The organism is Mesocryomonas lacus, from assembly GCF_055730105.2.
This window is the reverse complement of the sequence record NZ_JBUZWF020000002.1, coordinates 395,895-841,844: the sequence shown is the minus strand read 5'-3', so window position 1 is coordinate 841,844 and position 445,950 is coordinate 395,895. Positions and strand designations below refer to the sequence as shown.

The 445,950-nt window shown below is 66.6% G+C and carries 416 protein-coding genes, 3 tRNA genes, 1 other RNA gene and 1 riboswitch (2 of these 421 running past the window's edge); of the genes, 179 read left to right on the top strand and 241 right to left on the bottom strand.

From position 1 onward, the window contains the following. The 6 genes from ribD to ACZLZQ_RS08980 form a co-directional block, all read right to left on the bottom strand. Positions 1-884, bottom strand: partial view of a bifunctional diaminohydroxyphosphoribosylaminopyrimidine deaminase/5-amino-6-(5-phosphoribosylamino)uracil reductase RibD gene (gene ribD / locus ACZLZQ_RS09005; protein WP_472949048.1) — the 5' portion only. The gene continues 232 nt to the left of window position 1, outside the view; 884 of the gene's 1,116 nt are visible here — the first part of the coding sequence; it begins with the start codon at positions 882-884; its stop codon lies beyond the left edge, outside the window. After that, the gene (nrdR, locus tag ACZLZQ_RS09000; protein ID WP_472949047.1) at positions 874-1,410 is read right to left on the bottom strand and encodes a transcriptional regulator NrdR; all 537 of its coding nucleotides are present in this window, start codon (positions 1,408-1,410) and stop codon (positions 874-876) included. The genes ribD and nrdR overlap by 11 nt, the downstream gene beginning before the upstream one ends. Before the next feature lie 7 nt (positions 1,411-1,417). After that, positions 1,418-2,734 (bottom strand): serine hydroxymethyltransferase, encoded by a 1,317-nt coding sequence (gene glyA / locus ACZLZQ_RS08995; protein ID WP_472949046.1) that lies wholly within the window; start codon positions 2,732-2,734, stop codon positions 1,418-1,420. Between the two features lie 171 nt (positions 2,735-2,905). Beyond that, positions 2,906-4,252 (bottom strand): L,D-transpeptidase family protein, encoded by a 1,347-nt coding sequence (locus ACZLZQ_RS08990; RefSeq protein WP_472949045.1) that lies wholly within the window; start codon positions 4,250-4,252, stop codon positions 2,906-2,908. A 308-nt stretch (positions 4,253-4,560) separates the two neighbouring features. Then, the gene (gene ldtR / locus ACZLZQ_RS08985; RefSeq protein ID WP_472931626.1) at positions 4,561-5,070 is read right to left on the bottom strand and encodes a transcriptional regulator LdtR; all 510 of its coding nucleotides are present in this window, start codon (positions 5,068-5,070) and stop codon (positions 4,561-4,563) included. A 184-nt stretch (positions 5,071-5,254) separates the two neighbouring features. Then, positions 5,255-5,683 carry a DUF6163 family protein gene (locus ACZLZQ_RS08980; RefSeq protein ID WP_472949044.1) on the bottom strand — a complete coding sequence of 143 codons (429 nt, stop codon included), beginning with the start codon at positions 5,681-5,683 and terminating at the stop codon, positions 5,255-5,257. Positions 5,684-6,105: 422 nt separating this feature from the next. On the opposite strand from ACZLZQ_RS08980, the gene hemB reads away from it, so the two are divergent. The 3 genes from hemB (at position 6,106) to ACZLZQ_RS08965 (ending at position 8,598) form a co-directional block, all read left to right on the top strand. Then, complete coding sequence (hemB, locus tag ACZLZQ_RS08975; RefSeq protein WP_472949043.1) at positions 6,106-7,128, top strand: porphobilinogen synthase; 1,023 nt, start codon at positions 6,106-6,108, stop codon at positions 7,126-7,128. Between the two features lie 99 nt (positions 7,129-7,227). Further along, entirely contained in the window at positions 7,228-7,692 is a 465-nt protein-coding gene (locus tag ACZLZQ_RS08970; RefSeq protein WP_472931623.1) for an RDD family protein, read from the top strand. 129 nt (positions 7,693-7,821) lie between these two features. Further along, positions 7,822-8,598, top strand: a complete 777-nt coding sequence (locus tag ACZLZQ_RS08965; RefSeq protein ID WP_472949230.1) for an arginyltransferase — start codon at positions 7,822-7,824, stop codon at positions 8,596-8,598. 18 nt (positions 8,599-8,616) lie between these two features. Here ACZLZQ_RS08965 and ACZLZQ_RS08960 read toward each other — a convergent pair whose 3' ends face one another. Both ACZLZQ_RS08960 and ACZLZQ_RS08955 read right to left on the bottom strand, forming a co-directional pair. Next, the gene (locus ACZLZQ_RS08960; protein ID WP_472949042.1) at positions 8,617-9,069 is read right to left on the bottom strand and encodes a DNA polymerase III subunit chi; all 453 of its coding nucleotides are present in this window, start codon (positions 9,067-9,069) and stop codon (positions 8,617-8,619) included. Positions 9,070-9,090: 21 nt separating this feature from the next. Beyond that, the gene (locus ACZLZQ_RS08955) at positions 9,091-10,593 is read right to left on the bottom strand and encodes a leucyl aminopeptidase (protein WP_472949041.1); all 1,503 of its coding nucleotides are present in this window, start codon (positions 10,591-10,593) and stop codon (positions 9,091-9,093) included. Here ACZLZQ_RS08955 and ACZLZQ_RS08950 point away from each other — a divergent pair. The 7 genes from ACZLZQ_RS08950 to rsmA all read left to right on the top strand — a co-directional run bounded on the left by ACZLZQ_RS08950 (position 10,574) and on the right by rsmA (position 18,459). Next, positions 10,574-10,888: a hypothetical protein gene (locus ACZLZQ_RS08950; protein WP_472949040.1), complete on the top strand. Its 315-nt coding sequence runs from the start codon at positions 10,574-10,576 to the stop codon at positions 10,886-10,888. The two genes, ACZLZQ_RS08955 and ACZLZQ_RS08950, sit on opposite strands and share 20 nt — an antisense overlap. Continuing rightward, the gene (locus ACZLZQ_RS08945; RefSeq protein WP_472931620.1) at positions 10,885-12,078 is read left to right on the top strand and encodes an LptF/LptG family permease; all 1,194 of its coding nucleotides are present in this window, start codon (positions 10,885-10,887) and stop codon (positions 12,076-12,078) included. Before ACZLZQ_RS08950 ends, ACZLZQ_RS08945 begins: the two co-directional genes overlap by 4 nt. Further along, the gene (lptG, locus tag ACZLZQ_RS08940; protein ID WP_472931619.1) at positions 12,075-13,157 is read left to right on the top strand and encodes an LPS export ABC transporter permease LptG; all 1,083 of its coding nucleotides are present in this window, start codon (positions 12,075-12,077) and stop codon (positions 13,155-13,157) included. Before ACZLZQ_RS08945 ends, lptG begins: the two co-directional genes overlap by 4 nt. Before the next feature lie 28 nt (positions 13,158-13,185). Further along, the gene (locus ACZLZQ_RS08935) at positions 13,186-15,552 is read left to right on the top strand and encodes an LPS-assembly protein LptD (protein ID WP_472949039.1); all 2,367 of its coding nucleotides are present in this window, start codon (positions 13,186-13,188) and stop codon (positions 15,550-15,552) included. A 95-nt stretch (positions 15,553-15,647) separates the two neighbouring features. Continuing rightward, a complete protein-coding gene (locus tag ACZLZQ_RS08930) occupies positions 15,648-16,595 on the top strand; it encodes a SurA N-terminal domain-containing protein (RefSeq protein WP_472931617.1) in 948 nt (315 codons plus the stop codon). Continuing rightward, entirely contained in the window at positions 16,592-17,635 is a 1,044-nt protein-coding gene (gene pdxA, locus ACZLZQ_RS08925) for a 4-hydroxythreonine-4-phosphate dehydrogenase PdxA (RefSeq protein WP_472949038.1), read from the top strand. Before ACZLZQ_RS08930 ends, pdxA begins: the two co-directional genes overlap by 4 nt. Next, the gene (rsmA, locus tag ACZLZQ_RS08920) at positions 17,632-18,459 is read left to right on the top strand and encodes a 16S rRNA (adenine(1518)-N(6)/adenine(1519)-N(6))-dimethyltransferase RsmA (protein WP_472949037.1); all 828 of its coding nucleotides are present in this window, start codon (positions 17,632-17,634) and stop codon (positions 18,457-18,459) included. The genes pdxA and rsmA overlap by 4 nt, the downstream gene beginning before the upstream one ends. Positions 18,460-18,546: 87 nt before the next feature. On the opposite strand, the gene gmk is transcribed toward rsmA, so the two are convergent. From gmk to fabD, 7 genes are all read right to left on the bottom strand, one after another. Next, the gene (gmk, locus tag ACZLZQ_RS08915; RefSeq protein WP_472949036.1) at positions 18,547-19,209 is read right to left on the bottom strand and encodes a guanylate kinase; all 663 of its coding nucleotides are present in this window, start codon (positions 19,207-19,209) and stop codon (positions 18,547-18,549) included. Then, a complete protein-coding gene (locus tag ACZLZQ_RS08910) occupies positions 19,206-20,093 on the bottom strand; it encodes a YicC/YloC family endoribonuclease (RefSeq protein ID WP_472949035.1) in 888 nt (295 codons plus the stop codon). Before ACZLZQ_RS08910 ends, gmk begins: the two co-directional genes overlap by 4 nt. 70 nt (positions 20,094-20,163) lie before the next feature. Beyond that, positions 20,164-21,321 (bottom strand): endolytic transglycosylase MltG, encoded by a 1,158-nt coding sequence (mltG, locus tag ACZLZQ_RS08905; protein ID WP_472949034.1) that lies wholly within the window; start codon positions 21,319-21,321, stop codon positions 20,164-20,166. A gap of 69 nt (positions 21,322-21,390) precedes the next feature. Continuing rightward, complete coding sequence (gene fabF / locus ACZLZQ_RS08900; protein ID WP_472931611.1) at positions 21,391-22,656, bottom strand: beta-ketoacyl-ACP synthase II; 1,266 nt, start codon at positions 22,654-22,656, stop codon at positions 21,391-21,393. A gap of 39 nt (positions 22,657-22,695) precedes the next feature. Further along, positions 22,696-22,932, bottom strand: a complete 237-nt coding sequence (locus tag ACZLZQ_RS08895) for an acyl carrier protein (RefSeq protein ID WP_472931610.1) — start codon at positions 22,930-22,932, stop codon at positions 22,696-22,698. Between the two features lie 202 nt (positions 22,933-23,134). Beyond that, complete coding sequence (fabG, locus tag ACZLZQ_RS08890; RefSeq protein ID WP_472949033.1) at positions 23,135-23,872, bottom strand: 3-oxoacyl-[acyl-carrier-protein] reductase; 738 nt, start codon at positions 23,870-23,872, stop codon at positions 23,135-23,137. Between the two features lie 56 nt (positions 23,873-23,928). After that, positions 23,929-24,864 (bottom strand): ACP S-malonyltransferase, encoded by a 936-nt coding sequence (fabD, locus tag ACZLZQ_RS08885; RefSeq protein ID WP_472949032.1) that lies wholly within the window; start codon positions 24,862-24,864, stop codon positions 23,929-23,931. A gap of 471 nt (positions 24,865-25,335) precedes the next feature. Here fabD and rpsF point away from each other — a divergent pair, with 471 nt between their 5' ends. The 10 genes from rpsF to ACZLZQ_RS08835 all read left to right on the top strand — a co-directional run bounded on the left by rpsF (position 25,336) and on the right by ACZLZQ_RS08835 (position 35,501). Next, positions 25,336-25,788 carry a 30S ribosomal protein S6 gene (gene rpsF / locus ACZLZQ_RS08880; RefSeq protein ID WP_472931942.1) on the top strand — a complete coding sequence of 151 codons (453 nt, stop codon included), beginning with the start codon at positions 25,336-25,338 and terminating at the stop codon, positions 25,786-25,788. 6 nt (positions 25,789-25,794) lie between these two features. Continuing rightward, the gene (rpsR, locus tag ACZLZQ_RS08875) at positions 25,795-26,043 is read left to right on the top strand and encodes a 30S ribosomal protein S18 (protein ID WP_472931607.1); all 249 of its coding nucleotides are present in this window, start codon (positions 25,795-25,797) and stop codon (positions 26,041-26,043) included. A 138-nt stretch (positions 26,044-26,181) separates the two neighbouring features. Beyond that, positions 26,182-27,150: a hypothetical protein gene (locus tag ACZLZQ_RS08870; RefSeq protein WP_472949031.1), complete on the top strand. Its 969-nt coding sequence runs from the start codon at positions 26,182-26,184 to the stop codon at positions 27,148-27,150. 38 nt (positions 27,151-27,188) lie between these two features. Then, entirely contained in the window at positions 27,189-27,764 is a 576-nt protein-coding gene (rplI, locus tag ACZLZQ_RS08865; RefSeq protein WP_472931605.1) for a 50S ribosomal protein L9, read from the top strand. 260 nt (positions 27,765-28,024) lie between these two features. Continuing rightward, on the top strand, positions 28,025-29,509 hold the full coding sequence (locus ACZLZQ_RS08860) for a replicative DNA helicase (protein ID WP_472931604.1): 1,485 nt from the start codon (positions 28,025-28,027) through the stop codon (positions 29,507-29,509). 90 nt (positions 29,510-29,599) lie between these two features. Next, the gene (radA, locus tag ACZLZQ_RS08855) at positions 29,600-30,997 is read left to right on the top strand and encodes a DNA repair protein RadA (protein WP_472949030.1); all 1,398 of its coding nucleotides are present in this window, start codon (positions 29,600-29,602) and stop codon (positions 30,995-30,997) included. A gap of 131 nt (positions 30,998-31,128) precedes the next feature. Further along, on the top strand, positions 31,129-31,773 hold the full coding sequence (locus ACZLZQ_RS08850) for a CvpA family protein (RefSeq protein WP_472949029.1): 645 nt from the start codon (positions 31,129-31,131) through the stop codon (positions 31,771-31,773). A 254-nt stretch (positions 31,774-32,027) separates the two neighbouring features. After that, on the top strand, positions 32,028-33,488 hold the full coding sequence (gene purF / locus ACZLZQ_RS08845; RefSeq protein WP_472931601.1) for an amidophosphoribosyltransferase: 1,461 nt from the start codon (positions 32,028-32,030) through the stop codon (positions 33,486-33,488). A gap of 241 nt (positions 33,489-33,729) precedes the next feature. Then, positions 33,730-34,470 (top strand): SDR family NAD(P)-dependent oxidoreductase, encoded by a 741-nt coding sequence (locus tag ACZLZQ_RS08840; RefSeq protein ID WP_472949028.1) that lies wholly within the window; start codon positions 33,730-33,732, stop codon positions 34,468-34,470. Next, positions 34,467-35,501 (top strand): KpsF/GutQ family sugar-phosphate isomerase, encoded by a 1,035-nt coding sequence (locus tag ACZLZQ_RS08835; RefSeq protein WP_472949027.1) that lies wholly within the window; start codon positions 34,467-34,469, stop codon positions 35,499-35,501. Before ACZLZQ_RS08840 ends, ACZLZQ_RS08835 begins: the two co-directional genes overlap by 4 nt. A 43-nt stretch (positions 35,502-35,544) precedes the next feature. Here ACZLZQ_RS08835 and eglC read toward each other — a convergent pair whose 3' ends face one another. After that, complete coding sequence (eglC, locus tag ACZLZQ_RS08830) at positions 35,545-36,942, bottom strand: endo-1,3-1,4-beta-glycanase EglC (protein WP_472949026.1); 1,398 nt, start codon at positions 36,940-36,942, stop codon at positions 35,545-35,547. Positions 36,943-37,233: 291 nt separating this feature from the next. Between eglC and lhgD the strand changes: the two genes are divergently transcribed. Continuing rightward, entirely contained in the window at positions 37,234-38,427 is a 1,194-nt protein-coding gene (lhgD, locus tag ACZLZQ_RS08825) for an L-2-hydroxyglutarate dehydrogenase (RefSeq protein ID WP_472949025.1), read from the top strand. Positions 38,428-38,454: 27 nt separating this feature from the next. Here lhgD and kdsA read toward each other — a convergent pair whose 3' ends face one another. The 5 genes from kdsA to ACZLZQ_RS08800 form a co-directional block, all read right to left on the bottom strand. After that, positions 38,455-39,303, bottom strand: a complete 849-nt coding sequence (gene kdsA, locus ACZLZQ_RS08820) for a 3-deoxy-8-phosphooctulonate synthase (protein ID WP_472949024.1) — start codon at positions 39,301-39,303, stop codon at positions 38,455-38,457. A 19-nt stretch (positions 39,304-39,322) separates the two neighbouring features. Beyond that, the gene (locus tag ACZLZQ_RS08815) at positions 39,323-40,159 is read right to left on the bottom strand and encodes a CDP-alcohol phosphatidyltransferase family protein (RefSeq protein WP_472949023.1); all 837 of its coding nucleotides are present in this window, start codon (positions 40,157-40,159) and stop codon (positions 39,323-39,325) included. Further along, positions 40,159-40,857 (bottom strand): phosphatidylserine decarboxylase, encoded by a 699-nt coding sequence (locus ACZLZQ_RS08810; protein ID WP_472949229.1) that lies wholly within the window; start codon positions 40,855-40,857, stop codon positions 40,159-40,161. Before ACZLZQ_RS08810 ends, ACZLZQ_RS08815 begins: the two co-directional genes overlap by 1 nt. A 118-nt stretch (positions 40,858-40,975) precedes the next feature. Continuing rightward, positions 40,976-42,865, bottom strand: a complete 1,890-nt coding sequence (locus ACZLZQ_RS08805) for an ABCB family ABC transporter ATP-binding protein/permease (RefSeq protein ID WP_472949022.1) — start codon at positions 42,863-42,865, stop codon at positions 40,976-40,978. Between the two features lie 105 nt (positions 42,866-42,970). Next, on the bottom strand, positions 42,971-44,596 hold the full coding sequence (locus tag ACZLZQ_RS08800; RefSeq protein ID WP_472949021.1) for a LysM peptidoglycan-binding domain-containing protein: 1,626 nt from the start codon (positions 44,594-44,596) through the stop codon (positions 42,971-42,973). A 310-nt stretch (positions 44,597-44,906) separates the two neighbouring features. Here ACZLZQ_RS08800 and ACZLZQ_RS08795 point away from each other — a divergent pair, with 310 nt between their 5' ends. After that, positions 44,907-46,208: a UDP-glucose dehydrogenase family protein gene (locus ACZLZQ_RS08795; protein WP_472949020.1), complete on the top strand. Its 1,302-nt coding sequence runs from the start codon at positions 44,907-44,909 to the stop codon at positions 46,206-46,208. Between the two features lie 114 nt (positions 46,209-46,322). Here ACZLZQ_RS08795 and ACZLZQ_RS08790 read toward each other — a convergent pair whose 3' ends face one another. Both ACZLZQ_RS08790 and ACZLZQ_RS08785 read right to left on the bottom strand, forming a co-directional pair. Continuing rightward, the gene (locus ACZLZQ_RS08790) at positions 46,323-47,249 is read right to left on the bottom strand and encodes a Gfo/Idh/MocA family protein (RefSeq protein WP_472949019.1); all 927 of its coding nucleotides are present in this window, start codon (positions 47,247-47,249) and stop codon (positions 46,323-46,325) included. 73 nt (positions 47,250-47,322) lie between these two features. Then, on the bottom strand, positions 47,323-48,462 hold the full coding sequence (locus tag ACZLZQ_RS08785) for a DegT/DnrJ/EryC1/StrS family aminotransferase (RefSeq protein ID WP_472949018.1): 1,140 nt from the start codon (positions 48,460-48,462) through the stop codon (positions 47,323-47,325). Positions 48,463-48,924: 462 nt separating this feature from the next. On the opposite strand from ACZLZQ_RS08785, the gene ACZLZQ_RS08780 reads away from it, so the two are divergent. From ACZLZQ_RS08780 to ACZLZQ_RS08770, 3 genes are all read left to right on the top strand, one after another. After that, positions 48,925-50,208, top strand: coding sequence for a nucleotide sugar dehydrogenase (locus ACZLZQ_RS08780; RefSeq protein ID WP_472949017.1), 1,284 nt, complete (start codon positions 48,925-48,927; stop codon positions 50,206-50,208). A 25-nt stretch (positions 50,209-50,233) separates the two neighbouring features. Next, positions 50,234-51,262 carry an NAD-dependent epimerase gene (locus ACZLZQ_RS08775; RefSeq protein ID WP_472949016.1) on the top strand — a complete coding sequence of 343 codons (1,029 nt, stop codon included), beginning with the start codon at positions 50,234-50,236 and terminating at the stop codon, positions 51,260-51,262. A 284-nt stretch (positions 51,263-51,546) separates the two neighbouring features. Then, entirely contained in the window at positions 51,547-52,734 is a 1,188-nt protein-coding gene (locus ACZLZQ_RS08770) for an aminotransferase class V-fold PLP-dependent enzyme (RefSeq protein ID WP_472949228.1), read from the top strand. Between the two features lie 109 nt (positions 52,735-52,843). On the opposite strand, the gene ACZLZQ_RS08765 is transcribed toward ACZLZQ_RS08770, so the two are convergent. Beyond that, the gene (locus tag ACZLZQ_RS08765; protein ID WP_472949015.1) at positions 52,844-54,559 is read right to left on the bottom strand and encodes a methyl-accepting chemotaxis protein; all 1,716 of its coding nucleotides are present in this window, start codon (positions 54,557-54,559) and stop codon (positions 52,844-52,846) included. 478 nt (positions 54,560-55,037) lie between these two features. Between ACZLZQ_RS08765 and ACZLZQ_RS08760 the strand changes: the two genes are divergently transcribed. From ACZLZQ_RS08760 to ACZLZQ_RS08700, 13 genes are all read left to right on the top strand, one after another. After that, positions 55,038-56,207, top strand: coding sequence for a tyrosine-type recombinase/integrase (locus ACZLZQ_RS08760; RefSeq protein ID WP_472949014.1), 1,170 nt, complete (start codon positions 55,038-55,040; stop codon positions 56,205-56,207). 119 nt (positions 56,208-56,326) lie between these two features. Then, positions 56,327-56,539: a helix-turn-helix transcriptional regulator gene (locus tag ACZLZQ_RS08755; RefSeq protein WP_472949013.1), complete on the top strand. Its 213-nt coding sequence runs from the start codon at positions 56,327-56,329 to the stop codon at positions 56,537-56,539. Beyond that, positions 56,536-57,255 (top strand): hypothetical protein, encoded by a 720-nt coding sequence (locus tag ACZLZQ_RS08750; protein ID WP_472949012.1) that lies wholly within the window; start codon positions 56,536-56,538, stop codon positions 57,253-57,255. The genes ACZLZQ_RS08755 and ACZLZQ_RS08750 overlap by 4 nt, the downstream gene beginning before the upstream one ends. A gap of 55 nt (positions 57,256-57,310) precedes the next feature. After that, positions 57,311-57,565: a hypothetical protein gene (locus ACZLZQ_RS08745; protein ID WP_472949011.1), complete on the top strand. Its 255-nt coding sequence runs from the start codon at positions 57,311-57,313 to the stop codon at positions 57,563-57,565. Next, complete coding sequence (locus tag ACZLZQ_RS08740) at positions 57,552-60,002, top strand: DUF3987 domain-containing protein (protein ID WP_472949010.1); 2,451 nt, start codon at positions 57,552-57,554, stop codon at positions 60,000-60,002. The genes ACZLZQ_RS08745 and ACZLZQ_RS08740 overlap by 14 nt, the downstream gene beginning before the upstream one ends. 329 nt (positions 60,003-60,331) lie before the next feature. Beyond that, complete coding sequence (locus ACZLZQ_RS08735) at positions 60,332-61,390, top strand: hypothetical protein (protein ID WP_472949009.1); 1,059 nt, start codon at positions 60,332-60,334, stop codon at positions 61,388-61,390. 246 nt (positions 61,391-61,636) lie between these two features. After that, positions 61,637-62,080, top strand: coding sequence for a hypothetical protein (locus tag ACZLZQ_RS08730; RefSeq protein ID WP_472949008.1), 444 nt, complete (start codon positions 61,637-61,639; stop codon positions 62,078-62,080). Beyond that, positions 62,077-63,216 carry a hypothetical protein gene (locus ACZLZQ_RS08725; RefSeq protein WP_472949007.1) on the top strand — a complete coding sequence of 380 codons (1,140 nt, stop codon included), beginning with the start codon at positions 62,077-62,079 and terminating at the stop codon, positions 63,214-63,216. Before ACZLZQ_RS08730 ends, ACZLZQ_RS08725 begins: the two co-directional genes overlap by 4 nt. 229 nt (positions 63,217-63,445) lie before the next feature. After that, positions 63,446-63,763 (top strand): hypothetical protein, encoded by a 318-nt coding sequence (locus tag ACZLZQ_RS08720; RefSeq protein ID WP_472949006.1) that lies wholly within the window; start codon positions 63,446-63,448, stop codon positions 63,761-63,763. A 126-nt stretch (positions 63,764-63,889) separates the two neighbouring features. Continuing rightward, positions 63,890-64,420 (top strand): hypothetical protein, encoded by a 531-nt coding sequence (locus ACZLZQ_RS08715; RefSeq protein WP_472949005.1) that lies wholly within the window; start codon positions 63,890-63,892, stop codon positions 64,418-64,420. A gap of 25 nt (positions 64,421-64,445) precedes the next feature. Further along, positions 64,446-64,928: a hypothetical protein gene (locus ACZLZQ_RS08710; protein ID WP_472949004.1), complete on the top strand. Its 483-nt coding sequence runs from the start codon at positions 64,446-64,448 to the stop codon at positions 64,926-64,928. Between the two features lie 206 nt (positions 64,929-65,134). Continuing rightward, positions 65,135-67,018 carry a phage tail tape measure protein gene (locus tag ACZLZQ_RS08705; RefSeq protein ID WP_472949003.1) on the top strand — a complete coding sequence of 628 codons (1,884 nt, stop codon included), beginning with the start codon at positions 65,135-65,137 and terminating at the stop codon, positions 67,016-67,018. A gap of 23 nt (positions 67,019-67,041) precedes the next feature. Then, positions 67,042-67,359, top strand: a complete 318-nt coding sequence (locus ACZLZQ_RS08700) for a hypothetical protein (protein WP_472949002.1) — start codon at positions 67,042-67,044, stop codon at positions 67,357-67,359. A gap of 765 nt (positions 67,360-68,124) precedes the next feature. Here the strand turns inward: ACZLZQ_RS08700 and ACZLZQ_RS08695 are convergent. The 3 genes from ACZLZQ_RS08695 to ACZLZQ_RS08685 all read right to left on the bottom strand — a co-directional run bounded on the left by ACZLZQ_RS08695 (position 68,125) and on the right by ACZLZQ_RS08685 (position 70,101). Further along, a complete protein-coding gene (locus ACZLZQ_RS08695) occupies positions 68,125-68,358 on the bottom strand; it encodes a hypothetical protein (protein WP_472949001.1) in 234 nt (77 codons plus the stop codon). A 1,026-nt stretch (positions 68,359-69,384) separates the two neighbouring features. Then, the gene (locus tag ACZLZQ_RS08690; RefSeq protein WP_472948999.1) at positions 69,385-69,747 is read right to left on the bottom strand and encodes a PilZ domain-containing protein; all 363 of its coding nucleotides are present in this window, start codon (positions 69,745-69,747) and stop codon (positions 69,385-69,387) included. A gap of 120 nt (positions 69,748-69,867) precedes the next feature. After that, entirely contained in the window at positions 69,868-70,101 is a 234-nt protein-coding gene (locus ACZLZQ_RS08685) for a hypothetical protein (RefSeq protein WP_472948997.1), read from the bottom strand. A 747-nt stretch (positions 70,102-70,848) separates the two neighbouring features. Here ACZLZQ_RS08685 and ACZLZQ_RS08680 point away from each other — a divergent pair. Further along, positions 70,849-71,364, top strand: coding sequence for a Panacea domain-containing protein (locus ACZLZQ_RS08680; RefSeq protein WP_472948996.1), 516 nt, complete (start codon positions 70,849-70,851; stop codon positions 71,362-71,364). 529 nt (positions 71,365-71,893) lie between these two features. Here ACZLZQ_RS08680 and ACZLZQ_RS08675 read toward each other — a convergent pair. Next, positions 71,894-72,172: a hypothetical protein gene (locus ACZLZQ_RS08675; protein ID WP_472948995.1), complete on the bottom strand. Its 279-nt coding sequence runs from the start codon at positions 72,170-72,172 to the stop codon at positions 71,894-71,896. 99 nt (positions 72,173-72,271) lie between these two features. Here ACZLZQ_RS08675 and ACZLZQ_RS08670 point away from each other — a divergent pair, with 99 nt between their 5' ends. Continuing rightward, the gene (locus ACZLZQ_RS08670) at positions 72,272-72,445 is read left to right on the top strand and encodes a hypothetical protein (RefSeq protein WP_472948994.1); all 174 of its coding nucleotides are present in this window, start codon (positions 72,272-72,274) and stop codon (positions 72,443-72,445) included. Between the two features lie 515 nt (positions 72,446-72,960). Continuing rightward, positions 72,961-73,194: a hypothetical protein gene (locus ACZLZQ_RS08665; protein WP_472948993.1), complete on the top strand. Its 234-nt coding sequence runs from the start codon at positions 72,961-72,963 to the stop codon at positions 73,192-73,194. On the opposite strand, the gene ACZLZQ_RS08660 is transcribed toward ACZLZQ_RS08665, so the two are convergent. Both ACZLZQ_RS08660 and ACZLZQ_RS08655 read right to left on the bottom strand, forming a co-directional pair. Then, entirely contained in the window at positions 73,191-73,508 is a 318-nt protein-coding gene (locus tag ACZLZQ_RS08660; protein ID WP_472948992.1) for a hypothetical protein, read from the bottom strand. The genes ACZLZQ_RS08665 and ACZLZQ_RS08660 overlap by 4 nt on opposite strands. A 260-nt stretch (positions 73,509-73,768) precedes the next feature. Further along, a complete protein-coding gene (locus tag ACZLZQ_RS08655; protein WP_472948991.1) occupies positions 73,769-73,996 on the bottom strand; it encodes a helix-turn-helix domain-containing protein in 228 nt (75 codons plus the stop codon). Between the two features lie 545 nt (positions 73,997-74,541). Between ACZLZQ_RS08655 and ACZLZQ_RS08650 the strand changes: the two genes are divergently transcribed. Then, positions 74,542-74,775 (top strand): hypothetical protein, encoded by a 234-nt coding sequence (locus ACZLZQ_RS08650; protein WP_472948990.1) that lies wholly within the window; start codon positions 74,542-74,544, stop codon positions 74,773-74,775. 161 nt (positions 74,776-74,936) lie between these two features. Here ACZLZQ_RS08650 and ACZLZQ_RS08645 read toward each other — a convergent pair whose 3' ends face one another. Further along, positions 74,937-75,311, bottom strand: coding sequence for a MerR family transcriptional regulator (locus tag ACZLZQ_RS08645; protein WP_472948989.1), 375 nt, complete (start codon positions 75,309-75,311; stop codon positions 74,937-74,939). Positions 75,312-75,624: 313 nt separating this feature from the next. On the opposite strand from ACZLZQ_RS08645, the gene ACZLZQ_RS08640 reads away from it, so the two are divergent. Continuing rightward, positions 75,625-75,846 carry a hypothetical protein gene (locus ACZLZQ_RS08640; RefSeq protein WP_472948988.1) on the top strand — a complete coding sequence of 74 codons (222 nt, stop codon included), beginning with the start codon at positions 75,625-75,627 and terminating at the stop codon, positions 75,844-75,846. Positions 75,847-76,033: 187 nt separating this feature from the next. On the opposite strand, the gene ACZLZQ_RS08635 is transcribed toward ACZLZQ_RS08640, so the two are convergent. From ACZLZQ_RS08635 to cysD, 4 genes are all read right to left on the bottom strand, one after another. Next, positions 76,034-76,123 (bottom strand) — tRNA-Ser (locus ACZLZQ_RS08635). A 186-nt stretch (positions 76,124-76,309) separates the two neighbouring features. Beyond that, entirely contained in the window at positions 76,310-77,149 is an 840-nt protein-coding gene (gene cysQ / locus ACZLZQ_RS08630; RefSeq protein WP_472948987.1) for a 3'(2'),5'-bisphosphate nucleotidase CysQ, read from the bottom strand. Positions 77,150-77,292: 143 nt separating this feature from the next. Next, on the bottom strand, positions 77,293-79,176 hold the full coding sequence (cysN, locus tag ACZLZQ_RS08625; protein WP_472948986.1) for a sulfate adenylyltransferase subunit CysN: 1,884 nt from the start codon (positions 79,174-79,176) through the stop codon (positions 77,293-77,295). After that, positions 79,176-80,084, bottom strand: coding sequence for a sulfate adenylyltransferase subunit CysD (gene cysD, locus ACZLZQ_RS08620; RefSeq protein WP_472948985.1), 909 nt, complete (start codon positions 80,082-80,084; stop codon positions 79,176-79,178). The genes cysN and cysD overlap by 1 nt, the downstream gene beginning before the upstream one ends. A 266-nt stretch (positions 80,085-80,350) precedes the next feature. Between cysD and rfbA the strand changes: the two genes are divergently transcribed. After that, complete coding sequence (gene rfbA, locus ACZLZQ_RS08615; protein WP_472931583.1) at positions 80,351-81,223, top strand: glucose-1-phosphate thymidylyltransferase RfbA; 873 nt, start codon at positions 80,351-80,353, stop codon at positions 81,221-81,223. A gap of 121 nt (positions 81,224-81,344) precedes the next feature. Here the strand turns inward: rfbA and ACZLZQ_RS08610 are convergent, their stop codons facing one another. Continuing rightward, on the bottom strand, positions 81,345-82,367 hold the full coding sequence (locus tag ACZLZQ_RS08610; protein WP_472948984.1) for a DUF2793 domain-containing protein: 1,023 nt from the start codon (positions 82,365-82,367) through the stop codon (positions 81,345-81,347). A 201-nt stretch (positions 82,368-82,568) separates the two neighbouring features. Continuing rightward, positions 82,569-83,435, bottom strand: a complete 867-nt coding sequence (gene purU / locus ACZLZQ_RS08605; RefSeq protein ID WP_472948983.1) for a formyltetrahydrofolate deformylase — start codon at positions 83,433-83,435, stop codon at positions 82,569-82,571. A 310-nt stretch (positions 83,436-83,745) separates the two neighbouring features. Here purU and ACZLZQ_RS08600 point away from each other — a divergent pair, with 310 nt between their 5' ends. The 7 genes from ACZLZQ_RS08600 (at position 83,746) to ACZLZQ_RS08570 (ending at position 91,104) form a co-directional block, all read left to right on the top strand. Beyond that, complete coding sequence (locus tag ACZLZQ_RS08600; RefSeq protein ID WP_472931578.1) at positions 83,746-84,663, top strand: ABC transporter permease subunit; 918 nt, start codon at positions 83,746-83,748, stop codon at positions 84,661-84,663. Further along, entirely contained in the window at positions 84,663-86,060 is a 1,398-nt protein-coding gene (gene livM / locus ACZLZQ_RS08595) for a high-affinity branched-chain amino acid ABC transporter permease LivM (protein ID WP_472931577.1), read from the top strand. The genes ACZLZQ_RS08600 and livM overlap by 1 nt, the downstream gene beginning before the upstream one ends. Next, positions 86,060-87,082, top strand: a complete 1,023-nt coding sequence (locus tag ACZLZQ_RS08590) for an ABC transporter ATP-binding protein (protein ID WP_472948982.1) — start codon at positions 86,060-86,062, stop codon at positions 87,080-87,082. The genes livM and ACZLZQ_RS08590 overlap by 1 nt, the downstream gene beginning before the upstream one ends. Beyond that, positions 87,079-87,828 (top strand): ABC transporter ATP-binding protein, encoded by a 750-nt coding sequence (locus tag ACZLZQ_RS08585; protein ID WP_472948981.1) that lies wholly within the window; start codon positions 87,079-87,081, stop codon positions 87,826-87,828. Before ACZLZQ_RS08590 ends, ACZLZQ_RS08585 begins: the two co-directional genes overlap by 4 nt. Continuing rightward, the gene (locus ACZLZQ_RS08580) at positions 87,828-88,190 is read left to right on the top strand and encodes a DUF6867 family protein (RefSeq protein WP_472948980.1); all 363 of its coding nucleotides are present in this window, start codon (positions 87,828-87,830) and stop codon (positions 88,188-88,190) included. Before ACZLZQ_RS08585 ends, ACZLZQ_RS08580 begins: the two co-directional genes overlap by 1 nt. Before the next feature lie 157 nt (positions 88,191-88,347). Beyond that, the gene (locus ACZLZQ_RS08575; protein ID WP_472931572.1) at positions 88,348-89,451 is read left to right on the top strand and encodes a branched-chain amino acid ABC transporter substrate-binding protein; all 1,104 of its coding nucleotides are present in this window, start codon (positions 88,348-88,350) and stop codon (positions 89,449-89,451) included. A gap of 231 nt (positions 89,452-89,682) precedes the next feature. Continuing rightward, positions 89,683-91,104, top strand: coding sequence for a phosphomannomutase (locus ACZLZQ_RS08570; RefSeq protein ID WP_472948979.1), 1,422 nt, complete (start codon positions 89,683-89,685; stop codon positions 91,102-91,104). Between the two features lie 247 nt (positions 91,105-91,351). Here the strand turns inward: ACZLZQ_RS08570 and ACZLZQ_RS08565 are convergent, their stop codons facing one another. The 4 genes from ACZLZQ_RS08565 to xylB all read right to left on the bottom strand — a co-directional run bounded on the left by ACZLZQ_RS08565 (position 91,352) and on the right by xylB (position 95,968). After that, entirely contained in the window at positions 91,352-92,380 is a 1,029-nt protein-coding gene (locus ACZLZQ_RS08565; protein ID WP_472948978.1) for a sensor histidine kinase, read from the bottom strand. Beyond that, complete coding sequence (locus tag ACZLZQ_RS08560) at positions 92,380-92,829, bottom strand: response regulator (RefSeq protein ID WP_472931569.1); 450 nt, start codon at positions 92,827-92,829, stop codon at positions 92,380-92,382. The genes ACZLZQ_RS08565 and ACZLZQ_RS08560 overlap by 1 nt, the downstream gene beginning before the upstream one ends. Next, entirely contained in the window at positions 92,826-94,307 is a 1,482-nt protein-coding gene (locus ACZLZQ_RS08555) for a sensor histidine kinase (RefSeq protein WP_472948977.1), read from the bottom strand. Before ACZLZQ_RS08555 ends, ACZLZQ_RS08560 begins: the two co-directional genes overlap by 4 nt. Positions 94,308-94,525: 218 nt before the next feature. Continuing rightward, complete coding sequence (gene xylB, locus ACZLZQ_RS08550) at positions 94,526-95,968, bottom strand: xylulokinase (protein ID WP_472948976.1); 1,443 nt, start codon at positions 95,966-95,968, stop codon at positions 94,526-94,528. 254 nt (positions 95,969-96,222) lie between these two features. On the opposite strand from xylB, the gene ACZLZQ_RS08545 reads away from it, so the two are divergent. After that, positions 96,223-97,083 (top strand): D-amino-acid transaminase, encoded by an 861-nt coding sequence (locus ACZLZQ_RS08545; protein ID WP_472948975.1) that lies wholly within the window; start codon positions 96,223-96,225, stop codon positions 97,081-97,083. A 50-nt stretch (positions 97,084-97,133) separates the two neighbouring features. Here ACZLZQ_RS08545 and ACZLZQ_RS08540 read toward each other — a convergent pair whose 3' ends face one another. Next, positions 97,134-98,588: a diguanylate cyclase domain-containing protein gene (locus tag ACZLZQ_RS08540; protein WP_472948974.1), complete on the bottom strand. Its 1,455-nt coding sequence runs from the start codon at positions 98,586-98,588 to the stop codon at positions 97,134-97,136. 317 nt (positions 98,589-98,905) lie between these two features. Here ACZLZQ_RS08540 and ACZLZQ_RS08535 point away from each other — a divergent pair, with 317 nt between their 5' ends. The 15 genes from ACZLZQ_RS08535 to ACZLZQ_RS08465 all read left to right on the top strand — a co-directional run bounded on the left by ACZLZQ_RS08535 (position 98,906) and on the right by ACZLZQ_RS08465 (position 113,927). After that, positions 98,906-99,703 carry a DeoR/GlpR family DNA-binding transcription regulator gene (locus tag ACZLZQ_RS08535; RefSeq protein WP_472948973.1) on the top strand — a complete coding sequence of 266 codons (798 nt, stop codon included), beginning with the start codon at positions 98,906-98,908 and terminating at the stop codon, positions 99,701-99,703. An 88-nt stretch (positions 99,704-99,791) separates the two neighbouring features. Beyond that, positions 99,792-101,309 carry a glycerol-3-phosphate dehydrogenase gene (glpD, locus tag ACZLZQ_RS08530; RefSeq protein WP_472948972.1) on the top strand — a complete coding sequence of 506 codons (1,518 nt, stop codon included), beginning with the start codon at positions 99,792-99,794 and terminating at the stop codon, positions 101,307-101,309. A 79-nt stretch (positions 101,310-101,388) separates the two neighbouring features. Then, the gene (locus ACZLZQ_RS08525; RefSeq protein WP_472931562.1) at positions 101,389-102,465 is read left to right on the top strand and encodes an ABC transporter ATP-binding protein; all 1,077 of its coding nucleotides are present in this window, start codon (positions 101,389-101,391) and stop codon (positions 102,463-102,465) included. A 9-nt stretch (positions 102,466-102,474) separates the two neighbouring features. Then, positions 102,475-103,581, top strand: a complete 1,107-nt coding sequence (locus ACZLZQ_RS08520; RefSeq protein WP_472948971.1) for an ABC transporter ATP-binding protein — start codon at positions 102,475-102,477, stop codon at positions 103,579-103,581. Beyond that, positions 103,578-104,465 (top strand): carbohydrate ABC transporter permease, encoded by an 888-nt coding sequence (locus tag ACZLZQ_RS08515; protein WP_472948970.1) that lies wholly within the window; start codon positions 103,578-103,580, stop codon positions 104,463-104,465. The genes ACZLZQ_RS08520 and ACZLZQ_RS08515 overlap by 4 nt, the downstream gene beginning before the upstream one ends. Further along, positions 104,462-105,367, top strand: a complete 906-nt coding sequence (locus tag ACZLZQ_RS08510) for a carbohydrate ABC transporter permease (RefSeq protein ID WP_472931559.1) — start codon at positions 104,462-104,464, stop codon at positions 105,365-105,367. Before ACZLZQ_RS08515 ends, ACZLZQ_RS08510 begins: the two co-directional genes overlap by 4 nt. 124 nt (positions 105,368-105,491) lie before the next feature. Then, positions 105,492-105,776: a DUF2160 domain-containing protein gene (locus ACZLZQ_RS08505; protein ID WP_472948969.1), complete on the top strand. Its 285-nt coding sequence runs from the start codon at positions 105,492-105,494 to the stop codon at positions 105,774-105,776. 129 nt (positions 105,777-105,905) lie between these two features. Next, positions 105,906-107,624: an ABC transporter substrate-binding protein gene (locus ACZLZQ_RS08500; RefSeq protein WP_472949227.1), complete on the top strand. Its 1,719-nt coding sequence runs from the start codon at positions 105,906-105,908 to the stop codon at positions 107,622-107,624. Positions 107,625-107,902: 278 nt separating this feature from the next. Continuing rightward, positions 107,903-109,393, top strand: a complete 1,491-nt coding sequence (gene glpK, locus ACZLZQ_RS08495; RefSeq protein ID WP_472948968.1) for a glycerol kinase GlpK — start codon at positions 107,903-107,905, stop codon at positions 109,391-109,393. A 94-nt stretch (positions 109,394-109,487) separates the two neighbouring features. Beyond that, positions 109,488-110,069 carry a biotin transporter BioY gene (locus ACZLZQ_RS08490; protein WP_472948967.1) on the top strand — a complete coding sequence of 194 codons (582 nt, stop codon included), beginning with the start codon at positions 109,488-109,490 and terminating at the stop codon, positions 110,067-110,069. Between the two features lie 28 nt (positions 110,070-110,097). Continuing rightward, positions 110,098-110,772: an energy-coupling factor ABC transporter ATP-binding protein gene (locus tag ACZLZQ_RS08485; protein ID WP_472948966.1), complete on the top strand. Its 675-nt coding sequence runs from the start codon at positions 110,098-110,100 to the stop codon at positions 110,770-110,772. Further along, positions 110,769-111,359 (top strand): energy-coupling factor transporter transmembrane component T family protein, encoded by a 591-nt coding sequence (locus tag ACZLZQ_RS08480; RefSeq protein WP_472948965.1) that lies wholly within the window; start codon positions 110,769-110,771, stop codon positions 111,357-111,359. Before ACZLZQ_RS08485 ends, ACZLZQ_RS08480 begins: the two co-directional genes overlap by 4 nt. An 88-nt stretch (positions 111,360-111,447) precedes the next feature. Next, positions 111,448-112,434, top strand: a complete 987-nt coding sequence (locus tag ACZLZQ_RS08475) for an ABC transporter substrate-binding protein (RefSeq protein WP_472948964.1) — start codon at positions 111,448-111,450, stop codon at positions 112,432-112,434. A gap of 1 nt (position 112,435) precedes the next feature. Beyond that, positions 112,436-113,218 carry an ABC transporter permease gene (locus tag ACZLZQ_RS08470; RefSeq protein WP_472948963.1) on the top strand — a complete coding sequence of 261 codons (783 nt, stop codon included), beginning with the start codon at positions 112,436-112,438 and terminating at the stop codon, positions 113,216-113,218. Further along, the gene (locus ACZLZQ_RS08465; RefSeq protein ID WP_472948962.1) at positions 113,211-113,927 is read left to right on the top strand and encodes an ABC transporter ATP-binding protein; all 717 of its coding nucleotides are present in this window, start codon (positions 113,211-113,213) and stop codon (positions 113,925-113,927) included. The genes ACZLZQ_RS08470 and ACZLZQ_RS08465 overlap by 8 nt, the downstream gene beginning before the upstream one ends. Before the next feature lie 74 nt (positions 113,928-114,001). Here the strand turns inward: ACZLZQ_RS08465 and ACZLZQ_RS08460 are convergent, their stop codons facing one another. Continuing rightward, the gene (locus tag ACZLZQ_RS08460) at positions 114,002-114,835 is read right to left on the bottom strand and encodes an LGFP repeat-containing protein (RefSeq protein WP_472948961.1); all 834 of its coding nucleotides are present in this window, start codon (positions 114,833-114,835) and stop codon (positions 114,002-114,004) included. Positions 114,836-115,130: 295 nt separating this feature from the next. On the opposite strand from ACZLZQ_RS08460, the gene ACZLZQ_RS08455 reads away from it, so the two are divergent. After that, positions 115,131-115,736 carry an LOG family protein gene (locus tag ACZLZQ_RS08455; protein WP_472931548.1) on the top strand — a complete coding sequence of 202 codons (606 nt, stop codon included), beginning with the start codon at positions 115,131-115,133 and terminating at the stop codon, positions 115,734-115,736. Between the two features lie 53 nt (positions 115,737-115,789). Here ACZLZQ_RS08455 and rarD read toward each other — a convergent pair whose 3' ends face one another. From rarD to ACZLZQ_RS08415, 8 genes are all read right to left on the bottom strand, one after another. Beyond that, entirely contained in the window at positions 115,790-116,722 is a 933-nt protein-coding gene (gene rarD, locus ACZLZQ_RS08450; protein ID WP_472948960.1) for an EamA family transporter RarD, read from the bottom strand. 84 nt (positions 116,723-116,806) lie between these two features. Continuing rightward, complete coding sequence (pip, locus tag ACZLZQ_RS08445) at positions 116,807-117,772, bottom strand: prolyl aminopeptidase (protein WP_472948959.1); 966 nt, start codon at positions 117,770-117,772, stop codon at positions 116,807-116,809. Beyond that, complete coding sequence (locus ACZLZQ_RS08440) at positions 117,769-118,266, bottom strand: GFA family protein (protein WP_472948958.1); 498 nt, start codon at positions 118,264-118,266, stop codon at positions 117,769-117,771. Before ACZLZQ_RS08440 ends, pip (ACZLZQ_RS08445) begins: the two co-directional genes overlap by 4 nt. Position 118,267: 1 nt before the next feature. Further along, a complete protein-coding gene (gene pip, locus ACZLZQ_RS08435; protein ID WP_472949226.1) occupies positions 118,268-119,224 on the bottom strand; it encodes a prolyl aminopeptidase in 957 nt (318 codons plus the stop codon). 81 nt (positions 119,225-119,305) lie between these two features. Next, positions 119,306-120,331, bottom strand: coding sequence for a hypothetical protein (locus ACZLZQ_RS08430; RefSeq protein WP_472948956.1), 1,026 nt, complete (start codon positions 120,329-120,331; stop codon positions 119,306-119,308). 48 nt (positions 120,332-120,379) lie between these two features. Next, entirely contained in the window at positions 120,380-120,640 is a 261-nt protein-coding gene (locus ACZLZQ_RS08425) for a hypothetical protein (RefSeq protein WP_472931542.1), read from the bottom strand. Positions 120,641-120,743: 103 nt separating this feature from the next. Next, entirely contained in the window at positions 120,744-121,289 is a 546-nt protein-coding gene (locus ACZLZQ_RS08420) for a TIGR02301 family protein (protein WP_472948955.1), read from the bottom strand. Positions 121,290-121,335: 46 nt separating this feature from the next. Then, on the bottom strand, positions 121,336-121,764 hold the full coding sequence (locus tag ACZLZQ_RS08415; protein WP_472948954.1) for an NUDIX hydrolase: 429 nt from the start codon (positions 121,762-121,764) through the stop codon (positions 121,336-121,338). 158 nt (positions 121,765-121,922) lie between these two features. Between ACZLZQ_RS08415 and ACZLZQ_RS08410 the strand changes: the two genes are divergently transcribed. From ACZLZQ_RS08410 to ACZLZQ_RS08400, 3 genes are all read left to right on the top strand, one after another. Then, complete coding sequence (locus ACZLZQ_RS08410; RefSeq protein ID WP_472949225.1) at positions 121,923-122,705, top strand: SOS response-associated peptidase; 783 nt, start codon at positions 121,923-121,925, stop codon at positions 122,703-122,705. A 21-nt stretch (positions 122,706-122,726) separates the two neighbouring features. Further along, complete coding sequence (locus ACZLZQ_RS08405; protein ID WP_472948953.1) at positions 122,727-123,764, top strand: M42 family metallopeptidase; 1,038 nt, start codon at positions 122,727-122,729, stop codon at positions 123,762-123,764. Between the two features lie 217 nt (positions 123,765-123,981). After that, positions 123,982-124,593, top strand: coding sequence for a LysE/ArgO family amino acid transporter (locus tag ACZLZQ_RS08400; RefSeq protein ID WP_472948952.1), 612 nt, complete (start codon positions 123,982-123,984; stop codon positions 124,591-124,593). 57 nt (positions 124,594-124,650) lie between these two features. Here ACZLZQ_RS08400 and ACZLZQ_RS08395 read toward each other — a convergent pair whose 3' ends face one another. Further along, the gene (locus ACZLZQ_RS08395) at positions 124,651-124,827 is read right to left on the bottom strand and encodes a hypothetical protein (RefSeq protein WP_472931538.1); all 177 of its coding nucleotides are present in this window, start codon (positions 124,825-124,827) and stop codon (positions 124,651-124,653) included. Positions 124,828-125,102: 275 nt separating this feature from the next. On the opposite strand from ACZLZQ_RS08395, the gene cysS reads away from it, so the two are divergent. From cysS to ACZLZQ_RS08380, 3 genes are all read left to right on the top strand, one after another. Beyond that, entirely contained in the window at positions 125,103-126,533 is a 1,431-nt protein-coding gene (gene cysS / locus ACZLZQ_RS08390) for a cysteine--tRNA ligase (protein WP_472948951.1), read from the top strand. A gap of 246 nt (positions 126,534-126,779) precedes the next feature. Continuing rightward, positions 126,780-127,268, top strand: a complete 489-nt coding sequence (locus ACZLZQ_RS08385; RefSeq protein ID WP_472948950.1) for a BrnT family toxin — start codon at positions 126,780-126,782, stop codon at positions 127,266-127,268. Beyond that, positions 127,249-127,527, top strand: coding sequence for a BrnA antitoxin family protein (locus ACZLZQ_RS08380; RefSeq protein ID WP_472948949.1), 279 nt, complete (start codon positions 127,249-127,251; stop codon positions 127,525-127,527). Before ACZLZQ_RS08385 ends, ACZLZQ_RS08380 begins: the two co-directional genes overlap by 20 nt. 41 nt (positions 127,528-127,568) lie before the next feature. On the opposite strand, the gene ACZLZQ_RS08375 is transcribed toward ACZLZQ_RS08380, so the two are convergent. Continuing rightward, on the bottom strand, positions 127,569-128,909 hold the full coding sequence (locus ACZLZQ_RS08375) for a dihydroorotase (RefSeq protein ID WP_472948948.1): 1,341 nt from the start codon (positions 128,907-128,909) through the stop codon (positions 127,569-127,571). 82 nt (positions 128,910-128,991) lie between these two features. Between ACZLZQ_RS08375 and ygfZ the strand changes: the two genes are divergently transcribed. The 3 genes from ygfZ to ACZLZQ_RS08360 are packed head-to-tail and all read left to right on the top strand — an operon-like array spanning position 128,992 to position 131,050. Next, the gene (gene ygfZ, locus ACZLZQ_RS08370; RefSeq protein WP_472948947.1) at positions 128,992-129,858 is read left to right on the top strand and encodes a CAF17-like 4Fe-4S cluster assembly/insertion protein YgfZ; all 867 of its coding nucleotides are present in this window, start codon (positions 128,992-128,994) and stop codon (positions 129,856-129,858) included. Beyond that, entirely contained in the window at positions 129,855-130,499 is a 645-nt protein-coding gene (locus ACZLZQ_RS08365) for an HD domain-containing protein (RefSeq protein WP_472948946.1), read from the top strand. The genes ygfZ and ACZLZQ_RS08365 overlap by 4 nt, the downstream gene beginning before the upstream one ends. Further along, positions 130,496-131,050: a tyrosine phosphatase family protein gene (locus tag ACZLZQ_RS08360; RefSeq protein WP_472948945.1), complete on the top strand. Its 555-nt coding sequence runs from the start codon at positions 130,496-130,498 to the stop codon at positions 131,048-131,050. The genes ACZLZQ_RS08365 and ACZLZQ_RS08360 overlap by 4 nt, the downstream gene beginning before the upstream one ends. Before the next feature lie 240 nt (positions 131,051-131,290). Here ACZLZQ_RS08360 and panB read toward each other — a convergent pair whose 3' ends face one another. From panB to rpoZ, 11 genes are all read right to left on the bottom strand, one after another. After that, the gene (gene panB, locus ACZLZQ_RS08355; protein WP_472948944.1) at positions 131,291-132,109 is read right to left on the bottom strand and encodes a 3-methyl-2-oxobutanoate hydroxymethyltransferase; all 819 of its coding nucleotides are present in this window, start codon (positions 132,107-132,109) and stop codon (positions 131,291-131,293) included. Then, positions 132,106-132,996 (bottom strand): pantoate--beta-alanine ligase, encoded by an 891-nt coding sequence (panC, locus tag ACZLZQ_RS08350; RefSeq protein WP_472949224.1) that lies wholly within the window; start codon positions 132,994-132,996, stop codon positions 132,106-132,108. The genes panB and panC overlap by 4 nt, the downstream gene beginning before the upstream one ends. A 422-nt stretch (positions 132,997-133,418) precedes the next feature. Beyond that, entirely contained in the window at positions 133,419-134,159 is a 741-nt protein-coding gene (gene recO, locus ACZLZQ_RS08345; protein WP_472948943.1) for a DNA repair protein RecO, read from the bottom strand. Positions 134,160-134,234: 75 nt separating this feature from the next. After that, complete coding sequence (gene era / locus ACZLZQ_RS08340) at positions 134,235-135,278, bottom strand: GTPase Era (RefSeq protein ID WP_472948942.1); 1,044 nt, start codon at positions 135,276-135,278, stop codon at positions 134,235-134,237. Continuing rightward, positions 135,275-135,982, bottom strand: a complete 708-nt coding sequence (gene rnc, locus ACZLZQ_RS08335; protein ID WP_472931528.1) for a ribonuclease III — start codon at positions 135,980-135,982, stop codon at positions 135,275-135,277. The genes era and rnc overlap by 4 nt, the downstream gene beginning before the upstream one ends. Next, positions 135,970-136,719 (bottom strand): signal peptidase I, encoded by a 750-nt coding sequence (gene lepB / locus ACZLZQ_RS08330; RefSeq protein ID WP_472931526.1) that lies wholly within the window; start codon positions 136,717-136,719, stop codon positions 135,970-135,972. Before lepB ends, rnc begins: the two co-directional genes overlap by 13 nt. Positions 136,720-136,872: 153 nt before the next feature. Then, positions 136,873-137,298 carry a holo-ACP synthase gene (gene acpS, locus ACZLZQ_RS08325; RefSeq protein WP_472931525.1) on the bottom strand — a complete coding sequence of 142 codons (426 nt, stop codon included), beginning with the start codon at positions 137,296-137,298 and terminating at the stop codon, positions 136,873-136,875. Beyond that, positions 137,295-137,885, bottom strand: coding sequence for a DUF2062 domain-containing protein (locus tag ACZLZQ_RS08320; protein WP_472948941.1), 591 nt, complete (start codon positions 137,883-137,885; stop codon positions 137,295-137,297). Before ACZLZQ_RS08320 ends, acpS begins: the two co-directional genes overlap by 4 nt. A gap of 116 nt (positions 137,886-138,001) precedes the next feature. Beyond that, positions 138,002-138,580: an orotate phosphoribosyltransferase gene (pyrE, locus tag ACZLZQ_RS08315; RefSeq protein ID WP_472931935.1), complete on the bottom strand. Its 579-nt coding sequence runs from the start codon at positions 138,578-138,580 to the stop codon at positions 138,002-138,004. Between the two features lie 50 nt (positions 138,581-138,630). Further along, on the bottom strand, positions 138,631-140,853 hold the full coding sequence (locus ACZLZQ_RS08310) for a RelA/SpoT family protein (RefSeq protein WP_472948940.1): 2,223 nt from the start codon (positions 140,851-140,853) through the stop codon (positions 138,631-138,633). Between the two features lie 125 nt (positions 140,854-140,978). Continuing rightward, positions 140,979-141,365, bottom strand: a complete 387-nt coding sequence (rpoZ, locus tag ACZLZQ_RS08305; protein ID WP_472931522.1) for a DNA-directed RNA polymerase subunit omega — start codon at positions 141,363-141,365, stop codon at positions 140,979-140,981. 302 nt (positions 141,366-141,667) lie between these two features. On the opposite strand from rpoZ, the gene ACZLZQ_RS08300 reads away from it, so the two are divergent. Beyond that, positions 141,668-142,264, top strand: coding sequence for a LabA-like NYN domain-containing protein (locus tag ACZLZQ_RS08300; protein WP_472948939.1), 597 nt, complete (start codon positions 141,668-141,670; stop codon positions 142,262-142,264). Then, positions 142,239-142,898 (top strand): uracil-DNA glycosylase, encoded by a 660-nt coding sequence (locus ACZLZQ_RS08295; RefSeq protein ID WP_472948938.1) that lies wholly within the window; start codon positions 142,239-142,241, stop codon positions 142,896-142,898. The genes ACZLZQ_RS08300 and ACZLZQ_RS08295 overlap by 26 nt, the downstream gene beginning before the upstream one ends. A gap of 18 nt (positions 142,899-142,916) precedes the next feature. On the opposite strand, the gene ACZLZQ_RS08290 is transcribed toward ACZLZQ_RS08295, so the two are convergent. The 3 genes from ACZLZQ_RS08290 to dapA all read right to left on the bottom strand — a co-directional run bounded on the left by ACZLZQ_RS08290 (position 142,917) and on the right by dapA (position 145,095). Continuing rightward, the gene (locus ACZLZQ_RS08290) at positions 142,917-143,480 is read right to left on the bottom strand and encodes a peroxiredoxin (RefSeq protein ID WP_472948937.1); all 564 of its coding nucleotides are present in this window, start codon (positions 143,478-143,480) and stop codon (positions 142,917-142,919) included. A 118-nt stretch (positions 143,481-143,598) separates the two neighbouring features. Then, complete coding sequence (gene smpB, locus ACZLZQ_RS08285; RefSeq protein ID WP_472931517.1) at positions 143,599-144,075, bottom strand: SsrA-binding protein SmpB; 477 nt, start codon at positions 144,073-144,075, stop codon at positions 143,599-143,601. A 138-nt stretch (positions 144,076-144,213) separates the two neighbouring features. After that, entirely contained in the window at positions 144,214-145,095 is an 882-nt protein-coding gene (gene dapA, locus ACZLZQ_RS08280) for a 4-hydroxy-tetrahydrodipicolinate synthase (protein ID WP_472948936.1), read from the bottom strand. A 314-nt stretch (positions 145,096-145,409) separates the two neighbouring features. Here dapA and ACZLZQ_RS08275 point away from each other — a divergent pair, with 314 nt between their 5' ends. Further along, on the top strand, positions 145,410-147,593 hold the full coding sequence (locus tag ACZLZQ_RS08275; RefSeq protein ID WP_472948935.1) for a lytic transglycosylase domain-containing protein: 2,184 nt from the start codon (positions 145,410-145,412) through the stop codon (positions 147,591-147,593). A 172-nt stretch (positions 147,594-147,765) separates the two neighbouring features. Here ACZLZQ_RS08275 and parC read toward each other — a convergent pair whose 3' ends face one another. After that, complete coding sequence (gene parC, locus ACZLZQ_RS08270) at positions 147,766-150,012, bottom strand: DNA topoisomerase IV subunit A (protein WP_472948934.1); 2,247 nt, start codon at positions 150,010-150,012, stop codon at positions 147,766-147,768. A 320-nt stretch (positions 150,013-150,332) separates the two neighbouring features. Between parC and ACZLZQ_RS08265 the strand changes: the two genes are divergently transcribed. Then, a complete protein-coding gene (locus tag ACZLZQ_RS08265) occupies positions 150,333-151,523 on the top strand; it encodes an aq_1923 C-terminal domain (RefSeq protein ID WP_472948933.1) in 1,191 nt (396 codons plus the stop codon). 91 nt (positions 151,524-151,614) lie between these two features. Here the strand turns inward: ACZLZQ_RS08265 and ACZLZQ_RS08260 are convergent, their stop codons facing one another. Both ACZLZQ_RS08260 and aspS read right to left on the bottom strand, forming a co-directional pair. Next, complete coding sequence (locus ACZLZQ_RS08260) at positions 151,615-153,132, bottom strand: sensor domain-containing diguanylate cyclase (protein WP_472948932.1); 1,518 nt, start codon at positions 153,130-153,132, stop codon at positions 151,615-151,617. A gap of 137 nt (positions 153,133-153,269) precedes the next feature. Next, complete coding sequence (aspS, locus tag ACZLZQ_RS08255; RefSeq protein ID WP_472948931.1) at positions 153,270-155,054, bottom strand: aspartate--tRNA ligase; 1,785 nt, start codon at positions 155,052-155,054, stop codon at positions 153,270-153,272. A gap of 196 nt (positions 155,055-155,250) precedes the next feature. Between aspS and rnd the strand changes: the two genes are divergently transcribed. Next, positions 155,251-156,405: a ribonuclease D gene (gene rnd, locus ACZLZQ_RS08250; RefSeq protein WP_472948930.1), complete on the top strand. Its 1,155-nt coding sequence runs from the start codon at positions 155,251-155,253 to the stop codon at positions 156,403-156,405. 214 nt (positions 156,406-156,619) lie between these two features. On the opposite strand, the gene ACZLZQ_RS08245 is transcribed toward rnd, so the two are convergent. The 5 genes from ACZLZQ_RS08245 to ACZLZQ_RS08225 form a co-directional block, all read right to left on the bottom strand. Further along, complete coding sequence (locus ACZLZQ_RS08245; protein WP_472931508.1) at positions 156,620-156,862, bottom strand: hypothetical protein; 243 nt, start codon at positions 156,860-156,862, stop codon at positions 156,620-156,622. A gap of 17 nt (positions 156,863-156,879) precedes the next feature. After that, positions 156,880-158,397 carry a Ppx/GppA family phosphatase gene (locus tag ACZLZQ_RS08240; RefSeq protein ID WP_472938825.1) on the bottom strand — a complete coding sequence of 506 codons (1,518 nt, stop codon included), beginning with the start codon at positions 158,395-158,397 and terminating at the stop codon, positions 156,880-156,882. Next, positions 158,390-160,561 carry an RNA degradosome polyphosphate kinase gene (locus ACZLZQ_RS08235; RefSeq protein WP_472931934.1) on the bottom strand — a complete coding sequence of 724 codons (2,172 nt, stop codon included), beginning with the start codon at positions 160,559-160,561 and terminating at the stop codon, positions 158,390-158,392. Before ACZLZQ_RS08235 ends, ACZLZQ_RS08240 begins: the two co-directional genes overlap by 8 nt. 393 nt (positions 160,562-160,954) lie before the next feature. Then, complete coding sequence (locus ACZLZQ_RS08230) at positions 160,955-161,701, bottom strand: P-loop NTPase family protein (RefSeq protein WP_472948929.1); 747 nt, start codon at positions 161,699-161,701, stop codon at positions 160,955-160,957. Positions 161,702-161,865: 164 nt separating this feature from the next. Then, complete coding sequence (locus tag ACZLZQ_RS08225) at positions 161,866-163,035, bottom strand: AI-2E family transporter (protein WP_472931504.1); 1,170 nt, start codon at positions 163,033-163,035, stop codon at positions 161,866-161,868. Positions 163,036-163,261: 226 nt separating this feature from the next. Here ACZLZQ_RS08225 and purM point away from each other — a divergent pair, with 226 nt between their 5' ends. From purM to ACZLZQ_RS08210, 3 genes are read left to right on the top strand one after another with little or no spacing between them, the layout of a single operon-like run. Further along, positions 163,262-164,329 carry a phosphoribosylformylglycinamidine cyclo-ligase gene (gene purM / locus ACZLZQ_RS08220; RefSeq protein ID WP_472948928.1) on the top strand — a complete coding sequence of 356 codons (1,068 nt, stop codon included), beginning with the start codon at positions 163,262-163,264 and terminating at the stop codon, positions 164,327-164,329. Between the two features lie 25 nt (positions 164,330-164,354). Beyond that, positions 164,355-164,972 carry a phosphoribosylglycinamide formyltransferase gene (purN, locus tag ACZLZQ_RS08215; protein WP_472948927.1) on the top strand — a complete coding sequence of 206 codons (618 nt, stop codon included), beginning with the start codon at positions 164,355-164,357 and terminating at the stop codon, positions 164,970-164,972. A 59-nt stretch (positions 164,973-165,031) separates the two neighbouring features. After that, the gene (locus ACZLZQ_RS08210; RefSeq protein WP_472948926.1) at positions 165,032-166,732 is read left to right on the top strand and encodes a sensor domain-containing diguanylate cyclase; all 1,701 of its coding nucleotides are present in this window, start codon (positions 165,032-165,034) and stop codon (positions 166,730-166,732) included. A gap of 284 nt (positions 166,733-167,016) precedes the next feature. On the opposite strand, the gene ACZLZQ_RS08205 is transcribed toward ACZLZQ_RS08210, so the two are convergent. Both ACZLZQ_RS08205 and ACZLZQ_RS08200 read right to left on the bottom strand, forming a co-directional pair. Continuing rightward, the gene (locus ACZLZQ_RS08205) at positions 167,017-169,116 is read right to left on the bottom strand and encodes a molybdopterin-containing oxidoreductase family protein (RefSeq protein WP_472949223.1); all 2,100 of its coding nucleotides are present in this window, start codon (positions 169,114-169,116) and stop codon (positions 167,017-167,019) included. A 113-nt stretch (positions 169,117-169,229) separates the two neighbouring features. Continuing rightward, positions 169,230-170,342 (bottom strand): alkene reductase, encoded by a 1,113-nt coding sequence (locus tag ACZLZQ_RS08200; RefSeq protein ID WP_472948925.1) that lies wholly within the window; start codon positions 170,340-170,342, stop codon positions 169,230-169,232. Between the two features lie 136 nt (positions 170,343-170,478). Here ACZLZQ_RS08200 and ACZLZQ_RS08195 point away from each other — a divergent pair, with 136 nt between their 5' ends. From ACZLZQ_RS08195 to ACZLZQ_RS08185, 3 genes are all read left to right on the top strand, one after another. Continuing rightward, on the top strand, positions 170,479-171,315 hold the full coding sequence (locus ACZLZQ_RS08195; protein WP_472948924.1) for a 23S rRNA (adenine(2030)-N(6))-methyltransferase RlmJ: 837 nt from the start codon (positions 170,479-170,481) through the stop codon (positions 171,313-171,315). Between the two features lie 50 nt (positions 171,316-171,365). Further along, positions 171,366-171,821 carry a hypothetical protein gene (locus ACZLZQ_RS08190; RefSeq protein WP_472931498.1) on the top strand — a complete coding sequence of 152 codons (456 nt, stop codon included), beginning with the start codon at positions 171,366-171,368 and terminating at the stop codon, positions 171,819-171,821. Positions 171,822-171,900: 79 nt separating this feature from the next. Continuing rightward, positions 171,901-172,497 carry a glutathione S-transferase family protein gene (locus ACZLZQ_RS08185; RefSeq protein ID WP_472931497.1) on the top strand — a complete coding sequence of 199 codons (597 nt, stop codon included), beginning with the start codon at positions 171,901-171,903 and terminating at the stop codon, positions 172,495-172,497. A gap of 306 nt (positions 172,498-172,803) precedes the next feature. Here the strand turns inward: ACZLZQ_RS08185 and ACZLZQ_RS08180 are convergent, their stop codons facing one another. Next, a complete protein-coding gene (locus ACZLZQ_RS08180; RefSeq protein ID WP_472948923.1) occupies positions 172,804-173,469 on the bottom strand; it encodes an outer membrane protein in 666 nt (221 codons plus the stop codon). A 354-nt stretch (positions 173,470-173,823) separates the two neighbouring features. Here ACZLZQ_RS08180 and uvrC point away from each other — a divergent pair, with 354 nt between their 5' ends. The 4 genes from uvrC to ACZLZQ_RS08160 all read left to right on the top strand — a co-directional run bounded on the left by uvrC (position 173,824) and on the right by ACZLZQ_RS08160 (position 177,337). Beyond that, a complete protein-coding gene (uvrC, locus tag ACZLZQ_RS08175) occupies positions 173,824-175,881 on the top strand; it encodes an excinuclease ABC subunit UvrC (protein ID WP_472948922.1) in 2,058 nt (685 codons plus the stop codon). 103 nt (positions 175,882-175,984) lie between these two features. Continuing rightward, positions 175,985-176,566: a CDP-diacylglycerol--glycerol-3-phosphate 3-phosphatidyltransferase gene (gene pgsA / locus ACZLZQ_RS08170; protein ID WP_472931494.1), complete on the top strand. Its 582-nt coding sequence runs from the start codon at positions 175,985-175,987 to the stop codon at positions 176,564-176,566. Between the two features lie 48 nt (positions 176,567-176,614). Next, a complete protein-coding gene (moaD, locus tag ACZLZQ_RS08165) occupies positions 176,615-176,866 on the top strand; it encodes a molybdopterin converting factor subunit 1 (protein ID WP_472931493.1) in 252 nt (83 codons plus the stop codon). Positions 176,867-176,869: 3 nt separating this feature from the next. After that, a complete protein-coding gene (locus tag ACZLZQ_RS08160) occupies positions 176,870-177,337 on the top strand; it encodes a molybdenum cofactor biosynthesis protein MoaE (RefSeq protein ID WP_472948921.1) in 468 nt (155 codons plus the stop codon). Between the two features lie 361 nt (positions 177,338-177,698). Here the strand turns inward: ACZLZQ_RS08160 and ndk are convergent, their stop codons facing one another. The 3 genes from ndk to ACZLZQ_RS08145 form a co-directional block, all read right to left on the bottom strand. Next, entirely contained in the window at positions 177,699-178,121 is a 423-nt protein-coding gene (gene ndk, locus ACZLZQ_RS08155; protein ID WP_472931490.1) for a nucleoside-diphosphate kinase, read from the bottom strand. A gap of 87 nt (positions 178,122-178,208) precedes the next feature. Then, positions 178,209-178,904: a glutathione S-transferase family protein gene (locus ACZLZQ_RS08150; RefSeq protein WP_472948920.1), complete on the bottom strand. Its 696-nt coding sequence runs from the start codon at positions 178,902-178,904 to the stop codon at positions 178,209-178,211. A 56-nt stretch (positions 178,905-178,960) separates the two neighbouring features. Further along, positions 178,961-179,860: a bestrophin family protein gene (locus ACZLZQ_RS08145; protein WP_472948919.1), complete on the bottom strand. Its 900-nt coding sequence runs from the start codon at positions 179,858-179,860 to the stop codon at positions 178,961-178,963. A 259-nt stretch (positions 179,861-180,119) separates the two neighbouring features. On the opposite strand from ACZLZQ_RS08145, the gene ACZLZQ_RS08140 reads away from it, so the two are divergent. Continuing rightward, complete coding sequence (locus ACZLZQ_RS08140) at positions 180,120-180,602, top strand: DinB family protein (protein WP_472948918.1); 483 nt, start codon at positions 180,120-180,122, stop codon at positions 180,600-180,602. Between the two features lie 61 nt (positions 180,603-180,663). Here the strand turns inward: ACZLZQ_RS08140 and vapC are convergent, their stop codons facing one another. Both vapC and ACZLZQ_RS08130 read right to left on the bottom strand, forming a co-directional pair. Beyond that, positions 180,664-181,020: a type II toxin-antitoxin system VapC family toxin gene (gene vapC, locus ACZLZQ_RS08135; RefSeq protein WP_472948917.1), complete on the bottom strand. Its 357-nt coding sequence runs from the start codon at positions 181,018-181,020 to the stop codon at positions 180,664-180,666. Continuing rightward, entirely contained in the window at positions 181,017-181,211 is a 195-nt protein-coding gene (locus ACZLZQ_RS08130) for a type II toxin-antitoxin system VapB family antitoxin (protein WP_472948916.1), read from the bottom strand. Before ACZLZQ_RS08130 ends, vapC begins: the two co-directional genes overlap by 4 nt. Positions 181,212-181,310: 99 nt before the next feature. Here ACZLZQ_RS08130 and ACZLZQ_RS08125 point away from each other — a divergent pair, with 99 nt between their 5' ends. The 3 genes from ACZLZQ_RS08125 to ACZLZQ_RS08115 all read left to right on the top strand — a co-directional run bounded on the left by ACZLZQ_RS08125 (position 181,311) and on the right by ACZLZQ_RS08115 (position 184,713). After that, on the top strand, positions 181,311-183,194 hold the full coding sequence (locus tag ACZLZQ_RS08125) for an ABC-F family ATP-binding cassette domain-containing protein (protein ID WP_472948915.1): 1,884 nt from the start codon (positions 181,311-181,313) through the stop codon (positions 183,192-183,194). Positions 183,195-183,421: 227 nt separating this feature from the next. Beyond that, a complete protein-coding gene (locus ACZLZQ_RS08120; RefSeq protein ID WP_472931482.1) occupies positions 183,422-183,778 on the top strand; it encodes a winged helix-turn-helix domain-containing protein in 357 nt (118 codons plus the stop codon). A 38-nt stretch (positions 183,779-183,816) separates the two neighbouring features. Then, positions 183,817-184,713, top strand: coding sequence for an alpha/beta fold hydrolase (locus ACZLZQ_RS08115; RefSeq protein WP_472948914.1), 897 nt, complete (start codon positions 183,817-183,819; stop codon positions 184,711-184,713). A 15-nt stretch (positions 184,714-184,728) separates the two neighbouring features. Here ACZLZQ_RS08115 and ACZLZQ_RS08110 read toward each other — a convergent pair whose 3' ends face one another. From ACZLZQ_RS08110 to ACZLZQ_RS08095, 4 genes are all read right to left on the bottom strand, one after another. Next, positions 184,729-185,460 carry a helix-hairpin-helix domain-containing protein gene (locus ACZLZQ_RS08110; protein ID WP_472948913.1) on the bottom strand — a complete coding sequence of 244 codons (732 nt, stop codon included), beginning with the start codon at positions 185,458-185,460 and terminating at the stop codon, positions 184,729-184,731. A gap of 774 nt (positions 185,461-186,234) precedes the next feature. Continuing rightward, a complete protein-coding gene (locus tag ACZLZQ_RS08105) occupies positions 186,235-187,464 on the bottom strand; it encodes a porin (RefSeq protein ID WP_472931478.1) in 1,230 nt (409 codons plus the stop codon). A gap of 377 nt (positions 187,465-187,841) precedes the next feature. Beyond that, positions 187,842-190,484, bottom strand: coding sequence for an AAA family ATPase (locus ACZLZQ_RS08100; RefSeq protein ID WP_472948912.1), 2,643 nt, complete (start codon positions 190,482-190,484; stop codon positions 187,842-187,844). Further along, positions 190,484-191,614: a metallophosphoesterase family protein gene (locus ACZLZQ_RS08095; protein WP_472948911.1), complete on the bottom strand. Its 1,131-nt coding sequence runs from the start codon at positions 191,612-191,614 to the stop codon at positions 190,484-190,486. Before ACZLZQ_RS08095 ends, ACZLZQ_RS08100 begins: the two co-directional genes overlap by 1 nt. A gap of 175 nt (positions 191,615-191,789) precedes the next feature. On the opposite strand from ACZLZQ_RS08095, the gene ACZLZQ_RS08090 reads away from it, so the two are divergent. After that, on the top strand, positions 191,790-192,335 hold the full coding sequence (locus ACZLZQ_RS08090) for a gamma carbonic anhydrase family protein (RefSeq protein WP_472948910.1): 546 nt from the start codon (positions 191,790-191,792) through the stop codon (positions 192,333-192,335). Here the strand turns inward: ACZLZQ_RS08090 and ACZLZQ_RS08085 are convergent. The 4 genes from ACZLZQ_RS08085 to ACZLZQ_RS08070 all read right to left on the bottom strand — a co-directional run bounded on the left by ACZLZQ_RS08085 (position 192,332) and on the right by ACZLZQ_RS08070 (position 195,983). Next, positions 192,332-193,057: an energy-coupling factor transporter transmembrane component T family protein gene (locus ACZLZQ_RS08085; protein ID WP_472931474.1), complete on the bottom strand. Its 726-nt coding sequence runs from the start codon at positions 193,055-193,057 to the stop codon at positions 192,332-192,334. The two genes, ACZLZQ_RS08090 and ACZLZQ_RS08085, sit on opposite strands and share 4 nt — an antisense overlap. Then, positions 193,057-194,739: an ABC transporter ATP-binding protein gene (locus ACZLZQ_RS08080; RefSeq protein ID WP_472948909.1), complete on the bottom strand. Its 1,683-nt coding sequence runs from the start codon at positions 194,737-194,739 to the stop codon at positions 193,057-193,059. Before ACZLZQ_RS08080 ends, ACZLZQ_RS08085 begins: the two co-directional genes overlap by 1 nt. Further along, entirely contained in the window at positions 194,732-195,310 is a 579-nt protein-coding gene (locus ACZLZQ_RS08075; RefSeq protein ID WP_472948908.1) for an ECF transporter S component, read from the bottom strand. The genes ACZLZQ_RS08080 and ACZLZQ_RS08075 overlap by 8 nt, the downstream gene beginning before the upstream one ends. Before the next feature lie 37 nt (positions 195,311-195,347). Next, complete coding sequence (locus ACZLZQ_RS08070) at positions 195,348-195,983, bottom strand: YkoF family thiamine/hydroxymethylpyrimidine-binding protein (protein ID WP_472948907.1); 636 nt, start codon at positions 195,981-195,983, stop codon at positions 195,348-195,350. Next, positions 195,975-196,085: riboswitch (TPP riboswitch) on the bottom strand. (Overlaps the previous gene by 9 nt.) A gap of 159 nt (positions 196,086-196,244) precedes the next feature. Here ACZLZQ_RS08070 and ACZLZQ_RS08065 point away from each other — a divergent pair. Then, complete coding sequence (locus ACZLZQ_RS08065; protein ID WP_472948906.1) at positions 196,245-197,369, top strand: pyridoxal phosphate-dependent aminotransferase; 1,125 nt, start codon at positions 196,245-196,247, stop codon at positions 197,367-197,369. A 42-nt stretch (positions 197,370-197,411) separates the two neighbouring features. Here the strand turns inward: ACZLZQ_RS08065 and ACZLZQ_RS08060 are convergent, their stop codons facing one another. Then, positions 197,412-197,687 (bottom strand): sel1 repeat family protein, encoded by a 276-nt coding sequence (locus ACZLZQ_RS08060; RefSeq protein WP_472931469.1) that lies wholly within the window; start codon positions 197,685-197,687, stop codon positions 197,412-197,414. A gap of 405 nt (positions 197,688-198,092) precedes the next feature. On the opposite strand from ACZLZQ_RS08060, the gene ACZLZQ_RS08055 reads away from it, so the two are divergent. Together ACZLZQ_RS08055 and ACZLZQ_RS08050 are read left to right on the top strand one after the other, a co-directional pair. Beyond that, positions 198,093-198,431, top strand: a complete 339-nt coding sequence (locus ACZLZQ_RS08055) for a DUF2147 domain-containing protein (RefSeq protein ID WP_472931468.1) — start codon at positions 198,093-198,095, stop codon at positions 198,429-198,431. A 203-nt stretch (positions 198,432-198,634) separates the two neighbouring features. Then, positions 198,635-200,197, top strand: coding sequence for an adenylate/guanylate cyclase domain-containing protein (locus tag ACZLZQ_RS08050; RefSeq protein ID WP_472948905.1), 1,563 nt, complete (start codon positions 198,635-198,637; stop codon positions 200,195-200,197). 39 nt (positions 200,198-200,236) lie between these two features. Here the strand turns inward: ACZLZQ_RS08050 and ACZLZQ_RS08045 are convergent, their stop codons facing one another. From ACZLZQ_RS08045 to ACZLZQ_RS08035, 3 genes are all read right to left on the bottom strand, one after another. Beyond that, entirely contained in the window at positions 200,237-201,433 is a 1,197-nt protein-coding gene (locus ACZLZQ_RS08045; RefSeq protein WP_472948904.1) for a diguanylate cyclase domain-containing protein, read from the bottom strand. 11 nt (positions 201,434-201,444) lie between these two features. Further along, complete coding sequence (locus ACZLZQ_RS08040) at positions 201,445-201,954, bottom strand: putative pterin-binding protein (RefSeq protein ID WP_472949222.1); 510 nt, start codon at positions 201,952-201,954, stop codon at positions 201,445-201,447. A 197-nt stretch (positions 201,955-202,151) separates the two neighbouring features. After that, positions 202,152-202,853 carry a glutathione S-transferase family protein gene (locus tag ACZLZQ_RS08035; protein WP_472948903.1) on the bottom strand — a complete coding sequence of 234 codons (702 nt, stop codon included), beginning with the start codon at positions 202,851-202,853 and terminating at the stop codon, positions 202,152-202,154. Between the two features lie 319 nt (positions 202,854-203,172). On the opposite strand from ACZLZQ_RS08035, the gene ACZLZQ_RS08030 reads away from it, so the two are divergent. Next, positions 203,173-204,615: an AMP nucleosidase gene (locus ACZLZQ_RS08030; protein ID WP_472949221.1), complete on the top strand. Its 1,443-nt coding sequence runs from the start codon at positions 203,173-203,175 to the stop codon at positions 204,613-204,615. Positions 204,616-204,623: 8 nt separating this feature from the next. Beyond that, the gene (locus tag ACZLZQ_RS08025; protein ID WP_472948902.1) at positions 204,624-205,619 is read left to right on the top strand and encodes an endonuclease/exonuclease/phosphatase family protein; all 996 of its coding nucleotides are present in this window, start codon (positions 204,624-204,626) and stop codon (positions 205,617-205,619) included. A 30-nt stretch (positions 205,620-205,649) separates the two neighbouring features. On the opposite strand, the gene ACZLZQ_RS08020 is transcribed toward ACZLZQ_RS08025, so the two are convergent. The 4 genes from ACZLZQ_RS08020 to ACZLZQ_RS08005 all read right to left on the bottom strand — a co-directional run bounded on the left by ACZLZQ_RS08020 (position 205,650) and on the right by ACZLZQ_RS08005 (position 208,630). Then, the gene (locus tag ACZLZQ_RS08020; RefSeq protein ID WP_472948901.1) at positions 205,650-206,054 is read right to left on the bottom strand and encodes a lysozyme inhibitor LprI family protein; all 405 of its coding nucleotides are present in this window, start codon (positions 206,052-206,054) and stop codon (positions 205,650-205,652) included. A 75-nt stretch (positions 206,055-206,129) separates the two neighbouring features. Further along, positions 206,130-206,522: a hypothetical protein gene (locus ACZLZQ_RS08015; RefSeq protein ID WP_472948900.1), complete on the bottom strand. Its 393-nt coding sequence runs from the start codon at positions 206,520-206,522 to the stop codon at positions 206,130-206,132. Beyond that, on the bottom strand, positions 206,501-206,914 hold the full coding sequence (locus ACZLZQ_RS08010) for a hypothetical protein (protein WP_472948899.1): 414 nt from the start codon (positions 206,912-206,914) through the stop codon (positions 206,501-206,503). The genes ACZLZQ_RS08015 and ACZLZQ_RS08010 overlap by 22 nt, the downstream gene beginning before the upstream one ends. A gap of 63 nt (positions 206,915-206,977) precedes the next feature. Next, positions 206,978-208,630, bottom strand: coding sequence for an electron transfer flavoprotein-ubiquinone oxidoreductase (locus ACZLZQ_RS08005; RefSeq protein WP_472948898.1), 1,653 nt, complete (start codon positions 208,628-208,630; stop codon positions 206,978-206,980). A gap of 389 nt (positions 208,631-209,019) precedes the next feature. Here ACZLZQ_RS08005 and ACZLZQ_RS08000 point away from each other — a divergent pair, with 389 nt between their 5' ends. Next, the gene (locus tag ACZLZQ_RS08000; protein WP_472948897.1) at positions 209,020-209,901 is read left to right on the top strand and encodes a uracil-DNA glycosylase; all 882 of its coding nucleotides are present in this window, start codon (positions 209,020-209,022) and stop codon (positions 209,899-209,901) included. Between the two features lie 65 nt (positions 209,902-209,966). Here ACZLZQ_RS08000 and ACZLZQ_RS07995 read toward each other — a convergent pair whose 3' ends face one another. After that, positions 209,967-210,809, bottom strand: a complete 843-nt coding sequence (locus ACZLZQ_RS07995) for a helix-turn-helix transcriptional regulator (RefSeq protein WP_472948896.1) — start codon at positions 210,807-210,809, stop codon at positions 209,967-209,969. Positions 210,810-210,909: 100 nt separating this feature from the next. On the opposite strand from ACZLZQ_RS07995, the gene ACZLZQ_RS07990 reads away from it, so the two are divergent. Continuing rightward, positions 210,910-211,800 carry an SDR family oxidoreductase gene (locus ACZLZQ_RS07990; RefSeq protein WP_472948895.1) on the top strand — a complete coding sequence of 297 codons (891 nt, stop codon included), beginning with the start codon at positions 210,910-210,912 and terminating at the stop codon, positions 211,798-211,800. A 50-nt stretch (positions 211,801-211,850) separates the two neighbouring features. Here ACZLZQ_RS07990 and ACZLZQ_RS07985 read toward each other — a convergent pair whose 3' ends face one another. Next, a complete protein-coding gene (locus ACZLZQ_RS07985; protein WP_472948894.1) occupies positions 211,851-212,897 on the bottom strand; it encodes an alpha/beta hydrolase family protein in 1,047 nt (348 codons plus the stop codon). 149 nt (positions 212,898-213,046) lie between these two features. On the opposite strand from ACZLZQ_RS07985, the gene ACZLZQ_RS07980 reads away from it, so the two are divergent. Together ACZLZQ_RS07980 and ACZLZQ_RS07975 are read left to right on the top strand one after the other, a co-directional pair. Further along, positions 213,047-214,084 carry a helix-turn-helix domain-containing protein gene (locus ACZLZQ_RS07980; RefSeq protein WP_472948893.1) on the top strand — a complete coding sequence of 346 codons (1,038 nt, stop codon included), beginning with the start codon at positions 213,047-213,049 and terminating at the stop codon, positions 214,082-214,084. Between the two features lie 151 nt (positions 214,085-214,235). Next, entirely contained in the window at positions 214,236-215,483 is a 1,248-nt protein-coding gene (locus ACZLZQ_RS07975; protein ID WP_472948892.1) for an MFS transporter, read from the top strand. A 45-nt stretch (positions 215,484-215,528) separates the two neighbouring features. Here the strand turns inward: ACZLZQ_RS07975 and ACZLZQ_RS07970 are convergent, their stop codons facing one another. After that, a complete protein-coding gene (locus ACZLZQ_RS07970) occupies positions 215,529-215,741 on the bottom strand; it encodes a DUF4287 domain-containing protein (protein WP_472948891.1) in 213 nt (70 codons plus the stop codon). A 55-nt stretch (positions 215,742-215,796) separates the two neighbouring features. Beyond that, positions 215,797-216,747, bottom strand: coding sequence for a DMT family transporter (locus ACZLZQ_RS07965; RefSeq protein WP_472948890.1), 951 nt, complete (start codon positions 216,745-216,747; stop codon positions 215,797-215,799). Between the two features lie 325 nt (positions 216,748-217,072). On the opposite strand from ACZLZQ_RS07965, the gene pepN reads away from it, so the two are divergent. Both pepN and ACZLZQ_RS07955 read left to right on the top strand, forming a co-directional pair. Beyond that, entirely contained in the window at positions 217,073-219,718 is a 2,646-nt protein-coding gene (gene pepN, locus ACZLZQ_RS07960; RefSeq protein WP_472949220.1) for an aminopeptidase N, read from the top strand. Between the two features lie 172 nt (positions 219,719-219,890). Then, on the top strand, positions 219,891-222,218 hold the full coding sequence (locus ACZLZQ_RS07955) for a sensor histidine kinase (RefSeq protein WP_472948889.1): 2,328 nt from the start codon (positions 219,891-219,893) through the stop codon (positions 222,216-222,218). A 112-nt stretch (positions 222,219-222,330) separates the two neighbouring features. Here the strand turns inward: ACZLZQ_RS07955 and ACZLZQ_RS07950 are convergent, their stop codons facing one another. From ACZLZQ_RS07950 to ACZLZQ_RS07935, 4 genes are all read right to left on the bottom strand, one after another. Continuing rightward, on the bottom strand, positions 222,331-223,095 hold the full coding sequence (locus ACZLZQ_RS07950) for an EF-hand domain-containing protein (RefSeq protein WP_472948888.1): 765 nt from the start codon (positions 223,093-223,095) through the stop codon (positions 222,331-222,333). Between the two features lie 40 nt (positions 223,096-223,135). Continuing rightward, complete coding sequence (locus ACZLZQ_RS07945; protein WP_472948887.1) at positions 223,136-226,105, bottom strand: bifunctional [glutamine synthetase] adenylyltransferase/[glutamine synthetase]-adenylyl-L-tyrosine phosphorylase; 2,970 nt, start codon at positions 226,103-226,105, stop codon at positions 223,136-223,138. Further along, on the bottom strand, positions 226,080-227,510 hold the full coding sequence (locus ACZLZQ_RS07940) for a sensor histidine kinase (RefSeq protein WP_472931931.1): 1,431 nt from the start codon (positions 227,508-227,510) through the stop codon (positions 226,080-226,082). Before ACZLZQ_RS07940 ends, ACZLZQ_RS07945 begins: the two co-directional genes overlap by 26 nt. 112 nt (positions 227,511-227,622) lie before the next feature. After that, positions 227,623-228,354 (bottom strand): SDR family NAD(P)-dependent oxidoreductase, encoded by a 732-nt coding sequence (locus ACZLZQ_RS07935; protein WP_472948886.1) that lies wholly within the window; start codon positions 228,352-228,354, stop codon positions 227,623-227,625. Between the two features lie 98 nt (positions 228,355-228,452). Between ACZLZQ_RS07935 and ACZLZQ_RS07930 the strand changes: the two genes are divergently transcribed. Beyond that, entirely contained in the window at positions 228,453-228,842 is a 390-nt protein-coding gene (locus ACZLZQ_RS07930) for a winged helix-turn-helix transcriptional regulator (RefSeq protein ID WP_472948885.1), read from the top strand. A gap of 6 nt (positions 228,843-228,848) precedes the next feature. Here ACZLZQ_RS07930 and ACZLZQ_RS07925 read toward each other — a convergent pair whose 3' ends face one another. The 30 genes from ACZLZQ_RS07925 to ACZLZQ_RS07780 all read right to left on the bottom strand — a co-directional run bounded on the left by ACZLZQ_RS07925 (position 228,849) and on the right by ACZLZQ_RS07780 (position 255,389). After that, the gene (locus ACZLZQ_RS07925; protein WP_472931444.1) at positions 228,849-229,523 is read right to left on the bottom strand and encodes a winged helix-turn-helix domain-containing protein; all 675 of its coding nucleotides are present in this window, start codon (positions 229,521-229,523) and stop codon (positions 228,849-228,851) included. 127 nt (positions 229,524-229,650) lie between these two features. After that, positions 229,651-231,183: a Do family serine endopeptidase gene (locus ACZLZQ_RS07920; protein ID WP_472948884.1), complete on the bottom strand. Its 1,533-nt coding sequence runs from the start codon at positions 231,181-231,183 to the stop codon at positions 229,651-229,653. Between the two features lie 323 nt (positions 231,184-231,506). After that, positions 231,507-231,974: a cytochrome c-type biogenesis protein gene (locus tag ACZLZQ_RS07915; protein ID WP_472949219.1), complete on the bottom strand. Its 468-nt coding sequence runs from the start codon at positions 231,972-231,974 to the stop codon at positions 231,507-231,509. Positions 231,975-232,027: 53 nt separating this feature from the next. Continuing rightward, positions 232,028-234,019, bottom strand: coding sequence for a heme lyase CcmF/NrfE family subunit (locus ACZLZQ_RS07910; RefSeq protein ID WP_472948883.1), 1,992 nt, complete (start codon positions 234,017-234,019; stop codon positions 232,028-232,030). After that, entirely contained in the window at positions 234,016-234,513 is a 498-nt protein-coding gene (gene ccmE / locus ACZLZQ_RS07905) for a cytochrome c maturation protein CcmE (protein ID WP_472948882.1), read from the bottom strand. The genes ACZLZQ_RS07910 and ccmE overlap by 4 nt, the downstream gene beginning before the upstream one ends. Further along, positions 234,510-235,745 carry a c-type cytochrome biogenesis protein CcmI gene (gene ccmI / locus ACZLZQ_RS07900; protein WP_472948881.1) on the bottom strand — a complete coding sequence of 412 codons (1,236 nt, stop codon included), beginning with the start codon at positions 235,743-235,745 and terminating at the stop codon, positions 234,510-234,512. The genes ccmE and ccmI overlap by 4 nt, the downstream gene beginning before the upstream one ends. Before the next feature lie 208 nt (positions 235,746-235,953). Next, complete coding sequence (locus ACZLZQ_RS07895; RefSeq protein WP_472948880.1) at positions 235,954-236,349, bottom strand: hypothetical protein; 396 nt, start codon at positions 236,347-236,349, stop codon at positions 235,954-235,956. Positions 236,350-236,428: 79 nt separating this feature from the next. Continuing rightward, positions 236,429-237,811, bottom strand: a complete 1,383-nt coding sequence (locus ACZLZQ_RS07890) for an ATP-binding protein (protein ID WP_472931437.1) — start codon at positions 237,809-237,811, stop codon at positions 236,429-236,431. After that, positions 237,792-238,463 (bottom strand): response regulator transcription factor, encoded by a 672-nt coding sequence (locus ACZLZQ_RS07885; protein WP_472938768.1) that lies wholly within the window; start codon positions 238,461-238,463, stop codon positions 237,792-237,794. The genes ACZLZQ_RS07890 and ACZLZQ_RS07885 overlap by 20 nt, the downstream gene beginning before the upstream one ends. Before the next feature lie 75 nt (positions 238,464-238,538). Further along, positions 238,539-238,895 carry a hypothetical protein gene (locus tag ACZLZQ_RS07880; RefSeq protein WP_472948879.1) on the bottom strand — a complete coding sequence of 119 codons (357 nt, stop codon included), beginning with the start codon at positions 238,893-238,895 and terminating at the stop codon, positions 238,539-238,541. 254 nt (positions 238,896-239,149) lie between these two features. After that, the gene (locus tag ACZLZQ_RS07875) at positions 239,150-239,356 is read right to left on the bottom strand and encodes a hypothetical protein (RefSeq protein ID WP_472931434.1); all 207 of its coding nucleotides are present in this window, start codon (positions 239,354-239,356) and stop codon (positions 239,150-239,152) included. 94 nt (positions 239,357-239,450) lie between these two features. Beyond that, on the bottom strand, positions 239,451-243,350 hold the full coding sequence (locus tag ACZLZQ_RS07870; RefSeq protein ID WP_472948878.1) for a baseplate multidomain protein megatron: 3,900 nt from the start codon (positions 243,348-243,350) through the stop codon (positions 239,451-239,453). A gap of 3 nt (positions 243,351-243,353) precedes the next feature. Continuing rightward, positions 243,354-243,908, bottom strand: a complete 555-nt coding sequence (locus ACZLZQ_RS07865; RefSeq protein ID WP_472948877.1) for an NlpC/P60 family protein — start codon at positions 243,906-243,908, stop codon at positions 243,354-243,356. Beyond that, positions 243,886-244,773, bottom strand: a complete 888-nt coding sequence (locus ACZLZQ_RS07860; RefSeq protein WP_472948876.1) for a phage/gene transfer agent baseplate hub protein — start codon at positions 244,771-244,773, stop codon at positions 243,886-243,888. Before ACZLZQ_RS07860 ends, ACZLZQ_RS07865 begins: the two co-directional genes overlap by 23 nt. Then, entirely contained in the window at positions 244,770-245,396 is a 627-nt protein-coding gene (locus ACZLZQ_RS07855; protein WP_472948875.1) for a phage distal tail protein, Rcc01695 family, read from the bottom strand. The genes ACZLZQ_RS07860 and ACZLZQ_RS07855 overlap by 4 nt, the downstream gene beginning before the upstream one ends. A 1-nt stretch (position 245,397) precedes the next feature. After that, positions 245,398-245,979 carry a phage tail tape measure protein gene (locus ACZLZQ_RS07850; protein ID WP_472948874.1) on the bottom strand — a complete coding sequence of 194 codons (582 nt, stop codon included), beginning with the start codon at positions 245,977-245,979 and terminating at the stop codon, positions 245,398-245,400. A gap of 3 nt (positions 245,980-245,982) precedes the next feature. After that, positions 245,983-246,201, bottom strand: a complete 219-nt coding sequence (locus ACZLZQ_RS07845; RefSeq protein WP_472948873.1) for a rcc01693 family protein — start codon at positions 246,199-246,201, stop codon at positions 245,983-245,985. Beyond that, positions 246,198-246,533: a gene transfer agent family protein gene (locus ACZLZQ_RS07840; protein ID WP_472948872.1), complete on the bottom strand. Its 336-nt coding sequence runs from the start codon at positions 246,531-246,533 to the stop codon at positions 246,198-246,200. The genes ACZLZQ_RS07845 and ACZLZQ_RS07840 overlap by 4 nt, the downstream gene beginning before the upstream one ends. Further along, positions 246,533-246,946 (bottom strand): phage major tail protein, TP901-1 family, encoded by a 414-nt coding sequence (locus ACZLZQ_RS07835; RefSeq protein ID WP_472948871.1) that lies wholly within the window; start codon positions 246,944-246,946, stop codon positions 246,533-246,535. Before ACZLZQ_RS07835 ends, ACZLZQ_RS07840 begins: the two co-directional genes overlap by 1 nt. Before the next feature lie 116 nt (positions 246,947-247,062). Further along, entirely contained in the window at positions 247,063-247,473 is a 411-nt protein-coding gene (locus tag ACZLZQ_RS07830) for a DUF3168 domain-containing protein (RefSeq protein WP_472931425.1), read from the bottom strand. 80 nt (positions 247,474-247,553) lie between these two features. Continuing rightward, entirely contained in the window at positions 247,554-247,787 is a 234-nt protein-coding gene (locus ACZLZQ_RS07825; RefSeq protein WP_472948870.1) for a hypothetical protein, read from the bottom strand. After that, positions 247,784-248,116: a phage head closure protein gene (locus ACZLZQ_RS07820; protein ID WP_472948869.1), complete on the bottom strand. Its 333-nt coding sequence runs from the start codon at positions 248,114-248,116 to the stop codon at positions 247,784-247,786. Before ACZLZQ_RS07820 ends, ACZLZQ_RS07825 begins: the two co-directional genes overlap by 4 nt. Beyond that, positions 248,116-248,676: a head-tail connector protein gene (locus ACZLZQ_RS07815; RefSeq protein ID WP_472948868.1), complete on the bottom strand. Its 561-nt coding sequence runs from the start codon at positions 248,674-248,676 to the stop codon at positions 248,116-248,118. The genes ACZLZQ_RS07820 and ACZLZQ_RS07815 overlap by 1 nt, the downstream gene beginning before the upstream one ends. 125 nt (positions 248,677-248,801) lie before the next feature. Further along, entirely contained in the window at positions 248,802-250,070 is a 1,269-nt protein-coding gene (locus tag ACZLZQ_RS07810; protein WP_472948867.1) for a phage major capsid protein, read from the bottom strand. A 91-nt stretch (positions 250,071-250,161) separates the two neighbouring features. Beyond that, positions 250,162-250,938, bottom strand: a complete 777-nt coding sequence (locus tag ACZLZQ_RS07805; RefSeq protein ID WP_472948866.1) for an HK97 family phage prohead protease — start codon at positions 250,936-250,938, stop codon at positions 250,162-250,164. Positions 250,939-250,940: 2 nt separating this feature from the next. Beyond that, positions 250,941-251,285 (bottom strand): DUF6107 family protein, encoded by a 345-nt coding sequence (locus ACZLZQ_RS07800; RefSeq protein ID WP_472931419.1) that lies wholly within the window; start codon positions 251,283-251,285, stop codon positions 250,941-250,943. A gap of 39 nt (positions 251,286-251,324) precedes the next feature. After that, entirely contained in the window at positions 251,325-252,554 is a 1,230-nt protein-coding gene (locus ACZLZQ_RS07795; protein ID WP_472949218.1) for a phage portal protein, read from the bottom strand. A gap of 319 nt (positions 252,555-252,873) precedes the next feature. Further along, on the bottom strand, positions 252,874-254,343 hold the full coding sequence (locus ACZLZQ_RS07790; RefSeq protein ID WP_472948865.1) for a DNA-packaging protein: 1,470 nt from the start codon (positions 254,341-254,343) through the stop codon (positions 252,874-252,876). 23 nt (positions 254,344-254,366) lie between these two features. After that, complete coding sequence (locus tag ACZLZQ_RS07785) at positions 254,367-254,741, bottom strand: hypothetical protein (protein WP_472948864.1); 375 nt, start codon at positions 254,739-254,741, stop codon at positions 254,367-254,369. 174 nt (positions 254,742-254,915) lie between these two features. Then, entirely contained in the window at positions 254,916-255,389 is a 474-nt protein-coding gene (locus ACZLZQ_RS07780; protein ID WP_472948863.1) for a YcgN family cysteine cluster protein, read from the bottom strand. A 113-nt stretch (positions 255,390-255,502) separates the two neighbouring features. Here ACZLZQ_RS07780 and ACZLZQ_RS07775 point away from each other — a divergent pair, with 113 nt between their 5' ends. From ACZLZQ_RS07775 to ACZLZQ_RS07765, 3 genes are all read left to right on the top strand, one after another. Next, the gene (locus tag ACZLZQ_RS07775; RefSeq protein ID WP_472949217.1) at positions 255,503-257,665 is read left to right on the top strand and encodes a transglycosylase domain-containing protein; all 2,163 of its coding nucleotides are present in this window, start codon (positions 255,503-255,505) and stop codon (positions 257,663-257,665) included. Positions 257,666-257,772: 107 nt separating this feature from the next. After that, positions 257,773-258,357: a DUF1214 domain-containing protein gene (locus tag ACZLZQ_RS07770; protein ID WP_472948862.1), complete on the top strand. Its 585-nt coding sequence runs from the start codon at positions 257,773-257,775 to the stop codon at positions 258,355-258,357. Then, positions 258,350-258,934 (top strand): DUF1254 domain-containing protein, encoded by a 585-nt coding sequence (locus tag ACZLZQ_RS07765; RefSeq protein ID WP_472931414.1) that lies wholly within the window; start codon positions 258,350-258,352, stop codon positions 258,932-258,934. Before ACZLZQ_RS07770 ends, ACZLZQ_RS07765 begins: the two co-directional genes overlap by 8 nt. Positions 258,935-258,980: 46 nt before the next feature. Here the strand turns inward: ACZLZQ_RS07765 and ACZLZQ_RS07760 are convergent, their stop codons facing one another. Then, positions 258,981-259,142, bottom strand: coding sequence for a hypothetical protein (locus ACZLZQ_RS07760; protein ID WP_472948861.1), 162 nt, complete (start codon positions 259,140-259,142; stop codon positions 258,981-258,983). A 294-nt stretch (positions 259,143-259,436) separates the two neighbouring features. Here ACZLZQ_RS07760 and ACZLZQ_RS07755 point away from each other — a divergent pair, with 294 nt between their 5' ends. Then, positions 259,437-260,615 (top strand): hypothetical protein, encoded by a 1,179-nt coding sequence (locus ACZLZQ_RS07755; RefSeq protein WP_472948860.1) that lies wholly within the window; start codon positions 259,437-259,439, stop codon positions 260,613-260,615. 202 nt (positions 260,616-260,817) lie between these two features. On the opposite strand, the gene ACZLZQ_RS07750 is transcribed toward ACZLZQ_RS07755, so the two are convergent. The 4 genes from ACZLZQ_RS07750 to ACZLZQ_RS07735 all read right to left on the bottom strand — a co-directional run bounded on the left by ACZLZQ_RS07750 (position 260,818) and on the right by ACZLZQ_RS07735 (position 264,161). After that, positions 260,818-261,069 carry an amino acid transporter gene (locus tag ACZLZQ_RS07750; RefSeq protein WP_472948859.1) on the bottom strand — a complete coding sequence of 84 codons (252 nt, stop codon included), beginning with the start codon at positions 261,067-261,069 and terminating at the stop codon, positions 260,818-260,820. Positions 261,070-261,186: 117 nt separating this feature from the next. Beyond that, the gene (locus ACZLZQ_RS07745) at positions 261,187-261,528 is read right to left on the bottom strand and encodes a DUF1491 family protein (protein WP_472948858.1); all 342 of its coding nucleotides are present in this window, start codon (positions 261,526-261,528) and stop codon (positions 261,187-261,189) included. 46 nt (positions 261,529-261,574) lie between these two features. Next, positions 261,575-262,393: a peptidoglycan-binding domain-containing protein gene (locus ACZLZQ_RS07740; protein ID WP_472948857.1), complete on the bottom strand. Its 819-nt coding sequence runs from the start codon at positions 262,391-262,393 to the stop codon at positions 261,575-261,577. Then, the gene (locus tag ACZLZQ_RS07735) at positions 262,332-264,161 is read right to left on the bottom strand and encodes a sensor histidine kinase (RefSeq protein WP_472948856.1); all 1,830 of its coding nucleotides are present in this window, start codon (positions 264,159-264,161) and stop codon (positions 262,332-262,334) included. Before ACZLZQ_RS07735 ends, ACZLZQ_RS07740 begins: the two co-directional genes overlap by 62 nt. A gap of 431 nt (positions 264,162-264,592) precedes the next feature. On the opposite strand from ACZLZQ_RS07735, the gene ACZLZQ_RS07730 reads away from it, so the two are divergent. Further along, positions 264,593-265,120, top strand: coding sequence for a DUF5330 domain-containing protein (locus tag ACZLZQ_RS07730; RefSeq protein ID WP_472948855.1), 528 nt, complete (start codon positions 264,593-264,595; stop codon positions 265,118-265,120). 62 nt (positions 265,121-265,182) lie between these two features. Then, entirely contained in the window at positions 265,183-265,605 is a 423-nt protein-coding gene (locus tag ACZLZQ_RS07725; RefSeq protein WP_472931406.1) for a SufE family protein, read from the top strand. A 42-nt stretch (positions 265,606-265,647) separates the two neighbouring features. On the opposite strand, the gene ACZLZQ_RS07720 is transcribed toward ACZLZQ_RS07725, so the two are convergent. Both ACZLZQ_RS07720 and ACZLZQ_RS07715 read right to left on the bottom strand, forming a co-directional pair. After that, the gene (locus ACZLZQ_RS07720) at positions 265,648-266,166 is read right to left on the bottom strand and encodes a DUF6456 domain-containing protein (protein WP_472948854.1); all 519 of its coding nucleotides are present in this window, start codon (positions 266,164-266,166) and stop codon (positions 265,648-265,650) included. Further along, positions 266,163-266,639: a helix-turn-helix domain-containing protein gene (locus tag ACZLZQ_RS07715; protein ID WP_472948853.1), complete on the bottom strand. Its 477-nt coding sequence runs from the start codon at positions 266,637-266,639 to the stop codon at positions 266,163-266,165. Before ACZLZQ_RS07715 ends, ACZLZQ_RS07720 begins: the two co-directional genes overlap by 4 nt. Positions 266,640-266,837: 198 nt before the next feature. On the opposite strand from ACZLZQ_RS07715, the gene ACZLZQ_RS07710 reads away from it, so the two are divergent. From ACZLZQ_RS07710 to ACZLZQ_RS07675, 8 genes are all read left to right on the top strand, one after another. Further along, positions 266,838-267,311 carry a hypothetical protein gene (locus tag ACZLZQ_RS07710; RefSeq protein WP_472948852.1) on the top strand — a complete coding sequence of 158 codons (474 nt, stop codon included), beginning with the start codon at positions 266,838-266,840 and terminating at the stop codon, positions 267,309-267,311. A 138-nt stretch (positions 267,312-267,449) separates the two neighbouring features. Further along, positions 267,450-268,673, top strand: coding sequence for an ABC transporter substrate-binding protein (locus tag ACZLZQ_RS07705; RefSeq protein ID WP_472948851.1), 1,224 nt, complete (start codon positions 267,450-267,452; stop codon positions 268,671-268,673). Positions 268,674-268,687: 14 nt separating this feature from the next. Then, positions 268,688-269,479 carry an ABC transporter ATP-binding protein gene (locus ACZLZQ_RS07700; protein ID WP_472948850.1) on the top strand — a complete coding sequence of 264 codons (792 nt, stop codon included), beginning with the start codon at positions 268,688-268,690 and terminating at the stop codon, positions 269,477-269,479. Then, on the top strand, positions 269,472-270,209 hold the full coding sequence (locus ACZLZQ_RS07695) for an ABC transporter ATP-binding protein (RefSeq protein WP_472948849.1): 738 nt from the start codon (positions 269,472-269,474) through the stop codon (positions 270,207-270,209). The genes ACZLZQ_RS07700 and ACZLZQ_RS07695 overlap by 8 nt, the downstream gene beginning before the upstream one ends. 229 nt (positions 270,210-270,438) lie before the next feature. Next, positions 270,439-271,326, top strand: coding sequence for a branched-chain amino acid ABC transporter permease (locus ACZLZQ_RS07690; RefSeq protein WP_472948848.1), 888 nt, complete (start codon positions 270,439-270,441; stop codon positions 271,324-271,326). Continuing rightward, on the top strand, positions 271,327-272,313 hold the full coding sequence (locus ACZLZQ_RS07685; RefSeq protein ID WP_472948847.1) for a branched-chain amino acid ABC transporter permease: 987 nt from the start codon (positions 271,327-271,329) through the stop codon (positions 272,311-272,313). Between the two features lie 96 nt (positions 272,314-272,409). Beyond that, positions 272,410-273,303 (top strand): NAD(P)-dependent oxidoreductase, encoded by an 894-nt coding sequence (locus tag ACZLZQ_RS07680; protein WP_472948846.1) that lies wholly within the window; start codon positions 272,410-272,412, stop codon positions 273,301-273,303. 356 nt (positions 273,304-273,659) lie between these two features. Beyond that, complete coding sequence (locus tag ACZLZQ_RS07675; RefSeq protein ID WP_472948845.1) at positions 273,660-274,712, top strand: histone deacetylase family protein; 1,053 nt, start codon at positions 273,660-273,662, stop codon at positions 274,710-274,712. A 3-nt stretch (positions 274,713-274,715) separates the two neighbouring features. On the opposite strand, the gene pbpC is transcribed toward ACZLZQ_RS07675, so the two are convergent. The 3 genes from pbpC to ACZLZQ_RS07660 all read right to left on the bottom strand — a co-directional run bounded on the left by pbpC (position 274,716) and on the right by ACZLZQ_RS07660 (position 285,072). Further along, positions 274,716-276,785 carry a penicillin-binding protein 1C gene (gene pbpC / locus ACZLZQ_RS07670; RefSeq protein WP_472948843.1) on the bottom strand — a complete coding sequence of 690 codons (2,070 nt, stop codon included), beginning with the start codon at positions 276,783-276,785 and terminating at the stop codon, positions 274,716-274,718. 190 nt (positions 276,786-276,975) lie between these two features. After that, on the bottom strand, positions 276,976-282,453 hold the full coding sequence (locus ACZLZQ_RS07665) for an alpha-2-macroglobulin family protein (protein ID WP_472948842.1): 5,478 nt from the start codon (positions 282,451-282,453) through the stop codon (positions 276,976-276,978). A 195-nt stretch (positions 282,454-282,648) separates the two neighbouring features. Further along, on the bottom strand, positions 282,649-285,072 hold the full coding sequence (locus tag ACZLZQ_RS07660; protein ID WP_472949216.1) for a putative bifunctional diguanylate cyclase/phosphodiesterase: 2,424 nt from the start codon (positions 285,070-285,072) through the stop codon (positions 282,649-282,651). 393 nt (positions 285,073-285,465) lie between these two features. On the opposite strand from ACZLZQ_RS07660, the gene ACZLZQ_RS07655 reads away from it, so the two are divergent. Then, entirely contained in the window at positions 285,466-286,188 is a 723-nt protein-coding gene (locus ACZLZQ_RS07655) for a DUF2161 domain-containing phosphodiesterase (RefSeq protein WP_472948841.1), read from the top strand. Between the two features lie 63 nt (positions 286,189-286,251). On the opposite strand, the gene ACZLZQ_RS07650 is transcribed toward ACZLZQ_RS07655, so the two are convergent. From ACZLZQ_RS07650 to ACZLZQ_RS07640, 3 genes are all read right to left on the bottom strand, one after another. Then, positions 286,252-286,827: a DUF1993 domain-containing protein gene (locus ACZLZQ_RS07650; RefSeq protein ID WP_472948840.1), complete on the bottom strand. Its 576-nt coding sequence runs from the start codon at positions 286,825-286,827 to the stop codon at positions 286,252-286,254. Positions 286,828-286,898: 71 nt separating this feature from the next. Further along, entirely contained in the window at positions 286,899-288,155 is a 1,257-nt protein-coding gene (locus ACZLZQ_RS07645; protein ID WP_472948839.1) for an MFS transporter, read from the bottom strand. Between the two features lie 363 nt (positions 288,156-288,518). Then, positions 288,519-289,100, bottom strand: a complete 582-nt coding sequence (locus tag ACZLZQ_RS07640; RefSeq protein WP_472931389.1) for a TetR/AcrR family transcriptional regulator — start codon at positions 289,098-289,100, stop codon at positions 288,519-288,521. A 153-nt stretch (positions 289,101-289,253) separates the two neighbouring features. Between ACZLZQ_RS07640 and ACZLZQ_RS07635 the strand changes: the two genes are divergently transcribed. Both ACZLZQ_RS07635 and ACZLZQ_RS07630 read left to right on the top strand, forming a co-directional pair. Next, complete coding sequence (locus ACZLZQ_RS07635; RefSeq protein WP_472948838.1) at positions 289,254-290,486, top strand: efflux RND transporter periplasmic adaptor subunit; 1,233 nt, start codon at positions 289,254-289,256, stop codon at positions 290,484-290,486. A 110-nt stretch (positions 290,487-290,596) separates the two neighbouring features. After that, complete coding sequence (locus tag ACZLZQ_RS07630; protein WP_472948837.1) at positions 290,597-293,818, top strand: efflux RND transporter permease subunit; 3,222 nt, start codon at positions 290,597-290,599, stop codon at positions 293,816-293,818. 241 nt (positions 293,819-294,059) lie between these two features. On the opposite strand, the gene ACZLZQ_RS07625 is transcribed toward ACZLZQ_RS07630, so the two are convergent. Beyond that, on the bottom strand, positions 294,060-294,980 hold the full coding sequence (locus ACZLZQ_RS07625) for a D-alanyl-D-alanine carboxypeptidase family protein (RefSeq protein WP_472948836.1): 921 nt from the start codon (positions 294,978-294,980) through the stop codon (positions 294,060-294,062). 318 nt (positions 294,981-295,298) lie between these two features. Between ACZLZQ_RS07625 and ACZLZQ_RS07620 the strand changes: the two genes are divergently transcribed. Together ACZLZQ_RS07620 and ACZLZQ_RS07615 are read left to right on the top strand one after the other, a co-directional pair. Then, positions 295,299-295,375 (top strand) — tRNA-Met (locus ACZLZQ_RS07620). A gap of 214 nt (positions 295,376-295,589) precedes the next feature. After that, on the top strand, positions 295,590-297,320 hold the full coding sequence (locus ACZLZQ_RS07615) for a hypothetical protein (RefSeq protein WP_472948835.1): 1,731 nt from the start codon (positions 295,590-295,592) through the stop codon (positions 297,318-297,320). Here the strand turns inward: ACZLZQ_RS07615 and ACZLZQ_RS07610 are convergent. The 4 genes from ACZLZQ_RS07610 to ACZLZQ_RS07595 form a co-directional block, all read right to left on the bottom strand. Further along, positions 297,253-298,401 carry a glycosyltransferase family 4 protein gene (locus ACZLZQ_RS07610; protein ID WP_472948834.1) on the bottom strand — a complete coding sequence of 383 codons (1,149 nt, stop codon included), beginning with the start codon at positions 298,399-298,401 and terminating at the stop codon, positions 297,253-297,255. The genes ACZLZQ_RS07615 and ACZLZQ_RS07610 overlap by 68 nt on opposite strands. 169 nt (positions 298,402-298,570) lie before the next feature. Continuing rightward, positions 298,571-299,011 (bottom strand): GtrA family protein, encoded by a 441-nt coding sequence (locus ACZLZQ_RS07605; RefSeq protein WP_472948833.1) that lies wholly within the window; start codon positions 299,009-299,011, stop codon positions 298,571-298,573. Further along, the gene (locus ACZLZQ_RS07600; RefSeq protein WP_472948832.1) at positions 299,008-299,721 is read right to left on the bottom strand and encodes a class I SAM-dependent methyltransferase; all 714 of its coding nucleotides are present in this window, start codon (positions 299,719-299,721) and stop codon (positions 299,008-299,010) included. The genes ACZLZQ_RS07605 and ACZLZQ_RS07600 overlap by 4 nt, the downstream gene beginning before the upstream one ends. Then, positions 299,718-300,965: a glycosyltransferase family 2 protein gene (locus ACZLZQ_RS07595; RefSeq protein ID WP_472948831.1), complete on the bottom strand. Its 1,248-nt coding sequence runs from the start codon at positions 300,963-300,965 to the stop codon at positions 299,718-299,720. The genes ACZLZQ_RS07600 and ACZLZQ_RS07595 overlap by 4 nt, the downstream gene beginning before the upstream one ends. 670 nt (positions 300,966-301,635) lie before the next feature. Between ACZLZQ_RS07595 and ACZLZQ_RS07590 the strand changes: the two genes are divergently transcribed. From ACZLZQ_RS07590 to ACZLZQ_RS07550, 9 genes are all read left to right on the top strand, one after another. Then, the gene (locus tag ACZLZQ_RS07590; RefSeq protein WP_472948830.1) at positions 301,636-302,109 is read left to right on the top strand and encodes a curli assembly protein CsgF; all 474 of its coding nucleotides are present in this window, start codon (positions 301,636-301,638) and stop codon (positions 302,107-302,109) included. Between the two features lie 42 nt (positions 302,110-302,151). Further along, positions 302,152-303,309, top strand: a complete 1,158-nt coding sequence (locus ACZLZQ_RS07585; protein WP_472948829.1) for a CsgG/HfaB family protein — start codon at positions 302,152-302,154, stop codon at positions 303,307-303,309. A gap of 559 nt (positions 303,310-303,868) precedes the next feature. Beyond that, a complete protein-coding gene (locus ACZLZQ_RS07580; protein ID WP_472948828.1) occupies positions 303,869-305,065 on the top strand; it encodes a hypothetical protein in 1,197 nt (398 codons plus the stop codon). Between the two features lie 196 nt (positions 305,066-305,261). Further along, complete coding sequence (locus ACZLZQ_RS07575; RefSeq protein ID WP_472948827.1) at positions 305,262-306,785, top strand: curlin repeat-containing protein; 1,524 nt, start codon at positions 305,262-305,264, stop codon at positions 306,783-306,785. A 117-nt stretch (positions 306,786-306,902) separates the two neighbouring features. After that, entirely contained in the window at positions 306,903-307,403 is a 501-nt protein-coding gene (locus tag ACZLZQ_RS07570; RefSeq protein WP_472948826.1) for a hypothetical protein, read from the top strand. Positions 307,404-307,455: 52 nt separating this feature from the next. Further along, positions 307,456-308,142 (top strand): hypothetical protein, encoded by a 687-nt coding sequence (locus ACZLZQ_RS07565; protein WP_472948825.1) that lies wholly within the window; start codon positions 307,456-307,458, stop codon positions 308,140-308,142. Positions 308,143-308,226: 84 nt separating this feature from the next. Then, complete coding sequence (csgH, locus tag ACZLZQ_RS07560) at positions 308,227-308,517, top strand: curli-like amyloid fiber formation chaperone CsgH (protein WP_472949215.1); 291 nt, start codon at positions 308,227-308,229, stop codon at positions 308,515-308,517. 40 nt (positions 308,518-308,557) lie between these two features. After that, positions 308,558-309,289, top strand: coding sequence for an SH3 domain-containing protein (locus ACZLZQ_RS07555; protein WP_472948824.1), 732 nt, complete (start codon positions 308,558-308,560; stop codon positions 309,287-309,289). A gap of 165 nt (positions 309,290-309,454) precedes the next feature. Continuing rightward, positions 309,455-312,838 carry a type III effector HrpK domain-containing protein gene (locus ACZLZQ_RS07550; protein WP_472948823.1) on the top strand — a complete coding sequence of 1,128 codons (3,384 nt, stop codon included), beginning with the start codon at positions 309,455-309,457 and terminating at the stop codon, positions 312,836-312,838. A 122-nt stretch (positions 312,839-312,960) separates the two neighbouring features. Here the strand turns inward: ACZLZQ_RS07550 and ACZLZQ_RS07545 are convergent, their stop codons facing one another. The 13 genes from ACZLZQ_RS07545 to ACZLZQ_RS07485 form a co-directional block, all read right to left on the bottom strand. After that, the gene (locus ACZLZQ_RS07545; RefSeq protein ID WP_472948822.1) at positions 312,961-314,466 is read right to left on the bottom strand and encodes a hypothetical protein; all 1,506 of its coding nucleotides are present in this window, start codon (positions 314,464-314,466) and stop codon (positions 312,961-312,963) included. Further along, a complete protein-coding gene (sctT, locus tag ACZLZQ_RS07540; RefSeq protein WP_472948821.1) occupies positions 314,463-315,287 on the bottom strand; it encodes a type III secretion system export apparatus subunit SctT in 825 nt (274 codons plus the stop codon). The genes ACZLZQ_RS07545 and sctT overlap by 4 nt, the downstream gene beginning before the upstream one ends. Positions 315,288-315,295: 8 nt before the next feature. Continuing rightward, positions 315,296-315,565, bottom strand: coding sequence for an EscS/YscS/HrcS family type III secretion system export apparatus protein (locus ACZLZQ_RS07535; RefSeq protein WP_472933633.1), 270 nt, complete (start codon positions 315,563-315,565; stop codon positions 315,296-315,298). 4 nt (positions 315,566-315,569) lie between these two features. Then, a complete protein-coding gene (sctR, locus tag ACZLZQ_RS07530) occupies positions 315,570-316,226 on the bottom strand; it encodes a type III secretion system export apparatus subunit SctR (protein ID WP_472948820.1) in 657 nt (218 codons plus the stop codon). After that, positions 316,219-317,277 (bottom strand): type III secretion system cytoplasmic ring protein SctQ, encoded by a 1,059-nt coding sequence (gene sctQ, locus ACZLZQ_RS07525; protein ID WP_472948819.1) that lies wholly within the window; start codon positions 317,275-317,277, stop codon positions 316,219-316,221. Before sctQ ends, sctR begins: the two co-directional genes overlap by 8 nt. Then, positions 317,277-317,762 carry a hypothetical protein gene (locus tag ACZLZQ_RS07520; RefSeq protein WP_472948818.1) on the bottom strand — a complete coding sequence of 162 codons (486 nt, stop codon included), beginning with the start codon at positions 317,760-317,762 and terminating at the stop codon, positions 317,277-317,279. Before ACZLZQ_RS07520 ends, sctQ begins: the two co-directional genes overlap by 1 nt. Next, the gene (locus tag ACZLZQ_RS07515; protein ID WP_472948817.1) at positions 317,759-319,093 is read right to left on the bottom strand and encodes a FliI/YscN family ATPase; all 1,335 of its coding nucleotides are present in this window, start codon (positions 319,091-319,093) and stop codon (positions 317,759-317,761) included. Before ACZLZQ_RS07515 ends, ACZLZQ_RS07520 begins: the two co-directional genes overlap by 4 nt. Continuing rightward, positions 319,090-319,671 (bottom strand): type III secretion system stator protein SctL, encoded by a 582-nt coding sequence (sctL, locus tag ACZLZQ_RS07510; RefSeq protein WP_472948816.1) that lies wholly within the window; start codon positions 319,669-319,671, stop codon positions 319,090-319,092. Before sctL ends, ACZLZQ_RS07515 begins: the two co-directional genes overlap by 4 nt. Then, positions 319,668-320,342 carry a hypothetical protein gene (locus ACZLZQ_RS07505; RefSeq protein WP_472948815.1) on the bottom strand — a complete coding sequence of 225 codons (675 nt, stop codon included), beginning with the start codon at positions 320,340-320,342 and terminating at the stop codon, positions 319,668-319,670. The genes sctL and ACZLZQ_RS07505 overlap by 4 nt, the downstream gene beginning before the upstream one ends. Before the next feature lie 2 nt (positions 320,343-320,344). After that, complete coding sequence (gene sctJ, locus ACZLZQ_RS07500; RefSeq protein ID WP_472948814.1) at positions 320,345-321,121, bottom strand: type III secretion system inner membrane ring lipoprotein SctJ; 777 nt, start codon at positions 321,119-321,121, stop codon at positions 320,345-320,347. A gap of 44 nt (positions 321,122-321,165) precedes the next feature. Beyond that, the gene (locus ACZLZQ_RS07495) at positions 321,166-321,609 is read right to left on the bottom strand and encodes a hypothetical protein (RefSeq protein WP_472948813.1); all 444 of its coding nucleotides are present in this window, start codon (positions 321,607-321,609) and stop codon (positions 321,166-321,168) included. A gap of 142 nt (positions 321,610-321,751) precedes the next feature. Further along, positions 321,752-321,967, bottom strand: coding sequence for a hypothetical protein (locus ACZLZQ_RS07490; RefSeq protein WP_472948812.1), 216 nt, complete (start codon positions 321,965-321,967; stop codon positions 321,752-321,754). A 167-nt stretch (positions 321,968-322,134) separates the two neighbouring features. Then, on the bottom strand, positions 322,135-322,779 hold the full coding sequence (locus ACZLZQ_RS07485; protein ID WP_472948811.1) for a secretin N-terminal domain-containing protein: 645 nt from the start codon (positions 322,777-322,779) through the stop codon (positions 322,135-322,137). 364 nt (positions 322,780-323,143) lie between these two features. On the opposite strand from ACZLZQ_RS07485, the gene ACZLZQ_RS07480 reads away from it, so the two are divergent. The 7 genes from ACZLZQ_RS07480 to ACZLZQ_RS07450 all read left to right on the top strand — a co-directional run bounded on the left by ACZLZQ_RS07480 (position 323,144) and on the right by ACZLZQ_RS07450 (position 329,207). Then, entirely contained in the window at positions 323,144-323,308 is a 165-nt protein-coding gene (locus ACZLZQ_RS07480) for a hypothetical protein (protein ID WP_472933644.1), read from the top strand. Positions 323,309-323,464: 156 nt separating this feature from the next. Then, complete coding sequence (locus tag ACZLZQ_RS07475) at positions 323,465-324,409, top strand: SctD/MshK family protein (protein ID WP_472948810.1); 945 nt, start codon at positions 323,465-323,467, stop codon at positions 324,407-324,409. A 34-nt stretch (positions 324,410-324,443) separates the two neighbouring features. After that, positions 324,444-324,815 (top strand): hypothetical protein, encoded by a 372-nt coding sequence (locus tag ACZLZQ_RS07470; protein WP_472933646.1) that lies wholly within the window; start codon positions 324,444-324,446, stop codon positions 324,813-324,815. Next, complete coding sequence (locus ACZLZQ_RS07465) at positions 324,812-325,147, top strand: tetratricopeptide repeat protein (RefSeq protein WP_472948809.1); 336 nt, start codon at positions 324,812-324,814, stop codon at positions 325,145-325,147. The genes ACZLZQ_RS07470 and ACZLZQ_RS07465 overlap by 4 nt, the downstream gene beginning before the upstream one ends. A 5-nt stretch (positions 325,148-325,152) precedes the next feature. Beyond that, the gene (gene sctV, locus ACZLZQ_RS07460) at positions 325,153-327,321 is read left to right on the top strand and encodes a type III secretion system export apparatus subunit SctV (RefSeq protein ID WP_472949214.1); all 2,169 of its coding nucleotides are present in this window, start codon (positions 325,153-325,155) and stop codon (positions 327,319-327,321) included. A gap of 97 nt (positions 327,322-327,418) precedes the next feature. After that, complete coding sequence (locus ACZLZQ_RS07455) at positions 327,419-328,759, top strand: type II and III secretion system protein family protein (RefSeq protein WP_472933648.1); 1,341 nt, start codon at positions 327,419-327,421, stop codon at positions 328,757-328,759. Positions 328,760-328,778: 19 nt separating this feature from the next. Next, positions 328,779-329,207, top strand: a complete 429-nt coding sequence (locus tag ACZLZQ_RS07450; protein ID WP_472948808.1) for a hypothetical protein — start codon at positions 328,779-328,781, stop codon at positions 329,205-329,207. A 20-nt stretch (positions 329,208-329,227) separates the two neighbouring features. Here the strand turns inward: ACZLZQ_RS07450 and ACZLZQ_RS07445 are convergent, their stop codons facing one another. Continuing rightward, on the bottom strand, positions 329,228-330,028 hold the full coding sequence (locus ACZLZQ_RS07445; RefSeq protein ID WP_472948807.1) for a tetratricopeptide repeat protein: 801 nt from the start codon (positions 330,026-330,028) through the stop codon (positions 329,228-329,230). A gap of 143 nt (positions 330,029-330,171) precedes the next feature. Between ACZLZQ_RS07445 and ACZLZQ_RS07440 the strand changes: the two genes are divergently transcribed. Together ACZLZQ_RS07440 and ACZLZQ_RS07435 are read left to right on the top strand one after the other, a co-directional pair. Then, a complete protein-coding gene (locus ACZLZQ_RS07440; RefSeq protein ID WP_472948806.1) occupies positions 330,172-331,218 on the top strand; it encodes an EscU/YscU/HrcU family type III secretion system export apparatus switch protein in 1,047 nt (348 codons plus the stop codon). A 44-nt stretch (positions 331,219-331,262) separates the two neighbouring features. After that, the gene (locus tag ACZLZQ_RS07435) at positions 331,263-331,976 is read left to right on the top strand and encodes a L,D-transpeptidase (protein WP_472948805.1); all 714 of its coding nucleotides are present in this window, start codon (positions 331,263-331,265) and stop codon (positions 331,974-331,976) included. Positions 331,977-332,227: 251 nt separating this feature from the next. On the opposite strand, the gene ACZLZQ_RS07430 is transcribed toward ACZLZQ_RS07435, so the two are convergent. The 5 genes from ACZLZQ_RS07430 to bcsA all read right to left on the bottom strand — a co-directional run bounded on the left by ACZLZQ_RS07430 (position 332,228) and on the right by bcsA (position 340,547). Further along, on the bottom strand, positions 332,228-332,689 hold the full coding sequence (locus ACZLZQ_RS07430; RefSeq protein WP_472933653.1) for a hypothetical protein: 462 nt from the start codon (positions 332,687-332,689) through the stop codon (positions 332,228-332,230). 124 nt (positions 332,690-332,813) lie between these two features. After that, the gene (locus tag ACZLZQ_RS07425; protein ID WP_472948804.1) at positions 332,814-334,907 is read right to left on the bottom strand and encodes a tetratricopeptide repeat protein; all 2,094 of its coding nucleotides are present in this window, start codon (positions 334,905-334,907) and stop codon (positions 332,814-332,816) included. After that, a complete protein-coding gene (locus ACZLZQ_RS07420; RefSeq protein ID WP_472948803.1) occupies positions 334,898-335,965 on the bottom strand; it encodes a family 8 glycosyl hydrolase in 1,068 nt (355 codons plus the stop codon). Before ACZLZQ_RS07420 ends, ACZLZQ_RS07425 begins: the two co-directional genes overlap by 10 nt. Further along, entirely contained in the window at positions 335,962-338,319 is a 2,358-nt protein-coding gene (locus ACZLZQ_RS07415) for a cellulose biosynthesis cyclic di-GMP-binding regulatory protein BcsB (RefSeq protein WP_472948802.1), read from the bottom strand. The genes ACZLZQ_RS07420 and ACZLZQ_RS07415 overlap by 4 nt, the downstream gene beginning before the upstream one ends. Positions 338,320-338,333: 14 nt before the next feature. After that, positions 338,334-340,547, bottom strand: coding sequence for a UDP-forming cellulose synthase catalytic subunit (gene bcsA, locus ACZLZQ_RS07410; RefSeq protein WP_472948801.1), 2,214 nt, complete (start codon positions 340,545-340,547; stop codon positions 338,334-338,336). Positions 340,548-341,158: 611 nt separating this feature from the next. Here bcsA and ACZLZQ_RS07405 point away from each other — a divergent pair. The 6 genes from ACZLZQ_RS07405 (at position 341,159) to ACZLZQ_RS07380 (ending at position 347,262) form a co-directional block, all read left to right on the top strand. Next, positions 341,159-342,091: a LysR family transcriptional regulator gene (locus ACZLZQ_RS07405; RefSeq protein WP_472948800.1), complete on the top strand. Its 933-nt coding sequence runs from the start codon at positions 341,159-341,161 to the stop codon at positions 342,089-342,091. A gap of 83 nt (positions 342,092-342,174) precedes the next feature. Further along, positions 342,175-343,422 carry a CaiB/BaiF CoA transferase family protein gene (locus ACZLZQ_RS07400; protein WP_472948799.1) on the top strand — a complete coding sequence of 416 codons (1,248 nt, stop codon included), beginning with the start codon at positions 342,175-342,177 and terminating at the stop codon, positions 343,420-343,422. Next, the gene (locus tag ACZLZQ_RS07395; protein ID WP_472948798.1) at positions 343,419-344,402 is read left to right on the top strand and encodes a hydroxymethylglutaryl-CoA lyase; all 984 of its coding nucleotides are present in this window, start codon (positions 343,419-343,421) and stop codon (positions 344,400-344,402) included. Before ACZLZQ_RS07400 ends, ACZLZQ_RS07395 begins: the two co-directional genes overlap by 4 nt. A gap of 117 nt (positions 344,403-344,519) precedes the next feature. Further along, the gene (locus ACZLZQ_RS07390; RefSeq protein WP_472948797.1) at positions 344,520-345,383 is read left to right on the top strand and encodes an ABC transporter ATP-binding protein; all 864 of its coding nucleotides are present in this window, start codon (positions 344,520-344,522) and stop codon (positions 345,381-345,383) included. Continuing rightward, on the top strand, positions 345,380-346,168 hold the full coding sequence (locus tag ACZLZQ_RS07385) for an ABC transporter permease (RefSeq protein ID WP_472948796.1): 789 nt from the start codon (positions 345,380-345,382) through the stop codon (positions 346,166-346,168). The genes ACZLZQ_RS07390 and ACZLZQ_RS07385 overlap by 4 nt, the downstream gene beginning before the upstream one ends. A gap of 53 nt (positions 346,169-346,221) precedes the next feature. Further along, a complete protein-coding gene (locus ACZLZQ_RS07380; protein ID WP_472948795.1) occupies positions 346,222-347,262 on the top strand; it encodes an ABC transporter substrate-binding protein in 1,041 nt (346 codons plus the stop codon). Positions 347,263-347,388: 126 nt separating this feature from the next. Here ACZLZQ_RS07380 and ACZLZQ_RS07375 read toward each other — a convergent pair whose 3' ends face one another. Beyond that, positions 347,389-347,568, bottom strand: a complete 180-nt coding sequence (locus ACZLZQ_RS07375) for a DUF2934 domain-containing protein (RefSeq protein ID WP_472933663.1) — start codon at positions 347,566-347,568, stop codon at positions 347,389-347,391. Positions 347,569-347,658: 90 nt separating this feature from the next. Between ACZLZQ_RS07375 and ACZLZQ_RS07370 the strand changes: the two genes are divergently transcribed. Beyond that, positions 347,659-347,853, top strand: coding sequence for a hypothetical protein (locus tag ACZLZQ_RS07370; protein WP_472933664.1), 195 nt, complete (start codon positions 347,659-347,661; stop codon positions 347,851-347,853). Between the two features lie 143 nt (positions 347,854-347,996). On the opposite strand, the gene ACZLZQ_RS07365 is transcribed toward ACZLZQ_RS07370, so the two are convergent. The 3 genes from ACZLZQ_RS07365 to ACZLZQ_RS07355 form a co-directional block, all read right to left on the bottom strand. Further along, a complete protein-coding gene (locus ACZLZQ_RS07365; protein WP_472948794.1) occupies positions 347,997-348,326 on the bottom strand; it encodes a hypothetical protein in 330 nt (109 codons plus the stop codon). 3 nt (positions 348,327-348,329) lie between these two features. Next, the gene (locus ACZLZQ_RS07360; RefSeq protein WP_472948792.1) at positions 348,330-348,584 is read right to left on the bottom strand and encodes a hypothetical protein; all 255 of its coding nucleotides are present in this window, start codon (positions 348,582-348,584) and stop codon (positions 348,330-348,332) included. A gap of 93 nt (positions 348,585-348,677) precedes the next feature. Next, positions 348,678-349,172, bottom strand: a complete 495-nt coding sequence (locus ACZLZQ_RS07355) for a DUF3597 domain-containing protein (protein ID WP_472948791.1) — start codon at positions 349,170-349,172, stop codon at positions 348,678-348,680. A 322-nt stretch (positions 349,173-349,494) separates the two neighbouring features. Between ACZLZQ_RS07355 and bluB the strand changes: the two genes are divergently transcribed. The 3 genes from bluB (at position 349,495) to ACZLZQ_RS07340 (ending at position 353,870) form a co-directional block, all read left to right on the top strand. Continuing rightward, positions 349,495-350,142 carry a 5,6-dimethylbenzimidazole synthase gene (gene bluB, locus ACZLZQ_RS07350; RefSeq protein WP_472933668.1) on the top strand — a complete coding sequence of 216 codons (648 nt, stop codon included), beginning with the start codon at positions 349,495-349,497 and terminating at the stop codon, positions 350,140-350,142. Between the two features lie 286 nt (positions 350,143-350,428). Continuing rightward, positions 350,429-352,534, top strand: coding sequence for a GumC family protein (locus ACZLZQ_RS07345; protein WP_472948790.1), 2,106 nt, complete (start codon positions 350,429-350,431; stop codon positions 352,532-352,534). 109 nt (positions 352,535-352,643) lie between these two features. Continuing rightward, complete coding sequence (locus ACZLZQ_RS07340) at positions 352,644-353,870, top strand: VpsF family polysaccharide biosynthesis protein (RefSeq protein ID WP_472948788.1); 1,227 nt, start codon at positions 352,644-352,646, stop codon at positions 353,868-353,870. Here ACZLZQ_RS07340 and ACZLZQ_RS07335 read toward each other — a convergent pair. Together ACZLZQ_RS07335 and ACZLZQ_RS07330 are read right to left on the bottom strand one after the other, a co-directional pair. Next, complete coding sequence (locus ACZLZQ_RS07335; RefSeq protein WP_472948787.1) at positions 353,836-355,119, bottom strand: glycoside hydrolase family 5 protein; 1,284 nt, start codon at positions 355,117-355,119, stop codon at positions 353,836-353,838. The two genes, ACZLZQ_RS07340 and ACZLZQ_RS07335, sit on opposite strands and share 35 nt — an antisense overlap. Further along, a complete protein-coding gene (locus ACZLZQ_RS07330) occupies positions 355,116-356,396 on the bottom strand; it encodes a DUF1972 domain-containing protein (protein ID WP_472948786.1) in 1,281 nt (426 codons plus the stop codon). The genes ACZLZQ_RS07335 and ACZLZQ_RS07330 overlap by 4 nt, the downstream gene beginning before the upstream one ends. Positions 356,397-356,554: 158 nt before the next feature. On the opposite strand from ACZLZQ_RS07330, the gene ACZLZQ_RS07325 reads away from it, so the two are divergent. Next, positions 356,555-357,712, top strand: a complete 1,158-nt coding sequence (locus ACZLZQ_RS07325) for a glycosyltransferase family 4 protein (protein WP_472948785.1) — start codon at positions 356,555-356,557, stop codon at positions 357,710-357,712. Further along, positions 357,709-358,977, top strand: a complete 1,269-nt coding sequence (locus ACZLZQ_RS07320) for a polysaccharide biosynthesis protein (protein WP_472948783.1) — start codon at positions 357,709-357,711, stop codon at positions 358,975-358,977. Before ACZLZQ_RS07325 ends, ACZLZQ_RS07320 begins: the two co-directional genes overlap by 4 nt. A 61-nt stretch (positions 358,978-359,038) precedes the next feature. Here the strand turns inward: ACZLZQ_RS07320 and ACZLZQ_RS07315 are convergent, their stop codons facing one another. The 3 genes from ACZLZQ_RS07315 to ACZLZQ_RS07305 all read right to left on the bottom strand — a co-directional run bounded on the left by ACZLZQ_RS07315 (position 359,039) and on the right by ACZLZQ_RS07305 (position 362,995). Next, a complete protein-coding gene (locus tag ACZLZQ_RS07315; RefSeq protein WP_472948782.1) occupies positions 359,039-360,571 on the bottom strand; it encodes a glucosamine inositolphosphorylceramide transferase family protein in 1,533 nt (510 codons plus the stop codon). A gap of 280 nt (positions 360,572-360,851) precedes the next feature. Continuing rightward, positions 360,852-362,009, bottom strand: coding sequence for a GNAT family N-acetyltransferase (locus ACZLZQ_RS07310; protein WP_472948781.1), 1,158 nt, complete (start codon positions 362,007-362,009; stop codon positions 360,852-360,854). Then, positions 362,006-362,995, bottom strand: coding sequence for a sterol desaturase family protein (locus ACZLZQ_RS07305; protein WP_472948780.1), 990 nt, complete (start codon positions 362,993-362,995; stop codon positions 362,006-362,008). The genes ACZLZQ_RS07310 and ACZLZQ_RS07305 overlap by 4 nt, the downstream gene beginning before the upstream one ends. Positions 362,996-363,392: 397 nt before the next feature. Here ACZLZQ_RS07305 and ACZLZQ_RS07300 point away from each other — a divergent pair, with 397 nt between their 5' ends. Beyond that, positions 363,393-365,552 (top strand): putative bifunctional diguanylate cyclase/phosphodiesterase, encoded by a 2,160-nt coding sequence (locus ACZLZQ_RS07300; protein ID WP_472949213.1) that lies wholly within the window; start codon positions 363,393-363,395, stop codon positions 365,550-365,552. Positions 365,553-365,669: 117 nt separating this feature from the next. Next, a complete protein-coding gene (locus tag ACZLZQ_RS07295) occupies positions 365,670-366,875 on the top strand; it encodes a TIGR03862 family flavoprotein (RefSeq protein ID WP_472948779.1) in 1,206 nt (401 codons plus the stop codon). 17 nt (positions 366,876-366,892) lie between these two features. On the opposite strand, the gene ACZLZQ_RS07290 is transcribed toward ACZLZQ_RS07295, so the two are convergent. The 8 genes from ACZLZQ_RS07290 to ACZLZQ_RS07255 all read right to left on the bottom strand — a co-directional run bounded on the left by ACZLZQ_RS07290 (position 366,893) and on the right by ACZLZQ_RS07255 (position 377,707). Further along, positions 366,893-367,954 (bottom strand): lipocalin-like domain-containing protein, encoded by a 1,062-nt coding sequence (locus ACZLZQ_RS07290; RefSeq protein WP_472948778.1) that lies wholly within the window; start codon positions 367,952-367,954, stop codon positions 366,893-366,895. Next, on the bottom strand, positions 367,954-370,464 hold the full coding sequence (locus ACZLZQ_RS07285; RefSeq protein WP_472948777.1) for an FtsX-like permease family protein: 2,511 nt from the start codon (positions 370,462-370,464) through the stop codon (positions 367,954-367,956). The genes ACZLZQ_RS07290 and ACZLZQ_RS07285 overlap by 1 nt, the downstream gene beginning before the upstream one ends. Next, positions 370,457-371,143, bottom strand: a complete 687-nt coding sequence (locus ACZLZQ_RS07280; RefSeq protein ID WP_472948776.1) for an ABC transporter ATP-binding protein — start codon at positions 371,141-371,143, stop codon at positions 370,457-370,459. Before ACZLZQ_RS07280 ends, ACZLZQ_RS07285 begins: the two co-directional genes overlap by 8 nt. 163 nt (positions 371,144-371,306) lie before the next feature. Beyond that, positions 371,307-372,482, bottom strand: a complete 1,176-nt coding sequence (locus ACZLZQ_RS07275; RefSeq protein ID WP_472949212.1) for an adenylate/guanylate cyclase domain-containing protein — start codon at positions 372,480-372,482, stop codon at positions 371,307-371,309. 389 nt (positions 372,483-372,871) lie between these two features. Beyond that, positions 372,872-373,324, bottom strand: a complete 453-nt coding sequence (locus tag ACZLZQ_RS07270) for a BA14K family protein (RefSeq protein ID WP_472933682.1) — start codon at positions 373,322-373,324, stop codon at positions 372,872-372,874. A 124-nt stretch (positions 373,325-373,448) separates the two neighbouring features. Next, positions 373,449-375,827 (bottom strand): EAL domain-containing protein, encoded by a 2,379-nt coding sequence (locus ACZLZQ_RS07265; RefSeq protein ID WP_472948775.1) that lies wholly within the window; start codon positions 375,825-375,827, stop codon positions 373,449-373,451. A 186-nt stretch (positions 375,828-376,013) separates the two neighbouring features. Further along, positions 376,014-376,943 (bottom strand): SMP-30/gluconolactonase/LRE family protein, encoded by a 930-nt coding sequence (locus ACZLZQ_RS07260; RefSeq protein WP_472948774.1) that lies wholly within the window; start codon positions 376,941-376,943, stop codon positions 376,014-376,016. 53 nt (positions 376,944-376,996) lie between these two features. Continuing rightward, entirely contained in the window at positions 376,997-377,707 is a 711-nt protein-coding gene (locus tag ACZLZQ_RS07255; protein WP_472948773.1) for a GntR family transcriptional regulator, read from the bottom strand. A 92-nt stretch (positions 377,708-377,799) separates the two neighbouring features. On the opposite strand from ACZLZQ_RS07255, the gene ACZLZQ_RS07250 reads away from it, so the two are divergent. Further along, a complete protein-coding gene (locus tag ACZLZQ_RS07250) occupies positions 377,800-378,834 on the top strand; it encodes an Ldh family oxidoreductase (protein WP_472948772.1) in 1,035 nt (344 codons plus the stop codon). Between the two features lie 69 nt (positions 378,835-378,903). Here the strand turns inward: ACZLZQ_RS07250 and mnmA are convergent, their stop codons facing one another. Next, on the bottom strand, positions 378,904-380,097 hold the full coding sequence (mnmA, locus tag ACZLZQ_RS07245; protein WP_472949210.1) for a tRNA 2-thiouridine(34) synthase MnmA: 1,194 nt from the start codon (positions 380,095-380,097) through the stop codon (positions 378,904-378,906). A 300-nt stretch (positions 380,098-380,397) separates the two neighbouring features. Here mnmA and sciP point away from each other — a divergent pair, with 300 nt between their 5' ends. Next, entirely contained in the window at positions 380,398-380,691 is a 294-nt protein-coding gene (gene sciP, locus ACZLZQ_RS07240) for a CtrA inhibitor SciP (RefSeq protein ID WP_188849569.1), read from the top strand. A gap of 366 nt (positions 380,692-381,057) precedes the next feature. Here the strand turns inward: sciP and ACZLZQ_RS07235 are convergent, their stop codons facing one another. Beyond that, complete coding sequence (locus ACZLZQ_RS07235; RefSeq protein WP_472933687.1) at positions 381,058-381,414, bottom strand: flagellar export protein FliJ; 357 nt, start codon at positions 381,412-381,414, stop codon at positions 381,058-381,060. 365 nt (positions 381,415-381,779) lie between these two features. Here ACZLZQ_RS07235 and ctrA point away from each other — a divergent pair, with 365 nt between their 5' ends. Together ctrA and ACZLZQ_RS07225 are read left to right on the top strand one after the other, a co-directional pair. After that, complete coding sequence (ctrA, locus tag ACZLZQ_RS07230) at positions 381,780-382,475, top strand: response regulator transcription factor CtrA (protein ID WP_472938676.1); 696 nt, start codon at positions 381,780-381,782, stop codon at positions 382,473-382,475. Between the two features lie 216 nt (positions 382,476-382,691). Further along, positions 382,692-383,126: a DUF2231 domain-containing protein gene (locus ACZLZQ_RS07225; protein WP_472948771.1), complete on the top strand. Its 435-nt coding sequence runs from the start codon at positions 382,692-382,694 to the stop codon at positions 383,124-383,126. An 88-nt stretch (positions 383,127-383,214) separates the two neighbouring features. On the opposite strand, the gene ACZLZQ_RS07220 is transcribed toward ACZLZQ_RS07225, so the two are convergent. Next, entirely contained in the window at positions 383,215-383,589 is a 375-nt protein-coding gene (locus ACZLZQ_RS07220; protein WP_472933690.1) for a response regulator, read from the bottom strand. Between the two features lie 147 nt (positions 383,590-383,736). Continuing rightward, entirely contained in the window at positions 383,737-384,444 is a 708-nt protein-coding gene (gene chpT, locus ACZLZQ_RS07215; protein WP_472933691.1) for a histidine phosphotransferase ChpT, read from the bottom strand. Between the two features lie 284 nt (positions 384,445-384,728). Here chpT and ACZLZQ_RS07210 point away from each other — a divergent pair, with 284 nt between their 5' ends. Further along, a complete protein-coding gene (locus ACZLZQ_RS07210) occupies positions 384,729-385,325 on the top strand; it encodes a DUF1134 domain-containing protein (protein WP_472948770.1) in 597 nt (198 codons plus the stop codon). Between the two features lie 223 nt (positions 385,326-385,548). Beyond that, the gene (locus ACZLZQ_RS07205) at positions 385,549-386,646 is read left to right on the top strand and encodes a coiled-coil domain-containing protein (RefSeq protein ID WP_472948769.1); all 1,098 of its coding nucleotides are present in this window, start codon (positions 385,549-385,551) and stop codon (positions 386,644-386,646) included. Here ACZLZQ_RS07205 and ACZLZQ_RS07200 read toward each other — a convergent pair. Beyond that, positions 386,619-387,443 (bottom strand): TrmH family RNA methyltransferase, encoded by an 825-nt coding sequence (locus ACZLZQ_RS07200; RefSeq protein ID WP_472948768.1) that lies wholly within the window; start codon positions 387,441-387,443, stop codon positions 386,619-386,621. The two genes, ACZLZQ_RS07205 and ACZLZQ_RS07200, sit on opposite strands and share 28 nt — an antisense overlap. A 201-nt stretch (positions 387,444-387,644) precedes the next feature. Here ACZLZQ_RS07200 and ACZLZQ_RS07195 point away from each other — a divergent pair, with 201 nt between their 5' ends. Beyond that, positions 387,645-388,106: a hypothetical protein gene (locus ACZLZQ_RS07195; protein ID WP_472933695.1), complete on the top strand. Its 462-nt coding sequence runs from the start codon at positions 387,645-387,647 to the stop codon at positions 388,104-388,106. Positions 388,107-388,291: 185 nt separating this feature from the next. Here the strand turns inward: ACZLZQ_RS07195 and ACZLZQ_RS07190 are convergent, their stop codons facing one another. The 11 genes from ACZLZQ_RS07190 to ACZLZQ_RS07140 all read right to left on the bottom strand — a co-directional run bounded on the left by ACZLZQ_RS07190 (position 388,292) and on the right by ACZLZQ_RS07140 (position 399,134). After that, positions 388,292-390,205, bottom strand: a complete 1,914-nt coding sequence (locus tag ACZLZQ_RS07190) for a methyl-accepting chemotaxis protein (RefSeq protein ID WP_472948767.1) — start codon at positions 390,203-390,205, stop codon at positions 388,292-388,294. A 233-nt stretch (positions 390,206-390,438) separates the two neighbouring features. Continuing rightward, a complete protein-coding gene (locus ACZLZQ_RS07185) occupies positions 390,439-390,789 on the bottom strand; it encodes a DUF8776 family protein (protein WP_472933697.1) in 351 nt (116 codons plus the stop codon). Between the two features lie 32 nt (positions 390,790-390,821). After that, positions 390,822-391,355: a chemotaxis protein CheD gene (locus ACZLZQ_RS07180; protein WP_472948766.1), complete on the bottom strand. Its 534-nt coding sequence runs from the start codon at positions 391,353-391,355 to the stop codon at positions 390,822-390,824. Further along, positions 391,352-391,741: a response regulator gene (locus ACZLZQ_RS07175; RefSeq protein WP_472933699.1), complete on the bottom strand. Its 390-nt coding sequence runs from the start codon at positions 391,739-391,741 to the stop codon at positions 391,352-391,354. The genes ACZLZQ_RS07180 and ACZLZQ_RS07175 overlap by 4 nt, the downstream gene beginning before the upstream one ends. An 86-nt stretch (positions 391,742-391,827) precedes the next feature. After that, positions 391,828-392,847: a protein-glutamate methylesterase/protein-glutamine glutaminase gene (locus ACZLZQ_RS07170; RefSeq protein WP_472948765.1), complete on the bottom strand. Its 1,020-nt coding sequence runs from the start codon at positions 392,845-392,847 to the stop codon at positions 391,828-391,830. Continuing rightward, positions 392,844-393,725 carry a CheR family methyltransferase gene (locus ACZLZQ_RS07165; protein ID WP_472948764.1) on the bottom strand — a complete coding sequence of 294 codons (882 nt, stop codon included), beginning with the start codon at positions 393,723-393,725 and terminating at the stop codon, positions 392,844-392,846. The genes ACZLZQ_RS07170 and ACZLZQ_RS07165 overlap by 4 nt, the downstream gene beginning before the upstream one ends. Before the next feature lie 70 nt (positions 393,726-393,795). Continuing rightward, the gene (locus tag ACZLZQ_RS07160) at positions 393,796-394,254 is read right to left on the bottom strand and encodes a chemotaxis protein CheW (RefSeq protein WP_472933702.1); all 459 of its coding nucleotides are present in this window, start codon (positions 394,252-394,254) and stop codon (positions 393,796-393,798) included. Positions 394,255-394,256: 2 nt separating this feature from the next. Beyond that, the gene (locus ACZLZQ_RS07155) at positions 394,257-396,518 is read right to left on the bottom strand and encodes a chemotaxis protein CheA (RefSeq protein ID WP_472933703.1); all 2,262 of its coding nucleotides are present in this window, start codon (positions 396,516-396,518) and stop codon (positions 394,257-394,259) included. A 117-nt stretch (positions 396,519-396,635) separates the two neighbouring features. Then, positions 396,636-397,004, bottom strand: coding sequence for a response regulator (locus tag ACZLZQ_RS07150; RefSeq protein ID WP_472933704.1), 369 nt, complete (start codon positions 397,002-397,004; stop codon positions 396,636-396,638). Next, a complete protein-coding gene (locus ACZLZQ_RS07145) occupies positions 397,001-397,300 on the bottom strand; it encodes an STAS domain-containing protein (protein WP_472933705.1) in 300 nt (99 codons plus the stop codon). Before ACZLZQ_RS07145 ends, ACZLZQ_RS07150 begins: the two co-directional genes overlap by 4 nt. Positions 397,301-397,415: 115 nt before the next feature. After that, positions 397,416-399,134 (bottom strand): methyl-accepting chemotaxis protein, encoded by a 1,719-nt coding sequence (locus ACZLZQ_RS07140; protein ID WP_472948763.1) that lies wholly within the window; start codon positions 399,132-399,134, stop codon positions 397,416-397,418. 320 nt (positions 399,135-399,454) lie between these two features. Between ACZLZQ_RS07140 and ACZLZQ_RS07135 the strand changes: the two genes are divergently transcribed. Continuing rightward, positions 399,455-399,733: a hypothetical protein gene (locus ACZLZQ_RS07135; protein WP_472933706.1), complete on the top strand. Its 279-nt coding sequence runs from the start codon at positions 399,455-399,457 to the stop codon at positions 399,731-399,733. A gap of 293 nt (positions 399,734-400,026) precedes the next feature. Further along, positions 400,027-402,348, top strand: coding sequence for a methyl-accepting chemotaxis protein (locus tag ACZLZQ_RS07130; protein ID WP_472948762.1), 2,322 nt, complete (start codon positions 400,027-400,029; stop codon positions 402,346-402,348). A 93-nt stretch (positions 402,349-402,441) separates the two neighbouring features. Here the strand turns inward: ACZLZQ_RS07130 and ACZLZQ_RS07125 are convergent. Next, positions 402,442-402,516, bottom strand: a tRNA-Glu gene (locus ACZLZQ_RS07125). Positions 402,517-402,615: 99 nt separating this feature from the next. Continuing rightward, a complete protein-coding gene (locus tag ACZLZQ_RS07120) occupies positions 402,616-402,948 on the bottom strand; it encodes a fimbrial protein (RefSeq protein WP_472933708.1) in 333 nt (110 codons plus the stop codon). A 90-nt stretch (positions 402,949-403,038) separates the two neighbouring features. On the opposite strand from ACZLZQ_RS07120, the gene ACZLZQ_RS07115 reads away from it, so the two are divergent. Both ACZLZQ_RS07115 and rpoH read left to right on the top strand, forming a co-directional pair. Further along, on the top strand, positions 403,039-404,085 hold the full coding sequence (locus ACZLZQ_RS07115) for an RluA family pseudouridine synthase (protein WP_472948761.1): 1,047 nt from the start codon (positions 403,039-403,041) through the stop codon (positions 404,083-404,085). A 236-nt stretch (positions 404,086-404,321) separates the two neighbouring features. Beyond that, positions 404,322-405,227 (top strand): RNA polymerase sigma factor RpoH, encoded by a 906-nt coding sequence (rpoH, locus tag ACZLZQ_RS07110; protein WP_472933710.1) that lies wholly within the window; start codon positions 404,322-404,324, stop codon positions 405,225-405,227. A 108-nt stretch (positions 405,228-405,335) separates the two neighbouring features. Here the strand turns inward: rpoH and ACZLZQ_RS07105 are convergent, their stop codons facing one another. The 16 genes from ACZLZQ_RS07105 to ybgC form a co-directional block, all read right to left on the bottom strand. Beyond that, positions 405,336-407,165, bottom strand: coding sequence for a hypothetical protein (locus ACZLZQ_RS07105; RefSeq protein ID WP_472948760.1), 1,830 nt, complete (start codon positions 407,163-407,165; stop codon positions 405,336-405,338). Positions 407,166-407,391: 226 nt separating this feature from the next. Continuing rightward, positions 407,392-408,684 carry an adenylosuccinate synthase gene (locus ACZLZQ_RS07100; protein ID WP_472948759.1) on the bottom strand — a complete coding sequence of 431 codons (1,293 nt, stop codon included), beginning with the start codon at positions 408,682-408,684 and terminating at the stop codon, positions 407,392-407,394. Positions 408,685-408,931: 247 nt separating this feature from the next. Further along, a complete protein-coding gene (gene serA / locus ACZLZQ_RS07095; protein WP_472948758.1) occupies positions 408,932-410,524 on the bottom strand; it encodes a phosphoglycerate dehydrogenase in 1,593 nt (530 codons plus the stop codon). Positions 410,525-410,641: 117 nt separating this feature from the next. Next, a complete protein-coding gene (alaE, locus tag ACZLZQ_RS07090) occupies positions 410,642-411,094 on the bottom strand; it encodes an L-alanine exporter AlaE (RefSeq protein WP_472948757.1) in 453 nt (150 codons plus the stop codon). Positions 411,095-411,124: 30 nt separating this feature from the next. Then, positions 411,125-412,300 carry a phosphoserine transaminase gene (locus ACZLZQ_RS07085; protein ID WP_472948756.1) on the bottom strand — a complete coding sequence of 392 codons (1,176 nt, stop codon included), beginning with the start codon at positions 412,298-412,300 and terminating at the stop codon, positions 411,125-411,127. A 201-nt stretch (positions 412,301-412,501) separates the two neighbouring features. Beyond that, complete coding sequence (locus tag ACZLZQ_RS07080) at positions 412,502-413,332, bottom strand: outer membrane protein (RefSeq protein WP_472948755.1); 831 nt, start codon at positions 413,330-413,332, stop codon at positions 412,502-412,504. Positions 413,333-413,602: 270 nt separating this feature from the next. After that, positions 413,603-414,952 (bottom strand): phosphoglucosamine mutase, encoded by a 1,350-nt coding sequence (gene glmM, locus ACZLZQ_RS07075; RefSeq protein ID WP_472933717.1) that lies wholly within the window; start codon positions 414,950-414,952, stop codon positions 413,603-413,605. A 210-nt stretch (positions 414,953-415,162) separates the two neighbouring features. Continuing rightward, positions 415,163-417,088 (bottom strand): ATP-dependent zinc metalloprotease FtsH, encoded by a 1,926-nt coding sequence (gene ftsH, locus ACZLZQ_RS07070; RefSeq protein ID WP_472948754.1) that lies wholly within the window; start codon positions 417,086-417,088, stop codon positions 415,163-415,165. A gap of 125 nt (positions 417,089-417,213) precedes the next feature. Beyond that, entirely contained in the window at positions 417,214-418,521 is a 1,308-nt protein-coding gene (tilS, locus tag ACZLZQ_RS07065; RefSeq protein WP_472948753.1) for a tRNA lysidine(34) synthetase TilS, read from the bottom strand. 77 nt (positions 418,522-418,598) lie between these two features. Beyond that, the gene (ybgF, locus tag ACZLZQ_RS07060) at positions 418,599-419,585 is read right to left on the bottom strand and encodes a tol-pal system protein YbgF (protein WP_472948752.1); all 987 of its coding nucleotides are present in this window, start codon (positions 419,583-419,585) and stop codon (positions 418,599-418,601) included. A 216-nt stretch (positions 419,586-419,801) separates the two neighbouring features. After that, on the bottom strand, positions 419,802-420,344 hold the full coding sequence (gene pal, locus ACZLZQ_RS07055; protein WP_472933721.1) for a peptidoglycan-associated lipoprotein Pal: 543 nt from the start codon (positions 420,342-420,344) through the stop codon (positions 419,802-419,804). 274 nt (positions 420,345-420,618) lie between these two features. Then, positions 420,619-421,929 (bottom strand): Tol-Pal system beta propeller repeat protein TolB, encoded by a 1,311-nt coding sequence (gene tolB / locus ACZLZQ_RS07050; RefSeq protein ID WP_472933722.1) that lies wholly within the window; start codon positions 421,927-421,929, stop codon positions 420,619-420,621. Positions 421,930-422,027: 98 nt separating this feature from the next. Continuing rightward, positions 422,028-423,161, bottom strand: a complete 1,134-nt coding sequence (gene tolA, locus ACZLZQ_RS07045) for a cell envelope integrity protein TolA (RefSeq protein WP_472948751.1) — start codon at positions 423,159-423,161, stop codon at positions 422,028-422,030. Between the two features lie 10 nt (positions 423,162-423,171). Continuing rightward, a complete protein-coding gene (gene tolR, locus ACZLZQ_RS07040; RefSeq protein ID WP_472933724.1) occupies positions 423,172-423,621 on the bottom strand; it encodes a protein TolR in 450 nt (149 codons plus the stop codon). A gap of 87 nt (positions 423,622-423,708) precedes the next feature. After that, a complete protein-coding gene (gene tolQ / locus ACZLZQ_RS07035) occupies positions 423,709-424,416 on the bottom strand; it encodes a protein TolQ (RefSeq protein ID WP_472933907.1) in 708 nt (235 codons plus the stop codon). 246 nt (positions 424,417-424,662) lie between these two features. Further along, positions 424,663-425,112, bottom strand: coding sequence for a tol-pal system-associated acyl-CoA thioesterase (gene ybgC / locus ACZLZQ_RS07030; protein WP_472933725.1), 450 nt, complete (start codon positions 425,110-425,112; stop codon positions 424,663-424,665). Between the two features lie 111 nt (positions 425,113-425,223). On the opposite strand from ybgC, the gene ACZLZQ_RS07025 reads away from it, so the two are divergent. Beyond that, positions 425,224-427,425 carry an esterase-like activity of phytase family protein gene (locus ACZLZQ_RS07025; protein WP_472948750.1) on the top strand — a complete coding sequence of 734 codons (2,202 nt, stop codon included), beginning with the start codon at positions 425,224-425,226 and terminating at the stop codon, positions 427,423-427,425. A gap of 285 nt (positions 427,426-427,710) precedes the next feature. Here ACZLZQ_RS07025 and ruvB read toward each other — a convergent pair whose 3' ends face one another. The 11 genes from ruvB to ACZLZQ_RS06970 all read right to left on the bottom strand — a co-directional run bounded on the left by ruvB (position 427,711) and on the right by ACZLZQ_RS06970 (position 435,841). Beyond that, positions 427,711-428,760, bottom strand: a complete 1,050-nt coding sequence (ruvB, locus tag ACZLZQ_RS07020; RefSeq protein WP_472948749.1) for a Holliday junction branch migration DNA helicase RuvB — start codon at positions 428,758-428,760, stop codon at positions 427,711-427,713. 72 nt (positions 428,761-428,832) lie between these two features. Continuing rightward, complete coding sequence (locus ACZLZQ_RS07015; protein WP_472948748.1) at positions 428,833-429,234, bottom strand: type II toxin-antitoxin system VapC family toxin; 402 nt, start codon at positions 429,232-429,234, stop codon at positions 428,833-428,835. Continuing rightward, complete coding sequence (locus ACZLZQ_RS07010; RefSeq protein WP_472948747.1) at positions 429,231-429,500, bottom strand: AbrB/MazE/SpoVT family DNA-binding domain-containing protein; 270 nt, start codon at positions 429,498-429,500, stop codon at positions 429,231-429,233. The genes ACZLZQ_RS07015 and ACZLZQ_RS07010 overlap by 4 nt, the downstream gene beginning before the upstream one ends. A gap of 62 nt (positions 429,501-429,562) precedes the next feature. Further along, positions 429,563-430,186 carry a Holliday junction branch migration protein RuvA gene (gene ruvA, locus ACZLZQ_RS07005; RefSeq protein ID WP_472933728.1) on the bottom strand — a complete coding sequence of 208 codons (624 nt, stop codon included), beginning with the start codon at positions 430,184-430,186 and terminating at the stop codon, positions 429,563-429,565. Further along, positions 430,183-430,596: a type II toxin-antitoxin system VapC family toxin gene (locus ACZLZQ_RS07000; protein ID WP_472948746.1), complete on the bottom strand. Its 414-nt coding sequence runs from the start codon at positions 430,594-430,596 to the stop codon at positions 430,183-430,185. Before ACZLZQ_RS07000 ends, ruvA begins: the two co-directional genes overlap by 4 nt. After that, positions 430,577-430,846: an AbrB/MazE/SpoVT family DNA-binding domain-containing protein gene (locus ACZLZQ_RS06995; RefSeq protein ID WP_472948745.1), complete on the bottom strand. Its 270-nt coding sequence runs from the start codon at positions 430,844-430,846 to the stop codon at positions 430,577-430,579. Before ACZLZQ_RS06995 ends, ACZLZQ_RS07000 begins: the two co-directional genes overlap by 20 nt. A gap of 68 nt (positions 430,847-430,914) precedes the next feature. Beyond that, on the bottom strand, positions 430,915-431,433 hold the full coding sequence (ruvC, locus tag ACZLZQ_RS06990) for a crossover junction endodeoxyribonuclease RuvC (protein WP_472933731.1): 519 nt from the start codon (positions 431,431-431,433) through the stop codon (positions 430,915-430,917). 149 nt (positions 431,434-431,582) lie between these two features. Further along, positions 431,583-432,332 (bottom strand): YebC/PmpR family DNA-binding transcriptional regulator, encoded by a 750-nt coding sequence (locus ACZLZQ_RS06985; protein ID WP_472933732.1) that lies wholly within the window; start codon positions 432,330-432,332, stop codon positions 431,583-431,585. Between the two features lie 233 nt (positions 432,333-432,565). Further along, positions 432,566-433,621 (bottom strand): TerC family protein, encoded by a 1,056-nt coding sequence (locus tag ACZLZQ_RS06980; RefSeq protein WP_472933733.1) that lies wholly within the window; start codon positions 433,619-433,621, stop codon positions 432,566-432,568. Positions 433,622-433,942: 321 nt separating this feature from the next. Continuing rightward, entirely contained in the window at positions 433,943-434,764 is an 822-nt protein-coding gene (locus ACZLZQ_RS06975) for a TIGR00282 family metallophosphoesterase (RefSeq protein ID WP_472948744.1), read from the bottom strand. Between the two features lie 156 nt (positions 434,765-434,920). Continuing rightward, complete coding sequence (locus ACZLZQ_RS06970; protein ID WP_472948743.1) at positions 434,921-435,841, bottom strand: class I SAM-dependent DNA methyltransferase; 921 nt, start codon at positions 435,839-435,841, stop codon at positions 434,921-434,923. A gap of 127 nt (positions 435,842-435,968) precedes the next feature. Here ACZLZQ_RS06970 and ACZLZQ_RS06965 point away from each other — a divergent pair, with 127 nt between their 5' ends. After that, positions 435,969-436,979, top strand: coding sequence for a ligase-associated DNA damage response exonuclease (locus ACZLZQ_RS06965; protein ID WP_472949208.1), 1,011 nt, complete (start codon positions 435,969-435,971; stop codon positions 436,977-436,979). 25 nt (positions 436,980-437,004) lie between these two features. Here the strand turns inward: ACZLZQ_RS06965 and ACZLZQ_RS06960 are convergent, their stop codons facing one another. Together ACZLZQ_RS06960 and gap are read right to left on the bottom strand one after the other, a co-directional pair. Continuing rightward, positions 437,005-438,921: a potassium/proton antiporter gene (locus ACZLZQ_RS06960; RefSeq protein WP_472948742.1), complete on the bottom strand. Its 1,917-nt coding sequence runs from the start codon at positions 438,919-438,921 to the stop codon at positions 437,005-437,007. Between the two features lie 304 nt (positions 438,922-439,225). Then, a complete protein-coding gene (gene gap, locus ACZLZQ_RS06955) occupies positions 439,226-440,239 on the bottom strand; it encodes a type I glyceraldehyde-3-phosphate dehydrogenase (protein WP_472948741.1) in 1,014 nt (337 codons plus the stop codon). A 408-nt stretch (positions 440,240-440,647) separates the two neighbouring features. Here gap and ACZLZQ_RS06950 point away from each other — a divergent pair, with 408 nt between their 5' ends. Both ACZLZQ_RS06950 and ACZLZQ_RS06945 read left to right on the top strand, forming a co-directional pair. Continuing rightward, on the top strand, positions 440,648-440,932 hold the full coding sequence (locus ACZLZQ_RS06950) for a DUF4164 domain-containing protein (protein WP_472933739.1): 285 nt from the start codon (positions 440,648-440,650) through the stop codon (positions 440,930-440,932). Between the two features lies 1 nt (position 440,933). Next, a complete protein-coding gene (locus tag ACZLZQ_RS06945) occupies positions 440,934-441,296 on the top strand; it encodes a cell division protein ZapA (protein WP_472948740.1) in 363 nt (120 codons plus the stop codon). 26 nt (positions 441,297-441,322) lie between these two features. On the opposite strand, the gene ACZLZQ_RS06940 is transcribed toward ACZLZQ_RS06945, so the two are convergent. Continuing rightward, complete coding sequence (locus tag ACZLZQ_RS06940; protein ID WP_472948739.1) at positions 441,323-442,084, bottom strand: ABC transporter permease; 762 nt, start codon at positions 442,082-442,084, stop codon at positions 441,323-441,325. Continuing rightward, entirely contained in the window at positions 442,081-443,049 is a 969-nt protein-coding gene (locus ACZLZQ_RS06935; RefSeq protein WP_472949207.1) for an ABC transporter ATP-binding protein, read from the bottom strand. The genes ACZLZQ_RS06940 and ACZLZQ_RS06935 overlap by 4 nt, the downstream gene beginning before the upstream one ends. A gap of 168 nt (positions 443,050-443,217) precedes the next feature. On the opposite strand from ACZLZQ_RS06935, the gene ssrS reads away from it, so the two are divergent. Continuing rightward, positions 443,218-443,375: non-coding RNA, 6S RNA (gene ssrS, locus ACZLZQ_RS06930), on the top strand. 66 nt (positions 443,376-443,441) lie between these two features. Continuing rightward, complete coding sequence (locus ACZLZQ_RS06925) at positions 443,442-444,056, top strand: 5-formyltetrahydrofolate cyclo-ligase (protein ID WP_472948738.1); 615 nt, start codon at positions 443,442-443,444, stop codon at positions 444,054-444,056. Here the strand turns inward: ACZLZQ_RS06925 and ACZLZQ_RS06920 are convergent. Further along, positions 444,002-444,532: a CAP domain-containing protein gene (locus tag ACZLZQ_RS06920; protein ID WP_472948737.1), complete on the bottom strand. Its 531-nt coding sequence runs from the start codon at positions 444,530-444,532 to the stop codon at positions 444,002-444,004. The genes ACZLZQ_RS06925 and ACZLZQ_RS06920 overlap by 55 nt on opposite strands. 446 nt (positions 444,533-444,978) lie before the next feature. On the opposite strand from ACZLZQ_RS06920, the gene ACZLZQ_RS06915 reads away from it, so the two are divergent. Both ACZLZQ_RS06915 and ACZLZQ_RS06910 read left to right on the top strand, forming a co-directional pair. Beyond that, on the top strand, positions 444,979-445,641 hold the full coding sequence (locus ACZLZQ_RS06915) for a YitT family protein (RefSeq protein WP_472948736.1): 663 nt from the start codon (positions 444,979-444,981) through the stop codon (positions 445,639-445,641). Between the two features lie 40 nt (positions 445,642-445,681). Further along, a protein-coding gene (locus ACZLZQ_RS06910; protein WP_472948735.1) for a ligase-associated DNA damage response DEXH box helicase crosses the window boundary here: on the top strand, positions 445,682-445,950 show its 5' portion. The gene runs 2,248 nt beyond the window's last position; only the first 269 of its 2,517 coding nucleotides appear in the window; it begins with the start codon at positions 445,682-445,684; its stop codon lies off the right edge, out of view.

Here is a 445,950-nt window from a genome sequence, read left to right as displayed (position 1 = left end):
TCGAGCAGTTCTTCGAGCGCGATGCGCTCCGTTCCCGGCTCGGCCTCGCAGGCGATGAACTCGCAGCCGGCGTTCCGGAAGGGCGCGGCATCACAGCAGCCGAGCCCCGCGACGACGGCGAGCGCCGTCGGCGTCGCGCGTGCGCTCGTCACCACCTGCGCGCCGATCGGCGTCTCCAACCGCGCATCGAGGACGATCCGCAGCGGTGAGCGGGCGGCGAGCCCCGGCAGGCGGCAGGTCAGCGAAGGATCGTCCTCGAGCACGGTCCCGACGCCGACGAGGATCGCGTCGCTGCGAGCGCGCAGAAGATGCGTCTGCGCATTGGCGACCGGTCCGGTGATGGAGATCTGGCCGCCGCCGGTTCGCCCGATCCGGCCATCGCGCGAAACCGCCATTTTCAGAGTCACTTCCGGGCGCTTCTTGAAAAGACGAGTCAGGTAGTTCGACAAAGGGTTCCGCGCGTCGCCGGCCATCAGGTGCGGGGTGACGGCAAGTCCTGCCGCGAAGAGGATCGCCGCGCCCTTGCCGCTCACCCGCGCATCGGGATCGCCCGCGGCATAGACCACGCGGGCGATCCCGGCCCGCACCAGCGCTTCGGCGCAAGGCGGCGTACGACCGTGATGGGCGCAGGGTTCGAGCGTGACATAGGCGGTGGCTCCGACGGCGCGATCTCCGGCTTCGGCGAGCGCGATCGTCTCGGCGTGCGGTCGCCCTCCCACCGCGGTGATCCCGCTGCCGACGATGACGGGTCCTTGCCCGTCGTCGCGCACGATGATCGATCCGACGGAAGGGTTCGTGCCGGACAGGCCAACATGCCGCTCGGACAGGCGGATGACCGCCGCCATGAAGCGGCGGTCGGTCTCGTTGCCGGCGTCAGCCACCATCGGCCTGCGGCGGCGGACTGAGCCTCGTGGCCGGCAGCAGCGGACGACCCTCGGCATCCACCAGCGGATCGGCCGCGGCCCGCGCGAGTTCGCCGATCACTGCGGCAAAATCCTGAGCCTCGCGGAAATCGCGGTAGACCGAGGCGAAGCGGACATAGGCGACGTCGTCGAGGCCGCGCAGCGCTTCCATGACAAGAAGGCCAACGTGATCGGAGGTGATCTCCGACTCGCCCGTCGACTCCAGCTGGCGGACGATGCCCGAGATCATACGCTCGACCCGGTCGGCATCGACCGGGCGCTTGCGCAAGGCGACATGGACCGAGCGCGCCAGCTTGTCGCGCTCGAACAGGACGCGACGGCCGGACTTCTTCACCACCATCAGTTCGCGCAGCTGCACGCGCTCGAAAGTGGTGAAGCGGCCCCCGCAATCCGGGCAGACCCGCCGGCGACGGATCGCGCCGCCGTCCTCGGCGGGCCGCGAATCCTTCACCTGGCTATCCTGCGAGCTGCAATAGGGGCAGCGCATGCGTCAGCTAGCCGAGGCCGGCATAGATCGGGAAGCGCGCCGTCATCGCCAGCACCCTCTCCTTCACAATGGCCTCGACCGCGGCATTGCCCTCATCCGAATTCGACGCCTTCAGGCCATCGAGAACCTCGACGATCAGCTTGCCGACCTCGCGGAACTCCTCGGTGCCGAAGCCGCGCGTGGTCGCCGCCGGCGTACCGAGGCGGATACCGGACGTGACGGCCGGCTTTTCCGGATCGTTCGGGACGGCGTTCTTGTTGCAGGTGATGCCGGCGCGGCCGAGCGCGGTTTCCGACGCCTTGCCGTTCAAGAGCTTCGGCCGGAGGTCGACCAGCATCAGGTGCGTGTCGGTGCCGCCGGAGACGATGCCGAGACCGCCCTCCACCAGTGTCTGGGCCAGGACCCTGGCGTTCTCGGCGACGGCGTTCATGTAGCTCTTGTAGGCGGGCGTCAGCGCCTCGCCGAAGGCGACGGCCTTGCCGGCGATGACGTGCATCAGTGGGCCGCCCTGCAGGCCGGGGAAGATCGCCGAGTTGATCTTCTTGGCGATCGCCTCGTCATTGGTCAGCACCAGGCCGCCGCGCGGTCCGCGCAAGGTCTTGTGCGTCGTCGAGGTCGCGACATGGGCGTGCGGGAACGGGCTCGGGTGAACGCCGCCGGCGACGAGGCCGGCAAAATGCGCCATGTCGACCCAGAGGATCGCGCCGACCTTGTCGGCGATGGCACGGAAGCGTGCGAAGTCGATGACGCGCGAATAGGCCGAGCCGCCGGCGATGATGATGGCGGGCTTCGACTCCTCGGCCAGACGCTCGACCTGGTCGTAGTCGATCAGCCCGGTCGCGAGATCGAGGCCGTACTGGACGGCGTTGAACCACTTGCCCGACATGTTCGGTTTGGCACCGTGGGTCAGATGGCCGCCGGCGTCGAGGCTCATGCCGAGCAGGGTCTCGCCCGGCTTCGACAGTGCGAGGAGGACCGCCTGGTTGGCCTGGCTGCCGGAGTTCGGCTGGACGTTGGCAAAGCCGCAGCCGAACAGCTCCTTGGCGCGGTCGATGGCCAGCTGCTCGACGACGTCGACATATTCGCAGCCGCCGTAATAGCGGCGGCCTGGATAGCCCTCGGCGTATTTGTTGGTGAGGACGGAGCCCTGCGCTTCCAGGACGGCGCGCGAGACGATGTTCTCGGAGGCGATCAGCTCGATCTCGTGCTGCTGGCGCTTCAATTCGCCCCGCATCGCGTCGAACAGCGCGGGATCGGCGGTCCCGATGCCGCTGGAGAAGAAGCCGTCGGCGACGGTGCTCGGCGCGGTGTTAGCCTCGGACATTCCGGTCACTCCGATCTCTGGGCGGGCGAATGCCCGCGGGAACTCATTTGCCCGATACCATAGGTGCGGAAGCCGCGCCAAGCGTCCGAACGCGACGTTCCCCGGTCCTAAAGCGAAACGGCCGGGGACTTGGGGTCCCCGGCCGTTTCAATTGTTCGAAATGACGCTGTGTCAGTAAGGCTGATCTTCGGCCGGCGCCTGCGTCTGCACTTGCTCGCCGCTCTGATAGGCGGTGGTCGACAGGTCGTTCATCGCCAGGAGTTCCGAGCCGTCACGATGGTAGATGTCGTCACGGAACTGCACCACCGACGGATCGGTCGCCCAGGCGCTGATATAGGTGAAGTAGACCGGGACGGGGTTCTTGAGGTCGATGTCCTGGCGCGTCCGGGCCGCGATGATCTTCTCGATGGTCTGGCGATCCCAGCCACCTTCGTCGCGGGCGAGCCAGACCACGAGGTCGCGCACGTTCTGAACGCGCACGCAGCCGGACGACTCAAAGCGCATCAGCTTGGAGAACAGGCTCTGCTGCGGCGTGTCGTGCATGTACACGGCATGCGGGTTCGGGAAGTTGATCTTCACCGAGCTCATTGCGTTGTTCTTGCCCGGGTTCTGGCGGAACAGGTAACGCGTCGCGTCGTCCGAATTCCAGTTGATCGACTCCGGCGGAATCTCGCTGCCATCCGGCGCAAAGATGTGGATGTCGTTCTTGGTGAGGTAGTCCGGGCTCTTCTGCATCAACGGAATGATGTCCTTGCGGACGATCGAGACCGGCGCATGCCAGTAGGGATTGAGGTTGAGGTTGGTGATCTTCGAGTTGAGGATCGGGGTCTGGCGGTCGATCTTGCCGACAACGGCGGTGTGACGCTGGACGACCCGGCCGTTCTCGACGGCCTCGATAGCGGCCGCGGGAATGTTCACCATCACGAAGCGGCCGCCGAGGAAACCGTTCATCGACTGCAGGCGGACAAGGTTGGTCTGCAGCTGGCCGAGGCGAATATCGGCCGGCACGTTCAGCGCCTTGTAGGAATAGGTCGAGACGACACCGTCGCTCGGCAGGCCGTGACGGGCCTGGAAGCGCTTGGCGGCCGCGTCGACATAGGTATCGAACGACTGCGACAGGCCGGCGGATTGCGGCAGGTCGCCGGACACCATCAGGCGCTGGCGGAGCGCCGACACGGTCGGGCTCTGGACGCCGAGCTGCAGCTTCTCCTGGTCCGGCACCATCGGCCAGCCGCCGGCGCCGACGATCTGGCGATACTGCTCGATGGCCTGCTGCAGCGAGGAGACGGTGTTCGGCGAGAAGACCGGCTCGTTCGAAGCGACGCGGACAGTGTTGGAGCCACGGGTATCGAACTGGTCATCCCAGTTGCCCCGGCCGCTCGAGCGCAGCAGATCGTCCATCGCGGACTGCGCGCGGCTGACACCTGGCAACATCAGCGCGCCCGCCGCGGCCGTCCCTGCGAAGAAGGCGCGGCGTGAGATCGCCGTCGATTCGAAGCCGGTCTTGGCCTTCGTCATGTCTAATCCTATCAAATCGGCGAGGGTCTCGGCCTGGGGCGGACCATCGTTTTCCAACACCCTTATGGGGTGAGCTTGGTAAACGGACCGCAAACGGCCTGAGATCCACGCAAGAACGATGTCTGCGGAAAGGATCGACACGGCAATATGGCCAAAGCGTGGATTCGCCGGCCTCTACAAGTACTTCCCAACGACTGGTGCGGCTTTTACGCAACGAAAAGGCCCCGTGTCCCGCTGGGGTCACGAGGCCTTGATCTGATGCCGTCAAGGTGATCAGGTCGCCGAACGAGAGCGGACCGTCGAAAAGCCTAGAGGCGATACAGGATCTGGTCGTTCCAGAACCGATCGAGACGCTGCAGCGACTTGTTCATCTTGGTGAACTCCTGCTCGTCGAGGCCGCCGACCTTGTCGATCGAGCCGATGTGCCGGTCGTAGAGTTCTGCCACCTTGGCGGCGATCTCGGTGCCGGTCTCGGTTAGCTGGACCCGGACGGCGCGGCGGTCGACCCGCGAGCGCTGATGGTCGATGAAGCCGAGGTCGACAAGCTTCTTGAGGTTATAGGAAACGTTGGAGCCGAGGTAGAAGCCCCGCGAGCGAAGCTCGCCGGCGGTGAGGACCGAGTCGCCGATGTTGAAGAGCAGGAGCGCCTGGACGGCGTTGATGTCGGTGCGGCCGCTGCGCTCGAACTCGTCCTTGATCACGTCGAGCAGGCGACGGTGCAGGCGCTCGACCAGCTGGACGGTTTCCAGGTAGAGCGACTTCAGTTCGATCTTCTGTTCCGGCTGGGCGTCGACGTCGTGCTTGATCTGGGTGTTCATAGTATAGGCTCCGCTGTTGCTTTTGATGAGTGCTCTCGTTCGGCTTCATCTTGAGACCAACAATAGGCAGCGCGCCTAAAATTCGAATTAAAACGCAGGCTTAATGTGATCTTACCTCGGCAGCATCGCCCCTCTTGCTTAATGAATTCCCCGGGGAATGCTTACCGATTTGTTCAAACTGACGCTAACCTCGGCGGAGCAGGCGTTGGCGGGTAACCCACCAGTCGATCAGCCGCAGCACGAGGAGCATGGACAAGCCGGAAATGTGGAAGATGACGAGGAGCGTCACGCCGCCGAACAGCTCGGGAAAGACGCCGTGCATGATAATTTCCACCGCGGCGACGATCGCCCAGGTGACGGCGCCCCACGAGACGGCCATCCAGAGTCCGACCCCTGCAACGGGATAGAGGACGGCGAGAGCCGGCGCCGCGATCTTCCACCAGAGCGGCATCAGGTCGAAGCGGTAGAGCGGCCCGTCATAAATGCCGACGAGACGGATCCAGGTCTCGACGCCGAGCAGGAAGAGACAGACGCCGGCGATTCGCAGCAGCGTGACCGTGAGCAGTCGGTTCAGCCTGTCGGCCTTTTCCTCGGGCGGGACGGCGATGGTCATGCAGCGTGGTTTCCCGGAAGGTGCGGTTCGTCGTCGTGCGCATGCTGACAAACTAGGAAGACGTGGTCGTCCGCCGATCAAGCGGTGACTAACTCTGGGCGACAAATCCGCGTGACGCTCCCGTGGCGAAAGGTCGGCACACGGATACCGGCAGGAGGAGGATCCGCCAACGCCAACGCCAACGCCAACGCTAAGGTCCGCTGACGAGGGGGTCAATCACATCGCCCGGTGGCACTCGGGTTTATCCCTCCGGCAGCCGGCCGATCCGCACCGCTTTCCGGTGCAGGCGTTGATGCCTGCACCGCTTTCCGGTGCAGGCGTTGATGCCGGACCCCGGTATGCTTTAGAAGACATCTAATCTCAAAAGCCGTCGGCCGACCTTGGGCAAGCCGCGACTTTATCCTCGGACCCGGATTTCCCTCATGTCAGACAGCAGCAAGGTAAGCGCCCGCATCGATGCGGCGACCGGCGGGCTCAGGCTTCGGCGCATGCGCCAGAGCGAATGGTCGCGCCGTCTGGTGCGAGAGACGTCCGTCGGCGCCAGCGACCTGATCTGGCCGATTTTCGTGCGCGAGGGCGGCGGTCCCGACGAGCCGGTGCCCTCCATGCCGGGGGTGGTGCGTTTCTCGGTCGAGCGCAGCGTCGACGCGGCCAAGGAGGCGCGGGACCTCGGCATTCCCGTCGTCGCGCTGTTTCCCTTCACCGAGAACGCGCTGCGCGACAAGCGCGGCAGCGAGGCGCTGAACGAGAACAATCTCGTCTGCCGTGCCACGCGGGCGATCAAGGCCGCAGTGCCGGAGGTCGGCATCATGTGCGACGTCGCGCTCGACCCCTATACCAGCCACGGCCATGATGGCGTCCTGCGCGGCGACCGCATCGACAACGACGAATCGGTCGAGGTGCTCTGCCGGCAGGCGCTGGTGCAGGCGAAGGCCGGCTGCGACATCATCGGCCCGTCCGACATGATGGATGGCCGCGTCGCCTGCATCCGTTCGGAACTCGACGCGGAGGGCCTCGCGGACACGATGATCATGTCCTACGCCGCGAAATACGCCTCGGCCTTCTACGGCCCGTTCCGCGACGCCGTCGGATCCGGCGGCATCCTCAAGGGCGACAAGCGCACCTATCAGATGGACTACGGCAATGCCGAGGAGGCCTTCCGGGAGGCGGAGCAGGACATCGCCGAGGGCGCCGACATGATCATGGTCAAGCCGGGCATGCCCTATCTCGACATCCTGTCGCGGCTCGTCGGTGCGTTCAACCTGCCGATCTTCGCCTACCAGACCTCGGGCGAGTACTCGATGATCATGGCGGCGGCTGGCAATGGCTGGCTGGACGGCGACAAGGCGATGATGGAGAGCGCCGCCGCGTTCAAGCGCGCCGGTGCGGCGGGGATGCTCACCTACTTCGCGCCGCGGATCGCCCGCATGCTGAAGGGGCAGTAGCGCCGCGCAGGCGTCATTGAAGCGGGGCGCCGGGTTTCCCATCTCAAGGGGACGCCGCCGCTTCCTGTCGGCCGCCTTTTGAAGGAAACCGGAACCGCCATGAGTGACCAGACCATCGACGGAGCTCGCCGCACCGATCTCGACGCGCCGCGACTGTATGATGGCGTTCGCTCGCGGCGGATCTTTGGCTTCATCGCCGACTATACGCTGATCCTGCTGCTGTCGGTTCCGGCCGCCATCGTGGTCGGCCTCCTCGGCATCCTGACGCTCGGGCTCGGCTGGCTGCTCTACGGCATCCTCCTGCCGCTGATCGCCATCCTCTATGTCGGCTTCACCATGGGTGGCAGATCGCAGGCCACTCCTGGCATGCGCCTCGCCGGCGTCCGCCTGGAGCGGCTCGACGGCGGCAAGGTCGACCCGGCCCTCGCCATCTTGCATGGCGTCATCTTCTGGGCATCGAACGCCGTGCTGACGCCGTTCGTGCTGCTGGTCGCGCTGTTCACACCGCGCAAGCAGTTGCTGCAGGACCTGCTGCTCGGGACGGTCGTCGTTCGCAACCGCTAGGCTTGCCGGCAGCCGCACGGCGCGCATCTATCCCCGCGTGAAGCCAGTGTTCCAAAGCTGGCTTTCCTGTGATTATCTCGAGACAACACGGTACGGGGACGGATCCTCGTCAGGAAGGGTTGCGTGCTGATGACTGCCCATCCGCAGACACCTCAGTTCTTCCTTACATCCCCCTCCCCCTGCCCGTATCTCGCTGGTCAGTTCGAACGGAAGGTGTTCACCCATCTCGTCGGGGAACGGGCGCCGGAACTGCTCGACCTTCTGACGCAAGGCGGGTTCAGGCGCAGCCAGAACATCGCCTATCGTCCGGCCTGCGAGCGCTGCCGCTCCTGCATATCCGTGCGAATTCTTGTCGACCAGTTCCAGCCGACGAAGTCGATGAAGCGGGTCATGGCGCGCAACCGCGACCTCGTCGGCCGGGTCGACCGTGCGGTACCCTCGACCGAGCAGTACGCGCTGTTCCGCCGCTACCTCGACGACCGTCACGCCCGCGGCGGGATGTCCGAAATGTCGGTTCTCGACTATGCGATGATGGTCGAGGACAGCCAAGTCGACACCCGCCTGATCCAGTACAGGCGCCGCGGGCCGGACTCGGGCTTCCTCGCCTCGTCCGACCGGCAGCTCGTCGCCACGGCGCTGAGCGACGTGATGGGCGATGGCATGTCCATGGTCTATTCGTTCTTCGACCCCGACGAGCACGAGCGCAGCCTCGGCACCTACATGATCCTCGACCACATCGAACGGACCAAGAAGCTCGGCCTGCCCTATCTCTACCTCGGCTACTGGGTGAAGGGCTCGCGCAAGATGGACTACAAGATCCGGTATTTGCCGCAGGAGCACCTGCAGCCGAAAGGCTGGGAGCCCTACGTGCCAAGTCCTGAGGACGACCTACACGATTCTGCATGACCGGATGGTACCCTTGCCTCAGGCCTTCTTGACCCAGCGACGATCGTCGGTCTGCTGCCAGTAGGTGACGGCATGTCCGGCAGCCTTCTCGATGCTCCAGCGACGCCGGGCGCTCGCGACCTGTTCCTCGTCATGGCCGTCGAAGAGATAGACGCCCCGTAGATAACGCTCCAGCGAATCGGGCACGGCGCCCTCCACCATGAAGCGGCACTGCGGATCGTTGGCGGCCTGCGCCGGGTCGACGGTCAGGAGGATCGGCTGCAGCGCGCCGCTGGAGTCAGCGTCGGTGCCGTGCGGCAGGAATGATTCATCGCGAAACACCCAGAGGTGCTGATCCAGCGCATCGCGGCGCTCGCCGGTCAACGCCTGCACGACGACCCGCCAGCCGCGGGCGAGGCTCTTCTCGAGGAGGTCCGGCAGGGCCTCCTCGAGACGGCTTTCGGTGAGGTGGTAGAACAGCACTTCGGCCACGACCGCCCCCTTTTTTTAGCGTTACTTTGCTTCGTAGTCCGCCTCGACCAGCTGGTTCAACAGCCGCACGCCGAAGCCCGAGGCCCAGGACTGGTTGTACTCGTTGGAGGGCGAGCCCATCGCGGTACCGGCGATGTCGAGATGCGCCCAAGGGACGTCATTGACGAAGCGCTGCAGGAACTGCGCGGCGGTGATCGAGCCGGCGGCGCGGCCATTGCCGACGTTCTTGATGTCGGCGAACTTGCCTTCGATCAGCTTGTCGTATTCCGGCGCGAGCGGCAGGCGCCAGACCTTCTCGCCGGTCAATTTGCCGGCGGCGTACAGTCGCTCCGACAGCTCGTCATTGTTGGAGAAGAGGCCGGCATTGTGGTTGCCGAGCGCGACGATCACCGCACCCGTCAGCGTGGCGAGATCGATCATGAACTTCGGCTGGAAACGCTGCTGGCAGTACCAGAGCGCGTCAGCGAGCACGAGCCGGCCCTCGGCATCGGTGTTGATGACCTCGATCGTCGTGCCGGACATGGCGGTGACGATGTCGCCCGGACGCTGCGCATTGCCGTCGACGGCGTTCTCGACGAGGCCGACGATGCCGACGACGTTGACTTTGGCCTTGCGGCCGGCAAGCGCGCGCATCAGGCCGACGACGGCTGCCGAGCCACCCATGTCACCCTTCATGTCCTCCATGCCGCCGGCGGGCTTGATCGACACGCCACCGGTGTCGAAGACGACGCCCTTGCCGACGAAGGCGATCGGCGCCTCGCCCTCGGTGCCGCCGTTCCAGCGCATGATGGCGAGGCGGGCCGGACGCGGCGAACCCTGCGCGACGCCGAGGAGCGCCCACATCTTCAGCTCAGTCATGTCGGCTTCGGTGAGGATCTCGATCTCGAGGCCGTGCGGGGCGAGCGCGGAGATGTGCGCGGCGTATTCGACCGGGCCGAGCACGTTGGCCGGCTCGTTGACGAGGTCGCGGGCGAGCATCACGCCCTCGGTGATCGCCTCGGACCGCGCGAAGGCAGCGGTCGCAGCGGCGGCGTCGCTGACGGCAAGCGTCACGGTCTCCGCGACGTCCTTCGTCTCTTCCTCGTCGCCGTTCTTCGGCTTCTTCGATTTGTAGCGGTCGAAATGATAGCCGCGCAGAATCACGCCCGCCGCCAACGCGGCCGCCGATGCACCGTCCACGGCGGCGCCTGCTGCATCGCACCATAACGTGATGACCTCGGCGCCCTTCGTCTTGGCGGCAGCGATACCGCCGAGCTTCATCCAGTCTTCCTCGCCGAGCGGCGTCTCGCCGTGCGTGCCGATGAGGAGGATCCGGTCGACATCGAGGCCCGCCGGTGCCAGCAGTTCGAGGGTCGAAAGCCGCTTGCCGGTGAACTTCGCGATTCCCGCCGCCCGCTGGACGAGATCGCCGATCGCGGCCGGGACGGAAGCGGCCAGCGCCGTGCCCTGCCCGGCGAAAACGACGAGAACGCCTGCCGTCGGCAAGGCGAGCGCGGAGAACTGGATGGACGGTTTCTTCGACATGGAAACTCCGTTGGGAAGAGAGCGCTCGCCCGGCATGCGAGCCTGGTTGCATCTTGTAGCCGCTAAGGCAGCCGTGGTGCAAAGGACACAGGCGCTATCATGGAAGCAGGCGCCGGCTTGGCAAGGCTGGGCAAGGCTCACCACCCCGGTTAAGGGTGCGTTAACCACCCTTGTTCGCCCTTCTTTAGCCAAGCTGCTGCACTCTCAGGCACGGATGATCATCAGAACCGACAGGGGGGAACCTCTCCGCACCGTGACCGAGGCCGAGAAGACCATAGAAACGACGACGCCATGAGCCTTCTCGAACGATACATCTTCAGACGGGCCATGGTGTTCAGCCTGGGCTCTCTGGCGTCCCTCGTCCTGATCGTCTGGGTGGTTCAGGCGCTGCAGCGCATCGATATCGTCCGCACTACCGCCTCGGCTGCCGGCAATATTTTCTGGATCGCGCTGATGCTGATCCCGGACCTTGCGGCTGGCGTCGTGCCCTTCGCTGTGGTGATCGGAGCCGTCCAGGCGCTGAACTCGCTGAACGCCGACAGCGAGCGCGCCGTCATCTCATCGTCCGGCGCCTCGTCGGCGGTGGTCATCCGGCCGATCCTCTACCTCGGGATCGTCGCCGCCATGCTCGTCCTGTTCATCTCGCACGTGCTGGGACCGATGGCGCAGCGCGGCTTCTACGATGGCATCCGGACCATCAATGCCGATGCCATCACGCTGTTCCTGCAGCCGGGACGGTTCGAGGAAGTGCAGGACGGCATGATCCTCAGCATCGGCGCAGTGAACGGCTCGACGGTGAAGAGCCTTTTCATCTCCGACCAGCGCGACCCGAGCCTCGACCTCACCTACTTTGCCAAGGAAGCGAAGATCCTCGAGCGCGACAAATCCTCGTATTTGCTGCTGTATGACGGTCAGCTGCACCGCCGCACCGCGGCCGATGGCGCGGTGTCGATCATCCAGTTCCAGACCTACGCCTTCGATCTTGCCAGCCTCCGGCCGGCTTCGGATGGCGACTGGGTGCGCACGTCCGAACGCTCGACCGCCGAACTCGCCTTCCCCGATCCGAACGATGCCGACTTCCAGGCCAAGCCCAATTCCTACCGCAAGGAGCTGGCGCAGCGGCTGTCCGACTGGCTGTACCCGATCGCCATGGCGCTCTGGGCGCTGGTGATGGCGAGCCAGCCGCGCACCAACCGTCAGGGCCCGGGCATCGCGATGGCGCTCGGACTGGCCGGCGCCTTAGTGCTTAAGGCGCTGGGCTTTGTCTCGATGTCGCTGGTCGACCGCGACCCGCGGCTGGTCTTCGTCATCTACCTCGTGCCGCTGTTCTCCATCGTCACCAGCATCATGCTGCTCCGGCTCGACGTGAATATCTCGCAGCTGAGCCTGTTCGACCGGATCGGCGACGCCTTCGCCCGGGCTGGCCGCAGCCTCCGCGGCCTGGTGCCAATGCTTGCCTCCAGTGACGGGAAGACCCGGCGATGATGCGGCGCACGCTCAACCTCTACTTCTTCAAGCGCTATATCGTCAGCTTCTTCTCGTCGCTGGTGGTGGTGTTCGCGCTCGCCTACCTCATCGACATGATCGAGGTTAGCCGCCGCGGCCGCTTCGCCGATGTCAGTTTCGGCACCATCGCGCTCGTCTCGGCGCTCCGCATCCCGGCCTTCATCGAGCAGGCCTTTCCTTTCGTCATCCTGTTCTCCTCGATCTTCACCTTGCTCACGCTGAACAAGAAGCTGGAGCTGGTGGTGGCCCGGGCGTCCGGCGTGTCGGTCTGGCAGATCCTTGCGCCGTTCATCGTCGGCTCGATCCTGCTCGGGGCCGCCGCGACCTTCCTCTACAATCCGCTGGCGGCGATGGCGCAGGCGCAGTCCGCCAACATCGAGACGCAGCTCGGCAGCGGCAAGACCAAATCCAGCACGGGCCTTGCCCCTTGGCTGCGGCAGAACGGCGAAGGCGTTGAGTCGATCATCGGCGCCAAGGCGGTGTCGGATGGCGGCCTGAAGCTTGGCGGCGTGACCGCCTTCATCCTCGCCGACGACGGCACGGTGCGGGACCGTATCGACGCGCCCAGCGCTACGCTCGTCGAAAATGCCTGGCTGATCGATTCGCCGACCGTGACCCGGATCGGCTACTCCCCGGAGAAGCCGGCGAACTATCGTTTGCCGACGACGCTGCGTGCGGAATTTATCGAGCAGAAGCTCGCCGACCCGCAGGCCATTCCGATCTGGGATCTCTATTCCAAGATCGAGGTCGCCCGCAGTCTCGGATACAATGCCGAGGCCTTCGCGATGCATTACAACACGCTGGTGGCCAAGCCCGCGCTGTTCGTCGCGATGACCCTCCTGGCCGCGACGGTGGCCATCCAATTTGCCAGAACTGGGCAGTCGAGCCGGACGATAATCGGTGGCATCACCGCCGGCTTCGTGCTTTACGTCGTAACGTTCCTCGCGCAAGCGCTGGGAAGCAATTCGGTTGTTCCACCGGTTGTGGCGGCGTGGTTCCCAGTCTTGGCAGCAGGCCTGTTCGGGGTGACGATCCTGCTTCACCAGGAGGATGGTTAGTATGGTAGCGACGGGGAAAACGCGCTTCATGGTGAGAACGGGCCGACACCTCACGCTTTCGGCGAGCGTGGCGCTGTGCGCCCTTCTGTCCAGCGGTCCCTCGGCTCTCGCTCAGGAACAGATGAACCCGCTCGGTGCGGCCGTGAAGGTCCCGAGCGACGCGCAGCTGTTCCTGGAGGCCGACACCGTCGTCTACGACCGCGACAAGTCGCTGGTGACGGCGGGCGGCGGCGTGCAGATCGACTACGGCGGCTACAAGCTCGTCGCCAAGAAGGTCACCTACAACCAGCAGACCAAGCGTCTCGTCGCCAGTGGTGACGTCGAGATGCTGCAGCCTGATGGCAACAAGGTCTACGCCGACAGCGCCGACATCACCGACGACTTCGCCGACGGCTTCATCACCGCGCTGCGGATCGAGACGCCCGACAATACGCGCTTTGCCGCGCAAGGCGCCGTGCGCGAGAGCGGCAACGTCACGACCTTCGAGAAGGGCATCTACACCGCGTGCGAGGCGTGCAAGAAGCACCCCGAGCGCGCACCGCTGTGGCAGGTCAAGGCGCGCAAGATCGTCTGGGACCAGCAGGAAAAGGTCATCCGCTACTACGGCGCCAAGTTCGAGTTCTTCGGCCAGCCGATCGCGTACCTTCCCTACTTCCAGCAGGCCGACCCGACCATTAAGCGCAAGAGCGGCTTCCTGACGCCGTCCTTCAAGTCGTCCGACGACCTCGGCTACGGCTTGCGGGTGCCGTACTTCTTCGCGCTGTCCGACAGCTACGACATGACGGTCGCCGGCACCTATTACAGCAAGCAGGGCTTCCTCGGCGAAGTCGAGTACCGTCAGGCGTTCAGCAACGGCTACTTCACCTTGCAGGCCGCCGGCATCTCGCAGAACGACCCGAACAATTTCGACATCAACAGCGTCGATCTCGGCGAGGTCAAACGCGGCATGGTCGGCACCACCGGCCGGTTCGATCTCAGCGACCGCTGGACCTTCGGCTGGGACGTGCTCGCGCAGAGCGATTCGAATTTCTCGCAGACCTACGGCATCGAGAACTTCAACCAGACCTTCCACACATCCGAGATCTACCTCAGCGGTCTGGGCGACCGCAGCTTCTTCGATCTGCGCGCCCAGCGCTTCGACATCCAGTCGAAGTACAACACGGGTGACCTCGATCAGGACAAGCAGCCCGAGATCCTGCCGACGCTCGACTACGAGACCATCAACGATTCGCCGATCGGCGGCGGCGAGGTCGAGATCGACACCAATCTGGTTCACCTGCGCCGCCAGGAAGGCGCGCTCGGGCTGATCTGCGAGCCCGGCCTCTTCGTCAACGGCAGCTGCGCCGACTTCCGCAGGGACGTCTACAACCGCAATGTGCTGGAAGGCGATTACACCCGCGGCTCGACCAATGCCGAGTGGCGCCGGACGCTGACGACCGATGGGGGACTGCTGCTGACCCCCTCCCTCGGGCTTCGCGGCGACCTCTATCAGGCCAACATGTCGGTGGGCGATGAGGGCTCGTTCGATGGCGGGACCAGTGTCGACGGCTCCGGCTTCCGGGGCATGGCGACCGCCGCCCTCGAGGCACGCTATCCCATCCTGATCGAGGCGGCGAACTCCTCGCACGTCATCGAGCCGATCGGCCAGCTGATCATCCGTCCGGACGAGGCGAAGGCCGGCGAGCTGCCGAACGAGGACGCGCAGAGCCTCGTCTTCACCACCGGCAACCTGTTCGAAATGGACAAATTCTCCGGCTACGACCGGATCGAGGGCGGCAGCCGCGCCAATGTCGGCCTGCGTTATGCCGGCACCTTCGCCACCGGCTATGCGCTCGACGCCATGATCGGTCAGTCCTACCACATTTCCGGCGACAACCCGTACGACCAGATCGACCTTGCGCTCGTTGGCTTCGACTCGGGCCTCGAGACCGATCGATCGGACTATGTGAGCTCGGTGACGCTTGGGACGCCGATCGGCCTGCAGTTCGGCGTGCAGGGCCGCTTCGACGAGAAGACGATGGACGTGCGCCGGACCGATCTCAGCACGGCCTACAGCAATAGCCACGGCAGCATCGGCGCGACCTACTCCTTCATCGACGCGCAGCCGATCTATGGCTCGCCGGTCGACCGCAGCCAGATCTCGACCGGCGGCAACCTGAAGCTGAACGCCAACTGGACGGCCTATGGCTCGCTGAGCTACGACATCGAAAGCTCTACCCTCATCAGCAAGTCCGCAGGTCTCGGCTATCTCGACGAGTGCTTCAGCCTGCTGGCGACCTACACCAGCACCGAGAGCGCATATCAGATCAACGACTCTCAGAAGAACACGGTGATGTTCACGCTCGGGCTCCGGACGATCGCCGACTTCGACTACAAGTATAAGATCGACGAGTAGCGGCACCATCGTTTCGACAAAAGAGCGATGTAGCGCAACGACATGCCCATTGTTCGAGACAGCTGCACGTCCAGCATTCCGGAGGCCGAGACGCCATGACTGCATCACGCATCTTCCAGCGGTCCGCACTGGCGTTGTTGCTGACCTGCGCCACCGTCGGCGCCGTCTCCGGCTTGGCGCAGCCGGCGTCGGCGGCGTCGGAGATCGCGGTCATCGTCAACAAGGACCCGGTCACCTCCTTCGCCATCAAGCAGCGCACGAGCTTCCTGAAGCTGCGCCGCGTCAAGGGCGACCTGACAAAAGCCGCCACGGACGAGCTGATCGAGGAAGCCCTCAAGAAGCAGGAAGTGCGCCGTCTGGGGATCAGCATCCCGGACACCGCGGTGAATGCTGCCTTCCTGAAGTTCGCCGCCGACAACAAGCTGCAGCCGGCGCAGCTGGCGCAGGTGCTCGGCCAGGTCGGCTTCTCCGAGAAGGCGTTCAAGGACTACATCCGCGTCCAGATGGGCTGGGGCCAGGCGGTCCAGGCCAGCATGCGCAGCGGTGGCGCCGGTGGGCGGGTCAGCGAGTCCGATGCGGTGCAGCGGATGCTGGCACAAGGCGGCACGAAGCCGAAGACCACCGAGTACACGCTGCAGCAGGTGATCTTCGTCGTTCCCGAGGCCAAGCGCGCCGCGATGAAGGCCGGACGGATGAAGGAAGCCAATGCGATGCGCTCGCGCTTCCAGTCATGCCCCGCGAACTACGAGTTCGCCAAGGGCCTGCGCGACGTGACCGTGCGAGAGCTCGGCCGCGTGCCGCAGCCGGCTCTGCCGGAGCGGTGGAAGGATTCGATCTCGGCGATCTCCTCGTCCGGCGCCACGCCGCCGCAAGAGACCGAGCGCGGCGTCGAATACATCGTCGTCTGCGACCAGCGCAGTATTTCCGATGACAAGACGGCCGCGATGGTCTTCCAGTCGCAGGACATGGAGAAGGGCAAGTCGGAGCCCGACGCCAAACTCCTGAAGTCGCTGCGGGACAAAGCCGTGATCACCCGGCGATGACACCCGGCGCACGGCCGCCTCTGGCCGTCACCATCGGCGAACCGTCGGGCGTTGGGCCCGACGTGACGCTCGCCGCCTATGCCGACCGGCGGGACCGTCCGCTGCCAGTGTTCTTTCTCCTCGCAGATCCCGACATGCTGGCGGCGCGCGCTTCCCGGCTCGGCATCGACGTTTCGATCGTCCGTATCGGGCGGCCGGAGGAGGCCTCGGTGCATTTTGCGACGGCCCTTCCCGTCCTGCCGCTGATCAACCGTCACAGTGAGCTTCCCGGCCAGATCGATCCGCAGAATGCGCTCGGCACCGTCGAGGCGATCGACCGCGCGACCGCCTTCGCCCTCAACGGTACGGCCTCGGCCGTGGTGACGAACCCGATCGACAAGAAGGCGCTCTACGACGCGGGCTTCCGCCACCCCGGTCATACCGAGTATCTGGCCGAACTCTGCGGCACCGTCCTGCAGCGCTCGTTCACGCCCGTCATGCTGCTGACCGGACCCGACCTATCCTGCGTCCCCGTCACGATCCATATTCCGCTGGTCGACGTCCCGGCCGCCCTGACGGCCGACCTCATCGTCGAGACCGCGGAGATGGTCACCGCTGAGCTGAAGTCGCGGATGGGCATCGAGTTTCCGCGCATCGCCGTCGCCGGGCTGAACCCGCATGCGGGCGAGCGCGGGGCGATCGGCAAGGAGGACGAGGCCGTCATCCGGCCAGCTGTCGAGAGGCTGCGGATGTCGGGCATCGACGCCTTCGGTCCCCTCCCCGCCGACACCATGTTCCATCCCGAGGCCCGGGCGCGCTACGACGTCGCGCTGTGCATGTACCATGACCAGGCGCTGATCCCGGCGAAGATGCTGGCCTTCGACGAGACGGTGAACACGACGCTCGGCCTGCCGATCATCCGCACCTCGCCGGACCACGGCACGGCGGCGGACATCGCCGGCAGCGGCCACGCCCGCCCGAACAGCTTCATCGCCGCCTTGCGGCTCGCCGACCGCATGGCCGACCATGCCGCCCGCAGCACCGCCGGGCCCTCCTCGTGAGCGCCATCGACGGACTGCCGCCGCTGCGCGTGGTCATGGCCGAGCATGGGCTCGACCCGAAGAAGGCGCTCGGCCAGAACTTCCTCCTCGACCTCAACCTTACCGGCCGCATCGCCCGCCAGGCGCTACCCTATGACGGGCACACGGTGATCGAGGTGGGCCCGGGTCCGGGCGGGCTGACGCGGGCGATCCTGGCGCAAGGTGCCGAGCATCTGACGGTGATCGAGAAGGACCGCCGCTGCATCGCGGCGCTCGAAGCCGTCGCCGCGCATTATCCCGGCCGCCTCACCATCATCGAGGGTGACGCGCTGAAGACCGATATCGCCGCGCTCGCGGGAGGGCGACCGGTCAAGATCGTCGCGAACCTTCCCTACAACATCGGCACGCAGCTGCTGCTGGACTGGATTACCGTGCCGCAATGGCCGCCGGTCTGGACCGAACTGACGCTGATGTTTCAAAGGGAGGTCGCCGAGCGGATCGTCGCCGGGCCCGGCACCGACCATTACGGACGGCTCGGCGTGCTGGCGGGCTGGCGCACCAGTTCCCGCATGCTCTTCGACGTCGGGCCGGAAGCCTTCACGCCGCCGCCGAAAGTGACCTCGTCGGTGATCCAGATCAGGCCTCTGGCCTCACCCATCGACGTGCCGCTGGCCAAGCTCGAGGCGGTCACCGCGGCCGCCTTCGGCCAGCGCCGAAAGATGCTGCGCCAGAGCGTGAAGTCGCTCGGCGGCGAGCGCATCCTTTTGGCAGCCGACATCGACCCGCAGCGCCGTGCCGAGACGCTGAGCGTCGAGGAGTTCTGCCGCCTCGCCGCATTGGTCTGACGCTCACCCGTCGGGCTGCCTCCCGGCTGCGCCCCCGGGGGCTACGGAACGCGTCAACGTCCCATCATCGTCGATGCAGGAGACCGCTCAGGCCGGCTCTTCGCCGAGCAGCGTAGCGGTAAAATCGAACAGGCCTGGACGCCGGTCGCGGCGCAGGCGCTCGGCCTCGACGATCGCCTTCACCTCGCCAAAGGCCTGGTTCAGGTCGTGGTTGACGACGACATAGTCGTAGTCGCGCCAGCGCTCGATCTCGACGCGGGCGTTCTTCAGCCGCATGGCGATGGTGTCGCTGGAGTCCTCGTTGCGCCGGAACAGGCGGCTCTTCAGTTCGGCCATCGAGGGCGGCAGGATGAAGATCGACACGATATCGGCACGCGCCTGTTCCTGGAGCTGCTTGGCCCCTTGCCAGTCGATGTCGAAGAGCATGTCGCGCCCTTCCTGCATCGCCTTCTCCGCCGGCTCGCGCGGGGTGCCGTAGAAGTTGCCGTGCACCTCTGCCCATTCCAGCAGCGCGTCGCCGTGGCGCAGGCGCTCGAACTCATCGGGCTTGATGAAGTGATAGTGCCGCCCCTCGATCTCGCTGCCGCGGCGCTGGCGCGTGGTGACGCTGACCGACAGCGAGAAGCGCGGATCGCCTTCGAGGAGGTTGTGCGCGATCGTCGACTTGCCGGCACCCGAGGGCGAGGACAGGACGAGCATCAGGCCGCGGCGCTTGATTTCCGGGGGCATGGTGGAGGCGGTGTCGGTCATTCGATATTCTGTACCTGTTCGCGGAATTGGTCGATGACCACTTTGAGCTCCAGCCCGATGGCGGTGAGCGAGGTCGCGTTTGATTTCGAGCAGAGCGTATTCGATTCGCGGTTAAATTCCTGCGAAAGGAAGTCCAGCCGGCGACCGACCGGGCCTCCCGCGGCGAGCAGGCTTCGGGCGGCATCGATATGGGCGGCGAGCCGGTCGAGTTCTTCGCGGATGTCGGCCTTGGCGGCGATGATCGCCACTTCCTGGTGCAGCCGCGCGGCGTCCAGCCCGGCGCCGGTCCCGATCAGCAGCTCGACCTGACCGGCCAGCCGGCGGCGGATCGCCTCGACGCTGCGGGCCGGATCGCGCTCGGCGGCAGCCACGAGCACCAGCATCTCGTCGAGCCGCTGGTCGAGGAGACCCCGCAGCAAGGCGCCCTCGTCTTCGCGGGCGGCGACGAGCCTGTCGAGCGCAAGGGTGAAGCCTTCGAGCACGGCAGCACGGCGGGCAGCGTCACGCTCGGGGTCGGCGACGGTCTCGGCGACGTCTATGATGCCCTTGATCGCCAGGAGCCCATCTGCGGTCGGCGTGACAGCATGTCCGCCGGCGATCAGCCGTTCCGTCAGCACCAGCACCTGCTCGAGCATCGCCTCGTTGACGCGGAACACCGGCGCGTCGTCCGTCTTGCGAAGGCTCAGCGAGATCTGGACATTGCCGCGTGTCAGTCGGGCGCCGCTCGCCTTGCGGATGTCGCTCTCGATGCCGTCGAGCGCCTGCGGCAGGCGAAGGCGAAGCTCGAGCCCCTTGCCATTGACCGAGCGTAGTTCCCAGACGAAGTCGGTATCGTCGAAAACGCCCTCGGTCCGGGCAAAACCCGTCATGCTGGCAACGGGCATGCCGTTCTCCGTCGTTTCAGATCTAACGGCTACAAACGGGCTCGGCAGAGATGCGCACTCGCCCAGCGCCCTATTGCGCGACGATCGGGTCGGCGGGATTGGCGTCACCCGCGGCGGCGGCGGCGTTCTGCGCCCGCTCGATCTCGCGGTACCGCCGGACATTGGCGTTGTGCTCCTCGAGCGACGACGCGAAGACGTGGCCGCCCGTGCCGTCCGCCACGAAGTAGACGTCCTTCGTCGACGAGGGATTGGCCACCGCCTCCAGCGCCGCCCGGCCGGGGTTCGCGATCGGGCCTGGCGGCAGGCCCTTGATCACATAGGTGTTGTAGGGCGTGTCGCTCTTGATGTGCGACTGGCGGATCGGCTCGTTCGCCGGCTTTCCGGAGCCGCCCCAGATCCCGTAGATGATGGTCGGATCGGACTGGAGGCGCATGCCCAGCCGAAGCCGGTTGAGGAACACGGAGGCGACGCGCGAGCGCTCGTCAGCGCGGCCGGTCTCCTTCTCGACGATCGAGGCGAGCGTCACGAACTCCTTGATGTCCTTGACCTCGGTAACGTCCTTGTCACGGCGGTCCCAGACTTCCTGGACCAGGGCGGTCTGCGCGGCTTGCATCTTGTTGATGACTTCGGCCCGGGTCATTCCCCGCTGGACGCGGTAGGTGTCGGGACGGAGCGAGCCCTCGGCGGGCATCGGCGGCATGTTGCCGGTCAGCACGTCTTCCTGCGCCACTCGGTCGAAGATCTGCTTGACGGTCCAGCCTTCGGGAATGGTTACCGAGTGCAGCACCGACTCGCCGCTACGGATCTTATCCATGATCTCGCGCATGCTGGCGGCCGGTGAGAAGCCGTATTCGCCGGCCTTCAGTTCACCCGCGACGCCGGACAGGCGCACGCCGTACTCGAAGATCGATGCATTGGTGATGATGCCGCCGCGCTCGAGGCCGTTGGCGATGCTCTCTAGGCTCGAATTCCTCGGCACCACATAGGTCGCCTGCGCCGTCAGCGGACCGGCGCCATCGAATTCCGACTTGCCCCAGGCGACGATGCCGACGGCGACCACGGCGACAAACAGCGCGGCGGAGAAAACGAGGTTGAAAAAGACGACGACCTGGTTGCGGGCACCGCGCGAGCGCCGCGGCGGCGTCGGGGCGGCCTTGGGTCGCAGGGCTTCGGACGCCGACCTTGGAACGATCTTCCGGTCGTCGCCGCCGCGCATGTCGTCGGTCATGAAATCACCCTTCGAGGATCGGTCGACAAACGATGGTAGCACCACCCGAATGTGGCGAAAGACGGGTGGTCAGTCGACCAGACGGCGGAACACCAGCGAGGCGTTCGTGCCGCCGAAACCGAAGGAATTCGACAGCGCCACATCGATCTGCTTCTCGCGCTTTACCAGCGGAACGAGATCGATTTTCGTCTCGACCGACGGGTTCTCGAGGTTCAGCGTCGGCGGCGCGACATTGTCGCGAATAGCCAGCACGCAGAAGATCGCCTCGACCGAACCGGCTGCCCCGAGCAGGTGGCCGATCGCCGACTTGGTGGACGACATCAAGACGCCCTCTGCGGCATCCCCGAGGAGACGTTCGATGGCGCGCAACTCGATCTCGTCGCCCATCGGCGTCGAGGTGCCGTGCGCGTTGATGTAGTCGATATCGGACGCCTGGATCCCCGCCCGCTTCATCGCGGAGGACATGCAGCGGTAGGCACCGTCGCCATCCGGGGCGGGTGCGGTGATGTGGTAGGCATCGCCCGACATGCCGTAGCCGACGAGCTCGGCATAGATTTTCGCGCCGCGGGCCTTCGCATGCTCGAGTTCTTCGAGCACCACGATGCCAGCGCCCTCGCCCATGACGAAACCGTCGCGGTCGCGGTCATATGGGCGCGAGGCCCGGGTCGGGTCATCGTTAAAATTCGTGGACAGCGCCTTGCAGGCGGCAAAGCCTGCCAGCGACAGCCGCGAGACCGGCGATTCGGTGCCGCCGGCCACCATCACGTCGGCATCGCCGAGCGCGATCAGCCGTCCGGCATCGCCGATGGCATGCGCACCCGTCGAGCAGGCGGTGACGATCGACGAGTTCGGACCTTTCAGCCCGTTGCGGATCGACACCTGGCCCGAGGCCAGGTTGATCAGGCTGCCCGGAATGAAGAACGGGCTGACGCGGCGCGGGCCCTTCTCGTCGAGGGTCAGCGACATCCGCTCGATCGCCTGGAGGCCCCCGATGCCCGAGCCGATCAGAACGCCGGAGGCGATCTGATCTTCGTAGGATTCGGGATGCCAGTTGGCATCGTCGAGTGCTTCTGCTGCAGCGGCCACCGCATAGATGATGAAGTCGTCGACCTTGCGCTGTTCCTTCGGCTCCATCCACTGATCGGGATCGAAGCTTCCGTCCGTCCCATCCCCGCGGGGGATTTGACACGCGATTCGGCACGGCAGATCCGATGTCTCGAAACTGTCGACCGGCCGAGCGGCGCTATCGCCGTTCAGCAAACGCTTCCAGGTTACGCCAGCGCCGGTCCCGAGGGGACTGATCATTCCGACGCCAGTGATGACCACTCGTCTCATACAACACTCATTTTCCGGGGCGGAGATCCGCCGCCGGGATCAGGACTGATTCTTCTCGATGAACTTGACCGCGTCGCCGACGGTCAGGATCGTCTCGGCCGCATCGTCCGGGATCTCGACGCCGAATTCTTCTTCGAAAGCCATCACGAGTTCGACGGTGTCGAGGCTGTCCGCGCCGAGGTCGTCGATGAAGCTCGCATTGTCGGTGACCTTTTCAGCCTCGACGCCGAGATGTTCGACGACGATCTTCTTCACCCGTTCAGCGGTATCGCTCATATTTATTCCTCTGTTGATATTTGCTTCGTCGTTTTCGTTAGACGCGCAAGGCCGGTGAATCAAGCTTTTGCACCATCATACTTCTTGTGTCTGCCGGGCCTTCGACGGACTCGACTGGTGCGGTCGGGTGCGCTTAGCACGGAGATTGCCAAGGGCCAAGCCGCAGAACCCCTGCGCCCGCGGCAATGCCCGGCTTTATGACTCAGATCATCGCCATGCCGCCGTTGACGTGGATCGTCTGCCCCGTGACGTAGCTGGCTTCGTTCGAAGCCAGAAAAAGCGCCGCCGCGGCGATCTCGTCGGCATTGCCGATGCGCTTCATCGGGATAGCGCCGAGGATGCCTTCCTTCTGCTTGTCGTTTAGCTTGTCGGTCATGGCGCTCTGGATGAAGCCCGGCGCGATGCAGTTGACGGTGACATTGCGCGAGGCGATTTCCTGCGCCAGCGACTTTGAAAAGCCGATCATGCCAGCTTTCGCCGCGCAGTAATTGGCCTGGCCGGGATTGCCGGTGACGCCGACGATCGAGGTAATGTTGACGATCCGGCCGAACCTCCGGCGCATCATCTGGTGCGTCAGGCCGCGGGTCAGGCGGAAGGCGGCGGTGAGATCGACCTCGATCACCCGGTCCCAGTCCTCGTCCGACATGCGCACGAACAGGCCGTCCTTGGTGATGCCCGCATTGTTGACGAGGATATCGACGCCTTCCATGGCGGCATCCACCGTCTCGGCTAGCGCCTTCTGGGCGTCACGGTCGCCGAGGTCGGCGGGAAAGACGTGGACGCGGTCGCCGAGCGAGGCCGCGACCTCGTCGAGCTTCTCCCGGCGGGTGCCGTGCAGGCCGACGACGGCGCCGGCGCCGTGCAGCACCCGGGCAATGGCTTCGCCGATGCCGCCGCTGGCACCGGTGACGAGGGCCTTGCGGCCGGTCAGATCGAACATGGTCTCTACCTCAGTTTGCGGGGCCGGCCCTTGGGCGCGGCGATCGATAGGGATGATCAGGCCTGCAGCGCATCGATATCGGCGGGCGTGCCGAGGCTCTGCGTCTTCGCCGTCTTGTCGATGCGCTTGACGAGGCCGGCCAGCACCTTGCCGCTGCCGACTTCGAGAAAGCTGTCGATACCGGCACCCACCATGAACTCGACGCTCTCGCGCCAGCGCACCTGGCCGGTCACCTGCTGGACCAGAAGTTGCTTGATCTCGGCGGGCTCGTCCACCGGCCGGGCCAGCACGTTGGCAACCAGCGGCACGACCGGGCGGCGCATGTCGGCGGCGTCGAGCGCTTCGCGCATGCGCTCGGCGGCCGGCTGCATCAGGCTGCAGTGGAAGGGAGCGGACACCGGCAAAGGAATGGCGCGCTTGGCACCCTTCTCCAGCGCCAGCGCCATCGCCCGCGTCACCGCCGCGGCAGCGCCGGAGATGACAATCTGGCCGCCGCCATTGTCGTTGGCGAGCTCGCACGGTTCACCCGGCGCCGTGGCAGCCGCGCAGACCTCGGCAACGCCGGAATGGTCGAGCCCGAGGATCGCCGCCATGGCGCCCTCGCCCGCCGGCACCGCCCGCTGCATCGCCTCGCCGCGGATGCGCAGGAGCTTCGCCGTCTCGCCAATCGACAGGGCACCGGCAGCCGCAAGCGCCGAATACTCGCCGAGCGAATGGCCGGCGACGAAGGTGGCAGAGGCCTTGAGGTCGAAGCCACGCGATTCCATCGCCCTCAGCACCGCGAGCGAGACCGCCATCAGCGCCGGCTGGGCGTTGGCGGTCAGCGTCAACTCGGACTCAGGGCCATCGAAGATCACCGACGACAGCTTTTCCCCTAGCGCCGCGTCGACCTCCTCGAACACGGCGCGGCTTTCGGGAAAGGCATCGAAGACGGCGCGCCCCATGCCGACGGTCTGGCTGCCCTGGCCCGGGAAGATCAGTGCAAGTGTCATGGTGGCTCCCAAGGATTATGGCTTTGTCGGGGGTGTTGAAGGCGAAAGCGGCGCAATGTGTCAAGGCGAGCGGGTCTGGCTCAGGCTACTCAGACATGTCCCGTCCATGTCCGGATTAGTGTCGATCGTGCGAATATCGCATCGCCGCGCCCGCCTCCTCCAACCCTTGGCAGCATCCTCTTTCCCTTGTGGCGGCGGCGTTTCCCGATGAGGTGATGCGCTGACTGTTGCGGTTATCGCAACATTCCGCTACTAGCCGCCTCGTCAATGCCCGGTTTCAAGCCGGGGGCTGAACGGAAGGTGCTGGCTTGCCGGCATGAGGACAGGTTGTCCGCTTCCCGTGTCCCCGCTCTCGACCGTCCCGCAAGACACGCCTTTCCATCGATCCCCAGGATCTCCAGGAGAGTCGCAGAGGCTTAGCCGCTGATGTCGGGCAAGGACATGGAAAACTCATTGTGGAAAGGCGAAACGATGGCTCTGTACGAGCACGTATTCCTCGCCCGCCAGGACATTAGCGGCCAGCAGGTCGATCAACTCGTCGAGCAGTATCGCGGCGTGATCGAAGCCAATGGCGGCAAGGTCGGCAAGGTCGAGAGCTGGGGTCTTAAGACCCTCACCTACCGGGTCAAGAAGAACCGGAAGGCTTACTACACGCTGATGAACATCGATGCCCCGTCGCCTGCCGTGCAGGAAATGGAGCGCCAGATGCGTATCAACGAAGACGTCCTGCGCTACATCACCATCAAGGTCGATGCGCATGATGAGGCACAGTCGGTCATGATGCAGAAGCGTGACGACCGTCCGCGCCGCGGCGACCGCGACGACCGCCCGGGTGGCGAGCGTCCCCGCCGTGACCGTGACGACCGCCCGCGCCGCGAGGACGACGATCGTCCGCGCCGCCCACGCCCAACTGAAGGGGAGTAACGCGACATGAGCGACACTTCTTCCAGCACCGTCCGTCGGCCTTTCCACCGCCGTCGCAAGTCCGATCCGTTCGCGGCCAGCGATAGCCCGAAGATCGACTACAAGGACGTCCGTCTCCTGCAGCGCTACATTTCCGAGCGCGGCAAGATCGTCCCGTCCCGCATCACCGCGGTTTCGCAGAAGAACCAGCGCGCCCTCGCCCAGGCGATCAAGCGCGCCCGTTTCCTCGGCCTGTTGCCTTACGTCCTGCGCTAAGCGCGACGTGTGAATGATTCGCGGCGCGGACCGAGAGGCCCGCGCCGCCCTCTCACCGCCGGCGACCGGTGAGGATAAGACCAGCCAAGCTGGGGCGGCTTTCCCGCCCCTAACTGCGACAAGCAGGACAGCGACGACATGAAACCCTCCGCGATCCTCATTGGACTGGCCGCCGGCTTTGCCGCCGCCTTGCTGTTCGCCGGACTGATTCTTCAGTCGACGACGGCGATCGTCCTCTCGCTCGCCACCCCTATTCCGATCTATATCGCCAGCCTCGGCTGGGGCAGCCGCATCGGCTTCCTCGCCGCGATCACCGCCGCCGGCGCCATCGCCGCCGTGACCGGCTCCTATGGCAGCGGCCTTATTCTGCTTGGCTCGATGGCGCTGCCCGCCGCGATCCTCGGCCATCTCGCGGGTCTCGCCCGGCCTGCCGACGAGGCGCCGCCCATCGGCCCCTATCCAGCCCCCGCGAACGACCGGCCCGGCCTCGACTGGTATCCGCTCGACCGCATCCTGTTTGCGCTGACGCTGACGGCGATCGTCGCCTGCGTCTTCATCGGCTGGCTGTTCGGCTACAATCCGACGGCGCTCGGGCCGGAACTCGTCGATGCGCTCGGCGGGCAGATGAATGCGTCGAACGATCCGGCGATGCAGCAGCAGGTGCTCGTCCTCGCGCAGCTCGTCATCAAGCTGATGCCGTTCGTGCAGCCGGCGATCCTTGTGATCGTGCTCGTCGCCGGCCTGCACCTTTCCGCCGCGGTGACCCGTCTTTCCGGACGCCTGCCGCGGCCGAAGGACGACATCCCCGGCACCGCCGGCCTGCCGCGCTCGGCGATGACGATCTTTGCGCTCGCCATGGCCGCCTGCTTTGCGCCGGAGCCCGTGGCGATCGTGGCTGCGGTCGTCGCCGGCAGCTTCGGCACTGCCTTCACGCTGGTTGGGCTCGCCAGCCTTCACCGCCGTACCCGCGGCAGTCGAAATCGCGGCTTCGTCCTGTTCACCGCCTACATGGCGATCATCCTTCTCTCGTTTCCCCTGCTGGTCGCGACCGTGCTGGGGCTCGTCGAAACGGCACGCAGGCCTGCCGGCCCGCGGCGTCTTTCTTAATCGCCTGCCCAATCAAAACACCCGAAAGGAACAGTTCCATGGACGTTATTCTTCTTGAGCGCATCGCCCGCCTCGGCCAGATGGGCGACACCGTCCGCGTCAAGGACGGCTTTGCCCGCAACTTCCTGCTGCCGACCGGCAAGGCCCTGCGCGCCAACGAAGCCAACCGCGCCAAGTTCGAGTCGCAGAAGAGCGAGCACATCGCCCGCAACGAAGAGCGCAAGCGCGAAGCGGGCGACATCGCCGGCACGCTCGAGGGCAAGAGCTTCCTCACCATCCGCTCGGCTGGCGAAACCGGCCAGATGTACGGCTCGGTCTCGGCCCGCGACGTCTCGGACATGCTGAAGGAAGCTGGCTTCCGCGTCGGCCGCAACCAGATCCTCCTCAACACGCCGATCAAGGTCATCGGCCTGCACAAGGTGATGATCCAGCTGCACGCCGACGTCGAAGTCGCCGTCGAGATCAACATCGCCCGTTCGCATGAAGAGGGCGAGCGCCAGTCGAAGGGCGAGAACCTCACCACCGCCGACGCCATCTACGGCCTCGACGACGAGGAGGAGCTCGACGAGGAGGCCGAGGCCACCGACGAGACCACCGAAGACGAAGCCGTCTAAGCCGGCGCTTCCCGAACAATCGAAAAGGCCCCGGATATCCGTCCGGGGCCTTTTTCGTAAAGGCTGCCGCCAGCCCAGGTGTCGGCAATGGCGCCGTTCCCTGCGGGGATGGGGTCAAGCCTTTTCACAGCTTCTCCACAGCCGCACCACCCCGCCTGTGCACAGCTTGGATGTGTTCCGGCGCGGCGCATTCGGCCGTGACATCGGCGGCCAACCATAGGTAAAAGCGTCTCTTCACCGACCGGCGAGGGATGACGGACATGGCCGAGGCGGCGCGCAAATACGAAGAAGAGGCAGCCCTCTACCGCGAGGCCCCGAACAACATCGAGGCCGAACAGGCCCTGCTCGGCGCCATCCTCGTCAACAACGACGCCTACTACGTCGTGCACGACTTCCTGAAGCCCGACCATTTCTTCGAGCCGCTGCACCGCGAGATCTTCACCAAGACGTCCGAGATGATCCGGATGGGCAAGATCGCCAATCCGGTGACGATCAAGACCTTCCTGCCGGCGAACGACAAGGTCGGCGACATCACCGTCGCCCAGTATCTCGCGCGGCTTGCGGCGGAAGCCACGACCATTATCAACGCCGCCGATTACGGCCGGGCGATCTACGATCTGGCGCTCCGGCGCAACCTCATCCGCATCGGCGAGGACATGGTCAACATCGCCTTCGACGCGCCGCTCGACATGGAGCCGAAGGCGCAGATCGAGGACGCCGAGCGGCGGCTGTTCGAGCTCGCCGAGACCGGCCGCTACGACGGCGGCTTCCAGTCCTTCACCGACGCCGTGACGCTCGCCGTCGAGATGGCCTCCGCCGCCAAGGACCGCGATGGCGGCCTGTCGGGTGTCTCCACCGGGATCATCGCCCTCGACCGGCGGCTCGGCGGCCTGCAGCGCTCCGATCTCATCGTGCTCGCCGGTCGTCCGGCGATGGGCAAGACGTCGCTCGCCACCAACATCGCCTTCAACATCGCGGCAGCCTTCGAGCCGGCGGATCAGTCGGACGGGACGTTCGCGGCCAAGAATGGCGGCGTCGTCGGCTTCTTCTCGCTGGAAATGTCGGCCGAGCAGCTGGCGACGCGTATCATCTCCGAGCAGACCGAAATCTCATCCTCGAAGATCCGCCGCGGCATGATCAACGAGACCGAGCTCGGCAAGCTGATGGCCTGCTCGGAGACGATGCAGCGCCTGCCGCTCTACATCGACCAGACCGGCGGCATCTCGATCGCCCAGCTCGCGGCCCGGGCGCGGCGGTTGAAGCGCCAGCGCGGCCTCGACGTCATGGTCATCGACTACCTCCAGCTGATGCAGGGCTCGTCGAAGAACTCGCAGAACCGCGTGCAGGAAATGACCGAGATCACCACCGGCCTGAAGGCATTGGCCAAGGAGCTGAACGTGCCGATCATCGGCCTGTCGCAGCTCTCGCGTCAGGTCGAAAACCGCGAGGACAAGCATCCGCAGCTCTCCGATCTCCGCGAGTCCGGCTCGATCGAGCAGGACGCCGACGTCGTGATGTTCGTGTACCGGGAGGAATACTACCTCTCGAACAAGGAGCCGAAGATGGGCACCCCGGAGTACATGACCTGGGAGGCCGAGATGCGCGAGGCCAGCGGCAAGGCCGAGGTGATCATCGCCAAGCAGCGCCACGGCCCGACCGGCACCGTCCCCCTCGCCTTCCAGGCCGAGTTCACCCGCTTCACTGATCTCGCCGACGAGAGCTATCTGCCGGAACGCTTCGAGTAGCGGAACCCTCCCCGTGCACATGCCGGAAACATCTTGTTTCCGGTTTGTTCTCGTCGCATAGTGCGGTAAATCCCTCCACCGGAAGTCCGCATGGCCAAGCCGAAACTCTCCTTCATCTGCCAGAACTGCGGCAGCGTCACCACGCGCTGGCAAGGCAAGTGCGAGGCCTGCGGCGAGTGGAACACCATCGTCGAGGAGAATGTCGCCGGTGGCATTGGCGGCGGGCCGGCGCGCGGCGGCGCCCGGCGCGGGCGCGTCGCCGCCCTCCTCCCGCTCTCGGGCGAGATGGAGGAAGCGCCGCGCATCTCCACCGGCATCGACGAGTTCGACCGGGCCTGCGGCGGCGGCATCGTGCGTGGCTCGGCGATCCTCATCGGCGGCGATCCCGGCATCGGCAAGTCGACCCTCCTGATGCAAGCCGCGGCGGGCCTTGCCCGCGGCGGACACCGGGTCGTCTACGTCTCCGGCGAGGAGGCCGTCGCGCAAGTCCGCCTGCGGGCCCAGCGCCTCAAGGCGGCCGACACCGACGTGCTGCTGATGGCCGAGACCAATGTCGAGGACATCCTCGCGACTCTCGCCGACGACAAGCGGCCGGACCTCGTGATCATCGATTCGATCCAGACGCTCTGGTCCGACATGGCGGAATCGGCGCCGGGCACGGTGACGCAGGTCCGCACCGGCGTGCAGGCGCTGGTGAAATACGCGAAGTCCAGCGGCGCGGCGGTGATCCTTGTCGGCCACGTCACCAAGGACGGCCAGATCGCCGGGCCGCGCGTCGTCGAGCACATGGTCGACGCCGTCCTCTACTTCGAGGGCGAAGGCGGCCATCATTTCCGCATCCTGCGCACGGTCAAGAACCGCTTCGGACCGACCGACGAGATCGGAGTCTTCGAGATGTCGGACATCGGCCTGCGCGAGGTGCAAAACCCTTCCGAACTTTTCCTCGGCGAGCGAAACGCCAAGGCGCCGGGTGCCGCGGTCTTTGCCGGCATCGAGGGTACGCGTCCGGTGCTGGTTGAGATCCAGGCGCTGGTCGCCCCCTCCGCCCTCGGCACGCCGCGCCGGGCCGTGGTCGGCTGGGACCAGCCCCGGCTCGCGATGGTGCTAGCGGTGCTCGAGGCGCATTGCGGCGTCCGTCTCGGCCAGCACGACGTCTATCTGAACGTCGCCGGGGGCTTTAGAATCAGCGAGCCGGCGGCCGATCTCGCGGTCGCGGCGGCCCTCGTCTCCTCCCTGTCCGGACTTGCCCTGCCCGCCGATTGCGTCTATTTCGGCGAGATCAGCCTGTCGGGAGCTGTGCGGCCGGTCGCACACTCCGCGCAACGGCTGAAGGAGGCGGAAAAGCTTGGTTTCAGCCAGGCGGTCCTGCCCTCTCTTAGCGCCGATCTGCCGAAAGGCCGGGATGTGGCGACACACGACATCGAGTCCCTGCCGCATCTCGTCGCTCGGGTTGCCGGGGGCGCGCTGGCGGAGAGCGATGATGGATGACCGGGGCGGCGTTTGCCGAATCGGATGCGATGCGCGATAGCAGCGAATTGACCCGGCAGGCGCCACAGATTCTCCGTCGAAGGATGGAAGTCTGGAAACACCTCCGGAAGGGACGACAGGGTTAAATCGCCATGACTATCACGATGCTCGACGCGATCCTGGTCGGGATCATGCTCATCTCGGCGCTGCTCGCCATGGTGCGGGGATTTTCGCGCGAGGTGCTGTCGGTCGTCTCGTGGCTCGCGGCCGCGGCTGCAGCCTTCTTCTTCTACCAGCCGCTGACGCCCTACGTGCAGGAATACGTGACCTCGGAAAAGATCGCGATGGTTGCCGCGGCCCTTGGCATCTTCGTGATCACGCTGATCATCGTTTCCTTCATCACCTTGCGCATTGCCGACTTTATCATCGACAGCCGCATCGGCGCGCTCGATCGGGCGCTTGGCTTTGTCTTCGGAGCGGCCCGCGGCCTGCTGCTCGTTGTCGTCGCGATGCTCTTTTTCAACTGGCTGAGCCCGGCCGACACCCAGCCGACCTGGATCACCAACGCCAAGTCAAAGCCCTATCTCGACGATCTCGGCGCCCGCCTCATCGCCGCCGTTCCCGAGAAACCGGCCGAGCTTCTGCCCCAGGAACTGCGCGACAAGCTGGAGCCGCCGGTCGCGCCGTCGGGCGATGCGACGCCCGGCGAGGCGGCACCTGCCGAGCCGAGCAGCATCGAGGGCGCGATCGAAGGCGCCGAGCCTTCGGGCCAGACAGACACCGCGCCGGCCAACTAAGCGGGTGAAAACACAGAAGCCCGGGCTCGACGTTTCGAGCCCGGGCTTCTGGCATTTCTGCAGTGAATGGTGTTTTTGCATCGCGAAAGCACGGCGTGCATCCTATATGGCGTTCATGGGACAGTGTCCTGGCGCCGGACGTGGCAGAGTTTCGCGGTCGCGGCTCTGTTTATTCTTGGAAGACCGCGACGGTTCCGAGAGGGCTGTCGCGACAGCGGCAGGCCGGCGTGATCCGGTTTCAAGGGTGAATTCTGATGGACGAGACCCCTTTCGGCGATCCGGACGACGACAGCCTGCACGAAGAGTGCGGCGTCTTCGGCATCTTCAACCGCCCGGACGCGGCGCCCTTCGTCACGCTCGGCTTGCATGCCCTGCAGCACCGTGGACAGGAAGCGGCGGGCATCGTCTCGCATGACGGGACGACCTTCCACATCGAGCGCCATGCCGGGCTCATCGGCGATACCTTCACCAAGCAGTCGGTGATGGAGCGCCTGCCCGGCAAGAGCGCCATTGGCCATACCCGCTATTCTACGTCGGGCGGCGGTGGTCTGCGCAACGTCCAGCCGTTCTTTGCCGAATTGTCCGCCGGCGGCTTCGCCGTCGCTCACAACGGCAACATCACCAATGCCGTCACCGTGCAGCGCGAACTGCAGCGCCGCGGTTCGATCTTCTCCTCGACCTCCGACACCGAGACCATCCTCCACCTCGTCGCCACCAGCGCTGCCCGGATGTTCACCGACAAGCTGATCGATGCGCTGTCGCGCCTCGAGGGTGCCTTCTCGCTGGTCGGCCTGTCGCCGAAGAAGATGATCGGCGTTCGCGATGCGCTCGGCATTCGACCGCTGGTGCTCGGCGACCTCGAAGGCTCGCCGATCCTCGCCTCCGAGACCTGCGCGCTCGACATCATCGGCGCGACCTTCGTGCGCGACATCGCGCCGGGCGAGATGGTGATCATCACCGAGGACGGGATCGAGAGCATCTTCCCCTTCCAGGCCCGCCGCCCGCGCTTCTGCATCTTCGAATACGTCTATTTCGCCCGGCCCGATTCCAACATCGAGGGCCGCAACGTCTACGACATCCGCAAGCGCATCGGCGCAGAGCTCGCCCGCGAAAGCCATGCCGAGGTCGACCTGATCGTGCCGGTGCCGGATTCGGGTGTACCGGCGGCGATCGGCTATGCGCAGGAAACCGGGATCCCGTTCGAGCTCGGCATCATCCGCAACCACTATGTAGGCCGGACCTTCATCCAGCCGACGGATGCCATCCGCCACATGGGCGTCAAGCTGAAGCACAATGCCAACCGGGCGATGATCGAGGGCAAGCGCGTCATCCTGGTCGACGATTCCATCGTCCGCGGCACGACCTCGCAGAAGATCGTGCAGATGGTGCGCGATGCCGGCGCGAGCGAGGTGCACATGCGCATCGCCAGCCCGCCGACGCGCTCCAGCTGCTATTACGGCGTCGACACGCCGGAGAAATCGAAGCTCCTGGCCTCTCGCATGTCGGTCGAGGAGATGGCCGATTTCATCAAGGTCGATTCGCTCGCCTTCCTGTCGATCGACGGACTTTACCGCGCGGTGGACGAGCCCGCCCGCAACGCCCGCGCGCCGCAGTTCTGCGACGCCTGCTTTACCGGCGACTACCCGACAGCGCTAACCGATCACGACGGCATCGACAACGTCCGCCAGCTCTCGCTGCTCGGCGGCAACGGCTGAGGCAGCCCTTCCCGCATGAACGCCCTTGCTGGGCGGTCATGCGCAGAGGCCGGGCCTGGTTCGGACGGACGGGGAGGCAGGCTTGACCCGCCTTCCCGCCTCGCCCATTGGAGAGACATAGGCGGGGCGAGAGCCAGCGACGATCAATCCGGTTTCGGCGGCTGCAGCCGTCGCCCAACGGGGTTTGCGCCACTTCCCTCGCCGCCGCGATGTTTGACCCACGGGTATCGGGAGGATTTCCATGACCGGAAAGCTCAAGGACAAGGTGGCGCTCGTCACCGGCGCCTCACGCGGCATCGGCTACCATCTCGCCAAGCAACTGGCCGCCGAGGGCGCGCATGTCGTGGCGGTCGCGCGGACGGTCGGCGGGCTGGAAGAGCTCGACGACGTCATCCGGCGGAACGGCGGCTCGGCAACCCTCGTTCCGCTCGACCTCACCGACATGGGCGGCATCGACCGGCTGGGCGCCGCGATCCATCAGCGCTGGGGCAAGCTCGACGTGCTCGTCGCCAATGCCGGGGTGCTCGGCGTGCTCGCGCCCATCGGCCATATCGAGGCGAAGGTCTTCGACAAGACGATGACGCTCAACGTCACCTCGACCTGGCGCCTGATCCGCTCCGTCGACCCGCTGCTGCGCAAGGCCGAGGCCGGGCGCGCCATCGTCATGTCGTCAGGCGCCGCGCATTCGTGCAAGGCGTTCTGGGGCCTCTACGCCGCCTCCAAAGCCGCGACCGAGGCGATGGTGCGTTCCTGGGCGAACGAGACCGAGAACCTTCCGCTGCGCATCAACTCGGTCAATCCCGGCGCGACCCGCACCGCCATGCGGGCGCTGGCGATGCCCGGCGAGGATCCCGACACGCTGCCCAAGGCCGCCGACGTCGCCGCCCGCATCCTGCCGCTGGCGATGCCGGAGGTCACAGAGACTGGCCAGCTCTTCGACGTCCGCCAGAACCGCTTCCTCGCCTATACGGCGCCGGCATGATCGCGATGCCGAGCGACCGCTCGCTTGCAGCGGCCTCCCCGGCCGAGCCCGCGCTTCCCGGCGACCGCGACTTCGTCAAGATCGCCCGCGAGACGATCGCGACGGAGATGGCTGGGCTTTCGGCGCTGTCGGACTCGATCGACCAGAAGTTCGCGGATGTCGTCGACCTGGTGCAGGCCTGCCGCGGAAGGGTGATCATCACCGGCATCGGCAAGTCCGGGCATGTCGGCCAGAAGATCGCCGCCACCCTCGCCTCCACCGGCACGCCGGCCTTCTTCGTCCACGCCGCCGAGGCTGCGCACGGCGATCTCGGCATGGTCGGCGCCGATGATCTCGTCATCGCCATCTCCAATTCCGGCGAGAGCATCGAGCTGCAGGTCATCGTCGAGTACTGCCGCCGCTTCCGGGTGAAGCTGGTGGCGATGACATCGCGGCCGCAATCGGCGCTCGGCCGGTTCGCCGACGGCATCCTGCAGCTGCCTGATGCCCGCGAGGCCTGTCCGCTCGCGCTCGCGCCGATGACCTCGACCACGATGAGCCTTGTCATCGGCGACGCCCTCGCTGCCGCCTTGATCCGCGCCCGCAATTTCCAGCGGGACGATTTTGCCAAGTACCATCCGGCCGGCAAACTCGGCGCCCAGCTGCTGCGGCTCTACGAGGTGCTGGACCGGCGACCGGAGCTGAGGACGGTTCCACGCGTCGGGCTCGACAGCGTCGTACCCGAGGTCATCGCGGCGATCAGCAAGGGCAGGCGCGGCGCGACGGCCGTCTGCGACGCGGCCGGTCGCCTTGTCGGTGTCGTCACCGATGGTGACCTGCGCCGGGCGATGAGCGACCGCAGCGTCTTCGACAAGACCGCTGCCGAGATCATGACCGCCAACCCGCGGCAGATCGGCTCGGACCGGCTCGCCGTCGACGCGGTGGCGACCTGCGAAGCGCACAAGATTTCCGCGCTCTTCGTCATCGGAGAGGACGGCGACATCGCCGGCCTCGTGACCTTGCAGGAGATGCTGTCGCTCGGCATCGTCTGAGCGCTGGCCTGCGCTTAGGCGGCGCCGGCTTGCTCTCTTCGCGTTACGCCAGCGTCAGACCGTCGTCCTCGAGGGCATAGGCCTTGATGTAGTCGATCTTGATGGTGTCGCCGTCGAAGTCAGCCGCCGGGTCGCCGGCCAGCCCGCCGACAGCGAGGTTGACCAGCATGTACATCGGCTCGTGCATGTCGGCGGGGGTCTCGGTATTGGCGATCGCCATGCCGTCGAAATACCAGGTGATCTCGTCCTCCTCCCACAGCACGCCATAGGTGTGGAAGCCCGACGTATCCATCACATGGCCAACGGTCAGGTCGCTGGTCTGCTTGCCCGACGCATTGGAATGCGCGGTCATGTAGAGCGAGTTCGAGTCCTTGCCGTACATCTCGATGACATCGAGCTCGGGTGGCCAGGAACCGTCCTGCGGGAGGAGCCAGAACGCCGGCCACATGCCCTTGTCCTCCGGCATGTCGGCGCGGATTTCGAAGTAGCCATAGGTCTGCGAGAAGCTTTCATAGCTGGTCAGCATTCCGGACGTGAACTCATATCCCCCGATCGCCGCCTGGGTCGCTTCGGAAGCGGGAGCCGCCGTAATGGTCAGCACGCCGTTGGCGACGCTGAACGGGTTCACCCCCTTCGTCGGGCCGTAATCGGTGTCGATGTACCATTGCTGCTCGCCGTTCCCCTCCAGCGAATTACCGCTTGCGCCCCCCCACCAGTAGTTCGACTCCCATGTCCCGCCCGCCCCGTCCCACAGTGAGAGCTGGTTGAAATCGTCGGAAAAGCTGAGGCTGAGTTTCGACATGTCGATCCCCAGCTCGAACTGGCTGGCGCTGAGGTCGGCAAGGTCGGTATTGGCCAGAACCAAGCCCTGACCGTCGCCGAAGGCGAGGTGAAGATCGCTGCCGGTATCCGTCATCGCCGCCTTCACCGCGTCGAAGGAGGTGAAGCCAAGGCCGGCCAGCCGCACCACGTCATCCGACGAGAAGTCGAGGATCAGGTCGGTGCCGAACCCTTTGTTGATGAGGAAGATGTCGCTGCCGGCACCGCCCGACAGCACGTCGTTGCCGAGGCCGCCGTCGAGCGTCTGGCTACCGGCGCCACCCTGGATGATGTTGTCGAGCGCATTGCCGAAGGCATACCGGCCGTCGCCGGTGACGGTCAGGTTCTCGACATTGGCCGGCAGAGTGTAGCTCATCCAGGTTTCGATACTGTCGACCCCGCCGCCCGCCGCCTCGGAGACCGTGTTGAGCGAAGAATAGAGGTGATAGATGTCGTCGCCTGCCCCGCCCAACATTTGAGTGCGAACCGAACTGTCGCCCCAGAACGTGTCGTTGACGGCCGTTCCCTGCATCGTGGGACCGGCATTGGTCGCCGACAGATGGTTCTTGGTCGCGCCGCTGTAGAAGAGCGTGTCGCCGATGGCATTTCGAATGCTGCTCATGAGGTCAATCCGCTTTCACTTCGGTCGCCCCGGCAGGGACGGACGCAAGGGACGCGAGGAAGGTCATCGACCAGCGCCTGTGAGTTCAATGAGTAAAACCCATTCTCATTTGACCACAGTACAGCATAAAGGGCACCTTTCGTCCAAGCATACAATAAAATAGAATACTATTTTTACTTATGCTCAGTAGACATGAGTCATTCGAACCGTCCCAGGTGGATTGCGTGCCGCAGAAAGCCGAAGACCCAGCAACGTCGCGAACCACATGCTCACTCGCTGCTTGGATGCTTAATGCGATATGATTACTGCGTGATCGGCGGCGGCATTGTTGGCTTGGCAACGGCGCTGGAACTGCTTTCCCGCCGGCCCGGCGCGTCACTGGTGCTGGTCGAGAAGGAAGCGGCTGTCGCTCGTCATCAGACGGGGCATAACAGCGGCGTCATCCATGCCGGCATCTACTACACGCCGGGCAGCCTGAAGGCCGAGCTGTGCCGGGCCGGCGCGATCGCCACAGAGGCCTTCTGCCGTGAACATGAGATCCGCTTCGAGCAATGCGGCAAGCTGCTGGTGGCGACGACCCCTGGCGAGGTGAAGCGCATGGCCGCGCTGGAGACGCGGGCAGCGGAGAACGGCATTGCGGTCACCCGCCTCTCGGCCGACGAGCTTCGCGCCGCCGAGCCCAACATCGCCGGTCTCGGCGCCCTGAAGGTTGCGACCACCGGCATCACCGATTATTCCGCCATCTGCCGTCGGATGGCCGAACTCGTTCACGAGCGCGGCGGCGAGATCCGCCTGTCGACGCCCGTCGCCGGTATCCGCGAGACCGGGACCGGCGTCGAGGTCGAAACGCCGGAGAGCGCCATCCTCGCCGACAGACTGGTTGCCTGTGGTGGCCTGCAATCGGACCGACTGGCGACGATGGCGGGCTTCGCCATCGACTTCGCCATCGTCCCGTTCCGCGGCGAGTACTTCGTGCTGCCGCCGGAAAAGTCGGCGATCATCAGCCACCTGATCTATCCCGTTCCCGACCCGGCGCTGCCCTTCCTTGGCATCCACCTGACGCGGATGATCGACGGTCGGGTAACCGTCGAACCGAATGCCGTGCTCGGGCTCTCGCGAGAGGGCTACACAAAGGGTACCGTCGACGTCTCGGACATCACGGCCATGGCGCGGTTTCCGGGCTTCTGGAAGCTCCTGGGGAAGAATCTGCAGAGCGGGATCGCCGAGGTGAGCAATTCGATCCGGCACAGCCGGTATCTCGCGCAATGCCAGAAATACTGCCCGAGCCTGCGGCTGGACGATCTCGAGCCCTACCCCGCTGGGATTCGTGCGCAAGCCGTGCGGCGCAACGGCGAACTCATCCACGACTTCCTGATGCTGCAGAGCCCGCGCTCGCTGCACGTCTGCAACGCACCGTCGCCCGCCGCTACCTCGGCGATCCCAATCGCGCGAATGATTGCCGACCGACTGGCGATGGCCGCCTGAGCCGGACGCCGATCGGCTTCGCTAATTTCAGGGATAGGCCGGCGCCGGCACCGCGTCCTTGGTGATCTCGTCGATGCGCTTCATCGTCTCGAGGAAGCCCAGCATCCAGGTCAGCGGCAGCATGTTCGGACCATCGCTCGGCGCAGCGTCCGGGTTATCGTGCGCCTCGACGAAGACCGACGCGATGCCGACCGCCGCCGCAGCCTTGGCGAGCACGGGCGCATAGCGCCGATCGCCACCGGAAGAGCCGCCCTGTCCACCCGGCTGCTGCACCGAATGGGTGGCGTCGAACACCACGGGATAGCCGGTCTCGGCCATGATCGGCAGCGCGCGGAAATCCGTCACCAGCGTGTTGTAGCCGAAGGAGGCGCCGCGCTCGCAGAGCATGATCCGCTCATTGCCGGACTCCGACACCTTGGCCGCAACGTTCTTCATGTCCCACGGGGCGAGAAACTGCCCCTTCTTGATGTTGATCGCCTTGCCGGTGTGGGCGGCGGCGATCAGGAGGTCGGTCTGGCGCGAGAGGAAGGCCGGGATCTGCAGGATGTCGACGACCTCGCCCGCGGCGATCGCCTGCGGGATATCGTGGATATCGGTCAGCACCGGGCAGCCGAAGGTGTCGCGGATGTCGGCGAGGATGCGCAGGCCGGCGTCGATCCCGACGCCGCGCGTCCCCTTCAGCGACGTGCGGTTGGCCTTGTCGTAGGACGCCTTGAAGACGAAGGGCACACCGGCATCCCCAGCGATCTTCGACAGGCTCTCGGCCATGAAGAAAGCGTGCTCGCGGCTCTCGATCTGGCAGGGGCCGCAGATCAGCACGAAGGGCAGCGCATTGCTGAACCGGATCGAGCCGACGCTGAATTCCTTGGCGGTCATGGTGCAGTCCTTGGGTTCGTCAGACGCCGGCGATACCGGCTTCGGCGTCCTGCCGCGCAAGGCGGCGGTACTGGCGCACGGAGAAGATCATCGCGATGAAATAGGCGATCACCGTCGCGGTCAGCGTGTGCCAGAGGAAGCTGGTGAGGAGCACGACATAGAGCACGAGCCCGAGCATGACCGGGATCACCATCTCGCGGCGCAGAGACACGCCGATGGTCTTGCCCGACCAGGTCGGAATACGGCTCGCCATGAGGAAGCCGACCAGCAGCAGATAGGCCGCCGAGAGACCCGCCGTCAGCACCGGCCTGCCGAGGTCGACACCCATGAAGCTGAGATACATCGGAAACAGCGCAAGGCCGGCGCCGGCGGGCGCCGGAACGCCGGTGAAGAATGCCGACTGCCATTCCGGCCGCTTGGGCCCGTCGAGCATCGTGTTGAACCGGGCGAGACGCAGCGCGCAGGTTGCGGAGAACAGGAGCGCTGCGATCCAGCCGGCGGAGCCGGCATCGCGCAGCGTATAGGCGTAGAGCACCATGCCCGGCACCACGCCGAAATTGACGATGTCGGCGAGCGAGTCCATCTCGGCACCGAAGCGGCTCTGGCCCTTCAGGAGGCGGGCAATGCGGCCGTCGATGCCATCGAGCAGCGCCGCGCCGATCACCAGCCCGACGGCAAACTCGAAACGCCCCTCGAACGCCAGGCGCATGCCGGTCATCCCCGCGCAGATCGCAAGGATAGTTATGAGGTTCGGCACGATATGCCGGAACGGAATGCCGCGCCGTGCCACGGGGGCGTCGCCCCCGTCGGGCTCCCCCGTCTCCGGGTCGAAGGGCTCGATCGGGGTGTCCGCCATCAGTCGCGCCTCGCCGAATAGGTCTCGAGACCCACGCCGAACTCGGCGATCACGGTCTCCCCGGCGATCGCGGTCTGGCCTTCGGACACACGGGCCCGCGCGCCGTCCGGCAGGTACATGTCGAGACGCGAGCCGAAGCGGATCAGGCCGAAACGCTCGCCGGCCTCCAGCCTGTCACCGGTGCCGCTCCAGCAGATGATCCGCCGGGCCACGAGGCCGGCGATCTGAACGACGCCGTATTCGCCTTGCGGCCCCTCGATCACCAGCGAGTTGCGCTCGTTGACGTCGCTCGCCTTGTCGAGTTCGGCATTGCGGAATTCGCCCTCGCGATAGGCGATGCGCGCAATGCGGCCGCGCATCGGCGCCCGGTTCACGTGGCAGTCGAAGACGTTCATGAACACCGAGATCCGCAGCATCGGCTCGGTGCCGAGCTCGAGTTCCGGCGGTGGCACGATATGGCCGACCAGCGAGACCCGTCCGTCCGCAGGGCTGACGGCAATGTGATCTGCGAGCGGGGTCACGCGCTCCGGATCGCGGAAGAAATAGGCACACCAGAGCGTCAGCACGAGGCCGATCCAGAACAGCGGCATCCAGAGGAAGCCGAGGATCACCGACGCCACGAAGAAGGCCGCGATGAACGGGTATCCCGCCTTGTGGATCGGGACGAAAGCGTTTCTGATCGAGGCGATCATGTCCATGAAGTCGGGCACCTGGTTTGAAGAGCGGGCCATGCCTAGCCCGCGGTTCGGGCAAGGTCAAACCGGCCTGCGGTCGCCTCTGCAACGCCGCCGGAAGCCACAAGGCTCCCGGTACGCGTCACGCCGGCCGGATCGGTGGCTTGCGGTCGATGATGCCCAGCGCGTCGGCGGCCCGCGCCCGGCGCAGCGCCTCCTCGGCCTCGGTCGCCTCGCGCTGCATCCGCCACATCTCGGCGTAGAGCCCATCGGCGTCGAGCAGCACACGGTGCGTGCCCCGCTCGACGATCTCGCCGGCCCGCAGCACGATGATCTCGTCGGCATTGACGATGGTCGAGAGGCGGTGGGCGATGGTCAGGGTCGTCCGCTCGGCCGAGACGAGGTCGAGCGCCGACTGGATCTCCTGCTCGGTATGGGTATCGAGCGCCGAGGTCGCCTCGTCGAGGATGAGGATCGGCGGCGCCTTCAGGAGCGTCCTCGCGATCGCCACGCGCTGCTTCTCGCCGCCGGAGAGCTTCAGCCCGCGCTCGCCGACCATCGTCTCGAAACCCTCCGGCAGGATCTCGATGAAGTGAGAGATCTGCGCCCGGTCGGCCGCCTGCTTCAGCTCCGCATCGCTCGCCTCGATCCGGCCATAGCGGATGTTGTAGGCGATGGTGTCGTTGAACAGCACGGTGTCCTGCGGAACGATGCCGATCGCGGCGCGCAGGCTCGCCTGCGTCACCTTCGAGATGTCCTGTCCGTCGATGCTGATCGTGCCCGATGCGACGTCGTAGAAGCGGAACAAGAGGCGCGAGATCGTCGACTTGCCGGCGCCGGACGGTCCGACGATCGCCACCGACTTGCCGGGCGGCACCTCGAAGGAGACGCCCTTGAGGATCGCCCGCGCGGGCTCGTAGTGGAAATGCACGTCGTCAAAGCGGATCGCGCCTTTTGGCACCTGCAAGGCGACGGCGTCGGGCGCGTCGAGCACTTCGGCCTCGACGTCGAGCAGGCCGAACATCTGCTCGATGTCGGTGAGGCCCTGGCGGATTTCGCGGTAGACGAAGCCGATGAAGTTCAGCGGGATCGACAGCTGCATCAGGAGCGCGTTGATGAAGACGAAGTCGCCGATCGTCTGCGTGCCCGCCTGCACTTCCATCGCCGACATCACCATGGCGATGCCCATGCCGACCGCGAAGATCACGCCCTGGCCGAAGTTCAGCCAGCCGAGCGAGGTCCAGGTCTCCGTCGCCGCCTTCTCGTAGCGCGCCATCGAGCGGTCGAAGCGCTCGGCCTCCATGCCCTCGTTGCCGAAGTATTTCACCGTCTCGAAGTTCAGGAGCGAATCGATCGCCTTGGTGTTCGCCTCGTTGTCGCTGTCGTTCATCTCCTTGCGGATGGTGATCCGCCAGTCGCTCGCCTTGATGGTGAACCAGGAATAGAGCCAGACTGTCACCGCGATGACGATGAGGTAGGAGACGCCGTAGGAAAAGCCGAAGATCGCCGCGGTCAGCGCGAACTCGAAGATCGTCGGCACGGTGTTGAGGATCGTGAAGCGGACGATCGTCTCGATGCCCTTGGTGCCGCGCTCGATGATGCGCGACAGGCCGCCCGTGCGCCGCTCCAGATGGAAGCGCAGCGACAGCCGGTGCATGTGGGTGAAGGTGCGGAAGGCGAGCTGGCGCACGGCGTGCTGGCCGACGCGGGCAAACAGCGCGTCGCGCAGCTGGTTCAGCGCGACGACGAGGATGCGCGCGACGTTGTAGGCGACGACCAGCGTGACGGCGCCGGTCAGGATCAGCGGCAGCCATTCCTTGGCGCTGTCGGTGCCGTTCAGCGCATCGGTCGCCCATTTGTAGAAGTACGGCACCCCGACCGTCATCAGCTTGGCGATGATGAGGTAGAAGCTGGCCCAGACGACCCGCGCGCGCAGGTCGGGCCGACCCTCCGGCCACATGTAGGGCCAGAGGTTACGGAGCGTCGAGAAGGTCGCGGAACTGTCGACCGTCCTGTTGGGTGCGTCTGCCAAGAAAAGCTCGATCCATTCGGCGGCCACGCCGAAAGGCGCAGGCGATTGGAGGCGTTCTAATCGGTAATCGAGGATCGGGAAAGCGAAGAACCTGCAACAGAACCGCTATTGCGCTGGTGTCTCGTCTTTCGGCATCCGGAACACCTGACCGGGATAGATCCTGTCGGGATCGCGGATCTGGTCGCCATTGGCGAGATAGATCACGGTATAGCGCGCGCCGCGGCCATAGGTGTCGCGCGAGATGCGCCAGAGCGAGTCGCCGCGGCGGATGATGACCCGGGAATTGACGCCCTCCAGCGCCGGCTGACGGGTCACGGCCACCGCGGACTGGCCCGCGTCGAGCGAGGCGGCGGGAACAACGGCTTCCGGTAGCGCGGACGCCATGCCCGTCTGACCGGACGTCGTCGCCGTCGGCGCAATGGCTGACGCCTGCGTGGACGACGGGGAGGTCGACGTGCCGGCTGGCGCATTGCTGTTGGCCTCGGCGGACGGTGCGCTGCCGAGACGCCCCACCTTGTCGCTGTCCGATGCCGTCATCGAGGAGGATGGGGTCGCAGAGCCTGGTGTCGCCGAGGCGGGCGCCGGCGCGGCAGTCCCTGCCGTCTCCGCCGTCGGCGAAACGGCCGACATCGTCCGGCCTTCCGGCTTGAAGAACGGCACCTCGACGCGGGCGATCACGGTCCCGGACCGGTCGAGTGCATCGGCTCGCACCGTATGATCTCCGGTGGCAAGCTTCGCCTTCGCCGTCATCAGAAAGCGGTCGTCCGCCAGCCTGTCGGCCTGCGACAGGAAACCGTTATCGACATAGACCCGGACCGAGGCGCTGCCGACGGACCGGCCGGCGACGAAGACGGCGTCGCCCTCGATCTCGATGGCGTCCACTGCCAGCGACGGCGCCGTCGCAGCGCCAGCAGCCTGCACCGAAGCGTCCGGCACGGCAGCCGGCGCGGTACCCGCCGCCGCGTTCGGTGCGGTGGCTGGCGCCGCTGCCTGGGCAGACGTTTCGGCCGGAGCGGAGGGAGTGCCGGCCGGCGCTGCCGCGCCTGGTGCGGACGGCAGGCTGATCAGCCGCGACGGCTTGTCGGGGGCCTCGACCATCGCGAGAAGTTCGCTCTCGCGGCCCTTTTCGGGAATGCTGACGATCGCCGTTTCAGCCGAGGTCACCACCCGGCCGTCGGCGGTCTTTGCCTCGATCTGGATCTGATGGTCACCAACGCCAAGCGGCTTTTCCAGAATGACGACGAAGGTGCCGGCCGCGTCCGCGACCTCCGTGCCGATCACGGTCGCGCCGTCGCGCAGCGAAATGACCGCGCCGGCGGGCGCCTTGCCGGCAAGGACGGTCGAGCCATCGGTCTCGATGCGGAGGACGTCGAAGCTGGGTGTGTCGCTGCCGGGCGCAGCCTGCTGGGCCACCTCGGACGGCGAGGCCGCTGCAGTGTCTGCGGCGGGAGCCGCGGCGGGCGTCGACGCACCGGAAGCCGCATCGCCATCCACCCTCGGCGCCTTCGCCGCGGACGCCGTGTCCGAGGACGGGACGTCCGGCGGCGTCGCGGGCTTCTCCGATGGGGCTGGATCGCTGCGGACGACATCCCCGATTTCGCCGACGGCGTTCGTGACCCTGTCACGAACCAGTGTCAGTTTCTCAGTGTTAAGCATGTCCCAATAGCCGGCAATGATCGCTGCCAGCAGAAGGACACAGAATAGGCCGACACCAAGAACTTTGCGGGTCATGTAAGTACCACCGGCAGCCACCGAGAAATAGCGTTGAAAGCGGGCTGTCTTCAGGAACATTTAACGAACTGATGCAGGCGTCACAAGCAGCGGATCAAGAGATCAGCCAAACTGGTTAAGCCTGCGGTGTTTCTTCGGCTTGTCGCTGCGGGATGACGGAGACGAAGTCTCCTCATACGCCGGGGTGCCGCACCATAGCGCCCCGGCGCAACAGCCGGGCGGGCGGTTGCGGGCGCCTTGCCGCTTGCCTACAAGTCCCCCTCACCCACCCGTCCCGGCAGCCAGCGGGGACCCAGACGAATGGCATAAGATGAAGATCGTGATGATCGGGGCCGGCTATGTCGGCCTGGTGACCGGGGCCTGCTTCTCCGATTTCGGGTTCAGCGTCATTTGCGTCGACAAGGATGCCGGCAAGATCGACGCCCTCAAGGAGGGGCGCATCCCGATCTTCGAGCCGGGCCTCGCCGACCTCGTCGCCCGCAATGCCAGCGCCGGCCGTCTTGCCTTCTCGACGGAAATCGCGAGCGCCGTGCGCGAGGCCGACATCGTCTTCGTCGCCGTCGGCACCCCGTCGCGGCGCGGCGACGGCCATGCGGACCTTGCCTACGTCTATGCCGCCGCCGCCGAGATCGCCGCCGAGATCGACAGCTATAAGGTGATCGTCATCAAGTCGACGGTACCGGTCGGCACCGGCGACGAGGTGGCGCGGATCATCGGCGAGACGGTACCGGCCGACCTCTTCGCCGTCGTCTCCAACCCGGAATTCCTGCGCGAGGGCGCGGCGATCGAGGACTTCAAGCGTCCCGACCGGATCGTCGTCGGCACCACGGACCCCAAGGCCCAGAGCGTGATGGCGAAACTCTACCGGCCGCTGTCGCTGAACCAGGCGCCGGTGATGTTCACCGACCGGCGGACTTCGGAGTTGACGAAATACGCCGCCAACGCCTTCCTCGCCACCAAGATCACTTTCATCAACGAAATGGCGGATCTTTGCGAAAAGGCCGGCGCCAACGTCCAGGACGTCGCCCGCGGCATCGGCCTCGACCGGCGCATCGGCGGCAAGTTCTTGCATGCCGGGCCCGGCTATGGCGGCTCGTGCTTCCCGAAGGACACGCTGGCGCTGGTCAAGACCGCGCAGGATTTCGGCTCGCCCATGCGGATCGTCGAGACGGTCGCCGCCGTCAACGACACGCGCAAGCGGGCGATGGCCCGCAAGGTGGTCGAGGCCTGCGATGGCAGCGTGCGCGGCAAAAGGATCGCCGTCCTTGGCCTCACCTTCAAGCCGAACACCGACGACATGCGCGACGCCCCGTCGATCTCGATCATCCGCAGCCTGCAGGACGGCGGCGCCAAGGTCCGGGTCTACGACCCCGAAGGCATGGCGAACGCCCGCGCCGTGATCGACGACGTCGACTATGCCGAGGATGCCTATGCCTGTCTCGACGGCGCCGATGCCATGGTGCTGGTCACGGAATGGGACATTTTTCGCGCCCTCGACATGGACCGGGTCAAGCAGTGCCTGACGGCGCCGATCATCGTCGACCTCCGCAACGTCTATCCGCGCGAGGACATGCTCGCGCGGGGCTTCACCTATGTCGGGGTGGGTCGGTAAGGCATCGCGCAAACCTTACCGTCGTCATCCCCGCGCGCCGCGCGGAGATGACGACCCTCGGACGCTGATGGCACGGCGCTGTAACGTTGCCGGCACAGCTTGAAACTTGCCGTCTTAAACGCCCGCGAGGCAAGCCAGGGCGATCTCGAGGGCGCGCAGCCCGTCGGTGCCCGAAACCGCCACCGGCGCCTCGCCGCGGATCGCCGCCAGAAAGGCGAGGTGCTCGGCCTTTAGCGGCTCAGTCATGCCGACGAAGAGGTTGCGCTGGCGGCTGCTGCCGTCCTTGCCATAGTCGGAATATTCGGTGACCGTGCGCAGCAGCATGTCGCAGACGAGGAACCGGTCGCGGGTCGCGACTTCCATCCGGCGATACCGATAGGGCGTCAGCCAGTTGCTGTTGAGGCTGGCGACGACGCCGGTCGCGGTCTCGAACTGGAGGAACGCCGTGTCCTCGTGCGCGCCATGGATCGACGAGGTCAGCGCCCGCTGCGTTGTGATCTCCGAGCCGGCGATCCAGCGGATCAGGTCGATGTCGTGCACGCCGAGGTCCAGAACGATGCCGACATCGCCGATGCGCGCCGGAAACGGTCCCGCGCGGGTGATGGCGATGGAGCGGACGTCCTCGGGCTTCACCGCGGCCCGCAGCGCCAGGAGCGCCGGGTTGAAGCGCTCGACGAAGCCGACCGTCAGGTGGCGGTCCATCCGGTCGGCGAGCGCGATCAGCTCCCGCGACTCCTCGACCGTCGCGGCGATCGGCTTCTCCACCAGGAGGTGGATGCCGGCCTCGAGCAGTTCGGTCGCCACCGCATGGTGGTAGACCGTCGGCGTCGCGACAATCGCGGCGTCGATGCCGGCGGCCAGAAGTTCCGCGACCGTCGCGAAGGCGGCCGACCGGGTGCCGGCGGCGATCGTCTCCCGGCGCGCGGCGTCGGTGTCGACGACGCCGACGAGGGTCGCGCCCGGCAGATCTGCGGCGATCCGCGCATGGTTGGCGCCCATCGAGCCGCAACCGACGACGCCGATCCTGATGGTGGATGTCACGGCGGATCCTTCCTGTCTGAAACCTCGAACGCCCGGCACCGACGGCGGCACTGGGCTCGCAGCATAAATCGCCTCAGAGACCGCCGAGCGCCGTCTTAACCGCCGCGATGATCCGGTCCTGCGTCGGCTCGTCGAGATAGGGGTGCATCGGCAGGCTGATCACCTCGGCGGCCAGCGCGTCGGAGACTGGCAGGCCGTTGCCGGCGACCGGGAAGTGCTTGTAGGCGGTCTGCCGGTGCAATGGCTTGGGATAATAGATCGCCGTCGGAACGCCGGCCGTCTTGAGGGCCGCGGCCAAGGCGTCGCGCTGCGCGGCCGGGACGCGGATGGTGTATTGCGCCCAGGTCGACAGGGCGCCCTCCGCCACCGCCTGCGGGGTCGCCACCCCGGCAAGCCCCTCGGCGTAGCGCGCGGCGATACGGTTGCGGTCCTCGATCTCGCCGGGGAAGATCGCGAGCTTCTCGATCAGGATCGCCGCCTGCATCGTGTCCATGCGGGCGTTCATGCCGATGCGCACGTTGTCGTAGCGGTCCTCGCCCTTGCCGTGGATCCGCAGCGAATCCATCACGGCGTGCAGCTCGGCATCATCGGTCTGGATCGCGCCGCCGTCACCGTAGCAGCCAAGTGGCTTGGCCGGGAAGAAGCTCGTCGCCACGACGTCCGCCCAGACATTGCTGTAGCGCTCGCCCCAGGTGCCGCCGAACCCTTGCGCGGCATCGGAGATCATCTTGAGGCCGAACTCGTCGGTGATCTCCTTGATCGCGGGGTAGTCGGCCGGCTGGCCGAAGAGGTCGACGGTAATCACCACTTTCGGCGTCAGCTTGCCGGCCTTCAGCGTCTCCTCGATGGCCGCCCGGAGGTTCGCCGGGTCCATGTTGAAGGTCTCAGGGTCGACGTCGACGAAGACCGGTGTCGCGCCGAGCCAGGCGACGACCTCGGCCGTCGCGGCAAAGGTGAAGCTCGGGCAGAACACCGCGTCGCCCGGCCGGATGCCCCAGGCCATCAGCGGCAGAGCCAGGGCATCGGTACCGGATGCGCAGGAGAGCGTGTGCTTCGCGCCGGTGAAGGCCGACAGCTGGCTTTCCAGAGCCGCGATCTCCGGTCCCATGATGAAGGCGCCGTGGTCGAGCACCGTCGCGATGGCGCGGTCGATCTTGTCGCGAATGCGGTCGCGCTGCGCGCCGAGGTCGATGAAGGCGATCGGTTTGTCCATGCTGCGAACCCTGTTCCGATGAGAGCGCCGGCGGTTTCGACCGCAGCGGCGGAGGTCGGCACCATCCCCGAAAAGGCATGCTGCGACCGGCAGGCGGAGCGCCGGCTTGCGCCGCGCGTGACCGTCCGGATGCGGACGGGCTAAACTGTTTGGCCGGTTTAGCAAGCCTGTCAGCAGTGGCCAACCCGTCACATATTGTGGCGCGGCGGTCGCGGGGCGTGAGCGGGCCGATGGACCGGACGGCTCTCCGTCGGGGGTGCCAGCGGCCACGCATTGCCGTCGCAGACCGGCAAGACCTGCCGTCTCCATGCGTTCGTGCAGGCCCGCCACGCGTCCGTTGCAAGCCTTCGTGTAAGCCTCTCCCCGCCCCGCTGCATTGACAAGGCGCCTGGTTCTGCCGAGGGATTGCCCGACCCCGCCTCCCGCCATGGCGGACTTTTCCTGCGCACTGGACCGACCGACTTGGATCTCTCCACCTCCCGCATCGCCGTCATCGGCCTCGGCTATGTCGGCTTGCCGCTCGCCGTCGCCTTCGCCGCCCGAGGCCATGCCGTCACCGGCTACGACCTCGACGTCAGGCGGATCGAGGCCTTGCGCCGGGGGCACGACATATCCGGCGAGATGACGCCGGCCGCGATCGCCGCCGCCGCCGGCCTCGGCTTCTCCGCCGATCCCGCCGACCTCACGGGCTACGACGTCTACATCGTCTCGGTGCCGACCCCGGTCGACGACGCCCGCCGCCCGGATCTCGGCCCGCTCAACGCCGCCTGCGCCCTTGTCGGCACCGCCATGAAGTCCGGGGCGGTGGTGGTGTTCGAGAGCACGGTCTTTCCCGGCTGCACCGAAGAGGTCTGCGTGCCCTTGCTGGAGGCGGCCTCCGGGCTCGTCTTCAACGAGGGATTCTTCTGCGGCTACAGCCCCGAACGGATCAACCCCGGCGACAAGCTGCACGGGCTTGCCGACATCGTGAAGGTGACGAGCGGCTCGACACCGGACGCCGCCGACGCCATCGACCGCCTCTATGCCAGCGTCGTCACCGCCGGCACGCACAAGGCATCGAGCATCAAGGTCGCCGAGGCCGCGAAGGTGATCGAGAACACCCAGCGCGACGTCAACATCGCGCTGATGAACGAGCTGTCGCTGATTTTCGAGCGGCTCGGCATCGACACCATCGAGGTGCTGGAGGCCGCCGGCACCAAGTGGAACTTCCTGCCCTTCCGCCCGGGCCTCGTCGGCGGCCACTGCATCGGCGTCGACCCCTATTACCTCACCCACAAGGCGCAGCAGGTCGGCTACTATCCCGAGGTGATCCTCGCCGGCCGCCGGATCAACGACGGCGTCGGCGGCGAGATCGCCGAGCGCGTGGTCAAGCTGATGCTTCGCAAAGGCAGCGAACTGCAGGGCGCCCGCGTGCTGGTGCTGGGCCTCGCCTTCAAGGAGAACACCCGCGACATCCGCAATTCCCGCGTCGTCGACATCGTCGCAGCACTCGAGGCCTTCCGCTGCACCGTCGACGTGCACGACCCGCTGATCGAGGCGGATGATGCGCTGCACCGCTACGGCATCGTCGCCCTCCCCGCGCTGCCGGCCGACGGCGGCTATGACGCGGTGATCGTCGCCGTCGCGCACGACGCGTTCCGAGCCCTCGGCGGCGCGGGCCTGCGGCAGCTGCTGAAGGGGCCGGAGGGTGTCCTCTTCGACGTCAAGGCAATCCTGCCGCAAGGCGAGGCCGACGGCAGGCTATGATCGAGACACACCGGGATTCCGCGGCATGAAGACCCTCGTCACCGGCAATGCCGGCTTTATCGGCTTCCACACCGCCAAGCGCCTTCTCGAACGCGGTGACGCAGTGGTCGGCGTCGACCTGGTGAATGCCTATTACGACCCGGGCCTGAAGGAGGCGCGGCTGACCCTCCTCAAGGAGACCGCTGCGGCGACCGGCACGCCCTACCGCTTCGTGCGCGGCAATCTCGCCGACCGCGGCCTGGTCGAGGGCCTCTTCGCCGGCGAGCGGTTCGAACGCGTCATCCACCTTGCCGCACAGGCGGGCGTGCGCCATTCGCTGATCGACCCCTACTCCTATGTCGAGAGCAATCTTCTCGCCTTCACGGCGCTGCTGGAAGCCTGCCGCTGGAACGAGGTCGGGCATTTCACCTATGCCAGCAGTTCCAGCGTGTACGGAGCTAACACCGCCATGCCGTTCCGCGAGAGCGAGGCCGCCGACCATCCGATCCAGTTCTACGCCGCCACCAAGCGCGCGAACGAGCTGATGGCGCACAGCTACAGCCACCTCTTCCGGCTGCCGACGACGGGCCTGCGCTTCTTCACGGTCTACGGGCCCTGGGGCAGGCCGGACATGGCGCTGTTCAAGTTCACCAAGGCGATCCTCGCCGACCAGCCGATCGACGTGTTCAACCACGGCCGCCACATCCGCGACTTCACCTATGTCGACGACATCGTCGAGGGCGTGCTGCGGGTCAGCGACCAGCCGGCCGCGCCCGATCCCAGCTTCGATCCAGCCCGCCCCGATCCCTCGACCAGCAGCGCGCCCTTTCGCGTCCTCAACATCGGCAACTCCGCCCCGGTGGAGCTCGGCGCCTATATCGAAGCGCTGGAAAAAGCCCTCGGCCGCACCGCCCGGCGCAACCTCCTGCCGCTCCAGCCGGGCGACGTCCCCGACACCTTCGCCGACGTCTCGGCGCTGGAGGCCTCCATCGGCACCTGGCCGCGCACCTCGGTCCAGGAGGGCATCGACCGCTTCGTCACCTGGTACCTCGGCTATCACCGCAGCAACGGCTGAAGGGCATCCGGCGTCGACTCATGCCGGCCGCTCCAATTTGGGATCACTGTCTGACGGTGCTCTCGGCTAAACCATCACCCCTAAGAATTACTGTGGCGTAGCCCTGAAAAAACTCACTGTTCAAGGCCTGCTTGCTTCGGCAGTGTTTTCAGCGGGAGAACTTCGTGACGCTGGGCACCGACGCAGGGCAGACCCTTCAAAGGGTCGGCAATCCGGCGGGTCGCGATGACTTCAAGAACCACCAAGGGCGACGCTTCGATCGCCGTGACGGCTTGAGGATCACGATGCACTATCATTCCGGACTGTTCATTCCAGGCCCGACCAATGTGCCGGACGTCGTTCGGCGCGCCATGAACCTGCCGCAGGAGGACATGCGCTCGCCGGACTTCCCGAAGCTTACGCTGCCGCTGTTCGCCGACCTGAAGAAGGTGTTCAAGACGCAGACCGGGCAGCCCTTCATCTATCCCGCTTCCGGGACCGGTGGGTGGGAAGCGGTCCTCACCAACACCCTGAACCCCGGCGACAAGGTGCTGGTGTCGACCTTCGGCCAGTTCTCCTCGCTCTGGGCGGACATGTGCCAGCGCCTCGGCTTCGAGACCGAGGTGGTCGAGGCCGACTGGGGCGAAGGCGTGCCGCTGGAGAAGTTTGCCGATATCCTCGCCGCCGACCGCGAGCACCGGATCAAGGCCGTGCTCGGCACGCACAACGAGACCGCGACGGGCGTCACCTCCGATATCGCCGGCATGCGCAAGGCGCTGGACGCCTCGAACCACCCGGCGCTTCTTTATATCGACGGCGTCTCGTCGGTCGCCTCGATCGATTTCCGTATGGACGAGTGGGGTGTCGACGGCATCGTGACCGGCAGCCAGAAGGGCTTCATGCTGCCGACGGGCCTGGCCATCATCTGCGTCAGCGAAAAGGCGATGGCGGCACACCGCTCGTCGCGCTACCCCCGCTGCTTCTTCTCCTTCGAGGACATGCTGCGCACCAACAAGGACGGCTACTTTCCCTATACGCCTGCCACTACGCTGCTGCGGGGCCTGCGCGCCTCGCTCGACCTCCTGTTCGAGGAAGGGTTGGAGAACGTCTTCGCCCGCCACCATCACATCGCTTCCGGCGTGCGCGCGGCGGTCTCGGCCTGGGGCTTCGACCTCGTGGCGAAGGAGCCGAAATGGTACTCCGACACGGTCTCGGCGATCGCGGTTCCGCCCGGGGTCGATGCGGTCGCGGTGCTGCGCCGGGCTTTCGAGCGCTACGGCGTGTCGTTCGGGTCGGGCCTCGCGCGTCTTAACGGCAAGGTTTTCCGCATCGGCCACATCGGCGCGACGAGCGAGTTGATGCTCCTCGGCGCGATCTCGGTCGCCGAGATGGCGCTGGTCGACTGCGGCGCCAAGATCCAGCTCGGCTCGGGTGTCGCTGCTGCCCAGGCGTCCTACACCGCCGGCCAGAGGGTCCTGGCCAAGGCGGCCTAGCGGGACGGAAGCCGGTCGGGAAAGGCTCGGCAAGCCTTGCGCTGGCCACCGGCATAGACAGGGGGGTATCACCGTCCCCTGTCTATGCGCTATTGCCGCTTGAGCAGCGCTAGGACGCGATCAGCTGCAGCCTGGCAGTGCGGGATGCCCCGCCTCTCGCATGCGCCCTGCTTTGCACGCTGCCATCATCTGTTTGGAACTGCGCCAATTGCTGGTTCAACTTGTGCACTTCCGAGGCGAGGCTGTTGCTCGCAGCCGTCGACTCCTCGACCATCGCCGCATTCTGCTGCGTGCCGTGGTTCAGCGTGCCGAGCGCGATGTTGATTTCTTGTAGGCCAACCGCTTGTTGGCGTGCCGACGCGACGATGGCGATGACATGGGCATGAATGCCGGTGATCTCGCCGACGATCGCCTGCAGGGCTTCCCCGGTCCGTGACACTAGGTCGACGCCGGCGCCAACCTGGCGACCCGACGTCGAAATCAGGCTCTTGATCTCCTTGGCGGCCTCCGCCGAACGCTGGGCGAGGCCGCGCACTTCCTGCGCCACCACAGCAAAGCCCCGGCCCGCCTCGCCGGCCCGAGCCGCTTCGACGCCGGCATTCAACGCCAACAAATTCGTCTGGAAGGCGATCTCGTCGATTACGCCGATGATTTTGCTGATCTCGTCGGAGGAATGCGCGATCTCGGCCATGGCTGCGGTCGCCTTCGCCACGACCTGCCCCGATTGCTCGGCCTCGCCCTTGGTGCGCGTCACGAGATCGCCCGCCTCGTCCGCGCGCTTGCTGGAAGTGTTCACCGCCGTGGTGATCTGCGCAAGGGCTGCCGAGGTTTCCTCCAGCGCGGCGGCCTGCTGCTCGGTGCGCTGGGCAAGATCGTCGGCCGCGATGCGGATCTGCTCGGCACCGTTCTGGATCTCGGAGGCGTTGATGCCGACCGAGCGGAGGGTATCGCACATCCGTTCGATCGATGAGTTGAAGCTCACCCGCAGTGTTTCGAGCGAGGGAATGAATGGCACGTCCAGCCGCTGAACGAGGTCGCCATTCGCCAGCTTTACCAGCGCATCGCCCAGCCGATGGACGACGCGCACGCGTTCGGAGACGTCGGTCGCAAACTTCGCCACCTTCACCACCTCGCCGCTGAGGCCGAAGATCGGATTGTAGGAAGCCTGGATGTACACCGGCTGCCCGTTCTTGCCGATCCGGGTGAACTCGTCGGCGATGAATTCGCCGTTGCGCAGGCGTTCCCAGAAGCGGGCATAGTCCGGCGAATGAGCATAGGCCGGGTCGACAAACATCCGGTGATGCCGCCCGATGATCTCTTCGGGTCGGTAGCCGAGCGCGGCGAGAAAGTTCGGGTTGGCGGCGATGATGTCGCCCGAAGGCGTGAACTCGATCACCGCCTGCGCCCGGCTGACCGCATCCATCTTGGCGGATTTCTCGATCTCATCGAGCTTCGACGCGGTGATGTCGTTGGCGAACTTCACAACCTTATGCGGCTTGCGGCCCGCTCGGGAGATCGGGTTATAGTTTGCACTGATGAAGACCCGCTTCTCATTCTTGCCAAAACGCTGAAACTCGCTGCTCACGAACTGGCCGTCGCGCAGCTTGCGCCAGAACGCCGCATAGTCAGGCGATGCCGCATAGGCCTTATCGAGAAACATGCGGTGGTGCTGCCCGATCAACTCCTTTTCCGAATACTCCATCAAGTTGCAGAAGTTGGCATTTGCCCGGAGAATTCGACCCTCCATGTCAAACTCTATGGCTGCCATTGATTTATCGATCGCAGCCATTAGCAATTCAGACGGGGAAGCGAAAAATCTGGACACGGCGTTCTCCTGTTTAATACCTTGGAACGGTTCGGGTCGGATTATTAGCCGCTTACCTTTTAAGGGCGAGCTAAGATTTATATTGGTATTCGCCGCGCGGAGGGGTTTCTGTACTTTCGCCGACGGCGATGCAGCGGAGGCACCCGTAGGGCTCGCTTCAAGCGGCACCACACTTCGGAACTGCAGGGCGGGAGAACCGGCGGCGGTGGAAGATCGGCGCGCGCGGGCGGACTGCAGGCATCCAGGAAAATCTCAAGGATTGCACGTCGCAATGCGCGCCGCATTTCCGTTAAGCGCTGAATTGTCCGAGGCTGCGGGAGACTGTCGAAGATTGATTTGATGGCGGAGAAGAAGACCGCCCTCCGCCCAACCTTACGCACTAAGAGGGCAACAATCGCCTGTTCTAATGGGCTTCCCTTTGTAAGTTTCCGTCTTGAAGCTTATATACCTTCCTGGAAGTTATGATGAGGGTTATGGCATGGCACGCAATAGGCTAGCGGAGTCAAATCTGAAGGTGCTGTCGAAGGTGGGCGTCCATGCAGATGGAGACGGCCTTTACCTTCGAGTTCATAAGTCTGGATCGAAGAATTGGATCTTCATTTACCGACGTGGAGACAAGCGCCACGAGCTTGGTCTCGGCGGCTACGGACGAGGCACGGCGCCCGTGTCCCTCAAACTGGCACGTGAAAAGGCAGAAGTCATCCGGCAGTCGCTGGCCCGTGGAGAAGATCCCAGGTCCAAGAAGGAGGCGGTGAAGATCGCCACCTTCAAGGACTGCGTAGATGGCCTGCTGCACGCCCGACGAGACGATTGGACCAACGCGAAGCACAAACAGCAGTGGGAAATGACGCTTTCTATCTACGCTAAGCCGCTCCACGACCTGCCAGTCGCTGACATTACTATTGGTGACATAGAGGCATGCTTGCTGCCGCATTGGACAGAACGACCGGAGACCGCTGACCGCCTGCGAGGGCGCATCCAAGCCGCGATCGATTTCGCCATTGCTCGACAGTGGCGCACAGCGGCGAATCCAGCCGTCTGGAAAGGCTTACTTGATAAGGTCATGCCGAAACGCCAGGGCATGACACGCGGCCATCATGCCGCCCTGCCCTACGCTGTAATGCCAGCTGTCTGCGCCAAACTGCAGCAGTCCAAGGGAATCGCGGCAAGGGCGGTTGAGTTCTTAGCTGTCACTGCCGTCCGCACCAGCGAAGTGCGGGAGGCCATCTGGTCCGAGGTGGACTTTGACGAAGCCGTCTGGATTATCCCCGCCGAGCGAATGAAGGCGAAGAAGCTTCACCGTGTTCCGCTCTCGTCCCGCGCCATCGTCATTCTAGAAGAGCAACACGCTCAAGCTTTGGGCCCTTACATTTTCGCGGGATCTACAGGCGGGACGCCAGTTAGCGCAACCGCGATGACGAAAGCGTTGAAACTTGCTTCGCCAGAAGACGTGCACGGGACGCTGCACGGCCTACGCTCGGCCTTCCGAGATTGGTGTGGCAATGAGACTGACACGCCTCGCGAAGTGGCCGAAGAGGCACTGGCACATCTCGTCGGCAACGCTACCGAGCGTGCCTACCGACGCGGAGACGCATTGGATAAGCGCAGAACTCTGATGGATTTGTGGGGACAGCACTGCAGACCTTGACAAGGACCCATGTTTACATCATGGTTCCCTCCGCAATCAAAAAGCAATATAATTCGCCTACTTCATTACCCCTGTCTACCCAACCCTGTTTACACTGTCAAGCGATTTGGAGAGAAAAGATGCAGGCTGCCAACGATAATTACAGACTGGTCTCTCTCGCCGAGGCGGCGAAGATGACCAGTCTGTCTAGGACCATGGTCAACCGCTACCGCGTTGAGGGACGCTTCCCACAAGCCGTCCAGCTTGGCGACCGCCGTATCGCCTTTGTCCGCGAAGAGATAGTCGCGTGGCTGGACGAGAAAATCGCTGGCCGGATCCGGACGTCGGCTTGAGCGCCCCCCCACCAGTTCCCTACTTTGAGGGTATGTTCGCGAATGAAGACCGCGTCGACACCTCTTTCTTCGCTACCTCCTGGGAGCTTCAGGCGACTTGCCACCATGAAGCATCTCACGCGGTTGCGGATTACTTGTTCGGCGAACCGCTGGAGTCGATTGGGGTATCTGCGTCCATTGCCGCAGAATACGGCGGCGGACTGAGTGTTGGGTACGGTGGCGAGGTGCGCGTCCGATCGCGGAGCAACCTGCCCTTTCGGTGGTCAAAGTATCAGCCGCAGCATTTCATGCTTGGGTGCGAGGTGACCTGCGGTCCTGCCGGCGAGCGGCGTTTCCGATTTGAGGCTGGGCTGCCGATGCGCCTGCTTGGGGCGACAGAGGGGGATCACGATACGATCTCAAAAATCGGTCGGACGCTCGAACAAAGCGGTCGCTGTCGGCATGCGTTCTCTCGTCTCGTCTGGCATGCCGCTCAAACGCTGGTGTCACGAAATGACGTTTGGCTTGCCGTCCAAGAGATCGCGGATGACCTTTTTTATGTAGCAGCGGCCGACCTCGAACAGGAAGACGTCGGCACAACATGGGCATTTATCGAGCCACGGGACGCTTATGCCGCTTGCCGCCGGCAGGGGCTGAAGCAGGGAATGCTTCGGCGCGCCGTTCTCGACCACGCCAAAGCGCGCGGCCGTCCGACGTACGAACGGCGGGCTGCTTGACCGGCCCCTATTAGCGGCGGGTAGCTTCCAACCAGAACACCAACAAAGGACAGAAATGGAAATCCTGAACATCCGCCCGGCATCTGCCGGCGCGGGAGCGCGCACCCTTGCGCATTTCGATGCTGCCTTGTCCGAGGATCTCCGTCTTTACGGACTCCTCCTTCGACAATTCGCAGACGGCTCGCGCCGCACCATCGCTCCGCAGACCAATGGTCGGCACGCGGCTACGTTCACACCGGCACTCGGCTCGCAGCTCACCGCCGCAGCGACACTCGCACTGGAAGGCCTGCACGCCCATGTCCGCCGATAACGCTGTACGCGAGCACGTCGCCCTCCTGCATGACCTCGCTGCCGGCATCAACGGCGTTCTTGTGGTCTCGACCTTCTACGCCAATCCGACCGGGACAAAGGACGCACCTGGTGCGGTAACCCATCATCATGTCGGCGACGTGGATGGCATGACGTCCGCCATCCTCGCTCATTCCGACACACCCAACGCCAATGTCTTCGCCGGTCTTCAGGTGATGCGCCACGGCCTCGATCGCGGTACTCGCGGCACCGAAGCCGATATCGTGGCGGTGCTCGGGTTCGTCGCCGACATGGATGCGGACACAGGTAAGGTCGGGGAGCTACCCCTTGACGCCAGCTTCATCATGGAGACGTCGCCCGGCAATCAGCAACCGTGCTGGCTCTTCGATCGTCCGCTGACGGTTGCGGAAGCGAAGCCACTGGCGAAAGCGCTTCAGCGTGCGACCTCGTCAGACTTCGGGACAGGCGACGTGACGCACGTGTGGCGAATCCCCGGCACTCTGAATTGGCCGAATCGAAAGAAGCTTGACCGTGGACGCCTGCCAGAGCCGGCGTCGGTGACGGTGGTCCAGGAGTTTGCGGGCGAGTTGGTCCCGGTCGACCACCTACGCACCGTGCTCGATCCGTGGATGTCGGCGGCTACAGAGTCGCATGCCGTTGAGTTGGGCGAGTTGCCCGATGTTGCGGGAATTTCCGTTTCGACTGAATCGACTTTGCTGCTTTCGGCGAACGATGTCCCCAACAGATCCGACCATGCGGCAAGCGTCGTTGAGCAGCTATCATATGACGGCCACAGCGCCGAGACGGCTGCCGCTCTCTTTATGGCTGCGTCTGGCAACTGGACGCTTCGGTACACCAGCGTCGCTCAGCAGAAGGCCGACTTCGCCCGCATGTGGGGCAAGTGGGGGGCACCGCGGGAAGCCGATCGTGCAGCAGCCGCCAAAGCTGCAAGTTCCCTGCTTGCTGGTCGGAGAAAACCGGTGGCCGCGAACGACAACGAATCCCCCATCGATCTTTGGGCCAGGGCGAAGCATCCCCCTCTGCCAGAGGATATCCTGCCGCCGGTCCTGGAGAATTTCGCCCGCGTCCAAGCGGAAATTATGGGCGTCGATCCAGGTGGCCTGGCGGCTGCGACGCTTGCCGTTTGCGCTGCCGCCATTCCCGACAAGATCCAGTTGCAGGTGAAGGCTCACGATAAGACCTGGACTGAATCCGCCCGTATTTGGATTGCCCTCATCGGCCAGCCAAGTGCGAAAAAGAGCCCGGTCATGGCCGCAGCCTCGGCGCCACTGAAGGCTATCGACCGAGATCTCTATCAAGACTTCGCCACCGCGAATGCCGAATACGAGGACCTGAGCAAGGAAGATAAAAAGACTGCACAACGCCCGGTTAACGTCCGCCTTCGTCTGGAGGACACCACCATCGAGGCCGCACAGGAAGTGCTGAAGGACAGTCCGAATGGCGTGCTCTGCTTGCAGGACGAGTTATCCGGCTGGTTCGGCTCAATGGAGAAGTACGCCCCCGGCCGTGGCTCTGCAAAAGATCGCGGCTTCTGGCTTCAGTCGTTCAACGGGGGCTCCTATACGGTCAATCGCGTCGGCCGCGGCTCCATGTGGATCGATAACCTGTCGGTCACGCTGCTCGGCGGGATCCAGCCCGGCCCCATCCGCAAGATAGCCGCCGAGATGCAGGACGATGGGCTCCTTCAGCGACTCTTCCCGGTCTGCATGGGCGAGTCCAGCGTCGGTGAAGACAGGCCCTCCCCGCCCGTGGTCGCCGAGTATGCGTCTCGTGTTCGCCGCCTTCATAGGCTTGAGCAACCAAAGTCTGGCCTCGCCACCGGCCCTCTTCGGTTCGATGTCGGGGGCCAGGCTGTCCGGGCAGAGCTTGCCGAAAAGCACCACGCGATGGGCAAGGCGTGGGAAAGCGTCAATGTGAAGCTGTCGGCTCACATTGGGAAGTACGACGGCCTTTTCGCCCGGTTATGCGTTCTCTGGCACTGCGTCGAGACCGTTGGCCTGCGACCGGAGCCGCGGGTGTCGGAGGGCACGGCTCGACGCGTGGCCACCTTCCTACATGCTTTCCTTCTGCCGCACGCGGTAGCCTTCTACAGCGGCGTTCTGGGGTTGTCGGACGATCACGATGCGCTTTTGGCGACGGCGGGCTTCATCCTCTCTGGAAAGCTGGAGACAATCACGGCGCGGGACGTTCGCCGCGGAGACCGGCTGATGCGGACGCTCGACACGCCGGCAGCAGAGGCTGTCCTCCAGCGGCTAGACGCTTTCGGGTGGTTGGTGCCTCAGCCTTCAACGCGACGCGACAGCGTCGCCTACACGGTACTGCCGTCGGTTCACACGGTCTTCGCCGAGCGGGCAGTTGATGAGGCGCGTCGCCGCAGTGAGGCACGAGAACTGATAAAATCAGCGGTTGCAGCCTGACGCAATTGCAAGTGTCACCAAACGTCCCTTGCGCGCACGGTGGAAAGTCCGCCATCGGGCTTTTTCTTACTTACGGACACTCACCGTCTCCCGCACGCAAGGGCCAGTTGGTGACACTCGGCTGCCAAGGGGGTGTGCTCAGTTTTGAGCATACCCCTCCGCTCCCGTCACCTTTGAAGTTCCGGCGGTTTCGGTCGCCGGATTGAGCAAGCCAAATCGTCAGCCCAAAAGCTTCGAATTTCAAACCTGCAGGTAAGTCGAGTTCCGACTGCCTCACTCATAGATGACAATGTACCCGCGCGTGACGGCGCATTCCAAAGGACCCCGACATGCCTTTCCAGACCGATCCCACTTGGACTCCGGCCACCTATCGTGCTGCCCACGCCGCATGGAGATCCAGCGCCCCAGCGAATGACAGTGACATCCTTGGCCAATCGCCGCGGATGTCGGGCAATAAGCCTTTGGCGGCTCGTCTTGCGCCGCTGCTGCTGTGGCGTAAGTGGGCGGCGCCTGACGAGGCAGTGTCCACCAACTACCTGGCTGCAAATGACAACGTGGAGACGGATGGAATGTCGGTACACCGCGCATCGGCCATCCGCCCGTCCGTAGACGAGATGATGGCGGCGCTTGTCGACGTTGAACTGCGTGACTTCCGTCACGCCAAACTAGGTGGTGGTGGTGCTCCGGATCGGGCGCCTTCGGATATAGCGATCGTTCGCGAAGTCGGGCTGAAGGTCGGTGGTCTGCTGTTCGCAGATGGCGAGACGCATAAGGAGCGCTGTCACGCCAGGACGGACGCCGGCATTGTGGCCGGATCCTACCTGCTGAAACGTGGTGCGCTTCGCTTCGCAACTGAGAAGCCTGGCAACCCCCTTGGTGCCGGACGGGACGCCGATGAGGTTGAGGCCAGCAACGCGCACATCGCTGATCTGACCGGCGCCGCTTCTCATCGCTTTATCAAGGCCGGCAAACGTCTGGCCAAACTCGACGCCCCGACACCTTCGCTGCCTCCTGTAAGCATGTCATTCGCCGAGGCACGCGCTTTCGCCGGTCTCGCCCCGACGGATCGGCCCATGCAGACGGCCTTGCCATGCGGCTCACCCGCGGCCGGTGACAGCTTCGTGGGGATGAGGACCGTAGGCACCGGAGGGACGCTGCGGGAGGCTCACACCGATGCCGGTAGTATCATGTCCGACCGCGAGGAGGCCGAGCGCGTCCGGTCCTCTCTGTCTGGCATCGACGTGGCCGTGCTCGACATGGCGATAGCGTGCAGCAGCTTTGCGGACATCGGTGTTGCCCTCGGTCATGCGGGCGACAATTCCAGGCGCGCAGGCAAGAAGGCTTTGCTAGCAGCAAATGACAACTTAGCGAAGATACTCGCCGCCTAGCTTGAAAATGCAATATTTATAAGTACGAACTGCAATTTCTGCCAACCCATCTCGCATTATAGTAACGGGCGTTCATAGGCGTCCGTTACCGTTGTTGTAGCTCGGGGTCTACGCAGCGAGGCCCGGCTTGCCCGTCACGGCAGTCGGGCCAACCCAATTCATGACATCGCCGATCTCTGCTGCGCCCAAGCCGGCGCGGCTTTTCGCATGTCCAAATCAAAATCTTGCAATTGAAAGGGCGCGGCCATGGCCAGCCAATGGGGCGACCGCGCCTACAATACCCAAGAAGCGGCTGACGTTGCGGGTGTTTGCCGCGCCACCCTTGATACGTGGACTTATCGACACCGCTCCGCCGACCTCTCCGAACGCCGCGAAGGCCGACGATGGTGGTCACCTAGCGATGTTACTGCAATCCGCACAGCCTTGCGTCTGAACGCATGTATGCCTTTGGCACAGGCGATCCCAACCGCCCTTCAAAATCTACTTCATCGTCCCCCGCTAGACGTCTTCCTGGTCGTCGACCGAGGCCGTTCGTTTACCTCCGATGCAAACACGGCCGCACAGTTCGCCATCGAGCGTGGAGCTACCGTTGTGCCGATCGGCGCCATTGCAGCCGACGCGGAGAACGCGTGCGCGGTCCTCTTCGAACACGACGCCGCCCAACCCCAGCCCATCAAGGAAATCGCATGAACGCCCTCAAACGCCTAATTGGCTCATCGCCTGCCAGTGATCTCGCAAACCTCGCAACCCGTCGTGAAACGCTGGAAGCCCGAAAGCTTAAGGCGATTGCCACCCTGGAGGCAGCCCGCGAAACGCGGAAGGCCGCACTCGCGGGTGATGCCGATGCAGACCTTTCGAAGGTGACCGCCGCTGTGCGGGATGCAGCCGACAACCTCGAAACCATCGACTCCGTGCTAGCCGACATCGGAGAGGAAACCACCGCCGCCGAAGCCCGCCTGGCTGTTGCGAATGAAGCCGAGGCCCGTGCGAAGGCGGTGAAGGATCTGACGTCCTACGCGGACCAGTTCGACAACGCCGCTGTTGCACTCGATGCCGCTTTGAAGACTGTCACAAAGGCCTACACAGCGCTCGTGGCTGCAATCCCCGAGACGCTCGCCGTCGTCGATATCCACGGCGTGGCAATCCCGACCGAAGAGTTAGCTCGGCGCGGCGTACCGGGATTGCATGCCCTCCAAGATGGCTATTCCGCCCCAGCGCGACCACATGACCTCGCCCGGCTCGTTTTGGCTGAAGGACTAGCCAAGGCCGTTCCTTCGGCGTTCGCGTATGCCGGTGAGAGTGTGGGGTACAGAGTGTCGCTCGATCGTCCTGCAGACATGAGTTTGCGCCCTAGCCGTAATCATAGAGATCTCAGCCAGCTGCAGTATCAGACTGCTCGCGATGCTGCGGCACTGCTCGTGACCGATCGTTTACGTGCTCGTGCGAGCGCCATCGCCGCCGGCGAGGCCCAGCCAGACCTGGCCGACCGAACGCCTTGGATCCCGGTCGCACACATCCCCGAGAAGGAGCCGATTCCGGAAGTCCAGGTCTACGCATTGCGCCACTTCAGTTTCCGCCTGAAGGAAGGCGGAGGCAGAATCCTTTGCAACGGCAATTGGGTTCACCGTATCCCCGAAGATGCCGCGAATGCCGCAGTCGCGGCAGGTGCCGCTCTGCGGACGGACACCGTCAAAGGCGCTGCGGCATTCGAGGCGCAGCGCGCAGGGCGCGAAGCTGGCCTCATCAGGGGTGGCAACGGCGACCTACATCCCGACAGCTGCCGCGAAATCTTTGTCAGACCCACCAACGACGACGAGGACGAGTGATGGCGAAGAGCCGCACGCGCCAACGTCGGCAAGTGTACGCAACGTTATCGGCGGAGGGAGCGAGGCGCTTCCCCCGCGACCCGCCTTCGCCACGCGGACTTGCCCAAGCGATTCCTAGTCCAGCAAGACGAACCTCTACGGCTGTTATTCAGCGCGAGGTCGTCCACTTCCCTGAATCCATCTCCGACAGCGCGCCATGGGGCACTACTGTCCGAAAGGATCTCTCGTCATGACCGAAACTTATGAACGTGCACCAATTCGCGGCCAGCCCTTCTTCGCCACTGCAGGCTCTCGAATGACTCACCGGCCGACGGTCCTGCAGCCGAAGCCTGTAGTGCAGGCGGCAACCGCGGCGGTAGCCCAACCGGATGGCAAGGCCGAAGCTGCCTCCATCAAGGCGTCGTGGCGGGCTGCGGCGAAGGCTTCCTTCTTGGAGTTGAAGCCTGAAGCAGCACCCTTGACAGCGCGCCGGGATGACGAGGGCGATGACGCGGCGGCTAGCTGGCGTCGAGCCATCGCGAAGGCGAACCGGCAGCTGGGGATGTAGCGACGTGTTCGGCGCCGCAGACGGCGGGACGCGTCGGGGTGTCCCCCCGTGGGTCAGGGACCGTCTGATTGAGCGCCACTACATCGGGGACGCAGCCCTGATTCCTCACTAATTGGAGCTGAGAAAATGGTGTCCGCGGACAGACAGGGCATCTCCATTCGCGAGTTCGCAAAGCGAGCCGGATGTGACGAGAAGGTCGTACGGCGAAAGGTCCAGACTGCCCACATCACAAGGCTCCCCAATGGAAAGCTGGATCCGAACTATCTTCGTGTCGACTGGCGCCGTGGCGAGCGTCCAGGTGTCCGCGCTGCGGACAGTTCGTCGCACGATGCGGACAGCCAGCCGTCACTACCACTCGATTTCTTCGAGGGACGGAAACTCTGGACCATCGTGGAAGCCGAGCGCGTCAAAGAGAACTACGCGGCGCGTTTGAAAAAACTTCAATTCGACAATCAGAGCGCTCAAGTCGTGGAAATCGACGATGTAATCGAACACGTTCGCGCTGAATATAAAATCGTCCGCGACGCGTTTGTGGGCTTGGGGGCATCTGTGGCTGAACAGATCGTGGGCAGCCGCGACCCAGAACAAATTCACAGCCTGATCGATGATGAAATACACCGGCGGCTCACCGTGCTGACGACGCTGGACCCTGCCTGACCCCCCCCTATTCGAAGGAAATCCCATGTCAAATTCCGCCACCACCGGCGAAGATCGCGACGAGTCCATCTTCGAACGCCTGGCGCGTGAGAGCGCCGAGCGCTCTACCCCGGCGGACGAGCGTGATGCGCTATTCGAACGTCTTCGGGAGTTTGAGGCGGCCGAGGTAGGCGCCTTGGATTCGAAAGACACCCCTGCTGAGCCATCTGCTGAGCGCAATATCGCGCCGAGCAAGCCCGTCATCACATACGCCGCGGACAAGCCGGCCGCCGTGGTCATCTTGAAAAGCCCGTTCGACGTTGACGGCTCGCCCGTCATTGAGTTGCAGATCAACGCGCCAACCTACGGCGACGTCGAGGCCGTTACCAATGGCGAGATCACCGTCCTTGATCTTTATGCGCGCATGGCTGGCGTGACCGTCGATACCCTCCGCGCCCTTAGGTGGAATGACATGGAAGCCTTTTCGAAGAAGGCACGCCGCATCGCACCTGAACTGGCTGGTCGCTGATGTCTCGGCTCTCCGCTTCGCTGGTCTTGGAGCTTACTGATCGCGTTTCCGGCCCCGCAAAGGGCGTAGGATCCGCCTTGGATCGCCTAGACCGTAAGCAGCACCAGTCCGCCGCTAACATGCGGGCCAACAATCGTCTCACTGCCGCATCGGCGGCTGGCATGGGACGAGTGCAGAGCATGGCGCTTGCTGGCGCTGGAGCCGTCATGGCGCCGCTGGCGGGCGGTTATGCCATCAAGGAAGTCGTCACACAGGCGGCCGACTTTGAATCGGCGCTGACCAACATCCAGAAGAAGGCAGGCACCACTTCGGAGCAGACCCGCCAACTAGGCGAAGAAATTAAGGCCCTTGCCACGTCCGGACAGCTGGCGTCGCCCATCGAGGATATCACTGCCGCCTACGAGCGCGGCGCCGCGGCGGGCATCCCGCTAGGCGAACTCAGACAGTTTGCCCTGCTGAGCGCGAAGGCAGCGGACGCATTCGAGATGAGTGCAACTGACGTCGGCAACGCTTCGGCGGGCTTCAAGACCGTCCTCAAAATTCCAGTGAACGAGATGGAGCGCTATTTCGATCTCATCAACGGACTCGCGGACTCAGGTATTGCCGATGAGTCGGGGATCGTAGACTTCATCGATCGTGCCGGCTCGATGGGCAAGACGTTTGGCATGACGGCCGAACAGACCGCAGCCCTCGGCGCCTCGCTCGCGAACATGAAGGTGCCTGCCGAACAGGCGTCGACCGCAGTCAACTCGATTTTCGCAAACCTTCTCGCACCTCAGTCGATGTCAAAGGCGGGTCAGGCAGCATTCAAGCAGCTCGTTGGCAGCAACAAAAAGTTCGCCGCCGCCGTAAAGAACGACGCGAACGGCGCCTTCATCGGATTGCTTGACACGCTCAAGGAGCTCGATGAGAGCACCCGCACCGGCTTGATTGTCGACATCTTCGGCAAGGAGAACATGAAAACCATGTTGGCCATGGTCGAGGGCTCTGACGAGATCAAGCGTAATGCGGCCTATGCGGCGGGCACTGCCTGGTTCGGCTCTCTGGACAAGTCGTACAAGCTCAAGCTGGACGACATGTGGTCGCAATGGCAACAGTTGAAAACCGACATGTCGGTTCTGATGATCGACATCGGTACAGCTGGAATGCCGGCTTTGAAGGGTGGACTCGAGGGTGCCAAGTACCTCGTCGACCAAATCGGTCAGGGCTTCGAGGCATTCAAGGCCAAAATCGATACGACGGAAATCGGCATTGCGGGTGAAGCAATCGCAAACCTCGGCTCCGCTATCACGACGTTGATTGGTGTCGACACGTCGCAGTCGGCACTCCCCCAGTTCTTCAAGGAAATTGCCGACGCCGCAAACGACGTGGCGGCAGCTGTGAACAAAGTCGACCAGTTCTTCCGCAAACCGTTTGAGAACTGGGGCAACGAGACCGTCACGCCGGAGAAGCGGGAGGCCATCAAGAAGCAGCAGCCAGCGGAGCAGTATGACCCCAGCTCGGGGAAGTCGTATCGCGACTGGCTGCAGGCCAAACGTGTTCGGGACCTTGCCGGCGGGACTGCACCTGTACCCGGCACAATGTCGCCCGACCCCGCAAACAATCCTGCGGTCAATGCAGGGTCGACTCCTTCTCGAATTGCGTCTGAGAAGTCCTTGGCCGAACGCGCCACGAAGCGCGGGGTGCAGGGGCCGAGCTTGCCTAGGGATGGTGGGTTTGGGGGATATGGCCCACAGGTTCCGGCGACGCCTACATCACGCCCAGAGCTGACACTCTCGGTACCTCAACCAGTCTCTATCCCGTTACCGACGCCACGTCCCGACATCGTCGGACCGATGAAGGCGGAGGGCGATGCTGCTGCTCTGGCCGCCGAGGCAGCCGGGCAACGCATTACCGCTGCGTTCTCCGTTACAGCGACACCCACCATCAGCACCGACAGTATCGACGCTTTTATCCGCAAGGCCGCGCAGGCCGAGGCAGCGCTGGCCCGTTTGAATGCCGGCAACGCCGCTTTTGGTGCATCCGCATCCGCACCCGGACGAACGGCGCGGCTCCCTGAAGGCGTACTCAATGCAGACGTCGAACGTTAATAGACAGCGTGATAATCAAACCCATGAAAAAATTAGACCACATGAACTCGTTGGAATTCACCGCCAAGCTCAACGATATGTTTCAGCCGAAATTTCTCAGTAGGATGCAACGCGTAATTGAAACGGTCGCCGGTCTGCCCGCCGGAGGACGGCCAACTGAAGCGGAACTGCTGGAAATGCTAGGTGTATCTCACGACGAGTTTTCTGGTTTTCTTGCGGTCCAGAAGCTTCTGACGCCCGATGATGCTAGCAAATTCGATTACGAAATGCTGCCGCATATGAAGCGACTAAAGGTTAAAGTCATAGAACTTGAAGGTCAGAGCAGGCTGCGGTTCTACTGATGCGCTACGCCATCGTTGTCGTTGTCGTTGTCGTTGTCTTTGAAAACCTCGGACTAACTGGTGGGCTAGCAAGTAGCGTCGCTATAGGCCGATCAGCAAGCGACCTTTGAGCACCAGCAGACCCGTCAAGAAAATGCCGACTCCGATGTACGGCGTAAGGGCGGTGGTCAGGCGGGTCATGCTCAAATCCTTAACTATTAGTTAAGGATTACCACCGCCCGACATTAATGTCGAGTGAGCATATAAGATGCTCGATCCCCATTACCGCCGGTGCTGATCCGACTGGCAGCCACGCCTCACGGTTACGATCAATTCGAGGCTTCGTCTCGCGAACGTCGCAGACTGCGACCTACGCGGAGCCACATGCAACTTAAATGCAGACATCGAGCGTTAAATAATCTATATTCCAAACAATGGACCTTGAAACACTGAACTCAGATGCATTTCGCTACGAATTGAGTGTCTTCCTTCACGATGAGGCTGACTTTGCTTTTCAGCGAATTACTGCAGCCGTGACTGCTGCCGGTCGAGCCCTGACGCGTTCAGAACTCTTACTCGAAGCAGGCTGTGATGAGGAAATGTTAGGCGCAGCTGTCGCCTGCTTGGACTCGAGTCGTCTTCTTGCCTCTCTGCTTGGACTGCCAAGCGGGCTCATCGCAGATATGCGTATGTCCGGTAAAACGTATACGTGGCGTTTCCGCCACGTTTAAGTTGAGGTCGGTAACTAGCACCTCGACCACCTTCAGAGTGCACACGGTAGCTCGGCTACATTACGGAGCGCGCTGCGGCCTCGATATCGCGCTCCATGCCCTGATCTATCAGCATCCCAACGATATGCTTACGGGCGAAGTCCAGCATTGCCTCGGCCGCTTCAGCCTCACTCCACCCAGCGGTCAGGGCCTCTACAATGGCCTCTTCGAACGTCGGCTTCAGCGCAACTTCACAGTCCATACCGCGGTCAGGATGTTCTGGTGGGTTCTTAGGTCCGGTAATGTTCATTTATGGCCTCGGCTGCGTGACATTGTAGCTCTGCAAGCCATAAGATCTGGGCGAAATAACGCGGTCGCTTCAGTCTCCTCAGATCCCGACGCTGCCACCCCATCGTGACCACCGAGGGACTGGTCCACGTTCCCTGCTCCCCGTCGCGGATCTATGCTGCCGCTAGGCTCGTTTCGTAGGGAGGAGGACGAAAGATGATCCAAACACGCTCACGCAACCGCAAACAGTTTCGACTGATTGAGGAATCGCTGACACGCAAACGCCAACTCGGTCCATCACGCGGAATAGTGGCTGGCGGATTGTTCGGTGCGATCTTCTGGGCGTTGTTCGCGATAGCGATTTCATAGCAGCGAAAAAAAATGGAGAGGCGCTCACGGCGAAATGCGCGCCCCTCCGGCTCACCCTGCAGAAATGCAAAGCTTGCAAACGAATCTGATGCTAAGCTGTCGTCTCGTCAAATTTTAATTAATCGAAGGGCAGCCCCCGTCAGCGGCGAAACATAGGGAGCTGCCCTTCTCCTCGGCCCTAGGGCCTTCGGATGACGTGTTGAGAGTTCGGCTGCTCAATCACGAGTTGGCCGAACCTCTGCCAAAACTGGCGGACGCGAAACTGCTCGCGCTGATGGTGGCGAAACCACACGCGTGCGAAATGTCGGAGGTGGCTTCGACGTTTGTTACGTTGCGTCATACCGCGACAATGCACCACACGCATTTAGGTTCGCTAGATGTGCAGCCATTCGCAGAGTTCGCGGGACTTCATGATCCCAAATAGACCGCAACAATGTTCTGAACCAACGAATGGCCCGTCCCGCATCGACGGCAGGTACCGCATTGTCAGCGTGACGCATAAGCCGCAACGGCATTCCTAAAAGCGGGGCCGAGGCTAGAGCAGCAAGTGCTTCACGAGATCAAAGCGATCACCAAGGGCGTGGTGAGTTGAGCGTGGCTTGCGCTTTGCCGGCCGCTTTAGGGGCAACCTCACTCAGGCGGGCAACGCCGCAAACCTGACTGCCTGAGGGAGTGAAGTTTAGCCCTTTGGGTAACGGCGATCGGCAATCATAGTCGGCACCGCGTTTTCATTCCGCCATTTCCGCACCAGCGATGAGCCTTCATCGATGACATCGCCCGCGTCGGAGGATGTGGGCAGAAAACGAAGCCCGAAGTTTCCCATGCGTCGCCAGGCGATCTGTGCCTTTCGGGGCATAGACCCAAGCCTGACAAGGGACAGGTCGACGATGTCTCCCGGCATTTTCATGTCGGGCGCGATAATCTCGGCGCCGGCAGCCGATATTGTACGGACTCTGACAGGGATTGGAGCGCTGTGGAGATCGCCGGTTATATGCCCTTCCAAGCATACCCGGCGCCTTACCTGCTTGCGTCGCTCCAGCATGTGAACTCCCTGCGCTCTATCCTTACCAAACATTTACCTACTACCTGCCGTCAGGACAACCAGTAAGGGAGCCGAATGGTTAAGGGCCTAGCGCAAGTAGCCGAGGCCATTCCTCTGATCTCAAGCGACAGCGCGAGCCGCTGCCTCGATGTCCATGTCCATGTACTGATCGGCGAGCATGCCGGCGATATGGTTGCGAGCCAGCTCTAGCATGGCCTCAGCCGCTTCGGCCTCCGTCCATCCTGCGGCCAGCGCCTCAACTATCGCTTCCTGAAAAGCCGGACCCATCGCGTGTTCGCAGTCGACGCCGCGGTAGGCGTGTTCGGGCGGGCGCTTCGGTTCTGTGATGGTCATCGGCAGCTGCTCCTCGGATGCGTCGTGCCGATAATGGATGCCATGCAATCCCGGCAAAAAAGCGAATTGGGATCAACCATTCGCCCTCACCACCACTCCCCCAACCGGCACGCTGCGGCGGCCACTTATGGAGAATTCAATTCATGGCTTTCATAGGCATTCACATCATCTGTGCAAACGCAGGCGGACAGAGCGTTGGCATCCAAGCGCTTATCTCTTCGCCCCATTGGTCGGAGACGTTGGCCACGCCAGGCACCACAACGAAGGCGACACCGTCGGCTTCCGACTCGCCACAGGGAAAGACGCAGATCTTCCGAATTCGGGCTGCTACTGACGCGTGGGTTGCTCTAGGCGAGACGCCGAATGCGACCACTGGGACGCGCTACTTCGTGCCGGCTAATACCGACTACGATGTGTTCGCGGGGCGGAACGAGAAGGTGGCTTGGATCGCGGCTTAGTCATTTGCAGGACTGAAGGCGGGCCGGCTGCCACTGAGCCACCGGCCCGATTCTAACTTTTTCGACGCTTGGGCGCGGAAAAGTGTTATGCGGCGAAAAGATCTGGCTCAGAACGGCCGGATTTGCTGCTTTTCTTATGCCCTGAGCAAAGCGACCGCATCGGCGTTTGCATGTTCAGGAAATTGCTGATCCTACTTATTCGAACAAAAATTCTTATGTTCGGTGAGCGGTTGCACCGCTTGGCGGTACGCGCGAATTCATGTTCGTCCTCTAGCGCAAGGGAGAATTCATGTCGAATACGTCACACGATGCCCGCGCTACGGCTCACGACGCCCGCGCCATCGCAAATGAGATTCTGCTTTATGCTCAATCGCAGGGAATATCCTTAACGATTATGCAGCTGCTCAAGCTTGTCTATCTTGTGCAGGGTTGGGGTTTGGCTCTCCTTGGTCGACCCATTGTAACACAGGATGTTCAGGCATGGCAGTATGGGCCAGTCTATCCTCAGGTTTACAAGGCATTTGTCGGGCGTGGCTCGGCACCTATAATAACGCTGGCACAAGACAAGGCTACAGGGACGGTCTTTAGAGCGAATCTAAATCCCGATGAAACCCGCATATTGAAAACTGTAGTTGATTCATACGGTCAGATGCATGCATTTCAATTGTCGAACATAATGCACCAAGATGGAACACCTTGGACGCAGACCTATAACAGCTCAGGTCCATATAGCACTATTCCTGAGGAGCTAATTCAGTCTCATTTCCGTAAGTTACAGGTTGAACGGAGTGTGCCTAATCAATGAGCGAAAACGAGTCTACACTTGATATTTCAGCTATTCAGACACACGGAAGTCGTGCCGCCGCTTCTGAGTCTATTGGGGATCAAGTTAAGCTTACGTCGCAATTAGAATTAGGGTTGGAACAGCTTGGACGAAGTGCGTCGCTAGTTACGGAGCTCACAGACTACGTTGCAGACTTGCGCAAAGAGTCCGACAGCCTACGGTCAATCCGAAAGACGGTGCTTTGGATGGCTCTTGGGTTGGTCCTCTCACTCTTAATAATTCTATTTTATCTTATAATATTCCTGCCTATGACGTTCTTCTTTATTGGGCAGGCGCCCCGCGTCGCTTTGATCACCTCAATAATTGCCGGTGCAATCTTAATTGTCACGCTTGTCATCAAAGGCGTATTTCGGACCCTGGCAGACAGGCATGCTGACGAACCCCTCCCGCCTCATCTTGCGTTGTTGGTAGACGCCGTAAAAACCGTGACCAAGCCTGGTTCATAATCACCGCTTCGACACCCACTTGGGCTTCGACGGCCCCACCTCACTCAATCCCTCGAACGGCGACCCGCTTTTCCATAAGGTGGCGTCCACTGCGCCAAACCCTCCCGTTCCCGCCCCTCAAGCGGCACGTACCGAATCCACTCGCTATAGGTCCCGCAGTGCCGGCACCGCCACAGCCGCTCCTCGATGTCGTCGCCTGGCTTCAGCACGCCCTGAAAGTCTAGCGCCCGGTAGGTGATCGACTTGCCGCAAGGCTTGCACTTCACGACGATGCCGAGACCTCTCCTCAGCCCTTCCGCATAGTTTTTGATGCCCTGAACCATTCCTGTGACTCCTGTCCTCAAATGTGAACAGAACAGGAACAAATGCTTCACGTCTAGCGTCTACCGTGTCACCATCCACCGGAGAATCGGGAGACGGACATGGGCCAGGCAGAGCGAAAGATCGTCGTAGACGCTATCGAGGACAAGGTTCAGGAGGCCATACGCCTTTGTGATGGAGACCTGCGCCGCGCCATCCGCGAACTCATTCCGGGTCAGCGTCAGATCGATCAGGCGGTGTCCGCTGGCTACGTCCGCCGAGGCCTACGGTCGTGAGCTGCGAAATCCACGTAGGCTTCATCACCGACATCGACGAGCTCAAGCGAGACGCCAGACGTGATCGGTTGGCTGTTCGGCGAGAGGCGTGGGCTGAACTGTCTCATGCCACCAAGGTAGCTGGCGCTGCGGCTGTGCGCACCGTCGTGGCAACGCTGGCTATCTGTAGGGCGGGGCAGACGGCACCAGTCTCATGAGTCAGCGCTCGAACTATATCGCCCCCATCCTCCGCTTTGACGGCAGCCACACGCGGACGCAGCACACGGCCCGCTCAGCGCTGTTGCTGGCTATGCGAGAGTTGCCAAGCGTCGACGTTCACGATGATCGCTGAGACCCCGCGCAAGCGCTACTCGCCGGCACACGAGGAAGCAGCGAGGCTTCTGGCCGAGCACCTTGTGCTCAGCATGTGCAGACACGTCGAGATGGTCGAGCGGGAGTGGAAGCCGGGACATCGGTAACCGTCATATTCCTGAAAGACCGCCGTGGTTTACGACCGCTGCGACGCGGAGACGACGATGACGGAACGGGACGAAGAGAATGCTGGAATCGCCGAACTGATCGCTAATGGAGTGCCTGTAACGAAAGCGCTCCGGATTTATTTCCGGCTCTCGATCGAGCAGCTGTCGGAACTGTCCGGCGTTTACCGCATGAGGCTCGTCGCCATCGAAGGCGGTTCGGATCCGAGCCTCGACGAGGTTAGGCGGATCTCCGCCGCTTTCGAGCAGTCCAAAATCTGGAAACGCTCCTAGGCGGACTTTCCGTTGTCGGAAGGCTTCGCCTTTACCTTGCGGGGCTTCTTCGCCTTCGCCTTCTTCTCGTCTGAATCGCTAGACCGCTGCGTGAGTGCCGCCGCATGAACCCGGTCGGCTTTCTTTGGGTCGCCGTCGGCATCGTTGATCACCGCGAGAAACGCAGCTCGGACGATGTCGCTTTTTGTCGCTTCCGGGTACTTTTCCCTTACGGCGGCGATTAGTGCCTTGGGTTTCATGTCCGGCGTCGCCAGTTCGGAAACCGTGACAGCGATGTTCTCAATTACACTTGGCATTTGTACAACTCCGTACATTCATGTGCTGTCATAAACGCACATCGTGCACTGTCATAGTCAAGTTTCGTTCTCGTTCTCGTTCTCGTTCTCCCGTCCGACATGCGCCCTGATGGCCCGGTCAACCTCGGCTTTCGTGAAGCCGTGCTGTCGAATTAGGGTCCGATGCGTAATTCCAGCGTCAATCATTGCGACGATACGTCGGCGCTCGAAGCCGCACAGGTGGCGCTTCGGCTGGCTTCGCAGCCGCCGTCTGATCCTCTCCAACAGACGCCGAGGCATTAGCTCAGGATTCCGTGTGGTAGATGGAGCGCCTTTCCAATTGCAGCGATCTCCGAAACAGTAGCCGAGGTGCCGCTTTCGATACCGATCAGGCGGCTGACCGGGATGCCGCTGCGGGCGGAGACGTACTGGATCGGCAGGCCAGCGTGGTGGCGGAACGCTTTCGCGGTCGTGAAGCCGTCGATCATCATGGCGACGACCGCTTCAGGAAACTGGTGAGGGGTCATTGGGACATCCGATTATCGTGAAATTTCCCGCTCCCTACCCCGTCTGGATATCTGGCGTGTGACACAGCGGAATGCTTGGCTGCCGCAGCGTCAGGCTCCCAACCTAGACGTTCGCTGCAGACGCGCGCGCCACTCCCGTGGACGTGCGGGTCGACTGGTGCGTCGGTCGCTCCCAACTTCCGGCGCCGTTGCAGACCCGTACGCGAAGCCGTGTACGGGTCTGCAACGGCTATATAGGCGATCCCTAGCTGTCCGTTGGGATTAGGAGCAACCTCCCTTAAAGGATCGCTTGCCGGAAGCTTAATGAGCTGTTTACCATTGGTGACTCCTGGGAGGGATCACCAATGTATCTGCAGAAGCGTTCGGTCAGAGTCGTGCTTGCCGTCCTAGCAGTTCTGGCAACCGCTTACGAGGCGGCCGCAAAATCCAATCCGCACCTATTTTGAGATAACCCGCTTTCGCCTTTCCGAGGGTGACAGCGGACGTTTGCGTTCTGTGGGTAGCCGCGGCCCCCGTTTGCAGGCCACGGGGAATAGGGAGGCGTCGTGGATATCGAGGACGTGTTAGAAGAGAACAACAAGCTGATCGATGAGGCAGACGAGGCCCTAATCGCGGTTGCAGATTTCGCGTTTCTTATCCGACCTCAAGCTGTTGGAACGGTAGGATCCGCCAGAAGGCGCATCCCGATCCAAACACTGCTTGACGAGCTCATGGAAATCCGCGCCCGGCTAATCATCAGGCAAGCTTATCTGGAGGCTGGACGAAAGCTACATTCGTAAATCTCGACATGCACAGGCACGAACCGGCGACACCTCGTGCAAAATGTCACCGGCCCCGTGCACCTGCTTCAGCGCTGCACTGGATTGGCTTAGGCGCTGGTAGCTGATCCTACAGCCCTCGACCTTGCCTGACCCTTGTGTCTGGGCCACGCGAGGCCTGTTCAAGCGGCTTTATCATGGGACGTTGGATGTGCCGCAGCGATCGCGTCCGTAACGTCGCTCAGGACTTTCTGAAGATGCTCAATCTCTGCGGAGACCTCGCCGTGCCGCCGGTGTAGCGCCTCGATTAACTGATGCTCCGACTTGGCTCCAAGCAACTGCTTCACTTCGACGAGCGAGAAGCCGAGATGGGCAAGGTCCGTGATCTTCTTCAGGCGGGCCACGTCAGCATCGCTGTATACGCGGCGGGTGCCCGAACTGCGCTTGGGCGAAATTAAATGAAGCTCTTCATAGAAGCGCAGCGTGCGCTGCGTGACGCCGAGCATTGCGGCGACCTGACTGATTGTGTGCGGGTGGTTATCTTCGATCGTGGCCAACAAAGGCTCCTGAAATATGGGCCTATGCGGCGGCGGAATCGTTCAGGGAGGCGGTTTCGTTCCTATGGAAGGCTTATTGATGGCGAGGATCGGCAGGGTGCTGGTCCGCCGGCGATTTGCTCGCGCTCCGGTCGAACCGCAAGCGCACGCCTACCCCTGTCAACAACCCCGTATAGTTAGACTATACAATTCTACCATCTTACCATTTTACACTAAAATGGTATGACTCCCACCGTACTGAACCACTAATACTATGGACTCTAGGTCTTGGTCGTGGCAATTATTGCTCAACGCCAACACGGAGGACAAGCCAATGCACACCGCAGCCATCATCCACGCCGAGCACGCTGCCGAAGCGGCGAACGATAACTTTGAATTTGCAGTCGGCCAGCGCGTTGAATACGTGGCAGGTGGGATGGCATCGGTCGTGATGGCGCGATTCACGTCGGACGCCGGGCGTCATCTCTACGACGTTATGAATGTGGATGACCGCCGGCTTCGGACATTCCTCGCGCCAGCGCTGCGGGCCGCATAATCAGAGACACCCTTCGGACCCCGGCTTAAACCCGGACTCCGTCGCGGTCAGGCCCCTTGGGTTTCCACCCCCAAGGCGCGGCCGGCGCCGTCCTGTCACCACCGGGGCGGCGCCATTTTCCTAATTAGGATGAGTGTTATGGTAGGCTCCGAAAGAGCCTCATAAGCCGCTGTTATCGCTAGACTTATGGCGGAGAAGAAGGGATTCGAACCCTCGAAACGGTTCCCCGTTTACGCCCTTAGCAGGGGCGCGCCTTCGACCACTCGGCCACCTCTCCGAGGCGGGGAATACCCAATGAGGGGCGGCATTGCAACAGGCAAGCGACACGCGGGCGGAATATCGTGCCGGCATCGCCGGGGTGGGACGTTGTCCGGCGCAAGGCCGGACGGCGATGGCGCGGCGGAGCGCGGGGATGCGCGGAGACTTTGCTGCCCGCCCAAACAGGACCGGGCGAGACTGATGGCTAGAGGGCGGTCGCTGGCTCGGCCGCCTGCCCGCCCGAGGCGATGAAATGCGGGTTGGCGAAGTCGCCGTCGCCGGACTGGTCGCGCTTGCCGTAGCGCAACGGGCGTCCGTCGAGGGCGAGCACGGCGCCGCCGGCCGCCACCAGCACGGCCTGCCCGGCCGCGGTGTCCCACTCCATCGTCCGGCCGAAACGCGGGTAGAGGTCGGCCTCTCCGGTGGCGACGCGGCAGAACTTCAGCGACGAGCCGGCGGCGAGGAGATCGACCGGGCCGAGCCCCTCGATGTAGCGGCGCGTCGCCTCATTGCCGTGCGAGCGGCTGGCCACCACCACGGCGCGCAACGGGCGGGGTCGGACGGCAAGGCGGGAGACGTCCGCCACCGCGCTCCCGGCCTCGGGCATCGCCTGACCGCAAAAGGCTCCCTCGGCCGTTCCCCAGAAGATCCGTCGTTGGGCTGGCGCGTAGACGACGCCAAGCACCGGCTGGTCGCCGGAGATCACCGCAATGTTGACGGTGAAGTCCGGACGCCCTTCGATGAACTCCCGTGTGCCGTCGAGCGGATCCACGAGAATGAAGAGGTCGCCGAGCACCGGCGGCAGGATGCCGGACGCGGCCTGCTCCTCCGCGACGATGGGAATGCCGGGGCAAAGCCGCGACAGGCGCTCGCAGATCAACCTTTCGGCCCGCGCGTCGGCGAGCGTTACCGGGCTGCCATCGCCCTTGGACGCGACGTCGAGCGGGCTGGCGATGACCGTCATGATCTCCGCGCCGGCGGCAATGGCGATGGCGAGCATCTCCGGCAGGTTCGACACCAGCTGCTCGGCTGTCATGCGCGTCATGATCCTCTGATCCGTCTCTAGTTTTCACCGTCGCTCGGTCCGTCGTGGCGTCTCTTTCGATGCCCCGACGCCGATGTCCGCCCCCTCCGCCTGCGGGCCTCTGTCCCGCCACGAAGATGGGTGTCCGCCCTGCCCAGCGAACGCTACAGAATGCCCCGCTGCGACAGCAGGGCAATAACTTCGTCGGCGAGGTCATCGGCGCTGCGCTCGGCGGACAGAAGCCGCAGGTCCGGGTCCTCCGGTGGCTCGTAGGGACTGCTGACGCCGGTGAAGTTCGGCAGAGTGCCGGCCCTTGCCTTCCGGTAGAGCCCCTTCGGGTCGCGGCCTTCGCAGACGGTCAGCGGCGTATCGACGAAGATCTCGAGGAACTCGCCCTCCTCCAGGAGGTCCCGCGCCAGCTGCCGCTCGCTGCGGAAAGGCGAGATGAAGCTGACGAGGGTGATGAGGCCGGCCTCGACCATCAGCTTGCCGACCTCGGCGACGCGCCGGATGTTCTCGACCCGGTCCTCGTCGGTGAAGCCTAGATCGCGGTTGAGGCCGTGTCGCACATTGTCGCCGTCGAGCGACATGGTCTGCCGGCCGAGCGCGTGCAGCCGCTGCTCGACGAGATCGGCGATCGTCGACTTGCCGGCGCCGGACAGGCCGGTAAACCAGAGCACGCAAGGCGTCTGGCCGGTATTGGCAGCGCGGGCGCGCTTGTCGATCTTCATCTTCTGCCAGCGAATGTTGGCCGAGCGCCGCAGCGCGAAGTCGATCATGCCGGCGCCGACCGTGGCATTGGTCAGCCGGTCGATCAGGATGAAGCTCCCCATGGCGCGACTGTCGCGATAGCGGTCGAAGGGCAGCGGCCGGTCGAGCGAGAGGTTGCAATAGCCGATATCGTTGAGATCGAGATGCTTGGCGGCGGCATGCTCCAGCGTGTCGACGTCGACGCGGTACTTGATCTCGGTGACCTGGGCGGCGATCGAAGAGGTGCCGGAGCGAAGGAGATAGCGCCGGCCGGGCAGCATCGGCTGGTCACCCATCCAGACGAGATGCGCGGCGAACTGGTCGGCGACCTCGCAAGGTGCAGAGGCCGACACGATGACGTCGCCGCGGCTGACGTCGACCGCTTCGTCGAGCAGCAGCGTCACCGCCTGGCCCGTACCGCAGCTTTGGCTCGCCCCTTGCATCGTCTCGATCGCAGCGACGCCGGCGGTCTGGCCGGAGGGGAGCACGGTGATGCGCCCGCCGACCTCGAGCCGGCCCCGGACCACGCTGCCGGCAAAGCCACGATAGTCGAGGTTCGGCCGGTTCACCCACTGCACGGGCATGCGGAACGGCGCACCCGGGGCCTCGCCGGCAATGTCGACGGTCTCGAGATGGTCGAGGAGCGTCGTGCCGGTGTACCAGGGCATCGTCGTCGACGGCCGGGAAATGTTCTCGCCGGTCAGCGAGACGACAGGAATGCAGGTGATGGCGCCGATGCCGAGTTTCTCGGCGAAGGCGCGGCAGTCGCCGACGATCTCCTGGTAGACCGCCTCGTCGCCGCCCACGAGGTCCATCTTGTTGACGGCGACGACCAGCTCTCGGATGCCGAGCAGCGAGACGATGTAGGCGTGCCGGCGCGTCTGGGTCACGACGCCCTTGCGCGCGTCGACCAGCAGCACGGCAAGGTCCGCCGTCGAGGCGCCCGTCGCCATGTTGCGGGTGTACTGCAGGTGGCCGGGTGTGTCCGCCACGATGAACTTGCGCCGGGCGGTGGTGAAATAGCGGTAGGCGACATCGATGGTGATGCCTTGCTCGCGCTCGGCGATCAGCCCGTCGACCAGCAGCGCCAGATCCAGTTCGCCCTCGCCGGTGGTGCCGAAGCGGCGGGAATCGGCTTCCAGCCCGGACAGCTGGTCCTCGAGCATGCCGGCGCTGTCGTAGAGCAGCCGCCCGATCAAGGTCGACTTGCCGTCATCGACAGAGCCGCAGGTGATGAAGCGCAGGAGATCCCGGTTCGCCGCCGCCGGCAGGAAGTCGTCGATACCGCCCGCTCCCATCAGAAATACCCCTCCTGCTTCTTCAACTCCATCGACGCCGCATTGTCCTTGTCGATGACCCGGCCGTGACGCTCGCTGGTCCTCGCAACCAGCATCTCGTCGATGATCTCCGGCAGCGTCTCGGCGCGGCTCTCCACCGCCCCGGTCAGCGGGTAGCAGCCGAGCGTCCGGAAGCGGACCCATTTCATCTCCGGCCGCTCGCCCGGCAGCAGCGGAAGCCGCTCGTCGTCGACGAGGATCAGCGCGCCATCGCGCTGGACCACCGGGCGGGGTTTCGCGAAATAGAGCGGCACGACCGGGATCTTCTCCTGGAGGATGTAGAGCCAGATATCGAGCTCGGTCCAGTTCGACAGCGGAAAGACGCGAATGCTCTCGCCCTTGTGGATCCGGCCATTGTAGAGCGACCAGAGTTCCGGCCGCTGGTCCTTCGGGTCCCAGCGGTGGGTGGCGGTGCGGAAGGAGAAGATGCGCTCCTTGGCGCGCGAACGCTCCTCGTCGCGCCGGGCACCGCCAAAGGCCGCGTCGAAGCCGTATCGGTCGAGCGCCTGCTTCAGGCCTTGCGTCTTCATCACGTCGGTATGAACAGCCGAGCCGTGCGTGACGGGGCCGACGCCTTGCCGGACGCCGTCCTCATTGATGTGGACGGTGAGATCGAGGCCGAGCTCGGCCATCCGCCGATCGCGAAACTCGATCATCTCCTTAAACTTCCAGGTCGTATCGACATGCAGCATCGAAAACGGCGGCTTCGACGGCGCGAACGCCTTCATCGCCAAATGCAGCATGACGCTGCTGTCCTTGCCGATGGAGTACAGCATCACCGGGTTCTCGAACTGCGCCGCGACCTCGCGCATGATGTGGACGCTCTCGGACTCGAGGCGGGCTAGGTGATGGAGGTGCTGCTCGCCCATAAGGAGGTTCTCTAGCCTTCATGCTGTCGGCGCCGCTGCGGCTTGCCAACCCGCGGCACGCCGCCGCCGCCCCGAACCGTCTTGGCGCGTCCATTCCTTGGCTACCCCGACGGCATGGCGAACGGAAGGCCAGGCCCCGACGAAATTCTTACCTTGGGGAAGAAACGTTTCCGCACTACCGCCCTTTCTTTCGCTGGATGTTGGCCGCCGACCTGTCTAGACAGCTTGGCGATCGTTCAGGCTTCGCGTTGAAAGGCTTTATGTCCATGAAGGGTATCATTCTCGCCGGCGGCAGCGGCACGCGGCTGCACCCGATGACGCTGACCGCCTCGAAGCAATTGCTGCCGGTCTACGACAAGCCGATGATCTACTATCCGCTGTCGACGCTGATGCTGGCGGGCATCCAGGATGTGCTGATAATCTCGACCCCGCACGACCTGCCGCGCTTCCGCGCGCTGCTCGGCAATGGCGAGAAGTGGGGCATGCGGCTCGACTATGCCGAGCAGCCCAAGCCCGACGGCCTCGCCCAGGCCTATCTCATCGGCGAGGACTTCGTCGCCGGCGAGAAGTCGGCGCTCATCCTTGGCGACAACCTTTTCTACGGCCATGGCCTGCCGGAGACCATGCAGCGCGCCATGGCCCGCGAGAACATGGCGAGCGTCTTCGCCTACCACGTCTCCGATCCCGAGCGGTACGGCGTCGTCTCCTTCGATGCCGAGGCGCGCGCCACCTCGATCGAGGAGAAGCCCGCCCATCCCGCCTCGAACTGGGCGGTCACCGGTCTCTACTTCTACGACGGACGCGCCTCCGAGATCGCGCGCTCGCTGAAACCCTCGCCGCGCGGCGAGCTCGAGATCACCGACCTTAACCGCGTCTATCTCGAGGAAGGCAGGCTGGCGGTCGAGACCATGGGGCGCGGCTTTGCCTGGCTCGACACCGGCACGCCGGATTCGCTGCTGGAGGCCGCCGAGTTCGTGCGCATCCTGGAACGCCGGCAAGGCTTCAAGATCGCCTGCCCCGAGGAAATCGCCTTCAACCAGGGCTTCATCGACGCCGTCCAGCTTCGCGTCCTCGCGCGGGAACTCGGCAAGAGCAGCTACGGCCAGTATCTCCAGCGCGTGGCCGACGAGACCATCTGAGACAGGCCGCCGGCGGTAATTTTCCCCGCCGGCAACATCCCTTTACGAGAGGGACAACCGACTTGATGGCAGGGCGCAGAGCGCCCCGCCCCTCTCGGGCCGCACGTCTCCTGCACTCCTCTTACCGGAAGAGATAGAGCGTGTAGCCGATCGCCGCGGTCAGCCGGTTCTCCACCTGCACCCGGCCGCCATCCAGGGCCGCCACGTTGACGCGGCCGTTTGTGCCGGTGCTGCCGGCAAGAACGGTGGTGTAGGTCCCGAGCGTTCCGCCGGCAATTGCGATCGGCACGAGCTGCGGGCTCGGCGCCAGCCGCGCGAACAGGCTGCCAGCCGGCGCACCGGCGGCATCGGGGACAAGAAACAGCAAGGCACCGCCGACCGCCGCGCCGAGGTTGAGCTCGGCCATGCCGTTGACGGCGATGGTCCCCAGCGAAAAGCGCAGGCCTAGGCCCGCCTGGGCGCCCAGCGCGGACACGGCGCCTGTGCCGCCTTGCGCAATGCCCAACGGCGCGGCGAGGCCATTTGGAAGCCCGACGGCGCCGCTGGCGGCATTGACCGTCAAGGCCGTTCGCCATGTCCCGCCATCGGCGCTGACCTTCACCGCGAGATCGTCGTTGCCCGCAAGGCCGATCTCGGCCCGCCCGCCATAGCCGGTCTGGAACAGCAGCGACGCGGTATCGCCGGCCGCCGCCTTGTTCAGTTTCAGCTGGTGCCCGTGTCCGGCATGGTTGAACAGGCTGGCATCGGCCGAGACGGTGAGCCGGCTGACACTGTCGGCCGCCGCATTGATGCCGAGCCGCGCAAACCGCTCCCCCGGCAGGCTCTTCCACTGGCTGCCGTCGAAGACGCAGAACAGCGCCTCGTCGGCGATCCAGAGCCGCCAGCCCGGGCGCGGCGTGAGAAAAGTCCAGGCGCCGTCCTGGAACGCGGCCAGCGCGCCGGCATGGCCGGTCCACGCTCCGGTGGCCGCCGCGGCGACGAGGAAGGCCTGCCCCTCGGCCGCTTCGGGCGGGGCGGCGAGACCGCGCGTGACCACGGCCGTCTGAACCAGCGCATCGAGCATGCCGATCGCGGCATTGTGGGTGACGTGCTTTTGGGCCTGCGAGGCGGCGAGAAAGGGAAGCTGAAGATTGGCGGTTGGCATGATCGACCTCCTGTGAAGTCGCCATGATACGGCCGCGCGACCGGGGGGCGGAAAACGCGGCTGCGAAAACCGTCCGCGCCCTGTCGTGATGCTCTCTCCGTCAGGTGCGGTGCCGGTCGCCGCCCGTTGGCTTGGCGACCGGTCAACCCGTTTTGCGGGCGTCCGCCCGTTGCTCTTCTGCGCGCCGTGCCGAGGCTCGGTCTAGGCGAAGACCACCGTCTTGTGCGCGTTCAGCATCACCCGGCTTTCGAGGTGCAGCTTGACCGCGCGCGCCAGCACCCGACTCTCGACGTCGCGGCCGACGGCGACGAGATCATCGGCGGTCATCGCGTGCGTCACGCGCTCGGTCTCCTGCTCGATGATCGGCCCCTCGTCGAGATCGGGCGTCACATAGTGCGCCGTGGCGCCGATCAGCTTGACGCCGCGCTCATGCGCCTGGTGGTAGGGTTTTGCGCCTTTGAAGCTCGGCAGGAAGGAGTGGTGGATGTTGATGACCTTGCCGAACAACCGCTTCGACAAATTGTCGGAGAGCACCTGCATGTAGCGCGCGAGCACCACGAGATCGGCGCCGCTTTCGCGGACGATCGAGAGCAGCTTCTCCTCTTGCTCGGCCTTGTCGGTCTTGCCGACCGGCAGGTGGTGGAAGGGGATGCCCTCGAGCTCGGTGATCCGGCGGGCGTCCTCGTGGTTCGAGACGACGGCGACCACCTCGGCATCCATCCAGCCGACGCCGATCTGGTAGAGGAGGTGCCGCAGCGCATGGTCGAACTTCGAGACCATGATGACGATCTTCGGCTTCACGGCGGCGTCGACCACCCGCGTCTTGATGTCGAAGCGCGAAATCACCGGCTCGATCGCCTTCTCCACCGCCGCGCGATCGACGCCGGCGGCCACGGTGAAAGCGATGCGCATGAAGAAGCGGCCGGTGCCACGGTCCCAGAACTGACTGGACTCGGCGATGTTCGCGCCGATCGCGGCGAGCTCCGTGGTGACGGCGGCGACGATGCCCGGACGGTCGATGCAGGTCAGCGTCAGCACGAAGGAATTGTCGGCGGCGGTTTCGGACATCACGTCACTCCGGCTGGGGATGCATCTCGGGGCCTGCGGCCCGCCGCTCTACATAGCCTTCCCGCTACCGGATGCATGAACGAAAATCGACCCTTCGCATCGCGTCCGCGACAGTGGCGTGACACGGATGGGGCACACGCAGGTTATCCACATCGCTTTTGTTGATATCAGGCATTTCCAGCCTGAATGCCGGGTTGCATTGGCCTGACTGCTATGAAACTGATCGTGCCTTGGAGATCAGCGGGAATGACGCGGAAACGTGTCCCGCGAAAGGTCATGCTTGCGCCGGATCGGCGGACAAAGGCGGTTCATGGAATACTTTCTTCAACAGCTGATCAACGGGCTGACGCTCGGCTCGATCTACGGGCTGATCGCGATCGGCTATACGATGGTCTACGGCATCGTCGGCATGATCAACTTCGCGCATGGCGAAGTGTTCATGGTTGGATCATTCGTAGCCCTTACGACTTTGCTCGCGCTGGCGATGATCGGCGTCACGTTCTTTCCGATCGTGCTCATCATCATGCTGGTCGTGGCGATGGCGGTCACCGCGCTCTGGGGCTGGACGATCGAGCGGATCGCCTACCGTCCCTTGCGCGGTTCCTTCCGCCTGGCGCCGCTGATCACCGCCATCGGCATGTCGATCTTCATCCAGAACTTCGTCCAGGTGACCCAGGGCGCCCGCGCCAAGCCGCTGGCGCCGCAGCTGTCGGGCAATATCCAGCTCTGGCAGGGCAGCGGCAACATCAACGTCCAGATCTCCTACATGCAGATCCTCATCATCGTGACGACCATCGTGCTGATGACGGTCTTCTCGCTGGTCATCGCCAAGACCTCGCTCGGCCGCCAGCAGCGCGCCTGCGAACAGGATGCCAAGATGGCCTCGCTGCTCGGCGTCAACGTCGACCGGACGATCTCGCTGACCTTCGTCATGGGCGCGAGCCTCGCCGCCGTCGCCGGCATCATGTACCTTCTCTATTACGGCGTGATCGACTTCTACATCGGCTTCCTCGCCGGCGTGAAAGCCTTCACCGCGGCCGTGCTCGGCGGCATCGGCTCGCTGCCCGGCGCCATGCTCGGCGGCCTCCTGATCGGCCTGATCGAGACCTTCTTCGCGGGCTATTTCGCCGCCGAGTACAAGGACGTTGCGGCCTTCTCGATCCTGGCCATCGTCCTCATCTTCATGCCCTCCGGGCTGCTTGGCCGTCCGGAAGTGGAGAAGGTCTGATGTCGACGCTTGATCTGACGGGTAAGGCGCCCGCGCCGAAGGACAGCCGTCTCGTGCGCTCGGTGAAGGACGCCTGCATTGCCGCTGCTATTGCGGGCGCACTGACGTTCTTCTTCTTCCTGCTGCGCACCGATACCGGTATCGGCGGCCTCGTGCTGTCGATCCGTCCGGAACTCTGGGCGATCGCGATCGGCATCGTCTTCTTCGGCCGGCTCGCCCTCTCCTACTTCCTCTTCCGCGCCGAGCCCGATCTGTCGAAGCCGGTGGCGGCGGCCAAGCCCGCTTCCGCCGCGGCGGCCCGCAACAGCCGGATATTCGGCAAGGTCTTCGGCCTTCTGATGCTGCTGGTGGCGCTGGGCCTCCCCTTCATCATCGACACGCTGCTGCCGAGCCAGAACCGCTACCTCCTCGACCTCGCCATCCTGATCGTCACCTACGTCATGCTCGGCTGGGGCCTCAACATCGTCGTCGGTCTCGCGGGTCTCCTCGACCTCGGCTACGTCGCCTTCTACGCGGTCGGCGCCTATTCCTTCGCGCTGCTCGCCATCAACTTCGATCTCGGCTTCTGGGTCTGCCTGCCGATGTCCGGCCTCTTCGCCGCGCTCTGGGGCATCATGCTGGGCTTCCCCGTCCTGCGCCTGCGGGGCGACTACCTCGCGATCGTGACGCTGGCCTTCGGCGAGATCATCCGCGTCGTTCTCCTGAATTGGGCTGAGGTCACCGGCGGACCGAACGGCCTTCTCGGCATTCCGAAGCCGACCCTCTTCGGCCTCGACTTCGTGCGCGGTCCGGATGGTTTCGCCGCCTATTTCGGCCTCGAATTCTCCTCGATCCACCGCTTCATCTTCCTCTACTACATCATCCTCGCCCTCGCCCTCCTCACCAACTTCGTCACGGCGCGCATGCGCAAGATGCCGATAGGCCGGGCCTGGGAAGCGCTGCGCGAGGACGAGATCGCTTGCCGCTCGCTCGGCATCAACACCACCAACGTCAAGCTCACCGCCTTCGCGACGGGTGCTATGTTCGGCGGCTTCGCCGGCTCGTTCTTCGCGACGCGCCAGGGCTTCATCTCGCCGGAGAGCTTCACCTTCATCGAGTCGGCGATCATCCTCGCCATCGTGGTGCTGGGCGGCCTCGGCTCGCAGCTCGGCGTCGTCATCGCCTCGGTGGTGATGATCGGCGGCATCGAGCTTCTGCGAAACCTCACCGTCCTTAAGCTCGTCTTCGGCGAGGGTTTCGATCCGACGCAGTACCGCATGCTGATCTTCGGCCTCGCGATGATCGCCATCATGGTCTGGAAACCGCGAGGGCTGATCTCGTCGCGCATCCCGTCGGCCATCTACAAGGAACGCAAGCGCATTGGTGCCGACATGGTCGCCCAGGGAGAGGGTCACTGATGTCCACCGCAACCGCTTCCCCGATGACCGCTGCCCCTTCGGCCGAGCGCTGGCTGAACGACCCGATCCTGAAGGTCGAGAACCTCACCATGCGCTTCGGCGGCCTCACCGCCATCGACGCGCTCTCCTTCCAGGTCGGCCGCGGCGACATCACCGCGCTGATCGGCCCGAACGGCGCCGGCAAGACCACGGTCTTCAACTGCGTCACCGGCTTCTACAAACCGACCGAGGGCCGCATCGCGCTGAAGCGCGGGCGCAACATCGATGATTCCGTCGTCGACAGGCTCACCGCCAGCGGCGCACAGCACCTCGAGGATGCCAGCGGCTCGGTCTACCTGCTCGAGCGGATGGCGGACTTCCGGATTACGGAGCGGGCGGGTGTCGCCCGCACCTTCCAGAACATCCGCCTGTTCGGCGGCATGACCTGCCTAGAGAACCTCCTCGTCGCCCAGCACAACCGGCTGATGACGGCGTCGGGCTTCACCATCGGCGGCCTGATCGGCCTGCCCGGCTACCGGCGTGCCCGGCAGGAAGCGATGGACAAGGCGATTGCCTGGCTCGGCTATGCCGATCTTCTCGACCGCGCCGACGATCCGGCGGCCGACCTCTCCTATGGCGCCCAGCGCCGGCTGGAGATCGCCCGCGCCATGTGCACCAACCCGGCGCTGCTCTGCCTCGACGAACCCGCCGCCGGCCTCAACCCGCGCGAATCGGGCGAGCTCAACAAGCTGCTCCGGCTGATCCGCGACGAGCACGACGTTTCGCTGCTTCTGATTGAGCACGACATGGGCGTCGTCATGGAAATCTCCGACCACATCATCGTCCTCGACTACGGCAAGAAGATCGCCGACGGCACCGCCGAGAGCGTGCGCACCGACCCGAAAGTCATCGCTGCCTATCTCGGCGTCGACGACGAGGAGGTCGAGGCGGTGGAGCAGAAGCTGGAGGTCGGCGACATCGACGCGGCGATTGCAGAAGCCAACGTCTCCGACACCCCGAGCGCCGAAGGGAGACCCGCATGAGCGCGCTCGCCGAAGCCCCGATGGGCACCCCGATGCTGACGATCCGCGGCCTGCAGACTTTCTACGGCAAGATCCAGGCGCTGCGCGGCGTCGACCTTGACGTCAATGCCGGCGAAATCGTCACCATCATCGGCGCGAACGGCGCCGGCAAGTCGACGCTGATGATGACGATCTGCGGCAGCCCGCGGGCGCGGGAGGGCAGCATCGTCTACCGCGGCGAGGACATCACCCAGCTGCCGACGCACGAGATCATGACCAAGGACATTGCCCAGTCCCCCGAGGGACGGCGCATCTTCGGCCGCATGACGGTGACCGAGAACCTGCAGATGGGCGCCACCTTGCAGGACGAGAAGCACTTCGACGACGACCTGAAGCGCGTCTTCACGCTGTTCCCGCGCCTCAAGGAGCGAGCGACCCAGCGCGGTGGCACGCTCTCGGGCGGCGAGCAGCAGATGCTGGCGATCGGCCGCGCGCTGATGGGCCGGCCGAAGCTCCTGCTGCTCGACGAGCCCTCGCTCGGCCTCGCGCCGCTGATCGTCAAGCAGATCTTCGAGGTCATCCAGGAGCTCAACCGCAACGAGGGCCTCACCGTCTTCCTGGTCGAGCAGAACGCCTTCCACGCCTTGCGTCTCGCCCATCGCGGCTACGTCATGGTCAACGGCGCCATCACCATGACCGGCACCGGCCGCGACCTCCTGGCGCGACCCGAAGTCCGCCAGGCCTACCTCGAAGGAGGAGCACACTGATGCCGCCGGAAATGAGCCTTCTCTGGGAAGTCAGCTGGATCGAGTTCCTGGTCGTCACCATCGCACTGGGCGGCGGCGGCGCCTGGATGATCGGCCGCTCGACCGCCATCGGCTGGAGCGGCTGGGGCTTGCTGGTGTTCTACGTGCTGCTGCTGACGGTCGCTGCCCGCTTCATCCATTTCAGCCTGTTCGGCGGCAGCTTCTTCCTGCCGGCCTCGACCCTCGGCACGGCGCTCCATTATGCGGTGGTCGACTTCGTCATCCTGATGGCGATCGCTGCAGCCGGACGGCAGTTCGTCCGCGGCCGCCAGCGGGCTCGCCAGTACGGCTTTCTCACCAGGACAAAAGCGTTGCGCTCTTAAACTGCAATTTGTTTTGGCACACGGCTAAATATGTGCAGCCGCGCTATTCCGTCGCGGCCGTTCCTGGTCTTTAATCCTGCCCAGGCAGGGGGCTGATGCCCGAACCTGGTCCTCGTGCACCGACGCTTACCACCCTCATATCCCTAGGAAAGTTGTCATGAAAAAAGCTCTTTTGGCCGGCGCCGCCCTCAATCTGGTTTTTGCCGGAATGGCCTTCGCCGACATCACCATCGGCGTCGCAGGCCCGATGACCGGCCAGTACGCGACCTTCGGCCAGCAGCTGAAGATCGGCGCGGAACAGGCTGTCGCGGACATCAACGCCGCCGGCGGCGTCAATGGCGAAAAGCTGGTGCTGTCGATCGGCGACGACGCCTGCGATCCGAAGCAGGCCGTGGCTGTGGCGAACTCCTTCGCCGGCCAGGGTGTCTCCTTCGTCGCCGGCCATTTCTGCTCGGGCTCGTCGATCCCTGCCAGCCAGGTTTATGCCGAGGAAGGCATCGTCGAGATCTCGCCTGCCTCGACCAACCCGAAGTACACCGACGATCGTCCGGGCACCGGCATCTTCCGCGTCTGCGGCCGTGATGACCAGCAGGGCGAAGTCGCCGGCAAGTTCATCTTCGACACCTACAAGGACGGCGTCGTCGCCATCCTCAACGACAAGTCGGCCTACGGTAAGGGCCTCGCCGACGAGACACAGAAGTTCTACGAGGCCGCTGGCGGCAAGCCGGCCGTGGTCGAGTCCTACACCGCCGGTGAAAAGGACTACTCCTCCCTCGTCACCAAGCTGAAGCAGGCGGGCGTCACGCTCGTCTACATCGGCGGCTACCACACCGAGGCCGGCCTCATTGCCCGCCAGATGAAGGACCAGGGCGTCACCGCCAAGATCATGTCGGGCGACGCGATTGTCACCGACGAATACTGGGCGATCACCGGCGACGCCGGCGAAGGCACGCTGATGACCTTCTCGCCGGACCCGCGCAAGAACGAAGTGGCGGCCCCAGTCGTCGCTGCGCTCGACAAGAAGGGCCAGACCGCCGAGGGCTACGTGCTCTACACCTACGCTGCGATCCAGGCCTGGGCGGAAGCCGCCAAGACCGCCAAGGGCACCAAGTTCGAGGACGTGACCAAGGCGCTGAACGAGGGCACTTTCAAGACCGTGCTCGGCGACATCAAGTTCGACGACAAGGGCGACGTCACCTTGCCGGGCTATGTCGTCTACGAGTGGAAGGCCGGCAAGTACGACTACCTCGCCGCCAAGTAAGCAGCGATTGCGACCAAGGGGCCCGGTGCAGCGATGCGCCGGGCCCTTTGTCGTTCCAGGCATCGAGTGCTCAGCCGTGCCCGACGGGGACGCAACATCTTTTCCGATCGGGCAGCTGTGGTCCGGATGAGATCACCCGATCGAGGGATGCTGTCGGAGCCCTTGCAGGGCGGCCCGCCTCTCGCCTAGGGAAGGCAAAGCCGGCGTCCTGTCCGGTGCGGGGAGAGCGCGATGTCCAGCTTGAAATTCGGCACCAGCGGCCTGCGCGGCCTCGTCGTCGACCTCCTGGGAACGCCGAGCTACGCCTATACGAGAGCATTTCTCGACCACCTCGATGCAACCGGCAGCGCAGGCGCCCGCCGTGTTCTCATCGGCCGCGATCTGCGCGCCAGCAGCCCGGCGATCGCTGGCCTCTGCACGGCGGCGGCGTTCGATGCCGGCTGGGCTGTGCTCGATTGCGGTGCGGTGCCGACCCCTGCGCTGGCGCTGGCCGCCCTCACCCTCGGCTGCCCCGCCATCATGGTCACCGGCAGCCATATTCCGGATGACCGCAACGGGCTGAAATTCTACCGCGCGGACGGCGAGATCACCAAGGACGACGAGGCCGGCATCCTCTCGGCTTTCGCATCCTTGCCCACTTTCTCGGCTCCCCCCGTCGCCAGCAAAACCCCTGCCGAGGCGTATGATGCCCTCGCCCCCTACATCGCCCGCAGCCTCGGCTTCTTCCAGCCGGACACCCTCGCCGGCCTCACCATTGGCATCTACGAGCAGAGCACCGTCGCCCGCGACGTCCTAACCGAGATCCTGCAGCAACTCGGTGCGGAGACCGTGTCGCTCGGCCGCTCCGACGCCTTCATCCCGGTCGACACCGAGGCGCACCGCGATGAGGACAAGGCGCTGCTCGCCGACTGGGCGAAGGGAGGCCGCTTCGACGCGCTGGTCTCGGCCGACGGCGATGCCGACCGGCCGCTGGTGGCCGACGCTTCCGGCACCATCCTGCGCGGCGACATCATCGGGCTGCTGACCGCCGCCCATCTCGGCCTCCAGACCATCGTGACGCCGGTGACGTCGAGTTCGGCGATCCAGCGCACCGGCATCGCCCGCACGGTCATCCGCACCCGCGTTGGCTCGCCTTTCGTCATCGCCGGCATGGCGGCGGCGGACCCCACCGGCGGCATCATCGGCTTCGAAGCGAATGGCGGCGTTCTCCTCGGCACAGACATCATCCGCGACGGACGCCGCCTGCCCGCATTGCCGACGCGCGACGCCCTGCTGCCGATCGTCAGCGTGCTCGCGACCATCGCCGCGCGGCGCACGAAGCTCAGCACCATCGTCGCCGGGCTCGACGCCGGACACACCGCGGCCTACCGCCTGCAGGACGTTCCGGCGGCCAAAAGCGGCGCGTTTCTCGAAAGGCTCTCGGACGACGCCGGCTATCGCGAGACGTTCATGCAGGACGTCGGCGAGGTGGTGGCGGTCGACCGCCTCGACGGCGTGCACATGCGCCTCGCCGACCACACGGTGGTTCACTACCGCGCCTCCGGCAATGCCCCGGAGCTGCGGTGCTACGTCGAGGCTGCCAGCGCGGAGCGGGCGGCGGTGGTGCTGGAATGGGGGTTGAGACGAGCGGCGGAGGCAGTGGCGCAAGGGTAATAGCAGCCGCCGCCCAAGCGGACGCAAGCCCTACAGATCCGCTTATCTCCCCCCTTGAGGGGGAGATGCCCGGCAGGGCAGAGGGGGGCGAGCCGCCGCAAGGTGCGAGGGTTAAGTAAACCGCGGCGCCGGCAAGCGTCGCGCAACCTCGGCGCGATCGAATGTATCGCCCTTCGGCGCCCCCCTCTGGCCTGCCGGCCACCTCCCCCTCAAGGGGGGAGATCGGCAGCTTCCCTGTCGGCAGGGTCTACAGCGGCGCCCTTAGCACCGCCCTCACCCCGGTCGGCACCGGCTCGTAGATCACTTCCGACTTCAGGCTGTGGGCCATCGCGCCCATCAGGCGGCGGCCGAGGCCGGTGCCGCGGGCGGTGCCGTCGGCGACGAAGCCGTGGCCGTCATCCTCGACCCGCAGCTCGAAGCCGTCGGCGCCGACCTTGGTGAGGAACACACGCACCTCGCCTGCGGTGGCCGGGTCGTAGGCGTATTTGCAGGCGTTGCTGACGAGCTCGTTGACGATGACGCCGACCGAAACCGCCATGTCGGTCTTCAGCCGCATCGGATCGACCGCGAGCTTCAGCAGGCGCGGTGCGCTCGGGCTGGTCCAGGTCTCCTCGAGCTCCTCGAGCAGCGCGGTGAGGTAGTCGACCATGTCGACATTGTTGACCTCGTCCGAGGTGTAGAGCCGGCGGTGGACCTGGGCGATGGCCAGGATCCGGCGCTGGGTGTCGAGGAGCGCGGCCTTCGCCGTCGGCTCCGACAGGCCGCTCGCCTGCATCTGCACGAAGCTCGAGACGATCTGCAGGCTGTTGGCGACGCGGTGGTTCACTTCCTTCAGCAGCGCCTCGAGCCGGGCATTGGAAGCCTGCAACGACTGCTCGGCCTCCTCCTTGTCCAGCCGCAGCTGGCGGCGCTCGATCGCCTGCAGGAAGGTCGTCGACAGAAGGTCGAAGAAGTCGTCGCCGATGGTCTTCACGACGTAGTCGGTGGCGCCCGCCTTCATCGCGGCGACGGCGATGCGGCTTTCCTCCGAGCCGGTGACGTAGACGATCGGCGGCCGGTAGGGCAGCTCGATCAGCATGGCCAGCGTCTCCAGCCCGTCCTGGCCGGGCATGTAATGGTCCACCGCGACGACGTCGAACACGCCCTCGCTCGCCAGCGCCATGCCGGCGGCGCCCGATTCGGCCGTCACGACCTCATAGCCACGCCGGCCGAGGGCGCGGGCGGTGATGCGCCGCAAGCCATCGTCGTCGTCGATATAGAGGACGCGCAAGGCCATCAGCCGTCGATTTCCGGCTCGGGCACCTGGATGACGCTGAGGAACAGGCCGAGCTGCCGGATCGCCTGCGCGAAGGACTCATAGTTCACCGGCTTGGTGATGTAGACGTTGGCGCCGAGATCATAGCAGCGCTGGATCTCCACCTTGTCGTCGGTCGTCGTCAGGACGACGACCGGCGTGCGGCGCAGCGGGCTGTCCGGGCTCTTCATCCGCGTCAGGATGTCGGTGCCGCTCATGTCGGGCAGGTTGAGGTCGAGCAGCACCAAGGCCGGGCCATTCATCGCCGGGCCGTCGGGCGCGTTGAACATGTACTCGACCGCCGAGGTGCCATCGGTGAAGTGCTTGATGGCGTTGGTGACACCGGCGCGGCGGATGTTCTTCTCGATCAGCCGCGCATGGCCGTCGTCGTCTTCGATCATGATGATGTTGACGGGGTGCGATCCGGTCATGGGGTCATCTCCTTGTTGATGCTGTAGCGCGGCGGCAGCGACAGGCTGAAGGTCGCGCCCTCCCCGAGCGTCGACGCGCAGGTGATGATACCACCCAGACGATAGGCCAGGGCCCGGACATGCGCGAGGCCGATGCCCTCGCCAGGCTGGTCCTGGCTGCCCGAGCGACGGAATAGGTCGAAGATCCGCTCATGGTCCTTCGGGTCGATGCCGCGGCCATTGTCCTCGACCTCGAAGACGACCCGGCCCTCGGCATGACGTCCGCGGACGACGATGCGTCCGGGGCGGCCGGGCCTGAGGTACTTCACCGAATTCTCGACGAGGTTGGACAGGATCTGCTCGATCGCGACGCGGTCGCTGACGATCCGCGGCATCGGCGTCTCCAGCGCGACCTCGGCGCCGATCTCGGTCAGCCGGTGCTGCAGGCTGCCGACGATCCCGCCGAGCATCTCGGCAACGTCGAGCGGTTCCGGCGAGATGACGCGGCGGCCCTCGCGCGACAGCCGCAGGATGGCGTTGATCAGCCGGTCCATCTTCTGCGTCGACGAGCGGATGAAGCCGATCGCCTCGGGCAGGTCCTCGCGGACGGCAAGGCGCGCCTCTTCGGTGACGATGCCGGGCGCCTCCTCCTCGGCCCGCGACAGCATCTCCGACAGCGGCTTCACCGAGGCGTCGAGCTCGGCGGTGAAGCCCATCACGTTCACCAGCGGCGAGCGGAGGTCGTGCGAGACGATGTAGGCGAAGCGCTGGATCTCGTCGTTGGCGCGCTGCAGGTCGGCGGTCCGCGCCTGCACGGCGCCCTCGAGGTTCTCGTTGAGGTCCCGCAGCGTATCGCGGGAGAGCTTGACGTCGTTCAGATTGCGCCGGATGGCCCAGACGGTGACGCCACCGAGGACGATCACGAGCAAGGCTGAAATGCCGAGGACGATGTAGGAGAAGACGAGGCTGCGCTGCTCGAACGCCCGCCGCTCGACGAGCAGCGACTGCTCCTCGGTCGTCATCGCCGAGAGGATCTGGCGAAGGCTCAGCACCAGATCGATGCCGTCGGTGAGGAACTGCTGCGCGGCGACCGCTGCGCCCGACTCCTGCCGGAGGGTGAAGCTGCGCTTCACCTCAGCGACCTGGCGTCCGCTGGTCTCGCGCAGCGTTTTGAGGAGTTCGACCTGGCGCGGATTGTCCTGCGTCAGCTGCTCGAGCCGGTCGAGGCTTTCGGTCAGCCCCGACGACGTGCGCGCGAAGGTTTCGACGAAACGCGGATCCGGATTGAGAATAAACCCGCGGCGGGCGGACTCGGCACGCTCCGTCAGGCTGCGAACCTCGCTAACCGCCAGTTCGACCTGGTAGGTATGAGCAACCCACTGCCCAAGCTCGCTGTTGCGCAAGATGCCCCAAGCGGTCGCGGACACGGCGATGATCAGCGCAAAGAAACCGAGGGCCAGCGCGCCAAAGACGATACGGTTGAGCCGACGGTCGGACATCTTCATTCCATGCAAATCCGCTACCCGACTGTAGGGCAGCAACAATCAGCGCTGAGGCGGAAAAGGGCCGGCGCTGGCGCCGGCCCTACAGTCGCTCTCTATAGACGACATCTTGATGCGGGCGATAGTGCATTTGCAGTCCGGCACTATTGCGACGAGGCCCTTAGCAACAAGGTGGCCAGCTAGGTAAATAAGATACAAACGCCCCTTGCGTAAACTTACGCGTGCCGCACTGCCGGATAAAGGCGGCGGTAGCGCCCATAGGCTTCCTCGACCGCGCCGAACAGCGCCGCCTGCGGCTCGAAGCGCCGCTCGATCGGCGGCTCCAGCATCACCGTCAGGGGATCCGCCCCCGTCGCGGCGCAGAGGCCGAGGCGCGCCGCGCCGAGCGCGGCACCGAAGTCGCCGTCCGCGGGCAGCGCGATCTCGCAGTTGAGGACGGTCGCCATCAGGTCGAGCCAGTAGGTCGAGCGCGAGCCGGCGCCGACGGCGATTAGCCGGTCGACCTTGCCGCCGCCGGCCTCCAGGCAATCGCGCATCGAGAAGGCGACGCCCTCCAGCACCGCCCGGGTCATGTCGGTCCGGTCGGTCCCGGCCTCGAGACCCACAAGAACGCCCCGCATCGCCGCATCGTTGTGCGGCGTGCGCTCGCCCGAGAGGTACGGCATGAAGGTGAGACGGCCGGGCGCCTGCACCTCGCTGCCGAGCCCCCGGGTGAGCTCGCCCGGCTTCTCGCGCAAGAGCGTGCTCAGCCATTCCAGCGAGCCCGCCGCCGAGAGCGTGACGCCCATCTGGTGCCAGGTTTCCGGCAAGGCGTGGCAGAAGGTGTGGACGGCGGTTTCGGGGCGCGGATCGTATTTCTCCGCCGCGGTGAAGAGGACGCCGGACGTGCCGAGCGACAGGAAGCCGGAGCCCGGCCGGACGACACCGACGCCGCAGGCCGACGCGGCATTGTCCCCGCCACCGCCGGCGATGACCACGCCGGACGGCAAGCCCCAGTCCGCCGCGAGCTCTGCCCGCAGCGTGCCGCTGGCCTCGGTGCCCTCGACGAGGCGCGGCATCTGCGCCACCGACAGTCCGGTGCGGGCCAGCATCCGCTCCGACCAGGTGCGCCGTCCGGTATCCAGCCAGGACGTTCCCGCCGCATCCGACATTTCCGAGACGGCCTCGCCGGTCAGCCAGAGACGCAAATAGTCCTTCGGCAGGAGGACGAGGCGGATCTGGTCGAAGATCTCCGGCTCGTGCCGCTGCACCCACAGGAGCTTGGGCGCGGTGAAGCCGGGGAAGACGATGTTGCCGGTGATACCGCGCGATTCGGCATCGTCAAGTTCGGCAGCCTCCGCGTGCGAGCGGGTGTCGTTCCAGAGAATACAGGGACGCAGCGCGCCGTGGTCGGCACCAACCAGCGTCGCGCCGTGCATGTGGCCGGACAGGCCGATGCCGGCTACGGCCGCGAGCGCTGCCGGGTGCGATGCCTTCAGCTGCCGCATCGCCTCGGAGCAGGCGTTCAGCCAGCTCGTCGGGTGCTGCTCGGACCAGCCGAAGGCCGGCCGCTCCACGCTCAGCGGCACGCTGACGGTGGCGATCGGGGCCTGGCCCTCGCCGATGACGAGCACCTTCAGCGAGGAGGTGCCGAGGTCGAAACCGAGGTAGTTGGCCATGCTGGCTCCCTGTCTAACGTCGTCGGCCGTCGGGCGGCCGACCTGCCCCATTGCATCGGGCCATGATCTCGGCCCGGTGATAACGGGTTGGGGGATGTCCGCCTAGAGTTTGTCGGGCGAAAGTCGCAACCGGACCGCCGCGGCAGGCGGACAGGAACGGACAGACGGTGGCGGGCACGAAGGCTTCCCGCGCTGGCGCAACGGCGCGTTTTCCGATAGCTAGCGCCACCCGCCCTGCCCGCCGTGAGGATCCCATGAGCCGCATCGTCTACGTCAATGGCGCCTTCCTGCCCGAGGCCGAGGCCAAGGTCTCGGTGTTCGACCGCGGTTTCCTGATGGCCGACGGCGTCTACGAGGTGACCACCGTCGTCGACGGCAAGCTGATCGACTTTGCAGGACACATGGCCCGCCTCACCCGCTCGCTCGGTGCCCTCGCGATGGCGGCGCCCGCCGATGCCGAGGCGCTCCTGGCGATCCACCGTTCGCTGATCGTGCGCAACAAGCTGGTCGAGGGGATGATCTACCTTCAAGTGACGCGCGGCGTCGCCGACCGCGACTTCGCCTATCCCAAGGAGGGGACGCCGCCGTCGCTGGTGCTGTTCACGCAGGCGGTGCCGGTGCTGGAGCGCGAGAGCGTGCGCCAGGGGCTGAAGGTCGCGTCCGTGCCGGACCTGCGCTGGGCGCGCCGCGACATCAAAACGGTGCAGCTGCTCTATCCCTCGATGGCCAAGATGCAGGCGAAGGCGCAAGGCGCCGACGACGCCTGGATGGTCGCGCCGGACGGGCTGGTCACCGAGGGCTCGTCGAACAACGCCTACATCATCACGGGGGACGGCGTCGTCGTCACCCGCCCGCTGTCGCACGAGATCCTGCACGGCATCACCCGCGTCGCGCTCCTGCGGCTGGCGGCCGAGAACGGCATGACGGTCGAGGAGCGCGGCTTCACCGTCGACGAGGTCAAGGCGGCGGCGGAAGCCTTCATCACCTCCGCCTCGGCCTTCGTCACCCCGGTGGTCGAGATCGACGGGACGCCGATCGGGAACGGCACGCCGGGACCGGCCACGAAACGGCTGCGCGAGATCTACATCGCCGAAAGCCGCAAGACATCGATCTGAGCCATGCGGCCGCGCCCTCTGCGGGCGCTGGATTGAGGTTTACTCGCGGCTCAAGCGGAAAGCAGGCGGTGTCCGGCCTGATAGGTCTCGGCGGTACCTCTTTGACGGCGCTTCGCAGAGTACAGCGCGACATCGGCCTGCCGCAGCAATTCGCTCCGGCCGATCGGCTCGCTGCCGAGCCAGGCAATGCCGATCGTTCCGGAGACGGGAAGCACGCTGTGCTCGTGCTCGACCATCATGCGCAAGCCGCAGAGGAGTTGCTGGACGATCCGGTCGATGGCATCGAGGTCGGAGGGGTTCGAGAAGATGATCGCGAACTCATCGCCGCCCAGACGCGCCGCCAGGCAATTCGCGAGATAGGGCGCCTTGAAGACCTCCGCGATTCGCCGCAGGAGCTCGTCGCCGACGGCATGCCCGAAGCGATCATTCACGGATTTGAAGCCGTCGAGGTCGATCAGCAGCACAGCCAGACGACGATCCTTCGCGTGTGCCTCGACGATCGCGCCGTCCAGCACACGGTTGAACTCCGCACGGTTTGCCATCTGCGTCAGCTCGTCGGTGCGCGACAGGCGGAGCAGTTCCTGGCCGAGGAGATGCGTCTCGGTGATATCCTGGAAGACGCCAATCACGCCGGCCAGCCTTTCCCCGTCCCACTCCAGCTCGCCCATCAGCCGCACCCGCCGGGGATTGCCTTGTGCGGTGATGAAGTCAGTCTCGAGTTCGAAGCGATGTCCCGTCGCGATCGTTTCCGCGAGAGCTGCCGCCACGATGTCCCGGTCCGGTTTTGGATAGAACTCAAAAGCCGTCTCGACCGGCACGGGCGCGTTCATCGGCAGTTCGTGGATCGCGAAGACGCCTTTCGACCAGGTCAGCACGTTCTCCGGCAGCGACAGTCGCCAGGATCCCATCTGCGCCATGCGCTCGGCCTGCTTGAACTGCTGCTGCTCGCGCCCGAGCACCACCGCGATACCGTGGCTCTCCTGCGCAAAATCGCTGGCCTTCAACGCCGACGCCCGCGCCTCGATGAGAACCTCTGCAAGCCGGGCAAAATCCCGCAAGGTGTCGAGTTCGCCCGCCGTCATCGACCGCGGCTTGTCGTCGATCACGCAGATGGTGCCGATCGAGACCCGCTCCCCCTCGGCCGAGACCGCCCGGACAGGAATGCCGGCATAGAAGCGGATGTACGGCGGCCCAATGACGGCGGGACTGTTGGCAAACATCGGGTCCAGGCGCGCGTCGGACACCACCAGTGCCTCGTCCGTGTCGAGCGCTACGGAGCAGAGGGAGTTTTGACGCGGAATCGATAACAGGTCCAGACCGCATTTTGCCTTGAACCAAAGGCGGTCGGCATCGACGAGGCTCAAAAGGGATATCTTGGCGCCAAGGGTTCGCATGGCCATCGCCGTCAGAAGGTCGAAGTCATGCTCCGGCGGCGAGTCGAGAAGTTGAAGCCTCGCGAGAATATCCGCTCGGCTCCTGTCCATCTCCAAAATGTTCTGCCCCATGGCGGTCCCGCTCTCGTTTTCGTCCTTATAGTCAGGGACATATCTAAATAAAGTTACCTGCCTAACCACCATCGCGCTCAGGGCGATGCTCTTCCTCAACCTCCCAGCCGGGAGCGGCGCGCTCCCTCAAATTGTTGGTGCCCTGCTTCCAACGGCAAAGGACGCGAGGAGAGCGCCTCAGTAGCGACGTTCGGGTCCAAGTTACCGCTGTGTGGAGCTTCGGCAGCACGAAACGCTCGTTTGCTGCAGTGCGCTTTCGCTTTTCATCGAACCGCTTTCGCTTTAAGCAAGACAACCTTTCGTTGCCAGGGCCCTCCATGCTTTCTGATCGCCAGCTGCTGATCCTCGAAATCGCCAAGCGTCAGGGCCGCGTGCAGGTCGAGGAGCTATCGCAGCGTTTCGAGGTCTCGGTGCAGACCATCCGCAAGGATCTGAACGAGCTCTGCGACCAACGGCTGCTGGCCCGGGTGCACGGGGGCGCGGTACTGTCCTCTGGGGTCGAGAATGTCGGCTACGATGCCCGCCGGACGATCGCGGCCACCGAGAAGGCGGCGATCGGTCGGGCCGTCGCCGACCTTATCCCCGACCGCGCTTCGCTCTTCGTCAACATCGGCACCACGACCGAGGCGGTGGCGCAGGCCTTGCTGCGCCATGCGGGGCTGATGGTGATCACCAACAACATCAACGTCGCCACCATTCTGCGGCCGTATCCGGAGATCGAGGTGGTGATCGCCGGCGGCGTCGTCCGGCGCTCGGACGGGGGCATCGTCGGCGAGGCCGCCGTCGACTTCATCAAGCAGTTTCGCGTCGACTTCGCCGTCATTGGCGTCTCGGCGATCGATGCCGACGGCTCCCTCCTCGACTACGACTACCGCGAAGTCCGCGTCGCGCAGGCGATCATATCCAACGCCCGGCACGTGATTCTCGCCGCCGACGCGACCAAGTTCGAGCGCAGCGCGCCGGTGCGCGTCGGCCATCTCAGCCAGATCGACAGCTTTGTCACCGATCACTGCCCGGTGCCGCAGATTCGCCAAATCTGCACCGAGGCGCAGATCCGCCTTGTCGAAGCCGCCCCTGCGGCCGCGTCTTCCACAGGCGGGGAAGACCGCGCGTGAATTGCGATTGACTTTCGTTTTACCTTCGCAGAACATCGCCTAAGTTTCGCAAGCGCAAGTTTTATGCTGCAATGCGAAAAGGGACGGTATGGATACCTTCGACATCTTTATCATCGGCGGCGGCATCAACGGCTGCGGCATCGCCCGCGACGCAGCCGGGCGCGGCTATGCGGTGGGCCTTGCCGAGATGAACGATCTCGCCTCCGGCACCTCGTCCTGGTCGACCAAGCTGGTGCACGGCGGCCTGCGCTATCTCGAGCACTACGAGTTCCGCCTGGTGCGCGAGTCGCTGATGGAGCGCGAGGTGCTCTGGCGCATCGCGCCGCACATCATCCGCCCACTGCGCTTCGTCCTGCCGCACCACAAGGGCCTGCGCCCGGCCTGGCTGCTGCGGCTCGGCCTGTTCCTCTACGACCACCTTGGCGGCCGCAAGGATCTGAAGGCGACCGAGACGGTCGATCTGGAGTCCGGCCCGCTCGGTGCGCCGCTGAAGAAGGGCTATGCCAAGGGCTTCGAATATTCCGACGCGCGGGTCGACGACGCCCGGCTGGTGGTGCTGAACGCCCGCGACGCGCTCGCCCGCGGCGCCGAGTTCATGGTGCGCACCATGGTCACCGAGGCGAGACGCGAAAACGGCATGTGGCGGATTACTTTGCGCGAGAAGGACAGCGGCGTGACCCGCACGGTCACCGCGCGCTTCCTGGTGAATGTCGGCGGCCCCTGGGTCGACCGGATCATCCAGCAGGCGATGGGCCGCAACGAGGCGCGCCACATCCGCCTCGTGCAGGGCTCACACATTGTCACGCGCAAGCTCTACGACCACGACCGCGCCTACATCTTCCAGAACGCCGACAACCGCATCATCTTCGCGATCCCCTACGAGGACGACTTCACCCTGATCGGCACCACCGACCAGGATTTCGAGGGCGAGCCGGGGGCGGCAAAGATCACGCCGGCCGAGACCGACTACCTCCTGAAGGCCGCGAGCGAATACTTCGAGACGCCGGTCACCGCCGACCAGATCGTCTGGACCTATTCGGGCGTGCGCCCGCTCTACGACGACGGCGCCTCGAAGGCGCAGGAGGCGACGCGCGACTACGTGCTGAAGGTCGAGGGCGAGGCCGGCCAGCCGGCAGTACTGAACGCCTTCGGCGGCAAGATCACCACCTACCGCAAGCTGTCGGAGGAAGTGCTGGAGAAGATCGGCGAGCGCATCGGCGCCCGCGGAAAATCCTGGACCGGCACCGAGCCGCTGCCGGGCGGCGCCTTTGCGATCGACGGCGTGCCCGCGCTGGAAGCCAGGGTGCAGGCGGCCGCGCCGACGCTCGACGCCCGCACCGTGCGCCGGCTGGTGCGCAGCTACGGGCTCGACACGCTGTCGATTCTCGGCGGCAAGACATACCGCGCCGGACCGCTCGGCGAAGATTTCGGCCATGGGCTTTTTCAGACCGAGGTCGACTGGCTCATCGCCCGGGAATGGGCCCATACTGCCGAGGACATCCTCTGGCGGCGGACCAAGCTCGGCCTGCGTTTTTCCCAGGGAGGGGAAGAGCGCCTGAAGGATTACATGGCGGAGGCAGTGCCGCAGCGGATCGCCGCGGCCTGACACACCCGGCGGCGTCCGTGGACGCCGAGGGTTCTGCTGAGAATGAACGACAAGGTTGCGACCTGGGAGGGTTAGTTTCGTGCTCGAACTTATCGATGTCAGCAGAAGCGTAGGAGCCGATCGGCACATCGCCGACGTCTCGCTTCGGCTGGCCCGGGGATCGCTGAACGTGCTGCTCGGCCCGACGCTCGCCGGCAAGACCAGCCTGATGCGCCTGATGGCCGGGCTCGACCGGCCGACATCCGGCCGCATTCTGATGGACGGCAAGGACGTCACCGGCATGCCGGTGCGCCGGCGCAACGTCGCCATGGTCTACCAGCAGTTCATCAATTATCCCGCCATGACCGTCTACGAGAACATCGCCTCGCCGCTGCGGGTCGCCGGCAAGTCCGGCGCCGAGATCGATGCGGCCGTGCAGAAGGCGGCGGCGCTGATGAAGCTCGGCCCCTACCTCCAGCGCACGCCGCTGACGCTCTCTGGCGGCCAACAGCAGCGCACCGCGCTCGCCCGCGCCCTCGTCAAGAACGCCGAACTGGTGCTGCTCGACGAGCCGCTCGCCAATCTCGACTACAAGCTGCGCGAGGAACTGCGCGAGGAATTGCCACGTCTCTTCGCCGAGGCCGGCGCCGTCTTCGTCTATGCCACGACCGAGCCGACCGAGGCGCTGCTCCTCGGCGGCAACACGGCGACGCTGTCGGAGGGCCGCGTCACGCAGTTCGGCGCGACGCCCGACGTCTACCGCCGCCCTGCCGACCTCGTCACCGCCCGCACCTTCTCGGACCCGCCGCTCAACGTCCTCTCGCTCACCAAGCAAGGCGACCTCCTCACCTCCGCCTCCGGCCTGCGGGTGCCCGTGCCCGGCCGCTTCGGCTACCTCGCGGACGGCCCGTACCAGGTCGGCCTTCGCCCGCACCATCTGTCGCTCGGCGGTGCCGGCGCGACGCGGCTGCGCGGCAAGGTCGTGATCTCCGAGGTGACGGGGTCGGAAACCTTCCTGCACGTCGACTGGGATGCGTCGCGCATCGTGGCGCTCCTTTCCGGCATCCACCGGGTCGAGCCCGGCGATGCCGTCGAGCTCGGCTTCGACCCCACCGACATGCAGATATTCGATGCCTCCGGCCGCGCCGTCGCGCCGCCGACTGCGCTCGCAGCCTGAGGAGAGAGCATGGCCCGTATCCGCCTCGACCACATCCGCCACGCCTACACCCCCGATCTCGCCCGTGCCGGCAATTACGCCCTGCGCGAGGTCGACCACAGCTTCGACGACGGCGGCGCCTATGCGTTGCTGGGGCCGTCCGGCTGCGGCAAGACCACGCTCCTCAACATCATCTCCGGCCTCTTGACGCCGTCCGAAGGCCGCGTCCTGTTCGGCGACAAGGACATGACGATGCTGACGCCGGAAGCGCGCAACATCGCCCAGGTCTTCCAGTTCCCAGTGATCTACGACACCATGACGGTGCGCGAAAACCTCGCCTTCCCGCTGAAGAACCGCAAGGTGCCGAGAGACGAGATCACCCGCCGGGTCGACGACATGCTGGTCCGCCTCGGTCTCGAGACGAAGGCCGATCGCAAGGCGCAAGGGCTGACGGCCGACGAGAAGCAGAAGATCTCGCTCGGCCGCGGCCTCGTGCGCCCCGACGTCAACGCCATCCTGTTCGACGAGCCGCTGACGGTGATCGACCCGCACATGAAGTGGCAGCTGCGCTCGCAGCTGAAGGAACTGCACCGGCAGTTCGCCATGACCATGGTCTATGTCACGCACGACCAGACGGAGGCGCTGACCTTCGCCGACAAGGTGGTGGTGATGTATGATGGCGAAGTGGTCCAGATCGGCACGCCCGAGGAACTCTTCGAGCGCCCGCAGCACACTTTCGTCGGCTACTTCATCGGCTCGCCCGGCATGAACGTTCTCGCCTGCGAGGTCGAAGGGACCGATGCTGTGATCTCGGGCACGCGCATTGCTTTGCCTGGCGGGGTCCGTCCGACCGGCGGCGCGGCCAAGACTGAACTCGGCATCCGGCCGGAGTTCGTGAAGATCGTCCCGCGCGGCCAGGGCATGCCGATCGCCGTGACCCGGGTCGAGGACATCGGGTCCGAGCGCATCGTGCGGGCCGACTTCCAGGGCCAGAAGCTCGTCTCGGTGATCGCCGAGGGCGAGGCTCTGGCGACGGATGTCGACGTCGTCTTCGACCCGTCGGCCCTTAACCTCTACGCCGATTCATGGCTGGTCGACCGCTCGGCCGGCACGCCGATCCAGGGGAGAGCGGCATGAACAAGACCTTCGACAACAAGGCCTGGTTCTTCGTCCTGCCGGTGCTGGTGCTCGTCGCCTTCTCGGCGGTGATTCCGCTGATGACGGTGGTCAACTATTCCGTCCAGGACACGTTCGGCAACAACCAGTTCTTCTGGAACGGCACGAGCTGGTTCGTCGACACGCTGCAGTCGCCGCGCTTCCACGCCGCGCTCCTGCGCAACCTCGCCTTCTCCGCGATCATCCTCGCCATCGAGATCCCGCTCGGTATCCTCGTCGCGCTCGCCATGCCGAAGAAGGGCATCTGGGTGCCGGTCTGCCTCGTCTTGATGGCGCTGCCGCTGCTGATCCCGTGGAACGTCGTCGGGACGATCTGGCAGGTGTTCGGCCGCACCGACATCGGCCTCCTCGGCCGGTTCCTGTCGGGCCTCGGCTTCAACTACAACTACGTGCAGAACGCCTTCGACGCCTGGGCAACGCTCATCGTCATGGATGTTTGGCACTGGACGAGCCTCGTCGTGCTGCTCTGCTATGCCGGACTCGTCTCGATCCCCGACGCCTACTACCAGGCCGCCAAGATCGACGGCGCCTCGCGCTGGGCCGTCTTCCGCTACATCCAACTGCCGAAGATGGGCCGCGTCCTTTTGATCGCCGTGCTGCTGCGCTTCATGGACAGTTTCATGATCTACACCGAGCCCTTCGTCGTCACCGGCGGCGGCCCCGGCAACTCGACCACTTTCCTGTCGATCGACCTCGTCAAGATGGCGGTCGGGCAGTTCGACCTCGGTCCGGCAGCGGCGATGAGCCTGATCTACTTCCTGATCATCCTTTTGATGTCCTGGATTTTCTACACGGTCATGGAGAATGCGGGCCGCGACCGCGACGTGAAGGAGCCGGTGGAATGAGCACCGAAGCAACGTTCAACGCCCGGGTGCCGGCCGGCGGCATCCCGTCCGCGGCCCATTCGGAAACCGCCCTCAAGGAGCGCGCCCGCCGCAAGTCCGGGAGCTTCAAGCCGAAGGCGCTGATCCCGATCCTCTACATCCTGTTCCTGTTGCTGCCGATCTACTGGCTGGTCAACATGAGCTTCAAGACGAACAACGAGATCCTGAACCAGTTCACGCTGTTTCCGGCCGAGCCGACGCTGGCGAACTACCGCGTGATCTTCACCGATCCGTCCTGGTACAACGGCTACATCAACTCGATCATCTACGTCGTCATGAACATGGTGATCTCGGTGGCGGTCGCGCTGCCGGCGGCCTACGCCTTCTCGCGCTACCGCTTCCTCGGCGACAAGCACCTGTTCTTCTGGCTGCTGACCAATCGCATGGCGCCGCCCGCGGTGTTCGCGCTGCCCTTCTTCCAGCTCTACTCGGCTTTCGGGCTGATCGACACGCACATCGCCGTGGCGCTCGCGCACTGCCTGTTCAACGTGCCGCTGGCGGTGTGGATTCTCGAGGGCTTCATGTCGGGCGTGCCGAAGGAGATCGACGAGACCGCCTACATCGACGGCTATTCCTTCCCGAAGTTCTTCTTCAAGATCTTCACGCCGCTGATCGCCTCCGGCATCGGCGTCGCCGCCTTCTTCTGCTTCATGTTCTCATGGGTCGAGCTCCTGATCGCCCGCACGCTGACCGTGACCGACGCCAAGCCGATCGCCGCGATCATGACCCGCACCGTCTCGGCGTCCGGCATGGACTGGGGCGTGCTCGCCGCCGCCGGTGTCCTGACGATCATCCCCGGCGCCATCGTCATCTGGTTCGTGCGCAACTACATCGCCAAGGGCTTTGCCCTCGGGAGGGTGTGATGGCCATCGTCAGTTTCTGGGCAAGACGAAGCGCAGTGCCGGCCACGACCGGCGCGTCAGACAGACTTTTGAGCCGCGAGGATCCCCTCGCCTGGTTCCTCGATAGAGACAACGGAGGACGGCGATGATCAACCTCTCCTGGATGGCTTGGACCTGGCCGACGGCGATCTTCTTCCTGGCGATCTTCTCTCTGATCGCGCTGATGGGCGTCTGGGAATACGCTTCGCCCGGCGGCAATCCGCGCTTTGGCATCCTGCGCTTCGAGACGACGCGCGGCGACCGGCTGTTCCTGTCGCTGCTGGGCTCTGCCTTCATTTGCCTCGGCTGGCTCGGCTTCACCGAGGCGCCGCTCTGGTACGCGCTGATCGTCTGCGCCGCCTATGCGGTTCTGGTTTTCCGCTTCGTCTGAAGCGAACAGTTTCGCCCCGGGGGAACGGGGCGGGATACGGCGCGCGCGATCCTTGCCGGTCGACGCGACAAGCGCCCCTCACCGACCGGCCGTACACCTCTGGGAGGAGAACACGTGAAGAGACATTGGATGGTTTCGGCCGCCGCGATCGCGATGACGATTGCCACCGGCCCCGCCTTCGCCGACATGGCCGCGGCGACGAAGTTCCTGGATGCCGAGATCAAGGATCTCTCGACGCTGCCGCGCGCCGACCAGGAAAAGGAAATGCAGTGGTACATCGATGCCGCCAAGCCGTTCTCCGGCATGGAGATCAAAGTCGTCTCCGAGACGCTGACCACGCATGAATATGAATCCAAGGTGCTGGCACCCGCCTTCACCGCGATCACCGGCATCAAGGTCACCCACGACCTCATCGGCGAGGGCGACGTCGTCGAGAAGCTGCAGACGCAGATGCAGTCGGGCGAGAACATCTACGACGCCTACGTCAACGATTCCGACCTCATCGGCACCCACTGGCGCTACAATCAGGTCCGCAACCTCACCGACTGGATGGCCGGCGAAGGCAAGGACGTGACCTCGCCGACGCTCGACATCGCCGACTATATCGGCACCTCTTTCACCACCGCGCCGGACAAGAAGCTCTACCAGCTGCCCGACCAGCAGTTCGCGAACCTCTACTGGTTCCGCTACGACTGGTTCAACGACGAGAAGAACAAGGCCGACTTCAAGGCAAAGTACGGCTACGACCTCGGCGTCCCCGTCAACTGGTCCGCCTATGAGGACATCGCCGAATTCTTCACCGGTCGCGAGATCGACGGGAAGAAGGTCTATGGCCACATGGACTACGGCAAGAAGGACCCCTCGCTCGGCTGGCGCTTCACCGATGCCTGGCTGTCGATGGCCGGCAATGGCGACAAGGGCCTGCCGAACGGCGTTCCGGTCGACGAGTGGGGCATCCGCGTCAACGAACAGAGCCAGCCGGTCGGCTCCTGCGTCGCGCGTGGCGGCGACACCAATGGTCCCGCGGCCGTTTACTCCATCCAGAAATATCTCGACTGGATGAAGGCCTATGCGCCGCCGACCGCCCAGGGCATGAACTTCTCGGAATCCGGACCGGTGCCGGCGCAGGGCGAAGTCGCCCAGCAGATCTTCTGGTACACCGCCTTCACCGCGGATGCCGTCAAGAAGGGCCTGCCGGTCGTCAACGAGGACGGCACGCCGAAATGGCGCATGGCCCCCTCGCCGCACGGCGTCTACTGGAAGGAAGGCATGAAGCTCGGCTACCAGGACGTCGGCGCCTGGACCCTGATGCAGTCGACCCCGGTCGACCGCGCCCAGGCGGCCTGGCTCTATGCCCAGTTCATCACCTCCAAGACCGTCGACGTGAAGAAGGCCCATGTCGGCCTGACCTTCGTGCGTGAATCGACGATCCGCGACAAGAGCTTTACCGAGCGCGCCAAGGACCTTGGCGGTCTCATCGAGTTCTACCGCTCGCCGGCCCGCGTTCAGTGGTCGCCGACCGGCACCAACGTCCCGGATTATCCGAAGCTCGCCCAGCTCTGGTGGCAGGCGATCGGTGATGCGTCCTCGGGCGACAAGACCCCGCAGGAAGCCATGGACTCGCTCTGCGCCGAGCAGGAGAAGGTCATGGAGCGCCTCGAGCGCGCCGGCATCCAGGGCGAGAAGGGCCCGAAGATGAACGAGGAGCACGACCTCGACTACTGGGTCGCCGAGGCCAAGAAGAACGGCACCCTTGCGCCGCAGCCGAAGATCGAGAACGAGAAGGAAAAGCCCCAGACCGTCAACTACGACGAACTGGTCAAGAGCTGGGCCGACGCCAAGCAGTAAGGCTATCGTCCTGAAGAAAGAGAGGCCGGGGCATTCCCGGCCTTTTTAGTTGCGATGCGGCCTACCTGCGATGCAACGGCGACGCGCCGATCTCCCCACCCGAGGGGGAGATGGCCGGCAGGCCAGAGGGGGGCGCCGTGAAGCGCTGACTTCGCCAAAGACTACCCCAAGAAACAGGCGCCGTACCGCGCACCCCCCTCTGCCTGCTGGCATCTCCCCCTCAAGGGGGGGATCAGCACCTCGCTATCGCCGCGTCCGCTATCATCCAGGAGCTTGCCATGTCCGGTTACGTTCTCGCCATCGATCAGGGCACGACCTCGACCCGCGCCATCGTGTTCGACGATGCCTACCGCATCGTCGGCATCGGCCAGCAGGAATTTCCGCAGATCTTTCCGCGCTCCGGCTGGGTCGAGCACGATCCGGAGGCGATCTGGTCGTCCGTCCTCGCCACCGTCCGGGCGGCGCTCGGCGACGCCTCGCTGTCGGCCTCCGACATTGCCGGCATCGGCATCACCAACCAGCGTGAGACGACGATCGTCTGGGACCGCGCGACCGGCAAGCCGATCTACAACGCCATCGTCTGGCAGGATCGCCGAACCGCCGAGTTCTGCCGCCAGCTGGTCGCCGACGGCGCCGAACCAATGCTGACCGAGAAGACCGGCCTCATCGCCGATCCCTATTTTTCCGGCACCAAGCTGCGCTGGCTACTCGACAACGTCGAGGGCGCGCGGGCCGATGCGGAGGCGGGCAAGCTCGCTTTCGGCACCGTCGACAGTTTTCTCCTCTGGCGCCTGACCGGCGGGCGGGTGCACGCGACCGACGCGACCAATGCCAGCCGCACGCTGCTGTTCGACATCGCCCGCAACGAGTGGAGCGAGGAGCTGCTGGCGCTGCTCGGCATTCCCCGCTCGCTACTGCCGGAAGTGAAGGACTGCGCCGCCGATTTTGGCGTCACCGAGCCCTCGCTGCTCGGGGTCGGCGTCCCGATCCTCGGCATGGCCGGCGACCAGCATGCGGCAACGCTCGGACAGGCCTGTTTCCAGCCGGGCATGCTGAAATCAACCTACGGCACCGGCTGCTTTGCGGTCATGAACACCGGCGCGACCAAGGTGACGTCGCAGAACCGCCTGCTGACCACCATTGCCTACCGGCTGGATGGCGTCACCACCTATGCGCTGGAGGGCTCGATCTTCATAGCCGGCGCCGCCGTGCAATGGCTGCGCGACGGGTTGAAGCTGATGGACCGCGCCGACGTGTCTGGCGCGATGGCCGCGCAGGCCAACCCGGCCGAGGAGGTCTATCTCGTCCCCGCCTTCACCGGTCTCGGCGCGCCCTGGTGGGATGCCGAGGCACGCGGCGCGATGTACGGCCTTACCCGCAATACCGGCCCGAACGAGATCGCCCGCGCGGCTTTGGAGGCGGTGTGCTTCCAGACCGCGGACCTTCTTGAGGCCATGCGCCTTGACTGGACGGCGGATGGCGGCACCGTGCTGCGCGTCGACGGCGGCATGGTCGCCTCCGACTGGACGATGCAGCGCCTCGCCGACCTCCTCGCCGCCCCGGTCGACCGGCCGGTGGTGCTGGAGACGACGGCGCTCGGCGCCGCATGGCTTGCCGGGCACAAGGCCGGCGTCTGGCCGGGCCAGGAAGGCTTTGCCGAACGCTGGCGGCTGGAGCGCCGGTTCGAGCCGGACATGACGGCGGACGAGCGCACGCGCAAGCTCGGCGGCTGGCGCGATGCAGTACGGCGGACGCTGACCCCGGCGTGAGCGGGAACGCCAACCCGCAGCCTGAGGTCGATTGACCTTTCCCGCCGGATGCGGTTTCAGGAAACACTTCGAGGCCGATGCGGGAAAACCGTCCATGACCACACGCGATATCGTCTACATCGCCCTCTTCGCCGCCGTGATGGCGGTGCTGGCAGTCTTCCCGCCGCTGATCATCCCGGCCCTTGGCGTGCCGATCACCGCGCAGTCGATGGGGCCGATGCTGGCCGGAGGCGTCCTTGGCGCGCGGCGCGGCGGGCTGTCGATGCTGCTCTTCGTGGCGCTGGTGGCGATCGGCCTGCCCTTGCTGTCGGGCGGGCGAGGCGGCATCGGCGCGCTGGTCGGGCCTTGGTCGGGCTTCATCTACGGCTGGATCGCCTCGGCCTTCGTCATCGGCTGGCTGACCGAACGCTTCTGGACCCGCCTCTCCTTCGTCTCGGCCTTCGCCATCGCGCTCGTCGGCGGCATCGGCGTCGTCTACGGCATCGGCGTTCCCTGGTTCTGGTGGATGTCGACCGCGAACGCCTCGGCGCCGACGATGAGCCTCCTCGACGCCTTCATCGCCTCCGGCATCGCTTTCATCCCCGGCGATATCATCAAGGCCGGCATCGCCGCCGCCGTCATCGTCACGGTCAAGCGCGCCTATCCGCTGATCGCCCCCCGGCTGCAGCGGGCGTGACCGCCAGCCGCCCGATCGCCCGACCGGAATGATCTCGCTCTCGGCGGTCTCGGTATCGCGCGGTGGGCGTGCGGTGCTGTCGGACCTGACGCTGACGCTCGGCGAGCGGCGCATCGGCGTCATCGGCGCCAATGGCTCGGGCAAGAGCACCTTTGTCCGCCTGCTCAACGGGCTGATTCTGCCGACCAGGGGAAGCGTCACGGTCGACGGCATCGACACCCGCACTGATGCCAAAGCGTTGCGGCGGAAGGTCGGCTTCGTCTTCCAGAACCCCGACAGCCAGATCGTCTACCCGACCGTCGGCGAGGACATCGCTTTCGGACTGAAGCACCGCGGCCTCGGCAAGCCGGAGATCGCGGCGCGCACCGCTGCCGCCCTCGCCCGCCACGGCCTTGCGGGCTTCGAGGATCGCCTGATCCACGAGCTCTCCGGCGGCGAACGCCAGCTGGTGGCGCTGGCCGGGGTCATGGTGATGCAGCCCGAGGTGCTGGTGCTCGACGAGCCGACGACCCTCCTCGACCTCCGCAATACCCGCCGCATCATGGCCGCAGTCGAAGCAAGCGAGAGCCAGGTGGTGATGGTCACCCACGATCTCGGCCTCCTCTCGGGCTTCGACCGGGTGCTGGTCTTCGATGCCGGCCGGCTGCAGGCCGACGCGCTGCCCGACGCGGCCATCGCCGCCTATCTCGATCTCTGCCGGTGATCCAGGCGCTCTACATCGCCATCGACAGCCCCGTGCACCGGCTCCGTCCCGGCGTGAAGCTCCTGCTGCTGCCGGTCTTCGCCACCGCGCTGTTCGCCACCGCAAACCTCTGGCTGGTGGCCGCTGGCCTTCTCCTGGTGCTCGCCGTCTTCGCTTTGGCAAAAGTCCCGGCCGCCGTTCTCCTGCGCCAGCTGCGTCCGGCCGCGATCGCCATCGGCATGATCTTCCTGCTCCAGCTCTGGTTCGGCGGCTGGACGGTGGCCACGCTCGTCAGCCTGCGCTTCCTCGCGCTGATTCTGGCGGCGTCGCTGGTGACGCTGACGACGCGCACGGGCGCGATGATCGCCGCGCTGGAGAGCTTCTTCCGCCGCTTCGCTTTTCTCGGCGTCGACGCGGAAAAGCTGAGCCTCGCGATCTCGCTGGTGATCCGCTTCATCCCGGTGATCCAGAGCGTCGCCGCCGAGGTGCGCGAGGCGCAGTCGGCCCGCGGGCAGAACGCCAGCCTGTTCCGGATAGCGGTGCCGGTGGTCGTGCGCACGCTGAAGATGGCCGACGAGATCGCCGAGGCGATCGACGCCCGCTCGTGACGGAGTGCGTCCCCGGCGGTGACGCCGGTGCGAGACCTGCTATGCTCGCCCCGTGGGCGCCGTGACGACCGGATTCGGGAGAAACGGCATGGGCAGGATCTGGCGGGCAGCGCTGTGCGCGGCGGCGATGGCTTTCGGCTGGACGGGCGTGGCGTCGGCCACGGAAACCGTGCGGATCGGCGTCCTGAAGTTCGGCACCGTCAGCTGGGAGCTCGACGCCATGCAGCGGCATGGCATCGACAAGAAGCACGGCGTCACCGTCGAGATGCTGCCCTTCGCCGGCGACAACGCGACGACGACCGCCTTGCAGGGCGGCAGTGTCGACATGATCGTCTCCGACTGGCTGTTCGTCTCGCGCCAGCGCGCTGAGGGCGGCCGCTACGTCTTTGCCCCCTATTCCACCTCGGTCGGCGCGATCATGGTGCCAAAGGACAGCCCGATCAGGACGCTCGCCGACCTCAAAGGCCGGTCGCTTGGCGTCGCCGGCGGGCCGCTCGACAAGAACTTCCTGCTGATCCGGGCGCTGGCCACCCGCGATGCCGGGCTCGATCTCACGACCGATGCCACCATCGTCTATGGCGCGCCGCCGCTGCTCGCCGAAAAGGCGCGGGGCGGCGAACTCGATGCCGTCCTCATCTACTGGAACTATGCCGCCCGCCTCGAGGCCGAGGGGTTCCGCCGGCTGGTCTCCGGCGAGGAGGCCGCCGTGGCCGCCGGCGCAAGTGGGCCGATCGCCGCGATCGGCTATGTCTTCGACGAGACCTGGGCCGCCGCGCACCCCGCGGCCGCGACAGGCTTCCTCGCAGCCTCCCGCGAGACCAAGGCGCTGCTGAAGGACAGCGACGCCGAGTGGACGGCGCTGCAGCCGCTGGTGCAGGCCGAGGACGACAAGACGCTGGCGGTCCTGCGCCAGCGCTACCGCGACGGCATTCCGGCGCGCCCCGTCGAGGACGAGGAGAAGGATGCCGCGACGCTCTACGGGGTGCTGGAGAGGCTCGCCGGCGAGAAGCTGGTCGGGCCGGGCAAGACGCTTGACCCCGGCACCTACTGGGCCGGCCTGAAGCGTGGCACCTGATATGCAGAGACAGCGTGCCGGCACGGGCGGGCGCCGATCGGCTTTCCTCGTCACCGCCGGCTCGATCGCGAGCCTCCTCGCCCTCTGGTGGCTGGCGGCGGACCTTGCGGGGTCCCGCCTGTTCCCGGGCCCGCCCGCGGTCCTCGCGGCGTTCTGGAAGGATGCGCGGACGGGCGAATTACCCTACCACCTCGCGATGACGCTGATGCGCGTTGCCGCCGCCTTCGTGCTGGCGATGGGCATCGGCACGGCGATCGGCATTCTTCTCGGCGCCAGCCGGGGCGCCAACCGCTTCTTCGATCCCTGGCTCATCCTCTTTCTCAACCTGCCGGCGCTGGTGGTGATCTTCCTCCTGTTCATCTGGATCGGCACCAACGAGACCGCAGCGATCCTCGCGATCGCCATCAACAAGATCCCGAACGTCGTGGTGACGCTGCGCGAGGGCACGCGGGCGCTCGACCGACCGCTGGCGGAGATGGCCACCGTCTACCGCCTCAGCCGGCTCGACCGGCTGCGCCATGTGATCCTGCCGCAGCTGCAGCCCTATCTCGCCGCCGCCACCCGCTCCGGCCTGTCGCTGATCTGGAAGATCGCGCTGGTGGTGGAGCTGTTCGGCCTGTCGAGCGGCGTCGGCTTCCAGATCGCGCTCTACTTCTCGCTCTCCAACGTCGCGGCGATTCTCGCCTACTCGCTCTCCTTCGTCGCCGTCATGCTGGTGATCGAAGTGCTCCTCGTGCAGCCGATCGAGGCGCATGCCACCCGCTGGCGGATGCGGCATGGCTGAGGGGCTCGACGTCAGCATCCGGCAGAAACGCTTCCGCTCGGCCGACGGGGAAGAGCTCCTCGCGATCGACGACATCGCCTTTTGCGCGCCGCCCGGCAGCTTCACCGCGCTGATTGGCCCGTCCGGCTGCGGCAAGACGACCACTTTGCGCATCCTCCTCGGCCTCGACACCGACGTCGACGGCCATGCCCGCCTGCCCGAAGGCCGCGTCGCCGCGGTGTTCCAGGAGCCGCGGCTGCTGCCGTGGCGCGACGTGGAAACCAACGTCCGGCTGGCGCTGCCGCTGGAGCTGCGGCACCTTGAGCTCGCACCGCTGTTCGAAGCGCTCGGCTTGTCCGAGCTGCGCACGCGCTATCCCGGCGAGCTGTCGCTCGGCCTTGCACGCCGCGTCGCGCTCGCCCGCGCCTTCGCCATCCAGCCCTCGCTGCTGCTTCTCGACGAGCCCTTCGTCTCGCTCGACGAGACGACGGCCGCCAAGCTGCGGGCGCTGCTGCTGCAGGTCTGGTCGGCCAGGCCGACGACCGCGGTCATGGTCACCCACAATCTCCGCGAAGCCGTCGACCTCGCCGACCGCTTGGTGCTGCTGACCCCCCGCCCCGCCCGCATCCGCGGCATCTTCGACCTGCCGACACCCCGCGCCGAGCGCAACGCCGCCTGGCGCATGCGCGTGGTGGCCGAGGTGGACGCGCTGTTTCCGGGCGTACTCTAGGGAAGGCAATGGCACTCGCCGTTACATGCCCTCGAGTCGAAGCGAAATTGTCCCGGCGCCGCTTCGTCGAAATTTTACATGCACGCTATTGCAGACTTTGAATATCCAACGCCTTCAGCTTTGACACGCGCCTCCTTGATCCCTCCAACCAGATTGGTGCTCTTTTCTCCGGCAAATCCACCAGTCGACACGACTAGCCAGGTATCGCTCGTCTCGCTAAAGGTATCCGCAACCTTGATTTGAAAAGTTAGTTTTACAAAAGAGTCTGGATTAAAGTTTTCGCCAAACACTTTGATCTTATTTCCGTTTATTGCCAGCTTGATGCTGGCCACTCCTGCAGGTATTTCCTCTGTACCACACCGAGAGGTCCAGCGAATCGTCCCGCGCTCGAAGTTCGAACGGCGGTATTGGCCGTCCTGAAACTCGCCGGTGACGGGGTAGCCGAACGGGCCACGCTCCCAACCCCGCGATGCCCAGGTGTCCCGAATGGCCCCGTAGATTTCGTGCGCGCCGGTCTGCGGCGTCCAATAGATCGACGCTTCGGGATGGTTTGGGAGATCTAGACTGCGGAAATGATTGTATCGTCCGCGTCCATCCGGCGTTCCCGTCTCGTCGTTCAGAGGATACCCATAATTCGTTCGGCCGATAGCATTCCAGAGGGAGAATATATCACCGTATACAGCAAAGGCACCGATCGACGGATGCCAGTAGATCGCGCCCCACTTGAAGTTATTGAAGCGACCACCGCCCGGCGCATCGGCCTCGTCGCTCAATGGCGGCCCGAGCGGCCCCGCCTCGCGTTGCAGCGCAGCGTACTTGTCGCCGATCGCCCCGTACACCGCAAACCCTGATAGAAGCAAAACCACAGACAGCGCCACACAGGCGCGCAACCAGCCGGCTTTAGTCAACGAAGCCTCCACAAATTATTAGTTATCTAATTTAGTTTAGACGCCTAAATCATATTTAACTTTACTGATGATTCTTGAAACAAGCAATAAAAATTCCGTCAAGATACATGTACTGCCAATATCGCATATCGATTTTGGCGAATAGATAACTCACACCCCTTCCCTGAGTTGTTAATTTGAAACTACTACTGACTTATGTTCACCTGCCATTTTTTTCGACAGCCCTCCGCCGTCGCATACCCGCCTTGCACGCTTCACGCTTGACCTCCCGCCCCGCACAGCCGAATTTGCGGCAATGAGCTCGATTCAATCCATCTGCGTCTATTGCGGTTCGTCTCCCGGCCGCGATCCCTCCCATCTCCAGGCCGCCGAAATCCTCGGCACCGCGATCGGAAAGGCCGGCATCCGGCTGATCTACGGCGGCGGCACGCGCGGCATCATGGGTGCCGTGTCCGACGCGGTGATCGCCGCCGGCGGCAAGGTTACCGGTGTCATCCCGCGCTTCCTCATCGACATGGAGGCGACCGAGAGCGAGCTGAAGCGGCTGGACGAGCTGATCGTCACCGAGGACATGCACCAGCGCAAGCACATCATGTTCGAGCGCTCGGACGCCTTCGTGGCGCTGCCCGGCGGCATCGGCACGCTGGAGGAGCTGATCGAGATCATGACCTGGGGCCAGCTCGGCCGCCACGTGAAGCCGATCGCCATCGCCAACATCGCCGGTTTCTGGGACCCGCTCTCGGCGCTGCTCGATCATATGCGCGGCGAAGGCTACATCCACACCGGCCACCAGGTTCGGCCGCTGGTGATCGATCAGGCCGAGGACATCATCCCGCAGTTGCGGCACAACGCGCCGGCCGACAATGACGACGGGCAGGCCGCGATCATCCAGCGGCTTTAGCGCGAGCGCTTCCGGCGAGCCGGGAGCTGGCGTTGCGCCCGCTCCTGGCTGGCCTATGACAGGCAGCCGGTCTCGGCGGCGAGGGCCGCCTGCCGGCGCCGAACGCGGCTCTCGCGCAGCATCGACCAGACATAGATCCCGACGGCCAGCCAGATCAGCGCGAAAGCGCCGAGATCGACGGCCGAGAACGGCTCGCCGAAGAAGAAGACGGCGGTGACGAAGATCATCGTCGGGGCGATGTACTGCAGGATGCCGATCGTCGAATAGTCGAGCGCTCGCGCGCCGGCGGCGAACAGGATCAGCGGAATGGCGGTCAAGGGACCCGCGCCGATCAGCAGCCATGTCTCGGACGGGTCGACGCCGAAATGCTGCGTGCCCCGGGCGATGGTCCAGGCGATCACCGCAAGGCACGGCGCCGTCAGCAGCACGACTTCCAGGAAGAAGCCTTCCGCCGCGCCGATCGGCAGCACCTTGCGCAAAAGGCCGTAGGTCGCGAACGAAAAGGCAAGAACGAGCGAGATCCACGGCAGGCCGCCGGCCTGGAAGGTCAGCACCGCCACCGCCAGCACCGCCAGCAGGATCGCGCCGATCTGCGCCCGGGTCGGACGCTCACCGAGGAAGATCGCCCCCATCAGCACGTTGACCAGCGGGTTGATGTAGTAGCCGAGCGCGGCGTCGATCGCATGACCGGAAATGATGGCGTAGACGTAGAGCCCCCAGTTGACCGAGATGATGCTGGCCGTCAATGCCGCGAAAGCCAGCGTCTTCGGCGAGCGGAACACCGGCCCGAGCCCCTTGAATCCGCCGAGGAAGGCCAGCACCACGGCGGTGAACGGCACCGCCCAGACGATCCGGTGCGCGATGATCTCCAGCGCCGGCACACCGGCGAGGAGCTTCATGTAGACCGGCAGGACCAGCCCCCAGATCAGGAAGGCCGACGTCGCCATCACGAAGCCGCGGGACGTCTCGGGGGAGTGGGATGCCATGGCGTATCGTCCGTCAGGGGCGAGCGGCGCCGTCATCGCCGCTGCGCTGGAGGCGCCGAGGCATGGAGCCTGGCTCCCCCAAGGTCAAGCCGTCGGCACTGTCCCGGCAAACCGATCGGTCGCCGCCATCAGCTGGTCGAGGATGCCGGGTTCCGAATAAGCGTGGCCGGCGCCTTCGACGAGGTGGAATTCCGCCTCCGGCCATGCCTTGTGGAGGTCCCAGGCCGAGACCACCGGCGTCGCAATATCGTAGCGGCCCTGGACGATCACCGCGGGAATGCCGCGCAGCCGCCCGACATCGCGCAATAGCTGCGCCTCCTCCAGCCAGCCCTGGTGAACGAAGTAGTGATTCTCGATACGGGCGAAGGCCAGCGCGAACTCATCCTCGTGAAACTTGTCGCTGGTCGCCGGCTCCGGCAGCAGCGTGATCGTCTCGCCCTCCCACTGGCTCCAGGCGCGCGCCGCGGCAATGCGGACGGCCGGGTCGGCGTCGACCAGTCGGTTGCGGTAGGCGGTGACGAGGTCGCCTTGCTCGGCCTCGGGAATCGCCGCCAGAAACCGCTCCCACTTGTCGGGAAAGAGCAGCGAGGCGCCTTCCTGATAGTACCAGTGCAGCTCGAAGGCACGCAGCAGGAAGATGCCGCGCAATACGATCTCGCTGACCCGGTCCGGATGCGCCTCGGCATAGGCGAGCCCGAGCGTCGAGCCCCAGGAACCCCCGAACACCAGCCAGCGCTCTACGCCCGCCATCTCCCGCAGCCGTTCGATGTCGGCGACGAGGTGCCAGGTCGTGTTGGCCTCGAGCTCGGCATGCGGCGTCGAGCGGCCACAGCCGCGCTGGTCGAACAGCAGCACGTCGTAGCGGGCTGGATCGAACAGCCGGCGGTGGCTCGGCGCGCAGCCGCCCCCCGGACCGCCATGCAGGAAGACCGCGGGCTTGCCACCCGGGGTGCCGACGCGCTCCCAGTAGACGCGGTGCCCGTCGCCGACGTCGAGATGGCCGGAGGCATAGGGCTCGATCTCGGGATAGAGCTTGCGGTTTTCGGTCATCGGGCAAAACCTTTGGCGACGTCGGTATCGTCGGTGTCGTGGTCGGGATGCTGGTAGGAGACCAGCGTCGCAAGGAAGCCGGCGCTGGCTGCATCCTCCAGCGTCTCTCGCACCGGCAAGGACGGGATCCGGTCGGCATAGGGCAGCTTGCCCTCGACGCCGAACTGGATCATCGGGGCGAGCGCCGAGGGATCGTCGAAGGCGCCGATGGCGAGCGCCGAGCCCGTTGGCTCCTCGTAGGTCAGCGGCGTGCCGCAGGTGGCGCAAAAGCCGCGGCGGACATGGTTCGATGACTGGAACAGCGCCCGCTCGCCGCGCGTCCAGGTGAGCGTCGCGTCGCCGAGCGAGACCAGTGGCGCGTAGAGGCCGCCGAAGGCCTTCTGGCACATGCGGCAATGGCAGACGGAGGCGCGGCCGAGCGCGCCCTCGATGCGAAAGCGCACCGCGCCACACTGGCAGCCGCCGCTGTAGACGGGCCTGTTGTCGAGCGTCATGTCAGACCTCCGGATCGGCGAAGCGGTTGGTGGCCGCGACGAGTTCAACGAGGATCCCGGGCTCGGAGAATCCATGGCCCGCACCCTCCACGAGGCGATAGTCGGCTTGGTGCCACGCCTTGTGCAAGGCCCAGCTGGTGTGGGCCGGCGTCACCACGTCGTAGCGCCCCTGAATGATCACCCCGGGGATGCCGTTCAGCCGTCCGGCGTCGCGGATGAGCTGCCCCTCCTCGAGCCAGAGCTTGTGCAGGAAGTAGTGGTTCTCGATCCGGGCAAAGGCGATGGTGCCGTCGCTGGCCGTGTCCCCGCCGCCATGGCCGCCGCTGCCACGCAGGCTCACCGTGCGCGCTTCCCAGCCGGCCCAGGCGCTGGCGGCGCGGGCACGAATGGCCCGGTCGGGATCGGTCAGCCGCGACCGGTAGGCGGTGACGAGATCGCCCCGCTCGGCCTCGGGGATCGGGCGGAGGAAATCCTCCCAGCAGTCGGGAAACAGCAGGCTCGCGCCGCCTTGGTAGAACCAGTCGACCTCCCGCTGCCGGCCGGAGAAGACGCCGCGCAGGATCATCGCAGACACCCGTTCCGGATGGGTCTCGGCATAGGCCAGCGCCAGCGTCGCGCCCCAGGACCCGCCGAACAGCAGCCAGGTCTCGGCGCCGATCATCGCGCGCAGCCGCTCTAGGTCGGCGACGAGGTGCCAGGTGGTGTTGGCCTCGAGCCCGCCTTGCGGCGTCGAGCGGCCGGCGCCGCGCTGGTCGAAGAGGAGGATCTTGTAACGGGCCGGATCGAACAGGCGGCGGTGGTGCGCGCCCGAACCGCTGCCGGGACCGCCATGCAGGAACACCGCCGGCTGGCCGTCGGGATTGCCGCAGAGCTCCCAGTAGAGTTCATGGCCGTCACCGACGTCGAGGCGGCCGGTGGCATAGGGCTCGATCGGGGGATAGGGCTGGTTCACGGACAGGCCGGGGCGAAGGATGCAGCATGGATCATGCCGCTGTCTTCGCGGATCAGGCGGCGGGTGGCAAGGCACCAGCCCCGCGGATCAATCGCCGGCGACGAAGAACTGCAGCTTGCCGTCGGGAGAGATGCCGACGCGGTAGAAGTTGTAGGCGCCGAAGCCCAGCATTTCCTGGTAGTCGCCAGCGGTGACGAGCTCGAACAGCTCGACCTTCTGCGGATTGGTCAGCTTGTCGATGGGAACGCCGGTGAAATACGGCCAGACGAAGATCTCGCCATCGCTATCGGGCTCGCTGTGCACGTGCCCCGCCTGCAGCACCTCGAGCAGGATCGCCAGCATCTCGACGCCCTCGCCGTCGCCGGAGGCCGACTTCAACAGCGTGATCGGATCGCCCTCGGCGCCGCCGAACGTCAGGACCGTCGCGTCCTCCCCAGTCTGCAGATAGGGGCGGAGCGCCTCGATATCGCCGCTGCGGCAGATCTCGATCAGCTTCTGGCGGAGATCGCGCACCGCCGGCGGAAGGCCGTCATCGCCGTAGAAGATCTGCGCCGGCGGCGTGTTGGCGCTGGCCGCCGCGGCCGGATCGCCGTCCGGCCCCGCCGCCGCGGGATCAGCGGCGCCTTCGCCGGGATCGTCGGTCTCGGCCGGCGCCTCGCCCTCGTCGGTCGAGCCGTCGTCCGGTGCGGGCTCGGCCGAGGGTGGTGCGGGAGCGGTCAGCGGCGAGGCAGCCGGCGCGCCTGTCGAGGGCGGCGGCGCTGGCGCGGTCGGTGCCGTAGCCGGCCCGGCCGGGCTCGCCGCTTCAGGGCTCGCCGGGGTGGTGGCGGCCGGGGCGACACCCGTCGGCGCGGCGTTGGACGGCGTCACGGCCGGGCTTTCCGCCACGGGCGGAGTCGGCGCACCGGGCAGCGGCGGGAGCGGCACGGAGACGATCCCGTCCTTCTGACGGTCAGAGCCGTCCTGCGATCCGATCTGGGAGAAGGCGGCAGCCGGCATGGGCGCGGCGAGCAGCCAGACGGCGGCCGCAAGCCCTGCCGAAAACCGTGCCGGGCGAATCAGCCTCGGCAAGGAAAGGGTATGCGGCCGGGGCCGCCGAAGTTCGTCAGCTGACATGATGTGCGTCCTCGTGACATCCGCCGGACGATGGCGGTGAAGATGGGCCTAGTGAAGGCCGCGATCGGCACGGAACTCGCCGAAACGGATGCGGTCGCGCAGGCCGTCGAGCAGCTGCAGGACTTCCTCTTCGCCATGCAGCCGCACGAGTTCGGTCAGCGCCGTCGAGATCGCCGTCTCGGCCAGGATTTCCGCTTCGATGCCGTCGGAAATTCCGTCTGCCCAAGCTTCATTGTGATACTCGAACGCGACCTGCTTCTTCTCGGCTTCGATCATCGCGTCGAGTTCGGCATTCGGCAAATCGACCATCGCAAATCCTCTCATTTAGCCTTTCGGCTTCACGTGTCGTTAAGGTCCTAACACGATCCGCTGGCGGCAAATCACTGGTTTCTGCTGCATCATTAGCAAATCGTTAATTTCCGTACCTTGCGCTGATCTCGCGGCTGAGGGTCGCACCCTCTTCCTGATATCGGGCCACTGCCACGCGCGCCGCCGGGGTGCATTTGCGGTAGGTCGATTCGAACGCGCGGTACCCGCTGTTGAAGGCGGCGACCAGAATTTCCCGGTCGGCTGGGCTCGGCGACTGCGCCGTCAGGAGGTCGCTCATCTTGGCGCGCCAGACATTGGCGTTCTCGTCGCCGCAAAGCTTGCGCAGGAAATGCACCGACCCCAGAATCGACGACAGGCGGCCGAGCGGCTTCATGAAAGCCGCGCCGCTCGCCCGTCCCGGCGTCGCCGCCGTGTCCGGCACTGCGATCTCGGCCGCTGGCGCCTTGCTTTGCGCAACAGCACCGGTGCTCCCGATGACGGCGGCACACAGCAGCATCGCGCCGAACAAGGGCAGGCGGGCGGGAATCGAGCACTTCATGCCGCAGGTCTGCCGGCACGTTAAGAAAATTGCAAGAAACGGCGCAGGTGAGCGCCGGAATGGTTTTCCGCTGCGCCATTCCCGCAACAAGCAGGCCCGCCGATTCACCCTCCGCGCGGCGATGGATTGGCGAAGGTCAGAGCCCCAAAAGGTGCGACCGGTGGGCGCTCTCCACCAGCGGCACGAGACCCGTCGTCAGGATACCTTGCTCCGCGAGCCCTGGCAGGTCGGAGACCTCGACGAAGTGACAGGATTTGACGTCGTCCGAAGCTACCGGATCCTCGCCCACCGGCACTTCCCGCACCCCGCGATGAACGGCGATGACGACGTGCATCCCGTCTTCGATCACCTCGTGCAGGCAGAAGAAGGGATAGCTCGGCACCGTAAGGCCGGTCTCCTCCCGCACCTCGCGCGCCACTGCCTCGGCCAGTTGCTCGCCGAAGCGCACCTTGCCGCCGGGCAGCGAGAACTTTCCGGCGAACGGCTCCCGGCCGCGTTCGACGAGAAGCACCTTGCCGGCGCGGAAAAGACAGGCGGAGACGGCGAGAAGGGGAAGATCGCTCATGGCGTTGAGACCTAACATCCCGGCGGGGCTTGGCAAGGCCCTCCCCGCCGTGAACGGCGGCCGCGCCGCTTCCTGGCTTTCCCGCCGGTCACCACAAGGACCGTTAAGCTGCCCGCGCGGCGCTTGACATGGCCGAAGCGCTCGGGCTCATCCAGCCCATGTGCGGTCGCTTCACCTTGACGGCGGCGCCCCGTGAGGTCGCCGACATGCTGGCCCTCCTCGAGCTCGAGGAGTTTCCGCCGCGTTACAACATCGCGCCGACGCAGCCGATCCTCATCGCCCTTGGCGGCACAGAGGCGAGGCCGGACGCCAACCGACCGGGGCGCGAGGCGCGGCTGGTGCGCTGGGGCTTCATTCCGAGCTGGGTGAAGGAGCTGAAGGGCTTTCCGCTTCTCAACAATGCCCGCGCCGAGACCGCGGCGGAGAAGAACGCGTTCAAGGCGGCGATGAAGTACCGGCGCTGCCTGATCCCGGCGAGCGGCTTCTACGAGTGGCAACGCGATGCCAAGGGCAAGCCGGTGCAGGCCTACTTCCTGAAACCCCGTTCCGGCCGGCCGATCGCCTTTGCCGGCGTCATGGAAACCTGGCACGCGCCGGACGGCTCGGAGATCGATACGGCGGCCATTCTCACCACGGCCGCCAACCAGACGCTGCGCCCGATCCACGACCGCATGCCGGTGGTGATTCCCGAAGGCGGCTTCGAGATGTGGCTGAACTGCCGCGACTATGCGCCACCAGACGTCGCCGGCCTGACGGGGCGCGCCAACGAGGACGTGTTCGAGGCCATCGCCGTCTCCGACAAGGTCAACAAGGTCGCGAACGTCACGCCCGACGTCCAGGCGCCGATCGCGCTTGCGGCCCGTCCCCGGCCCGGGGATAAGGGAGGCGACAACGTTGCGCCGGACCTCGACGAGGGGCCCGCCCAGCGAAGCCTGTTCTGATCCCTTCCCAGGAGCTCGCCCGTGAACCTCGATCTTCTCAAGCGCCTGTGCGAAACGCCCGGCATTCCCGGCCGGGAGGAGCGCGTGCGCGCGCTGATCGAGACGGAGGCAAAACTCCTGTTCGACGAGATCGCCGTGGACGCGATGGGCTCGCTCGTCTGCACCCGGAAAGGCAAGGGCAAGAACCCCGAGAAGATCATGCTGGCCTGCCACATGGACGAGATCGGCTTCATCGTCAGCCACGTCACCGACAAGGGTTTCCTGCATGTCCAGCCGCTTGGCGGCTTCGACCCGCGCAACCTGTTCTCGCGCCGCGTCCTCGTCTGCAGCGAGACCGGCGACCATAAGGGCGTGATGAACGCCGAGGGGAAGCCGATCCACATCCAGTCGCCGGAAGACCGCAAGAAGGTGCCCGAGCCCGCCGACTTCATCATCGACACCGGCCACGGCGCGGCGGCCAAGGACATCTTCAAGATCGGCGACAGCGTCGTCATGGACGAGCCCTTCACCGAAATGGGCGGCAAGATCGTCTCCAAGGCGCTCGACAACCGCATCGCTTGTTGGCTCGGCCTCGAGGCCGTCCGGCGGATGATCGACAAGGGCTGGTCGCACGATTGCGAGCTGACCGTCGCCTTCACCGTGCAGGAGGAGATCGGCCTGCGCGGCGCGCGCACCGTCGCCTTCGCGGTGAAGCCCGACATCGGCATCGGCGTCGACACCACGCTCTGCTGCGACACACCCGGCGTGCCGGAAAAGGACCGCACCACGGTGCAGGGTGCCGGCGTCGGCATCCACCTGAAGGACGGCTCGTTCATCTCCGACCGGGGCCTCGTCGCCGAGTTCGAGGCGATCGCCGTGGCAAAGGAGATCCCGTTCCAGCGCACCGTGCTCGCCAGCGGCGGCCAGGACGGCGCGGCCTTGCAACAGGCGGCTTCAGGCGCGCGCGCCATCGGCATCGTCGTCGGCACCCGCTACATCCACACCGTCGTCGAGATGATCGACAAGACCGATTTGAAAGCGGCGCGCGATCTGCTGGCGGCGTTCATCGCCAAGCACTGAGGCGGGCAGTAGCGGGCTCGGCGGGGCTCCCACCCCCCTCTGCCTGCCGGCATCTCCCCCTCAAGGGGGGAGATTAAGCGCGTTACCGGCGGCGACCATCCGATCTCCCCCCTTGAGGGGGAGATGTCCGGCAGGACAGAGGGGGGTGGACTGCCGCCCCCTCCCCAAAAGTGCGGCATCCCCATCCCGGAGCCCGCGCGACCACGGAACACCTAAAATGATCGAACCCGCCCTCCGCGGCTTTGTCCTCGGCCTCAGCCTCATCGTCGCGATCGGTGCGCAGAACGCGTTCATCCTCGAACGCGGACTGGTGCGCAATCACGTCTTCGTTCTGTGCCTGGTGTGCGCGCTCAGCGACGCGCTGCTGATCGCGGCGGGCGTCGCGGGTCTCGGCGCCGCGATCTCGGCACATCCGACGCTAATCTTGGTGGTAACGCTGGCCGGCGCGGTGTTCCTGGCGGCCTATGCGGCGATCGCCCTGCGGCGGGCGCTGAGGCCGGCGGCAATGGCGGTGCGCGGCGACCGGCAGCTGTCGCTGAAGGCGGCGCTCGGCACGGTCCTCGGGCTGACCTTTCTCAACCCGCATGTCTATCTCGACACCGTGGTGCTGCTCGGCAGCCTGTCGGCGCGCTATGACGGGCTCGATCAACGCGTCGCCTATGCCGGCGGGGCGATGCTGGCCTCGTTCGTCTGGTTCTTCGCGCTTGGCTACGGCGCAAGGCTTCTCGCGCCGCTGTTCGCCAGACCCGCAGCCTGGCGTGTTCTCGATGGGCTTATCGCGGCCGTGATGGCAGCCCTGTCACTCAGCCTTCTCGCCAGCCTCGTGTGACGCTGGCGCGCCAGCGTCCTGTCGAGGCAATCCTCGAGCGGGCCGGCGGATGGCAACTTAGTCGGCGTAGGCGACGATCTGCTGGCGGCGCGGCTCGGTCTTCTGGGTCTTCTTACGGAAGGTCTGGTTCGCGGCAGCGATGGCGGCGATGCCGATCTCGCGGTACTTGGCGAGCAGGTCGACTTCGTTGGCGCGGTCGCTCTTGGAACGGAACTTGGCGGAATTCTCGGACATGGTGTTTCCTGTGAGGCTCGATGCAAGCTGGAAGATAGCCGCGATTGAGTCAGTTTAGCGACCGAACCTAACCCAAACTTAAACACGTTTCTTATCATTCGGTATTACTTCACAGAAGTGGCGGAGAAGACACAAGATGCACTGCAGCATGGTAAATCAAAGCTTAACTTGCTTCACCTATGCGAACACCCTGATTTGTCTTGGCGGTAAATTGCAGGTACCCGCTGCACTGCAGCATTGACGGAATGATGCCCGGCAGACGGGAAGGACACGCGATGGACGACGGATACAAAGGCCTCCGGCTCACCAACACCATGACCCGCGCCAGGCAGGAATTCCGCCCGCTCGACTGGTCGAACCCCGCCATTCCCGACGCGGAAAAAAAGGTTCGCATGTATGTCTGCGGGCCGACGGTCTACGACTTCGCCCATATCGGCAATGCGCGGCCGGTGATCGTGTTCGACGTCCTGTTCCGGCTGCTGCGCCATCTCTACGGCGCCGAACACGTGACCTATGTCCGGAACATCACCGACGTCGACGACAAGATCAACGCGCGGGCCACGCGCGACTTTCCCGGCCTGCCGCTGAACGAGGCGATTCGCCGGGTCACCGAGACGACGGCGGCCCAGTTCCAGAAGGACGCTACCGCACTCGGCGCCTTGCCCCCGACGCACCAGCCCCGCGCCACCGACTTCGTCGGCGCCCGCAGCGACGGCAAGCCGGACATGGTGTCGATGATCTCCACCCTCATCGCCCACGGCCACGCCTATGTCGCGGGGGGCGAGGTGCTGTTCGACGTCACCTCGATGCCGGACTACGGCAAGCTCTCCAACCGCAAGCTCGAGGACCAGCAGGCCGGCGCCCGCGTCGCGGTCGAGAGCCACAAGAAGAGCCCCGGCGACTTCGTCCTCTGGAAGCTCTCGGACGACAACGAGCCCGGCTGGGACAGCCCTTGGGGCCGCGGCCGGCCGGGCTGGCACATCGAGTGCTCCGTGATGTCGGAGGCCTATCTCGGCGAGGTCTTCGACATACATGGCGGCGGTCTTGACCTGATCTTCCCGCACCACGAGAACGAGATCGCCCAGTCGCGCTGCGCCCACGGCACCCACGAGATGGCGTCGATCTGGATGCACAACGGCTTCCTGCAGCTCGAGGGCAAGAAGATGTCGAAGTCCGACGGCAACTTCATCACCATCTCCGAGCTTCTGGAGACCGAGACCTTCGGCGGCCGGAAGTGGGACGGCGCGGTGCTGCGCCTCGCCATGCTGATGACCCACTACAAGGAGCCGATCGACTTCTCCGTGAGGCGGCTGGAGGAGGCCGAAGAATCACTGGCCGCCTGGAGCCGCGCCGCCGACGGCGTCACCCCGAGCCAGCCCTCGCAGCGCTTCATCGACGCTTGGTCCGACGATCTTGGCGGCTCGGCCGCCATCGCGGAGCTGCACGCCCTGCGCAAATCCGACCCGGCAGCGCTCCGGGCCTCGGCCGAGCTGATCGGCCTGGCGCTGGCGGTCGCGCCGACGGAGACCGCAGCGCCAGACCCGGCGATCGCGGCCCGGGTGGCCGATCGTCTGGCGCTATTGAAGGCGAAGGATTTCGCCGGCGCCGATGCGATCCGGGCGGAACTGCTCGCCGAGGGCATCCAGCTGAAGGACGGCAAGGACGCAGCAGGCGAGCGCGTGACGACGTGGGAGGTTAAACGGTAGGACGCCAAAAAGGCGTCCTCGCCTGCAGCGACGGCGCGGCCGCCGCAACGTCTCCTGCAGCGACATCGTGTCCGCCGCGAACGTCCCTCCAGCGTCGTCATCCCGGTCTTAAGCCGGGATCCATTCCTCAACGGGTCAACGTCGATCCGCTTCAGAATGGGGGCATGTCGCCGGTTACCCCGTTCGTTCAGCGATTACGCATGGATCCCCGGCAAAACCTTTGGTTTCGCCGAGATCAAATCCGGGATGACGAACCTCGCAGGTACGGATGAAAGCAGGAGATGTCGCGCAGGGCGAAGCGGAAGGCTGAACGCCTATAAGTGCGGGGCGAAGACCTCCGATGCAGACCTGTCCGACCTGTGCCATTCTGACGGCAGCGCCATCGCCGCGCAGCTTCGCTTCCGCTTCGGTTCAGTTAGCATTTGCCGCAAATCGGGATCACAGACGATGCAGTTCGTATGGGATCCCGGCAAGGCACAGAGCAACCTCTCCAAGCATCACGTATCGTTTGCTTTGGCGGAGCGCGTGTTCGACGATCCGTTGCATATCGTCGTCTTCGACCGGGTCGTCGACGGTGAGGAGCGTTGGCACGCGCTCGGCGTCGTCGGAAGCCTTCTTGTCCTTCTCGTCGTCCATACATACCCTGATGGCGACGATGGGAGTTCCATCAGGATCATCGGCGCACGAAAGGCCACACCGCAGGAAAGGAGGATGTATGAGCAAGGATTTGACTGAGGGCGAGCGTGCAGAGATCGATGCGCTGAAGGCGCTCCCCGACGAGCAGATCGACACGCACGACATCCCGGAGACACTGTCGGAGAATTGGCTTCGAGGCCGGCGCCCGCCTGCCGGGCATGCGCTTCAGCAGGCGGTCATGATTCAGCTCGATCCCGACATCGTCGCCTGGTTTCGCGCCCATGCCTCCAAGGGGGGATACCAGGCCGAGATCAGCCGCGTGCTTCGCGGCTATGTCGACGATGCCTCGAAGCGGTAGCGAGCGGGGCTAGCGATTGTATCCAATCCCTGGATACAATCTTACTTGCGCCGCAGCGCCTCGCCGAACCGCACCGCCTCGCCCGTGCTGGCGGCGAGGATCTCCCCCTCCCACATCACCCGCCGCCCGCGGACCACGGTGCCGACCGGCCAGCCGGTGACGGCCTTGCCGTCATAGGGCGTCCACTGCGACTTCGAGCCGATCCAGGCGTTCTCGATCGTCGTGTTGCGCTGCAAGTCGACGACGGTGAAGTCGGCGTCGTAGCCGCAGGCGATTCGGCCTTTGTTGGCGATGCCGAAGATGCGCTGCGGGCCGGCGGAGGTTAGGTCGACGAAGCGCTGCAGCGACAGGCGGCCGTTGGCGACGTGGTCGAGCATGATCGGCACCAGCGTCTGCACGCCGGTCATGCCCGACGGCGAGGCCGGATAGGGCTTCGCCTTCTCCTCCAGCGTATGCGGCGCGTGGTCGGAGCCGAGGACGTCGATCACGCCCTGCGCGATGCCATGCCAGATCCGGTCGCGGTGCTCGGCGGAACGCACCGGCGGGTTCATCTGCAACAGGGTGCCGAGCCGGGCATAGTCGTCGGCGGTCATCGTGAGGTGGTGCGGCGTCGCCTCGGCGGTGGCGACGTCCTTATGCGCCTGCAGGTAGTCGATCTCCGCGGCGGTCGAGATGTGGAGGACGTGGATGCGCGCGCCGACCTCTTCGGCGATCCCGACGAGGCGCTGCGTGCACAGGAGCGCCGCCTCGGCGTCGCGCCAGACCGGGTGCGAGGACGGATCGCCCGGAATGCGGAAGTCCATCCGCTCGCGCAGCCGGAACTCGTCCTCGGAGTGGAAAGCGGTGCGCCGGCGGGTGCGCTTCAGGATCTCGCGCACGCCCGAATCGTCCTCGACCAGCAAGGAGCCGGTGGAGGAGCCCATGAACACCTTGATGCCGGCAGCGCCCGGCAGGCGCTCGAGCTCGGCGACATCGCCTGCGTTCTCGCGCGTGCCGCCGACCCAGAAGGCGAAGTCGCAGTGCATGCGGTGATGGCCCCGCGCCACCTTGTCGGCGAGCGCCGCCTCGCTCGTCGTCAGCGGATCTGTGTTCGGCATCTCGAACACCGCGGTGACGCCGCCGAGCACGGCCGCGCGAGAGCCCGATTCGAGGTCTTCCTTATGGGTCGGGCCAGGCTCGCGAAAGTGCACCTGGCTGTCGATGACGCCCGGCAGGATGTGGAGACCGGTGCAGTCGACGACCTCGCCGGCCGAGGCGGCGTCGATCGACCCGATGAAGGCGATGCGGCCTGCGGTGACGCCAACGTCTCTGATGCCTTCGCCGTCCTGATTGACGACGGTGCCGCCCTTGAGAACGAGATCGTAGGTGGGGGTGGTGGACAAGAGGCGGCTCCTCGCTTGTTCCTGCATGGCTTGCGGCTTACGTAACCCTGACGCCCCTGACAAGCGATCGAAAGCGAACGGCATGTCCTATATCAGCCTGACCGACCGGTCCGTTCTCGACGTGACGGACGAGGACGCCGAAAGCTTTTTACAGAACCTCGTCACCTCCGATCTCGATCTGCTCGGCCCCGGCGAGTCGCGCCCCTCGGCGCTGCTGACGCCGCAGGGGAAAATCCTGTTCGACTTCCTCGTCAGCCGCATCGAGGGCGGCCTTCGGCTCGACGTGGCAGCAGCGGCGCGCGATGCCCTCGCCAAGCGACTGGCGCTTTACAAGCTGCGGGCCAAGGTGACGGTTACCGCCAGTCCGGACAGGGTCTTCGCCATCGTCGACCGCGCAGTTCAAGGCGACTGGCCGATCGACCGGCGGTTTTCCGACGAGACCGTCCGCCGGGCCTATGGCGCGACCCCGCCCGACGGCGAGGAGGCGCCCGCGGCAGCCTTTGAGGGGCTGCGGATTCGCGCAGGGATCGCCGAGGCGGAGAAGGACTTTCCGGCCTCGGACGTCTTTCCGCACGACGTCCTGCTCGACCAGAACGGCGGCGTCTCGTTCAAGAAGGGCTGCTATGTCGGCCAGGAGGTCGTCTCGCGCATGCAGCACCGCGGCACCGCGCGGCGGCGGATCGTGCTGGTGCAAGCGGAGGGCCATTTGTCGCCGGGCGCAACCCTAATGGCCGGCGACAAGCTGATCGGCACCGTACTGTCGGCGATTCCGGGCCTTGCCGGCGACGGTGGCGACGGCATGGCGCTGGTGCGGATCGACCGGCTGGCCCTCGCCCTTTCCCAGGATGCCGTGCTCTCGGTCGACGGCGTGCCGGTGGACGTCACCATCCCCGCCTGGGCCGGCTATGCGCTGCCCGAGGTCACGGCGGTGGCGGAGGACGGCGAATGAGCCGCACCAAGGCGGCGGCACCGCCCCGCGTCTGGCAGCGCATGCTGTCCGGACGGCGGCTCGACCTCCTCGACCCCTCGCCGCTCGACGTCGAGATCGAGGACATCGCGCATGGCCTTGCCCGCGTCGCCCGCTGGAACGGCCAGACCTCGGGCGAACACGCCTTCTCGGTGGCGCAGCATTCGCTGATCGTCGAGGCGGTGGTGGCGGCGAGCGAGCCCGACCCGCGCTGGCGGATGGCAGCGCTCCTGCATGACGGGCCCGAATACGTCATCGGCGACATGATCTCGCCGTTCAAGAGCGTCATGGGCGGCGACTACCGGCTGGTGGAGAAGCGCCTGCAGACGGCGATCCACCGGCGTTTTGGCTTGCCCGCGGACCTGCCGAAGCCGGTGGAGAAGGCGATCAAGGCCGCCGACCGCCTGTCGGCCTATCGCGAGGCGACGCTGCTCGCGGGCTTCAAGCCGGCGGAGGCCGCCGCCTTCTTCGGCGCGCCGACGAGCGACGTGGCCGACGCCGCGGTGTTCCAGCCCTGGCCGGCCGGCGAGGTGGAACGCCTGTTCATCGCCCGGTTCGAGGAACTCGACCGCCTGCTTCACCCTTCCACCCCATCGAAGAACGCGCTCGAAAGTCCGGCATGAGCTATCTCGTCGTCTCCTCCCTTGCCGAACTGCCGGCCACCGTCGCCGCGCATGGCGCGCGGGATCTCATCACGCTGATCAACGTCAACACCGTGGTCGAGCGCCCCGCCGACGTCGCGGCCGACCGGCACCTTTTCCTCGGGATGAACGACATCGTCGCCGAACTCGACGGCATGGTCGCGCCCGCCGAGACGCATCTCGACGAACTCCTCGCTTTCGGCGCGCGCTGGGACCGCCAGACGCCGCTCGCCATCCACTGCTGGGCCGGCATCAGCCGCTCGACCGCCGCCGCCTATATCCTCGCCATCGCGATCAATCCCGAGCTCGACGAGGCCGCTCTGGCGAACGAGCTGAGGCGCCGGGCGCCCTCGGCGACGCCCAATGCCCGGCTGGTCGCGCTGGCCGATGGAAAGCTCGGCCGCGGCGGGCGCATGGTCGCCGCCATCAAGGCCATCGGCCGCGGCGCCGACGCCTTCGCCGGCACGCCGTTCGTGCTGCCGCTGACGCTCGAGACGAGCAGTGGCGACGCGGTTCTCTCGACGTCCGTGTAAGAGAGCTTGGGCAGAAGCGGCACCCTATGGCGTCCCCCTTTGGCCTGCCGGCCATCTCCCCCTCGGGTGGGGAGATCGGCAAGTCGCCAGCGCCGCAACCTTCGATCTCCCCCCTTGAGGAGGAGATGCTGGCAGGCAGAGGGGGGTGAGCTGCCGCGATCCATGGGACAAACTGCGAGCCGGCTGGGCAGCTGAGCTCTATGTCGGCAGTAGTCGTCGCCGGCTAGTCGCTCGATCCCCTCAGTCCTTCGGCAGGTACACGTTCTCCGCCCCCGGAAACGACCGGTCTTTCACGGCCGCCGCATAGGCCGCCACCGCGTCCGTCACCCCTTGCCCCAGATCGCCGAATTTGCGGACAAAGCGCGGCACCCGCGGCGAGAAGCCGAGCATGTCTTCCAGCACCAGGATCTGGCCGTCGCACTTTGCCGAGGCGCCGATGCCGATGGTGGGCACCGCGATGGCGGCGGTGAGTTCGACGCTCAGCGGCTCGACGACGCCCTCGACCACGACGGCAAAGGCGCCGGCCTCGGCGACGGCGACGGCATCGGCCTTGATCGCGTCCCAGCCGGCGCGGTCGCGGCCTTGCGTCTTGAAGCCGCCGAACGTGTTCACCGCCTGCGGCGTCAGGCCGATATGCGCCATCACCGGAATGCCGCGGCTGGTGAGGAAGGCGATGGTCTCGGCCATCAGGACGCCGCCCTCGAGCTTCACCGCGCCGCAGCCGGTCTCGGCCATCAGCCTTGCCGCGTTGCGAAAGGCGACGGCGGGGCTCTCCTCATAGCTGCCGAAAGGCAGGTCGACGACGACGAGCGCCGTCGAGGAGCCACGCACGACGCTCGCGCCATGCAGAATCATCATCTCCAGCGTCGCGCCGACCGTCGAGTCCATGCCGTGCTCGACCATGGCGAGGCTGTCGCCGACCAGCAGGAAGTCGGCATGCGGATCGACCAGCCGCGCCGTCAGCGCGCTGTAGGCCGTCAGCGCGACAATCGGATCGCCACCCTTGCGGGCGAGAATGCCGGGAGCGGTCATCCGCTTGATGCTGGTCTGGGCGCTCATCGGCGGTCTCCTGATGCAAGCGGGGTGCCGGTGATCTCGCGCTGGTCGATGAGGAGAACCTCGCCGAACCGGACGGTGACGAGCACCACCACAGGCGCACCGGCGAGCGTATCCGCGTCGATGCGGTCGACCGTGCCGAGCGTTGCGGACCTGCGGAGATCAACCGAGCGGACGGTGGCGCGCGGCTCGTCCGAGATAATCTCGCGCACCATCGCCACCACCTTGCGCGGATCCCCCTCACCGGCCGCGACCATCGCCTCCGCCTTGTCCAGCGCCTGCGAGATGACCGCGGCGGCGGCGCGGTCTTCCGTCGACAGGCGGACATTGCGCGACGACGCGGCTAGGCCATCGGCCTCGCGCACGGTCTCGACGCCGACGATCTCGACCGGCAGCGACAGGTCCTGCACCATCCGGCTGACGACCGCGAGCTGCTGGAAATCCTTCTTGCCGAAGAAGGCGCGATCGGGCTGGGCAATGTTCAAAAGCTTGGCGACGACGGTCGCGACGCCCTGGAAATGGCCGGGACGATCGATGCCGATGAGAATGGACGACAGCGACGAGACGTCAATCGTCGTCTGCATCGGCTCGGGGTACATTTCCGCGACATCCGGCGCGAAGACGACGTCGACGCCGTGCGCGCGGCAGAGCGCGAGGTCGGCTTCGAGGTCGCGCGGATAGCTGGCGAGATCCTCGTTCGGCCCGAACTGCGTCGGGTTGACGAAGATGCTGACGACGACGAGATCGCACGCCGCCTTGGCGCGGTCCACCAGCGCCATGTGGCCGCCGTGCAGATAGCCCATGGTCGGCACCAGGCCGATCGAGCGTCCGGCGCGCCGCTCCGGTCCGAGCGCCTGGCGGAGTTCGGAAATCGTACGGATCAGTTTCAAGGTGCCCACCTGCCCATCTCTTGCGCACGCTTTGCCACTTTTACCGGCGGAGGTCACGGAAAAATGGTGGTCTCTGGCGAAAGCCACAAGGTGATATGCGCGGGCTGCATGGGGTGTTCGGGGTGTATCGGGTGATTGGGATGTGTGGAGTGCGGCGTAGCCTGGTCGCGCTTCATCGTGGTGCCACTTCTGCGGGTCGTCATCCCGGACTTGATCCGGGATCCATTCCAAATCGCTGCAGAAATCCACTCAGGCCGACCGCTGCCGCCGTGCCTGATGCGGACTGCAAACCTCGACGTTGAGGAATGGATCCCAGCGAAATTAAGGGTTTCGCAGAGGTCAAGCCCGGGATGACGAAGAGCCAAGTGGACCGGATCAAGTCCGGGATGACGAACCGCAGAGGTGAGTGCAGCGCAATGTCCTCAACGTGCGGCACCCTCCCCTAACCCCTTGGCGATCGCCGCGATCATCGCCTCGCGGGCGGCGGGCTCGTCGAGGCCGCGCGGCGACCAGACGTGGCGGGCGAGGAAATAGCGCGTCAGGCGAAAGCCATCGGCGAGCGCGGCTTCGTCGGCACGGGCGCCGAGGGTGCCGAGGAAGGCCGGCAAGGCCAGCATCTTGTCGTGCCAGGGAAGCCCCGCCGCGGCGCTGACGGCGCGGCCGGATTTCGGGGAGACGTAGACGAGGTTCTCGCGCACGCCGGTGGCGACACAGGTGTCGAGGTCGAGGCCGAAGCCGAGTTCTTCGAGCAGCGCGATCTCGAAGCGCAGCACCAGTTCGCCGGCGGTGAGCGGGTCGCTGAAGTGCGAGACGATGATCTTCAGGCCATCATAGAGCCGGGGATGCGGGTCGCGTTCCGGCAGGAGGCGGATGTAGGCGGCCAAGAGCTGGATGCCGTGCAGGCCGACCGGGCTCTCCATCAGCCGGGCGGCGCGCAGCTCGACCGGCTCCAGCGTCATCGTGCCCATGTGCTCATCGAGCCGGGCGCGGCAGGTTACCTCGACCTGGTTGCCGGGCTGCAGCACCGGCTGCTGCTTGCGCGATCGGCCGCCGCGGACGATACCCATTTGCCGGCCGCGGTCGCGCGTGACCAGCTCGACCATCGCGGAGGTCTCGCCGTGCCGGCGCACGCCGAGCACGATGCCTTCCTCGCGCCACTCCATCAGCTGGCTCCGATCGACGTCGGTGCCGTGGCGGACGGAATGGCGGAATGGCGCGGCGGCACGCGGGCTCCGGGATCAGCTTGAGAAGTCGAGGCCCATCTCGCGGTAGCGCTCGGGGTCGTCTCCCCAGTTCTGCCGGACCTTCACGAACAGGAAGAGGTGGCAGGTCTCTTCGGCGGCCTCGGAGATCTCGCGGCGGGCGGACTGGCCAATCGCCTTGATGGTCTCCCCCTTGTGGCCGATGACGATCTTCTTCTGGCTCTCGCGCTCGACGAAGATGGTCTGCTCGATGCGGATCGAGCCGTCCTCTCGCTTCAGCCAGAGCTCGGTCTCGACGTGGCTGGCATAGGGCAGTTCCTGGTGCAGGCGCAGGAACAGCTTCTCGCGGGTGATCTCGGCGGCGAGCTGGCGGATCGGCAGGTCGGTGATCTGGTCCTCGGGATAGTACCAGGGGCCGGCCGGCAGGCGCTGCGCGAGCCATTCCATCAGGTCGGGACAGCCCGAGCCCTTCAGCGCCGAGATCATGAACACCTTCTCGAAGGCGATGCCGCGCTCGGTGATGTCCTTGGTGAGGCCAAGCAGCCTGTCGCGCTGGATGAGGTCCACCTTGTTGAGGAGCAGCACCACCGGCAGCGGGCTTTCCTTCAGGCGCTCGAGAATCGCTTCGACCTCCTCGGTCAGGCCCCGCTCGACGTCGATGATGGCAAGCACCACGTCGGCGTCGCGCGCGCCAGTCCAGGCGGTCTTCACCATAGCGCGGTCGAGCCGGCGCTTCGGCGCGAAGACGCCGGGGGTGTCGACAAAGACGATCTGCGTCTTGTCCTCGATGGCGATGCCGCGCACCAACGCCCGCGTCGTCTGGACCTTGTGGGTGACGATCGAGACCTTGGTGCCGACGAGCTTGTTGACCAGCGTCGACTTGCCGGCATTCGGCGCGCCGAGCAGCGAGACGAAGCCCGAGCGGGTGCCGGCCTCGACGGCCGCGGCATTGGCCGCCTCGGCCCGCGTCTCGACGGCAGGGTTCTCGCTCGTCTCGGGGGTCGCAGCCGTCTTGGCCGCCTCGGTCTCAGCGGTGGGCTCGATCTCGGGGTTATCCCCCTTGGGGGTCTCGTCGCTCAACTCTCGTCCTTCCAGATACCTTCGCGCAAGAGGACCGCGCTTGCCGCTTCCTGCTCCGCCAGCCGCTTGGAGCGGCCGGTGCCCTCGGCGGGCTCAACATTCTCGATCACCGCGCGCACGGTGAAGACCGGGTCGTGGTCGGGGCCGGTGCGCTCGACGATCTCGTAGCGCGGCGCCACAGTGGTGCGGGTGTGCACCCATTCCTGCAGGGCGGTCTTGGCGTCGCGGCGTGCGGAGACGGCGCTGCCCAGCTTGTCGCCCCAGAGCCGGTGGATGAAGTCGCGCGCATCCGACAGCCCGTTGCCGAGATAGATCGCGGCGATCAGCGATTCTATCACATCGGCGCGGATGTTGCGGCTCTTCTCGTCCTTGACCTTCTTGACGTCGCCGCCGTGGCGGATGAAGTCGGCAAGGCCGATCTCGTCGGCGATCTCGGCGCAGGCCTCGGCCGAGACCAGCGAGTTCAGCCGCAGCGACATCTCGCCCTCACTGGCTTTAGGAAACATCTCGAACAGCTTCTCGGCGATGACCAGTCCGAGAACGCGGTCGCCGAGGAATTCGAGCCGCTCGTAGCTCGACGCCGTGCCGCCGCCGCGGAGGCTCGAATGGGTCACCGCCCGCTCGAGCCGCGCGCGGTCGGAAAGCTTCACCCCGATGCGGCGTTCGAGTTCGTCGAGCGAGCGGTCCGGCCTTAGCTTAGCCATGTGGCGACGCGGTCCAGCCGAAGCTCCGTCGGCCAGCGCCAGATCTTCAGGGGCGACTCGCCGCCGCCGATCGAGAAGAAGATCACCTGCGCCTTGCCGACGAGGTTCTCCGCGGGCACGTAGCCGACGTCGAAGCGGCTATCCAGCGAGTTGTCGCGGTTGTCGCCCATCATGAAGTAATGGTCCGGCGGCACCACGAACTCGCGGGTGTTGTCGCCGGAGGAGTTCGGGTTGAGGTCGAGGGTCAGGTAGGTCACGCCGTTCGGCAGCGTCTCTCGGAACTGCGGCACCTTGCTGCCGTCCTCGGCGGTGAAGTCGCCCTCCGGCACGCGCGGCACGGCGACGTCGTTGATGAAGAGGACGCCGTCCCGGACCTGGATGCGGTCGCCCGGAAGGCCGATCAGGCGCTTGATGTAGTCTGTCTCTTCCTCGTGCGGCTTGCGGAAGACGACGACGTCGCCACGGGTCGGCGTGAAGGCGAGCACCCTTCCCTCGGTCGGGAGGTAGCCGACATAGGGCGGCAGCGAGGGCAGCGAATACTTGCTGTAGCCGTAGCTCCACTTCGACACGAAGAGGTAGTCGCCCTCGACCAGCGTCGGCATCATCGAGCCCGAGGGGATCGAGAACGGCTGGAACAGCACGGTGCGGATCACCAGCGCCAGCAGCAGCGCCTGCACGATGACCTTGACCGTTTCGCCGAAACCGCCGCTTGCCTTTGCTTCGGCCCGATCGCCCATGCCCGTTCCTTCAGAGATCGCGAAAACGCAGTGTGTCTGGAAATGCGCGGCCGGGACCGCAGCGGCCTTACTAGCGGCTATGCCCCGCCGGAGCAATTGGCCCGGGCGAACAAAGACCGAACCCCAAGCCGGACGCCCTCTGCCAGCGGCTTGTCAGGGCAAGGCGCCGGCCGCTGGCGCCGCGCCTGGGCGCGCCTCGATGATCACGAAGGCTTGGGCGAGCGGGTAGTCGTCGGTGATGGTCACGTGAATATACGGCTGATGGCCGGCCGGCATCAGCCTGGCGAGGCGCGCGGCGGCACCGCCGCTCAGCGCCATAGTCGGCGCGCCGCTCGGCAGGTTGACGACGCCCATGTCGCGCCAGAAAACGCCCTGGGCAAGGCCCGTCCCCAGCGCCTTGGCGCAGGCTTCCTTCGCGGCGAAGCGCTTGGCGTAGGAGGCCGCGCGCTGGTTGCGTCGCTCGGACTTCGCCTTCTCGATCGGCGTATAGATGCGGTCGATGAAGCGGGCGCCGTGGCGCTCCAGCGTCTTCTCGATGCGGCGGATGTCAATAAGGTCGCTGCCGACGCCGATGATCATGATGCCTCCCCGGCCGCACCGGCCCGGCCGGCATGGGCCGCCTCGACCCGCTGCAGCAGCTGGCGTGCGCGGCGCTGCTGGAAGCTGCGCGCGGTGGCGAAGACGAGCCCGTAGCCGGCCAGCGCGAACGCGATGCCGAGCGGCAGCGAGCCGATCAGCATCGGCTTCAGCACCGGCTCCCAGATCGCCGCGAGGTTCATGTGCTCCAGCGCATGACCGAGCGATTCCGGCGGCGGGCCACCGAGCGCCGGCGCTTGCACGAAGTAGCGGCCGAGCTCGTAGGTCGAGGCCCAGATGAACGGGTAGGTCAAAGGATTGCCGCAGACCGTGCAGCCCAGCACCACCGCGGCGAGATTGCCGGCGATGAGGTAGGCGATGGCGAAGGCGAGGATGATGTGGAAGCCAAGGAAGGGCGTGAACGAGGCGAAGATGCCCGCGGCAAAGCCGGCGGCGATCGCATGCGGGCTCGCCCGCAGCCGCAGCACGCGCTTCTGCAGGTACCGCAGCGAACGGCTCCAGGACCGGCGCGGCCAGAGGCTGCGCATCCGGGCGATGAAGCCGAGCTTTTCCCGCCGGCGAAACAGCATGTCGATCCTTCAGTGCGCCGGCCCGGCGGGGGTTGCATGCTACAGCGATTGGGCTTCCCGGCGCCGTGCGGAAGGCGTGACGGCTGCCGTGGTCAGCGGAAAAATCGGCAGCCCGATCAGAGAGAGCGGCTACCCGGTTTGATCGGCGGAATTGCGGCGAGCTCCGGCGGCAAGGCGTCGGCGGGATAGGCGGGAACCGCGACTTCCGCCAGCGCGATCAACGGTACGCCGACATCGGCCTTCCCCGCCGAGCGGTCGATCAGGCAAGCGGCCGCCACGACCTCGGCGCCGAGCTCGCGCATGCAGACGATGGTCTCTCGGATCGACAGGCCGGTGGTGACGATGTCCTCGACGATCACGACGCGCGCGCCCGGCTCGACCTCGAAGCGGCGCAAGCGGAACTGGCCGTTCTCGCGCTCGACCCAGATCGCCGGCACCTTGAGGTGGCGCGACGTCTCGTAGGCCGGGATCAGCCCGCCGACGGCAGGGCCGACGACGTAGTCGATGTCCCCCGGCACCTCGGCCGCGATCCGCGCCGCCAGCGCGCGGCAGAGCTTCTCCGTCAGGTCGGCATGCATGAAAACGCGCGCCTTCTGCAGGAAGATCGGGCTGCGCAGGCCGGAGGTCAGGATGAAATGGCCTTCGAGATAGGCGCCGGCCTCGCGGAACACGTCGAGCACGTCCTGGCTGGTCATCGCGGTGTCGGTCATCTCGGGATCCATCGGGGCCGGAAGGGGAAAGGGGCTCAGCCGTTCATCCGCACGGCTTCGGACACGCAGGTCTTGGCGCGCAACTGGTTGAGCGTACGGGTCAGGTGCTGGAGGTCCCATACCTCGAGGTCGATGACCATGGTAGTGATGTCCGGCGCCGTCTTGACGGTCGAAAGGCTGTGGATATTGGCGTCGTTGGCGGCGATCGTCTCGGCGATCTCGGCAAGCGTGCCGGGCTCGTTCGAGACGGCGACGAGGATGCGGGCGGGAAAACGGACATTCATCTCCGCGTCGATCTCCCAGCGCACGTCAACCCAGCGGTCCGGCTCGTCGTCGAAGGCCATCAGCGCCGGCGCCTGGATCGGGTAAATGGTGATGCCCTTGCCCGGCTCGAGGATGCCGACGATTCGGTCGCCCGGCACAGCGCCATCCGGCCCGAACTGCACGGGCGTGTCGATGCCGGCGCCGCGGATGGGGATGGCAAGGCCGCGCTTCTCGGCTTCGGCGATGCTCGGAATGCGGAACATCATGCCGATGCCGGTGCGCAGGTTGAACCAGCCCTCCTCGTCGGTCCGCTTGGAGATCTTGGTGACCCGGCTGTCCTGGAAGTCCGGATGCACCGCCTTCAGCACGTCGGCGGCCGCAAGCTCGCCGCGCCCGACGGCGGCCATCGCATCGTCGACGTCCTTCTGCCCGAGCTTGCCGAGATAGGGCTTCAGCCCCTCGCGGCTGAACGTCTTGCCGGAACGCGTGAAGCTGCGTGCCAGCATCTGCTGGCCGAGACCTGCATACTGCCGGCGGATGGCGAGGCGGGTGGCACGCCGGATGGCCGAGCGCGCCTTGCCGGTGACGGCGACCGTCTCCCAGGACGCCGGCGGCGTCGCGCCCTTGGAGCGGATGATCTCGACCTCGTCGCCATTGGTGAGCTCGGTCACCACCGGCATGATGCGGCCGTCGATCTTGGCGCCGACGCAGGTATCGCCGACATCGGTGTGCACGGCATAGGCAAAATCGATCGGCGTCGCGCCGCGCGGCAAGGCGATCAGGCGGCCTTTCGGGGTGAAGCAGAACACCTGGTCCTGGAACAGCTCGAGCTTGGTGTGCTCGAGGAACTCTTCGGGATTGTCGCCCTCGGCCAGCAGATCGATGGTGCGCCGGAGCCAGCCATAGGCATTGCTCTCGGCCGACAGCACCACGCGGCCGTCATGCCCCTCCTCGGCGAAAGCGCCGTCCTTGTAGAGCGCGTGCGCGGCGACGCCCTGCTCGGCGATCTGGTGCATTTCCTTGGTGCGGATCTGCAGCTCGACGCGCTGGCGGGACGGTCCGACGATCGTCGTGTGGATCGAGCGGTAGTCGTTCTGCTTGGGGATCGAGATGTAGTCCTTGAACCGGCCGGGCACGAGCGGCCAGGTGCGGTGGACGATGCCGAGCGTGCGGTAGCAGTCGTCCTCGGTGGGCACGAGAACCCGGAAGCCGAAGATGTCGGACAGCTGCTCCAGCGAGAGCGCCTTGCGCTGCATCTTGGAGAACACTGAATAGGGCTTCTTCTGCCGTCCCTTGACGATGGCGTCGATGCCCTTCTCGCGCAGCCGGTCGGCCAGATCGCTCTCGATCTTGGCGATGGTGCCGGCATGTTTGTCGCGCAGTTCGGCAAGACGCATGGTGATGGTCTGGTAGGCCTCGCCGTTGACATAGCGGAAGGACAGGTCCTCCAGCTCCTCGCGCATGTCCTGCATGCCCATGCGCCCGGCGAGCGGCGCATAGATGTCCATCGTCTCCTGGGCGATGCGCTCCTGCTTGTCGGAGCGCATGTGGCCAAGCGTGCGCATGTTGTGCAGCCGGTCGGCGAGCTTGACGAGGAGCACACGAATATCGTCGGCGATGGCCAGCAGCAGCTTGCGCAGGTTCTCCGCCTGCTCGGCCTTCTTCGAGACAAGGTCGAGCCGCTTCAGCTTGGTCAGGCCCTCGACCAGCTGGCCGATCTTGGCGCCGAAGAGGTGGTCGATCTCCTTGCGGGTAGCGTCAGTGTCCTCGATCGTGTCGTGTAGCAGCGCGACGGCGATGGTTGCCTCGTCGAGGCGCATGTTGGTGAGGATCGCCGCCACTTCGAGCGGATGCGAGAAGTAGGGGTCGCCCGAGGCGCGCTTCTGCGCACCATGCTTCTGCATGGCGTAGACATAGGCGCGGTTGAGAAGCGCCTCATCGACGTCGGGCTTGTAGCTCGCCACGCGCTCGACGAGTTCATATTGTCGCATCATGGGATCAGGAACCGGCCTCTCGGGAGATCATCGGCCAAAAGAAAGGGCGCCTCGCAGCTTGCGAAGCGCCCTTTGCATATAAGTACGTAAAGCGTCCGACCGAAAGGCCGGACTGCGATGCGGCATCAGAAATCGTCGTTCTTTTCCGGGGCGATGAGGCCTTCGATGCCGGCGAGGAGTTCGTCCTCGTTCATCCGGTCGAACGAGACGTTGTCGTCGCTGTCGTCGCCGCTCTTGTCGTCGATGGCGCCGGCGGGCGGTGCCTGCGGCTCCGGCTCGTCGACCTCGACATGCTTCTGCAGCGAGTGGATCAGGTCTTCCTTGAGGTCGCCCGGCGACAGCGTCTCGTCGGCGATCTCGCGCAGCGCGACGACGGGATTCTTGTCGTTGTCGCGATCGATGGTGATCTGCTGGCCCTGCGCGATCTGGCGGGCGCGATGACTGGCAAGCAGGACAAGCTCGAAACGGTTTTCGATCTTATCGACGCAATCTTCCACGGTGACGCGGGCCATGCCTGTCTCCTAACAACGACTTTGCAAGCTATGAAGTGCGCTCCATAACCGTTTCATCCCACTGGCACAAGGGCGCAACGCGGAAGGTTTTGAAAGAGCTGCGGCTTTGGGAAACAAAAAGTGGGTCTGGAAAGCTTATCCACCGCTACCGCACCGTTCTTCCTGTCGTCATATGCACCGTTGGCAATTGCCTGGCGGGCACGTATCGTAGGCCAAGCCCCGACCGAGCCAGCATTGCAGCGGCCGACTTCGGGCGACAGATTTTCAAGCAGCTCTTTTCAGTCCCTGTTCGAAAGAGGTTCATGTTCGATTCCCGCGAAAAGATCGCGCTCTTCATTGACGGCGCCAATCTCTACGCCGCGTCCCGCAGCCTTGGCTTCGACATTGACTACAAGAAGCTGCTCTCCGCCTTTCAGAAGCGCGGCTACCTCTTGCGGGCCTACTACTACACCGCGCTGCTCGAGGATCAGGAATACTCCTCGATCCGCCCGCTGATCGATTGGCTCGACTATAACGGCTACACGCTCGTCACCAAGCCGGCGAAGGAGTTCACCGACGCCAGCGGTCGGCGCAAGGTGAAGGGCAACATGGACATCGAGCTGGCGGTCGATGCGATGGAGCTGTCCGATACGGTCGACCACTTCGTGCTGTTTTCTGGCGATGGCGACTTCCGCTCGCTGGTCGAGGCGCTGCAGCGCAAGGGCCGCAAGGTGTCCGTGGTGTCGACGCTGTCGACCAACCCGCCGATGATCGCCGACGACCTGCGCCGCCAAGCGGATCATTTCATCGACCTCGTCAGCCTGCGCAGCGAGATCGGCCGCAGCCCGGCCGAGCGCGAGGCACGGCTCGCCCGGCGCGCCGAGGCGGATACGGATGCGGATGCCGACGAAGATTATTGAGCCGTCGCGCGACTGCCCGCTCTGCCCCCGCCTCGTCGCCTTCCGCGAGGAGTGGCGGCTGCGCGAGCCCGGCTGGCACAACGCGCCCGTCCCCACCTTCTTTCCCGCCGGCGGCCCCGATGCGGTGGAGCTTCTCGTCGTCGGGCTGGCGCCCGGCGTGCGCGGTGCCAACAGGACCGGACGGCCGTTCACCGGCGATTTCGCCGGCGACCTCCTCTACAAGACGCTGAACAGCTTCGGCTTTGCCAACGACCGTTTCGCGGCACGCCCGGACGACGGGCTGGAGCTCTTCGGGACGGCGATCATCAACGCCGTTCGCTGCGTGCCGCCGCAGAACAAGCCGGTGCCGCTCGAGATCAACACCTGCCGGCAGTTCCTGACGCCGACCCTTTCCGGCCTGCCGAACCTGCGGGCGATCGTGACCCTCGGCCGGATCGCGCATGAATCGACCGTGCGGGCGCTCGGGTTGAAGCTAAAAGACGCGCCGTTCTCGCATGGCGGTACGCACGAGATCGGCGGCATCCGGTTGACGTCGAGCTATCACTGCTCGCGCTACAACACCAATACCGGAGTCCTGACGGAGGCGATGTTCTTCGACGTCTTCCGCGGCGTCGCCGAGCACCTCGGCCGCTGAAAGCGGCCAGCGGCGCGGCTATCGGCGGCTGGCGAGATAGTCCGAAACGTCCGCCGCATTCCGGTCCGGCGGGAAGACGGGATAGAACACCTTCTCGATCATCCCGTCCCGCGCCACGAGCGTCAGCCGCTTGAGCAGCAGATCGCCGTCGGCTTCGAAGGTCGGGAGATCCAGCATCTCGGTCAGCTCGCCCTTCGCATCCGACAGCAAGGGGAACGGCAGATGCAGGCGTTCGGCCGCCTCCTTCTGGTAGGCGGTGGTCTGGGTGGAAACGCCGAAGACATGCGAGACGCCAAGGGCCCGAAGCTCGCTGAAAAGATCGCGAAAACCGCAGGCTTGAGGGGTGCAGCCGCGGGCACCGGGAATCTCGTCCCATCCACCGGGCAAGGGATGGCCGGGCCGGCCGGTCATGGGATAGGCGAAGACCACAAGGGTCCCCCGCAGCTGGGCGAGATCGACGGCGCCGCCTTGCGTCGCGGGCAAGACGACATGCGGCAAGCGCATGCCCGTCAAATGCTGTGCGCCACCATCATCCTGCGCCGGCGGCAGTCCTTCCGGCAGTCGTGTGTTTTCAAAGGACATCGCAAGCCTCCCAGCATCGCTCGTTCCATGGAACGCAAAAAGCCTGGCAAACGCAAGCCGGCAATCGGTCGAGATTGACCTTGCCGGCTTCCGTCACGCCGCTGGCAGACAGTCTGCGCTAGCGGTTGTCCTTGAGGAGCCGCTCCTTCTGGCGGTTCCAGTCCTTCTGCTTCTCGGCCTCGCGCTTGTCCGGCGCGTTCTTGCCCTTGGCGACCGCGAGCTCGAGCTTGGCCATGCCGCGGTCGTTGAAATAGATCTTCAGCGGCACCAGCGTCATGCCGTCGCGCTGGATGGCGCCTGCCAGCCGGTTCAACTGCGTCGCACGCACCAAAAGCTTACGGCGGCGCCGCGGCTCATGGTTGTTGCGGTTGGCCTGCAGATATTCCGGGACGTAGGAGTTGATCAGCCACAGCTCACCGCCCTCCTCCGTCGCGTAGGATTCGGCAATGGTCGAGCGGCCGAGCCGAAGCGCCTTCACCTCGGTGCCGGTCAGGACGATGCCGGTCTCCAGCGTGTCGATGATCGCGTAATTGTGCCGCGCCTTGCGGTTTTCCGCGACAATGCCGGAATTGGTTCTGAGGGGTATCGATGCCATCGGGGTCGGACGATCCTGTGCGCCCGCCATCATGGGCGGCGGGCATCGGCTGTGATGATCCCCGAAATGAGGATTGTGCGCGTCAGTTCAAGCGCCCGGCCGGCGAATCCTCACCGGCCGCTTGCGGAAAGGCCCGACCTAGTTCAGCAGGCCGGCATGGCGAAGCGCGCTGTCGATCGCCTCCTCGGTCGACTTGTCGATGGTCGTCAGCGGCGAGCGCAGGTGGTTTGCCATGTGCCCGAGGCGCGACAGCGCGTATTTTGGGCCGCCAGGGTTCGGCTCGATGAACATCGCCTTGTGGAGCGGCATCAAGCGGTCCTGAATCTCCAGCGCGGCGGCGAAATCGCCGGACAGGCTGGCGGTCTGGAAGTCGGCGCAGAGGCGCGGCGCGACATTGGCCGTCACCGAGATGCAGCCGGACCCGCCATGTGCGTTGAAGCCGAGCGCGGTGGCATCCTCGCCGGAAAGCTGGATGAAATCCTTGCCGCAGAGCATACGCTGCTCCGAGACGCGGTCGAGCTTGGCAGTGGCATCCTTGACGCCGACGATGTTCGGAAAGTCCGCCGCCAGCCGCGCCATGGTCTCGACTGACATGTCGATCACCGAGCGCGGCGGGATGTTGTAGATGAAGATCGGCAGCGACACCGCTTGGGCGATCGCCGAATAATGGGCGTAGAGGCCCTTCTGGCTCGGCTTGTTGTAGTAGGGCGTGACCACCAGCAGGCCGTCGGCCCCAGCCTTCTCGGCGAACTGCGCGAGATCAATCGCCTCGGCCGTGTTGTTCGAGCCGGCGCCGGCGATCACCGGCACGCGCTTCGCCGATACCTCGACGCAAAGCTCGACGATATGCTTGTGCTCGGCATGCGACAGCGTCGGGCTCTCGCCGGTGGTGCCGACCGGCACGAGGCCATGCGAGCCCTCCCCGATCTGCCATTCGACGAAAGCGCGGAACGCCGCCTCGTCGAGCGACCCGTCAGCAGTGAAGGGCGTGACCAACGCCGGCATTGAACCCTTGAACATTCCCACTCCCGCCGTCCGTCATGTCGGCTTATTGCCGCGCCGGACGTCCTGCCCGTTTGTCGCTGAGATAACGTCATCGTGCGTTCGACCAATCGGCCACGAAATAGGCCGCATCCGCCCGCACGAAGCCCGGTACCATAGTGAACGGGCGTTGGGGAGACAAGCCGACGCGCAGACGCCCGAGGAAAACCGTCCTTCGTTTAACCTAAGCCTTTACGATTGTTTCATCGTGTCCGTGAGAGATTTACCAACCATAACATTACTCCCCCGGGGATGGGGCCGATCCTGACAGGATCGCCCTTCGAAAGGTTGCCATGACCGCGCAGGCATTCGCCAAGAGCTTGATCCTCAAGGGGCTGATGCTCACGCTGCTCTGCGAGGCGGCGGTCGCCCAGACCTTGCCGCCGGCCGGTCCGATGCCGACGCTGCGCCCGATGGGGCGCGACAGCGGCGTCGCGATGGATCCGTCCCGCTTTGGCGGAACCCCGGCCCGTGCGCCCAACCCGGTGCTGGCGCCGCGTCCCTCGGCGATGCCGGAGAACGTCGACACTAGCGCCAGCGCCTTCACCGCCTCGATCTCCGCGATCTCGGCCCGCCCGAGCGACATCCGCGCCATCAATGGCGAGCTGAAGGACGGCCTCACCGCTGTCTCGTCGGGCGATCTGCGCAAGGCACGTTCGATCCGCGAGGGCATGCCCGCCCGTGCGCTCGACCGTCAGATCCTGACCTGGGCGATCGCGCTGAACGGCGGCAAGGACGTGCCGGCCGCCGACATCGCCCGTGCCTCGGCCGAGCTCAAGGGCTGGCCGGGCATGAAGAAGCTGCGCGCCAATTCCGAGCGCGCTCTCTACCGCGAGCAGCCCTCCGCCTCGAACGTCATCAACGCCTTCGCCGGCAGCCAGCCGGAGACGCCGGAAGGCGCCATGGCGATCGCCCGCGCGCTGATCGAAACCGGTCGTCCGGGCGACGCCAAGAAGATCATCGCCCGCGTCTGGCAGACCGAGCGTCTCGACCGCAACCTCGAGGGGCGGATCATGACGCAGTTCGGGCCGCTGCTGACGCGGACCGACCACAAGCGCCGCATGGACATGCTGCTCTACAAGGAGTGGATCTCCGACGCCGAGCGGATGAAGACGCTGGCCAATTCCGAGCGGCTGTTTGCCGCCCGCGCCGCGGCGGTGCGCGGCGATGTCAATGCCAGCAAGCTCCTGGCCGCGGTTCCCGCCGGCCAGCGCTCCGATCCCGGCTATATCTACGCTTTGGTCGAGGTGCTGCGGAAGCAAGGCAAGGTCGAGCAGGCTGCCGCCACCATGCTGTCGGCACCCCAGGACAGTGCCTCACTGGTCGATCCCGACGCCTGGTGGAACGAGCGGCGCATCGTCGCCCGCGATCTCCTCGACCTTGGCCGCACCAAGGACGCCTACCGCGTTGCCTCGGCACATTCGGCCGAGAACCCCGCCGATGCGGCGGAGGCCGAGTTCCACGCCGGCTGGATCGCCCTCAGCTTCCTGAAAGACACTCGCACCGCCGGCAAGCATTTCGCCCGCATCGCCGAAATGTCCAATCGGCCGCTGTCGCAGTCGCGCGCCTATTACTGGCTCGGCCGCACCGCCGAAGCCGCCGGCTCCGGCAATGCCGCGAAGTATTACGGCCGTGCGGCGAGCTACCCCAGCACCTATTACGGCCAGCTCGCTACCGCCAAGATCGGCGCGCGGCCGCAGCAGGTGTCCTATCCCAAGCCGTCCGGCGCCGAGCGCCAGCGCTTCGAGAGTCGCGAGCCGGTGCGGGCGATCAAGCGGCTGGAGCAGCTCGACCTCGAGAGCCGCGCCAATGTCCTCTACCGCGCGCTCGCCGACGAGCTGGACAGCCCGGGCGAGCTCGCGATGCTGGCCGCGATGGCCGAGCGGCGCGGCGACTACTACATGGCGCTGAAGGTCGGCAAGCAAGCCAACAACCGCGGCGTCGACGCGCCGGCGCTCGCCTTCCCGATCGGCGTCATCCCGCAGACCGCCAACATCTCGGCCTCCGGCAAGGCGCTGGCCTATGCGATCGCGCGGCAGGAGAGCGAGTTCAACCCCGGCGCCCGGTCCGGCGCCGGCGCGCTCGGCCTCCTCCAGCTGATGCCGGGCACGGCGAAGTCCGTCGCCGCCAAGGCCGGCCTCGGCTTCTCGCTCGCCCGCCTCACCACCGATCCCGGCTACAACGCGACGCTTGGCGCGCGCTTCCTCGGCGAGCAGATCGACAACTTCTCCGGCTCCTACGTCCTCACCTTCATCGCCTACAATGCCGGCCCACGGCGCGCCCGCGAATGGGTCGAGCGCTTCGGCGACCCCCGCGGCAAGTCGATCGACGAGGTCGTCGACTGGGTCGAGCGCATCCCCTTCACCGAGACGCGCAACTACGTCCAGCGCGTGATGGAGAACTACCAGGTCTACAAGATGCGGCTCGGCGCTGATGCCAGCATCGAGCGGGATCTGGTGATGGGACGGCGGGGGTAAGCAGGCAGCGGGGGTAGCTGCCCCCCTCTGCCCTGCCGGGCATCTCCCCCTCAAGTGGGGAGATCGGTGACCGGAAACCGTGACGTGCTCGATCTCCCCCCTTGAGGGGGAGATGCCGGCAGGCAGAGGGGGGTGGGCCTCGCCAGCCTTCGCGAAAATGACATTTGGAAGCCTACCCGAACTTATTGCTCTTCGGGAACCCGTTCGGCACCAGCCGCCCGGCCAGCGCCCGGTCCGTCCGCCATTCGAACAGCTCCTCCGGCGTGCGGGTGAAGCTGCGGCCGCCGGCGCCTTGCCAGGTGAGGCCGTCGGCGAGGGTGAAGACGCGGAGATCAGAGAGGCCGCCCTCCTTGTAACGCTGTAGCCGGACGCCCTTGCCGCGGACCATGGCCGGCACCTGGATCAACGGGAAGACGATCATCTTGCGGTTCTCGCCGACGACCGCGACCGTGTCGCCCTCGGCCGGCGGCGCCATCACCAGGGTCGCGGGCGCGGCAAGGTTCAGGAGCTGCTTGCCCTTGCGGGTCGAGGACAGCATGTCGCCCTCCGCCACCACGAAGCCGTAGCCGTCGGACGAGACCATCAAGCGGTTACGGTTGGCGACGGAGACGAAGCCGAGCGCGATGTCGGCGGCGTCCTCCAGCTCGAAGGCGAGGCGGATGGGCTCGCCTTGTCCGCGCCCACCGGCGAGCTTGTCGGCGCCGATGGTGTAGGCGCGCCCGTCGGTCGAGAGGAACACGATCTTGTCCGTCGTCTGCGCGGGGAAGCCGAGCTTCAGTCCGTCGCCTTCCTTGAAGGTCAGCGTCGAGAGATCGGTGACGTGCCCCTTCAGGCTGCGCAGAAAGCCCTTCTTCGAGAGGACGACGGTGACCGGCTCGCGCTCGATGAAGGCGACGTTGAGGTCATCGAGATTGTGGACCGGCGCGTCGGCGAAGGTGGTGCGGCGCTTGCCGAGCTTGGTGCGCTTGGAGAAGGTCTTGCCGACCTCGCGCACTTCCGCGGCAATGGCCGACCACTGCTGCTCGGGCGAGGCGAGCAGTGCCTCCTTCGCGGCCTTTTCCTCGGCCAGCGTATCGTATTCGCGCTTCAGCTCGAACTCCTCGAGCTTGCGCAGCGAGCGCAGGCGCATGTTGAGGATCGCCTCGGCCTGTACCTCGGTCAGCGTGAACGTCTGGATCAGCACCGGCTTCGGCTCGTCCTCGGTCCGGATGATGCGGATGACCTCGTCGAGGTTGAGGAAGGCGATGAGGTAGCCGGAGAGGATCTCCAGCCGCCGCTCGATCTGGTCCAGCCGGAAGCGCGCGCGCCGCAGCAGCACCTCGCGCTGGTGCGCCAGCCATTCGACCAAGACGTCGCGCAGACTCATCACCCGCGGAATCTTGCCGCCGGAGAGGACGTTCATGTTGAGCGGAATACGCGCCTCGAGATCGGTGAGGCGGAACAGCGATTCCATCAGAAGCTCGGGCGGCACGCCGCGGCTCTTCGGCTCGATCACCACGCGCACGTCTTCCGCCGACTCGTCGCGGATGTCGCCGAGGAGCGGCAGCTTCTTGGCCATCAGAAGGTCGGCGATCTTCTCGATCAGCCGCGACTTCTGCACCTGGTAGGGGATTTCGGTGACCACGATGACGTAGCCGCCCCTCCCCTGGTCTTCCTTCTCCCAGCGGGCGCGGACGCGAAACGAGCCGCGGCCGGTGGCATAGGCCTCGCGGATCGAGGCCCGGCTGTCGACGATGATGCCGCCGGTCGGGAAGTCCGGTCCCTCGACGAAGCGCATGAGGTCGTCGATGTCGCTATCGGGCTTGTCGATCAGACGGAGGGCTGCCTCGCAGAGTTCGGCGGCGTTGTGCGGCGGGATCGAGGTCGCCATGCCGACGGCGATGCCGGCCGAGCCGTTGGCGAGGAGGTTCGGGAAGGCGCCCGGCAGCACGATCGGCTCCTGGTCCTCCTCGTTGTAGGTCGGGCGGAAGTCGACGGCGTTCTCATCGATGCCGCGCAGCAGCAGCATGGCGACGTCGGTCATCCTCGCTTCGGTGTAGCGCATGGCCGCCGCGCTATCGCCGTCGATATTGCCGAAATTGCCCTGGCCGTCGATCAGCGGATAGCGGATCGCGAAATCCTGGCTGAGCCGCACCAGCGCGTCGTAGATCGAGGCGTCGCCGTGCGGGTGGAACTTGCCCATGACGTCGCCGACGATGCGCGCCGACTTCTTGTAGCCTTGACCGGGGTCGAGCCGCAGCACGCGCATGGCGTGAACGATGCGGCGGTGCACCGGCTTCAGCCCATCGCGGACATCCGGCAGCGCGCGGCCCATGATGGTCGACAGCGCATAGGCGAGGTACCGCTCCTCGAGAGCGACCTTCAGGTCGACCGGTTCGATATCGCCGCCGCCCGCTGGCGGATCCGCTGCCTTGCCCATGCCATCGCCTTTAGAGCAGCGGCTGGACAAGAACAAGAACGGAACAGCGAATATCCACCGTCGGTTGCTGCCAAGTCGGTTTGAAAGAATTAGCCATGCAGACGGATCGCGGCTTGACGGTTCGAGGGCCGTCCGGTGAAGCAGCAGTTCCGGAGTTCGACAACTCACGATAGCCGCAGTGGCCGCGATGGTCAGGACGGCGATTTCGCCTTACAACCTTGCCGCCTGCCCGCAGACGGCCATTTCCCGTGCCAATGCCGCCACTCCGACACGATCGGCGCCCAGAAGCCCATCCAACCCAAACGATGTAGAGGTTTTCCATGATCGCCACCCATTCCAAGCGGCTCATCGCCAGCCTCGCGCTCGTGCTCGCCGGCTCGACCAGCGTGCTTGCCGCCGACGCGCAGGCGTTCGCCGATCGGCTTCAGGCGATCGGCGCCAAGACCGGTGCGCCGATCAACTTCGCCGGGGCCGAATCGGTCGGCGAGAATGTCGTCTTGAAGGGCGTGACGCTCGGCGCCGGCGCGGACGCCGCCAATGTCGGCGACATCACCTTCGAGAACGTCACCGGCTCTTCCGCCGAGGGCTGGACCGTCGCGCGCGTTCCCTTCGCCGACTTCAAGAAGGCTGAGGGCAGCAAGGAAGCATCGGTCACCGGCATGGTGGTCGAGGGCTTGCAGCTCGCCGGATCGGAAGGGCCGTCGAAGCTGCCGGGCGAGGCGCAGTACTATTTCGACAGCGCGTCGATCCAGTCGGTCAAGGTCACGGAAGGCGGCAACAATCTGTTCTCGCTGAGCGGCACCGACATCACCAATTCGGTGACCGCGGACAGCGGCGAGATCGCCTCGTCCTTCACCCTCGGCGACTTCATGATCGATTTCGCCGGGATGCCGGCGGATGACACGACCCGCACGATGCAGGCGATCGGCTATTCGCAGCTCAGCGGCAACGGCTCGACCGACAGTTCCTGGGATCCGAAGACCGGCGAGCTGAGCCTCGACCCGTTCGAGCTGACCGTCGAGAACGCCGGCAAGCTGTCCTTCGCCTTCCAGCTGAACGGCTACACCTCGGCCTTCTCGAAATCGCTGCAGCAGATCCAGGAGCAAATGGCGGCGGATCCAGCGGGCGCGCAGAACTCCGGCATGGCGATCATCGGCCTTGTCTCGCAGCTCAGCATCGCCTCGATGCAGCTCGATTTCACCGACGATTCGCTGACCAACAAGCTGCTGGACTACTACGCCAAGCAGAACGGGCAGACCAAGGAGCAGCTGATCGACGGGATCAGCGGCATGATGCCGGCCGTGCTCGCCTCGCTGCAGAACCCGGAATTCCAGAACGAGGTGACGACCGCCGTCACCACCTTCCTGAAGGACCCGAAGTCGCTGACGATCTCGGTCGATCCGGACGCACCGGTCCCCGCCACGCAGATCATGGGTGCCGCCATGGGCGCGCCGCAGACGCTGCCGACCGTGCTGTCGCTCGGCGTCGTCGCCAATGGCGTCGACGAATAAAGGTCCGACGCAGACCTGAAACGAAGAAGGCCGCCGCGGTGATCCGCGGCGGCCTTCTGCACTCTGATGGGTCCGGCAGCACGGCCAGCCGTCAGGGAATGAGGCCGATGCCCGGGCTTCTCGGCGCGTCCCCGCTCCGCCGGTCGCTCGCCTCGGTGGAATAGAACTCGCGCTTCTGCCGGTACATTTCGAGATCGGCGCGCTTCACCGCCTCTTCCAGCCGCTCGCCGGCCTTGGCGGTCGCCGCGCCGATGGCGAAGGAGAGCGTGCTGCCGGTATAGAACTGGTTGTTGACGGCAACGAGCTTCTCGATGTTCTCGATCATCGCCTGCCCTTCATTCTCGTCGCAGCCTGGCATCAGGATGGCGAACTCGTCGCCGCCGATGCGGCAGGCATGCTGCGGCTTCTTCACCAGTTCGTTCAGCACCTCGCCGGCGCGGCGCAGCATGGCATCGCCGGCGGCGTGCCCGAGCTCGTCGTTCACCGTCTTCAGCCCGTTCATGTCGGCGATGAGGACGGTCACGGGGTAGGGTCCGATGCGCTCGAGCCGGTTCATCTCGTCGACGAAGAAGGAGCGGTTGAAGAGCTTGGTCAGCACTTCGTGCTTGCCGAGATATTCGAGATAGGCCTCGGCCTTCTTGCGCGCGGTGATGTCGGTCAGCGCCACCTGCACCTGCGACCAGTCGCGCTCGCGCCCTGGCAGCACCGAGAACTGCATGTGGAGGTAGAGCTCATCGCCGTCCAGCGAGTAGTTTACCACCTCTCGCTGCTGGAACAGCTTGCCTTGCCAGAGGTCGACCAGCTGCTCCTTGAAGTGTTGCGTCATCGCGTCGCGAAAGACGTCGCCGAGGCGCTTGTAGAGCGTCGCCTTGTCGGGCGCGCGAAACAGCTCGAGCGTGTGGCGGTTGACGTCGATGACGCGGATTTCGCTGAGGCAGCGGGTGATGAACTCCGGGTGCACGTCGACGAAGGTGCGGAAGTCGGTGACGCCCTGGTCGCGCACGCCCTCGATCAGGCTCTTCACCGAGGAGAAGTCCTCGACCCACAGCGACACCGGCGAATGGTCGAACAGGCCGCGCGCGTAATTCTTGCTGAGATCGGCGAGGCGGCGCGCCTCCTCCCGCTCGGTGACGTCCTCGGTGGCGATGAGAATGCGGCGCCAGTCGCGCTCGTGGCCGGACAGGATCTGGCCCTTCAGCTGGATGTCGAGGCGCCGTCCCGAGAGCGTGTAGTTGACGGCCCGACTGATGAAGTCGGTCTCGCCGCTCCAGAGCTGCTGGAGTTCCTGGATGTGGACCTCCGGATGCTCGTCGGCAAAGACCTTCGCAAGGTTCTCGACGAGATGCGGCAGGTCCCGCGCGCCGAACAGCTGCAGCGTGCGCCGGTTCACCGTGACGACCTCGATCAGCCCCATGCAGCGCCGGACGCGGTCGAGATCCTCGGCGAGGAAGGCCGCAAGATCCTCGACGCCCTCCTCGCGCCAGCTGTCGAACAGCGCGCGGACCTTGGAGAAGTCCTCCAGCCACAGCGGCACCGGCGTCATGTCCATGAAGCCGAGGTCGGGTGCCTCGGGCACCACCTGTCCTTCATCCTGCCGGAATGCCGTCATGCCCCTGTCCATCACCCGCTGTTGTCGCCGTTGTGCGCCGCAGCAAGGCGCACTGAACAACTATCATCCTTATTATTAAGGAAGCGGTCGCACCTTTTCCCTTCGCTGGACCTCTCTCCGGGCGGCGCCGTCGACGCCTACTTCGCCGGCGCTGTCACGCGCAGGCCGAGTTCCCGCATCTGGGTGGGCGAGGCTTCGTTCGGCGCGTTCATCAGGAGGTCGTAGGCCTGCTGATTCATCGGGAACATGGTGATTTCGCGGAGGTTCTTGACGCCGCAGAGAAGCATGACGATGCGGTCGACACCGGCCGCCATGCCGCCATGCGGCGGGGCGCCGTACTGGAAGGCGCGGTAGAGGCCGCCAAAACGCTCCTCGACCTCGGCCCGGCTGTAGCCGGCGATCTCGAAGGCCTTGACCATGGTCTCGGTCTGCTGGTTGCGGATGCCACCCGAGGCGATCTCGAAGCCGTTGCAGACGATGTCGTACTGGAAGGCCTTCAGGCTCAGCGGCTCCTGCGTCTCCAGCGCCTCCATGCCGCCCTGCGGCATCGAGAACGGGTTGTGCGCGAAGTCGACCTTCTTGTTGTCCTCGTCCCATTCGTAGAACGGGAAGTCGATGATCCAGGCGAGCTTGAACTGGTCGCGGTCGACGAGGTTCAGCTCTTCGCCGACCTGCGTGCGCGCCGCGCCCGCAAAGCTGGCAAAGGTCTTCGGCTTGCCGGCGACGAAGAAGCAGGCGTCGCCCGCGCCAAGGCCCAGCTGGACGCGCAGCGCCTCGGTGCGCTCCTCGCCGATGTTCTTGGCGAGCGGGCCGGCACCGTTGATCTTGCCTTCTTCCTCGCGCCAGAAGATGTAGCCAAGGCCCGGCTGGCCTTGGCCTTGCGCCCAGGAGTTCATCCGGTCGCAGAAGGCGCGGCTGCCGCCGGTCTTGGCCGGGATCGCCCAGATCTCGACTTCCGGGTCGGCGGCGATCATGCCGGCGAACACCTTGAAGCCGGAGCCGGCGAAATGCTCGGTGACGGCCGACATCTCGATCGGGTTGCGCAGGTCCGGCTTGTCGGAGCCGTACTTGCGGATGGCCTCGGCATAGGGGATGCGCTCGAAGGTCTGCGTCACCGGCTTGCCGTCGGCGAAATCCTCGAACACGCCGCGGATCACCGGCTCCATGGTCTGGAAGATGTCCTCCTGCTCGACGAAGCTCATCTCGACGTCGAGCTGGTAGAACTCGCCCGGCAGACGGTCGGCGCGCGGGTCCTCGTCGCGGAAGCAGGGCGCGATCTGGAAGTAGCGGTCGAAGCCCGACATCATGATCAGCTGCTTGTACTGCTGCGGCGCCTGCGGCAGCGCGTAGAACTTGCCCTGGTGGATACGGCTCGGCACCAGGAAGTCGCGCGCGCCCTCCGGCGAGGAGGCCGTGAGGATCGGCGTCGAGAATTCGGTGAAGGCCTGCTCCGTCATCCGCCGGCGCATGGCGGCGATGATCTGGGTCCGGCGCATGATGTTCCGGTGCAGCGTCTCGCGGCGGAGGTCGAGGAAGCGGTACTTCAGGCGCACGTCTTCCGGGTAGTCCTGGTCGCCGAACACCGGCAGCGGCAGTTCCTTCGAGGTCGACAGCACCTCGATGTCCTCGGCGAAGAGCTCGACCTGGCCGGTCGGGAGCTTCGCGTTGGCGGTCTCGGGGCTGCGCGCCATCACCGTGCCGGTCACCCGCACCACCCATTCGGCGCGAATCGTCTCGGCAACGGCGAAGGCCGGCGAATCGGGATCGATGACGATCTGGGTCAGGCCGTAATGGTCGCGCAGGTCGATGAACAGCAGGCCGCCATGGTCGCGGACGCGGTGAGCCCAGCCGGAGAGCCGGACCGTCTGGCCGACATTCTCCTCGCGGAGGGCGGCGCAGGTGTGGCTGCGGTAGCGGTGCATGGCGTGTTCTTCCTGGCTTTTGCCGAACGGGGGCGCCGTTGCGCCGCCGCTGGCGGACCCGATCGGGGGCTTGTCCTGATTTCGGCGGAAAAGCGCACGGCACCCCAGCGCTGTCAAGATTCGCGCCGCCGGCATGCGGCGGGATGACCGCGCGGAATCGGTTCGCCTTTGCCCGTACTTCGGCTATGCAAGGATCATGGAGCCTATTACCACGACCGAGGGCCTTGCTGAGGCCTGCCGCATCCTTGCCGAAGCCCCCTTCGTCACCGTCGACACCGAGTTCATCCGGGAAACGACGTTCTGGCCGGAGCTCTGCCTGATCCAGATGGCGTCCGACACGCTGGCGGTGATCGTCGACCCCCTGGCACCCGGCATTGATCTCGCGCCGTTCTTCGATCTGATGCGGGACGAACGCGTCATCAAGGTCTTCCACGCCGCGCGGCAGGATCTGGAGATCGTCTACAAGCTCGGCGGCCTCTTGCCGAAGCCGCTGTTCGACACCCAGATTGCCGCCATGGTCTGCGGCTTCGGCGAATCGATCGCCTACGACCAGCTGGTCGCGCGCACCAGCGACGGGCGGATCGACAAGACCTCCCGCTTCACCGACTGGCGCCGCCGGCCGCTGTCCGAGCAGCAGCTGCACTATGCGCTGGCCGACGTCACCTATCTCCGCGACGTCTATAAGGTGCTCGTCGCCCGCATCACCGCCGAAGGGCGCGAGCGCTGGGCCGACGAGGAAATGGCGGTGCTGTCGAACCCCGAGACCTACGACCTCCACCCGGACGACGCCTGGCGCCGCCTGAAGCTACGGGTCCGCAAGCCGCTCGAGCTCGCGGTGCTGAAGGAAGTTGCCGCCTGGCGCGAGCGCGAGGCGCGCAACCGCGACCAGCCGCGCGGGCGAATCCTGAAGGACGACACGATCTTCGAGATCGCGCAGCAGCAGCCTCGCGACGAGCAGACGCTCGCCCGCTTGCGCACCATCCCGAAAGGCTTCGAGCGCTCGTCGAACGGCAAGGAAATCCTCGCCGCGATCGAGCGGGCGATGGCGATCCCGAAAGCCGACCTGCCGCCGCTGCCGAAGATGCCGAACCTGCCGGAAGGCACAGCCGCCGCGGTCGAGTTCCTGAAAGTGCTGCTGAAAATCGTCGTCGAGCAGGAGGGCGTGGCCGGCAAGATGATCGCCTCGGGCGACGACCTCGAGCATCTCGCTGCCAAGGGCGCCGACGCCGACATCCCCGCCATGTCCGGCTGGCGCCGCAAGATCTTCGGCGATCGCGCGCTCGAGCTGCTGGATGGCAAGGCCGCGCTTTGCTTCCGGGACCGCAAGGTGGCGGTGGTCGCGCTGAGGTAGAATGCGGACTTACGGTTGGGCTTTGGGGCACCACGCTGACCTTTGAGGTGCCAAGGCCCCTCCCGTCGTCATCCTCGCGCGCAGCGCGGGGACCCATGCCGATGCGATGGTGAAGGCAATTCCGGCTCCGAACGAGGCTCAAATAAAGTTGCGGCATGGGCCCCCCGGCCTGCGGCCGAGGATGACGAACTTCACCGTGAAAGCCGTCGCGAGACTACCCCCGCCAGCTCACCCCATCACCCGCCCGGCACCCCTTCGGCGCCGTCGTCTGCGGAAACCGCAGCTGCAGCTGCGCGCACCCCCATTCGTTCATCGGCCCCGGCATCAGCTCGTTCAGCATCGTTCCGGTATCGTCGTGCGGGTTCGCGCCGCGCGTGACGTACCAGTACCACTGCGCGGTCATGAACACCGCGACGCCGATCCCCACCCCGACGGCTAGCGACAGGAACTTCAGCACGTCGCCCTCCCCCTGATCTAGCGCAGGACGTCGAGCCGGAGCGTGCGCTCGACGACCTTGGCGAAGTGATCGAGGCGCGCTTCAGGACGCTCGCCGGTCAGGCCGGCAAGGTCTTCCGGCAGCATCAGCGCGAAGCCGCCACGCGGATCCTGGGTCCAGTTCAGCCGTGGCAGGAGGCCCGGCATCGAGGCGGTGAGGAGGTAGGTCACGCGGAACAGCGCGGCGAGGACGCGGGCGCGCTGCAGCAGCCGCGGCGTCAGGAGGTTCTCGATTTCCTGCATGCCGGGCGGGCCGAAATTGCCCTCGTGCCGGTAGTAGTTGGTGAGGCCGAGGAAGGCGCGGCCCTGATGGTCGATCGCCGGAAAGGCGGCGTGGGCGATGATCGACAGGCTCTGCTTGCCGCGATAGTCGGGATGCGCCCGCCAGCCGATGTCGGCGAGAAGACAGGCCGCCTCGCGCAGGCGTTCCTCCTGCGGCGTCTCGTCGATGCCGAGCGTCTCGAAGCTGCGACGGCTCCAGTCGACGAGCTCGACGGAATGGCGCGGCGAGCGCGAGCGCAGGATTGCGAGCTCCAGCGCCGCCTCGATCAGCGGATCCTTGGAACGCTCGGCATCCGGCAGCAGCGAATGCAGAAAACCCTCGCGCACGCCGAGGGCGGAGAGGATAATGCTCGACGGCTTCACGTATTTGATGACGCTCTGCAGCGTCACCGCGCCGAAAGCGAGCAGCGCACGGCGGCTGCGGGAGACGGCGGCGATGCCCGGCAGCGCCTCCGGGTCTCCCTTGGCGACGGCCTCGAGGAAGCCGGTCCAGTCGGCGCTCGGGATCTCGTAGCCGTGCATCACGTGCAGCGGGTAGCGGGCCTGCTCCATGTGGAGTTTCGCGAGGTTGCGCCAGGTCCCGCCGACGGCGAAGAACGGGCGCCCCTCGCCGGCCCCGGCCAGCGCCGAGTTGCCGACCTCCTTGTCCGCGATGCGGCGCGCCTTGGCGATGTCGTTGCCCGAGAGATCCTGCAGGCGAAGGCCGCCGAGCGGCAGCGTCAGGCCCTTGCCGATCGCACCATTGGCGACGTCGACGAGCTCGAGGCTGCCGCCGCCGAGATCGCCGGCAATGCCATCCGGCGCGTGGAAGCCGGCGATGACGCCCTCGGCGGCGAAATGCGCCTCGTCGGCACCCGAGAGGATGCGGATCGGGCAGCCGATCGCCGCTTCCGCCGCGGCGATGAAGTCCGGCCCATTGGTCGCCTCGCGGGCGGCGGCAGTGGCGATCGGGTAGAGCGCGGTGACGCCCGCCTGCGCCGCCAGCGCGCGGAAGCGCGACAGCGCCGACAAGGCGCTCGCGACCGACTTCTCGTCCAGCCGCTTGCTCTGCGCCAGGCCCTTGCCGAGCCCCGACAGCACCTTCTCGTTGAACAGCACGGTCAGCGAGCGGGTGTTGCCCTCGTAGATCACGAGGCGAACGGAGTTCGAGCCGATGTCGACCACGCCCACGGGCTCACGCCCTGCAAGCCGGCCTTGGACGGGGGTATCAGTCAAATCGGGAATGTTCCGCACGCTGTCTGGCAATCAATCTCGGGGCGTCCGACTTCAAGGCCTTGCCGCGCCCGGACAGGCTCGGATTGGTCATGAAGTAACGCTGGGTGTTGAAGGGCTGCTCGCCATCGGCGACGGCGATGCGGCGGGAGGTTCCATCGGACAGGACCGACCAGCTCTGCTGGTTGTCGAGGATGTTGCCCAGCATGATCTGCGACAGGATCTGGCTGTGCACCGTTGGATTGGTGATCGGCACCATGGTCTCGACCCGCCGGTCGAGGTTGCGCGGCATCATGTCGGCCGAGCCCATATAGACGAGGGCCTGTTCGGACGGCAAGCCGAAGCCGTTGCCGAAGCAGAAGATGCGGCTGTGCTCGAGGAAGCGGCCGACGATCGACTTGACGCGGATGTTGTCGGAGAGGCCCGGCACGCGCGGCCGCAGGCAGCAGATGCCGCGCACGATGAGGTCGATCTCGACGCCGGCCTGGCTCGCCCGGTAGAGCGCGTCGATGATCTTGGCATCGACCAGCGAGTTCATCTTCATCCAGATTTGGCCGGTCCGCCCCGCCTTCACATGCGCGACCTCCGCGGCAATGCCGTCGAGGATGCGCTTGCGCATGTTCAGCGGCGAGACGGCGAGCTTGTGCAGGTCCTGCGGCTCGGCATAGCCGGTGATGTAGTTGAACACGAGAAGGACGTCGTGCGCGATGTCGGCGTCGGTCGTGAAGTAGGAGAGGTCGGTGTAGATCTTCGCCGTGATCGGGTGGTAGTTGCCGGTGCCGATGTGGACGAAGTTGACGAGCTTACCCTCCTCGCGCCGCACGACGAGCGAGAGCTTCGCGTGCGTCTTCTTCTCGATGAAGCCGAAGACGACCTGGACGCCGGCGCGCTCGAGATCGCGCGCCCACTTGATGTTGGCCTCCTCGTCGAAGCGCGCCTTCAGCTCGACCAGCGCCGTCACCGACTTGCCGGACTCGGCCGCATCGATCAGGGCCCGGACGATCGGGCTGTCGTTCGAGGTCCGGTAGAGCGTCTGCTTGATCGCGATGACGTTCGGGTCGAGCGCCGCCTGCCGGAGGAACTGCGCCACCACGTCGAAGGATTCGTAGGGGTGGTGGACGATGATGTCCTTCTCGCGGATGGCCGCGAAGCAGTCGCCATTGTGCTCGCGGATGCGCTCGGGGAAGCGCGGGATGTAGGGCGTGAACTTCAGGTCCTCGCGCGGACAGCGGACGATCTGCGACACCGAATCCAGCGCCAGCATGCCGTCCATCACCGAGACGCGGTTGTCCGGAACCTCCAGCTGGTTGGCGACGAAGGCGCGCAGGTCCTCCGGCATGATCGAATCGAACTCGATGCGGATCACCTGGCCGCGGCGGCGGCGCTTCAGAGCGGATTCGAACAGCCGCACGAGGTCTTCCGCCTCCTCCTCGACCTCGATGTCGCTATCGCGGATCAGCCGGAAGGTGCCGGCGCCGCGCACGCGGTAGCCGGGGAACAGCCGGCCGATGAACAGCGCAACGACACTTTCCAGCGGCACGAAGCGCAGGCCGAGATCGTTCGGCGGCAGCTCGACGAAGCGCGGCAGCGCGACCGGCAGGCGCAGCAGCGCATTCATCCGCTGCGAGTCGCGCTCGCGCACCAGCGCCAGCGCGATCGAGAAGCCGAGGTTCGGAATGAAGGGGAACGGGTGCGCCGGGTCGATCGACAGCGGCGTCAGCACCGGGAAGATGGAGTCGGCGAAGTGCTGCTCCAGCCAGGCACGGTCGTCCTTCTTCAGGTCTCCCGCGCCGACGATCAGGATCTTCTCGGCGCGCAGTTCCTTGACGAGATCGGCGAGCGAGGCCTGCTGCTCCTCCTGCAGCCGGCCGACCTCCTGCAGGATATGGTCGAGCTGCTCCTGCGGGGTCAGGCCGTCGTCGCTGCGCAGCGTGATCTTCTCGCGCACCTGGGCGGCGATCGCGGCGACGCGCACCATGAAGAACTCGTCGAGATTGCCGGCCGAGATCGATAGGAAGCGCACGCGCTCCAGCAGCGGATGGGCAGTGTTCTGCGACTCGTCGAGCACCCGCCGGTTGAACTGCAACCAGGAGATCTCGCGGTTGATGAAACGGTCGGCCGGCAGCGCCTCGTCCTGCGCCGAGACGATGGTCTCGATCAGCGGCAGCGCGTCGGCAGAATTGGCTTCCAGCCGCTCGGCAATCCGCGCGACCGAGTTTGGCTTGGCGCGCGGCCGCTCGGCCGCCGCCTTCTCCGGCTCCGGCACCGTCACGGCGGCCAGCACCTCGATCGGGCTCGGCGTCTCGGTGGCGTCATCCTCTAGACGGATCTCGGTGGAGGCCGTCAGGGGCGGCGCGGCCGGCTTCTCGGCTTTCGGCGCCTTCGGCGTGGCGGCGACGCGCTTGGCGGTGGCGACCACCTTGGCCTTGGCGCGCGCGGCGGCGCGCGGCTTGACGCCGAGCGCCGCCTTGGCCGCTATTGGTTTCACGGTGGGCGTCGCAGCCCTCGGGCGACGGATGCGGGGTCTGGGGACAGGGAGCGTCACGGGATCGTCCAAGGCTCAGTCCTCCATTCGCGGAATGTCGCGGAGCGGCGCTACGGCATCGTGACCGCCTTCGCTCGCGCGGTCCAACGGCGTTTCGGCGATGTGGCGCTGGCCTGCGGCAAACTCCGCCCGGTCGAGCACCCGCTGCACCAAAGCCCGCGAGATCTTCTCGCGCGATGCCAGCGCCTCGCGGTCGATCGCGGCCACCAGGCGGCTCGCCGCCTCCAGCGAGCGCTCCATCCGCAGCACCAGGAACTGCACCAGGCGCGGATCGACGGCGATCTGCCGGTCGGAGAACAGCTTGGTCAGGACGCCCGACAGGAGCGCCTCGTCGGGCGTGCCCGTCATCACGGTGGTGGCGGCCCGCAGACGCGAGCGGAGATCGGCAAGCTTGAGGTCCATGGCCGGCGCCAGCGTGCGCGCCGTCGCCAGCACCGTGCCGCCGCCGAGGCGGGCGGCATTGACCGCCTTGAAGATCTCGATCTCCGGCAGAGCGCCGCTGTCGATATCGTCGATCACCACGGCAAAGCGACGCGACAGTTCCGTCGGCAACGGCACCGCCCCCGTCATCTCCTGCCAGGCAGCGGCCAGATGCGACTTGCCCGAGCCGGGCGGGCCGACGACGAGCAGCACCGGGTGATGCCAGTTCGGCCAGCTGTCGATCGCGGCGACGGCCAGCCGGTTGGCGTCGGTGACGATGAGATCGTCCCGGGCCAGCGAGGCGCGGTGCGGCAGATCGAAGGGGAGCTGGGCGGGGTTCACGCGGGGGTCGATCCTTGGGACTCGCGGCGGGCTCGCGGCGAAGGCTTGGCTAACACGGCCCTCTGTCACAAAAAAGCGCATCTCGTGCGCTCATTCATGGGGCAGCATCGCAAGGCTAACCGTCGGCGCCGCCACCGCCAAGCGCAGAACCGGCGATTTGCCCGCTATTCCTTCGGCGCCGGACGGAAACCCGATTCCAGCATTTCCTGCATCGGCTTGCCCTCGACCGTCTCGATCCGGGTGCCGGGCTGGCCGATGGTGCGGCCGTAATAGAGCTCGCTCTGCAGGTACTTGGTGATGGCGAAGCGGACGAGGACGCCGATGGCGGCCGCAGCGGGGACCGCAATCAGCAAGCCGACGAAGCCGAACAGTGCGCCGAAGGCAAAGAGCGCGAACATCAGCCAGACCGGATGCAGCCCGACAGAGGCACCGACGAGCTTGGGCTGCAAGATGTTGCCCTCGATGAACTGGCCGGTCATGAACACCGCGACGGTCGCGATGATCCAGCCATAGTCCGGCCAGAACTGGACCAGCGCCACGCCGACAGCGAGCACGAGGCCGAGGGTCGAGCCGACATAGGGGATGAACGAGATCAGGCCGGCGAACAGGCCGATCAGCAGGCCGAAGTTCAGCCCGATCAGCGACAGGCCAATGGCATAATAGCTGCCGAGGATCAGGCAGAGGCTCCCCTGCCCGCGGATGAAGCCGGCGACCGCGCGGTCGATTTCGCGGGCGAGGCGCCTAACGGTGTCGACGTGCTGGCGCGGCGTCCACTCGTCGATCCTGCTGATCATCCGGTCCCAGTCGAGCAGCAGGTAGAAGGCGACCACCGGCGTCACCACGAAGATCGAGATGAAGTTCACCACCGCAAGGCTCGACGTCCACAGCGAGCCGGCGAGCGTGGTGAGGAAGGCCGAGCCCTGGCTCACCAGCTTGCCGAAATCGTCGCGCATCGACTGCTCGTCGCCGGCGAACATCCAGGCGAGCGGCCCGCTCCGCGCCTGCGCGGCGAGCGACTGCAGCTTGTCGAGATATTCCGGCAGACGCTGCAGGAAGGACCCGATCTGCCCGCCGACGACCGGCACCACGATCAGGATGACCGCAGTGAAGACGACGACGAAGAGCACGAGGATGACGACGCTCGCCATCATCCGCGACAGGCCGCGCCGCTCCAGCCAGTCGGCGACGGGGTCGAGGAAATAGGCGATGGACATGCCGAAGACGAACGGCAGGAGAATGCTGGAAAACACCACCAGCAAGGCGATGGCAAAGAGAAAGGCCAGGCCCCAGAACATGATCTGACGTCGCAGCAGCCGGCCCCGATCCGTTGTCATCTCAGGCGACTCCGCTGCTATTCTTCAGTTACAGGCCTGTCGCACGCGGCGGCAGCAAGGGAGATAGTCAGCCGAACACCTTGCGGTCAAGGGTTCCGCGCACCGCACCCGATGGCGGCCGCTAGGGACGCGACGGCTCCCCCGCCATCCGCCAAATGGCGGGGCTCCCCCTTGCCCGCTTGGGGCGATCCGTGTCAGTTCGCGGGCTTCCAGGGGAATGACGGCGATGAGCGACAAGACCAACAACCTGACCTACCGCGATGCCGGCGTCGACATCGATGCGGGCAATGAACTGGTGCAGCGGATTAAGCCGCACGTGCGCTCGACCCGCCGGCCCGGCGCCGACGGCGAGATCGGCGGCTTCGGCGGCCTGTTCGACCTCAAGGCCGCGGGCTTCACCGACCCAGTGCTGGTGGCGGCGAACGACGGCGTCGGCACCAAGCTGAAGATCGCCATCGACACCGGCATCCACGACACCATCGGCATCGACCTCGTCGCCATGTGCGTCAACGATCTCGTTGTTCAGGGCGCCGAGCCGCTGTTCTTCCTCGACTACTTCGCCACCGGAAAGCTCGACCCGGCGCAAGGCGAGGCCATCGTCAAGGGAATCGCCGAGGGCTGCCGCCAGGCCGGCTGCGCGCTGATCGGCGGCGAGACCGCCGAAATGCCCGGCCTCTACGCCGAGAAGGACTACGACCTCGCGGGCTTCGCCGTCGGCGCCGCCGAGCGCGGCCAGCTGCTGCCGAGCGCAGAGCTCGCCGTCGGCGACATGATCCTCGGCCTCGCCTCCTCCGGCGTCCATTCCAACGGCTATTCGCTGGTGCGGCGGATCGTCGAGCTCGCGGGCGCCGCCTACGATGCCCCCGCCCCGTTCGATACCGACAAGGCGAGCCTTGCCGAGGCGCTGATCGCCCCGACCCGCATCTACGTGAAGCCGCTGCTCGCCGCGATCCGCCAGTCCAACGGCATCAAGGCGCTGGCGCACATCACCGGCGGCGGTTTCGTCGAAAACATTCCGCGCGTCCTGCCGGAGCATCTCGCCGCCGACATCGATCTGTTCGCCATCGACACCCCGCCGGTGTTCCGCTGGCTCGCCAAGGCCGGCGGCGTCGAGGCGCACGAAATGCTGCGCACTTTCAACTGCGGCATCGGCATGATCGTCGTCGTCTCGGAGGCGGAGGCGGCGATGGTGTCGGCGATCCTGCAGAGCGAGGGCGAAGAGGTCGTGCCGCTCGGCCGCATCCTCTCCCGCGACGGCGCCGCCGTGACCTTCAATGGCGACCTCGCGCTGTGAGGCTGGCGCGCGCTGTGATGCCGCAATGAGCCAGCCCCGCAAGCGCGTCGTCGTGCTCCTGTCCGGCCGCGGCTCCAACATGGGCGCCCTTCTCGCGGCGACGGAGGCGGCCAACTATCCCGGCGAGATCGTCGCTGTCCTTTCCGACCGCGCCGATGCAGGCGGCCTCGATACGGCGCGCACTGCCGGCATCCACGCCGAGGCGGTGCCGCGCAAGGGGCATGCCGACAAGGCCTCGCACGAGGCCGCGATGATCGCGGCGATCGAGGCGGCGCGCCCCGACGTGATCTGCCTCGCCGGCTACATGCGCCTCCTGTCGGCCGAGTTCGTCGACCGCTTCGCCGGCCGGATGATCAACATCCACCCCTCGCTGCTACCGTTGTTCCCGGGCCTCGAGACCCACCGCCGGGCGATCGAGGCCGGCGTGAAGCTGCATGGCTGCACCGTGCATTTCGTCACCTTCGTCATGGATGGCGGCCCGATCATCGCCCAGGCCGCCGTGCCGGTGGAGCCATCAGACACGCCGGAGACGCTGGCCGCACGGGTGCTGGTCGCCGAGCACGCGCTCTATCCGCAGGCGCTCGCCATGGTCCTCGATGGCAGAGTTGTGATGCTGGACGATAAGGCAGTGTTAACTTCTTAGCCGCCAAGGGTGTTCTTGACCTATCGTCAGCAAGGTCTGGAACGATTGGAAACCTCAACATGCCATGGCGCATTGCGCTCGGACGCCTGCGAGACCGCCTCAGTATCCGCGCGCAATCGGCAGCGCTGACGGTCTTGCTGGCGCTGGCGACCGTTGCGATCATGACGCTGGCGACGGCTAGCGTCGTGCGGCGGCACGCGGTCGATACGGCAAACGCCGATCTTCGCCAGCTCTCGCAGACCATGGCGCGGCAACTCGACCGGCAGATGTTCGAGCGCTACCGCGAGATCACCAACCTCGCCAACCTTGCGCCCCTCACTGCAGCCTGGACCGACGATGCCGGCGCGATCGGACGTTTCCTCGACGAGACGCAGGCGACGCTGCCGAACTACGCCTGGATCGGCTATGCCACCGCGGACGGAACCGTCCGGGCCGCCACCCAGCGGATGCTGGAGGGCGTCTCGGTGGCCGAGCGGCCGTGGTTCAAGGCGGGCCTTGCCGGTCCCATCACCCAGGATGTCCATCAGGCCAAGCTCCTGGAAAAGCTCCTCCCGGCCTCAGTGGACGGCGAGCCCTTCCGGTTTGTCGACGTCGCCGCGCCGGTGCGCAACGCCAGCGGCGGGGTCGGCGGTGTCCTCGGCGCGCATCTCAGCTGGACCTGGGCGCGCGACATGCGTGACACGCTCCTGTCGGACATCGATCCGGCCCTCAAGACCGAGCTGTGGATCACCTCGGCGGACGGCAACATTCTCCTTGGCCCAAAGCTCGTGAAGCCGGCGCTGACACCACAGCAGCTCGCCGACACCGCCGAAGGCGCGACGGTCGGATCGGTCGCCTCCTCGCAGACGGGAGACGATCTCGTCGCCATCGTTGGCACGCGCGGCCTTCGCTCCTATGACGGGCTTGGCTGGCGCGTCGTCGCACGGCGCCCGGTCACCGCAGCGCTGACGCGCGCCAATGGCACGATCCTCGTGATCTTCCTCATCGGCACCATCGCGGCCCTTGCCAGCTCGCTGGCCGCCGCCCTGATCGCCGGACGCGTGACACGCCCGCTGTCCATGCTGGCCGACAATGCCGACAAGATCGGCCGCGATCCGAACATCGGCCTGATCCACCGGCAGTCGGGGTCGCTGGACATCGTGCGCCTGACCAACTCCCTCCGCTCGCTGGTGCGACGGATCGATTTCGCCGAGGCGCATCTCAGTGCCGCCAAGCTGGAGGCCGATCGGTCGGAAGAAGCGATCGCCGAGTTGCGGACGCTCGCCAACACGGATCCGATGACCGGCCTTCTGAACCGCCGCGGCTTTCGGGAGTTCGCGACGAAGGTTGGGGTGTTCGGGCGCCACGAGCGTCAAGAGCTCGGCGTGCTGATGATCGACATCGATCATTTCAAGCGGATCAACGACATCTACGGCCATGCCGCCGGCGATAAGGTCATCGTCGAGATCGCACGGCTGCTGGCCGGCTCGCTGCGGGCGAGCGACCGCATTGCGCGCTTCGGCGGCGAGGAGTTCGTCGTCTCGCTGCGCCATGTCGACGAGGCCGTCATCGGCACCTGGGCGAAGCGGATCCGCCGCCAGATCGAGGAGGCGGTCATTGTCTGGGAGGGCCAGTCGCTGAAGGTGACGGTCAGCATCGGCGCGACCGCGATGGCGCCGGACGATCGCGAGATCGAGGACGTGATCCACCGCGCCGACCTCGCCCTTTACGACGCCAAGTCGAACGGCCGCAACCGCATCAGCTTCAATTCGTCCCTCTGACCCTCGGCAGTCCCGGCGCGTTCGCCTGCACTCCTCGAACGGCCTTAAGCCAAGTCCATGCAACGGCTCCGGCCCATGGGTTCAGACCCAGAATCATCAGGCTGAGAGATTGATTCAAACGCTTACCGAATTGGTCGGGAAACTTCACGTAAACGTCTGATTAACCTTTGAATCTCATAGCGCGTCCGGTCATCGCCGGTCAGAGGACGCAGCGGCGCAAGCGACCGAAGCGCCACTCGGCATCGGCAGCGGTCCCATCACCGCTACGTCCACCGAAAGCCGCGCTAAACCCGCACCCAGACCTGTGTGTCGTGAAAAGCTGCCCCGCCGGAGGGGGCGACCGGGTCGGAGCCGACAAGCGTGTTGATCCCCTCGCCGCTCTCGAAGTCCGAGTTCGCCCACAGCCCCTCGTGCACCAGCACGCCCGGCCGCACGGTATCGGAGACCGCGACCGGCAGACGGATCTCGCCCCGGCGGTTGCCGATGGTGACCAGCGCATCGGTTTCGACGCCGAGGGTGGCGGCATCGTCCGGGTGCATCAGGAGTTCCGGCCGCCTTTCGCGCGAGCGCGAGCCGGCAGTCTCGGCAAAGCTCGAGTTCAGGAACTGGCGCGCCGGCGAAGTCGCGAGCTTGAACGGATGGGCGTCGTCGCTCGCCTCTTCGAGGCCGGCATGGTCGGGCCATTCCGGCAGGCGGGCGACCGGACCTTGCGGGCCCATCGAGGCCGGCGGCCGGTTCGGCGAGGAGGCGTTCGCCCAGTCCGGCCGGAAATGAAACTTCTTGTCCGGCCATCCGAAGCCGTTGAGGTAATGCGCATCCTCGAAGGCCGGCTGAGCGTCGAGCCAGCGGCCGGCCTCGAGATCGTCGAGCGTCCCGCGGCCGCTGCGCTGCAGCAGATCCTCGATGAGCTCGCGCTCGGTCAGGCCGAAGCCCGGACGGTCCCCGACGCCGAGACGCTTGCCGAGTTCCTCGACGACGAAATGGTTGCTGCGCACCGTCGCCGGCGGCTCGACGAGCTTCGGCCCGAGCAGGATGTGGCTCTGCCCGCCGGCGCGGTAGATGTCGTCGTGCTCGAGGAACATCGTGGCGGGGATCACGAGGTCGGCGAGCTTGGCCGTGTCGGTCATGAACTGCTCGTGCACGCAGACGAACAGGTCTTCGCGCCGCAGCCCCTCGATCACCAGCCGCTGCTCCGGCGCGACGTTGGCGGGATTGGTGTTCTGGACGATCATCGCCGTCACCGGCGGGCCGCCTTGCAGCGCGCCGGGATCGCCGACGAGGATCTTGCCGATACGCGACTGGTCGAGCGAGCGGACGGACGGATCCTTCATCGCCGAGCCCACGATCAGGCTCTTGTCGAACTGGAAGATGTCGGAGTTCGTGTGGAACGCCCCGCCGCCGCGGTGCTGCCAGTGGCCGAACACCGCCGGCACCGAGAGCGCCGCGTGCATCGCCGGCGCGCCGTTGCGCTGGCGGGTGAAGCCGTAGCCGAGGCGGAAGAAGGTGCGGGGCGTCCGGCCGATGAGGGCGGCGAAGGCCTCGATCTCGGCGACGGAAAGCCCGGTGATCCCCGCGGCCCATTCCGGCGTCCGGGTGGCGAGGTGCGCCTCGAGCCCGGCCGGGTCGTCGGTGTACTTCTCCATATAGGCGCGGTCGGCGGTGCCGTCGCGAAAGCCGACATGCATCAGCGCCGCGGCCAGCGCGCCGTCGCTGCCTGGTCGCAGCTTCAGCGCCATGTCCGCCTGCTTCATCGTCGCGTTGTCGTAGATGTCGATGACGACGATCGCCGCCTTGCGCTCCTTGCGGGCGCGGATGGCGTGGGTCATCACGTTGACCTGCGTCGCCACCGCATTGGTGCCCCAGATCACCACGCAGTCGGCCTCCGCCATCTCGCGCGGATCGACGCCGGCGAGCTTGCCGGTGCCGGCGTGCCAGCCGCTCCAGGCCATGTTGGTGCAGATCGAATCGAACTGGTTGGAGTAGCGCTTGGCATGGCGCAGGCGGTGGATGCCGTCGCGCTGCACCTGGCCCATGGTGCCGGCGTAGTAGTACGGCCAAACGCTCTCGGCGCCATGCCGGGCCTCGGCCTTGACGAAGGCTTCCACCACCTGATCGAGCGCATCGTCCCAGGCAATTTCGCGCCAGCCGCCCTCGCCCTTCGCCCCGGTGCGCTGCAGCGGCTTCAGCAGGCGGTCGGGGTGGTTGATGCGCTCGCCGTAGCGCGCGACCTTCGCGCAGATGACGCCGGCCGTGTAGCTGTTGCCGGTGGCGCCACGGACGCGGCCGATGCTGTTGCCGATCAGTTCGACGTCGAGCGCACAGGTCGACGGGCAATCGTGCGGGCAGGCGCTGTGGCCTGTGCGAAGGGGGGTCAGGTCGTTCATCCCGGCAGTATAGGCGCGCTTTTCGCGCGCCGTCATGCGATTTGGCGAACGCCGCCCCAGCAAAAAGGGCCGAAGCTTTCGCTCCGGCCCCTCTCAATGCAGCTGGCGGGCGATCAGCCCGCGGCGGCGTAGCGGCTGATCTCCTCAGGAGTCAGCGCGGGATAGTCGGTGTACCCCTTCTCGTCGCCGCCGTAGAAGGTCGCCTGGTCCCAGGGCAGCAGCGGCGCGCCGAGCTGCATGCGGACCGGCAGATCCGGATTGGAGATGAACAGCTTGCCGTAGCAGACGAGATCGACCTTGCCCTGGTCGACACGCTCGACGCCGAGCTCGGTATCGTAGTTGTTGTTGCCCATGTAGGTGCCGTGGAAGCGCTGGCGCAGGCCGTTGTAGTCGAACTTGTCCTTGTTGCGATCGCCGCCGGTCTGGCCTTCGATGACGTGGAGATAGACCGGATGGCGCTTGTCGATCTCTTCGACATAGGCGTTGAACACCGCCTGCTGGTTGCTCTCAAAGGAGCCGCCCATCACCGTCACCGGCGAGATGCGGACGCCCACATGCTCGGCGTCCCAGGCGCCGATCACCGCATCCAGCACCTCGAGCGGGAAGCGCATGCGGTTCTCGATCGAGCCGCCGTACCGGTCGGTGCGAAGGTTGGTGCCATCGCGCAGGAACTGGTCGAGCAGGTAGCCATTGGCCGAATGCAGCTCGACGCCGTCGAAGCCGGCAGCCTTGGAATTCTTCGTCGCCTTGACGTAGTCCTCGATCACCCGCGGCAGTTCGCTCTCCTCGAGCGCACGCGGCATCTCATGGTCCTTGAAGCCCTCGACGGTGAAGGCCTTGCCGTCCGGCTTGACGGCCGAAGGGGCGACCGGCGCGGCATGGCCGGGCTGCAGGTCGGGGTGCGAGATTCGGCCGACGTGCCAGAGCTGCAGGAAGATCTTGCCACCGGCAGCGTGCACGGCATCGGTCACCTTCTTCCAGCCGGCGACCTGCGCATCGTTGAAGATGCCCGGCGTATAGGCGTAGCCACGGCCCTCGGGCGAGATGTTGGTGGCCTCGGAAATGATCAGGCCGGCGCCGGCGCGCTGGCGGTAGTACTCGACGTGACGGTCGAGCAGGTTGCCCTCCTCGTCCGAGCGGCTGCGCGTCAGCGGCGCCATCACCAGACGGTTGGCCAGATGGGTCGGGCCGAGGTCGAAGGCTTCGAAGAGCTTAGATTTTGCCATGACGGGCAATTCCTTTCGGGGGGTAACACTGTGTATGTCGCATGTAATGCGCATACGCCGCGCTGCAACTTGGCCCTCGCTGCAGCGCGGTCAAGAGGTGTGAACGCTGCGTTGCCGCCGGCATCAGGAGAACCGCATGAATTACCGCCACGCCTTCCACGCCGGGAATTTTGCCGATGTCGTGAAGCATGCGCTGCTGGTGTCGATCGTTGAGTACCTGAAACGCAAGGACAAGAAATTCCGGGTCATCGACACCCATGCCGGCCGCGGCCGCTACGACCTGTCGAGCGAGGAGGCGCAGCGCACCGGCGAGCACCAGGAGGGCATCGCGCGGCTGCTCGCCTCGCCCGCGGCCGAGGCGCCCGAACTGCAGGCCTATCTCGACATCGTGCGGGCGGACGGCGCCGGTTCCTATCCCGGCTCGCCCTTGATCGCGCGTCGCCTGATGCGGCGCCAGGACCGGCTCTCGGCCTATGAGCTACACCCGTTCGAGGCCGAGGCCTTGAAGAATGTCTTCGCCGGCGACGTCCAGACCAAGGTGATCGCCCTCGACGCCTGGCTGGCGCTCGGGGCGCATCTGCCGCCGAAGGAAAAGCGCGGCCTGGTGCTGATCGACCCGCCTTTCGAGAAGACGAGCGAGATCGACGACATCGTCGCGGGGGTCTCGGCTGCCTACAAGCGCTGGCCGGGCGGCATCTACGCCATCTGGTACCCGATCAAGCGCAAAGCCGAGCGTGCCCGCCTGCATGCGGGCCTGAAGGCCAGCGGCATTCCCGACATCGTCGCCGCCGACTTCTTCCGCGAGCCGTTCACGCCGACGGAAACCCTCGTCGGCTCCGGGCTCGTGGTGATCAATCCACCCTATACCTTCGCCGAGGAGGCGGCCCGCGTCATGGCAATTCTGAAACAGGTGCTCGGCAAAGAGGGCCGCGGCAGCGTCGAGATGGTTGCGATCTCGGGCGAGCGATCCTAAACCGGTGTGATACCGAGCCAGCGGCGCCGACTCCGCGAAGGACCACAGCCATGCGTGACCGTCTTCTCAGCCTGTTGATGGGCGCAGCCCTTGCGACCACAGCCATTTTGCCCGCCTGGAGCGCCGACTATTACGGCCCGGCGCCGACGCAGCAGATCTACGCCGATGCGCTGGTGCCGACCTGCGACAACCCGAAAGTGCTGGCCGAGGTCGAGGACCAGTTCGAGCACGGCGCCGTCGAGATGCTGCAGACCGGCTACGTCATCGAGGAATTCAGCGACATGGCCGAGAAGGCCTATTTCCCGCTGAGCGAGGACCGGCCGATCGAGCGCCGCTACTGCCAGGGCGAAGCGATGATTTCCGACGGCCAGCGGCGGACGGTCTACTACACCGTCTCCCATCCGCTCGGTTATGCCTCGATCGGCTGGAAGGCCGAGGGTTGCGTGCTCGGCCTCGACAAGTGGCTGATCTACGGCGCCAACTGCCAGTCGCTTCGCCGTTTCTGACGAAAACGCCCGCCGCCCGCGGGCTTTGACACGCGACCAGTGTTTCGTGAGCGCTGCGTCCAGACCGACGGGAGCCCTCATGCGGCTGTTTTATGCACCTGCCTCGCCCTTCGCCGCCAAGGTCCGGATGGCCGCTGCCCATTGCGGCATCGCGCTGACGCTGGTCCCCACCGATACGGGCGCCGAGCCCGCCGACCTCCTGGCGGTCAACCCGCTCGGCAAGATCCCGGCCCTTGTCGCGGAAGACGGCGCCCCGCTCTACGACAGCAATGTCATCTGCGACTATTTCGACCGGCTCAGCGACCACCGCCTGGTGCCACAGGACGGACCGCAATGGCTGCTGGTCAAGCGGATCGCCGCGACCGCCGACGGCGTCGCCGACAGCGCGCTGCTGACCGTCTACGAGGCGCGCATGCGCCCCGAGGAGATGCGACACCAGCCTTGGGTCGACCGCCAGCTCGGCAAGCTCTGGCGCGGCCTGGCCGTGCTGGAATCCAACATCGCCTCGCTCGGCAATGAACCGAACCTTGCCCATTTTGCCCTGGCGAGCCTCCTCGGCTACCTCGACCTGCGCTTCAAGGGCCAGTGGGAAGACAAGCATCCCCAGCTCGTCGCGTGGATCGAGGCGTTTCCAGTGATTTTTCCGGAGTACGAGGCGTTGAAGCCGCAGGGTTGAGGGCGGCGGCGTTGTAGTTAAAGCAAACTTCCGAACTTCGTCATCCCGGACTTGATCTCTGCGAAACCGTTGGTTTCGCTGGGATCCATTCCAAACCGTTGAACGTGCCCGAGAACGGCTGACCTTCCCGTCGCGGACCTGTGATTCTGAACCGGCTCACATTTCGACGCGCTGAGGAATGGATCCCGGATCAAGTCCGGGATGACGAGGCTCAAAGGTAAGTCGCAAATTGCGAGCGTTTTGCTGGTCCGCACAAAACGGCATGACAACCACGTCGGCCGTCCCGCCGCCGGCCCACCCGACGCCCTAAAACTTCAGCGCCACGCCCGCGCGGATCGAATGCTCGTCGAAGCCGGTCGACGTCGAGACCGGGCCGAGATCGTACGTCTTGCTGCCGAAGTCGGAGTAGCGGTACTCGACGCGCGAGGTGACGTTGCCGCCGACCTGGGCCTCGACGCCGGCGCCCACGGTGAAGCCGAGATGCGTGTTGCTGTCCTCGGCGCCATTGGACGAGAGCTCGGCGCCCGCCACCGCGACGCCGCCGGTGGCGAAGAAGAGGAACGGGTCGTAGGCGACGCCGACACGCGCGCGCAGCGAGCCGAAGGCATTGGCGTCGGCCGAGATCGGCGCGCCGGTCACCGCATCATAGCCGCCGGCGTCCAGTCCGGAGGCGCCGAGATCGGCCTCGAGGCCGTAGACGAACTGGTTGGTCTGCAGGTTGTAGCCGGTATAGACGCCGCCGACGAAACCTTCGCCGTCGAACTCGGCGCCGCCGGCATGGTCGAGATTGGCGAAGTTGTAGCCGACGAAGCCGCCGGCATAGGGCCCGGACCAGATGTAGGACGGCGCGGATGCCAGCGGGACGGCGGGCTCGGCCACCGCGAGATCGGCCGAAACGCCCGGTGACGACAGCATGGGCGCCGAAAGAAGCAGGAGCGTCGCCAGAGCGAGGGAGCGTCGAAACGATGGCATGATCGACACTCCTTCCTGGGTGACGTCACCGATAAAATGGCGCTGACGACAAGATCGCGCAAGCGCCGCATGGGAAGAAGGTTAGCCACGGGTGGCGCCACCGGACTAGTGGCGCGCTGCCGCATATCCGCCATAATCGAACCGCCGCGCTCGTTCTGCTGCCTTTCTTTCGCCACTATGGCGGAACGGCCACATCGACCTTTTGCGGGTCGGCGGTTTTGACGCTGCATTCTTGCCGCAGCGTTCGCATATAAGGGAACGACGAATCCCGCCGCAGCCTGCGCCTTGAGGCACATTGAAGCGCGGGATTTCCCCGACAGTCCAGGCGCCCTAGGCGCTCCCAACGAAGCAGACATGACCGACGCCGACGCAACTCCCCTCGACAGTGATCTCGACGACGACTTCGACCTCGACAGCGAGGCGGATGGCGACGCCGCACCCGACGCCCTGCCCTCGCCAACGGCTGCCCTTCTCGCCGCGATCGAGTGGGACGATGCCGGCACGCCGGAGGCACAGGGCCTCGTCGGGGCCGAGCTGATCTCGGCCTTCGTCAAGCGCCTGCCGAACGGCCCGGGCGTCTACCGCATGTTCGGTGCGAGCGAGGACGTCCTCTACGTCGGCAAGGCGAAGTCGCTGAAGAAGCGGGTGACGAGCTACACCCGCACCGGCCTCCACACCAACCGCATCGCCCGGATGATCCGCGAGACGCGGCACATGGAGTTCGTGACGACGCGCACCGAGACTGAGGCGCTGCTGCTCGAGGCCAACCTCATCAAGCGCATGCGGCCGCGCTACAACGTCCTGATGCGGGACGACAAGTCGTTCCCCTACATCGTCGTCAGCGGCGGACACGAGGCGCCGGCGATCATGAAGCACCGCGGCGCCCGTTCGCGCCAAGGCAATTATTTCGGCCCCTTCGCCTCGGCCGGCGCGGTCGGCCGCACCATCAACTCGCTGCAGCGCGCCTTCCTGCTGCGCACCTGCACGGACTCGGTCTACGAGAGCCGCACCCGGCCGTGCCTCCTCTACCAGATCAAACGGTGCTCCGGCCCTTGCACCGGCGAGATCGCCATCCCCGACTATGCGAACCTCGTCGAGGAGGCGAAGGCGTTCCTCTCGGGCAAGTCGACGCAGGTGAAGCAGAACATGGCGGTCGCCATGCAGGAAGCCGCCGAGGACATGGAGTTCGAACGCGCCGCAATCTACCGCGACCGCCTGACGTCGCTCAGCCAGATCCAGGCGCACCAGGGCATCAACCCGCAGAACACCGAGGAGGCCGACGTCTTCGCCATCCACCAGGAAGGCGGGCTGACCTGCATCCAGGTGTTCTTCTTCCGCACCGGCCAGAACTGGGGCAACCGCGCCTATTTCCCGAAAGCCGATTCCTCGCTCGAGCCGCAGGAAGTGCTCGGCGCCTTCCTCGCGCAGTTCTACGACGACAAGCCGGCCCCGCGGATGATCTTGCTTCCGATCGAGGTCGAGGACCGCGTCCTCCTGGCCGAGGCGCTCGGCGTGCGGGCGCAGCGGCGGGTGGTGATCGGCGTGCCCGCGCGCGGCGAGAAGAAGGATCTCGTCGACCACGCCACCGCCAACGCGCGCGAGGCGCTCGGACGGCGGCTCGCCGAGACCTCCTCGCAGGGCCGCCTGCTCAAGGGTCTTGCCGAGACTTTCGGCCTCGTCCAGGTGCCGCGCCGCATCGAGGTCTACGACAACTCGCACATCATGGGCACGGCTGCGGTCGGCGCCATGGTCGTCGCCGGGCCACTGGGCTTTGCCAAGAGCCAGTACCGCAAGTTCAACATCAAGGGCACCGACATCACCCCGGGCGATGATTTCGGCATGATGCGCGAGGTGATGACGCGCCGCTTCTCGCGCTTGAAGAAGGAGCACGCCGAAGGGCCGCAACCGGCCATCACATCGGCCGAGACGGACGAGGATGCCGACGAGGCAGAGATGCCGGCCTGGCCGGACCTCGTGCTGATCGACGGCGGCAAGGGTCAGATCTCGGCGGTGAAGGCAATCCTCGAAGAGCTCGGCATCGCCGACAAGGTGACCACCATCGGCATCGCCAAGGGTGTCGACCGCGATGCCGGCCGCGAGCGCTTCATCACCGCGGGGCGCGAGCCGTTCTCTCTGCCGCCGCGCGATCCCGTTCTTTATTTCGTCCAGCGGTTGCGGGACGAGGCGCACCGTTTTGCCATCGGCACCCACCGCGCCAAGCGCAAGAAGGAGCTGGTGAAGAACCCGCTCGACGAAATCGCCGGCATCGGCCCCTCGCGGAAAAGAGCGCTGCTGCACCACTTCGGCACGGCCAAGGAAGTCGGCCGCGCCGCGCTGGGCGATCTCAGAAAGGTCGAGGGAATTTCTGAGGCGATGGCTAAGCTCGTCTACGACCATTTCCAAGACAGGTGATAGAAAGGCGCCGCGTCTCGCCTTCCCGTGAACTCGGCGGTTGACGCGGCTCCCGCGCCGCTGTTCAAGAGGCGCAGCCCCAAACTATCGGACCGGACTCCCTATGGCATCTCGGGCGCTCAGCCTCCCCAACATGTTGACCTACGCCCGCATCGTCGCGGTGCCGCTCGTTGTCATCTGCTTCTTCTGGGGCGGCAGCTTCGTCGCCAACGACAACGCGCGCTGGTGGGCCTTCGGCATCTTCGTCGTCGCCAGCATCACCGACTTCTTCGACGGCTACCTCGCTCGTGCCTGGCAGCAGACCTCGACGATCGGCCGCATGCTCGACCCGATCGCCGACAAGCTTCTCGTTGCCGCTTGCCTGCTGCTGCTCTCGGCCGATGGCACCATCGTCGGCTGGACGCTCTGGGCGGCCATCGTCATCCTCTGCCGCGAGATCCTGGTCTCGGGTCTCAGGGAATATCTCGCCGGGCTGAAGGTCAGCGTTCCCGTCACCCAGCTCGCCAAGTGGAAGACGACGGTGCAGATGGTCGCGGTCGCCTTCCTGCTGTCGGGACCCGCCGGCGACAAGATCCTGCCCTACATCACCGAGACCGGGCTGGTGCTGCTGTGGATCTCGGCCGTGCTGACGCTCTACACCGGCTACGACTATTTCCGCGCCGGCGTGCGTCATATCCCGGACTGAGACGTTTCAGCCCCGAGAGACAACGCCCGTACACTGGGGAGCACGCCGATGAAACTCGTCTATTTCGCCTGGGTCCGCGAGCGGATTGGCCTTTCCGAGGAGGACGTCGTTCTGCCCGCCGGCATCGTCACCGTCGATGACCTCCTGCATTGGCTGAAGGGCCGCGGCGAGGGCTACGAGGAAGCGTTGCAAGCACCGGAAGTGATCCGCGTGGCGATCAACCAGGAGCATGTCGACCATTCCGAGCCGATCGCCGGTGCGACCGAGATCGCCTTCTTCCCGCCGATGACCGGAGGCTGAGCCTTGGGCTGCACGCCTGTCGTCGACATCCGCTCGGGCCGCATCGACCTCGCCGCTGAAACCGCCACGATCGAGGCCGCAGCCCTCGGTGCGATGGGCGGCCTCGTCACCTTCATCGGCTACTGCCGCGACGAAGGCGGCAGGCTCGCAAACCTCGAGCTAGAGCATTACCCCGGCATGGCGACGCGCGAGCTGACGGCGGTCGCCGAGGAAGCGTGCCGGCGCTGGCCGCTCCTCGCCTGCCGGGCCATCCACCGCCACGGCATGATCGCACCCGGCGAGGAGATCGTCCTCGTCGCCTGCGCCTCCGCCCACCGTGAGGCGGCGTTTGATGCCGCCAGTTTCCTGATGGACTACCTCAAGACCCGCGCGCCCTTCTGGAAGCGCGAGCATCTCGCCGATGGGAGCGTTGGCGGATGGGTCGAGGCCAAGGCAAGCGACGATGCCGCCGCGGCCCGCTGGGGCCTGTAATTCTCCGGTCCACGGCGGACTGGCGGACTGGTGGACTGGCGATCTTTCGATCTCTGAAGAGTTCGAACGCCTAAAGGTTCGTCATCCTCGCGCGCAGCGCGGGGACCCATGCCTCTCCATAGAAAACAACGTCAACGGTTGATGTCTCACGCCCCTTCCCGGACCGAGGCGGCGGAGCGAAGGCGGCGGCATGGGTCCCCGGCCTGCGGCCGAGGATGACGATCTGAGGGGTTGGCGCCTCACGAAGCAGCACGCTTTTGCGATGACGTGCTCCGCAGCCCTGGCGTGCTCCGCAGCTGAAACGAAAAAGGGCGGCCGCCGCAGCAACCGCCCTCTTCTCACATCAGTTCAGCTAGAAATTTCAGCCGACGACTTCGGTCTGCGAGAACCAGTAGGCGATCTCTTCCTTGGCGGTCTCGGGAGCGTCGGAGCCGTGCACCGAGTTCTCGCCGATCGACAGAGCGTGCGCCTTGCGGATCGTGCCCTCGGCGGCGTCCTTCGGGTTGGTCGCGCCCATGATCTCGCGGTTGCGGGCGATGGCGTTCTCGCCTTCCAGCACCTGAACGACGGTCGGGCCGGCGCACATGGACTCGACGAGCTCGCCGAAGAACGGACGCTCCTTGTGCACGGCGTAGAAGCCCTCGGCCTCGCGCTGGCTCATCCAGACACGCTTCGAGGCAACGATGCGAAGACCCGACTCTTCGAAGATCTTGGTGATCGCGCCGGTGAGGTTGCGACGGGTCGCATCGGGCTTGATCATGGAGAAGGTGCGTTCGACGGCCATTGGTGGTCCTCAGATTTCCAGGGAAAGGGATGGCGCTCTATAGCCGGGCCGCCTCCGGGCGGCAAGGCGTCCGCGCCGCCTCTCGGCTCAGGCCGCGGCCGAGACCTTGCGGCCCTCGCCCCCGTGAAGGTCGAGACAGCGCTCGAACCAGTCGGTCACAGCATCGCCTGCCGGCAAGACCTGCCAAGGCGAGACGATGCGCAGCCACTGGAAGGCGCCGAAAACGATGTAGTCGGCAAACAGCGGCGTCGCGCCGCCCAGGAACTTCTGCCCGTCGAGGAGGCTGCGCAGCGGCTTCAGCTTGTCGAGAAACCCTTCCAGCCGCGCCTCGTCGCCGACGATCACCGCCTCCAGCGGCTTGCCGAAAACCTTCTCGCGGCTCTGGCGGAAATAGGCCTGGTCGGGCGCCGCGAGGCTGTCGTGGATGTCGAGGAGCGCCCGGCTGGTGGAGACGAAAGGATGGATGGTGCGCTGCGTCCAGCTTTCGACGAAGCGTGACAGCGCCCGCCCGCCCTCGCCGCCGAACAGCGTCGGCGCATCGGGATAGGCGGCGTCGAGATACTCGGCGATCTTGAAAGAGTCGGCGACGCGGTGCTCGCCATCGCGCAGCACCGGGACGATCGTCGCGAACCCGTCCTCCACCAGCGGCACCTCGGTGAACGGAACCGGGACCGTCTCGAAGGCGAGGCCCTTGTGAGCGAGCGCCATCCGCGCCTTCCAGCAATGCGGCGAGAAAGGCCGAGCGGCATCGGCGCCGACGAGTTCGTAGAGGAGAATGCTCATGGATCGGCCTTCGCATTTCGAGGAAAGGACCTTAGAGCCCAAGACGGGCGAAACCGCTACCACAGCACATCCGACACTGGCCGCAAGGGCTGGGGCGCTGCCCGCTCGCCGCGCAGCTGTTCGAGATCGATCTGGATCGTCCGGCAGATCGAGGTCAGCGGCACGTCGTGGGCGCGGTTCTCGAACGGATCCTGCAGGTCGCTGCCGACGCGGTCCATGGCCAGCAGCATGAAGCCGACGATGGTCGATGCCAGCGGCGTGTAGATGGTCAGGCTGTCGACGAGACCGATGGGCAGGAGAATGCAGAAGACGTGGACGAACAGCGTCGGGAAGTAGCCGTACTCGCGCGGCAGCGGCGTGTTCTTGATCCGCTCCATGCCGCCTTGGGCATTGCTCATGTCGACCAGCAAGCTCTCGATATGCACATGCCTGATGGGGTCGATCCAGCCCTCCCCTGCCGCGCTCCTGACCAGAGCCGCGGTTTCGTTAAGGATCGCGTTCGGGACATTGGCGACGCCCTCCAGCCGCGAGATCTCGTCGGCCGGCAGGAACTCCGCGATCCCCTCCAGCGCCGGTTGACGCCGAAGATGGCAGCGCAGCGCGTTGACGTAGGCGATCTGGCGCAGGACGAGCGCCTGGCGCAGCTCGTGGCTCTCCGGCCGGTTGTCGACCAGATGAAACGCGGCCCGTCCGAAAGAGCGGGACACGTTAACCATGGCCCCCCAGAGGGTCCGGGCCTCCCACCAGCGGTTATAGGCGTTGTTGTTGCGGAAGCCGAGAAACAGCGCCAGCGCCGAGCCGAGCAGCGTCATCGGCAGCGACGGCAGTTCGAAGCCGGGATGCGGCACGTAGACATAGGCGAGCGTGACGATCACATCCCAGACGAACAGCAGCGCCAGCGGCCATCCGGTGTAGTGGATCATGCGGTCGAGACGCGCGGATTCGGGAAGGACCATGGGCTTTTCCGGTGCTGTTGGGAGTTCCAGCGAACGGCAGAACTACGGCTTGGTTGCGGCGCAACAATAGGGTGGCTGAGGCGCGACCTATCCGGAAACGTAAGGATTCGGCCTCACCGCTCTATCGCCCGGGGATTTGCGCGTAGGCGCTTCAAGCAATGACTTTCGCGCGATCGGGCGGCCATGCCATGAAGGACGGCCGGTGCCTTGCGCGGCGGAAATCAGCTTGGGGGATGGGGTGTATCACGCGCTTTGCCGAATGTTCGCCGGCTACAATGAATGGGCGAATGACCGCCTCTACGGGGTAGCCGAAAGCCTCTCGCCCGACGAGTTCGCCGTCGACCGCGGCGTCTTCTTCGGCAGCCTTTCGGGCACGCTCAACCATCTCCTCGCCACCGACCGCATCTGGCTGCGCCGCTTCACCGGCGCCGGCACCGCGCCGACATCGCTCGACGCCATCCTCCACGCCGATTTCGCCCCACTCCGGCAAGCCCGCGCGGCGGAGGACGCCCGGATCATCGCCTGGGTCGACAGCCTCGACGAGGCTGCACTCGCCGCAAGCTTCACCTACCAGCCGGTGACCAATCCGCGCGACATCACCCAGCCGCTTGCCCCGGCGCTGGCGCATCTCTTCAACCATCAGACCCATCATCGGGGGCAAGCGCACGCGATCCTCACCGGCTTCGGCAAGGCGGTGCCGAGCCTCGACCTGATCCAGTTCCAGCGGGAGGTGGCGAGCTGACGGCTGGCGCCGCAAGAGGAAGCAGACTACGCGTAGCGCTTCAGGCCGAGGGCATCTTCCATCAGGCCGAAATCGCGATCATTGTGGATGATGCGGGCCCGACGGAGAGGCACCAGGTGGCGATGATCACGTCGATCGTGCCGCGGATCGTGATCCCCCGGCGACGCAGGAAACGATAGTTGTAGGCAGCCTCCTCGGCAATCGCAGCCCCACAGAGTGTCAGCACCGGGTGAGTGTAGAGCAAGGCGGCGGCAGCCCGAAGGTCGCGTTCATGCCGGATGCCCTGAAGTACCTCCGCGAGAATAAGATCGCCGACAACAACATCCTCAAATACCAGCGCCCGTTTAAGGCTTGCGGCACCCTCGGTTCGTGGCCCATTGAGATAGTCGATCCAAGCGCTGGTGTCGGGCAGGATCACCTGTTTCGCCGCATGGCGTCGAGGTCACCATCCCACTCAATCTTTCCCTCCAGTTCAAATAGTTTGCGTTGGACACGCCGCCGGCCGGCCATCTCGCTCAGCGCCTTGTTCACCACTGCCTGCCGTGTCGTCAGCCCTGTCAGTTCCATCAGTTCGCTGACCACCGCTTCGTCGATCTCGATCTTCTCCATGCTCTGCGCCCTTCAACAAGCCTTCGTCCATCATGCGCCCGCCCGCGCTTGGCAACAACGCCCTTCCCCGCCGTCCCCCGCCATGGCAGAAGCCTTTCCATGCTGCAGATCACGGACCTTTCCGCGCGCGTCGCCGGACGCCTTCTCATCGACCATGCCAGCCTGTCGCTGCCGGCGGGCACCAAGGCCGGGCTGGTCGGGCGGAACGGCGCCGGCAAGTCGACGCTGTTCCGGGTGATCACCGGCGACCTCGCCTCCGAGAGCGGCAGCGTCTCGCTGCCGCGCAACACCCGCATCGGGCAGGTGGCGCAGGAGGCGCCGGGCACCGAGGAATCGCTGATCGAGATCGTGCTGAAGGCCGACGAGGAGCGCCTGGCGCTGCTGGCCGAAGCCGAGACGGCGACCGACGCCAACCGCATCGCCGACATCCAGATCCGCCTCACCGACATCGAGGCGCATTCGGCCGAGGCGCGGGCGAGCGCCATCCTGTCCGGCCTCGGCTTCGACGCGGCGGCGCAGGCGCGGCCGGCTTCGTCCTTTTCCGGCGGCTGGCGCATGCGCGTCGCGCTCGGCGCCGTCTTGTTCTCGCGGCCGGACCTCCTCCTCCTCGACGAGCCGACCAACTATCTCGACCTCGAGGGCACGCTCTGGCTCGAAAACTTCGTCGCCCGCTATCCCTACACCGTCATCATCATCAGCCACGACCGCGACGTCCTCAACAACGCCGTCAACGCCATCGTCCATCTCGACCAGGAAAAACTCGTCTTCTACCGCGGCAGCTACGACCAGTTCGAGCGTCAGCGGGCGGAGAAGATGGAGCACCTCGTCAAGGCCAAGGTGAAGCAGGACGCCGAGCGCAAGCACATGGAGGCCTTCGTCGAGCGCTTCCGCGCGAAGGCGACCAAGGCACGGCAGGCGCAAAGCCGGCTGAAGGCGCTGGAGAAGATGAAGCCTCTGGCCTCGGTGATCGAGGAAAACGTCGTGCCCTTCCATTTCGAGCCGCCGGAGAAACGCCCGGCCTCGCCGATCATCCGCATGGAGAAGGTCGCCGTCGGCTATGGCGACGCCAAGCCGATCCTGTCCAACCTGACGCTGCGCATCGATACCGACGACCGCATCGCGCTGCTCGGCGCCAACGGCAACGGCAAGTCGACCTTCGCCAAACTCCTCGCCGAACGGCTGACGGCGCAGTCGGGCGACGTCGTGCGCGCGCCGGGGCTGAAGATCGCCTTCTTCGCCCAGCACCAGATCGACGACCTGCGCCCGACCGAGAGCGCCGTCCAGCATGTCCGCCGGCTGATGCCGGAAGCCCCTGAGGCGAAGGTCCGCGCCCGCGTCGCGCGCATGGGGCTCGCCACCATGAAGATGGACACGCCCGCCGACACCCTGTCCGGCGGCGAGAAGGCGCGGCTCCTGATGGGCCTTGCCACCTTTGATTCGCCGAACCTTTTGATCCTCGACGAGCCGACCAACCATCTCGACATCGACTCGCGCGAGGCGCTGGTGCATGCGCTGAACGACTTTCCCGGCGCCGTCATCCTGATCAGCCATGACCGCCACATGGTCGAGGCGACCGTCGACCGGCTCTGGCTGGTCGGCGAGGGAACGGTGACGCGCTATGAGGGCGACCTCGACGAGTACAAGCAGCTGATCCTCTCCGCCCGCCGCGGCGGCGACTCCAAGGATGCCGGCGACGAGGGCAAGACGACCAAGGTCGACCAGCGCCGCGATGCCGCGCAGAAGCGCGAGACGCTGGCCCCCTTGCGCAAGGAGATCAAGGCGATCGAGACGAAGATGGCCAAGCTGCAGACGAGCGTCGCGGACCTCGACGTGAAGCTTGCCGACGTCGCCCTCTACACCCGCGATCCCTCGCAGGCGGCCAAGCTCGCCAAGCAGCGCTCGGATGCCGTCAAGTCGATCGGCGAACTGGAGGAGCAGTGGCTGGCACGCTCGGAGGAACACGACAGCGCGATGGCTGACTGAGGCAGCGTGGGTGAAACCGGACGCAAGGGGTCCGAGCTCAGTGATGCGGAACATTATCGCTCAGTCGAGCGAGCTGTTTCGAAGTGCAGGCGACGCTAACGCGACTTTGTCAGCGGCTTGGCCGCGCCCGCCGCATCGTCCGACATCAGACCCAAGTTGAGCAGAACCGCGACCGGCCATCGTCGCCACGGCCCTCCGGTATGGCGGCAGAGAATGAGAGACCTTCGATGTCCGCGCAGGTGACGCTTCGCTTCGACTTTGCTGCCGATCGTCGCCTCGGCCACGGCAAGGTCTCGCTGCTCGAGGCGATCCGCCGCAATGGCTCGATCGCCGCCGCCGGACGCGATTTTGGCATGTCCTACCGCCGCGCCTGGCTGCTGGTCGACGAGATGAACAAGATGTTCCGCGAACCCGTGGTCGAAACCCGTGGCGGTGGTCGCAATGGCGGCGGAGCTGTGCTGACTGAACTCGGCGAAAGCGTCGTCACGCTCTACCGATGCGCCGAGGCGAAGATCATGGCGGGCGCGGCGGCCGAGATTTCGGCGCTGGAAGAGGCCTTGTCGTCCCCGAGCCCACCAGCGTGATAGGCTGACGCCGGCGGATCAAGCGAAGGCGGCAGCCCATGACCGACGTCGAAACCTTCTTCTTCGAGAGCGATGACGGCCTCCGCCTGTCGGGACGGCGTCACCCCGGTGCGTTTTCGCATGCCCTCCCTGTCGTCTGCTTGCCCGGCCTGACGCGCAATGCCCGCGATTTCGATGCTCTGGCCGAGGCAATCGCATGCTTGCCCGGTTCACCACCGCTAATCGCCTTCGACTATCGCGGCCGCGGCCGCTCCGCCTGGGCGGCGGACCCTTCGTCCTACACCGTGCCGCGGGAAGCCGCCGACGTGCTGACGGGCCTTGCGCATCTCGGTATCAAGCGGGCGGTCTTCGTCGGGACGTCGCGTGGGGCCTTGATCATCCAAGTGCTGGCCTTGCTCCAGCCAAGGCTCATTGCTGGCGCCGTCTTGAACGATGCCGGGCCGAGGATCGAAGCCGAAGGCCTAGCATTGATCCGGGCCTACCTCGCGGGTCAGCCGCCCGCTCCGGACTGGGAGACCGCGATATCCCGTGTCCGCGCCGCGCTCAGCCCTACGTTTCCGGCTCTCACGGACGCGGATTTTGCGGAATATGCGATAGCCGGCCACACCGAGACGGCGGCGGGCATCGTCGGGGACTACGATCCGCGTCTTACCGAGGCGCTGGCTCTGCTGGATCTCGACCAGCCTCTCCCTGAACTTTGGCCCGCGTTTGCGGCGTTGCACGCGGTGCCGGTCCTCGTTATCCGCGGGGAGCACTCCCGTCTCCTCAGCCGCGAGACGGTCAAGACGATGGGCGAACAGCATCCGGCCCTACGGGCGATTGAGGTAGCGGGTCAAGGCCACGCGCCCTTGCTGGAGACCGGCGAACTGCCCTCGGCAATCCTGGCTTTGGCTGCCCGTGCTGCATTGGCGAGGAAGCCCGCGACAATCGACTGACCGGGACGGCTTGAATTACATCGGAGACGCTTGCTTCAGCCGAGCGGCCTGTTCGGCCCATTTCTCACGCGCCGCCCGGCCGCGGAAGCCGGTGAGATCATCCGCCCAGTGCTCTTGCTCCGTCGACCAGCCGGCAATCTGGTCGAAATGGAAGACGCCATTGTCGAACAGCAGCCGTTCGATCGACGGGCCAATGCCCTCGATGCGGGTCAGATCGTCTGGACCGCCGTCACGCGCCGTCCCAAGCTGGGCCGGAGTTTCCTGATTGGCCACCGACGAGGCCAATGGCGTGTCCGACGTGCCAGCTTCAGCTGCCGCGCCATCGGCGGCGTCTGCGTCACTGCGGGGAGCGTCGGGGTCGGGCGCGCCGTGAACCGCACCCGAGCCGCCGCCGGACTTGAAGGCCGCCAAGCTCTCGTCGTAGACGGGCCGGCTTTCGCCAGTGGTCTCCTCGGGGACAGTCCAGCCGTCATCGCGCGACCGCGCTTCCGCCGCCGATCGCTCTGCTGCCTTTGCATTGCCGTAGTCGACCGTCCGAAAATCCAGTTCGTCGCTGCCGTGCCGCTTTGCCAGCGGATCGTCCGGCAAAGCCGCGCGCGCCTCGGCAGTGCCGGTCCTGCCGTGCGGGTCGGGTGACGCGAGCAGCGCGGGGTCGGAATTTAGCGAAGAGGCGTCTCTTCCCGCCTCATCATCAACAATAACGGCGGCCGAGAAGCCACTTCCGCCATAGCTCGCAAAAGTCGGCAACGAGGCCCCCGAGACTGGCTCGGCTCCGTGGCCGGAGGGCGTCCCCGCCGCCCCTGCCGAACCGGCCGTACCAGAGACCGGCCGGCGCGCGTCTGTTTGTTCATTGCCGCGGGGCCGGGCGTCCCTACTCGGAACCGCATTGTCAGACCTGGCGCCCCCGCGCGGCCCGCGTGTTCCCCGCGTTCCGCGCCCGCCGATGAGGCCGAGGCTGAAGGCAGCAGCGAGGAGCAGGAAGGTTCGGGTGAGGAAGGTCAGCATCGTGGCGTCTCCGCAAGCCGGACGTTGGTCCACCGAAACTAGTGCGGTGCAGGGGAAACGCTAGCGCCGGCGCGGCACACCGATTGCAGTCGCACGACCAGAGGGCGGCATTCCTGCCGGCAAGTCTGCCTCAAGGACGTCCGGACGTTCACGGGGAGCACGTCCGAGGCTCGTCATCAGCCGGGCAGACGGCAACGGTTCGCCAGCATGAAGGCATGGAAGGAAAAAGGAGAGCTCCCGGTCCGGGCCCAGCGCTTCCCCCTCTAGAAGAAGCGGCCGACGAAAAAGCCGGCGGCAAGGGCAATGATCAGGAAGAGCCAGAGATCGGCGGCCAAGGACAGCAAGGAAGGCTCCTTTCGCGAACCGGGGACGCTGATCGGCGGCGCGACATTTGTCAGGGTCGACAGACACGTCCGGACCAACAGGCGGCAACCCACCCGACCAGCGCGGGAGCCGAAACGCAAGAAGCCCGGCGTTGCCGCCGGGCTTCTCGTCAGATCGATCTTTTGGGATCGATTAGAAGGTGCGCTTCAGTTCCAGGAAGCCGCCGGTCTGGTCGTAGTTGTCGATGCCAGCCGGCAGGTCGACGTCGCGGTACGAGACTTCGCCGAGAACCGAGAGGTTCGTGGTGATCTGGTAGCCGAGGTTGACAGCACCGCCGTAGTAGTCAGCACCGCTCGAGTTGAAGCTGTTGACGCCAGCAACGTTGAACACGGTGGTGTTCAGGTCGAAGGTCTTGCCGTAGACGCCGGAGATGGCAGCGAAGACCTTGCCGAACTGCTGCTGGTAACCAGCACCGATCTGGTACTCGCTCGGCAGGTTCGAAGCGTAGGTGTTGACGCCGAGGCCGTAGTTGTCGCCGAAGACGTAGTCGGTGACAGCGTACTCGGTCGGGTCGGTGGCGTAGTGGCCTTCGACCTTGAACTGCGAGTCGGCGACGAAGATGTCCTTGAGCGTGACGCCGGCCTTGATGGCGAACGCGTCGCTGTCAGACTGGAAATCACGGGTACGGATGATGTTCAGGTTGCCGTCAGCATAGTCGATCTGGTTGCTGAAATCGCCGTAGGTGTTGCCGAATTCCTGCTCGTCGTAGACGCCCGAAGCGTAGATTTCGCCCCATGCGCCTTCGTAGGCGAGCTGAGCAACAACGTCAGGAACGAAATCGCCCGTGCCGTCGTCTTCGAGCGAGAGAGCGGCCGAGAAGCCGTTCGCGGTGTAGGTGTAGGAAATGCGGTTCTGCTGGTAGTCACCAACCGACCAGTCGGCGTCGGTGAAGAGGCCGTCACGCTCGGCCCAGAGCGAGTCGAGGTAACCAACGGTCAGACCGCCGAGCTGGATGTAGGCTTCGTCCATGCCGTAGCCGGCGTCGTTGGTGCCGAAGCCGTCGCCGCGGTTGGTAGCCTGAACGCGAACCTTGGCGCGCAGGGTGCCGAGCTCGGTCTCTTCGCGGGCATCGAAGTCGAGGCGGGCACGAACGCGGCTGTTGAAGCCCGAGTTGCCGCTGTCGTCGTCGAGGTCGTCGATGTTGGCGTGGTCGCCAGCGTTAACGCGCATGCGGACGTAGCCGCCGATCTTCAGGCAGGTCTCGGTGCCCGGGATGTAGAAGAAGCCAGCGCCGTAAACGTCGCAAACGCGAACGTATTCAACCGGCTCCGGCTCGACCATTACGACAGCGTCCGCAGCACGGGCGCCGGAAACTGCGACGAGAGCCGCAGCGGATCCAAGCAGGATGCTCTTGATGTTCATGTCCTGACCTCCAGTCAAGTTAACAGGTTAGGGTTGGGCCTTGCTTTTCGAGGACAAAACCTGCCCCTGCCGCATCCCCTGATTTGAAAGGTCCGAAGCACCGCCCCGTCTCTCTCTGAAATGACCATCACCCAGCGAGAGATTCGATGCAATCACGCAATCGCGCTCCGGGGGGTCCTGAGCCGTATTGAACACACCCCTGTGGCGTGAATGCCACGATTTCGTTCACCCCCTCTTAACCATGATGAAGAAAGGGTTAATTTAGGCGCCGAACCGGCAATGACGGGGCAAATGAGGCGGGTTCTTTCGCCGAATCCGGCCAAAGGCAGGCAAACTTGGCAGACGGCCTCATTTGGTCGTTTGCCGGTTCCGTCCGGCTAGATCCGGAAGATCTTGCCGCCGAGGCCACGGAAGTCGCGCTCGCGGCAGGTCAGAACGATGATCTGCATCGACTCGGCTGCCAGCTGCAGGACGAGGTGCATCCGGGCAAGGCGCTGCTCGTCTGTGTTGACGAGCGCGTCGTCGAGAATCACCAAAGCGGGGTGGCCGCCGGACTTCAGGACTTTTGCGAGCGCCAGCCGGGTGACCACCGCCACCTGCTCGCGCGCGCCGGCCGAGAGCCGCTTGAACTCCTCGGCCACGCCGCGGCGGTGAAGGCCGGTGATCGCCAGCGTCGCGTCGTCGAAGGCGACCTCACTCTCGGGGTGGATCAGCTTAAGATAAGGCGCGACCTGCGCCTTGATCGGCCCAAGCCAATGCTCGCGGGCATCGCGCTGGGCCCCGACGAGTGTCTCGTGCAGCAGCCGCGACGCTTCCGCCTCCAGCGCCAGCCGCTGCCGGCGCGCGTCGAGCCGCTCGATCTCGCCGCCGATGCGCTCGATATCCTCCCCGAGGGCGCTGAGGCCCTGTGCCCGCAGCTCACCTTCCAGGGCGGCCGTCTCGTCCTTCAGCTGGCCGACGACGCGGCGAACTTCTTCGAGCGCCCGGCGGCTGGCCTGCAGCGAGCGGACGGCGGTCTCGGGGTCGGCCTCGCCGAGATCGCGCTGGCGCAAAACAACCACGGCGTTCTTGGCGCTGCGCTCCAGCTCGGCGGCGGCCAGATCCTCGTTCAGCGCCGCCAGCGCGCGCGTGGCCTCCGCGTCGGCGAGAGCGCGCTGCAACCGGGCGGCTGCCTCGGCAAGGTGCTCCGCCTCGGCTTCCGCCTTGGCGAGCCGCGCCGTGTGAGCGGATGCCTCGCTGCGGGCGAGCTCCAGAGCTGCATCGGCGGCGGCCGATCGGGACTGCGCCTGCTTGCGCCGGGCGCGGGCGGCTTCGGCCGCATCGGGGCCGGCGTCGGCGGTTTCGCCGACAGGCTGGGGTGGCAGGCGGGAAAGCTTGGCGCGGGCTTCGGCGAGCGCCTTGGCGGCCGTGGCCTCCCCCTCCGGCAGAATGGTCTCGATCTGGCGCCGCAGCAGGACGATCTCGCGCTGGCGCGCCTCGATCTGCGCCAACCGGCGACGCGCGGCTTCGACATCGGCGACGCGGTGACGTGTCAGCAAGGCCTTCAAGGCGGCATCCGCCGCCTCGAAACCGCGACGGAGTTCGCCAGCATCGCCGCCCGGCTCGATCGTCACCGCGCCGAAACCCTCGAGCAGGAACGTGCTGAGCGTCAGAACCGGCAGCGGCGCCGCCACATCGACCTCTGCGCCCGACGGCGTCTGCACACCCTTGCCCGCCTCGGGCGCGAAACGGATCGTCGGGGCGGCAGCCGTGACGAGGATCTCCGCCTCGCGGCGCTTTCGCTCGGCCTGTTCAAGGGCCTGCAGCGCTTTGGCGTCGAGCGCGGGACCGAGATCCTCGGCCGAGAGGGCGGCGAGCTGCCCTGCGAGCGCTGTCGCCTGGGCAAGCCGCGTCTCCAGCGCCTGAATATCGGCGGTCAGCCGGCGATGCTCGGCGCCGGCCGCCGCCGCCTCATCGCCAGCCTCCGCCGCCGCAAGATCTGCGCGTGCTTTCACGCGCTCTTCCTCGAGACGGCCGAGCCCTTCAAGGCCCGCTCTTTCGGCGCTGCGGCTGTCGGCGAGCGAGGCGGCCGCTTCCTGCGCCGCAGTCCCCGCCAGCCGGACGCGGCGGACGAGGTCCTCGCGCGCCGACAGCCGCTCGCCCGCCGCCTGGCGCTGCAGGGCGGCGTGGTCGAGTGCCCGCCGGGCCTCCTGCAGCTCGCGCTCATAGCCTTCGATGGTGCGCGCGCGGCGCTCGCCGGCCTCGACCGTCCGTTCCGCGGCGCCGATCGCGTCCTCGCTGAGATAGGCGTGGAGCACTTCGCGCCGGCTGCGCAGCCGGTCGATCTTCTCCTCGTAGTCGCGGCGCAGCGCCTGTTTCTCCGAAAGCTCGGCTCGCAGCGCGGCGAGCGCCTCTTCGGCCTTGCCGAGCGGGCTCGACGACGCCATCCGGCCGGTCGTGGTGAAGAACCGGTCCTGCAGCGCCTTTGCCGCCCCGAGCAGCGCCCGCCCCCGGTCGCCGCCGAGGATCTGGCCGATCTCGCCCTCGAGCGAAGCGGTCACCGCGTTCTTGCCGACGCCGAGGTTCAGGTCGTGCTCGTGCGAGCGGCCCTGTTCGACCCAGAGCAGGCCGAAGGCGCCCTGGTGCTCGTCGAGCTTGGGGCGGCCGCTGCCGGGATGAGCAAAGCGCAGCAACTCGGCGAGACGCTCCTCCACCGCATCACCGGACAGCGCGCCGCCCGGCCAGGACAGCTCTGCTTCCGGCCGCTGGAGGAAACTCTTTCGCAGCTGGTACGGGGTCCCACCGGTGCTGAAGCCGACCGAGATCTCGGGCCGCGCGGTCCGGCCGTAGGGCGCCAAGGCCTTTGTCGCTTCGCCGCTCGCCCGGTGCTTCTGGAAGAAGGCGGCGCGCAGCGCCAGCAGCAAGGTCGACTTGCCGGCCTCGTTGTCGCCGACGATGATGTTCAGCCCCGGCTCGAAGCCGTCGAGATCGACAGCGCCGAGCCCGGCAAAATCCTTGAGCGTGAGATGGCCGAGATACATCAGGCGTCTCCCGCATCCGCGACGCTTACGCGCGCGTGTTCTATATACGCCATCCGCAAAGCCAGCGCCGCCGCCGCGCGCTGCGGGTCGGCGGGGTCGGCGGCCTTAAGGCGCAGCCGGTCGATGGCGACGCGCACGAAGCCGGCGACGTCGATGCGGTCGAGATCCTCCTCGTCCGGCGCGTCGATGAGGCCGGCATCGGAAACCCGGAGGTCGAAAACACTGGCGCCAAGGGCCGCCAGGCGCTCGTCGAGCACCACGCGCTCGCGCAGCGGCATGGCACCGGACAGGCGGAGGTCGAGGAGCGTGTCGCTCGGCCGGCGCAGATCGGCCATCGCATCGTCGAGACCCGCGGCTTCCGTCAGCACCAGATCGCGCGAGATCCAGATGAAGTGGCCGGTGGCGACGGCTTCGACGCGCGGCGCGGCGCCCGGTGCGCCGATCTCGACAATAGCGACGAAGCCCGGCCGGTTGGCGGGATAGCGCTCGGGCTCGGGCGTGCCGCTGTAATAGGTGCGCGCGGCGATCTCGAGGAAGCCATGCCAGTCGCCAAGCGCGAGATAGTCGAGCCGCGCCCGGACGGCGCGGTCGTCGGCGATCGGATTGCCGCTCTCGGCCTTCTCCGGCAGGCGGTTGGCGACGGAGCCGTGCGCAAGGCCGACCCGCACGGCACCCGGCGGCGTCTCGGCCTCGTCGAACCAGGCGGTGAGGTCGGCGCCCTCGTGCCGGCGGGTGAGCGGCGCGGGCAGCACCACGAGCCGACCGTCGGCGAGCGTCAGCGGCACCGGCGCATCGGCGATCAGAAGGTTGGCCGGCGGCCCCATCCGGCGCAGCCGGCTCCAGACCGAGACGCTCAGCGCCGCATCGTGATTGCCGGGCAGCATCACCCACGGCCCGGCAAAGCCTGCCATCGCCTCCAGCGTCCGGCGGATTTCCCGCTCGCTCACCGTATTGTCGTCGAAGGCGTCGCCGGCGACCAGCACGGCGTCGCAGCCCCGCTCGGCGGCCAGCCGCGCGATGCGCTCGACGGCGCGGAAACGCTCGGCCTTCAGCTCGCCGCGGGTATCGGCCTCGTAGCCGCCGAAGGGCTTGCCGATCTGCCAGTCGGCGGTGTGCAGGAAGCGGATCACGGGCGCCCAATCTGAAGCTGTGCCAAGCAACCTTGCTGCGAAACGGCGCGGGCAAAAGCAAGGCGTCCCTCCTGCAACCCTTGGATATCAACCGCTTTCCCGCAGCCTGGAACTGGGCGCTTGACCCTCCCTCCCCGCTGCCGCACGGTCCGGGCGACACGCGGGAGGAAACGGCATGGCGATCTATTCGCTCGACGGCGCGGCACCGGAGATGGCGGAGGGCGTCTACGTCGCCGATGGCGCGCGGGTGATTGGGCGTGTCCGGCTCGGGCGCGGCGTCGGCATCTGGTTCGGCGCCGTCCTGCGCGGCGACAACGAGTGGATGACCATCGGCGCCGAGACCAACATCCAGGACAATGCCATTTTGCACAGCGATGCCGGCCTGCCGCTCACCATCGGCGCCGGCTGCACCATCGGCCACAGCGCCATCGTCCATGGCTGCACGATCGGCGACAACACGCTGGTCGGCATGGGCGCGACCATCCTCAACGGCGCCAGCATCGGCCGCAACTCGATCGTCGGTGCCAATGCCCTGGTCACCGAGGGCAAGGCGTTTCCGGACAATTCGCTGATTGTCGGCTCGCCGGCCAAGGTCGTGCGCGAGCTCGACGACGCCACTGCCGACGCGCTGAAACTCTCGGCCGCGCACTACGTCGCCAACGCCCGCCGCTTTGCTGAAGGCCTGAGGCGGATCGACGGCGCACCCTCGGACGTCGGCTAGCCCCACATAGCGAAGGCGACGCCGAGCAGCAGCGCGCTGGCCACGGCGAAGCCGGCGTCGCGCCCGGAAAAGCCGGGCACGTCGGTCAGCGTCCGCGCTCGGCCCGGCGAAAAGCCGCGGGCTTCCATGGCGATGGCGGTGCGCCCGGCGCGGCGGATGGCGAAGGCGAGAAGCGGGATCACCAGCCGCAGGATCGCGGCGGGCGAGGGAAAGCGGCGGAGCGGGCGACCCCGCCGCATGGCGTCGGCGATGCGGATCTGCTGCGCTTTGGCGGCAAGGTCCGGCACCATCTGCATGGCCGCAAACAACGCATAGGCGATGCCGGCGGGCAGCCGGAGATAGGCCATCAGCGCCCGCACGAAGCCGCCGGGATCGATCGCCCGGGCAAAGAAGATCGAGACCATCCCGCCGGCGATCGCGCGCAGAAACAGCACCAGCCCCGCCCGGCCGGCCTCGGAGGCCGCAAGGTCGGCGGAGAACACCGCGACTGCCGAGTTCTCCTGCCGGAAGAGGATGTTGGTGGTGAGGAAGCCAAAACCGAACAGCACGAAGGGCACGGTCAGGCCAAGCAGCACCAGAACGCGCGTGCGGGTGAGCACCACTGTCATCCCGGCAAACAGCAGGATGGCGAAGAGCTGGAAGCCGGGGGTGAACACCATGGTCGTCGCGAGGATCCAGGCGAGGCAAGCGCCGAGCACCGTCAGCGGGTTGACCGCGCCCATCAACGGGCCGCCTGCCAGGTCAGCGCCGGCGCGAGCAGCGGCTCGGCGAGGCCGTTTTCCGCCATCAGCCGGGCATCCAGCAGGAGGTCGCGCGCCGGCCCGATCGCCTTCAGGCACCCCTCCCCGAGGATCGCCACCCGGTCGGCCAGCCGCAGCGCCAGGTCCATGTCGTGGGTGATGACGACGATGGCGCGATCGCGGGCGCGCAGCGCGTCGATCCGCGCGGTCAAGTCCGCCGTGCCGGCGGCGTCGAGCCCGGCGCTCGGCTCGTCCAGCACCAGCAGCGGCCAGCGGTCGGCGGCATCGATCGCCGCCAGCGCCACCCGCCGCTTCTGGCCCTCGGACAGCGTGAAGGGATGACGGTCCTCGAGCCCGCCGAGGCCGAAGCGGTCGAGGGCGACGTTCAGACGCGCGGCCCGCTCCGCCGCGGGCATGGCCGACGGCAGCATGGCGTCGATCTCGTCGCGGACCGAGCCGGTCGCGAACTGGTCCTCGGGATGCTGCAAGGCGATGGCGCCGGGCGCCCCGGTCCGCGCGCCGCCTTTCAGGCGCAGCAACCCGGCAAGGCTTGCACCCAGCGTCGACTTCCCCGCCCCGTTGCGCCCGAGAAGCACCAGCACCTCGCCGGTTTGAACCCCGAGGGAGATTTCCCGCAGCACGACGGGGCCGAGAAACGGCGCGCAATCGGCCTTGTCGAGGCGGGCGATGTCCGCGCCCGGATGCGGTCGCGCTTGCGGCGGCAGCCGCTCGGCAGCGAAACCCGCCACCGCAGCCCTGGCCGCCACCTGAAGCTCAGGCGACAGGCGCTGCAGCGGCGCGAGCGCTTCAGCGAGGGTCAGCGGCGGCGGGTCGAGCGTGATGCCGGCCGCCATCAACGCGGCGTCGAGATGGGCGGCGAGCGGCTGCCAGAGACCTTCCGCGCGAAGGACGGCATGGCTTGCGCGGAACAGCTGGCGCGGCGGCCCCTCGGCGATCACCTGCCCGGATCGGCCGAGCACGACGACGCGGTCGATGGCGTCGATCAGCCCGTCCAGCCGGTGGTCGACCACGAGGCAGGCGCGGTTGCCCGTCCTGTCGTGGAGCACCGCGTGCAGCCGCGCCGCGGCCTCGGGCGAGAGGTGCGCGGTCGGTTCATCGGCGAGGAGGATCGGAGCGTTCTGGGCAAGGATGGCCGCGAGCGCCACCAGCTGCCGTTCGCCGCCGGACATCGAGAGCGAGCGACGCTCGCGCCAATCCGCGGGCAGACCGAGCCGCTGCATCACATCAGACACCCGCGCCTCGATCGCGGCCGGCGCCATGCCGAGGTTCTCGCAGGCGAAGGCGATCTCGTCGCGCACACGCATGCCGCAAAGCACCTGGTCGGCGTCCTGGAAATAATGCCCGACGGTATCGGACCACTCGGCCGGCGAGCGGCTGTCGCCGGGCCGGCCGAACAGGCGCGTCGTGCCCGAGACATCAGCGGGAACGTTCGCCGGCACCAGCCCGGTCAGCGCCAGCAGCAGCGAAGACTTGCCGGAACCGGAGGCGCCGAGCAGCAGTACCCGCTCGCCCGGCAGGAGCCGCAAATCGACCGGGCCGATGGTCGGCGTGCCGGCGAAGGTGATCGCCGTCCGCCGCCATTCCGCCGCGGCCACCCCGCCGCTGGAAGGTGTGCCGCCGTTGCTGAGGCGTGCGTCAGGCAAGCGCCGTCCGCCGGTCGGTGTCGATCTTCAGCCCGTGCAGCACGCCGGTCCGGTAGAGCGCGGCGACGATGGCGTGGCCGAGCCAGCCGCCGAGCAGCGCGCCCGACAGGCAGCGCAGCGCGAACATGGCCACCAGCAGGCCCGGCGCCAGCGCGCCGTAGTCGAAGCGGATCCAGGTGTAGATAAAGCTCGCGATCGCCGCGCCGACGCCGGCCGCCATCAGCACCGGCAGCGAGTAGTTGCGCCAGCGGGTCGCGGCGAACACCGCTTCCGCCCCCGCGCCCTGGATCATGCCCGAGAGGATCAGAAGGAGGCCGCCGGGGCTGCCGAGAAGGATCTCGACCGCCGCGGCCATCACCTCGGCGGCGAAGGCGACGCCGGGCTTGCGGATGATCGCCGCGGCGACCACCGAGGCGATGAACCAGAAGCCCATGAAGACGTCCATCGAGACGGCGCCGAGGGCGGCCTGGGCGATCAGCCAGATCTGCACCCAGCCGAGATAGAGCACGGCAAAAACCGCGCCGAGGACGGCGACGACGAGCGTTTCGCGCAGGGTCCAGCCTGTTCGCATGGCAGTTCTCCGGATGTGAGGGGTCAGTCTGGGGACGTCAGGAAAGGCTGGTGGACACCGGGCGAACAGCCGAAGGGCTGTTCGCCGACAGGGTCACGTCGAGGGCGACGTGGGCCCCCTCGGGCGCAAAGCGCAAAAAGGCTTCCGACAGGGTGGCGAAGACCATCCCGGCATCGCCGGACAGTTTCGTGCAGAAATTCTTCGAGCGGTCGAAGACGCCGGACTGCTTGAGGAAGTCGATGCAGGCGTAGATCTCGTCCATGTGCTCGCCGCGGCCGAGCGGATAGTAGGAGAACTGCGCCGATATTGTCTGGCCGGTGGGGGCTGCGGCCGCGACCTTGGCAAGGCTTGCGGCGACGCGCTGGTCCAGCGGACCGAGCGGGGCGAAGCCTCCCTCGGGCGGCGAGCAGATCGCATCGTCCGGCTCGCCGGGACAGCCGCGCGAGACCGTGGCCGACAGCACCGTGTGCATCCCGCCGCGGGCGGCGGAAACGAAGAGGTCGCGCATTGCTGGGAAGAGCTCTTCCGGCGGGCCGACGAGGAGCGTCGAGAGGTCGTCGGTCTCGATCCTGAACCGCGGGCGGTAGGGATCGAGCGCGCCGAGCGCACCGAGGATGACGGCGACGAAATCGTCGGTCATCGGGTAAAGGGAAATCTGTGCGCCTGAAAACATCGCTCGCCTCGCTCCGCTGGCATTACCCAGATCAGCTTGAGGGTTTGAAGGCCTGCGCCCTCGTCTCAGCCCCGGCATTGCGGAGCACCCCTGTCGTGACGGCGTGTCTACGCCCCGCGGAGGTCGGGCACAAGGGCTTTTCGCAAGGGGGCGCGGCACCCCGACGTGGCCCGGCGGCGCCGCAGCAGCGTTGCGTCTCCCGCCACAACTGGCACTCCCGCGAAAAATTCGGCAGAAGGGGCGGCCAACCGGGACCCCGCCATGACGCGCACGCTGTTTTCGCCCCTCGCCCGCTCGCTGCCGGCCAGCATTCCCTTCGTCGGGCCGGAAGCGCTGGAGCGCCAAGCCGGCACGGCCTTCAAGGCCCGGCTCGGGGCGAACGAGAGCGTGTTCGGCCCCTCCCCCGCCGCCATCGAGGCGATGCGCGCGGCGGCCGCGGAGAGCTGGGCCTATGGCGATCCCGAGCAGGCCGAATTGAAGGCGGCGCTCGCCGCGCATCACGGGCTGAAGCCGGAGAACATCACCGTCGGCGAGGGCATTGACGGCCTGCTGGGCCTCCTGGTGCAGCTCGCCACCGAGCCGGGCGATGCTGTGCTGACCTCGCGCGGGGCGTACCCGACCTTCAACTACCACGTCGCCGGCCATGGCGCGGTGCTCGACATGGTGCCTTACCGCGACGCCCGTCCGGAGATCGCCGAGGACATCGACGCACTGATCGAGCGCGCCCGCGAGACCCGGCCGCGCCTCCTCTACTTCGCCAATCCGGACAACCCGACGGGCTCCTGGCATTCGGCCGAAGCGGTCGGGCGGCTGATCGCCGAGACGCCGGAGGAAACGATCCTGGTGCTCGACGAGGCCTATTGCGATTTCGCGCCGGCGTCCGCGCTGCCGCCGATCGACCTTCTCCGGCCGAACCTCCTGCGCTTCCGCACCTTCTCGAAGGCCTACGGAATGGCGGGCGTCCGGGTCGGCTACGCCATCGGCGATGCCGGCTCGATCCGCCAGTTCGACAAGGTGCGCAATCATTTCGGCGTGTCGCGGATCGCCCAGGCCGGCGCGCTCGCAGCGCTCGGCGACCAGGCGTTTCTCTTTGACGTCGTCGGAAAAGTCGCGGCAGGACGGGCGCGGCTGGCCTCGATCGCAACGGCGGCAGGGCTTTCGCCGCTCCCCTCGGCGACGAATTTCGTCGCCATCGACTGCGGCCGGGATGCGGCCTACGCGAAAGCGGTGCTCGCCGGCATTCTGGCGGAGGGCGTCTTCATCCGCATGCCCGGCGTCGCGCCGCTCGACCGGATGATCCGCGTCACCGTCGGCCGCGAGCCGGACCTCGCTCTGTTCGAACAGGCGCTGCACAGGGTCCTGAACGGGCTCGGCCGCAACGGCTGATGCGGCTGTCGTCGTGGGTCCGGTAAGACCAGCCCCAGGCGATCAGTGCCGGGCGATCCAGTCGCGGGCGGCGCGCAGCGCCTTGGCGATGTCTGCCTTCGACATCTGGTCCGCGACTTCCTGGCGGTGGAAGGCGGCATCCTCGACACCGTCGCGGGCGGCGAGGTTGAAGTACATGTGGGCGGCCACGAGATCGACCGCGCCGTCGCGGCCGAGCGCGCAGAGCAGGCCCATCTGGAACAGGACATCCGGCGACGGGGTGAAAACGGTGGCGCCGATGGTGCCGGTCGAGTGATCCGAGAAATCGAAGCGTGCCATGTCCGAAGGTCTCCTGATGGTGCGGTTCGCCGGTTGCCCCGGCCGCTCTCTGCTGCCTTGGAGAATGCACCCTTCGCTTCAACACCCGCTTAAAAGGCGTGGCTAATTTGAACTAAACACCACGCTCATCTTTCACTAACCTTTGGCCATCCATTCTTCCGCAGCCCCTATACGGCAGCGCTGACAGCAAATGCGGCGGAATACGGGCAGGCGGACGGTGAACGCTTGCGTAACCATCCCGCGAAACAGACCCTCATCTTCAGCCATTCCGATCCAAACCGAAAAGGCTTGTTGCGCGGCGGCCAAACCACCGCTTTGCCACCGCCACTGGCCTGGTTTACGTCTTGGCTGCGGGAACCGCGCAAGCGCCGGCACGGCGCCGCATTCCGGCTGGGGAGGATAAGAATGAACCGCATCATGATCGCTGCCGCATCGCTCGCGATGATCAGCTGGAGCGCTGTGGCCGCGGAGCCGGTCGTCGGCAATTGGAAGACCGCCAGCGGCGAGACCGCGAAGATCGCGCCTTGCGGCGGCGACTACTGCATCACGGTCACTACCGGCAAGTTCAAGGGCAAGCAGATCGGCAAGATGAGCGGCGCGGGGGCGGACTACGCAGGCGAGATCCTCGACCCGCAAGCGGACAAGACCTATTCCGGCAGCGCCAAGGTCAGCGGCGCCTCGCTGAAGCTCACCGGCTGCGCGCTGAAGATCTTCTGCAAGAGCCAGACCTGGTCGCGGCTGTGACCCCCGGCAGACAGCAGCGCAGCCACCAATCTTTCCCGCCGGAACCACTGGCAGCAGCAATGTCCCGTGCTAGCCTCGGCCGGAAGGGCGCTGCGTCCCGCTGTGGGTCTCGCGGGCGGCGTGACGCCGTGCCGATTAGGCCGCGCCTTGCGGCTCGAGAGTCTGCTGGTCGGGATTTTGCTGGTCGAGAGGGAGAGGTGCCGTTGGCCCGGCCGATCTGGTTCGCACTCGTCGTCGTCCTTGCCCTCGCGCTGCTGCCAGTGGCGGTCTGGCTCGACCTCAGCCATCTCTCCGACGTCGCGCTGCGCTCGCAGGCGACCAGCCTCAACGCCATCATCACCGACATTCGCGGCTACTACAGCAAGAACGTCGTCGGCCGCATCCTGGCCTTCGACGGCAAGACGGTCACGGCCCACAACTACGCCGACATTCCCGGCGCCATTCCCATCCCCGCGACGCTGTCGCTCGAGCTTGGCGACGTCATCGGCAAGCGCGGCGAGAACATCGGCTACCGCTTCGTCTCCGATCTCGTCTTCGCCAGCCGCGAGCCGCATGTCCTCGACGGTTTCGAGCGCGGCGCGCTGGCGGCGTTCCGGGCCGAGCCGCAGGAGAGCCGGCCGGTGATCACCGAGGTCACCGGCTCCATCTTCGACCGGCGCATCCGCCTCGCCGCGCCCGTGGTCATGGCCGAGGCCTGCGTCGCCTGCCACAACGTCCATCCCGAGAGCCCGAAGCAGGACTGGAAGGTCGGCGACGTCCGCGGCATCCAGGAGGTCTCGATCGAACAGCCGATCGCGGCGAACCTCTTCTCGTTCAAGCACCTCTTCGCCTACTTCACGGGCGCCGCGCTGTTCGGCGTCGTCTTCGCCGCCCAGCAATGGCGACAGGCGCACGCGTTTCGCCGGATGAATGCCGATCTCGAGGAAACCAACTCCTTCCTCGCCTCGATCTCGCTGAAGATCTCGAAATACCTGTCGCCGCAGGTCTACAAGAGCATTTTCAGCGGCGAGCGCGACGTGGTGATCTCGACCGAGCGCAAGAAGCTCACCATCTTCTTCTCCGACATCAAGGACTTCACCGTCACCTCCGAGCGATTGCAGCCGGAGGAACTGACGCGGTTGCTGAACGAGTATTTCACCGAGATGTCGGCGATCGCGCTGGAGCATGGGGCAACGCTGGACAAGTTCATCGGCGACGCGATCCTCGCCTTCTTCGGCGATCCGGAAACGCGCGGCGCGGCCGAGGACGCCAAGGCCTGCGTCGCCATGGCGATCGCCATGCAGCGGCGCATGGTGCAGCTCAACACCGAATGGCGCCGCCGCGGCATCGAGAAGCCTTTCCAGGCGCGGATGGGCATCAACACCGGCTACTGCAATGTCGGCAATTTCGGCAGCGTCGACCGGATGGACTATACGATCATCGGCGCCGAGGCGAACCTTGCCGCGCGGCTCGAGCAGATCGCCGAGCCCGGCGGCATCGTGATGAGCTATGAGACCTTCGCGCTGGTCGAGGACGGGGTGCGCGCCCATCCGCTGGCGGCGATCAGCCTGAAGGGCATCAGCCGGCCCGTCATCCCCTATGCCGTCGACAACATCCACGACGCCGCCGCCAGCACCAGCGCCAACGGCGTCATCGACGAGTTTAGCGACGGCGCCCGCATCTTCATCGACATCGATCGCCTGAGCGAGAACGAAATCACGCGGCTCGAGACTGTCCTTGCCGGCGCGGTCGGGGCGCTCAGAAGCCGGCAGGCTGCGCCGGCCTGAAGGACGCAGTGGCGGGCTTGCCCGCGGTCGGTCCGATCCTCAGGCCGCCCGGCGCTCTGCCCGCTCGAAACGCCCTTTGCCCCGGCGCTTGGCGTCGTAGAGCGCGTCGTCGGCATGCCGAATGAGATCGTCGGGCCCCTCCAGGCTGTCCCGGTCGCAGCCGACAAAGCCGATGCTGACGCCGATCTCAGCGGCCGTGCCTTCGATCAGAAAAGGCACCGCGATCTCGCGGACGATCGTGCTGGCCAGCAGCGCAGCGCTCGACCCGACTTCCTGCGCGTCGCTGCAGAGGACAGCAAACTCGTCGCCGCCCAGCCGGGCGCAGAAGGCATCGGCCGGGGCCAGCGCCCGGATGCGATCGGCGACCTGGCGGAGCAGCTCGTCCCCGGCGTAGTGGCCGAGCGTATCGTTGATGTCCTTGAAACCGTCGAGGTCGAGCAGCAGCAGCGCGAAGCTTTGCCCCTCGCCGCGCACCTGTTCGATCTGCCGGGTCAGTTCAGTCGCAAACAGCGCCCGGTTGGCAAGCCCCGTCAGCGGATCGAAATGCGCCATGCGGTCGAGTTGCTGGTTGCGCAGCGTCAGCCTGTCGGAGGTCGCCCGCAGTTCTTCCATCAGGAGCTGGCGCGCGTCGTGCGCCTTGGCCAGGAGCCCATTCGCCCGCAGGACCATCGAGAGGAGCAGCGCGCCGAGGGCGACAAGGGCGAGGGTGATGTAGACTGACGCTTCCTGCAGGCGGAGCAGGTCGCGCTGCCCATCGGCCGCCTTCTGCGCCCCGTATTGGTTGGCCTCGGAGGCAAGGCCCATTAGCGGGCGCTCGTAAAACGCCAGCATGTCGCTCATCCGGGTGGCCGAGGCGGGCGACAACCCTTCCGCCATCACGCCGCCGACCTCGGCGATCGCCTCGGCGTAGGATCCGAGCAGCAGGTCGCGCCGGGGCGAGGCCCGCATGAAGGCGCCGAATTCGCCGTTGGAAATCGTAGCCAGCCGGTTCAGCAGGATGTCAAAACGCAGGCGGATTTGCTGGACGGAGGCATCCGTCGGGGTCGACGCATAGTCCCGCAACTGGCCGCGAAACCGCAGCAGCTCGGCCACCGACTGGCTGCCGATGAAGACGGTGTTGTTGTTGGAGATCTGCGCGATGGCCAGATGCTGGCGCTCAATGATCAGCGACACATAGGCGAAGGCGGCGATCGTGACCGCCACCAGCACCAGAAGAAGGGTCTTGAGCTGTCGCATGCCGCCGATGTTTACTCGACGATGAAGCTGGCGACCTGCCAGACCGAGCGCGTGTAAAAGACGTCGCTCCGCAGGTTCGAAGCGCTGTCATAGGGGTAGACGATAAACAGCGGGCCCTTGTCGCTGACCGGCATCGGGGCGCCGTTGCGCCGGTAGGCCAGGATCGGGCGGTAGTTGGTGAAATCGGAGATCGGCACGCTGACCTGGTAGTCGTTCAGCGCCGTGACGAGGAGCGTATCTCCCTTGGCGCCGACCGCCTTCATCAGCTTCTGCAGATCGACGCCGACAAAGGTCTGCTCGCCCTCGGTCCACGGGGTCGTGGTGACGATCTCGGTCGCATCCAGCGCTTCGAGCGAGGCCAGGTCGAAACGGGCCTGGCCCTCCCCGTTGTTATTCTCGATCTTTCCCCCGACGGTGAGGATGACCTCGCCTTTCGGCACCGACAGTTCGCCGGCCCACGCCGCCGGCAAAAACGCCAAGGCGGCGACCCAGAGAAGAAGACCTCTCGCAAACCTGACCATGATCACCCCGGCTTTCCGTTGGGTTCACAATGGGCCGAGATACCTAAGTTTGCTCTAAGAAGTATTTGCCGAGGGTGCGCCGCGAAGCAATATTCCGCGTCGCACCCAATAACAGTGTAGCGAACGTACCAAGCTGGAGCCGGAGTCTGATCGTAAGCTATCCTGCCTAATCAAGCTTCATAAGATGCCGAGAAGTTCTATTTCGCGCGTTGTCCGAACAGCACCTTCTGCGCATCGGCATCATTGGCGATGTTCTTCCGGTGCTCAGCCCCGATGGCGAGGCCTTTCTCGACGGCAGGACGCGCCTTTACGGCTTCGAACCAGCGCTTGAGGTTCGGGAACTCTTCGAGGGTCTGCCCCTGGTTCTCGTGCGGGACGATCCAGCCGATCGAGGCCATGTCGGCGATCGAATAGTCGCCGGCGAGATATTCCACCGCGCCGAGGCGCTTGTTCATCACGCCGTAGAGCCGATGCACCTCGTTGGTGTAGCGGTCGATGCCGTAGGCGATCTTCTCGGGCGCGTACTGTCGGAAGTGATGCGCCTGGCCGGCCATCGGGCCGAGGCCGCCGACCTGCCAGAACAGCCACTCGTCCGTCGCGACACGTGCGCGCTCATCGGTCGGATAGAACTGGCCGAACTTGCGGCCGAGATACTGCAGGATGGCGCCGGACTCGAAGACGGAGATCGGCGCGCCGCCCGGGCCTTCCGGATCGACGATCGCCGGCATGCGGTTGTTCGGGGCGATCTTCAGGAAGTCCGGCTCGAACTGCTCGCCCGTGCCGATGTTGACGTAGTGCATCTCGTAGGGGACGCCAAGTTCCTCGAGCATGATCGAGACCTTCCAGCCGTTCGGGGTCGGCCAGTAGTGCAGCTCGATGGGCTGGGTCTGGGTGGTCATGTCAGCTTCCTCTTGCGGATGGCAGATGGGGCTAAGCTAGGGCGGCTGTTGTGCGGCGCAATCGCTGCAGCCTGAACGGACCGTTCGACCGTCATGTCGATGCTCTCGGTTGGTCCGCGCGGTTTGCGCCCGCCGCATACAGGGCGGCGTCATCGACGCTTCATGTTCGGAGGCGAGTAAAGCAGGCCTCCGCCATCGTTCCGGCGCATATTTGACGTCTCGGCTTCCGCCAGCTTCCCCCGGCGATTAGAGATAGGGCATGACCAAGTTCTTCACCGCCCGCCCCGCCCCGATCCTCGTCACGCCGCCGGCCGCGCCGATGCAGGTCTTCGAGGACCCGGCAGCCGCAGTCGCCGAACTGCAGCGGCTCTACCAGCGCGCCGTCTCGTTTCTCTGCGAGAGCTTTGAAGAAGTACTGGCGAGCGGCGATACCACGCGACGTTTCCGGGCCTATTACCCGCAGGTCTCGCTGGTCACCGACAGCCACGCCCGCGTCGACAGCCGCCTCTCTTTCGGCCATGTCCCCGGTCCCGGCAGCTATGCCGCCAGCATCACCCGGCCCGACCTCTTCGAGACCTATCTCACCGAGCAGATCGGCCTCCTCATCCGCAATCACGGGGTCCCGGTCTCGGTGGGCGACTCCGGCACCCCGATGCCGCTGCACTTCGCCTTTCCCGAAGGCTCCTATGTCGACGGCGCTTCGGCCGAGAAGCTCGACAAGCCGCTGCGCGACATCTTCGACGTGCCGGATCTCGCCTCGACCGACGACCGCATCGTCAACGGCAATTTCGAGCCGAGCCCGGGCGAGCCGATGCCGCTCGCGCCCTTCACCGCCCAGCGCGTCGACTACTCGCTGCACCGCCTGGCGCACTACACCGCCACCAGCCCGAAGCATTTTCAGAACTACGTGCTGTTCACCAACTACCAGTTCTACATCGACGAGTTCTGCATGCTGGCGCGCGAGCTGATGGGCCGTGGCGGTGGCGGCTATACCGGCTTCATCGAACCCGGCAACATCCGGACCCTCCCCGGCTATGATGCGCCGGAAACCGGCATGGCACCGCTCCGACTGCCGCAGATGCCGGCCTATCACCTGATGCGCGAGGGCGGTGCCGGGATCACCATGGTCAACATCGGCGTCGGCCCGTCCAACGCCAAGACCATTACCGACCACATCGCCGTGCTGCGCCCGCATGCCTGGCTGATGCTCGGCCACTGCGCCGGCTTGCGCAATTCCCAGGCGCTCGGCGACTACGTTCTGGCGCATGCTTATGTCCGCGAGGATCACGTGCTCGACGCCGACCTGCCGGTCTGGGTGCCGATCCCGCCGCTCGCCGAGGTCCAGGTCGCGCTGGAGGAGGCGGTCGAGGAGATCACCGGCCTTGAGGGCTACGAGTTGAAGAAGATCATGCGCACCGGCACGGTCGCCACCATCGACAACCGCAACTGGGAGCTTCGCGACCAGAAGGAGCCGGTTGAGCGGCTGTCCCGGTCGAGGGCGATCGCGCTCGACATGGAATCGGCGACGATCGCCGCCAACGGCTTTCGCTTCCGCGTGCCCTACGGCACGCTGCTCTGCGTCTCCGACAAGCCGCTGCACGGCGAGTTGAAACTGCCGGGCATGGCGACCGACTTCTACAAGCGGCAGATCGCCCAGCACCTGCGAATCGGCATCCGAACCATGGAGAAGCTGGCGGACATGCCGCCCGAACGCCTGCATTCGCGCAAGCTGCGCTCCTTCTTCGAAACCGCGTTCCAGTAGGCGCCCGCATGTCCCCCCTGTCACAGCGCCGGCAGATCGCCGGCGGCGTCGCCTTGTTTGCGGCCATCGGCCTCGGTTTCGGCTTGCTCGCCGGCTTCTTCGGCGACCGCGTGCATCTATTCGACACCGCAGCGCACTTCCGGGCGCATGCCGCAATCCTGCTGTTTCTCGTCGCCATCGTCCTGGTGTGGTCGCGGCTGTACGCGGCAGCGCTGGCCTCGGCCGTCGCCGCTTTGCTGGGGCTCGCCACCGTCCTGCCCTACATGCTGCCGCCGCCGACCATCGCCGCCGCCGCCGGCACCCCGCGCTACACACTCCTGCAGATGAACCTGCGCTTCGACGCCCCGGACAAGCCTGCGGCGCTGCGGCTGATCGGCAAGCTCTCGCCCGACGTGATCACCGTGCAGGAGGTCTTCGACGGCTGGCGGCCTGTCTTCGACGCCATTGCCGGGCGTTATCCCTACCAGTTCTACTGCAACCATTCCGACGGCTCGAGCGACGTCGCGATCCTGTCGCGCCGGCCGTTCGCCGAGGGCGATGTCGGGGTCTGCGATCCCACCAGCGGCTTCACGGCCAAGCGCGTCGACTTCAACGGGTTGCAGGTGATCGTCGGATCCCAGCACCTGCGCTGGCCCTCGCCCGGGCGGCAGTGGATCCAGGTGGCGCGGCTGGCCCCGACGCTGGCAAAGCTCGGCGATCCCCTGGTGATCGCCGGCGACTTCAATGCCGCGCCCTGGAGCGCAGCGGTGCGCACGATGGCGGCCAACAGCGGAACCCGGATCGTCGCGGGCATCGGACCGACCTGGTTCATCAACTTTCTGCCGCCGGTCTTCGCCCGCTTCATTGGGCTGCCGATCGACAACATCCTGACTTCAGCCGGGATCGAGATCCTCAAGATCGAACGCCCGGAAGCGACCACATCGGACCACCTGCCGGTGCTCCTGACCTTCACTTTGCCCTTCGCCAATCCGGAAGAGCCGAAAGTGCAGACCGTCGCGCGGTAATCGGCCTGCGCTGGCCAGCCGGCCGGCCCGCTATTGCGGCTCGATGGCCTCCAGAACAGCCTTCAGCGCCTCGGTCCGCTGCTCGATGATCGCGGCGCGGCAGCCGGGATAGGAAAGATATCGGCCGTTCTGGCCATATTCGGCATCGTCGAGATAGACGAGGCAGGACGTGTCGCGGTAGGCGAGCCAGGCCCGCTGCTCGTCCAGCAGCGCAGGCTTGCTGTCCTCGGCGATCCCCGCCATCAGCTTCTTCCAGGCGACGCTGAGACGGGCGTCCTCCCGGTCCACCCAGGCCCCGCCGCATTCGCCCATGTCCGCCATCGTCGCATCGGCGTCGCCGACGCAGGCGTCGTATTTCTCATCCGCCAGAGCCGGCGCAGCGAGAAGGGGCAGGAAGAGAAGAGGCAGGAAGAGAAGAGGCAGGAACAGGCGCATGTCATTATCTCCGGGTTTCGGCAAACCCCGACGGGCGGGGACATTTCAGGCTCGCGGACCGACAAAGGCGCGGTGTCAGGCTGCGTCGGAATGCGCCTGCATCGCCATCCTGATGATAATTCCCTTGGCGGCGAAAACATCGCCGAGCATCGTGTGAGCAAAGCCGCGACTGGCATGTCCCCGGAGATCGTACCGTCGGCCGAATTCGACGATGGCGGGATGGTCGGCCTCGACGGCGCGGACATCGCCTTCCGTCATGCCGAGTTCGGGATGCGCACGAAACACTTCCCACATCCGCACGTAGAAAGCGAAACGGTCGATCGGCCCGTCCTCGGACGGCACGAGCCAGAGCGTCCAGCGATCGTAGGTGTCGTCATAGACCCAGAGGGCCGCACGCGGATTGACGCCGTCGCGGTCGAGGACATCGAGAAGCTGGTGACCCTTTCTCACCAGAAGATCTGTATCCATTTCAGCACTCCCCTCTCCGGGTCGCCAACGGCCAGCACCATCTCTCGCGCCTGCTCGATCGTCGCATCCTGGTAGCGGCTTGTCGGGCTCCATCCTCGCACGATGACCCAACTGGCGGCAAACGGGGGATCGCTGCGCCGTCGTTCCGCAAACCTGTCGGCGAGATCGGCGGCGACCACGAGGCGTTCGAGATCGTGGTCGTACACCGTGCTCAAAAACCGCCGGTCCGGAATCACCTCCGCCAGAACCTGCCGGGCGATGCATGCCTTCAGCCCGAGTTCCACCGCATAGCCCGCCAGATAGTAGGCGTTGCCCGCGCGGTGGTGCGAAACCAGCAGCCGGGCATCGTCGATCTTGGCCTTGGCCAGCATCTGCAGGTCGGGACGGCGCATGGACGCCATCCTCACCCGCGTCGGCGGGGCCGGCAAGCCGCGATTGCGGAGCCGGCCACGCCGTCACATCGTCTGGTAGACCGGCCCTTCGCCGCCCTGCGGCGGCACCCAGTTGATGTTCTGGTTGGGATCCTTGATGTCGCAGGTCTTGCAGTGCACGCAGTTCTGCGCGTTGATGACGTAGGCCGGCTCGCCCGCCGTCTCGACCCACTCGTAGACGCCGGCCGGGCAGTAGCGCTGCGAGAGCCCGGCATAGACGTCGTGCTCCGAGATTTTCTGCAGCGCCATGTCCCTCACCTGGAGATGCACCGGCTGATCTTCCTCGTGGTTGGTGTTCGACAGGAACACCGAGGACAGCTTGTCGAAGGTCAGCTTGCCGTCCGGGCGGGGATAGTCGATCGGGCTGTGCTCGGCCGCGGGCTCGGTCGAGGCGTAGTCCGGCTTGCCGTGCTTCATCGTCCCGAACAACGACACGCCGAGAAGCTGGTGCGTCCACATGTCGATGCCGCCGAGGGCAACGCCCAGCGCCGTGCCGAACTTCGACCAGAGCGGCTTGACGTTGCGCACGCGCTTCAGGTCGCGGCCGATCGAGGATGTCCGCCAGCCCGCCTCGTAGTCCGACAGCCGGTCGTGCGCGCGGCCCGAGGCGATCGCGCCTTGCGCCGCTTCCGCCGCCTGCATGCCCGAGGCGATGGCGTTGTGGACGCCCTTGATCCGCGGCACGTTGACGAAGCCGGCCGAGCAGCCGATCAGCGCGCCGCCGGGGAAGACCAGCTTCGGCACCGACTGCCAGCCGCCCTCGGTGATCGCGCGGGCGCCATAGGCGATGCGCTTGCCGCCCTCAAGCAGCGCCGCGACGTCGGGATGCGTCTTGTAGCGCTGGAACTCGTCGAAGGGCGACAGGTACGGGTTCTTGTAGTTGAGGTGGACGACGAAGCCGACATACACTTGGTTGTTTTCGAGGTGGTACAGGAACGAGCCACCGCCGGTCTTCATGTCGAGCGGCCAGCCGAACGAGTGCTGCACGAGGCCCGGCCTGGCCTTCGCTGGGTCGATCTCCCACAGCTCCTTGATGCCAAGGCCGAATTTTTGCGGCTCGCGCCCCTCGGCGAGGCCATAGGTGCGGATCAGCTCCTTGGCGAGCGAGCCGCGCACGCCCTCGCCGATGAAGACGTATTTGCCGAGGAGCGCCATGCCGCGCTGGTGCATCGGGCCGGGCTCGCCCGACTTCTCGATGCCCATGTCGCCGGTCGCGACGCCGATCACCGCATTGGACTCGTCGTAGAGGATCTCCGTCGCGGCAAAGCCCGGATAGATCTCGACGCCGAGCGCCTCGGCCTTCTCCGCCAGCCACTTGCAGACGAGGCCGAGCGAGACGACGAAGTTGCCGTGGTTGTCCATGAGCTTCGGCATCAGCGCATTGGGCAGCCGCATCCCGCCTTGCGCGCCGTAGAAGTAGAAGCGGTCCTCGGTCACCGCCTGGCGGATCGGCGTCTCCTCCTCGCGCCATTCCGGCAGGAGGACGTCGAGCGTCGAGGGATCGAGCACGCAGCCGGATAGGATGTGGGCGCCGACCTCGGCCGCCTTTTCGAGGACGACGACCGTCCGCTCGGGATCGAGCTGTTTCAGCCGGATCGCCGCGGCGAGCCCTGCCGGCCCTGCGCCGACGATCACCACGTCGAATTCCATGCTTTCGCGCTCGGGGGTCTCGCTCATGTCGTCTCCATCGTCATTCGGCAAAATCGTCCGGTCCCGCCGGTGGGGGCGAGGGTCCGGGCCGTCGGTCGAGGCTGTGCAAGTGGTGCCGCGCGGGGCGGACTATGCATCGGTCGCCCGGGAGAGGCGGCGTTTCCTGCTCCATCCGATGCCGCATTTAGAATAGCTCGAAAATTGCCCAAAGCGAGGCCCCATCAGCGTTTTCGCACCCCCGACGTCGCGCCGCCAACCGGCCGGGGCGCTCGGCTCACCCAGCATTGCGTCCGTGCGCGCCGAGAGCCGCCGCCGCCCCCTTGTGCATTTGCCGCCGGTCGCACCCGGTCGCGCTTTGCCGTCGGCCCTGCTTGCGCTAAGACGATCGCATGATGCCGAGCGGAACCCCTGCCCAGATGCGTGCCGCCGCGGCCGCCCTTCTCGACTGGTACGCGGCTGCCGGCATCGACACGGTGATGCTGGATACGCCCCGCGACCGCTTCGCCGAGACCGAGGCGGAACTCGCCGCCCGCGCCGGCCGACGCCAGGGTTTGGCCGAGGCGCCCGCCATGGCGAAAAGCGCTGCGTCGGCACCGGCAGAACGGGTCGCGCCGCCGCCGCGACCGACACCGATCGAGAGCTTTCCCGCCGCCGGCATCGCTGTCCCCGACGAGATCGCCATCGCCGACGCGCATGCGCGCGCCACCTCCGCCGCGACGCTGGCCGAACTGGAAGCGGCCCTGGCGGGTTTCCAGGGCTGCAACCTGCGCCTCACCGCCCGCTCGCTGGTCTTCGGCAGCGGCCGCGAGGATGCCGACATCATGCTCATCGGCGAGGCGCCGGACCGCGACGAGGATGTCGCCGGCGAGCCCTTCGTCGGCAAGTCCGGCCAGCTGCTGACCCGGATGCTCCTGGCGATCGGCCTCACGCGCGAGGATGTCCGGCTGGCCAATGCCGTGCCGTGGCGGCCGGCCGGCAACCGCCCGCCGACCCCGATCGAGACGCAGATCTGCCAGCCCTTCATCGCCCGCCAGATCGAACTCGTGCAGCCGAAACTCGTCGTCTGCTTCGGCCCCTACGCCGCCAAGGCGATCCTGAACCTCGACGAAAGCTTCCTGCGCCTGCGCGGTCAGTGGCAGACTTACAGTTTCGGCGTGGACTGCAACGAATCGATCCCCGCGCTGCCCATGCTGAGCCCGACCTACCTGCTGAAGCACCCGAACCAGAAAAAGCTCGCCTGGCGCGATCTTCAGGCCGTGAAAGCGCGGCTCGACGAGTTGATGGCGCCGGCAGGCTGAGAATCGTTCCGCCGGGTGCGAAGCTGCACCGCGCGGCATCGGCCGATAAGCGGCGGGACCCCGGTTCAGGCGTCGGTGCCGACGCCTTGCGGCCGGCCAGTCAGCGCGCGGATCTCGGCGGCGACGGATGGCGACACCGGGTTATAGACGATCATCCCGAGGTCCGGTCGCCCGTCGACAGCGAAGGCGGAGAATTCAAGCTCGATCGCACCGAGGACGGGATGGTTCAGCCGCTTCAGCCCCTCCCCCTCGGCGTGGACGTCGTGCTCGCGCCACAGTGCGGCGAACTCGGGGCTGACCCGGCAAAGCTCATCGACGAGATCGGCCACCTCCGACACCGCCCCAGCCCGCGCGGCATCAGCGCGGAACGCACCCACCACGAACCGCGCGAGGGCATCCCAGTCGTGCTGCGCGGCCCGCACCTTGGGGTCGCAGAAGACCCGGCGCAGGATGTTGCGCTCGCCCGGCGGCAGCGCGCCGTAATCCGTCAGCACCACCGCGGCGGCGCGGTTCCAGGCGACGACCTCCCAGGTCGCGGTCTTGACCAGCGCCGGGCTGGCCTCGAGCGAATCCAGCAGCCGCTGCAGCCTTGGCGTCACCGAGGATGCCGGGTGATAGCGGCGCTCCGGCGGGCGCCCGAGCGCCAGCATGAAGAGATGTTCTCTCTCCGTCTCGGTCAGCATCAGCCCGCCGGCGATGCGGTTGAGGACGTCGGCCGAGGGCGCGCCGCCGCGCCCTTGCTCCAGCCAGGTGTACCAGGTGGCGCTGATATTGGCGCGCTGAGCCACCTCCTCGCGCCGCAGGCCGGGCGTGCGCCGTCGCCCGGCAAAACCGAAAGACGCGGGATCGAGACGCGCCCGTCGGTCGCGGAGATAGGCGCCGAGGAAATTGTCGGACAGAGCAGCCATCGCGATCCCGTCAGTCATTATACCAGGATAAGGTCACTACTTTAACAGGATAAAGAGTTAGCCCACTCCGAGGGTCCCAGCAAATCCGGAGACCCCGACCATGCAAATCTTCCTCACCGGCGCGACCGGCTTCATCGGCTCCGCCATCATTCCCGAACTCCTCGGTGCCGGCCACGCGGTGCTCGGCCTCACGCGGTCGGATGCCGGCGCGGCGTCGCTCGAGGCGGCTGGCGCAACAGTCCACCGCGGCGACATCGAGGACCTCGAGAGCCTGCGCAGCGGCGCCGCACAAGCGGACGGCGTCATCCACACCGCCTTCGACCACGACTTCACGAACTTCGCCGCCAATTGCGAAAAGGATCGCCGGGCGATCTCGGCCCTCGGCGCGGCGCTCAACGGATCCGAGCGTCCGCTGGTCATCACGTCGAGCACCGGCATGGGCAACGGCGCGCCGGGGCAGCTGGCGACGGAGGACCGGTTTGACCCGGACCACCCGAACCCGCGTACCGCCTCGGAGCGCGCAGGCGCCTCTATGCTAGCGGCCGGCGTCAACGTCTCCTTGGTGCGGCTTCCGCAGGTCCACAATACGGTGAAGCAAGGCCTCGTCACCTCCTTCATCGCGCTGGCCCGCCAGAGGGGCGTGTCGGCCTATCTCGGCGACGGCACCAACCGGATGTCGGCCGGCCATGTCCTCGACGTCGCCCGCCTCTACCGGCTGGCGTTCGAGCGCGGGGAGGCCGGCGCGCGCTATCATGCCGTCGCCGAGGAGGGCATTTCGCTCCGCGAGATCGCCGGCGCCATCGGCGCGGGTCTCGGCGTGCCGACCGTCTCGCTTTCGGCTGACGAAGCCGACGCGCATTTCGGCTGGCTGGCGCGGTTCGCCGGTGCAGACCTTGCCGCCTCGAGTGCGCAGACCCGGACAACGCTCTGCTGGCAGCCCGCGGGTCCCGGGCTTCTCGCCGACCTTGCGGCGATGGACTACGCGGCCTGAGCCAAGTGCGGAGAAGGAGCGGACGGCGCCGCCTGTCATCCGGTCTGCCGTCAGCGGCTCGCGCTGCTGACGGCAGGGGCGGCCGGCATTGCCCTGCCAAAGAAGGCGACGACCGCCGTGTTGAAATGCTGCTTGAACAAGGCGCGGTCGAACCAGTCCCCGTCCGTGCAGATTTCCGCCCAGACCGCGGGCTCCAGCGCCTGAAGTTCCGGCTTGCACGGCGCCATGAAGGCAAAATGTCCCGCGCCACGCACCGCGTGGAACTCCGGCTCCACCGGCAAGGCGTCGCGCACGTGGGCAGCGTTTTCGGCCGTCGACACGCGATCGTCATTCTCGCCCGACCAGAGTTGGATCGGCACCCGCACCTCTTTCAGCCCATCCGCATAAAAGGCAAAGCCAAGGCCCGGTGCCGCGATCACCGCCGCCCTGATCCGCGGCTCGTTCACGAAGGCGGATGCCGACATCTTCGGCGCGCCGATCTTCGCGATGTCGCCAAGGATCCCGCTGGCGCAGACATAGTCAGCAGGGTGCGCGTTGCAGTAGTCCGGCACGCCGGCAATGTCGGGAACGCCGCCGACGGAGACAAGTGCAGTGTAACCGCCGGCGGAGAAACCAAACAGACCGATGCGCCGGGCATCGAGATGCCCCCGGCCCTTCCAGTCCCGCAGCATGAAGTCGACGGTGCGGGCGACGTGACGCGGCCGATCGATCATCCAGCGCAAAGCCGGTGCGGCGTTGTCCTCGTAGTTGTTGCCGGTATGGGTCATCGCGACGACGACGTAGCCCGCTTCGGCGAGCACCTTCGCCGTATCGGCGTGGCCACCGAGCCAGCCGCCATAGCCATGCGAGATCACCACGACCGGCAGGTTCTCACCGGCGACCGGAGCGTCGATCGCCAACGCCTGGCGGAACGGCGTGTTCGGCACCGCGGGCACTGGTGCAGCGCTCGGATACCAGATGCCGAGCGCCAACGGGCTGTCGCCCGGATCGGCCGCCTCCGCCCATTGAAAGCCAGCGGCATTCGAGGTCGCGGTCATCGCCGTCATCGCCAGAAAGCAGCCTGCCAGAAAGGCGAGAGACGTTTCGAAGATCCTCATTGTGCCATCGATCCCTGATCGGCCAAGCCCGATCCCACCGGGAATGATGGCCAGCGACAGGAAATCCCGCGACCTGAAACCGGTTCGAGGTCGTCCTGGATCGTGAAACAGGCCAATGTGGCAGCGCCTATTCCTCGCAGACGCTGGTCATGCCTTCGATACCGCTGCCTTTCGTCATTGCCATCCTGCTGGCGCTGCTGCTCGGCGAGCTCGTGCGGCAGGAGAACGGCAGCCGGCCGGTCTTTCTGGCCCTGATTGCAGCCTGCATCCTGCAATCGGTGCTGCTCGGCCTGCGCTGGAGTTATGGCATCGACTGGGTGCGGCCAATACTGCCGGTCACCGCTGCCGCGGGCCCGGCCTTGGTCTATGCCAGTTTCGGCGGCCTGTCGCGGCAGGAGGGTCCACAACTCTGGCTGCACGCCCTGCCGCCCCTGTTCGTCGCGCTGCTCGTGCTGTTCTGGCGCGCGGCGATCGACGCAGCCCTGGTCCTGATCTTTCTTTTCTACGCCGGCAGCTTGCTGCAGCTTGCCCGCGCCGGGCCCGACGGGCTCGGCCAGGCGCGGCTCGAGGGTGCCGCCCCGGCCCATCGGGCCATGCTGCTGGCCGCCGGTGCCTTGGTGGCGTCGGCCGTCACCGACCTCCTCGTGGCAATCGACCTCGAATGGTCCAGCGGCGCGCATGCGGCTTTGATCGTCGCCATCGCCAATCTCGGCGGTTTGATCGCCATCGGCTTTGCGGGGCTGGTGGGCGGCCGCAGCCAGCCCCAGGCAGAAACCGTCACGACCTCGCCTGAAACGCCCTCCGTCGACGCGGGCGAAGACGCCGCGGTCCTTGCGAGGGTCGAGGCGATGATGGTCGAGCGCCGGCTGTTTCGCGATCCCGAGCTCAGCCTCGATCGGCTGGCGCGCCGGGCCGGCATTCCCGCGCGCCGCATTTCCGGCGCGATCAACCGGGCGACGGGCCGAAACGTCTCGCAATACGTCAATGAATTCCGCATCGCCGAGGCCTGCCGGATGCTGGTGGGCACGGACCGCTCGGTCACTGAGATCATGCTCGACGTCGGATTCCTCACCAAGTCCAACTTCAACCGCGAATTCCGCCGCGTCGCCGGCACCAGCCCGAGCGCCTGGCGGAGTTTGGCCGAGCCCGCTGACACGGTGCTGTCCAAATCACCGGCCATGCGCTAGGGAACGACCGCCCGGTTTGCTGCGCCCGCGAAGAAGCTTTCCGGCCGCGATGTCGGTTCACGGTCGACCCGGAGTCGCAATCCTGCCTGTCGATGGGGCGGCGAACCTCTTATGGTCGCCGGGCCGCATCGGCCCCCGTCGAAAGCCTGCCATGACCTCCCTTCTGCCGATCGTCTCGCTGCTGATCTCGACCTTCTTCCTGATGGCGGGCGCAGGACTGCAGGGCATTCTCCTCCCCGTTCGCGGCGCGATCGAAGGCTGGTCGACCTATGAGATCGGCTTGCTCGGCACTGGCTACGCCATCGCCTTCACCATCGGCTGCCTCGTCGTGCCGCGCATCGTGCGCCAGGCCGGGCATGTCCGGACCTTTTCCAGCCTCTGCGCGCTGCTGGCCATTGGCGTCCTGATGCTGGCGATGATCGTGCACCCGATCGCCTGGATCCTGATCCGGGGCCTTGCCGGCTTCGCATTGGCTGGCAGCTACATGATCATCGAGAGCTGGCTGAACGAGCGCGTCACCAACGACACCCGTGGCCGGGTGTTCTCGCTCTACATGATCATCTCGATGCTCGCGATGGCCGGCGGCCAGTACATCATGCCGCTCTCGCGCCCCGAGCTGACGACGCCGTTCATGATCTGCGCCATCCTGTTCGCGCTGGCGGTGATCCCGACCGCGTTGTCAAAGGCGCCCTCCCCCAAGCCGCTGACGACGACCAGCCTCGACCTCAAGCTGATCTACCGCAACTCGCCGGCGGCAGCGGTCGGGGTGTTCCTTGCCGGTGTCCTGTCGGGCGCCTGGAACAACATGTCGCCGGTGTTCGGCCAGCGCCTCGGCTTCTCCAACACCGAGATCGCGACGCTCCTCGCCGCCACCATGGCCGGCGGCATCGTCTTCCAATACCCGCTCGGGCGGATGTCCGACCGCATGGACCGTCGCTACGTGATGACCGTCGCCGGCCTCATCGGCGTCGCCATCGCACTCGTCGCGCTCGTGTCGCAAAGCGGCAATGCCTACTGGCTGTTCGCCACCGCCTTCATCCTCGGCGGCGTCATCTACCCCGCCTATTCGCTGACGGTCGCGCACGCCAACGACTATGCAAGGCCGGAGGACTTCGTGAAGGTCTCCGGCGGCCTTCTCATCCTCTACGGCTTCGGCACCATGGGCGGGCCGCTCCTCGCCGCCTGGCTGATGGAGACTTTCGGCCCTTCCGGCATCTTCGCCGCCACTGGGGCGGCGCATGCGATCTTCGCCGGCTACGCCTACTACCGCACCTTCCGCCGCAGCGCGCCGCCCGCCTCCGAGCGGTCGGACTTCCAGACGACGCCGCTGGCGCGGACCCAGACCCCCGCCTCCTTCGCGCTCGATCCGCGCGCCGAGAACGCGCCGCAGAACGCCTGAGCGGCAGGCGCGGTCGGGCCGGCAGTCTCTGCAGGAGATAGTGCGTCAGGCTTTGTCCATGGCGCAGGTATGCGCCACCACGGCATTCGCATGGCCGTGCCCCATGCCGTGCTCGCGCTTCAGCATGGCCACGAGCTCCATGTGCCTTGCCGGGTAATGCTGGCGAACGAGACCGATCCAGTCGGCGATAGGCCGGCCGTACTTCTTCTCGATCGAAGGGAAGTAGGAGGCGGGACCTTTGACGGGCTGGTCTGTCATGGCCCGATGAAACCGCTGGGACGCGGTTCCGTCAAGCCGCGCACCGCCGTCACGCTCACCCCGCCGGCGGCGAGACCTTGCGCGCCTTGTTGCGCTCGATGCCGAGGCGGTGCTCGCGGTAGATGATGAAGATGCCGGCGCCGACGACGATCAGCGAGCCGAGGAGCGTCGTCCAGGTGACATCCTCGGCGAACAGGAAGTAGCCGAGCCCGACCGCGAGGATCAGCGAGGTGTATTCGAACGGCGCGATGGTCGAGGCGTCGGCGTAGCGGTAGCAGGCGGTCAGGAGCAGCTGCCCGACGCCGCCGCAGAGGCCGGCGAGCACCAGGACGCAGGCCTGGCCCGGCGTCGGCCAGACCCACCCGAAGGGCAAGCTGACCAGCGAGATCGCCGAGCAGGTCAGCGAGAAATAGATGACGATCGTCGCCGTCTTCTCGTGCCGCACCAGCCGCCGCACCTGGATCATCGCCACCGCGGCGACGGCGGCAGAGCCCAGCGAAGCGAGGATGCCGACCGCCTGCGCCCGGTCGAAGCCGGCCTCGAAGAAGGTGAGGTTCGGCAGCGCCACCACCAGCACCCCGATGAGGCCGACCAGCACCGCCGACCAGCGGTAGAGCCGCACGACCTCTTTCAGGAATACCGCGGCGAAGACGACGGTGAGCAGCGGCGAGGCGTAGGAGATCGAAATCCACTCGGGATAGGGCAGCCGCGTCAGCGCGAAGAAGCCGAGCGACATCGAGGTGACGCCGATCACCCCGCGCCAGACATGGCCCGGCAGGTCGTCGGTCTTCAGCGCCGTGCCGAGATCGCCGAGCCAGGCGAGATAGGCGACGACGGGGATGAGCGCGAAGAACGAGCGGAAGAAGACGATCTGGCCGGGGGGAATGTCGTAGCCCGACAGCTTGATGAAGGTCTGCATCCCGACGAAGACCACCACCGAGATGATCTTCAGTCCGATGCCCCGCGCCGGGTCCGATTGGAGCCCGCTCGCCACTGCTCTGCTCATGCCGCTCATGCCTCTCGGCAGCACGTCCGCGCCGCCTTCTCGCCGGGCGCGGCGTGATGCCGGCCAGTCCGGCTGCGCTGGCGCCCGCGTCCCTTGTCGCCGAGGCCGCCGGCCGTGGCAACCGTCGTCGCCGGCCGCAGGCGTCACCATTTGTCTCCCGCCTTGCCGCTTCGTCATCAAGGCCGCCGGGCCGAAGCTGCGGAAGACGGTTACAGCCGAAGATTGCAGGCTTACAGTTACTCAGGCGCCGCGCGCCATTTGCAAACCCCGCGGGGCAGTCTATCCCGGCTGACCAAACGCTGGCCGCTCCAAAGGATTCTCCATGCTGCGCACCGAACAGGGCCTCGCCATTCGCCTCGAGGACTATCGCCCGACCGATTTCGTCGTGCACACGGTCGACATGCGCGTGGACTTGTTCGAGGGGCACACCGACGTCCTGACCACGCTGGTGCTGGAGCGGCGCGCCGGCACGCCGGAAGCGGCACCGCTGGTGCTCGCCGGCGACGAGCTGGCGCTGGCCTCGCTGACGCTGGACGGCGTCGCGGTTGCGCCGTCGGCCTATGCCGCCAGCCCGCGCGAACTGTCGGTCTCCGGCTTGCCGGCCGCCGGCCGCTTCTCGCTCGCCATCGGCACCCGGCTCGACCCGGCCGCCAACACCAAGCTGATGGGCCTCTACCGCTCGAACGGCGTCTGGTGCACCCAGTGCGAGGCCGAAGGCTTTCGCCGCATCACCTATTTCCTCGACCGGCCTGACGTCCTCGCCACCTACCGGGTGCGGCTGGAGGCGGACAAAGCGAGCGTCCCGGTGCTCTTGTCGAACGGCAATCCGGGCGAGCACGGGCTGCTTGCGGACGGCCGCCACTTCGCCGTCTGGGACGACCCGCACCCGAAGCCCGCCTACCTCTTCGCTCTCGTCGCCGGCGACCTCGACCGGCTCGACGACCATTTCACCACCGCCTCGGGGCGCCGCGTCGCGCTGGCGATCTACACCGAGAAGGGCCGCGCGCACGAATCGCTCTACGCCATGGACGCGCTGAAGCGCTCGATGGTCTGGGACGAGCAGCGTTTCGGCCGGGAATACGATCTCGACGTGTTCTCGATCGTGGCGATCTCCGACTTCAACATGGGCGCCATGGAGAACAAGGGGCTCAACGTCTTCAACCATAAATACGTGCTGCTCGACCCCGAGAGCGCCACCGATGCCGACTATGCCGGCGTCGAGACGGTGATCGCGCACGAATACTTCCACAACTGGACCGGCAACCGCATCACCTGCCGCGACTGGTTCCAGCTCTGTTTGAAGGAAGGCCTTACGGTCTTCCGCGACCAGGAGTTCTCGGCCGACGAGCGCTCGGCAGCGGTCAAGCGCATCGCCTCGGTGCGCGGCCTGAAGGCGCACCAGTTCCCGGAGGACCAAGGGCCGCTGCAGCACCCCGTCCGGCCGCGGGAATACCGCGAGATCTCCAACTTCTATACCGCGACGATCTACGACAAGGGCGCAGAGCTCGTGCGGATGATCGAGACCATTCTCGGGGCCGACGGCTTTCGAAAGGGCATGGACCTCTATTTCGAGCGGCACGACGGCGATGCGGCGACGATCGAGGACTTCATCCGCTGCTTCGAGGACGCGACCTCCGCCGACCTCAGCCAGTTCGCGCTCTGGTACGACCAGGCGGGCACGCCGACCTTGTCGGTGCGCGAGGAGTATGACGCAGCGCTCGGCCAGCTGACCCTGACGCTCGGTCAGTCCCTCGCCCAGGGCACCGCCCGCACCGGCACGAAGCCGATGCACCTGCCGGTCCGCTTCGGACTGGTCGGCTCGAACGGGCAGGACATGGCGGCACGGCCGCTGCACGGCGCCGAGGTCGAGGGCGACGTAATCCATCTGCGCGAAGCCGAGGAGACCGTGGTGTTCGAGGGGCTCGGCGAGCGGCCCTACATCTCGATCCTGCGCGACTTCTCAGCGCCGGTGACCTTGCGCTTTCAGCAGAGCGGCGCCGACCGGCTGGCGCTGGCGCGGCTCGATCCCAACCCCTTCAACCGCTGGCGGGCGCTGTCCGATCTCGCCGGCGAGGCGCTGGAGGCGGCGGCCCGCGACGCCCGCGGCGGCCGCGCCCCGACCATCGATCCGGCGATCGTCGATGCGCTCGTCGCCACCGCCACCGACCCGTCGCTCGAGCCAGCCTTGCGCGCGCAGACGCTGGCGCTGCCGAGCGAGGCCGACATCGCCCGGCTGATCGGCGACAACGTCGACCCCGACGTCATCCACACCGCGCGCATGGCGATCATTGGCGCCATCGGCGAGCGCGGCCGCACTGCCTTCACCGCCTTGCGGGCGGAGCTCACCGACGCCGCCGACTTCGCGCCGGACGCGGCGAGCGCCGGCCGCCGGTCGCTGCGCAATGCCGTGCTCGACTTCCTCTCGGCCGCCGCCGGCCAGCCAGACCTTGCTGCCGAACAGTACGCAGAGGCGCGCAACATGACGGACAGGTTGGTCGCCCTCACCGTCCTCTGTCACCGCTTCCCCGATGCCCCGGCGACGCACCAGGCGCTCGCCGACTTCTACGACCGCTTCGAGAACAATGCGCTGGTCATCGACAAATGGTTCTCGCTGCAAGCGACGGCACCGACCGCCGAGGCGCTCGAGACAGTGAAGGCGCTGGCCGCCCATCCGAAATTCCAGCTCGCCAACCCCAACCGGGCGCGGGCGCTGATCGGTGCTTTCGCGGCCGGCAATCAGGTCGGGTTCAACCGCGCCGACGGGGCCGGATATGCCTGGGTGGCCGAAATGATTCACTCGCTCGACGAACTCAATCCGCAGATCTCGGCACGCCTCGCCACGGCCTTCCGGTCATGGCGTTGCTTCGAGCAGGGCCGCCGCGAGCAGGCCCGGAGTGCCCTCGCTCAACTGGCTGAAAAGAATAACCTTTCGGTGGATCTTCGCGATATTGTGGATAGATCTTTGGGCTGATTGACTCCAAGTCAATGGTAAAAATTCACCTTTTCTCAAGGTATGGACAAGGTGATTCGCGTCTGATCAAGTGGCGGTGATTCGGATGTGCGGCGTGCCGGATCACCACGGGGTCTTTCAAAGGTTTGGCGGCATGGGTGCGGACGCAGCAAGCGTACCGGCAGGGGGACGCTTGTCCCGATTCGAGGGTCTGCTGAAACGTTTTTCGGACATCGTCCTTCGGGCCAAGGAGCTCGTTCGACCCAGCCATACCGGGACCCTCATGTCGGCGGAGCCGGCGCTGCGGCGCGCTATCCCCATCCTCATCGTTTGCTTCCTCGCGGTTCTCGCGATCGCCCGCTTCCTGTCGCTGGTCGAGGATCGGCGGCTGGTCGAGGACGAGGCGATCCAGAGCCTTAAGATCGGCGCCAGCCTGATGCGCGCCGAGCGCGCCGCGCTGGTCAACGCCGCCCCCCTGGAAGGCGCGACGCTCGCCGACGAAGCCGACGCCCTCCTCACTAGCGCTCTGCCGAGCGAGCTGATCGAGAACGGCCGCTTCGCCATCATCGCCGATCCCGCCGGCACCGTCGTCGGCGCCTTGCCGGGCTATGAGCGCCACCTCGGCGCCAGCCTCGATACGCTTCTGTCCGGCATCCAGCCGCTGATGATGTTCGGCGAACGCGCCGGCGTCATCGAGACGACCTTCGAGGGCGAGCCGGCCCTCGTCTCCAGCGCCACCCTCGCCGCCCCGCTCGGCTCGATCACCTTCATCCAGAAGGAGAGCGACCTCTACGCCGACTGGCGCCGCTCGGTCTCGATCAACGTCACCCTCTTCGCCCTCACCAGCCTCGTAATGCTGGTCGTGCTCTACGCCTACTTCCGCCAGACCGTCCGGGCGCGCGAGGCCGACGCGCTCTACATGATGGCGCACCAGCGGGTCGACACCGCTCTGTCGCGCGGCCGCTGCGGCCTCTGGGACTGGGATCTTGCCCGCGGCCGCATGTACTGGTCGCGCTCGATGTACGAGATCCTCGGCATGCCCGCCAAGAACGGCGTCCTGTCCTTCTCCGAGGTTGCCCAGCTTCTCCACCCCGACGATGGCAGCCTGTTCCAGGTCGCCCGCGCCGTGGCCTCCGGCAAGGTCGTGAACCTCGACCGTTCCTTCCGCATGCGCCGCAGCGACGGCCAGTACATCTGGCTGCGCGCCCGTGCCGAGGTCACCCGCAACGCCGAGAACGAGATCCACGTCATCGGCGTCGCCGTCGACGTCTCCGAGCAGCATGCGCTGGCCAAGCGCACCGACGAGGCGAACACCCGCCTGCAGAACGCGGTCGAGAACATTTCCGAGAGCTTCGTCCTCTGGGACAGCCGTGGCCGCCTGGTCTTGTGCAACAAGAAATACCAGGAGGTCTACGGCTTGGCCGATGCCGAAGTAACCGCCGGCACCAGCTACGAGACCGTGATGGCCCGGGCGCGCAAGCCGATCGAGACACGCCAGCTGACCAGCCCGAGCTTCGTCGCCGGAGAGCGTGCGGCAGAAGCGATGCTCGCCGACGGGCGCTGGCTGCAGGTCTCCGAGCGGCGCACCAGCGATGGTGGCTTCGTCTCCATCGGCACCGACGTCACCCAGCTGAAGGTCCACCAGGAACGCCTCAGCGATTCCGAGCGCCGCCTGATGGCGACCATCAACGATCTCTCCGCCGCCCGCCGCGATGCCGAGGCGAAGGCCCGCCAGCTGTCCGACGTCAACGAGTCCTACATCGTCGAGAAGGAACGCGCGGAAGGCGCCAACCGCGCCAAGACCACCTTCCTCGCCAATATGAGCCACGAGCTGCGCACGCCGCTCAACGCCATTATCGGCTTCTCCGAGATCATGCGCGACGGCTCCTTCGGCCCGATCGGCTCGGCCAAATACACCGAATATGCCGCCGACATCCACGACAGCGGCCACTACCTCCTGAAGCTGATCAACGACATCCTCGACATGTCGAAGATCGAGGCGGGACGCCTGATGCTCTCGCCCGAGCCGATCGACCTCAGCGAGATCATCGTCGAGGCAACGCGCTTCGTCGAGATCCAGGCCGAGCAGAAGCGGCTGGCCTTGCGCACCGTCGTGCCGCGCCAGCTGAATCTGGCCGCCGACCGCCGCGCCACCAAGCAGATCCTCCTCAACCTCCTCGCCAACGCGGTGAAGTTCACCGATCCCGGCGGCACCGTCGATCTCAGGGCCCGCCAGATCGGCGAGACGGCGGTCATCACCATCCGCGATTCCGGCATCGGCATCCCGCGCACCGCCCTCGGCAGCCTCGGCCGCCCGTTCGAGCAGGTGGAAAACGAGCTGACGCGCACCAACAAGGGCACCGGCCTTGGCCTCGCCATTGCTCGCTCGCTGGTCGAGCTGCACGGCGGCACCATGCGCATCGCCTCGCAGGTCGGCATCGGCACCGTGGTGTCGGTCCGGCTGCCGCTGGATGCCCGCTTCGTCGCCCCGGTCGACAGCTATCGCGCCGAAGCTGCCTGACGCCGGAAAAACCTGCCCCCCCCCACCGCCCCAATAATGACCGCCCGCAGAAAAGGCCCCGGATCGCTCCGGGGCCTTTCTCATGTCGTCCTTGTCTTAGGTGGCCGGCAGATTATTCGCCGCGCGGGCCTTCCATCGACTTGCCGTGGTGGTGACGCCCTTCCATGCCGCCGTCGTGACGCCCGCCGTGATGGCGGCCCTCGCCGTGCGGACCCTTGCCATGGCCCTTCAAGCCGTGACCCTTCATGGACGGGCCGACGCCGCGGTGCGCCTCGCGCAGTTCGCGGGCGTCGATCTTGCCGTCATTGTTGAGGTCGAGAACGGCAAAGCGCTTGTCGCGCATGCCCTCGCTCTCGGCCAGCGTGACGACGCCGTCGCCGTCAATGTCGAGGCGCTTCATCATCCGCGCCGCGCGGCGCTCGGCCATCTGCTTCAGGACCATGGCCTCGAGCTCGTCCTCGGACAGCGTGCCGTCGCCATTGGTGTCGGCCGCCTTCAGGCGCTCGAGCTTGCCGGCCTGGAACTCTGCCTTGTCGATGGTGCCGTCCTGGTTCTTGTCCATCCAGCCCATCGGTCCACGCCGGCCGCGCTGGCCCTCTTCGGCCGAAGCACCCGGGCCCGGCATAGGCCGGACGTCCGCGTCATCGGCGTCGTCGTCATCATCGCCGGCCATGGCGTCGCCTTGCATTTCGTCGCCCGGCATCGCTTCGTCGGACATCGCCTCATTGGGCGCGGTGGCGCCAGGCGCGGCGGCATCCGGCGCTGGGGCGGCGGCGGCCGGTGGCGCCGTCGGGGTCGCGGTCTGCGCGTAAGCGAAGCCGGACGCGCCGATGGTCATGACGACGCCGCACAGGGCGAGCTGCTTGATTCGGTTCATGTGAACTCCTTCTGCACCGCGGGGTGCACTCCGGGCGGCTTCAGACGCCGTCCTCGGAAACCAGGGGAAGCAGCCGCTCGAACGTGGAACGCACGAGAGCTGCGGTTTCTCCAATGACCGGCTCGATCCCCTCGGACCCGTCGACGCCGAGGGCTTTCGCCACCCGCTCGGCCAGGCCTTGCGGAAAAGAGGCGATCCCCTGGACATCGGACGGGCCGAGCCGGGTCAGTTGAATGACCCTGGTGTAGGCGTCCATCGATGAACGCAGACTGACTGCCGCCTTACCAATCCGTAAGGCTGGCAGATCATCGAGCGCGGCCAGCACCTGCGCGGTCGGCGCTCCGACCATGTCCGCGCCGACGAGACCGTCGAGCACGGCCCATTGCGCGAGGAATTCGAGGTCCGTCAGCCCGCCGGAAAGCCGTTTCAGATCGAGGGCACCCCGGGGCGGCTTGTCCCGCAACAGCCGCGCCCGCATCGCCGCGACGTCGGCCCGCAAGGTGTCGGCATCGCGTGGCGCGGCGATGACGTCGCGCACCGTCTCGTCCACCGCCGCGCAGAGAGCCGCATCGCCGGCCAGGTTGCGCGAGCGGGTCAGCGCCATCCGCTCCCAGGTCCAGGCCTCGGTCTCCTGATACCGCCGGAAGGCGTCGACATGGGTGGCGAGCGGGCCCTTGTTGCCGGAGGGGCGGAGGCGGAAGTCGACGTCGTAGAGCACGCCCTCCCCCATCGGCGCCGTCAGCGCCGCGATCAGCCGCTGCGTCAGGCGGATGTAGTAGACGCTGACCGGCAAAGGCTTCTGCCCATCCGACTCCTCGGCATCGGCGTCGTGGTCGTAGAGCAGCAGCAGATCGAGGTCGGAGCCCGCCGTCATCTCACGGCTACCAAGCCGGCCCATGCCGCGCAGCACCACGCGGCCGCCCGGCACCCGCCCGTGTCGCTCGGCGAAATCCGCCTGAACCGCCGCGAACGCCGCCGCCAGCACCACGTCGGCGATGGCCGAGTATCCACGGCCTGCCGCCTCACCCTCGATCGCGCCCACCAAAAGCCGCGCGCCGACGAGGAACTTCTGCTCCGACGTGAAGATTCGCAGCCGGATCAGCCGGTCCTCATACCCATCCGCCTCGGCGAGGAAGGCGGCGAGCCGCTCGGCGAGATCGGCGGCGCGCGGCATCTCGCGGAAGAAGGCCGGCTCCAGCAGCGCATCGAAGACGTGCGGCCGGTGCGAGATCGTCTCGGCCAGGCGCGGCGCCGCGCTCATGATCAGCGCCAGCAGATCGAGCAGCCGTGGGTTGGAGGCGATCAGCGAGAAGAACTGCAGCCCGGCCGGGAGCTTGGCGACAAAGCCGTCGAAGCTCGCCATCGCCGCGTCCGGGTCGCCGGCCTTCGCGAAGGCCGCGAGCAAGGCCGGCAGCACCCGCGCCAGATGCTGGCGCGTCGCCTCCGCACGGGTCGCGCGCGTGCGCCCCTCGCCCCAGTTGCGCAGCATCCTCGCAACGTCCCCGGGGCGCTGGAAGCCGAGGGCCCCCAGGCGTTCGAGCAAGGCCGCATCCTCCTCGCCGCCGAGCAGGCGGTCGACCGACGGCGCGTCCGATCCCCTCTCCTCGCCGGCGAAGAGCTGCGAGAACCGCCGCTCCACCGCCCGCATCCGGCCGAGCAAGGCGCCGGAGAAGCCTTCGAGATCGGCAAATCCCGAAAGCCGCGCGACCCGCTCGAGGCCGGGCACGTCTTCGGGCAGCGTGTGGGTCTGATCGTCGGCGACCATCTGGATGGCATGCTCGACGCGGCGCAGGAACCAGTAGGCCTCGATCAGCTCGTCGGCGACCGCGCGGTCGATCCAGCCGCCGCCGGCCAGCGCCAGCAGCGTCTCCTCCGTCCGCCGCAGCCTCAGCCCCGGCGCCCTTCCGCCGGCGATCAGCTGCTGGGTCTGCGCGAAGAACTCAACCTCGCGGATGCCGCCCGGCCCGAGCTTGACGTTGTGCCCGGCCACCGCCACGCCATCGAAGCCGCGGTGCCGGTCGATCCGGTGCTTCATCGCCTGGATCTCGGCGATCGAGGCGAAGTCGAGATATTTGCGCCAGACGAACGGCGTCATCTCGTCGAGGAAGGCAGCGGCGGCCGCGGCGTCGCCGGCCACGCAGCGCGCCTTGATCATCGCCGCCCTCTCCCAGTTGCGGCCCGACGCCTCGTAATAGGCGATCGCCCCGGCCACCGGGATGGCGAGCGGCATCGCGCCGGGGTCCGGCCGCAGCCGGAGGTCGGTGCGGAAGACGTAGCCGTCGCCGGTCCGCTCGCCGATCATCCGGATCAAGCGCCGCACCGACCGCGAGAAGAGGTCGATCGCCTCGTCCGCGTCTAGGATCGCCGGGGCCTCGGGATCGAACAGGACGATGAGGTCGATGTCGCTGGAATAGTTGAGCTCGCCCCCGCCGAGCTTGCCCATGCCGAGGACGAACAAGCCGCAGCCGGTTTCGGGCCGCAGCGGATCGGGCAGCGACAGCTTGCCCCGCCCGTGCAGATCCAGGAGCAGGAAGCGCACCGCCGCCCGCACCGCGGCCTCGGCCAGGCCCGAGAGGTCGGCGGTGGTCTCGCGCCCGTCCGCCGCGCCGAAGAGGTCGCGCAGCGCGATCAGCATCGAGGCCTCGCGCTTGGCCTCGCGCAGCAGCGTCATCAGCGAACTCTCGGTCGCGGCCTCGCCTGGCAAGGCGCTAAGGCCCGCGATGATCGCGTGGATCCGCGCGCGCGCATCGCCGTCGAACAGCTGCTCCAGCCAGTCCGGCCGCGCGAGCAGGATGGCGTTGAGATGGCCGGAAAGATCCAGCACCGCCCCGAGGCGGTCGCGGTCGGCTCCGGGCACCGCGAGAAGCGCCGACAGGCGCGCGCAGCCGTCCTCTTCCGCCCGCCGGCGGAGGTCGTCGATCCACGCCGCGGCGCGCGCGGCATCGAGCGGCAGCAGCGGCGCCGTGCCGCCGATCCTCAGGCCGTCAGCCGGCGTCGGTCCTTCTGGCATCGTCGCGGGCCTTTCCGTCGAGGGGGAAGTCGAGCACGACCTTAAGGCCCGGGCCGGCATCCTCAAGCGAAACATGCCCGCCATGCAATTGCGCGATCGCCTGGACCAGTGACAGGCCGAGCCCGGAGCCCGGCTTGGACCGGCTGTCGTCGAGCCTATAGAACCGCTCCAGCACGCGGCCGCGCTTGTCCTCGGGAATGCCGGGACCATTGTCGGCGACGGAGAGGAGGCAGCGCTCGCCCCGCTTCTCGAGGCCGACGGTCACGACGGTCTCGGCACCCTCCCGCGGCGCGTATTTCAGGGCGTTGTCGATGAGGTTCGAGAGCGCCTGGCTGATCAGCTCGCGGCTGGCATGCGCCTCGACCGGCCCCGATACCCGGACCTCCAGGCGCCCGCCGGCATCCTCGGCCAGCGGCTCGTAGAGCTCGGCGACATCGGCGACGATCGCGGCGACGTCCGTCGCGTCCTTCTCGGCGGGATGGAAGCCGGCCTCGACGCGGCTAATCATCAGGAGCGCGTCGAAGGTGCGGATCATCTGGTCGGCTTCGGCGATGTTGCTCTCCAGCGCCGCCCGCGGATCGCCACCGGACGAAGCGTCCGCCAGTGCCCCTTCGGCGCGGTTGCGCAGCCGGGTCAGCGGTGTCTTCAGATCATGCGCGATGTTGTCGGAAACCTGGCGCAAGCCCTCCTGCAGCAAAGCGATCCGGGCGAGCAGCGTGTTGAGGTTGGCCGACAGGCGGTCGAACTCGTCCTCGGCGCCGGTCACCGGCAGCCGCTCGCCGAGGTCGCCAGCCAGAATCCGCGCGCTCGACGCCGACATCTGGTCCAGCCGGCGCAGCGCGCGGCGACCGACAACGAACCAGGCGAACAGCGCCCCGGCCCCCATCAGCGCCAGCGCCAGGATCAGAGCCCGCTGCACGATGAAGCGGAACCGCTCCTGCTCGCTCTGGTCACGCCCGACCAGCACACGCATGCCGTTCGGCAGGCTCACGATCTCAGCGAGCGCCATGTGGTAGCGGTCGTTGACGTCGTCGGCGAAGCGCTCGTAGCCGAAGGCCTTCTCGGTAAAGCCGCTGTCGTCGAGGACGCCGGGCTCGAGACTCTCGACATTGCCCGCAAGAATCCGCCCGGTCGCGTCGGTGACGAGGTAGAGCGAGGCACCCGGCTGCCGCGAGCGCCGCTCGATCGCCCGCACCAGCCCTACGATGCCGCCATTCTGGTAGATCTGCCCGAGCTCAGCGATCTCCTCGGAAATGGTCTCGTGGCTCTGGTTCTGCAGGATGCCGCCAGCCGTCGCGGTAACGTAAACTACCAGCACCACGGCAAAGATGGCAAACAGCGCGAGATAGACCGCCGACAGCCGGACGGCCGTCATCCGCATCAAGGCCCGCAGCCGCCGCATCAGGTATCGGCCCTGACAGCTTGCACGGCGGCCGCAGAGGCTGCGATGGCGGCGGAATTGTCGAACATGGCAAGCGCCCTTCTCTCTGTCGCGAGACCGGGCACCTGCCCTCGCCTCACACCTGCGTCAGCCCGCCATCGATGCACAATTCCGCACCGGCGATGTAGCTGCTTTCGTCCGAGGCAAGGAAGAGGGCGGCCGCCGCAACCTCCTCCGGCCGTCCCATCCGCCGCATCGGGATGCGCGACTCGATCTTCTGCCGAATATCCTCGGAGGCCGCCGCCATCATCGGCGTGTCGATCGGCCCCGGGCTCAGCGTGTTGACGCGGATCCCCCGGCCGGAAAGCTCGGCCGTCCACGTCCGGGCATAGGAACGCACCGCCGCCTTGCTGGCACTGTAGGTGCCGTAGCCCGGATTGCCCATCACGTCGGCGATCGAGCCGATCAGCACGATCGCACTGCCCTCGCCCATCAACGGAACCAGCGTCCGCACCGTGGACACCAGCCCCCGCACGTTGAGACCGAAGATCTTGTCGACGTGCTCCTCGCTGTTGTCTTCCAGCACCGCATACTCGGCCTGGCCGGAATTGACGACGAGGATGTCGAGCCGGCCGCTTTTCGCTGCCACCGCCATACGGAGACGGTCCAGATCGGCGGCAACCGTCACGTCGCCCTGCACCGCCTCGACCTTCCCACCGATCTCGGTCACCGCCCTGTCGAGTTCCGCCTGCCGGCGCCCGGTGATCAGGACGGTGGCGCCCTCTGCAGCGAACCGCTTTGCGGTGGCCAGTCCGATCCCGCTGCTGCCGCCTGTGATGACCGCGATCTTCCCGTTCAGTTTCGACATGCCAATGCTCCATTTTGAGTGGAGCTCCTAGGTATATCCTGTATATCTGGGGTCAATTAGGCACTTCATATCGCCTAGGTATATCAGAGGATACCGCGATGAACGTTCACATCCCCTTTGACGACCCGACGGACCCCGTCTTCGCTCTGGCCTCCGCAACTCGGCCGATCCTCGACGAGATCGCCAACAAATGGTCGATCATGATCCTGTCCGTGCTCTGCACCCAGCCGCAACGGTTCAACGCCCTGCGGCGTCGGTTGGAAGGCATCACCCAAAAGGCGCTGACGCAGGCGCTGCGGCGACTGGAGCGGAACGGCCTGATCCTGCGCCGGGTGATCGCCTCCTCGCCGGTGGCTGTGGAGTACTCCATCACCCCGCTCGGCCAGACGCTGCGCGACCCCTTCGCCGCCCTCTATGTCTGGACGCTGGAGCACGCGGGGAACGTCCAGCAGGCGCAACGCGACTTCGACCGGCGCGAACCCAAGTAGCGCGCCCTACTCGGCGCGCATGATGTAGCCGGCACCGCGCACCGTATGCAGCAGCGGCGAGCCGAACTCGCGCTCGATCTTCGAGCGCAGCCGCGAGACGTGCACGTCGATGACGTTGGTCTGCGGGTCGAAGTGATAGTCCCAGACATTCTCCAGCAGCATGGTGCGGGTCACCACCTGGCCGGCATTCTTCATCATGTATTCGAGCAGTCGGAACTCGCGCGGCTGCAGCACGATCGGCTTGCCGCCGCGCTTGACCTCGTGCGACAGCCGGTCGAGCTCGAGATCGCCGACCTTGTACGCGGTCTCGACATCCCGCCCGCCGCGGCGCCGGCCGAGCACCTCGACGCGGGCGAGCAACTCGGCGATCGCATAGGGCTTGGCGAGATAATCGTCGCCGCCGGCGCGAAGCCCGGTCACGCGGTCGTCCACCTGGCCAAGCGCCGAGAGGATCAGCGCTGGCGTGCCGTTGCCCTTTTCGCGCAGGCCCGAGACCACCGACAGCCCGTCGCGCTCGGGCAGCATGCGGTCGACCACCATCACGTCGTAGTCGCGGGTGTCGGCCATGTGGAAGCCCGACGCGCCGTCGCCCGCATGGTCCGGCACGTGCCCGGCTTCCTTCAGCGCCTTGACGAGGTAGGCCGCCGCCTCGCGATCGTCTTCGATGATCAGAATTCGCATGGATTGGGATGTAGCGGATTCAGCGGACAACGCCATGGCGCTGCGCTCCTTTCATCATGCCCCATGAAAAAGGGCGGCGGACCAAGCCGCCGCCCCCGTTCGAACGACCGGGCTTTCGCCCGGCCGCTTAGCCCTTGGCGATCGGCAAGGCGACGAAGCGGTTCTGCTCGCCATTGCGCAGCTGAAACAGCGCCGCCTTGCGGCCGCCCTTGTCGGCCTCCTTCAGCGCGGACTGGACCTGCGCCTGCGAGGTCACCGCCTTGCCGTTGACCGAGACGATGATGTCGCCGGCCTGCACGCCCTTGTCGGCGGCCGATGAGGACGGGTCGACCTCGGTGACCACGACGCCGCTGCCGTCTTCCGACGGCGTCAGCGTCAGGCCGTAGCCCGACAGCGCCGACGGATCGACCGGGGCGCCGTCGCTCGAGCCCGCAGCCGAGGAAGCCTCGTCGAGGCTGGCGATGTTGCCGAGCTTCACCGCGATCGTCTTGGCCGCATTGTCGCGCCACACCGTAACGTCGATCGAGGTGTTCGGCGCGAACTCGGCGACCTTGCGTGCCAGCTCCTTCGGGCCCTTGACCGTCTCGCCGTTCACCGCGGTGATGACGTCGCCGGTCTTGATGCCCGCTTCCGACGCCGGGGTCGAATTGTCCGGCAGCGTCACGATGGCGCCGTCCTCGTTGGCAAGGCCGACCGCGTCCGAAATGTCGCCGGTGACCGAGGCGATCTGCACGCCGAGCCAGCCGCGCTGCACCGAGCCCTTGTCGCGCAGCGACTGGACGACGCCCTTGGCGGTCGAGGCGGGGATGGCGAAGGCAATGCCGACATTGCCGCCCGACGGCGAGAAGATCGCGGTGTTGACGCCGATCACCTTGCCCGAAAGATCGAAGGCCGGGCCGCCGGAATTGCCGCGGTTCACCGCCGCGTCGATCTGCAGGAAGTCGTCATAGGGACCCGCGCCGATGTCGCGGCCACGCGCCGAGATGATGCCGGCCGTCACCGAGCCACCGAGGCCGAAAGGATTGCCGACCGCCACGACCCACTCGCCGACCCGCGCCTTCGCATCGTCGCCGAACTCGACATAGGTGAACTTGACGTTCTTGGCATCGACCTTCAGCACCGCGAGATCGGTCCGCTTGTCGGTGCCGATCAGCTTGGCGTCGTACTCCTTGCCGTCGTTCATCACGATGGTGAAGTTCTCACCACCCTCAACCACGTGGTTGTTGGTGACGAGGAAGCCGTCATCGCTGACGAAGAAGCCCGAGCCCTGCGCGGTCGCCTGGCGGTTCTCGCGGCGGGGATCCATCTTTTTCGGTGCGCCTGGCCGCGCGTCCTGGCCGCGCTGGCCGAACTCGAAGAAGCGGCGCATCGGGTGGTCTTCGGGGAGGTTCTCGAAGGGATTGGCTTGGTCGCTGTCGCTGTCGTTCATCGCGACCGTCGCCTTTTCCTTGACGCGGACGGACACGACGGCGGGCGTCACCTTCTCGACGACGTCGGCAAAGCCGAAATTCGTCATCGGCGCTTCGATGGTCACCGGCGCCGCATAGCTCGGCACCATGTTGACCATCACACCACCGGCGAAGGCGGAGCCGGCGACGCCAGCGGCGAGGGCAGCGGCGAGGAGGCGATTGCGCTTGGACTTCTGGATCACGTCTGGCATCGAAATCATCCTTTTCCCTAGGTCCCCGAAAACGACGCTGCCTGACCGGCGCTTCGTCCTTTTCGCAAGTTTTCTGGCGGCGGCATCGTCGATGCCTCTCCCGCTTCGCAGATAGAGATAGGGGAGTTCAGATTACGGGACCCCTTCGGATGCGTGAAAGCTTGGTAATGTTGGGGAACGATGGGACGGAAGACGGACAGTCCGAGCGACGCGCGAAAAACTGCCCCTTTCGGTCGATAGGGGCAAGGAAAACAGGAGAGCCGCCCGGCAGCGTCCTGGACCCTGCGGTTTTCAAGCTGTCCGGCTAACTGTCATGCGGCTTTCTAGAGGCCGCGCTCCGCCAGCGCCCGCTCGACCGCATTCTCCTCATCCGCGGTCAATCCGGCGCTTGCGCCTTCGCGCTGGCGTCGGCGGGAGGCGAACAGGGCAAAGGCGGCGCCCGCGAGGATCAGCGCGACCGGCGTCGACCAGAGCAGCACCGTCGCCATCGACAGCCGCGGCTTCAGCAGCACGAACTCGCCATAGCGCGCGACAATATAGCTGATCACGCCCTCGTCGCTGTCGCCGGCGACCAGACGCTCCCGCACGAGGATGCGCAGGTCCTTAGCAAGGGCCGCGTCGCTCTCGTCGATCGACTGGTTCTGGCAGACGAGGCACCGCAGCCCCTCCGACAGTTTTCGCGCCCGCCCTTCCAGCCCCGCATCCGGCAGCACCTCGTCCGGCTGAACGGCAAAGGCCATGCCGGAGACGAAGAGGCCGTTGGACGGCACCGCGGGGATCGCCGGCAGCATCACTGGCGCCATCAGGAGCCCCGCCGCCACCACGACGATTTCCGCCAGCCGCTTCATGCCGTCACTTCCGGGCTGCGTTTCGGCCGGGCCTTCGCCCGTGCCGGCGCGCCGACCCGCAGGCGGCGGTCGGCCAGCGACACCGTGCCGCCGAGCGCCATCATTACCGCGCCGAGCCAGATCAGCGTGATCAGCGGCTTGTACCAGAGCCGGACGACGGTCCGGCCGCCATTGGCCACGGTATCGCCGAGCGAGACATAGGTCTGGCTGAACCAGTGGGTGTGGATCCCGGCCTCGGTCGTCGGCATCTGCCGCGCGGGATAGAAGCGCTTGGCGCTCTCCAGCGTCTTCTGCGCCACCCCACCTTGGCTGAGGACGAAGGTGCCGACTTCCTCGGTGTAGTTCGGTCCCTGCCGCGGCGTGATCCCGTCGAAGCGGATCTGGTAGCCGCCGGCATCGCGCACCTCGCCCGCCTGCATGGTGGTGATCGTCTCAGTTTGGAAGGCCGAGGTGGTGACGATGCCGAGCACCGTGACGCCGAGGCCGCAATGGGCCAGCGCCGTGCCGAAAGCCGAGCGCGGCAGTCCGGCAAAGCGCCGCAGCGCGACGCCCGCCTTCGCCTTCGGCAGGCCGGAGCGCAGCGCGAGGTCGACGCCGGCGCCGGCGATCAGCCAGACCGCGAGGCCGAAGCCGAAAGCGGCGAGAATCCGCGTTCCCTGCGTCATCGCCAAAGTGATGATGACAGCCGCCAGCGACACGCCGACGGCGAAGTAGAGCCGCTGCGCCGCCGCCAAAAGGTCGCCGCGCTTCCATGCCATCAGCGGCCCGAAAGGCACCGCCAGCAGCAGCGGCACCATCAGCGGCCCGAAAGTCAGGTCGAAGAACGGCGCGCCGACCGAGATCTTCTCGCCGGTCAGCACTTCCAGCGCCAGAGGGTACAGCGTGCCGATCAGCACGGTTGCGCAAGCGGTGGTCAGGAACAGGTTGTTGAACACCAGCGCGCCCTCGCGCGAGATCGGCGCGAACAGGCCGCCCAATTCCAGCGACTGCGCGCGGATAGCGAACAGCGCCAGCGAGCCGCCGATGAAGATCGTCAGGATGGCGAGGATGAAGACGCCGCGCGACGGATCGGTGGCGAAGGCGTGCACCGAGGTCAGGACGCCCGAGCGGACGAGGAACGTGCCGAGCAGCGACAGCGAGAAGGTCAGGATCGCCAGCAGCACTGTCCAGATCTTCAGCGCCGCCCGCTTCTCCATCACCAGCGCCGAGTGCAACAGCGCCGTGCCGGAGAGCCAGGGCATGAAAGAGGCGTTTTCGACCGGGTCCCAGAACCACCAGCCGCCCCAGCCGAGCTCGTAATAGGCCCAGTAGGAGCCCATCGCGATGCCGAGCGTCAGGAAGATCCACGCCGTCAGCGTCCACGGCCGCACCCAGCGCGCCCAGGCTGCGTCGATCCGCCCGTCGATGAGGGCAGCGACCGCGAAGGAGAAGGCGACGGAGAAGCCGACATAGCCGAGGTAGAGCATCGGCGGATGCACCGCGAGCCCGATGTCCTGCAGCACCGGGTTGAGGTCCTGCCCCTCGAACGGCGCCGGCGACAGGCGCTGGAACGGGTTCGACGTCGTCAGGATGAACAGCAGGAAGGCCGCGGTGATCCAGGCCTGCACGGCCAGGACATTCGCCTTCAGGCTGCCCGGAATATCGCGGCCGAACAGCGCGACGAGGCTGCTGAACAGGCTGAGGATCAGCACCCAGAGCAGCATCGACCCCTCGTGATTGCCCCAGACGCCGGTGAAGCGGTAGAGCATTGGGATCGCGGAATGCGAGTTCTCAAAGACGTTGCGGACCGAGAAGTCCGAGGTCACATGCGCCGCCGTCAGCGCGCCGAAGGACAGGCCGATCAGCGCGAAGCAAGCGATCGCGGTGATCTCGCCGGTCTCCATCAGCCGGCCGTCGCCCGTACGCGCGCCGATCAGCGGCAGGATCGACTGGACGATGGCGGTGGCAAGCGCCAGCACCAGGGCGTAATGGCCGATCTCGACGATCATGTTCCAGCTCCCGTCGGCGCGGCCGCCGCGCCCATCGCCTTCGACGGCATCGGCTTGCCCTTGCCGTCCTCCCAGAGGCCACGCTTCTTCAGGTCGTCGACGACTTCCTTCGGCATGTAGGTCTCGTCGTGCTTGGCCAGCACCGTATCTGCGACGAACACCCGGTCCGGCCCGAGCACGCCCTCCGTCACCACGCCTTGCCCCTCGCGAAAAAGGTCCGGCAGCAGGCCGTGATACTCGACCGCGACGCTCTCGACGCTGTCGGTCACCCGAAAACGGACGAGTTCGCCGGCCTCGCGGTCGACCGAGCCTTGCTCCACCAGCCCGCCCAGCCGGATGCGCTGCGTCGAGTCGACCTGATGCGCCATGATGTCGGTCGGCGAGTTGAAGTAGGCGACGCTGCTCGACATCGCCGAAAGAACCAGCGCCACCGCCCCGCCGATGACGACGAGGATGGCACCGATGGAGCCCAGCCGCTTCTGCTTGCGCGTCATTTCACCCCCCCGGCGGGCGCCACGCCCAGCTGTGCCGCCACCCCGTCGATCGCCGTCCGCTCCGGCGTGCCAGGCGCAAACGCCGCGCTCGCCTCGGCGTAGGCACCGCGAGCCCGCTCACCATCGCCGAGCACGCTATAGGATTGCATCAGCCGCTTCCAACCCTCGACGTCGTTCGGGGCGGTTTTCAGGCGCTCGGCCAGTTGCGAGACCATCCCCTCGATCATCGCCTTGCGGTCGTCTTCGCTCATGCCAGAAGCCGCCGCGATGTCGCTGCCGCTCGGCCCACGCGGCGCCGTGCTCGCAACCTCGGGAGCTCCGGCGACGGCGGGAGCCCCGGCGACTGCGGGAGCACCTTGCGCATTCCCTGCGGGCGCGCCGTTGGCCGCGGCGATCTTCTGCTGCGCATCGGCCAGCGCCATTTCCGCGAGCTGCAGCCAGGGAGAACCCGGCGGGCTCGCCGCGATCAGCTTCTGCCAGGCGGGCCCGGCTTCCTGGAAACGATTCTCCTGCGACAGGTCGAGCGCCAGGAAGAATTTCGCCGGCAAATAGTCGGCGTTCAGCGCCAGCGCCCGCTCGAAGCTCGCCTTGGCGAGATCCGTCACCTCGCCCGACGCCACCTGGGTCAGCGCCTCGCCGAGCCCCGCCTCGCGCTCCGGGCTGTCGCCGAGGATCCGGATGGCGTTCTGGATCGCCGTGACCGCCTCGTCGGCGCGGCCGCTCCGCAGGTAGATCGGGCCGAGCAGATCCCAGCCGGCGCCGTCATTGGGATTGCTGCGCAGCCGTGCCTCGGCCTGAGCCACCAGCGTCGGCAGATCCGCCCGCGCGGGATCGACCGAGAGGCGCGCCTGCAGCGGCAGGTCCGGCATCTCCGGCGAGCCGGTTTCGAAGTAGAACACCACCGCCGCCACCGGCATCGCGGCCCCGACCAGCCCCGCCGCCAGCCAGCGCCGGACTTTGACGCGCGTCCGCTTCGGCGCGCCGGCCGTCGTCTCGGCCTCCGCCGTCGCTTTCAGCAGCCGGCGGCCGATCTCGGCGCGGGCAATTCCGGCCTCGTCGGCCGAGATCGTGCCGCGCGCCAGATCCGCCTTCAGCTCGCCCATCTGCGCGGAATAGACCTCGACGTCGTACTCGGCCCGAAGCGGTGTCGACGCGTCCCGCCGCCGCAGGATCGGCCAGACCGAGGAAAGCGTCACGATGATTGTCAGGAGGACGACGATGATCCAGAACAAAACGATGCGATTCCTCCCGCGGGCCATGCGCCCGTGACTTGCCGCCCGGCGCAGGGCCGGTCGATGCCACTCTTCCGGGCGTTGACATAGCAAGCCCTGCGCGGCCCTGCCACCGTCAGGAGAAGATGCCGCAACAGGAGGCGGCTCTACCCCGTCACTTTATGGCGATCACCGGTTCTACCGGTCATCTGTCGAGGAAAAACGCCGCTCAGACCACCGGCCGCCACAAGCCGTCCTCGCCCCGGCAGGCGGTGCCCACCGTCTTGGTCGAGGCGCCCTTAGCAACCAGCGTGTGCGCGTAGCCACGGCAGTCCTTCTCGCCGATTCGGTATAGCTGGGTCGGGACGACCGAGCCCTGGTAGCGGTCTTCGGTCCAGTCGACGGGCGTGCCGGCCGGGGCGAACTGCAGCGCCTGGAACTCGGCCTCGAGCGCCTTCGCCCGGACATCGCCCGGCAAGCGGACCTGTGTCTGGCCGACCAGGCCGTCGCCGAGCGCCACGACGCCTTCCGACGCCGGCGCAAGACGGCTGGTGCCGCCGGTCAGGCAACCGCCGAGCGTGGCGGCAAGGGCGGCGATCAGGAGCGGGCGCAGAACGTTCGACATGGCATTTTCCCAGCGTGACCATCCGTCACCGGCATCGGCAAACCGCGCCGGGCACCCGTGGTTCCCGCGCATTCCCTATCTATGGACTCTCGCTGCCGAGAGCCAGCGGCAGAACCACCTCGGCCTTCAAGCCGCCGAGGGTGGAGCGCTGGAGCAACAGCGCGCCGCGGTATTCCCGTGCGGTGTCCGAAACGATCGACAGGCCGAGGCCGCTTCCGGGCTTCTTCTCGTCCAGCCGCCGCCCGCGTTTGACCGCCTCCACCATCTCGGCCTCGGTCAGGCCCGGCCCGTCATCCTCGATCACCGTCCGGAAACGGCCGTCGCCGGCAGTCTCGGCCGAGACGCGGATCGTTCCCGTCGCCCATTTCGCCGCGTTCTCCAGAAGGTTGCCGACGATCTCCTCATAATCCTGGCGCTCGCCGGCGAAGATTGGCGCGCCGGCGAGATGCGGCCCGTCGAGATGAAGCTCCGGGTTCAGCTTCGCCATCACCCGCACCAGCCGCTCCAGCGCCGGCCGAACCGGCGAGCGGAACACCACGCCCTCGCTCTGCGCGGCGACCTGGGCCCGGTCGAGATGGTGCTGCACCTGCTGGCGCATGCGCTCGGTCTGTTCACCGACCAGCCGGCCCTTCTCGCCGCCGATCGCCGCCACCTCGTTGGTCAGCACCGCGATCGGCGTCTTCAGCGAATGCGCGAGGTTGCCGACCTGCGTGCGCGCGCGCTCGACGATGCGGCGGTTGTTGTCGATCAGCCCGTTCATCTCGAAGGCCAGCGAGCGCAGCTCGGCCGGGAACGGCCCTTGCAGCCGCTCCGCCCGCCCGGCCCGCACTTCGCCGAGCGCCCGCCGCACTTTCGCGAGCGGGCGCAGGCCGAACAGGATGGCGCCGCCATTGATCAGGATCGAGCCGAGCCCGAAGCCGCCGAGATAGAAGCCGAGCCGCCAGTCGAACTGCGCGATGTCGGCGTTGAGGAGGCTTGCATTGCCCATCACCCGGAAGCGGGCGATGTGGTTCTCCTGGTCGAGCACGATCTCCGTCTCGACCACCTTCAGCGTCTCGCCGTCGAGCCCCACCGCTTCGTAGTCGCGGCGATAGTAGAGGTCGAAGGGCTTTTCCTTGGGGTCGGGCGCGGCGATGTCGGCCGGCCCGATCGACACCGAGGCGAGCCGCCCCTTGGTGTTGGGGCTCGCCGGCAGCACCTCCCAGTACCAGCCCGACAGCGGCTGCGAATAGCGGAGGTCGCCAAGGTCGGGCGACCCCGCGAGCTGGCCCTCGGGGGTGACGGTAACGGCGTTGACGATGTTGTAGAGCTGCGCCGTCAAAAGTTCCTCGAAGCCGCGCGACGCCGTCTGGCTGTAGAGCGCCGAGATCAGCCCGCCGATCACGGTGAACGCGGCGATCGCCCAGAAACTGGAAAAGGCGATGACGCGGACGGTGAGCGAATCAAACGCCCGGAGCTTCATCCCGCATCCTGTAGCCGAGGCCGCGCACGGTCTCGATGAGGTCGATGCCGATCTTGCGGCGCAGGCGCCCGACGAAGACCTCGATCGTGTTGGAGTCGCGGTCGAAGTCCTGGTCGTAGAGGTGCTCGATCAGCTCGGTGCGCGAGACGATCTCGCCGTGATGGTGCATGAGATAGGCGAGCAGCCGGTACTCGTGCGAGGTGAGTTTGAGCGGCGTGCCGTCGACGGTCGCCTTCGAGGCTTTGGTGTCGAGCCGCAGCGGCCCGCAGTTGATCTCCGACGAGGCATGCCCGGCCGCCCGGCGGATCAGCGCCCTCAGCCGCGCCAGCACTTCCTCGATGTGGAAGGGTTTCGTCACGTAATCGTCGGCCCCGGCGTCGATGCCGGCGACTTTGTCGCTCCAGCGGTCGCGCGCGGTCAAGATCAGCACCGGCATTGTCCGCCCGTCACGGCGCCAGCGCTCGAGCACGCTGATCCCGTCCATCGACGGCAGGCCGACGTCGAGGATCACCGCGTCGTAAGGCTCGCTGTCGCCGAGGAAATGCCCCTCCTCGCCGTCGAAGGCGCGGTCGACGACATAGCCTGCGCCGATCAGCGCCTCGTGCAGCTGTCGGTTGAGGTTGGGATCGTCCTCGACGATGAGAATGCGCATGGGTATCCGTTCAGTCTCGTCCGCGACGCCCGTCCGCGGAAACGCTCCGGCGTTCCCGTTTCCGGCGAGCGCGCGCTATTGCGGAAGGGTGATCGTCTGCTTGCGCGGTCGGCCCCCGTCGGAGCCGGGCACCAGCACCGTCACCACGCACACCGTCCGGCCGTTCTGCTGCCGGCTCGACACCGACAGCACCTGCCCCCCGCTGTCCGCCGCCGCCTGCGCCGCCGCCCCCGAGCAATCCGCCGCCGCCATCAGCACCGGGGCATCGACCGCGCCCGCCGCGCTGCCGCTCGGTCCTTCCCCGACAGGGGCGGAAAAGCCGGTTGGTGCGACCGTCCCGCCGGAGACGCTCGCCAGCGCAGGCCCGCAACTCCACAGCGCCGCCAGAAGGCTGGCGACAGGCAGGATACGGGAGCAAGGGCGAAAGATCATGTCAGGTCCGCAGTAAGAGCCTCGCAACACTATCGTACCCGCACTGAATGTCGAATGAACAGCGAGCCAATACGCCTCGAATGATATCGCCTCTGACGCGCACCTCTCACCCAAGTGCGAGACCGCATTTATGCCGCCGGAACGGCGACATCCCCCTTGAGAGGCCGGACAAGGCAGGATCTTCCAGCACCGCCGTGACCGTCCACAAACGGAATGAAGAGGCGCGGCCAACCTTTCGCGCCCCTCCTCCGACCTCAGCGGATCGTCTTCACCGCGTCCAGCCGGCCGAGGATCGCCACGACAGCGCCGACCGCGGCCGCCGCATTGGCGAGGCCGAGCGCCAGCGCGTCGCTGGTGGCGGCGTCGATGTCGATGCCGGCAATGCCCGCCAGCGCCGCACCGAGGGCGACAAGGCCACCCCAGATGGTCCTCGACTGGTACCAGTGCTTTTCGTCCGTCATTGCTCGTCCTTCCCTGTTGATGATGGCGTAGATCTCCGGCGCGGGCCTGCGGCGCCGAGAAAGCCTTGCCCGCGAGCACCGGCGCCGTGCCGTGTCAGGACGAGCGCACCACCGCCGCGTGCCGGGCCGTGCCGGCCCCGAAGGTCAGCGACAGCTGCGCCACCGCCAGGTCGAGCGCCGCCGGCGCCGTGCCGAAGGCGGCGACCTGCTCGGCAAGGCTGACCGTCGCCGCCGGCCCCGCCATCTCCAGCGTCAGCCGCGTCCCCGCGGCGTCGACGAGGTCGACCCGGTAGCGCTCGATCTCCTCGCCGAGCGGCACGTCGAGCCCGTCCCAACCGTCGCCGCCAAGCCGCGTGCGCCGGATCCAGCCGAGCGCCAGCGCGCCATTTTCGAGGAAGCGCCCGGACAGATGCACCGGCGACAGCGGCCGCACCGCGCGCAGGCCAAGCGTGACGGTCCGAACGAGCACCGCGGGGTCGTCGAGCGGCCGGCTGGCCGGCGACAGGCGCCACTCCAGCGTCCGCCCGATCTCGTCCGCCCGCAGTCCCGGCGACACTGGCCCCCCGTCGAGCAGCACGAAGGCGGCGCCGGACGCGGCGCCCGCGGTCATCGCATCCTCGGTCCCGCCTTGCGCCCGCAACAGGCCCGTCAGGCGAAAGCGCATCGGCGCCACCTCCTCGGCGGCCTCGAACTGCAACACCTCCCATTCGCCATTGGCGCACAGCACCGCCGACAGATTGCCACCGGACAGCAGCGCATCCCGGCCGATCGAGGCGAGCGCGCCGCGCGAGAGATCGACGGTGAGGCTGTTCGCCGCGTCGATCCGCCCCTCCGGCCCCGGCAGCAGCGCGGCCGTCAGCGTGCCGAGCGTCGCGGCGGCACTGATCACCAGCCGCCGGGTGAAACCGCCGCCCGCCGCCGCCTCGACCACCACTGGCAGGAACGGCGCAGCGAAGACCGCAAGGCGCGGCGCTGCTTCCGGCAGGCTGTCCGTCCCCATCGGCAAATCGAGGAAATGCGCCAGCGGCCGCGACGCCGTCGTCGGCCCCGTCGGCACCGGCACCGGCAGCGCAGCCCCCGTCCGCTCGGACGCCCGTTCCCCGGCCTCCGGCAGCCGCCGCGCCTCGACGCGCCGCGTCGCGCCGCTCTCGATCCGCGTGACCAGCCAGCGCCCCGGCACGTCCGCCAGCCGCAGCACGTCGCCAGCCTCGGCAGCGATCTCGGCCGGCGACAGCGAAAACCGCGCCGTCTCCCGCGACCCCGCGAGATCCGAGAGGAGATCGGCCGCGAAGCGCCGCGCCTGGCTCTCCTCCAGCGTCACCGGCAGCTCGATCGCCTCCTGCCGCGGGCTGTCCGCCAGCGCCAGCAGCGCCTCGGCCGCCGCCGGCTGGTAGCTGCGGCCGGGATCGGAAAAGCCGACCACCACCTCGTCCGGAATCTCGCTCGCCTCGCGGCGGCGGAACTCGGTCAGCGGCCCGTCCTCCTCCTCGGCATAGACTGAGATCTCCCGCCCTGCCGGCAGGTTGGCGAGCGAGCGGAACACCAGCCTTGTGCCGTCGGCATGGCAGACGACGCCGGTCAGCCGTAGCAGGTCCTCCAGCTGCGCCCGCGCCGTGCCGGGGCCGCCGACGACATAGCCGCCGACCAGCGCGTCGACGCCGGCGACGTCGACATCGGTGAAGCCGTGGTCGGCAAGCAGCCGCCGGATCAGCTCGCCGACCGGCGCCGCGCCGAGCCGGCCGTTCAGCCAATGGCCGAGCCGCCAGTTGTCGCCGTCGCGCCAGACATCGGTGCGGCCGGGAAACGCCGGATAGGGCCGCGCATCCCAGGTCCAGAGATGGATCGCCGAGGGCTCCACCATGCGCCCGCCATAGACCGGCGATAGCGGGTTGGCGGCCCCGTCGAAGCCCGGCACGGCCGGGTCCCACCAGCTGAGATGCGCGTCGAGGAACCGGCGCTGGATCAGATCGTCCCGCGCCCCCGTCGAGAAATAGGGGATGAAGCTCTCCGAGGATTTCGGGTCGACGAAGACGTTCGGCTGGTTCGCCCCCTTGTCGACCGCGGGACAGCCGAGCTCGGTCAGCCAGATCGGCTTCGAGCAGGGCACCCAGGCGGTCTGTCCGCCCACCTCCACCCCGCCGCGCCGCTCGACATGCGGCTCCGCCCACCAGCTCGCTATGTCCTTGGCGCGGTAGACCCAGGGCTTGCTTGCGGCCCCATCGGTGATCGCTGTGCGGGTCCGCGCCGCCCGGTCGGCGTCGCTGCGATAATACCAGTCGGCATGCTCTCCGCCGGCGATCCCCCGCCGCAGCGCATCGAGGTCATAGGCCGAGCCCGCGCCGTCCGGGCCGCCCCCGCCGGCATCCTCGGCCCGCCAGTCGGCGAGCGGCAGATAGTTGTCGATGCCGACGAAGGCGATCGCCGGATGTGCCCAGAGCGGGTCGAGATTGTAGAAGACGTCGCCCGAGCCGTCCGCCGGCTGGTAGCCGAAATACTCGCTCCAGTCGGCGGCATAGCCGAGCTTTGCTTGCGGCAGCACCGTCTTCACGTCGGCGGCGAGCGCCATCAGCGCGGCGACGAAGGGAAAGCCCCCGGCGCCATCGCGCACCCGCGTCAGCCCGCGCATTTCCGACCCGATAACGAAAGCGTCGACGCCGCCGGCGAGCTTGGCGAGGAACGCCTGGTGCAGCACCATGCGCCGGTACGACCATTCCGCCGGCCCGCTATAGGAGACCCGCCCGCCGGCAAGGCTGAAATGCGCCGGCAGCGCGGTGCCAACGAAGCCGGCGATGTCGGCGGCCGCCGCGGCGCTTCCGTCCACTGAGCCCGGCCGCCCGACCGCGACGTCGAGGCTGATCCGCCCGCGCCAGGGATAGTCCGCTTGGCGCAAGGCCCCATAGGGGTCCGGCAGCCCGTTGCCGGCCGGCACGTCCATCAGCAGGAACGGGTAATAGGTCACCGCCAGCCCGCGCGCGGTAAGCGCCCTTATCGCGTCGACGACGCCGGCATCGTTCGGCGTCCCGCCATAGGCCGGCCCGCCGCCGCTCCAGCTGACCAGCGGCGCTTCGGCGCGCCCGACGCCGTTCACCTGCCACGCCCGCGTCTCGTCGCGCTGCGCCACCTCGACCGCCGGCCGGATCCGGCAGTGCCCGGCGCGCAGGTCGTCGCCGAACCAGGTCACCGCCAGCGCCACGCGCCGAAGGTTCGGGCAGAGCCCCTCGAGATCGTCGAGCGCCGCCTCGAGATCCGTCGCGGCGGTTGTCGCATGCCGGTTCAGCACCACGTCCTCACCGCCGCGCACGGTTTCGCGCACCGGCGCCGGGTCCAGCCCGTGCTCGGTCGCGCCGGGGATCAGCGTCACCGCGCGCACCCGCTCCTCCAGCGTGCCGACCGGCCGGATCACCTCGCAGGCGATCTGCGGCAGGCGGTTGCCGAAAGGCTCCAGCGCCAGCCGCTCGAACACGGCATAGGCCAGGCCCCGATAGGCCGGCGCGTTGCCCATGCCTTGCTTCGCCTCGATCAGCGGGTCGGGCATCTGGTCCTCGCCGCCGCGGTAGACCCGCAGCGTCACGCCGGTGAGGTCGAGTTCCTCGCCGTCCGCCCAGACCCGCCTGATGCCGGCGATCGGCCCCTCGCAGAGCCCGACCGCGAAGTTGCCGGCATAGCTGTAGGTCGTCGTCTCGCTGGTCTGACCGCCGCCCTTGCCGCCTTGCCGCTCGGTCTGACTGGTCTCCTCGAAGCGCGTCGCCCAGATCACCTGGCCGGCGATCCGCGCCGTGCCGTAGAGCCGCGCGACGCCCGCCCCCTCGTCGGCTTCCATGATGCGGCTGGCGCCGAGCCTTGCGCCTTCGCTCCGCCGCGTCGTGCCGAACAGCGCGCTGTCGAGCGCATAGCCGCCGAGCCCGCCGACCGCCCGACCGAGAACCGCGCCGAAAGGCCCGCCGATCAGCCCGCCGACGGCGCCGCCCACAGCCTGCAGAAGGATCGTCGCCATGGCCTACTCCGGAAATCTGAAAGCGGCCGCGATCTTGCGGACCCAGGCCGACGGCATCGGCGATGACAGGACGGCCGAGCCTTCGTAGGCGTGGATGAGGCGCATGCCCCCGCCGGGCGGTCCCTCTCTGCCATCCCCGGCATCGCCGATGTCGAGGACGCCGCAATGCTTGGCCGTCATCCCGGTCCGCCAGCGGAACAGCACGACATCCCCCGGCAGCGCGTTGCCGACCGCGATCGGCCGCAGGTGCCGCCCTGCCGCCTCGATCAGCGGCTCGCCGACCGATCGCTCGGCCCAATCGGGCGTATAGGGGCCGGGATCCTCCGGCTCTTCCCCGTAGAGCTCGCGCCAGATTCCCCTGATCAGGCCGAGACAGTCGCAGCCGATGCCCTTTCGGCTACCCTGATGCCGATAGGGCGTCCCGATGAACCCCCCGCCGCCAGCACCCGCTCCCGCCCCGCCGCGCCGTCCTGGCTTCCGCTGCCCCGCACCGCAGCAGCGGTTTCCGGCAAAGCACCATCCGCCTCCCCGCCGCTCATGGCACCACCGGTCCGCCATCGTGCCGGCCGTCCGAGCGGGCATAGTTCATCGCCGCGTCATTGCCCGGCAGATGCGGAAAACCGCGAAAGTTCAGCCCATTGCCGAAGCGCGCCTTGCAGGTGGCGAAACTCTTGTCGCAGCCGGCAAACAGCCGCAGCGGATCGCCGGCGACGATGCCCGCCGACGTCCCGCCAACCAGCGACAGCCGCACCCTCAAGTCCAGCCCCCGCTGCGCCGCCGAGACCTCCGCCTTCAGCCCCGCTGCCGCCCCGCCGAGCCAGAGGAGATGCCCTTGCCCGAAGCGCTCGAGATCGCCGTCGATGCCGGGCACGATCAGCGCCCCGCCGGACAGGGCGGAGAGCACCGTGTCGACGGACCGGCCCGCGGCGGCGAGGTCGACCCGGCAGCGCGCATCGCCCAGCACCGCGTCGCAGCGGCGCCGGTAGAGCCGGCCGCGCTGACGGTCGAGCCGGCTGGCGATGCCGCGCAGCTCGGCGGTGAAAGCCTGACCGCCGCGCTTCACCTCGCCCAGCATCCCCGCATCGATCCGCAGCCTTTGCGCCGGCGCCTGCCAGTTGACGAGGAACACCTCGATCCCCGCCCCGTCATAGCGCCCATCCAGAATGTCGGCCTCGTGGATCGCCAGCGAGGACAGCGCCCCTTCCACCTCCTGCGTCCCCGCCGACAGCCCGAGCGCGGTCTCCGCCTCGCTCGCCGTTAGCCCGGTGGCCGCCTGAAAATCCGTGCCGTCGAAGCGGATCGTCTCGTCATGGTCGGTGAAGCCGAGCACCACCCCGTCCGTCCGGGTCAGCCGCCAGCACTGCGCCGTGGTCGTCGCTTGTCCCGTCAGATGCGCCTTCAGCGCCTCGGATACGTCTCTCATGGCCGGATCTCCACCAGGGGAATCGCCGGGATCTCGCCGGCCTCGAAAGCGGCAAGGTTCACCACCAGCTGGTCGAGGTCGAAGCGCACCGGCACGTCGAAGGTGAACCCCGCCGTCACCGCGCCCCCCGCCGCCGGCGCCGTCGCCAGCTGGACGATCCCGGTCGCGGCATCGACCGTGAAACCCGCCGTCACCGCCCCGTTCACCGCGACGACGACGCTCTCCGCCACCGGCTTCTCGATCGGCCGGACATAGGCGTCGCCTCCCGTGCCGTAGCGCTTGCAGAGCGCGAAGCTGCGCACCGTCCCGTTGCCCGTCCCGATCGCCTGGTCGAAGGCCGTCGGCGCGTGGCCGTAGGCGGCGGACCCATGGTCCAGCGGATCGCGGAACCGGAAGCCGACGAGCTTGCCCCGCCGCGCCTCGAAGAAGCCGAGCACGGCCGAAAGGTCGGCAAGGCTCCTGACGCCCGATCCCGCATCGTAGCGGCGAAAGGCGTGCCGGTGCCGTTGGTTGCGCGTCTCGAAGCCCGTCGACAGCCGGACGACGTCGGTCCGCCGCTCCGGCCCGCCCGACGTGCCGAAGGCGATGCGCAGGGGAAAGCGTTCTTCGCTGAAGGATTCCATCTCAAAGCCCCCGCCGTCCGCGCTGCGTCGCCCGTGCGAGCATCGCCTGGATCTGCGCCTCGGAGCGGCGGAAGCTCGCCGCATCGCTCGCCGTCACGTTGAAGACGATCGTCGGCGCCGCCTTCGCGCCTCCCCCGCCCGCGGCGACGCCGAGCGAGCCGTCGGCACCGCGCTTCAGCGGCAGGATCGCCTCGGCCCCCGCCTCGCCCATCAACCCGATCTGCCCGCCGCTCGGAAAATAGCTCGGCGAAGCCACGACGCCCCCCTTGGCGAACGGCGTCACCGTGGCACCCGCCCCGCCCCCGCCGCCGAACAGGCTGCCGAGCCCGCCGAAGAACTGCCCGGCGACGCCACCGAGCGCGTTCTCCAGCGGCTTCAGGGCCGCCCCGAGCGCGATCGAGGAGAGCCGCGTCGCCAGCTGCTGCAGCACCCCGTCCAGCGACTTGCCGCCGGTCGTCGCCCCGCGCAGCGCCGAGGTCAGCGCCGCCCCGAAGGCGTTCGCCTTGCCCGACAGGTCCCCCAGCGCCTTATCGAATGCGGCGGTGTCCGCCTCGACCGCCACCGTCAGCGTCTCGTCGGCCATGGCTCACCTCGCCTCATCGGGAAATTGTTGCATCAGCGCCGCCAGCCCGGCGCGCCCGATCGGCACGGGCCGCGCCGGCAGGAGGGGCGCGATCGCTGAGGCGAACTCGCGCGGCGTCATCCGCCAGAACTCCGAGGGCGCCAGCTGCAGCACCCCGAGCCCAACCGCCATCACCGCGTCCCAGGGAAACGCCGTGCCGCCCTCGTCCGGCGCCGCGCTCACGGGCGAAGGGGCGCAGCGTTGTCGCCCTCGCCGAAAGCCGCACCGAGGAGATCGGCCACCACCCGCGCCGCGCCCGCCACGCCGCCCTCGATCCGCATCGCCGCCACCTCCGCCGCGCTCGCGCTCTCGCCGCCGCCGCGAAGACCCGCCGCAATGATCAGGATCAGGTCGCGAGCCGCGAGCCGGCCCGAGCCGAAGCGCTGCACCAGCGCCGCGACGTCCTCCACCGCGAACGCATCCTCGAGTTCGGCCAGCGCCCCGAGCGTCAGGCAGAGCACCCGCTCGCGCCCGTCGATCAGCACGCCCACCTCGCCGCGCCGCCGGTTCGCCATCACAGCGCCACGAAGGCGAGCGCGCCCGCCGATTCCAGCGTCAGCTCGAAGCTGACCTCGCCATTGTGCTCGCCGGCATATTCGAGCGCGGTCAGCTGGAACGGCCCGGTGATCCGGCCGAAATCTGGGATCACCGCCTGGAAGGCCGCAATCCGCGCCTCGAAGAAGATCTGCCGCACCGCCGCGTCGGACGCCAAATCCTTGAACACCCCGGCGCCCGACAGCGCCGCGCGCTGCACGCCGGCGCCGCCGAGGAGTTCGCGCCACCGCCCGGCGCTCTCGGCATCGGTCACATCCACCGTCTCGGCGTTGAAGGCGATCCGCCGCGTCCGCAGCCCCGCCACCGTCTCGAACGTGCCGCCGCCCGCCGCGTCGAGCCTCAGCAAAAGATCCTTGCCCCTCTGCGCCGCCATCTCAGCTTCTCCCAAAGAAAAAGGCGGCCCCGGGGGGACCGCCTGTTGTCAGTGCTCTCGTCTGTCGTCTGTGCCGGATAGCCGTCCGCTGCCGGTCCGGCCTCGCCGGCGTCGGCTTACGCCACCGGCTCGGTCACCGCCCGGAACCTCAGGATCCCGTGATAGGTCGTCGACTCCGGCTCTTGCCGCGCCTCGGCGAACTGCAGCTGCAGATTCACCAGCGTGTGGCCGGAAACCGGCAGGTGCGCGTCGTGCAGCTTGTTGGTGACCTGGTTCATGATCTCGTAGGTCTCGGCCTTGCCGCCGCCCTTGCCCCAGACGTGGAGCGTCAGGAGGTGCTCGGCGCCATCCTCCGTTCCCGTCGACCAGTCGACCACGGTCGTGCGGCCGAAGGTCAGGTACGGAAACCGCGCCTTTTCCGGAATATGATCGAAGACTTTCGGCCCACCGAGGAGCGCGGTCAGCGCCGGATCACCGGTCAGGGTCTGGAAAATGGTCGTCTGCAACTCGGCGCTCGCCTGCATCATGGTCAGAAACCTCCGGCATCACCCATCGTGTTGCATCAAAATATGCTGTGAGGCCTGTCGAAAGTCGATGCGCCCAACCGTTAATTTTCGTCAATCTTTCCGGATGCAGTCTCTGCCGCCGTTTTAGCCCGTCCGCTGGCGACAGGGCGCAGCAGCGCTGACAGCATCGACGTTCCCGGCAACCGGCCTCCCCAGCCCTCGCCGCCCACGCCCCCGCCGTCCATGCCAGCACCGGCGGATGCCCGCGCCGCGTCCCGCCGCATCGCCGCCCGCAACTGCCGCTCGGGCAGGCGCACCCGCACGACGATCCTCACGTCTCTTCCCGGCAGCGGCAGACGAGATAGCGCCCGCTCTCGTCGGGATCGCGGACGTCCTCGACCACCAGCTGCCGCGGCCCGATCGCGAACGCCATCCCGCGCTCCACGTCGCCCCGCGCCCGGCAAGTGACCCGGTGCGTCACCGCCACCTCGTTCTGCCCGAAGCGTTGCTGGCGCTCGGCCGAGATCGGCTCGACATGCACCGAGACCTCCGCCACCTCGTGCCAGGCGGCCACCGCGCCGCCGCTGTCATCCGGCACGAGCTCGGCCGCCTGCAGCACCGCGCGCCGGCGCAGGAGGCCGGGATCGATGAAGCTCAGCGCCATCAGAGCCGCACCCGCCGGAACGGCTGCAGCAGCGCCCGTGCCGAAGGCGGCACCAGCCCCGGCTGCATCGCCACCGGCACCGCCGCCCGCAGCTCGTAGGAAACCGCGACGATCCGCCGGATCGCCAGAAGCAGGTTCTCCGGCACCTCGCCCGCACCGAAGCCGGCCTCGACCTCGATCTCCACCCCGTTCACGGCGGCCGCCACGACGCGGCGCGACACCCGCACCGCCTCGATGCCCAGCGCCCGCTCGATCACCGCCTCCTCCGGTCCGAAGACCGTCGGCACCCCGGCCGCGTCGAAAGCGGTGATCCCGCTCACCCCGTGCAGCGGGTGCCGCTCCACCTCGATCCAGCCGTCGCGCGGCACGGGATCGACGGCAAGCCGGAACGACCGCCGCACCAGCACCAGCCGCGTCTCCGCCTCGATCGTCTCGCGCGCGGCCTTCGCCAGAGCGGCGATCAGCCCGTCCTCGTCGTCCCGCTCGATGCGGCAGAAGGTCTTGAGATCGGCGACCGTCACCGGCTCCGCCAGCACGCCCCCGAGGTCGATCAACGTCATCACCTGCATCCTTCCAAAATTCTGACGGCCCCACATGCGAAAGGCCGGACGTTGCCGCCCGGCCTTTCCTCTCGTCTGTTCCCGGAGCCCGGCGCGCCGGCACCTTCCGCCGGCGCCGCGTCCGGCTATGCCGCGAAGGCCAAAAGCTTCACCGCGTCAAAATCCTGCACCCCGCCGCCGACCCGCTTGGTGGTGTAGAAGAGGACGTAGGGCTTGGCCGAATAGGGGTCGCGCAGCACCCGCACGCCCTGCCGGTCGACGATCAGGTAGAAGCGCTGGAAGTCGCCGAAGGCGATGGCCTTGGAGCCGGCCGCGATGTCCGGCATGTCCTCGGCCTCGACCATCGGAAAGCCCATCAGCGTCGCCTTCGCGCCGATGCCGGCCGGTGGCAGCCAGAGATAGTTGCCGTCGGCGTCCTTCAGCTTGCGCACCGCGCTCTGCGTGCGCCGGTTCATCACGAAGTTGCCGTTCTGCCGGTAGCCGGCCTTCACGGCGTAGACGAGGTCGATCAACGCGTCGGCGCCGAGCCCCGGCAGGAAGCCGCCGGCCTGGCCGGTCGAGACGGTGCCGACCTTGCCCCAGGTCCAGGCGTTCTCCGCCACGGTGTCGTAGGTCATGAAGCCTTTCGGCTTGGCGACCCCGTTGCCACTGACGAAGGCCAAGGATTCCTGCGCGGCGAAGGCCTGCTCCACCTCCTCGCCGATCCAGCGGTCGATATCGACGGCGCTGTCGTCGAGCAGCGCATTGGTCGCCGCCGGCATGGCGTAGAGCTCCATCGTCGGAAAGCTGAGCTCCGCCAGCGTCGGCGCCGCGGTGCCGGGGCGGATGTCGGTCTCGGCCACCCAGCCGGTCTGCGCGCCAGACACCGCGAACGGCTTCTTCAGCACCGAGGAAGACACGGTGCGCACGCTCGCAATGGCACGGATCGGCGAGATCGCCGCCAGCCGCCGGCCGATCTCGGTCTCCGTCTCCGCCGGCACCAGGAAGCCGCCATCGGCGCCGGTGACGCCCGACATCGCCTTCTCCTCGAGGCGCCGCACATGCCGCTCGTCGCCGCCGCGGATATAGGCCTCGAACGCCGTCTTGTGCTGGCTCGGCCGCGCCTCGTGCCCTTCGCCGCCCGCGCCGCCGAGCGCCGGCCGCATCTGCTTCAGCACCAGCCGCTCCAGCCGCCGCTCCTGCTCGTCGAGCGCCCGGCCGATGCGGTCGACCTTCTCCTCGCTGACGACGTCCGCCGTCATCCGCCGCTCGATCTCCGACAGGCGCCCGTCGTTCGCCTCGCGAAATCCCTCGAAGGCCTGCATGAACTGGTCGAAGGCCTGGCCGACCTCGCCTGTCGCGGGCCCCATCTCCGTCAGGGCCTTGATCTCCGGTGCGCTCATGGTCTGCAGCATGTCGTCTCCTCCTTCGGTTGAAACTGTCCTGAAGCCGCCCGGCCGCCGGCGAAGCGCCGGCACCGTCAAGCGGCTCTTCCGCCCAGCGCCGCTAGGCGCCCGCGATCTCCTGCGCGCCCGCACGCAGCCGCAGCGCCAAGGGCGCGGCCTCGTTGCCGACCGCCCGCACCCGGGCGCCTTGCTGCATCGGAAAGGTGACGACCGAGATCTCCCAGAGGTCGATCTCCACCAGCCGCCGCCTGGCGCCGCCCGGCGCCGTCTCGCGCGCCGCCCGCGTCGTCCGGAAACCGATCGACAGCCCGTCGACCGCCCCGGCCGCGATCAGCTGGAAAGCCTCGCGCCCGCCGCGCGTCTCCATCGCCAGCCGGCCCTCGACGAAGAGCCCCCGCCCATCCTCGGCAACGCGGGTCCAGACCCCGATCGGCCGCCCCGGCTCATGCTGCCAGAGCATCCGGATGCCGCCCGCGCCCCGCCGCGCCAGCGAGGCGGCGAAGGCGCCCGGCAGGATGCGGTCGCCGGCGAGATCCACCTGGTGGAACAGCGCGGCATAGCCCTGCACGGTCCCGGCCGCCGCCGCGGCGGCACTGTCGTCCCGCGCCGCCGCAGGGACCGACGCCATCCCGCCGCCCCGTGCCCCTCCGAGGGCTCGGCCCATCCCGGCATTTCCGCGAAGACCCACGCCCAGCGCACCAGCCGCCTTACTTTGGAGCGGCACCGGCACGCCGCTGGCCGCCTTCGTCTGCAGCGGCGCCGGCCGTCCCGCGATCATGCCGGCTGCCGCCGTGCCGGGCCGTGCCGCCGCCGTCTCTGGCGGCCGGGCGGCATGCGTCTCGCGTTCGCCCTGTCGCGGTCCCGCGGGGCTCGCCATGCTCAGCCCTCCCCGCCGGCGGCGGTTCCGCCTTTGCCGGGCACCAGCTGCGCCGCGAGGCGCGCGAGGATGCCGAGCGCCCACCAGGCGCAGAGGCTCGCCGCCGCCGAGCCCATCATGATCCGCTCGCCGGCCGACAGCGCCTCGTCGAGGCCGAGCCAGGCGGCGAGCGCGAGGCCCGCCGGCGCGCCGAAGACGAGACCGGTGACGACGCCGATCATGAAGCGCGCCCCCGCCTCGCGCCGCCCGTGCGGCAGGAGATAGGCGACCGAGATCGCCGACCCCGCCGCCGCCCCCGCAAGCTTTGCCACCCACACCGCCGCCGCGGTGATCGGTTCTGCCGTCATGGCCGCTCTCCCCCTTGCTCTTCTGCCCAATGCCGCCCGTCACCGCGGCCCGTAGCCGACGGCCGCGCGCTTCTCGTCCTCGCTGAGAAAGTCCGCAGCGCTCACCCGCGCCCAGCGCGCCTCGCGCTCGGCGCTGAGGCCCTCGATGCGGTCGGCATCGAAAGCGAGGCGCAGCGCCGGCTCGCCGAAATGTCCGCCCAGCCAGTCGCCGATGGCGCCGGCGAGCCGCTGGACCAGCGGCAGCACGGTCAGCCGGTAGAAAGCGCGGTTGGCCTCGGCATAGTTGGAATAGGTGGCGTCGCCGGGGATGCCGATGAGCATCGGCGGCACGCCGAAGGCCAAAGCGATCTCGCGCGCCGCCTGGTTCTTGGCCTCGATGAAGTCCATGTCCTTCGGCGACAGGCCCATCGCCTTCCAGTCGAGCCCGCCCTCCAGCAGCATTGGCCGCCCGGCCCGCGCCGCCCCGGTATAGCCGCCCTCGAGCTCGGCCTTCAGCCGGTCGAACTGGTCCGGCGAGAGGTTGCCCGCCTCGCCCGGCTGGTAGACCAGCGCGCCGGACGGCCGCGCGGAATTGTCGAGCAGCGCCTTGTTCCAGCGCGCTGCCGCATTGTGCAGGTCGAGCGCGCTGCGGGCCGCCGACAGCGGCGCAAAGCCGTTCGCATCCGCCAGCGGATGGAAAAGCTTCAGGTGCAGCACCCGCCCCGGCCGCTCCCCGCCACCGCCTTCCGCCCCGCCGCTATCCGGCCCCCCGCTCTCTGGGCCGATGCTCCCCGACCCGCCCTCCGCCGCGATCCGCCGGACATAGCTGCCGATCCTGTACTCGTAGGCCTCCGGCCAGCCGTCGCTCCCCTCCACCACCCGCACCCGGTCGGGCCTCAGCGCAAAGAGGGCGCGCGGCCGGTCGACCACGGACACCTCGAGAAAGCCGTCGCCGGCGAGCAGCAGATGCCCGCACAGCGTCTCGATCAGCCCTGTGCCGTCCTGCATCCCGTTCGGCCGCCGCAACAGCGACAGCAGCGGATGCGCCTCAATCTCGCGCGTGCCCTCGTAGAGCAGCAGCGGGATCGCCGCGGCGTTCTCGGCGATCAGCCGGATCGAGCGGTAGACCACCGGGTTCTGCATGAACCCGGCCTTCGCCAGGCCCTGGTAGCTCCGCTCCCCGAAAGCCCCGTCCGAGGCGTCGGTGAACACCAGCGTACCGCCGCCGACGCTCTTGCCCTCGGCCGGCCGCACCAAGGCCGCCGGCGGGTTCGTCAAGGCGCGCGTCATCATCCCCGCGAGCGTCGATCGCAGTCCCATGTCGGTCTCCCCGTAATGTCGGAATTGTCGAAGACGGCGCAGCGCCGGCCCCATTTGGTCCGTCGACCTCGCCCTGCGGCCGGGGAGGTTTTGCCTCGGCAGCGCCGCGGCCCAGCGCCGCGGTTCAGCGTCGGAGCACAGCCGCGACGGCCTCCACCGATCGATCTCCCCCCATGAGGGGGAGATGCCCGGCAGGGCAGAGGGGGGTGCACCGCCGCCCCGCTGCACGAAAAGCGGCAGGCCCCCACCAACGAAAGCACCGGCCGCATTCATCAGCCGCAGCGCGTGCCTACAGCCCGCGCACCCGCGGCTCGGCCACCGGCGCGAGCAGCGCCGTCACCGCCCAGACCAGCGCGTCCAGCCGGTCGGGCGAGCGCCCGTTCGACAGCCCGTCCGGCCCGAAATCACACATCTCGTCTTCCAGCGCCGCGAAGCTTCCGGCGTGCCGGACGCGGCCTTGCTCGTAGAGGGCGGCCACTGGCTCGGCCCGCACCCATTTGCCGCGCGTCGCCCGGACGCTGCGCACCGGCACTGCCGGCGAGACGGTGCGGATCACCGCCTCCACCATGTCGCCGCCCTGGTTCACCTCGGCGACGATCCGGTCGGCCTCCAGCCGCTCGTAGAGCGCCACCGCGGCCGCCGCCCATTCATGCGGCTTGGCGCCTTGCCGGCTGGCATCGGCGAGCACGTAGATCGTCCCGTCCGCCGCCCGCCCGGCCGCGACGATGCCGCAGGCGTCCGAGTTCTTGCCGGCCGTCGCCGGCGGATCGACGCCGACGACGATCCGCCGCAGCGGCGGCGCCGCCCGCACCCGCAGCCGGTCGATCGCGGCGCGGTCGAACAGCGCATCCTCGCGCGCCGCGATCCACTCGCCCTCCAGTTCCTGCCGCGCCAGCCGCGAGCCGCCATAGCGCTGCGCCATCGCCTCGACGAAACCGGCCCCCAGATTCCCCGCATTCTCCGCCGTCCGCATCCGCGTCGCGACCGTCGTGGACGGTCGCCGGATAGCCTGCGCCACCGACGCGCCGATCTCCGCCCTTGAGGGGGAGATGGCCGCCAAGCCGGATACAGGATGGCCAGAGGGGGGTGCCTCGCCTGATGCTGTAACCAGATCCCCGCTGCCGCCCCTCTCCAGCCCCCCACCAATCCCGCCTCCCAGCACCCCCGCCTCAACCAGCAACCGTTTCAGCAGCGGCACCGGCCGCGGCGTCGTCGTGAACAGCGCCCGCGCCTGGTCGCCCAGCCGCAAGCCCATCTGCAGATTGTCGAAACAGGCCTCGGGATGTTTCCATTTCGCCAGCTCGTCGCCCCAGGCCGCGTCGAACTGGTAGCCGCGCAACGCCTCGGGATCCTCCGAGGAGAACACCTGCGCCACCGCGCCATTGCCGAACACCAGCCGACGCCGCGTCGATTCATAGACCGGGCGGACCCCGCCGACATTCGCCCGAAGCCCGCTCTCGCCCTCGATCATCACCTCGCGGGCGTCGCCCAGCGTCTCCGCCACCAGCGCGATCCGGCCATAGGGTTTTGCCCCGGCATGCCCCTCGACCAGCGCCCGCACCCATTCCGCCCCCGCCCGCGTCTTGCCCGAGCCGCGCCCGCCGATCAGCAGCCATTGCCGCCAGTCGCCCGCCGGGGGCAATTGCTCCGGCCGGGCAAGGCTCGCCCAGCCCGGCATCGCCGCCGCGAGCACCGCCGGCGGGCAGTCCGCCATCGCCGCCCCGACGGCCGCCCAGAAAGCCTCGTCATCCAGCGTCATCGCGATGCCTTCCGCCCGGTTCGTCAGGCCGGTTCCCGGGCGGCAGCCGCGACGGGCTGACCGGCACCCTCCCCCGCGAACCGCCCCTCGCCGTCGAACAGCACCGGCCCACCGCGCCGCCGCGCATCGAGCGCCTGCAGCCGGCGCAGCATTTCGGCGCGCAGCCGCGCGGTCTCGCCGTCGCCATCCTCGCCGCCGCGCGCCTCCAGCGCCTCCAGGCGCTTCAGCTCCAGCAGCTTCTCCAGCGTCCGCGTCATCTGCCCGACCGCCTCGATCCGCCCCTTGGCGCCGCCCGGCGGCCCGTCCCCGCCCGCACACTCCGCCTCCAGCGCCGCCATCTCGCCCGTCAGCACCGTCAGCAACCGCTCCGACAAGGACGAACCCGCCACCTCCGCCATTCCCGCACCCTCCGGACATGAAAAAGGCGGCCGGACCAAAAGCCCGCCGCCACACTTTTCCGACTGTACCCTAGAGCTACCCGATCACCGTCACGCAGTCAAGGCATATTTTCTTATGAAGGATATTATTCTTACTCTGCCAGTGTCTGGCTGCTTGGGGACTCTCGGCCGAGCCTACCGCCCCTCCCCCGGATCGTCCCCCGGCCAGTCCGCAAGATGCTCCTCGAAATCCTCCATCTCCATCCCGTCCTCGGAGATCGTCCGGTCGCGGACGGAAATGCCGGCGTGGTGGACGGTCTCGGGATCGCCGGAGACGAGGTGGTGCCACCAGTAGAGGTCGCGGCCCTCGCGCACCAGGCGGTAGGCGCAGGTCGGCGGCAGCCAGGCGATCTTCTTCACCGCCTCGACATCAAGGCCGATGCAGTCGGGCACGGTGGCGCGGCGGTTCTCGTAATCCGAGCAGCGGCAGCTGTGGCCGTCGAGCAGCGTGCAGGCGACGTTGGTCCAGGCGATCTCGCCGGTGTCCCAGTCCTCCAGCTTGTTCAGGCAGCAGCGCCCGCAGCCGTCGCAGAGGCTTTCCCACTCCTCCGGGCTCAGCGCCTCGAGGGTGGTATCCTTCCAGAACGGTTTGTTGCCGAAATCACGCATGGGGAATTTCGTTCATAAGCTCAAGGTCTTCTTGTTGTCGCCGCATAATCCGGCCACTTAATCTCATCGAAGGGACTGCGGTGCTAGAGCCGTCCGAAAGACGGCCCCGGCCGCTGGAGAACAGGTCGAACGTGCCATCATCGTCACCCCCCACGAAACGCTGGAACCCCTCGCGGCTGATCGAGCTCGACGCGTGGATCGACTCCAGCCTGTGGCGGTTTTTCCATGCCTTTTCCGCTATTTGGGAAAGCATTACCATCTTCTCCCGGCGGTTTCGCGCCACCGGCTTCAAGCGCCTCCTCGTCGAGCTCTCCTGCGAGGGGCTGACGCTCGGCCTTGCCGGCATGGTGATGATGCTCGTCCTTGCCCAGCCGGCGATGAAGCTGACGGTCCATGGCCTGCCGCTCGAAACCGACTATTCCGTGTTGTTCCTCGACCGTCACGGCAATGAGATCGGCCGGCGCGGCGTGCTTCGCTCGGACGCCATCCCGATCGACGAGATGCCCGACCAGTTCGTCAAGGCGGTGCTCGCCACCGAGGACCGCCGCTTCTTCGACCATTGGGGCATCGACTTCTTCGGCCTTGCGCGGGCGCTGAGCGAGAACGCCCGGGCCGGCGGCGTCGTCCAGGGCGGCTCGACGCTGACCCAGCAGCTCGCCAAGAACCTGTTCCTGTCGAACGAGCGCACCATCGACCGCAAGATCAACGAGGCCTTCCTGTCGCTCTGGCTGGAATCCAATCTCACCAAGCGCGAGATCCTCGGCATGTATCTCGACCGCGCCTATATGGGCGGCGGCAGTTTTGGCGCGGCGGGGGCGGCCGAGTTCTATTTTGCCAAGAACATCCGCGAGGTGAGCCTTGCCGAGGCGGCGATGCTCGCCGGCCTGTTCAAGGCCCCGGCAAAATACGCCCCCCACATCAACCTGCCGGCGGCGCGCGCCCGCGCCAACGAGGTCCTGTCCAATATGGTGCAGGCCGGCTTCATGACCGAGGGCCAGGTCGTCGCCGCCCGCCGCCAGCCGGCCACCGCCGTCGACCGCTCGGCCATTACCTCGCCCGACTATTTCCTCGACTTCGCCTTCGCCGAGGTGCAGCGCATCGCCGAGAAGATCCCGCACCGCAATTTTGTCGCGCGCACCTCGTTCGACGCCGGCCTTCAGCAGCTTGCCGACGAGTCGGTCTCCTATCACCTGCAGCAGTTCGGCAAGCCTTACGGCGTCGACGAGGCGGCGATGGTGGTGCTCGACGACGAGGGCGGCGTGCGCGCCATGGTGGGCGGGCGCGACTACGGCCTCTCGCAGTTCAACCGCGCCACCAAGGCGCTGCGCCAGCCCGGCTCCTCGTTCAAGGGCTACGTCTACGCCGCCGCGATGGAGAACGGCTATAAGCCGCTCGACGTCATCTCCGACGGCCCGATCACCGTTGGCAACTGGTCGCCGCAGAACTACGGCCGCTCGTTTGCCGGCCGGGTGACGCTGGAAGACGCGATCGCCCGCTCGATCAACACCGTCCCGGTCCGGCTCAGCCAGAAGATCGGCATGGCCAAGGTCACCGCTTTGGCCAAGGCGATGGGCGTCGAGAGCCCCTTGCGCGGCGACAAGACCATGGCGCTCGGCACCTCCGAGGTCACCGTGCTCGACCAGGCGACCGGCTACGCCGTGTTCCCCGCCGGCGGAATGGATTCGCACCGCCATGCCATCCTGTCGCTCGCCGACGGCAGCGGCGACATCCTGTGGGACGCCAACCGCGACATGCCCCCCCGCCACCGCGTCCTCTCCGAACAGGCGGCGAAATCGATGAATGAGATGCTGGTGCAGGTGCCGATCAAGGGCACCGCCCGCAAGGCGCAGCTCACCATGACGCGCGCCGCCGGCAAGACCGGCACCACGCAAGGCTACCGTGACGCCTGGTTCGTCGGCTACACCGGCAACTTCACCGCCGCCGTCTGGTACGGCAATGACAGTTTCCGCCCGACCAACAAGCTGACCGGCGGTTCGCTGCCGGTCCAGACCTGGCATCGCTTCATGGAGGCGGCGCACCAGGGCATCGAGCTGAAGCCGATCCCGTTCATCAAGGATCCCTTGCCGGCGCCGTCGACCGAGAAGGTCGCCGCGGCCCCCGATGCCGCCCCGCGGCCGGTGCGCCCGCTGTCGCTGAACAACGCGGCGCAGAAGCTGCTCCTCGACCTCGGACGCCAGTTCGAGACGGCCCCGCCGCTCGGGCCGGAAAAGGTCGCCGCCAACCGCCCGGCCTCCCCCGCGCCATCGCCGCAATAAGCCCGGCGCTGCGCCGTCGCCGCACGGCTTCGGCCAGCGGCTTCGGGCTTGCCAGCGGCGGCGGGAAGTGAAATGAGCCGCATCGGCCCGCCTTGGAACGAGACCGTATGCGCTTCCTGATCCTTCTCGCCGTGTCGATCGCGATCGCCCTCGGCCTCGGCACCTGGAGCGCCAACTGGGCGCTGGGGGAAGCCGCCGATTTCGGCGCCGTCGAGGTCGGCCCGTGGCGTGCCAACCCGCTCGCCGGCTCGGTCGATGCCGATCCCTATTCCAAGGCGCGCCTTGCCCGCATCGGCAATCTGACGCTCGGCATCGGCGAGGGCATCCTGTTCCGCGCCACGCGCGACAGCGGCGGCGAGGTGCTCAGGCGCGAATGCAGCTACGTCCTGGCCGGCCAGACGCCGCCCGCCCGCATCTGGACCCTCGCCGCCTTCGCGCCGGCCGGGCAGCTGGTGCCGGCCGGCGAGAACCGGCCGGGCTGGCTGAGCTCGCGCGGCCTGCTGCGGGCGGAGGACAACAGCGTCGGCATCGCGATCTCCCCGGTCGCGCAGGCCGGCAACTGGCTCGCCGTCACCGGGCGGGGCGCCTATGTGCTGGCGCTGACGCTCTACGACACCCCGGCAAGCTCCTCGAGTGGCCTCGGCCAGCTCGACATGCCGAGCCTCGTGCGCGGAGACTGCCTCGATGGTTAGAGTGCTCTTCGCCATCGTGGCCGGCCTCATCGGGGCGGCGGCGGTCCACATCGCGGCGATCTTCGCCATCCCGGAGCTCGCCGAGAACAATGCCTGGGGCCGACTCGCGCGCATCGCCGAGATCAACCAGGTGGCCCGCATCGATTCCCTCAGCGGCGAGGCAGCGGCCTCCACCGACAAGCCAGGCGCGCACGATTTCGCCTTCATCGACCCGAGCTTCGTCACCGCTGCCTGCCGCTTCTCCCTCGCCGAGGGGCCGGTCCGGCTCCTGGCGAACGGCCGGATCGACTTCTGGTCGGCCTCGATCTACTCGCGCTCGGGCGACAATCTCTATTCGATCAACGATCGCTCGGCCGTCGAGGGCCAGTTCAATCTCCTGGTGGCAACGCCCGAGCAGCTGACCGAAGCGGGAACCTCAGACGAACGCGACGAGACCGCCATCCCCGTCGGCGTCGACATCGACGAGGGCTATCTGACGCTGCGCATCCTGGTCGACGAAGAGAGCAAGCGGCCGGAAGTCGACGCCTTCGTCCGCTCGCTCACCTGCGATCCCGTGCCGCCACCGAGCGACGAATGATGCGTGGAGAGGTCTGCCTGCGGGCGGATCGCCCGAAGCGGCAAAATCAGGCCTGAAGCTGCTCGAGCAGGTCACCCGCCGCCCTGGCGCCGCCGGTCATTGGCTCGCGGCGGATGCACGGCAGGATCACCACCTCGGCGGTCGCGCCGGCGGGGCGTGACGGCGTCGCCATCGGCGGGCGCTCCGGAAAGCGAAGTACGGTTGCCATTGCTACGAACCCTTGCCTGCCCCTGACGGATGCTCGTCAGCCTCTGACCTCCGGCAGACTATGAGCAGCCTACCTTTCGCGGAGCTAACGCTACGTCGCCTCGGTGCGCCCCGTGCCAGCCGGGCGTATCGCCCACTCAATGCGTACACTGCACCATCGCTTCCCGGTATCGGCAACTCTCTGAGATGCGCCATCAGGCCGAAACCCTCGGGAAAGCGATCATGCTTAACAGCTTGCTAAGACATCTTAGCTAATTGTTTGCATCTGACGTTCTGACAAGCCCACCGGAGTCCCATGAAGGACAAGAGCCCGCGCATCTTCCGCAATCTTGAAAAGACCGCCGGACGGGACGGCTTTGACACGATCGTCGGTGCGGCCGTGGCTTCCTACGGCTCGCTGCGCCTGCCGAATGACACGCAAGTGCGCGATTTCGGCCGTCTGGTCGATCCGCTGTGGACGAAGATCACCCCCGAGACCCGCCGCTCCGTCGCCGCCGCGCTGTCCAACAGCAGCCGCGTTCCCCGGGCGATCGTCGCCCGGCTCGTCGCCGAGCCCATCGAGATTTCCGCCCCCTTCCTGATGTCCAGCCCGGTGCTGGAGCCCGCCGACCTCGACATCCTCAAGGCAAGTCCCGACACGCGCATGCAAAGGATCGTCGAGGGCCGCAATCCGATCGCCCCGGCAGCGCCCGCCTTCATGACCGAGCCGGTCGCCGACGAGCCCGCAGCGCCCGCCACGCCGGTGCGAGTGGCGGCAAAAGCTGTGCCAGTAGCCGCACCGGCTGCCGCCCCCGTGGCAGCTTCAGCAGCTTCGGCGGCCTTGCGCCCGGCCGCCGCCACGCCAGCCGTGGCGCCCTCCCCCCAACCCGTGCCAGCCGTCGAGGCAACGCCGGCCCCGCCGCTGCTGCGCGCCCGCAGCGCGCCCGTCGCGACGCCGCCCGCACCCTCCGCCACCCGCGCCGATCTGGTGCGCGAGACGCTGCGGCGCCTGGCGCTCGCCGGCCGCCAGGCCGGACCTTCGGCCGATCCCGCGCCCAAGCTCGAGGACCTCGTCGCCCTCGCAGTGCAGCAGGACGCCGACCGCTTCTACACCGGCCTGCGCCGCAAGCTGATGCTGCCGATGGACATGCTGGGAAAGATCGTCGAGGACGAGACCGGCGACCGGCTTGCGGTGGCGCTGAAGGCGATGAATGCCGGGGCTGCCGACGCCCTCACCATCCTGATGATGATGAAGCCGCGCATCGGTCTCGACGTCGAGGCTTTCGGCCGGATGACCAAGTATTATCGCGCGCTGAAGGTCGAGGACTGCGCTTCTCCCACCGGCGCCGCACTGCGCCGCCAGACCGTCGCCGCCCCCAGCCTTGAGCCGCAATATCAGGACCTCGAGCCGCTCGAGCGTCAGGCCCCCCGCCCGATCTTCGGCCGCCGCGCCAGCCGCCCCGGCGAGACCGACAAGGGCAGCAAAAGGGCCTGAGGTTATCGCAAACCGGGAAACATCGCGGAAGCGCTGCTCAAGAAACTGAAGTCGACACGACGTCTCTTCGAGACGGCAGCAGGCCCGCGGAGCGGGCGACTGACAGCCTATTTCAGCCGTGGGCTACTCGTGAAGTAGAGCACCGCAAGGCCCGTCACGACGATGGCCACAGGCCCTATGAAAACGACGGCCATATCGGGCGTCATCGGCTGAGCTCCCGCTTGAGATAGGCTCTGGCACACAGATGTAGCGCCACGCTACCGCCCATGCAACCGACGGGCATGAGTAGCAATATGCTGGCCGCCGACAGCGAAGACGCGTTGGAAACCACGACGTTGATGATGGGACCGATGCCGCCGACGATGGTCAGTCCGATCGCCAGGCCGTTCCCATAGGCCGCCGTCAGCTTAGCCGTTTCCTCGCGTGGCGATTTGCGATCCCGAAGGCTGAACATGACGCGGTTTCCGCAGGAGGAGCGGGCGGAAAGGTTTCACAGCCCGTGCGCGGGTGTCTACGGGCTTGCCAACAGGAGTTTCATTGTCTGGACAAAGGCTCTCCCCCTACCCCTGCCCTACGCTGCGTCGGGATCGATGATCTCCAGATAGGTTTCCGGCGCCGCCGTCTCGATCTCCACCACCCAGAAATCCGGATCGAACCGCGCCTCCTGCTCGAAGCGGCGGGTCAGCGCAGCGTCGTCCGTCACGGCTTCAGTCATGAAGCTGCGGTCGCCGTCGCCGGAGGACATCGTCTGGACGGCCGGACCGAAAAGGCGGATCAAGCCGTCCCGGTTTCGGGCGATGATATAGATCGCCCCGGCCGCCTCGGCGCCCCGGCGCTCGACCGCGGCAAAGCCGCCATCGGCGAACACCCGGCGCAGCAGTTGCGAGACGTAGAGGTCGCTGGTCACGCGCATGCGATCACTCCTGCCGTGCCGGCGTCGCCGGCCTCAGCATCCCGCTCTACTGCACCGCGCCGATCGAGACCAGTCGCTCGAGGATTCGCTTGTTGGGCTGGCCGGTAACGTCGAGCCCTTCCAGCGCCTCGAAGGTGCGGATCGCTTCGCGCGTACGCTCGCCGAGAATGCCATCGGCGTCGAGCTTGGCGACGTCGGCATGGGTCAGGCCGCTCTGGATCCGGCGCACCAGCTCGCGCTCCGGCAGCGAGCCGGTGGTGCCGGGATCGCGCGCCTCGCCGTCGTTCGCGGTCGCGGCGGTGTTGCTGGCATAGCGCTCGGGCGCGGGCTGCGCGACCGGCACGGTGCCCGCCGAAGGCTCGGCGTCGGCGACCCGCATGTGCGCCTCGATCTGCCGCAGGAGCTGCGTCGAGGGCTCGCCGTCGACACGCAAGGCGTATTCCGTCTGGAAGGCCTTGATCGCCGCGGTGGTCGCCTTGCCCGGCTTGCCGTCGAGCGCGGCGCTATAGTGCCCCGTCCGCGCGAGGAGGTTCTGCACCTCCAGCACCAGCGGCACCGCCATCAGGCTCTCGTCCACCCCGGCATCGCTGGTGACGAGCGGCGCCATGTCGAGCGGGCCGCCGCGCGTCGCCATCATCGGCCGCGGATGCCGGCTCGGCTGCCAATAGAAGGCGTTGCCGGCCACGAAGGCGAACAGCACGGCGACCCCGGCAATCCCGCCCGACAGAACGGGGCGGGCCGCGATCGGAGCACCGATCTTGCCGAGGAGCGCGGTCGAGCCGCCGATTAGCCGCGCCGAGACGCTAGGCCGAACGACGCGTCTGCCGGTTGTCCTGCGCGGTGGTTGGGCTTTTTTTGCGGGCATCGGTGAGCGCTACGATCTTGTCGTTGGAGGTCTGTAGTTCTGCGATTCGGGCGGGACAGTCGAGCGGAATCCGGACGCTGACGGTGGTGCCGCGGCCGAGCGCACTGGCGATCTCCATCGAGCCGCCGTGCAACTCGCTCAGCGCCTTCACCAGCGACAGGCCAAGACCCGTGCCTTGGTAGCGCCGCGCCGGGCCGGTGGAGGCCTGGACGAAAGGCTGGCCGAGGCGCGGGATGTCGGCGTCGGCAATGCCGATGCCGGTATCGGAGACGCGGACCAGAAGCGCGCCATCGCGCCGCTCTGCCTCGAGCGCGATGCTGCCGATGTCGGTGAACTTCACCGCGTTCGACAGGAGGTTGAGGAGGATCTGGTGGCAGGCACGGGGATCTGCGACCATCTCGGCCGCGCCCGATCCGAGCCTGACGTCGAAGCGCAGGCCCTTGCGCTCAGCTTCCGGCCGCATCAGGTCGACCGCCGCCTTCAAAGCGGACTCGATGCCGAAAGGCTCGTGCTGCAGTTCGTAACGGCCGGCCTCGATCTTGGAGATGTCGAGGAGGCTGTTGACCACCGAGAGCAGATGCTCGCCCGACTGGCGGATCAGCCCGACATATTCCTTCTGCCGCGGATTTTCGAAACTGCCGAAGAACTCCTGGTCGAGCACATCGGAGAAGCCGATGATGGCGTTGAGCGGGGTGCGCAGCTCGTGGCTGACCGAGGCAAGGAACTGGCTCTTGGCGTCGGAGCTCTTCTTGGCCAGCGCCAGGGCGTCGCTGAGTTCGGCGGTGCGCAGCCGGTCGGCGGTGACGTCGCGGGCCAGGCACAGCACTGCCTGCAGCGCACCGGCCTCGCGCAGCGCGATCAGCTTCAGGACGATGTCGGAGAACCCGCCGCCGGTCGCGCGCTGCAGCCGCAGCTCGGTGCAGACCGTCTCGGCACCCGCCTTGATGTCGCCGAAGGCCTTGAGGTAGCGGACGCGGTCGGTGACGTGCAGCTGCTGGAATATCGCGGCATCGTCGAGCGGTCCGCCGCCGAAAAGGCTTTCGGCCGCCTTCGAGGCCGAGACAAGACGGCCGTCGGCGGCAAAGCGCAGCACCGCATCCGACAAGGCGTTCTCGATCAGCACGGTCTCGGCCGATTCCAGCGCGCGCACCCTCTGGCCGGCACTGCGGGTCCTGGCGAGGCGGAGCGTCTGCAGGGCGGTGAAGGCGAGGCCGAGGACGACGGCGAGCGGGGCTTCGGCGGCAAAGCCCGTCCCGGCGATCGCGCCGCTCCACTCGGCCAGCGCGACACCGCCAAGGGTCAAGCACGCCATGCCGCCGGCAAAGCCTGCCAGCGAGCGGCGTCCGGCGACCAGCGCCTCGACCGGGGCCAGCAGCAGCAGCCAGAGGAGGGGCGAGGCGAGCCCCGCGCCGAGGCCGGCGACAAGACCGATCAGCACGGCAAGGCTCGTCGTGGCGCAGGAAAGGACGAGGCCGAGGCGACCGGTAGAAGCAAGGAGCCCGGCGAGCGCAAGGCAAAGGCCGGCGACGATGATCGGAGCCACGACGCCGCGGGTGCCGAGTTCGGCAAGGCTTGCGAAAGGCGACAGCAAGGCGGCGACGAGGCCGGCGGCGACCAGGGCGCCGATCGCCTTGGCCTGCGTGCGGCGCGCGTCAGCCTCCAGAATGGCGGGCGCGACGAGGCCCTCGAAGCGGCCGAGGAGAACTTTTGCGAGAGACCCGCCGCGTTTGGCCGTCTCCCTGCTGTCTGCCCCGATCAATCCAGTCATTCACAACCCGCGTCCGCTTCGATGCCGGGCCGGGTGTTCGACATCACGTGAGTCGAGGCGCCCTCGCCGGTTGAAACGATCATGGCCCCGAACGGTTTAAGGAAGGCATAAGCGCTTGGCGATTGCCGCCCGCCCAGCCCCCGCAGCGCGGCCCTCGGCACGGCCATCAAGCGCTAAGTGCGATCATGGTTAACGCAATCTGAAGACGCCCGCCAAAACGCCAAGCCTTTGACTCAAATGCGTTTCAGGCCTGACTCTACGTCTTGATCCACAAGATCGAGCGCATTTGAATCAAATTCGTCCACCGTTTTGAACGCCGCTTTCGCGCGGGCTCTGGCATGGTCTGTTTCACAGGGCAGACAGACGGCTTTCGCGGGCCGGACGATCCCCGGCAAGGCGCCGGCGGACGGCTCGCGGAAAGGGGCAAACCGATGCGTTTCATCTTGAAGGCGGCGTTCTTTCTCGGGCTGATCGCCTTCTTCATGCCTTTCGGCGGCGCGCCGAAGGAAGCCAATATCTCGATGGTCGGCGTGTTCGTCGGCGCCCAGCAGGCGATCGCCGACCTCACCGGCTTCTGCGACCGGGCACCGCAGGCCTGCGACACCGGACGCGAATTGGCGGTCTTCGCCGGCGAGCGGATCACCGACGGCGCGGCTTTCGCCTACAGCCTTGTGCAGGAGAAGGTCGAGGGGCGCGACGCCCCGACGGTCGCCGCCAGTTTGCCGACCGATCCGGTGAACACCGGCGCCGTGCCCGGTGCCGCCCTGCCGGCGATCCCCGCCAAGGCTGCCGCACCCAAGGGCCCGCTCCCTTACATGCCGCCGAAGCGGATGACAGCAGAGGCGGACGTCGATCCCGCCGCCGCGACCGCCGAGACGCCGGCACCGGCGGCGACCACCGGTGCCCGGCCGCATCACGCCGTCATCCCGGCCATCCCGACCCCGGCCCCGCGGGTCTGACCCCTGACAAGCCGGGCGGAACCGCCTATATCCGCGGGAGCACCTTCAGCGGCGGACACGGCATGAACAGCATCGACGACATCGAGGCGGATTTCGAACTTCTCGACGACTGGGAAGACCGCTACCGCTATCTCATCGAGCTCGGCCGCCAGCTGCCGGACATGCCCGAGGCAACCCGCAACGACCAGAGCAAGGTGCCGGGCTGCGTCAGCCAGGTCTGGCTGACCAGCGAGACCGAGGCGACGACGCCGCCGCGGCTGACCTTCAAGGGCGAGTCCGACGCCCATATCGTGCGCGGCCTCGTCGCCATCACGCTGGCGCTGTTCTCCGGCCGGACCGCTCCCGACATCCTCGACATCGACGCCGAGGCGCGCTTTGCCAAGCTCGGGCTGCAGGAACATCTGACGCCCCAGCGCTCCAACGGCCTGCGCTCGATGGTCGGCCGCATCAAGGAAGACGCGAAGAAGGCGATGAGCCCGGCCTGAGCCGCCCACCGCCCGACGCGAAGCCCGCCCGCCCGCCCGGCCTCAGCCGCTGCCGCCAACCGTCGGCCGGTAATCCGCCGATCCCCAGCGCCGAATCTTACCCTCGCCGGATTTCCCGGCCTCGGCGGCGTAGCCGTAGTGCCGCGACAGCGCGCCGAGCCCGGCCTTCAAGAGGAGCTTGGCGGACCGCGCCGGCCATTGCCGCTCCCGCTCGACCAGCTCCAGGCCCTTCAGGAAACAGCAGACGTCGAGGACGACGCCGGCAAGCTCCGGCCCGACCGCATCGAGCGCTTGGAAGACGCGCGCTTTGGCGTCGAGCGCGCTGTCGGAGAGGTCGCCCGCGCCGCCTGCCGTTCCGGACGCGCGCGGCGACAGCGACCAGCGCTGGGTGACGCTCGGCGTCAGGCCGGCGCGGGTAAAATCCACCCGCAACCGCTCCCCCGCCATCGCCTCCGCCGCGCCGAGAAACGCGGCGCCGTCCTTGCCGCGCCGGGTGGCGAGCCGGGCGAGCGGCGATTCGTCGGCGTTGAAGCCGGGAACGGCGGGCGGCCGCGGGCTCAACGCAGGCCTCCCGCCAGCTGGTCGCGCAGGGCTTCCGCTTGCCGTTCGTGCCGGGTCAGAAGCGCATCGAACCCGCCATCGTCGCGCCGCGCCTCGACTTGGCGCACGGCATAGCCGACCGAACTGCGGTGACGCCCGAACTCCCTCGCGATGGCCCGAAGCGACAGCTGGAACACCACATGCGCGAGATACATGCCGACGTGCCGCGCGGCGCAGACCTCCTGCCGCGACCGGCCGGGCGCGACGAGCGCCGCGGCGGGAACCCGCAGCATCATCCCGGCGACCGCCCGCGCAAAGTCGCAACGGCGGCGGACGGCGTCGTCGCGGCTGCCGGCGGCTCCCACCGGTAGGACGGACTGATTGCCCGACGCGGGGTGCGGACGTCCGCCATCCGAGGTGCGAGTTTCGGCATTCGATGAGATGCGGCTGGACGAACGGATGCGTTCCAACGGGCGGGAAAGGGTGTGCGACATGGGACCTCCTTGGGAATCGCAGACAGCATGCACCCAATCCGGCAATATAGGAATAATGTCTTTTGTGGATTTTGCGGGTCGCGCCTAACCAAAGAAAACCTGCAGCATCCTGTCGACGCCCAACAAGATTTAAGGATAGTTTTCCTCCACCCCTCCCCGCTGGTGCATGCTCGTCCGACCACCACCGGCGAGGACAGCATGGACGAGATCGAGAAAATGGAAACGGCGCTCCGGGCGGCCGTCCGGGCGCACCGGATCGCGCTACAGGCGCGTCTGCAATCGGAGACCAACGGGTTCGAGCTGCGGTTCCTCTGCGCCCGGCTGGGCTTTGCGGCGGAGGACCTCGACGCCATCGCCGCCAGCCCGGACGCCGCGGCGCTGCCGCCCGCCTTGCGGAAACGGCTGCGGCAGCGGCTGGCGGCCGAGGCGACGCGCCTTGCCCGGCTCGCCCGCGCCGCCAGCCCCGGCTACGACATCAACCGGCACATCGCGGTGCGTCGGGCGATCGGCTGGGCGGAGGCGGCACCGCCCCGGGTGATGCCCGGCACACCGGGCGAGAAGCGCTCCGGCTGGGTGCTGAACAAGCGTTTCCGCAGGTCTCGCGGCAGCCGCCGTCATCCGCCACAGCGGCTTGCACCGGAAGGGATGCCGGCACCGCTTGGGGGCGGCTAGTCCTTTCGGATGATCCCACAACCTATCACGCCGTCCCGCCTTGACAGTTTTTGCCGCGACAGCCCAAATCCCGCGGGAATGCGGGCCAGGCGGAAGAGGAAAACCTCACGCCGGCCCTTGGGATCTGGGAGGATCGATATGCGCCATTACACCGCCATGCTCGCCGCGACCGTTGCCGCGCTTGCGCTCGCCCCCGTCGGCGCTTCGGCGCAAGCGGTATCGAACGACGTCGTGAAGATCGGCATCCTCAACGACCAGTCCGGCGTCTACGCCGATTTCGGCGGCAAATGGTCGGTCGAGGCCGCGAAGATGGCGGTCGAGGATTTCGGCGGCACCGTCCTCGGCAAGCCGATCGAGATCATCGACGCCGACCACCAGAACAAGGCCGACATCGCCTCCAACATCGCCCGCGAATGGTACGACGTGCAGAATGTCGACGCCATCATGGAGCTCACCACCTCCTCCGTCGCCCTCGCCGTCCAGGGCCTGTCGAAGGAGAAGGAGAAGATCGACATCGTCACCGGCGCGGCGACGACCGAACTCACCGGCAAGCAGTGCAGCCCCTACGGCTTCCATTGGGCCTACGACACCCATGCGCTGGCCGTCGGCACCGGCGGCGCGCTGGTGAAGGCCGGCGGCGACAGCTGGTTCTTCCTCACCGCCGACTACGCTTTCGGCTATTCGCTGGAGCAGCAGACCGGCGATTTCGTCAAGGCGAACGGCGGCACCATCCTCGGCTCGGTGCGCCATCCCCTCGCCTCCACCGACTTCTCCTCCTTCCTGCTGCAGGCGCAGAGCTCCGGCGCGAAGGTTATCGGCTTCGCCAATGCCGGGCTCGACACCGCCAACGCCATCAAGCAGGCGGCCGAGTTCGGCATCGTGCAGGGCGGCCAGCAGCTCGCCGCCCTCCTCTTCACCGCCGCCGAGGTGCACGGCCTCGGGCTCGAGGCGGCACAGGGCATCAACCTCACCGAGGGCTGGTACTGGGACCAGAGCGACGAGAACCGCGCCTTCGCCGAAAAGTTCATGAAGCGCACCCAGCGCATGCCGAACACCATCCAGGTCGGCACGTACTCGGCGGTGCTGCAGTACCTGAAGGCGGTGGATGCGGCGAAGACCGACGCCACCAAGCCGGTCGCGGCAAAACTCCACGAGATGCCGGTCGAGGACGTCTTCGCCAAGAAGGGCACGGTCCAGGCGAATGGCCGCATGGTCTACGACATGTACCTCTTCCAGGTGAAGGCGCCGGCGGACTCGACCAAGCCCTGGGACTATTTCAAGCAGGTCTCCGTCGTCCCGGGCGCGGAGGCGTACCTTTCGGTCGACAAGGCCGGCTGCGACACCGCGGGCTTCCCGAAATAACCGGCGGCGGCGCGATGACGACAGCTGCAGCCCCCATCCCCCGCCCCGCCCCGTCCGGCGGGGCGATCCTCTCGGCACGGGGCCTGACCAAGCAGTTCTTCGGCTTCAACGCCGTGCGCGACGTCGACCTCGACATCCACGAGGGCACGATCCACGCGCTGATCGGCCCGAACGGCGCCGGCAAGACGACGGTGTTCAACCTCCTCACCAAGTTCTTCGCGCCGACGTCGGGCACCATCACCTTCGCCGGCCGCGACATCACGAGGCTCGCGCCGGCCGAGGTGGCACGGCTCGGTCTGGTGCGCTCGTTCCAGATCTCGGCGGTCTTCCCGCACCTCACCGTGCTCGACAATGTCCGCGTCGCGCTGCAGCGCCCGCAGGGCCTCTCCACCCAGTTCTGGCGCTCCAACCGCCTGCTGCGCCGGCTCGACGATCGGGCGATGGAGCTCCTGGAGGCGGTGAACCTTGCGGACAGTGCCGACCTTCCGGCAGTCGAACTCTCCTACGGCCGCAAGCGCGCACTGGAGATCGCCACCACCCTCGCCCTCGACCCGCCGATGATGCTGTTCGACGAGCCCATGGCCGGCATGGGCGCCGAGGACATCGGCCGCATCTCCGCCCTCATCCGCCGCATCGCCAAGGGCCGCACCGTGCTGATGGTCGAGCACAATCTCAACGTCGTCGCCGACCTCTGCGACCACGTCACGGTGCTTGCGCGCGGCGAGATCCTGTCGCAAGGCAGCTATGCCGAGGTCAGCGCCGATCCGCGCGTCCGCGAAGCCTATCTCGGGACCGAGCATGAGTAGCGCCGCCGTCTCCGCCTCGCCGCAAACCCGCCAGCCCTTACTGGAAGTACGCGATCTCGACGCCTGGTATGGCGAAAGCCATGTGCTGCACGGCGTCTCGCTCGACCTCTTCGAGGGCGAGACCATTACCCTTGTCGGCCGCAACGGCGCCGGCAAGACGACGACGCTGCGCGCGATCATGGGCCTCCTCTCCCGCCGCACCGGCACCATCCGCATGGCCGGCCGCGACATGACGAAGGTGCCGCTCCACCGCACCGCGCATGCCGGCATCGGCTACGTGCCCGAGGAGCGCGGCATCTTCGCCAGCCTCTCGGTGGAGGAAAACCTCATGCTGCCGCCGAAGGTCGCCGAGGGCGGCATGTCGGTCGAGGAGATCTACACGCTCTTCCCGAACCTTGCCGAACGCCGCGCCTCGCCCGGCACGAAGCTTTCCGGCGGCGAGCAGCAGATGCTAGCGATCGCCCGGATCCTGCGCACCGGCGCTCGCGTCATCCTCCTCGACGAGCCGACGGAAGGGCTTGCCCCGGTGATCGTCCAGCGCATCGGCGACGTGCTGGTGCAGCTGAAGGCCAAGGGCATGACGCTCCTCCTCGTCGAGCAGAATTTTCGCTTCGCCCGCAAGGTCGCCGACCGCTTCTTCCTGATGGAGGACGGCCACATCCTCGAGAGCTTCGCGACCGCCGAGCTCGACGCGAAGATGGACCGGCTGCGCCAGGTCGTGGGGGTTTGACGATGGGCCGGAAAAGCCATGTCAGCAGGACGGCCGCCTTCGCCCCGGTGGGGAGAAGGTCGCGGCAGCGGGATGAGGGGGCGGCAATGCCGGCCGTCTCGGCGCGCCGGATCGATGCGCCGCATCCCCCTCACCCGGCTGCTCGCTCCCGCTCGCATCCACCCTCTCCCCGGAGGGGCGAGGAAGGGAGGCGTCGGCGTCTCGCACAGTGCGCGGGAAGGACCTCCGCATGACCATGATCTTCGGGGTCCCACTTCCCGCGCTGGCCGGCCAATTGCTGGTCGGGCTGATCAACGGCTCGTTCTACGCGCTGCTGAGCCTTGGCCTTGCCGTCATCTTCGGCCTGCTCCGGGTGATCAACTTCGCCCATGGCGCGCAGTACATGCTCGGCGCCTTCACCGCCTATCTCCTGCTGCACCATGGCGGCATCGGTTTCTGGCCGGCGCTGGTCGTCGCGCCCCTCATCGTCGCGGTCATCTCGGGCGTGATCGAGCGGACCATGCTGTCGCGGCTCTACGGGCTCGATCCGCTCTATGGCCTCCTCTTCACTTTCGGCCTCGCGCTGATCCTCGAGGGCCTGTTCCGCTGGCAGTTCGGCGCCGCCGGCCAGCCCTATGCCGCGCCCGCCCTTCTCGCGGGCGGCACCAATCTCGGCTTCATGTTCCTGCCGAACTATCGCGGCTTCGTCATCCTCGCCTCGCTGGTGGTCTGCCTGTCGACCTGGTTCCTGATCGAGAAGACGCGGCTCGGCGCCTATCTCAGGGCCGCCACCGAAAACGCGCCGCTGGTGCAGGCCTTCGGCGTCAACGTGCCGCTGCTCCTGACGCTGACCTACGCGCTGGGGGCCGGGCTTGCCGCCATCGCCGGCGTGCTGGCGGCGCCGATCTACCAGGTGAGCCCCTTGATGGGGACGAACCTCATCATCGTCGTCTTCGCCGTCGTGGTGGTCGGCGGCATGGGCTCGATCATGGGCGCCATCGTCACCGGCTACCTGCTCGGCCTGCTCGAGGGCCTCACCAAGGTCTTCTACCCCGAGGCCTCGAACATCGTCATCTTCGTCGTCATGGCCGTGGTGCTGATTGCCCGGCCGGCCGGCCTGTTCGGACGGGAGGCCTAGATGTCCGCTGCCGAAACCGCCCCGGCGGTCCCCGTGACGTCCCCCGCCCGCCGCGCCGGCCAGCGGCCGCTCGGCCGCATCGGCCTTGCCGTGGCATTGCTGGCGCTGGTCGGGCTCGTCGCCGCGCCCTTCCTCGTCTACCCCGTCTTCCTGATGAGCGTCCTCTGCTTCGCGCTCTTCGCCTGCGCCTTCAACCTCCTCATCGGCTATGCCGGCCTCCTCTCCTTCGGCCATGCCGCCTTCTTCGGCGGCGCGGCCTATTTCACCGCCCATGCAGTGAAGGAATGGGGTTTCGAGCCGCTCTCGGCGATCCTCCTCGGCACCGCGGGCGCCGCCGGCATCGGGCTCGTCATCGGGCTGCTGGCGATCCGGCGCCAGGGCATCTACTTCGCGATGATCACGCTGGCGCTGTCGCAGATGATCGCCTTCATCTTCCTGCAGACGCCCTTCACCCATGGCGAGGACGGCATCCAGAACATTCCGCGGGGCATGCTTCTGGGCGTCATCGACCTCAACCAGCCTCTTGCCATGTACTTTTTCGTCCTCGCCATCTTCCTTGCCGGCTTCGGCGCGGTCTGGCGCATCGTGCATTCGCCCTTCGGCCATATCCTGCAGGCGATCCGCGAGAACGAGAACCGCGCGGTGTCGCTCGGCTACCGCGTCCACCGCTACAAGCTCGGCGCCTTCGTGATGTCGGCGGCGCTCGCCGGCACCGCCGGCTCGACCAAGGCGCTGGTGACGCAGATCGCGACGCTGACCGACGTGCAGTGGCAGATGTCGGGCGAAGTCATCCTGATGACGCTGCTCGGCGGCATGGGCACGATCCTCGGCCCGGCGGTCGGCGCCGGCCTCGTCATCCTCCTGCAGAACTATCTGGCGGCCGTCGGCTTCCCTGTGACGGTTTTGATCGGCATCATCTTCGTTCTCTGCGTCCTCGTCTTCCGCCGCGGCATCGTCGGCGAGGCGATCCGCCTGTTGAAGCGCTGAACCGGCGCTCGCATCTTCCTCTCCGGAAGCGCCGAACGGCGCTTCCCTTAAGCCTCCCGAAGCGCCGTTCCGCGCTCCCCTTCCGGAAAGCATGACATGACCACCATCGGTTTCATCGGGCTCGGCTTCATGGGCCACGGCATGGCCAAGAACATCGTCGAAAAGGGTTTCGCGCTGCAGGCGAAGGCCAACACCAAGCGCGAGGCGATCGAGGATCTCATCGCGCGCGGCGCCACGGAGAACGCCGACATCGCTGCCATCGGCGCGACCTCGGACCGGGTGGTGCTGTGCCTGCCCGGCTCCGACCAGGTCGAGGCGGTCATCGCCGGTCCCGGCGGCCTGCTGACGAACCCGAAACAGGGCCTCATCATCGTCGACAGCTCGACCTCGAACCCGGTCTCGACCCGGCGCCTGTTCGAGCTCTGCGCCGAAAAGGGCGTGACGCTCATCGACGCGCCGCTCGGCCGCACGCCGAAGGAGGCCATGGCCGGCACGCTCGACACCATGGTCGGCGCGACGCCCGAGATGTTCGAGACGGTGAAGCCGCTGATCGGGACCTGGTCGGGCAAGATCGTCCACACCGGCGGCCCCGGCTCCGGCCACACGATGAAGCTCCTCAACAACTTCGTCTCGCTCGGCTACGCCGCGCTCTATTCCGAGGCGCTGGCGATCGGCGCGAAGGCCGACATCTCCGCGGAAACCTTCCACGGCGTCCTCTCCGGCGGCCGGATGGACTGCGGCTTCTACCAGACCTTCATGCAATACGTCGTCGGCCGCGACCGCGACGCGCACAAGTTCACCTTGAAGAACGCCCACAAGGACACCCGCTACCTCGTCTCCATGGCCAACGAGGCCGGCATCGCCAGCCATGTCGCCAGCGCCGTGAAGAACAGCTTCGCCACCGCCGAAGCCATCGGCCGCGGCGACGATTTCGTGCCGATGCTGTCGGACATCGTGGCGGAGCTGAACGGGATCAAGCGGGAGCATTAAGAGCGCTGGGGCGGATAAAAGACGGCCGCTCACCCGACGGGTGCCTAACCGTCAATTTCGTCATCCCGGACTTGATCCGGGATCCATTCCTCAGTGCTAGCGCCGCTCTCCCTGGCAGAACGGGGCGTTGTTGAAGCGGGATTGTCCACCCAAGCGGCCACGTCCGGCGGTTTGGAATGGATCCCGGATCAAGTCCGGGATGACGAACGTCGAGGGAGAAAGAGGCTTCTGGAGACGCCGCATCGCAAAACCGGGCGGCGACGACCCATACACGCATACTCACACCCACCGGGATGACGAACCGCCAAGCCTCGCCTAGGCACTCCTGAGCATCTCCCCCCCCCGCAGGACGCCCCATGCAGCTCTTCTTCGATCCGGCCCAAGCCGACCACCGCCCCACACAATACGGCGTGCACGGCAAGTTCATCCGGCCGCTGGAGAACCCCGATAGGGCGGCGACGCTGGTCGAAGGGCTCGCCAAGCTCGGCCTTATCCACGAGGCGCCCGTCGACCACGGCCTCGGGCCGATCCTAAAGGTGCATGAAGACCACTACCTCGCCTATCTCCAGGAAGCCTTCGCGCTGTTCCAGCAGCTGCCGAATGCCGGGCCGGAGGTGTTTCCGAACGTCCACCCCTATGTCTCGTCCGGGCCTGACTTCGCGCCGCGGGGCAAGCCGCGCACGACCGGCATTCTCGGGCGCACCGGCTGGTACATCGGCGATCTCTCCTGCGCCATGATGGAGGGCACCTGGCGGGCCGCCTACGCCTCGGCCCAAACCGCGGTGAGCGCGGCCGAGAGCGTGCGCGCGGGGGCAAAGGCCAGCTTTGCGCTCTGCCGCCCGCCCGGCCACCACGCCTATGCCGACCGGGCAAACGGCTTCTGCTTCCTCAACAATGCCGCGATATCAGCCGAGCACCTGCGCCAGCGCTTTTCCCGCGTCGCCATTCTCGACTTCGACACCCATCACGGCGACGGGACGCAGGCGATCTTCTACCGCCGCAGCGACGTGCTGGTGGCGTCGACGCACACCGATCCCACCGCCTACTACCCGCACTTCGCCGGCTATGCCGACGAGACCGGCGCCGGCGAGGGCGTTGGCTTCAACCTCAACGTGCCGCTGGCGCAAGGATCCGGCGACGCCGCGTTCCTGGCCGCCGTCGAGACGCTGGCGGACCGGGTGCGCGGTTTTGGTGCCGAGGCGCTGGTCGTCTCCGCCGGCTGGGACGCGCACCGCGACGATCCGCTGTCGAAGCTCGCCGTCACCAGCGAGGCCTATCGCGAGGTCGGCCGCATCCTCGGCGGGCTCGGCCTGCCGACGGTGATTGTCCAGGAAGGCGGCTACTCGCTCGCCGCCGTCGCCGAGGCCGCGCCGCGCTTCGTCGAGGCGTTCAGGCAAGCGCACCAGTAGGCGCTACTCCGCGAACACCCGGCTGGAGGCGGCAGCCCCCTTGGCATCGACCACCGAGATGTCGACGAAGCCGGGCTCCCTCGGGCGCCACGCCGCCTGGCGGTCGTAGAGACCGCGCAGCACCGGGGCGCCGTCGATGTACCAGGTGAAGGGCGGCGCGCCGTTGCGCACCTTCAGGGAGAGGTCGGCGGCAAGGCCCTCCGCAAGGCCAAGCTCGACATGGGCGGCGTCGGGCGGAAAGGTGATCTCCGGCCGCGGCCCCTCGCCCGGCCGGCCACCGATGGCGCCGACGCGGCGCAGCGGCGGCGGCAGCGCCTTGCCGGTGGCGGCGAGAATGCCGGGCGGCGGGCCGGGCAGCCGCACGCCGGGGCCGATGCGGGCGAAGACGTCCGACATCACCGGCACCGCCGCATCCTGCCCGACGAGGCCGGCGACCGGCGCACCGTCGGGGCGGCCGAGCCAGACGCCGACGACATGCGCGCCGTCATAGCCGATCGACCAGGCGTCGCGGTAGCCGAAGGAAGTGCCGGTCTTGTGCGCGATGGTGCCGGGCGAGCCCTTCACCGTCGCGGTCGCGCCGGCAAGGATCGAGCTGACGTACCAGGCGGCCTGTTCGGTGAGGACGCGCGCGCCGGGCTTGGCGGAAAGGATCGCCGCGGGGTCGGCATCGAGCCGCAGCGGCTTGGCCATGCCGGCATTGGCGATGCCGGCATAGATACCCATGAGATCCTGCAGCGAAAGGCCGAGGCCGCCGAGGCCGATGGCAAGGCCCGGGATGGTGCGGCTGCCGAGCTCGGGATCGGCACCGGCGCGGCGCATGCGCTGCACCAGCCGCGAGGGCCCGACGGCGCTGAGCAGTTCCACCGCCGGCAGGTTGCGCGACAGCTGCAGGGCCCGGCGCGCGGTGATCAGCCCCTCGAAGCTGTGGTCGAAGTTCTGCGGGGTGTAGCCGGCGAAATCGGTCGGACGGTCGTCGACGAGGCTCTCGGGATGGGCGACGCCGCGCTCGAAGGCGAGGCCGTAGATCAGCGGCTTCAGCGTCGAGCCGGGCGAGCGCTGCGCCAGCGTCAGGTCGACGAACCCTTGCCGCTCGGCGTCGAACAGGTCGGGCGCGCCGAGACTGGCGAGGATCTCGCCGGTGTGGTGGTCGGCGACCATGAAGGCGAGGCTGACCGGCTTCACCATCACGGCCACCCGGGCGCGGGCATAGGCCTCGAGCCGTTCCTGCAGCGGCTTGTCGATGGTCAGGCGGAACTGGCGCACCAGCGGCTGCGCCCGGTGCAGGCGGTCGGCGGCATGCGCGGCCAGCATCGGCATGGCGCGGCGGCCGGCCGGCATCGGCTCGGCGATGCCGCGCTGCGCCTCGCCGGGGGTGAGAATGCCGAGCTCCTCCATTCGGCCGATCACCTTGTCGCGGGCGCGTTTGGCGCGCTCGGGGTGAAGGTCCGGCCGGTAGCGCTCGGGCGCCTGCGGCAGCGCGACGAGGAGCGCGGCCTCGGCCACCGTCAGCCGCCGCGGCTCCTTGCCGAGCCAGGCAAGGCTTGCCGCGCGAATGCCCTCGATGTTGCCGCCATAGGGGGCGAGCTGCAGATAGAGCTCGAGGATCTCAGGCTTGGTGCGGGCCCGCTCCAGCGCGAAGGCGAAGAGGATCTGCTCGGCCTTTGCAGCAAAGCTGCGGGTCGGCAGGCCCCGCATCATCCGCGCCACCTGCATGGTCAGCGTCGAGCCGCCGGAGACCAGCCGCAGGTGCCGCACCGACTGCCAGGCCGCGCGCAGGAACGCCTGGCCGTCGACGCCGGAATGCGTCTGGAAGCGCTTGTCCTCCCAGGCCGTGAGCATGGCGACGAAGCGCGGATCGACCTCGGCCGGCGTCACCTGCAGCCGCCAGCGCCCGTCGGGATTGGCGAAAGCCCGCAGCAGCTGGCCGTCGCGGGCGTTGACGACGACGCCGGTCTCCGGCCCGGCGATGGCGGCAACACGGGCGGCGATGGCGTCGTCGAACCAGTGCGTGGCGGCGAAGGCGGCGGCGGACAGCAGGATGAACGCGGCCGGGAGAATGAAGCGCTTACGCATGGGATCCACGACATGATGCCGAGTGGGGCGGCGCCCACCCCCCTCTGCCTGCCGGCATCTCCCCCTCAAGGGGGGAGATCAGTCTCACCGCCGTCTGCGACAAGCCGGTCTCCCCACCTGAGGGGGAGATGGCCGGCAGGCCAGAGGGGGGTGCGCCGAGCGGTCCTCGGCTGAACATTGGCCTCCGCCCCTACCGCAGCGCGCCGACCACCGTCACGCTCGACTGGTCGGTGCTGCCGCGGCGGTCGGGGCGGTACATGTCTTCCACCACCGCGGCGGGGTGGACGAAGGTGCCGGGCGAGATGGCGCGCACGATATAGGCGAAGCGCATCGCCCCCTGCAGCCCGCTTGCCTTGTTGACCGAAACGATGAACCGGTCGGCGCGGAACTCGGTGTGAGCGGCCGTGCCGGTCAAGTCCAGGAAGTCGAGCGCCGCGACGTCGCCGCCGCGCAGGATCGCCGGGTTGTCGATCTCGAAGCCGGCCGGCAGCGGATCGTTGATGATCAGCCGCGCAGCGTCGCCGTCCGACGGCTGGACCTCGATGAGCGCGACGAGGCGGTCGCCCTGGCCGACCGTCGTCGGATCGGCATCGGCGCCGTCCAGCGTGTAGTAGCTGCGGGTGATGGCGTAGCCGCTGGCATCAGCGGGTGGTGCGACCTTCGGCACGCCGGCGAGCGTCATCTCGGCGGAGACCTTCTCGGCGCCACGGTTCACAAAGCTCTTCGGCGTCGCCAAGGCGGCGATGTCGTAGGAACCGGCGAAGGCGCCCTCGCGGTCCTCGCCGTCGATGGTGAGGCTGGGTGGCCGGCTGGAGAGGAGCGCATGGGCGGCCATCAGCGACCAGGCGTCTTCCTGGGTCGAGGTATAGCGCTTCTCCGACCGCTTCAGCCCGACCTGCCGGACCAGTCCGGCGAACTCGACGCCGTCGATCTGGCTCTCGACGCCAAGGGTTAGGACGGCGGCGCCGTCGCGCAGGGCGGTGCCGTAGTCGCTGCGGACGGCGCGGGCCGGGTCGCTGTCGTTTTCGGCAGCGCCGACCGCCGTGCGGAAGACGCTTTCGGCGCGCACCCGGTCGCCATAGAGGGCGAGCGCTGCCGCAAGATGCGCTTTGGCGAGCGGCGTCGCAAAATTCTGAACCTCGTTGTCGGCGTAATACCGGAGATCGCCGATCGCCGCGCGGCCGTTGCGGGCGAGGACGTAATAGGCATAGGCGACCGGACCGAAATCCGGCTTCTCCGGCAGGTAGTTGATGCTGTTCTTCAGGTTGTCGAGCGCCAGCGTGAAGCTCTCGGCGGGCACGGCGTAGCCTGTCTCGCGGGCGCGGGTGAGGAAGTCGGTGACGTAGGCATCGAGCCAGAGATCGCCCGAGTCCGGCTGCCAGAGACCGAAGCCGCCGGACGAGGACTGGTTGGCGAGAACGCCGGAGATCGCGTCGTTGACCCGCTTGGCGACGTCCTCGCCGCCGGAGAGCCCGGCCGCGAGGATGGTCTGGTCGAGGTAGACCAGCGGCATGGCGCGGCTGGTCAGCTGCTCGGTGCAGCCATAGGGGTATCGGTCGAGCGCCCGCACGACGCCGGCGACGTCGAAGCCGCCGAGGCCGGTGATCGAGACCGTCGCCCGCGCCGTGTCCGGCACGAAGTCGGCGAAGATGTCGTCGCCGAGCGTCAGCGTGCCGCCCTTGGCGGCCAGCTCAAACGCCGATTTCGCCACCGTCTCCGGCGCGATGGAGCGCACCGGCAAGCCGAAATTCTTGGTGAGGACGGTGCCGTCCGGCGTCGTCATCGCCAGCGTCATGCCGGCATCGCCGACCGTCTCGGCGGTGACCGGCACCAGGATGCGCTGATGGCCCTTTTCGGAGAGGGTGAGGTCGGCGGTGGCATTGGCCTCGAGCCGGACGATGCCGTCACCGCCGGTGAGCGCCAGCCGGACCGCACCGACCGGACCCTCGACATGGGTGATGTCGATCGAGATGCGCGAGCGGTCGCCCGGCGCAAGGAAGCGCGGCTGGCTGACCTGCATGACGATGGGATCACGGACCACCATGTCCTGGCTCGCCTGGCCGACGCCGGTCTTCGACCAGCCGACGGCCATCAGCTTCAGCGTGCCGTTGAAATCGGGCACGGTGACGGGAATGCTGGCCTTGCCGTCGGGGCCGATGGTGACGATGCCGGAGAAGATCGCAACGAGCTCGTCCATCGGCGGCGGCGAGACCATCGAGGCCCCGGCGTCGCCGCCCGAGCGGACCGCGCCGGGCGCGCCTTGCATGCGGTCGATCAGTTTCGAGTAGAGGTCGCGAATCTCGACGCCGAGGCGGCGCTGGCCGAAATAGAACTCCTGCGGCGACGGCGCCTCGAAGCTGGTGATGTTGAGGATGCCGACGTCGACGGCGGCGAGCGTGACATAGGCAGTGTCGCCCGGCGCGACGCCGTCGACCGCGAGGCCGACATTGATCGTCTGGCGCGGCTCGATCGTCGCCGGCGCGGTGAGCGAGACGGCCAGCGCCCGTGCGCCGGGATCGACGGCGGCATGGGTCAGGCCGATGGCGCGGCCCGGCATGCGCTTCTCCGTGATGTCCATCGGGCGGTAGAGCACGGCGGCGACGTAGACGCCCGGGCCCCAGTCGCGGGTGACGTCGAGCGTGACATCGCCGCCTTCCGCCGGAATATCGGCGCTCTGCATGGCGATGACGCGCTCGTCCATCACGAGCACCTCGACCTTGCCGGCGAAGCGCGGCTCGACATGCACGACGGCCTTGTCGCCGATGGCGTATTTCGGCTTGTCGAGCGAGACCTTGAGGATATCCGGCGTCTCGGCGGTGGCGGCCGCGACGTACCAGCCGGCGTCGAAAGTGACGCTCGCCGGCAGGGCGTTGCCTGCGGGGTCGGTCAGCACCAGTTCGTAGCCGCCCCATTTCACCGGCACGGCGATCCGGCCGAGATCGGTCTCGGTAAGGTCCAGCGTGCCGCTCGCGACCCGCTCCTCGGTGCGGACCGGCTCATAGTTCCAGCGCCCATTGGTCTGGTACCACTGGTAGTCGAGGTTCACCTTGTTCAGCACCCAGGCGACCTTCGGCAGCGCGGTGCGCTGCATCGCCGGGTCGAGCGCCACCACCTCGAACGCGGCCTCGGCGCCCTCGCCCACGGCACCGTCGAACAGCGGATTCACGCCGATGCGCGGCTTGGTGCCGGCGAGCGGCAGGTCGAGGCTTTGCTCCACCGGCCGGCCGCCGGCATCGGTCACCCAGACCACGACCGAGGCCTCCAGCGGCCGCGTGGTCGAGGGCGCCTCGAACGGCGCGACGACGAGATCGGCATGGCCCGCCTCGTCGGTCGTGCCAGGGTCGAAGGACATGCGCGTCGCGGTCGGCGCGTCGTCGGCAAGGCCGAAACTGTATCCGGCAAAGCCGGCGATCTCGGTCGCCGGCTGGATGACGGCGTCGGCGGTGACCTCGAGGCCCGGCGCCACGGCGCCGAAGAGATAGCGCACGTCGAGCGAGGCCGTCGGCGGCGCGGCGGGGTCGAACACCTCGGCGTCGAGCCCGAGGTCGAAGGCGATCTTCTGCGGCTCGAAATCGTCGACGAGGACGGTCTTCTCGGTCAGCGAGGGACGCTTCGGATCGGTGTAGAGCGCCATCTTCCAGGTGCCGCGCATGGCGTTGTCGGGGAAGACCACGGTCCAGTCGAAGCCGCCGGCGGCCTCGTCGACGATCTGCTCGCGCGAGAACTCGACGCCGTCGGGGCGGGTGACGATGCCGGTCAGCGTCAGCCCGGTGACGCCCTCGCCGCGCGCGTCGCGCATCATGCCGGTGAAGAAGGCGGTGTCGCCGGTGCGGTAGATGCCGCGGTCGGAGGTCAGGAACACGTCCAGCGCGCCGGCGGGCGCCCTGCCCTCGACGCCGCGGTCGGTGAGGTCGAAGGGCGTCGCGGTGAGGTCGAGGAAGGAGAAGTCCGCGGCCTCCTTGCCGGCGGCGGTGAGGACGGCCGGCCGGTCGCCGGCGGTGCCGCGCATCAGCCCGGCGGACAGCCTCGCATAACCCTTGTCGTCGGTGGTGACGGTGCCCAGCACGTTGTTGTTGGCGGCGATGAGGTCGAGCTTTATGCCGGCCAGCGGCCCGGCGGTGCCGAGCGAGCGGGCGAAGACATGGAAACCGTCCTCGGCGGCAAACGTGGTGAGGCCGATGTCGGTGAGGACGAACCACTGCGTCGCTTGCGTCTCGTAGGTCTCCTTGCCGTTGCGGGCCTTGGCCGAGAGCAGGTAGACGCCGGGCTTCAGGTCCTTGACCAGCGCCGAGACGGGGATCGCGGTGACGACCTCCTCGTTGGTCTTGCGGGCGACGTCGACGACACCCTTCCAGACTTCCTCGCCCTGGTTCGCGGCGATGTCGTCGACCTCGTAGGACGAGAACTGCTGCAGAAAACGGCTGTCGGTGATGGTGCGGGCGAGCTGGCGGTCGCCGACCCGCATCAGCCGGGCCTCGATCACGTCGGTATTGACGGTGGTGACCGGGATCGACGCCTCGCCGCCGGCCGGCAGGACATAGGCGTTGGAGGTGAAGCGGGCGGTGGGATCGCGGTCGCGGACGTAGACCGAGATGTCGGCCGGCTTCGTCAGCATCTCGCCCGAGGCGGCGAGAATGCCGCGGCGGGCGAGGATGCGGTAGCGCGCGCCGTGTGTGACGCCATCGACGCAGATCTGCGAGCCGGTGGCCGAAACCGGCAGGCTGTCGCCGCCCTCGACCGAGATGAAGTCGCCGGCGGTTTCGGAATTGACCAGCGAAGGCGCCAGCGGCTCGGAAAAGTTCAGGCAGATGCGGGGATGGGCGGCATTGTTGTCGACGGTGTTCTCAGTGATGCGGAAGCCATGGCTGCCGATGGCGTCGGCGAGGCGCTTCTCGGCGCCGGCGTCGGCGACAAGCTTGACGCTGGCGCGCCAGCTCTTGATCGCGCCGACCCAGTCCTCGCCGAGCGACTGGCCTTGCGCCAGGAGGTCGAGGGCCGCGGCCTTGCCCGCATCATCGGCCGCGGTGACGTAGGCGTTGATGGCGGACGGACCCCGGAGGGCGTCGTTGTCGGATTTCTGCTGGTAGTCTTCGGAGGTGAAGGCGAGCGTTGCCCGCGCAAGGCCGGTCCAGGCCTCGGACAGCATGGCATCGCGCTTCAGCGCCTCTCGGTAGAGCCGGGCGCGCTCGCCCGCATCGCCCGCAACCGCGGCATCGGCGAGCAGCGAGGCGTCGTCGAGGGCGGTGTCCTTCTCCTCGTCCACCACGGCGAGGCGGAGCTGCGCGGCCGCCTCGATCTGCGCGCGCGGCAGGAAGGCGAGCTCGGCCTCGCGCTCGGCGACCTGGTCCTCAGAGACCGCGACGGCCGCGGCGATCCGGCCGGACGTTGCGCCCTCCGAAAAGCGCAGCTCGCCGATCGATTCCTTGAGGAAGCACCATTTGGTCTTGGTGTTGAGGGTGAACGCCTGGCAGCGGTCGTCGGCAAGACAGGCGGTTTCGCAGATGTTCGCGTCGACATTCTTCAGGATGTCGTAGTCGCCGCCGAAATAGTCGGACTTCGGCGAGGCGACGATGCGGCGCTCGGACTCCTCAGCCACAGAGGTACCGGCCGAGAACAGCAGCAGACCCGCCACGAGAGACGCGCCGATGCCGCGCAGTCCGCCTCTCATGCCGATGTCCCGAATGACCCGGATGCCCATGACCGATCCCCCGCCGCCGCAGACTGTTCCCACGGGAAAGCTAGTCTGCTTCCCCGTCGCATACCAGCGGTTTCATGGGCGGTTGGCCGTTGCCCACATGGGCCTCGCGTCCGCCATCGACCGGGCGACGGCGAGCGCCGGAGCGGCTTACGGCCACCCGAGGTATCAGCTGCCGGTGGCGCCGGCGACGGCGGGCAGCAGCGGCGTGCCGGGCACGGCGGCAGGACTGTCCGGGCTGAAGCTCAAGAGGAATTCCGGCAAGTCCTTCAGCGGCTTGGGCGTCGAGAAGAAGTAGCCTTGCATCTCCTCGCAGGACTCGCCGAGCAGGATGTCACGCTGCTCGGCGGTCTCGACGCCCTCGGCGATGACGGCGATGCCCATCGCCTTGGAAAGGCCGATGACGGCCCTGACGACGGCAAGGTTCTCGCGCTTCGACAGGTCGCGAACGAAGGACTGGTCGATCTTGACCTTATCGAACGGAAATTTCGATAGGTAGCCAAGAGAAGAGTAGCCGGTGCCGAAATCGTCCATCGAGATGCGGATGCCGAGCTTGCGGAACGCCGTCAGCACCGAGAGGACGCCGGCGGTGTCGTGCAGCAGGACGCTTTCGGTCACCTCGAGCTGCAGCCGGTTGGGCTCAAGGCCGCTGGCCAGGACGATGCGGCGCACGTCGGCAAACAGCGTCGGGCTGCGGAACTGCACCGGCGACAGGTTGACCGAGACCGAGAGGTTGGCCGGCCAGTCCGCCGCATGCCGGCAGGCGGTCTCCAGCACCCAGAGGCCGATCGGCTCGATCAGCCCGACCTCCTCGGCGATCGGGATGAAGTCGGCCGGCGAGATCATGCCGCGCGTCGGATGGCGCCAGCGCAGCAGCGCCTCGAAACCGGAGACCAGGTGCCGGGGCACGTTGACGAAGGGCTGGTAGGCCAGCTCGAGCTGATTCTGCTCGAGCGCCTTGCCGAGGTCGATCTCGGTGGCGCGGCGCAGCCGGATCCGCTCGTCCATCGCCGGCTCGAAGAAGCAGTAGGTGTTGCGCCCGCGGCTCTTGGCGGCATAGAGCGCGAGGTCGGCGCTCTTCATCAGCGAGAAGCCGCCGCTGTCGCTGGTGTCGGTGACGCCGCGCGGCGCGGCGCCGGCGACGACGATGCCGATCGACACGCCGATCGAGATCCGGTGGTGCTCGATCTGGAAGGGCTGGCCGAGGGCGGTGGTCACCTGCTGCGCCAGGACCTCCGCCGCGATCGGCTGCAGCTTGCCGACCTGGACGATGGCGAACTCGTCGCCGCCGATGCGCGCGACGAGATCCTCGGCGCCGGTGGACTCGAGGAGACGCTCGGCCACGGCCCGCAGCAACTGGTCGCCGACGGGATGGCCGAGCGTGTCGTTGACGAACTTGAACCCGTCGAGATCGAGGCAGAGCACGGCGGCGGGCGGGCCCTTGCCGGTATCGCGGTCGACCTCCTCCAGCCGCTCGCGCAGACGGGTGCGGTTGGGCAGGTCGGTCAGGGGATCGTGGTTGGCGAGGTAGGTCAGCCGCTCGGCGGCGGTATGGCTCTCGGTGATATCCTCGAAGGTGAAGACCTGACCGCCAGCACTGATGATCTGGCGCGAGACGGCGAGCATGCGGCCGCCCTGCATCTCACGCGTGAAGAAGCTGCCATTCGCCGCGGTGAGGACGCCGTCGAGGTTCGGGTGCCGGGCGATGGTCGCCAGCGGCTGGCCGAGTTCGAAGGTCCCGAAGAGCTCGGTGAAGCGGCGGTTGAAGACGACCAGCCGGGCCTTGCCGTCGAACATGCAGAGGCCCTGCGTCATGTTGTTCAGCGCCGCCTCGAAGCGAACGTTCTGGATGGCGATCTGGCCGTCGTAGACGTCGGCCTGTGTCGCCACCTGCGTTTCGATCTTGCCGAAGTGCTGGGAGATGCTGTCCTGCATCACCGCGAGCGCGGTCAGGAGCTCGGCGGTCTCGCTGCCGCCGCTCGGGGTGATCGTGTTCTGGAAGTTGCCGGCGGCGATCGACTTGGCGATGGCGAGAGCGTTGCGCATGGCCGGAACGATGGTGCGCGACAGGCCGTAGGAAATCGCCACGGCGATCAGCATCGCCAGCCCCATCGCCATCCAGGTCCGGTCGACGGAGACTGCAATGAGTCGCTCGACATTGTTGCGCACGCCATAGGCGTCGGCCGCAAACACCCGCACCGCGGCGTCGACCTCCTCGTTGGCGGCGCCAAGCTCGCGCAGCAGCATCCGGCCGGTCAGCGCGCCGTTGCTCGCCTTCAGCCGCATCAGCCGGCGCTGGATGGCGTCCGTCGCCGCCCGGCCCTCCTCCGAGATCGAGCCCTCGCCGGCGACGGAGAGGTCAGCGATGACGGCGGCGATCTCGGAGCTGAAATACTGGCTCTGGGCGGGGGTGAGCGGCGTCGCGTCGTTTTCGCCCTTCTCCCGCCGGAAGACGGCGTCGAGCTGGACCATGTGGTTCTGCGCCGAACGCAGGCCGTTGCTGGACAGAAGCGCGTCATCATAGATCTGCACGGCGAGATCGCCGATCCGGATCTGCGAATGCTGCGCGAACACCCCGACCACGATGGTCACGATGGTCAAGCAAAGACATCCGAGCAGAAGCTTGAGCTTTATCGACATGCTGAGACTGCCGGGACCGTCATCACGCCGCGGCACTCGGAGCGTGCGCGCGCCGATACTGCTGCAGCCAAGGGCGCATCAGTATTGATCCGGTCGTCGCGGTCTGGTTGCATGCCTGGTCCGATTTCGGGCTTAGTCGGCTGAACCATGCCGTTAAACCCCCCAAGTTTCCCTTAATAGACTTTAGCCGGGCAAAAGCTTTCGACAGCGCGCCTACTGCTCTCGGACCTCATCGCCGCTTTTCTTCAGATGGCACCCGGCGGTATTTGCCGGCGGAGGAAAGCAGTGACCTTGTCCCGGCGGAACCGCCTTTTGCGTGACGATGCTTTACCCCCGGCCCCCGCTGTGGTCAGGAAAGCCTTTTACGTCAACAGGATCGCTCCCCTGGAAACCACCCTCTCCGCTCCCGTGAAGACCTTCCTCGAAACCCTCGGCTTCACCGTCAAGGGCGAGGTCGGCAGCTGCGACCTGATGGGTCTCAGCAGCGACGCGCCGCCGCTGGTCGTCGTCTGCGAGCTGAAGATGAGCTTCAACCTCGAACTGGTCCTGCAGGGCGTCGAGCGCGCGGCGGTGGCCGACGAAGTCTGGCTGGCGGCGCGGCTGTCGAAGAAGGGCAAGGGACGCGAGGGCGACAAGCGTTTTCGAAACCTCTGCCGGCGGCTCGGCTTCGGGCTCCTCGGCGTCACCGAGGCCGGCACGGTCGAGGTGCTGCTGAGCCCCGACGCGGCGGCGCCCAAGCGCAATCCGCGCAAGCGCTCGGCACTGATCTCGGAGCACCAGAGGCGGCGCGGCGACCCGGTCCTCGGCGGCGGCTCGCGCACGCCGGTGATGACCGCCTACCGGCAAGCGGCGCTGACCTGCGCGGCGATGCTGGAGGCCGGGCCCCTGCGGCCGCGCGACATCACGCCCGTGGTGGAGAAGGCGCCGACGATCCTTCGGCGAAACGTCTATGGCTGGTTCGTCAATCCGACGCGCGGGATCTATGCGATCACCGAGGCCGGCCGCGCCGCGCTGCAGCGCTGGCCGCAGGCGCTAGAGGCCGCGCCCGACGAACCGCCCGCGCCATGACGAAAGCGGCCCGGACAATGCGCCCGGGCCGAGGGAAAGCGTTGGTGCGGCAGGCTGCCGGGATCAGCCGAACTGGCTGAACAGCGGCGTTGCCGCCTGCACCTGCTCGGGCATCGGGGTTTCCTCGGCCGCCGGGCGGGCGCCGAGATAGTCGAGCTTGCCGAGCGGCACGCCCTCGGCGCGCAGGATGCCGTAGGCGATCGACACGTGGAAGAAGAAGTTCGGCAGCGCGAACTGCTCGAGATAGTCGGCGCCGCGGAAGCTGCGGGTGCCGCCGCCTGCCTTCAGCTCGACGGTGCGGTCGGCGCTCGCATCCACTTCGGCGCGGTCGACGCTGCCGAGGAAGGCGATGGTCTTGGCGATCCGCTCCTTCAGTTCGGCCATCGTCGCCTCGGTGTCGGCAAAGCTCGGCGCCTCAACGCCGGAGAGCCGGGCGCCGGCGCCCTTGGCGCTGTCGCTGGCGAACTGGATCTGCGCCGAGAGCGGCTTCATGTCGGGCGAAAGGCACGCGGTGACGTAGGTGTTGGGGTCGATGCCGTTCTTCTCGGCGTGCGCGACCGCGAGATCGAGGATCGTCGACAGGTTGCCGAGCATCCGCGTCATGATGCCGACACTGGCGCTGTGGATCGAAAGGGACATGGAAATCTCCTGCAGAGGGAACGGAAACGAGGGAGCGAGCACGCTTGGGCTCGCGGCGAGCCCGGCGGATGTCAGCGGGCGGCGGGCCCGCCGGAGGAAGGCTGGCCGGCCGGGGCAGAGACGGCCGAGCGCGACTCACCGAGCAGCAGCACGACGACGCCGGCGGCCAGCAGCGCCAGCACGCCGCCGAACAGCATAGCGCCGGAGACGCCGATGCCATCTACCACGAGACCGCCGAACAGCGCACCCGAGGCGATCGAGATCTGGAAGGTCGAGACCAGCAGCGCCGAGCCGCTCTCCAGCGCATCGGGCGCCGCCTTGAACATCCAGGTCTGCACCGAGATCGGCACCGCGCCGAAAGCCAGCCCCCAAAGCGCGACGAGCCCGATGGTGGCGGCCGGGACGTGGCCGAAGGCCGCGGTGGCGAGAAGCGCCGTGCCGAGCATCAGCGTGGTGACGAGAAGGCCGGCGCGGACGTTGCGGGCGACCAGCATGCCGCCGAGAAAATTGCCGGCAATGCCGGTGGCGCCGTAGGCGACCAGCACCAGCGTGATCGTCGACGGGTCGAGCCGGGCGATCCCCTCCAGCAAGGGCGCGAGATAGGTGTAGGCGGCGAAGTGACCGGTGATCGCCAGCGCCGTGGCGACGAGGCCAAGACGCGCCTTGGCGACGCGGAAGAGCGCGAGGAGATCGGCGGTGCGCACCACGCGCAGCGCCGGCAGGCGCGGCAGGCAAGTGATCTGGACGAGGAGCACGACCCCCGAGAGGACTGCGGTGAGGATGAAGGCCATGCGCCAGCCGAAGGCATCGCCGACGAGCGCCCCGGCCGGGACGCCGCAGACGGTGCCGAGTGAAATGCCGGTGAGGATGACCGCCGTCGCCCTTTCCGCCGAGGCGGTGTGGACGAGGCGCAGGCCAAGGCTGACGGCGAAGGACCAGAAGCCGCCGATGCTGAAGCCGAGCAGGATGCGGCCCGCGAGAAGGATCGTCAGGTCCGGCGCGAAGGCGACGATGAGGTTGGAGACGATCACCAGCGCGGTGAGAAGGCAGAGCACCAGCTTGCGGTCGAGCTTGCCGGCGGCGACGGTGAGGAAAGGCGCGGCGATGGCGCCGAGGATGCCGGGCATGGTCACCATCTGGCCGGCCGCCCCGGCGCTGACGCCGAGGTCGGCGGCGATCCGGGTCAGGAGGCCGACCGGCAGGAACTCGCTGGTGACGAAGGCAAAGGCACCGACGGCGACCGACAGAACTGCGAGCCAGGACCGCAGCAGCGATGTCGCCGGCAAAGCGTCGGGAACGCCGTCTTCAGTGATTGAAGTCACAGACATGGGCCGACTCTCCGGGATGGGGGATCTCGAAACGCCCGCGGCGGAGCGCAGGGCGAGCGAAGGACAGCCGTGGACCGCTGCTGGAGGCAGCGGCCCACGGGCAGAACGGCTCCAGGCAGGGTCGCGCGCCTCGGGCCATTGGCCAGCCCAAGCGGCGACCTCCGGCAAGGGCCGAGGCGAAAAGGATCAGACGGAAAGTGCCGCCGGACGAATGTCGGGACGGCGACAGGCACCGATGAGTTTTATACTCATCGGTATGTATCTAGAAATGGGTGGGGCTGTCAACGGTGGATGCGCGATCGGCGGTGAATTGTCCGAAGCTCCGGCAGCGGGCGGACCGCTCGTCCTCGTCGCAGCAGCCGGTCAGCTCGGCCAGGCGCGCAGCGTCATCTCGGCGACCTTGTAGAGCGCGGCCCGGTCGGCGCCGGCGACGGCCTGGACGGCCATGCCTTGCGCCACGGTCATGACGTAGCAGGCGAGATCGACCGGGTCGGAATCGGGCGGCAGATCGCCCTCTTCCTTCGCCCGCGCCAGCCGCTCGGCCAGCGCCTGCTCGCCGAACTTGCGTTTCTCGATCACCGCCTTCTGCACTTCGGCGGAGGCCTCGCTGCAGGCCATGGCGGCATTGATGCCCATGCAGCCGCCGGGATTGCAGGTGGCCGTCAGCGCATCGACATAGGATTGCAGCATGAACTCGACGACGCCGCGCGAGGTCGGCTTGTCCATCGCCACGCGGAAGAAGCCCATATAGCCTTGCTCGTAGCGCTCAAGCGCCTTGCGGAACAGCTCTTCCTTATTGCCGAAGGTGCCGTAGAGGCTCGGCCGGGTGATGCCCATGCCCTCGGTCAGGTCCGTGAGCGAGGTGCCCTCGTAACCCTTGCGCCAGAACAGCACCATTGCGGCTTGAAGCGCCTCGTCGACGTCGAACTCGCGGGGCCGGCCCATTGTCTTGGTCTCCTAAAAGAAAAATACTGACCGGTATATAATAGCGGTTGACAGGCTGTACCAGAGGCACCTATCTGGGACCTATACCGACCGGTATGAAACGTCAACTAAACGTTCCGTAACCGGTCGACGCCGCCAGCGAGGAGCATTCTCATGACCCATCGGCCCCATTTCCGCAACGTTCTTCTCGGTGGCGTCGTGCTTGTCGCAGCGCTTGCGGCCGCGCCGTCCGTGATTGACACCAATGCTCTGTTCGGCCGGGCCGTCACGCCCGCGGAAGCCGCGGCGCCGGCCGCGATGCCGGCCATGCCGGTGTCGGTCGCGGTTGTTACCAGCCAGCCGATCACGCCGTGGAACAGCTTCTCCGGTCGCCTCGAGGCGGTCGACCATGTCGACTTGCGCTCGCGGGTCGCCGGCGCCATCGACAAGGTGAACTTCAAGGAGGGCGCGCTGGTCAACAAGGGCGATCTCCTCGTCACCGTCGACCCGCGCCCTTACGTCGCAGAGGTGGCGCGCGCCAAGGCCGCCGTGACCGCCGCCGAGTCGCGTGTCGCGTTTGCCCGCAGCGAGCTCGACCGCGGCAAGAAGCTGGTGCAGTCGCGCACCGTATCCGAGAGCAATTTCGACCAGCGGATCAACACCGAGCTCAGCGCCATCGCCGACCTCGCGGCCGCCAAGGCCGGGCTGCAGACCGCCGAACTCAACCTCAGCTATACCGAGATCCGCGCGCCGATCGCCGGCCGGGTCGGCAAGATCGAGGTCACCGCCGGCAACCTGATCGAGGCCGGCCCCTCCTCCCCGGTGCTGACGCGGCTGGTGTCGCTGAGCCCGATCTATGCGAGCTTCGAGGCGGACGAGGACGTCGTCGCGAAAGCCTTGTCCGGCCTGCCGGTCGGCCCGAACGCCCGCGATTTTGTCTCCAGCATTCCCGTGCACATGGATGCCGGCGGGCGCACCGGGGTCGTGGGCAAGCTGCAGCTGATCGACAATACGGTGGATGCCGCCAGCGGCACCGTCCGCGTGCGCGCGGCCTTCGACAATGCCGACGGCAGCCTGATGCCCGGCCAGTTCGCGCGGCTCGCGATGGGACGCGCCAAGAACGAGGACGCGCTACTGATCTCCGAGCGCGCCGTCGGCACCGACCAGGACAAGAAGTATGTCTTCGTCATCGGCGCCGACAACAAAGCGGAATACCGCGCCGTCGCGCTCGGCGATCGGGCCGAGGGCCTGCGCATCGTCACATCCGGCCTGAAGCCGGACGAGCGCATCGTCGTCAACGGCCTGCAGCGGGTGAAGCCGGGCGCCGAGGTGGCGCCGGAAGTCGTCGACATGCGCGCGGCCGAGCCGGCCGAGCTGCAGGTCTCCGAGGCGACGCCGCCGAAATAGCCGATCTCTGAGACCGCCCGGCCCGTCCGGGCGGTCCGATCCAACGCCATCACACTGTCAGGGCGCCCTCCCCTTCGGGAGGCCTCGCGCTCTCAGGGACCTTGCGCGCCATGAACATCTCCAACTTCTTCATCGACCGGCCGGTCTTCGCGGGCGTCCTGTCGTTCATGATCTTCATCGGCGGCTTGCTGTCTTTGACGGCGCTGCCGATCTCGGAATATCCGGAGGTCGTGCCGCCCTCGGTGGTGGTGCGCGCCAACTATCCCGGCGCCAACCCCAAAGTGATCGCCGAGACCGTGGCGACGCCGATCGAGGAGGCCATCAACGGCGTCGAGGGCATGCTCTACATGGGCAGCCAGGCGACCACCGACGGGCTGATGACGCTGACCGTCACCTTCCGCATCGGCACCGATCCTGACCAGGCGCAGCAGCTGGTGCAGAACCGCGTCAGCCAGGCCGAGCCGCGGCTGCCCGAGGAGGTGCGCCAGCTCGGCGTGACGACGATCAAGAGCTCGCCCGACCTGATGCTGCTCGTCCACCTGACCTCGCCCAAGGGCCGCTACGACGTCACCTATCTCCGGAACTACGCTCTCCTCAACGTCAAGGACCGGCTCGCCCGGATCGACGGCGTCGGCGACGTGCAGATGTTCGGCTCCGGCGACTATTCGATGCGGATCTGGCTCGACCCGCAGAAGACGGCCGAGCTCGGCCTCTCGGCCAGCGACGTCGTGACGGAAATCCGCGCCCAGAATGTCCAGGCCGCCGCGGGCACCGTTGGCGCTTCGCCGGGCGAGCCGGACGTCGACCTGCAGCTCTCGGTGAACGCGCAAGGCCGCCTCGCCACCGAGGAGGAGTTCGGCGACATCATCGTCAAGACCAGCCCATCGGGGGCGATCACCCATCTTCGGGACGTCGCGCGGATCGAACTCGGCGCGTCCAGCTACGCGCTGCGCTCGCTCCTCAACAACAAGCAGGCCGTCGCCGTGCCGGTGTTCCAGGCGCCCGGCTCCAACGCCATCGACATCGCCGACAAGATTCGCACGACGATGAAGGAGATCAAGGCCGGCATGCCGGAGGATGTCGACTACGAGATCGTCTACGACACCACCCAGTTCGTGCGCGCCTCGATCGAGGCCGTGGTGCACACGCTGATCGAGGCGGTGATCCTCGTCGTCCTCGTCGTCATCCTATTCCTGCAGACCTGGCGGGCCTCGATCATCCCGCTGATCGCCGTGCCGGTGTCGATCGTCGGCACGTTCGCGGTGATGCATCTCTTCGGCTTCTCGATCAACGCTTTGAGCCTGTTCGGCCTGGTGCTGGCGATCGGCATCGTCGTCGACGACGCCATCGTCGTGGTCGAGAACGTCGAGCGCAACATCGAGAAGGGGCTGAACCCGCGCGACGCCACCTACCAGGCGATGCGCGAGGTCTCAGGGCCGATCGTCGCGATAGCGCTGGTGCTGGTCGCGGTGTTCGTGCCGCTCGCCTTCATCACCGGCCTCACCGGCCAGTTCTACAAGCAGTTCGCGCTGACCATCGCGATCTCGACGGTGATCTCCGCCTTCAACTCGCTGACCCTCTCGCCGGCGCTCGCCGCCCTCCTCCTGCGCAGCCACGACGCGCCGAAGGACCGGCTGACGCGGGGCATGGACTTCCTGCTCGGCTGGCTGTTCCGCGGCTTCAACAGGTTGTTTGCGCGCGGCTCCAACGCCTATGGCCGCGGCGTCGGCGGCGTGATCTCCCGGAAGACGCTGATGATGGGCGTCTATCTCGTCCTCGTCGGCGCGACCGTCCTGATGTTCCGCACCGTGCCCGGCGGCTTCGTGCCGCCGCAGGACAAGCAGTATCTCGTCGGCTTCACCCAGCTGCCGGACGGCGCCTCGCTCGACCGGACGGAAGAGGTGATCCGCCGGATGAGCGACATTGCCCTGAAGGTGCCGGGCGTCGCCAACGCCATCGCCTTCCCCGGCCTGTCGATCAACGGCTTCACCAACTCGTCGAATTCCGGCATCGTCTTCATCGGCCTCGCCCCGTTCGAGGAGAGGACGACCCCCGAGCTCTCGGCCGGCGCCATCGCGATGACGATGAACCAGAACCTCGGCGCCATCAAAGAGAGCTTCAGCGCCATCTTCCCGCCGCCGCCGGTGTCGGGTCTTGGCGCGATCGGCGGCTTCAAGCTGCAGATCGAGGACCGCGGCGGCCTCGGCTATGATGCGCTGGACACCGCGGTGAAGGGCTTTCTCGCCAAGGCGCAGACGGCGCCGGAGCTCGTCGGCCTGTTCTCCTCCTACCAGGTGAACGTGCCGCAGCTCTACGCCGACGTCGACCGCACCAAGGCGCGGCAGCTCCAGGTGCCGCTGCCGGAGATCTTCAACACGCTGCAGATCTATCTCGGCTCGCTCTACGTCAACGACTTCAACAAGTTCGGCCGGACCTACTCGGTGCGCGTGCAGGCCGATTCGGCCTTCCGGGCGCATGCCGACGACATCGGCAAGCTGAAGGTTCGCGCGACCACCGGCGAGATGATCCCGCTCTCGGCGCTCCTGAAGGTGACAGAGACCGCGGGGCCCGAGCGGGCGATGCGCTACAACGGCTTCCTCTCGGCCGACGTCAACGGCAACACCGCGCCCGGCTTCTCCTCCGGCCAGGCGCAGGACGCCGTGGCAAGGATTGCGGCGGAAACCTTGCCGGCCGGCATCAGCTTCGAATGGACCGAGCTGACCTACCAGCAGATCATCGCCGGCAATTCCGCGGTGCTGATCTTCCCGCTGTCGATCCTCCTCGTCTTCCTCGTCCTCGCCGCGCAGTACGAGAGCCTGGCGCTGCCGATCTCGATCGTGCTGATCGTGCCGATGGGCCTCCTCGCCGCTTTGTTCGGCGTCTGGCTGACGGGGGGCGACAACAACGTCTTCACCCAGATCGGCCTGATCGTGCTGGTCGGGCTGTCGGCGAAGAACGCCATCCTGATCGTCGAGTTCGCCCGCGAGCTGGAGTTTGAAGGGATGACGCCGATGAAGGCGGCGGTGGAGGCGTCGCGGCTGCGGCTGAGGCCGATCCTGATGACCTCCTTCGCCTTCATCATGGGCGTGCTGCCGCTGGTCTCCTCGACTGGCGCGGGCGCCGAGATGCGGCACGCGATGGGCGTTGCGGTGTTCTCGGGCATGATCGGCGTCACCGCTTTCGGCCTTTTCCTGACGCCGGTGTTCTACGTGCTGGTGCGCGCGCTCGGCGGCAACAAGCCGCTGAAGAAGAGCGGCGACGCCCCGCCGGCGCATGCCGCGGTGCCGATGGCGCTCGCGCACGCCGACAGCGGTCCGGCTGCATCCCACTAGCGGCTCCGGGCCCTCCCCCTTCGCGCCGGCCGATCCCCCCCAAGGCCGGTGCGGACAGAAGGCGCGTGCCGCAAGGCACGCGCCTTCGCCGTTTCAGGACGTCAGCGAGATCCCTGTAGAGGGCCAAGTCGCGCGGACACGCCCCCCCGCGTCAGGGGTTCAAGGGTTCAGCACTACAGGGCTTTGGAGCTGCCGGGCTTCAGAAGACGGGGCGCCGCCGGAGCGCCCGGTCGGCTCGCGCCTAGTCCATCGCCTTGCCGCAGGCGAATTTTCGCAGGTCCAGCGCCCGCACCGGGAACGGGCGGAAGAAATCGCCGAGCTGCGCCGTCGGCCTCAGCCCGGCAAAGCCATTGTCGAGCAGCGCCGCCGCCTGGTCGCCGCGCGCCTTGCCGCTCGGCGCGCCGAAGACGACCGCCACCAGATGCCGGCCACCGCGCGCGGCGGTGGCGACGAGGTTGAAGCCGGAGGCGCAGACATAGCCGGTCTTCATCCCGTCGATGCCGGGATATTTGCCGATCAGCGGGTTGGTGTTCTTCAGCCGCTTGCCGTCGACGGTGACGGCGGGCGCGTTGAACATGTCGAGAGAGCTTGGATGGGCGCGCTGGATGCTGATCGCCAGCACCGCCATGTCGCGGGCCGTGGTCACCTGTCGCTCGTCGTGCAGGCCGTTGGCGTTGACGAAATAGGTGGCGTTCATCTTGAGCCGCACCGCCTCGGCGTTCATCGCCTGGACGAATCGCGCCTCGGACCCTCCGCCGAGCGTCTCAGCGATGGCCACCGCCAGATCATTGGTCGACCGCAGCAGCATGATCCGCAGCGCATCCTCCAGCCGCAGCTGCTCGCCGACCTTGAGGCCGAGCTTCGAGGGCGGCTGCGACGCCGCCAGCGCCGACATCACCACCGGCGTGTCGAGGCTGGCGCGGCCGGCTTGGATCGCGGTGAGCGCGAGATGGGCGGTCATCATCTTGGTCAGCGAGGCCGGGTGCCAGGAGGCGGCGGCATCCTCGGCATAGAGCACCGCGCCGGTCTCGGCATCGACGAGGATGCGCGGCGTGGCACCAGCCGGCAGCGCGGCCGAACAGGCGATCAGCGCCGCGAGCGCGAGCCGCACGGCTGCACGCCGGCGGTTAAGGGGCGTCTGCCCCGGTGTCAGAACGGTCAAGCTGCAACTCCCGCGGCGGGATCGGCCGGCGCGCAAGCGGGCCATTTTCGGCCAAGGTCGATCGGTCGGCGCACCATCACGCCAGTTCGCGCCGCGCCGCAAGCGCCCTTCGCCGCAGAGTTCCCGACACCACCGCGAATGTCGCGCCGCTGATGACACAAGGCCACACCCCGCGCCCGCAGAATGCCGGCCGCGCCGTCCCCGCCCCGGCGCCATCCCCACCCTTCGAATGGTCGCGATCGACAAACGCCAGCTTCTTCTTGACAGCCGCGCCGCCCGAACTCTATATCCCGCCCGGTCTGACGCAGTCAGCGCCGGGGCGGGGTAGCTCAGTTGGTTAGAGCAGCGGAATCATAATCCGCGTGTCGGGGGTTCAAGTCCCTCTCCCGCTACCAAACAATATTTTCAGAGACAACATTCGGTGCGACGCCATAGCTGGCAGCTGACCAGCTTCGTCGTCGGTTCGCGCACGACTGTGGGCTGTGACGGCATGTCGGGCGCTGCGAGACTTGACGCGCCGGCAGTCATTCCCGGCCGCCCTTGTGATCGGGCCGCGCGCGTGGTCGATGGGCGGAGAACAGCTCAGACTTGCAGCAAGGGACCTGGCGGATGGGGAATGACGCAGCTGCCGTTACTTTCCTGGCGCGCGCCCGTCTCGCACTACCGCTGGCGCTTTGCGGGCTCTGGGCGATCATTATTGCAGGGGGGCTCGGCGGGCTGATCGTCGGGAAAGAGCAGTTCACCCTCTGGCTGTTCCTGCGGCAGGATCTCGCTGTCCTGCTGATCCTCGGGATAATCCTGCGTTTCAGCCTGCATGCCGACAGGTCGGCAGGCGAGATCGCCTGGACGACAGCCGTGTCGCGTCACCCGTGGATGCTGGCGGTTAGCCTTGGCCTTCTCTGCTGGGGCGGCCATAGCTCGGTGCTTTCCGGCTACGACCTGACGCGCGACGAACAGATGGCGAGCTTCGATACGCTCGTCTTCGCCGGCGGCCGGTTGGCCTTCCCGGTTGCGCAGGCCTGGCAGCCGATGGCCGAGGCGCTGAACCAGTCCTTCATTCTGCCGATCGCCGAGCGTCAGGCCTGGGTTTCGGCCTATCTTCCCGTCAATGCCGCCGCCCGTGTGCTGGCAGGCTGGATCGGCGACCCCAACCTCGCCAGCCCCGCCTTCACCGCGATCGGTGCCCTGGCGCTGTGGCGCATCACGGTTCGGCTCTGGCCGGACGATGCCGGCGCGCGGGCCGTCGCCCTTCTCCTCTATGCCGGATCCTCGCAGGTCATCCTTCTCGGCATGACATCCTATGCGATGGCCGGGCATCTGGCCCTCAACCTCGTCTGGCTCGCTTTGTTTCTCGGCGGCGGCTGGTGGCATGCGGGCGCGATCGCGATCGGCTTCCTCGCCACGGGCCTGCACCAGCCGCTGTTCCACCCGCTCTTCGCGCTGCCGTTTCTCGTCGGCCTGCTGATCGGCAAACGCTGGGCGCTGACGATCCTCTATGCCGGCGCCTACCTCGCCATCGGCCTGTTCTGGCTGAGCTGGCCGCAGCTCGTCGCGCAGACGGCCGGCGGCGCGATGGAAACCCTCTCGGCCACCGGCGATCGCTTCGGCTACATCGATCGCGTCGCCGGGATGCTCCAGCAAACAGGTCTTGTCGGCCTCCCCGTAATGGCGATGAACCTCCTGCGCTTCGTCACCTGGCAGCACCTGCTGCTGCTGCCCTTGCTCACGGCCGGCCTCTGTCTTTCCTGGCGCGCGCCGCTGGTGCGGCCGCTCGCGGCCGGCATCCTCGCCACCATCGTCGTCGTCGGCGTGCTCCTGGCTTATCAGGGCCATGGCTGGGGCTACCGCTACCTGCACGGCCTGATCGGCAGCGCGTGCCTGATCGGCGGCCATGGCTGGCGCGCCTTGCGCGGTGTCTGGCCGGGGCGAAGGCTGTGGGCTCTTGCCAACGCGGCGACCTTCCTGTTGTTGCTGCCACTCCACCTCGTCATGGCATCCCTGTTCACCACGCCTTATGCCGATGCCGCCGCGGCGATCGCCCGCCTGCCGGCACCGATCGCGGTGATCGACGAGGGAGCCGCGGCCTTCGCATCCGATCTGGTGATCAACCGGCCGGACCTCTCCAACCGCCCAATCCGGCTCCTCGCAGGCAGTCTGACGACAGAACAGATCGCCGGGCTGTGCTCAGGCCAGGACGTCGCCTTCGTCGGCCGGGCCGAGCTGACAGGGATCAATCAGCGGATCGCCATGTCTCCAGGCGACGACAGCCATTTCAGGGCGCTCGAGCAGACCTGTCGCCAGGGCGCGCAGCCGGCAGCTGCTCCGCCAGCATCGCGCTGATCGCCTCCGCCATCGCCGACCAGCGGTAGGTGTCTTCGGCATAGTCCGCCATCCGGCGGCGATCGGCAGCGGCCATTGGGGGCGCATCGAGGGCCCGCATCACCGCTTGCGCATTGATCTCGGGACGGTCGGGATCGATCGGCAGCCCGGTGAGGAAGCCTTGTGCGCCGGGATCGGCCCGGCTGCTGTCGAGACCGCAGATGACCGGCAGCCCGCAGGCCATCGCCTCCTGGATCACCAGCGGAAAGCCTTCACCGACGCTCGGCAGCAACAATTGATCGGCCGCCTGGTAGAGTTCGGCCAGCGCACGGCCACTCGTGCCCCGCACCACAAGGACATTGCCGAGTTGCCAGGCGGCCGGATCGATCGGCCCCTTGCCGGCGAGAACGATGGAAAGGTCCGGTCGGGCTCTCGCGAGCGCCTCGATCGTCGCCAGCCCCTTCTTCTCGACGAAGCGGCCGACGAACAGGATCATCTTCTGCCCGGCCGGGAGGTCGAGGCGCCGGCGCAAGGCGTCCCGGCTTTCGGACGGAGCACGAAAGACCGTCGTGTCGACGCCATTAAACAGCAGCCGGGCGGGGACACGCAGCCGCACATCGGCAAAATGGGCGGCGGTGGTCGCGCTGATGAACACCACGCGGTCCGCGGCCGCTAGCATGGCCCGGCCGACAACGCGGTTGCCGAGCGCGGCCAGACCCCGCAGAAGACGGTTGCGGAAAGGCAGGTCTCCGACGTGCTGCACCAGCAGGACGGGCCTTCGCCGCAGCCAACAGGCGAGCATGGCCGCGACGGAGGTGAGGTAAAGCGCGTCATGGATAACGACGCCATCGCAACCGCCGACCGCGCACCAAAGTCGCGTCAGCGCCCGGGGCCCCGGAACCGGCATCGGCAGACCGGTGGCGCGCTCGATGCCGTTCCACGACGGCAGCTGGATGGCGGCAACGCCCGACGCTGGCGAGCCGCTGGCGGCCCAGGATGCGTGATGCCCCCCGGCCTCAAAGGCGTGGCAGAGATGGCCGGCAACCCGCTCGATTCCGCCGCCATGCGGCTCGAAGAAATGCGTTACCGTCAGGATTCTCATCGAGATCAGGCGGGCTCCCACCGCATCGTCGTTTCCAGCCGGTTGGGACACAACGCGCTGTAGAGCCCGTGCCGATAGCGGCCACAGGTCTCGGCGGAGATGCGAAAGCCGCTCGCCGATGCCAGGCGGTCCCAATCGGACGCAGGGACTTTCGGCAACGAGTCCATCGTCAGAGCCGGCTCGCGCGGACCGGCATGTCGGGCGGTCCTTCGCTCTTCTGCCCTATCGCCGTATGGCGATGCTTTCTCAGCAAGGCCCGGCGGCTGACCAGGAAATTGTACGCCGTCAGGGCCAATGTCGACAGCGGTGCGGCGATCGGCATTGACAGTCCAAAGCGCCCGATCAGCAACCACAGCAATATCCACTGTGCGGGAAGATTGCCCGCCATGGCCAGCGAATAGCGGGCAAAGCCAGAGCGGTTACGGGTGGTCCGGAAGCTGTAGGCAGAATGCAGCTGGTATCCCACCACCACGACGACGGCATAGCTCAAGAGCGTTGCCACGACGTAGTCCAGGCCGACGGCATCCACCGCGATCATGATCAGATTGTGCAGAAGCAGGCAAACGGCCGACACACCACCGAAACGCAGAAGGCTTGGCAAGAGCGTCATCTGGCTCGTGCCTTGCGGCATCGCACGAGATAGACGCAGCCATTGTCGTCTTTCACCTGGCGGGGGGTGATGCGATCCTCCAACAAGGCCCGCAGGTTCATGACCACCGCGAGCGTATTCGCGATGGCCAGGCCGACCACCGGCACCTGCCGGAGAACCCAGGCAAAACTGGTCAGGCGGATCATCGTGGTCGTCGCGAGGGGGCCGACGATCGAGACGATGTCCTCGACGACGAAACCGCGGGTCTCGATGTCGCGCTGCAGGCCTGGCCGGGTCCAGCGGCGAAAATCCTGCGGATGGGGATGGTAGAGCCAGGTGCCGTGCGTCGACAGCAAGAGCACCCCGTCATCATCGAGCACGCGGGCGATCTCGCTGAAATAGAGGTCGAGGTCGCCGACATGCTCGAGCACCTGCATGGACATCACGATGTCCACGGGTTCGAGATCGGACGGCAGGGTCCCGTCCGGCGCAATCGCAACCTCGGCGGCGGTTCCGAAGTCAGCGCCGCGGTAGCGCAGGCCATGGCTGACCGCGAGGTCGCGATAGGGCTGGGTGCCGCAGCCGAAGTCGAGCACGCTGCCGGAGCCGATCCGGCCCAGCATTCGGTCGAGCTGTGCGGCAAGGCCCCGCAGCAGCAGCCAGTCGGTGTTCCAGATGGCCGGAGCCCGCCGGCGGAGCGCTTCGGTATCGGTTATCGTAGGCACGGTCATGGCGACGGTATCCTGGCGATGGCAAAGTCTGTGGCGAAGTTGGCGTCATGCCCGGCCATGATGGCCAGCATAAAGCTGCCGAGCATCGTCTGCACCCCGACCGTCGTCAGAACGGTCGCGACCACCAGCGGCAGGATGTTGTCGAGGGCGCCGAAGCTGGTCTTTGCCCAGTAGATGCCGATCGCCAGCAGGCCAGCGCCCCCCAGCGCCACCAGCAAGGCGCCCACCGCCAGCGTCGTCTCCAGCGTCAGCCGGCCTGAATGGCGGCGCAGCACCGGCCGCAGCGGGCGATAGCCCTGGCGGTAGCCGTGAAGATGGGTTGCCAGCGCCAGGATGGCGGCGAGATGGCCGGTGGTGAACAGAAAGCCCGCGACGATTGACCAGCTGGTGCCGAAGGTCGGCGGCAACAGCGCCGGTGCGAGGATATTGCCGAGCGCGAACAGCAGGATGAAGCTCGCTATGCCCATGGCCAGCGCCGCGGGGACGCCGAAGACCCAGGTCGGGCTCAGCATCAAGAGATAGCGCAGATGACGCCAGCCGTCGCGCCAAGGCCTCAGATGCGGCCTGCGCTCTCGAAGATCGACCGAGAGGCGGGCGGGCACCTCGGTGATGGCGCAGCCCCGAAGACTGGCCTTGATGACCATTTCGCTCGCAAACTCCATGCCGCTGCCGGAAAGGCCAAGCGACAGGAAACATTCCCGGGTGATCGCCCGCAGCCCGCAATGCGCATCGCTGACGCCGGCCCGGAAGAACAGGTTGAGAATGCCGGTCAGCACGGGATTGCCGATGTAGCGGTTCTTCCACGGCATGGCACCGCGCTGGATCCCGCCCTTGAACCGCGACCCCATGCAGAGATCCGCGCCGGCCCTCAGGCGACCGATCATCGCGACGCCGTCGGTGAAGTCGTAGCTGCCGTCGCAATCGCCCATCAGCAGGTAGCGTCCGTAGGCGCTGCTGCAGCCGCCGATCAGCGCCGCGCCGTAGCCGCGTCTGTCGACCGAGACGACACGGGCTCCAAGCCGGATCGCCAGTTCCCGGCTTCCATCGGCCGAGCCGTTATCGGCGATCACGATCTCGCCGCGCAGACCGTGCTCTGCTTCGATCAGCGCGAGGGCCTGCTGGGCATTGGCAATGCAGTGCGGCAGGCTGACCGCTTCGTCGAGACAGGGCATGACGATCGAGACGGCGATCACCCTTGCCGGATGATGCGAAACACTCAGTCCCCGGCTGGTATCGACGAACATCCCCGTCCTCGCAAAATGGCGCCAGACAGTCATAAACGCAGCCGGTTAACGACTTTGCCGCCCGCCCCGGCGATCCCGTTCGACAGGCGCCCGACAGGACTGACGCGACGGTCAGATCGCGCTCCGGTCACAAGGCCAGCGACACCCCACCGTGTCCCGCATGCGGCCGTGTCGCCCATGCGGTCAAAACCGGCTCCCTTCGGTCGGTTCACGTCGCGCAACCGAGGATCCGACATAGGGGCGTCAAACGCTGCCCGGCAAAGTTCAGACACAAAATCCGACGGCCGGCGCCGCAGGACCAAACAAGACCGTGAGCAACACTTTCGGATTTATTTCTGTCTTTTAATTCTATTGGTGCTCAGGACGCTTCTAGGGCCAACTAAAATTTGACCGCGGCGGCATCGCGCGTACTTTTTGTAGAAAGTCGACGCTTAATCTTAACCATAAATTTCGAAGCTTTTTCGAAGCAAATGATCATAATAATAGGTTCCCGCCGCGTCCACGCATAATGATAATGCAGGTTATTCACCTTCGCAATTTTAATATCCTGATAATTATTATATTGTTGCATAAATGTAGCTTCCGCCAATTCTAGCTAAACCGCAGCAATGTCCACTTGCTAATTAAAGAAAAAGGCCGTTCAAACAACAAGTGTTGATGGAGGGCATACATGCCAAGATTGATCACTGTCATTTGTGCCATTGCAGGAATAGGTTCGATAAGCACTGCTCTGGCGGGCGATCTGGTCTATACGCCGATCAATCCGTCCTTTGGCGGCAATCCTCTCAACTCATCCCATCTCCTCGGCCTTGCCAATGCGCAGCGCGATGCGACGGCCAGAGATGCCGATGACGGCCTGGGCGGCGATGGCGCGTCGGGTGGCGGGACAGGCACTGTTGCAGACTCGGACGCAGATCTCTTCGTGCGCCAATTGCAAGGCCGCCTGTTGTCGGCCCTGGCAGGCCAAGTCACCGAGGCGATCTTTGGCGAGAACCCGCAGGACAGCGGCAACATCACCTTTGGATCGACGACAGTTGCCTTCGAAAGAACGCTCGATTCCATTCGCCTGACGATCAACAATAACCTCGACGGTACGGTGACAGAGATCGTCGTGCCGCAGCTGCTGTCCAGCAAGTCTGGCTAAAACCCCCGCCGTTACGCCCATCATCCTGTTACCGGAGCCGACGTGACCGCAGCCATGTCCTGCCTTTCATTCAAATACGCCGTCAGCCTGCTGACGCTGGTCTCGCTTTCCGGCTGCGTGACGCAGGAGGGGGCGTTTGACCAGATGCCCGTGGTCGAAAAGGTGAGCGCCCCCAGCAGCAGCCTGCGCCAGATGCCAGCACCGCAGTTGAAGACGGTCGTCGCCGTCTACGGCTATGAAGACCTGACCGGGCAGTTCAAGGAGCGGGACAATGTCCAGTCGCTCTCGCGTGCGGTCACGCAAGGCGGCACCCCGATGCTGATCAAGGCACTGCAGGATGCCGGAGAGCGTCGCTGGTTTACGGTCCTCGAACGCAGCCAACTCGATAACCTTCTGAAAGAGCGACAGATCCTGACGGAAATGCGCCGTCTCTATCGCAACGAGACGCAGCTGGACCCCAATGTGTTGCCGCCCCTCCTGAGTGCCAGCATCATCATCGAGGGCGGCATTATCGGCTATGACACCAACATCATGACCGGCGGGGCCCGCGCGCGCTTTCTGGGCATCGGCGCCGATGCCAAATACCTGCAGGACGTCGTGACCGTCGCCCTGCGGGCGGTGTCGATCAAGACCGGCGAAGTCCTGACGACGGTTTCGGCGCGCAAGGCAGTGGCGTCCTACGCGCTGCAAGGCAACGCCTTCCGCTATGTGAAGCTCGACGAGATCCTCGAGGCGGAAGCGGGCGTCACCTACAACGAGCCGAAGCAGATTGCCGTCCAGTCGGCCATCGAAAAGGCCGTCGAAAGCCTGATCGTCGAAGGTTCCGAGCTCGGCATCTGGAATTTTCAGGACCAGAAGGCGGGGCAGACCTATGTCGATGCCTATCGCAGCGAGAAGTATGGCAGCCGGCTGACCGCGCAGGCGGAAACCCTCCCCGCGCCGAAAACCACGGGGGCTGCCGACATCACCGAGACGACGCCCTTGGCGGCGGTGCCTGTTGCCGTCGCCAGCCGGGACGCCTTGCCGGGGGTGAGGACGGGGCGCTCGAGCGCGCCGGCCGCCAGTCCGTCACGCGCAAAGCCCGGACAGACATTGCCCGGCGTTCCATCGAACGCGCCCATTCAGCGCCAGTTGCGCGAGCAGGTACCGCCCCCGGAGCTTCCACCGGCGCCGTCTCCAAACGAGGAACCCGTTGGGTAGCCGTCCAACAAAAGCAGCAGTAAAGATATCGTGCTTATTATTTAAAGTACAAAAGGCGGCCCTGTGCCGTCTTTTCTGCGTTTCCAACTATCCCTATCAAACCTTGATCTACGACCAAATATATATTAGCTGGCAAAATCTAAACAGCGCAAATGATTAAACCAAATTAACCATACTAATTATCCCTACGCCGCCTTAATAGCTCACTGGATACCGTTTATTGTTGACGTAGGGGCAGCTGTCCGGCTATTCAATTAACAACCGGTTAACGGCAGGCCAAGAGGCCGCACCAAAGACTGGTCGGAGGAATCTCACTCCGAAAGGCACTGACCCGACTGGGAGAGGCAACCGCCGCCAGACGGGATGACACGACCCTTTGCGGCCTGCCGCAAGGGTTGCTTCAGCGGGACAGGCGCCAGCCCACCCTGCATCCAGTTCGAAATCTTCGCAGCCTGCCTAAGGCAAGCTGAACGATGCCGCGCGGCCACCCGCCTGGCACCGAATGATCAACCGCGTCCGCAGCCGGGAGGCCGGGCCGATGCATATTGAGGGGACTAACATGACCAATTTCAAGCAGCTGCTTCTCGCCGCCACCGCGCTCACCTTGATGAGCGGCGCCGCGATGGCGGGCGGCAACAAGGCCTTTGTCTATCAGGGCACAGTTGATGGTGGCGAGCTATCAAGCGGCAACTCGGCGACCGTCAAACAGAGCGGTGCCGGCAATAATGAGGCCGGCAATGCAGACCAGAATATGCTTCAGAACGGCAAGTCGAACGTTCTTTCAACCACCCAGGTAGGCGGCTTCAATAAGATTGGCCTGCAGGGCGATGGCGTCGAGCAATACGGCACAGCAAATCATCTCACAATCGAGCAGACCGGCGGAAGCAACACCGTAGGCGAGTCAATTCAGCGCCGCACGACTGGCGGGACTTACTCCAATGTCGCTGGCTCCTTCCAGAATGCTGATACCTTCAACCAGATCAGCATTACACAGGCGGGTCAGGGGAATTCCGTTGGCAGTGTCGGTCAGAATGGTTCCCAGAACGTCATCAAGATTGAACAGCTCGGTAATTCCAACGGAACATCGTCTTTCACAGCGGGAAGCCGCGCTGCCGCAGTCGGCGTTGCGCAGGGAACAGCCAAGCAAGACGGCGTAGACAACAAGATCTCATACGCTATCCGTAGCAATGACAACAATTCCTTTGGCTTTAAACAGGTCGGTAGACATCATACGATTACTAGCAACTCCCTTTACGGCAACAATAACCAGATCGCCGTTTCTCAGGGCGTAACCGGCAATACTGGTAACCGAGCTACGGTCAGTCATAATGGCAATAACAACAATGTTGGCATTGCTCAGATCGGCGATGACAACCGTTCGACCGTCAACATAACTGGCAGCGATAATATTATTGGTGTCCAACAGAACTTGAATGGGTTCGCGGCGCGCGATGATTTCAATCTGACCGTGACGGGCGACCGTAACGGCGGCTACCGCAGTTTTGGTTCGAACGCTGCCGGCGCCCTCAACTTGACCGCTGGTCTTTTCGTTCAACAGGGTTTCAATAACCAGCTTACCGGCACGGTTACGGGAAATGACAACGTGCTGGCTGCAAACCAGACTGGGAACGACAACAAGATAACGGGCGTCGTATCCGGAGACTTCAATGAGTCTGCCGTCGTACAGGCAGGCAACTTAAACGCCGCGACCTTCAGCCAGATTGGAAACTCAAACGTTGTTTCCATCAGTCAATGAGTCGACAGACTGGAGTCTCTGCCCATCGCTCAGACGTTGAGGCAAGTGGGTAATCTAACTCCAAGACCGACGACTGTTGCAAGTTAAACAGCTGCTGATGGGTGGCTTTGAAACGAAGCAAGCTGCGGCGGGTAGGTCCCGCCGCAGCGACCGGATCCGGGCATCGGCCCGCCACTCCCGCCGCGTGAGGTGACATGTGTTCGTACCCGTCCGGCTTCCCGCAATCCTGCTTCTGCTCGGCTCTGCGGCGCCGGCCTTCGCGCAGAGCCCGGGCGACAACCTCGTGTTTCTCGGCCAGACCGGCGACACCAACACCGTGCGCATCAATCAGACCGGCAATGGCAACGTTGCCGGCGCTGATGCCGCGGCGCTGCGGCTGAACCAGCTCGGCCGCGACAACACGCTCGAGATCGACCAGATCGGGCTGTTCAACCAGGTTGGCAGCGATCCGCGCAGCAGCAGCAAGCCCGCCATCGTGCACGGCACCAACCAGGTCGGCACCCGCAACCAGATTTCCATCGACCAGACGACGGGGCGCGCGGGCAGCGGCAACCGTATCGGCAGCGTGCTGCAGGTGGCGCCGGACCTCGGCCCCCTGGCGCGGGCGACCGTCGCCAATGCTGCCTCGATCGTACAGGACGAGGTGGGCGGCGCGCACCTCGTCGGTCAGGTTGTCCAGAAGACGGAGGCGCCCGACGGCGCCACGAATGTCGTCGACATCCTGCAGACCGGCGGCGAGCGCAGCCTTGGCAACAGTCTGCGTGGCGCCTTGCAGTCGGGCACCGGCAATAGCTTGGCCAGCCGCCAGTCCGACAGTGAGAACGCGATTGGCGGCACGTCCCAGACCGGCAGCGCCAACGAGATGCGGATCGACCAGGCCGACGGCGCCGGCAATGTGATCGAGCGGCTCGATCAGGCGGGCGAGCGAAACCGGATGGAGATTGCCGAGAGCGGCGCCCGCAATTTCATCGCGCGGGCCAGCCAGAACAATCAGGGCATCGCGGTCTCCGGCAACACGATGCGCCTGACGCTGTCGGGCAATGACAATGGCGGCAACGGCCTCGGCCTCGTCGGCTCGTTCACCGGCATTTCCGCCAGTGCCGAGGTGATGCAGGCCACGGTCGAGCAGTTCGGCGACGGCAATGTCCTCTCCTACACCGTCTCTTCCGCAAAGGGCGTCCAACCGCCGGAACGTCGGCAGGATGCCATGCTGAACCTCTTCGGCTTCGTTCAGGACGGCAGTGGCAATGGCCTGTCCGGCACGGTCACCGGCGCGCAAAATCAGGCCGCCGCCCGGCAGCAAGGCGACGGCAACGGGTTCGACTTTCAGCAGGTCGGCATCGGCAACGCCCTGTCCGTTCGACAGATCGGCGAACGCAACCGGGCCGATGCGGTGCAGCAAGGCGATGGCAATCAGCTGACGGTGGCCGTTCGCGGAGACGACAACAACAGTCTCGGTTCGGCGTTTACCGGGCAATCCCTGAACGCACGAAGCCTGCAGCCCGGCGAGCTTCAGCAGATCGGCGACAGCAATGTCGTCGATCTCGCCGTCGAAGGCAGCCGCAATCTCTTCGCGGCCTTCCAGTCCGGGTCGAGCAACACCGTTACCGGCTCCATCTCGGGCGCCAGCAATCAGGCTTCTCTCAGCCAACTGGGGAATGACAATCTCATCGGCTTCACCCAGAGCGGATCCGCTAACATTTTAGTCGTCGAACAATAATGTTGTTTACCACAGCGGAAATACATGATTTAGACTTTACAGTATTGCCTGACCATGTAACGGATTGGAAGGATAGGCGTCGTATAGTTCTCTCGATTGTTGATCGGGAGTTCTCAGATGCTTTCTTTTTCAAGACTGGCGATCGTCTCGGCCGTTTTGGTATGCGCGTCTTCGGCGACGGCCGCGGAGCCACTGACCATCGCTGGCAGCCTTGTGGGAAATGGAGCCGATTTGGTGATGGTCGGCAACGACAATGTGCTGACGATCCTGCAGGAGGCGCCGCTTGGCGCCGATGCCTTCAACAGCGTCCGGGTGCGGCTGACGGGCGACCGCAATGGCGGGGCAGCCGGACGATCCTTCGGGGGCGCGGCGCTCGCAACCGGGCTCCTTCCCGGACATCTGACCCAGTCGGGCCTGGGCAATCTCATGGATATTTCTGTCGACGGCTCGGACAACCTTTTCGCGGCGTCGCAGACGGGCTCGGCAAACCAGCTGGCCGCCTCGATCGTCGGCCACGGCAACCAGTCGGCTGTGCAGCAGACCGGGAATGGCAATATCGCCAACTTCTCCCAAGTGGGGAATGGCAACATGGTCAGTATAACGCAAACGTCGTGGTAGCCACGACCCCCGGTAACAGGCAGCGAGCGAGACAGCGATGCGATATAAGACCATGCTTCTGTTCGGGCTTGTTGCCGCCGTGCCGCTCTCGGCTCAGGCCGACGAGAATACCCTCTACATCCAGCAGCAATCGCTGAGCACCAGCGTGCTCGGCAACACGCTGGACGTCGACCAGTCGAAGGCCAGCGGCAGTATCGTCTCGGGCCTCGTCATCGACAGCGCGGGGATCAGTCCCTTGGCTTCCCGGAGCCTGGAAATCACTCAGACGGCACTGCAGCGCGGCGAGGGCAACCGGGCGACGATCGACGTGACCGGCAAAGGCGGCCAGATCGGCCTGTTTCAGAGCAATGTCGGGACGGCCGGCAACGGCAACAGCGCCGACATCAAAGCGCTCGGCGGCGGCAACGCGATGGTCAGCCAGCTGGGTTCAGGCAATATCGCCGCCATCAATCTCAATACCAACGTTCTCGCGGTCACGCCGCTCAACGCCAGCCTCGATAGCGCGGGGACCGTGGTTCAGGTCGGCAACCGCAACAATGGGACGGTGAATGCGTCGAACGGGGGGAGCGGCGTGCTGGTGCAACTCGGCAGCCGTAACACGATGCAGGTCAATGCCATCGGCACCAATGTCGTGGCCACCCAGATCGGCAGCGGCATGACGGCTGTCGCCCCGGCCCAGGTGATATCGAACGGCGCCACCGTGCAGATTACGCAGACGCAGTTTCAGGGCGTCAAATGAGATGCGGATTCTCACCGCTGCTTCTCTGCTCCTCGCCATGAGCGCCACGGTCGCCGCGAGGACGCGGCCTCGGCCGTCCCCTCGATCGAGGTCAGGCCCACGGATAACGGACTGTCGCTGATCGCCAGCATCGTGGCGCTGTCGGCGGGGGATTTCGAGGGCCGCATGACGGTCAAGAAGTCAGGGCCGTCCGGCACGACCAGCACGCAGCAGGGCAGCACCTTTACCCTTTCCCACGGTCAAGCCGCGACGGTGGCGACAATGGGCCTGTCTTTCCAGCCTGGGGACGACCTGGAGGTCGAACTGTCGGTGTCATCCGGCGGCCGCGACCTGGCCAAAAGCACGATCCAGCTGGGCTCCCCTTCCCGCGACTAGCAGTCCGCCCGGCTCGGGCGACCCTCACCGGAGTGCTTCATTGAACAGGTTCCCGCTGCTTCTTCTCGCCTTGCTGTTCGGCCTCGCCTTCCATGCCGAGGAGGCTTTCGCGCAGAGCGAGAGTGATTTCGTGACGGCGTTCGCCGGACGCTGGCAGACGCTAGACCCCGTCTTTGCCGACAAGGGGGCCTGCCAGATCGAGCTGAGTTCCGCCAAGGTCGGACAGTCCTATGCCGTGTCGACGCAGCATTGCGCGGCCGAGCTTGCCGCCATCTCGCAGTGGAGCATCGTCGATAAGCAGCTGGCGCTGCTGGGCCCGGACATGAAGATCGCGGCGCGGCTCGGCGGCAACCAGAATCGCATGAGCGGCGACCTGACGACCGGGGTTGCTCTGGTGTTCGAGCGTCTGCCGGCAAACCTTGCTGCCGGGAGCAAACCGAACAAGCCCTTGAAGGGCGGCTGCATCTATTACGGCTATACCGCCACCTGTGCCCTCCCCGCGGACATGGTCGCGCCCGCGACCAAGCCGGCGGGTTCCTTCGCCAGCGCTGCCACGCTGGTTCGTCTGAATGCGCGATCGGAAGCCCGCCCAGATGCGCCCGTCCTTGCAACCATTCCGGCAAACACGTGCGTGGCGGTCGAGCAATGCAGCAGCGGCTCAGACGGTCTGTGGTGCAAGGCGAAGATCGGCAATTTCTCGGCCTGGATCCCCCAGATATCGGTCAGAGCCAACCGGTGGCAGGTGCTGACGTTTCACGGTAGCTGCAGCTGAGACGGTAAAGGCGCGCTTGGCCTGCCATCACGCCAGATCGCCGCCTTGGCGCATGGGTGACAGCGGTTCAGTTCACTTGTCATAGCAAATTCATCAAAAGCCTCTCCGGTATCGCGTAGTTACTCCCCAGAGCATCTAGCGCCATGTCGATCGGGGGGAACAACCATGTCCAAAGTCAGCGCGTCAACCAGCGTCTACGGCGAGTATAATCCGACGTCCGGCAATGCGGATGCTGTCCAGGCTTGGGAGAAGGCGAAGGATCAGGCCAAGGATGCGGGCATTCAATGGGAGAGGCCGGCGGGTGACACGCGGTCGGCGCAGCAGATCATCGACGATACGCCGATCCTGCGGAACCTCGGCAACCAGGAGGACGTCCGGTCCAATCTGGAGGACCGGGTCGGCGGCGACATCGAGACCAATGCCGATGCCGCCTACCGCGCGGCGCAGGTTCTCGAGCACATCGAAAAGCTCGACGAGAGTGGCAATCGGATCGCGGGCGGCGACATAGACAATGGCAAGGTCAACGGCTTCTCCAAGGGCGGCGATGCCTATCACGGGACGGAAGCGGGCCGCCTGAAGGATTTCGGCGAGAACGGCTTCGGGTTCCTCAAGGGCGAGTTGCGCGACGTCCCGTCGGCCAGCGAGGATCCGGAGGCACGCAGCCAGGCCGATGATCTCGGAATCCGATGGGAGCGCCCGGCCGGTAACGAGCGCTCGGCCGAGGAGATCATCGACGGCAGCGATCTCCTGAAGAACCTCGGTGATCAGAGCGACGTCAAGGACATGCTGAAGGAGCGTGTCGGCGATTTCGAAAGCGATGCGGACGCCGCCTACCGCGCGAACCAGGTGCTTCAGCACATCGAGCGCTTCGACGGCGAGGGCCGGGAGATCGTCGGCAGCGATGTCGGCAATGGCGAGATCAACGGCTTCAGCAAGGGTGGCGAGGCCTATAACGGCACCGAGGCCGGGCGCCTGCAGGACTTCGGCAAGGATGGCTTCACCAGCCTGAAGGGCGAGATGTCCAACCCGGACAGCGTCGGCGACAACGCGGAAGCCCGCGCGGCCGCCGAAAAGGCCGGGATCAAGTGGGAACTGCCTGAGGGCGACGAGCGCTCGGCGCAGGACATCATCGACGACAATCCCGCGCTCGCGCACCTCGGCAACCAGAGCGGCGTGAAGGACATGCTGAAGGAGCGCGTCGGCGATTATGAGAAGGACGCGGACGCCGCCTATCGGGCGATGCAGGTTATAGACCGCGTCGTGTCCTACAATGAAAAGGGCGAGATCCAGGCCGGCGGCGATGTCGCCAATTCCAGCATCGACGGCTTCACCAAGGGCGACGAGGCCCGCAACGGGACCGAAGCTGGTCGCCTGCAGGATTTCGGCAAGGGCGGTTTCGAGGCGCTTTCAGGGGTCACCAAGCCGGAGGACAGCGCCGGCTATAAGGCGTTCCTCAAGGCCAATCCGGATGCCGACGCCGCCTCCCAGCAGATTGCCGAGTACAGTTCGGTCCTCAACGATAATTTCGACCTGATCCGCAGCAAAACCGGCGACGGCGACTTCCTGACCGAAAATTCTCTGAAGGATTACCTGGCGCAGAATCCACAGAGCAGTGACGAGTTGAAGGAGGCGCTGAACTTCTGGTCACAGCCGGGGGCTTTCGCCAAGCTCGAAACGGCACAGGATCCGCTAAAATTCGGTGCCGACGGCAAGTTCAGCAAGAAGGACGCAACCGCCTTTCTCGCCACGCACACGCCGAAGGATGCGAACGCTGCGATCACCTTCCTCGCCGGCGTCAGCAATGCGAATGTCGTCGCCGACGTCGACACCAGCAAGCTCGGCGCGGACGTGTTCGCCAATCCGGCCAATTACACCACCGAGGAGAAGGCCGCCGTCCTGCAGGAACTCCTGACGACGCAAAGCCTCATCACCGACGGGGCGGCCGCCGGCATGTGGAGCACCGACTACGGCAAGGTCAGCATCGCCAACGCCGTCCAGGGCCATCCCGACCCTGCCAAGCTGCTCAGCGACGTCAACGACCACATCAAGATCCTCGAGAACGATCCCGAGGTCGTCACCTTCCTCAACGAGAGCGGCACCAAGGAACTGACGAAGCTGCTGGATGACAACAAGGGCCTGAAGGACGCCGTCCAGTCGAACTACGACAACATCAAGTCCGGCGGCGCGCTCGACGCGATGTGGGACGCGAAGACCAAGGACGGCAAGACCGACCAGCAGGCGGCCCTCGCCGAATTCTTCGGCAGCGCGCAGATGCACCAGACGGCGCTCGGCATCAAGGATCTGCCGGAGATCCAGAGCGCTGTCGGAAAATCGAAGCACAATGCCGAGTTCGAAACCTTCTACAAGGACAAGCTCGCCTCCGGCGACCGGCTGAACGAACTGCTGGTGGATCAGCCTTTCGCCGAGGCCGCTGGCACCTACAGTGCCGAAGTCGCGGTCTACAACGCGGCCCTCAATCCTGAATTCACCGGCCAGTTCGATACCCAGCTGAACGACAACTACACCCGGATTACGCAGGACAACGTCTTCAAGGACGCCAGTTTCGAAGATCTGAAGAAGGCTTTCGGCACCGACGGCAGCGATAATCTGGATGAGACCAAGGTCAAGGCGATCATCGAGGAGATCACCAAGACCAACCCAGAATTCTTCGTCAACCCCGACGGCAAGGTGACGACGCCGGACCAGATCCTTTCTGGTTTCCGCGGCAGCTGGGACGTCCTGCGCCAAGGCACAAAGTCGCTGGCGGAAATGAAGCCCGAATGGTTGAGCCCGGACGCCAAGACGGCATCCGACAAGGGCCTGCTGCACGGGGTCAGCGGTCTCTTCATGGCCGGCGTCACGATTTCCAAGGGCGCCAACAGCGGCGGCAACCTGACCGACAGACAGATCGTCGACATCACGACGGGATCGGTTCAAACCGTGACGCTTCTGGCCGAGGGCGGCATCAAGAACTACCGGGATTACCTGAAGGGTGTGGTCTCGAAGGTCGACGACTCGCTCTACAGCCACTTCGATACGCTGCTCGACGACGTCAAGCCGGAGGCCAGTGACCTCAAGCAGGAGTCGAACCTTGCCAAGGAGCTCGGCAAAACCCTCGAAAAGTGGGAAAACGCGGCCAAGGGATTGGGCGGCCTCGCCGGGGCCGCCGCGGGCGCCTACGGCATTTTCGACGGCGTGCAGTCGATCCGCAAAGGCGACCTGGTCTCGGGCGGCATCAGCATTACCGCGGGTTCCCTCGGCGGTCTCGCGAGCCTTGCTTCGGCCGGCGAGGGCGGCGCCTTCCTGCTCGGCCAGATGGGCCTCCGGGCGGCGCTGGCCCCGATCGCCGGCGTCCTCGGCATGGCGGCTGCCGGCGTCGGCGCCATCGCTATGCTCCTGCCGGGCCTGATCGCGGAGGGCAAGCAGCAGACGCAGCAGGACAATTTCGGCGACCTGCTGGGTGAGACCATGACGAAATACGAGATCGACGGCGTTCCCAAGGGCGACCAGTTCGACATCCCGGAGAGCGACTGGCCGGAAAGCAGCTGACGTCGGCTTCGCCAGCAGGCTGAGCGCCGACCAGCTGTCATTCGGGGCTGAGGAGCTCCACACTGCTCGGAGGCCGGGAACGGCCTCTGTCGCCGTCCCGAGGCAGGTGCGGCGAAGCGAACCTAGCCGATCGGGTCGATGTCGGAAAAGTCCACGAGATCGATCCGGGCGGGCACGACGAAGCGTCCGTTGAGATAGGCCAGCAAACGCTGGAAGGCCTCCCCGCCCCCGCGGATCGCCTCGAGACTCTCAATCCCTGTCCAGCCGCTCCCGAGCGGCAGCTCCGGCTGGGTCAGCCAGGCCTGTTCGGCGAGAAAAGCGGCGCGATCCGGCGGAAAGCCGATATCGGTGAACACCAGCTGCACCGCCTCGAGCGTCAGCCCGCTTTCCCCCTCGCGCTGCAGCGCCAAGGTCCGGACGTGCCGATGCGCCGCGAGGCTGCCGGCGATCGTCCGTTGCGCGGCGTCGCTGGCGAGGAGCAAGGAGCGGGCGTCGCGGAGCTCAGGGTCCGGCGGTCCCCGGCTGAGATCATCGAGCACCCGCACCGCATCCCGGCCGGCGCGCTCGAAGCGGGCCAGCCCCTCTGCAAGGCTCGGGAGCAGGTCGGGATAGGCGGTGAGAAAGGCCTGGAGCATGGCCGTGAGGTTCTCGCCGTCGAGCTTCGAGCGCCAGCCGGTCCACTCCATCAGCAGCGGTCCGGCGATCTCGAGGATGTCGGCATCGACGCCATCGATCCGCCCGCCGAGGCGACGGATGCTGGCGGCGAGCAGCGCGATCAGGCTCTGGCGCCGGCGCCGGTCGCCGCGTTCCTCGAGCTGGGCGGCAAGGGTCAAAGGCAAGAGCAGCCCGGTCCCGACGGCCACGGCCTGTGCCAGCCCGAAGAAGATGGCGGCATCATTGACGTTCTTGCCGGCCAGCACGATGGCGCCGAGATCGCGGGCGAAGGTCCGGACCTCGGCAGTCCCCGCCCCGGCATCGAGGATCGACGCGACATTGGCCAGCGCCCGGGTCGTCGCGGCGGAACCGAAGCCCGGAGACGCCCCCGGCGGGGCCGCAACACCCGCTGTTCTCGCGGGGAGGTCGATGGTGACCGCCATCCCTGCAGAACTGGGGGCACCGGCGACCGACCTGTCGCAGAGACCCGCGACGATCGCGGCGAGTTGCGGCTGGACGCCCGCCACAAACGCGCCGGCGAGGCCTGGCGGAAGGGTTCGCAGGACGGTGTAGAGTTCCTGCGCGGCGGCGTGGGGGTTTTCGGCGGCCAGCATCCGCTCGACTACTGCGGTCCGCGTGGCGAACAACGTCCGCGGATGCGCCCCGGCATCTGGTCCTGCAGGCTGGGAGACTGGCTGCCCCGCGCTGGCCGCGGGGGACGGGGCGGCCCGTCGCTCGGGCGTCTCGGCCGAGGGGCGGAAGTGGGCCTGGCGGGCGGGATCGCGGCGATCCGGCAAACCCGCCCGGGGGTCGACGGTCGGCTTTGCCGTTGCTTCCCGATCGGCGGGCCCGAGCGTTGGCGGCGCGTCCCCCGGCGGGGTCTCGATCCGCTGCCATTCCTCAAAGGCCCGCCGAAACGCGTCCTTTGCAGCGGACGACGCAAGATCGCGGATGACCGTGACGATCGGGATCATGGCGCCGCGGCCTCCGGCCCCGCCAGCCCCTGCAGCAGGCCGACAGTCCCTTTCAGGTCGCCGATCCGGTCGAGCATCAGCGGCACCAGGAAGACCGCATAAACCACCATCAGGAAGGAGAAGAGGAGGTTTTTCACCGCCAGGGACAGGTCGAAGACGTGGAACTGCGGGGCCATGCGCGAGAGATAGGCGAGCATGAAGTCGGCGATCAGCATGGCGATGACGACCGGCGCGATCAGCACCACGCCGATCAGCATCACGCGGTCGAGCACGCCGAGCAGCGCCATCACCGAATGCGCCTCGATCACCGGCACGAAGCTCGTCGCCGGCCAGAGATCATAGCTGCGGTAATAGCCGTCGAGCAGGATTAGGAAGCCGCCCGACATGAAGAAGAGGGTGATCAGCGAGAGGCTGAGCAGCGTTGCGGTAATGCTGGATTCGCCGGTGGACAGCGGGTCGACCAGCTGCGCCATGGTCGAGCCGCGCTGGAGGTCGACGAGATCGCCGGCCACCTCGGCCGCCCAGAACGGAATGCCGAAGGCGAGGCCGATCACGCCGCCAACCGCCATTTCCTTGATCACGAGGCCGGTCAGGCTGAGGCTCGTCGGCGTCCCCGCCAGCTGGAGGCTCTGGAACACCGCGGGCACCACCGGCAGCGAAATCGCGATCGCCACCGCCGATCGCAGGAGGCCGGTGAGGCCGAGCCGGGTGAAGGCCGGCGTCAGCATCACCATGCCCAGCGCCCGCGACACCGCGACGGAAACGGCCACCAGCAGCGGGTAGGCCAATTCCAGGAAAGCGTTGGTGACGGCGGCGTTCACGGCATCCCCTAGCGCGTCAGAGCCGGAAAGCTGTCGAAGGACTGGATGGCGATGCTGCCGACCTGGCTCGCCAGCAGCGGGCCGAGGAAGATCAGCACCAGCATCACCGCGACCAGCTTGACCGCCTGCGGCAAGGTCTGGTCCTGGATCTGCGTCAGGGCCTGCAGCAGGCCGACACTGACGCCGATGAGGATGGCGACGCCGAGCGCCGGCGCCGAGACCAGGAGAACCGTGAGGAGGCCGCGGTTCATCTCGGCGAGAAAGACATCCTGTCCCATGCGCCTACCCGCCGTAACTGAGGATCAGGCCGTGCATCAGCCGCGACCAGCCCTCGATGGCGACGAAGAGGAAGATCTTCAGCGGGATCGAGATCAGCGTTGGCGAGACCATCATCATGCCCATCGCCATCAGGACGTTGGCAACGATGAGATCGATCACCAGGAAGGGGATGTAGAGGAGGAAGCCGATCTCGAAGGCGCGCGTCAGCTCGGAGCTGACGAAGGCCGGGATCAGCACCAGGAGATCGTCGCTCTTCAGCTCGGCCCGCGCCTCCTCCGACCACACGGTCTCCGTCGCCTGGATGAAAAAGTCCCGCTCCCGTTCGTTGGCAAAGCGCGCGAGATAGGTCTGCAGCGGCACGCGCACCGCCTCGGCCGCCTCCTTGAGGCCCTCGACGGTCTGGACGTCGATCGTCCGGTTTTCGAGCTCACGGTACATGTTGCCGACGAGCGGCGTCGTCACATAGACGGTGAGGATCAAGGCGATGCCGTAGAGCACCAGGTTCGGCGGCGACTGCTGGATACCCAGCGCATTGCGGATCAGGAACAGCACCACCGAGATTTTCAGGAAGCCGGTCATCGTCACCACGGCGAGCGGCAGCAGCCCGATCGTCGAAACGAGCAGGATGATGGCGACGAGGTTCGGCTGGAACTCATTCATCCTGTGCGGCACCGGCATCATCGGCGAGACGGGTGATGCGCACGCCGAGCCCCTCCCCGATGGTCACGAGGCTGCCGCGGCCGATGCGGCGGCCATGGGCAACGATGTCGACGGCATCCCCGACCGGACGCGAGAGCGGCAACAGGCTGCCCGCGGCCAGCGCCCGCAGTTCCGCGATGGTCATCTCGACCCGTCCGAACTCCATCACCAGCCGCACCGGCAGGGCGCCGATCCCGCTCTCGTCGTCCTTGTCGCTCATGTCGCGGTCTTTCTGGAGGGGAGGAGAAACCGCCTGTAGCGCGGTCCGAAGGCGAAAACGGGCATCGACGGCATCCACCTGCCCGCGCAGCCGGCCGCCGACCACGGCCTCAGTTGTGGTCCCCTCCAGCATCACGACATCGCCCGGCGACAGGCTGCCGAGCTCGGACAGGCTGAGATCTTGCCATCCGGCTGACAGCGCCAGTTCCACCGGAATGGCGGCGACGTCCAGGGATGCCGGCGGCGCCAGCCGGTCGAGTTCGACGGCGAGCCGTGACGCGAGGTCGACCGGCAGCTCCAACCGGCAGGCGGTCCTGGTGCCGTCCTCGAAGCCGAGCGTCACGGTGAGGGCCAGCGGCAAGGCGCCGAGCCCGGCCGGATCCTCGGGAAGGACGCGGATCGGCTGGCCAAGCCTCTGCTCGATCGGCCCGAGAAGACTCAGAAGGGCAAACTCGACCAGGATGGCCCGCTGTGCCGGCTCTTCGGCGAGGAGCGTCGCCCCGATCACCAGCTGCGCCTCGACGCGTTCGACGAGATGCTGCGGCAGAGAGATCCGTCCGGTCGACTCGCCGATGCGAAGAGCGACGGACATTACAGTGGGATCCGGCGCACCCAGCAGGGACAACCGAACGGTCGCCGGCCGGCCGAGCACCGTCAGGCGCAGCGCCGGGCGTGTCCGGCTCAGCCGGTTGATCACGGCGACCGCCTCCGGCAGGACGCTCGGCAGGGTCGGCATGGCGTGCCGTGCCGGCGAAGAAGGCGCCGGCAGCAGGTCGGGTAACTCGGGCAGCATCAGCATTCCCGTCTGCGCCGGAAGGTGGCGTCGTCCTCCGCCGACAGCTCGGCGAGGACTTCCTCTTGCAGCGTCTCGGCCCGGCGAAGGTGGTGTGCGACTTCCGAAAGACGGTCGGCGTCGCGTCGCCGCTCGAGGCGTTCCGCCTGGAGCTGGCCAAGCATGTCGTCGGCTGCCACGGCCAGCGCGAGGACCGCGGCCCGGGCCGCTTCCAGCTCGGTCCGGCGATGCTCGGAGGCCAGCGCCGTATCGGTCGAGCGTCCGAGCGCGGTCTGCGGCATTGGCCGCCCGAGGATCGCCTCGAAGAAGAGGCGCTCGCGCGCTTCGGCGGCCGTGGCATGGTCGTCGAGGGCGATGTCGGCCACGGCCACGAGACCTGCCGTCTTCCGGCAGACGTCCGCCTGGCGCGCGACGGCGCGCTCGGCCCGCTCCTCGCGCATCCGGCGCAAGGCGACCAGCCGGTCGATATCAGCCCGCCGGATCATGCCAGCAGCCCCTGCAGGCGCCGCAGCGTCTCGGGCATGGACGAGCGGTCCCGCGCGTCCTGGCGCAGGAAGGCCTCGATGGCGGCATGCCGGGCGACCGCCTCGTCGGCGAGCGCGTCATGGCCGGCGGCGTATTCGCCGATCCGCAGCAGCAGCTCGACATCCTGGTAGCGCGCCATCAGGTCGCGCACCCGGCCGGCATCGCGCCGGTGATCGGCACCCGCCACCGTGTCCATCAGGCGGCTGCGGCTCTTCAGGACGTCGATCGCCGGAAAGTGGTTGCGCTGGGCGAGTTCGGCGCTGAGGACGATGTGGCCGTCGAGGATCGCCTTGGTCTCCTCGGCGACGGGGTCGAGCCCGCCCTCGCCTTCGGTCAGGACGGTGTAGAGCGCGGTGATCGAGCCGCCGCGGCCGGGTCCCGCCCGCTCCAGGAGGCGCGGCAAGGCGGCGAAGAAGGACGGCGGGAAACCGCGCCGGGTCGGCGGTTCGCCAGCGGCAAGGCCGATCTCGCGCTGCGCCCGCGCAAACCGGGTGACGCTGTCCATCAACAACAGCACGTGGCGGCCTTGATCGCGGAAATACTCGGCGATGGCGGTGGCGACATAGGCCGCCTTGACGCGCTCGATCGCCGGACGGTCCGAGGTGGCGACGACCGTCACGGCTTTGCGGCGCGCCTCTGCGCCGAGCTGCACGTCGACGAATTCACGCACTTCCCGCCCGCGCTCGCCGATCAGCCCGACGACAATGACGTCGGCCTCGGTGCCGCCGATGATCGACGCCAGCAGCGACGACTTGCCGACGCCCGGCTCGCCGAAGATGCCGACGCGCTGGCCGCGCGCGACGGTGAGCAGCCCGTCGATGGCACGCACCCCGAGGCGCAGCGGATGCTCGATCAGGTCCCGCTGCATCGCCAAAGGCGGCTCGGCATTCACTGGATAATCCTCAGCGGCCAAGAGGACGGACGGCCCCTCATCGAGGAAGGCGCCGAGCGGGCTGATGACGCGGCCGAGCAGGCCATCGCCGACGGGAACGCTGAGGGCGCGGCCGGTCGGGATCACCTCGGCTCTGGTCGACATGCCGTCCAGCCCGCCGATCGGGGTGAGGATCGTCTCCTCGTCCTCGAAGCCGATGACCTCGGCCGGCACCTGCCGCCCGGTGACGGGGTCGCGGAGATAGCAAAGCTCGCCGATCCGAGCCATCGGCAGGTTCGCATGAACGATGACGCCGCGGATCTGCCGCACCCGGCCGTAGACCGGCCGCGGCTCAGCGCCCGCCGCAGCCGCGGAGAGGCGCGGCAACAGCGCATCGAATTCGAAGCGGGCTGAAGTCATGCGCCGCCGCCGATCATCGCGGAGCGGATGGCGCCAAGCTGCGCGTCGAGCCCGACGTCGATGCTGGCGACCGGGCTGGTGACGATGCACTGGAGATCCGAGAGGTGCGAATCGGCTTCCACGCGGACGCGCGGTCCGGCGGCCGTCGACGCCGTCAACAGCGCCTCGACCGGCGCGGCGAGGCCGGGCGCCACGCGCACCACGACCTCCTCGGCATCGCGAAACGCCGCGATCGCCTCTGCGGCGACCGCCCGGACGAATTCGGCCTGGTCGAAGCTCGCCAGCACCTGGCGCACGATCGACAGCGCAAGGTCCGCCAACCGGCCTTCGAGGCCGGCGAGATAGCTCGCGACGTCGACCTGGGTCTGCATCAGCAGCGCGGCGGCCGCTGTCTCGCCGGCCTTGCGGCCGGCGGCCTCACCCTCGGCGCGCGCGCGCTCCACGACGTCGCGGGTCGTCGACAGCAGCGCCTCCGCTTCGGCCCGCGCGCTGTCGCGGAAGGCATAGCCATCGATCCAGCTGGCCGCCTCGGCAGAACGCAGGATCTTGCCGCCGGGCCGGGCGGGCAATCCGTTCACGACGCGGCCCTTTCGGAAGCGGCAGCATGGATGTCGGCGGCGACCCGGCGCACGATCAAGGGGCCGCGCGCCAGGAGCTGCGCATCGGCTGTCGCCGGGACGGCCGCGTCATCCGGCCATTTCAGCCGGACGCGGCGGCCGATCGGCTCGGGCAGCGACTGGATCCAGGCGGCAAGGCAAGCGCGGCCATCGGCAAGGATCACCTTTTCCAAGGCATCGAGGTCGGCGGGGACCGGACGGCTGCCGCCAAGCTCGCGGTGCGACAGGGCGGCGTCGAACGCCGCCTCGCCAAACCTTTCGGCCATTGCGGTGACCACGGCCTTGCGGATCTCGCGCACGAAGGCGCCGGACCAGAAGACGGCCCCGCAAGGCAGCGCCAGCGCCTCGAAATCCACAAGTCCGAGGCGGGCGACGAGGAGGTCGGCCTGCACCGGCACCGGCATCGCCCCGGCAGGGGCGGACACGGCAAGACGAGTCGAAAGCAGGCTCGCCAGCCGCGCCGAGAACCGCGGCTCGGCCGCCATTGCCTCAAGCGTTGGCGAAAGACCCGGCGCGCGGAAGCAGGCGGCAAAGCGCTGAGGATCGGCATCGCGCACGGGCTCGGCGAGATAGGCGTCCCACCCCTCGGCCACGCGGCTCTGCGCCCCATCCGCTGCGGCAATAGCTGCCAAAATCATTTCTGCGGGACCAGGTCATAGGTGCGGCGCTGGCGCTGGCGCCAGACGAACGCCGACAGCGTGCCGGCAAGGCCGAGCACTAGAAGAGACAGCGTGCCGACGATCCAGCCAGCGCGGCCGACGCTCGCCTCGAGCATCCAGACCCCGAACACCGGCACCAGCGGCGGCAGGCTGCCGGCGCCGCCCGCCGCCCGCGCCGGGGCAGCGATGGGGATCACCGAGACCTTCTCGTAGGACAGCCCGGCAATGCCGTTCGCCACCAGCGTCTTGATCTGCGGAATCAGCGGGTTGATGTCGAGGCTGGCCTCATGGCGAATGAAGACGGAGGCCGAAGACGGCGCGGAGTCCCGGCGCAGCGGATCGTTGTCGGGCAGAACGACATGCACCCGGGCCGAGAGCACGCCGTCGATCTCCGACACCGTGCGCGAGAGCTCCTCGGACAGGGCGTAGATCATCTGCGCGCGCTCCTGGACGGGCGAGGCGACCAGGCCATCGCGCTCGAAGACCTTTCCCATCGAGGCGAATTCCGGCTTGGGCAGGCCCGCCTCCTCCAGCGTCTGCACCGCGTCGGCAAGACGGCCTTCGTCGACGACCACGGTGATCCGCCCATCCGGCTGCAGCACGCGGCTCGCCGGGATGCCGCGGTGAAGAAGTGCCGCGACCATGCCGTTCGCCTCGCGCTCGGCGAGGTTGGTGTAGAGGTTGACGTCGCAGGCCTGAAGGAAAAGCGCGGCGGCAAGGATCGCCGCCGCCTTGCCGAAATGGCGCAGCACGCCCGGACCGGTTTCGGGCCGGGGCGCGCGGGTGGGCCGAGGTCTCATTGGCCGCGCAGGAGCGTGTTCGCCGCGCCCGAGACCTGGGTGGCGCCGCGCACCACCATCTGCGTTTCGATCGAATGGTCGAACATCATGCTGAGCGACTCGACCACCCGCGACATCTGCTGGCCGTCGACGCCCGGCTTGCCAGAGCCGGCATCGGCGACAGGCTGGGGGCCGAGGCTGGCGAACTGGCCGCTGCGCGAGGCCTCCGGCGCGCCCTGGACCAGCTTGCCGGCGCGTTCGGCAAAGTTCGAGGAGCGCTCGAAGAAGCCTTGCAGGTGCTGCATGATGTCCTGGCCGAGCTGGCTGGGATTGGCCCCCTCCGGCAGTCCGCGGGCATTGGCAGCAATGTGCTCGAACAGATTCTGCGATGCCTGCGGCACCATGTCCGGGGCGGCCGGCGGGGCGGGCGCGATTCCAGCGGCGGGAACTGTCGGGGTCATGACGCATCCTCCAGGCAAGTGCGGTGAAACGGGCGGCAGCGGGGGCCTTCCGCGAGGGGTGGTCGCACCCGGTCGCAGAAGGATGCTTCAGGGCCCGCAGAGACAAGACGCTTTGTCCGCGTCCTGGCGGACGGGCGGCGCCCTATTCGTCGTCGGCCATCGCTTCCTTCAGGATCTCGTTCGCCTGCGGCATGATGATCATCTGGCCGCCGACGGTGATCGCGCCCGTGACCATGGTATCGAGCAGTTCAGGCGTCATGCCGCCCTCGGCGGTCTCGACGGCGGCATTGAACTTGGCTTCATTCGGCCCGGCCGTCGCAGCAACGGAATCGGAACCGGAAATAGGCGAGATGGCCATGGGTCTTCTCCTTGTTCAAAGTCTTCGTGGTTCAAAGTCTTCGTGGTTCGAAGGCTTTGTGGTTCAAAGTGTTCGTTAGTCGAGGTCTTCGTTCGAACGACGCCCGGAGCCTTTGCCCCCGACGCTTGGTTGGCGCAGCCAGTCCGGCCGCGCCGTCTCGGCGCCGGCTATCGCGGTGGCGGCGCAGAAGCTGCGGCACCGGGCGCCGCCACCACTTCGGTGGCCATACCGCCGCGAAACACCCGCACCCGCGGATCGTCACCGGCGACCATCGGCGGCGGCTGCATCCGCTGGACCAGCTGATCGACCGCCGCGACGTAGGCCGGCGGCCCCGACACCGTGAGGACGCGGCCGTCGGGCGAGGCGCGAAGGGTGAAGCGTTCGTCGAACAGCCCGAGCTGGCGCATCTCGGCGGCAACCGCCTTGCTGCCCAGCCGCCCGGTGTTGAGGACGCGCGTCGCGAACTCGGACTCGGCGCTGACGTTCAGGACGGCGCCATCGAAATACCAGGTCAAGCCATTGGCAGCCGCCAGCCGGTCGAGAAACGGACCCGCCTTCTCCGCGCTGACCTCGCCTCGGATCCGCCCCTTGACCGCATCGGACATCACTACCGGCAAGTGCAGGTTGCGCCCGAACTCGGTCAGCGCCGCGCGCACGTCCTGGTCGATGACGACGTAACCATAGGGCTTGTCGAACCAGGCGGTTTCGGCAGCGGCCGGCAGCGCCAGACCGAGAACGGCGATGGCCAGGAGATGGCGCAGGGCGCCTTGCACCCGCCGGCGAGCAAGCGGTGCCGACGCGCTGTTGGGCACACCGTGCCTTACGACCAGCAAGCCGCTCAGTCGAAGACTATTGCTTGCTACCATTACCAACCAAACGCTCTTGCCAATGCCGATTTGCGCCGGAACCTATCCAATAGGATCAGTACAAGTCCAGCATGTTCTGTATATTTATTTGCAATCCAAACGAGCGTATGTTTTGTGAAGTTTTTGTTACAGGTTTATGACGATTATCTGCATAGACAATCTCAGATTTCATAAATTAGTCGTTGATTTATTCAGTTGATCGTACAATTTGGGGCCATCGACGGCGCCGAAAACGTGCGGACCGACGATAGCAACCGTCTCCGCTTCGGGAGGGCGGATTGCGACCAACAGTCAATTCTGGAGCCGAACCATGTCCAACACCCCTGCAGTTTCCACCTCCACCGGTGCTGACTCGGCGATCAAAGCCATGACCGACGCTTTCGACTCGGCCATCATGAAGTCGGCCGAAATCACCAAGGTGACCACCGAGAAGAAGACCGAGCTCGACGCCACCAAGCAGCGTCCGCAGAACTAAAACCTTGAGACGCGGGCGTTCGGCGCCCGCGTCTTTCCTGCCTGTCTGCGTTCCCGTCGCCGGCCTTTCGGTCCGCGGCTTTCGACAGCGCCTGCCCGTCTTCCGCGAACCGCCCTGTCGTCGAAGCCGTCCGCGCGAAGCGAGGTCCTTTTCACCATGTCTTCGACCCTCACCTCCCCCTCGCGCATGCCGCTTGCCCTTCGCGAACCCGATGCTTTCGCCGGACCGGTGCTGCAGGTGATCGCCGGCGTCCACAGCGGCGTCAGGGTTCCCATCGACGGCAGCAGCTGCACGATCGGCCACTCGCGCAATTCAGACCTCATTCTTGCCGACGACGCGGTTGCCGACGACCATGTCCGGCTTCGCTTCTATGGAAAGACCGTCGCCATCGACGCCGTCGGCGGCGACGTCATGGTGAAGGGCGGCGTGCTGCTTCGCCGCGGCCAGGGCTGCAAGGCATCGCTGCCGGCGGAGATCGGTCTCGGCGCCGCCCGCATCAGCATCGGCCAGGCCCGTCTTTCCGCCCCCGTCGTGCGCCGGCTGCTCACCTGGATCGGGTTGCTGACCCTCGTGGTCGTACCGATCGTCGCGGTGCAAGCCAATATCCTGACGGCGCCCGAGGCGGCGACGATGACCGAGCCGCCGCCGCCGGCAGCCGACCTGCGCGCCTCTCTCGGACCGGCGCCGGCCGCCGCAGCCTTTACGCCGAGCGACGCCGATGTCGCCACGCTGTTGCAGCAGAAGATCGAAGCCGCGGGGCTCGGGCAGCTCAAGGTGCTGCAGGATGGCCGACACTTCCAGGTCAGTGGCGCGCTGCCGCCCGCAGGTCGCACCGCCTGGGAAGGCGTCCAGCGCTGGTTCGACGGCCAGCTCGGACAGCGCTACGTCCTGACCAGCACGGTAGGCGCTGCCGCGATCGCCAAGGCGCCGCAGTTCGACTTCCAGGCCGTATGGTTCGGCAAGGACCCCTATGTCATCGATGCCAAGGGCGAGCGCCGCTATCCCGGCGCCGCGCTGCGGGACGGCTGGGCGATCAAGTCGATCCGGAAGGGCCATATCCTGCTCACGCGCGGCGGCGAAGAGTTCGCCCTGACGCTATGAGGCACGCCATCTCCTCCTCCGCCGGACCGGCCGAATGAGCGACATCGCTCGCCCGATCGAACGGCAACGGCTCGACCGCGCCCTCGTCGATGCCGGCCGCAAGGCCGATCCGGCGACACGCGTCCAGATCGAGGCCTTCGAGGTCATGCTGCGCGGCCGCCGGGCGCCGGCCCGGCAGACGTCGCTGCGCGAGGAGATCGAGCAGCTGGTCATGCCGGAGATCGTCGATCCCGGCATCTTCAATGCCGGGCGCTCGCTCGACCTCCTCGCCCACGTCGTCGACGTCGTCCTGCCGCGCCTCGGCGCGGACGAGGAAATCTCCGCCCTTGCCGGAGCCGTGCTCGAGGAGGAGATCGCCCGGCGCCGCGAAATCGAGGAGCGGATGAAAGAGGCCGACCTGTCTTGACCACGCCCGACGCCGCCGCGGCGGAGCTCCTGCATTCGCTGGGCTATCTCTACATGCGCAACGGCCAGGAAAGCCGCGCGCTGATCTTCCTGCTGATCGCCTACCGGATCGAGCCCGACCACCCCGGCGTCCTGCGCACGCTGGCGGCCGCCTTCGTCGCTAATGGCGCGGGCGAGCGCGCGCTGGTGGCGATCGACCGGCTGGCGGTGCTGGAAGGCGGCATGGCGCCGGCGGCCATGTTGCTGCGGGCCCGCGCCCTCTTCGTCGCCGGCCGGCCGGTCGAAGCCCGCGGCTGCTTCAAGGACTATGTCGAACTGCGGAGGCTGCCTTGACCGGAATGCTCGGACGGCTGAGCTGGCTGGCGCGTCTTGCCGCGCAGCGGTCAGACGTCGTCGTCGCCATCTTCATGATGCTGTCGGTGGTGATGATGGTCATCCCGCTGCCGACGGCGATGGTCGACGTGCTGATCGCCATCAACATCGCCCTCAGCCTGCTGACGCTGATCGTCGCCTTCTACGTCAGCCATCCCGTCGAATTCTCCGCCTTGCCGCCGATCATCCTTCTCGGCACGCTGTTTCGCCTGGCGCTGTCGATCACCACGACGCGGCTGATCCTCTTGCATGCCGATGCCGGCCAGATCGTCGCGACCTTCGGCGACTTCGTCATCGGCGGCGAGGTCGTGGTCGGTCTGGTGATCTTCCTGATCATCACCACGGCGCAGTTCATCGTGATCACCAAGGGCGCCGAGCGCGTCGCCGAGGTCGCCGCCCGCTTCACGCTGGACGCCATGCCGGGCAAGCAGATGAGCATCGACAACGACCTGCGCAATGGCGACATCGAGCAGGCCGAGGCGAGACGCCGCCGCTCGCGGCTGGAGCGCGAAAGCCAGCTCTACGGCGCCATGGACGGCGCCATGAAGTTCGTGAAGGGCGATGCCATCGCCGGCCTCGTCATCGTCTTCGTCAACCTGATCGGCGGCTTGCTGATCGGCATCATGCAGCGCGGCATGACCTTCGCCGACGCTGCCCACACCTATTCGCTGCTCACCGTCGGCGACGGACTGATCGCCCAGATCCCGGCCCTCCTGATCGCCATCGCCGCCGGCACGGTGGTGACGCGCGTCGCCTCCGACGTCGAGGGCGATCTCGGCAGCGAGATCGTGCGCCAACTTGGCGCCAACGAGAAGGCGCTGGCGCTGGCGGCGGTGATCCTCTTCATGACCGGCTTCGTTCCCGGCTTCCCGATGCTGGTGTTCTTTGCGCTCGCCGCCATTCTCGGCGGCTTCGCCTGGCGCATGCACCGCAGCAAGATGCGCACGCGGCTGCCCGTGACGGCTCTGGTCCCGGCAACTTCGACTGCGGCCGAAGACGAGATCGAGGCGGAGACCGTCATTCTCTCGGGCGGACAGACCCGCCACCGGGTCATCGCCTTTGTCGGCGCCGGCCTGTTCGAGGCGATCCCCGCCGAGCGTTTCCGCGCCGAGGCGGACCATGCCCGGCAAGCGCTGAATGCCGATCTCGGCGTAGAAGTGCCGGCCGTGGAGATGCGGCTCGACCGGGCGATGGCGCCCGACCGGTTCCGCATCGACCTCGAGGGCGTGCCGGTGATGGAGGGCGAACTGCCGGCCGGCGGCCTGATGCTGTACGACGACCCGATGCATCTGGAGCTGCTGCAGATCCCGTTCCGCAACGGCCCGCCTTTGCTCCGACGTCGCCGCTCGGTCTGGATCGACGGCGAGCATGCGGGAGCGATGCGGGAGGCCGGCATCGGCTATGTCGACACCGCGGGCACGCTCGGCGAATGCTGCGGGCAGACGCTGCGCCGCTACGCCGCGCATTTCGTCGGCATCCAGGAAACCCGCGAACTCCTGACGGAGATGGAAGGCGACTACGCCGAGCTGGTCAAGGAAGCCGTGCGCGTCGTCCCGCTGCAAAAGCTCTCCGACATCCTCCGGCGGCTGGTGGAGGAGGACGTCCCCGTCCGCAACCTGCGCGCGGTGCTGGAGGCGCTGGTCGAATGGGCGCCGCGCGAGGGCGACACCACGGTGCTCACCGAAAGGGTGCGCGCTTCGCTCGGGCGCCAGATCTGCCACCGCTATGCCGAGATGAACCGGGTGCTGACCGCCTATGTGCTGGCGCGAAGCACCGAGGATCTGGTGCGCGGCGCGATGAAGCAGACCGGGGTCGGCTTGCTCCTGGCGCTCCCGGAGGACGCCTCGCGCTCGATCATCACACAGCTCCGGCGGGAGATCGATGCCGCCGGACCGGAGGCGTCCCCGACCGTCGTCGTGTCGATGGAGATCCGCCGCGTGCTGCGCAACCTTCTGATCCGCAACGACATCGATATCCCCGTTCTCTCCTACCAGGAGATCGCACCGGAATTCAGCGTGCAGGCCCTCGCCTCGATCAGCCTGCCGACCGACGGCAACAGCCGCCGGCAGCGGCCGATTGGACAGAACCGTACCCCCGACCGAGAAGCGACGCCGCTCGTCGAAAAGACAGCTTGAGCCAAGCTGGCGGGTGTCGGTGGTGCTCGGCCGGTCCACCAAGAATCATCGGACAACTCCGCGCCATCGGCGTGACGGCAGCCGGGACATTTCCAGCATGAATCAATACCGCTTCCAGTGGACCGCCCTTCGGGTGGCGGTCCTGTGCTTTGCCATTGCCCTCATGCCACAGGCGGCGACGGCAGAAGGCATGAAGGTCGACGGCAAGGCGGGCGAGGCCGTCATGCTGCCGGCTGGCCAGGGCCGCATCCTGCGCTTCGACCAGCCGGTGGAATCGGTCTTCGTCGCCGATGCGAAGGTCGCCGACGTCCGCGTCGTCTCGCCCGGCGTCGTCTATGTCTACGGGCTAAAAATCGGCCGCACCAATCTCGTGGCGCTGAGCCCGGACGAGACCACCCGCGGCACGGTGGACTTCTGGGTCGTCGCCGATCCGCGGCCGGTGCAGGAGAGCCAGAAGGCGCTGCAGCCCAACAGCACCATCGATATCGCCCTGTTCGGCGACCGCCCGGTCGCCAAGGGCCAGGTCGCCAACGTCCAGGAGGCCGTCGACACCGCAGCGGTCCTCGACACCTACGCCACCCCGAGCGTTCCGGCGATCAACAACACGACGATTGCCGGCTCGAGCCAGGTCAACATCCGCGTGCGCTTTGCCGAGGTGTCGCGCAACCAGCTGATGCGCTACGGGATCAGCTGGGACGCCTTCGTCAACGCCGGCTCGTTCTCCTTCGGTTTCGTCAGCGGCGGCGCGCTCGCGGCAGAAGCGGCAGGCGGCGGCTCGAACGCCATCAGCGGCGGCTTGTCCTCCGGCGGCAGCAGCGTCGACGTCCTCCTCGAGGCGCTGCAGGCGAACGGCATCCTCACCATTCTGGCCGAGCCCAACATCACCGCTTTGACCGGCCAGACCGCAAGCTTCCTCGCCGGCGGTGAAATTCCGATACCGGTGCCGGTCAGCGGCGATCAGATCGGCATCGAGTACAAGCAGTTCGGCGTGTCGCTGCTGTTCACGCCGACGGTGCTGCCGAACGAGCGGATCTCGATGCGGGTCCGGCCGGAGGTCAGCAGCCTGTCGGCCGCCGGCATGGTCAGCATCGCCAACATGTCGATCCCCTCGCTGCAGGTGCGCCGTGCCGACACGACGGTGGAGGTCGGCAGCGGCCAGACCTTCGCCATCGCTGGCCTCTTCCAGCGCAACGCCTCGCAGGACGTCGAGAAGCTGCCGGTGCTCGGCGACATGCCGGTGATCGGCAATCTGTTCAAGTCGAAGCGCTTCCAGCGCAACGAGACCGAACTGGTGATCCTCATCACCCCCTATCTCGTCGAGCCGGTGGCGGCGCGCAGCCTAAAGACGCCGCTCGACAGCCCGAAAGGCGCCCTGTCGGGTCCGACCGCCAGCAACCGCATGAAGACCAATACCGGCTTCGGCTTCTATGTCGATTGATCCCAAAGGAATGTCCGTGATGGCCTGGTACCGTTCGCTGTGCGCCGTCGCCCTCGTCTTGGCCGTCTCGGCGTGCGAGACGCCGCAGCGTGATCCGCTGCCCTATTCGCCGAACTATACGCGGCTCGATGACGGCAATGGCCGCAGCCGCGTGGTGCGCAAGGGCTATGACGTCAGCGCCGCGGCAGAGGGCGGCGCTCTGGTGCCGGACGCCTGCATCACCCCGGACGTTGCGGAACAGCCGATGTTCCTGCCGCCGGGCTGCGCCAACAACTTGAACCTGCAGATGATGGTGGAACGCGAGAGCGATCTGCTGCACGGCCGCCGCAGCGGCCCGGCGATGGCAGCGCCGGTGGCGCGGGCGGCCCGGCGGGTGATCGACGGCGCGCCGACAACCGGCGGCGCGAAGGTACCCGAAGGGCTCGACACCCGCGGATCGACCGATTGATGTCGGTGCCGGCGGCGCGCTCAGGCGGCGGCGAGGAGGCCGATGGCGCGGGCGCGGTCCGCCGGCGCCTTGATCTTGCGCACCTTGCCGGCATCGGCGAGGAACTTGCGCTTCTCCGCCTCCGGATAATCCGGCACGGCGACGGCGGCAGCATCGGCATCGCGGCCGGCCAGCGTCATCACCAGCATCAGATTGCGGAAATGCCGCGCCTCGGCGCGCGGCGAGGCCGTGACCTGGCGCATGCCGGCGATCGCCTCGTCGTTGCGGCCGGCCAGAACCTCGGCGAGCGCGAGGTTCGACCGGGTGTCGAGATTGCCGGGATCGAGGCTCGACGCTGCGCTGAAGGCCTTGAAGGCGCCGTTGCCGTCACCCGTGAGCACGAGCGCCGTGCCCAGCCGGTTATAGGCCGACGGCGTCTTCACCAAGGGGCTCGCGACGGCGAGCGTGCGCGCCGCGCTTTCCACCTGGCCGGCGCGCAGCTGTGCCGTGCCGAGGCCGAGGAGGGCCGCCGGGTTCTGCGCCTCGGCGTCGAGAGCACCGCGGAAGGCGCTCGCCGCCGAATCCGGTTCGCCCGCCGCGAGCCGGGCATTACCGAGCCGGACATTGGCGGCGGGAACGTTCGAGGAGACCTTCACCGCCCGCTCGTAGAGCGCCAGCGCCGTCTTGCGGTCGCCGCGCCGCTCGACGTCGGCCGCCAGCCGGACGAGCCGCGCCTCCTCACCGCTCGGCGCCTTGCCGGCGGCTGTCTGGTGCGACGCGGTGGTGCAGCCGGCAGCGCCGGCGCTGACGAGGAGAAGCAAAGACAAAGTGCGGAGGTTCATCGCGTCGTTCTCCCGTGGCGCCCGCTGTTCCTAGTCGGTCGGGCCAGGGCTGACAACGCAAAGCGCCGGTTGGCGGGGCATTCGGCAGGGCTCGTGTTGCGGCAAAACCTCCTTTCCCCCAGGTCTTTGGCGCGGATAGCCGCATGAGCCAGACGAGCGAAGAGAAAAGCCTTCCGGCCTCCGACAAGAAGCTCCGCGACGCCCGCAAGAAAGGCCAGGTCTCGAAGAGCCAGGACCTTGTCTCGGGCGTCGTCATCCTCGCCTCAACGATCTTCCTCGCCATGGTCGGCGGCGACGTGAAGGACAAGGTCGCGGCGCTGATCGGCTTGGTCTCGCGGATCTACGAGGACCCGTTCGCCGAGGTCTGGCCGAGGGTCGTGGCGATCGGCTTGAAGATCCTCGTCGACCTCAGCGTGCCCATGCTGCTGGTCAGCGTCGCCGCCATCATCCTCACCAATATCGGCGCGATGCGCGGCCTGGTGTTTTCGGTCGAGCCGATCACCCCGAACCCCGAGCACATCAGTCCGATCGCCGGCTTCAAGCGGATCTTCTCGATGCGCGGCGTCGTCGAGTTCTTCAAAGCGCTGTTCAAGATCGTCGCGCTCGGCGCTGCCTTCGTCCTCGTGTTCCGCGTCGGCCTGCAAGCCTTGATGCAATCCTCGGCCTGCGGCCCTTCCTGCATCTCCGGTAGCTTCTTCTCCATCTTGCAGCCGCTGGTGATCACCGCCGTGGTGGGCTTCCTCATTGTCGGCATCGTCGACGTGCTCTTGCAGAACTGGCTGTTCGGCCGCGACATGAAGATGACCAAGACCGAGCGCAAGCGCGAGACCCGCGATACCGACGGCGACCCGATGGTGCGACAGCAGCGCCAGCGCCAGCGCCGCGAGATGCAGGCGCTCGCGACCAAGACCGGCCTGATGCAGGCTTCGCTGCTGATCGGCACGCCCGAGGGCTGGACCGTCGGCATCCGCTATGTCCGCGGCGAGACGCCGGTGCCGATGCTGGTCTGCCGCGCCATGCCGGACCAGGCGCGCACGATGATCACCGAGGCGCTGCTTGCCGGCATTCCGGTGGTGCGCGACGATGGGCTGGCGACCGCCATCTCGCGCGCGGCCCGCACCGGCGAGCCCGTGCCGGAAGCCTGCTTCCAGCCAGTCGCCGATCTGCTCGTCGCCGCAAGGCTGATCTGATGCGCCGCCTTTCGTCCTTTTCCTCCCCTTCCCCAGGACCGTCGATGCCGTCTTCCTCCGCCCTCCGCCGGCCGGCCCGCCGCTGTCGCCTTGCCCGCCCGCTGGCGGCGACGCTCGGTCTGCTCCTCTTTCTGCCGGCACCGATGGCCGTGGCGCAAACAGTCCGCGTTGGGGCGGACATCGCGGCGCCCGCGCTGACCGAAGATGGCGGCGTCGCCGTGGGAGATGGCTATGTCGGCTTTCTCCTCCATCCCGGCCGCAGCAATAGAGCTGCCGCGGGCGATCGTGCGCCGGAAATGCCGGCATCCTCGGTGTCCGGCGTGTCGTCGCGGCAGCGCGTGGCCTACGATACCCGCGAGCCGGCGGGAACGGTGCTAATCGACACCGCCGCGCGCCGTCTTTATTTCGTCGAGGGCGGCGGTTGGGCGCAGTCCTATGCCGTTGGCGTCGGACGCGAAGGCTTCGGCTGGCGCGGAACGGAGAAGGTCAGCGCCAAGCGGCCATGGCCGGAATGGCGCCCGCCGGCGGACATGCTGGCCCGCCGTCCCGACTTGCCGCCGCACATGGCGGGCGGCCCGGCCAATCCGCTCGGCGCCCGAGCGCTGTATCTCGGAAGCACCCTCTATCGCATTCACGGCTCCAACGAGCCGGAATCGGTCGGACAGGCCAGCTCTTCCGGCTGCTTCCGCATGACCAATACCGACGTCATCGATCTCTATGCGAGGGTCGGGATCGGCGCGAAGGTCGTCGTCTTCTGACGAGAGAGGAAGGTATTCGACCGGCCGCCGCACGGTGGCGGCGGCACAGCGGGGGTGCCGCTCGGATCGGGGGAACGGCCAGTCCTGAGCGCTCAGCACCCCGGCGTCACCCGCGGCTTTCGCGGACACCATGCGGTCTGCGAGGTGAACCGACTTCCTCGCCTGGAAGACGCAGTGGCCGCGGGCCGGCTGCAGCCAGCCGGCCATGATGTCACAGGCGCGCTTCTGCGTCCTTCCGGACGGCGAGCCCCTTAGTTCTGCGGGCGCTGCTTGGTGGCGTCGATTTCGGTCTTCTTGCCCGTGGTGACTTCCGTGATCTCCGCCGAGGCCGAGATGGCGCGGTCGAAGGCGTCGGTCATGGCCGCCATCGCCTCGACCGAGCTGTTCTGCAGGCCGCCGCCAGCCGCCCATTCGAAGTTCCAGACACCGGAGAGGCCGTCCTTGCCGGCAACGTCGTGGGTTTCGATCGCGGTGAAGACGTCGCTGTGACGGGTCATGTAGGACGCCGCCGCGGAGACATCGGACGGGACGTTGCCGCTGGCGTTGGCGAGCCGCGTCAACTCGCCCGCGTTGATCGCGGATTTGCCGCTCTGCTTCATGTAGTCGACCAGAATCTGGCTGGACTTCGCCGCGTTCAGATTTTGCTCGAACGCCGAAGCGGCGGCGTTCCGGGGAGAGGTCGTCGCAACGGCAGCTGGCGGCGTGATCGACATGGGGCTCTTTCTTCCTGTGCAAAGACACGCAACGATTTATCAACCAATCGCGTGACGTCCGTGTGAAGTGGCTGCCCCCAGCAAACGGGTCTTCCGTCAGCCAGCTGATGTTTTATTCTCCGCTTTAGCATTTCGACCAGACCTTGCATTTGTTCTCGCTGTCGGACCACATCCGGTACTGCGAATTGCTGGTCGCGCCGATGCCGAAGCGGGTATCCTTGGTGGAGCGCTGCTTGTCCTGAGCGAGGAAGACCTTTCGCGCTTCCGTCCAACGGCCGAGCCGGTGGTTGGCCCAGCCGCGCAGGAGTTCGGCGCCATATTCCTTGCCGTTGCGGGCCTCTCGCTGGTCGAGCGCTTGCAGGGTGCCCTGGAAGTCGCCCTCTTTGTAGAGGCGGTTGGCCTCCGCCATCAGCGGGTCGCCGGTCCCGCTGCGTTCCTTGCCGCCGCCGCGACCGCTCGCGGCGGAAGACCGTCCATTCTTCGCCGAGGATGCCGTTCGCGAGGCTTGCCTGACGGCGTCCTTGAACTCGGCGACGGCCGGGAAGTCCGCCGCGTACGCTGCCTTGATCTTCTTCAGTTCGCTTGGCTGCTTCAGCCGCGTCGCGACGACGGCAAGGCCGATCACGGCTTCCTGCGTCGGTTTCCAGTCGACCGAGCGCTGGAACCATTCCCGGGCGCCTTGATAGTCCTTGGCATAGACGAGATGCCAGCCGAGCGACTGTGCCCCCAGCGGCGACTGCAGGTCCTCGACGACCCTCTCGAAGCGTTCCACCGCCGCGTCCGGCATCTTCTTCGCGCCGTCGTCGGCCGTCAGGTCGTCGGCCACCATCTCGACGTAGATCTTAGCGATCTCGGGCGAGTTTCTGTAGTTCTCTGCCGCGATGTCCTGCGCCTCAGCAACATGGTCGCCATTGCGCAGCGCCAAGATGTAGCCTTCGGTCAGCTTGGCGTCGCCACCTGCCGCCATGCCGGCCTGGAACCACTCCGCCGCCCGCTGCCAGTTCTCCTGCCCGAAGAAGTACCAGCCGATCAGTCCCATGTCGGACGCCGAGCGGGAGCGGCGGACGTAGTCGGCATAGGCCTGCAGTTCCTCGGTGGGCGGAAGCTGCGCCGTCTTGCCGGAGCTGATCTCCCCCATGCGCTGGCGCAGGCTGTCGAAGCGCAGGCTGTCGAACTCGCCTTGGCCGTTCGGCAGAACCCGCGAATAGGACAGGAGCGCGGTGACGCCTTCCGCCGGCAGCAAGGCGCTGGCCTTCTGGAACGTGGCGAGGCGCTCCGGCGCGCCGTCGCAATTGGCCAGAACATAGGCGTAGAGATCGTAGGCGCGGGCCATGTCGGACATCCGCGCGAAGCTTTCGCCGACGGTCCAGAGAACGTCGATGCTGCTGCAGACGAGAAGGCTTGGACGCGACTGCGCCACCGCGATCGCCCCCGCCCAGTCGCCGGCGGCGGCAGCGCGCGCCACCGCCTGACGGGCCTTGCCATCCGCGAGCTTCTGCGCGAGGTCGTCGGTCGGCGCCCAACCAGGCTTTTCCATCTTGATCCGCTCGATCTCGGCCTCGATCGCAGCAAACTCGCCCTTGGCGAACAGCGCCCATAAGGGCTGCTCGTCGGCGCCGCCGCGCGGGGCGAAGAGATCGCTCGGCGGGGCCCAGTTCGGGTAGAGGGTCTTCAGCCGCCGGATTTCCGCCCCGACCCGAACGAGATCGCGCTGCGCGGCGTAATAGCGAAGCGCGGTATCGTCGGCATCATTGGCCGAGGCGGCGGCGGGAGCGTCCCCGGCGCCGCCGCTGGTGGCGGGCGTTGTCGCCGCGCGGACCGGAGCGAAGGGGTTGGCCATGGGCGTTGCGGCGGCCGGCGGGGGCGCGGTGCCGATGGCAAAGCCCTTCGCCACGGGGACCGGTGCCGGCGCGATGGCGACGGGCGTTGGGAGACCAGGGCTCGGCGCAGCCCCGAGGCTGGGTGCCGGCAAGAAGGCGGCGGCGCCGGGCGCCGGCGCGGCGCCGAAAGCCAGCGCCGCGGCATCGGACTGCGCGGCCGGCGCGGCGACGGCGACGGGCGGCAGCGGCGGCGCGCTGAAGGGATCCGACAGGGCGAGCCCCGCGATCTGGCTGTTGCTCCCGGCCTGCTGCGCCGTGGCGACCGAGACGCCGATGGCGGCGACCGAGACGCCGATGGCGGCGATCGAGGCGAGAAGAAGCGTCTTCCTCACAAACATTGCGGATACCTTTCCGAAAGCGCCATCAGGCTCAGGATATGGAGAGTGCTGGGGTAGTAGCTGGTCGGCACGAAGGCCGCGGCGGCCGCCGCATGCGCCTGGCGCTTCAGGCTGCAGGCCATCAGGTCGGCGATGGCGAGATAGCCGGGTCCAACCATCGGGTTGACGGTCTCGCCATTGGCGACGTCGACGACGCGCGGGGCGATCGTGCCGGTCGCCGTCCAGGCGTCGGCGAAGGGCATCAGCAAGGCGTCGTCAACGCGTGAAGTCCAGGCAAGGTAGAGCGGCACGCGCACCGCGTTGTAGGCATACTGGGCGGGGAAGTTCTTCGCCGGCGCCGCGGTGCCGCCGCCAAGCGCGATCCAGTCGCTCGGCAAGGCCGCCGGTCCGAAACGGGCGGCTTTCGTGAGGGCGAGGCCGCTCTCCAGGAGTTTGGCCTTCGCGAGTTTCGGCGAGATGGCGCTGAGTTCTTCGATCGCCGGAAACACCCAATAGGACAGATTGACCACCGGGCCGTCCGGCTGCGCGGCCGCGTCGAAGCCTGCCACGGCCGGCAAAAGGATCTTGCTGTAGCGGCTGTCGATGACCGCGAGGTCGACGACATCGTCGACGATCGAGCGGGCCTCGCGCCGAAAGGCGCTGACGCCCCACCGTTCCGAGGCGCGCAGCAGCGCCCAGGCGATCAGAAGGTCGCCGTCCGTCGCGTCGTTCCTGTCGGTGACATGCGGAGAGGCGTTGGGATCCCAGCGCCAGGCGGCCAGCGCGTCGTCGCGCACCAAGAGCTCCGTCTCGGTCCACTTCCAGATCCGGTCGAACGACGGGCGGTCGCCTGCGGCCGCGGCGAAGAGAAGTCCGTAGCCTTGTCCCTCGCTGTGGCTGATCATGCCATTGTCGTCGTCGGTGATGCGGCCCTCCTCGGTGACGAACTTGGCGCGGTAGAGCTCCCAGGAGCCGACGACATAGTCCTCCGGCTGCACCGCCAGCGGTGCGTCGTTCGCCGATGCCGGCCCTCCAAGGACCAGAAGCACGGTCGCCATTGCCGCAATCAACGCCCTCACCGGCGCTTCTCGCCGATGTTGCGCAGGAACAGGTTGGTGGTCAGCCCGAGCGCCAGGCACGCGAGCAGCAGCGCCACGATGTAGCTTTCGGAATGGCGCGAGAACCAGCCGGCGATGACGAGGCGACCATTGGCGAGCGAGGTCGCCTGGGTCTCGAACAGCTCTTCGTCGCGGGCGGCAACGCTCGTCATGACCTTGCCTTCGCCGCTCATGCTGGTCACGGCGCCGGCCAGCCGATCCCAGCGGCCCGTGGACGTCAGCAAGCCGACATCCTCCGACAGGGTCGCCGCATCCCGGGCCGCGACGACCGTCCAGGCGGCACCCCGCTGCTCTGGCGCCGATCCCTGGGCGACCACCAGCGACGTGTCCGCGGCCGGCTGGAAGAAGTTTGCGGGATCGACGGTGTCGGAGCCCCGGTTCTGCTGGAAGCCGATCAAGTCGAAGAAGCCGTCGGCCGCAGCCGACCCCATCGACATCAGCGTGTCGGCGAGGCCTTCGCTACCGGAGGAGGCCGGGAGGAAACGATCGAATTTGGTCTCGTCGGAGGGCGCAGGGGAGGCCCCGCGCGCCGCCGGCTCATCGGCGCCGCCCTTGAACAGGAGCTTCCAGCCGTTGCCGGTCTCCGCTGCATCCGCGGGAGAAACAAGAAGGCCATCGCGCGCAGCCTTCCTTTCGAGGCCGGCGGGCGCCAGGCGAACGGTCTGCAGCAATTCCCGCGGCAGGCCGGCAAAGGTACCGAAAGCTACGAGATTGCCGGTCGCCTCGCGCGGCATCGCGGTGAGGACATGCGTGTCGAAGGTCTTGCCGGACGAAGCGGAGAGCTTGGCGGTGAAGGTCGCCGCGGTGCCAAGGCTCTTCGGCGAGAGGTCCTCGACGAGCAGCGACAGATCGGGCGATCCGTTGCTGCCGCCCATCGCCATCGCGGCGAGATCCGGGGTGTGGCCGACCCGCGCGAGCACGGGCAAGGTCAGCGCGGAGGTGCCGGAGACGAACAGCCGTGTCGGCGGGTTCGCCTGCGCAGCCGGGTCGCAGGCGGCATCGCTTTCGTTCGAGACGATTGCTTCAAACGTCAGGACGTTGCTGCCCGGCTGCAGGGCGCTAAGCGGCAGCCGCATCTTCTGTCGATCGATGAGGCCGCGCTTGCTCGAGCTCAGCGGAATAGTGGAGATGACGCGGTCATTGGCCCGGATCACCAGCTGCGCATGCCGGTCGAGACCGGCGGCATAGCTCGCATCCAGCGTCAGGCTGCCCTCGGCATAATCGGCCGGGTAGAAATCCGCCGGGAGCCGGAAGCGCACGCTGTCGCGGAAGAACCGGCCGGCGAACTGCCGGTCGGCAAGGCCGAGATCGTGCAGTGTCACCACCTCCCCGCCCGTGAGCAGCCGTCCGCCGGCATCGCGCAGGGCCTGCAGGCCTTCGGGCGTGCCGACCGGCGCGTGGCTTTGCGAGGCGGCCGCAAGACCTGCGACGCCCCGGTCGATCTCGTCCGGGCTGGTGCCGGTGACGATCAGGCGGGGGGGGCCCCCGGCGGCCCCCGGCTCGAAGCTGACGGCCGGAATGGTGGTGTTGCCGACAGGGCGGTTGGCGTCGATGCCGACCTCGACAGCGAGCGCCGCGCCGTCGGCGCTTGTCCCGAAATCGACCGAGGGGTGGCGGAAGCCGCCGAGCAGCACGGCCGACTGGACCGCCGACAAGGTCCGCTCGATATCCTTCGACGTCGCACCTTCCGGCAGCACGCCGTGGATCCGCGTGACGCCGTCGGTATCGAGCCGAGCGAGGGCGGGAAGGTCCTCGATCGCCGAGACCGGCCCGATGTCGCCGTCGAACAGGAAGCCGCTCTGCGCCGGGTCGATCGCCGTCCAAAGCTCATAGGTGCCGGCGATGGAGCAGTCGACGCGGTGATGCTGATCGACGACGATGCGGACCTGGTTGAAGCCGGGCTGCAAGGTGCCGGGCGAGAGGTCGGCCGTCAGGCTGCGGACGCCGCCGAGCCCCAGGCGGGTCTCGGCCACCAGGCGGTCGTTGACGAAGACCTGCAGCGACGAGGACTCCGGCATGATCGACACCGTGCTCTGGTACGACAGAGAGATCTTCGACGCTTTCGTGGTCTCGCCGGGCCGCACGAAGACCGCAAACTGGCGCGTCGCATTCTCGCCGGTGATCATCAGCTGTTCTGCACTGCTGGACAGCGTCGCCAGCCGTCCGGTCGAAACCGGCGCGGCGGGGGTGACGGCAGCTGGCCCCGCGATAGCGAACGGGGCGCCGGCCTCTGCGTCCGAGAGGGCCACCGCTGTCAGGGCGACGAGCGACAGACCGGCCAGGCTCTTGCTCAAGTACGAAGAATAACGGGACATCTCACTCTCCAAGGTCAGGCAAGCGGCGTGGCGAGCGGGTTCTTGCCCGGCTCCAGCTTTTCAGGCGCGACGGGATCGGCGTCCTGCGCCGGGACATCGCGGTCGAAGATCAGGTGATGGGTGGCGACCAGCGGGTAGAGAAGGCTCCATTTCAGCAAGCCGAGTGTTCCCGCGATGATGCCTTGCCGCCGCTGGCGGGCCGAGCGCTGCGCCCGGACCGCGCCGATGTCGGCCAGCATCAGTTCGGCGATGATCGGATAGTGCTCGGCTTGCGCATCGAAGCGCAGGCCGATGACGCCGTCGCCGGCATTGTCCTGGACCGTCACCGGAATGCTGCCAAAGACGCCGCCGTCGCGCGCCGACAGCACCATCAGGCTTTGCTGCGAGCCGCCGAAGGGGACCGCCAGTCCGGGCGCTGCGACGACTTTGGCACCGCCGAGCGAGATGTCGTCGACGAGGACCGGCGTCTCGATGCCGTCGATCACCAGCACGGCGTCGCGCAGGCAGACGAGGCGGGGCGACGTCCGGCGCTCGCGGCGTTCCGTGACGACACCGAGTGCGGCGGCGGCGACGAAGAGGTTCAAGACGTTCCAGGCGCCGACCACGAGCAGCAGGCCGCCAACCTGTGGCTCCGTGTTGTAGCGGTAGACGGTGACGCCGAGCGCGAAGAGCAGCACGCCGACGATCGCGAAATAGGGCCAGGCAAGCTCGGAGAGCCGCGTTTCCTGCAGCGTCTCACCCTTGGCCGTCACGGTGAAGGTCGGGCGGCGCGGGTTGATCAGCACGCTGATGATCGCCCGGAACAGGTAGACCGACTGGACGTACTCGTAGACCTCGGACACCCAGGGCCAGCGCACCTGTCCGAAGAGGTAGTTGCGCAGGATCTCGCCGATGACGAGGTAGGTGATGGTGTAGGCGACGAACTCTTCGACCGAGGCGTCGTAGATCTTGAGGTTGAAGAGGATGAACAGGAGCGGCGCCGCCATGAACACCATGCGCATGAACGGGAAGAACCAGAACAGCGCGCTGGAGAGGTAGCAGATGCGCTGCGGCAGGCTGAGACCCTTGCGCAGCAGCGGGTTTTTCAAGAGCAGGATCTGGATCATGCCGCGACACCAGCGGGAGCGCTGGCCGATGAAGCTGGAGAAGGTATCGAGCTGCAGGCCGGAGATCATCGGGCGGTTGACGTAAAGGCTCTTCCAGCCGCGCGAATGCAGGTCGAGCGCGGTCTCGCAGTCCTCGGTGATCGAGACGCCGGAGAAGCCCCCGACCTCTTCCAGCGCGGCACGGCGCAGCACCGCCGCCGAACCGCAGAAGAAGGCGGCGTTCCACTTGTCCAGGCCCTTCTGGATGGTGCCGTAGAACATCTCGTTCTCCGACGGCATCCGGTCGAACGTGCCGAGGTTGCGCTCGAGCGGATCGGGGTTGGAGAAGAAGTGCGGCGTCTGGACGAGGAAGAGCTTGGCCTCGTCGACGAAGTAGCCGACGGTCTCGCGCAGGAATTCGCGGGCCGGCGCATGGTCGGCGTCGAACACGACGACGAGGTCGCCGCTGGTGCCCGACAGCCCGCTGTTGAGGTTGCCGGCCTTGGCGCGCAAGTTGGCGGCGCGGGTTCGATAGTGGACGCCGAGTTGGCGGCAGAGCTCGGTCAGCTCGGCACGGCGGCGGTGGGCGGCACCCGACACCGCCGGATCGCGCGAATTGCGCTTCTGGTCGGTGCCGCCATCGTCGAGCAGATAGACGTTGAATTTGTCCGCCGGATAATCCAGCGCCTTGGCGGAGGCGAGCGTCAGCGACAGGATGTCGGCGCCCTCGTTATAGGAAGGAACGAAGATGTCGACGGTCGGCAGCTCGTCGTCGCGCAACTGCCGGGCGCGCGGCCGCTCGATCGGATCGGCGATGACGAAGAGGCTCATCGCCAGCATCAGCAGGCAGTACATCTCCGCGACGTAGAGGAGCACCGCCGGGACGAAGTAGAGCAGGTGGTCCGGCGACGGCAAGGTCGACGTCGTTCGCCAGTAGGCATAGCGCAGGATGACCGCGGTTGCCGTCGCCAGGAAGACATAGCGCCAGGGCCCGCGCAGCCGGAGGAGATAGATCGTCAGACAGATGGCAATAGCGGAAAGCGCGATGCCGAGCTGCGCCTGGACACTGACCGGCTGCGTGATCAGCAACAGGCCGACGAGGGCCGAAGCAAGCCATAGAATTCCGAGCAGCACGACGCGCATGTCATCCACCTCATCAAGATTGCAGCTTTTTCCCGCGGCCTCGAAAGGTCCGTTCGGTATCTGGCTACTGAGCATCTTGGATCGCTATCAGGCAAATGAAAACGCGCTACCTTTCTCCCAAATTTGGCGGAAGGTTAATGTATTAAGGTCATTCAAATTTTAATTCTTGTCTTTTGTCAGCTTAAGAACATGTGTTTTGATATGGGAAGCTTTGTATTTTTAATCGGGATTTCGATTGATAGAGAACTTGCCGTTATATATTTACTCCCACCTGGCGAAACCATCGACCAATACACCTTCTCGTTAGTGCGGAAACAGCAGAAGCCGATACTGCGCGGATGGATACGGAAGCGGAGACGGGAGGCGGCTTGTCGATCAGAGGACCAAGCCCGATGTCTTCTGGTCGCCGCCCTGCCGCGCCGCCGGGCCTGCGCCGACGCCGCAGCAGGCCGGCCTCCGGCGCCATCTGGCCGGCGGCAGGCCAGTTCGCGCGCTTCGCCGAAAGGGCCGGCTCCCTTCCTCCCCGATGCGCGGATCGGCGCTCGCCCCTTGCTCTCTCCGTCCGCGCGACGCACAAGCAGGGAGCACCGAGTATGGCCTGTGAACCGCCCATGATCTCATCCTCCCTGGCTCGGCGTATCGATCTCGTCACGCTGCAGCTCTTCGTGACGGTCTGCGAGGAGGAGCACCTGACGCGGGCCGCCGAGCGGGCCGGCATCGCGCCGTCGGCGCTTTCCAAGCGCGTGGCGGAGCTCGAGGCGACGCTCGGGAGCGAACTCTTCCAGCGCCATGCCCGCGGCATGACGGTGACGGCGTCGGGCGAGACCTTGCTGCACCATGCGCGCTCGATCCTGCGCTCGGTCGACAAGATGGCGGCAGAACTTGCCGACCATGCACAAGGCCTTCTCGGCCATGTCCGCATCCTCGCCAACATCTCGTCGATCGTGCAGTTTCTGCCCGAGGACCTCTCCGACTTCTACCAAGCGAACGGGCGCGTGCGCATCGAGCTGGAAGAGCGCACCAGCTACGCCGTGGTGAAGGGCATCGAGGAGGGCGTGGGCGACATCGGCCTCTGCGTCTCCACCGTCGACAGCCGCGACCTGGTGGCGGCTCCCTACCGGCGCGATCGGCTGGTGCTGGCCGTCCGGCGCGACCATCCGCTCGCCGGCCGCGCCCGCGTCGGCTTTCTCGAGACGCTCGACTACGAGCACATCGGCTTGCACCAGGACAGCGCGATCTACCGCCGCTCGGCGGTCGAGGCGGCGCATGCCGGGCGGGACGTGAAGCTGCGCATCCACGTGCCCGGCTTCGACGCCGTCCTGCGCATGGTGGAGAGCGGCCTCGGCGTCGGGCTCATTCCGGACCGGGCCTTCGCTGTGGTGGCCCGGGGCATGGACCTCGTGGCAATCCCGCTGTCCGACCCCTGGACGTCGCGCGAGCTGAAGCTCGTCTCGCGCGATCCCGCCGGCCTGCCGGAGGCGACACGCCTCCTGCGCGCGCACCTTATCCAGCGCGGCAGTTCGCAGGCCGCGAACGACGGTTGACCGGAGACGACTGGACCCCTCCCCCGCTCCGCGCGGAAGATGACGCTCACCATGCCGACCGGGTGCGACGGGAGAGAGCAGCCATGACCGCATCGAACCATGAGAGCACGCCGTCCACGGCGGCAACCGGCCCCCTTGCGGGGCTCAAAATCCTGGAGCTCGGCCATTTCGTCGCCGCCCCCTTCGCGACGCGGCTGCTGGCCGACCTCGGCGCCGACGTCATCAAGATCGAGCCGCCGGGTGGCGACCCGGTCCGGCAATGGGGCGAGCAAGCCAACGGCCAGTCGCCCTGGTGGTCGATGCACGCGCGCAACAAGCGGTGCATGTCGCTGGACCTCAAGCATCCCGGCGCGCGCAGCGTCGTCCTCCGGCTCGCAGGCAGCGCGGACGCGCTGGTCGAGAATTTTCGCCCGGGGCAGCTCGACCGGCTGGGCCTTGGCGAAGCGGTCCTGCGCGAAGCCCGCCCGAACCTCGTGATCGCCCGCATTTCCGGTTTCGGCCAGGACGGCCCCTATCGCGACCGCGCCTCCTTCGGGGTCATCGGCGAGGCGATGGGCGGGCTGCGCTACCTCACCAACCACCCGCCGGAGGAGACCGACCTGCCGCCGTCCCGCGTCGGCATCTCGATAGGCGACTCGATCGCCGGCCTCTATGCCGCTTTCGGTGTCATGGCCGCGCTCTGGCAGCGCGACCGCGCCGGCGGGGAGCCGGGCCCGTTCACGCTCGACGTCGCGCTGACCGAGGCGATGCTCTCGATGATGGAGGGCACGCTGCCCGAATACGGCGTGTTCGGCACGGTGCGCCAGCCGCAGGGGTCGCGGATCAAGACCGCGGCGCCGACCAACGCCTATCCGACCCGCGACGGCAAATGGCTGCTAATCGCGGCGAACTCGGACCCGCTGTTCCGGCGCTTCGCCCGGACGATCGGCCGCCCCGAACTCGCCGACGATCCGGACTTTGCCGGCAATCCCGGTCGCTTGCGGCATGTCGAGCGGCTCGACGGCATCATCGCGGACTGGTCGCGCGGCTTCGATGCCGCCGAGGCCGACCGGATCCTGCGCGAGGCCGACATTCCCTCGACACTCTGCTTCAATGCCGCCGAGATCGCCGGCGACGAGCAGTACCGCGCGCGCGGCATGGTGCGCGAGGTGGAGGACCCGCTGATCGGCAAGGTCCTGCAGGCCGGCATCGTGCCGCACGTTCCCGAGGCGCCCGGCACCGTGCGCTGGACCGGCCCGGCGATCGGCGCACATACCGACGAGGTGCTCGGCGAGGCCGGTTTCGGCGCCAGCGAGATCCAGGAACTGAGAGAGCAAGGCGTGGTGCGATGAACCTTCTCGACCGCAAGACCGACGTGGAGATCGTGGAAGTCGCGCCGCGCGACGGTTTCCAGCCGATCGGCCCGTTCATCGAGACCAGCGTGAAGGTCGACTTTGTCCGGCGCCTCAACGCGGCGGGCTTGCGCCGGATGGAGATCGGGTCCTTCGTCAGCGCTTCGGCCGTGCCGCAGATGGCGGACACGCCGGCGGTGCTCGGCGCGGTGCGCGGCACAGCAAGCCTCCTGCCACAGCTTCTGGTGCCGACCGAGCGGCGCGGCACGGATGCGCTCGCCGCCGGCGCGCCGATGATCGCCTACGTGCTGTCGGTTTCCGAAGCCCACAACCGCAACAATGTGCGGCGGTCGCCGACCGAGTCCGCGCAGGACTACGAGCGTCTCGCGGCCCGCGTGCCGCCCGAGGTGCCGCTGCGGCTCAGTCTTGCCACCGCCTTCGACTGCCCGTTCGACGGCCGCGTTGATCCGGCGGCGGTGCTGGCGCTTCTCGACCGGCTGGTGCCGGTGAGCCCGGATGCCGAGATCTGCCTCTGCGACACGACGGGACGCGCATCGCCGGACATGATGCGCCGCCTGTTCGGCGAGGCCATGGCCCGCTTTCCCGGCGTCCGGCACTGGGCCATGCATGGCCACGACACCTATGGGCTGGGCCTTGCCAACGTCTTTGCCGCCTATGAGGAAGGCGTGCGCGTCTTCGATGCCGCTGCCGGCGGGCTCGGCGGCTGTCCGTTCGCGCCGGGGGCGACGGGCAATGTCGCGACCGAAGATGTCGCCTGGATGTTCGAACGGATGGGCGTCTCGACGGGGGTCGATATCGAGGCCTTGCGTCGCGTTGCCGAGGACGCTGCCCGGCTGCCGGGCGCCCAGGCCGGCGGACGGGTGCGCGATGCGCTGCGCTGCGCTCGCGGCCCGAGGCCTGCGCCGCCTGAGCATTCTCCGGTGGGAAACGCGCGTTCCGCCCAAACGCATGTTCCTTAAGCCCGACGATCATCTAGGCTGAACATCTGACGACGTCGGGAGGACGGCGATGAATTATTTCTACGCGTCACGCGCCGGGAGGCCGTGGCATCTCGAAAAATTGCGGAGTTCGGCGGCATGCTAAGCACCGCCGACACGATACGCGTACGCTCGGCCGCAGCCGCGGCGCCAGGTCGGCCGCAGGCGATCGGCCTGTCGCAGGTCGAGATCGCGTTCAGGCTCGCCAATGGCAGCCGCTTCGAGGCGGTCGCTCCGACCGATCTCGAAGTGCGCGAAGGCGAGTTCGTCGCCGTCGTCGGCCCGACCGGCTGCGGTAAGTCCACGCTGCTCAACGCCGCGGCGGGCTTGCTAAAACCCTCCGCCGGCGCCGTGAAAATCTATGGGCAAGGCCTTTCCGGCCTCAACGGCGAGGCCGGCTATCTCTTCCAGCAGGACGCCCTGATGCCCTGGAAGACGGTGCTCGACAATGTGGCGATTCCGCTCGCCATCGCGGGGACCGCGAAGCGCGAGGCCGAGGAACGCGCGCGCGAATGGCTGGCCCGTGTCGGTCTTTCGGCCTTTGCGGACCGCTATCCGCATATGCTCTCGGGCGGACAGCGCAAGCGCGTCGGGCTTGCCCAGGTGCTGATCCGCAACCCGCGCATCCTCTTGATGGACGAGCCTTTCGGCCCCCTCGACGCGCAGACGCGCGTCATCATGGGCGGGCTGCTGCTCGACCTCTGGTCGGCGGAGCGCAAGGCGGTGATGTTCGTGACGCACGACCTCGAGGAAGCCATAGCGCTCTCCGACCGCGTCGTCATCATGTCGGCGGGTCCGCGGGCGCGCATCATCGGCGACTACGAGATCCCGATCAGCCGGCCGCGCGAGATCGCCGATGTGCGTCTCGACCCGCTCTTCCACGACATCCACCGCGAGATCTGGAACGCCTTGAAGGAAGAGGTCGTGAAGGGCTATCGCCAGACAAACGGACTGCCGGCATGACGAGGCCGATCCTTCTTCTGCTGCAGATCTCGGTGGGCGTGGCGGTGCTGCTGGTCTGGCACCTGTTCACGGCGACGAGCCTCTTCGGCAACCCTGCCGATGCCCGCTTTTTCTTTGCCACGCCGATCGACGTCGGCGTGCGCATCGTCGAGTGGTTCGTCTCCGGATCGATCTGGTATCACCTCGGCATCACGCTGGCGGAGTCGACGCTGGCCTTTGCCATCGGCTCGCTCGGCGGCGTCGCGATCGGCTTCTGGTTCGTCCGAAAGCCGCTCCTCGCGATGGTCTTCGACCCCTATGTGAAGGCAGCCAACGCCTTGCCGCGCGTGGTTCTCGCGCCGATCTTCGCGCTCTGGCTCGGTCTCGGGATCTGGTCGAAGGTCGCGCTCGGGGTCACCCTCGTCTTCTTCATCGTGTTCTTCAACGTCTACCAGGGCGTGAAGGAGGTGAACCAGACAGTGCTGTCGAACGCCCGCATGCTTGGCATGACGGAGCGCCAGCTGCTGCGCCACGTCTATCTGCCCTCCGCCCTGTCCTGGATGTTCTCGTCGCTGCACACGGCGGTCGGCTTTGCCATGGTCGGTGCGGTGGTCGGCGAGTATCTCGGCTCTTCGGCGGGCCTCGGCTACCTCATCCAGCAGGCCGAGGGCGTGTTCGACGTCACCGGCGTCTTTGCCGGCATGTTCGTGCTGATGGGCTTCGTGCTGGTGATCGATGCGCTTGTGACGGTGGTCGAGGACCGGCTGCTGGTCTGGCGCCCGCAGGCGCAGGTGTCGACCAGCTGAGCTATCGCCGTTCGATCCAGAACTAAAACATGGCCTTGGGAGGGGCTTTCAACATGAAACGCAGAGAATTCCTGGCCGCCGGCGCCAGCGCCGCGGCCTTCGCCGCCCTGTCCGCCCGGCTGCCTGCCTACGCGCAGGATGCCGGCGCCACGATCGAAAAGCCCTCGCTGACGCTCGGCGTCGGCGGCAAGCCGCTGCTCTACTATCTGCCGCTGACGATCGCCGAGCGGCGTGGCTTCTTCGAGGAGCAAGGCCTAACGGTCGCGATCAATGATTTCGGCGGCGGGGCAAAATCCTTGCAGGCGCTGGTCGGCGGATCGGTCGATGTCGTCACCGGTGCCTACGAGCACACGCTGCGCATGCAGCACCGCAGCCAGGACATCCGCGCCGTCGCCGACCTCGGCCGCTTTCCCGGCATCACCATCGCCATCCGCAAGGAGCTCGCCGGCGAGATCAAGTCGATCGCCGACCTGAAGGGACGCGCCATGGGCGTCACGGCGCCGGGCTCCTCCACTGCCCTGATGCTTCAATACGCGCTGGTCAAGGCCGGCTTGAAGCCAGACGACGTCTCGATCGTCGGCATCGGCGGCGGCACCAGCGCAGTGGCCGCGGTCAAGCGCGGTGAGATCGCCGGCTTGTCGCACCTCGATCCCGTGACGTCGCGGCTCGAGGCTGACGGCGCCATCGTGCCGCTGATCGATACGCGGACCGAAGAAGGCACCCGCCAGCTGTTCGGCGGCACCAACCCGGCAGCGACCGTCTACCTCCGACACGACTTCGTCGAGGCGAACCCGGTGACGACGCAGCGCATCGTCAATGCCTTCCTGAAGTCGCTGGCCTGGCTGCAGTCGGCGACGCCCGACGAGGTCGCGGACACCGTCCCTGAGGACTATCTCTTCGGCGACCGCGAATTCTACAAAACCGCGTTCGAGAAGGCCCGGCCGATGTATTCGCCCGATGGCCTGATCACCGAAGACGGCTTCACCTCCATGCTGGCCATGCTGAAGACGCTGGAGCCGGCCGAGTTCGGCAATGCCGAGTTGACGTTCGCACAGACCTTCGACGACCGCTTTGTGAAGGCGGCGAAAGGCTGAAGGCCAAAGGCCGAAGCACTTTCGCAGCCGCCACCAACCGCGTGAGACCGCCGGCGCCTTGATGGGCACCGGCGGTAAAGCCTTGAACTCCCCTTGCGGGCCGAGCCCTTCAGATCACCGGTTGGACTAGCGCCGCTCGCCACCGGCGGGGTTGCCATCCGAAGTCCGGTGCTGCAGGTCGCTCTCGCCCTCGATCTCCTGCGCGGCATGCGCCCAAAACTCATGCTCACGGCCCTGCGGCCTGCCGGCCTCCTCCCAGAGGTGGTACGCCCTGTCGCGAACTTTCGGGGTGTTATCAATCGTCATCATCACCATCCCAATTACTACGTTCCGACCGGAGCCTTAACCGGCTCGCGGTGTTAAGCTGTTGAATTAGCGCAGCAAGGACGAGGCTCAATGTCGACTGTCAGTTGGAAAGACGTAGCCTCCACCGAGACGCCCGGTCCGGCGAGTTTCGGGGATCTGACCCTCACCATCACCGAGGAAAACATCGCCCAGTGGAAAGACGACCCAGACGGCCGCTTTGCCGTGATGGAGACGCCCGACGGCGTGTCTCCGGTCGATCTCGGCAAATTCTTTCCAAGCCTCTAGAAAACGCTACGACTTCACTATCTTCGCGGCACCGGCACGCCGGACCGCGAGGAGGCATCGGCTTCTGCCAACAAACGAGACCAGCATCCTCCCCCTGGGCAACGGTCAATTCGCTGCGTCGGCTTGGCCGCCAGAACAGCGGCTCACGCCGCTATCGCAGAGGGAGTGAGCGCCGCAAACCAGTCGGCATAGGGGGTATTCTTCACCATGTGCCGGTTGTAATCGGGCGCCCCATCCGCCCACCACACCGGCCCACGCTCGCCGAGGGCCGTCTTGGCCTCGTCCACATGTTGGCGCGCAGCAGCAACGGCTGCAGCGTTTCCCTTGGCATCCCTAACGGCGCGGCGCGCCTTCATCAGGTCGTTGACCAGATCCTGTCGGTGCTCTGGCGCAAGACCGGGATTGCTGCAGCGCCAGAGCCGGCCGCGGACGACGAAGTATCGCCCGTCCGGCGTGCCGGGATAATCGGGCATGGGTCAGCCCTTTGCCGCGCGGATCGCGGCGATGACAGAAGCGAGCTTGGCTTCGCCGGCGCTCGTGAAGCGGGCCCTCGTCCCATCGATCTCGATAAGATCCGCGTCTGCGAGTTCGCTCAGGCCGTCGGGATCGGCGACATGACCGTTGCCGTCGTCGATAACGACTTGACCGACGGTCTCGCCGCTCGACAGCGCGTGGTAGGCAGCAAAGGTCAGGATCGACAACGCCTTGTCGGAGTGATCAGTCTGGGACATCTCGGTCACTTTCGCGGTGGTCGGGTCGGTTGCGGCATGAGCGGTAGCCGCTGATGCCTGTTGAAGAGGGTCCGCCGAGGCGGACCCCGAGGCTCAGTCCATCAGGTCGGCGGGCACCTTGCCGCCGTTCTCTGAAAGCTTTTTCATGACCGCCTTCTGCAGCCAGACATTCATCGTGGCGCTGTCGCCGGTGTCGCCGGTGTAGTTGAGCTCCTTCGCCAGCTCCTTGCGGGCGGCGATGTCGCTGTCGAGGCCCAGCGCCTTGAGCGTGTCGACGATCGAGGTGCGCCAGTTCAGCGTCTGGCCGGACTTCTTCACCGCGGCATCCATGATGGCGGCAACGTCGACGTCCGCCGGCGCTGCGGCGGGCGCAGAGGCCGCCGGCGTCGAAGGTGCGCCCACGGCGGGTGCGGGCGTCGGAGCAGCTTCGGCAACGACGCTCGTCGGCGCGTTCGGCGACGACGGCGAGACGGCCTGTGTCGGGGCAGGTGCTGCTCCTGCCGTCGGGGGCGTTGCGGCAGCCGGGGTCGCAGCAGCCTCTGCATGGCGGTGGAACAGGGCGTTCTTGATCTTGTCGAAAATGCTCATTGTAAAATGTCCGTCCGTTTGAGGGTGCAGTCTGAACGGCAGCCAACCGCCCCCGTTCCGCCCCATCTCGGCAAAACCGTCGAGACTTCGCCCTGCCGTGCTCCAGTCTCGCGGGCGAGATAGCGACGTCTGACCTGTCCGCCGGGTCGGTCCATCTCCCTGCCTCTTCCGGGACGGCGAGGATCGAGATGACAGCGTGCGGCTTACCCGGCCGGCGGCCGCAACAAGGCGGATACCAGCGCCGCCGCACCGGATTCCGCGGGACCCGGGCGGCGAGATATGCTCTGACGGCGCGAGAAGATTTTGTGAGGCGGGCAAAAGCGTGACGGATGACGGCGGACCGATCTTCGACGAGGCGTTCCTTGCGCAGATCGAACTCCTCCTGCGGTGGCGTCGCGACGTCCGTCATTTCCGGCCGGACAAGGTGGCACCGGAGATCCTCGTGCGCCTGCTGGAACTTGCGGATCTCGCGCCCTCGGTCGGCCTCAGCCAGCCTTGGCGCTTTGTGCTGGTGGACGACGCCGCGCGCCGGACCGCCATCCGGGAAAACTTCGAGGCGTGCAACGCCGCCGCGCTGGCCGAGTACGACGGCGGACAGGCAAGCCTCTACGCCCGGCTGAAGCTCGAAGGGCTGAGCCAGGCGCCGTGCCACCTCGCGATCTTCGCCGAGGAAACGACGCGCCAGGGCGCCGGCCTCGGCAAGGCGACCATGCCGGAAACGATCCGCTACTCCGCGGCGATGGCGGCGCATACGCTGTGGCTCGCCGCGCGCGCCGTCGGCATCGGCCTCGGCTGGGTCTCGATCCTCGACCCCCGCGCCGTCGCTGCGACGCTCGACGTGCCAGAAGGCTGGACGCTGATCGGCTATTTCTGCCTCGGTTATCCCCGGCGCCCTGCCGACATTCCCGAACTTGAGACCGAAGGCTGGGAGGCCCGGCAGCCTGTGGCCAGCCGCATTTTCAAACGGTGATTGTCGCTGGGAACTCCCGCCAGCTAGGCCTGGCCCTCGACGAAAGGCCCAAGCTTCGGGGCGCTTCAATGGAGTGGAGGCAGAAGAGTCGACGCCGGTCGACAAATAAGCGCCGGCTACGTCAAACACTCGATCGTAGAGCCTGCCGGGCATGGCGCTCGGCCCGGGTTTGTGCAGAATGTTAACCTAGGGATACTAAGGTCGAGCCTGTTCGTCCTTTTCCGCGGCAGAGGTGTAGCATGGCGTCCGCCCGAAATGCGCCGCGGCGGTTACCGGTCGGAATGTCATGACGCGTTCTGCCCTGACCCAAAGTGAACCGGCGCTTCCCATGTCGGCCTTGCCGCGCCCGCGCGAGGCGCCGGACGCCTCCGTCGAGGTCGCCGACATCTGGTGGATCATCTGGCGCCGTCGCCTGCTGGTCGCAGCCGTCGCTGCCGTCCTCGTCGCCCTGGCGGCCGCCTATGGCCTGCTGACGCCAGCGCAGTATTCCGCCCACGGACAGATCCTGATCGACCCGCGCGACCGCGTGGTCGTCGCCAACGACGTCAACCCGGCGGCGATGTCGCCCGATGGCGGCGTGGCGCAGGTCGAAAGCCAGACCAAGGTGCTGGAATCCTCGGGCGTCCTCCTGCGCGCCATCGAGATGCTGAACCTCGAGGAGGACGACGAGTTCGGCGTCCGCCCCAGCACCATCGCCTCGCTCGGCGGCAGGCTGCGCAGCCTCCTCGGCCTGCCGCCCGCCGCGGCGCCGAAAGGCGAGGCGAGCGCCATCGTGCTGCGGGCGATCCGCCAGAAGCTCGGCATCCAGCGCGCCGACAAGGTCTTCGTCATCGATGTCGCGATGACCGCCCGCGATCCGGACAAGGCCGCCGAGATCGTCAACGCCATTCTGAAAAGCTATCTCGCGGACCAGGCGCAAGCGCGCACCGACGCGGCGGTCGAGGCATCGCAGTCGCTGACGGGTGGGCTTGAGAGGCAGCGCGACAAGGTGCGCGAGGCAGAAAGTGCGCTCGAGCGCTACAAGGCCGAGAACGGCATCGTCGAGGCCAACAACCTCCTCGTCAGCGACCAGGAACTGGCGCGCCTCGCCTCGCAGCTGAGTGCGGCAGAGGCGAGCACGGCTCTCCTGCGCACGCGCATCGGCCGGTCCAGCGACGATGCGGCGACCGCCGAGGCGATGACGTCGGCGACCATCTCCCAACTGCGCAGCCAGGAGGCGACGCTGGTGCAGCAGATGTCCGCCCTGCAGCGTCAGTTCGGCCCACGGCATCCGTCGCTGCGCAACGCCGCTCTGCAGGTGTCGGACCTTCGGCAGCTGATCGCCGGCGAGCTGGCGCGGCTGAAGCGGTCGAGCTCGAACGACTATGCGCGGGCGCTCGCCTACGAAAAGTCGCTCGCCGACGCCCTCGCCGCCGCCAAGGTGAAGAAGGCCGAGAGCGACCAGCTGCTGATCGGCATGCGGGCGCTGGAACGCGACCTCGACGTCAACCGCACGGTCTATGCCTCGTTCTCGCAGCGCGCGCAGGAGACCGGAGACCAGTCCGGCATCGATTCCACCAATGCGAGGGTGATCTCCTGGGCCTTGCCGCCGCTCGACAAGAGCTGGCCGAAGACGACGCTGTTCGTCGTCGCAGCGGCCGCCGCGGGCCTTGGCCTCGGCGTCTTCGCCGCGCTGCTGGCGGAATACCGCGCGCCGACCATCGTCTCGCGCATCGACATGCGCCGCATTTCAGGGGCGTCCGAACTCGGGCTGATCTCGCTCGACCGGGCTCCCCGCCGCCGCTGGCCCTGGCCGCGCTCGCAAGCCCGGCGCTCGTTCCACCGCGAAACGGACGTCGCGATGGCCCGCGCGCTGCAGCTGCTGCAAGGCGCGTCCGGCGGCGGCCGCAGCATCTTCCTCACTTCGGGCGACGGCGAGAACGAGGAGCGCGTCACCATCGTGCTGATGCTGGCGACGATCGCGCTGCGGCTGTCGAAGCGCGTGCTGTTCATCGACGGCAGCTCGGTCGAGCTGTCGAACCCGCAATCGCCGGGGCTGCTGGAGATCCTGCGCGGCGAGCAGTCGCTGGCCTCGGCGATCACCATCGATCACGCGACGGGCCTTGCCGTGCTCGGCCGCGGCCAGGGCGTGATCCCCGGTGGCGGCGGCAACGGGTTCGAACGCGTGCTCGCGGAAGCCTGCAGCCGGTTCGACCTCGTGCTCATCGACGGCTGCGTCATCACCGAAGATCTCGGCGCCTTGCCGATCGCCGGCGGCGCCGACGAGGTGGTGTTCGTCGCGCGGCTCGGCGCCACGCGCCGCGAGGAGGTGACGATGGCGGCGGACGTCCTCTCGACGCTCGGCCGGCGGATATCGGCGACGCTGTTGATCAAGCCGGCGTCGCTCGTCTGAGATGACGCCGGCGGCCCGCCCTTTCCCGCCGCGGAGCCACCTGCCGCCGGCCGGGAGCATCGGGCTGTCGACACCGAAGTCCCCTCGCCGCCCGGTGACGCGGCTTCTGGTGATTTTCACGCTGGCGGTGCTGTTCGCGGTCTCCGGCGGCCTGCTCTGGGACCTCGGCATCAATTACGAAGGCCTCAGCGGCAGCGGCGCCTCGAAGATCCACCCCTCGACCTACCTGATGATCCTCCTGTTCGGCTGGATGACCCTCACTTCCGGCAATATTGTCGCTTATTTCCTCGACGTTGCGGCCCGCCGGCCGGCCAGCGTCTTCCTGGTGGTCGCGACCCTCATCACCTTCGTGCAGACAGTGCTCCGCCACGGGCCGGGCATGGCCGGCCTCCTCGACACCTTCCTGCCGGCCGCCCTCGTCGTGATGATGATGGCGCGCTTCACCGACCGCAGCTTTCGCGACGCCGAGCTTCTCATCCACGTCGTCATGACGGTGAACGCAGCGATGGCGCTGGTCGAACTGGCGAGCGGGCACCTGTTCTTTCCCTACCGCTTCGACGGCGCGGTGTTCGAGACGGACCTCCGCTCCTCGGCGCTGCAAGGCCATCCGCTCGCCAATGCGCTGATCACCGCGCCCTATGCGCTGGCGGTGATCAGCGGCGGCGGCACGCTGTCCGGGCCGACGCGCCTCGTCCTCTTCGCCTTGCAGTGCCTCGCCCTCGTCGCCTTCGGCGGGCGCTCGGGCATGGTGGTGACGCTGGTGCTCGGCGGCGGCTACCTCGTCGTCGCCGCGCACCGGGCGCTGTCGAGCGGACGCATTCCGCTGCTCGCGGTCGCTGCGGTAGCGTTGATCCTCACCATGCTGCCGATCGCGCTCGGCGGCCTCGCCGTCTCCGGCTTCTTCTCGACGCTGACGGACCGCTTCGTCGAGGACGGCGGCAGCGCAAATGCGCGGGTGAAGATGTTCGACATCTTCGGCTACCTGCCGGCGAGCGACATCCTCTTCGGCCCGGACGCCGCCTTCGTCGACAGCGTCCGGCGGATCAACGGGCTGGAATGGGGCATCGAGAACCCGATCGTCAGAACGCTCCTCTACCAGGGCGCGCTGATCACCGTGCTGCAGACCGTTGCGGTGACGTGGTTCCTGTTCGAGATCGCGAAATTCACCCGCCGCGGCATCTTCCTGCCGATGCTGGGCTTCGTCATCCTCCTCAACACCGCCGAGAGCATCGGCGCCAAGACGACGCTGCTGACGAAGTTCGCGGTGATGATGCTGTGCTTCTACCCGCCGCATCAGGCGCTCAGCCGGGCGCTTCGAGACCCAGCGCCGAGGTGATGGCGGGATCCAGCCGGCGGGTGGTCTCGTCCATCATCCCGAGCCCGTCGAAGAGATTCCAGAACGCCCAGCCGAAGCCGCTCTCCTCGGCCGCCCGGCGGACATCGCCGACATAGCGCGCGCGATCGTCCGGGTCCGCCGCGACGTAGCGCCCGCCACTCTTCAACGCTCCGAATTCGCCGAGCAGGATCCGGTCGCGCGGAATGGCATGGTGGTCGGCGAAGGCGCGCATGTCGGTGAAGAAGCCGTTGATGAAGCCGCGATCCGGCTGCGCCTCGAAATACTGCCGCAGCACCGTCTCGGTCTCGGCATAGGCGCTGGCCTTGTCCGCCGCCGGGGTGTCGCGATCAGTTTCCATCTGCCGGCGCACGGCGGCGAGCGTGCCCTCGAGGGTGCCGGCCGAACCCGGCCAAGGCACGGCGTTGAGCGCGCGGTAGACCGGTTCCGACATCCACGGCGCGCCCTGGTGGGTGAAAAGGTAGGGCTCGTAGAAATGGAAGGTGAAGAGCATCGGCCCGCCATCGGCCGCTGCTTGCGGCTGCCCCTCGGCAAAGCCCGACACCATGCTGCCGCAGGCCCCGGTCGCGACGTAGGTGAGGTCCGGCGCCGCACGCCGCGTCGCCCTGACGAGCGAGCGCTGCACTGCCTGCCATTCCCGCGCACCGCAGGCCTGGAAAGGCTCGTTCACCGGCTCCAGCGCGATGCGGTCCTGCGGAAACTCGGCAAGGCCGGCGGCGAGATCGCCGACCAGACGCCGGAACGCGTCGAAGGCCGGCGCGTCGACGCTCGCAAACATACTCTCGGGCCGCCAATGGTGTGTCGCGGCATTGGCTTGCAGGTTGACGATGACGCCAAGGTCCGCCGACAGGCCGAGGCCCACGGCGTCGAACACCTCGGCGAGCAGCGCGGCGCGGCGGCGGCCGGAAAAGGCGAGGAACGGCCCGGGATCGACCGGCAAGCGGATGAAATCGAAGCCCGCCGACTGCAAGGCCATGAGATCGGCCGAGGTCGGCACCGGACGATCCGCCTGGAACGGCGGCCAGGCATAGTCGGTGCGGGGCGCCGGATATTCGGTGGTCAGCGAGAACCAGGGCCAGGTGCTGATCCCCCGCCGGAAGACCGCGGGCGCCGCGGCGGAGGGCGCGGCGCGGGCAGCCCGCGCGGGAACGGCGAGCGGCAGCAGCGCCGCGGCGGTGCCGGCGGCGGCGAGGAAGCGGCGGCGGCTCCAACCCAACCCGCCGGCGCTCATCGTGGCCGAAGCGATCCGCTGGCGACGCGCTTTTCTTCGTCCGGCGCGGCCGCAGCCTTGCCCGCGACAGCCAGCGGCGCGCGCGCCTCGGGCACCACGATGCGGGGAGCGTCGCGGTGCGGGACGTCGGCCAGGCGCCGGGCCGCACCGCGCCGCAAGGGCCGCTCCTGCGCGATGATCTCCCGCTCATAGGTCTCGAGGATCTCCGTCCAGTCGAAGCGGGCAGCCTCGGCATGAGCGATCGCGCGGATCTCCGCGGGCGATCGCCCGCCATCGAGGGCGGCCTGCATCAGCCGCTCGCAGCTGTCGGCATCGGCGAAGAAGGCCCCGGCCTCGCCGGCCGTCCACCGGTTGAAGGGGTTGTCATGCGCGATCACCGCATTGCCGGCCGCCAGCGCCTCGACCAGCGAGGGGTTGGTGCCGCCGACCATGTGTCCGTGCAGATAGGCGGCGGCATGGAAGCGCAGCGCGCGCACGGTCTCGGCCTCGTAGATCGCTCCGGGGAACAGCACCTCGTCGCTGGCCGCGGCCTGGATGGCGCGGTGATAAGCATTCGCCTCGTCGAGCGTGCCGAGCACCACCAGCTTTGCCCCGCGCTGGCGGCGCGAAAAGGCCTCGACCATGGTGAGGATGCTGTTGTCCGGCTCGAGGCGGGCGATCGAGACGAGGTAGCGCCCAGGTGTCAGGCCAAGGGCCTCGACGGGCTCGGTCGGGGCCGCGTGAAACACGTCGGCGCCGTAGGGGATCATCACGCTGGCGCTGCGCGGCCGGCGGCGCGCCAGATGATCCTGGATCGCAGGATGATCGGCGATGAGACGGTTCGACGTCCAGGCGGCGATCCACTCATTGACCCAGAACCAGGCCTTGACCAGCGGGCCCCATTTCTCGCGGCGCCATTCGATGCCATCCATATTGGTGAGGAGGCGCCGGCCGCGGATCCGGAGGTAGGGCAGGAAGACGGCGCCGTTATAGCCGAGGACGAGGCAGACGGCCGACCGCCCTGCGGCATGCCGGATGCAGCGCCAGTCGAACAGCAGCGTCGCCGCCGGCCCCTTGGCCGCGACCTTGACGACGATCTGCTCAATGCCGTTCCAGTGATGCGAAACGATGCTCTCGTCCTCGCCGGCCAGAACCTCTTCCTGGCAATAGACGCCGACATTCCAGCCGCGCCGGACTAGAAACAGCGCGAGGTTTTCGGCGAACGTCTCGAAGCCGCCGTGCGATGCCGGCACACCGCGCGTTCCCAAAATGAGCACGGAGTGTTTATCAATGGGCACGATTGAAATTCCTTCATGCAGGCATCCCGCCTATCACCGCACGAGTACATAAGCTATAAAAGCTTACGTCATAATCCTGAAATGCCCCTGATCATCGGTATCAATACTCATTAATAAAAGCACCGTTAGCTCACGTCGTTCAAGAACTTGAGAATTGTATGAAAATTGTCTGCGTTCATCAAGGCTATGAACTCTATGGCTCCGACCGCAGCTTCATCGAGAGCGTTGCGGCCATGCGCGTGGCCTATCCCGGGGCAGACATCGAGGTCGTGCTGCCACGCGACGGCCCCATCGTCGAACCGCTGCGCAAGCTGGCGACCCGAATCGCCTTCGAACCGCTCTTCATCCTTCGTCGGCGCGGTCTCGTCCGCATGCTCGTCACCGCGCCGGTCCGGCTGCCGCTGGCCGTGGCGCGCGCGGCCCGGCGCTTCCGGCACGCCGATATCGTTTACATCAATACGACGGTGGTAATCGACTACGCATTGGCGTCGCGGCTATTTCCCGGCAAGGCGGCGCTGCACGTGCATGAGATCCCGGAAGGGCGGGCGATGACGGTATTCCGCCGGCTCCTGCTCTGGAGCCGGGCGCGGATCGTCTTCAACTCGCGCGCGACGCGCGACGCCTACGCCCTGCCGCCGGCGACGCCGACGCGCATCATCTACAACGGCATCCCGATCCCCGCGCAGCCGCCGCGCGCTCCCCGCGACGCCGGACAGGGGCTGAACGTGCTGATGCTCGGCCGGATCAACCGGATCAAGGGCCAGGAAGTGCTGATCGAGGCCGTCGACCATCTGCCGCCGAACCTCAAAGCGCAGGTCGCGGTGCGCGTCGTCGGCGATGCGTTCGAGGACCCCGCGCGCGAGCAGGCGCTGCGGGATCTCGTCGCGGCGAAGGACCTGTCCCGCACCATCGCCTTCTCACCCTTCACGCCCGACCCCTCGGCGCATTTCGAATGGGCGGACATCCTCGCCATCCCGTCGCGCCGACCGGAATCGCTCGGGCGCGTGGCCATCGAGGCGATGGCCTACGGGCGGCCGCCGCTGGCTTCCGCCATCGGCGGACTGGCGGAGATCGTCGAGGACGGCGTCACCGGCTGGCTGGTCCCGCCGGACGATGCGGCCGCGCTGTCGGCAAGGCTTGCCGACATCATCGATACCCCGGCGGCCTGGTCGGGCTTTGCCGCCGCCGGTCGCCGGCGCTACGAGACGGTGTTCAGCGCCGAGGCGGTCTCGGCGGCCATCGCGTCGCTGATCTCGGAGATGGCGGCGCAAGCCGAGAACCCCCAGCCGGCGACGGGCGAGACTTCAGCGGCATGATCTCCAAACTGATCCACCTCGGCAAGCGCTCGGCCATCATGCTGGGCGGCGAGATCATGCAGAGCGCGTTTCATTTCGGGCTCAGCATCGTCCTGATGCATGCCCTCTCGCCGAACGATTACGGCGTCTTCGCCATCGTCCTCCTGATGGGCGGGCTGTCCTTGACCTACATGCGCTCGCTGGTCGGCATGCCCGCGGCGCTCCTGATCCCGCCGCATGCCGGCACGCGCCGAACCTTGCCGCACGAGGTGGCGCTCGGCTCCGCAGCGCTGGCCTATGCCGTGCTGATCGGGCTGATCGTCGCATTGGTTCTGCATTTCTGGCTGCAGGCCGATGCGGTGGCGGGCGGCCTGTTCGTCGGCCTCTGGTCGCTCCGCAGTTCGCTGCGCAGCACGATGTTCGCCAAGAACAGCCAAGGGCTCGCCAGCCTCAGCGACATGGCCTTCACCGCCAGCGGCGCCCTGTTGTCGGCCGTCCTGTTGACGGGGCTGCCGGCCGTCGACCCGCTGCAGGGCGTGTTCCTGGTGCTGGCGCTCGCCAATGCCATCGCGATTCTCGCCGCGCTGCTGCTGCAGCGCCAGCGGCCGCGTCTGACCTACCGCCGGCAACGGCTGCGCCACTACGCGCGGATGTCGCGGCAAATCGCCTGGTCGACGGCGGGAACGACGATGGGCAACATCCAGGCGCAAGGCCAAGTGCTGCTGATCGCCGCGATCGCCGGTCCGGCCGCCTATGCGCCGGTGGCCGCGATGCTGGTGTTCTTCGCCCCCTTGCGGCTGGTCTCCTCGGCGCTGGCGAACATGATCCAGCCGGAGCTCTCCGCCCTCACCGCCCGCGGCGAAGGGGGGCGGGCCGCCGCCCTGACGCGCCGCTGGACGGTGGCGACCGGTGGCATCGGCGTCGTCTACGGCCTCGCGGTAGCCGTGGGCATGCCGATGCTGGCGACGCCGATCTTCGACGGCCAGCCGCGAACGCTGATCGCGGGCCTCGCCTGGTGCATCTCCATGGCGCCGCTCCTGTACGTCATGCCGAAAATCCTTCTGGAGGTCCGCCACCGCTTTCGCACCCTGGCGGCGATCAGCGCTGTCAGCGCGGTCCTCGGCATGGCGCTGGTGGCCGTGCTGCTGATGCTGACGACGCCGGTCTATTCGCTGGCCGGAAGCCTTGCCTCGGAGATGCTCGTCCTCGTCTGCTGCTGGGCGGCGGTCAACCGCTCCCGGACGGATTGGCAGCCCGCCGGACGGTCAGCCCCCGCCTCTTCCTGACACAGTGCGCAGGACGCCGTCGCAGCCCGAAGGCTTCTGAAACAAACCCTATCGGCCGAAGTCAGAAGCGCCGCGGTGCCGGGGCGGAACCATCGATGAATTCGAAGGAGCCCGAGCGGTTGAGGGTGTGCAGGCGCCGGCCGGGCCAGCCGGGACCAGGCCTCAGGATCGTCTCCACCGTCTGGGCGAAGCCGTCATCGTCGAGCCGCTCGACGCGTGCCAGCCCGAGCGCCGCGCCATAGCCGTTGCGGCAGTCCTGCACCGGGCGCCAGAGAACGCCGTCGCGCTCGACCATCCGTCCGGCAGGCCGCGCCGAGGCGATGTCGATCAGCACGGGATTGCCGGCATGCGGCCGGAAGGGGCCGCGGAAGCTCTCCGCCGACCAGAGGTGCAGCACGTCGGAGAACGCCCCCGCATTGCCGTCCCGGACGGTCGCGAACATCCAGAAGCGACCGTCGCGCTCGATGAGCGTGGCGTCGCTCGCGATGATCCCGGAGAGCAGCGTCACCTCCTTGACCCAGCCGCCGGGAAAGGCGGTCGCGCGGTAGAGATCGACGGTGCCCGCGCCGCTGCTTTCCGGGATCATCCACATCTCGCCCTCGGCCGCGAAGACGAAGGGATAGGAGAGATGGCAAGGCTGCTCGAGCACGGGTTCGGGCCGGCCGATCGGACCGTCCGCGCCCATTTCCACCACAGAGATGATGCCCCGGCCGAGGGCATGCTGGAAATCCTCGACGAAGAGGAAGGTCCGGCCCTGGTGCTCGATGGCGAAGGGATCGGCATAGAACCGCTTTCCGTCGTCGGGAAGGTCCGTCCACCCGCCGGCGGGATGCTGCGGCCGGTCGATGAGATCCGGGCCGTCGATCCGGCGCCAGCCGACCCGCCAGTGCGGCGAGGCGAAGCACAGTCTGTAGCTGTGGCGGACCGCGGCGCGCGCGACGGTCTTGGCGGCCCGCATCGCGAGGCGCCCGGGCTGCAAGTTGTGCTGGCAGGGCGTGGCATAGGCGATCGCCGGAGCCGGCGTCCTCGCTGGCGCCCGCAGCGTGGCAACGGCCGAGAGGATCACGGTGATGACGCGCGACAGCCCGTCCTCGAAAGCCTCGCGCGTCACACCCGGGTTCTCCGTTCCGAGCCGGGCGGCGATGACGAGATCGGCGCCCTCGCGGATTTCGGCGACCGGGGCGTGATGCGCGAGGACGGAGGCGAGAAGTCCGCCCTCGCCCGCGACGCCGTCATAGGTCAGACGCCAGCGGCGCGTGCGGTCCAATGCCTCGGCGGCGTCTTCGGGTGAGCGAGACCCGCCATCGGTAAGGTCGAGGATGAGGTCCGGCCTTGCCGCGCCCTTATCGAATTCGGCGAAGGCGCCGGGCAGGACACACGCGCTGGCGGCGGGCGGCGAAAGGCCGTAGGCGGCGGCCTCAAGGCGGAAGATCCGCTCGGCCCCGGCCGGCAGACCCGATCCGTCTTCCACGATCTCCGCTTCCACCGCCAGCCCGCACGCGGCCGACATCCGCTCGAGCAGGTCGAGCTGCCATTGCCGCAGCGCCTGCGCCTGCAGCAAGACCCGCACCCGGAGCGCCTGTTCTCTCACCATGCTTTTTCCCAAGCGCAGAGGTGGGCGGTCCGGCCGCCTGCGTCGCTCACGCCCTTTCCCGCAGACGAGGAAGGTGAAACGAAACGCTCAGTCCCGCTGAAGAATGCAGCAAAGGCGAGCCCTTTGCCGCGATACCAGCCGCAATCCAAAGCATACCAGTGCCGAATTGCTCCAAATTCCTCGCCAAGGTCGACACGCCCGCACAATCTAGGCGAGTGTGGCTTCGGCAGAATGCGCGAAGCTGGCGCGATAGAACTGTACCGGCACCCCCGCATTCACCCTAAGCATCTTCAGCCACCGACACCGAGACCGGACGCGCATGCCGTGCCCGCAGAACGCGGAGGGTCTCGGCCGAGCGCTCGGCGATGACGGCCAGCGCGCCCGGCAAGGTCCGTTGGCCGATGACCGAATCCAGCCGGACGCTCGTATTGGCGAAACGCTGCTTGAACGGCTCGGCGCCGCAGAGGAAGTCGACCATGCCGATCCCATGGTCGATCGACCACTGGATGTAGTCCATCATCAGCACCATGCCGGGCGAGCCGCGCTCGACCGCCGGGTCGTAGCTGGTGACGAAGGCCATCATCGTGCCGGCCTGTTCGAAGTTGATGGAGATGGCGATGACGGCGCCCTCGCATTCGAGCACGAAGATCCGCAGGATTCCGGCCTCGGCGAGGACGTCGACGAGCGCCGACAGCGTCTGCGCGCCGTCGTCGTAGAGGTCGGAGCGGTTGCCGGTGGTGGCGAGCCATTGCCGCTTGAACACGCCGAGGCGCTCCAGGATGGGGCCGCGCGGCGCGTCTAGCGGCAGCAAGCGAAACGCCAGCGTGCCGGTCTCGCCGAGGGATTTCTGGCCGCGGCGATAGTTCTGCCGGGTCTTCTTGGAATGTCCCTGCAGCCAGGCGGCACCATTGGTGAAGGGGCCTGCGACGCGGTAGCTGGTCTCGGCCCGGTGATGCGGCCGCAGCCGGCTGCGGCGCCCCGGCGCCAGCAGCGCGCGGGCCGTGGCGCTCGGCAGGAGGCGGTTGAGGTAGACGAGATCGAAGCCACCGGCCGCCGAGAGGTGATCCCACATCCGCGACAGGACGGCCGCATCGGCGCCGGGCGCGAGAAGCGCGTCGCCGTAGTCGGTATGGTCCTTCGCCGCCCATTCCAGGAGGCGCAAGCCGCGCCGGCGGCAGGTCGCGAGCGGCAGCACGGCGATGAGCCGCTCGTTCTGCCAGGCGAGGACGATCATGAGCTTGCGCCGCTCGGGGTCCGGCAGCGTCCGCCACCAGGCGCCGATCCAGTGCGGGCTCTGGAAGATCAGCGCCCCGGCCTCGGACCAGAGCCCGTGCCAGGCGTCGGCGACCGCCGTGAGGCGATCGGCGGTGCGGACGATCTCCAGCCGCTCCGGTGCAGGCCCGGAGTCTGCAAAGACTGCCGGCGCCGCGCCGTTCACGAGAGGGTTTCGGGCTGCGCGGCCGGCTTGACGCGGCGGCGGTACCCCTTGGCGATCAGGCGTCCCATCTTCTTCAGCGGCAGGAGGTAGAGCCCGGACAGCGACTGGTAGTCCCTGACGTCCCGGTCCACCAATCCGAACTTGAAGTCCTCGTCGCGCTCGGGAACGCAGAGCGTGCCGAACAGCCGGTCCCAGAACGAGAACAGGAGGCCGAAATTCTTGTCGTAGTGCCGGGGGTCGACGCTGTGGTGGAGCTGATGCCAGTGCGGACAGAGGACGACGTTGTTGAGCGGCCCGAAAGAGATCTTGAAATGCGTGTGCCGCACGAAGTCCATCATCAGGATGTTGCGCATGACGTAGACGTTGATGCCGAACACCGTCAGCTCGACGAGGTTCAGCTGCAGCACCGCCCAGATGCCGAAGCAGATGCCGGGGATGACGCCGTCCCAGATGCGGTTCATCAACTCGTCCAGCGGATGCACCCGGTCCTTGGTGATGCCGACCATGACCTCGGCGGAGTGGTGCACCTTGTGCAGCTCCCAGAGGATCGGGAAGCGGTGCTGGGCCGTGTGGTAGAGATAGTAGGAGATGTCGTAGGCGAGCAACATGGTGATGGTGAACAGCACCACCGTCACCGGTCCCGCCGGGCCGGCGATCAACGGCGCCTCGATGCCGAAGGCGCTGGTGATCGCGAGCTTGGTGACATAGCCGACGGCGACGACGAACGTGATACCCGCCGGGATCAGCAGTAAGGGCATCAGCGCCTTCTTGGTGATCCAGAACAGGAGATCCGCCTTCGCCGAAGGGTGGAGCGCGACTTCCTTCGGCAGCGCGAACTCGAAGAATTCGCCGAAAGAGCGATGCTCACTGGTGCGGAAATAGGCGACGATCGCCGAGACCAGCGCCGTCAGGAAGAGCAAGCCGGTGGCCACGAGCCCGGTGACCGACAGCTTCTCGTAGATGGTTTCCAGAAGCGCTGCGTTCACGGCCTATCCCCTGGACCCTTCTACATCCGGGTCGCCAGCCGCGAAACCCGTCCACAAAACGCTGACACCCTGCGGCTCCCAGCGCCACCATTTTCTCAACCGGCGGATGCCATGTTACGCTAACCGATCTACCGCGAGCTTGTCGAATTTCACAGCCCTGGCGCTAAAGCATTCCTGAGCACATGGTAAATACTGCAGACAGTTTTTCCAGTTTCATTAGATAATTAAGGCGTTCTACGCCCGCTAACCATTCGCTGCCCGATAATGCAATGGATCGAAACCCAAGGGGAAACGAAAGGCTTCCTCAAACATTGCTGGCTACCAACACTATGTAGCCAGTGAGTAGAGCCCTTTGCCCCAGGTCCGCGCCCGTTTTTCAAGACAACTAGCGGTGCTGATGGGGGCCGTCTTCCTGGCGTCGCTCGCCATGCTGGTCTTCTACGTGCTGTCGGGCGCATCGACCGTTGACGCCAGTTCGCTGCAGCGGGACCGCTCGCTGCTGGCGCAGGCGGTCAGCGAGGCGAAGCGCGAGATGAGCCGGGACCAGCAGACGGTCGCCGTCAACGACGAGGCCGTGACGCGGATACGGGATGGCGACCTCACATGGATCGAGGCTCACATCAGCAGCCGCATGCGCCAGTTGTTCGGCCATGACCGGACTTACGTCCTTGGTCCCGACGATCGGCCGATTTATGCCATGGAGAATGGCGAAACTGTAGCAGCCGCACGTTTCGACGAAATCGCCGGCACGGTGGGGCCGCTGGTGCGCAAGCTGCGCTCCCAGATGGACATTGGGCGGTATCGGACGAGCAATGCGGTCGCCGACATCGGCACTGTCGGAACCTTGCCGGCGATCATCGGCGTCAGTGCGATCCTTCGGTCAGGGGATCCGACGGAACGCGAGTCTGATCGCGCGCCCCTTATCGTCTCCACCCGGTCCATCGACACCAAGCTGCTCGACGGCATCGGCATGGAGTACATGATTCCGAACATCGCCTTCTCACCGAGCGACAGTTATTCGCCGGTCCGTGCCAGCCTCGAACTCCGGACCAGCCGCGGCAAGCAGATCGGTTTCATCACCTGGGAGCAGCGCCGGCCTGGCCGCCGTCTGATGAACGAGACGGCGCCGGTGATGGGCGCCGTGTTCGTGCTCATCGTCCTCCTCATCGCCATTCTCTCTGAGCGGCTGCGGCGCTCTGGATCGCGGCTGGAGGCCAGTGAGTCCCACGCCAATCACATCGCCTTCCACGACAGCCTGACGGGCCTTGCCAATAGGTCGCAGTTCCATACCAGCCTCAACGCCATGCTAGATACCCGGCAGGCCAATGATCGTGGTTTCGGACTGCTCTGCCTCGACCTCGACCGCTTCAAGGAGATCAACGACACGCTGGGGCATCCCGCCGGCGACGATCTGATCCGCCAGGTCGCCCACCGCTTCCAGTCGGTCATCGGCCCGCGCGACCTGCTGGCGCGGCTGAGCGGCGACGAGTTCGCCATCCTGACGCCCGAGATTTCCACGATCGACGCCCTGGCGTCGCGGCTCATCGCCGTCACCAATGAGCGCTTCGATCTCGGCGGCTCGCCCGCCTGGATCAGCGTCAGCATCGGCGGCGTCCCGATCGCCGATCCCGCGCTGACTGGCACCGAGATCCTGCGCCGCGCCGACCTCGCGCTCTACCAGGCGAAGGCGATGGGACGCGCGCGCAGCTTCATCTTCGACGCGACGCTCGATGCGCTGGCACGCGAGAAACGGCTGCTCGAGATCGATCTCCGAACGGCGCTGGAGACTGGCCAGGGTTTGAGCCTCGCCTACCAGCCCCTGTTCGGCGCCGACCTCGCGACCATCGTGGGGGCCGAGGCGCTGATCCGGTGGCGGCACGCGGAGCGCGGCAATGTCTCCCCCGCCGACTTCATTCCGATCGCCGAGGAGCGCGGTCTGGTCGCGGCGCTCGGCGAATGGGTGATCCGCGAGGCGTGCCGGACGCTCGACGAGATCGATATCCCCTGGATCGCGGTCAACGTCTCGCCGATCCAGCTGAAAACAGCGGGCTTTGCGGCGAAGGCGATGGCGATCCTGAAGGAGGCACGCATCGATCCGCGGCGCATCCAGATCGAGATCACCGAAGGCGTCCTGATCGACCCGACGCCGACGATCGTCGCAGCGCTTGCCGCCTTCCGCTCGGCTGGGGTGCGCGTCGCCCTCGACGATTTCGGGACGGGGTATGCCTCCGTGCAGTATCTCGCCCGCTACAGCGTCGACAAGATCAAGATCGACCGGTCCTTCGTCCAGGACGTCGGCAATCCTGAGGTTTCCCCGGCCATCGTCCGGGCAATGGTCGATCTTGCGGGCGCCCTCGGGATCGCGGTGGCGGCCGAAGGCGTCGAGACGGCACGGCAGCGTGACGGGCTGATCGCGCTCGGCTGCGGCGAACTGCAGGGCTATCTCCTGTCCCGGCCGATCTCCCAGACCGACCTTGCCGTCCTCTGCGCCACCACGCAGTTGCGCCTGTTGCTGCGCGATATCCCCGCCGAGCCGCTGCGGCGCCTTCACGCCTGACCGGCGCCGAAACGTTTGCGACCGGCGGGATACCCGATATAGCCAAGGCAAGCTAAGCCAAGCCGCCCGCCATCGTCAGAGGTCGGCGGCGTAGGCGATCGGGAAAGGGCGGAGATCATGGAGGTCGCGATCATCGGCGGCGGGCCGGCGGGGCTGATGGCGGCCGAGACGCTGGCCGGCAAGGGTCACGCCGTGACCGTCTACGACGCCATGCCGACCCTCGGCCGGAAATTCCTGCTCGCCGGCAAGTCCGGGCTGAACCTCACCCATTCCGAAGACCTCGCCAGCTTCATCGCACGCTATGGCGCGGCAGAAGGGCGGATGGGCTCGGTCGTCGCGGCCTTCGGCCCGGCGGAGGTGACCGATTGGGCGGAGGGGCTGGGCACAAAAACCTTCGTCGGCTCCTCGGGCCGGGTCTTCCCGACGGCGATGAAGGCCTCGCCTCTGCTCCGCGCCTGGCTCGGCCGGCTCGCCGGCCTTGGCGTCCGCCTGCGGCCGCGGCACCGCTGGACCGGCTTCGATGCCTCGAACGGGCTCGTCTTCGACACCCCCGACGGACCGCTGATGGCCCAGCCGGACGCGACGGTGCTGGCACTCGGCGGCGCGAGCTGGCCGCGGCTCGGCTCGAATGGCGCCTGGGTGCCGTGGCTCGCGCAACGTGGCGTCAACATCTTGCCGTTCCAACCCGCCAATTGCGGCTTCGACGTCGACTGGAGCCCGCATTTCCGCGACCGCTTCGCCGGCGAACCGGTGAAGTCTGTCGTCGCGACGTCGGCGGCGGGCGCGATCCAGGGCGAGTTCGTGATCAGCCGGGACGGTATCGAGGGCAGCCTCGTTTACGCGCATGCGGCAGCGCTGCGCGATCAGCTCGCAGCGGACGGCGCCGCGCAGCTGCTGCTCGATCTGGCGCCGGGGAGGACGGCCGAGCAGCTGTCGCGCGATTTTGCCCGGCAGCCGGGCAAGGCGAGCTTCTCGAACCGGCTGCGCAAGGGCACCGGGCTTTCCGGCGTGAAGGCCGGGTTGCTGCACGAATTTGCGTCAGCCGCCGAGCTGATGGTGCCCGACCGGCTGGCGGCGCGCATCAAGGCGCTGGCGGTGCCGGTGGTGCGGCCGCGGCCGATCGCCGAAGCGATCTCCTCGGCCGGCGGCATTGCGCTCGATGCGGTCGACGAACGGTCGATGCTGACGGCGCTGCCCGGCGTGTTCGTCGCCGGCGAGATGCTGGACTGGGAAGCGCCGACCGGCGGCTATCTGCTGACCGCCTGCTTCGCGTCCGGACGGGTGGCGGCCCTTGGTGTCGACGCCTGGGCGGCAGGCCGATAGGCGAAAGCGCCAGAACGTCAGAGCGTCAGCGGCGCAGCGTAGCCGGTGAGTTCGAGATAGCCGCGGCCGCCCGGGGTCCGCACGGCGCCTTCCCAGTAGACGGGCAAGCCGCCCGAACGGCCGTCGAGCTCCTGGTCGTCGAACAGCGGCGTCAGCGGCATCCGGCGCTCGCCCTCCGGCAGTCGGATCGTCAGCACCTGCTCCACCGGATAGCTCGCCTTGGTGCGCGGCGAGGTCCAGCGGCGGACAGGTTCGAGGCGGATGTCGCCGGGGGCAAGGCGCACGATCGACCCGTCCGGGCGGCGGAAAGATCCGCCGGCCCAGAGCGTCGCATCGTCCTTGCCACGGATGCGGAAGGCGACGAGCGCGCTGCCGTCGTCGAGGTTGAGGCCCGTCCAGTCCCAGCCTTCGGCTTCCGCGGACAGGAAATCAGACGACCATTCCCGGTCGAGCCAGGCTTCGCCGGTCACCGCAACCGGCTTGCCCGCGCGGATAAGCGTGCCGGAGACCGCGAGATGCGGCATCGAATAGTAATAGCTCGCCTCCTCCGGCTTGGCGCCCTTGCGACTGACGCCGTTCTCGCCTTGCAGGAAGATCTCTTGCGTCGGCGCGAAGGCGAGGTCGAAGGTGAAGTCGGGGGCCGCGACCTTGGTGGTGAAGCGGTCGTCGGCGCGGCGCTGGAACGTCCAGTCCCTCAGCACGATGGCCGCATCCTTCGTTGCCGCTTCCGCGATGCCGAAGCCGGCCCGGGCCGAGCGTTCGGCATGGAGGAGATGGCCGACCGTGGGATCGGACAGCGCCGCATGGGCAAAGAGGATCTGCTGGGGCGCGAACCGGCTGGGGTTCTTGGCATCGATCTCCGGCCGCGAGCGGAAGAAGGTCACCTGGAAGCCGAGGTCTGCCCCGTCTGGCGTTTTCAGCCAGCCGGTGACGTACCACCATTCCGTGCGGAAGGCGGGATGGGCGCCGTGGTCGGCGGGAAACTGCAACGCCACCCCCGGCGTCACCGCCGGATAGTCAGCCGGAACCGCCGCTGTGACGCCGAGGAGCAGCGCGAAGAGAACCTGCAGAAAACGCATCACCAGTCCTCCCGTACCGCCAGCACGGCGTTCATCGCCGTCGCCCGGCGGCCCGCCAGCATCGCCGTCACCGCCGCCGCAAGCACCAGGGCGACGACAACGCCGGCGATGGTGCCGAGCGGCAGGCGCGTCGTCATCGTCCAGTTGAAGGATTGCGGGTTAATCACGTGGATCAGCACCTGTGACAGCACACCGCCGAGGAGCACGCCCGCAAGTCCCCCGATCCCGCCGAGCAGTGCTCCCTCCAGCCCGAGCATCGCCGTGATCTGCCGCTTGCCGAGCCCAAGATGGCGCAGCATGCCGAACTCGCGAACGCGGGCGATGGTCTGCGACGACATGGTAGCGGCGACGCCAGCAAGGCCGACGAGGATCGCCACCGCCTCCAGAACGTAGGTCACGAGAAAACTGCGGTCGAAGAGGTCGAGCGCGAAAGCCCGCAACGTCGCCGGCCGGGCCAACGAGACGCCGGCGCGGGTCTCGGGCGGCAAGGCCTCGAGCAGCGCCCGGCCGACGGCGTCGGGATCGGCTCCCGGCGCCAGCATGATGCCGGCCTCGCTGCGGGCGGCGTCCTGGGTCAGGCGCGTATAGTCATCACTGCGGACGACCAGCGCGCCTTGCTGGCGGGCATAGTCGCGCCAGACGCCCGCGACGGTAAAGCTTGTGCCGCCACCGAGCGGCAGCGTCACGGGATCGCCGATGCGCCAGCCGTAGAGCCGGGCAGCCGGCTCCGATACCCAGACCGGCGTCGCGCCGGGCGGCGGCGTCAGCCCGCCCTCGATCAGCACCAGAGGGGTCGCCGGCGTATCGACCGGCCGCGCGATCAGCGTCACCGGCGGCCGGTCGGCGGCGAGCGTCAGCGGGATCTGGCGGCTGAAGGAGATCGAGGCGACGCCGGGCATGGCGGCGAGGCGTGCCTGCAGCGCGGGGTCGAAGCCCGCGCCGGCCTCGCTTCGCAGATAAAGGTCGGACGAGAGCACCTCGCCGAGCCACTCGTCGACGGCGCCGCGAAAGCTCGTGACCATCGTGGCCATGGCGATCATCAGCGCTGTGCTCGCGACGATGCCGCAAAGCGCCGTCGCTGCCTCGCCCGGCGCGCCGTGGACGTGCCGGACCGCCAGCGATCCCGCGACGCCGCCGCCCGTCCGGCGGGCCAGCGGAGCCAGCAGGCGGCGGGCGAGCCAAGGCACGCCGGCGATGCCGCCGGCCAGCATCAGCGCCATGCCGCCGAAGCCGAACAGCGGCAAGCCGCCAACCGGGGGCAGCAGACTGGCGAAGCCGCCGGCGGCGAGCAGAACGAGGGCCGGCTTCCACGGCACGGGGCTCCGGGGGTCGATGATGTCGCCGCTGTTCTTCAATGCCGCCGCCGGCGCGGCCCTTGATGCCGCACGCGCGGGGAGGATACTGCCAAGAAGCGCTGCCGCCACGCCCAGCGCGAAGAAGGCGGTAGCTGCCATCGGCTGGAACACGATGCTGACGCCGCCGCCCCTGAAATAACCGGCGCCGAGATCGCCACCGAGAAGCGTCAACGCCGCGACCGCGAGGCCATAGCCGGCGGCAAGACCCGCGAGCGAGCCGATGATGCCGATCACCAGCCCCTCGAGTGCCACCATGGCGACGATGCCGCGCTTCGGCAGGCCAAGCGTGCGCACCAGCGCGAAAGCCCGCAGCCGCCGCGCCACCGACAGCGACTGCGCCGAGAAGACGAGGAACCCGCCGGTCAAAAGCGCCACCAGCGCCAGCATGTCGAGGTTGACGCGGTAGGCGCGCGACAAAGCGCTGCCTTGCGCCGCCTCGCTGTCGGAACTGCCGAGGACGATGTCGCCGGGCAGGATGCGGCCGAGCGCGGCCTCGGCGACGGCCCGGTCGGCGAGCTTCAGGTCGATCCGGTCGAGCCGGCCGAGCCGGTCGAAGCGCCATTGCGCGGCGGCGATATCGATGACGCCGATCGCCTGCCCGTCCGGCGCGGCGGCGAGAATGCCGGCGACGGTGAGATCGGCGGTCCGGCCCTTGGCGCTGACCGTCAGGGGGGCGCCGACCTTGGTGCCGGTCGCCGCCAGCGCCGCCCGCGAGAGGAAGAGCGCGTTCTCGTCGAACAGGCCGGGGCCGCTGATGCCGTTGGTGCGCTGGCCGATGAGGCTCGGCGTGACGCCCGCAGCGCGGATGACGTCGAGGCCGAGCAGGCTGAAGGAGGCCGTGCCGGCTGTCGCGTCGAGACTGATGACGGGGCTCGCATCGGCAACGCCCGGCGCGGCGATCACCTCAGCGTAGAGCGCCTCGTCGAAGCCGAGCGGGCTTGCCGCACGCACCGACACGTCGGCAGCGCCGTTGACGCCGCGCACCGCGCCGTCGAAGGAGGCCAGCGCCGAGCCGTTGACGAGATGCACGGCAAAGCCCAGCGCGACACCGACAGCGATGGCGATGGCGGTGCCGAGGAAGCGGGCGGGATGCGCCCTCGCCTCGCCGAGGACGAGCCAGCGCAAGGCGAGACGGGCGGAGAGGATCTCACCCATGCCGCGCCACGAGGCCCCCGGCGGTTAGCGTCAGCACATGGTCGGCAATCGCCGCGGTGGCGCTGGAATGGGTGACGATGATCGCCGCCGCTTTGTCGCGCCGCACGGCCTCGGCGAAGAGATGCAGCACCTTTTGCGCGGTCTCCGGGTCAAGATTGCCCGTCGGCTCGTCGGCGAGGATCAGCGCCGGCCGGTGCACCAGCGCCCGGGCGATGGCGACACGTTGCAGTTCGCCACCGGAAAGGTCGCGGGCATAGCCGTCACCGCGGGTGCCGAGCCCGACGGCATCCAGCATCGCCTCGGCCCGCTGCTCGATGCCGGGCGCCTCTGCCGAAACCAGCGCCAGCGGCAAAGCGACGTTCTGGCGCAGCGTCAGGTAAGGCAGGACGTGGAAGGCCTGGAACACGAAGCCGATCCGCTGCCGGCGCAGCCGCGTGCGGGCCGCTTCGTCGAGATCGCCGAGAACCGTCTCCTCGATCGCGACGCTTCCCGCATCGCTGTCGTCGAGCCCGGCCAGAATGTTGAGCAGCGTCGACTTGCCGACGCCGGATTCGCCGATGATCGCCACGACCTCGCCGGGAGACACATCGAGGTCGAGGCCGGCGAACAGTGTCCGCCCGCCCGGCACCGATTTGGACAGCGATCGGACGCGGAGGGTACTGGCGTCGGAAGAGGTCAAGAAGGCGGGTCTCTCGGTAAAGCGGCCGAGGAGCGGCCGGCCGTGTCGGCATGCAAGCGCATATGCATCAGCCGTGAGGAGAGGCAACCGGCGTAATGGCGGCGTGACGCCGCAGACAGCGGCGCCGTAACCGAGACTTCAGAGGCTGAAGGAGTTGGGGCAATCAGGCGGCGTCGACCAGGACAGGCTTGAGGGTGCGGGCATCACCGGTGAAGGCGAACACCTCGACGGGCTCTCCGAGGCCCTTCAACGGGAAACGGCCGAGGCTTTCCAGAACGTTCCGGCAGCCGGCCATGGCAACGAAGGCACTGGAGAGGAGCACCGGGCGGTGCACCTCCTTGGTCAGGCTCTCCAGCCGCGAGGCGACGTTGACCGCGGGACCGATGACGGTGAAGTCGAGCCGCTTGCGCGAGCCGATATTGCCGTACATCACGTCGCCGACATGCACCCCGACGCCGTAGCCGAGAGGCTTGCGGCCGTGCCGGACATGGTCCTCGTTCAAGAGCGCCACTGCCGCGCGTGCCTCGACCACCGCTGCCAGGAGGTTCTGGGCGGCGTTCGGATTGATCAGCGGGAAGATCGCCAGGAGGCCATCGCCCATGAACTTCAGGATTTCACCGCCGTGCTTCTCGATCGGATCCGACATCGCGTCGAAATAGTCGTTGAGCAGCCGGATGACGTCGTCGCGCGGCCACATCTCGGAGATCGCGGTGAAGTCGCGGAGGTCGCAGATGAGGATTGCCGCGCCCACGGTGGTGCCGCTGCCGCGGGTGGTCGCCCCGGCAAGAATCTGCTCGCTGGCATGCGGGCCGACATAGGTCTCGAGATAGGTCCGGGCGAGCCGGTTCTTTAGCCGGATCTCGCTGACCATGGCAAATGCCGGCAGCAGATCGGCGAGCGCATCGATGTCCGCATCGCTGAAGCCGCCCGCGCGGTCGGCCGCGAAGCTGACGCTGTGTCGCTTGCCGAGCGTGTGCTGGATCGGCCAGCTGATGTAGTCCGTCAGGCCCTCAGCGCGCAGTTCATGGAAGATCGGATAGTCCCGGCCAGGCTGCTCTCCCTCGGCGTCAAGCCGGCGGCGGACTTCGTCGGCGCCGCTCTGAAGCTCGTACATCGGACTGTTCAGATATTGCGGGGTGTCGATGACATCGTAGTCGAACGTCATCATCTCCGCTTGCTTCAGGCCGGGCCGCCAGAGCAGGCGGGCACCCAGCCATTGCGGGTTGTGGGTGCGGAAATGCAGCGTCGCCCGAGCCAGCGGCATTCCCCCTGCCACGAGGCGATCGCACATCTCGACGAAAATGTTGTCGATGAAACGCTCGCTCCGCGTCTCGTTCATCAACCAGTCGATGATATCCGTCCGATGCGCCGGCCAGATGCCGTGGTGCGTGGCGGACGCCGTCAGCGCCGGGGTAGCGGTCGAGATCGCGGTCGCCTCGGTGGCCTGGAGGGTTCCGGTCGCCTCGGGCTGGGTTTTTGGCAAGGGCATCGGCAATTCTCCGTCGAAGTTCGACCAACCGTCAGCATACCGCAACAGCCGACTCCGGAATATGCGGCCCTGTCGGGCAGACGTTGAACAGATCGTGCCGGCCAGCCTTCGGGTCAACCCAGCGGCCGAACGGAAAACGGCGTCCGCCCCGATCAGGAGCGAACGCCGTACTTCGGACGGTGGCCGGGCACTCAGACGATAGAAGCGTCGCCTGTGTGCCCGGCCGGATGCACCGTGCTCTAGAGATTGCAGCGGTAGGCGTTGCCGTCATAGCCGACGAAGGTGTCGCTGCGCGGATCGTAGGAGCGGTAGCGGGCAAGGCAGGCGTCGACATGGCTGTAGCCGCCGCGATAGACCGGGGCCGGGCGATAGCGCGGCGCATAGCGGACCGGGCGATCGACGTAGCCAACCGGACCTTCGTAGGTATCGTAGCGGCGGCCACCGTCGCTGGCGAGCGCGCCACCCAGCAGTGCCCCGACGCCGAGGCCGATCACGCCCGCTGCCACGGCATCGCCATGGCCGCCGCCGTGCCGGCGGTAGTCGCCGCGGTAGCCGCGCCGGTCGTAGTCGCGGTAGCCGCCGTGCCGGCCGTAATCGCGGTAGTAGCCGTCGGCGGCAGCCGGCGTTGCAGAGGCGACGACGCCGGTCGTCAGCATGGCGAAAGCACCGAGAGCAGCAATAACGTTCTTCATGGTCACACCCTGTGGTTCTGGAGGCGGCGGCCCCTCGGGTCGTCTCATCTCCGGCGATGGGAGGACAATGAGCTTTTCAATCTGAACCGCAGCTTAACAAAACGAGGGGTCCGGCACCGCTCGTTCAGCCGGCTTTTGCCAGCTGGATCGAGGCCTGGTGGACGAGGCTGTCGGCGTCTGCCCCCAGCATCGGCCGGCCGAGGTGGTAGCCCTGTGCGGCGTCGCAGCCGATGGCCCGGAGCATGCCGAGCTGCACCTCGGTCTCGACCCCTTCCGCCAGCGTCGAGATTCCGACGTCCTGGCCAAGACGGGTGATCGCCTTCAGCACCGCCATAGAATGCATGTCGGTCGCGGCCGAGTCGACGAAGCTGCGGTCGATCTTGATGCGGTCGACCGGCAGGTCCCGGAAGTGCGCGAGGGACGAGTATCCGGTGCCGAAGTCGTCCATCGCCACCGTCACGCCGCAGTTGCGCAGCGACTCCAAAACCCTCGCGATCTGCGGCCCGTCCTCGACGATGGCGGTCTCGGTCAGCTCGATCTCCAGCCGGTGGGCGGGCAGGCCGGCGTCGGCAAGAGCCTTGGTGATGCCGACCAGCAAGGTCGGCGAGCGGAACTGGACGGGCGAGACATTGACGGCGATCTTGATGTCCGGGCCCCAATGGGCGGCCTGCCGGCAGGCGGTCTCCAGCACCCACTGGCCGATGCCGAGGATCGACCCCGCCTCCTCCGCGAGCGGAATAAAATCGGCGGGCGAGACCATGCCACGGGTCGGGTGGTTCCAGCGAATGAGAGCCTCGAAAGCGACCAGGCGCTGCGTCTGGAGCTCGAACACCGGCTGGTAGTGGAGAACGAGCTGTTCCTTCTCGACCGCGGTCCTTAGATCGTATTCGAGAAGGGTTCGCTCGGCGACCTTCTCCAGCATGCCGGGGACATAGCAGAACACCCGGCCCCGCCCCTGACGCTTTGCCTCGTAGAGCGCGAGGTCTGCCCGCTGCATCAGGCTGTCGACATCCTCGGCATCGTCGGTGCAGCAGAGGCCGATGCTGCAGCCGATCGACAGATGATGGCCCTGCAGCTCGAACGGACGCCCGATGGCGGCGACGATCTCGGTGGCCGCCGCCATGGCCATGACGTTGTCGCCATAGACCAGCACCGCCAGCTCATCGCCGCCGATGCGCGCAACGAAGCCGGTCTCGTCGGCGACGCCGCGCACCCGCTTGGAGACCTCGACCAGCAGCCGGTCGCCGACGCCGTGACCGAAAGTATCGTTGACCGCCTTGAAGCGATCGAGATCGATGAGCAGCAGCTTGAAGCGGTTGGCTGCGTCGAACCCTTCTTCCATGCGGGTCTTCAGGGCGCGCCGATTGGCAAGTCCCGTCAGCGGATCATGGAAAGCCATGAAAGCGACTTGGCTTTGGGTCCGGCGCTCGATGGTCACGTCGTCGAACGTCACCACGGCGCCGCCGTCGGGCAGCGGGCGGCATTCCATGGCGAGGATCCGCTCGTCGGCAAGTTCCCACTCCGTCCTGCTGATGCGCGGCTTGCCCATCCATTCGGTCAGCGTCCGCGTCACCATCGTCTTGCGCTCGCGATCCCAGCCGATCGCCACTGCCATCTCGTCCAGCAGCGCGGCAAGCGGCATCTCGACCCGCAGCGCGGCGCTGTCGAGGGAGAACTGCTCGAGGAAGCGGGCATTGAACAACTTCAGCGTGCCTTTGCCGTCGACGAAAATGAGCCCGTTCGACATGTTGTGTAGGGCCGTCGAAAGCACCGTCGAATGCGCCTTTTCCTGCATCTCGAAGCGCTGGGCGACGAGAAGAGAGATGAAGGCACCGGCAAACAGCAGGACGGCGCCAAGCGCGACGAGCGCGGTCAGCACCGCCTTGCCACTGTCCGTTCCCGTGCCGACGACGACGTTGGTCACCGAAATATCGGCCATGGCGGTGAAATGGGCACCGCAGACGGCCAGTGTGAACAGCAGACAGGAGGCTCCCCTCGACAGGAAGCGGCGCGGCAGCCCTCTCGCCAGCGCCATGAAGCCGCCGCCAAGGGCGAACGCCAGCACCTGGCCGAAAGTCGTCTGCTCGACGGTGCAGCCTTCCACGGCCGCCATGCCCAGGAAGTGCATCACGCCGACGCCCAATCCGGCCGCCAATCCGAGGAGGCACTTTCCCCATTGGCGAGAAAGGAGCGTAGACAGAGCGATCGGACCGCCGACGAAGGCGATGCCCATCAAAGCGGACACGGCGGTGTTGCGGGCGTCGTAGCTCAGCAGCATGTCGGCGCGGTAGCCGAGCATGGCGATGAAATGCGTGGTCCAGACGCCGAGCCCGGCCACGACCGCAACGGTCGCGAGCCAGAAATAGCTGGACTCGAGACTGTCCTGCTCCAACCAGTCGACAAGGACCGTCAGGAGCCATGCGGCGGAAAGGCAAAGACCGGCCGCGACGGCGATGAAGCCGAGCGAGTGATCGGCCACCAGCTGGGAGAAAGCGCTAAACATGCGCTTTCTCTAGGCTGAATTCGCGAATGAGACCTGAAGATCATTGAACCTTTACAAACAAAACCCGGGAAGGGTGAAGCGTTCGTAAAGACCGCGCAGAATTTTGGTTGGCGACGACCGGACTTGCGATCACGCCAGCGCAAACGCTCGCTCGGCCGCGGCAGCAGACCGCCGCGGCCCGCCCTCTCACGGTATCTGAGCGCCTTGCCGGGTAGTATGCACAGCGTAGACCGAGGTTGTGGCTGTGATGAACATGCGGGAACGGTCGGGGCCGCCGAAGGTGAGGTTGGCGACCGTCTCGGGCACTAGAATGCGCCCCAACCGCCGGCCTTCCGGCGTGTAGCAGTGGACGCCGTCCTGCGCTGAGATCCAGAGCAGGCCCTCGGTGTCGACGCGCAGACCGTCGGGCACCATGTCGATATCGGCCACCACCCGGCTTTCCCCGAGCCGGACGCCATCGACCACCGTGAGGGCGCGCACATGATGCGGGCGATGGTCCTCGTAGCCGAAGCCCGAGCCACGGGCCCTACCGGAATCGGCGATGTAAAGAACGCTCTCGTCCGGCGAGAAGGCCAGGCCGTTCGGCCGGTCGAAGTCGTCGGCGACCATGGTCACCTCCCCCGTCTCCGGGTCGAGCCGGTAGACCTGGTTCTTGCCGATCACGCTGTCGGCGCGGATGCCCTCATGGTCGGAGATGATGCCGTAGGGGGGATCGGTGAACCACACCGATCCGTCCGACTTCACCACCACATCGTTCGGCGAGTTCAGCCGCTGGCCTTGCCAGTGGCTGGCCAGCACCGTGTAGGTGCCGTCGAGGGTCGTGCGGCTGACGCAGCGACCGCCATGCTCGCCCGAGAGGATCGCCCCGGAGCGATCGCGCGTGCTGCCATTGGTGCGCTGCGAGGGCTGGCGAAAGGTCTTCAGGCCGCCGATCTCGGACCAGGACATCATCCGGTTGTTGGGAATGTCGGAAAATCGCAGCTCGGCGAGTTCGTCGATCCAGACCGGGCCCTCGGCCCAGATGAATCCGGTCGCGATCTTCTCGAGGGCGGCGCCCTCCGGAAAGAAACCGGCAAAGCCGGCATCGTCGGCGGCAAAGAATTCTTCGTCGATCATTAGTCGGCCCTCCCAAGCCGTCATGCTGTCTGTCGTCACCGTCCGCCCTGTGGTCAGCCGGTGACGTCCCCCTGAACGGAACGAGGAGCGGCGCCCGCCCCCTCCCCCGTACCGGCGAGAAAGCCGGTATAGAGATCACGCGTCCGTTCGATGTGCGACAAGAGCAGGTCGGCGGCCTTCTTGCTACGCCTATTCCCGACCATTTCCAGCAATTGCACATGCTCGTCGAGCGAGGCGGCGTTGAGGGAAGGGGCGAGCGACAACCGGCTGCGCAGCGCCTGGATGCGAAAGGCGATGGCGGTGAAGGCCTCGCCGAGAAAGCGATTGCCGGCGGCATCGACGATGGCCTGGTGAAAGGCGCCGTCGAGAACGCGGTAGGTCTCGGCATCGTCGCCGGCCGCGGCCTCTTGCATGCCGCCGACGATCTTCTCCCACCGGCGGCAGAGCCCGTCGCCGTCCCGCTCCATCGCCAGGCGGAGAGCGGCGCCTTCGAGGACGGCGCGCATTTCGGCGAGGTCCCGAACCTCCTCCGCCGTCATCGTGAAGACGAAGGTGCCGCGCTGCGGGTGGATCTCGACAAGGCCCTGGCGCTTCAACTCGATCAGCGCCTCCCTTACCGGTGTCTTGGAGACGCCAAGTTCCTGGGCAAGGGCGATCTCCGACAGCGGCGCGCCGGGCAGCAGCAGGCCACGGACGATGCGGTCGCGGATCGACTGCGCCGCTTGTTCGGTCAGGGAAGGATGACGGGTCAGGGCCAGGGTCACGGTCAGCCTCGCAGGGTCGAATATTGCAACGGTCTTATCACTGAGATATCAGATATGTGGCGCCAGACGCCAGATATCAGCAGGAAATTGTCATGCCGGAAGTCCTGATAGGCGCGCCTGCTCTTGCCGCAAAGGCCGCCGGCAGCCTGCGCGAGGCCGGTGTCTCCGAGGTCTCGGCCGCCGCCACCGTGCGGGCGCTGATGCATGCCTCGCTGGCGGGGGTCGACAGCCACGGCGTGCGCCTTTTGCCCCACTACTGCAGCGTCGTCGCCGGCGGGCGGGTCAACGGCGACCCCCGCGTCACGGTCCGGCGCACCGGGCCGGCGACGGCCATCGTCGATGGCGATGACGGGCTCGGCCACCTCACCGCCTACCGCGCCGCCGAGACGGCCGTCGAGATTGCCTGCGAGAGCGGCATCGGCGCGGTCGGTGCCATCCGCTCGTCGCATTTCGGCGCGGCTGGCGCCTACGCCCTGGCGATCGCCGAGGCCGGCATGCTGGGCTTTGCCACCACCAACAGCGATTCCATCGTCGGCCTGTTTACCGGCCAGAAGCCGTTCCACGGCACCAACCCGCTGGCCTTCGCCGCCCCGGTGCCGGGGGAAAAGCCCTGGCTGTTCGACATGGCGACATCCTCGATCCCCTACAACCGCATCCTCCTCTACCGCTCGCTCGGCAAGGCGTTGCCACCGGGCGTCGCAGCCGACGTCGACGGCGTGCCGACCGAGGACGCGTCAGCCGCGGAAATGCTCCTGCCGGTCGGCGGAGAGAGTTTTGGCTTCAAGGGCGCCGCACTGGCGGGGGTCGCGACGTTGCTGTCCGCGATCCTGATGGGCACGTCGCTCGACCATGAAATGCTGCCGATGGGGGGAGAGGACGTCTCGACGCCGCGCAACATGGGACACTTCTTCATCGCCATCGATCCCCAGCGCTTTGCCGGCGCGGATGTTTTCGCGGCCGGCATGCGCCGCTACCTCGACGCGCTGCGCTCGAGCCCGGCGGTCGAGGGCGGCATGGTGATGGCTCCCGGCGACCGGGAGTGGGCCACGGTGCGCCAGCGCCAGCAGCACGGCATTCCGCTCGACCCGGACACCGCGGCTTTCTTCGGGTTCGGCGCTGGGAGTTGATCGACCCAGCTGTGATGGTCGATGCCCGGTGTCGGCCCCGCGCCGGCCCCTCGGAAAAGCGCGAGCAGGTCAGGCGCTGGCGGCGACCCGCTGGGCAGACGGCGACAGGTGCATCGCGTGTTCGGCCACCGACACCGTGCGAGCGATGATGCCGCCGCCGAGGACACGGGCACCCGCTCCCTCGCCGGCATAGAAGACGCAGGCCTGACCCGGCGCGATGCCGTCCTCGCCGGCGGCAAGGTCCACGGTGATCTCCCCACCGTCTTCGCCGAGCCGGGCGGGCGCCGGCGGCCGGGTCGAGCGGACCTTGACGAACAGATCCTCGCCGGCGGCCGCCGCCTCGGCCAGGGCGACGTCGCCGAGCCAGTTTACCGTGCGCAGAACCAGGCGCCGCGTCGCCAGCGCCTCGCGCGGGCCGACGACAACCTGGCCGGTCGCCGAGTCCAAAGCGACGACATAGAGCGGCTCGGGCGTCGATAGCTTGATGCCGCGGCGCTGGCCGATGGTGAAGTGCACGATGCCCTCGTGCCGGCCAAGATGCCGGCCATCGACGTGGACGATGTCGCCGGGCGTGCCCGCGCCCGGCATCAGCCGCTCGATCACGTCGGCATAGCGCCCCTTGGAAACGAAGCAGATGTCCTGACTGTCGGGCTTGTCGGCGACGATCAGCCCAAGCTCTGCGGCGATCTCGCGCGTTTCCGGCTTGGTCAGGCCGCCCAGCGGAAAGCGCAGGAAGTCGATCTGCGCCTGCGTGGTCGCATAGAGGAAATAGCTCTGGTCGCGGTCGAGATCGGCCGGCCGGTAGAGCCCGCGGTGCGGCGACCCCGCCGGCCCCGGCCGGCTGTCGATATAGTGGCCCGTCGCCAGCGCGTCCGCGCCAAGGTCCTGCGCCGTTGCCAGGAGATCGCGGAACTTGACGGTCTGGTTGCAGGAGACGCACGGGATCGGCGTCTCGCCGGCGATGTAGCTCGCCGCGAAGGGATCGATCACCGACTTGCGAAAGATCTCTTCGTAATCGAGGACGTAGTGCGGAATGCCAAGCGTCTCGGCCACACGGCGGGCATCGTGAATGTCCTGGCCGGCGCAGCAGGATCCCGCCCGCCGCGGCCCATCGCCGCTGCTGTAGAGCTGCAGCGTGATTCCGACGACGTCGTAGCCTTCCCCCTTGAGGATCGCCGCGACCACCGAGGAGTCCACGCCGCCGGACATCGCGACGACGACCCGCGTGTCTTTCGGTGCCTTGGGCAGATCGAGGCTGTTCAGCATGTTGGGCTCCTCCGCCGCGAAAAACGGCGAAAATAAATCACTGACGGGCTTTTAGCCCCCGGGACAGCAGATGCCAACGCAGTGCGGCTTTTGTACCGCAGCTCGCGGCCGATTCACGCCAATGTGCTGTAATCCCGAGACTATTGCGGCATGCCGGGATCGTTAGGTGGCGATTGATCGGCATCGAGGGCCGTTCAACGTGTTATCAAATGATTACAGTGGGTTTAGCGGAATTTTAAAAGCGACGCGGTAGGTTTTGATGGCGATTAGGTCTTTGAGTTTGATGTAGAGAGTACAATGACCGATCAGGTTAGACCACGTGTCAAGTACGTTATCGGGCCCGATGGGAGCCCGTTGACGATAGCAGACCTTCCCCCGTCGAACACCCGTCGCTGGGTAATCCGCCGCAAGGCGGAAGTCGTGGCGGCGGTGCGCGGTGGGCTACTAAGCCTCGATGAAGCGTGCTCGCGCTATACCCTGACGGTGGAGGAGTTCCTCTCCTGGCAGGTCTCGATCGACAGCCACGGTCTTGCCGGGCTTCGGACGACCCAGCTGCAGGAATATCGCAAGAAAATCGACATGCATCACTAAGGCGGTCTGCGACCGCAACGACAAATCAGCCGGCTCTCGCCGGCTTTTTTGTGTTCTGGCGTATGAGGATATTTCTGGAGATCGGGGAGCTGCACTTCTGTCGAACGATGCAAGACTTCTGTCGCCTCAGCGGTTGAAGCGCCCTGCCCTCACCGTCGCACGCTCGCTTTCGGCGGGCTCATCCAACTCCGTGCGAACAAGAAGCACGCAGCCTCCGGCGCCGCGGAACACGCGCCCGCCCTGGCCGCACAGCCGCGTTGGGCGGCGGCGTGCCCGATAACAGCCGACGGGCGCCTTCGCGGCGCTTCCGTCCAGACCGTCTCTCTCGATGGGGCCGGCCAGCGCCCTTGAAGGCGCCGATCCGTTTCAGGCGTTCGCGGCGCGGCGGTCCTCGGCCTCGTCGCGCTGTTCCAACTTCTCGGCATTAACCAGTTCCGCCTCGGATTCCTCCTGGGCGATCTTGGCGGCGTTGAGCTGGACGCGAAGATCCTTGACGGAATTCATCAAATTGTCGCGACGGGCACGTGCCGCCTTGGCGAAGGTCGGATAGGCGAAGTGGGTGATATCGGTGATCCCCGCCTTCTTCTCTTCGTTGACGATCTGGGCTTCGAGATCCCCCGCCATCCGCGCGAACTCGCCCATCATGAGCTCGAGTTGCTCGACCTGCCGGCGTTTCTCGTTCACCTTGAAACGCGTCAAGCGTACGAGATTATCCCGCTTCATCCTGTCATCCCTGATCCTGGAGGCGGCCTTGGCGGCAACCTATCTCTGCGCGTGCGACGGAGGTTTCAGGCAAGCCTCGCGGCCTATGGCTTTAACGATCTGTTTACGCGCAACGTTAATCATAGGCGTCAGGATTTAAGGCTCGGTAAATCGAAAGCCGCGGATTCCTTCCGAATGTCGGGCCGGGAATGCGTGGCAAAAGCCGCATCGAGACGCTAGGACGCACGTGACTGCCTCGACCCCGCCGACGTTCGGCTACAAGAATTGTTAACCATTCCGTGCCAAATTTCAGGAACGGAACACGACGAACGAAGACGATTGCCGGACGGGATAATCCGGCAGGCTCTGCGAAAAAGGAAATGCTGATGCGCGTTCTATTGATCGAGGATGATAGTGCGGTCGCGCAGAGCATCGAGCTGATGCTGAAATCCGAGAGCTTTAACGTCTACACGACGGATCTCGGTGAAGAGGGCGTAGATCTCGGAAAACTCTACGACTACGACATCATCCTGCTCGACCTCAACCTGCCGGACATGTCCGGCTACGAAGTCCTGCGGACGCTGCGCCTCTCCAAGGTCAAGACGCCGATCCTGATCCTCTCCGGCATGGCCGGCATCGAGGACAAGGTGCGCGGCCTCGGCTTCGGCGCCGACGACTACATGACCAAGCCGTTCCACAAGGACGAGCTCGTCGCCCGCATTCACGCCATCGTCCGCCGCTCCAAGGGCCACGCCCAGTCGGTCATCAACACCGGCGACCTGACGGTCAACCTTGACGCCAAGACGGTCGAAGTGAACGGCACCCGCGTGCACCTGACCGGCAAGGAATACGCGATGCTGGAGCTGCTCTCGCTGCGCAAGGGCACGACGCTCACCAAGGAAATGTTCCTCAACCACCTCTACGGCGGCATGGACGAGCCGGAACTGAAGATCATCGACGTCTTCATCTGCAAGCTGCGCAAGAAGCTGGCCACCGCCACCGAGGGCAAGAACTACATCGAGACCGTCTGGGGCCGTGGCTACGTGCTGCGCGAGCCGGAAATGGACACCAAGGCCGCCTGATACCCGTCAGGTCTGGGTTTTCGACAAAACACCCGCGGTGCCCCGGCATCGCGGGTGTTTTCGTTCGGGGACCCTTCGGAAGTCCGCGGAGACACGCCGTCCTCACGGCGTTAACGGACGCTCAACCATGGCGGAGGGTTCTCCGGAACGGGGCGGCGGGCGAACGCATTTTCGGCACAGATTGTCCTGCTGCAGATAGACGTGATCCCGATACCGATGAGCATACTCGCAACCACGCAGCGCCGCGGCATACCCAGCTATCCCGCGAAAACGATCATCGCCGCCATGGCCGGCGCCTGTTTCCTCGCGGGATTTGTCGCCGATCTCGCTTTTCTCGGGAGTTCCGACCCGGCCTGGGCGATCCATGCCGCTTGGCTTGTTCTCGCAGGTTCGGTCGCCAGCGGTTTTGCGGTGATGGCAGCTTTCATCAGCGCCGCCCGGCAGCGCGGCGAACGGCAGCGGCAAAGCTGGACAGGGCTTCTTGGATTTTGCACCGTATGGGGATTGTCGGTGGCGAGTGCTTTCGTCCACAGCAACGGGGTGGCGAGCTACCCTTCGGGACTGGCGCTCTCGGCGCTGGTCGCAGCGTTCGTGATGGCGATGGGCAGGGCTGAGTGGCAAGCGGTTCGCGGCGCCTATTCCGACGCTTGACGCATCACATCTGAACAGAGCGGCGCCGAAAGAACTACCGACTTAAAGAAGGCCTGCCCGGTTTAACGACCGAGCAGGTCTTTTTTCGTCAGGCCGCCTTGTTGACGTAGGGGGTCAGCCAGTCGCCGAGGCTTTGGCGGGTGAAGGGCTTGTAGATGAAGCCGGTGCACCCGGCCCGCTTGAGCCGCGTCATCAGGCCAAGATTGGCGTCGACGAGACAGGCGAGGACCACGGGCTTGGCGCCTTGCGGCATGGCCCGGACAGACTTGACGAAGGTTTCTGCCGGCACGTCGGACAGGTTGCCCGAAACGATGATGATGTCGGGCAATTCGCCTTGGCCAAGGATTTCCATCGCCTCGGCGCCCGAAGCGGCGTTCGCCACCGTGAAGTCCAGCTGGAAGATGATCCGGGTCGCGACCTTCCGGATGACACTGGACTCGTCGATGATCAGGCAGGTCTGCATCGCTCACTCCCGGAGGGGCGACGGATGCGAGGCGTCCGCCGGCTTTCCCCGAGAGCTAACCTATCATGTTTGCGTTATCGTTAGAGAGCACGGGTAAGATTGAGTGAATGCCCGCCTTTTCCGGTGCCGAGGGGGCAGCCTCAAGGCTCAGGCTTCAGCGGTGACCGGTTGCGGGGTCGCCGTGACGCTGACGGCATCCGTGTCCTCGACCTCGGCGATCGCCTTCGGGCCGACGGTAAAGGTCGCGGTATCGTCGGTCTGCGTCAGCTCGACCGTCAAGCCGAGCTCCTGGGCCAAGAGAAGCGTGTAGTAAGGCTGGACGCCATGCGCGTCGATCGGCTCGGTTACCGGTTCGTCCGAGAGGAGTGCGCGGAACTTCGCTGGCACCCGCAACGGCGTGCCGATCGCCTGCAGCGTAAATTTCGGTTCAGGCGTCAGCTGGGTGATGTCGACACGCACCTCGCGGCCGCGCGGGACCGAGGCATTGGCGATCACGACGAGATTGAGGATCAGCTTGGCGATGTTCTTGGCGACATAGGCCCGCTCCCCGCTCCAGCTGAGCGCCGCCCGCTCGAACCCCATCAGGCCTTCCGCCACCTGCTTGGCATCGCCGAGATCGATCTGGGCGGCCGAGGATCCGGACGCGCCATAGGCGATGCGGGCGAACTGCAGCTTGGCCACCGCACTCTTGGTGGAGTTGCGCACCAGGGCCATGGACTCCTCGTCGCCCGGCATTTCGTCGAGCAGCTCGAGGCCGCTCTGCACGGCGCCGACCGGCGAAATGATATCGTGGCAGAGCTTGCTGGCGAGAAGCGCGGCAAGGTCGGGCGCCGATACGTGAGGGAGATCCGTCATCGTTGATCCGTTCGAAATGCTGAAAGAGTGGGGTCGTGCGTGGAACGCGAATCACCGTCCCTGGCGTTCGCGGCCAGAATGAGTCCGTGGTCCCCCGCAGTCAATGCGCGAGGCCAGTGCGCGCCATCCGAAGGGGCGCCGGACTGAAGGCGTTAGCGGTTTGAAAAGCATATTCTGATGAGATGCGGGGAAACGGGCCCCTGCGGCTCCGACGTGTCTTCGGCATCACGCTTTGCGGATGCCTTGCGGGTCCCGCACGACCGAAAGATCGAGAGGAAACCGACATGCATCGCTTTTTTCACAAGATGAGCGGGCTGGTTGTTCTGGCGGTCGCCGCTGCCACGCTCAGCGTCGGCGCCGCGTCCCCGGCCCTGTCCCAGCAGCAGCAGCCGCAAAGTGGCGGCTACCAGATGGAAGAGATCGTCGCCGAGGGGCACCGCTTCTTCGGCTCCACCTCGGGTGGCCTCGCGAGCGTCGTCGAGAAGGCGTTCAAGACCTACGGACTGCCGAATGGCTACATCCTGGGCGAAGAGGCCTCTGGTGCCTTCATCGCCGGCCTGCGCTTCGGCGAGGGCACCCTGTTCACCAAGAATGCCGGCGAGCACCGGCTGTTCTGGCAAGGTCCCTCGCTCGGCCTCGATGCCGGCGGCGACGGGGCGCGGACGATGATGCTGGTCTACAATCTGCCGTCGGTCGAAGGCGTCTACGGCCGCTTCGGCGGCGTCACCGGCAGTGCCTACCTCGTCGGCGGCGTCGGCATGACGCTGCTCACCCGCGACGACGTGATGATCGTGCCGGTCAAGACCGGCCTTGGTGCACGACTCGGCGTCAACCTCGGCTACCTCAAGATCACGCCGATGCCGACCTGGAACCCGTTCTGATCCATCAGAACAGGAGAAGGGCCTCGGCCAAGCCGGCGCGAGCAGAGACGGCTCGTCGTCTTCTGTCGGGCGGACGTATCATTTTTCCAGCCAATGATCGGACCGGGCGAACCGGCCTCCGAACCGTTCCGGTTTGTCCTGAGGTGTTGTAGGTTCATGGCCTTACGGTCGCCCGCCGGCGCCATTGCCCAACGACATTTGCCTCAGCTTCTCCAGGATTTCGATGATCGCCACCGTCCTGACGTTCCTTTTCGGCGTGCTCGTGACCCTTCTGGTGGCGATCCTCGTCATGCCGCTGGTGTGGCGAAAGGCGCAGAGCCTGGCGCGGCGCGACTTCGAGGCGACGATCCCGACCTCGGCCAATGAAATTCGCGCCGGCTATGACCGCGTTCGCGCCGAAGCCGCGATGTCGGTCCGGCGTCAGGAAATCCTGGCGGCCCGCGCCAACGAGAAGTCCGCCCGCACCCAGGCCGAGCTCGGACGCGGCACGGTGGAAAACGTCGAGCTGTTGAAGCGTGTCCGCGGCCTGACCGCCACGATCGAACAGCGGGACTCCGAGATCACCGGCCTGTCCGCCGAGGCGGCGCGGCTGTCGGCCGAGCACGAGACGCTCTCCACCCAGCTCGCCGCGGTCCAGGCAGAGGCCGCCACCACCGCCGAAGAACTCGCAACGCTCGCCGACCGCTTCGACGAACTCGGCGAGATCGCCGAGGAGCGCAAGATCCAGCTGATCGCTGCCGAGGCAAAGCTCGACCGGTTTGCCGATGATGACCGCGCTCTCCAACGGGGCGAGCGCGAGGCGCAGTCCGCGATCGACCGGCTACACGACGAGGTAACCTCGGCCCAGCGCAGTTTTGCCGAGGAGAAGGCGGCGGCCGCAGCGCTCCGCGTCAAGCTCGACGCCAAGATCGGCGAACTTGCCGACCGCGAAGACGAGATCACCGGCTTGAAGCAGCAGATCGCCGACGCGGCCAAGAAGGACGCCGACGCTGCGTCAGCAGCCTTGCCGCAGGCGGCGGGCACCGGCTCTGCCGGGCAGCGCTTGCGGGCAGCGCTCGAGCGTCAGAACGGCCGAGCGGACGTCACCTCGGCCAGTCCCGCCGAGATTGGCGACGCGATTTCAGACCTTGCCGCCCGCGTCATCCGCATGGTGGCGGTGTCGGAGGGACCGACATCGCCGCTGGCCCCCTTGATGAAAACCGATACCGCGCCCGCCCGCCCTGGCCCGCGGACGCTGGCCGAGCGGGTAGCCTTGCTGACGGATCCCGAGGCGCGGGGCGCAGCCGCGGCCGTTCAGCCAGAGCCCGCGCGGCCGGCATAGATCCGGTGAAGGGCGATGGCGGCCGAGGTCGCGACATTGAGGCTGTCGAAGCCCGGCGCCATGTCGATCCGCACCGTCTCCATCGCCTGCATCAGCGAAACCGGCAGGCCCTCCCCTTCCGTGCCCAAGAACAGCGCGGTCGCCCCGGGACGCTCCAGCGCTTCGGCGCCGAGCTGCCCGCCGGGCGATAGCGCGACACAGCGGAAGCCGGCCGCGACCAATTGCTCAGCCGCGGCCGCCCCCGTCGCCACCCGCCGATAGGGGACGGTGAAGACGCTGCCGACGGAGACGCGGATCGCCTTGCGGTAGAGCGGGTCGCACGAGGCGTCGTCAACGAGCACCATGCCGGCGCCGAAGGCTGCGGCATTGCGGAAAATCGCCCCCATATTGTCGTGGTTGGATATTCCGACCGCCACCACGACGCAGCCGCCGGCCGCGGCCAGGCGGCGAAGCGTTCCGTCGTCCTCGCCGGCATCCGGGAAGCGCTGCTCGCCGTGAGCGAGCACGCCGCGGTGGACGGGAAAACCGGCAATGCCGTCGAAGGTCGCGCGATCGGTGACGTGAACCGGGGTCGAGGCGGGCAGGCGCGCCAGCAGCGGCTTCAGCCCCTCCAGCCGGTTTTCCAGAATGAGAAGGCGAGTAGCGGCAAAGCGTGGCGATTCGATCAGCTGGCCGATCACCACCGTTCCCTCGGCGATGAAGCCGTTGCGCCCGACAAGATCGCGCTCTCGCACGTCGCGAAAGACCGAGACGCGCGGGTCGTCCGGGTCGGTTACGCGCAGATATCGCTCGTCCATCGCTCGCTTTCGAAAAGTGGCTGCCCGTCGCCGCGTCAGGGCCCGGCGTGGCCGTACGACAGTTTCGGGTAACCGCCCGGCCGCAGCATGACGGCCATGCGACCGGCGGCTTCACGAAATGCGTTCTGCCGCGTGACAAAGTGTCCGCACGGCGCGGACGAAAGTCTTTACTTATCAGGTGAATCAGAAGAACCAAGTCGCATGCGCCATCGTCTCATCCTTGCCGGCCTGATCATCACGAGCCTCAGCGGCTGCTCCGGCATGAACGCCCCGAAGATCGATCTCTCGGGCATGGCGTTGCCGCGTTTCGAGCTGTTTCGCTATGGCGTGCCGGAAACCAGCGTGGCGACGACCCCCTACACGCTGACGCCGGTGCAGCTGGCCGACGTGAAGGCGCAGTTCTCCGCCGAATTCGAGGATGGGCGGACGCTGGAGTTCGGCCCGGTCTCGGCGCGGCGCCAGTCTTCGGGCGACCTGGTAATCTGCGGTCTCGTCAACATCAACGAGGCCAGCGGCTCGGCGTCGGGGATGACGCTGTTCGACGGCAGCGGCAAGCCGAACACCGCAGATGGCACCCTCGCCTTCAAGGCTCGCCGCGTAGCCGGTGCCAATGCGAAGGCGATCGACATCTACAGCGCCTGCCGCGACGCCGGCGTGCTCTAGAACCAATAAGACGGAGCGTCCTTTGTACGTCCTCCAGGACGTACGGCGCTCTGAGGCCGGATACGCCGGATGCTCGCCACCGCCCTTGCAGCACGATGACCAAGGCCACCGAGCGCATGTCGCAACCGGTGGCCTTTCCTGTTTCAAATGCGTGAGGCTGCCGTATCAGCGGCAAGCGCGGGCGGTCAGAATTCCTCCCAGCCGTCCTGGGCCGGCACCGCCTTGACGGCGGCGCCGCCGCTCCCGGTCTGACGCATCTGGACGACCCTTCCGCTGTCCCGGGCAACCGGCGCGCGCAGTGCCGCGGCCTGCCGTCTGGCGGGTGCCGAATGGCTGGTCCGGAACTGCTGGACGAGGCCGGCGAGCTCCGTCGTCTCGGTCGACAGGTTCTGTGCCGCGGCGGTGGTCTCCTCGACCATGGCCGCATTCTGCTGGGTCACCTTGTCCATCTGGTCGGCGGCGACCGAGACTTCGCGCAGGCTCACCGCCTGCTCGCGTGCCTTGGTGGCGATGCCGGCGACGGCGCCGGCCATTTCCGCCACTTGCGTCACGATCTCGTCGAGTGATTTTCCGGACGCCGTCACCAGCGCGACGCCCTGCTCGACCTGGCTGCGCGAGGTGGAGATCAGCGTCTTGATCTCCCTGGCGGCATCGGCCGAGCGCTGGGCGAGGCCCCGCACCTCCTGGGCGACGACGGCAAAGCCCCTGCCCGCCTCGCCGGCCCGCGCCGCCTCGACGCCGGCATTGAGCGCCAGAAGATTGGTCTGGAAGGCGATCTCGTCGATCACCCCGATGATCTTGCCGATCCTGTCGGAGGAGGTCTCGATCTGGTTCATCGCCTCGACCGCGCGCCCGACGACCTCGCCGCCACGTTCGGCATTCTGCTGCGCGGTGGCGGCGGTCGCCTGCGCCTTTTCCGCGCTCGTCGCTGCCTCGTTGACCGAGCGCGTCACCTCGCTGAGCGCCGCGACCGTCTGTTCGAGGCTCGCCGCCTGCTGCTCGGTGCGCTGGGCAAGGTCCCCGGACGCTACGGAAATCTCGTTGAGGCCGATCCGGATGACGCCGACGGCACCAACGACGGACCCGATCGTCGTCTCCAGCTTGCCGACGCTTTCGTTGAAGGTCGCGCGGATCGGCTCGAACTCGGGCGCCACCGCCTGATCCATGCGCACGGTGAGATCGCCGTCCGAGAGGGCCGCAAAGCCGCGCTCGACCGCCTGGACGAAGAGCCTGAGGTTATCGGCCTTGGCGTGGTCGACGGCCTTCTGCTCGTCCTGCCGCGCCGCCTGGGAGCGCTGCGCGATAACCGCCGCCTCCTCGAGTCGGATCTTTTCGAGCGCCGCCAGCTTGAAGCTCTCGACTGCCCTTGCCATCTCGCCCACTTCGTCGCGGCGATGGGTCGAGGGAACGTCGAGTTGCGTGTCGCCGCCGGCAAGGCCGCGCATCGCCTGTGTCATCTGCGTGATCGGCCGGCCGACGGATCGGGCGAGGAGCAGCCCGAGACCGATCGCCAGAAGTCCCTCGAAAACCGCGCTGCCGGCGAGAACCTTCACCGCCGTCGCTTCGGCTTCATCGGAGGCGGCGACCCGTCCGGCGACGATGGATTTCTGGGCCTCAGCGATGGACACAAGGATCGCTTCGCCGTCGCCGAGCCCGATCTTGCCGGTCATGGCCAGGGCTTGCTTGCGCTTGGTAGGCTCCCGCCAGAGCGCCATCTGCGGCTCGGCTTGCTCCTTCTGCCATTTCGCCACGAATTCCTGAAGCTGCGAAATGCGCTCGCGCTGCTCCGGCAGGACCGTCTCCTGCGTGAAGCGATCCGCCTTGGCCACGAAATCCGTCTGCGCCGTCTGGTAGGCGGCGACGAAAGTCTCGTCACCGGTCAGAAGGAAGCCCCGGACCGCGCTCTGCTGCTCGAGCATGGACTTCGACAGGTGCTCGACCTCGGCCGAGAGGAGCATGCTGTTGCGGTTCGCGTCGTCCAGCGCGGCGACGGCCTGGATCTTCTGGTAGACGAGGCCGGTGGCGACGCTCGACATCACAAAAATGGTCGCGAAAGCGATCAGCAGCTTCCGAGAGATGCGAAGGTTCTGGAAGGACATGGACTCTGCTTTCAGGTATGCGGGGGCATGCCTGAAACATAAGTCGCGGCTAATAAAATCCCGTTAAGGTTGATGCTTCTTTGACGCCGCCCTTCCATCGACAAACCAAGCGCGCCGGGGAGGCCCACAGTGCCCACCAAGCAGTCGCAAGGCGGACAAGAGCAGTCGCCGGACGAGCGGGACAGCGCGGAGAAACCCGAAGGTGGATGGCGTCCTGGCGACTTATAGCCGGTTCAGAAGAACTCGGTATCGCCTTCGTCCTCGACCTCAACCGTGGCTTCAGGCGCATCTTCGAGGCGGCGACGGAGCTCGCCGAGGGTGATCAGCTGCAGCGCTTGCGTCGGGTTGAGCGTCAGGTCCACTGGCGACGCCATGGCGAGGCAAGCGGTGAACTCCGAGAGGTTGGCTAGGATTTGCTGGGTGTGGTCGATGCTCTGCGTGGCACGGATATAGTCGGCATCGTTCAGGCGGGCCGCCACATCGTCGGAGAAGGCGAGATGGTGGAAATCATCCGTCGCATCGGCCAGCGCGTGCAGCTCGTACGAAAGGCGGGCGAGGATCGAGGAAACTTGCGTTTGCGACATGGGAGCGGTCCTGGTCGGAAGGGGAGCAGACACTAGAAGAGTTCGAGGTCGCCGCCGGATTGCTGGACACGAACCGGCGGTGCCGGCAGCGCTGCGGATTTTTCGAGCAGAATCTGCCGAGCTCGGCCAGTGTGCGGCCAGTATTCCAGCCGCCGGCCGTTCTCGCCGCCGACATTGCCCCCGGTGTAGGTAATGCCCTCCATATCCAGGAACTGCTTGGCGAAGGCCGCGTTCTTCGCGCCGATGTCGGACAGGCCGCCGACCGTGCGGGCGCCGCCGAAGAGCTTCGCCTCGAGCCGCTCGCGCCGGGCTCCGAGCTTCAGCAGGCCGTTGATCAAAAGCTCCATGAGGTAGAGCCCGTAGCTCTCCGAGCGCGACTGGCCATGCCCCTCACCGCCACCCGGCAGCAGGAAGTGGTTCATGCCGCCGACGCCGGCGATCGGATCGCGGATGCAAGCCGAGACGCAGGAGCCGAGAAGCGTGGTGAGGACGAGATCCTCGCCGCGGCCCCATTTGGCCTCGCCTTGAATGATGTGCAGGCGTCTTCTTGGTAAGGCGTCAGTCACTGGAGTCTCCCCAGCACGGTTTCGAGGGTCTTCAAGAGCACGGGAGCCGTCAGCGGCTTGATCAGGAAGTTGTTTGCCCCAAGGGCGGCCGCCTTCTGAACCAGCTCGCGGTCGCCGCGACCGGTCAGGATGAAGAACGGGGTCTTCTTGGTCGCGGGAAAGGCGCGGATCGCCTTCAAGAGCTGCAGGCCATCGAGCTTGGGCATGTTGAAGTCGGAGATCACGACATGGCTCGGCGCGGTCATCATCATCTTCAAAGCCTCCTCGCCATCGGCAGCGAAGGCGATCTGACGAATTCCGATCTGGTCCAGCGCGTCGTTGATCAGCATGCGGCTGGTCCTTTGGTCGTCGACCACGAGAACTTTGAGCTGTGCCTTGAAAGCCATGGCTGGCTCCTTTGCATTCTAGAATTGAAGGGTGTCAGACAAGCTCTCGGCATGACGTGCCCGAACTGCAGAAAAAGGTTGCTCGCTTATCCGAATGTTTCCCGCGCGACGTCGCGCAAGGCTACCTGCTGGGCGGCGGCGCCAATGTCGAAGGCAACCCGCGGCATGCCATAGACGAGCGAGGTCGCCTCGTCCTGGGCCATGGTCCGCGCGCCGCGCTCGCGCATGCGCAGAAGTCCTTCGGCACCGTCCCGGCCCATTCCCGTCAGAATGATGCCAGTGGCGCGTCCGTCGAAATTGTCGGCGATCGAGTGGAAGAGACGGTCGACCGACGGCCGGTGCCCGGTCATCGGGTCTTCCTGATCGAGCTGCAGCCGCTGACCGCGGCGCCCCTGAACGGTCATGTGCAGGCCGCCGGGCGCGATGTAGACATGGCCGGCCTTCAGCTCCTCGCCATCCTTCGCCTCGCCGACGCTAGCCCGGCAGATCTTGTCGAGCCGGGCCGAGAACGAGGTGGTGAACGCGGCCGGCAGATGCTGGACGATCAGCGTCGGCGGACAGGCCGCCGGGAAATCCGAAAGCACCTGGATCAGCGCCTCGACGCCGCCGGTCGACGACCCGATGGCCACGAGATCCGGCCAGCGGGCGTTGTGGACAGCGTCGGGCCGCTGCAAATGCGGCGCCTTCATCTGCGCGTGCTGCTGGGCCATGCGGCGCTTCGACTTCGCCGCTTCCTTGATCAGCCCCGGCAGGTGGTCCAGCGTGTTGCCGCCGGCGCCGCTGGGCTTCGAGATGCAGTCGAAGGCGCCGATCTCGAGCGCGCGCAAGGTAGCGCCCGCCCCCGGCTGGGTCAGGTTCGAGACCATGATCACGGGTGTCGGCCGCAACCGCATGATCTTTTCGAGGAATTCGAGGCCATTCATCTTCGGCATCTCGATGTCGAGCGTCACGACATCGGGATCCAGCGCCTTGATCATGTCGCGGGCCTCGACCGGGCTCGCCGCCTCGCCGACCACCTCGATCGCGGCGTCCTGAATGAGCGCATGCTTCAGCAAGGCGCGCATTGTGCGCGAATCGTCTACGATAAGCACCTTGACCGGGATCATGCCACCTCTCCCTCGAGCCGGCGGTAGGAAGTCGTGCCCTCGTAGACGAGGTGTTTGGTCGCGGCTCCCGTCAGCCGCTCGGAATGGCCCATGAACAGGAACCCCTGCGGATGCAGCTGCTGGCAGAAGCGGTGCCAGATTTTCTCGCGCGTCGGCTGGTCGAAGTAGATCGTGACATTGCGGCAGAAAATGGCGTCGAAGCCGCCCCGCATCGGCCAGGCGCCGATCAGGTTGAGCTCGCGGAAAGAGACGAGCTCACGCATCGGGTCGGTGACCTCGAGGCCGCCTTGCGCCGGCCGGAACCAGCGCTGCTGCATCGGCCGCGGCACCGGCTCCAGCGCGTTCTCGTCGTAGATGCCGGCGCGGCCGAAGGCGACGACGTTGGGATCGATATCGGAAGCAAGGATCTTGATGTCGCGCTCGGCGGCATCCGGCATCATCGACAGGATGGTGAGGGCGATGGAGTACGGCTCGTGGCCGTTCGAGCAGCCGGCCGACCAGATCCGAACCCGCCCGCCCCGCTTGGCGGCGTCGAGCAGCGGCGGCAGGACCTGGGCCTTCAGGAACTCGAAATGGTGCTTCTCACGGAAGAAATGCGTGACGTTGGTGGTCAGGGCCGCCAGCATGGTCATCCGCTCGCTGGCACCCTCCGTGCCGGCGATGTAGCCGCAATATTCCTTGAAGCTGCCGAGGCCGAGCGCCCGCAGCCGCTTGGCGAGACGCGAATAGACGAGATCACGCTTGGCCGGCACGAGCAGGATGCCGGAATCGTCGTGCAGGATCTTGGCGATGGTCGCAAAATCGCTTTCCGACAGGATGTACTCGTTCGAGCCGCCGCGGGGGCTGGCTTCGGCTCGCTCTGCTTCTGGTCTGGCCATCGGGGCGCCCTTGCGCGAAGTTCAGGCGTCGCCGGGTCGAACCGGACGACGCACCTTGAAGAAGTCAGTGTCAGGCGGCGAGTTCGGTCTGTGGCAGAACCGAGTCGACCGCGATCATCGAGATCATCCGCCCCTCGAAGGCCATGACCCCGCGCACGAAGCTGCGGGCGATCTCGGAGGCGACGTCCGGCGTCGCCTGCAAAAGATCGTCGGTGACGGTCAGGATGTCCGACACCGCGTCGACGAGGAGGCCAACCAGCTGACGGTCGATCCGCACCACGATGACGACCGAACGGGCGGTCGGCACCGTCGGGCCGAAACCGAGGCGGGCGGCGAGGTCGACGATCGGCAGCACCGTGCCGCGCAGGTTGATAACGCCGACCACGAAATTCGGGGCGTGCGGCAGCGGGGTCGCCGCCGCGAAGCCGCGGATTTCGCGCACCGTGATGATGTCGACGCAGAATTCCTGCTCGCCGATCCGGAAGGCGATGAGCTCGCGCATGCCGGCATTTTCGCTATGACTGTTCATGGTCACTCCGCTGCCTGAAGGTTGTTTGAAAAGAAGCTCGCCTCGAAACGCGAGGTGGCAGTGACGGCGTCGACGTCGAGGATGAGGGCCACCCGCCCGTCGCCCATGATCGTGGCGGCCGCGACGCCCGGCACATGGCCGTAATTGGCCTCGAGGCTCTTGATCACGACTTGGCGCTGGCCTTGGATGCCATCGAGCAGGAGCGCCGATCGGCTGCCGTTCTCGGCTTCGACGAGGATCGCGACACCGGTCATCGCGTCGGTTGCGCCGTCGCGGTAGCCGAGCTGCTGGGCGACGTCGATCAGCGGCAGGAAGCTGTCACGCACCGAGATCAGCCGCTGGTCGCTGCCAAAGCCGCGCACGTCGCTCGCCTTCGGCTTCAGCGTCTCGATAATGGCGGTGAGCGGCACCACCAGGGTCTGGGTGCCCGCGGAGACGATCATGCCGTCGAGCACGGCCAGCGTCAGCGGCAGGCTCATCGAGAAAATCGAGCCCTCGCCGGGCTTGGAGGCGATGGAAACACGGCCGCCGAGGGCCTGGATCGAGCGCTTGACCACGTCCATGCCGACGCCGCGGCCCGACAGCTCGGACACTTCCTCCTTGGTAGAGAAGCCCGGCAGGAAGATCAGGTTGTCCGTCTCCTCGTCGGTCAGCGCCGCGTCCGGCGGGATCAGGCCCTTCTTGATGGCGATGTCGCGGACAACCGGACGGTTGATGCCGGCGCCGTCATCGGAGATCTCGATGACGATGCGGCCCGAACGGTGCATGGCGGCGACGCGGACCGTGCCTTCCTCCGGCTTGCCGGCGGCCAAACGCTTGGCCGGCAGTTCGAGGCCGTGGTCGATGGCGTTGCGGATCATGTGCGTCAGCGGATCCGACAGACGCTCGATGACCGTCTTGTCGACCTCGGTGCCTTCGCCTTCGGTCACCAGCTTGACCATCTTCTTGGTCGCGTCGGCGACCTCCCGCACGAGGCGCGGCAGGCGCTGGAACACCGATTTCACCGGCTGGGCGCGGATCGCCATGACGCTGTCCTGGATCTCGCGGGTCAGCTGCTCCAGTTCGTCCAGGCCGACGGCGACATCGGTGGCGCGGGCAAGCCCGGCCAGCGTCACCCGCTGCGAGAGCATGACCTGGTGGATCACCAGCTCGCCGACGAGGTCGATCAGCCGGTCGACGCGCTCGAGATCGACGCGGATGGTGGCGCCCGGCTGGGCACCGCCACCCTCGCCGGATGCAGCCGCGGGCGCCGCCGCCGCGGCGGGCTTGGCTGCCTTCTGGGCGGCCGGTTCCTCGGCCTTCACTACGGCAGGCTTTGCGGCAGCGGGCTTGGCCGCCGCCGGGGCCGGCGGGGCTTCCGGATCCTCGGCACCGCCGCCGGCCATGAGGCGGGCGAGAAGCGCCGCGGTCTCGGCGTCGACCGCCTCGTTGCCGCCATCGTCATCCGGGCCTTCCGGGTTCTCGGTGATCAGCGCCTCGATGTTGAGGGCGCAATCGAACTCGGCGAACTCGAAGATTTCGCGGACCGCGTCCTCGCCGACATCCGTGTTCAGCGTGACCGTCCAGGACAGAAAGGCGCTTTCCGGATCGAGGTCGCTGAGGAGCGGGGTTTCCGACGTGTCGCACTCGATGTCGATCGCGCCGAGCGCGGCGAGCTCGCGGATCAGCCGGGCGCTCTCGTTCGCCTTCGCGTACATGTCGGGTGTCGGCTTGAACGTGATGCGGAAGCCGGCCAGCGTGCCGCCCATCAGATCGTCGAAGTCGATCGCCACGGGGACGAAATCGAACCCGTCCATGCCGTCCCCGTCGCCATCGGGGAAGAGCGCGCTCTCGTCTTCTTCCACCGGCTCGGGCACGGCGGCCATACGGGCGCTGGCGGCGCCGGGCACCAGGTCTTTCAGTTCAGCGACAAGAACCTTAGTGCGCGCCGCATCGACCGAACCGCCATCGCGGGCGACGGTGATGAGGTCGGCGAGCACGTCGGCGGCGCGCAGCATGATCTTGACGACGTCGTTCGTCGCCTCCAGCCGGTCCGAGCGAACCTCGTCCAGCGTCGTTTCGAAGATGTGGGCGAAGTGGACGAGATCGTTCAGGTTGAATGCACCCGCCCCGCCCTTGACCGAGTGAACGGCGCGGAAAACCGCGTTGACGGTGTCGGAATCGGCCTCACCGTTCTCCATGGCCAACAGGCCGATTTCCAGTTCACCCAGCTGCTCGACGCATTCCTCAAAGAATGTCGCCCGGATTTCCGCCATCGCGTCCATCGCTCAGTCCTCTTTAGCCAGCTCTCTTGGCCGCGCCGGTCGGCGGGTCGGCCATTCCCGCCGCACGGACGGGATGGTTACGGATGCGGTTTCAAACCTGTCTCGCCGTAGCGAGCGTCAGGCCGCGACGCGCCGAATGGCGTCGACAAGCTTGACGGGGTCGAAGGGCTTGACGATCCAGCCGGTGGCGCCGGCCTTGCGGGCACGGGCCTTCTTCTCGACGTCGCTTTCGGTCGACAGGACAAGGATCGGGATCACCCGGCGGGCCTGCTCGCTGCGCACTTCCTCGATGAACGTCAGTCCGTCCATGCGGGGCATGTTGACGTCGGTGATGATCACGTCCGGGCGGTCCATGCCGTCGAGCACCTCGAGGCCGTGCACGCCGTCCTCGGCCTGCACCACGTTGAAGCCGCTGTCCTCGAGCGCCCGGCGCAGCATCTCGCGCATGGTACGGGAATCATCGACCGTCAGAATGGTCATTTTCATTGTGAAATCTCCTTGTCGAGCAAGCTGTCGAGGCTCAGGCCGAGCAGCCGGAGGCCGCCCTCGAAACCGGGTGAGGCGTTGGTGATGTGAAGCGGAACCGTGTCCGCCTTCCAGGTGACGACGGCCGAAAGAAGCACCTGCAGGCACTGCCCGCCGAGGCTTTCGACTTTGGAGGCATCGATCTCGAGCGCTTCCCCGCGCAGCCCGAGCAATTGCTCATGCAGCGGTGCAGCGGCGGTCAGATCGAGGCGCGCGGGCAGTTCGACGGCCGCGCCCTTTGACGTGTCGCTCGCCATCAGAAGCCTCCAAGGGCGCTGGCTGGGCGAATGGGGGTGGTGTTCAGGCGCATGAAAAGACCTTTCTTGAGGACTGCGCTTCGAGTGTCTTGGGCGGCGGTAGGATCCCGGGCCGTCATGTCCGGGCCCCGAAAGCCTGGGAGACCCGTCTGTTCAGCTGGTGCACCGGCGACCCCTGGCGGGTATGGGCAGCGTCTCCAAGGCTGAAGCCTTCAAGCAGCACCGTCAGGGAGCGGGCCTCCCCGGCCAGTTCGTTGCTGGCCGCGGTCGACTCCTCGACCATCGCGGCATTCTGCTGCGTGCCCTTGTCGATCGTGCCGACGGCAAGGCTGATCTCCTGCAGGCCAGCTGACTGGCTGCGGGCAGATTCCACGATCGAGGACACATGGCTGTCGACCTCGGCCACCCGCCGGCCGATCGACTCCAGCGCCTCGCCAGTCTGGCTGACGAGCCGGACGCCGGCCTCGACCTGGTGGCCGGAGGTCGAGATCAATTCCTTGATCTCCTTGGCTGCCGTCGCCGAACGCTGGGCAAGGCCGCGCACCTCCTGCGCCACCACGGCAAACCCCCTGCCCGCTTCACCCGCCCGTGCCGCCTCGACGCCGGCGTTGAGCGCCAGGAGATTGGTCTGGAACGAGATCTCGTCGATGACGCCGATGATCTTGCCGATCTCGTCAGACGATGACTCGATGAGGCTCATCGCCGCGATCGCCTCGCCGACGATCAGGCCCGAGCGCTCCGCATCGGCCCGGGTCTTGGCCACGAGACCGCCGGCCTCGTCAGCCCGGTTGCTCGAGAGCTTCAACGTGCCGGCCATCTGGGTCAAAGCCGCCGAGGTTTCCTCGACCGCCGCAGCCTGCTGTTCGGTACGGCGGGCGAGGTCGTCTGCGGCCGAACGGAGCTGGTCGGCACTCGAATGGATCGCCGTGGCGTTCTCGCTGACCGACCGCAGCGCAGCGTTCAGCTTCTCGACGGACTGGTTGAAATTGATCCGCAGCGATTCCAGCGAGGGGATGAATGCCGTATCGAGGCGCTGGTCGAGGTCGCCCTCAGCCAGTCGTCCGAGGGCGACACCGACCGTGTCGACCGCCTTCATCCGGTCCGTCAGATCGGTGGCGAACTTTACCACCTTCGTCACGGCGCCGTTGTCGTCGAGGATCGGGTTGTAGGACGCCTGGATCCAGACCTCGCGACCGCCCTTGCCGAAGCGCTTGAAGTCCGAGGCCTGATACTCGCCATTGCGCAAGGCGGTCCAGAAGGCCGCGTATTCCGGGCTACGCGCATAGGACGGGTCGACGAACATGCTGTGATGCCGCCCGACGATTTCTTCGGCACGATAGCCGAGGGCATCGAGAAAGTTGCCGTTTGCTCCCAAAATGTCGCCGCTCGGGGTGAACTCGATGACGGCCTGGGACCGGCCGAGGGCCGCTAGCTTGCCGGCTTCGTCGAGGGCGATGCGCTTGGCGGCGGTGACGTCGGCGGCGAACTTCACCACCTTGTAGACCTTACCGCGGGCATTGGTGACGGCATTGTAGGAAGCCTCGATCCAGACCGCCTCGCCGCTCTTCGACAACCGCTTGAATTGTCCCGAGACGAACTCGCCCGCCGCCAGCCGCTTCCAGAATTCCTGGTATTTCGCCGAGCTGCCATAGGCCCGATCAACAAACATCGAATGATGCTTACCGGTAATGTCAGCGAGTTCGTAACCAAGGACGTGGCAGAAGTTCTTGTTGGCCGTGAGGATCTTGCCGGTGGGATCGAACTCGATGATCGCGAAGGATTTACCCATGGCGTTCAACACGTCGGCAGCACTGGACTGGAAGAATGAAACCATCTGGGACTCCTACGCCAACTGCGCCGTCCTTTAGCCTGCTAACGATATGCGCTAATCACTAAGACGCTTCTAATTTCTTAGGTGACTAAAATGTTTCGTGGGGTAAGGTCTTCGGTAGTCGTCTGCCGTTGCCTCGACGCGGGCCTTGGCGATGTCGCGACATCGCCCGCTAAACACCGCAGTTTCGGTGATGCCATGCGGCTCTCAGACGTCTTCGGTACTCGATAACCCGACGCGGCGGCGCTGACTGAAGGCTTGAATTGGTGTTTTAGCCGGAAGAGCGCATAAGCACGGTTTACCAAGCAAAGCAGGGAAAACACATGGCCGGCAGGGCAGCATACGAAGACCGCGTCTATACCGTCGTCGAAACCGTCGAACTGGATGGCGGCATCACGCTGACCGCAGGGCAGTATCCCGGACGGCTGCAATGGACTGAATTCGCCCAGCCGGGCGGCGAGCCGCGGATCGTCAGCAAGCGCTTCGTCCTGCCGCTCTCCGGAGAACAGGTTCTCGCGCTCGGCGGCAAACTTGGCCGAACGCAGAAGCTGCGCGAACTCGATGTGACCAAGCTGATCGCGAGCGGCTCGATTACCGTCTGATCCAGCGCGTCCTTGGCGACCCTCGGCTGCAGCCGGGTTGTCGAAGGTCGTAGGTCGGGTGCGCCGAACGCGTCACCCGACGGCGGCGACGGGACGAGCAAGTGGAACCTGGGAGACCGGCCCCGGGTCGGAGGGTCGTGGCGTCCGCATTGTCCCCGCCGTCTCGCCGGACCCGCCCTAGAGGCATTTTTAATTTTAGCCGGCTATCTTTGCGGAAGGCCGAACTTGCTTGGCGCGTCCCGACGCGCAGCATCACGCCCGATGACTTCACCCTCTTTCGAGGAGCGAATGGCATGATGTTCACCTCCCTGGCGCGGCGCGTTTCCGTTGCCTCGCTCATCGGCGGAGTTGGCGCCGTCATGGTCGTCGGCCTCGCCATCGTCGTCGGTGTCGCGCTCTATGGCATCAAGACGGTGGGCATCGGCGGTCAGCACTACCGGATGGTGATTGCCGGCAAGGACCTCGTGGCTGACATTCTGCCGCCGCCCGAATACCTGGTCGAGGCCTATCTGCAGATCACTCTCCTGCGGAACGGCAACGGGGACCGCGCGGCCGAGATCGCGCGCCTTGGAAGGCTGCGCAAGGATTTCGACGACCGGCGGGCCTACTGGCAGGCTTCCGACATTCCAGAAGCCCTCAAGACCTCCCTGACCCAGATGTCCGGGGGTGAAGGCGACAAATTCTGGCATGAGACCGAGACGGTGTATCTGCCGGCTTTGAGCCGCGGCGACACGGCGTCGGTGGCGACCTCCTACCAGACCCTCGGCGAAATCTACGACCGGCACCGTGCCGTCATCGATGCCATCGTCACCGACGCCAACGTCTGGGCGTCCGGTGTCGAAGCGGCGGCGACGGCCCAGACGCCGGTGTTGACCTGGCTGGTCGCCACGACGGCGGCCATCCTCCTCATCATAGTCGCCGGGGTCTTCCTGCTGATCCGTCGCACCATCGTGCAGCCCGTCAGCGACGTGGCGGCCTCGCTGTCGCGCCGGGCGGTCTCCTCGCTGCAGGGCGAGATCGCGACCCGGACGCAGTCCAGCCTGGAAGCAAACCTGACCGCGCTCCGGGAAAAGCTGTACGCGCACGGCAAGCCGCACCAGATCGGCGACCAGCTCTACTTCGGCGAATACCTCGTCAACGGGGCCAACGACATCGTCGACGACGTCCAGCGGCTGCATGGCGGCAAGGCGACGGTCTTCCACCGGACGACGCGCGTGGCGACGAATGTTCAGCAGGACGACGGCACGCGGGCCCTCGGCACGACGCTCGCGGCAGGACCAGCGCTAACCGCGATCTTTGAACAGTCGAAAATGTACCGCGGCGACAGCGATATTCTCGGCACGACCTATATCGCGCTTTACGAGCCCATCATCAGCGGAACCGAGGTGATCGGCATTCTCTTCGTCGGCGTTCCCAAGGAGACGCCGGCCGACAGGCTGTCCGAATTGGGCGGTGCGGCAGTGCGCAACGAGATCCTGCAGATGCAGACCGCCCTCGCCGTGCTGGAGAAGGCTATGGCGGCGAAGGACATCTCGGAGAACCAGGCGATGGACCAGCGCTACGGCGCGACCGACAGGGCCCGGCAAGCGACGGCGACCGCCCAGAGCCATGCCGCCGACCAGCGCCTTGTCGTGCAGGCCCTCTCGACCGCGCTGAAGCGCCTCGCCGAGACCGATCTCACCCATAGCATCGACACCGAGTTCCCGGCCGAGTACCGCGACCTGCAGCTGAACTTTTCCGCCGCATCGACGATCCTGCGCGACACCTTGCGCACGATCAGCGACAAGACCTCGACCATCTCGGCGGTCACAGGGCAGATTGCCGAGGCGAACGACGACCTCTCCCGGCGCACGGAGCAGCAGGCGGCCAGCCTAGAGGAGACCGCCGCCGCCCTCGACCAGATCACCGCCAATGTCAGGCGCACGGCGGGCGGCGCGACCAAGGCCAGCGAGATCGTCGCCGCCACGAAGGTCGACGCCGAACGCTCGGGCGAAGTCGCGCGGCAGGCGGTCGGCGCGATGAGCGGCATTCTCGAATCGTCGAAGAAGATCGGCAACATCATCGGCGCGATCGACGAGATCGCCTTCCAAACCAATCTCCTGGCCCTCAATGCCGGCGTCGAGGCTGCGCGGGCGGGCGAAGCCGGGCGCGGCTTTGCCATCGTCGCGCAGGAGGTCCGCGGCCTTGCCCAGCGGTCGGCGCAAGCCGCTAAGGAGATCGAGACGCTGATTGCGGCATCGAGCCTGCATGTCGACGAAGGGGTACGGCTCGTCGGCGAGACCGGCACGCTCCTGGAGCAGATCGTCGGCCGGATCACCGAGATCAGCGGGACGATCGCGACCATCGCGGTGGCCACCAACGAACAGGCGACGGGCCTCGGCGAGGTCAACATCGCCGTCGGCCAGATGGATCAGTTCACCCAGCAGAACGCAGCCATGGCGGAAGAATCCACCGCAGCCGGCCAAGGACTGGCGAAACAGGTGGCGGAGCTGACGGCGCTGATCGGCCGGTTTCGGATCGAGGCGCCCTCGTCATCCGCCGCGCGTGCGCTTGGCACCGCCACGTCAGCCGGTCGCCGCTCGGCCGCCTCCCGGACACCGCGACTCGTCGCCTAGTCCGCAACGGTCGAACATCGCCATTTGGCACGGCTTTCGCGATCACAGCGAAAACGGATACAAAATGCAGAAGCTATTTAGATGGGGGGAACCTGGTACGCCCAAGGGGAATCGAACCCCTGTTTACGCCGTGAGAGGGCGTCGTCCTAACCGCTAGACGATGGGCGCGTGACCAGTGACGCGGATATAGCCAGAGGCTTTCGGGATGGCAACCCCCTTTTTGCCGACCGGAGGATGGGATGTGGAAAAACCCTGAAACTGCGGTCGTCAGGGCGCAGAGATACGGTAGCGGGCGGTGATGATGCCGGTGGCGAGATCGACCCGGACGAGGTCGTCCGCACCACCCGAAAGCCGCAGCAGCGCCTCGCCGCCATCCAGCGCCATGCTCTCGATCCGGCTGCCGGCGGGCAGCTGCAGGGCGATCTCGGCCGTACTGGGAACGGCGCGCGTCTGGTTGATCTTGTAGACAACGGCGCCGAGCACCGCCATAACGCCGATCAGCATGGTCGCCACGGCGACCGCCAGCAGCCGCACCATTTTTCGGCGCAGGCGCTCGGTGGCGGGATCGAGCGGGGCCTCGTCGTCGGGCAGGTCGGTCATATCAGTCGCTTTCTTTCCGTCGCCCCTAATGACCCTTCCGCGCGCGGCCGAAGCGGGCGCGGGTCATCGGGGCCGCACAACTGTCCCGCCATGTCGGAGGATTTCATCGTTACCGGTCCTACAATCCCCGAAGATGCGGAAGCAAGCAGCTTCACCGTCGATGCCGCCTCGAGCGGGCTGAGACTCGATCAGTTTCTCAGTGCGCAGTTTCCGGGCGTGCTCTCGCGCAGCCGTATCCAGGCACTGATCGAGGCCGGCGATGTGACGGTCGGCGGAGCCCCGGCGCGCGTCACCAAGCGCAAGGTGGCGGAGGGCGACGTCGTCGAGATGCTGGTGCCGGAAGCGGTCGATGCCGACCCGCTGCCGGAGAACATTCCGCTCTCGATCCTCTATGAGGACAAAAGCTTCGTCGTCGTCGACAAGCCGTCGGGGCTGGTCGTGCATCCCGGCCCCGGCAACTGGACGGGCACGCTGGTCAACGCCCTCCTCCACCATTGCGGCGACAGCCTCTCGGGCATTGGCGGAGTGAAGCGCCCGGGCATCGTCCACCGGCTCGACAAGGACACGACCGGCGTCATGGTGGTCGCCAAGACCGACATCGCGCACCGCTCGCTCGCCGAGCAGTTCGCCGCGCACGGCCGCGACGGGCGGATGCAGCGGGCCTACCGGGCGCTGGTCTGGGGCGCGCCCCTTCGCCGCAGCGGGTCGATCGAGGCCGCGCTCGGCCGGTCGAACACCGATCGCACCAAGCGCACCGTCGTCGCCGCCGACCGGCCGGACGCCCGCGAGGCGATCACCCATTTCGACGTCATCGCCCGCTCGTCGCCCGGCGAGGATACGCTGGCCTCGCTGGTCGAATGCCGGCTGGAGACCGGCCGAACGCACCAGATCCGCGTGCACATGGCCCATATCGGCCACCCGCTGATCGGCGACGAGACCTATGGGGGCGGGTTCATGACCAAGGTGAACAAGCTGGAGCCATCGGAGCGTACCGTCGTCGAGGCTTTCGGGCGCCAAGCCCTGCATGCCTTCCAGCTGGGCTTCGAGCATCCGGTCACCGGGGAACCGATGCTGTTCGAAAGCGATATCCCTCTGGACATGCGCAATCTCGCCTCGGCCCTTGGGATGACGGTTTAATCCCGATGCCCTGCCAAGGCGTCTTCGGCCTTTGGACTAGCAAATGCGCACGATCATGTGAAAGGGACTGGCGGTTTTATACCGACCGGTCTATTTAAGAAGTCACGCCGTATTTCAGGCGCGAACTTTTGCGATGTCATGAGGACATCGAGTTGGCCGGGATCGGCGGTGACGCGGTCCAGGGCACGGTCGGCCTCAGAAGAGGCGGCCGGTCACGTCAAGGAGGGTGCAGTTTCATGGCCCAGTCCAATCTGCCGAGCATAGCCTCGGGCGAAGGCGGTCTCAGCCGCTACCTCGAAGAAATCCGCAAGTTCCCCATGCTGGAACCGCAGGAAGAGTACATGCTCGCCAAGCGCTATGCCGAGCATGATGACCGCAAGGCCGCCCACCGCCTCGTGACCAGCCATCTGCGCCTGGTGGCGAAGATCGCCATGGGCTATCGCGGCTACGGCCTGCCGATCGGCGAAGTCGTTTCGGAAGGCAATGTCGGCCTGATGCAGGCGGTCAAGCGTTTCGACGCCGAGCGCGGCTTCCGCCTGGCGACCTACGCGATGTGGTGGATCAAGGCCTCGATCCAGGAATACATCCTGCGCTCGTGGAGCCTCGTGAAGATGGGGACGACCGCCAACCAGAAGCGGCTGTTCTTCAACCTCCGCAAGATGAAGTCGAAGATCCAGGCGCTGGAGGAAGGCGACCTGAAGCCTGATCAGGTGGCGCACATCGCGACGCAGCTCGGTGTCAGCGAGGAGGAGGTCATCTCGATGAACCGCCGCCTCTCCGGCGACGCCTCGCTGAACGCGCCGATCCGCGCGACCGAGGGCGAGTCCGGCGAGTGGCAGGATTGGCTGGTCGACCAGTCCGAGAGCCAGGAAGCGATGCTCGTCGAGCAGGACGAACTCGACCAGCGGCGCAGCATGCTGCACCGCGCAATGGACGTCCTCAACGACCGCGAGCGCCGCATTTTCGAAGCGCGGCGGCTGTCGGAAGATCCGCTGACGCTTGAGGCCCTGTCGGACGAGTTCGACATCAGCCGCGAGCGCGTGCGCCAGATCGAGGTGCGCGCCTTCGAGAAGGTGCAGAAGGCGGTGAAGGACACCGCCGAGGCCGCCCAGCGGCAGCTGCGGGTCCTCGAGCCGGCCTGATCGGCCTCCATCCGACGACAGATACTGAAAAGGCCCCGATCTTCGGGGCCTTTTCTTTTGGCTAGTCCTTTTCCCAATCCTCAAAGCAGCGCGGACGCCGTCGCGGGTTCAGGTCTTGGCGGCCCAGGCGTCCATCGCCTGCTTGAACACGCGGTCGCCCGGAATGCCCTTCTCGATCGAGATCAGCGCCCGGCGTCCGCTGGAATAGGCCAGCGGAATGTCGATCCACTGTTCCTTGCCGAGCAGACCGAGATTGGTCTGCGTCGCCTGTGCCAGATTGTTCAGCGCGACGATGAAGAAGCCGTCCGAGATCTTGCCGGCGACGCCGATCAGCGGCTCACCGCGGGCTTCCTCCGTCGGCTTCAGGGCGAGGCGCTGCACATTGGCGATCTGGCCACCGGCAAAGTTCGCGGGCACGTCGAACATCATCTCGATGACATGGCTCGCCGGCAGCGTGTCGTCGGTATTGCGGCGGATGGTCATGGTGAGCCGAAGGTTTTCCTCCGGCACGTCGGCAACGGCCCGGATCGCCGGCTCCGGCGGGGCCCCGTCGCTCGGTGCCTCCTCGACGACGCTCCAGACGACGTTGCCGCCGCGCTGCGAGCCTTGCTCGGTCTCGGTCCGCTCCTCGTAGAAGACAGCCTTCTGCGCGACCGCGGGCACTGCGGCGTCGCCGGGCGTCAGCGCAGCGGATTCGGTCGTGGGCGCCGGCGTCGCCTCGGCAGCGGCCGGCGGCACGTCCGCTTCGGCTTCGGGATCGGTCCCTTCCGGATCTGTGCCTTCCGTTGCTGCGTCTTCCGGCGTCGTCGCTTCGGGCGCTGTCGCCACTGGCGGCACCAGCGGCACCGGCGTCACGTCCGGGGAGGCCGCGGCGATGTTGGTGCCCTCGCCGAAGTCTGCGCCTGTGCCGGCACCGGGGCCTTCGTCGACCTCGGTCCCGTCCGGCAGCAGCCGCTGCGTGAAACGGCGCTTGGGTGCGGCGGTGCCGGCGCCGGTGCCGGTAGCGGACGGCGGCACGAGGGCCGCGACATCGCCGCCGTCGACGGTCGCCGGCGTCGAGGCAGAGGTTCCGGCAGACGGCGTCGCCGTGGCGGTCGCCGTCGTGGCAGCCGTGTTCGGCCCCACCAGCATCGCCTCGAGCTGGTCCTTGTAGACGTAGGCAAGCGCTGCCGCACCGCCGAGTCCGATGACCACGGCGATGCCGGCCAGCGCCGGGGAACGGCTTCGGGTCTTCTGACTGGGACGCCGGCCATTGGCATAGCGCGGGGCGGCAACGTCGGCGACGGGGATGGCGGAGGTGTCGAGACCGGAAGCGCCAGTTGGTCGCGCACCCGGCGACGGCATCATGCCCTCGGCGCTCGGCTCCCGCCGCTCGGGCGGGCGGTTCGTGCGAACCTCGGTCCGCGGGGAGTCGAGGCCACCTCGGCCGGCATCGGGGACGCGCGGCGCGTCCGGCTCGCCGCGCACCGGGTCGCGGCGCGGGTCGGCGCGCATGGCAAGCTCGCTGCCGCTGCTGGTCGCCGTCGGCCAGGCCGGCTTCTGGACGCCTGCAGACGGGCGAGGGCCACGATCGACATGCGGCAGCGGGGCGGACGCGGCGGACGGCGCAGACGGTGTAGTGACCGGCGCCCTCGGCGGCGGCGCAGGCATCGCCGCCCGCGGCTCGATCACCGGGGCTGGCGGCTTCGGCGCCACCTGCGCCGGAGCGGCAACTGGCGCTTCCTCCTGGCCGAGATAATGATCCTCGGTCCGGTCGATCGCGTCGGCCAAAGCCGAGCGACGGGCCTCGATCAGCTCCTCCGCCAAAGGCGGATTAGCAGCAGCAATCTGCCGCTCGATCGCGGCGCGGGCCTTGTCATAGACCTTGGCCCGCAGTTCGGGCGATGCATTCGGCAGGCCATCGATCGTCTTGCGCAGAACCGCGCTCAAATCCGCCATGGATCGCAGCCCCTTACTGATCGTCTAGGTATTTGTTGCAGATGCATATTTCGACGTCGACCCTACTGCATATCACCAGCGACCGAAAGCGCGGCTGCCGCTGCCGGTGCGGCTTGCCGGTCAGTACATCATCGCTGCAAAAACCGGAATCGATTTTCGACAAGTTCTCTGCAGCATCAATGTGTTCGATCACAGGCAGCTTGCGTCAGGCCGACCCGAAGCAGCCTTAATCCTGGAAGGGATCACGGACGAGAATGGTGTCGTCCCGCTCCGGCGAGGTCGACAGCAACGTCACCGGGCAGCCGACCAGTTCCTCGATCTGGCGGACGTACTTCACCGCTTGCGCCGGCAGGTCGCTCCAGCGGCGCGCGCCGGCGGTGGTTTCCTTCCAGCCTTCCAGCGTCTCGTAGATCGGCTCCAGCCGCTCGGTCGCGCCGAGCGTCGCCGGCAGGTAGTCGATCTCCTTGCCGTCGAGGCGGTAGCCAACGCAGATCTTCAGCTCGTCGAGACCGTCGAGCACGTCGAGCTTGGTCAGCGCCATGCCGGTCATGCCGTTGATCGCGACGGCTTGGCGGACCAGCACCGCATCGAACCAGCCGCAACGACGCTTGCGACCGGTGACGGTGCCGTACTCGTGTCCCTTCTCGCCGAGGAAATCGCCGATCTCGTTCAGCTGCTCTGTCGGGAACGGGCCTTCGCCGACGCGGGTCGTGTAGGCCTTGGTGATGCCGAGCACGAAGCCGAGGCTGCCGGGACCCATGCCGGAACCAGCCGAGGCCTGCCCGGCGACGGTGTTGGACGACGTCACGAAGGGATAGGTGCCGTGGTCGATGTCGAGCATCGTGCCTTGCGCGCCCTCGAAGAGGATGCGGTCGCCGGCGCGGCGGCGGGTGTCCAGCAGTTTCCAGACGTGGTCGATATAGGGCACGATCTCGTGGGCGACGCTGGTCAACTCGTCGAGGATGGTCTGCGCCGACACTTCCTCGACGCCAAGGCCGCGCCGCAGCGGGTTATGATGGGCGAGCAGGCGCTCGACGCGCTCGGGCAGGATCTCGGAATCGGCGAGGTCCATGACGCGGATGGCGCGGCGGCCGACCTTGTCCTCGTAGGCCGGGCCGATGCCACGGCGGGTGGTGCCGATCTTGGTGCCGGTATTGGCGTTCTCGCGGATCGCATCGAGCTCGCGGTGAATCGACAGGATCAGCGAGGCATTGTCGGAAATGCGCAGCGATTCGGGGGTGATTGAGACGCCCTGGGCGCCGAGCCGGGTCTTCTCGGCGACGAAGGCATGCGGATCGAAAACCACGCCATTGCCGATCACCGACAGCTTGCCCGAGCGCACGACGCCGGAAGGCAGCAGTGAGAGCTTGTAGGAGACCCCGTCGACCACCAGCGTGTGGCCAGCATTGTGGCCGCCCTGGAAGCGGACGACGACATCGGCACGCTCGGAGAGCCAGTCGACGATCTTGCCCTTCCCCTCGTCGCCCCACTGCGATCCGACGACGACGACATTGGCCATGCAACTCTCCTCCGGGCAGGTCGCCCTCTCCTGCATCGCGCCCCGGCCTCAGGCCATGGAAAACGACGCCGCCCGATGTTCGGCCGGATGAGGGCTCAGAACGGGGCTTCGCAAAACGGCCGGACTATAGTCAGGGAGCGCCGGGGAAGCGAGGGCACAGCGAGCGTTTTCCGCCCGCATCCCCCGCGATATCGCCAGCTGAAGCGGGAGGGACAGGACGCCCCTCCCCCAACGCTTTTCAGCTTGATCAGATGTCGAAGGACAAGAGCTTCGCCTGGCCGATCTTCTTCAGCCCGCGGATCTCATCCATCACACCTTCCGACAAGGGCTCGTCGAGATAGAGGATGGCGATGGCGTCGCCCCCCTTCTCGTTGCGGCCGAGATGGAAGTTGGCGATGTTGATGTCGTTGCGCCCGCAGAGCGATCCGAGCTCGCCGATGATGCCGGGCTCGTCCTTGTTGGTGGTGTAAAGCATATGGCGGCCGACCTCGGCCTCCATGTTGATGTCCTTGATCTGGATGAAGCGTGGCTTGCCATCCGAGAACGAGGTGCCGGCGACCGAGCGCGAGAACTTCTCGGTCGTCACCGTCAGCTTGATGTAGCCATCGAACACGCCCGACTTGTCGCGCCGGACCTCGGAGACGAGGATGCCACGCTCCTTGGTCATCAGCGGGGCCGAGACCATGTTGACCGACTGCATCAGCGGCTTCAGCAGGCCGGCCAGTGCCGCGCTGGTCAGAGCGCGGGTGTTCATCGTCCCCGGCGCACCGTCATAGACGATCTCGACCGACTTGATCGGGTCCTCGGTGACCTGGCCGACGAAGGAGCCGAGGATTTCCGCGAGCTTGACGAAAGGCGTCAGCAGTGGCGCCTCCTCGGCGGAGATCGAGGGCATGTTGAGGGCGTTCTGCACGGCGCCGGAAATGAGGTAGTCCGACATCTGCTCGGCGACCTGCAGCGCGACGTTCTCCTGCGCCTCCTCGGTCGAGGCGCCGAGATGCGGCGTGCACACGACGTTCGGCAGGTTGAACAGCGGCGAGTCGGTCGCCGGCTCGGTCTCGAACACATCGACGCCGGCGCCCGCCACCTTGCCCGACTTGATGGCGTCGGCGAGGTCCTGCTCCACGACGAGGCCGCCGCGGGCGCAGTTGATGATGCGAACGCCGTCCTTCATCTTGGCGATCGCCGCGGCATCGATGATGCCGCGCGTCTTGTCGGTCATCGGCGTGTGCAAGGTGATGAAGTCGGCGCGCTGGAACAGCGTCTCCAGCTCCACCTTCTCGATCCCGAGCTGTGCGGCGCGCTCGGAGGAGAGGAAGGGATCGAAGGCGATGACCTTCATCTTCAGGCCGACGCCGCGCGCCGCGACGATGGCGCCGATGTTGCCGCAGCCGATGATGCCGAGCACCTTGCCGGTGATCTCGACGCCCATGAAGCGGTTCTTCTCCCACTTGCCGGCCTGGGTGGAGATGTCGGCGGCGGGCAGTTGGCGAGCGACGGCGAACATCAGCGCGATGGCGTGCTCGGCGGTGGTGATGGAATTGCCGAAAGGCGTGTTCATCACGATGATGCCCTTCCGCGAGGCGGCGGGGATATCGACATTGTCGACGCCGATACCCGCGCGGCCGATCACTTTCAGCTTCGTCGCGGCGGCGATCAGCTTTTCCGTCACCTTGGTGGCGGAGCGGATGGCGAGGCCATCATACTGGTCGATGACGGAGAGGAGCTTGTCCTTGTCCTTGCCAAGGTCGGGGATGTAGTCGACCTCGACGCCGCGGTCCTTGAAGATCTGGACCGCGGTGGGGGAGAGCTGGTCGGAAACGAGAACGCGGGGGGCCATTGATCTATCCTACCGGTTTGCTGGGCGGTGCCAGCGCTGAAGAGTAAGCACCCGGGGGGTGCTGTTATGAATCGTGGGACAGCAGGCCGCGGACAGCCTTGCCGAGTTCGTTGAAGGTCAGCCGCCGAGCGACATAGGCTTCTGTCCGGGACCGTCGACGCCGAACAGGCGGCGCACCAGATCAAGCCAGAGACCGTAGGGGCGGCCGAGAACCAGCATGAGGACCGCGAAGCCGAGCGTACCATTGACGATCGCCTGTCCTTCCGCGCCGCCGGCCACGATGATCGCGACGTAGATCGGCACCTGAAAGATCAGCAGCGCCGCGGTATCGGCCGCGAAATGGCCTGTTCGCGATGACGGTGCTGCCTTCGCCATGATCCAGCTTCGCCAGAGGCCATATGGCCGCGCCGTCACCACCATTAGCAAGGCACCGATCGAGCGCGATACCAGGACTTCATCCCAGGCCATGCCGGCCACGAAGCGCTCGTTCAGTCCGCTGGTGACCGTGAAGAACAGCACCAGGGCCAGTGTGTCGGCGATGAAGGAACGGACGCGATTGGAAAGCCTCATGGCGATACCGCGCCTCTAGCGACCGCAGCTCTACGCCGCCTGAGCCAGTGTCGCCTTCTGCGCTTCGTAGGCATAGGCCAGCCAAGGCATCAGCGCCTCGACGTCCGACGCCTCGACCGTCGCGCCGCACCAGATGCGCAGGCCCGGAGGGGCGTCGCGGTAGGCGCCGATGTCGAGGGCGACGCCCTCCTTCTCCAGCATCGCGACGACGCCCTTGGCGAAGGCTTCCTGCGCGTCGGCGGGCAGCGCGGTGATCGCCGGATCGACGAACTGCAGGCAGACGGACGTGTTGGAGCGGATCGCCTTCGAGGTCGCGAGGAAGCCGAGCCACGGGTTCGCCTCGACGAAGCGCTCGATGACCGCAAGGTTGGCGTCGGCGCGGGCCTTGAGACCATCGAGGCCGCCGACCGTCTTCGCCCAGCCGAGTGCATCGAGATAATCCTCGACGCAGAGCATCGAGGGAGTGTTGATCGTCTCGCCCTTGAACAGGCCCTCGATCAGCTTGCCGCCTGAGGTCATGCGGAAAATCTTCGGCAGCGGCCAGGCGGGCTTGTAGGTCAGCAGACGCTCGACGGCGCGGGGGCTGAGGATCAGCATGCCGTGCGCGGCCTCGCCGCCCAGCACCTTCTGCCAGGAGAAGGTGACGACATCGAGCTTGTCGTAGGGCAGGTCCTGCGCGAAGGCCGCCGAGGTCGCGTCGCAGATCGTCAGGCCCTGACGGTCCGCCGGGATGGCGTCGCCGTTCGGCAGGCGCACGCCCGACGTGGTGCCGTTCCAGGTGAAGACGACGTCGCGGTCGAAGTCGACGGTGGTGAAATCGACGATGTCGCCATAGCCGGCCTCGAGGGTGCGGACGTCGGTGAGCTTCAGCTGCTTGACCGCATCGGTCACCCAGCCGGCGCCGAAGGATTCCCACGCCACGAGATCGGCGCCGCGGGCGCCGAGCATCGACCACATGGCCATTTCGACCGCGCCGGTATCGGAGGCGGGAACGATGGCGATGCGATAGTCGGCGGGCACGCCGAGGATTTCGCGGGTTTCGTCGATGGCTTGTTGGAGCTTGGTCTTGCCGATCTTGGCGCGGTGCGAGCGGCCGAGCGCTGCATCTTCCAACGCCTGGAGCGACCATCCGGGGCGCTTGGCGCAAGGGCCGGACGAAAATCGGGGATTGGCCGGACGCAGGTCCGGCTTCGCGGTATTGGTCATCTCTGCTACCCTCACAGATAGATTGCATCCCGTTGGGGGGATGTGTCCCACTGATCGGGCTATGCTTCTCCAGGGCCGCCGTCAAGCGTCAGTTTTGTGAAGCCAGAGATTTCAGGAGGCGTCTCGGCTCACCTTCCCCAAAGCAAAACGGCAGGAGTTTCCCCCTGCCGTTCCGTGTCCGGTTCTGGTCCGACGCTTGGCCTAGAAGAGCGAGTAGCGCAGGCCGGCGGTGATGGTGTGACGGTCGAAGCCGTTGTCGCGGCCCTGGACGCCCGTGGCGCCGAGGCCGGCGGTGAAGTCGTCGAAGGCGAACATGTCGCCGTCATCGACATTCACGTAGCGATAGCCGACGTCGAGCTTCAGCGACTGGGTCAGGTCGTAGGACGCGCCCGCCATCAGAGCGTAGGCGAAGCGCCAGGAGTTCTCGCCGTCCAGCGTGATGGTGTCGAAGTCCTGGCCGGCCGCATAGTTGGTCGACTTGAAGTCGTCGTAGCTGACGTTGACCGCACCGACGCCGCCGCCGACATAGGGGGTGAAACCGGCAAAGGTGCCCATGTCGACATAGGCGTTCGCCATCAGCTCCCAGGCTTTGGCCTTGCTGGTCTCGACCGAGCCGCAGAAGCCGAGCTGGCAATTTTCGCCCTCGTTGCGCCCGTCGACATCCGCCTGCCAGTAGTGCGCCGTCAGATCGCCGCGGAAGTAGTCGGTAAACTGGTAACCGAAACCAAGACCGACATCCGGGCCGGCGTCGAACTTCCAGCTGTCGTAATCCTGGGTGTCGTAGCCGGTGCCGCAATCGACGCCGCACGCGACCGAGCCTGGAGGAGCATAGGTGCGGTAGTTGCCGTCGGTCTTCGACTTGAAGTCGTAGGAGACGTCGCCGCGGAGGTACCAGCCCGAGCCGATCTCGACCGGCACGATTTCCGGCACTTCGTCATAGACCGGCTCGATCATGTCGGCCGCCAGAGCGGCGTTTGCGAGGGGAATGAACCCGACAACGCCCAGCATCAGTACCTTGATAAGCGTCTTCATCGCCGTTGCTCTCTTCCTCTGACAACCTTGCACCGGGACATCCCCGAACTGACTGGCTGCAATGTGGAGGAGAAGTCTTAACTGGAGATTAACTGTGTTTGTTTACCGCGTTCGTTAGCGAAGGTTAAAGCATAGGGAGCCAAAGATGGCCCCCGCTGTTGCCGCGCCGCTACTTGGCGCGAAGCGCGCACCGGGCGACGCCGGCAAACGCGCCAGGCACCCGGTTCGGGTCTCGTCATTCATCGATGAGGTAACGTCGCTGCGCGCGACCTAGGCGGCAACCTGACCGAGCGCGCCGACGATATCGTCGACGACACTGCGCACCAGCAAGGGATCGTCACCCTCGGCCATGACCCGGATAAGGGGCTCGGTGCCCGAGGGGCGGATGACCAGCCGACCCGAATTGCCAAGCCGCTCGCGCCCGGCGGTGATCGCTGACTGCACCTGCGGCTTTTCCAGCGGCTCGCCGGTGGAGAAGCGGACGTTCTTCAGGATCTGCGGCACCGGCTCGAACTTGCGGCAGGCTTCCGACACCGGACGGCCGCTCTTGCGCACCACGGCCAGCACCTGCAGGGCCGAGATCAGGCCGTCGCCGGTGGTGCCGTAGTCCGACAGGATGATGTGGCCGGACTGTTCGCCGCCGACATTGTAGCCATGCTGGCGCATGTGCTCGACCACATGGCGGTCGCCGACCTTGGTACGGGCCAGCGCCATGCCGTGATCGCCGAGGAAACGCTCGAGGCCGAGATTGGACATGATGGTGGCGACGATGCCACCCGCGGCGAGCCGGCCATCCTCCTGCCAGGACTCGGCGATGACCGCCATGATCTGGTCGCCGTCGACGACCTCGCCGTTCTCGTCGGCGATCAGCACCCTGTCGGCGTCGCCGTCGAGCGCGATGCCGATGTCGGCGCGCACTTCGCGCACCTTGGCGCAGAGCGCAGCCGGGCTCGTCGAGCCGCAGCCCTTGTTGATGTTGACGCCGTTCGGGTCGACGCCGAGCTTCACCACCTCGGCCCCGAGCTCCCACAACACTTCCGGCGCCACCTTGTAGGCGGCCCCGTTGGCGCAATCGATGACGATCCTGAGGCCGTCGAGCGTCAGCGTCTTCGGCAGAGTGCGCTTGGCGAATTCGATGTAGCGGTCACGGCCGCCGTCGTCGTAGCGCTTGGCGCGGCCGAGCCGCTCTCCGGTCGCCAGTTGCCGCGACATGTCCTCGCCGACGAGGTGCTCGATCTTCGCCTCGATCTCGTCCGACAGCTTGTAGCCGTCCGGACCGAACAGCTTGATGCCGTTGTCCTCGAAAGGGTTGTGCGAGGCGGAGATCATCACGCCAAGATCAGCCCGCATGGACCGGGTGAGCATGGCGACAGCCGGCGTCGGCATCGGGCCGAGCATGAGAACGTCCATGCCGACGGACGTGAAGCCCGCGCAGAGGGCCGGTTCGATCATGTAGCCGGAAAGCCGGGTGTCCTTGCCGATCACCACGCGGTGGCGATAGTCGCCGCGGCGGAAGGCGATACCGGCGGCCATCCCGACCTTCATCGCGATCTCGGCCGTCATCGGATAGGTATTTGCGGTACCCCGGATGCCGTCGGTACCGAAAAACTTCCTCGTCATGGCTTTTCCTTGCAAAGGGTCGAGACGTCCGCCGCCGAAGGAGAGGCTGTAAGGCGCCGAGCATGCCGCAAAAAGTAAAATAGAATGTCAGTATATCTCGCTGGCCTTATCGCCGCGAGCGCAGCCTTGTGGACCACAACAAAAAGCGGCCCGGAGGCCGCTTCAAGTTGGGCTCCAGGCCCATTCTGTATCTGCCGTTTATGTCCACCGTCAGGCGGTCGGCTGTGGCTCCAGGCCCGCCTCGGGCTTCGGCCGCGGCGACGACCCGGTCTTCGGGACCGCCGAGCCGCGCGAGGGCGGGGTATCATCGCCCATGTCGCGGGCCAGCGTCTTGCCGGCGATCAGATCGCGAACCTCGTCGCCCGACAGCGTCTCGAACTCGAGCAGCCCCTTGGCGACGATGTGCAACTCGTCGAGATGCTCGTTCAGGATCTTGCGCGCCTTGTTCTCGGCCGCCTCGATGATGCCGCGCACTTCCGAGTCGATCATGCGCGAGGTGTCCTCGGACATGTTCTGCTGCTGCGAGACGGAATGGCCGAGGAAAATCTCCTCCTGGTTCTGCCGGTAGCGCAAGCGGCCGAGCTTCTCGCTCATGCCGTATTCCATGACCATCGCGCGGGCCATGTTGGTGGCCTGCTGGATGTCGTTCGAAGCGCCGGTGGTCACGTTGTCGAGGCCGTAGATGATCTCCTCCGCAGCACGGCCGCCGAAGATCATGACTAGACGCGCTTCCATCTCGTTCTTGCGCATGCCGTAGCGGTCACGCTCTGGCAGGTTCATGGTCACGCCGAGGGCGCGGCCGCGCGGGATGATCGTCACCTTGTGCAGCGGGTCGTTGAACGGCTCGTGAATGCCAACGAGGGCATGGCCGGCCTCGTGGTAGGCCGTCAGCGCCTTCTCGTCCTCGGTCATCGCCATCGAGCGGCGCTCGGCGCCCATCATGACCTTGTCCTTGGCATCCTCGAACTCGAGCATGGTGACGAGGCGCTTGGAACGACGGGCGGCCATCAGCGCCGCCTCGTTGACGAGGTTGGCGAGATCAGCGCCCGAGAAGCCAGGCGTGCCACGCGCAATGGTGCGGAGATCAACGTTCGGCGCCAACGGCACGTTACGCACATGCACCTTCAGAATCTTCTCGCGACCGCCGACGTCCGGGTTGGGCACCATGACCTGACGGTCGAAACGGCCCGGGCGCAGCAGCGCGGGGTCGAGGACGTCAGGACGGTTGGTCGCGGCGATGAGGATGATGCCTTCGTTGGTCTCGAAGCCGTCCATCTCGACCAGCAGCTGGTTCAGCGTCTGCTCGCGCTCGTCATTGCCGCCGCCGAGACCGGCACCGCGGTGGCGACCGACGGCATCGATTTCGTCGATGAAGATGATGCAGGGGCTGTTCTTCTTGGCCTGCTCGAACATGTCGCGCACGCGGCTGGCACCGACGCCGACGAACATCTCGACGAAGTCAGAACCGGAGATCGTGAAGAAAGGCACATTGGCTTCGCCGGCAACCGAACGGGCGAGCAGCGTCTTACCGGTGCCGGGAGGGCCTACAAGCAGCACGCCGCGCGGGATCTTACCGCCGAGACGCTGGAACTTCTGCGGCTCTCGGAGGAACTCAACGATCTCCTCGAGATCCTGCTTCGCCTCGTCAACACCGGCAACGTCCTGGAAGGTGACGCGGCCGTGCGCTTCGGTCAGGAGCTTCGCCTTCGACTTACCAAAGCCCATCGCCTTGCCGCCGGCACCGCCCTGCATCTGCCGCATCAGGAAGACCCAGACGCCAAGGATCAGCAGGATCGGCCCGAAGGAGAGGAGCATCGACCAGATCGGGTTCGAGTTGTCGCTCGGCGGGGTCGCGGTGATCGCGACGTTCTTCGACTCAAGCCGCTGGATCAGGTTGGGATCGCCGGGCGCGTAGGTCTGGAAGGGCGTTGCGCCGTCCGTATAGCTGCCGGAAATCCGCGGTCCCTGAATGGTTACGGACCGAACGCGACCCGCGTCGACGTCACTCAAAAACTTGGAATAGGCGACATCGGTCGTCCCCGCGGATTGCGAGTTGCCCGAAAACAACTGGAACACCGCGATCAACAACAGCGCAATGATGGCCCACAGCGCGAAATTGCGAAAATTCTGGTTCATTTGAGGTCCTGAGATTCGCGCCGCTGGCGTCATGAGACCGCGCCAACGCTCCCGCCGAAGATAGGAGCCCGGCTGCCCCTTGCCAACAGGCTTTGGCGCTTTTGCCGCGATTTGCGGCTCCGGAGTTAACGCAAACGGTCCCGAAGGCGACAATTCCGCGGATCGTCCATCGCGCAAGTTTTGGGGAGGTCGGCCGAGAGTCGCCAGGAAACGCGCTGGAAAAGGCCGATAATTGGGAGGCTGACGCCGAGCTTGTCCCGCAAGACCTCGGGAACTGCCAAGAGCGTACCAGCGGTGTCGACGAGGACTGGCAAGCAGCGCTGTGTCGCATTGCCGCGTCCGAGATTGCCGAGGGCGACGAGGCGAGCGGCACCGGCAAGCAGTGGCAATTCGACGTTGAACCGGCCGTCGAAGACGGCTTCGCGGCGTGCCGGCGAGACATCGAGGGATGCCGGGCCGCCCCGGCCGTACTCTCGGCGGAAGACGATGTGCCTTCCCGCCTCCACGACGACGCCGCCAAGTGTCTGAACCTGGTGCTCCGTGCCCGTTCGCGCCATCAGCAGGCATGCCTGGAGCCTTGCCGTCGCCTGGCGCTCAGGCGGATAGGCCATGCCGCTGACGGACGGCAGGATCCGCGCCAGAAGTTCGAGGCCGAGAACGCCATCGATCTCTGCGAATGCCGCGGCATCGAGGGTCACCGTTCCGCAAGGGTCGACGTCGAGCCGGCCGTCGGCGAGGAGACCGTCGATTAGACGGCCGAGCTGTGCGTCTTGACGGTCGCGACCGGCGCGATGGTGCTCGATGCGGCTGAGGATCGCAGCGCGGTCGAACTCGCCTGCTGCCATTGCGCCTCTAAGCCGGATGCGATCATAGCGGCTGTCATGATTGCTGGGGTCGTCGACCGGTTGCAGGGGCTCAGCCGCGGCCTTCAGGAGCGCGCCGGGCACGTCTAGGAACGGCCTCAGCAGCGTAAGGCCGGGCGCCAACGCCCGCGCCGGCCGCATGCCGGCAAGACCCCGGTCTCCGGCCTTCCGGGCGGCTGCCAGGAGGTAGGTCTCGATCTGATCGTCCTGGTGGTGGGCGGTCATTACCGCCTCCGCACCGAGATCTGCCGCGGCTTCCGTCAGAAGGCGATACCGGGCTTCGCGGGCGCGGCCTTGCAGATTGCCGGCCGGCTTGTTGCCCTCCCAGCACCGGATCGAATGCCCGAGACCGAGACCGCGCGCGAGGCCGCCGACGAAGAGAGCCTCCTCGGCCGACCGGAGGCGGAGGCCATGATCGACCGTCACCACATGAAAACGCGTTCCTGCCTGCGGATAGGCAGCGGCCGACGCCATGAGCGCCAGCGAGTCCGGGCCACCGGAGACGGCGAGGACGATCGTTCGGGTTGCGTCGTTTCGGGGATGAGGGAGAAGGCTAAGGGAGGCCGACAAGCGATCGTGCGCAAGCTCCAGCCAAAGCGCCGATGGCGCCCGTTCGGCGGAGGCCGCCCGGACTGTTGCAGACAGGCTCAGCAGTTGCTGGCGGCCGACTCCGCCTGCAGCTTCTTTTTCACGTTGGCGCTCATCTGCGGGTAGCGCTTGCTCACTTCGCGGAAGGTGATGCAGGCAGTGTCGCGGTTGTCGAGCTTGGCGAGCGACATGCCGAGCTTCAGCATCATCTCCGGCGCCTTCGGATTCTTTGGGTAGCTCTTTTGGGCGCCGAGGAAGACCTCGGCGGCATCGGTGAATTTCTGCTGCTGGAAGAGGCTCTCGCCGAGCCAGTACTTCGCGTCCGGCACGTCCTTGGCGTCTGGATAGGTGTCGGCATACTGCCGGAACGAGGATTCCGCGAGCTGATAGTCGCCCGCCAGCATGTAATTATAGGCGAGATCGTACATCTCCCCTGCCCCGTTCGGCCTGACGGTGGCGACCGTCGACGAGCCTGCGCTAGGTGGGGCGCGCGGCGGGGCGGCTCCGGCAGCGGTACCGGCGCCAAGGCCCGACGTATCAAGCCCGCCATCGCCGAGGAGATCGCCGATCGCGTCCCCGTTCGGTGCGGCACCGGCGGGCGGCGGGGTCGCCGAGGCGGTGTCCGTCGCCGGTGCACGTGCGGGGAGCTGCGCGGTCGCGGTGGGCGCCGTGGTAGCGGCCGGTGGTGCAACCTCGCTGCGCTTGCCGGGCGCAGGACTGCCCTTGCCTTCGATCTCCTGGAAACGGAACTCGTTGTCTTCCTGCGTCTTGCGCAACTGTTCCTGCAGCTGCAGCACCTGGAAGGACAGTTCTTCGAGCTTGCCGTTCAGCCTGCGGTTATCCTCTTCCAGCTGGTTGATCCGCTGGATCGGGTCGCTCGCCTGGGCGTAGCGGACCGGTGCCTCGGTTTGCACCGCAGGGGTCCGTCGTTCCGCCGCCTGGTCATCCTTGCCGAGCCCAAATGGCAAGGTCAGCGCCTGGGCCGGCATGGCTGTACCGAGCAACAGGAGCGTCGTCGCCCAGCGGGCCAGCTTCAACATCTTCATTCCCGCATATTCTCCTTGAGCCGCCCAGAAGCAGGCCACCCCGGCATACCGGACGGCAGCGATACCATTCTGGGCAGATCGACTTGGCCAAAGTTGGGCCGGCACGGCCGTGCCTGCCGACATATCGCGTGGCATCTTTACCAAGATCGGGCACAAACGAAAGCGGCCCCGAAGGGCCGCCACGTCATTTCATTTAGGTAGACGGTCGGCGAGCGATCAGCTGCCGGCGCCGTTCAGCACGGTGACCGCGCGACGGTTCTGCGACCAGCAGGAGATGTCGTCGCAAACCGCGACCGGACGTTCCTTGCCGTAGGAGATGGTACGCATCCGGTTGCTGGAGACGCCCTGGCGGGCCAGGTACTCGCGGGTGGCGGCGGCGCGGCGGGCGCCGAGCGCCAGGTTGTACTCGCGGGTGCCGCGCTCGTCGGCATGGCCTTCGACGGTGATCGAGTACTGCGAATACTGGTTCAGCCAGCGCGCCTGGGCGGTCAGGATCTGCTGGGCATCGGCGCGGACGACCGAGGAGTCGGTGTCGAAGAAGATGCGGTCGCCGACGTTGACGGTGAAGTCCTGGCTGGTGCCGGGCGCGGCATTGCCGCCGCGGCCGTTCAGGCCGCCGGCGCCACCGGCGCCGTCCAAACCGAGACCCGAGGCATTGTCCGGCAGGCCGCCGTTCTTCTTCGCGCAACCGGCGACGGCCAGGGCGGCCATGAGGGCAAGGGCAATGCGGCTATGGGCCAAAACAGCGATCCGGCTCATGGCCAGCTCCTTCGTATTTGATATGTTGTCGTTACCAGACGTTTACGCTGAACAGACTTAAGACCGAGTAAACGCCGGGAATGAAACAGTGAATCGAATTGACGATTCCCTTGCCTGCACAGCCTTTTGAGTCCGCATGAAGGCAGGCGGCCGAGAACCGCCGTCGCACCGCTTAACGGCGTTCGATCTGCCGCAAACAGTGACGCCCGCGCATCACTGCGCGGGCGTCATCTTCATAACAAGCGGTCGTTTCTCCTGCGCGAAGGCGCGCAGTCTATTCCCGCGACGGGGACCAGGCCGGGTCCGAGGCGTAGCCCGGCGTTCCGATCTTCTGCTCGTTCCGCCCCGTGAGGTCGATCGAGTAGAGCTGCGGGCCAGCGCCGCCCTGCGGATCGCGGAAGAACATCAGAACGCGGCCGTTCGGCGCCCAGGTCGGCCCCTCGTTGTGGAAGCCCGAGGTCAGGATACGCTCGCCCGAGCCGTCGGGCCGCATGACGCCGATCTGGAACTGACCGCCGGTCTGCTTGGTGAAGGCGATGAGATCGCCTCGGGGCGACCAGACGGGGGTCGAATAAGAGCCGTCGCCGAACGAGATGCGCTGCTGACCGGAGCCGTCGGTGCCCATCATGTAGAGCTGCGGGCGGCCGCCGCGGTCGCTCTCGAAGACGATCCGCGAGCCGTCCGGCGCATAGGACGGCGCCGTGTCGATCGCCGTGGTCGAGGTCAGCCGTGTCGTGGCGCGCGAGCGCAGGTCCATCGCGTAGATGTTGGCATTGCCATCCTGCTGCAGGCTCATGATCACCTTCTGGCCGTCCGGCGAGAAGCGCGGTGCGAAGGTCATGCCGGGGAAGTTGCCCACCGCCTCGCGCTGGCCGGTCTCGAGCTGCAGGAGATAGACCCGCGGCTCCGACTTGCCGAAGGACATGTAGGTGATTTCCTGGCGGTTCGGCGAGAAGCGCGGCGTCAGCACGAGGTCGGAACCGTCGGACAGATAGTTCACGTTGGCGCCGTCCTGGTCCATGATCGCCAGACGCTTGACGCGGGCGGTCTTGGATCCGCTCTCTGAGACGAAGACGATGCGGGTGTCGAAATAGCCCTTCTCGCCGGTCAGCCGCTCGTAGATCGCATCGGCGATGATGTGGGCGACACGGCGCCAGTTGTCGGGGGTGGTGTAGAATTGCTGCCCGTCGAGCTGGGTGCCGGCGAACGTGTCCCACAGCCGGAACTCGACGCGCAGTCGGCCATCCGCCTCGGGCGTCACCTTGCCGGTAACGATCGCCTGGGCGTTGATCACCGTCCAGTCGGCAAAGCGCGGCGCTGCATCCGGACCGAGATCCTTCTGGATGAAGGCGGAGGGATCGATGGGCGCGAACAGGCCCGTACGCTTCAGATCGGCGGTAACCACTTGGCTGATCTGCTGGCCGACCTTGCCGCTCGCCTGGAAACTGTTGATCGCGATCGGCAGCGGATCGACGTTGCCGCTGGTGATGTCGATCTCGATGGCGGCGGACGCCGGCGTCAGCGTCGCGGCCGTACCGACGAACAGCGCCAGCGCGGCGAACAGCAGCTTGAGTTCTCTTTTCATGTCAGACCTTCATCAACTCGGGTAGAGGACAGCAGCCGAGCGGGTCGACATGCGCCTCGATCTCGTGCCTTGCCGCGCCGCGACAAGGCCTCAGGTTCTCAATACATCGCGCTCGGGTCGAAATTCAGCGTCGTTTCTTCCCAGCCGCCGGCATACATCTCGGCCGGGAGGTTGAACGGGGCGCAGCGACGGATCGCACGCACTGCCGCTTCCGCCGCAATCCGCTCGGCACCCGAGCCGCCTCCGCCGCGGATGATCTCCGGCGCGCCGACGAGACCGCCGGACGGATCGAACTGGATCTTGATCGAGACCTTCAGCGAATCCGGTTCCGCGCCGCCGGCGGGGACCGAGTAGCAGCGCCGCATCTGCTCGTTCAAAAGACCCTGGATCTCGCCGAGCTGGCTGCGCGAAAGCTTGGTGCCGGTCGTCCGCTCGCTGCCGAGCGAGGCCTGTTCGGTCGAGCGTTTGGCACCGCCACCGGCTGCCTTCTGCTTGTTGATCACGGCGGCCGCCATCGCCTCGAAGTCGGAATCGCTGTCGGCTTCGCTCGGTTTCTTGGAGTCGGACTTGTTCTGCTTGGCAGGCTTCGGAGTCTCGGTCTTGGTCTCTGCTGGCTTGGCGTCGGCGACCTTCACCGGGGCCGGCGGACGCGGCTTGGCAGCCGGCACCGGCACTTTCTCGAGCGCCGGCTCGGGCTTTGGCTGCTCTTCCGGCGTCGGCTCTGTCTTATCCTCGGCGATCATCTCGGCGAGCGGGTCGATCTCGGGCGTGACTTCCTTCGGTGGCGTCGGCTTGGCCGCTTCCTTCACCGGCTCGGGTTTCGGCTCAGGCGGCTTCGGCGGCGGCGGCGCCTCGGCGACCTTCGGCGCCTCGGGCTCCGGCTTCGGCTCGACCTTCGGCTGCGCGACGGGCTTTGCGCCACCGGTCTGCGGGGTCACGTTGCGCGTCTTGTCGGGCGTCGGCGGCGTGTCGAGATCCGCCTCGTTGTCGCCGGTGTTCTCCGCCGGCATCGGCAGCGTGGCCGGGCGCGTCGTCGGGGTCGGGGCCGGCTTCTCGGAGACCGGCGCCTTCTTCTCGCCCTTCACGCCCTCGAACTGGTCCGACAGGATGATCTCGACCGGCAGCGCCTCGGCATAGCTCGCGTCAAGCGGCTTCGGGCCGGAGATCGACCAGAGACCCCAGCTGAGGAGCGCGACGTGCAGGACAGAGGATGTGACGAGGCCGGACTTCATAGCCGTTCGATCAGCTCGTGGTTTCGGTATCGGTGACGAGACCGATATTGGTGAAGCCGGCGGCCGAGATCAGCGCCATGACGCGGATGACGCTGCCATAGTCGACGTCCTTGGCGGCGCGCACGAAGATGCGCTCCTGGTAACCGGTCTTGGCGATCTCGGTGAGCTTGGAAACGACTTCGGCCTCGGCGATCTCGGTCTCCTGAATAAACACCATGCCATCCCCGCGCACGGAGACGCTGATGGGCTGGGTCTCGGCGTTAAGCGCCTTTGCCGCCGTCTTCGGCAGCTCCAGCGGAACGCCGACCGTCAGCATCGGTGCGGCGACCATGAAGATGATCAAGAGCACCAGCATGACGTCGACCATCGGCGTCACGTTGATCTCGCTCATCGGCCCCCGCCCGCGGCGTCTGCGCCGACGGGAACCGCCCGATGCCGCTCCGCCTGTGGACATGCCCATATCGTCGGCTCCTTCGCCCTCGAAGCTCTACGCTCCGATCGTGTCAGCTTGAGAGCGCCGCGGTGGCGCTCGCGTGTCGTCGGGCGTTCAGCGCGCCGGGGTCTTCTCGTCGATCTGACGCGACAGGATGGCCGAGAACTCGTCGGCGAAGGCCTCGAGGCGCATGCCGAGCTTGCCCGCATCGGCCGACAGCTTGTTGTAGGCGATAACCGCGGGGATAGCCGCGACGAGGCCAATGGCGGTGGCGAGCAGCGCCTCGGCGATGCCGGGTGCGACGACGGCAAGGTTCGTCTGCTTGGAGGCGGCGATCGCCTGGAACGAGGTCATGATGCCGATCACCGTGCCGAACAGGCCCACGAAGGGTCCGGCCGAACCGACGGTGGCGAGGAAGCCGAGCCGCGACTCCAGGCTGTCCATCTCGCGCGCCAGGGTGACGTCCATCGCCTTCTCGATGCGGTTGTGGAGGCCGATCGGCGAGCGCGCGCCCTTCTCGAACGACTTCTTCCACTCGCGCATGGCGGCGACGAACAGCGCGCCCATGCCCGTGGTCTTGCGCTCGGAAAGGGTCTGGTAGAGCTCCTCCAGCGACTGGCCGGACCAAAAATTGTTCTCGAAAGTGTTGAGCTGGCGACGGAAAGCACCGAAACGCATGGTCTTGTCGACGATGATCGCCCAGGTCCAGACCGAGGCCATCAGCAGCCCGAGCATGACCATCTTCACGATGAAGCCGGCCTGCCAGAACAGATCCCACAGTCCCACGCCGTGCTCCGGAGCTGCCAAAGCGCTCTGCGCGATCTCGTTCATGCGATTGACCCTCGAATCGATGCCGCTGAAGCAGCCGTGCGGCCGTGTGGACCGCGATGCACCATCGTCGTCCCGGACCACCTGTCCGTTCCGCTGTTAGGCTCAGTGCTTCAGAAGACCCGCCATGCTCTAACAATTTGAATCAAGCGAAAGAATGGCAAGCGACATCAGCGCTTTGAGCCCGGCTATTCAAACAGCATTAACGTTAAGCAATCGTTGCGAATTGTTGCGGTGCCGTCACGGCAGCGGCATCGGCCGCTCCAGAATGGCCGAAACCGCCTCGGGCATGCGGCGCGGTTTGCCCTCGGGCGAGATCACGGCGACCTTCACTTTTGCTTCGACCAGCATCGTATCGCCCGCGAAAATTCGCTGATCGAGAATGATCCGCGCGCCGCCGAGGAGAACCGTGCGCGTCTCGACGGTCAGGACGTCGTCGATCCGGGCGGGGCGCAGAAAGTCGATATCCATGTGGCGGACGGCGAAGGCCATCGGCTCGCCGAAGGCGCCCTCCGCCAGCGCGCGGTGGCCGATGCCCTTCAGGCGGAGGAAGTCGGTCCGTCCGCGTTCCAGGAAGTGCAGGTAGCGCGCGTGGTAGACGACGCCGGAAAAGTCCGTGTCCTCGAAGTAGACGCGCACGTCGAGCGCATGGCCGTAATCGGTCAGCCGTCCGGAAAGATGATCGGTCATGCCGCCGGAATAGGAGATCGCGCTGGATTTGTCATGCCGGGCGGTGGTGTCATCGGCCTGTCACGCGGAGCTGCTTAGGGACCACAACCGTTCCGCTATCCGAGAGAACCGATGACCTTCCCGAAGACTGCCTCCCTCGCCGCTTTGCTGCTCGCGTCCACCGCGCTCGCGGCTGCGGCCGAACCCGTGTTCAACCGGATCGCCTCGTTTCCCGTCGCCAGCAACCTTCCGGAAAGCACCGACCCGAAGACTCCGACCTCTTCGGAGATCGTCTCGGCCTCCAAGGACGACATGACGCTCGTCTATTCAGACAGCCCGCATGGCGGCATCGGCTTCGTCGACATCACTGACCCCAAGGCGCCGAAGGGCGCCGGCTACGTCAAGTTCGACGGTGAGCCGACCTCGGTCGCCTTCGCCGGCAGCAAGGCCCTTGTCGGCTTCCGGACGTCGGAGACCAAGGCGAACCCGTCGGGCGAGCTCGGCGCGGTCGACATCGCCACCAAGGCGCAGAGCCCGGTCTGCGAGCTCGGCGGCCAGCCGGATTCGGTCGCCGTCGCGCCGGACGGCAGCTTTGCCGCGATCGCCATCGAGAACGAGCGCGACGAGGAGGTCAACGACGGCGCCTTGCCGCAGATGCCCGCAGGCTTCCTCGTCACCGTGCCGCTTGCCGCCGACGGCGCGCCGGACTGCGCCGGTCTGAAAAAGATCGAGATGACGGGCCTTGCCGAAGTCTCGCCCGAGGATCCGGAGCCGGAATTCGTCGACATTAATTCCAAGGGCGAGATCGTCGTCTCGCTGCAGGAAAACAACCACATCGTCATCGTCGACGGCAAGACCGGCACGGTGACCTCGCACTTCTCCGCTGGAAGCCTCGCGGTCGAGGGCGTCGACACCGCCAAGGACGGCAAGCTCGACTTCTCCGGATCGGTCGAGGCACGCCCCCGCGAGCCCGACACCGTCAAATGGCTGAAAGGCGACCGCATCGCCGCCGCCAACGAGGGCGACTGGAAGGGCGGCACGCGCTCGTTCACCATCTACAACCGCGACGGCAGCGTCTCCTACGAGTCCGGCCCGTCCTTCGAGCAGGCCGTCGCCCGCCTCGGCCACTTCCCCGACAAGCGCGCCGACAAGAAGGGCATCGAGCCGGAAGGGCTCGCCACCGGCACCTTCGACGGCCAGGACTTCCTCTTCGTCCTCTCCGAGCGCGGCTCGGTCGTCGGCGTCTACGAGGACACCGGCGCAGAACCAAAACTGACGCAGATCCTGCCGTCGGGCATCGCGCCCGAAGGCGCCACCACCATCGCATCGCGCAACCTTCTCGTCACCGCCAACGAGAACGATCTCGTCGAGGACGGCGCCGCCCGCTCGCACATCATGCTCTACGAGCGCGCCGAGGGCACGGCCGCCTATCCGCAGATCGTCAGCCAGGACGTCGACGGCAAGATCCAGGGTTTTGGCGCGCTGTCCGGCCTCGTCGCGGCGGGCACGTCGAACCAGTTCTACGCCATCAGCGACTCCGTCTATTCGGCAGCGCCGAGCATCTACACGGTCGACGCTTCGCAGAAGCCGGCGAAGATCACCGCGACCACCATCGTCACGCGGGACGGCAAGCCGGCCAAGAAGCTCGACCTCGAGGGCATCGCGCTCGACGGAAAGGGCGGCTTCTGGCTCGGCAGCGAAGGCAACACCGAGAAGGAAGTGCCCCACGCGCTGCTGCACGTCGACGCCAAGGGCGCCATCACCGAGGAGATCGCCTTCCCGAAAGAACTGCTTGAAGGCGAGACCCGCTTCGGCACGGAGGGCGTGACCCTCGTCGACGGCAAGATCTGGCTCGCCATCCAGCGGCCGTGGAAGAACGACCCGAAGAATCAGACCAAGCTCGTCTCCTACGACCCGGCCGCCAAGACCTGGGGCGCCGTACTCTACCCGCTCGACGCGGCCGAAGACGGCCTGTGGACCGGCCTGTCGGAAATCACCGCGCATGGCGATCACGTCTACCTCATCGAGCGCGACAACGGCATCGGCCAAACGGCCAAGCTGAAGGCGATCACCCGCGTCGCGATCGCCGACCTCAAGCCCGCGGCCCTTGGCGGCGCGCTGCCGGTAGTGACGAAGGAACTGGTGCGCGATCTGGTGCCGGCGTTGACGTCGGCGACCAACGGCTATGTCGTCGACAAGGTCGAGGGCCTCGCCATCGACGCGGACGGCATGATGACCATCGTCACCGACAATGACGGCGTGGACGACTCGTCGGGCGAGACGCTGTTCTTCCAGGTCGGCAAGACGACCGAGAAGTCGGCGGCGCTGAAGTAATCGACGACTGGTGCGTAGTCTGCGCGGGGGCTCAAACCGAGAGCAACCACGCTAGAAGGCCGTCATCCCGGACTTGATCCGGGATCCATTCCAAATCGCCGTCACTGCCAAGTCGGTGCAGAACGGAAGGTCCACCGGACCGTTCTCGTTCACCGCTAAGGAATGGATCCGGGGTCAAGCCCGGGATGACGAAACGGGCGGAGAGCCAAGTCCTTTAACGCCTAAAGGAAGGGCTACTAGGTGGCGATCACGTCACCCCGGCGCCGCCCCGTTCCAACCCTCACATCAATCAACGTCCGGCGCCTCCTCGAACAGCGTCGTCTGTGCTCCTTGCCAGCCCTGCGGAACCGCGAGGCCGATGTGGCGGAAGGCGTGGGCGGTCAGCACCCGGCCGCGCGGCGTGCGCTGGAGGAAGCCCTGCTGCAGGAGATAGGGCTCGACGATGTCCTCGATCGCATCACGCGGCTCGGAGAGCGCCGCGGCGATGGTTTCGATGCCAACCGGCCCTCCGCCAAAGTTCAACGAGATCAGGTCGAGATAGCGCCGGTCGAGCTGGTCGAGGCCGAGGCTGTCGACCTCGAGCCGGGTCAGTGCGGCATCGGCGATCTTGCGGTCGACGATGCCCTCCTCGGCCACATGGGCGAAGTCGCGCACCCGGCGCAGCAGACGCCCGGCAATGCGGGGCGTGCCGCGGGAGCGGCGGGCGATCTCGCGGGCGCCGTCGTCCGACAGCGCGAGCCCCATGATCCGGGCGCCGCGCTTGACGATCAGCTCCAGCTCCTCGACCGTGTAGAAGTTCAGCCGGACGGGAATGCCGAAGCGGTCACGCAACGGCGTCGTCAGGAGGCCGACGCGGGTGGTCGCGGCGACGAGGGTGAACTTTGCGAGGTCGATCTTTACCGAGCGTGCTGCCGGCCCCTCGCCGATGATGAGGTCGAGCTGGAAATCCTCCATGGCGGGATAGAGGATTTCCTCCACCGCCGGGTTCAAGCGGTGGATCTCGTCGATGAACAGCACGTCGCGGTCCTCGAGATTGGTGAGGAGCGCGGCGAGGTCGCCGGCGCGGGCGATGACAGGCCCCGAGGTCGAACGGAAATTGACGCCGAGCTCTTTCGCCATGATCTGCGCCAGCGTCGTCTTGCCGAGGCCCGGTGGGCCGACGAAGAGCACGTGGTCCAGCGCCTCGCTGCGCCCCTTGGCCGCCTCAATGAAAACCTTAAGGTTCGCCCGCGCCGCCGCTTGCCCGACGAACTCGTCGAGGCGCTGCGGCCGCAGCGAGGTATCGGCATCATCGCCGCTGAGTTCGGGGGTGAGCAGGCGCGTGGGCTCAGTCAAGAAGATGCCTCGCAGAGGTTTGAAATCGGCACGTCACTGGCCCTTCGGCTGAAGAAAGTCTGCCGGATTGGCTTACGCGAGCAGTACCATAGGTTCGAGCCGGCGGCTGGCGTCGCGGTCGAAGGTCAGCGTGCGATCACAGCCTGCTGCTTCATTGCCCAGAGCGATGAGAGCATCCGAAAATCCGGCTCCGGCCTGCGCCCGTTCAACGGCGCCGAGGATGAGATCAAGCCTGTCGACGCGGACGTCGGGCCGCTGGCACAGGCCGGCAACCACATCAAGAATGTCCGGCATGGTGTATCCATAGCGCGAGCGGAGGGTCCAGACGAGTTCAACGAGAACAATCCAACTCACATACACAGGGGATTGCGGGGACCTGGACTGAAAGAATGCCCGCGCCACCCCTGTCTGGATGCTGTCGTCATCGACGAACAGGCGAAGCAGCACGTTGGTGTCGACCCCGCTCGGCTTCATCTGCCTGCGTCTTCGTCCAGAACCTGCGATGACACGGCCGCGGCCACCACATCGTCCATGTCCTCGACCTTCAGCCCCGCGCCCTTTGGCGGGCGACCCAGAATGCCCGCCATGTCGGAAATCCGCTCGTTGCGCGGGACGACGACGGCGCGACCATTGTCCACCTTCCACTCGATCAAAGATCCTTCGTCGAGCCCCAGTTGATCCCGAACGGCCTTCGGGATCGTCGTCTGGCCCTTCGAGGTCACCGTTCCCATAGTTGCCATGATGATCTAGTCCCATTCCTTACTTTTCTGAAGGTAAGGAATAGCATGAAGAACTCCTTGCGTCACGATCGGGCGAGTTCGCGCAGGCCGAGGCGGATCAGCGTCGCCGAGCCGGGGTCCTCCCCTGCCCCCTTCAGCGCCGCGGAGACGGCCGTCGCGGCCTGCTCGCGGGAATAGCCGAGATTGACGAGCGCGGAGACCGCGTCGGTGATCGGCGCCGGGGCGAGGCCGTCGCCGAGATTGCGCTTCAGGTCCATCGAGGGAGCATCCAGGGCGCCGGCGAAGGCCGGGGCCTTGTCCTTCAGCTCGGCGACGATGCGGGCCGCGACCTTCGGGCCGACACCCGGTGCGCGAGAGACCATCGCCTTGTCCTGCAGCGCGATGGCGCTGGCTAGTTCGCCGGTCGACAGCGTGCCGAGAATGGCCAGCGCTACCTTGGAGCCGACGCCCTGGACGTTCTGCAGGAGGCGGAACCAGCCGCGCTCGAGGTCGGTCGCGAAGCCGTAGAGCCGCAGCATGTCCTCGCGCACATAGGTCTCGATGAACAGCACCACCGCCTCGCCCGGACCCGGCAGAACGCCGAGCGTGCGCGCGCCGCAGAAGGCGATGTAGCCGACGCCATGCACGTCGATGACAACGTGGTCCTCGCCGATCTCGTCGATCGTCCCCTTGAGCTTGCCGATCACAGGTTGGTCTCCGGGGAAATGATGTCGAGGTCGGGGAAGTCGCTGCGGTAGCGAGCGGGGTCACCCGTCAGCAAACGGTGCCGGCCGACAAGCGCATGGGCGCCGATCAGGAAGTCCGGCAAGGTGCGCTCTCGGCGCCCACCTCGCTCGCGATACCGGGCATGCGCTCTTCCCGCGGGAAATGCTGCAGCAAAAGGGAAATCTTCGCGTCGCGGCTTCAACCAGGCAAGGCGCTCCAAAAGGTCCGCCTCCGCGACATCGGCAAAGGCAAGTTCCGCCCAGACGATTGCGCTGAGGATGACCGCACCGCTTCGGAATCCTTCGATGGCAGCATCGACCGAGGCCGAGAACATCGGCCCGTCGCCCAGCATGTCGATAAAAACGTTGGTATCAATCAGCGTCGAGGTCATCGCGCCCACCTCTCAGCCAATCGACATAGGCCTTTCCGTCGAGACCCCCGGTGTCGACCGTGCCGCGCATCCGCTCGATATGATAAGTCAGTTGCTGGCGCAGTGCCGCGCGATCCCCGGACGGCTCGCTCTTGACGATCTCGACGGCATCCGCCCGCTCGACGAAGTTCACCTCGCTGCCCGGCCCGACGCCCAGACGGTCGCGGATGGCCTTGGGAATGGTCACCTGGCCCTTTTCGGTCACCCGCATGATCGCACCACCCGAAGTAATACCGCTGCGGTATTACTTAGCCCTAAATGGAGAACAGGTCAAGAACATCATAGCTTCTCGAAGGCCGCGCGGGCGGCGGCGGACTGGCGGTGGTGGGTGTGGCAGATTGCAATGGCCAGCGCGTCGGCGGCGTCTTCGGTGTCGAAGGTGGCGCGCGGCATCAGCACCTTGACCATCATGTGGATCTGCTTCTTGTCACCATGGCCGACGCCGATCACCGCCTTCTTGACGGCGTTCGGCGCGTATTCAGCGACCTTGAGACCAGCCAGCGCCGGCACGACCATGGCGATGCCGCGGGCCTGGCCGAGCTTCAGCGTGGCGACGGCGTCCTTGTTGACGAAGGTCTGTTCCACCGCCGCCTCGTCCGGCTTGTAGCCGTGCACGATGGTGCTGAGGCCCTCGTAGAGCTGGCAGAGACGCGAGGCGAGATCGAGCGTCGCGTCGGAGGTCACGGTACCGGCCGCAACGAAGCTCAGGGAATTGCCGATGCTCTCGACGACGCCCCAGCCGGTCCGGCGCAGGCCGGGGTCGATGCCGATGATGCGGATGACCGCGCGCTGCAACACCTTACTCTCCCCTTGCCACCTCGAATCATCCGGAGATAGCAGACAAAGAGTGAACGAAGTGGAACAAATCGCCAACGTTGGGGAGATCGGAAGAACCGATCATACATTTTCCCGTTGTTGCCGCCTTCCGCCGGGGCGGGTTGCCGAGATCAGGCCGCCGACAGCTTCGCCATCACGGCGTCGTCGACCTCGAAGTTCGCATAGACGCTCTGCACGTCGTCGTCGTCCTCGAGATTGGCGATCAGGCGCATGACGCTTTCCGCCTTCTCCTCGTCGACCGGCACGCCGTTCTGCGGGCGCCAGACGATCTTGACGCTTTCGCTCGGGCCGAGCGCCGCCTCGAGCGCGCTCGATACCTCGTTGAGGCTCTCGAAGCTGGTGGTGACGGTATGGCCTTCCTCGTCGGAGACAACGTCATCCGCGCCGGCCTCAATCGCCGCCTCCATCACCGCATCGTCGCCGCCGGCCTTCGGCGCGAAGACGATCTCGCCGACCTTGTCGAACATGAAGGAGACCGAGCCGGTAGCGCCGAGCGCGCCGCCGGACTTGGTGAAGTAGGAGCGGACGTTCGAAGCGGTCCGGTTGCGGTTGTCGGTCAGCGCCTCGACGATGACGGCGACGCCGCCCGGCCCGAAACCCTCGTAGCGGACCTCGTCGTAGTTCTCGGCGTCGGCGCCCGAGCCCTTCTTGATCGCCCGCTCGATGTTGTCCTTCGGCATCGACTGCGCCTTGGCGTTGTTGACCGCCAGGCGCAGGCGCGAGTTCATGTCGGGGTCGGGCAGACCGGCCTTGGCGGCGACGACGATCTCGCGGGCGAGCTTGGAGAACAGCTTCGACTTGATGCCGTCCTGACGCCCCTTGCGGTGCATGATGTTCTTGAACTGGGAATGACCTGCCATGGGGCACCTGTCTCGTCGTGTCGTCGGTTGATCGCGAAGCTATAAAAAATCGCGCGCCAAAGGTCCAGAACGCTTCGCGTGGCCGGCATGCCGCACTGCAATGCAGGGCATTGCTGTGCGCGCCTTAGCCCGCTGGTAAAGCGCGTGCCGTTTGCCGCTTGCCGGCACGGTACAAACGAAAGAAGCCGGCTCGCGCCGGCTCCCTTTATATCTGTCGCCTGCGCTCGGGCGGCTTAGCTGCCCTTGCGGGCATCCGAGCGGCTCTTGAGGAGGCTCGCCACCGTCGTGACCACCAGGATGCCGACGATCACCGAGAGCGAGAAGCTCGTCGAGATGTACGGCAGGCCCTCGATCGACTGGCCACCGTTGATGAAGGGCAGCGTGTTCGCCTCCATGGCATGGATGATCAGCTTGACGCCGATGAAGGCGAGGATCAGCGACAGGCCGATGCCGAGATAAACCAGCCGGTCGAGAAGGCCGCCGAGCAGGAAGTAGAGCTGCAGCAGGCCGAGCAGCGCGAAGGCGTTCGCCGTAAAGACGATGTAGGGCGCGTCGGTCAGTCCGTAGATCGCCGGGATCGAGTCCAGCGCGAATAGGAGATCGGTCATGCCGAGCGCCAGGATCACGATGAACATCGGCGTGAAGAAGCGCTTGCCGTTCTCGATGACGGTCAGCGCATTGCCGCGAAAGTCAGGCACGGTCGGCAGATGGCGCTGAACGTATTTGACGATGGCGTTCGGCTCGTACTCCTCGTCCGTCGACTTCGCGCCGTGCTTCAGGCTCTCGGAAGCGAGCTTCCACGCCGTCCAGATCAGGAAGATGCCGAAGATGTAGAACACCCAGGAGAACTGCTCGATCGCCGCGGCGCCCAGCGCAATGAAAATGCCGCGCATGACGAGAGCGATGACGATGCCGATCAGCAGCGCCTTTTGCTGGTAGGCGGCCGGAACGGCAAAACTCTTCATGATGATGACGAAGACGAAGAGGTTGTCGACCGACAGCGACTTCTCGGTCACGAAGCCCGCGAAATACTCGATGCCGTGCTGGCGGTCCCAGTAGACCCAGACGCCCCAACCGAACAGCAAGGCGATAGCGACATAGAAGGTCGACCAGAGCGCCGCTTCCCTGAAGGTCGGCTCATGCGGCTTGCGTACATGGGTCAGGAAGTCGAAGACGAAGAGGGCGGCGATGGCGCCGACCGTCGCGAGCCACACCCAGGTGGGCACCGTATCCGGCGATATTCCGGTGAGCGCGGTTTCCGCCGCTGCGGTCGATATCGGCTGCTCCAACACATTCTCCTTGGCGCCCGATCGCTCGGATCGCGGCGTCTCTTCTTTCGCAGCACGGGGCCACGGCGCTCAGCGAGACGACGGAGGGTGTTGTCGACCGGCGGCAAGGCTGCTGCCGGCGGATAACGCTCTTCCCATGTCTCGACACCGGGACCCTCATGGTGCCCGGCAGTCGACAGATGGCGATGGATTCGGGAAGCGCAATGTGCCGCAAGCCGCCGATGCGACATTTCGTCACCAGCAACGGATGAACCTGTCATCAGAAGCAGGTGATCTCGTCACCAGGCACTTGTGAGCTCGACACCGCGGCAGGCAATACCGTCACCAGAAGCTGGGGATCGCTTCTTCCAGCCGGGGACCGATGCGCAGCGGCGCGACCTTTTCGGCAAGGCCTGTCCTGTCGGAAATCTCGACGGCAAGGCCGGCGATCGTCGCAGGCCCTTGCGCCGCGTCGAAGCGCCCGCGCGGGATTTTGGTAAGGAAGCGGTTCAGCGGCTCCTCCTTCTCCATGCCGAGCGAAGAGTCGTAGTCGCCGCACATGCCGGCATCCGACTGGTAGGCGGTGCCGCCCGGCAGGATCTGGTGATCGGCGGTCGGCACATGGGTATGCGTTCCGACGACGAGGCTGACCCGTCCGTCGAGGAAATGGCCAAAGCATTGCTTCTCGCTGGTCGCCTCGGCGTGGAAGTCGAAGATGATGGCGTCCGCCTGCTCGCCGAGCGGACAGGCGGCGACGATGTCGCCGGCGCAGCGGAAGGGGTCGTCGAGTTCGGGGTGCATGAAGACCCGGCCCATGACGTTGGCGACCAGCACCCTTGCGCCGTTGCGCGCCTCGAACAGGCCGGAGCCGTTGCCGGGGGCGCCATTGGGATAGTTGGCGGGCCGCAGGAAGCGGTCGTGCCGGGTCGAGAACTCCAGCGCCTCGCGCTGGTCCCAGACGTGATTGCCGGTGGTCATCACGTCGGCGCCGGCGCGGCGGGTTTCCTCGAAGATCTCCTCGGTGATGCCGAAGCCGCCGGCCGCGTTCTCGCCGTTGACGACGACGAAGTCGAGCTTCAGGTCGGCGATCAGCCCGGGCAGTTTCTGGTACACCGCCGTGCGGCCGGAGCGGCCGACCATGTCGCCGAGAAAGAGAAAACGCATGGCGCGGCCTTTTGTACTGGGTTGGCGGCCTGCGACCACGAGGGCGGGCCGCTGCGGCGGAGGGGAACAGGTCATTCCCGGCTGCGGCGGGTAACACGCAGGGCATGACAAGGTCCAGCAAGACGGGCGCGGCCGTGGCAACATGCCGGAGGGCGGTTAGGCGCTGCTTGGCCCGGCGACGAAGATCATGCCGGCGACCGGCAGCCCGCGGTCCTGCCGCAGCACCACCGTTTCCCGGCCGAGCACCCGCATCCCGTTTGCGATCAGCAAGGCTTCGACCGATGCCGGCGAATGGGCATAGCGCAGGGAGGCGCCAAGCGCGTAGGGCTCTTCGTCTTCAGAGGTTTCGATCGAGAAGGCGAAGAAGCCGGCGGGCTTCAGCATGGCGGCAATGCGCACGAAGAGCGGCGCGAGCCCGCCGATATAGATCAGCACGTCCGCCGCCGTGACAAGGTCGAAGCGCCGCCGGCCGGGATCGAAGGCGACGATGTCGGCGCACACCAGCGCATCGTACACCTTCTTGCGCCGCGCCTTCTCAAGCATGCCGCCGGACAGGTCGACACCCGTCAGATGATCAGCCGAGGCTCGTAGCCGCTCGCCGAGCAGCCCCGTGCCGCAGCCGAGGTCGAGTACCTCGGCAAAGCGATGGTCGGAACCGACCACCGCCTCGACAGCGATCATCAGCTGCAAGGGCGCGCCATAGCCGAGCCGGTCGACCAGCGACGTCTCGAACCGATCGGCATACTGGTCGAACAGGCCCCGGACGAAGGCCGGCGACGCTGTCTCCGGCACGGGCGCAGCGCCGAGGGCGGCAAGTTTCAACTGCGCGCCGTGGCCGTCGAGGGCATCGAGCGACGCCGCCAGGCGATAGGCGTCGATCGCTGCCTCGACATCGCCCGCCTTCTCCAGGAAACCGCCGAGCACGACCCAGCCGGCGGCCCACCGGGGCGCAAGGTCGAGCGCCTGGCGCATCAGATCGGCAGCCGTGGCGAACGCGCCTTCCACCGCCAGCTCCGCGGCATAGTCGGCACGCCGGTCGGCGAGAGGCTCGCCGGAACCGTTGGAATCCTGGATCATGGGAATGCTTTTTGCCGGAGGCAGCGATGGCGCTGCATGCGCCGCTTTCCGCCTCCCGGCAAGGGAAGACTGGCGTGCGGCTCGGTGCTTTCTCCCGCGCCCGGCCGCGCTATCTCCCTTGGCCATGATGCGCTCCGAAGATCTTCTCCGCCCGACCCCCAACGGCCTCTACTGCCCGCCCGGCGATTTCTACATCGATCCGGTGAAGCCGGTGGAGCGCGCGCTGATCACGCACGGCCATGCCGACCATGCCCGGCCCGGCAACACCAAGGTGCTGGCGACCCGGCAGACTTTGGAGATCATGGCGATCCGCTACGGCGAGGACTTCGCCGCCGAGCGCCAGGCGGCCGAGCTCGGCGAGCGGATCGAGGTCAATGGCGTCGGCATCTCCTACCATCCAGCCGGCCATGTACTCGGTTCGGCGCAGATCCGGGTGGAAAAGGACGGCCTCGCGATCGTCGCCTCCGGCGACTACAAGCGGCGGAGCGATCCGACCTGCGAGGATTTCGTGCCGGTCGCCTGCGACGTCTTCATCACCGAGGCGACCTTCGGCCTGCCTGTCTTCCGCCACCCTTCCGGCCGCGAGGAAATCCGCAAGCTGATCCAGTCCACCCGGCAGTTTCCCGAACGCGCCCACCTCGTCGGCGCCTACGCGCTCGGCAAGGCGCAGCGGGTGATCCGGCTCTTGCGCGACGAAGGCTACGACGCGCCGATCTACATTCACGGCGCCCTGAAGAAGCTCTGCGACTATTACGAGAGCCAGGGCATCGCGCTTGGTGAGCTGCTTCCCGCCACATTGGAAACGGCGAAGAAAGGCGACTTCGCCGGAGCGGTCGTCGTCGGCCCACCCTCGGCCTTTGCCGACCGCTGGGCGCGGCGGTTTCCCGATCCGGTGTCGTGCTTCGCCTCCGGCTGGATGCGGGTTCGCCAGCGCGCCCGGCAGCGCGGCGTCGAGTTGCCGCTGATCATCTCCGACCATTGCGACTGGGACGAGCTGACCGAGACCATCACCGAGATCGCCCCCTCCGAGGTCTGGGTGACGCACGGGCGCGAGGAAGCGCTGGTGCGCTGGTGCGCGCTGCAGGGGATCGCCGCCAAGCCGCTGCACCTCGTCGGCTACGAGGACGAGGGCGACTGATCGCGGCAAGCCCGCGGGTAAGCAATCAGGCGCGTCCCGGCGGCTCGCCCGCCGCGACGCCCTGACCTATCCGAGCCTCGGCTTCGGCTTCGCGCTCGGCCAGCGCAAGCGCATCCAGGCGATCGGCCACGCGCGCCTCGCGCCGGGCGTGGCGGGCAGCCAGTCCGCCCTTGGCGATCCGCACGATGTCGCGGATGTTGAGGAAGATCGGGATGCGCGGGCGCCCGCCCTCCGGCTCCAGCGACAGCCCGACGTCGACGATGTTGCCGAGGCCGTCGGTGTCCCTGACGATGAGTTCCACAGGTCCCATCGGCACCCGGTCGCCGTATTCGGCCCGGCCGCCAAGCTGCTCGGTCATCAGTTCGGCGATGGTCTTCTCGGCAGCCTCCGGCAGGAGCCCGATCCCGTAAGCGGCATCGAGGAATCTCGCGGGCTTGGCGGGGTCGACGGTAAACTCGCCGAAGAACTCCGCATCGTCCTCGCCGACCGCCAGCGAGTGGGCGAACAACCGGTCGAGCAGGCGGGGATAGCGCGGCGAGATGAAGAGGTAGACGTAGTCGCCCTCGCGCAGGCGGCCGGCATACTGGTAGCGCATCGACTTGCCGTCGCGGATGACCAGCGAGGGGCGCGCCCATCGCGGCACGCGTTCGCCGCGCGCGACGGGGCTGCCGGCGACGACCCGGTAGGACAGGAGCTCGTGGTGCGCGGTGCCCGGGAGTTCCAGCTCGACCTTCTCGACCGGGCCGATGCGGGGCGGCACGATAAGGCCGAGCCTGGTTGCGACGAAGCCGATGGTCCAGCCCTGCACCAGCAGCGAGGCGAGGACGATGATGAAGCCGACGTTGAAAAGGACCCTGTTCTCGTCGATGCCGCCCAAGAGCGGCAGGATGGCGAGAAGGATCGAGACCGAGCCGCGCAGGCCGACCCAGGAGATGAAGGCGGTCTCCCGGCTGTTGAAATCGAACGGCAGCATCGAGAACCAGACCGCGACCGGCCGCGCGACGAAGATCAGGAAGGCGGCGAGCGCGATGGCCGGCAGCGCGATCGAGGGAAACTGCGACGGCGTGGCGAGGAGGCCCAGCACCAGGAACATGATGATCTGCGCGAGCCAGGTCATGCCGTCCTGGAACTGCTTCAGCGAGGCGTGCGAGCGGATGTTGCTGTTGCCGGCGTAGAGACCGGCGACATAGACCGCGAGGAACCCCGAGCCGTCGAGCGCCCCGGTGACGGAAAAGACCAGAAAGGACAAAGCGAGGGTGAAGATCGGCGTCAGCCCGCGCTCGAGCTTTAGTCGGTTGACGAGAAAGCGGATCATCCACCCGCCGACGAGACCGAGCACAAGGCCAAGTCCCATCTGCTGGGCGAACAGCACCAGCAGCTCTATGCCGATCTCCTCAGCGCCCCCACCCTTGGCGACGATCTCGACCAGCGCAATGGTGAGGAAGATCGCCATCGGGTCATTGGTGCCGGACTCCACCTCCAGCGTGGAGCGCACGCGGTCGCGAATGTTGATGCCGCCGATGCGCAGGAGGAAGAACACCGCCGCCGCGTCCGTCGAGCCGACAATCGAGCCGAGCAGCACGCCTTCCAGCCAGGGAACATCAAGCACGTAGGACGCGGCCGTGCCGAAGATCGCCGCCGTCAGGGGCACGCCAAGCGTTGCAAGCGTCAGTGCCGGTGCCGCAGCGTGCTTGAAGGAGGATAGCTCGGTGCCGAAGCCTGAATCGAAGAGGATGATCGACAGCGCGATCGAGCCAACGAAATAGGCGAGCTGCGCATTGTCGAACTCCAGCCCGAGCCCATCAACGCCGGTGAACAGGCCGATCGACAGGAAGAGCAGCAGCAGGGGTGCGCCGAAGCGCAAGGCGAGCAAGCTGGAGAACGCCGCGACGAGCACGAGGATCGTGCCGACCAGGATCACGAGATACATGGATTCGTGCATGGCGTTGGCTTCTCGTCGGCAGCGGCTCCCGACTTGGCCACGGCGATCGTCGTTCCCTGGAACCCGGATGGGATTCGAAGGACAAGCTTCAGGATGTCGGGTCGACGTGCCGGGCGAATCCCCGATCAGTGGTGTCGAAGCGGTCTGCGCATTGCAGCAAGGCCGGGTGGTCGAAGCAAGGCATTTCGGGTGAACGTGCAGGATGAGGCAGACGCTTCGGCTGACGAACGCACAACGCCCGGAGCATGGCCCCGGGCGTTCTAGATTTCACGACGGTCCGCCGGGCGCCGCGCGCCCGCCGAGGTCAGACCTTGGCGAAGGCGACCGCAGTGTCGGACATGCGGTTCGAGAAGCCCCACTCATTGTCGTACCAGGACAGGATGCGCACGAAAGTGCCGTCCATGACCTTGGTCTGGTCCATGTGGAAGACCGAGGAATGCGGGTCGTGGTTGAAGTCATGGCTGACGTTGGGCGCGTCGGTGTAGCCAAGGATGCCCTTCAGCGGGCCGTCGGCGGCCGCGCGGATGAGGCCCTGGATCTCCTCGACCGTGGTCGAGCGCTTGGCGACGAACTTGAAGTCGACGACCGAGACGTTCGGCGTCGGCACGCGGATCGACGAGCCATCAAGCTTGCCCTTCAGGGCCGGCAGCACGAGGCCGATCGCCTTGGCGGCACCGGTCGAGGTCGGGATCATCGACAGTGCCGCAGCGCGGGCGCGGTAGAGATCCTTGTGCATCGTATCCAGCGTCGGCTGATCGCCGGTGTAGGAATGGATGGTCGTCATGAAGCCGGTCTCGATGCCGATCGCATCGTTCAGCACCATGGCGACGGGCGCGAGGCAGTTCGTCGTGCAGGAGGCGTTGGAGATGATGGTGTCGCCGGCCGTCAGCGTGTCGTGGTTGACGCCGTAGACGATCGTCTTCTCACCGTTCGGCGAGGCCGAGAGCGGGCCGGAGATGACCACCTTCTTGGCGCCGGCCTCGATATGGGCGGCGGCCTTGGCTGCGTCGGTGAAGATGCCGGTGCACTCCAGCGCGATGTCGACGCCTAGCTCCTTCCACGGCAGGTTCTTCGGGTCGCGCTCGGCGGAAACGCGGATCGGCCCGCGGCCGACGTCGATCGTGTCGCCCAAGACCGTTACCGTGCCGGGGAAGCGGCCATGGACCGAATCGAAGCGGATCAGATGGGCATTGGTCTCGACCGGGCCGAGGTCGTTGATGCCGACGACCTCGATGTCGGTGCGACCGGACTCGATGATGGCCCGGAGGACGTTGCGGCCGATGCGGCCAAAACCGTTGATTGCGACGCGAACTGCCATTGTCATTCCTCCAGAAGGATCTGCCCAGCCATGGTCTCGGGGCATCCGCGGGCCGGTTTTCGGCGCGTTCAGGGGGGTGCCCCAAAGAGCGCGCCGTCTGCGATGGCCGCATGCGGACACGCGGTGTTCTTAGCGATATTCCCCCCGAGGTAAACCCGCAGGGGACCCGCACGGCAAGATAATGCGACGACGCGGCGAAATCCCATGGGCTTCGGCACCGGTCTAAGGGAGCGCCTCGACTGCGCCTTTGCGCCCCGACCGAGCGTCTTTTGGACCGGCTGGTTTCCACCGCGATCTGCCGGGCCGCCGTTTTGACAGTTGCAAGCCCGGGCCGAATGCCGCAGGAATCACCGCACTTACGATCGTCCGCTGGACCGGATCGTGAGGCGTTGAGGAGTTGCCGACACCATGCCAGAAGAAAGCCCGCTCGATGCCGCGTCCCGCCGTCTCGACAAGGCGTTGCAGCGGCTCGGCCATGCCGTGGACGGCCAGCTGGCGCGTGAGCATCTGGTGCGCGAGGCCGAGGCCGAAGTGCAGCGCATGACCGCCGACCGCAGCCGCCTCGCCGGCGAGCTCGACACCTGCCTCTCCCGCGCCGAGCGTCTGGAACACGCCAACCGCGAGGTGTCGCGCCGCCTCGTCGCGGCAATGGAGACGATCCGCAGCGTGCTCGAACGCCGCAAGGAGGCCTGACATGCCGCAAGTCGTGGTGACGATCGACGGAAAGACTTTCCGCATGGCCTGCGCCGAGGGCGAGGAGGACCACCTGACCGGCCTTGCCGCCGAGGTGGACGACCGCGTCAACGAGCTGCGCAAGAGCTTTGGCGAGATCGGCGACCAGCGACTCGTGGTGATGGCGGCGATCATGGCGACGGACGAGCTGGCCGAGCAGCGCCGCAAGGTTGCCGCCCTCGAGCAGGCGCTGGCCGATGCCGCCAACGACCGCGCCGACGCGATCAACGGCCTCAACGCCGGCGAGACGCGCTTCGTCGCCCACATGAACGAGGTCGCGGCAGCGATCGAGAGCGTCGCAGCGAAGATCGACGGCCGGGCCTGAGCCCGGCCGCCTTCGCGATCCGCCGGTTACGACTTGAAGCGGTAGCCGGTCTTGAAGATCCAGAAGATGCCGGCAAGACAGACCGCCATGAACAGCACGGTCATGCCGAGACTGACCCCGATGGCGACGTCCGAGACGCCGTAGAAGCTCCAGCGGAAGCCGGAGATGAGGTAGACTACCGGGTTGAACATCGTCACGTCCTGCCAGAACGGCGGCAGCATCGAGATCGAGTAGAAGCTGCCCCCGAGGAAGGTCAGCGGCGTGATCACCAGCAGCGGCACGATCTGCAGCTGCTCGAAGCCATCCGCCCAGATGCCGATGATGAAGCCGAACAGGCTGAACGTGACCGCCGTCAGCACCAGGAAGAGCAGCATGAAGATGGGGTGCTCGATCCGCAGGGGCACGAACAGTGTCGCGGTCGCGAGAATGATCAGGCCGAGGATGATCGACTTCGTCGCCGCCGCCCCGACATAGGCGATGGTGATCTCCATCGCCGAGATCGGCGCCGACAAAAGCTCGTAGATCGTGCCGGAGAAGCGCGGGAAATAGATGCCAAACGAGGCATTGGAGATGCTCTGGGTCAGGAGCGACAGCATCATCAGGCCGGGCACGATGAAGGCGCCGTAGCTGATACCGTCGATCTCGGTCATCCGCGAGCCGATCGCCGCGCCGAACACGACGAAGTAGAGCGAGGTCGAGATGACCGGGGCGACGACACTCTGGAACACGGTCCGGCGGGCGCGCGCCATCTCGAAGAGGTAGATGGCTTTGATCGCGTGGACGTTCATGGCCGCTCTTCCTTCACGAGGCTGACGAAGATTTCCTCGAGCGAACTCTGCTTGGTCCGAAGATCGCGGAAGCTGATGGAAACATCGGCCAGCGCCTTCAGAAGCGCCGTAATGCCGGTGCGCTCGCCTTGGGTATCATAGGTGTAGACGAGCTCGCTGCCGTTCTCGGCGAGCGACAGGTCGAAGCCGGCAAGTTCCTGCGGAACCGCGGCGAGTGGCTTGTGGAGGCTGAGGATCAGCTGCTTGCGGCCGAGCTTGCGCATCAGTTCGGCGGTTTCCTCGACGAGGATGATCTCGCCATGCGAGATGACGCCGATGCGATCGGCCATCTCCTCGGCCTCCTCGATGTAGTGCGTCGTCAGGATGACCGTGACGCCGCTGTCGCGCAGGCCGCGCACCACCTGCCACATCTCCTGGCGCAGTTGCACGTCGACGCCGGCGGATGGCTCGTCGAGGAAGAGGATCCGCGGCTCGTGGCTCAGGGCCTTGGCGATCAGCACGCGCCGCTTCATGCCGCCCGACAGCGTCATGATCTTGGCATCGCGCTTGTCCCACAGCGACAGTTCGCGCAGCACCTTTTCGATATAGGCGGGGTTCGACGGCCGGCCGAATAGGCCACGGCTGAAGCTGACGGTATCGAACACCGTCTCGAACGCGTCGGTGGTCAGTTCTTGCGGCACGAGGCCGATGGTCGCGCGGGCGGCCCGGTAGTCGCGGACGATGTCATGGCCATCGGCGGTCACGGTGCCTTGGCTCGCGGTGACGATCCCGCAGATGATGCTGATCAGCGTCGTCTTGCCCGCGCCATTCGGTCCGAGCAGCGCGAAGATTTCGCCGCGGCGGATTTCGAGATCGACGTTTTTCAGCGCCTGGAAGCCGGACTTGTAGGTCTTCGCCAGCCCCGAAATTATGATGATGGGCGGCGCGCCCGCCGGCGCTGGCGGGGGATTGGTCTGGGGAGATATGGCTGACACGGGGGTATCCTTCGGAGAGGCCGTCGCCGGCCTTTGGTCGAACGCTACAAGTCGGTCGAAAGCGCCCGGGAACAAGGGGCAGCTTGCCGACCAAGGATATTCGCCAAATCGGGCTCTGTGCTCTGGCGGGGTTCCACGATCCCGCCTATATCAGGGGCCGGCGAGCTGCGCGGTCCGACAGGGGTAACATTTCCTCGGGGCCTTACGCATCCCCTAGGGAGCTGTCCCTGTTCCGGCCCGTGGGCTGGAGTATATGGCGCCCACCTACATTGTAGGTTCCCGGGATCGATCATCTCATCGGCCGATGTGGCTCGTCGACCTTTCACTCTCCGATCTACCGCCGTATCAACCGGGCTGAACCAGTCTCGGACGGGGTAGAGCGCATGGACGGGATCAGGCAGGCAAAGGCGGCGCTGCGGCGCGAGGTGCTGGCGCGTCGCGACGCGCTGGATCCGGCTGCCCGGCTTGCAGCCTCCCTCGCTATTGCCAAGATCGTCGCCGCCGCGCTGGAGTTTCCGCCGGGCACGATCGTTTCCGGCTTCCTGCCGATCCGCTCCGAACTCGATCCGCAGCCGCTGATGCGGAAGCTGGCTGAACGCGGCGCCAGGATATGCGTGCCCGCGATCGTCGAAGGCCGGCTGGAATTCCGTGAGTTTCGCCCGGACTCGCCCCTCGTCGCGCAGGGTTTCGGCACGCTCGCGCCGGGACCGGAGGCGGCCGTCCTCGACCCCGCGATCATGCTGGTGCCGATGGCAGCCTTCGATGCACAGTGCCACCGCATGGGCTACGGCCGCGGCTACTATGACCGGGCGATCGAGCCGCTGCGGGCCAAGGGCATGACGCCCTTGCTCGCAGGCCTCGCCTTCGCCGTGCAGGAAGTCGCGTCGGTGCCGGTTGAGGCCCACGATGTCGGCCTCGACCTCGTCGCGACGGAGAACCGGCTCTACAGGGCCGACAGGAAGCCGCGCGGCGCGGCGGCGAACACCTGGGTGAAGTAGTTGCGGCCACCCTCGCTCGAACCGGCAAAGCCAATGCTGGTAAGGTTCGCGCGCAAGAGGTTATGGCGGTGGCCGGGGGAGCGGACCCAGGCATCCATCGCCGAGGCATAGCTGCGCTGGCCGCTGCTGACATTCTCGGCGATCGCAGAATAGCGAACGCCGCCAGCACGAACGCGGCTGGCGAGGGAGCCGCCGACGGTGTGGCTGGTGCTGGCGCTGTTGGCCATCGCGTCGGAATGATCGCCAGCGACCTGCATCAGCCCGGCGCTGATGCTGAGGGCGCCGAGACCGTTCTCGGCGCGGAAGTCATTGATCACGCGCAGCGCCACGCTCTGGTTGATGCCGATACTTTCGGCGGCCTGGCCAGGAGCGGTGGCGGCAAGCGCCAGGCCGCCCATGCCGATGGCGGCCAGCGCAAAGCGGAAAGGGCTGGGCAAAGCGGTGCTGATCGCACCGAAGATGTTCGGAAACGTCATGTAATTTATCCCTGAATGATAATAATTATTATTAACAATTAAATGTGAGGTGCCGATGCGAGGCATTCTTAATTTTTCTGAAAACCAGAACTTCAGCTCGCCCGCCGTTATCTTAAGCATTAATTGGCATTTTAGTTCAAATGAAGCTTCCGTGTTATTTAATATTACGCTGCATGCTCGAAGGATTAAAATGAAGCTGGCATGAAAGAGTGAGCTATATTGACCACATTTGCTAATACTGCGCGTCTCCTTTCAACCGGGTGCGGGGCCGCCCTTGAACAGGCGGGCCGACCACCGTGAGTGAGCCTTAAGGCCGCTCGTCTCCCGACCCGTGCGCGGTGCCATAGCAGTTGATCGGTGGACGGGAGCCCCGCATTCCGTCCGCAGGATTGACGGTGGATGGGCCCGACCGTCACTGTCGCGCTGCAGCAAGCCGGGAGCCTTCCATGCCGACGAACCCCATCGCCGAGAAGGCTGATCGCCGGCGCGGCCTGTTCGGCAACTGGCAAGCGACAGCGACGCGGCACACGCCGATCGAGGACGCGCAGGCGATCTTCACCGGCACGGTGCTCACCGCCCTCGGCATCGCCATCCTCGCCCATCTCGGCTTTCTGACCGGCGGCACCGCGGGCCTCGCCTTCATCCTTCACTATGCCACCGGCTGGAATTTTGGCCTGCTCTTCTTCCTGATTAACCTTCCTTTCTACATCCTCGCCATCCAGCGCATGGGCTGGGCCTTCACCGCCAAGACCTTCATCGGCGTCGCGATGCTCTCGCTGATGACGGCGCTGCAGCCCGCACTTCTCGCCTTCGGCCCGATCGACCGCACGACCGGCGCCGTTCTCGGCGGCCTCCTGATGGGCTTTGGCCTGCTCGCGCTGTTCCGCCACCGGGCGAGCCTTGGCGGCGTCGGGATCCTTGCGATCTACCTGCAGGACCGCTTCAAATGGCGTGCCGGGCTGACGCAGCTGTCGATCGACCTTCTGGTGCTGGCGCTCTCCTTCACCGTCGCCGACCCGGTCGCGATCGCCTTCTCCATCCTCGGCGTCATCGTGCTGAACCTCTTTCTGGCCATCAATCACCGCGCCGACCGCTATATCGCGATGTAAGCGCCTTGCGCGGCGCGGCGGCCGGCTTACCTCTCCCCGGGTGAGCAGCCTTTCCCCCCTCCCCCTCGCCGCGGACTTTCCGGAAGCTTTTCAAGCCTGGTTCACGGCGAAAGGCTGGACGCCGCGGCCGCATCAGCTGGACCTCCTGCAACGGGCCGAGGCTGGCGCCTCCGTGCTGCTGATCGCCCCGACGGGCGCCGGCAAGACGCTTGCGGGCTTCCTGCCGGCGCTCGTCGACATCACCCGGCGCGGCAAACCGAAGCCCGGCACGCGCTCACGCGGCATCCATACGCTCTACATCTCGCCGCT

What these genes read in the sequence shown, in the direction of transcription:
- ACZLZQ_RS08295 (WP_472948938.1), top strand. Translation starts at nt 142,239, where the DNA reads ATGCGGATGCCGACGAAGATTATTGAGCCGTCGCGCGACTGCCCGCTC.
- ACZLZQ_RS08990 (WP_472949045.1), bottom strand. Translation starts at nt 4,252, where the DNA reads ATGACGAAGGCCAAGACCGGCTTCGAATCGACGGCGATCTCACGCCGC.
- rfbA (WP_472931583.1), top strand. Translation starts at nt 80,351, where the DNA reads ATGAAGGGTATCATTCTCGCCGGCGGCAGCGGCACGCGGCTGCACCCG.
- ACZLZQ_RS07285 (WP_472948777.1), bottom strand. Translation starts at nt 370,464, where the DNA reads ATGGGTGAGATCCTCTCCGCCCGTCTCGCCTTGCGCTGGCTCGTCCTC.
- ACZLZQ_RS08835 (WP_472949027.1), top strand. Translation starts at nt 34,467, where the DNA reads ATGATCGCGATGCCGAGCGACCGCTCGCTTGCAGCGGCCTCCCCGGCC.
- ACZLZQ_RS08010 (WP_472948899.1), bottom strand. Translation starts at nt 206,914, where the DNA reads ATGCGCCGTCCCGACCTGCAGATGCTGGCCAAGGCCAAGATCGACGAT.
- ACZLZQ_RS08745 (WP_472949011.1), top strand. Translation starts at nt 57,311, where the DNA reads ATGGAAATCCTGAACATCCGCCCGGCATCTGCCGGCGCGGGAGCGCGC.
- ACZLZQ_RS08205 (WP_472949223.1), bottom strand. Translation starts at nt 169,116, where the DNA reads ATGAACGACCTGACCCCCCTTCGCACAGGCCACAGCGCCTGCCCGCAC.
- ACZLZQ_RS07735 (WP_472948856.1), bottom strand. Translation starts at nt 264,161, where the DNA reads ATGACTGGATTGATCGGGGCAGACAGCAGGGAGACGGCCAAACGCGGC.
- ACZLZQ_RS07160 (WP_472933702.1), bottom strand. Translation starts at nt 394,254, where the DNA reads ATGAACAGTCATAGCGAAAATGCCGGCATGCGCGAGCTCATCGCCTTC.
- ACZLZQ_RS08715 (WP_472949005.1), top strand. Translation starts at nt 63,890, where the DNA reads ATGGTGTCCGCGGACAGACAGGGCATCTCCATTCGCGAGTTCGCAAAG.
- ACZLZQ_RS07085 (WP_472948756.1), bottom strand. Translation starts at nt 412,300, where the DNA reads ATGACCAATACCGCGAAGCCGGACCTGCGTCCGGCCAATCCCCGATTT.
- ACZLZQ_RS07705 (WP_472948851.1), top strand. Translation starts at nt 267,450, where the DNA reads ATGCGCCATTACACCGCCATGCTCGCCGCGACCGTTGCCGCGCTTGCG.
- ACZLZQ_RS08655 (WP_472948991.1), bottom strand. Translation starts at nt 73,996, where the DNA reads ATGACCCCTCACCAGTTTCCTGAAGCGGTCGTCGCCATGATGATCGAC.
- ACZLZQ_RS08700 (WP_472949002.1), top strand. Translation starts at nt 67,042, where the DNA reads ATGAAAAAATTAGACCACATGAACTCGTTGGAATTCACCGCCAAGCTC.
- hemB (WP_472949043.1), top strand. Translation starts at nt 6,106, where the DNA reads ATGTCAGACAGCAGCAAGGTAAGCGCCCGCATCGATGCGGCGACCGGC.
- ACZLZQ_RS08980 (WP_472949044.1), bottom strand. Translation starts at nt 5,683, where the DNA reads ATGACCATCGCCGTCCCGCCCGAGGAAAAGGCCGACAGGCTGAACCGA.
- ACZLZQ_RS08895 (WP_472931610.1), bottom strand. Translation starts at nt 22,932, where the DNA reads ATGAGCGATACCGCTGAACGGGTGAAGAAGATCGTCGTCGAACATCTC.
- ACZLZQ_RS07995 (WP_472948896.1), bottom strand. Translation starts at nt 210,809, where the DNA reads ATGGCTGCTCTGTCCGACAATTTCCTCGGCGCCTATCTCCGCGACCGA.
- ACZLZQ_RS07385 (WP_472948796.1), top strand. Translation starts at nt 345,380, where the DNA reads ATGACGAGGCCGATCCTTCTTCTGCTGCAGATCTCGGTGGGCGTGGCG.
- ACZLZQ_RS07815 (WP_472948868.1), bottom strand. Translation starts at nt 248,676, where the DNA reads ATGACGTTGATCGACCTCGGGGGCGTGCTGGCGGAGCCGGTGACGGTC.
- ACZLZQ_RS08815 (WP_472949023.1), bottom strand. Translation starts at nt 40,159, where the DNA reads ATGGCGGACACCCCGATCGAGCCCTTCGACCCGGAGACGGGGGAGCCC.
- ACZLZQ_RS07640 (WP_472931389.1), bottom strand. Translation starts at nt 289,100, where the DNA reads ATGGGCCGGCCCCGCGAGTTCGACGTCGACGAGGCGCTTCAAGCCGCA.
- ACZLZQ_RS07925 (WP_472931444.1), bottom strand. Translation starts at nt 229,523, where the DNA reads ATGCGAATTCTGATCATCGAAGACGATCGCGAGGCGGCGGCCTACCTC.
- ACZLZQ_RS06915 (WP_472948736.1), top strand. Translation starts at nt 444,979, where the DNA reads ATGCCGACGAACCCCATCGCCGAGAAGGCTGATCGCCGGCGCGGCCTG.
- ACZLZQ_RS07270 (WP_472933682.1), bottom strand. Translation starts at nt 373,324, where the DNA reads ATGAAGAACGTTATTGCTGCTCTCGGTGCTTTCGCCATGCTGACGACC.
- ACZLZQ_RS07980 (WP_472948893.1), top strand. Translation starts at nt 213,047, where the DNA reads ATGCCTTCGATACCGCTGCCTTTCGTCATTGCCATCCTGCTGGCGCTG.
- ACZLZQ_RS08740 (WP_472949010.1), top strand. Translation starts at nt 57,552, where the DNA reads ATGTCCGCCGATAACGCTGTACGCGAGCACGTCGCCCTCCTGCATGAC.
- sctR (WP_472948820.1), bottom strand. Translation starts at nt 316,226, where the DNA reads ATGAATGAGTTCCAGCCGAACCTCGTCGCCATCATCCTGCTCGTTTCG.
- ACZLZQ_RS07375 (WP_472933663.1), bottom strand. Translation starts at nt 347,568, where the DNA reads ATGACGATTGATAACACCCCGAAAGTTCGCGACAGGGCGTACCACCTC.
- ACZLZQ_RS07080 (WP_472948755.1), bottom strand. Translation starts at nt 413,332, where the DNA reads ATGAAGACGCTTATCAAGGTACTGATGCTGGGCGTTGTCGGGTTCATT.
- ACZLZQ_RS07345 (WP_472948790.1), top strand. Translation starts at nt 350,429, where the DNA reads ATGACGCGTTCTGCCCTGACCCAAAGTGAACCGGCGCTTCCCATGTCG.
- ACZLZQ_RS07635 (WP_472948838.1), top strand. Translation starts at nt 289,254, where the DNA reads ATGACCCATCGGCCCCATTTCCGCAACGTTCTTCTCGGTGGCGTCGTG.
- xylB (WP_472948976.1), bottom strand. Translation starts at nt 95,968, where the DNA reads ATGGCCAACTACCTCGGTTTCGACCTCGGCACCTCCTCGCTGAAGGTG.
- ACZLZQ_RS08775 (WP_472949016.1), top strand. Translation starts at nt 50,234, where the DNA reads ATGAAGACCCTCGTCACCGGCAATGCCGGCTTTATCGGCTTCCACACC.
- ctrA (WP_472938676.1), top strand. Translation starts at nt 381,780, where the DNA reads ATGCGCGTTCTATTGATCGAGGATGATAGTGCGGTCGCGCAGAGCATC.
- rpoZ (WP_472931522.1), bottom strand. Translation starts at nt 141,365, where the DNA reads ATGGCCCGCGTCACCGTGGAAGATTGCGTCGATAAGATCGAAAACCGT.
- ACZLZQ_RS07550 (WP_472948823.1), top strand. Translation starts at nt 309,455, where the DNA reads ATGTCCAAAGTCAGCGCGTCAACCAGCGTCTACGGCGAGTATAATCCG.
- ACZLZQ_RS07820 (WP_472948869.1), bottom strand. Translation starts at nt 248,116, where the DNA reads ATGGCGCTGAGCTTCATCGATCCCGGCCTCCTGCGCCGGCGCGCGGTG.
- ACZLZQ_RS07875 (WP_472931434.1), bottom strand. Translation starts at nt 239,356, where the DNA reads ATGACGGACGAAAAGCACTGGTACCAGTCGAGGACCATCTGGGGTGGC.
- ACZLZQ_RS08930 (WP_472931617.1), top strand. Translation starts at nt 15,648, where the DNA reads ATGACTGCATCACGCATCTTCCAGCGGTCCGCACTGGCGTTGTTGCTG.
- nrdR (WP_472949047.1), bottom strand. Translation starts at nt 1,410, where the DNA reads ATGCGCTGCCCCTATTGCAGCTCGCAGGATAGCCAGGTGAAGGATTCG.
- ACZLZQ_RS08060 (WP_472931469.1), bottom strand. Translation starts at nt 197,687, where the DNA reads ATGGCACGCTTCGATTTCTCGGATCACTCGACCGGCACCATCGGCGCC.
- ACZLZQ_RS08575 (WP_472931572.1), top strand. Translation starts at nt 88,348, where the DNA reads ATGAAAAAAGCTCTTTTGGCCGGCGCCGCCCTCAATCTGGTTTTTGCC.
- ACZLZQ_RS07275 (WP_472949212.1), bottom strand. Translation starts at nt 372,482, where the DNA reads ATGAACGAGACGCGGAGCGAGCGTTTCATCGACAACATTTTCGTCGAG.
- ACZLZQ_RS07680 (WP_472948846.1), top strand. Translation starts at nt 272,410, where the DNA reads ATGACCACCATCGGTTTCATCGGGCTCGGCTTCATGGGCCACGGCATG.
- ACZLZQ_RS08180 (WP_472948923.1), bottom strand. Translation starts at nt 173,469, where the DNA reads ATGCCATCGTTTCGACGCTCCCTCGCTCTGGCGACGCTCCTGCTTCTT.
- ACZLZQ_RS06985 (WP_472933732.1), bottom strand. Translation starts at nt 432,332, where the DNA reads ATGGCAGGTCATTCCCAGTTCAAGAACATCATGCACCGCAAGGGGCGT.
- purN (WP_472948927.1), top strand. Translation starts at nt 164,355, where the DNA reads ATGAGCCAGCCCCGCAAGCGCGTCGTCGTGCTCCTGTCCGGCCGCGGC.
- ACZLZQ_RS07470 (WP_472933646.1), top strand. Translation starts at nt 324,444, where the DNA reads ATGAGCGACATCGCTCGCCCGATCGAACGGCAACGGCTCGACCGCGCC.
- ACZLZQ_RS07200 (WP_472948768.1), bottom strand. Translation starts at nt 387,443, where the DNA reads ATGGACGAGCGATATCTGCGCGTAACCGACCCGGACGACCCGCGCGTC.
- ACZLZQ_RS07710 (WP_472948852.1), top strand. Translation starts at nt 266,838, where the DNA reads ATGGACGAGATCGAGAAAATGGAAACGGCGCTCCGGGCGGCCGTCCGG.
- ACZLZQ_RS07140 (WP_472948763.1), bottom strand. Translation starts at nt 399,134, where the DNA reads ATGGTTTCATTCTTCCAGTCCAGTGCTGCCGACGTGTTGAACGCCATG.
- ACZLZQ_RS08380 (WP_472948949.1), top strand. Translation starts at nt 127,249, where the DNA reads ATGAGCAAGGATTTGACTGAGGGCGAGCGTGCAGAGATCGATGCGCTG.
- ACZLZQ_RS07840 (WP_472948872.1), bottom strand. Translation starts at nt 246,533, where the DNA reads ATGGCGAACCGGCGGCGCGGCGAGGTGGGCGTGCTGATCGACGGGCGC.
- ACZLZQ_RS06950 (WP_472933739.1), top strand. Translation starts at nt 440,648, where the DNA reads ATGCCAGAAGAAAGCCCGCTCGATGCCGCGTCCCGCCGTCTCGACAAG.
- ACZLZQ_RS07975 (WP_472948892.1), top strand. Translation starts at nt 214,236, where the DNA reads ATGACCTCCCTTCTGCCGATCGTCTCGCTGCTGATCTCGACCTTCTTC.
- ACZLZQ_RS07210 (WP_472948770.1), top strand. Translation starts at nt 384,729, where the DNA reads ATGCATCGCTTTTTTCACAAGATGAGCGGGCTGGTTGTTCTGGCGGTC.
- pyrE (WP_472931935.1), bottom strand. Translation starts at nt 138,580, where the DNA reads ATGACCAGCCAGGACGTGCTCGACGTGTTCCGCGAGGCCGGCGCCTAT.
- ACZLZQ_RS08965 (WP_472949230.1), top strand. Translation starts at nt 7,822, where the DNA reads ATGACTGCCCATCCGCAGACACCTCAGTTCTTCCTTACATCCCCCTCC.
- ACZLZQ_RS07690 (WP_472948848.1), top strand. Translation starts at nt 270,439, where the DNA reads ATGACCATGATCTTCGGGGTCCCACTTCCCGCGCTGGCCGGCCAATTG.
- ACZLZQ_RS08395 (WP_472931538.1), bottom strand. Translation starts at nt 124,827, where the DNA reads ATGTCCGAGAATTCCGCCAAGTTCCGTTCCAAGAGCGACCGCGCCAAC.
- ACZLZQ_RS06940 (WP_472948739.1), bottom strand. Translation starts at nt 442,084, where the DNA reads ATGAACGTCCACGCGATCAAAGCCATCTACCTCTTCGAGATGGCGCGC.
- glmM (WP_472933717.1), bottom strand. Translation starts at nt 414,952, where the DNA reads ATGACGAGGAAGTTTTTCGGTACCGACGGCATCCGGGGTACCGCAAAT.
- ACZLZQ_RS07715 (WP_472948853.1), bottom strand. Translation starts at nt 266,639, where the DNA reads ATGTCGCACACCCTTTCCCGCCCGTTGGAACGCATCCGTTCGTCCAGC.
- ACZLZQ_RS07480 (WP_472933644.1), top strand. Translation starts at nt 323,144, where the DNA reads ATGTCCAACACCCCTGCAGTTTCCACCTCCACCGGTGCTGACTCGGCG.
- ACZLZQ_RS08045 (WP_472948904.1), bottom strand. Translation starts at nt 201,433, where the DNA reads ATGCGACAGCTCAAGACCCTTCTTCTGGTGCTGGTGGCGGTCACGATC.
- ACZLZQ_RS08020 (WP_472948901.1), bottom strand. Translation starts at nt 206,054, where the DNA reads ATGCGCCTGTTCCTGCCTCTTCTCTTCCTGCCTCTTCTCTTCCTGCCC.
- tolA (WP_472948751.1), bottom strand. Translation starts at nt 423,161, where the DNA reads ATGAAGTCCGGCCTCGTCACATCCTCTGTCCTGCACGTCGCGCTCCTC.
- ACZLZQ_RS07600 (WP_472948832.1), bottom strand. Translation starts at nt 299,721, where the DNA reads ATGACCGTGCCTACGATAACCGATACCGAAGCGCTCCGCCGGCGGGCT.
- ACZLZQ_RS08410 (WP_472949225.1), top strand. Translation starts at nt 121,923, where the DNA reads ATGTGCGGTCGCTTCACCTTGACGGCGGCGCCCCGTGAGGTCGCCGAC.
- ACZLZQ_RS07590 (WP_472948830.1), top strand. Translation starts at nt 301,636, where the DNA reads ATGCCAAGATTGATCACTGTCATTTGTGCCATTGCAGGAATAGGTTCG.
- tolB (WP_472933722.1), bottom strand. Translation starts at nt 421,929, where the DNA reads ATGAAAAGAGAACTCAAGCTGCTGTTCGCCGCGCTGGCGCTGTTCGTC.
- tolR (WP_472933724.1), bottom strand. Translation starts at nt 423,621, where the DNA reads ATGGGCATGTCCACAGGCGGAGCGGCATCGGGCGGTTCCCGTCGGCGC.
- ACZLZQ_RS08430 (WP_472948956.1), bottom strand. Translation starts at nt 120,331, where the DNA reads ATGTCAGCTGACGAACTTCGGCGGCCCCGGCCGCATACCCTTTCCTTG.
- ACZLZQ_RS08755 (WP_472949013.1), top strand. Translation starts at nt 56,327, where the DNA reads ATGCAGGCTGCCAACGATAATTACAGACTGGTCTCTCTCGCCGAGGCG.
- ACZLZQ_RS08115 (WP_472948914.1), top strand. Translation starts at nt 183,817, where the DNA reads ATGACCGACGTCGAAACCTTCTTCTTCGAGAGCGATGACGGCCTCCGC.
- sctQ (WP_472948819.1), bottom strand. Translation starts at nt 317,277, where the DNA reads ATGCTGCCCGAGTTACCCGACCTGCTGCCGGCGCCTTCTTCGCCGGCA.
- ACZLZQ_RS06970 (WP_472948743.1), bottom strand. Translation starts at nt 435,841, where the DNA reads ATGATCCAGGATTCCAACGGTTCCGGCGAGCCTCTCGCCGACCGGCGT.
- ACZLZQ_RS08730 (WP_472949008.1), top strand. Translation starts at nt 61,637, where the DNA reads ATGGCCAGCCAATGGGGCGACCGCGCCTACAATACCCAAGAAGCGGCT.
- glpK (WP_472948968.1), top strand. Translation starts at nt 107,903, where the DNA reads ATGTCCGGTTACGTTCTCGCCATCGATCAGGGCACGACCTCGACCCGC.
- ACZLZQ_RS07740 (WP_472948857.1), bottom strand. Translation starts at nt 262,393, where the DNA reads ATGCCCGCAAAAAAAGCCCAACCACCGCGCAGGACAACCGGCAGACGC.
- ACZLZQ_RS07015 (WP_472948748.1), bottom strand. Translation starts at nt 429,234, where the DNA reads ATGAAGCCGAGCGGGGTCGACACCAACGTGCTGCTTCGCCTGTTCGTC.
- cysN (WP_472948986.1), bottom strand. Translation starts at nt 79,176, where the DNA reads ATGGGAGCGGGCGGTATCGACGACTTCCTGCCGGCGGCGGCGAACCGG.
- ACZLZQ_RS08275 (WP_472948935.1), top strand. Translation starts at nt 145,410, where the DNA reads ATGACCGCGCAGGCATTCGCCAAGAGCTTGATCCTCAAGGGGCTGATG.
- pgsA (WP_472931494.1), top strand. Translation starts at nt 175,985, where the DNA reads ATGGCATCTCGGGCGCTCAGCCTCCCCAACATGTTGACCTACGCCCGC.
- rnc (WP_472931528.1), bottom strand. Translation starts at nt 135,982, where the DNA reads ATGGCTAAGCTAAGGCCGGACCGCTCGCTCGACGAACTCGAACGCCGC.
- ACZLZQ_RS07855 (WP_472948875.1), bottom strand. Translation starts at nt 245,396, where the DNA reads ATGGAATCCTTCAGCGAAGAACGCTTTCCCCTGCGCATCGCCTTCGGC.
- ybgF (WP_472948752.1), bottom strand. Translation starts at nt 419,585, where the DNA reads ATGAAGATGTTGAAGCTGGCCCGCTGGGCGACGACGCTCCTGTTGCTC.
- ACZLZQ_RS08735 (WP_472949009.1), top strand. Translation starts at nt 60,332, where the DNA reads ATGCCTTTCCAGACCGATCCCACTTGGACTCCGGCCACCTATCGTGCT.
- ACZLZQ_RS07320 (WP_472948783.1), top strand. Translation starts at nt 357,709, where the DNA reads ATGATCTCCAAACTGATCCACCTCGGCAAGCGCTCGGCCATCATGCTG.
- ACZLZQ_RS07685 (WP_472948847.1), top strand. Translation starts at nt 271,327, where the DNA reads ATGTCCGCTGCCGAAACCGCCCCGGCGGTCCCCGTGACGTCCCCCGCC.
- recO (WP_472948943.1), bottom strand. Translation starts at nt 134,159, where the DNA reads ATGGAGTGGCGCGAGGAAGGCATCGTGCTCGGCGTGCGCCGGCACGGC.
- ACZLZQ_RS07000 (WP_472948746.1), bottom strand. Translation starts at nt 430,596, where the DNA reads ATGACCTCGACGCTGATTGATACCAACGTTTTTATCGACATGCTGGGC.
- ACZLZQ_RS08720 (WP_472949006.1), top strand. Translation starts at nt 63,446, where the DNA reads ATGACCGAAACTTATGAACGTGCACCAATTCGCGGCCAGCCCTTCTTC.
- ACZLZQ_RS07615 (WP_472948835.1), top strand. Translation starts at nt 295,590, where the DNA reads ATGGGGAATGACGCAGCTGCCGTTACTTTCCTGGCGCGCGCCCGTCTC.
- ACZLZQ_RS07870 (WP_472948878.1), bottom strand. Translation starts at nt 243,350, where the DNA reads ATGGCGACGATCCTTCTGCAGGCTGTGGGCGGCGCCGTCGGCGGGCTG.
- ndk (WP_472931490.1), bottom strand. Translation starts at nt 178,121, where the DNA reads ATGGCCGTCGAACGCACCTTCTCCATGATCAAGCCCGATGCGACCCGT.
- ACZLZQ_RS08090 (WP_472948910.1), top strand. Translation starts at nt 191,790, where the DNA reads ATGGCGATCTATTCGCTCGACGGCGCGGCACCGGAGATGGCGGAGGGC.
- ACZLZQ_RS08005 (WP_472948898.1), bottom strand. Translation starts at nt 208,630, where the DNA reads ATGAGCGAGACCCCCGAGCGCGAAAGCATGGAATTCGACGTGGTGATC.
- ACZLZQ_RS06965 (WP_472949208.1), top strand. Translation starts at nt 435,969, where the DNA reads ATGCGCTCCGAAGATCTTCTCCGCCCGACCCCCAACGGCCTCTACTGC.
- ACZLZQ_RS07380 (WP_472948795.1), top strand. Translation starts at nt 346,222, where the DNA reads ATGAAACGCAGAGAATTCCTGGCCGCCGGCGCCAGCGCCGCGGCCTTC.
- ACZLZQ_RS07605 (WP_472948833.1), bottom strand. Translation starts at nt 299,011, where the DNA reads ATGACGCTCTTGCCAAGCCTTCTGCGTTTCGGTGGTGTGTCGGCCGTT.
- ACZLZQ_RS06975 (WP_472948744.1), bottom strand. Translation starts at nt 434,764, where the DNA reads ATGCGTTTTCTCTTTCTCGGCGACATGGTCGGCCGCTCCGGCCGCACG.
- ACZLZQ_RS08440 (WP_472948958.1), bottom strand. Translation starts at nt 118,266, where the DNA reads ATGACGCTCGACAACAGGCCCGTCTACAGCGGCGGCTGCCAGTGTGGC.
- smpB (WP_472931517.1), bottom strand. Translation starts at nt 144,075, where the DNA reads ATGGCATCGATACCCCTCAGAACCAATTCCGGCATTGTCGCGGAAAAC.
- ACZLZQ_RS07405 (WP_472948800.1), top strand. Translation starts at nt 341,159, where the DNA reads ATGATCTCATCCTCCCTGGCTCGGCGTATCGATCTCGTCACGCTGCAG.
- ACZLZQ_RS07290 (WP_472948778.1), bottom strand. Translation starts at nt 367,954, where the DNA reads ATGCGTTTTCTGCAGGTTCTCTTCGCGCTGCTCCTCGGCGTCACAGCG.
- fabF (WP_472931611.1), bottom strand. Translation starts at nt 22,656, where the DNA reads ATGAGACGAGTGGTCATCACTGGCGTCGGAATGATCAGTCCCCTCGGG.
- serA (WP_472948758.1), bottom strand. Translation starts at nt 410,524, where the DNA reads ATGGCCCCCCGCGTTCTCGTTTCCGACCAGCTCTCCCCCACCGCGGTC.
- ACZLZQ_RS08040 (WP_472949222.1), bottom strand. Translation starts at nt 201,954, where the DNA reads ATGGTCAGGTTTGCGAGAGGTCTTCTTCTCTGGGTCGCCGCCTTGGCG.
- ACZLZQ_RS08970 (WP_472931623.1), top strand. Translation starts at nt 7,228, where the DNA reads ATGAGTGACCAGACCATCGACGGAGCTCGCCGCACCGATCTCGACGCG.
- gmk (WP_472949036.1), bottom strand. Translation starts at nt 19,209, where the DNA reads ATGACCGACACCGCCTCCACCATGCCCCCGGAAATCAAGCGCCGCGGC.
- ygfZ (WP_472948947.1), top strand. Translation starts at nt 128,992, where the DNA reads ATGTCCTATATCAGCCTGACCGACCGGTCCGTTCTCGACGTGACGGAC.
- ACZLZQ_RS08510 (WP_472931559.1), top strand. Translation starts at nt 104,462, where the DNA reads ATGAGCACCGAAGCAACGTTCAACGCCCGGGTGCCGGCCGGCGGCATC.
- ACZLZQ_RS07760 (WP_472948861.1), bottom strand. Translation starts at nt 259,142, where the DNA reads ATGGCAACCGTACTTCGCTTTCCGGAGCGCCCGCCGATGGCGACGCCG.
- rpsR (WP_472931607.1), top strand. Translation starts at nt 25,795, where the DNA reads ATGAGCGACACTTCTTCCAGCACCGTCCGTCGGCCTTTCCACCGCCGT.
- aspS (WP_472948931.1), bottom strand. Translation starts at nt 155,054, where the DNA reads ATGCACCGCTACCGCAGCCACACCTGCGCCGCCCTCCGCGAGGAGAAT.
- ACZLZQ_RS07880 (WP_472948879.1), bottom strand. Translation starts at nt 238,895, where the DNA reads ATGATCTTTCGCCCTTGCTCCCGTATCCTGCCTGTCGCCAGCCTTCTG.
- purF (WP_472931601.1), top strand. Translation starts at nt 32,028, where the DNA reads ATGGACGAGACCCCTTTCGGCGATCCGGACGACGACAGCCTGCACGAA.
- eglC (WP_472949026.1), bottom strand. Translation starts at nt 36,942, where the DNA reads ATGAGCAGCATTCGAAATGCCATCGGCGACACGCTCTTCTACAGCGGC.
- parC (WP_472948934.1), bottom strand. Translation starts at nt 150,012, where the DNA reads ATGGGCAAGGCAGCGGATCCGCCAGCGGGCGGCGGCGATATCGAACCG.
- pal (WP_472933721.1), bottom strand. Translation starts at nt 420,344, where the DNA reads ATGAGCCGGATCGCTGTTTTGGCCCATAGCCGCATTGCCCTTGCCCTC.
- ACZLZQ_RS07190 (WP_472948767.1), bottom strand. Translation starts at nt 390,205, where the DNA reads ATGTCCTTCCAGAACCTTCGCATCTCTCGGAAGCTGCTGATCGCTTTC.
- ACZLZQ_RS07115 (WP_472948761.1), top strand. Translation starts at nt 403,039, where the DNA reads ATGTCGGAGGATTTCATCGTTACCGGTCCTACAATCCCCGAAGATGCG.
- ACZLZQ_RS07135 (WP_472933706.1), top strand. Translation starts at nt 399,455, where the DNA reads ATGGCCGGCAGGGCAGCATACGAAGACCGCGTCTATACCGTCGTCGAA.
- ACZLZQ_RS07435 (WP_472948805.1), top strand. Translation starts at nt 331,263, where the DNA reads ATGCCGTCTTCCTCCGCCCTCCGCCGGCCGGCCCGCCGCTGTCGCCTT.
- ACZLZQ_RS08610 (WP_472948984.1), bottom strand. Translation starts at nt 82,367, where the DNA reads ATGCCAACCGCCAATCTTCAGCTTCCCTTTCTCGCCGCCTCGCAGGCC.
- ACZLZQ_RS07360 (WP_472948792.1), bottom strand. Translation starts at nt 348,584, where the DNA reads ATGTCCCAGACTGATCACTCCGACAAGGCGTTGTCGATCCTGACCTTT.
- ACZLZQ_RS08485 (WP_472948966.1), top strand. Translation starts at nt 110,098, where the DNA reads ATGATCTCGCTCTCGGCGGTCTCGGTATCGCGCGGTGGGCGTGCGGTG.
- mltG (WP_472949034.1), bottom strand. Translation starts at nt 21,321, where the DNA reads ATGACCGACGACATGCGCGGCGGCGACGACCGGAAGATCGTTCCAAGG.
- glyA (WP_472949046.1), bottom strand. Translation starts at nt 2,734, where the DNA reads ATGTCCGAGGCTAACACCGCGCCGAGCACCGTCGCCGACGGCTTCTTC.
- ACZLZQ_RS07120 (WP_472933708.1), bottom strand. Translation starts at nt 402,948, where the DNA reads ATGACCGACCTGCCCGACGACGAGGCCCCGCTCGATCCCGCCACCGAG.
- cysS (WP_472948951.1), top strand. Translation starts at nt 125,103, where the DNA reads ATGGACGACGGATACAAAGGCCTCCGGCTCACCAACACCATGACCCGC.
- purM (WP_472948928.1), top strand. Translation starts at nt 163,262, where the DNA reads ATGAGCGACAAGACCAACAACCTGACCTACCGCGATGCCGGCGTCGAC.
- ACZLZQ_RS07165 (WP_472948764.1), bottom strand. Translation starts at nt 393,725, where the DNA reads ATGGCCAGACCAGAAGCAGAGCGAGCCGAAGCCAGCCCCCGCGGCGGC.
- ACZLZQ_RS08945 (WP_472931620.1), top strand. Translation starts at nt 10,885, where the DNA reads ATGAGCCTTCTCGAACGATACATCTTCAGACGGGCCATGGTGTTCAGC.
- purU (WP_472948983.1), bottom strand. Translation starts at nt 83,435, where the DNA reads ATGTCCGAAACCGCCGCCGACAATTCCTTCGTGCTGACGCTGACCTGC.
- ACZLZQ_RS08140 (WP_472948918.1), top strand. Translation starts at nt 180,120, where the DNA reads ATGTTCGCCGGCTACAATGAATGGGCGAATGACCGCCTCTACGGGGTA.
- cysD (WP_472948985.1), bottom strand. Translation starts at nt 80,084, where the DNA reads ATGGGCGAGCAGCACCTCCATCACCTAGCCCGCCTCGAGTCCGAGAGC.
- kdsA (WP_472949024.1), bottom strand. Translation starts at nt 39,303, where the DNA reads ATGACCGCCAAGGAATTCAGCGTCGGCTCGATCCGGTTCAGCAATGCG.
- ACZLZQ_RS08400 (WP_472948952.1), top strand. Translation starts at nt 123,982, where the DNA reads ATGATCGAACCCGCCCTCCGCGGCTTTGTCCTCGGCCTCAGCCTCATC.
- ACZLZQ_RS08935 (WP_472949039.1), top strand. Translation starts at nt 13,186, where the DNA reads ATGGTGAGAACGGGCCGACACCTCACGCTTTCGGCGAGCGTGGCGCTG.
- ACZLZQ_RS07810 (WP_472948867.1), bottom strand. Translation starts at nt 250,070, where the DNA reads ATGCTGCAGACCATGAGCGCACCGGAGATCAAGGCCCTGACGGAGATG.
- ACZLZQ_RS07725 (WP_472931406.1), top strand. Translation starts at nt 265,183, where the DNA reads ATGAACAGCATCGACGACATCGAGGCGGATTTCGAACTTCTCGACGAC.
- lhgD (WP_472949025.1), top strand. Translation starts at nt 37,234, where the DNA reads ATGCGATATGATTACTGCGTGATCGGCGGCGGCATTGTTGGCTTGGCA.
- ACZLZQ_RS07595 (WP_472948831.1), bottom strand. Translation starts at nt 300,965, where the DNA reads ATGTTCGTCGATACCAGCCGGGGACTGAGTGTTTCGCATCATCCGGCA.
- acpS (WP_472931525.1), bottom strand. Translation starts at nt 137,298, where the DNA reads ATGATCATCGGCGTCGGCAGCGACCTTATTGACATCCGCCGCATCGAG.
- ACZLZQ_RS08710 (WP_472949004.1), top strand. Translation starts at nt 64,446, where the DNA reads ATGTCAAATTCCGCCACCACCGGCGAAGATCGCGACGAGTCCATCTTC.
- ACZLZQ_RS07155 (WP_472933703.1), bottom strand. Translation starts at nt 396,518, where the DNA reads ATGGACGCGATGGCGGAAATCCGGGCGACATTCTTTGAGGAATGCGTC.
- ACZLZQ_RS08260 (WP_472948932.1), bottom strand. Translation starts at nt 153,132, where the DNA reads ATGACGGCATTCCGGCAGGATGAAGGACAGGTGGTGCCCGAGGCACCC.
- ACZLZQ_RS08025 (WP_472948902.1), top strand. Translation starts at nt 204,624, where the DNA reads ATGTCCCCCCTGTCACAGCGCCGGCAGATCGCCGGCGGCGTCGCCTTG.
- ACZLZQ_RS07440 (WP_472948806.1), top strand. Translation starts at nt 330,172, where the DNA reads ATGAGCCAGACGAGCGAAGAGAAAAGCCTTCCGGCCTCCGACAAGAAG.
- ACZLZQ_RS08540 (WP_472948974.1), bottom strand. Translation starts at nt 98,588, where the DNA reads ATGGGGCAGAACATTTTGGAGATGGACAGGAGCCGAGCGGATATTCTC.
- ybgC (WP_472933725.1), bottom strand. Translation starts at nt 425,112, where the DNA reads ATGACCGATCATCTTTCCGGACGGCTGACCGATTACGGCCATGCGCTC.
- ACZLZQ_RS08585 (WP_472948981.1), top strand. Translation starts at nt 87,079, where the DNA reads ATGAGCGCGCTCGCCGAAGCCCCGATGGGCACCCCGATGCTGACGATC.
- ACZLZQ_RS08520 (WP_472948971.1), top strand. Translation starts at nt 102,475, where the DNA reads ATGGCCCGTATCCGCCTCGACCACATCCGCCACGCCTACACCCCCGAT.
- ACZLZQ_RS07910 (WP_472948883.1), bottom strand. Translation starts at nt 234,019, where the DNA reads ATGATCGTCGAGATCGGCCATTACGCCCTGGTGCTGGCGCTTGCCACC.
- ACZLZQ_RS07695 (WP_472948849.1), top strand. Translation starts at nt 269,472, where the DNA reads ATGAGTAGCGCCGCCGTCTCCGCCTCGCCGCAAACCCGCCAGCCCTTA.
- ACZLZQ_RS07105 (WP_472948760.1), bottom strand. Translation starts at nt 407,165, where the DNA reads ATGGCGGATTTGAGCGCGGTTCTGCGCAAGACGATCGATGGCCTGCCG.
- ACZLZQ_RS08555 (WP_472948977.1), bottom strand. Translation starts at nt 94,307, where the DNA reads ATGTCCGACCGTCGGCTCAACCGTATCGTCTTTGGCGCGCTGGCCCTC.
- ACZLZQ_RS07175 (WP_472933699.1), bottom strand. Translation starts at nt 391,741, where the DNA reads ATGGCTTTCAAGGCACAGCTCAAAGTTCTCGTGGTCGACGACCAAAGG.
- glpD (WP_472948972.1), top strand. Translation starts at nt 99,792, where the DNA reads ATGGATACCTTCGACATCTTTATCATCGGCGGCGGCATCAACGGCTGC.
- ACZLZQ_RS07780 (WP_472948863.1), bottom strand. Translation starts at nt 255,389, where the DNA reads ATGCGTGATTTCGGCAACAAACCGTTCTGGAAGGATACCACCCTCGAG.
- ACZLZQ_RS08385 (WP_472948950.1), top strand. Translation starts at nt 126,780, where the DNA reads ATGACGAACCTCGCAGGTACGGATGAAAGCAGGAGATGTCGCGCAGGG.
- ACZLZQ_RS06925 (WP_472948738.1), top strand. Translation starts at nt 443,442, where the DNA reads ATGGACGGGATCAGGCAGGCAAAGGCGGCGCTGCGGCGCGAGGTGCTG.
- ACZLZQ_RS07985 (WP_472948894.1), bottom strand. Translation starts at nt 212,897, where the DNA reads ATGAGGATCTTCGAAACGTCTCTCGCCTTTCTGGCAGGCTGCTTTCTG.
- ACZLZQ_RS07220 (WP_472933690.1), bottom strand. Translation starts at nt 383,589, where the DNA reads ATGCAGACCTGCCTGATCATCGACGAGTCCAGTGTCATCCGGAAGGTC.
- ACZLZQ_RS08590 (WP_472948982.1), top strand. Translation starts at nt 86,060, where the DNA reads ATGTCCACCGCAACCGCTTCCCCGATGACCGCTGCCCCTTCGGCCGAG.
- ACZLZQ_RS08200 (WP_472948925.1), bottom strand. Translation starts at nt 170,342, where the DNA reads ATGGCAAAATCTAAGCTCTTCGAAGCCTTCGACCTCGGCCCGACCCAT.
- ACZLZQ_RS08675 (WP_472948995.1), bottom strand. Translation starts at nt 72,172, where the DNA reads ATGGTTCAGGGCATCAAAAACTATGCGGAAGGGCTGAGGAGAGGTCTC.
- ACZLZQ_RS08035 (WP_472948903.1), bottom strand. Translation starts at nt 202,853, where the DNA reads ATGACCACCCAGACCCAGCCCATCGAGCTGCACTACTGGCCGACCCCG.
- rarD (WP_472948960.1), bottom strand. Translation starts at nt 116,722, where the DNA reads ATGGCATCCCACTCCCCCGAGACGTCCCGCGGCTTCGTGATGGCGACG.
- ACZLZQ_RS07800 (WP_472931419.1), bottom strand. Translation starts at nt 251,285, where the DNA reads ATGACGGCAGAACCGATCACCGCGGCGGCGGTGTGGGTGGCAAAGCTT.
- ACZLZQ_RS07535 (WP_472933633.1), bottom strand. Translation starts at nt 315,565, where the DNA reads ATGGGACAGGATGTCTTTCTCGCCGAGATGAACCGCGGCCTCCTCACG.
- lepB (WP_472931526.1), bottom strand. Translation starts at nt 136,719, where the DNA reads ATGGGCGATCGGGCCGAAGCAAAGGCAAGCGGCGGTTTCGGCGAAACG.
- ACZLZQ_RS08500 (WP_472949227.1), top strand. Translation starts at nt 105,906, where the DNA reads ATGGTTTCGGCCGCCGCGATCGCGATGACGATTGCCACCGGCCCCGCC.
- ACZLZQ_RS07010 (WP_472948747.1), bottom strand. Translation starts at nt 429,500, where the DNA reads ATGGCAACTATGGGAACGGTGACCTCGAAGGGCCAGACGACGATCCCG.
- ACZLZQ_RS07150 (WP_472933704.1), bottom strand. Translation starts at nt 397,004, where the DNA reads ATGAAAATGACCATTCTGACGGTCGATGATTCCCGTACCATGCGCGAG.
- ACZLZQ_RS08570 (WP_472948979.1), top strand. Translation starts at nt 89,683, where the DNA reads ATGTCCAGCTTGAAATTCGGCACCAGCGGCCTGCGCGGCCTCGTCGTC.
- ACZLZQ_RS08070 (WP_472948907.1), bottom strand. Translation starts at nt 195,983, where the DNA reads ATGTTTTCAGGCGCACAGATTTCCCTTTACCCGATGACCGACGATTTC.
- alaE (WP_472948757.1), bottom strand. Translation starts at nt 411,094, where the DNA reads ATGAGGCTTTCCAATCGCGTCCGTTCCTTCATCGCCGACACACTGGCC.
- ACZLZQ_RS08690 (WP_472948999.1), bottom strand. Translation starts at nt 69,747, where the DNA reads ATGCTGGAGCGACGCAAGCAGGTAAGGCGCCGGGTATGCTTGGAAGGG.
- ACZLZQ_RS08195 (WP_472948924.1), top strand. Translation starts at nt 170,479, where the DNA reads ATGAATTACCGCCACGCCTTCCACGCCGGGAATTTTGCCGATGTCGTG.
- ACZLZQ_RS07430 (WP_472933653.1), bottom strand. Translation starts at nt 332,689, where the DNA reads ATGTCGATCACGCCGCCAGCTGCCGTTGCGACGACCTCTCCCCGGAAC.
- ACZLZQ_RS07850 (WP_472948874.1), bottom strand. Translation starts at nt 245,979, where the DNA reads ATGGCCGACGAGACGCTGACGGTGGCGGTCGAGGCGGACACCGCCGCA.
- ACZLZQ_RS08100 (WP_472948912.1), bottom strand. Translation starts at nt 190,484, where the DNA reads ATGTATCTCGGCCATCTCACGCTCAAGGATTTTGCCGGGCTCGGCGCT.
- ftsH (WP_472948754.1), bottom strand. Translation starts at nt 417,088, where the DNA reads ATGAACCAGAATTTTCGCAATTTCGCGCTGTGGGCCATCATTGCGCTG.
- ACZLZQ_RS07935 (WP_472948886.1), bottom strand. Translation starts at nt 228,354, where the DNA reads ATGTCGAAACTGAACGGGAAGATCGCGGTCATCACAGGCGGCAGCAGC.
- ccmE (WP_472948882.1), bottom strand. Translation starts at nt 234,513, where the DNA reads ATGACGCGCAAGCAGAAGCGGCTGGGCTCCATCGGTGCCATCCTCGTC.
- ACZLZQ_RS08085 (WP_472931474.1), bottom strand. Translation starts at nt 193,057, where the DNA reads ATGGGCGCGGTCAACCCGCTGACGGTGCTCGGCGCTTGCCTCGCCTGG.
- ACZLZQ_RS08785 (WP_472949018.1), bottom strand. Translation starts at nt 48,462, where the DNA reads ATGGACAAACCGATCGCCTTCATCGACCTCGGCGCGCAGCGCGACCGC.
- livM (WP_472931577.1), top strand. Translation starts at nt 84,663, where the DNA reads ATGTCGACGCTTGATCTGACGGGTAAGGCGCCCGCGCCGAAGGACAGC.
- ACZLZQ_RS07565 (WP_472948825.1), top strand. Translation starts at nt 307,456, where the DNA reads ATGCTTCTGTTCGGGCTTGTTGCCGCCGTGCCGCTCTCGGCTCAGGCC.
- ACZLZQ_RS07970 (WP_472948891.1), bottom strand. Translation starts at nt 215,741, where the DNA reads ATGACAGACCAGCCCGTCAAAGGTCCCGCCTCCTACTTCCCTTCGATC.
- ACZLZQ_RS07295 (WP_472948779.1), top strand. Translation starts at nt 365,670, where the DNA reads ATGGAGGTCGCGATCATCGGCGGCGGGCCGGCGGGGCTGATGGCGGCC.
- ACZLZQ_RS08665 (WP_472948993.1), top strand. Translation starts at nt 72,961, where the DNA reads ATGACGGAACGGGACGAAGAGAATGCTGGAATCGCCGAACTGATCGCT.
- ACZLZQ_RS07745 (WP_472948858.1), bottom strand. Translation starts at nt 261,528, where the DNA reads ATGCGCGTGACCAGCGACCTCTACGTCTCGCAACTGCTGCGCCGGGTG.
- ACZLZQ_RS08800 (WP_472949021.1), bottom strand. Translation starts at nt 44,596, where the DNA reads ATGACCCGCAAAGTTCTTGGTGTCGGCCTATTCTGTGTCCTTCTGCTG.
- ACZLZQ_RS08640 (WP_472948988.1), top strand. Translation starts at nt 75,625, where the DNA reads ATGCACACCGCAGCCATCATCCACGCCGAGCACGCTGCCGAAGCGGCG.
- ACZLZQ_RS07170 (WP_472948765.1), bottom strand. Translation starts at nt 392,847, where the DNA reads ATGATCCCGGTCAAGGTGCTTATCGTAGACGATTCGCGCACAATGCGC.
- ACZLZQ_RS07490 (WP_472948812.1), bottom strand. Translation starts at nt 321,967, where the DNA reads ATGGCCATCTCGCCTATTTCCGGTTCCGATTCCGTTGCTGCGACGGCC.
- ACZLZQ_RS08535 (WP_472948973.1), top strand. Translation starts at nt 98,906, where the DNA reads ATGCTTTCTGATCGCCAGCTGCTGATCCTCGAAATCGCCAAGCGTCAG.
- chpT (WP_472933691.1), bottom strand. Translation starts at nt 384,444, where the DNA reads ATGACGGATCTCCCTCACGTATCGGCGCCCGACCTTGCCGCGCTTCTC.
- bcsA (WP_472948801.1), bottom strand. Translation starts at nt 340,547, where the DNA reads ATGCGCGTCGTGCTGCTCGGAATTCTATGGCTTGCTTCGGCCCTCGTC.
- ACZLZQ_RS07675 (WP_472948845.1), top strand. Translation starts at nt 273,660, where the DNA reads ATGCAGCTCTTCTTCGATCCGGCCCAAGCCGACCACCGCCCCACACAA.
- ACZLZQ_RS08725 (WP_472949007.1), top strand. Translation starts at nt 62,077, where the DNA reads ATGAACGCCCTCAAACGCCTAATTGGCTCATCGCCTGCCAGTGATCTC.
- ACZLZQ_RS08560 (WP_472931569.1), bottom strand. Translation starts at nt 92,829, where the DNA reads ATGACCGGATCGCACCCCGTCAACATCATCATGATCGAAGACGACGAC.
- ACZLZQ_RS08320 (WP_472948941.1), bottom strand. Translation starts at nt 137,885, where the DNA reads ATGCTGTTTCGCCGGCGGGAAAAGCTCGGCTTCATCGCCCGGATGCGC.
- sciP (WP_188849569.1), top strand. Translation starts at nt 380,398, where the DNA reads ATGACCGATCAGGTTAGACCACGTGTCAAGTACGTTATCGGGCCCGAT.
- ACZLZQ_RS07885 (WP_472938768.1), bottom strand. Translation starts at nt 238,463, where the DNA reads ATGCGCATTCTCATCGTCGAGGACGATCCCAACCTCAACCGACAGCTG.
- ACZLZQ_RS07945 (WP_472948887.1), bottom strand. Translation starts at nt 226,105, where the DNA reads ATGCCAGAAGGACCGACGCCGGCTGACGGCCTGAGGATCGGCGGCACG.
- ACZLZQ_RS08000 (WP_472948897.1), top strand. Translation starts at nt 209,020, where the DNA reads ATGCGTGCCGCCGCGGCCGCCCTTCTCGACTGGTACGCGGCTGCCGGC.
- ACZLZQ_RS07355 (WP_472948791.1), bottom strand. Translation starts at nt 349,172, where the DNA reads ATGAGCATTTTCGACAAGATCAAGAACGCCCTGTTCCACCGCCATGCA.
- ACZLZQ_RS07370 (WP_472933664.1), top strand. Translation starts at nt 347,659, where the DNA reads ATGTCGACTGTCAGTTGGAAAGACGTAGCCTCCACCGAGACGCCCGGT.
- ACZLZQ_RS08670 (WP_472948994.1), top strand. Translation starts at nt 72,272, where the DNA reads ATGGGCCAGGCAGAGCGAAAGATCGTCGTAGACGCTATCGAGGACAAG.
- ACZLZQ_RS07650 (WP_472948840.1), bottom strand. Translation starts at nt 286,827, where the DNA reads ATGTCCCTTTCGATCCACAGCGCCAGTGTCGGCATCATGACGCGGATG.
- panB (WP_472948944.1), bottom strand. Translation starts at nt 132,109, where the DNA reads ATGAGCGCCCAGACCAGCATCAAGCGGATGACCGCTCCCGGCATTCTC.
- ACZLZQ_RS07130 (WP_472948762.1), top strand. Translation starts at nt 400,027, where the DNA reads ATGATGTTCACCTCCCTGGCGCGGCGCGTTTCCGTTGCCTCGCTCATC.
- ACZLZQ_RS07195 (WP_472933695.1), top strand. Translation starts at nt 387,645, where the DNA reads ATGCGCCATCGTCTCATCCTTGCCGGCCTGATCATCACGAGCCTCAGC.
- ACZLZQ_RS08505 (WP_472948969.1), top strand. Translation starts at nt 105,492, where the DNA reads ATGATCAACCTCTCCTGGATGGCTTGGACCTGGCCGACGGCGATCTTC.
- ACZLZQ_RS07865 (WP_472948877.1), bottom strand. Translation starts at nt 243,908, where the DNA reads ATGGCGGACCGGTGGTGCCATGAGCGGCGGGGAGGCGGATGGTGCTTT.
- ACZLZQ_RS08770 (WP_472949228.1), top strand. Translation starts at nt 51,547, where the DNA reads ATGCACTATCATTCCGGACTGTTCATTCCAGGCCCGACCAATGTGCCG.
- ACZLZQ_RS08075 (WP_472948908.1), bottom strand. Translation starts at nt 195,310, where the DNA reads ATGCGAACAGGCTGGACCCTGCGCGAAACGCTCGTCGTCGCCGTCCTC.
- ACZLZQ_RS08265 (WP_472948933.1), top strand. Translation starts at nt 150,333, where the DNA reads ATGATCGCCACCCATTCCAAGCGGCTCATCGCCAGCCTCGCGCTCGTG.
- ldtR (WP_472931626.1), bottom strand. Translation starts at nt 5,070, where the DNA reads ATGAACACCCAGATCAAGCACGACGTCGACGCCCAGCCGGAACAGAAG.
- ACZLZQ_RS08950 (WP_472949040.1), top strand. Translation starts at nt 10,574, where the DNA reads ATGGACGGTTTCTTCGACATGGAAACTCCGTTGGGAAGAGAGCGCTCG.
- ACZLZQ_RS08365 (WP_472948946.1), top strand. Translation starts at nt 129,855, where the DNA reads ATGAGCCGCACCAAGGCGGCGGCACCGCCCCGCGTCTGGCAGCGCATG.
- dapA (WP_472948936.1), bottom strand. Translation starts at nt 145,095, where the DNA reads ATGTTCAAGGGTTCAATGCCGGCGTTGGTCACGCCCTTCACTGCTGAC.
- ACZLZQ_RS08660 (WP_472948992.1), bottom strand. Translation starts at nt 73,508, where the DNA reads ATGTACGGAGTTGTACAAATGCCAAGTGTAATTGAGAACATCGCTGTC.
- ACZLZQ_RS08210 (WP_472948926.1), top strand. Translation starts at nt 165,032, where the DNA reads ATGCCATGGCGCATTGCGCTCGGACGCCTGCGAGACCGCCTCAGTATC.
- ACZLZQ_RS07770 (WP_472948862.1), top strand. Translation starts at nt 257,773, where the DNA reads ATGCGCTTCCTGATCCTTCTCGCCGTGTCGATCGCGATCGCCCTCGGC.
- lptG (WP_472931619.1), top strand. Translation starts at nt 12,075, where the DNA reads ATGATGCGGCGCACGCTCAACCTCTACTTCTTCAAGCGCTATATCGTC.
- ACZLZQ_RS08465 (WP_472948962.1), top strand. Translation starts at nt 113,211, where the DNA reads ATGGCTGAGGGGCTCGACGTCAGCATCCGGCAGAAACGCTTCCGCTCG.
- ACZLZQ_RS08840 (WP_472949028.1), top strand. Translation starts at nt 33,730, where the DNA reads ATGACCGGAAAGCTCAAGGACAAGGTGGCGCTCGTCACCGGCGCCTCA.
- ACZLZQ_RS07795 (WP_472949218.1), bottom strand. Translation starts at nt 252,554, where the DNA reads ATGACGCGCGCCTTGACGAACCCGCCGGCGGCCTTGGTGCGGCCGGCC.
- ACZLZQ_RS06960 (WP_472948742.1), bottom strand. Translation starts at nt 438,921, where the DNA reads ATGCACGAATCCATGTATCTCGTGATCCTGGTCGGCACGATCCTCGTG.
- ACZLZQ_RS08120 (WP_472931482.1), top strand. Translation starts at nt 183,422, where the DNA reads ATGTCCGCGCAGGTGACGCTTCGCTTCGACTTTGCTGCCGATCGTCGC.
- ACZLZQ_RS07335 (WP_472948787.1), bottom strand. Translation starts at nt 355,119, where the DNA reads ATGAGCGCCGGCGGGTTGGGTTGGAGCCGCCGCCGCTTCCTCGCCGCC.
- fabD (WP_472949032.1), bottom strand. Translation starts at nt 24,864, where the DNA reads ATGACACTTGCACTGATCTTCCCGGGCCAGGGCAGCCAGACCGTCGGC.
- sctV (WP_472949214.1), top strand. Translation starts at nt 325,153, where the DNA reads ATGCTCGGACGGCTGAGCTGGCTGGCGCGTCTTGCCGCGCAGCGGTCA.
- ACZLZQ_RS07630 (WP_472948837.1), top strand. Translation starts at nt 290,597, where the DNA reads ATGAACATCTCCAACTTCTTCATCGACCGGCCGGTCTTCGCGGGCGTC.
- ACZLZQ_RS08850 (WP_472949029.1), top strand. Translation starts at nt 31,129, where the DNA reads ATGACTATCACGATGCTCGACGCGATCCTGGTCGGGATCATGCTCATC.
- ACZLZQ_RS07425 (WP_472948804.1), bottom strand. Translation starts at nt 334,907, where the DNA reads ATGTTTGTGAGGAAGACGCTTCTTCTCGCCTCGATCGCCGCCATCGGC.
- ACZLZQ_RS07730 (WP_472948855.1), top strand. Translation starts at nt 264,593, where the DNA reads ATGCGTTTCATCTTGAAGGCGGCGTTCTTTCTCGGGCTGATCGCCTTC.
- ACZLZQ_RS07300 (WP_472949213.1), top strand. Translation starts at nt 363,393, where the DNA reads ATGGGGGCCGTCTTCCTGGCGTCGCTCGCCATGCTGGTCTTCTACGTG.
- ACZLZQ_RS08475 (WP_472948964.1), top strand. Translation starts at nt 111,448, where the DNA reads ATGGGCAGGATCTGGCGGGCAGCGCTGTGCGCGGCGGCGATGGCTTTC.
- ACZLZQ_RS08470 (WP_472948963.1), top strand. Translation starts at nt 112,436, where the DNA reads ATGCAGAGACAGCGTGCCGGCACGGGCGGGCGCCGATCGGCTTTCCTC.
- ACZLZQ_RS08360 (WP_472948945.1), top strand. Translation starts at nt 130,496, where the DNA reads ATGAGCTATCTCGTCGTCTCCTCCCTTGCCGAACTGCCGGCCACCGTC.
- ACZLZQ_RS07545 (WP_472948822.1), bottom strand. Translation starts at nt 314,466, where the DNA reads ATGATCCCGATCGTCACGGTCATCCGCGATCTTGCGTCGTCCGCTGCA.
- pdxA (WP_472949038.1), top strand. Translation starts at nt 16,592, where the DNA reads ATGACACCCGGCGCACGGCCGCCTCTGGCCGTCACCATCGGCGAACCG.
- ACZLZQ_RS07835 (WP_472948871.1), bottom strand. Translation starts at nt 246,946, where the DNA reads ATGGCGGCGCAGAGGGGCAAGGATCTTTTGCTGAGGCTCGACGCGGCG.
- ACZLZQ_RS07395 (WP_472948798.1), top strand. Translation starts at nt 343,419, where the DNA reads ATGAACCTTCTCGACCGCAAGACCGACGTGGAGATCGTGGAAGTCGCG.
- ACZLZQ_RS07790 (WP_472948865.1), bottom strand. Translation starts at nt 254,343, where the DNA reads ATGACGCTGGATGACGAGGCTTTCTGGGCGGCCGTCGGGGCGGCGATG.
- ACZLZQ_RS07365 (WP_472948794.1), bottom strand. Translation starts at nt 348,326, where the DNA reads ATGCCCGATTATCCCGGCACGCCGGACGGGCGATACTTCGTCGTCCGC.
- cysQ (WP_472948987.1), bottom strand. Translation starts at nt 77,149, where the DNA reads ATGACGCGCATGACAGCCGAGCAGCTGGTGTCGAACCTGCCGGAGATG.
- ACZLZQ_RS07610 (WP_472948834.1), bottom strand. Translation starts at nt 298,401, where the DNA reads ATGAGAATCCTGACGGTAACGCATTTCTTCGAGCCGCATGGCGGCGGA.
- ACZLZQ_RS08565 (WP_472948978.1), bottom strand. Translation starts at nt 92,380, where the DNA reads ATGGCCTTGCGCGTCCTCTATATCGACGACGACGATGGCTTGCGGCGC.
- rpoH (WP_472933710.1), top strand. Translation starts at nt 404,322, where the DNA reads ATGGCCCAGTCCAATCTGCCGAGCATAGCCTCGGGCGAAGGCGGTCTC.
- ACZLZQ_RS08810 (WP_472949229.1), bottom strand. Translation starts at nt 40,857, where the DNA reads ATGGACATGATCGCCTCGATCAGAAACGCTTTCGTCCCGATCCACAAG.
- ACZLZQ_RS07450 (WP_472948808.1), top strand. Translation starts at nt 328,779, where the DNA reads ATGGCCTGGTACCGTTCGCTGTGCGCCGTCGCCCTCGTCTTGGCCGTC.
- ACZLZQ_RS08030 (WP_472949221.1), top strand. Translation starts at nt 203,173, where the DNA reads ATGCAGGTCTTCGAGGACCCGGCAGCCGCAGTCGCCGAACTGCAGCGG.
- ACZLZQ_RS07580 (WP_472948828.1), top strand. Translation starts at nt 303,869, where the DNA reads ATGACCAATTTCAAGCAGCTGCTTCTCGCCGCCACCGCGCTCACCTTG.
- ACZLZQ_RS08015 (WP_472948900.1), bottom strand. Translation starts at nt 206,522, where the DNA reads ATGGATACAGATCTTCTGGTGAGAAAGGGTCACCAGCTTCTCGATGTC.
- ACZLZQ_RS07495 (WP_472948813.1), bottom strand. Translation starts at nt 321,609, where the DNA reads ATGACCCCGACAGTTCCCGCCGCTGGAATCGCGCCCGCCCCGCCGGCC.
- ACZLZQ_RS07965 (WP_472948890.1), bottom strand. Translation starts at nt 216,747, where the DNA reads ATGAGCAGAGCAGTGGCGAGCGGGCTCCAATCGGACCCGGCGCGGGGC.
- ACZLZQ_RS08490 (WP_472948967.1), top strand. Translation starts at nt 109,488, where the DNA reads ATGACCACACGCGATATCGTCTACATCGCCCTCTTCGCCGCCGTGATG.
- ACZLZQ_RS07915 (WP_472949219.1), bottom strand. Translation starts at nt 231,974, where the DNA reads ATGCTGCCGGCGATCCCCGCGGTGCCGTCCAACGGCCTCTTCGTCTCC.
- ACZLZQ_RS07750 (WP_472948859.1), bottom strand. Translation starts at nt 261,069, where the DNA reads ATGTTCAGCCTTCGGGATCGCAAATCGCCACGCGAGGAAACGGCTAAG.
- ACZLZQ_RS07100 (WP_472948759.1), bottom strand. Translation starts at nt 408,684, where the DNA reads ATGGCCAATGTCGTCGTCGTCGGATCGCAGTGGGGCGACGAGGGGAAG.
- ACZLZQ_RS07950 (WP_472948888.1), bottom strand. Translation starts at nt 223,095, where the DNA reads ATGAACCGAATCAAGCAGCTCGCCCTGTGCGGCGTCGTCATGACCATC.
- rplI (WP_472931605.1), top strand. Translation starts at nt 27,189, where the DNA reads ATGGACGTTATTCTTCTTGAGCGCATCGCCCGCCTCGGCCAGATGGGC.
- ACZLZQ_RS07235 (WP_472933687.1), bottom strand. Translation starts at nt 381,414, where the DNA reads ATGAAGCGGGATAATCTCGTACGCTTGACGCGTTTCAAGGTGAACGAG.
- ACZLZQ_RS07700 (WP_472948850.1), top strand. Translation starts at nt 268,688, where the DNA reads ATGACGACAGCTGCAGCCCCCATCCCCCGCCCCGCCCCGTCCGGCGGG.
- ACZLZQ_RS07930 (WP_472948885.1), top strand. Translation starts at nt 228,453, where the DNA reads ATGAACGTTCACATCCCCTTTGACGACCCGACGGACCCCGTCTTCGCT.
- rpsF (WP_472931942.1), top strand. Translation starts at nt 25,336, where the DNA reads ATGGCTCTGTACGAGCACGTATTCCTCGCCCGCCAGGACATTAGCGGC.
- ACZLZQ_RS07260 (WP_472948774.1), bottom strand. Translation starts at nt 376,943, where the DNA reads ATGATCGACGAAGAATTCTTTGCCGCCGACGATGCCGGCTTTGCCGGT.
- ACZLZQ_RS07325 (WP_472948785.1), top strand. Translation starts at nt 356,555, where the DNA reads ATGAAAATTGTCTGCGTTCATCAAGGCTATGAACTCTATGGCTCCGAC.
- ACZLZQ_RS07755 (WP_472948860.1), top strand. Translation starts at nt 259,437, where the DNA reads ATGAAGGACAAGAGCCCGCGCATCTTCCGCAATCTTGAAAAGACCGCC.
- ACZLZQ_RS08685 (WP_472948997.1), bottom strand. Translation starts at nt 70,101, where the DNA reads ATGACCATCACAGAACCGAAGCGCCCGCCCGAACACGCCTACCGCGGC.
- ACZLZQ_RS08695 (WP_472949001.1), bottom strand. Translation starts at nt 68,358, where the DNA reads ATGAACATTACCGGACCTAAGAACCCACCAGAACATCCTGACCGCGGT.
- ACZLZQ_RS07185 (WP_472933697.1), bottom strand. Translation starts at nt 390,789, where the DNA reads ATGTCGCAAACGCAAGTTTCCTCGATCCTCGCCCGCCTTTCGTACGAG.
- ACZLZQ_RS07895 (WP_472948880.1), bottom strand. Translation starts at nt 236,349, where the DNA reads ATGTCGAACGTTCTGCGCCCGCTCCTGATCGCCGCCCTTGCCGCCACG.
- ACZLZQ_RS08105 (WP_472931478.1), bottom strand. Translation starts at nt 187,464, where the DNA reads ATGAACATCAAGAGCATCCTGCTTGGATCCGCTGCGGCTCTCGTCGCA.
- ACZLZQ_RS08910 (WP_472949035.1), bottom strand. Translation starts at nt 20,093, where the DNA reads ATGCCCGTTGCCAGCATGACGGGTTTTGCCCGGACCGAGGGCGTTTTC.
- ACZLZQ_RS08955 (WP_472949041.1), bottom strand. Translation starts at nt 10,593, where the DNA reads ATGTCGAAGAAACCGTCCATCCAGTTCTCCGCGCTCGCCTTGCCGACG.
- ACZLZQ_RS08310 (WP_472948940.1), bottom strand. Translation starts at nt 140,853, where the DNA reads ATGATGCGACAATATGAACTCGTCGAGCGCGTGGCGAGCTACAAGCCC.
- ACZLZQ_RS08125 (WP_472948915.1), top strand. Translation starts at nt 181,311, where the DNA reads ATGCTGCAGATCACGGACCTTTCCGCGCGCGTCGCCGGACGCCTTCTC.
- ACZLZQ_RS07920 (WP_472948884.1), bottom strand. Translation starts at nt 231,183, where the DNA reads ATGCCAGACGTGATCCAGAAGTCCAAGCGCAATCGCCTCCTCGCCGCT.
- gap (WP_472948741.1), bottom strand. Translation starts at nt 440,239, where the DNA reads ATGGCAGTTCGCGTCGCAATCAACGGTTTTGGCCGCATCGGCCGCAAC.
- ACZLZQ_RS06995 (WP_472948745.1), bottom strand. Translation starts at nt 430,846, where the DNA reads ATGCGGGTGACCGAAAAGGGCCAGGTGACCATTCCCAAGGCCATCCGC.
- ACZLZQ_RS08455 (WP_472931548.1), top strand. Translation starts at nt 115,131, where the DNA reads ATGAGCTCGATTCAATCCATCTGCGTCTATTGCGGTTCGTCTCCCGGC.
- ACZLZQ_RS08545 (WP_472948975.1), top strand. Translation starts at nt 96,223, where the DNA reads ATGAGCCGCATCGTCTACGTCAATGGCGCCTTCCTGCCCGAGGCCGAG.
- ACZLZQ_RS07515 (WP_472948817.1), bottom strand. Translation starts at nt 319,093, where the DNA reads ATGACTTCAGCCCGCTTCGAATTCGATGCGCTGTTGCCGCGCCTCTCC.
- ACZLZQ_RS07400 (WP_472948799.1), top strand. Translation starts at nt 342,175, where the DNA reads ATGACCGCATCGAACCATGAGAGCACGCCGTCCACGGCGGCAACCGGC.
- ACZLZQ_RS08190 (WP_472931498.1), top strand. Translation starts at nt 171,366, where the DNA reads ATGCGTGACCGTCTTCTCAGCCTGTTGATGGGCGCAGCCCTTGCGACC.
- ACZLZQ_RS08860 (WP_472931604.1), top strand. Translation starts at nt 28,025, where the DNA reads ATGGCCGAGGCGGCGCGCAAATACGAAGAAGAGGCAGCCCTCTACCGC.
- ACZLZQ_RS07570 (WP_472948826.1), top strand. Translation starts at nt 306,903, where the DNA reads ATGCTTTCTTTTTCAAGACTGGCGATCGTCTCGGCCGTTTTGGTATGC.
- ACZLZQ_RS08065 (WP_472948906.1), top strand. Translation starts at nt 196,245, where the DNA reads ATGACGCGCACGCTGTTTTCGCCCCTCGCCCGCTCGCTGCCGGCCAGC.
- pbpC (WP_472948843.1), bottom strand. Translation starts at nt 276,785, where the DNA reads ATGCGTAAGCGCTTCATTCTCCCGGCCGCGTTCATCCTGCTGTCCGCC.
- ACZLZQ_RS07665 (WP_472948842.1), bottom strand. Translation starts at nt 282,453, where the DNA reads ATGAGAGGCGGACTGCGCGGCATCGGCGCGTCTCTCGTGGCGGGTCTG.
- ACZLZQ_RS08145 (WP_472948919.1), bottom strand. Translation starts at nt 179,860, where the DNA reads ATGGTCCTTCCCGAATCCGCGCGTCTCGACCGCATGATCCACTACACC.
- ACZLZQ_RS07025 (WP_472948750.1), top strand. Translation starts at nt 425,224, where the DNA reads ATGACCTTCCCGAAGACTGCCTCCCTCGCCGCTTTGCTGCTCGCGTCC.
- ACZLZQ_RS08185 (WP_472931497.1), top strand. Translation starts at nt 171,901, where the DNA reads ATGCGGCTGTTTTATGCACCTGCCTCGCCCTTCGCCGCCAAGGTCCGG.
- ACZLZQ_RS07860 (WP_472948876.1), bottom strand. Translation starts at nt 244,773, where the DNA reads ATGAGAGACGTATCCGAGGCGCTGAAGGCGCATCTGACGGGACAAGCG.
- ACZLZQ_RS08290 (WP_472948937.1), bottom strand. Translation starts at nt 143,480, where the DNA reads ATGTCCTTTGAAAACACACGACTGCCGGAAGGACTGCCGCCGGCGCAG.
- uvrC (WP_472948922.1), top strand. Translation starts at nt 173,824, where the DNA reads ATGACCGACGCCGACGCAACTCCCCTCGACAGTGATCTCGACGACGAC.
- ACZLZQ_RS07805 (WP_472948866.1), bottom strand. Translation starts at nt 250,938, where the DNA reads ATGGCGAGCCCCGCGGGACCGCGACAGGGCGAACGCGAGACGCATGCC.
- ACZLZQ_RS08415 (WP_472948954.1), bottom strand. Translation starts at nt 121,764, where the DNA reads ATGAGCGATCTTCCCCTTCTCGCCGTCTCCGCCTGTCTTTTCCGCGCC.
- ACZLZQ_RS06945 (WP_472948740.1), top strand. Translation starts at nt 440,934, where the DNA reads ATGCCGCAAGTCGTGGTGACGATCGACGGAAAGACTTTCCGCATGGCC.
- ACZLZQ_RS08300 (WP_472948939.1), top strand. Translation starts at nt 141,668, where the DNA reads ATGTTCGATTCCCGCGAAAAGATCGCGCTCTTCATTGACGGCGCCAAT.
- ACZLZQ_RS07250 (WP_472948772.1), top strand. Translation starts at nt 377,800, where the DNA reads ATGCCGGAAGTCCTGATAGGCGCGCCTGCTCTTGCCGCAAAGGCCGCC.
- ACZLZQ_RS07390 (WP_472948797.1), top strand. Translation starts at nt 344,520, where the DNA reads ATGCTAAGCACCGCCGACACGATACGCGTACGCTCGGCCGCAGCCGCG.
- ACZLZQ_RS08870 (WP_472949031.1), top strand. Translation starts at nt 26,182, where the DNA reads ATGAAACCCTCCGCGATCCTCATTGGACTGGCCGCCGGCTTTGCCGCC.
- ACZLZQ_RS08705 (WP_472949003.1), top strand. Translation starts at nt 65,135, where the DNA reads ATGGCGCCGCTGGCGGGCGGTTATGCCATCAAGGAAGTCGTCACACAG.
- ACZLZQ_RS08760 (WP_472949014.1), top strand. Translation starts at nt 55,038, where the DNA reads ATGGCACGCAATAGGCTAGCGGAGTCAAATCTGAAGGTGCTGTCGAAG.
- rnd (WP_472948930.1), top strand. Translation starts at nt 155,251, where the DNA reads ATGGAGCCTATTACCACGACCGAGGGCCTTGCTGAGGCCTGCCGCATC.
- ACZLZQ_RS07645 (WP_472948839.1), bottom strand. Translation starts at nt 288,155, where the DNA reads ATGTCTGTGACTTCAATCACTGAAGACGGCGTTCCCGACGCTTTGCCG.
- ACZLZQ_RS07475 (WP_472948810.1), top strand. Translation starts at nt 323,465, where the DNA reads ATGTCTTCGACCCTCACCTCCCCCTCGCGCATGCCGCTTGCCCTTCGC.
- ACZLZQ_RS07990 (WP_472948895.1), top strand. Translation starts at nt 210,910, where the DNA reads ATGCAAATCTTCCTCACCGGCGCGACCGGCTTCATCGGCTCCGCCATC.
- ACZLZQ_RS08515 (WP_472948970.1), top strand. Translation starts at nt 103,578, where the DNA reads ATGAACAAGACCTTCGACAACAAGGCCTGGTTCTTCGTCCTGCCGGTG.
- radA (WP_472949030.1), top strand. Translation starts at nt 29,600, where the DNA reads ATGGCCAAGCCGAAACTCTCCTTCATCTGCCAGAACTGCGGCAGCGTC.
- ACZLZQ_RS08600 (WP_472931578.1), top strand. Translation starts at nt 83,746, where the DNA reads ATGGAATACTTTCTTCAACAGCTGATCAACGGGCTGACGCTCGGCTCG.
- ACZLZQ_RS07830 (WP_472931425.1), bottom strand. Translation starts at nt 247,473, where the DNA reads ATGATGCAGGCGAGCGCCGAGTTGCAGACGACCATTTTCCAGACCCTG.
- ACZLZQ_RS07415 (WP_472948802.1), bottom strand. Translation starts at nt 338,319, where the DNA reads ATGTCCCGTTATTCTTCGTACTTGAGCAAGAGCCTGGCCGGTCTGTCG.
- ACZLZQ_RS07145 (WP_472933705.1), bottom strand. Translation starts at nt 397,300, where the DNA reads ATGGCGAGCGACACGTCAAAGGGCGCGGCCGTCGAACTGCCCGCGCGC.
- pip (WP_472948959.1), bottom strand. Translation starts at nt 117,772, where the DNA reads ATGACCGAAAACCGCAAGCTCTATCCCGAGATCGAGCCCTATGCCTCC.
- ACZLZQ_RS07205 (WP_472948769.1), top strand. Translation starts at nt 385,549, where the DNA reads ATGATCGCCACCGTCCTGACGTTCCTTTTCGGCGTGCTCGTGACCCTT.
- ACZLZQ_RS08130 (WP_472948916.1), bottom strand. Translation starts at nt 181,211, where the DNA reads ATGGAGAAGATCGAGATCGACGAAGCGGTGGTCAGCGAACTGATGGAA.
- ACZLZQ_RS08225 (WP_472931504.1), bottom strand. Translation starts at nt 163,035, where the DNA reads ATGACAACGGATCGGGGCCGGCTGCTGCGACGTCAGATCATGTTCTGG.
- ACZLZQ_RS08580 (WP_472948980.1), top strand. Translation starts at nt 87,828, where the DNA reads ATGCCGCCGGAAATGAGCCTTCTCTGGGAAGTCAGCTGGATCGAGTTC.
- ACZLZQ_RS08055 (WP_472931468.1), top strand. Translation starts at nt 198,093, where the DNA reads ATGAACCGCATCATGATCGCTGCCGCATCGCTCGCGATGATCAGCTGG.
- ACZLZQ_RS07315 (WP_472948782.1), bottom strand. Translation starts at nt 360,571, where the DNA reads ATGGTGAGAGAACAGGCGCTCCGGGTGCGGGTCTTGCTGCAGGCGCAG.
- ACZLZQ_RS07225 (WP_472948771.1), top strand. Translation starts at nt 382,692, where the DNA reads ATGAGCATACTCGCAACCACGCAGCGCCGCGGCATACCCAGCTATCCC.
- fabG (WP_472949033.1), bottom strand. Translation starts at nt 23,872, where the DNA reads ATGTTCGATCTGACCGGCCGCAAGGCCCTCGTCACCGGTGCCAGCGGC.
- ACZLZQ_RS07785 (WP_472948864.1), bottom strand. Translation starts at nt 254,741, where the DNA reads ATGGCGGAGGTGGCGGGTTCGTCCTTGTCGGAGCGGTTGCTGACGGTG.
- ACZLZQ_RS07520 (WP_472948818.1), bottom strand. Translation starts at nt 317,762, where the DNA reads ATGATCCGGCGGGCTGATATCGACCGGCTGGTCGCCTTGCGCCGGATG.
- ACZLZQ_RS07445 (WP_472948807.1), bottom strand. Translation starts at nt 330,028, where the DNA reads ATGAACCTCCGCACTTTGTCTTTGCTTCTCCTCGTCAGCGCCGGCGCT.
- ACZLZQ_RS07265 (WP_472948775.1), bottom strand. Translation starts at nt 375,827, where the DNA reads ATGTTTAGCGCTTTCTCCCAGCTGGTGGCCGATCACTCGCTCGGCTTC.
- ACZLZQ_RS07765 (WP_472931414.1), top strand. Translation starts at nt 258,350, where the DNA reads ATGGTTAGAGTGCTCTTCGCCATCGTGGCCGGCCTCATCGGGGCGGCG.
- ACZLZQ_RS06920 (WP_472948737.1), bottom strand. Translation starts at nt 444,532, where the DNA reads ATGACGTTTCCGAACATCTTCGGTGCGATCAGCACCGCTTTGCCCAGC.
- moaD (WP_472931493.1), top strand. Translation starts at nt 176,615, where the DNA reads ATGAAACTCGTCTATTTCGCCTGGGTCCGCGAGCGGATTGGCCTTTCC.
- ACZLZQ_RS07890 (WP_472931437.1), bottom strand. Translation starts at nt 237,811, where the DNA reads ATGAAGCTCCGGGCGTTTGATTCGCTCACCGTCCGCGTCATCGCCTTT.
- ACZLZQ_RS08425 (WP_472931542.1), bottom strand. Translation starts at nt 120,640, where the DNA reads ATGGTCGATTTGCCGAATGCCGAACTCGACGCGATGATCGAAGCCGAG.
- ACZLZQ_RS08680 (WP_472948996.1), top strand. Translation starts at nt 70,849, where the DNA reads ATGTCGAATACGTCACACGATGCCCGCGCTACGGCTCACGACGCCCGC.
- ACZLZQ_RS08150 (WP_472948920.1), bottom strand. Translation starts at nt 178,904, where the DNA reads ATGAGCATTCTCCTCTACGAACTCGTCGGCGCCGATGCCGCTCGGCCT.
- ACZLZQ_RS08795 (WP_472949020.1), top strand. Translation starts at nt 44,907, where the DNA reads ATGAAGATCGTGATGATCGGGGCCGGCTATGTCGGCCTGGTGACCGGG.
- ACZLZQ_RS07455 (WP_472933648.1), top strand. Translation starts at nt 327,419, where the DNA reads ATGAATCAATACCGCTTCCAGTGGACCGCCCTTCGGGTGGCGGTCCTG.